At 36.1% G+C, this 450,863-nt stretch carries 346 protein-coding genes, 7 tRNA genes, 1 rRNA gene and 1 riboswitch (1 of these 355 running past the window's edge); of the genes, 184 read left to right on the forward strand and 170 right to left on the reverse strand.

Features of this window, described 5'->3' with window-relative positions:
* On the forward strand, positions 1-263 hold the 3' portion of the coding sequence (locus JAZ75_RS08890) for an alkaline phosphatase (RefSeq protein WP_208701321.1). Its footprint begins 631 nt before the window's first position; 263 of the gene's 894 nt are visible here — the last part of the coding sequence; its start codon lies off the left edge, out of view; the stop codon is at positions 261-263.
* Between the two features lie 142 nt (positions 264-405).
* Positions 406-1,956, forward strand: coding sequence for a sulfatase (locus JAZ75_RS08895; protein ID WP_208701323.1), 1,551 nt, complete (start codon positions 406-408; stop codon positions 1,954-1,956).
* A gap of 491 nt (positions 1,957-2,447) precedes the next feature.
* Here the strand turns inward: JAZ75_RS08895 and JAZ75_RS08900 are convergent, their stop codons facing one another.
* Positions 2,448-3,299, reverse strand: coding sequence for a hypothetical protein (locus JAZ75_RS08900; RefSeq protein ID WP_208701325.1), 852 nt, complete (start codon positions 3,297-3,299; stop codon positions 2,448-2,450).
* Between the two features lie 101 nt (positions 3,300-3,400).
* On the opposite strand from JAZ75_RS08900, the gene JAZ75_RS08905 reads away from it, so the two are divergent.
* The 3 genes from JAZ75_RS08905 to JAZ75_RS08915 all read left to right on the forward strand — a co-directional run bounded on the left by JAZ75_RS08905 (position 3,401) and on the right by JAZ75_RS08915 (position 5,785).
* Positions 3,401-3,817, forward strand: coding sequence for a hypothetical protein (locus tag JAZ75_RS08905; RefSeq protein ID WP_208701327.1), 417 nt, complete (start codon positions 3,401-3,403; stop codon positions 3,815-3,817).
* 139 nt (positions 3,818-3,956) lie between these two features.
* A complete protein-coding gene (locus JAZ75_RS08910) occupies positions 3,957-4,349 on the forward strand; it encodes a hypothetical protein (protein WP_208701329.1) in 393 nt (130 codons plus the stop codon).
* Positions 4,350-4,564: 215 nt separating this feature from the next.
* Positions 4,565-5,785, forward strand: coding sequence for a hypothetical protein (locus tag JAZ75_RS08915; RefSeq protein WP_208701331.1), 1,221 nt, complete (start codon positions 4,565-4,567; stop codon positions 5,783-5,785).
* 60 nt (positions 5,786-5,845) lie between these two features.
* Here the strand turns inward: JAZ75_RS08915 and lipB are convergent, their stop codons facing one another.
* The 10 genes from lipB to JAZ75_RS26135 form a co-directional block, all read right to left on the reverse strand.
* The gene (gene lipB, locus JAZ75_RS08920; protein WP_021191966.1) at positions 5,846-6,544 is read right to left on the reverse strand and encodes a lipoyl(octanoyl) transferase LipB; all 699 of its coding nucleotides are present in this window, start codon (positions 6,542-6,544) and stop codon (positions 5,846-5,848) included.
* A gap of 112 nt (positions 6,545-6,656) precedes the next feature.
* The gene (hflX, locus tag JAZ75_RS08925; RefSeq protein ID WP_208701333.1) at positions 6,657-7,844 is read right to left on the reverse strand and encodes a GTPase HflX; all 1,188 of its coding nucleotides are present in this window, start codon (positions 7,842-7,844) and stop codon (positions 6,657-6,659) included.
* A 226-nt stretch (positions 7,845-8,070) separates the two neighbouring features.
* Positions 8,071-10,176: an ATP-dependent DNA helicase RecG gene (gene recG / locus JAZ75_RS08930; RefSeq protein WP_208701335.1), complete on the reverse strand. Its 2,106-nt coding sequence runs from the start codon at positions 10,174-10,176 to the stop codon at positions 8,071-8,073.
* Between the two features lie 197 nt (positions 10,177-10,373).
* The gene (locus tag JAZ75_RS08935; protein WP_208701337.1) at positions 10,374-12,041 is read right to left on the reverse strand and encodes a RagB/SusD family nutrient uptake outer membrane protein; all 1,668 of its coding nucleotides are present in this window, start codon (positions 12,039-12,041) and stop codon (positions 10,374-10,376) included.
* A 10-nt stretch (positions 12,042-12,051) separates the two neighbouring features.
* Positions 12,052-15,111, reverse strand: a complete 3,060-nt coding sequence (locus tag JAZ75_RS08940; RefSeq protein ID WP_208701339.1) for a SusC/RagA family TonB-linked outer membrane protein — start codon at positions 15,109-15,111, stop codon at positions 12,052-12,054.
* Between the two features lie 445 nt (positions 15,112-15,556).
* Positions 15,557-16,276, reverse strand: coding sequence for a hypothetical protein (locus JAZ75_RS08945; protein WP_208701341.1), 720 nt, complete (start codon positions 16,274-16,276; stop codon positions 15,557-15,559).
* A gap of 18 nt (positions 16,277-16,294) precedes the next feature.
* Positions 16,295-16,999 carry a hypothetical protein gene (locus JAZ75_RS08950; RefSeq protein ID WP_208701343.1) on the reverse strand — a complete coding sequence of 235 codons (705 nt, stop codon included), beginning with the start codon at positions 16,997-16,999 and terminating at the stop codon, positions 16,295-16,297.
* 65 nt (positions 17,000-17,064) lie between these two features.
* On the reverse strand, positions 17,065-17,991 hold the full coding sequence (locus tag JAZ75_RS08955) for an EamA family transporter (RefSeq protein ID WP_208701345.1): 927 nt from the start codon (positions 17,989-17,991) through the stop codon (positions 17,065-17,067).
* A complete protein-coding gene (locus tag JAZ75_RS08960; RefSeq protein WP_208701347.1) occupies positions 17,991-18,377 on the reverse strand; it encodes a RidA family protein in 387 nt (128 codons plus the stop codon). The genes JAZ75_RS08955 and JAZ75_RS08960 overlap by 1 nt, the downstream gene beginning before the upstream one ends.
* Before the next feature lie 10 nt (positions 18,378-18,387).
* Entirely contained in the window at positions 18,388-18,519 is a 132-nt protein-coding gene (locus JAZ75_RS26135) for a DUF6728 family protein (RefSeq protein WP_310437834.1), read from the reverse strand.
* A gap of 68 nt (positions 18,520-18,587) precedes the next feature.
* Here JAZ75_RS26135 and nagA point away from each other — a divergent pair, with 68 nt between their 5' ends.
* The 22 genes from nagA to JAZ75_RS09065 all read left to right on the forward strand — a co-directional run bounded on the left by nagA (position 18,588) and on the right by JAZ75_RS09065 (position 49,099).
* Positions 18,588-19,700 carry an N-acetylglucosamine-6-phosphate deacetylase gene (nagA, locus tag JAZ75_RS08965; protein ID WP_208701349.1) on the forward strand — a complete coding sequence of 371 codons (1,113 nt, stop codon included), beginning with the start codon at positions 18,588-18,590 and terminating at the stop codon, positions 19,698-19,700.
* A 69-nt stretch (positions 19,701-19,769) separates the two neighbouring features.
* Positions 19,770-21,377, forward strand: a complete 1,608-nt coding sequence (locus JAZ75_RS08970) for a glycoside hydrolase family 10 protein (protein WP_208701351.1) — start codon at positions 19,770-19,772, stop codon at positions 21,375-21,377.
* Between the two features lie 165 nt (positions 21,378-21,542).
* Positions 21,543-22,091, forward strand: a complete 549-nt coding sequence (locus JAZ75_RS08975; protein ID WP_132840933.1) for an acyl-CoA thioesterase — start codon at positions 21,543-21,545, stop codon at positions 22,089-22,091.
* A 243-nt stretch (positions 22,092-22,334) separates the two neighbouring features.
* On the forward strand, positions 22,335-25,418 hold the full coding sequence (locus JAZ75_RS08980; protein ID WP_208701353.1) for a SusC/RagA family TonB-linked outer membrane protein: 3,084 nt from the start codon (positions 22,335-22,337) through the stop codon (positions 25,416-25,418).
* A gap of 4 nt (positions 25,419-25,422) precedes the next feature.
* Entirely contained in the window at positions 25,423-27,000 is a 1,578-nt protein-coding gene (locus JAZ75_RS08985; RefSeq protein WP_208701355.1) for a SusD/RagB family nutrient-binding outer membrane lipoprotein, read from the forward strand.
* A gap of 86 nt (positions 27,001-27,086) precedes the next feature.
* Positions 27,087-27,728, forward strand: a complete 642-nt coding sequence (locus JAZ75_RS08990; protein ID WP_208701357.1) for an N-acetylmuramoyl-L-alanine amidase — start codon at positions 27,087-27,089, stop codon at positions 27,726-27,728.
* A gap of 484 nt (positions 27,729-28,212) precedes the next feature.
* Positions 28,213-29,436, forward strand: a complete 1,224-nt coding sequence (locus JAZ75_RS08995; RefSeq protein WP_208701359.1) for an exo-beta-N-acetylmuramidase NamZ domain-containing protein — start codon at positions 28,213-28,215, stop codon at positions 29,434-29,436.
* Positions 29,437-29,493: 57 nt separating this feature from the next.
* Complete coding sequence (locus tag JAZ75_RS09000; protein ID WP_208701361.1) at positions 29,494-32,985, forward strand: SusC/RagA family TonB-linked outer membrane protein; 3,492 nt, start codon at positions 29,494-29,496, stop codon at positions 32,983-32,985.
* 10 nt (positions 32,986-32,995) lie between these two features.
* Positions 32,996-34,858: a RagB/SusD family nutrient uptake outer membrane protein gene (locus JAZ75_RS09005; RefSeq protein ID WP_208701363.1), complete on the forward strand. Its 1,863-nt coding sequence runs from the start codon at positions 32,996-32,998 to the stop codon at positions 34,856-34,858.
* A gap of 170 nt (positions 34,859-35,028) precedes the next feature.
* The gene (locus JAZ75_RS09010; protein WP_208701365.1) at positions 35,029-36,882 is read left to right on the forward strand and encodes a PQQ-binding-like beta-propeller repeat protein; all 1,854 of its coding nucleotides are present in this window, start codon (positions 35,029-35,031) and stop codon (positions 36,880-36,882) included.
* 20 nt (positions 36,883-36,902) lie between these two features.
* Positions 36,903-38,729 (forward strand): glycoside hydrolase family 9 protein, encoded by a 1,827-nt coding sequence (locus JAZ75_RS09015; RefSeq protein WP_232789392.1) that lies wholly within the window; start codon positions 36,903-36,905, stop codon positions 38,727-38,729.
* A gap of 38 nt (positions 38,730-38,767) precedes the next feature.
* Positions 38,768-39,424, forward strand: a complete 657-nt coding sequence (locus JAZ75_RS25980) for a polysaccharide deacetylase family protein (protein WP_232789393.1) — start codon at positions 38,768-38,770, stop codon at positions 39,422-39,424.
* 25 nt (positions 39,425-39,449) lie between these two features.
* Positions 39,450-40,262 carry an N-acetylmuramic acid 6-phosphate etherase gene (murQ, locus tag JAZ75_RS09020; RefSeq protein ID WP_208701367.1) on the forward strand — a complete coding sequence of 271 codons (813 nt, stop codon included), beginning with the start codon at positions 39,450-39,452 and terminating at the stop codon, positions 40,260-40,262.
* A 30-nt stretch (positions 40,263-40,292) separates the two neighbouring features.
* Positions 40,293-41,783 carry a sodium:solute symporter gene (locus JAZ75_RS09025; RefSeq protein ID WP_208701369.1) on the forward strand — a complete coding sequence of 497 codons (1,491 nt, stop codon included), beginning with the start codon at positions 40,293-40,295 and terminating at the stop codon, positions 41,781-41,783.
* Between the two features lie 69 nt (positions 41,784-41,852).
* Positions 41,853-42,668: a purine-nucleoside phosphorylase gene (locus JAZ75_RS09030; protein ID WP_208701371.1), complete on the forward strand. Its 816-nt coding sequence runs from the start codon at positions 41,853-41,855 to the stop codon at positions 42,666-42,668.
* 28 nt (positions 42,669-42,696) lie between these two features.
* Complete coding sequence (locus JAZ75_RS09035; RefSeq protein ID WP_208701373.1) at positions 42,697-44,685, forward strand: putative porin; 1,989 nt, start codon at positions 42,697-42,699, stop codon at positions 44,683-44,685.
* Positions 44,686-44,871: 186 nt separating this feature from the next.
* Positions 44,872-44,946: transfer RNA gene (locus tag JAZ75_RS09040), tRNA-Val, on the forward strand.
* Positions 44,947-45,060: 114 nt separating this feature from the next.
* Positions 45,061-45,135 (forward strand) — tRNA-Val (locus JAZ75_RS09045).
* Positions 45,136-45,165: 30 nt separating this feature from the next.
* Positions 45,166-45,240 (forward strand) — tRNA-Val (locus JAZ75_RS09050).
* 48 nt (positions 45,241-45,288) lie between these two features.
* Positions 45,289-45,534: a GIY-YIG nuclease family protein gene (locus JAZ75_RS09055; RefSeq protein WP_232789394.1), complete on the forward strand. Its 246-nt coding sequence runs from the start codon at positions 45,289-45,291 to the stop codon at positions 45,532-45,534.
* Positions 45,535-45,646: 112 nt separating this feature from the next.
* Positions 45,647-45,892: a GIY-YIG nuclease family protein gene (locus tag JAZ75_RS09060; RefSeq protein WP_232789395.1), complete on the forward strand. Its 246-nt coding sequence runs from the start codon at positions 45,647-45,649 to the stop codon at positions 45,890-45,892.
* Positions 45,893-46,165: 273 nt separating this feature from the next.
* On the forward strand, positions 46,166-49,099 hold the full coding sequence (locus tag JAZ75_RS09065) for a M16 family metallopeptidase (protein ID WP_208701375.1): 2,934 nt from the start codon (positions 46,166-46,168) through the stop codon (positions 49,097-49,099).
* Positions 49,100-49,140: 41 nt separating this feature from the next.
* On the opposite strand, the gene JAZ75_RS09070 is transcribed toward JAZ75_RS09065, so the two are convergent.
* Together JAZ75_RS09070 and JAZ75_RS09075 are read right to left on the reverse strand one after the other, a co-directional pair.
* Positions 49,141-49,863, reverse strand: a complete 723-nt coding sequence (locus JAZ75_RS09070) for a DUF1080 domain-containing protein (protein WP_208701378.1) — start codon at positions 49,861-49,863, stop codon at positions 49,141-49,143.
* 100 nt (positions 49,864-49,963) lie between these two features.
* Positions 49,964-50,485 carry an NADPH-dependent FMN reductase gene (locus JAZ75_RS09075; RefSeq protein WP_208701380.1) on the reverse strand — a complete coding sequence of 174 codons (522 nt, stop codon included), beginning with the start codon at positions 50,483-50,485 and terminating at the stop codon, positions 49,964-49,966.
* 228 nt (positions 50,486-50,713) lie between these two features.
* Here JAZ75_RS09075 and JAZ75_RS09080 point away from each other — a divergent pair, with 228 nt between their 5' ends.
* From JAZ75_RS09080 to lepB, 5 genes are all read left to right on the forward strand, one after another.
* Positions 50,714-51,511, forward strand: coding sequence for a ParA family protein (locus tag JAZ75_RS09080; RefSeq protein ID WP_132769363.1), 798 nt, complete (start codon positions 50,714-50,716; stop codon positions 51,509-51,511).
* A gap of 1 nt (position 51,512) precedes the next feature.
* Positions 51,513-52,439, forward strand: a complete 927-nt coding sequence (locus JAZ75_RS09085) for a ParB/RepB/Spo0J family partition protein (RefSeq protein WP_021188018.1) — start codon at positions 51,513-51,515, stop codon at positions 52,437-52,439.
* Between the two features lies 1 nt (position 52,440).
* The gene (locus tag JAZ75_RS09090) at positions 52,441-53,163 is read left to right on the forward strand and encodes a DUF5683 domain-containing protein (protein ID WP_208701382.1); all 723 of its coding nucleotides are present in this window, start codon (positions 52,441-52,443) and stop codon (positions 53,161-53,163) included.
* An 84-nt stretch (positions 53,164-53,247) separates the two neighbouring features.
* Entirely contained in the window at positions 53,248-53,994 is a 747-nt protein-coding gene (dapB, locus tag JAZ75_RS09095) for a 4-hydroxy-tetrahydrodipicolinate reductase (protein WP_208701384.1), read from the forward strand.
* A 107-nt stretch (positions 53,995-54,101) separates the two neighbouring features.
* The gene (gene lepB, locus JAZ75_RS09100; protein ID WP_132769357.1) at positions 54,102-55,526 is read left to right on the forward strand and encodes a signal peptidase I; all 1,425 of its coding nucleotides are present in this window, start codon (positions 54,102-54,104) and stop codon (positions 55,524-55,526) included.
* 45 nt (positions 55,527-55,571) lie between these two features.
* Here lepB and JAZ75_RS09105 read toward each other — a convergent pair whose 3' ends face one another.
* Complete coding sequence (locus tag JAZ75_RS09105) at positions 55,572-56,288, reverse strand: pyridoxine 5'-phosphate synthase (protein WP_208701386.1); 717 nt, start codon at positions 56,286-56,288, stop codon at positions 55,572-55,574.
* A 117-nt stretch (positions 56,289-56,405) separates the two neighbouring features.
* Here JAZ75_RS09105 and cdaA point away from each other — a divergent pair, with 117 nt between their 5' ends.
* A complete protein-coding gene (gene cdaA / locus JAZ75_RS09110; RefSeq protein WP_021188015.1) occupies positions 56,406-57,200 on the forward strand; it encodes a diadenylate cyclase CdaA in 795 nt (264 codons plus the stop codon).
* Positions 57,201-57,247: 47 nt separating this feature from the next.
* On the opposite strand, the gene JAZ75_RS09115 is transcribed toward cdaA, so the two are convergent.
* From JAZ75_RS09115 to JAZ75_RS09140, 6 genes are all read right to left on the reverse strand, one after another.
* Positions 57,248-58,096, reverse strand: a complete 849-nt coding sequence (locus JAZ75_RS09115) for a DUF2911 domain-containing protein (RefSeq protein ID WP_208701388.1) — start codon at positions 58,094-58,096, stop codon at positions 57,248-57,250.
* A gap of 114 nt (positions 58,097-58,210) precedes the next feature.
* Positions 58,211-59,938 (reverse strand): DUF4091 domain-containing protein, encoded by a 1,728-nt coding sequence (locus JAZ75_RS09120; RefSeq protein WP_208701390.1) that lies wholly within the window; start codon positions 59,936-59,938, stop codon positions 58,211-58,213.
* Positions 59,939-60,007: 69 nt separating this feature from the next.
* On the reverse strand, positions 60,008-61,303 hold the full coding sequence (locus tag JAZ75_RS09125) for a sugar MFS transporter (RefSeq protein ID WP_021188012.1): 1,296 nt from the start codon (positions 61,301-61,303) through the stop codon (positions 60,008-60,010).
* A 331-nt stretch (positions 61,304-61,634) separates the two neighbouring features.
* Positions 61,635-62,054: a hotdog fold thioesterase gene (locus tag JAZ75_RS09130; RefSeq protein WP_317192317.1), complete on the reverse strand. Its 420-nt coding sequence runs from the start codon at positions 62,052-62,054 to the stop codon at positions 61,635-61,637.
* Entirely contained in the window at positions 62,026-62,574 is a 549-nt protein-coding gene (locus JAZ75_RS09135; RefSeq protein WP_132769349.1) for a DinB family protein, read from the reverse strand. The genes JAZ75_RS09130 and JAZ75_RS09135 overlap by 29 nt, the downstream gene beginning before the upstream one ends.
* The gene (locus JAZ75_RS09140) at positions 62,555-63,784 is read right to left on the reverse strand and encodes a sensor histidine kinase (protein WP_132769347.1); all 1,230 of its coding nucleotides are present in this window, start codon (positions 63,782-63,784) and stop codon (positions 62,555-62,557) included. The genes JAZ75_RS09135 and JAZ75_RS09140 overlap by 20 nt, the downstream gene beginning before the upstream one ends.
* A gap of 161 nt (positions 63,785-63,945) precedes the next feature.
* Between JAZ75_RS09140 and gltX the strand changes: the two genes are divergently transcribed.
* Positions 63,946-65,472, forward strand: coding sequence for a glutamate--tRNA ligase (gene gltX / locus JAZ75_RS09145; protein ID WP_208701395.1), 1,527 nt, complete (start codon positions 63,946-63,948; stop codon positions 65,470-65,472).
* A gap of 59 nt (positions 65,473-65,531) precedes the next feature.
* Here the strand turns inward: gltX and JAZ75_RS09150 are convergent, their stop codons facing one another.
* Positions 65,532-68,417, reverse strand: a complete 2,886-nt coding sequence (locus JAZ75_RS09150; RefSeq protein WP_208701397.1) for a DEAD/DEAH box helicase — start codon at positions 68,415-68,417, stop codon at positions 65,532-65,534.
* A 171-nt stretch (positions 68,418-68,588) separates the two neighbouring features.
* Entirely contained in the window at positions 68,589-69,371 is a 783-nt protein-coding gene (gene dapF, locus JAZ75_RS09155; RefSeq protein ID WP_132769343.1) for a diaminopimelate epimerase, read from the reverse strand.
* Positions 69,372-69,614: 243 nt separating this feature from the next.
* Between dapF and JAZ75_RS09160 the strand changes: the two genes are divergently transcribed.
* From JAZ75_RS09160 to JAZ75_RS09180, 5 genes are all read left to right on the forward strand, one after another.
* Positions 69,615-71,162: a Do family serine endopeptidase gene (locus tag JAZ75_RS09160; protein ID WP_208701399.1), complete on the forward strand. Its 1,548-nt coding sequence runs from the start codon at positions 69,615-69,617 to the stop codon at positions 71,160-71,162.
* A 105-nt stretch (positions 71,163-71,267) separates the two neighbouring features.
* Positions 71,268-71,702: a low molecular weight protein-tyrosine-phosphatase gene (locus JAZ75_RS09165; protein ID WP_208701401.1), complete on the forward strand. Its 435-nt coding sequence runs from the start codon at positions 71,268-71,270 to the stop codon at positions 71,700-71,702.
* Between the two features lie 183 nt (positions 71,703-71,885).
* Positions 71,886-72,233, forward strand: a complete 348-nt coding sequence (locus JAZ75_RS09170) for a hypothetical protein (protein ID WP_021188004.1) — start codon at positions 71,886-71,888, stop codon at positions 72,231-72,233.
* Between the two features lie 9 nt (positions 72,234-72,242).
* The gene (locus JAZ75_RS09175; protein WP_132769337.1) at positions 72,243-72,995 is read left to right on the forward strand and encodes a peptidylprolyl isomerase; all 753 of its coding nucleotides are present in this window, start codon (positions 72,243-72,245) and stop codon (positions 72,993-72,995) included.
* A gap of 18 nt (positions 72,996-73,013) precedes the next feature.
* On the forward strand, positions 73,014-73,778 hold the full coding sequence (locus JAZ75_RS09180; RefSeq protein ID WP_132769335.1) for an exodeoxyribonuclease III: 765 nt from the start codon (positions 73,014-73,016) through the stop codon (positions 73,776-73,778).
* A 121-nt stretch (positions 73,779-73,899) separates the two neighbouring features.
* On the opposite strand, the gene JAZ75_RS09185 is transcribed toward JAZ75_RS09180, so the two are convergent.
* Complete coding sequence (locus JAZ75_RS09185) at positions 73,900-74,961, reverse strand: Mrp/NBP35 family ATP-binding protein (protein ID WP_208701402.1); 1,062 nt, start codon at positions 74,959-74,961, stop codon at positions 73,900-73,902.
* A gap of 180 nt (positions 74,962-75,141) precedes the next feature.
* On the opposite strand from JAZ75_RS09185, the gene JAZ75_RS09190 reads away from it, so the two are divergent.
* On the forward strand, positions 75,142-77,175 hold the full coding sequence (locus JAZ75_RS09190; RefSeq protein WP_232789396.1) for a transglycosylase domain-containing protein: 2,034 nt from the start codon (positions 75,142-75,144) through the stop codon (positions 77,173-77,175).
* The gene (gene hpt, locus JAZ75_RS09195; RefSeq protein ID WP_208701406.1) at positions 77,176-77,715 is read left to right on the forward strand and encodes a hypoxanthine phosphoribosyltransferase; all 540 of its coding nucleotides are present in this window, start codon (positions 77,176-77,178) and stop codon (positions 77,713-77,715) included.
* Here the strand turns inward: hpt and JAZ75_RS09200 are convergent.
* The gene (locus JAZ75_RS09200) at positions 77,712-78,272 is read right to left on the reverse strand and encodes a DNA-3-methyladenine glycosylase I (RefSeq protein WP_208701408.1); all 561 of its coding nucleotides are present in this window, start codon (positions 78,270-78,272) and stop codon (positions 77,712-77,714) included. The genes hpt and JAZ75_RS09200 overlap by 4 nt on opposite strands.
* Positions 78,273-78,376: 104 nt before the next feature.
* Between JAZ75_RS09200 and JAZ75_RS09205 the strand changes: the two genes are divergently transcribed.
* From JAZ75_RS09205 to JAZ75_RS09215, 3 genes are all read left to right on the forward strand, one after another.
* Positions 78,377-79,336 carry a DUF4271 domain-containing protein gene (locus JAZ75_RS09205; RefSeq protein ID WP_021189410.1) on the forward strand — a complete coding sequence of 320 codons (960 nt, stop codon included), beginning with the start codon at positions 78,377-78,379 and terminating at the stop codon, positions 79,334-79,336.
* A 12-nt stretch (positions 79,337-79,348) separates the two neighbouring features.
* Positions 79,349-80,119 carry a uroporphyrinogen-III synthase gene (locus JAZ75_RS09210; RefSeq protein WP_021189409.1) on the forward strand — a complete coding sequence of 257 codons (771 nt, stop codon included), beginning with the start codon at positions 79,349-79,351 and terminating at the stop codon, positions 80,117-80,119.
* Positions 80,120-80,402: 283 nt separating this feature from the next.
* The gene (locus JAZ75_RS09215) at positions 80,403-81,269 is read left to right on the forward strand and encodes a cupin-like domain-containing protein (protein ID WP_132769327.1); all 867 of its coding nucleotides are present in this window, start codon (positions 80,403-80,405) and stop codon (positions 81,267-81,269) included.
* Between the two features lie 68 nt (positions 81,270-81,337).
* Here JAZ75_RS09215 and JAZ75_RS09220 read toward each other — a convergent pair whose 3' ends face one another.
* Positions 81,338-84,214: a PD-(D/E)XK nuclease family protein gene (locus tag JAZ75_RS09220; RefSeq protein WP_208701410.1), complete on the reverse strand. Its 2,877-nt coding sequence runs from the start codon at positions 84,212-84,214 to the stop codon at positions 81,338-81,340.
* 3 nt (positions 84,215-84,217) lie between these two features.
* Positions 84,218-87,589 carry a UvrD-helicase domain-containing protein gene (locus JAZ75_RS09225; protein ID WP_132840973.1) on the reverse strand — a complete coding sequence of 1,124 codons (3,372 nt, stop codon included), beginning with the start codon at positions 87,587-87,589 and terminating at the stop codon, positions 84,218-84,220.
* A gap of 348 nt (positions 87,590-87,937) precedes the next feature.
* Between JAZ75_RS09225 and JAZ75_RS09230 the strand changes: the two genes are divergently transcribed.
* From JAZ75_RS09230 to JAZ75_RS09245, 4 genes are all read left to right on the forward strand, one after another.
* A complete protein-coding gene (locus tag JAZ75_RS09230) occupies positions 87,938-88,459 on the forward strand; it encodes a 30S ribosomal protein S16 (RefSeq protein ID WP_021189406.1) in 522 nt (173 codons plus the stop codon).
* Positions 88,460-88,592: 133 nt separating this feature from the next.
* Complete coding sequence (rimM, locus tag JAZ75_RS09235; protein WP_132769321.1) at positions 88,593-89,120, forward strand: ribosome maturation factor RimM; 528 nt, start codon at positions 88,593-88,595, stop codon at positions 89,118-89,120.
* Positions 89,121-89,286: 166 nt separating this feature from the next.
* Positions 89,287-89,392, forward strand: a riboswitch (SAM riboswitch).
* Positions 89,393-89,452: 60 nt separating this feature from the next.
* Entirely contained in the window at positions 89,453-90,409 is a 957-nt protein-coding gene (gene metF / locus JAZ75_RS09240) for a methylenetetrahydrofolate reductase [NAD(P)H] (RefSeq protein WP_132769319.1), read from the forward strand.
* 166 nt (positions 90,410-90,575) lie between these two features.
* On the forward strand, positions 90,576-93,590 hold the full coding sequence (locus tag JAZ75_RS09245; protein WP_208701412.1) for a protein O-mannosyl-transferase family: 3,015 nt from the start codon (positions 90,576-90,578) through the stop codon (positions 93,588-93,590).
* Between the two features lie 50 nt (positions 93,591-93,640).
* On the opposite strand, the gene JAZ75_RS09250 is transcribed toward JAZ75_RS09245, so the two are convergent.
* The 4 genes from JAZ75_RS09250 to JAZ75_RS09265 form a co-directional block, all read right to left on the reverse strand.
* Entirely contained in the window at positions 93,641-95,308 is a 1,668-nt protein-coding gene (locus JAZ75_RS09250) for a glutamine--tRNA ligase/YqeY domain fusion protein (RefSeq protein WP_208701414.1), read from the reverse strand.
* Positions 95,309-95,468: 160 nt separating this feature from the next.
* The gene (locus JAZ75_RS09255) at positions 95,469-96,113 is read right to left on the reverse strand and encodes a carbonic anhydrase (protein ID WP_021190157.1); all 645 of its coding nucleotides are present in this window, start codon (positions 96,111-96,113) and stop codon (positions 95,469-95,471) included.
* A 94-nt stretch (positions 96,114-96,207) separates the two neighbouring features.
* Entirely contained in the window at positions 96,208-97,746 is a 1,539-nt protein-coding gene (locus JAZ75_RS09260) for a SulP family inorganic anion transporter (protein WP_183917472.1), read from the reverse strand.
* A gap of 99 nt (positions 97,747-97,845) precedes the next feature.
* Positions 97,846-98,115, reverse strand: coding sequence for a hypothetical protein (locus JAZ75_RS09265; RefSeq protein WP_031288376.1), 270 nt, complete (start codon positions 98,113-98,115; stop codon positions 97,846-97,848).
* Between the two features lie 283 nt (positions 98,116-98,398).
* Here JAZ75_RS09265 and JAZ75_RS09270 point away from each other — a divergent pair, with 283 nt between their 5' ends.
* The 5 genes from JAZ75_RS09270 to JAZ75_RS09290 all read left to right on the forward strand — a co-directional run bounded on the left by JAZ75_RS09270 (position 98,399) and on the right by JAZ75_RS09290 (position 102,521).
* Positions 98,399-99,940: a helicase HerA-like domain-containing protein gene (locus JAZ75_RS09270; protein WP_208701416.1), complete on the forward strand. Its 1,542-nt coding sequence runs from the start codon at positions 98,399-98,401 to the stop codon at positions 99,938-99,940.
* Positions 99,941-99,995: 55 nt separating this feature from the next.
* Complete coding sequence (locus JAZ75_RS09275) at positions 99,996-100,907, forward strand: sugar phosphate nucleotidyltransferase (RefSeq protein WP_208701418.1); 912 nt, start codon at positions 99,996-99,998, stop codon at positions 100,905-100,907.
* 104 nt (positions 100,908-101,011) lie between these two features.
* Positions 101,012-101,692, forward strand: coding sequence for a TIGR02117 family protein (locus JAZ75_RS09280; RefSeq protein WP_221197918.1), 681 nt, complete (start codon positions 101,012-101,014; stop codon positions 101,690-101,692).
* A gap of 132 nt (positions 101,693-101,824) precedes the next feature.
* Positions 101,825-102,325: a hypothetical protein gene (locus tag JAZ75_RS09285; RefSeq protein ID WP_208701420.1), complete on the forward strand. Its 501-nt coding sequence runs from the start codon at positions 101,825-101,827 to the stop codon at positions 102,323-102,325.
* Positions 102,315-102,521, forward strand: coding sequence for a helix-turn-helix transcriptional regulator (locus tag JAZ75_RS09290; RefSeq protein WP_132840984.1), 207 nt, complete (start codon positions 102,315-102,317; stop codon positions 102,519-102,521). Before JAZ75_RS09285 ends, JAZ75_RS09290 begins: the two co-directional genes overlap by 11 nt.
* Before the next feature lie 57 nt (positions 102,522-102,578).
* Here the strand turns inward: JAZ75_RS09290 and dnaK are convergent, their stop codons facing one another.
* Positions 102,579-104,483 carry a molecular chaperone DnaK gene (dnaK, locus tag JAZ75_RS09295; protein ID WP_132769309.1) on the reverse strand — a complete coding sequence of 635 codons (1,905 nt, stop codon included), beginning with the start codon at positions 104,481-104,483 and terminating at the stop codon, positions 102,579-102,581.
* Positions 104,484-104,696: 213 nt separating this feature from the next.
* Here dnaK and JAZ75_RS09300 point away from each other — a divergent pair, with 213 nt between their 5' ends.
* Positions 104,697-105,251: a thioredoxin family protein gene (locus JAZ75_RS09300; protein ID WP_021190152.1), complete on the forward strand. Its 555-nt coding sequence runs from the start codon at positions 104,697-104,699 to the stop codon at positions 105,249-105,251.
* Between the two features lie 18 nt (positions 105,252-105,269).
* Here the strand turns inward: JAZ75_RS09300 and JAZ75_RS09305 are convergent, their stop codons facing one another.
* Both JAZ75_RS09305 and JAZ75_RS09310 read right to left on the reverse strand, forming a co-directional pair.
* The gene (locus JAZ75_RS09305) at positions 105,270-106,157 is read right to left on the reverse strand and encodes a GLPGLI family protein (protein WP_208701423.1); all 888 of its coding nucleotides are present in this window, start codon (positions 106,155-106,157) and stop codon (positions 105,270-105,272) included.
* Positions 106,150-108,822: a TonB-dependent receptor domain-containing protein gene (locus JAZ75_RS09310; protein WP_208701425.1), complete on the reverse strand. Its 2,673-nt coding sequence runs from the start codon at positions 108,820-108,822 to the stop codon at positions 106,150-106,152. Before JAZ75_RS09310 ends, JAZ75_RS09305 begins: the two co-directional genes overlap by 8 nt.
* Positions 108,823-109,017: 195 nt before the next feature.
* On the opposite strand from JAZ75_RS09310, the gene JAZ75_RS09315 reads away from it, so the two are divergent.
* From JAZ75_RS09315 to JAZ75_RS09325, 3 genes are all read left to right on the forward strand, one after another.
* Positions 109,018-109,371 carry an MmcQ/YjbR family DNA-binding protein gene (locus JAZ75_RS09315; protein WP_208701427.1) on the forward strand — a complete coding sequence of 118 codons (354 nt, stop codon included), beginning with the start codon at positions 109,018-109,020 and terminating at the stop codon, positions 109,369-109,371.
* Between the two features lie 161 nt (positions 109,372-109,532).
* Complete coding sequence (locus JAZ75_RS09320) at positions 109,533-110,732, forward strand: PCMD domain-containing protein (RefSeq protein WP_132840991.1); 1,200 nt, start codon at positions 109,533-109,535, stop codon at positions 110,730-110,732.
* A 5-nt stretch (positions 110,733-110,737) separates the two neighbouring features.
* Positions 110,738-111,496, forward strand: coding sequence for a porin family protein (locus JAZ75_RS09325; protein WP_232789397.1), 759 nt, complete (start codon positions 110,738-110,740; stop codon positions 111,494-111,496).
* Positions 111,497-111,602: 106 nt separating this feature from the next.
* On the opposite strand, the gene JAZ75_RS09330 is transcribed toward JAZ75_RS09325, so the two are convergent.
* Complete coding sequence (locus JAZ75_RS09330; RefSeq protein WP_045752411.1) at positions 111,603-112,565, reverse strand: isopenicillin N synthase family dioxygenase; 963 nt, start codon at positions 112,563-112,565, stop codon at positions 111,603-111,605.
* A 288-nt stretch (positions 112,566-112,853) separates the two neighbouring features.
* On the opposite strand from JAZ75_RS09330, the gene JAZ75_RS09335 reads away from it, so the two are divergent.
* The 6 genes from JAZ75_RS09335 to JAZ75_RS09360 all read left to right on the forward strand — a co-directional run bounded on the left by JAZ75_RS09335 (position 112,854) and on the right by JAZ75_RS09360 (position 120,832).
* Positions 112,854-113,303, forward strand: a complete 450-nt coding sequence (locus JAZ75_RS09335; RefSeq protein ID WP_021187929.1) for a MarR family winged helix-turn-helix transcriptional regulator — start codon at positions 112,854-112,856, stop codon at positions 113,301-113,303.
* Between the two features lie 37 nt (positions 113,304-113,340).
* Positions 113,341-115,767: a 3-hydroxyacyl-CoA dehydrogenase/enoyl-CoA hydratase family protein gene (locus tag JAZ75_RS09340; protein ID WP_208701431.1), complete on the forward strand. Its 2,427-nt coding sequence runs from the start codon at positions 113,341-113,343 to the stop codon at positions 115,765-115,767.
* A 42-nt stretch (positions 115,768-115,809) separates the two neighbouring features.
* A complete protein-coding gene (locus JAZ75_RS09345; RefSeq protein WP_208701433.1) occupies positions 115,810-116,172 on the forward strand; it encodes a four helix bundle protein in 363 nt (120 codons plus the stop codon).
* A 55-nt stretch (positions 116,173-116,227) separates the two neighbouring features.
* On the forward strand, positions 116,228-117,403 hold the full coding sequence (locus JAZ75_RS09350; RefSeq protein WP_132769295.1) for an acetyl-CoA C-acyltransferase: 1,176 nt from the start codon (positions 116,228-116,230) through the stop codon (positions 117,401-117,403).
* 256 nt (positions 117,404-117,659) lie between these two features.
* Positions 117,660-119,438, forward strand: coding sequence for an acyl-CoA dehydrogenase family protein (locus JAZ75_RS09355; RefSeq protein WP_132840998.1), 1,779 nt, complete (start codon positions 117,660-117,662; stop codon positions 119,436-119,438).
* A 137-nt stretch (positions 119,439-119,575) separates the two neighbouring features.
* Positions 119,576-120,832 carry a YeiH family protein gene (locus JAZ75_RS09360; protein ID WP_031286926.1) on the forward strand — a complete coding sequence of 419 codons (1,257 nt, stop codon included), beginning with the start codon at positions 119,576-119,578 and terminating at the stop codon, positions 120,830-120,832.
* Between the two features lie 103 nt (positions 120,833-120,935).
* Here the strand turns inward: JAZ75_RS09360 and putP are convergent, their stop codons facing one another.
* Positions 120,936-122,429 carry a sodium/proline symporter PutP gene (gene putP, locus JAZ75_RS09365; RefSeq protein WP_208701435.1) on the reverse strand — a complete coding sequence of 498 codons (1,494 nt, stop codon included), beginning with the start codon at positions 122,427-122,429 and terminating at the stop codon, positions 120,936-120,938.
* Positions 122,430-122,632: 203 nt separating this feature from the next.
* Here putP and JAZ75_RS09370 point away from each other — a divergent pair, with 203 nt between their 5' ends.
* Positions 122,633-123,169, forward strand: coding sequence for an RNA polymerase sigma factor (locus tag JAZ75_RS09370; RefSeq protein ID WP_132841283.1), 537 nt, complete (start codon positions 122,633-122,635; stop codon positions 123,167-123,169).
* A complete protein-coding gene (locus tag JAZ75_RS09375) occupies positions 123,129-123,869 on the forward strand; it encodes a hypothetical protein (RefSeq protein WP_208701437.1) in 741 nt (246 codons plus the stop codon). Before JAZ75_RS09370 ends, JAZ75_RS09375 begins: the two co-directional genes overlap by 41 nt.
* A gap of 6 nt (positions 123,870-123,875) precedes the next feature.
* Here the strand turns inward: JAZ75_RS09375 and JAZ75_RS09380 are convergent, their stop codons facing one another.
* The 8 genes from JAZ75_RS09380 to JAZ75_RS09415 form a co-directional block, all read right to left on the reverse strand.
* Positions 123,876-125,099, reverse strand: a complete 1,224-nt coding sequence (locus JAZ75_RS09380) for a carboxypeptidase-like regulatory domain-containing protein (RefSeq protein ID WP_208701439.1) — start codon at positions 125,097-125,099, stop codon at positions 123,876-123,878.
* A gap of 144 nt (positions 125,100-125,243) precedes the next feature.
* A complete protein-coding gene (locus JAZ75_RS09385) occupies positions 125,244-125,810 on the reverse strand; it encodes a nitroreductase (protein WP_132769287.1) in 567 nt (188 codons plus the stop codon).
* 45 nt (positions 125,811-125,855) lie between these two features.
* Positions 125,856-127,115 carry a peptidase T gene (pepT, locus tag JAZ75_RS09390; protein ID WP_021187922.1) on the reverse strand — a complete coding sequence of 420 codons (1,260 nt, stop codon included), beginning with the start codon at positions 127,113-127,115 and terminating at the stop codon, positions 125,856-125,858.
* A 552-nt stretch (positions 127,116-127,667) separates the two neighbouring features.
* On the reverse strand, positions 127,668-128,477 hold the full coding sequence (locus JAZ75_RS09395) for a DUF4197 domain-containing protein (RefSeq protein ID WP_021187920.1): 810 nt from the start codon (positions 128,475-128,477) through the stop codon (positions 127,668-127,670).
* A gap of 184 nt (positions 128,478-128,661) precedes the next feature.
* The gene (locus JAZ75_RS09400) at positions 128,662-129,498 is read right to left on the reverse strand and encodes an endonuclease/exonuclease/phosphatase family protein (RefSeq protein WP_208701441.1); all 837 of its coding nucleotides are present in this window, start codon (positions 129,496-129,498) and stop codon (positions 128,662-128,664) included.
* Between the two features lie 57 nt (positions 129,499-129,555).
* The gene (locus JAZ75_RS09405) at positions 129,556-130,323 is read right to left on the reverse strand and encodes a glycerophosphodiester phosphodiesterase (protein WP_183917447.1); all 768 of its coding nucleotides are present in this window, start codon (positions 130,321-130,323) and stop codon (positions 129,556-129,558) included.
* A 252-nt stretch (positions 130,324-130,575) separates the two neighbouring features.
* Complete coding sequence (locus JAZ75_RS09410) at positions 130,576-131,223, reverse strand: HD domain-containing protein (RefSeq protein ID WP_132841010.1); 648 nt, start codon at positions 131,221-131,223, stop codon at positions 130,576-130,578.
* Complete coding sequence (locus tag JAZ75_RS09415; protein ID WP_021187917.1) at positions 131,216-132,397, reverse strand: class I SAM-dependent RNA methyltransferase; 1,182 nt, start codon at positions 132,395-132,397, stop codon at positions 131,216-131,218. Before JAZ75_RS09415 ends, JAZ75_RS09410 begins: the two co-directional genes overlap by 8 nt.
* 70 nt (positions 132,398-132,467) lie before the next feature.
* Here JAZ75_RS09415 and JAZ75_RS09420 point away from each other — a divergent pair, with 70 nt between their 5' ends.
* Positions 132,468-132,842 (forward strand): DUF3127 domain-containing protein, encoded by a 375-nt coding sequence (locus JAZ75_RS09420; RefSeq protein ID WP_021187916.1) that lies wholly within the window; start codon positions 132,468-132,470, stop codon positions 132,840-132,842.
* 63 nt (positions 132,843-132,905) lie between these two features.
* Here JAZ75_RS09420 and JAZ75_RS09425 read toward each other — a convergent pair whose 3' ends face one another.
* The 5 genes from JAZ75_RS09425 to JAZ75_RS09445 form a co-directional block, all read right to left on the reverse strand.
* Entirely contained in the window at positions 132,906-133,898 is a 993-nt protein-coding gene (locus tag JAZ75_RS09425; RefSeq protein ID WP_208701443.1) for an acyltransferase, read from the reverse strand.
* An 8-nt stretch (positions 133,899-133,906) separates the two neighbouring features.
* Positions 133,907-135,076 carry an MFS transporter gene (locus JAZ75_RS09430; protein ID WP_132769279.1) on the reverse strand — a complete coding sequence of 390 codons (1,170 nt, stop codon included), beginning with the start codon at positions 135,074-135,076 and terminating at the stop codon, positions 133,907-133,909.
* Positions 135,077-135,162: 86 nt separating this feature from the next.
* On the reverse strand, positions 135,163-135,693 hold the full coding sequence (locus JAZ75_RS09435) for a fumarate hydratase (RefSeq protein ID WP_168127608.1): 531 nt from the start codon (positions 135,691-135,693) through the stop codon (positions 135,163-135,165).
* Positions 135,694-135,697: 4 nt separating this feature from the next.
* Positions 135,698-137,095: a class II fumarate hydratase gene (gene fumC, locus JAZ75_RS09440; protein WP_208701445.1), complete on the reverse strand. Its 1,398-nt coding sequence runs from the start codon at positions 137,093-137,095 to the stop codon at positions 135,698-135,700.
* Positions 137,096-137,203: 108 nt separating this feature from the next.
* Positions 137,204-137,773, reverse strand: a complete 570-nt coding sequence (locus JAZ75_RS09445) for a hypothetical protein (protein WP_208701447.1) — start codon at positions 137,771-137,773, stop codon at positions 137,204-137,206.
* 180 nt (positions 137,774-137,953) lie between these two features.
* Between JAZ75_RS09445 and JAZ75_RS09450 the strand changes: the two genes are divergently transcribed.
* Complete coding sequence (locus JAZ75_RS09450; RefSeq protein ID WP_232789398.1) at positions 137,954-139,525, forward strand: S41 family peptidase; 1,572 nt, start codon at positions 137,954-137,956, stop codon at positions 139,523-139,525.
* Here JAZ75_RS09450 and JAZ75_RS09455 read toward each other — a convergent pair.
* The 5 genes from JAZ75_RS09455 to uvrA all read right to left on the reverse strand — a co-directional run bounded on the left by JAZ75_RS09455 (position 139,522) and on the right by uvrA (position 147,070).
* Complete coding sequence (locus tag JAZ75_RS09455) at positions 139,522-140,640, reverse strand: endonuclease/exonuclease/phosphatase family protein (RefSeq protein WP_132841019.1); 1,119 nt, start codon at positions 140,638-140,640, stop codon at positions 139,522-139,524. The genes JAZ75_RS09450 and JAZ75_RS09455 overlap by 4 nt on opposite strands.
* A complete protein-coding gene (locus JAZ75_RS09460) occupies positions 140,633-141,514 on the reverse strand; it encodes a rhomboid family intramembrane serine protease (protein ID WP_208701451.1) in 882 nt (293 codons plus the stop codon). Before JAZ75_RS09460 ends, JAZ75_RS09455 begins: the two co-directional genes overlap by 8 nt.
* A 13-nt stretch (positions 141,515-141,527) precedes the next feature.
* A complete protein-coding gene (locus JAZ75_RS09465) occupies positions 141,528-142,205 on the reverse strand; it encodes a rhomboid family intramembrane serine protease (RefSeq protein ID WP_132841022.1) in 678 nt (225 codons plus the stop codon).
* A gap of 12 nt (positions 142,206-142,217) precedes the next feature.
* On the reverse strand, positions 142,218-144,095 hold the full coding sequence (gene mutL / locus JAZ75_RS09470; RefSeq protein WP_208701453.1) for a DNA mismatch repair endonuclease MutL: 1,878 nt from the start codon (positions 144,093-144,095) through the stop codon (positions 142,218-142,220).
* A 134-nt stretch (positions 144,096-144,229) separates the two neighbouring features.
* Positions 144,230-147,070: an excinuclease ABC subunit UvrA gene (gene uvrA, locus JAZ75_RS09475; RefSeq protein WP_208702411.1), complete on the reverse strand. Its 2,841-nt coding sequence runs from the start codon at positions 147,068-147,070 to the stop codon at positions 144,230-144,232.
* A 165-nt stretch (positions 147,071-147,235) separates the two neighbouring features.
* Here uvrA and JAZ75_RS09480 point away from each other — a divergent pair, with 165 nt between their 5' ends.
* Entirely contained in the window at positions 147,236-148,291 is a 1,056-nt protein-coding gene (locus JAZ75_RS09480; protein WP_208701455.1) for a DUF2157 domain-containing protein, read from the forward strand.
* Positions 148,292-148,320: 29 nt separating this feature from the next.
* On the opposite strand, the gene JAZ75_RS09485 is transcribed toward JAZ75_RS09480, so the two are convergent.
* The gene (locus tag JAZ75_RS09485; RefSeq protein WP_021188034.1) at positions 148,321-148,992 is read right to left on the reverse strand and encodes a response regulator transcription factor; all 672 of its coding nucleotides are present in this window, start codon (positions 148,990-148,992) and stop codon (positions 148,321-148,323) included.
* Positions 148,985-150,223: a sensor histidine kinase gene (locus tag JAZ75_RS09490; RefSeq protein ID WP_208701457.1), complete on the reverse strand. Its 1,239-nt coding sequence runs from the start codon at positions 150,221-150,223 to the stop codon at positions 148,985-148,987. Before JAZ75_RS09490 ends, JAZ75_RS09485 begins: the two co-directional genes overlap by 8 nt.
* Positions 150,224-150,433: 210 nt before the next feature.
* On the opposite strand from JAZ75_RS09490, the gene JAZ75_RS09495 reads away from it, so the two are divergent.
* Positions 150,434-152,809, forward strand: a complete 2,376-nt coding sequence (locus tag JAZ75_RS09495; RefSeq protein ID WP_208701459.1) for an outer membrane beta-barrel family protein — start codon at positions 150,434-150,436, stop codon at positions 152,807-152,809.
* 143 nt (positions 152,810-152,952) lie between these two features.
* Here JAZ75_RS09495 and JAZ75_RS09500 read toward each other — a convergent pair whose 3' ends face one another.
* The 3 genes from JAZ75_RS09500 to JAZ75_RS09510 form a co-directional block, all read right to left on the reverse strand.
* On the reverse strand, positions 152,953-153,369 hold the full coding sequence (locus JAZ75_RS09500; protein ID WP_208701461.1) for an OsmC family protein: 417 nt from the start codon (positions 153,367-153,369) through the stop codon (positions 152,953-152,955).
* A gap of 225 nt (positions 153,370-153,594) precedes the next feature.
* Positions 153,595-154,911: a G-D-S-L family lipolytic protein gene (locus JAZ75_RS09505; RefSeq protein WP_208701463.1), complete on the reverse strand. Its 1,317-nt coding sequence runs from the start codon at positions 154,909-154,911 to the stop codon at positions 153,595-153,597.
* Positions 154,912-154,937: 26 nt separating this feature from the next.
* The gene (locus JAZ75_RS09510; protein ID WP_132841032.1) at positions 154,938-156,155 is read right to left on the reverse strand and encodes an OmpP1/FadL family transporter; all 1,218 of its coding nucleotides are present in this window, start codon (positions 156,153-156,155) and stop codon (positions 154,938-154,940) included.
* Between the two features lie 184 nt (positions 156,156-156,339).
* Between JAZ75_RS09510 and tpx the strand changes: the two genes are divergently transcribed.
* Positions 156,340-156,840 carry a thiol peroxidase gene (gene tpx, locus JAZ75_RS09515; protein WP_208701465.1) on the forward strand — a complete coding sequence of 167 codons (501 nt, stop codon included), beginning with the start codon at positions 156,340-156,342 and terminating at the stop codon, positions 156,838-156,840.
* A 53-nt stretch (positions 156,841-156,893) separates the two neighbouring features.
* Here the strand turns inward: tpx and JAZ75_RS09520 are convergent, their stop codons facing one another.
* Positions 156,894-158,066, reverse strand: coding sequence for a trans-sulfuration enzyme family protein (locus tag JAZ75_RS09520; RefSeq protein WP_021188037.1), 1,173 nt, complete (start codon positions 158,064-158,066; stop codon positions 156,894-156,896).
* A gap of 348 nt (positions 158,067-158,414) precedes the next feature.
* The gene (locus JAZ75_RS09525; protein ID WP_132841036.1) at positions 158,415-159,914 is read right to left on the reverse strand and encodes a catalase; all 1,500 of its coding nucleotides are present in this window, start codon (positions 159,912-159,914) and stop codon (positions 158,415-158,417) included.
* 225 nt (positions 159,915-160,139) lie between these two features.
* On the opposite strand from JAZ75_RS09525, the gene JAZ75_RS09530 reads away from it, so the two are divergent.
* The 6 genes from JAZ75_RS09530 (at position 160,140) to JAZ75_RS09555 (ending at position 169,916) form a co-directional block, all read left to right on the forward strand.
* On the forward strand, positions 160,140-162,035 hold the full coding sequence (locus JAZ75_RS09530; protein WP_208701467.1) for an alpha-L-fucosidase: 1,896 nt from the start codon (positions 160,140-160,142) through the stop codon (positions 162,033-162,035).
* Positions 162,036-162,038: 3 nt separating this feature from the next.
* Positions 162,039-164,387 carry a glycosyl hydrolase family 95 catalytic domain-containing protein gene (locus JAZ75_RS09535; RefSeq protein WP_208701469.1) on the forward strand — a complete coding sequence of 783 codons (2,349 nt, stop codon included), beginning with the start codon at positions 162,039-162,041 and terminating at the stop codon, positions 164,385-164,387.
* A 62-nt stretch (positions 164,388-164,449) separates the two neighbouring features.
* Positions 164,450-165,688: a DUF4369 domain-containing protein gene (locus JAZ75_RS09540; protein WP_208701471.1), complete on the forward strand. Its 1,239-nt coding sequence runs from the start codon at positions 164,450-164,452 to the stop codon at positions 165,686-165,688.
* 82 nt (positions 165,689-165,770) lie between these two features.
* A complete protein-coding gene (locus tag JAZ75_RS09545; protein ID WP_132769247.1) occupies positions 165,771-166,652 on the forward strand; it encodes an AraC family transcriptional regulator in 882 nt (293 codons plus the stop codon).
* Between the two features lie 22 nt (positions 166,653-166,674).
* Complete coding sequence (locus JAZ75_RS09550; protein WP_208701473.1) at positions 166,675-168,408, forward strand: M64 family metallopeptidase; 1,734 nt, start codon at positions 166,675-166,677, stop codon at positions 168,406-168,408.
* Positions 168,409-168,467: 59 nt separating this feature from the next.
* The gene (locus JAZ75_RS09555) at positions 168,468-169,916 is read left to right on the forward strand and encodes a hypothetical protein (protein WP_208701475.1); all 1,449 of its coding nucleotides are present in this window, start codon (positions 168,468-168,470) and stop codon (positions 169,914-169,916) included.
* 98 nt (positions 169,917-170,014) lie between these two features.
* Here JAZ75_RS09555 and JAZ75_RS09560 read toward each other — a convergent pair whose 3' ends face one another.
* The 4 genes from JAZ75_RS09560 to JAZ75_RS09575 all read right to left on the reverse strand — a co-directional run bounded on the left by JAZ75_RS09560 (position 170,015) and on the right by JAZ75_RS09575 (position 174,451).
* A complete protein-coding gene (locus JAZ75_RS09560; RefSeq protein WP_208701477.1) occupies positions 170,015-171,484 on the reverse strand; it encodes a glycine--tRNA ligase in 1,470 nt (489 codons plus the stop codon).
* Between the two features lie 130 nt (positions 171,485-171,614).
* Positions 171,615-172,076 carry a thioredoxin-dependent thiol peroxidase gene (bcp, locus tag JAZ75_RS09565; protein ID WP_021191329.1) on the reverse strand — a complete coding sequence of 154 codons (462 nt, stop codon included), beginning with the start codon at positions 172,074-172,076 and terminating at the stop codon, positions 171,615-171,617.
* Between the two features lie 36 nt (positions 172,077-172,112).
* Positions 172,113-173,834: a M23 family metallopeptidase gene (locus tag JAZ75_RS09570; RefSeq protein ID WP_208701479.1), complete on the reverse strand. Its 1,722-nt coding sequence runs from the start codon at positions 173,832-173,834 to the stop codon at positions 172,113-172,115.
* 5 nt (positions 173,835-173,839) lie between these two features.
* Positions 173,840-174,451, reverse strand: coding sequence for a fumarylacetoacetate hydrolase family protein (locus JAZ75_RS09575; RefSeq protein ID WP_208701481.1), 612 nt, complete (start codon positions 174,449-174,451; stop codon positions 173,840-173,842).
* Positions 174,452-174,759: 308 nt separating this feature from the next.
* On the opposite strand from JAZ75_RS09575, the gene JAZ75_RS09580 reads away from it, so the two are divergent.
* The 7 genes from JAZ75_RS09580 (at position 174,760) to JAZ75_RS09610 (ending at position 184,832) form a co-directional block, all read left to right on the forward strand.
* Complete coding sequence (locus JAZ75_RS09580) at positions 174,760-175,398, forward strand: DUF6266 family protein (RefSeq protein ID WP_208701483.1); 639 nt, start codon at positions 174,760-174,762, stop codon at positions 175,396-175,398.
* Between the two features lie 32 nt (positions 175,399-175,430).
* Entirely contained in the window at positions 175,431-176,081 is a 651-nt protein-coding gene (locus JAZ75_RS09585) for an HAD family hydrolase (protein WP_183917407.1), read from the forward strand.
* Between the two features lie 91 nt (positions 176,082-176,172).
* On the forward strand, positions 176,173-176,673 hold the full coding sequence (locus tag JAZ75_RS09590; RefSeq protein ID WP_232789399.1) for a gluconate 2-dehydrogenase subunit 3 family protein: 501 nt from the start codon (positions 176,173-176,175) through the stop codon (positions 176,671-176,673).
* A complete protein-coding gene (locus JAZ75_RS09595) occupies positions 176,674-178,389 on the forward strand; it encodes a GMC oxidoreductase (RefSeq protein WP_183917405.1) in 1,716 nt (571 codons plus the stop codon).
* A 485-nt stretch (positions 178,390-178,874) separates the two neighbouring features.
* Complete coding sequence (locus JAZ75_RS09600) at positions 178,875-182,024, forward strand: SusC/RagA family TonB-linked outer membrane protein (protein ID WP_208701485.1); 3,150 nt, start codon at positions 178,875-178,877, stop codon at positions 182,022-182,024.
* A gap of 18 nt (positions 182,025-182,042) precedes the next feature.
* A complete protein-coding gene (locus tag JAZ75_RS09605) occupies positions 182,043-183,605 on the forward strand; it encodes a RagB/SusD family nutrient uptake outer membrane protein (protein ID WP_208701488.1) in 1,563 nt (520 codons plus the stop codon).
* A 51-nt stretch (positions 183,606-183,656) separates the two neighbouring features.
* A complete protein-coding gene (locus JAZ75_RS09610) occupies positions 183,657-184,832 on the forward strand; it encodes a glycoside hydrolase family 76 protein (protein ID WP_208701490.1) in 1,176 nt (391 codons plus the stop codon).
* 42 nt (positions 184,833-184,874) lie between these two features.
* Here JAZ75_RS09610 and JAZ75_RS09615 read toward each other — a convergent pair whose 3' ends face one another.
* The 6 genes from JAZ75_RS09615 to JAZ75_RS09640 form a co-directional block, all read right to left on the reverse strand.
* Positions 184,875-186,683: a M60 family metallopeptidase gene (locus JAZ75_RS09615; RefSeq protein ID WP_208701493.1), complete on the reverse strand. Its 1,809-nt coding sequence runs from the start codon at positions 186,681-186,683 to the stop codon at positions 184,875-184,877.
* Positions 186,684-186,787: 104 nt separating this feature from the next.
* Positions 186,788-187,504 carry a carboxypeptidase-like regulatory domain-containing protein gene (locus JAZ75_RS09620; protein ID WP_208701494.1) on the reverse strand — a complete coding sequence of 239 codons (717 nt, stop codon included), beginning with the start codon at positions 187,502-187,504 and terminating at the stop codon, positions 186,788-186,790.
* 114 nt (positions 187,505-187,618) lie between these two features.
* A complete protein-coding gene (gene nrdF, locus JAZ75_RS09625; RefSeq protein WP_021191849.1) occupies positions 187,619-188,605 on the reverse strand; it encodes a class 1b ribonucleoside-diphosphate reductase subunit beta in 987 nt (328 codons plus the stop codon).
* A 98-nt stretch (positions 188,606-188,703) separates the two neighbouring features.
* A complete protein-coding gene (gene nrdE / locus JAZ75_RS09630) occupies positions 188,704-190,809 on the reverse strand; it encodes a class 1b ribonucleoside-diphosphate reductase subunit alpha (RefSeq protein WP_208701496.1) in 2,106 nt (701 codons plus the stop codon).
* Entirely contained in the window at positions 190,769-191,176 is a 408-nt protein-coding gene (nrdI, locus tag JAZ75_RS09635; protein WP_132769222.1) for a class Ib ribonucleoside-diphosphate reductase assembly flavoprotein NrdI, read from the reverse strand. Before nrdI ends, nrdE begins: the two co-directional genes overlap by 41 nt.
* 30 nt (positions 191,177-191,206) lie before the next feature.
* Entirely contained in the window at positions 191,207-191,440 is a 234-nt protein-coding gene (locus JAZ75_RS09640) for a thioredoxin family protein (RefSeq protein WP_021191847.1), read from the reverse strand.
* Positions 191,441-191,806: 366 nt separating this feature from the next.
* Between JAZ75_RS09640 and JAZ75_RS09645 the strand changes: the two genes are divergently transcribed.
* Positions 191,807-194,212, forward strand: a complete 2,406-nt coding sequence (locus tag JAZ75_RS09645; RefSeq protein WP_208701498.1) for a prolyl oligopeptidase family serine peptidase — start codon at positions 191,807-191,809, stop codon at positions 194,210-194,212.
* Positions 194,213-194,319: 107 nt separating this feature from the next.
* Here the strand turns inward: JAZ75_RS09645 and JAZ75_RS09650 are convergent, their stop codons facing one another.
* From JAZ75_RS09650 to JAZ75_RS09745, 20 genes are all read right to left on the reverse strand, one after another.
* On the reverse strand, positions 194,320-194,838 hold the full coding sequence (locus JAZ75_RS09650; RefSeq protein ID WP_132841064.1) for a DUF2911 domain-containing protein: 519 nt from the start codon (positions 194,836-194,838) through the stop codon (positions 194,320-194,322).
* A gap of 251 nt (positions 194,839-195,089) precedes the next feature.
* Complete coding sequence (ilvA, locus tag JAZ75_RS09655; RefSeq protein WP_183917389.1) at positions 195,090-196,343, reverse strand: threonine ammonia-lyase IlvA; 1,254 nt, start codon at positions 196,341-196,343, stop codon at positions 195,090-195,092.
* Positions 196,344-196,490: 147 nt separating this feature from the next.
* Positions 196,491-197,654: a 2-isopropylmalate synthase gene (locus JAZ75_RS09660; protein ID WP_021191844.1), complete on the reverse strand. Its 1,164-nt coding sequence runs from the start codon at positions 197,652-197,654 to the stop codon at positions 196,491-196,493.
* Between the two features lie 35 nt (positions 197,655-197,689).
* Complete coding sequence (leuB, locus tag JAZ75_RS09665) at positions 197,690-198,763, reverse strand: 3-isopropylmalate dehydrogenase (RefSeq protein WP_132769216.1); 1,074 nt, start codon at positions 198,761-198,763, stop codon at positions 197,690-197,692.
* Positions 198,764-198,898: 135 nt separating this feature from the next.
* Positions 198,899-200,362: an ATP-binding cassette domain-containing protein gene (locus JAZ75_RS09670; protein ID WP_183917387.1), complete on the reverse strand. Its 1,464-nt coding sequence runs from the start codon at positions 200,360-200,362 to the stop codon at positions 198,899-198,901.
* On the reverse strand, positions 200,362-200,946 hold the full coding sequence (leuD, locus tag JAZ75_RS09675; protein ID WP_208701500.1) for a 3-isopropylmalate dehydratase small subunit: 585 nt from the start codon (positions 200,944-200,946) through the stop codon (positions 200,362-200,364). The genes JAZ75_RS09670 and leuD overlap by 1 nt, the downstream gene beginning before the upstream one ends.
* 213 nt (positions 200,947-201,159) lie before the next feature.
* A complete protein-coding gene (locus tag JAZ75_RS09680; protein WP_021191842.1) occupies positions 201,160-201,981 on the reverse strand; it encodes a methyltransferase domain-containing protein in 822 nt (273 codons plus the stop codon).
* A gap of 41 nt (positions 201,982-202,022) precedes the next feature.
* The gene (leuC, locus tag JAZ75_RS09685) at positions 202,023-203,420 is read right to left on the reverse strand and encodes a 3-isopropylmalate dehydratase large subunit (RefSeq protein WP_021191841.1); all 1,398 of its coding nucleotides are present in this window, start codon (positions 203,418-203,420) and stop codon (positions 202,023-202,025) included.
* Positions 203,421-203,514: 94 nt separating this feature from the next.
* Entirely contained in the window at positions 203,515-204,996 is a 1,482-nt protein-coding gene (gene ilvC, locus JAZ75_RS09690) for a ketol-acid reductoisomerase (RefSeq protein ID WP_021191840.1), read from the reverse strand.
* A 40-nt stretch (positions 204,997-205,036) separates the two neighbouring features.
* Entirely contained in the window at positions 205,037-205,513 is a 477-nt protein-coding gene (locus JAZ75_RS09695) for a DinB family protein (RefSeq protein WP_183917378.1), read from the reverse strand.
* Between the two features lie 85 nt (positions 205,514-205,598).
* Positions 205,599-206,189 (reverse strand): acetolactate synthase small subunit, encoded by a 591-nt coding sequence (ilvN, locus tag JAZ75_RS09700; protein WP_021191838.1) that lies wholly within the window; start codon positions 206,187-206,189, stop codon positions 205,599-205,601.
* Position 206,190: 1 nt separating this feature from the next.
* The gene (ilvB, locus tag JAZ75_RS09705) at positions 206,191-207,936 is read right to left on the reverse strand and encodes a biosynthetic-type acetolactate synthase large subunit (RefSeq protein ID WP_208701502.1); all 1,746 of its coding nucleotides are present in this window, start codon (positions 207,934-207,936) and stop codon (positions 206,191-206,193) included.
* Between the two features lie 59 nt (positions 207,937-207,995).
* Positions 207,996-209,696, reverse strand: a complete 1,701-nt coding sequence (ilvD, locus tag JAZ75_RS09710; RefSeq protein ID WP_132841073.1) for a dihydroxy-acid dehydratase — start codon at positions 209,694-209,696, stop codon at positions 207,996-207,998.
* The gene (gene ilvE / locus JAZ75_RS09715; RefSeq protein WP_132841074.1) at positions 209,680-210,570 is read right to left on the reverse strand and encodes a branched-chain-amino-acid transaminase; all 891 of its coding nucleotides are present in this window, start codon (positions 210,568-210,570) and stop codon (positions 209,680-209,682) included. Before ilvE ends, ilvD begins: the two co-directional genes overlap by 17 nt.
* A gap of 891 nt (positions 210,571-211,461) precedes the next feature.
* Positions 211,462-211,710 (reverse strand): ATP synthase F1 subunit epsilon, encoded by a 249-nt coding sequence (gene atpC, locus JAZ75_RS09720; RefSeq protein WP_132769200.1) that lies wholly within the window; start codon positions 211,708-211,710, stop codon positions 211,462-211,464.
* Between the two features lie 108 nt (positions 211,711-211,818).
* Positions 211,819-213,321, reverse strand: a complete 1,503-nt coding sequence (gene atpD, locus JAZ75_RS09725) for a F0F1 ATP synthase subunit beta (RefSeq protein WP_132841076.1) — start codon at positions 213,319-213,321, stop codon at positions 211,819-211,821.
* 471 nt (positions 213,322-213,792) lie between these two features.
* Positions 213,793-214,425 carry a hypothetical protein gene (locus tag JAZ75_RS09730; protein WP_021191834.1) on the reverse strand — a complete coding sequence of 211 codons (633 nt, stop codon included), beginning with the start codon at positions 214,423-214,425 and terminating at the stop codon, positions 213,793-213,795.
* Between the two features lie 164 nt (positions 214,426-214,589).
* On the reverse strand, positions 214,590-216,503 hold the full coding sequence (locus JAZ75_RS09735) for a DUF294 nucleotidyltransferase-like domain-containing protein (protein WP_183917374.1): 1,914 nt from the start codon (positions 216,501-216,503) through the stop codon (positions 214,590-214,592).
* 10 nt (positions 216,504-216,513) lie between these two features.
* Positions 216,514-217,140, reverse strand: a complete 627-nt coding sequence (locus JAZ75_RS09740; protein WP_208701504.1) for a 3'-5' exonuclease — start codon at positions 217,138-217,140, stop codon at positions 216,514-216,516.
* Positions 217,141-217,220: 80 nt separating this feature from the next.
* Positions 217,221-221,273, reverse strand: coding sequence for a two-component regulator propeller domain-containing protein (locus JAZ75_RS09745; protein ID WP_208701506.1), 4,053 nt, complete (start codon positions 221,271-221,273; stop codon positions 217,221-217,223).
* Between the two features lie 519 nt (positions 221,274-221,792).
* Between JAZ75_RS09745 and JAZ75_RS09750 the strand changes: the two genes are divergently transcribed.
* The 11 genes from JAZ75_RS09750 (at position 221,793) to JAZ75_RS09800 (ending at position 240,421) form a co-directional block, all read left to right on the forward strand.
* Positions 221,793-222,905, forward strand: a complete 1,113-nt coding sequence (locus JAZ75_RS09750) for a glycoside hydrolase family 88 protein (protein WP_208701508.1) — start codon at positions 221,793-221,795, stop codon at positions 222,903-222,905.
* The gene (locus tag JAZ75_RS09755) at positions 222,905-224,140 is read left to right on the forward strand and encodes a DUF2264 domain-containing protein (RefSeq protein WP_208701510.1); all 1,236 of its coding nucleotides are present in this window, start codon (positions 222,905-222,907) and stop codon (positions 224,138-224,140) included. The genes JAZ75_RS09750 and JAZ75_RS09755 overlap by 1 nt, the downstream gene beginning before the upstream one ends.
* Positions 224,141-224,152: 12 nt before the next feature.
* Positions 224,153-225,508: a BNR repeat-containing protein gene (locus JAZ75_RS09760; protein WP_208701512.1), complete on the forward strand. Its 1,356-nt coding sequence runs from the start codon at positions 224,153-224,155 to the stop codon at positions 225,506-225,508.
* A gap of 2 nt (positions 225,509-225,510) precedes the next feature.
* Positions 225,511-227,535, forward strand: coding sequence for a DUF2264 domain-containing protein (locus JAZ75_RS09765; protein WP_208701515.1), 2,025 nt, complete (start codon positions 225,511-225,513; stop codon positions 227,533-227,535).
* 540 nt (positions 227,536-228,075) lie between these two features.
* On the forward strand, positions 228,076-231,087 hold the full coding sequence (locus JAZ75_RS09770; RefSeq protein WP_208701517.1) for a SusC/RagA family TonB-linked outer membrane protein: 3,012 nt from the start codon (positions 228,076-228,078) through the stop codon (positions 231,085-231,087).
* A gap of 93 nt (positions 231,088-231,180) precedes the next feature.
* Positions 231,181-232,923, forward strand: a complete 1,743-nt coding sequence (locus JAZ75_RS09775; RefSeq protein ID WP_208701519.1) for a RagB/SusD family nutrient uptake outer membrane protein — start codon at positions 231,181-231,183, stop codon at positions 232,921-232,923.
* A 188-nt stretch (positions 232,924-233,111) separates the two neighbouring features.
* Positions 233,112-234,188: an L-rhamnose/proton symporter RhaT gene (rhaT, locus tag JAZ75_RS09780; protein ID WP_208701521.1), complete on the forward strand. Its 1,077-nt coding sequence runs from the start codon at positions 233,112-233,114 to the stop codon at positions 234,186-234,188.
* Between the two features lie 16 nt (positions 234,189-234,204).
* Positions 234,205-236,313, forward strand: coding sequence for a bifunctional aldolase/short-chain dehydrogenase (locus JAZ75_RS09785; RefSeq protein ID WP_208701523.1), 2,109 nt, complete (start codon positions 234,205-234,207; stop codon positions 236,311-236,313).
* Positions 236,314-236,394: 81 nt separating this feature from the next.
* On the forward strand, positions 236,395-237,669 hold the full coding sequence (locus tag JAZ75_RS09790; protein ID WP_021191827.1) for a TIM barrel protein: 1,275 nt from the start codon (positions 236,395-236,397) through the stop codon (positions 237,667-237,669).
* Positions 237,670-237,679: 10 nt separating this feature from the next.
* Positions 237,680-239,035 carry an FGGY-family carbohydrate kinase gene (locus tag JAZ75_RS09795; RefSeq protein ID WP_208701525.1) on the forward strand — a complete coding sequence of 452 codons (1,356 nt, stop codon included), beginning with the start codon at positions 237,680-237,682 and terminating at the stop codon, positions 239,033-239,035.
* Positions 239,036-239,383: 348 nt separating this feature from the next.
* Complete coding sequence (locus tag JAZ75_RS09800; protein WP_232789400.1) at positions 239,384-240,421, forward strand: GntR family transcriptional regulator; 1,038 nt, start codon at positions 239,384-239,386, stop codon at positions 240,419-240,421.
* A gap of 93 nt (positions 240,422-240,514) precedes the next feature.
* On the opposite strand, the gene JAZ75_RS09805 is transcribed toward JAZ75_RS09800, so the two are convergent.
* From JAZ75_RS09805 to panC, 9 genes are all read right to left on the reverse strand, one after another.
* Entirely contained in the window at positions 240,515-241,078 is a 564-nt protein-coding gene (locus tag JAZ75_RS09805) for a DUF4136 domain-containing protein (protein ID WP_021190250.1), read from the reverse strand.
* Positions 241,079-241,156: 78 nt separating this feature from the next.
* Positions 241,157-242,797, reverse strand: a complete 1,641-nt coding sequence (locus JAZ75_RS09810; RefSeq protein WP_208701527.1) for an NAD+ synthase — start codon at positions 242,795-242,797, stop codon at positions 241,157-241,159.
* 161 nt (positions 242,798-242,958) lie between these two features.
* On the reverse strand, positions 242,959-243,534 hold the full coding sequence (locus JAZ75_RS09815) for an FKBP-type peptidyl-prolyl cis-trans isomerase (protein ID WP_208701529.1): 576 nt from the start codon (positions 243,532-243,534) through the stop codon (positions 242,959-242,961).
* A 24-nt stretch (positions 243,535-243,558) separates the two neighbouring features.
* Complete coding sequence (locus JAZ75_RS09820) at positions 243,559-244,200, reverse strand: FKBP-type peptidyl-prolyl cis-trans isomerase (protein WP_208701531.1); 642 nt, start codon at positions 244,198-244,200, stop codon at positions 243,559-243,561.
* Between the two features lie 195 nt (positions 244,201-244,395).
* Positions 244,396-244,854, reverse strand: a complete 459-nt coding sequence (locus JAZ75_RS09825; RefSeq protein ID WP_208701533.1) for a thioredoxin family protein — start codon at positions 244,852-244,854, stop codon at positions 244,396-244,398.
* Positions 244,855-244,882: 28 nt separating this feature from the next.
* Positions 244,883-247,210: a TonB-dependent receptor domain-containing protein gene (locus JAZ75_RS09830; protein ID WP_208701535.1), complete on the reverse strand. Its 2,328-nt coding sequence runs from the start codon at positions 247,208-247,210 to the stop codon at positions 244,883-244,885.
* A 236-nt stretch (positions 247,211-247,446) separates the two neighbouring features.
* The gene (locus JAZ75_RS09835; protein ID WP_232789401.1) at positions 247,447-247,806 is read right to left on the reverse strand and encodes a hypothetical protein; all 360 of its coding nucleotides are present in this window, start codon (positions 247,804-247,806) and stop codon (positions 247,447-247,449) included.
* 88 nt (positions 247,807-247,894) lie between these two features.
* Positions 247,895-248,245: an aspartate 1-decarboxylase gene (gene panD, locus JAZ75_RS09840; protein ID WP_031288422.1), complete on the reverse strand. Its 351-nt coding sequence runs from the start codon at positions 248,243-248,245 to the stop codon at positions 247,895-247,897.
* Positions 248,246-248,302: 57 nt separating this feature from the next.
* Complete coding sequence (gene panC / locus JAZ75_RS09845) at positions 248,303-249,148, reverse strand: pantoate--beta-alanine ligase (protein WP_208701537.1); 846 nt, start codon at positions 249,146-249,148, stop codon at positions 248,303-248,305.
* Positions 249,149-249,299: 151 nt separating this feature from the next.
* Between panC and JAZ75_RS09850 the strand changes: the two genes are divergently transcribed.
* Positions 249,300-250,124: a glycogen/starch synthase gene (locus JAZ75_RS09850; protein WP_031288421.1), complete on the forward strand. Its 825-nt coding sequence runs from the start codon at positions 249,300-249,302 to the stop codon at positions 250,122-250,124.
* Positions 250,125-250,294: 170 nt separating this feature from the next.
* Positions 250,295-250,774 carry a 2-C-methyl-D-erythritol 2,4-cyclodiphosphate synthase gene (ispF, locus tag JAZ75_RS09855; RefSeq protein ID WP_208701539.1) on the forward strand — a complete coding sequence of 160 codons (480 nt, stop codon included), beginning with the start codon at positions 250,295-250,297 and terminating at the stop codon, positions 250,772-250,774.
* Here the strand turns inward: ispF and JAZ75_RS09860 are convergent.
* Entirely contained in the window at positions 250,771-251,988 is a 1,218-nt protein-coding gene (locus JAZ75_RS09860) for a TCR/Tet family MFS transporter (protein WP_208701541.1), read from the reverse strand. The two genes, ispF and JAZ75_RS09860, sit on opposite strands and share 4 nt — an antisense overlap.
* Before the next feature lie 462 nt (positions 251,989-252,450).
* On the opposite strand from JAZ75_RS09860, the gene JAZ75_RS09865 reads away from it, so the two are divergent.
* Positions 252,451-254,706 (forward strand): transglycosylase domain-containing protein, encoded by a 2,256-nt coding sequence (locus JAZ75_RS09865; protein WP_132841104.1) that lies wholly within the window; start codon positions 252,451-252,453, stop codon positions 254,704-254,706.
* A 73-nt stretch (positions 254,707-254,779) separates the two neighbouring features.
* A complete protein-coding gene (gene uvrC / locus JAZ75_RS09870) occupies positions 254,780-256,582 on the forward strand; it encodes an excinuclease ABC subunit UvrC (RefSeq protein ID WP_208701543.1) in 1,803 nt (600 codons plus the stop codon).
* A gap of 107 nt (positions 256,583-256,689) precedes the next feature.
* Here the strand turns inward: uvrC and era are convergent, their stop codons facing one another.
* Entirely contained in the window at positions 256,690-257,568 is an 879-nt protein-coding gene (gene era / locus JAZ75_RS09875; RefSeq protein WP_132769161.1) for a GTPase Era, read from the reverse strand.
* 114 nt (positions 257,569-257,682) lie between these two features.
* On the opposite strand from era, the gene JAZ75_RS09880 reads away from it, so the two are divergent.
* The 11 genes from JAZ75_RS09880 to JAZ75_RS09930 all read left to right on the forward strand — a co-directional run bounded on the left by JAZ75_RS09880 (position 257,683) and on the right by JAZ75_RS09930 (position 274,599).
* Positions 257,683-257,755, forward strand: a tRNA-Met gene (locus JAZ75_RS09880).
* 49 nt (positions 257,756-257,804) lie between these two features.
* Positions 257,805-257,877 (forward strand) — tRNA-Met (locus JAZ75_RS09885).
* Between the two features lie 49 nt (positions 257,878-257,926).
* Positions 257,927-257,999 (forward strand) — tRNA-Met (locus JAZ75_RS09890).
* Between the two features lie 376 nt (positions 258,000-258,375).
* Positions 258,376-261,474 (forward strand): SusC/RagA family TonB-linked outer membrane protein, encoded by a 3,099-nt coding sequence (locus tag JAZ75_RS09895; protein ID WP_208701545.1) that lies wholly within the window; start codon positions 258,376-258,378, stop codon positions 261,472-261,474.
* Positions 261,475-261,493: 19 nt separating this feature from the next.
* Positions 261,494-263,131, forward strand: a complete 1,638-nt coding sequence (locus tag JAZ75_RS09900; RefSeq protein WP_208701547.1) for a RagB/SusD family nutrient uptake outer membrane protein — start codon at positions 261,494-261,496, stop codon at positions 263,129-263,131.
* A gap of 290 nt (positions 263,132-263,421) precedes the next feature.
* Entirely contained in the window at positions 263,422-266,496 is a 3,075-nt protein-coding gene (locus JAZ75_RS09905; protein ID WP_208701549.1) for a SusC/RagA family TonB-linked outer membrane protein, read from the forward strand.
* Between the two features lie 20 nt (positions 266,497-266,516).
* Positions 266,517-268,250, forward strand: a complete 1,734-nt coding sequence (locus JAZ75_RS09910) for a RagB/SusD family nutrient uptake outer membrane protein (RefSeq protein WP_208701551.1) — start codon at positions 266,517-266,519, stop codon at positions 268,248-268,250.
* Positions 268,251-268,493: 243 nt separating this feature from the next.
* On the forward strand, positions 268,494-270,581 hold the full coding sequence (locus JAZ75_RS09915) for a beta-N-acetylglucosaminidase domain-containing protein (RefSeq protein ID WP_208701553.1): 2,088 nt from the start codon (positions 268,494-268,496) through the stop codon (positions 270,579-270,581).
* A 313-nt stretch (positions 270,582-270,894) separates the two neighbouring features.
* The gene (gene der / locus JAZ75_RS09920) at positions 270,895-272,196 is read left to right on the forward strand and encodes a ribosome biogenesis GTPase Der (protein ID WP_208701555.1); all 1,302 of its coding nucleotides are present in this window, start codon (positions 270,895-270,897) and stop codon (positions 272,194-272,196) included.
* A gap of 19 nt (positions 272,197-272,215) precedes the next feature.
* Positions 272,216-273,682: a cysteine--tRNA ligase gene (cysS, locus tag JAZ75_RS09925; RefSeq protein WP_132841117.1), complete on the forward strand. Its 1,467-nt coding sequence runs from the start codon at positions 272,216-272,218 to the stop codon at positions 273,680-273,682.
* Between the two features lie 32 nt (positions 273,683-273,714).
* Positions 273,715-274,599 carry a DUF4440 domain-containing protein gene (locus JAZ75_RS09930; protein WP_132841119.1) on the forward strand — a complete coding sequence of 295 codons (885 nt, stop codon included), beginning with the start codon at positions 273,715-273,717 and terminating at the stop codon, positions 274,597-274,599.
* Between the two features lie 81 nt (positions 274,600-274,680).
* On the opposite strand, the gene JAZ75_RS09935 is transcribed toward JAZ75_RS09930, so the two are convergent.
* Positions 274,681-276,030: a peptidylprolyl isomerase gene (locus tag JAZ75_RS09935; RefSeq protein ID WP_132841121.1), complete on the reverse strand. Its 1,350-nt coding sequence runs from the start codon at positions 276,028-276,030 to the stop codon at positions 274,681-274,683.
* Positions 276,031-276,390: 360 nt separating this feature from the next.
* Here JAZ75_RS09935 and JAZ75_RS09940 point away from each other — a divergent pair, with 360 nt between their 5' ends.
* On the forward strand, positions 276,391-277,485 hold the full coding sequence (locus tag JAZ75_RS09940; RefSeq protein WP_021191303.1) for a lactonase family protein: 1,095 nt from the start codon (positions 276,391-276,393) through the stop codon (positions 277,483-277,485).
* Here the strand turns inward: JAZ75_RS09940 and mnhG are convergent.
* Genes mnhG through mbhE form a run of 7 tightly spaced genes read right to left on the reverse strand, consistent with a single transcriptional unit; the run spans position 277,475 to position 283,204 of the window.
* Positions 277,475-277,867, reverse strand: coding sequence for a monovalent cation/H(+) antiporter subunit G (gene mnhG, locus JAZ75_RS09945; protein ID WP_021191304.1), 393 nt, complete (start codon positions 277,865-277,867; stop codon positions 277,475-277,477). The genes JAZ75_RS09940 and mnhG overlap by 11 nt on opposite strands.
* Positions 277,860-278,087: a monovalent cation/H+ antiporter complex subunit F gene (locus JAZ75_RS09950; protein WP_232789402.1), complete on the reverse strand. Its 228-nt coding sequence runs from the start codon at positions 278,085-278,087 to the stop codon at positions 277,860-277,862. The genes mnhG and JAZ75_RS09950 overlap by 8 nt, the downstream gene beginning before the upstream one ends.
* Before the next feature lie 44 nt (positions 278,088-278,131).
* The gene (locus JAZ75_RS09955; protein ID WP_021191306.1) at positions 278,132-278,608 is read right to left on the reverse strand and encodes a Na+/H+ antiporter subunit E; all 477 of its coding nucleotides are present in this window, start codon (positions 278,606-278,608) and stop codon (positions 278,132-278,134) included.
* Positions 278,609-278,616: 8 nt separating this feature from the next.
* The gene (locus tag JAZ75_RS09960; RefSeq protein WP_132769146.1) at positions 278,617-280,119 is read right to left on the reverse strand and encodes a proton-conducting transporter membrane subunit; all 1,503 of its coding nucleotides are present in this window, start codon (positions 280,117-280,119) and stop codon (positions 278,617-278,619) included.
* Positions 280,116-280,472 carry a Na+/H+ antiporter subunit C gene (locus tag JAZ75_RS09965; RefSeq protein WP_208701557.1) on the reverse strand — a complete coding sequence of 119 codons (357 nt, stop codon included), beginning with the start codon at positions 280,470-280,472 and terminating at the stop codon, positions 280,116-280,118. Before JAZ75_RS09965 ends, JAZ75_RS09960 begins: the two co-directional genes overlap by 4 nt.
* A gap of 7 nt (positions 280,473-280,479) precedes the next feature.
* Positions 280,480-280,893, reverse strand: a complete 414-nt coding sequence (locus tag JAZ75_RS09970; protein ID WP_021190427.1) for a Na+/H+ antiporter subunit B — start codon at positions 280,891-280,893, stop codon at positions 280,480-280,482.
* A 1-nt stretch (position 280,894) separates the two neighbouring features.
* Positions 280,895-283,204: a hydrogen gas-evolving membrane-bound hydrogenase subunit E gene (gene mbhE, locus JAZ75_RS09975; RefSeq protein WP_208701559.1), complete on the reverse strand. Its 2,310-nt coding sequence runs from the start codon at positions 283,202-283,204 to the stop codon at positions 280,895-280,897.
* A gap of 214 nt (positions 283,205-283,418) precedes the next feature.
* On the opposite strand from mbhE, the gene JAZ75_RS09980 reads away from it, so the two are divergent.
* From JAZ75_RS09980 to JAZ75_RS10035, 12 genes are all read left to right on the forward strand, one after another.
* A complete protein-coding gene (locus tag JAZ75_RS09980) occupies positions 283,419-283,952 on the forward strand; it encodes an RNA polymerase sigma factor (RefSeq protein WP_208701561.1) in 534 nt (177 codons plus the stop codon).
* Positions 283,953-284,184: 232 nt separating this feature from the next.
* Positions 284,185-285,351 (forward strand): FecR family protein, encoded by a 1,167-nt coding sequence (locus JAZ75_RS09985; protein WP_132841132.1) that lies wholly within the window; start codon positions 284,185-284,187, stop codon positions 285,349-285,351.
* A gap of 205 nt (positions 285,352-285,556) precedes the next feature.
* Positions 285,557-289,165 (forward strand): SusC/RagA family TonB-linked outer membrane protein, encoded by a 3,609-nt coding sequence (locus tag JAZ75_RS09990; protein WP_132841134.1) that lies wholly within the window; start codon positions 285,557-285,559, stop codon positions 289,163-289,165.
* Between the two features lie 24 nt (positions 289,166-289,189).
* Positions 289,190-290,785, forward strand: coding sequence for a RagB/SusD family nutrient uptake outer membrane protein (locus tag JAZ75_RS09995; protein ID WP_232789403.1), 1,596 nt, complete (start codon positions 289,190-289,192; stop codon positions 290,783-290,785).
* A gap of 2 nt (positions 290,786-290,787) precedes the next feature.
* A complete protein-coding gene (locus JAZ75_RS10000) occupies positions 290,788-291,675 on the forward strand; it encodes a putative zinc-binding metallopeptidase (RefSeq protein WP_208701564.1) in 888 nt (295 codons plus the stop codon).
* A gap of 6 nt (positions 291,676-291,681) precedes the next feature.
* The gene (locus tag JAZ75_RS10005) at positions 291,682-292,989 is read left to right on the forward strand and encodes a DUF4302 domain-containing protein (RefSeq protein WP_208701566.1); all 1,308 of its coding nucleotides are present in this window, start codon (positions 291,682-291,684) and stop codon (positions 292,987-292,989) included.
* 261 nt (positions 292,990-293,250) lie between these two features.
* Complete coding sequence (locus tag JAZ75_RS10010) at positions 293,251-294,096, forward strand: hypothetical protein (protein WP_208701568.1); 846 nt, start codon at positions 293,251-293,253, stop codon at positions 294,094-294,096.
* 37 nt (positions 294,097-294,133) lie between these two features.
* Complete coding sequence (locus JAZ75_RS10015; RefSeq protein WP_208701570.1) at positions 294,134-294,619, forward strand: SdpA family antimicrobial peptide system protein; 486 nt, start codon at positions 294,134-294,136, stop codon at positions 294,617-294,619.
* Positions 294,609-295,505 carry a sporulation-delaying protein SdpB family protein gene (locus JAZ75_RS10020; protein ID WP_132841142.1) on the forward strand — a complete coding sequence of 299 codons (897 nt, stop codon included), beginning with the start codon at positions 294,609-294,611 and terminating at the stop codon, positions 295,503-295,505. The genes JAZ75_RS10015 and JAZ75_RS10020 overlap by 11 nt, the downstream gene beginning before the upstream one ends.
* Entirely contained in the window at positions 295,502-295,957 is a 456-nt protein-coding gene (locus tag JAZ75_RS10025) for a hypothetical protein (protein ID WP_208701572.1), read from the forward strand. Before JAZ75_RS10020 ends, JAZ75_RS10025 begins: the two co-directional genes overlap by 4 nt.
* Positions 295,958-296,239: 282 nt before the next feature.
* On the forward strand, positions 296,240-296,545 hold the full coding sequence (locus JAZ75_RS10030; RefSeq protein WP_208701574.1) for a hypothetical protein: 306 nt from the start codon (positions 296,240-296,242) through the stop codon (positions 296,543-296,545).
* A 51-nt stretch (positions 296,546-296,596) separates the two neighbouring features.
* Positions 296,597-297,466: a nucleotidyltransferase domain-containing protein gene (locus tag JAZ75_RS10035; RefSeq protein WP_132841147.1), complete on the forward strand. Its 870-nt coding sequence runs from the start codon at positions 296,597-296,599 to the stop codon at positions 297,464-297,466.
* On the opposite strand, the gene JAZ75_RS10040 is transcribed toward JAZ75_RS10035, so the two are convergent.
* Entirely contained in the window at positions 297,467-297,712 is a 246-nt protein-coding gene (locus JAZ75_RS10040; protein WP_132841148.1) for a helix-turn-helix domain-containing protein, read from the reverse strand.
* 766 nt (positions 297,713-298,478) lie between these two features.
* Between JAZ75_RS10040 and JAZ75_RS26140 the strand changes: the two genes are divergently transcribed.
* From JAZ75_RS26140 to JAZ75_RS10055, 3 genes are all read left to right on the forward strand, one after another.
* Positions 298,479-300,890, forward strand: a complete 2,412-nt coding sequence (locus JAZ75_RS26140) for a TlpA disulfide reductase family protein (protein ID WP_317192321.1) — start codon at positions 298,479-298,481, stop codon at positions 300,888-300,890.
* On the forward strand, positions 300,887-303,973 hold the full coding sequence (locus tag JAZ75_RS10050; RefSeq protein WP_208701576.1) for a SusC/RagA family TonB-linked outer membrane protein: 3,087 nt from the start codon (positions 300,887-300,889) through the stop codon (positions 303,971-303,973). Before JAZ75_RS26140 ends, JAZ75_RS10050 begins: the two co-directional genes overlap by 4 nt.
* A gap of 69 nt (positions 303,974-304,042) precedes the next feature.
* Complete coding sequence (locus JAZ75_RS10055) at positions 304,043-305,371, forward strand: RagB/SusD family nutrient uptake outer membrane protein (RefSeq protein ID WP_208701578.1); 1,329 nt, start codon at positions 304,043-304,045, stop codon at positions 305,369-305,371.
* A gap of 87 nt (positions 305,372-305,458) precedes the next feature.
* Here JAZ75_RS10055 and JAZ75_RS10060 read toward each other — a convergent pair whose 3' ends face one another.
* Positions 305,459-305,827, reverse strand: coding sequence for a hypothetical protein (locus JAZ75_RS10060; protein WP_208701580.1), 369 nt, complete (start codon positions 305,825-305,827; stop codon positions 305,459-305,461).
* Between the two features lie 843 nt (positions 305,828-306,670).
* Here JAZ75_RS10060 and JAZ75_RS10065 point away from each other — a divergent pair.
* Positions 306,671-307,603: a hypothetical protein gene (locus tag JAZ75_RS10065; RefSeq protein ID WP_208701582.1), complete on the forward strand. Its 933-nt coding sequence runs from the start codon at positions 306,671-306,673 to the stop codon at positions 307,601-307,603.
* A gap of 54 nt (positions 307,604-307,657) precedes the next feature.
* On the opposite strand, the gene acs is transcribed toward JAZ75_RS10065, so the two are convergent.
* Positions 307,658-309,574, reverse strand: coding sequence for an acetate--CoA ligase (acs, locus tag JAZ75_RS10070; protein WP_132769128.1), 1,917 nt, complete (start codon positions 309,572-309,574; stop codon positions 307,658-307,660).
* 180 nt (positions 309,575-309,754) lie between these two features.
* Here acs and JAZ75_RS10075 point away from each other — a divergent pair, with 180 nt between their 5' ends.
* Positions 309,755-310,624 carry a UbiA family prenyltransferase gene (locus JAZ75_RS10075; RefSeq protein ID WP_208701584.1) on the forward strand — a complete coding sequence of 290 codons (870 nt, stop codon included), beginning with the start codon at positions 309,755-309,757 and terminating at the stop codon, positions 310,622-310,624.
* A gap of 16 nt (positions 310,625-310,640) precedes the next feature.
* Here JAZ75_RS10075 and JAZ75_RS10080 read toward each other — a convergent pair whose 3' ends face one another.
* The 3 genes from JAZ75_RS10080 to rsmA form a co-directional block, all read right to left on the reverse strand.
* On the reverse strand, positions 310,641-311,573 hold the full coding sequence (locus JAZ75_RS10080; protein WP_208701587.1) for an NAD(P)-dependent oxidoreductase: 933 nt from the start codon (positions 311,571-311,573) through the stop codon (positions 310,641-310,643).
* Between the two features lie 96 nt (positions 311,574-311,669).
* Positions 311,670-312,818, reverse strand: a complete 1,149-nt coding sequence (locus tag JAZ75_RS10085) for an FAD-dependent monooxygenase (protein WP_208701589.1) — start codon at positions 312,816-312,818, stop codon at positions 311,670-311,672.
* Between the two features lie 11 nt (positions 312,819-312,829).
* On the reverse strand, positions 312,830-313,606 hold the full coding sequence (rsmA, locus tag JAZ75_RS10090) for a 16S rRNA (adenine(1518)-N(6)/adenine(1519)-N(6))-dimethyltransferase RsmA (protein ID WP_208701591.1): 777 nt from the start codon (positions 313,604-313,606) through the stop codon (positions 312,830-312,832).
* Between the two features lie 183 nt (positions 313,607-313,789).
* Between rsmA and pdxA the strand changes: the two genes are divergently transcribed.
* The 4 genes from pdxA to miaA all read left to right on the forward strand — a co-directional run bounded on the left by pdxA (position 313,790) and on the right by miaA (position 317,974).
* A complete protein-coding gene (gene pdxA / locus JAZ75_RS10095) occupies positions 313,790-314,845 on the forward strand; it encodes a 4-hydroxythreonine-4-phosphate dehydrogenase PdxA (protein ID WP_208701594.1) in 1,056 nt (351 codons plus the stop codon).
* A gap of 117 nt (positions 314,846-314,962) precedes the next feature.
* Positions 314,963-316,396: a CCA tRNA nucleotidyltransferase gene (locus tag JAZ75_RS10100; protein WP_208701596.1), complete on the forward strand. Its 1,434-nt coding sequence runs from the start codon at positions 314,963-314,965 to the stop codon at positions 316,394-316,396.
* A gap of 70 nt (positions 316,397-316,466) precedes the next feature.
* Positions 316,467-317,060, forward strand: a complete 594-nt coding sequence (locus JAZ75_RS10105) for an IS1096 element passenger TnpR family protein (RefSeq protein ID WP_208701598.1) — start codon at positions 316,467-316,469, stop codon at positions 317,058-317,060.
* Complete coding sequence (miaA, locus tag JAZ75_RS10110; RefSeq protein ID WP_208701600.1) at positions 317,060-317,974, forward strand: tRNA (adenosine(37)-N6)-dimethylallyltransferase MiaA; 915 nt, start codon at positions 317,060-317,062, stop codon at positions 317,972-317,974. The genes JAZ75_RS10105 and miaA overlap by 1 nt, the downstream gene beginning before the upstream one ends.
* 114 nt (positions 317,975-318,088) lie before the next feature.
* Here the strand turns inward: miaA and JAZ75_RS10115 are convergent, their stop codons facing one another.
* Positions 318,089-319,159, reverse strand: a complete 1,071-nt coding sequence (locus JAZ75_RS10115; RefSeq protein WP_021190447.1) for a branched-chain amino acid aminotransferase — start codon at positions 319,157-319,159, stop codon at positions 318,089-318,091.
* Positions 319,160-319,546: 387 nt separating this feature from the next.
* Here JAZ75_RS10115 and JAZ75_RS10120 point away from each other — a divergent pair, with 387 nt between their 5' ends.
* Entirely contained in the window at positions 319,547-319,693 is a 147-nt protein-coding gene (locus JAZ75_RS10120) for a hypothetical protein (protein ID WP_165902374.1), read from the forward strand.
* A 115-nt stretch (positions 319,694-319,808) separates the two neighbouring features.
* Here the strand turns inward: JAZ75_RS10120 and JAZ75_RS10125 are convergent, their stop codons facing one another.
* The 3 genes from JAZ75_RS10125 to recJ are packed head-to-tail and all read right to left on the reverse strand — an operon-like array spanning position 319,809 to position 323,832.
* On the reverse strand, positions 319,809-321,323 hold the full coding sequence (locus JAZ75_RS10125; RefSeq protein ID WP_132769114.1) for a GH3 auxin-responsive promoter family protein: 1,515 nt from the start codon (positions 321,321-321,323) through the stop codon (positions 319,809-319,811).
* An 18-nt stretch (positions 321,324-321,341) separates the two neighbouring features.
* Positions 321,342-322,082 (reverse strand): LPS export ABC transporter ATP-binding protein, encoded by a 741-nt coding sequence (gene lptB, locus JAZ75_RS10130; RefSeq protein ID WP_021190449.1) that lies wholly within the window; start codon positions 322,080-322,082, stop codon positions 321,342-321,344.
* Between the two features lie 49 nt (positions 322,083-322,131).
* The gene (gene recJ / locus JAZ75_RS10135) at positions 322,132-323,832 is read right to left on the reverse strand and encodes a single-stranded-DNA-specific exonuclease RecJ (RefSeq protein ID WP_208701602.1); all 1,701 of its coding nucleotides are present in this window, start codon (positions 323,830-323,832) and stop codon (positions 322,132-322,134) included.
* A gap of 113 nt (positions 323,833-323,945) precedes the next feature.
* Between recJ and JAZ75_RS10140 the strand changes: the two genes are divergently transcribed.
* The 3 genes from JAZ75_RS10140 (at position 323,946) to JAZ75_RS10150 (ending at position 326,685) form a co-directional block, all read left to right on the forward strand.
* Positions 323,946-324,725 (forward strand): MBL fold metallo-hydrolase, encoded by a 780-nt coding sequence (locus tag JAZ75_RS10140; protein WP_208701604.1) that lies wholly within the window; start codon positions 323,946-323,948, stop codon positions 324,723-324,725.
* Between the two features lie 214 nt (positions 324,726-324,939).
* Positions 324,940-325,419, forward strand: a complete 480-nt coding sequence (locus JAZ75_RS10145; RefSeq protein ID WP_208701606.1) for a cation:proton antiporter regulatory subunit — start codon at positions 324,940-324,942, stop codon at positions 325,417-325,419.
* A 24-nt stretch (positions 325,420-325,443) separates the two neighbouring features.
* Complete coding sequence (locus JAZ75_RS10150) at positions 325,444-326,685, forward strand: cation:proton antiporter (RefSeq protein WP_208701608.1); 1,242 nt, start codon at positions 325,444-325,446, stop codon at positions 326,683-326,685.
* A gap of 35 nt (positions 326,686-326,720) precedes the next feature.
* On the opposite strand, the gene JAZ75_RS10155 is transcribed toward JAZ75_RS10150, so the two are convergent.
* Together JAZ75_RS10155 and JAZ75_RS10160 are read right to left on the reverse strand one after the other, a co-directional pair.
* On the reverse strand, positions 326,721-327,050 hold the full coding sequence (locus tag JAZ75_RS10155; protein ID WP_208701610.1) for a metal-sulfur cluster assembly factor: 330 nt from the start codon (positions 327,048-327,050) through the stop codon (positions 326,721-326,723).
* A gap of 2 nt (positions 327,051-327,052) precedes the next feature.
* Positions 327,053-328,222, reverse strand: coding sequence for a glycosyltransferase family 4 protein (locus JAZ75_RS10160; RefSeq protein ID WP_208701612.1), 1,170 nt, complete (start codon positions 328,220-328,222; stop codon positions 327,053-327,055).
* Between the two features lie 272 nt (positions 328,223-328,494).
* On the opposite strand from JAZ75_RS10160, the gene JAZ75_RS10165 reads away from it, so the two are divergent.
* Both JAZ75_RS10165 and JAZ75_RS10170 read left to right on the forward strand, forming a co-directional pair.
* Entirely contained in the window at positions 328,495-329,463 is a 969-nt protein-coding gene (locus JAZ75_RS10165) for a polyprenyl synthetase family protein (RefSeq protein WP_208701614.1), read from the forward strand.
* A gap of 91 nt (positions 329,464-329,554) precedes the next feature.
* On the forward strand, positions 329,555-330,331 hold the full coding sequence (locus JAZ75_RS10170; RefSeq protein ID WP_208701616.1) for an amidohydrolase: 777 nt from the start codon (positions 329,555-329,557) through the stop codon (positions 330,329-330,331).
* Between the two features lie 5 nt (positions 330,332-330,336).
* Here JAZ75_RS10170 and JAZ75_RS10175 read toward each other — a convergent pair whose 3' ends face one another.
* The gene (locus tag JAZ75_RS10175; protein ID WP_208701618.1) at positions 330,337-330,720 is read right to left on the reverse strand and encodes a hypothetical protein; all 384 of its coding nucleotides are present in this window, start codon (positions 330,718-330,720) and stop codon (positions 330,337-330,339) included.
* Positions 330,721-330,897: 177 nt separating this feature from the next.
* Between JAZ75_RS10175 and JAZ75_RS10180 the strand changes: the two genes are divergently transcribed.
* Positions 330,898-331,344 (forward strand): MarR family winged helix-turn-helix transcriptional regulator, encoded by a 447-nt coding sequence (locus JAZ75_RS10180; protein WP_021190462.1) that lies wholly within the window; start codon positions 330,898-330,900, stop codon positions 331,342-331,344.
* A gap of 41 nt (positions 331,345-331,385) precedes the next feature.
* On the opposite strand, the gene JAZ75_RS10185 is transcribed toward JAZ75_RS10180, so the two are convergent.
* The 4 genes from JAZ75_RS10185 to JAZ75_RS10200 all read right to left on the reverse strand — a co-directional run bounded on the left by JAZ75_RS10185 (position 331,386) and on the right by JAZ75_RS10200 (position 336,814).
* On the reverse strand, positions 331,386-332,936 hold the full coding sequence (locus JAZ75_RS10185; RefSeq protein WP_208701619.1) for an FMN-binding glutamate synthase family protein: 1,551 nt from the start codon (positions 332,934-332,936) through the stop codon (positions 331,386-331,388).
* A 217-nt stretch (positions 332,937-333,153) separates the two neighbouring features.
* A complete protein-coding gene (locus tag JAZ75_RS10190; protein ID WP_021190464.1) occupies positions 333,154-333,918 on the reverse strand; it encodes a Rossmann-like and DUF2520 domain-containing protein in 765 nt (254 codons plus the stop codon).
* Positions 333,918-336,383: a heme lyase CcmF/NrfE family subunit gene (locus tag JAZ75_RS10195; RefSeq protein WP_208701621.1), complete on the reverse strand. Its 2,466-nt coding sequence runs from the start codon at positions 336,381-336,383 to the stop codon at positions 333,918-333,920. Before JAZ75_RS10195 ends, JAZ75_RS10190 begins: the two co-directional genes overlap by 1 nt.
* 20 nt (positions 336,384-336,403) lie before the next feature.
* Positions 336,404-336,814, reverse strand: coding sequence for a cytochrome c maturation protein CcmE (locus JAZ75_RS10200; protein ID WP_168127571.1), 411 nt, complete (start codon positions 336,812-336,814; stop codon positions 336,404-336,406).
* A gap of 357 nt (positions 336,815-337,171) precedes the next feature.
* Here JAZ75_RS10200 and JAZ75_RS10205 point away from each other — a divergent pair, with 357 nt between their 5' ends.
* Entirely contained in the window at positions 337,172-338,119 is a 948-nt protein-coding gene (locus tag JAZ75_RS10205) for a lipid A deacylase LpxR family protein (RefSeq protein WP_021190466.1), read from the forward strand.
* On the opposite strand, the gene JAZ75_RS10210 is transcribed toward JAZ75_RS10205, so the two are convergent.
* The gene (locus JAZ75_RS10210) at positions 338,108-339,358 is read right to left on the reverse strand and encodes a dicarboxylate/amino acid:cation symporter (RefSeq protein ID WP_208701623.1); all 1,251 of its coding nucleotides are present in this window, start codon (positions 339,356-339,358) and stop codon (positions 338,108-338,110) included. The genes JAZ75_RS10205 and JAZ75_RS10210 overlap by 12 nt on opposite strands.
* Positions 339,359-339,737: 379 nt before the next feature.
* Here JAZ75_RS10210 and JAZ75_RS10215 point away from each other — a divergent pair, with 379 nt between their 5' ends.
* From JAZ75_RS10215 to JAZ75_RS10235, 5 genes are all read left to right on the forward strand, one after another.
* Positions 339,738-340,319: an RNA polymerase sigma factor gene (locus JAZ75_RS10215; RefSeq protein WP_021190467.1), complete on the forward strand. Its 582-nt coding sequence runs from the start codon at positions 339,738-339,740 to the stop codon at positions 340,317-340,319.
* A gap of 100 nt (positions 340,320-340,419) precedes the next feature.
* The gene (locus tag JAZ75_RS10220) at positions 340,420-341,607 is read left to right on the forward strand and encodes a FecR family protein (protein WP_208701625.1); all 1,188 of its coding nucleotides are present in this window, start codon (positions 340,420-340,422) and stop codon (positions 341,605-341,607) included.
* A gap of 131 nt (positions 341,608-341,738) precedes the next feature.
* Positions 341,739-345,086 carry a TonB-dependent receptor gene (locus tag JAZ75_RS10225; RefSeq protein WP_208701627.1) on the forward strand — a complete coding sequence of 1,116 codons (3,348 nt, stop codon included), beginning with the start codon at positions 341,739-341,741 and terminating at the stop codon, positions 345,084-345,086.
* 9 nt (positions 345,087-345,095) lie between these two features.
* Positions 345,096-346,547 (forward strand): RagB/SusD family nutrient uptake outer membrane protein, encoded by a 1,452-nt coding sequence (locus JAZ75_RS10230; RefSeq protein WP_208701629.1) that lies wholly within the window; start codon positions 345,096-345,098, stop codon positions 346,545-346,547.
* 8 nt (positions 346,548-346,555) lie between these two features.
* A complete protein-coding gene (locus JAZ75_RS10235; protein WP_208701632.1) occupies positions 346,556-347,707 on the forward strand; it encodes a metallophosphoesterase in 1,152 nt (383 codons plus the stop codon).
* A gap of 61 nt (positions 347,708-347,768) precedes the next feature.
* Here JAZ75_RS10235 and JAZ75_RS10240 read toward each other — a convergent pair whose 3' ends face one another.
* Positions 347,769-348,980 carry an FG-GAP repeat domain-containing protein gene (locus JAZ75_RS10240; protein WP_208701634.1) on the reverse strand — a complete coding sequence of 404 codons (1,212 nt, stop codon included), beginning with the start codon at positions 348,978-348,980 and terminating at the stop codon, positions 347,769-347,771.
* A gap of 204 nt (positions 348,981-349,184) precedes the next feature.
* Here JAZ75_RS10240 and mnmD point away from each other — a divergent pair, with 204 nt between their 5' ends.
* Genes mnmD through JAZ75_RS10255 form a run of 3 tightly spaced genes read left to right on the forward strand, consistent with a single transcriptional unit; the run spans position 349,185 to position 351,739 of the window.
* Complete coding sequence (gene mnmD, locus JAZ75_RS10245) at positions 349,185-349,850, forward strand: tRNA (5-methylaminomethyl-2-thiouridine)(34)-methyltransferase MnmD (protein ID WP_208701635.1); 666 nt, start codon at positions 349,185-349,187, stop codon at positions 349,848-349,850.
* Positions 349,851-349,897: 47 nt separating this feature from the next.
* The gene (locus tag JAZ75_RS10250; RefSeq protein WP_208701637.1) at positions 349,898-351,562 is read left to right on the forward strand and encodes an SWIM zinc finger family protein; all 1,665 of its coding nucleotides are present in this window, start codon (positions 349,898-349,900) and stop codon (positions 351,560-351,562) included.
* Positions 351,563-351,595: 33 nt separating this feature from the next.
* Positions 351,596-351,739, forward strand: coding sequence for a hypothetical protein (locus JAZ75_RS10255; protein ID WP_208701639.1), 144 nt, complete (start codon positions 351,596-351,598; stop codon positions 351,737-351,739).
* A 792-nt stretch (positions 351,740-352,531) separates the two neighbouring features.
* On the opposite strand, the gene JAZ75_RS10260 is transcribed toward JAZ75_RS10255, so the two are convergent.
* Complete coding sequence (locus JAZ75_RS10260) at positions 352,532-352,873, reverse strand: hypothetical protein (protein WP_208701641.1); 342 nt, start codon at positions 352,871-352,873, stop codon at positions 352,532-352,534.
* A 693-nt stretch (positions 352,874-353,566) separates the two neighbouring features.
* On the opposite strand from JAZ75_RS10260, the gene JAZ75_RS10265 reads away from it, so the two are divergent.
* The 3 genes from JAZ75_RS10265 to JAZ75_RS10275 are packed head-to-tail and all read left to right on the forward strand — an operon-like array spanning position 353,567 to position 359,952.
* A complete protein-coding gene (locus tag JAZ75_RS10265) occupies positions 353,567-355,339 on the forward strand; it encodes a TlpA family protein disulfide reductase (protein WP_208701643.1) in 1,773 nt (590 codons plus the stop codon).
* Positions 355,340-355,374: 35 nt separating this feature from the next.
* Complete coding sequence (locus tag JAZ75_RS10270; RefSeq protein ID WP_208701645.1) at positions 355,375-358,527, forward strand: SusC/RagA family TonB-linked outer membrane protein; 3,153 nt, start codon at positions 355,375-355,377, stop codon at positions 358,525-358,527.
* A 12-nt stretch (positions 358,528-358,539) separates the two neighbouring features.
* On the forward strand, positions 358,540-359,952 hold the full coding sequence (locus JAZ75_RS10275; protein ID WP_208701647.1) for a RagB/SusD family nutrient uptake outer membrane protein: 1,413 nt from the start codon (positions 358,540-358,542) through the stop codon (positions 359,950-359,952).
* Between the two features lie 69 nt (positions 359,953-360,021).
* Here the strand turns inward: JAZ75_RS10275 and JAZ75_RS10280 are convergent, their stop codons facing one another.
* On the reverse strand, positions 360,022-360,492 hold the full coding sequence (locus JAZ75_RS10280) for a hypothetical protein (protein WP_208701649.1): 471 nt from the start codon (positions 360,490-360,492) through the stop codon (positions 360,022-360,024).
* 777 nt (positions 360,493-361,269) lie between these two features.
* Here JAZ75_RS10280 and JAZ75_RS10285 point away from each other — a divergent pair.
* Positions 361,270-362,193, forward strand: a complete 924-nt coding sequence (locus tag JAZ75_RS10285; RefSeq protein WP_208701651.1) for a hypothetical protein — start codon at positions 361,270-361,272, stop codon at positions 362,191-362,193.
* A 594-nt stretch (positions 362,194-362,787) separates the two neighbouring features.
* Here JAZ75_RS10285 and JAZ75_RS10290 read toward each other — a convergent pair.
* The 4 genes from JAZ75_RS10290 to JAZ75_RS10305 form a co-directional block, all read right to left on the reverse strand.
* On the reverse strand, positions 362,788-364,056 hold the full coding sequence (locus JAZ75_RS10290; RefSeq protein ID WP_208701653.1) for a S41 family peptidase: 1,269 nt from the start codon (positions 364,054-364,056) through the stop codon (positions 362,788-362,790).
* 334 nt (positions 364,057-364,390) lie between these two features.
* Complete coding sequence (locus JAZ75_RS10295; RefSeq protein ID WP_021190473.1) at positions 364,391-364,888, reverse strand: peptidylprolyl isomerase; 498 nt, start codon at positions 364,886-364,888, stop codon at positions 364,391-364,393.
* 30 nt (positions 364,889-364,918) lie between these two features.
* Positions 364,919-366,922, reverse strand: coding sequence for a thioredoxin domain-containing protein (locus JAZ75_RS10300; RefSeq protein ID WP_208701656.1), 2,004 nt, complete (start codon positions 366,920-366,922; stop codon positions 364,919-364,921).
* Between the two features lie 22 nt (positions 366,923-366,944).
* Positions 366,945-367,430 carry a SixA phosphatase family protein gene (locus JAZ75_RS10305; protein ID WP_021192343.1) on the reverse strand — a complete coding sequence of 162 codons (486 nt, stop codon included), beginning with the start codon at positions 367,428-367,430 and terminating at the stop codon, positions 366,945-366,947.
* Between the two features lie 314 nt (positions 367,431-367,744).
* Here JAZ75_RS10305 and JAZ75_RS10310 point away from each other — a divergent pair, with 314 nt between their 5' ends.
* The 5 genes from JAZ75_RS10310 to JAZ75_RS10330 all read left to right on the forward strand — a co-directional run bounded on the left by JAZ75_RS10310 (position 367,745) and on the right by JAZ75_RS10330 (position 374,098).
* Positions 367,745-368,977, forward strand: a complete 1,233-nt coding sequence (locus JAZ75_RS10310; RefSeq protein WP_208701658.1) for a hypothetical protein — start codon at positions 367,745-367,747, stop codon at positions 368,975-368,977.
* Positions 368,978-369,047: 70 nt separating this feature from the next.
* Positions 369,048-370,082: a glycosyltransferase gene (locus JAZ75_RS10315; protein ID WP_208701661.1), complete on the forward strand. Its 1,035-nt coding sequence runs from the start codon at positions 369,048-369,050 to the stop codon at positions 370,080-370,082.
* On the forward strand, positions 370,079-371,329 hold the full coding sequence (locus tag JAZ75_RS10320; protein ID WP_208701663.1) for a glycosyltransferase: 1,251 nt from the start codon (positions 370,079-370,081) through the stop codon (positions 371,327-371,329). The genes JAZ75_RS10315 and JAZ75_RS10320 overlap by 4 nt, the downstream gene beginning before the upstream one ends.
* Before the next feature lie 10 nt (positions 371,330-371,339).
* The gene (locus JAZ75_RS10325; RefSeq protein ID WP_208701665.1) at positions 371,340-372,497 is read left to right on the forward strand and encodes a glycosyltransferase; all 1,158 of its coding nucleotides are present in this window, start codon (positions 371,340-371,342) and stop codon (positions 372,495-372,497) included.
* Between the two features lie 524 nt (positions 372,498-373,021).
* Positions 373,022-374,098: a glycosyltransferase family 4 protein gene (locus tag JAZ75_RS10330; RefSeq protein WP_208701667.1), complete on the forward strand. Its 1,077-nt coding sequence runs from the start codon at positions 373,022-373,024 to the stop codon at positions 374,096-374,098.
* 62 nt (positions 374,099-374,160) lie between these two features.
* Here the strand turns inward: JAZ75_RS10330 and JAZ75_RS10335 are convergent, their stop codons facing one another.
* From JAZ75_RS10335 to JAZ75_RS10415, 17 genes are all read right to left on the reverse strand, one after another.
* Positions 374,161-375,249 carry a glycosyltransferase gene (locus JAZ75_RS10335; protein ID WP_208701669.1) on the reverse strand — a complete coding sequence of 363 codons (1,089 nt, stop codon included), beginning with the start codon at positions 375,247-375,249 and terminating at the stop codon, positions 374,161-374,163.
* The gene (locus JAZ75_RS10340) at positions 375,246-376,364 is read right to left on the reverse strand and encodes a glycosyltransferase family 4 protein (RefSeq protein WP_208701671.1); all 1,119 of its coding nucleotides are present in this window, start codon (positions 376,362-376,364) and stop codon (positions 375,246-375,248) included. The genes JAZ75_RS10335 and JAZ75_RS10340 overlap by 4 nt, the downstream gene beginning before the upstream one ends.
* Positions 376,364-377,611 (reverse strand): glycosyltransferase family 4 protein, encoded by a 1,248-nt coding sequence (locus JAZ75_RS10345; RefSeq protein ID WP_208701673.1) that lies wholly within the window; start codon positions 377,609-377,611, stop codon positions 376,364-376,366. The genes JAZ75_RS10340 and JAZ75_RS10345 overlap by 1 nt, the downstream gene beginning before the upstream one ends.
* Positions 377,612-378,637: a glycosyltransferase family 9 protein gene (locus JAZ75_RS10350; RefSeq protein ID WP_208701675.1), complete on the reverse strand. Its 1,026-nt coding sequence runs from the start codon at positions 378,635-378,637 to the stop codon at positions 377,612-377,614. It abuts the gene before it with no gap.
* Positions 378,637-379,242: a DUF4254 domain-containing protein gene (locus JAZ75_RS10355; RefSeq protein ID WP_208701677.1), complete on the reverse strand. Its 606-nt coding sequence runs from the start codon at positions 379,240-379,242 to the stop codon at positions 378,637-378,639. Before JAZ75_RS10355 ends, JAZ75_RS10350 begins: the two co-directional genes overlap by 1 nt.
* A gap of 156 nt (positions 379,243-379,398) precedes the next feature.
* Positions 379,399-380,889: an NADH-quinone oxidoreductase subunit N gene (locus JAZ75_RS10360; RefSeq protein WP_208701679.1), complete on the reverse strand. Its 1,491-nt coding sequence runs from the start codon at positions 380,887-380,889 to the stop codon at positions 379,399-379,401.
* Positions 380,890-380,893: 4 nt separating this feature from the next.
* The gene (locus tag JAZ75_RS10365) at positions 380,894-382,495 is read right to left on the reverse strand and encodes a NuoM family protein (RefSeq protein WP_208701681.1); all 1,602 of its coding nucleotides are present in this window, start codon (positions 382,493-382,495) and stop codon (positions 380,894-380,896) included.
* 3 nt (positions 382,496-382,498) lie between these two features.
* Positions 382,499-384,541: an NADH-quinone oxidoreductase subunit L gene (locus JAZ75_RS10370; RefSeq protein ID WP_132841222.1), complete on the reverse strand. Its 2,043-nt coding sequence runs from the start codon at positions 384,539-384,541 to the stop codon at positions 382,499-382,501.
* A 2-nt stretch (positions 384,542-384,543) separates the two neighbouring features.
* Positions 384,544-384,849 carry an NADH-quinone oxidoreductase subunit NuoK gene (nuoK, locus tag JAZ75_RS10375; RefSeq protein ID WP_132769058.1) on the reverse strand — a complete coding sequence of 102 codons (306 nt, stop codon included), beginning with the start codon at positions 384,847-384,849 and terminating at the stop codon, positions 384,544-384,546.
* Positions 384,846-385,394 (reverse strand): NADH-quinone oxidoreductase subunit J, encoded by a 549-nt coding sequence (locus tag JAZ75_RS10380; protein ID WP_208701683.1) that lies wholly within the window; start codon positions 385,392-385,394, stop codon positions 384,846-384,848. The genes nuoK and JAZ75_RS10380 overlap by 4 nt, the downstream gene beginning before the upstream one ends.
* The gene (locus tag JAZ75_RS10385; protein ID WP_132769054.1) at positions 385,394-385,957 is read right to left on the reverse strand and encodes a 4Fe-4S binding protein; all 564 of its coding nucleotides are present in this window, start codon (positions 385,955-385,957) and stop codon (positions 385,394-385,396) included. Before JAZ75_RS10385 ends, JAZ75_RS10380 begins: the two co-directional genes overlap by 1 nt.
* Before the next feature lie 15 nt (positions 385,958-385,972).
* Entirely contained in the window at positions 385,973-387,046 is a 1,074-nt protein-coding gene (locus tag JAZ75_RS10390) for a complex I subunit 1/NuoH family protein (protein WP_232789404.1), read from the reverse strand.
* 169 nt (positions 387,047-387,215) lie between these two features.
* Positions 387,216-388,502, reverse strand: coding sequence for a citrate synthase (locus JAZ75_RS10395; RefSeq protein WP_132769051.1), 1,287 nt, complete (start codon positions 388,500-388,502; stop codon positions 387,216-387,218).
* A 329-nt stretch (positions 388,503-388,831) separates the two neighbouring features.
* On the reverse strand, positions 388,832-389,743 hold the full coding sequence (locus JAZ75_RS10400) for a molybdate ABC transporter substrate-binding protein (RefSeq protein WP_208701685.1): 912 nt from the start codon (positions 389,741-389,743) through the stop codon (positions 388,832-388,834).
* Between the two features lie 14 nt (positions 389,744-389,757).
* The gene (locus JAZ75_RS10405) at positions 389,758-390,228 is read right to left on the reverse strand and encodes a DsrE family protein (protein ID WP_021188704.1); all 471 of its coding nucleotides are present in this window, start codon (positions 390,226-390,228) and stop codon (positions 389,758-389,760) included.
* Between the two features lie 3 nt (positions 390,229-390,231).
* Entirely contained in the window at positions 390,232-391,212 is a 981-nt protein-coding gene (locus JAZ75_RS10410) for a c-type cytochrome (RefSeq protein WP_208701687.1), read from the reverse strand.
* A 79-nt stretch (positions 391,213-391,291) separates the two neighbouring features.
* Entirely contained in the window at positions 391,292-392,197 is a 906-nt protein-coding gene (locus JAZ75_RS10415; RefSeq protein WP_132841228.1) for a LysR family transcriptional regulator, read from the reverse strand.
* A 452-nt stretch (positions 392,198-392,649) separates the two neighbouring features.
* Between JAZ75_RS10415 and JAZ75_RS10420 the strand changes: the two genes are divergently transcribed.
* Complete coding sequence (locus JAZ75_RS10420; RefSeq protein ID WP_021188707.1) at positions 392,650-393,012, forward strand: BlaI/MecI/CopY family transcriptional regulator; 363 nt, start codon at positions 392,650-392,652, stop codon at positions 393,010-393,012.
* Between the two features lie 5 nt (positions 393,013-393,017).
* Positions 393,018-395,099 (forward strand): M56 family metallopeptidase, encoded by a 2,082-nt coding sequence (locus JAZ75_RS10425; protein ID WP_208701689.1) that lies wholly within the window; start codon positions 393,018-393,020, stop codon positions 395,097-395,099.
* Between the two features lie 69 nt (positions 395,100-395,168).
* Here the strand turns inward: JAZ75_RS10425 and JAZ75_RS10430 are convergent, their stop codons facing one another.
* From JAZ75_RS10430 to JAZ75_RS10475, 10 genes are all read right to left on the reverse strand, one after another.
* A complete protein-coding gene (locus tag JAZ75_RS10430) occupies positions 395,169-396,401 on the reverse strand; it encodes an IS256 family transposase (protein ID WP_208701691.1) in 1,233 nt (410 codons plus the stop codon).
* A 128-nt stretch (positions 396,402-396,529) separates the two neighbouring features.
* Complete coding sequence (locus tag JAZ75_RS10435; RefSeq protein WP_208701693.1) at positions 396,530-398,566, reverse strand: beta-N-acetylhexosaminidase; 2,037 nt, start codon at positions 398,564-398,566, stop codon at positions 396,530-396,532.
* A gap of 150 nt (positions 398,567-398,716) precedes the next feature.
* Positions 398,717-399,280, reverse strand: a complete 564-nt coding sequence (gene pth, locus JAZ75_RS10440; RefSeq protein ID WP_168127545.1) for an aminoacyl-tRNA hydrolase — start codon at positions 399,278-399,280, stop codon at positions 398,717-398,719.
* A 90-nt stretch (positions 399,281-399,370) separates the two neighbouring features.
* On the reverse strand, positions 399,371-400,117 hold the full coding sequence (gene pstB / locus JAZ75_RS10445) for a phosphate ABC transporter ATP-binding protein PstB (protein WP_132769040.1): 747 nt from the start codon (positions 400,115-400,117) through the stop codon (positions 399,371-399,373).
* A complete protein-coding gene (gene pstA / locus JAZ75_RS10450; protein ID WP_132769038.1) occupies positions 400,107-400,964 on the reverse strand; it encodes a phosphate ABC transporter permease PstA in 858 nt (285 codons plus the stop codon). Before pstA ends, pstB begins: the two co-directional genes overlap by 11 nt.
* Positions 400,954-401,844: a phosphate ABC transporter permease subunit PstC gene (gene pstC, locus JAZ75_RS10455; protein WP_208701695.1), complete on the reverse strand. Its 891-nt coding sequence runs from the start codon at positions 401,842-401,844 to the stop codon at positions 400,954-400,956. Before pstC ends, pstA begins: the two co-directional genes overlap by 11 nt.
* Positions 401,845-401,852: 8 nt before the next feature.
* Entirely contained in the window at positions 401,853-402,707 is an 855-nt protein-coding gene (locus JAZ75_RS10460) for a substrate-binding domain-containing protein (protein WP_208701697.1), read from the reverse strand.
* A 179-nt stretch (positions 402,708-402,886) separates the two neighbouring features.
* Positions 402,887-403,483: a 50S ribosomal protein L25/general stress protein Ctc gene (locus JAZ75_RS10465; protein WP_208701699.1), complete on the reverse strand. Its 597-nt coding sequence runs from the start codon at positions 403,481-403,483 to the stop codon at positions 402,887-402,889.
* Positions 403,484-403,623: 140 nt separating this feature from the next.
* Positions 403,624-404,580, reverse strand: a complete 957-nt coding sequence (locus JAZ75_RS10470; protein ID WP_021188717.1) for a ribose-phosphate pyrophosphokinase — start codon at positions 404,578-404,580, stop codon at positions 403,624-403,626.
* A 652-nt stretch (positions 404,581-405,232) separates the two neighbouring features.
* Positions 405,233-405,303 (reverse strand) — tRNA-Gln (locus JAZ75_RS10475).
* Positions 405,304-405,594: 291 nt separating this feature from the next.
* Here JAZ75_RS10475 and JAZ75_RS10480 point away from each other — a divergent pair.
* The 13 genes from JAZ75_RS10480 to JAZ75_RS10540 all read left to right on the forward strand — a co-directional run bounded on the left by JAZ75_RS10480 (position 405,595) and on the right by JAZ75_RS10540 (position 424,195).
* On the forward strand, positions 405,595-408,603 hold the full coding sequence (locus JAZ75_RS10480; protein ID WP_132841240.1) for a DUF2723 domain-containing protein: 3,009 nt from the start codon (positions 405,595-405,597) through the stop codon (positions 408,601-408,603).
* 435 nt (positions 408,604-409,038) lie between these two features.
* Entirely contained in the window at positions 409,039-410,775 is a 1,737-nt protein-coding gene (locus JAZ75_RS10485) for a GMC oxidoreductase (protein WP_132769032.1), read from the forward strand.
* Between the two features lie 5 nt (positions 410,776-410,780).
* Complete coding sequence (locus JAZ75_RS10490; protein ID WP_132769030.1) at positions 410,781-411,413, forward strand: gluconate 2-dehydrogenase subunit 3 family protein; 633 nt, start codon at positions 410,781-410,783, stop codon at positions 411,411-411,413.
* Positions 411,414-411,571: 158 nt separating this feature from the next.
* Complete coding sequence (locus JAZ75_RS10495) at positions 411,572-412,966, forward strand: APC family permease (protein WP_132769028.1); 1,395 nt, start codon at positions 411,572-411,574, stop codon at positions 412,964-412,966.
* A gap of 85 nt (positions 412,967-413,051) precedes the next feature.
* Complete coding sequence (pyrR, locus tag JAZ75_RS10500; protein ID WP_132769026.1) at positions 413,052-413,600, forward strand: bifunctional pyr operon transcriptional regulator/uracil phosphoribosyltransferase PyrR; 549 nt, start codon at positions 413,052-413,054, stop codon at positions 413,598-413,600.
* A 27-nt stretch (positions 413,601-413,627) separates the two neighbouring features.
* Positions 413,628-414,566 carry an aspartate carbamoyltransferase catalytic subunit gene (locus tag JAZ75_RS10505; protein WP_021188731.1) on the forward strand — a complete coding sequence of 313 codons (939 nt, stop codon included), beginning with the start codon at positions 413,628-413,630 and terminating at the stop codon, positions 414,564-414,566.
* Between the two features lie 237 nt (positions 414,567-414,803).
* Positions 414,804-417,839, forward strand: coding sequence for a tetratricopeptide repeat protein (locus tag JAZ75_RS10510; protein ID WP_183917225.1), 3,036 nt, complete (start codon positions 414,804-414,806; stop codon positions 417,837-417,839).
* A 6-nt stretch (positions 417,840-417,845) separates the two neighbouring features.
* Positions 417,846-419,582: a TonB-dependent receptor gene (locus JAZ75_RS10515; protein ID WP_208701702.1), complete on the forward strand. Its 1,737-nt coding sequence runs from the start codon at positions 417,846-417,848 to the stop codon at positions 419,580-419,582.
* A 43-nt stretch (positions 419,583-419,625) separates the two neighbouring features.
* The gene (locus JAZ75_RS10520) at positions 419,626-420,810 is read left to right on the forward strand and encodes an SPOR domain-containing protein (protein ID WP_208701704.1); all 1,185 of its coding nucleotides are present in this window, start codon (positions 419,626-419,628) and stop codon (positions 420,808-420,810) included.
* A 34-nt stretch (positions 420,811-420,844) separates the two neighbouring features.
* On the forward strand, positions 420,845-421,546 hold the full coding sequence (locus tag JAZ75_RS10525) for a MotA/TolQ/ExbB proton channel family protein (protein WP_132769018.1): 702 nt from the start codon (positions 420,845-420,847) through the stop codon (positions 421,544-421,546).
* 43 nt (positions 421,547-421,589) lie between these two features.
* Complete coding sequence (locus JAZ75_RS10530; RefSeq protein ID WP_132769016.1) at positions 421,590-421,997, forward strand: ExbD/TolR family protein; 408 nt, start codon at positions 421,590-421,592, stop codon at positions 421,995-421,997.
* Between the two features lie 59 nt (positions 421,998-422,056).
* Positions 422,057-422,884 carry an energy transducer TonB gene (locus tag JAZ75_RS10535; RefSeq protein WP_132769014.1) on the forward strand — a complete coding sequence of 276 codons (828 nt, stop codon included), beginning with the start codon at positions 422,057-422,059 and terminating at the stop codon, positions 422,882-422,884.
* Between the two features lie 12 nt (positions 422,885-422,896).
* Complete coding sequence (locus JAZ75_RS10540) at positions 422,897-424,195, forward strand: bifunctional folylpolyglutamate synthase/dihydrofolate synthase (protein ID WP_208701706.1); 1,299 nt, start codon at positions 422,897-422,899, stop codon at positions 424,193-424,195.
* A gap of 192 nt (positions 424,196-424,387) precedes the next feature.
* Here JAZ75_RS10540 and JAZ75_RS10545 read toward each other — a convergent pair whose 3' ends face one another.
* The 6 genes from JAZ75_RS10545 to JAZ75_RS10570 all read right to left on the reverse strand — a co-directional run bounded on the left by JAZ75_RS10545 (position 424,388) and on the right by JAZ75_RS10570 (position 433,004).
* Positions 424,388-425,407: an asparaginase gene (locus JAZ75_RS10545; RefSeq protein WP_021188735.1), complete on the reverse strand. Its 1,020-nt coding sequence runs from the start codon at positions 425,405-425,407 to the stop codon at positions 424,388-424,390.
* An 8-nt stretch (positions 425,408-425,415) separates the two neighbouring features.
* A complete protein-coding gene (locus JAZ75_RS10550; RefSeq protein WP_021188736.1) occupies positions 425,416-426,183 on the reverse strand; it encodes a TatD family hydrolase in 768 nt (255 codons plus the stop codon).
* A 635-nt stretch (positions 426,184-426,818) separates the two neighbouring features.
* On the reverse strand, positions 426,819-427,805 hold the full coding sequence (locus JAZ75_RS10555; protein ID WP_132769010.1) for an FKBP-type peptidyl-prolyl cis-trans isomerase: 987 nt from the start codon (positions 427,803-427,805) through the stop codon (positions 426,819-426,821).
* Positions 427,806-428,234: 429 nt separating this feature from the next.
* Entirely contained in the window at positions 428,235-429,218 is a 984-nt protein-coding gene (locus tag JAZ75_RS10560) for an FKBP-type peptidyl-prolyl cis-trans isomerase (protein ID WP_132769008.1), read from the reverse strand.
* Positions 429,219-429,236: 18 nt separating this feature from the next.
* Entirely contained in the window at positions 429,237-430,247 is a 1,011-nt protein-coding gene (locus JAZ75_RS10565) for a DHH family phosphoesterase (RefSeq protein ID WP_183917214.1), read from the reverse strand.
* A gap of 117 nt (positions 430,248-430,364) precedes the next feature.
* Positions 430,365-433,004: a PQQ-binding-like beta-propeller repeat protein gene (locus JAZ75_RS10570; protein WP_208701709.1), complete on the reverse strand. Its 2,640-nt coding sequence runs from the start codon at positions 433,002-433,004 to the stop codon at positions 430,365-430,367.
* 157 nt (positions 433,005-433,161) lie between these two features.
* Here JAZ75_RS10570 and JAZ75_RS10575 point away from each other — a divergent pair, with 157 nt between their 5' ends.
* The 5 genes from JAZ75_RS10575 to JAZ75_RS10595 all read left to right on the forward strand — a co-directional run bounded on the left by JAZ75_RS10575 (position 433,162) and on the right by JAZ75_RS10595 (position 439,524).
* On the forward strand, positions 433,162-433,551 hold the full coding sequence (locus tag JAZ75_RS10575) for a DUF423 domain-containing protein (protein WP_021190553.1): 390 nt from the start codon (positions 433,162-433,164) through the stop codon (positions 433,549-433,551).
* 79 nt (positions 433,552-433,630) lie between these two features.
* The gene (gene priA / locus JAZ75_RS10580; protein ID WP_232789405.1) at positions 433,631-436,132 is read left to right on the forward strand and encodes a primosomal protein N'; all 2,502 of its coding nucleotides are present in this window, start codon (positions 433,631-433,633) and stop codon (positions 436,130-436,132) included.
* Positions 436,133-436,261: 129 nt separating this feature from the next.
* Positions 436,262-436,918 carry a protein-L-isoaspartate(D-aspartate) O-methyltransferase gene (locus tag JAZ75_RS10585; RefSeq protein ID WP_021190551.1) on the forward strand — a complete coding sequence of 219 codons (657 nt, stop codon included), beginning with the start codon at positions 436,262-436,264 and terminating at the stop codon, positions 436,916-436,918.
* 371 nt (positions 436,919-437,289) lie between these two features.
* Positions 437,290-439,113, forward strand: a complete 1,824-nt coding sequence (locus JAZ75_RS10590) for a MutS-related protein (RefSeq protein ID WP_021190550.1) — start codon at positions 437,290-437,292, stop codon at positions 439,111-439,113.
* Between the two features lie 6 nt (positions 439,114-439,119).
* Positions 439,120-439,524: an acyl-CoA thioesterase gene (locus JAZ75_RS10595; protein ID WP_132769000.1), complete on the forward strand. Its 405-nt coding sequence runs from the start codon at positions 439,120-439,122 to the stop codon at positions 439,522-439,524.
* A gap of 42 nt (positions 439,525-439,566) precedes the next feature.
* Here JAZ75_RS10595 and JAZ75_RS10600 read toward each other — a convergent pair whose 3' ends face one another.
* Positions 439,567-439,944, reverse strand: coding sequence for a DUF779 domain-containing protein (locus JAZ75_RS10600; protein ID WP_021190548.1), 378 nt, complete (start codon positions 439,942-439,944; stop codon positions 439,567-439,569).
* 84 nt (positions 439,945-440,028) lie between these two features.
* A complete protein-coding gene (locus JAZ75_RS10605) occupies positions 440,029-441,531 on the reverse strand; it encodes an aldehyde dehydrogenase family protein (RefSeq protein WP_132768998.1) in 1,503 nt (500 codons plus the stop codon).
* Positions 441,532-441,739: 208 nt separating this feature from the next.
* On the opposite strand from JAZ75_RS10605, the gene JAZ75_RS10610 reads away from it, so the two are divergent.
* Positions 441,740-442,648, forward strand: coding sequence for a helix-turn-helix domain-containing protein (locus tag JAZ75_RS10610; RefSeq protein WP_021190547.1), 909 nt, complete (start codon positions 441,740-441,742; stop codon positions 442,646-442,648).
* A 4-nt stretch (positions 442,649-442,652) separates the two neighbouring features.
* Here the strand turns inward: JAZ75_RS10610 and smpB are convergent, their stop codons facing one another.
* Positions 442,653-443,108, reverse strand: coding sequence for an SsrA-binding protein SmpB (gene smpB, locus JAZ75_RS10615; protein WP_132768994.1), 456 nt, complete (start codon positions 443,106-443,108; stop codon positions 442,653-442,655).
* A gap of 389 nt (positions 443,109-443,497) precedes the next feature.
* Here smpB and spt point away from each other — a divergent pair, with 389 nt between their 5' ends.
* The 6 genes from spt (at position 443,498) to JAZ75_RS10645 (ending at position 450,820) form a co-directional block, all read left to right on the forward strand.
* Complete coding sequence (gene spt, locus JAZ75_RS10620; RefSeq protein ID WP_021190543.1) at positions 443,498-444,697, forward strand: serine palmitoyltransferase; 1,200 nt, start codon at positions 443,498-443,500, stop codon at positions 444,695-444,697.
* A gap of 9 nt (positions 444,698-444,706) precedes the next feature.
* Complete coding sequence (locus JAZ75_RS10625; RefSeq protein ID WP_168127528.1) at positions 444,707-445,831, forward strand: hypothetical protein; 1,125 nt, start codon at positions 444,707-444,709, stop codon at positions 445,829-445,831.
* Complete coding sequence (locus JAZ75_RS10630) at positions 445,828-446,820, forward strand: NAD-dependent epimerase/dehydratase family protein (RefSeq protein ID WP_208701711.1); 993 nt, start codon at positions 445,828-445,830, stop codon at positions 446,818-446,820. The genes JAZ75_RS10625 and JAZ75_RS10630 overlap by 4 nt, the downstream gene beginning before the upstream one ends.
* An 11-nt stretch (positions 446,821-446,831) precedes the next feature.
* Positions 446,832-447,521: a CDP-alcohol phosphatidyltransferase family protein gene (locus tag JAZ75_RS10635; RefSeq protein WP_132768988.1), complete on the forward strand. Its 690-nt coding sequence runs from the start codon at positions 446,832-446,834 to the stop codon at positions 447,519-447,521.
* 3 nt (positions 447,522-447,524) lie between these two features.
* Positions 447,525-447,911 (forward strand): GtrA family protein, encoded by a 387-nt coding sequence (locus tag JAZ75_RS10640; protein WP_208701713.1) that lies wholly within the window; start codon positions 447,525-447,527, stop codon positions 447,909-447,911.
* A 1,379-nt stretch (positions 447,912-449,290) separates the two neighbouring features.
* Positions 449,291-450,820, forward strand: a 16S ribosomal RNA gene (locus JAZ75_RS10645).
* Positions 450,821-450,863 lie beyond the last annotated feature (43 nt).

A 450,863-nucleotide genomic window follows, 5' to 3' on the forward strand; every position in this document is an offset into this window, starting at 1 on the left:
CGGTTAAAAAAGCAGGTATTGCCGATGAAACCATTATCATGGTAACAGCAGATCATGGCGGCAAAGATAAAGGTCATGGCGGAAAATCTTTGGATGAAGTACAGGTACCTTGGATTATGAGCGGACCAGGTATTAAAAAGAATACCGAACTGAAAAGCACGATTATAACTTATGATACTGCTGCAACTTTGGCTACGATCCTTGGACTTGAGCAACCTCAGTCCTGGAGAGGAAAGGCAGTAAATGAAGCTTTTGCTAAATAATGATCTTTTAGAAGATATCTCCATTACTAGGCTAAATTAATAGTAACAGGAAGCCCTCTGATCTGCTCAGGGGGCTTTTGTATTTAAGAATCAATTTGATTAAAGAATAATACTTTGTAAATTAGAGCATATAAATCTAAACATGCTATTTAAAAAATCAACCTTCCTCCTGTTATTATTTTCTTGTGCAATCGGAAGTGGCGAAGTTCATGCCCAAACGAAAGAACGACCGAATATTATCGTATTTATTGTAGATGATATGGGATGGGAAGATACTTCGGTTCCTTTTTGGAAAGAAAAAACGCCGTTGAACAATTTTTATCAGACACCGAATATGGAACGTCTGGCCAGTCAAGGGATGAAATTTACACAGGCTTATGCCAGTAGTGTCTGTTCTCCAAGCCGTGTAAGTTTAATGAGTGGCATGAATGCCGCACGGCATCGGGTGACCAATTGGACATTAAACAGAAATGCTTCGGTAGATGCGAAAGATGATGAGTTGGATTTTCCTTTGTGGAACGTAAATGGTATGCAGCCTGTGGATACCATAGAGCGATCTATATTTGTCAATTCCTTGCCCCAACTATTAAAGGAAAACGGATATTTAACCGTTCATGTAGGAAAGGCTCACTTTGGAGCTGTAGGAACACCTGGAGCTGATCCTATAAATCTGGGGTTTGATGTGAATATTGCCGGTCATGCAGCGGGTGGTCCTGGTAGCTTTCTGGGAACAGAAAATTTTGGAAATAATAAAGATGGTACGCCCAAAAGTCCTTGGGGAGTACCGGGATTGGAAGAATATTACGGTCAGGATATCTTCTTGACAGAAGCATTGACGCAAAAAGCACTAAAAGTGTTGAATGACTCATTGTCAAATCAAAAACCCTTCTTTTTGTATATGTCACATTATGCAGTGCACGTACCTTTTAATTCGGATAAGCGGTTTTATCAGAAATATATTGACAAAGGAGCCACGCATGTAGAAGCACAATATGCTTCAATGGTAGAAGGTATGGATAAGAGCCTCGGCGATATGATGGATTTTTTGGAAAGTAAACATTTAACTGAAAATACGATCATCCTCTTTATTTCCGACAATGGTGGTTATGCGATACAGGATCGTGGCAGAACAGGTAAAAAACACAGATGGAATGAACCCTTAAAAAGTGGTAAAGGATCGGCATATGAAGGTGGGATAAGAGTACCTATGCTGGTTAAGTGGCCCGCTGTTGTTAAAGAAAACTCGGTAACGGAATATCCCGTTATAATAGAGGATATATTTCCGACAGTATTGAACATGGCAGGAGTTAAAAAAACAAAAACTGTGCAACACATAGATGGAGAAAATTTTGTTTCCGTATTGAAAGCGAATAAGCAGGTAAACCGTAAATCGGCCATGTATTGGCACTATCCAAATAGCTGGGGCGAGACTGGACCTGGAATAGGTGCAACAAGTACAGTGAGAGACGGTGACTGGAAACTGATCTATTGGCATAAAACGCAGAAAAAAGAACTGTTTAATATCAAGAACGATATCGGAGAAGAGCAAGATCTTGCGATGAATAATCCTAAAATCGTAAAAAGGTTATCAGATAAATTGGGTGCTTATCTTCGAAATGTAGATGCACAGATGCCAATTTTTAAAAATACTAAAGCTATTGTTCCTTATCCAGACGCAGTTTCAGATCGATAGTGGGTCGTAATAAATCTTAGTAAATGATATCTGAAAATAACAAAGCCCTCTAGCATATTTTAGAGGGCTTTTACTTTTTTAGCTATCTAATTTATTCCTGAGTTTAATTTATGGTCCATACATTTTTCTATTCCTCCCACAGCATATATCGTCTGCAGAGCAATGGGGAAGATTAGTAAGTAATGGAGAAATCTCGAATAATCCTTCATTGCATACTTCGGTAAATAGCTAAACTCTCTCTCTGTTAGTTTTTTCCTTTTCATGATTATAATATTGGATTATTATGCTATTGGGTAGCATTAAATAGGCTGTCTGAAAGGCTATATCAAGGGTTGTGTGTTTGTGTTCATTTGCTACATTTTAGTTTGTGTTATTTCTTGTCATATCTTTTTGGTGAGATATGGAGATGAAATGTAACATTGTATTCAGACGCCTTATTATTTATCGATTTTATAACATAATTTTTTCGTTAACTGCTCTGTTTTTTAAGATTATGGCGACTGTAAGGTTTGCTCAATACATGTAGTGTTATCTTCTAAATTGGTTACCGGATCAAGATGATCTACCACTTCCATATTGAGTATTGTTATTTTTTGTGTAGCGTCTTCTTTTAAATTTGCGCCTTTATTTTTTGTTTCCAGTTCTGCTGAATTCATTTCCGACATTTTTTCTTCATCTCGTATATCATGAGGACCGCCTAATGATTCATTTGTTTCATTATTGGATTCCGCTTCTTCATGTTGTTTTCTAGATTGAATATGAACATAGGTAGGAAGAGGAATAGTGATGCCTCCATTCTCATAGATGTAATAAAGTGCGTACGCCAGACGAATGAGAAACTCGCGAATAACGACAATTTTATCACCGAAATGTTCATCGCCGATAGATCTCTTTAAAGTTAGCTGTTCCATCAGGTCATCCATGGTTTTATACCATTTTGGTAAGGGCTGATAAGAGAAAAACTTACGAATCAAATCGTAGGGACTTTTTTTATTATTACAAGTGAATTCAGGTCCATACGAATAGTTGAAGTAATCTTTTCTTGTGTCAAATAATGTTAAGGGATTCTTATGTTTGTGTAGTCCACATTGTTTAAAAATAACATAAGCTATTTCCATCTGCTTAATCATTTGATGGCAATTGTAGCCATTTTCGGAATAACCACCGGTCGACATCGCTGGATAAGCTCCAGTTGTTACAAAGAGATTGATATCGTTTTGCCAGTTAATAATATCAGTTTGCTGTTGGAAAAAATCACGAATGTAGACCATGGGATTTTTGATATTCTTTTTACTTAAATAGCGAAAATGTTTCGCTTTTAGTTTCTTTTGCGTATTTTTCATAATAGAAATTTTGGTTTAAAATGGTTTTAATTATCTTCATAAAACTAATATAGGAACTATTTTAAATCAAAACAAATTATTTTAAGATTAAATTTGCATATATGAGTGATTATTTGAAGAGAATTAAGCTTATTGCTGATCGGGAAGGTATGAGTGTTTCTGCTTTAGAAGCTGCTATTGGGGCCAGTAAAGGCGTTTTCACAAGAGCCCTGAACAATGGTACAGATATTCAATCCAAGTGGCTAATCAGCTTGTTAGAAAATTATCCTGATTATTCAGCAGAATGGTTACTAAGAGGTGAAGGATCGATGTTATGTGCTAAATCAATCGTTAAAGAATTTAATGAGACCTACTTAACTGCCGAGCAAGAAGGCATTAATAATGCTGTGATTAATGCCTTACAGCAAGTAATCGCATCTCAAAATGCAACAATTAAATCCCAGGAAAAGATAATTTCCTTCATGGAGCGACAATTATCAGTTTACGAACAGGAAAATACATCGTCAAAAAAGGAGTAATCCATACGGTGTGATATTTAAGTAGGAATAAAGTAATATTGAAATGGCGTAAAATAACACGCAGAAATAGCGAGTTAAGAGGTTATAATGATGAGAGCGCTGTATTGCATCATAAAGTATAGGTTAAAAAAGAGAAATCATGTCGGGAGTTAAGGAACGTGTACTATTAATTGCGGAAAGTAAGGGGATCAGCAAAGCTATTTTTTTTGAAGGCTTGGGATTTTCTTATGCTAACTTTAAAGGCGTTCAAAAATTTTCAGCACTTAGTTCGGATGCAATGATAGCTATCTTAACTAAATATAATGATATATGTCCAACCTGGTTACTGATGGGTACAGGTGAAATGTATAGGAACAGTAACGGTGATGAAAGGGGGCCCCTTGAGCATTCCAAGCAGCGCCCAGATGATAATGCAATTAAGATGGACGAGGCAATGAATAAAGTCATCAATGCTTTGGAACAGACGATAAGAACACAAGAGAAGACAATTCTTGCCCTTGAAAAGCAAATTGGTTTCTTGGAAAAGGTATAGTATCGGGTATCATTGCACCTGCTTCTATAGATTAGGCCGATCTTGCCTCAAGAAAATTTGTATAGAACAATATTTCGTTATTATAATTTAAAAAATAACGGATTCTAGTGATTTTATTGCCGTGGTTTTCGTTTATTTTTGTCTCATGGAGGTAAACTGTCGAATAGAAGAATTATCATTCCTAAGATCTTTTAGTAATTAATAATACCATATTTATGTTAGGAAGACTATATCGTTTGTTTGCTGTGTTACTTTGTTTTACAACACTTGATGCTGTTGCTCAATCAGCCGGTGATCGTCCTGTTTACACTTCAGAATGGGGGCATCTCTATCGAACCGAAAATAACAAAACGGATTTGCTGGGGATATTTCCGACAGAAGCTCCTGTATATGTTCTGGACTCTACAAAAACACAATATAAAGTGCAGGTAAGTAACGGCGATATTGGGTTTATAATGAAGCAACCTCTCCAACGGGCAATGTTTGGCAAGCGATCAGCAGGTGAACCTGCGCAATATTTTTATCGGGGTACACAAGGAAGTCAATGTCCTCATTTTTTTGTTCAGGTATCGGAATTACGGGTACGTAAAGCTCCAGATGTATCAAGTACTGCAGTAAGAAGAGCAAGACTCAATGAGCTGATCTGTATCGATTACTTTCCGCTTTACACGGACGGTTGGGTATATGTGGGTGATCACTTTCATGAAAGACCGGAATTTATTCAGGCAAAATTTTTAGGTGCGGAATTGACCTATGATAAAGTGCTAAAAGACTACCTCAAAGTAAAAGGTAAGGATCAAAAACAGGAAATTTTATGGGTAGGAAGACTCCGGGAAATTGCCTGGACCGATGATAAAAAATTAAAACAGGCATTGACATTTTGGAAAGAGTCATTTGAAAATGCTGGATTACAGGACCCGAAAGTTGATATTGATTTTGAATTGTATTTGGCAGATCGGTTTCAAGTTCGTCCGGCATTCGATGTGGTGGAGCAGCAGGTGACATCTTTACGGATGCATTTCGATTGGAAGGGATTGCTTCTTTATGATGGGAAGATAACAGAAAGTCAGATGAAGCAACTTCAAATGCAAAAAGTATCGGTTATTCCGGATATGCCCGAATGCGGTTGGGAACCTGTATATTATTATCGATCTGATAATAATATCGTGGCATTTGAAGAAAATGTAAAGGGGAAAGTTTTTGGCTCTGTATATCAGGCTACCCTTAGCAATGAGCTTGCCTTGTGGATGGGAGAGGAGCGCATCGATATGAATTATGATGAAAAGGAATTTGTGAAACATTTTGGACATCTGGTTTCGACCGACTGGATCGGTGCCCCGCATGTTTATCGAATTCCCGATGGTGACGCAGGCCTATTTATGATCACTTTTGAAAATGGAAAAGCTGTCCGTTATGAATGTATGTTTTATTGTTAGAAAAGTCAATTAAGGATAAAATAAAAAAGGACCTGCAGCTTTTGTAAGTCCTTTTTTATTTTAAACCAGTTCCATAGCGAAGAGATTGGCGATATGCCCTTTTAGCTTATCTTTTACCTCGTTAATATTGGGTTTATAGCCCAGTTCTCGCTCCATAGAGGTAACATCTTTGTCGTCAATACCACAGGGTACAATATTTCCAAAATAGCTTAGATCGGCATTTACATTGAATGCAAATCCATGCATGGTTACCCATCGGCTTGCTCGGACACCCATCGCGCAGATTTTCCGTGCCTTTTCGTTGTCCCCATCGATCCAGACACCCGTAAAACTTGGGTATCTTCCTGCCTGAATTCCATAATCATTTAGCGTTAGGATAATCGCCTCTTCTAACGTGCGTAGATAAAGATGAATATCGGTAAAGAAATTATCTAAATCCAAAATTGGGTATCCAACGATCTGACCAGGACCATGGTAGGTAATATCACCGCCACGGTTGATCTTATAGTAGGTTGCTTCTTTCTCTTCGAGCGCCTTTTCATCCAATAAAAGATGTTCAGGTTTCCCAGATTTCCCTAAGGTATACACATGAGGGTGCTCGTTGAAAATTAAAAAGTTTTCCGTTGGAAGTTCTGTACTGTTAACACGGTTTTCATGTTTTACAGCTAAGGTTTTATTAAAAATCTCTTCTTGTCTATCCCAGGCTTCTTGATAGTCAACCAAGCCCCAATCGATAAAGGTTACTTTTTTATTTTGCATAGTGATGTGGCTATATGCGTTTTAGCCCAGTTTGAAATGATTAAAGCACGCTTGATTTTACATCGGGTATACTCTGTCTTTCAAGCGTACTTTAAGTACTTATAAATTCGGATTAGTAAAGCAAATTATTATAAGGATATCTTTCACGGTGAATTTCCACAATGATATCGTATAATTTTTGTTTAAATTCCTCTAAGTTTGTTTTATTTGTAGCTGAAATGAAGATTGCTGGATCAGCATTCTTGGCCATCCAGCTGTTTTCAAAATCTTCCAATGTTACTGTTTTTTCACCTTCTTCACCCTCTTCAACTGTCGGTACATAAGCATCAATTTTATTGAATACCGTAATGATCGGTTTATCTAAAGCTCCAATATCTTTCAATGTCTCATTAACAGCGATGATATGATCTTCAAAATTTGGGTGTGAAATATCGACCGCATGAATCAACACATCCGCTTCTCTGACCTCGTCTAATGTTGATTTAAAACATTCAACTAAATGATGGGGAAGTTTACGGATAAAACCTACAGTATCGGATAATAAGAAGGGTAAATTATCAATCACCACTTTACGAACGGTTGTATCTAATGTTGCAAATAATTTGTTTTCAATCAAAACATCCGATTTTGAAATCATGTTCATGATGGTTGATTTCCCGACATTGGTATAGCCGACTAAAGCAACACGTATCATTTCACCCCGATTTTTACGTTGTGTTTCATTCTGTTTGTCAATCAGTTCAAGACGTTCTTTTAAAACAGTTATTTTATTTAAAATAATACGTCTATCAGTTTCAATCTGACTTTCACCAGGACCACGCATACCGATACCACCACGTTGGCGTTCCAAGTGGGTCCATAATCTTGTCAACCTGGGTAATAAATACTGTAATTGTGCTAATTCAACTTGTGTTTTTGCTTGCGCACTTTTAGCGTGGCTTGCAAAAATATCTAAAATTAAATTTGATCTGTCTAATATCTTAACTTGAAGCTCACGTTCGATATTACGTAATTGAGAAGGAGATAATTCATCATCAAAAACGACCATATCTATTTCTTCTGCGATTACAAAAGCTTTAATATCTTCCAATTTTCCTGCCCCTACATAGGTGGAGCGATCTGGATAAGTTAATTTTTGTGTAATAATACCTTTTGTTATCCCGCCTGCAGTTTGAACTAAAAATTCTAATTCTTCAAGATACTCGTGTGCTTTTTCCTCGCTTAATCCCTGAGGAATTACACTCACGAGTAAAGCTGTTTCGGGTCTTACTGCGGTGTCGTATATTTTGATTTTTGCCATTGTTTTCTATTCTAATTTTGTATTGCTTATTAAGATTTTGCATGAGTAAGCCAAGGGGCACTGCAAAAAGACGTGAAAATGATGTGACGTCATAGTACGATGACTCAATAATAATACAAAGATAATCGTTTTTAGTTTAATTGTTTTATGCCAAAAGCGGATCCTATAATTTTATTAAAGAAGCTTACAGACTAATGCATAATGGAATAGGAGTGAGATAAGTACTTTATGAGATCTTATCCCATGCAATACCGTCCGTTTTTCTAGCGAGGTATTGTCTGAGTGATGCATGACGTTCTTCTGTCATTTCTGGATCTTGCTTGAAGATATCAATAACAGAATTTCGGGCTTCTGACAGAAGCTGTTGGTCTGTTGCAAGGTTGGCCAGTTTTAATTCCAGTACACCAGATTGCTGCGTACCTGAAATATCGCCCGGACCACGAAGTTCTAAATCAACTTCTGCGATTTCGAATCCATCATTTGTTCGTACCATAGTATTCAATCGCAACTTCCCTTCCTTGCTTAACTTATTACTTGACATTAAGATACAGAATGATTGCTCTGCACCACGACCAACCCGTCCTCTCAATTGATGGAGCTGTGATAAACCAAATCGTTCCGAGTTTTCAATAATCATGACAGAAGCATTGGGAACATTAACACCGACTTCAATTACGGTTGTTGCAACCATAATCTGGGTTTCATGTTTCACAAAACGTTGCATCTCAAAATCCTTATCTTTGACAGGCATCTTGCCATGGACAATACTGATTTTAAATTCAGGAAGCGGAAATTCACGTTGGATATTTTCTAGACCTGCTTCTAAGTATAATAAGTCTAGTTTCTCACTTTCCTTGATCAGTGGAAATACAACATACACCTGTCTCCCCTTTGCTATTTCTTCACGGATAAGACCAAACATGCGCAATCTGGAGCTCTCGAAAAAATGAACTGTCTTAATCGGTTTTCTTCCCGCAGGGAGTTCGTCGATAACCGAAATGTCCAAATCGCCATACATAGTCATTGCCAAAGTACGCGGAATAGGGGTAGCGGTCATCACGAGCATATGTGGAGGAATGCTATTTTTACGCCAAAGCTTAGCGCGCTGTTCAACTCCAAATCGGTGTTGTTCGTCAATAACAACAAAACCTAAATTCTTAAATTTGACTTTATCTTCAATTAAGGCATGGGTTCCTATCAGGATATCCAAAGTGCCATTTTCCAATTCTTCATGAATGATACGGCGTTGCTTAGTACTCGTAGAGCCTGTTAACAATTTAATATTGCAGATACCCTCTCCCAGTAACTCTTTTAGCCCCGTATAGTGTTGGGTTGCTAATATTTCTGTTGGAGCCATCATGCAAGCTTGAAAACCGTTGTCTATGGCCAAAAGCATAGTTAAAAGTGCAACCACTGTTTTCCCAGATCCTACATCGCCCTGCACCAAACGATTCATTTGTGCGCCGGTAACAGTATCCTGTCGGATCTCTTTGACGACACGTTTCTGTGCGTTGGTCAACGGAAAAGGAATTCGTTCTTTGAAAAAGGTATTGAATTTGTCGCCGACTTTAGAGAAAATCTGTCCCCTGAATTTTTTAGTATTGAGCTGTTTATTTTTTAGTAATTTGAGCTGAATATAGAATAATTCTTCAAATTTGATACGTTTTATGGCCTGCGTCAGTTCCTCTTGACTCTGTGGAAAATGAATTGCAACAGTGGCTCTGGCTTGGTCCATCAATTGATGCTTGGCCAATAAATAAGCAGGTAGCTGTTCAGTGAGTTGACGAAATACGGTTTCTAAAGCAGTCTGCTGTAATTTTTGAATCCCTTTACTGTCTAAGTTGAACTTCTTCAGTTTCTCAGTGGAAGAATATACAGGTTGCAAGGTCATGTTACCCAAGTTTTTTACCTGAGCTTGATAAGGTTCCATTTCGGGATGTGTGATCGATATCTGTCCATTAAATACAGATGGTTTGCCATAGAGCACATAGGCGGAACCTACTTTTAATGATTTCTGTAACCAGGTGATCGATTGGAACCATACCAGTTCGATGCTCCCTGTCTCATCTTTGAATTGTCCAACCAAACGTTTTGCTCTTTTTTCACCAACTTCTTTAAGCCCAATAAGTCTCCCTAATACTTGCGCCGAATACATATCGGCATCCAGTTGTCTTATTTTATGAAATACGGTACGGTCAATATAGCGAAAAGGGTAATAACTGAGCAGGTCACCAATGGTGAAAATCTGCAATTCTTTTTTAATTACATCAGCTTTCTGAGGGCCTACGCCTTTCAGATATTCTATTGGGGTTATTAAAGATAAATCAGCCATTCTTCTACTTTGCTAATTTAAGGATTTTACTTAAAAATTTAGCAAAATACTATAGATGATTGCTAAAGTTGTTGTATCGGTTAATTAAAAAGGAGTATTTAGTCCGGTGATGTGGTATCAGATATTTTTTCCGCATATTAATAAAAAAGGCTGCCCCTTTATTGAAGAGGCAGCCTTTAAATAGGATAAGATGTTGATTAAAAATTTCCTTTATTCACATCCCACCATAGACGTGTACCACCGTTATCAGCACCGCCAAGTAATGAAATGGCATTTTGTACCTCAGCTGCATTCGTGTTGTACTCATTTTGTGGAAATGGTAAACGACGGATCTGAATCTTAGTGTCAATAAGACCAGCGCTATTATTCACCGCAACAGGGAATAATTTTGGATATCCGGTTCTACGGAACTCACTCCAGGCTTCTTGTCCTTCTGGGAAGATCGCTAACCATTTTTGTGTAATAATACGTTCCAACTTTTCTTCATTAGAGGCTGCATCATTCCATTGAATAGTTAAGTTAGTTGGTGCAGCTGCATTATTGCTTGCATTGAATGGATCAACGTAAGCAGCAGCTTTACTCGTATTGTCTTGTAAATAGGCCGATAAACCACTTACGCCCCATTGTGCAAAAGAGGTCTCAACACCTTTTTCATAAAGTGATTTTGCTGTTCCACCAACATTTGCCCAACCTCTCAATGCGCCTTCAGCACGTAAAAAATAGACTTCAGCAGCAGTCATTAAAATTGGGGCAGTAGTTGCTGTGAATGACGGCGTACTTCCTCCCGTATTAAGCGCTGATAACATCTGGTATTTGTCTTTTTCAATACCTGCTGCACCTGTACGGATACCAATGTATTTGCCCGCGAAGCCGGTTGTCTGTTTGTCAACTGGTACTGGCTCCATATATTTGGAAATACGTGGATCACCGTAACCTGTCATGTATGACTGTAAAGAAGCATTCATACGGGTATCTGCCCAATTCTTTGAAATAAACCAAAGGGGATTGCTGAATGTACCGTCTGTAGGAACTTTTACTTTGAAGTTTTCACTATTCGCTTCAATAATGCCACCATTTGCTGGATCTAACGCTTTCTCTGCTTGTGCTTTTGCTAGTTGAGGGTCAACTTTTACAATACGCACAGCAAGACGCAAGCGAAGTGAGTTCGCTAATTTTAACCAATTCTTAAAACGTGTCTGATTATCCAAATTCGGATAAACTAAATCGATCTCTTCAATTTTGTCGGTCATTGGACTTTGAGCATTAAACGACTTTAAAGCCTCCGTCGCTTCATCCAATTCCTTGAAAAAAGCAGTGTAAAGATCAGCTTGCTTATCATAAGGAATATCTCCAGATGTGCCTACTTTGCTATATGGAATAGGTCCGTAAATATCAGTTACACGATTAGCAGCAGCTACCTTAATTACTTTTGCGGCTCCGCCAAGTGCTGGATAGTTTTTATCCAATCCATTTTTTTGTAGTTTATCAATAGATTTGATCACATCAAGGTAAAGTACTTTAAAGGGTTCACCATTCCAGCCATTTACCATAGCGTAATTCAGGTTATTTTGACCGCTATTGAAAGGTGTAGGGGACATGAAATAACCAGAGAATACGTCTGCATTCAGATTTTGTTGAAGTTGATATGAATTTGGATCACCACCTCCAGAAAAATTGTAGATGGCCATCTGTGCTGTTTTGAAGAATAGTACTAAATCTTTTCCATCGGCAGCCAGGTCTTCATCTGTCAGGCCGTTGTTGTTTTTGTTATATTCTTCGAAGTTTTTTGTACAGCTGCTCATGGCACTTCCAAGTACCACAAAAGCTAACATCAACTTACTTATGTTTTTGAAATTGTATTTCATCGTTGTTTTATTAAAAAGTTGCATTCAAAGTAAGACCATAGTTACGTGTTGGAGGCATCATGAAGATATCGACTCCACTTAATGTATTGCCGGTAGACATGGTCACTTCAGGATCAAAAGGTGCTTTCTTAGTAAAGTAGAATAGATTTCTGCCGACTGCAGAAACGCGGAGCTTTTTAAAGAAACTATCATTGAGATTAAAGTCATAGCCTAACACTAATTCGCGTAGTCGAACAACTGTTCCGTCATAGATATATTGACTGCTTACAGGTCCCATACCACCAACGGTTGTATACCATTTCTCTGCTGCAACATTTGTAACTTCAGCACCAGCAGCTGTAACGCCATTGATTGTTACACCCCCATTAGCACGGGCATCTCCACTTGCTTTTGAAACACCATAACCGTCAAGAAGCGCCTGTGTTATGGACATCACTTCGTAATCAAACTTACCGTCGATCAAGAAACTTAAGTTGAAGTTTTTATAACTAAAGCTATTGTTCAATCCCATTTGCCAAATAGGATTTGAATTTCCTAATTTGGTATAATTGGAATTCTTTTGAGGAGTACCGTCTGCCGAGACTAGAATACGGCCTTGATCATCACGAGCAAAATCTTGACCATAAATGTCACCAAAAGAACCGCCTACTTCAAATTTGGAAGCGTAATTGTTACGTCCATCTCCGGTTAATGCAAATTCTTTAATGCGATCATCTAATTTGATAATCTTATTTTTGTTATAAGTGAAGTTTAAACTTGTTGTCCAGGTAAAATTGTCATTCTTAATGGCATCTAATGACACTAATGCTTCAACCCCTTGATTTTGGATATCTCCAGCATTGATGGCATATTGATCATACAATGATGCTTGACTGGCAGCAATTTTGAAGAACTGATTCTTCGTATTTGTCTTATAGTAGGTTACATCTACGTTTAAACGGTTGTTCCACATACGCCATTCAGTACCAATCTCTAATGAATGTGTTTTCTCTGGTTTAAGACCTTTAAGAAAAGCAATATCATTGAGGTTGATAACACCATAAGCATTCAGATTATTGGTTAATAAGGTGGTGTAAGGAGGTAAATCATTACCAACGATAGCATATGAACCCCTAATTTTGGCCATGTTGACAAAATCAGGCATGTTCAATTTGTCGTTTAAGACAACACCTAAACCTACTGATGGATAAAAGAATGAATTTGATTCTGTGAAAGCAAGTGTACTTGACCAATCATTACGAGCAGTTAAATCAATATATAACCATTGATCGTATGATAGATTAGCACTGGCAAAAACAGATTGCAGTTGTCTTCTGTTATTTGATAAACCTGTCGGAGTAGGTGTAGTCGAATTCTGAATGATAAACTGATTTGGATATTGCAGACCTGCTGTTCCACTGGTGTAATCTACTCCTTCAGTCTTCCAGTCTGTAATACTTGTTCCCACGACACCGGTAATCTGAAGTTTATCGTTCACATTGAAGTTCATATTGGCGATTAGATCACCATATTGTTGTGTGATGGTTGTATTCGTGTAATTATAGCCGCCATTTGGTCTAGCTAAAATATTTTGAGTACCTGCATATATTTTTCGATCCCAAACTTCACTTGTACGATCTACACTTCCACGTGCTTGAACATTAATCCATGGTGCAATTTGATATTTGGCACTTCCATTTAATAATAAACGGTTTCTTTTAGAACTGTTCTGGTTTCTGTTTACGATCCACCATGGGTTTTGTTGGGTTGTAGGATCATCGGATAAAGTAAACCAGTTCTGATCATAAAGATTACGGCTTGGATTAAATTTCTCAAAATCTTTGTAAGGTGAAATATCAATACTACGAGGCAATAAATAAAGTCCTACTAGAGGATTATAATAAAAACCAGATGTTGGTGCATTATCCAATTTTTGGGTAATATAATTGGCACTTCCTTCAACCGTTAATTTGTCATCAAAGAATTTAGCGCTTTCTTTCAGATTGAAATTGTGACGGGTCATGTCATTATTTGGCGTGATTCCTTTTGCTAAGGTATTCGCGTAAGAAAAATAAGTCTGATTTTTCTCGTTTCCGCCCGATAATGTCAATGAATTTGTAAAATTACTACCTGTTCTTAAGAACTTGTCAACATTATTAAAATTAGCTTGATCGCTTTTCTCTCCCCAACTGGATACACTTGTTGCACTATTTTTTCCACCCGATCCCTGTCCATATTGATTTTGAAATTCGGGTAAAGATGTTGCTTGTTCGATTTGTGCACTGGAAGAGAAATTGACGGTTGTACGTCCTCCTTTTCCAGACTTTGTTGTGATCAAGATAACGCCGTTGGCCGCTTGACTACCATATAAAGCCGCAGCAGATGCTCCTTTTAGTACAGAGATATTTTCCACATCTTCTGGATTGATCATAGCAATTGGATCTCCGGGATCGCGTTGCCCACCAAATACGTTATCAGGTTGTGTTCCTAATGTCTGATTATTGATAGGTACACCATCAACAACATACAATACCTGATTGTTGCCTGATGCAGATTTATTACCTCTAAGCACAACTTTAGCAGAACCGCCGGGGCCCGATGAACTGGAAGCAATATTGACACCTGCAACTTTACCATTTAGATTATTGGCTAAGTTGGTGCTTTTTACGCGATTCAGTTCATCACCTTTGAGTTGTTGGGTCGAATAAGTTAAGGATTTTTGAGAACGGCTAATTCCTAGTGCTGTAACGACTACACTTTCTAATTGCTGTGTCTGCGGTACAAGACTCACGTTGATAGTAGTTTCATTTGGTCCTAATGTAACAGTTTTGGTTTCGTAACCAATCACACTAATGCTCAAAATACGATTCTTATCGTCAACGTTAATTTGAAAAACACCATTAGCATCTGTAGAACTAGCTTTAGATGTCCCTAGAACTTTAATGGTTGCTCCAGCTATTGCGGCTTTAGACTGGCTGTCCACAATAGTACCCTTTACTTGATTGTTTTGGGCATGGAGTAAAGAAGCTGAAAAAAGCATTGTCGGAACAATACCCAGTATCTTTAATGTAGTTTGTAATTTACTATTCATTCAGTAATATGTGTTATGATCTAATTATGTCTTTACACATTTCATAAGAATAGATTTATTGTAAATGGCTAATTCAATTTAGCACATTGGTCAGTAGATGTCTCATATTGAAGATAGGTAGGATACGCAATTTCGCAAATGTGAATAAATATCAATACAAGGTAAAAATAAGAAGGATTCTTATTCTAGGAATCTAATGTACTACTGTTCTATAAAATTTAAAAGAGTTTTATAACATATGTGATACATTTTAACATTTGTCTCCTGTAAATAGCTATTTATCAGGTTGTTTTATTTCAATGTTTTTTACAGGGAAATTAAGTTTTGTATCATAATTTGTTTTAATCTCAAAAAATATATGTTCAGACGTAGAGGGGGAGATCAAAAAAAATCGGCCAATACTTTAAGAGCTTAGCCGATTTTAAAAATACTGCTGTTTGTTTTATTATTCTGAGAGCTCAACAACGGGTTTGTTATTGACGCATTTTACTCCTTTGGGATATGTATATTTTCCTGTTGAACAATTCGGCTTTTCACGTTCTATGATATTCTTTTTTAAGGAATTGTAAAGTGCAATATCTTTCATGATTTCCGGACGTTCTGCTGTTCTAATATAAGCTATATGTTCAACTCCACAGTCTTTTAATAGTATTGTCGTACCCCAGTTTTCGGTTCCGCTACAAGTAAGATTATTCAGGTATTTGTCGATCTTTATTTTTAAAGGGGCAATACGTATTTTACTTTCTGATAAGCTTAAATCTTTTATGTACAGTAATTTGGCTTTTCCATTTACGCAGGAAAGTTGAGTGGGTTCACTATTAAACAAAATATACTCCTCACAGGGTTCGTAAATAATTCCTTCTTTGATACCGGCATTGACTTCGTTGGATCTAAGTGCTAAATATTCCTCCCATAGTTTGTTGAATTGTGATTTGAAACGTTTATGCACAGGGAAATAAACATGCCCACACCAAAAGTTGCTGACTTTTTCAATGTTCCATTCGTTCAAATTTTCACATTTTTCTGAAGCAATGAGTTTATCAATTTCGGCTTTCTTTTCTTCAGCTTTAGCAGACCATTGTTCAGAAGTAAAATCGTCTTTTTTGCAAGCACTAAAAAGTAACATAAATAGAAACAAATAGCTGATTAGTTTTATAAATTTCATATCGAGTAAGTATAAAGTCTAAAAGACTAAAATCGGTTTATTATTTTCACATCGTACGGATTTGGGGGCGGGGGCACTATTCGGAGTACAATTTTGTAGTTCTTTATCTAATTGTGTTAGATGGAAATATAATGTATTATATTCTGTAAGAATTGCATAAAATCCATTACGATATGTTTGATTAGCAATGGTTGGAATCCATATTTGGGAACAATCTTTTTTTATGCCAGTAACTATCCAATCACTCGCCGCGGTACATGGTTTATCTTTAAAGTAATGCTGCAGTGTTTCACTTCTTTCGTTTAGAGCTGTTCGTGTCTGTTCGGTATTGAAATCTTCGACAGTTTTTACCTTTGCAAATCCATTCTGACATATGATTCCGAAATGTACAGGCATATGTAGATATAAAAGGTTTAGGTATGGCCGATCATCAGCGTCCATGGCTTTTGTTAATAAATTAGTATGTTCTTTTTTTAGCAGATCATATTTGTTTTTTATTGTGAGAGAAACGGGTAAGTAACCTCGAGTATTTGGATCTAACAATAAGGTATCGACGTACCACTTGCTGATGTCTCCGCATGAAATACTTTGTGTAAGCAAGTGCATTTCTTGATATTTTTCTGATGCTTTTTTATAAAGCTCATCATAAGAAAGGTGATCTTTTTTGCACGATAATAGCGTGAGCACTAAAAAAGAAAGTGTAAAAAATCGATAGATTTTCATCGTATTAAGGTTACATGGTTAATATTAGTTTATTAACCATGTAAACGTAACTAAAACAGGTTGTGCTACATGTGTTTTTTCCTTTTAAAGAGAAATTTTATTTTATCAGAATTGAAGATCAGAATAGCAAGGAAAATAAGGCCATATGCCCAAAATTTGTAAGGATCTACCTGCTCCCGAAAGTAAGTAATAGCGAGTGCGAATGCAATGATGGGATTAATGTACAACATGATCCCCAATGTGGAAGAAGATATTTTCTTTAATGCATACATGCTCGAGAAGAGCGGTATGATTGTGAACAATAGTGCTATGGTTAAAGTAACGGTCCAAAATGTGCTGTCTTGAGGTATTGGACTTTGATCAACGAGCATTTGGGGTATAATGAATAATGTACAGATGGCAAGTTGGATTGCCAGCATATTGAGCTTGTCAAACCCCTGTATAATACGCTGTAATACCAAATAAAAGGCATATAGTGAGCCAATAGTTAAAGACCATAATACTTCTGTAAGTGATCCGGTTGCCAACATGCAAACACCAGTAATAGCAATAAGTAAAGATACCTTTTGGGCTATATTTAAGTTTTCTTTTAAAATTAAATAGCCTGCTGCAGTCGTGATTAATGGACATAAGATGTAAGCAAAGGCACCGGCCTGTACACTGATGCTATTAATGCAGTAGATATACGTATACCAGTTTGCAAATAAAAGTATAGCCGAAATAAGGGTAAGATAGGTAATCTTAGTTCTGTTATTCTTGGGCAGTTGCTTAAAATAATTATAATCAGCTCTAATGTCGGCCTTTCTGAAAACGATATTGAAGAGCCAAAGAAGTGAAACGGCTAATATGATGCGGTAATGGAGGATATCTTCTGCTGACCAATTTTTTAATAAGCGTATAGGGACAGCCATAAACCCCCAGATTAAAGGACCTAAAAAAGCCGCTAAGAAATACTTTCCGCGGCCTTCAGTATCTTGTTCTATGTTTGCCATTAATCTTTCCAAGCAATCACGGAGATTTCTACATTTACATTTTTAGGAAGAGTCTTTACAGCAACACATTCACGCGCAGGCTTTACTGTAGTGAAGTATTGTGCGTAGACTTCATTTACTGTAGCAAAGTCATCCATACTACTTAAGAAAATAGATGCTTTAACAACATCTTCAAATCCATAGCCTGCGTTTTTTAAGATGGCATCAACATTCTTTAACACTTGATGTGCTTCATCTGCAACTCCTGTTGTGATTAATTCCATAGTTTCAGGAATTAAAGGAATTTGTCCGGAAACGTATAATGTTTTGTCAGCTTTTATAGCTTGGTTGTAAGGACCAATTGCGGCTGGTGCTTTTTCGGTATTTAAAATAATTTTTTGAGACATATGCTGGTATTTAGGATGCAAAGAAAAACTTGTAAATCAGCGCCAGAATGAAAACGATGATGGCTATAGCATTAATAATATGCATAGCTTTTAGATTGCCGTTCGTTGGGCGATTGGGGTCTTTTTTTCTAAAAAAGTACATGGAACTAAGTTACGCTAGTAAATTGATAATCGCAATGATTATCTTTAAACAATCAAAAATAAAAGATAATGAATAAACTCGCTTTAGTTGGTGGAAGAATGTTTTCAGATTATAATCTTATTGAAGATAAAACATTGCTTATTGAAAATGGAGAGATTACTGGAATAGTAGAGCCTAATCAAGTCCCAGCTGATTTTGAACAGATTGTTGTTAATGGAGCTAATATTTGTGCGGGTCTCATTGATTTACAGTTATATGGCGACGGTGATGATTTATTTTCGGCGCATTTGACTTCAGCATCTTTACAGCGCATTTCTGATCGTTTGGTTCGAAAAGGAACGACTTCATATATGATGACTTTAGCGACAAATACGTTTGAAGTTTTTCAAGAAGCGATTCAGGTTGCTGACAATTTTAAACATGATGCATTATTGGGCTTGCACCTTGAAGGGCCATTCTTGAATGCAAAGAAGAGAGGGGCTCACCCGGCTGATCTCATTGTAAAAGCAACAAAAGAAAATATTAAGGATTTGCTTGGCGAGCACAATACTGTTGTGAAAATGATGACCATTGCTCCGGAATGTATGGACGATGATGTTCTTGAGTACCTAAAATCGTATGAACTTTTATTAAGTGCAGGGCATAGTGATGCAACATTTAAGGAAGGCACTAAAGGTTTTGATCTGGGGATTCTCACAAGTACCCACCTATTTAATGCGATGTCTTCTTTACATCATCGGGAGGTTGGTATGGTAGGAGCTATTTTCAATCATCCAACAGCATGTTCGAGTATAATTACAGATGGACATCACGTCAGTTTCGAGGCAGTTAAAGTGGCTAAAAAACAAATGGGCGAACGATTGTTTTTGATATCAGATGCAGTTGCCGCTTGTGCACAAGGAATCTATCAACATGTGTTGAATGACGGTTATTATTCACTGCCCGACGGGACGATTTCGGGAGGAGCCATTTCTTTATTTGAATCGGTTAGAAATATAGTGCAACAGGTTGGTATTCCATTGGACGAGGCGATACGGATGGGAACTACTTATCCAGCAAGACTGCTAAAGCGTACAGATATTGGAAACCTGAATATAGGAAGTATAGCTAATGTGATCATATTTACTTCTAATTTTGAACTTCAGGATGTTCTGGTTAAAGGAAAGTTAATATCGCGCTAGTGCTCTTGATACAAATTCATAATCCGTACATTTGTAACTTATTTTGAAATAATTCCTTAACATTTTTTAATGAAACATCACTTATTAATACTTTCAGTTGCTTTATTCTTATTTTCATGCTCTTCCAAAAAGAATAGAAAAACAGAAGAGGTAAAAGCCACACCTGCTGTAATTGTACAGCATCCGGATAAAAAGGATAAACCGCAACGTGAAAAGGTTAACATTAATATACAAGAGAAAAAGGTTGAAGCACCAAAAGAAATCGCTGTGGAGCTTCCTGAAGTGCAACGTGAATTTCGTGCTGCATGGATCGCATCTGTCGCAAATATAAATTGGCCAAGTAAAAACTTTTTATCTACGGATGAACAAAAACAGGAAGCGATCCAGATTTTAGAATTTTTGAAAGCAAATAATTTCAATGCAGCTATTTTTCAGGTTCGCCCCTCGTCGGATGCGATGTATAAGAGTGATCTCGAGCCTTGGTCATATTTTTTAACAGGAGAACAAGGGAAAGCTCCTTTTCCATATTATGATCCTTTGGAATTTTGGGTTGAAGAGGCACATAAGCGAGGGATTGAATTACATGTTTGGTTAAATCCTTATCGTGCTCACCATACTTCTGGCGGTAAGTTGACAGAGGCATCTATGGCTAAAAAGATGCCCAATTCCGTTGTCCGTTTGAAGCAGGGATGGTATTGGTTTGATCCATCAAAACAATCTACTCAAGACCATGCTGCCCGTGTAGTAATGGATATTGTAAAACGTTATAACATTGACGGGGTACATTTTGATGATTATTTTTATCCTTATGCGGAATATAATGGAGGGCAGGATTTTCCGGATAATGACAGTTGGAATGATTACAAAAAGAATGGTGGTACATTGGCTCGTGCAGATTGGCGTAGAAATAGTGTAAACACATTCATTGAACGGATCTATAAAGAAATAAAAGCTGAAAAGAATTTTGTGAAATTTGGTATTAGTCCTTTTGGGATCTGGAAACCAGGTTATCCGGCAGGTATTCAAGGATCTAGTCAATATGATCAATTGTATGCAGATGCAAAGCTATGGCTTAATAAAGGCTGGGTCGATTATTATACGCCACAATTGTATTGGCCAATACAGCCTGCTAAACAAAGTTTCACAACTTTATTGAAATGGTGGGAGAGCGAAAATACAATGCACAGACATCTTTGGCCAGGTATCAATACTGTCGGGAAACGTACAGCAGAATATTCAACTGAAATTGTAAATCAAATTGCTGCGATGCGTAATATCGTGCCAGATAGCAAAGGTATTGTTCATTGGAGCTTAGCCGGTTTAATTAAAAACCCTACGATGACAAGAGCAATTTTTGAAGGTCCTTACCAAAATAAAGTATTGATACCTAGAACGCCTTGGTTGAATGCAAATCCGATGCTGAAGCCAACTTTGTTGTTGACAGCAGAAAAAGATTTTGTTTTTGCAAAGTGGCAACATAAACAAGTAGATCAAGTTTATCACTGGATACTTTACTGCAACTACGGTGGTGAGTGGTCATATGAAATTTTTGATCCTTCGGTTACTGCCAAGCAACTTGCAAAAAGTAAGAATGGTAAAAAGTTACTGTATGTGGCAGTAAAAGCAGTGGACCGTCTGAGTAATGAGAGTCCATATATGGCGGAAAAGATTAAGTAATTTAAAATAAATCTATAAAAAGGGATATCTAAAATGGTATCCCTTTTTTTTGTTCTGGGAATTTGTGTTTTGATGTGGTAGCGTACATTATAGTCTCGGTGTATTAATTACATTGCTTGATAACAAGCGATTTGGAGTTCGTATTTATCTGAAGTATATTTAGATATGGAAGATACTTATAAAAAAGCTGGTGAATCTGTTATACGGATATCTCAGTTGATGTTACCCTCTAACGCTAACTTTGGCGGAAAGATTCATGGGGGCTATATTTTGTCATTGATGGATCAAATTGCTTTTGCAGTTGCCTCCAAGTTTTCCGGAAATTATTGTGTGACAGCGTCCGTTGGAAAAGTGGACTTTCTAAAGCCTATTGAAGTAGGGGAGTTGGTAACACTTATCGCTTCGGTCAATTATGTAGGAAATAGTTCGATGGAAGTTGGAATTCGTGTTGAATCGATGAATATTCAATCTGGTGAGACAAAACACTGCAACTCATCATATTTTACAATGATTGCAAAAAATGCTGAAGGCAAATCTGTTCGTGTTCCGCGACTTATATTGGAAAGTGAAAAGGAGATCTTTCGGTTTTATAAAAGTGTGATTAAAATAGAAATTGAAAAGGAGAGAGAGCGGGCTACCCTCGATCTGGAATTTGACTCTCAAGAACAACAGGAATATATCAAACAACATTACGATGTGAAAATAAATTTGTGATGATGGTGATAATAATTTAGTGGTGCGGTCTTTTGCATATTGTTTTTTTTGTTTTTAAGGTTTATCAATCGATTGTATGGTAACTTAATGATTTTCAAGTGTGTTTTATGGCATTTTTTGAAAATAATTACGCATAATCTTGCAAAGCTTAGAACCTTTTTATACTATTGTAAAGTAATTAGTATAAACCTGTCGGGATCGAAACATCCGATATAAACAATTGCTACTAACTAAATTATTATCATGAATAAAAAATTACTCTTATTCTGTTCGGGAGTGATGTTATCTACCAGTTTGTGGGCACAAACGAAAACTATTTCGGGGAAAGTGACCAATGCATCTGATGGGACATCCATGTCGAATGTGACTGTAAGCATCAAAGGCAAAGCAGTAAGTACGCAGACCAATCCAGATGGAAGTTTTACCATTAAAGCAGATCCTGGAGATGTGCTTATTTTTAGCACTATTGGTTCCAAACCATTGCAACAGACTGTTGGCTCAAGCTCTACCGTCAATATTGCCCTTTCCAACAGTGAAGAAGCATTGACCGAGGTAGTTGTAACTGCTATGGGGATAAAGAAGGAGAAAAAAGCTTTAGGTTATGCTGTTCAGGATATTAAAGCCGATGAGCTGATGAAGAATAAAAATCCAAATTTAATTAACTCTTTAAATGGTAAAATTGCGGGTTTGAACATTACAAATTCTGGAGGTTCACCGGGTTCTTCAGCTTCTATAATAATTCGTGGAGGAACATCACTAGAGAGAGATAATCAACCTTTATTTGTTATCGATGGTATGCCAATTGATAATAGTACTGGAGTAGGAGACATGTCAGCTTTTGATGGATCAACAAATATTTCTACTACTTCAGGCAATAGAGCAATGGATATAAATCCAGAGGATATTGAGTCTATCTCTGTGCTAAAAGGCCCCACAGCCGCGGCTCTTTACGGTATTCGGGCAGCAGCAGGAGCTATTGTGATAACGACAAAAAAAGGTAAGGATGGTGTAACTTCAATAGGAGTAAGTTCTAGGTTTGGAACCAATTGGGTAAATAAGCTTCCTGAGCAGCAGTCAAGATACAAGCAGGGTACTAGTTTAGCTGGAACAGTTGATGAGCAAAGTTATTTTTCGTGGGGTAGTGAATTTTCTAATAATGAAGTTGTGTATGATAATTTGCGAGATTTTTTTCAAACAGGCTATACTTACGACAATAATTTCAATGTAACAGGTGGAAATGCGAGAGGTAACTTTTATCTTTCAGGAGGTAATATAAAACAAACCGGCATAATTCCAACTACGGATTATGATCGAACTAATTTTCGTTTAAATGGAGAGCAGAAATTAGGTATTATGACTTTTGGTGGAAATGCCGCATATTCTCAAAGTTCTACAACAAAAACTTTGACAGGAACAGGTCTCTGGGGTTCTGGTGGTAATGGCTACATGGAATCAATTATAGCCTGGCCTCGTAATGTTAATATGAAAAATTGGCAAAACGCTGATGGTACTCAAAAATTATTGTTCCCAGATATTTCTTTAGATGCTAATATTGATAATCCATATTGGACAATTAATATGAATCCTCAAAAAGATAAAACGAATCGATTTCTAGGAACTTTTTATACGAATGCTAAATTTACCGACTGGCTAGATTTTACATATCGCTTAGGTGTGGACAATTATACCTCAACCTTTACGTCTAAAATCTCTGCAGGTTCTTCTGTTATTGAAAATTACCAGAAGGGTATGCTTTCTCAAAATGTTCGACAATATAATTTTTTAAGTCAAAATTTTTTATTAAATGCCCACAAGGTAGTTGCTGAAGATTGGGATTTTAATTTGTTATTAGGTGCATCTACCGAAGATCTATCTTCAAAAATAACTGCTACTAAAGCGCAAAAATTTATTATACCTAATTTTTATTCTTTTTCAAATGCAGCTGATAAAGATAAATTTGTTTATGATAATTTAACTCAAATAAGAAGATTTGGAATCTTCGGGGATGCTAAAGTTGGGTATAAAAATTTAGCTTTTATTGGAGCTACTTTGAGAAATGACTGGTCATCAACTCTTCCTGTTCAGAATAGATCATTTATGTATCCTTCTTTTTCTGCCAGTTTAATTTTTACAGAATTAATACCTAAAAACGATGTTTTAACTTATGGTAAGTTTAGGGGGTCTTGGGCAGAAGTCGGTAAAGATGCACCTGCCTATCAAACAAATTCCTATTTAGATCCTGTTCAGAATACAATTGGTGGAGGTTTTAGGAATTCTTGGACATTAGGAAATGCAAATTTGAAACCAGAGAAGACCCAGTCTTTTGAAATTGGAGCTGATTTTAGATTTCTAAAGAATAATATAGGATTAGAGATTACTTATTATAACAATAAATCCGTAGATCAAATATTGTCACCTCGTGTTGATAATGCTACTGGAGGTATTTTTCAATATGTTAATTCGGGAGTTTTGGAAAATAAAGGGATAGAAGTGACTTTGAATGCAACGCCTATAAAACGAGATAATTTCAAATGGGATATTTCCTTAAATATGTCTCATAATAAAGGGAAAGTAGCAGAACTTCCTGGTGGTTTAGCAATTTTGTATGTTACAGATGTTCAAGTAGCTGATGGTAAATCAGCATCATTTAACAATGGTGATTTTATGGGGATCAGTGGGAAGAAATGGAGAACAGATGAAAGCGGTAAATATATTTTGGATTGGACAACTGGACTCCCGTCATCAGATGGAACAGCTGGTTATCAAGTGGGAAATCGAGAACCTAAATTGATTGGAGGTTTAAATAATAGTTTCACATATAAAAATTGGAATCTTTCCTTTCTTTTAGATTTTAGAAAAGGTGGTGATATTTTGAATGGAACGGAATATTTAATGACTTATTATGGATTAAGTAAAAAGACTGAGAATAGAAATCAGAAGGTTGTATTAGAAGGTGTTTCTTTAAATCCTGTTACAAAAGTATATGAAGATGTTTCGAAAGAGGTTGTTTTAGATCAAAAGTATTATCAACAGTATTATGCACAGCAGACTGCAAATTTTGTAGAAAAAGTTAATTGGTTGAGATTACGATCTGTGAATTTGAGTTATGATTTACCTAAATCATTTTTAGAAAAATCTAAGGTTATTAAAGGGGTTAATTTGAATTTAAATGCTACTAATTTGTTCTTAATAACAAATTATAGCGGAATGGATCCTGAAACAAGTGCCGCTGGGGCTGGAGTTATTGGTTCAGGATCGGTAGGTATTGACTATGCCGGCGTTCCAAATACCAAGAGCCTAACCTTTGGTGTTAATCTAAAATTTTAAGTGTATGAAAAAGTTTTTTATTGCAATAGTAATATTACAGATGTTTTTTTTAGCATCATGTACAAAGGGGTGGTTAGATATAAATGACAACCCCAACAATCCTAATACTTCTGTTCCTACTGTAGATTTGAGATTGCCATCGATATTAGCTCAATTTGTAGATGGTTATGAAAGTGCTGGAACAAGAGGCGCTTTAGTTTCGCAACAATTAGTATCCGCAAATAACAGTGCGAATAACTGGAATTTGACACAGTGGAATATAACTAGTGCAGCAGGCAACTGGCCTTATCAGTCATGGTATGTATATTGTGGGGTTAATATTCCGGATTTATTGAAAGCGGCAGAGAAAGTTGGGGCAAACCACTATTATGGTGCAGGTAAAATTATTTGGGCATGGGGTTTTACTAATTTGGCTGACATGTATGGTATGGTTCCATTTGATGAAGCATTTGTTGGAGGAAATATGACGCCTAAATATAACCAAGGTGATTATATTTATGAAAAAGCTTTGCAGGAATTAGAAGTAGGAATTCAATATCTTCAAAAACAACAAGGTGAAAGTGCTCCAAGTCTGTCAAAAGGAGATTATTTGTACCAAGGAGATGTTCAAAAGTGGATTAAATTGGCTTATGGGTTGAAAGCAAGATTGTTAAATCATTTATCAAAGACTGATAAATATAATCCAAGTGCTATTTTAGAAAGTATTGAAAAGGCACCATTGCTAGCTTCTGAAAGTGCTATTTATCAGTATCAAGATGAGTTGGTGTCAACTAATGCTTCAACGAATTCTTTACAGTACGCAAATAATAATACAAATCGTTTGAGTCAATTATATATCAATTATATATTGAATAAATATACCGGAGCGCCATCGGGCGGTGGTAATGTGGAAGATCCGCGAGCTTTGTTATTAATCCCTAATATTATATCTAAAGGTGTTCAGAATAGAACCGTTGGTGTAGATCTTTCTACATTATCGGCAAATGGTTTTCCATCCTCCGAACCAAAGTATGCCGCGTTACGTGCTGTTGCAGAAACTGCAACAGTTTCTGGTTCAACTGGAACATGGTATACAACAAAAGGTGCAAAAGGATTGTTGTTAACAAATTCTGAAATGTATTTTATAAGAGCAGAAGTCTATTTTAAACAAAATAATAAAGTACAAGCATTACAAGCATATAAAGATGGTATTAAGGCACATTGTGAATTGTTAGGTGTTAATTCTAGTAATTTCTTAGGGAGTACTTCTGTTGTCCAAGATGCAAATTTACTTACTTTAAGCCAAATTATGATTCAAAAATATATTGCGCTTTCTTATTCTCCAGAAATGTTTAATGATGTTAGAAGAATGAATTTTTGTACGGATAAGGCCGGAAATTATGACGAATCTCAAGGTATTTATAAAGGTTTCATTCGTCCAAGTTTTGCTTATAATGTTTCATTTCCAAATCAAACAATGTGGCCAAGAAGATTTAATGTGCCTACATATGGCATACAGTACAATTTGGATCAGGTATTAAAGTCGGATCCTGATGCCCAATCGGTAACATACATGGCTAAACCTGTGTTTTGGGATAAGTAATCGTTGTAAATTTGGTGGTTATAAAAAAAAGTTAATATTTTTAATAAAAGAGAAGTCTTGTCTGTCTTCTTCTTTACCTTAGCAATATGAATAAAGTCTTCTTTTTAATATTTTTTTTACCCTTTTTAAGCAACTCTCAAACGCCAGTTGTCGTTCAAAAACCAATTATATGGAATGCAGAACGTGAGCAATTGTCTTTAGATTATTTGAAAAACAGGCATGGTATTGTACAGCAGACGGCTATTATTAAGCCAACAATGGTAGTGGTGCACTGGACTGCTAATAATAGTGTTCAGGCAACATTTAATACATTCAATCCAGTGCTGTTGCCAGGTAGGCCTGAACTTAGAAAAGCAAGTGCTTTAAACGTCTCTTCCCAGTATGTTATTGATAGAGATGGATCCATTTATCAGTTTTTACCCGATACAGTGTTTGCGAGACACACTATTGGTTTAAACTATTGTGCTATCGGTATTGAAAATATTGGAGGAGATAAGTATCCACTTACCGAAAAGCAGTTAAAAGCAAATGAGAAGCTGATCAGATACTTGAAAAGTAAGTACCCGATTGATTTTGTAATTGGCCATCATGAATATAGAACTTTTCGAAAGACTAAATATTGGAAAGAGACTGATTCTGATTATTTTACGTCTAAATCAGATCCAGGGGATGCCTTTATGTTAAAGCTGAGGGAAAATCTGAGTGATTTGAAGCTTTTATCTTTATAATAGATCGAATCGATCAATGAAATAAAAGGAGTTCGTAAGGACTCCTTTTTTTTGTTATTTATATTTTTTTGAGGATTTCATTGCATTTGAGGAGTTTTTTCGTCGCTTTTGATGCCCGAAAGATATTTCTCTTATCTTTTCCTTAAGAAAGTTTTATTTGCTGTTTTATGCTACATTTTGCATATGTATCAGTAATGTTACATTTTAGTGTATCTGTTACACTATTTGAACCAGCTTGATACCTTTAAATTTTATTTAATAAGCTGTTATTTAGCTAATTATGTTGTTGAAATGTTTTTTTATGTTAAAAAATGTTAAATAAATAGCAATTGAATTTGAATAAAATAAAAGTGATCACTTACTTTGTTTTGCATGTTTATGAGTTATTTAATTTAGAAAACGAAAACATCTACTTACATTTATTGACGAATTATCAACTATTTGGCAGTATGGTAGGTACGCTATCATCAATTTTAATTTAACTATGAAAAGACTATTTGCATTCCTTGCATTGACAAGTTTTCTTGCTTTCAATTCCTGTGCTAGTAAATCAGCAATTGTAAGCAAGACTCCTTCTTCTACTGTCGCTAATAATACAGATATTTTACCTGGAGCAGATCAACTTGCAATTTACTTACCCATGTTAAAAGGTAAGAAGGTTGGGATAATGGGGAATCAAACTTCTGTTGTTGGACGATCAAAGGAACATCTGGTTGATCTATTATTTCGGGAGAAAGTGGATTTAAAATTTGCTTTTGCGCCTGAGCATGGATTTAGAGGTGATGTCGAAAGGGGAGAGAAATTTGGAAATGATGTTGACTCTAAAACAGGATTGCCTTTATATACTTTATATGGCGGTAATCAGAAACAGGATTCAATCATAAATACAATCGATGTTATGATTTTCGATCTTCAGGATGTTGGAGCTCGATTTTATACTTATATCACTTCGTTACATCGTGTTATGGAATTATGTGCAAAACATAATAAGAAATTAATTGTCTTGGATCGACCTAATCCAAATGGAGATCAAGTAGATGGTCCCGTAAGGCACGATGATAAGTTTAAATCCGATGTTTCTTGGCACAAAATAGCGATGATTCACGGTTTGACAATTGGTGAATTGGCTAAGATGGTTAATGGTGAAAAATGGTTAGAAAATGGAAAGCAGTGTGATGTTACGGTTGTCCCTGTAAAAGGATATGATCATAAGATGATGTACGAACTGCAGGTTATTCCCTCACCAAGTCTTCCAAATGCGTTATCGGTTCGGCTGTATTTATCATTATGTCTTTTTGAGGGGACTGATATTTCCGTAGGACGTGGAACGGACTGGCCTTTTCAAATTATTGGTTATACCAATCCAGTTTATGGTTCATTTACTTTTACTCCAGGTGATCGCCATGGTATGACAAAACATGTGGAAGGTAAAGGTGCTGTTAATTATGGTCTTGATCTTCGAAATATAATTCCTTCGGAGCACAAGTTTACCCTGAAATATCTCTTGGATTTTTACAATAAAACTCCTGATAAATCAACTTTCTTTGCCCGACCTGCCTTTTTTGACAAGCTAGCGGGAACAGATCAATTAAGACTGCAGATTCTTGCAGGTAAATCGGAAGATGAAATTAGAGCATCATGGGCTAAGGATTTAGACGCATATAAATTGATGCGTAAAAAATATTTGATCTACCCAGATTTTGAATAAAACAAACAAACTAAATATCAATATAAGCAATCATTTATTTTAAAACGCTACAATACAATGAGAAAATTTATACTATTTTCTGTTGCGGTGGGATTAAGTGTGCCTTCTAAGTCTTTCAGTAATGTGAGCAAAGAGAGTATTCTAAATAATCCTAAAGTAACACAGTCACTTTTAGCTTCATCCAAATCTGTACTTCAAAATGCAGTTCAGGGGGTAGTGACTGGACCGGATGGGCCCATGTCCGAGGTAAGCGTAGTAGTTGTTGGAGGAACGGCATCTACAAAAACTGATAGCCAAGGTCATTTCAAAATTGCTGCTCCAATTGGAAGTAAATTAAGATTTACTTCTGTGGGTTATGCAACAAAAGAGGTGACAGTAACTTCTAATACAGTCAATGTAACCATAGAATCAAGCAATGAAGCTTTGGAAGAAGTCGTTGTGGTTGGTTATGGTACGCAGAAAAAAGGAAATGTAACAGGTGCTGTATCGACTATTAATGTCAAAGAAAATTTGCAGAGTAGACCAATTGCAGATGTTGGCCGTGCAATTCAGGGAACAACACCAGGATTAAGTGTTACAATACCTAGTGGAGAGGTGGGAGCTGATCCGAAAATTAGAATTCGTGGTGCAATTTCTTCAATCCAAGGGACATCTAATCCACTTATTTTATTAGATAATGTTGAAATACCAAGTATTCAATATGTCAATCCTGAAGATGTAGAGTCGATTACCGTTTTAAAAGATGCCGCAGCTTCTTCTATTTATGGAGCTAAAGCCGCTTTTGGGGTTATATTGATTACAAGTAAGACGGGAAACACAACCGAAAAAATCAATGTGAATTATTCTAATAATTTCTCTTTTCAAAATCCCTTTAAAAGATATGAGATGGGACGTTTGAACGCATTGAAATATACGGTAGACGCTATGGATCGAGTAGGGGAAACGGAGACTGGAGCTTTTTATAAAATCAATAGAGAAAGCTACGAGAAAGCTGTCGATTGGGATAAAAAATATGGCTCTACTATCGGAGCAGATGATCCGACAGTATACGGAAGGGATTGGTATGTGAATCCTACAGCTCCAACTAAGAAGTTTGGTATACGTACTTATGATCCATATGATTATATGATTAAAGAGTGGGCACCTACACAAACTCACAATCTATCCTTAAATGGTAGTGTTAATAAAACAAAATATACTGCTTCATTCGGTTCGTTAAACCAAAGCGGAATGTTAAAACCTGGAAATTCAGATAAATTCACAAGGTATAATGCTGCTTTACGCCTTAGTACTGAACTTAATAAATATATAACTGTTCGGGGTGGTGCTATGTTTGCTCAACGAAATAAGACATATCCATATGCCACAAACTCCACTACAGCAGATCCGTGGTTATACATGTATCGATGGAGTTCCTTGTATCCGATGGGCAATGATGAAAATGGAAACCCAATTAGAAGTCCTTGGAGTGAAAATAATGCAGCTAATGATGCATCGATGTTGCGCAACTACATTAACTTAAATGCAGGTGCGACAGTTAATATTAAGAAAAATTGGCGAGTAGATATTGATTATAGTTTTACGAATGAAGATTTTTCGTGGAGAAGAAATGGTACACGATATACAGCAGCAAATTCATGGGTAGCCGCGAAGAAAAGAGTTGATGCTAGTGGTAATCCGGTGTATGTTAATAGTGATGGTGCTGTTGTGTCTGCTACTGATGAAGGAGCTATACAGGCATATGATTTATCAAATGATATGTATACCGCGAATGGTTCTGCGCAAGATCATATTTATATGCGGTCTGAAAATGAGCAAAAACATACCTTTAATGCCTATAGTACATATGATTTAAATCTAAATGACGATCATGTATTTAAATTTATGTTAGGTATGAATCGTGTTGCTTCAGCCGGTCAATATCATTGGACACAAAGAGCCGATTTAATTGATATTACAAATCCGCAGTTTGATCTTGCTGTGGGCACAATTACGGGTAGCGGAGGAGAGTACTGGGAGTCGCAATTAGGGTATTTTGGACGTGTTAACTATGCTTATAAGAACAAATATTTATTAGAAGCAAATCTTCGTTATGATGGCTCTTCTAAATTTCCAAAAGATTTGAAATGGAGATGGTTCCCGTCGTTCTCTGCAGGATGGGTGGCTTCGGAAGAAAGATTTATGGAATGGGCAAAACCCACGTTGAATCAATTGAAGTTTAGAGGTTCTTGGGGTATTATTGGTAACCAGACTGTACCTTCTGATTTATATATTTCCAATATGCCTGCTGGTCAAACGAATTGGGTGATTGATGGTACTCTAACTAATTCGGTGGGTACGCCAAAATTAATTGTACCTGATGTTACTTGGGAAGATTTGGAAACGTTGGATATTGGTTTAGATGCACGTTTTTTTAAAAATAAATTAGGACTGACTGTTGATTGGTATCAAAAGAAAACGAATAATATGTTTGCTCCGTTAGAGGGTACTACGTTGACTTTGGGCGCACCTGCTCCTATAGGTAATTATGGTACATTGACAACTAAAGGAGTGGAAATTGCTTTAGATTTTAATCATCGGTTTGAAAATGGTCTTGGTATTAATTTAAGGGCTAATATTGACGATTCTAAATCGGTTTTCAATGGTTATACAGAATCAAGAACTACAGGTGTAAATTATAATGGACGTGTTTATGGTGATATTTGGGGCTTCGAAACAGATCGACTGTACCAATATGATGATTTTGTATTGGATGGAAATGGAAATGCACAATTAGTTAAACTAACACCAGAAATGTCTAAATATTATGAGAATGGTGGTGGTCAAGCTTATTTATTGAAAGAAGGACCTAATGGGGAGAAAGCTGTCTATCAGCCTAGGTATCAAAATTCATCTAAGTTTTACTACGGACCTGGGGATGTCAAATATAAGGATTTGAATGGTGATGGAGAAATAGACAATGGAGAAGGTACAATTGATAATCCTGGAGATACGAAGATTATTGGTAATTCAACACCAAGATATCAGTATGGATTCAGAATCGGTGCAGATTTTAAAGGCTTTGATGTCTCAGCTTTCTTTCAGGGTGTCGGCCAGCGTAAAGTCTGGGGAACAGGATTTTTAGCTATTCCGGGCTTTAATGTTTCTGATGGGGCGATGCCAGCAAGTTTTGTTAATGATTATTGGACACCAGATAATCAGGATGCATTTTATCCTGCAGCGTTTAATAATGCTGGAGGTACTAATGTAAACAATATGCAGATTCAATCGCGATACTTATTGGATATGTCTTATCTGAGAGTTAAAAATCTAACAATGGGATATACAATATCTAAACATGTTTTGGATCGTGTGAAAATTAATAATTTACGGGTATACGTTTCATTGGAAAATTTCTTTACGTGGGACAAGTTAAATGGATTGCCAGTTGACCCCGAAGAGGTGGAAGGAGAGTCTATTTTTAATGCTACCAACTATAATGGCGGTCGCACAGGTGTAGGTACTCCAACATTCAAAAGCGCTTCATTTGGTGTTCAGTTAAATTTTTAATATTAGGAAAATGAAATTAAATAAACATATTATAGCAATTTTGCTGTCTACGGCAAGTTTAGTTTCTTGTAATAAGGACTTGCTCGATCGCTCAGAAACAACTAAAGTGAACGATGCTGAGTTTTGGAGAAATCAGACTGATGTTAGGTTGTATGCAAATGATTTTTACACAAACTTTTTTGTAGGATATAATTCTGGATTCGGTGTTGCATTTGCTCCGCTGAGAGGGTATAACTGGGCGGATGATTTTACATCTGAGGGAGCACAGGCGAGCTTTGAATCGACAGTTCCTACTACACGTGGTCCTTCTGCAACAGCCATAGCTTTGCCTATTACCGATATGCTAACACAATATTCAGGACCTTCCTGGAATTTCTATTGGGTGCGGAAAGCTAATGTAATGTTAAACAGGTTGGAAAATAAAGCAAAGCCTAATTTATCACAAGAGGAGTATAATCATTGGACAGCTGTTGCGAAATTTTTCAGAGCTTTTGAATACTCACGTTTAGTAGGTGTGTTTGGAGATGTTCCTTATTTTGATACCGAGGTTGATCCAAAAGATTTTGATACGATGTACAAAGCCCGAACACCAAGAACAGAGGTGATGGATAAAGTATACGATGACTGTAAGTTTGTTCTTGAAAATATGCGCATTGACGATGGTAAAGGCTATGTGGGGCGCTACACAGCCGCGGCTCTGATTTCAAATTGGATGCTATTTGAAGGTACCTGGGAGCATTATCATAATGTCGATAAAACAAGAGCAAAAAAGTTTTTGGAATTAGCGGTTGAAGCTTCTCAATATGTAATGAATTCAGGTAAATATACCTTTGGAAGTGATTTTAAAAGTTTATTTGCATCCGAAGATCTAACCGGAAATCCTGAGGTTATTTTCTTTAGAGCTTATAATGATGCTGTAAAAGTTACACATGCAATAGGTTCGTACAGTAATGGATATGAGGGGCAGGATAAAGCATCAAATCTGAGCTTACTGAAATCTTTTATCTGTAATGATGGTAAGGTGTGGCAAAACTCAACAGTGGCTAAAGCTAGTGATTTTTCATTAAAGGCATTGGCAGCATCTAGAGATCCAAGATTTGAAGCGACTTTCATGGATACTGTCAATACTGCTGCTGTAACTCTTGCTTATGTTCATAAATTTTCGAGTAGGGATGCGTTGACTTATATCGGTAAAACTTATCCTGCGAAATGGACTAGTAATACCAATACGAATGATGCTCCTGTAGCGCGCTTGGCAGAAGTGGTGCTGAATTGGATTGAAGCTAAGCAAGTGTTGGCTGAGAATTATGGTGGTGCTGCTGTGAGTCAGAATGACTTGGATAAATCAATCAATGCAATACGAAATCGACCATTAGATTCAGATGCGGTGAGAAAAGGTGTTAAGAAAACAGCGCCATTATTATTGTCTGCGATTCCAAATGATCCTTCTAAAGATGGTGATGTGTCTCCTTTGATGTGGGAGATTCGCCGTGAACGCCGTATGGAGTTTGTGTACGAGGGAGCACGTCTAAATGATATTAGACGTTGGAAAAAATTGGATTATATGAATTTTAACAAACCAGATTATGCTGCTGGTCCTTGGATCAATGCTTTGAAAGATTTACCTAAAAATACCTCGGGCACTAATTTGGCCGATTCATATAAGAATAAGTTAAAAGTAATGAAGGCAGATGGTACTATTGTAATGTTTACAGGTGCAAATGCTGCTGATATGGTCGGTTATTATGTAGTTGCAAACTTTGAAAATCGCGTAGCTTTCAAAGAGAGATCATATATGTCACCTGTTGGACTTAATCAAGTGCAACAATACGTAGACAGAGGATATACATTAACACAAACAGCAGGCTGGTAGTCTTTGACTACTGGGTTATTAGAGCCACTTAATTTAGGTGGCTCTTTTTATTTGGTCCCATTGATCATTTTGCAAAAGTGTTTGTTTGCGTTATTATTTTATATTATTGCACAAACATGCATGTTTGTGCATTTTTTTAAGTATATTTACGTTAATAACTGATTCCTATCATGATAAAAAGAACCTATACGATTATTTGCATAATGACTTTTGCCTTCAATTTCTTGCATGGGCAAACTTTCAAATTTGCCCATGTAACAGATACGCATGTTGGCGGTGCAACTGGAGAAGAAGATTTACGACGAACCGTAAAAGATCTCAATACATTAAAAGATATTGATTTTGTTATTTTATCGGGTGATATTACAGAATTTGGTGCAGATCATGAATTGAAATTGGCCAAGCAAATACTGGATAGTTTGTCATTGCCATGGTATGTAATACCTGGAAATCATGATGGTAACTGGTCTGAAAATGGGGCCAATACTTTTCGTAGTGTGTTTGGAGGTGAAACCTTCTTCTTTAAACATAAAGGATTTATGTTTTTGGGGACAAACTCTGGTCCTAACATGCGGATGAGTCCTGGTCAGATTCCGAGGGAAAACCTAGTGTGGATGGATTCTGTGTTTAGTGCTCATCCTGATCGTAATACCCCTCTCATATATATCAATCACTATCCGCAGGATTCTTCTTTAAATAATTGGTTTGAAGCGTTGGATCGTGTGAAATCTAGAAATGTACAATTGGCTTTTTGCGGACATGGTCATATAAATAAAGTGTACGACTGGGAGGGTATACCTGGGATCATGGGGAGGTCAAATTTGCGCGCGAAGAATGAATATGGCGGTTATAATATTGTGACGATTGACCAGGGTAAGGCTACTTATCAAGAACGTACAGTTGATGGAACTTCCTTGGATCCTTGGGCAGTGATCGCGCTAGAAAATCATCATTTTGAACTAGATGAAAAGAAATATCCGAGACCAAATTACGCTGTTAATGAAAAATTCGCCTCTAAAGTTGCAGTGGATTGGGTTTTTCAAGATGAGAGTGATATCGGTTCTGGAATGGCACTTTATAAGGATTTGATCATTACAGCAAATACTTCAGGTGATGTTTTTGCTTTGGATAATAATACGGGACAGAAAAAATGGTCATTTAAAACTGGTGGTAAAGTTTATTCAACACCAGCTGCATGGAAGGGTGTTGTCGTTGTCGGTTCTTCAGATCATTATATCTATGGGTTGGATGCAGAAAGTGGACTGTTAAAATGGAAAATTAAAACAGGAAAAGCTGTTTTGGGATCACCTTTGATTCAGAGTGGCACGGCATACATCGGCGGTTCGGATGGAGTTTTTAGAGCATTGGATGTACTGACTGGAAAGGAAAAGTGGAATTTTAAGGACGTAAAGGGGTATGTTTCTACGCTCCCAACTTATTATCAAAATCTAATTATTTTTGGTTCTTGGGGTAATGGTTTTTATGCCTTAAATGCGCAGTCAGGTAAATTAGAGTGGGAATGGAATAATGGACATGCTAATCGGATGTTTTCAGCTGCTGCTTGTTATCCCGTTGCGGTGAACAATGCAATTTATGTGGTAGCTCCAGATCGATTTATGACAGCTTTAAATGCAAAAAATGGAAAGGTTATCTGGAGAGAGAAGAAGGATACGATACGAGTTAGAGAGTCAATGGGTTTATCAAATGATCATAAATATGTGTATGTGAAAACAATGGATGGTGATTTACTTGGTATTTCCACCAAAGCTGATAAAATGGAAGTCTCATGGAAATCAGATTTGAAACTTCCTTATGAACTAACCCCGTCAGCGATCACCGCTAACAATAAAATTGTTTTTGTACCAAGTCATTCAGGTTTGCTGTCAGCTGTTAATGCCTCCTCACGAGCTGTATTGTGGCAATATAAAATATCAAATGGTATGGTCAATCCCCCGCTGATTATGGGTAATAAAGGGTTAGTTTGCAGTACAATGGACGGTAAAATTGTTAAACTAAAATTTTAACTTTATAAAAGTTCTAAATTATGAAATTAACTACGCAAAACTTATTACATTTACAGCGAGTTTTTATGCTTGTTTTTGCATGTTTTGTTTTTAACTTTGCGAAAGCGCAAGAACAGGCATGGATAAGAGTGAACCAATTAGGGTATACACCTGCGGGAATTAAAGTTGCGGTATTTGGAGCAAAGGAAAAGGCTGATTATACTCGGTTTGAACTGATTGATGCGAAAACGCAGAAAAGTGTATTTTCGAATATAATCGGTAAAGATTTTGGAACTTATGGACCATTTGTGCAAAGCTTTAGGTTTGATTTTTCAGCATATCGTGATACGGGTTCTTATTATTTAAGAGTTGGAAAAGTGAAATCACCAGTTTTTAAAATTGGAAAGGATGTCTATAAAGGAGCTGCCGATTTCGCACTTCGTTATATGCGGCAACAAAGAACGCTTTTTAACCCGTATCTAAAAGATAGCTGTCATACACACGACGGTTTTGTATTACATGCTAATAAGGTAGGTATTGCAGATAGCTCACGTATTGATGCAGGAGGAGGCTGGCATGATGCTTCCGATTATTTGCAATATTCAACGACTTCGGCAAATGCTACTTATCATTTGTTAGCTGCTTATAGAGATTTTCCAAAAGTATTTGGTGATCAAAAGCAGGCAAATGGATTGGATGGTCAGAATGGTCGCGCTGATGTGCTGGACGAAGCAAAATGGGGATTGGATTGGTTGCTAAAGATGCATCCTGCTCCAAACTTAATGTTTAACCAGATTGCAGATGACCGTGATCATACAAATATGAGAATGCCTGGTGAAGATCCTTTTTATGGAAGAGGTTTTGAAAGACCTGTGTATTTTATAAATGGCGAACCGCAGCAACGTGGTAAGTTTATGAATAATACAACAGGTACAAGTTCAACGGCAGCCAAGTTTTCGAGCGCTTTCCATCTAGGTAGTTCTTTGTTTCGAAATAATGATATTAAATATGCTAAAACTTTGGCTAAAAAAGCCAAAACAGCATATAACTTTGCATTAATAAAACCTGGGGTAACACAAACAGTATCAGTGAAGTCTCCTTATATTTATGCCGAGGATAATTGGGTTGATGATATGGAGCTGGCCGGAGCAATGTTTTATGGGGCAACAAATAAGAAGCGGTTTTTAAATGAATCGATAGCTTATGCGCGACAGGAAAAAATTACGCCATGGATGGAAACAGATACCGCAGCACATTACCAATGGTATCCATTTATTAATTTAGGGCATTATGAACTGGGAAAACAGTTAAAAGGCAATGATCGCGAGGAGATTGTCTCATATTATAAGTCTGGAATAGCGTCGGTCTTTGAACGAGCAAAAACAAATGCCTTTTATAGGGGTGTTCCTTTTATTTGGTGCAGTAATAATTTAACTGTATCGTTCGCTATTCAATGTTTATGGTATAAAGAATTGACACAGGATACACAATACGATGAATTGGCACAAGCAAATATAGATTGGATCTTTGGTACAAATCCTTGGGGCACAAGCATGGTTTATGGTCTGCCTTCGTGGGGAGATACACCTGTTAATCCGCATTCTGCTTTTACTCATTTAAAGAATTTTCCAATTGATGGTGGGTTGGTTGATGGTCCCATAATGACTTCGACATATCGTAATCTGATCGGAATTAAATTGCTGAATGAGGATCCGTATGCCGCATTTCAAAGTGATCTTGTTGTTTATCATGACGATTATGGTGACTACAGTACAAATGAACCTACAATGGATGGTACTGCTTCATTGATCTATTTGTTAGCTTCTCAAGAACAAAAGGCCTTAGAGGAGCCTCAAATAAAAAAGTAGTTAAAGATTCTTTTGGAGCTATCGTGAGAGGAGATAGCTTGCAAAAGCAACTAGCGCTGGTTTTTACAGGGCATGATTTAGCTGATGGTGGATTGACGGTGCTAAAAATATTGAAAGAAAAGGATGTAAAGGGTTCTTTCTTTCTAACAGGAGACTTTTTGAGAACATCGAAATTTCGTTCTGTTGTAAAGGAGATTAAAAGGAATAAACATTATCTTTCTGCTCACTCTGATAAACATTTATTGTTTAGTGATTGGGACAATAGACAAGGTTTATTAGTAACAAAGGATTCATTTATCCAAGATTTGGAGATGAATTTCAGGGAATTAGAAAAATTAGGTTTTCGAACCGATAACAAATATTTTATTCCTTCGTATGAATGGTACAATCAGGAGATTGTCATGTGGAGTGAGGAAATGGGATATGTGCCCATTAATTATACTCCTGGATTACGAACTGCCGCCGATTATAGTTATCCTGAAATGGGTAAACGATATTTATCTTCTGATGATATTGAAAAGGGGCTATGGGAACAAAATAAAAAGCTAAACGGATTAAATGGATTTATCATACTCATACATATGGGCACAGACTCACGTCGAAAAGATAAGTTTTATCACCGCTTAGGTAAAATGATAGATAAGTTAAAGAAAGAGGAATATCAATTTGTCGATATTCGTGTGTTATTACAATAGAATAAAGGATAATATAGAAGATAGGATGATAAATACAACCGAAAAAGAATCGCATTACCAGGATTTAGAAAAAATGACTGTTTTGGAGTTGTTGACGAATATTAATAACGAAGATAAGACCGTTCCGATGGCTGTTGAAAAAGCTATTCCGCAGATAGAGGCGTTGGTTAATGAGTGTGTATCTAAGATGAAAAATGGAGGACGTGTTTTTTATATCGGTGCTGGTACAAGTGGACGATTAGGTGTTTTGGATGCATCAGAATGTCCTCCAACTTATGGTGTTCCATTTGATTGGATTATCGGAATGATTGCAGGAGGAGATACGGCTATCCGAAAAGCAGTTGAATTTGCTGAAGATGATACAGAACAGGCCTGGAAGGACTTGACTGAATATAGTATTAATAAAACGGATGTTGTTATCGGTATTGCCGCATCAGGAACGACTCCTTATGTAGTTGGAGGTTTACAGGCCGCCAATGCCGCGGGATTAGTAACAGGCTGTATCGTTTGCAATAGTGGTTCACCTATAGCAAAAGAGGCGCAATTGCCTGTGGAAGTAGTGGTTGGGCCTGAGTTCGTGACAGGTTCTACACGTATGAAAGCAGGGACTGCTCAAAAATTAGTACTGAATATGCTAAGTACCTCCATTATGATCCAATTGGGACGTGTGCAGGGAAATAAAATGGTTGATATGCAATTATCTAATCATAAATTAATGGCTCGCGGGGTTCGTATTATTATGGATGAAACGAATGCAACGGAAGCTGAAGCAACAGAATTATTGGAAAAATTTGGTCATGTGCGCCAGGCAATAGAGGCATATCAAGAAACACACTAAACACTAAATCACCTATTATAAAACAAACTTATGTCACCAATAATTTTATTATCATTTTTGGTGGTCTACTTTGCTGTTTTACTTGCCGTAGCGCATTTTACTTCAAAGGGATCATCAGACAACTCCACTTTTTTTGTGGCTAATCGCAATTCGAAATGGTATATGGTTGCCTTTGGAATGATTGGTACTGCATTGTCAGGAGTGACTTTCATTTCAGTACCGGGAGCAGTTGGTGCTTCAGAATTTAGCTACTTTCAGTTTGTGCTCGGAAATGCCGTTGGTTTTATTATCATCGCGTATGTCTTGTTACCGCTATATTATAGGATGAACCTAACTTCTATTTACACCTATTTAGAAGAACGTTTTGGTCATACAACTTATAAAACAGGAGCAGCTATTTTTTTAATTTCAAGAACGATAGGTTCTGCCTTTCGTCTTTATTTGGTTGCTATTGTATTGCAACATTTTATTTTTGATGCTTGGAATATTCCTTTTGTAGTTACAGTTGTAATCTGTCTGTTGTTAATTTGGCTTTATACAAATAAAGGCGGGTTGAAGACAATAATTGTAACGGATACGCTGCAAACAACATTTTTGATAACAGCGGTCATTCTTTCCATCTACTTTATGGCTAAAGGACTAAATTTTGGAATTGTTGATACTTTCGAAGCAGTTAAAGAAAGTAGCTATTCTAAAATATTCTTTTGGGATGATTTTGTTGGTAGCAAAGCTAATTTTTGGAAACAATTTCTAGGGGGGATTTTTGTAACCATTGCCATGACAGGATTAGACCAGGATCTGATGCAGAAGAACCTCTCCATGGGAACAATCAAAGAGGCTCAAAAGAATATGCTTACCTTTACCAGTGTATTTGTGGTGATCAATATTTTCTTTTTAGCAGTTGGAGCACTGCTCTATATCTATGCAGAGAAAAATGGAATTGATATCAGTCAGCTCGCTACTCGTGATTATTTATATCCTGAAATTGCTTTAAATCATTTGGCTATTCTTCCGGCAATAATTTTTATGATGGGATTGACGGCAGCTACATTTGCAACTACTGACTCAGCATTAACTGCTTTGACGACTTCGTATTGTATTGATTTCCTAAATTTTAATAAAAAAGAGAATCCGAATGATCCAGTATTGGTTAAGCAACGTAATTATGTACATTTTGGCTTTTCTATTGTTATGTTATTGGTGATTTTAGTATTCAAATTAATTAATGATGATTCGGTCGTAAACGCAATCTTTACAGCTGCAAGTTACACATATGGTCCATTGTTGGGACTGTTTGTTGTAGGTATTGCTACAAAATACGCAGTTAAAGACAAACTAGTGCCTTTCATTTGTGTGCTATCACCAGCTATTTTGTATATTTTGAAAACTTATGTAATAGAAGTTTATACGCCGTATGTAATCGGTTTAGACTTGATCATTATCAATGGTTTTATAACATTCGTACTGTTGATTTTAACTTCTCCGGGTAAAGCCTCCGATAGAGCGCTTTCACATAATTAAAAAAAGTTAAGTGATTTGTACGTGCAAAAAAATTAAGTTAAGTTTGATTAAATTAGTTTTTTTGCACGTATGTATCAATTGATAGAAGAAACCGCTGGATTTATCCGCAAGAAAATAGGCGATTTTCAGCCTGAATTTGGAATAATACTAGGTACTGGATTGGGTAAGTTGGTCGATGAGATCGACGTCCAGTATTCATTGATGTATTCCAATATCCCCAACTTTCCCATTTCTACAGTTGAATTTCATTCCGGTAAATTGATTTTCGGTATGCTGAATGGTCGTAGGGTTGTAGCGATGCAAGGTAGACTTCATTATTATGAAGGCTACAATATGAAAGAAATTACATTTCCAATCCGTATCATGAAAGTCTTGGGCATTCAGAAGCTCTTTGTTTCAAATGCCTCAGGATCTTTAAACCCTAATATTCTTAAAGGTGATTTGGGTATTATTTCCGATCACATTAATTTGTTGCCAGATAATCCGCTCCGTGGTTCAAACTTAGCCGCATTCGGCCCACGTTTTCCTGATATGAGTCAACCCTATAACCGTGAAATGGTAAAGCAAGGTTTAGACATTGCTGTCCACAGAGAAATTAGGGCACATGAGGTTGTATATGTAGCTGCCCCAGGACCAAATTTGGAAACTAAAGCCGAGTATCGTTACATGAGATTGATTGGCGGTGATATTGTGGGGATGAGTACTGTGCCTGAAGTTATTGTCGCTAATCATATGGATATACCTGTTTTTGCGATCTCTGTGATTACTGATGAGGGTTTTCATGATAATCTGCAACCTGTTTCTTTGCAGGACATCGTAGATATAGCTGCAAAAGCTGAACCAAAGATGACGTTAATTTTGAAAGAATTAATAGCTTTGCAATAGTTTTTAAACAATACTAGTTCAAATATTAATGAAGGTGACCCTGCGCTTATTAGCGATTTTTTGTTGTATTCTTGGTTTTGTAAATCAAGTTCAAGCACAAAGTAATGATGAATGGAGTAGTGCTTTAGATTCTGCTCGGGCAAAAGAAGATGCGAAACAGGATTCTGTTATTTTGTCTGCTAAATATATTCGATATACAACATTGGATATGATGAAAAAAGGAACCTACACCGTTCAAATAGATACATCACATCGTAATTTTCAGTATTATAATAAACAGAATTTACCATGGAATCCCAGTATCAATTTAGGTTCCTATGGTTTAGCAACGCGTGACCTATTATTTCAACCTAGTAAAACGATAGGTTTTCAAAGTGGATTTCACAGTTTGGAGCGTACCTTGTACAGACCAGATTCTATTCAATATTTTAGGGCACGTGCCAGATTTTCGGAACTTTATGCTGTAGGATTTTTCTTTGATGATCAAGTATTTCGTGCTAGACTTGCACAAAATATAAATCCAAGACTTAATATAGGTGGAGAATTTCATGCAACAAGAGCAGATGGATATTATACCAATCAGAAGTATTCCGATATCAAATCGGCTTTATTTGCTTGGTACGAGTCCGAGAATCACCGCTATAATTTGTTGACAAATTTAGTGTTTAATAAACTTGATGCTTCAGAGAATGGTTCGATTTTGTCAGATAATATATTCAAAGATAAGGAAAAACAATCATCCGATCGTTACCCCGTAAGATTACAGGGGCAAGGAGACAATAGACCTCGAAATGAATGGCGTGATAATTCATTTTTCATTCGTCAATCGATGTTTCTTGGTCATCTCGATACCGTTGATGCAGGTAAGCCTACAATGCAGATTTACCCTACAAATAGCGTTGCACATAACAGTTCTGTACGGATTCAGAAATATAATTTTTTTAAAAATGAAACCGATGCTAATGGTGCTTTCCCATATGGCTCTTCCAGATTAACGCAGGATACAACGGAAATTACTTCTATTTCAAATGAATTTGAATATAGCTTTTACTTGAGGGGAAAATCCATTTTTAAAAATGAAGCGAAATTAAATGTTGCTTTTCAACATGATATGTATTGGTATTCAGATAGTGGTATCAATAACAGATTTTATCAAAATGGTATGCTAAAAGGGGAGCTGGGGTATAAGTTCTCAGATCGAGTAAATCTAACAGGTAAAGTCAATCAGATAGTGATGGGTCATAATTTTGGTGATTATCTTTATGAAGCAAAAGCCGACTTTTTATTAAGTTCGAATGTCGGTAAAATTACGCTTTCGGCTTATTCGCAGAATAAATCACCTGAAATGGTCTTTAATCGAATGAATTATACCTACCATCAATGGGAGCGAGATCTTAATAAAACAAAAACACAAAATCTAGCTTTTCAGTATAGCAATCCAAAAATTGGGTTCAATGGAAAGGTTGAATACTTTTTAATGGATAATTATCTTTACTTTAAAGAGATTGATAATCCGAAAAATGATTCACGCCTGGCTAAATTAATTGAACCGGCGCAATTGGGATCTGTTAATCTATTAAAGGTTTCAGTAGGACAAAAGTTCAAGTTTAGTAAATTTACCTTGGATAACTTAATTGTATATCAAAAAACAGATCAGCAGGAAACACTTGCAACTCCTGAAATATATACCTGGCATAGTTTGTATTACAGCAATGTGCTTTATAAGGTGGTTGATTTCAACATTGGAGTTGATGCACGTTTCAACACTCCGTTTACAACACCATCTTATTCAATTAATGCAAGTCAGTTTTATAATGATAATGCAGGGATTAAATTTTCGACTTATCCTATATTTGATGCGTGGGCTACAGCAAACATACAACGCGTGACACTTTTTATAAGTTGTAATTTTGTAAACCAATATTTGGGCATGCCAAAAGGCTATTATACTGTTCGTCGTTATCCGATGAATGATGCGAATATAAGATTTGGTGTTTCTTGGAAATTCTATGACTAAAAATATTGAAAATTATATGCGTGGCTTCTAGTGGATTGCGTTTTTAAGCGTAAAAAACTTTTGAAATAATTTTGAGAGTCGAAATTTTGCAGTACATTTGCATACGCAATTAGGGAAAGGCATTATATAGCGAGAACTAAAGCGGGAAATTAGCTCAGCTAATTTATTGAAAGTCTGAAAAAAAATGGAGAATTAGCTCAGCTGGTTCAGAGCATCTGCCTTACAAGCAGAGGGTCACTGGTTCGAACCCAGTATTCTCCACGCAAACAGAAGTGTTTCAAAAAACTTAACGGAGAATTAGCTCAGCTGGTTCAGAGCATCCCGATACATCGGGAGTGGTCACTGGCAAATGAGATGGTTCATTGAAAGAAAAAAGGAGAATTAGCTCAGCTGGTTCAGAGCATCTGCCTTACAAGCAGAGGGTCACTGGTTCGAACCCAGTATTCTCCACGCAAACAGAAGTGTTTCAAAATACTTAACGGAGAATTAGCTCAGCTGGTTCAGAGCATCTGCCTTACAAGCAGAGGGTCACTGGTTCGAACCCAGTATTCTCCACATCAAAGCATCGATTTATCGATGCTTTTTTTATTTACTCCTATTTTTATGTATTTCCTATATATTTTATATTCGTTAAGCTGTGATCGATATTATATCGGTGTTTCTTCAGATGTTGAGGGTCGACTTCGCAGGCATAACGCTGTTCATAAAAAAGGTTTTACCGGTAGAGCTCAGGATTGGGAGGTTGTATACCAGGAAGAATATGGCTCTAAGCATGATGCTTTGATTAGGGAGACGCTTATTAAATCTTGGAAAAGCCGTTTAAAAATCGAAGAATTGATTCGTGTGTAGTACGCTGGTTCAGATCATCCCGATACATCGGGAGTGGTCACTGGTTCGAACCCAGTATTCTGCACATCAAAGCATCGATTTATCGATGCTTTTTTTATTTACTCCTATTTTTATGTATTTCCTGTATATTTTATATTCGTTAAGCTGTGATCGGTATTATTTCGGTGTTTCTTTAGATATTGAGGGTCGACTTCGCAGGCATAACGCTGTTCATAAAAAAGGTTTTACCGGTAGAGCTCAGGATTGGGAGGTTGTATACCAGGAAGAATATGGCTCTAAGCATGATGCTTTAATTTGGGAAACGCTTATTAAATCTTGGAAAAGCCATTTAAAAATCGAAGAATTGATTCGTGTCTAGTACGCTGGTTCAGATCATCCCGATACATCGGGAGTAGTCATTGGTTCGAACCCAGTATTCTCCACATCAAAGCATCGATTTATCGATGCTTTTTTTATTTACTCCTATTTTATGTTTCCTTTATAATTTTATCGAAGCTAAATTGATCTAGCTGATTGCTTTCGGAATTGAAATTTACCTCATAGTACTGTTGTCATTTTAAAGATGTTCAAACACGATGAATTTTCATATAAACATTTATATATTTGATTGTATTATATAAACTTATTAGAAATGAATTTAAAATCTATTTCGATAATAGCTTTTGTGTTCTTATCACACGTAACAATTTTTGCACAGGTGAAAAAGTATGATTGGAAAGAAGCAAACGAGGGTGGGTATACGTATCGTTACGTAACCAATGATCCTACAAATTCGCGTTTTTATACATTAAAAAACGGTCTTACAGTTATTTTGAGCCCTTCTAAAAAGGTACCTCGTATTCAGGCCTATATTGCAACGAAAGCAGGGAGTAAAACTGATCCTTCAGATCACACAGGCTTAGCGCATTATTTAGAGCACATGCTTTTTAAAGGGACTGATAAGTTTGGATCAAAAGATTGGGCAAAGGAAAAACCATTACTGGATCAGATCGATGGTTTATATGAACAGTATAACTCCACTAAGGATGAAGCCAAGCGTAAAGAAATTTATAAGCAGATCGATCAGGTTTCTGGCGAGGCAGCAAAATATGCTATTGCCAATGAATACGATAAATTGATGAGTGAGATGGGGGCTGAGGGAACAAATGCCTTCACTTCTTTTGAACAGACTGTCTATACTGAGGATATTCCCAATAACGTAATCGATAAGTTCCTGGCTGTACAAGCAGAACGTTTTCGTAATCCTATATTAAGATTGTTTCATACAGAATTAGAGGCTGTTTATGAAGAGAAGAATAGAGGGTTGGATAATGATGGACGTAAATCAGTAGAGGCCATGTTTGAAGCTATGTTTCCAAATAATAATTATGGAAAACAGACAACTATCGGTACCGTTGAACATTTGAAGAACCCTTCTTTGAAAGCGATTCGTGAATATTTTAATACGTATTATGTCCCTAATAATATGGGGGTAATTATGTCTGGTGACTTTGACCCAAATGAAGTAGTAAAGAAAATCGATCAGGCATTCAGTTATATGAAACCGAAAGAAATTCCAGCATATACTTTTGATGCTGAAAAAGACATCAAACAACCAATTGTAAGAGAGGTTAAAGGGCCAGAATCGGAATTTCTATTTTTAGGTTTCCGTTTCCCCGGTGCATCTACAAAAGATGCTCAAATGTTGAATTTGCTTGGAAACATGCTTACAAATGGTTCAGCAGGATTAATTGATTTAGATTTAGTGAAATCTCAAAAGTTATTGGGAGCAGGGGCTTTTCCATATGTATTGAAAGATTATTCGATGTTGATCATGCAGGCTAATCCAAGTCAAGGTCAATCTTTAGATGATGTGAAATCTTTGATTTTAGGAGAATTGGATAAGTTGCGTAAAGGTGATTTTTCTGATGACCTAATTACTTCCATTGTTAATAATGAAAAGAAATCAGAAATTTCACGAAATGAAAGCTATAGTAATCGTGCTGAGGAGTTAATGGATGCCTTTACTTCTGGGGTTGATTGGTCGACAGAATTGAGTTATTCAGATAACTTAACTAAAATCACGAAGAAAGATATAATGGATTTTGCTACAAAATATCTGAATGATAATAATTATGTAGTGGTCTATAAACGTAAGGGCATTGACGATAGCATTGTAAAAGTAGAGAAACCTCCTATTACGCCTGTAGTTGTAAATCGTGACGATCAATCATTATTTCTAAAGACTATTGCTGCAATGCCTGAAAGCAAAATTGCACCTGTCTGGTTAGATTACACTAAAGATGTACAAAAGGCTACCTTAAAAGGTCTTGATGTGATCGCGGTGCAAAATAAAGATAACGCATTATTTAGTTTAACTTATCGTTACGAGATGGGAAAATGGAATAATAAGTTATTAAGTATTGCCTCAGATTATTTAGAATTCTTAGGTACTAAAGAAAAAACCAGTGAAGATTTCAGCAAAGCATTTTATAAGTTGGCCTCAGATTTTTCAGTGTCTTCAGGTAATGAAGAAACACGTATTAATATTTCAGGTTTAAATGAAAATTTTGAACAAACAGTTGCGCTGATTCAAGATTTATTAAAAAATAGTGTTGGTGATCAAGAAGCATTGGAAGCTTATATCGGTCGTTTGAAAAAATCAAGAACAAATGCTAAAGAAAATAAGAACTTGATCATGGAAGGATTGAGATCATATGCAAAATATGGAGCTAAAAATCCTTTTAATAATGTTTTGACAGATCAAGAGCTGGATGCTATCAAAGCATCGGACTTAGTTACTATTTTACACGAGCTGGCAAATACAAAACATCAAATTTTATATTACGGGCCTAAGACTACTAGTCAATTGGTTGCTACTCTTAAACCTTTAAATTCGAATACCAATTTTGCTACAGTTCAGAAAGCAAATACTTTTGAAGAATTGCCTACCCCTAAAAATCAAGTGTTGTTTACTAATTTTGATATGAAGCAGGCGGAAGTATTCTGGTTTAGAAATTCTGAAGTGTATAATTCAAAATATAGTCCTACTGTCGCATTATTTAATATGTATTTTGGTGGAGGTATGGGAAGCATCGTATTTCAAACGATTCGAGAATCTAAAGCTTTAGCTTATTCTACTTATGCTAATTTTGCTTCTCCTGTTAAAAAGGAAAATCATTATTCGGTAGGCGCATATGTTGGTACACAGGCCGATAAATTTAATGAAGCTGTTGTCGGTATGAATGAACTATTAAATGATTTACCTGATGCTCCAAAAGCTTTGGATATCGCTAAAGTTAGTTTAGTAAAATCATTGGCTAGTGACCGCATTACGAACGCAAATATTTTATCAAATTATCTAAGTGCACAGCGCTTGGGACTTACGGCAGATATTCGTAAAGATATCTATGAGCAAGCGCCAAAATTAAGTTTTACAGATCTGAAAACTTTTCATAATAAAGAAATGAGTCGTAAACCTTATGTTTATTGTATTGTTGCAAAAGATGAAAATATAAAAATGGAGGATCTGCAAAAACTTGGAGAAGTTAAGAAATTAACATTGCAAGAGTTATTCGGGTATTAAACTATTGTAAAAAAGAAGAGCAGGATTTCCTGCTCTTCTTTTTACAATAGTTTAATTTTGATGTTACGAAAAGAAACTTCATCAGTATGGTTTTGTAAGGCAATTTTTCCTTTTTGGAATTTAACGAAATCTGGATAGTTCTTCATATTGGTACCAGCGACAAGATCTTTCCATTCCTGGGTGTTGGTTTCGTTTTCGAATGTTAACTTCCCATTTAACCAAAAGCTTACTTTTCCCTTGTTCTGTACAATTCTAGATTGATTCCATTCGTTGTAGGGATTAGGTTTTGAATTGGATCCTATGCCCTTTATTGCGTATAACGATCCAGCCCAATGTGTTGAATCTGTTTGATGCCGCGGTTCCGCATTGGCATTATCTAAAAGTTGCATTTCAAGTCCTGTAACAAATGTAGCGTCATATTTAGGATCCTCTTGAACATCTATAAATACGCCGCTATTGCCACCTTTAGCAACTTTCCAATCAAATTTTAAGTCAAAGTCTTGAAAAGTTTCATTCGAGACTAAATCTCCAAATACACCAGTTTTAACAGTTGGGTCGCAAAGAATAGCATCATCTTTTACCACCCATTTAGAGGGTTGATTCCCTTTGTTGTAAATATGCCAATTGTTAATATCTTTTCCGTTAAAGAGAAGTTGCCAACCCTCTTCTTTTTCGATTGCACTTAGCGTATTATGTTCTGTAGTTTGTTTGCAAGACCATAGAAAGCCAATGGATAATAGGAGGTATGTAATTTTTAATTTCATATGATTTAGTTTTGGGCAAAATACAAATATTTGCGCTTTTATTGAATTAAAACACAAGAGCCAATGCGTGTAAGCATTGGCTCTTGTGTTTTGTAAATTTTTAAAAATGAATAAGTTCATCTATTTGTTCATGAATGGCATTCCTTGTTTCAATATGCACAAATGTATTTTCTTCGCTTATTTCATTTTGAATATGAGGTAAAAAAATTTTTAATGGTAAAACATGCATACGTAAGTAATTACATATTCCGGTTAGATGATCTATCCCTCTTAAATTACCATAGCGTCCCGATGAAATACCAACAAGAGCCGCTTTTTTATGGCAGAAGCTAATTGGGAAAGTACAGGCGTCAATGAAGACCTTGAGTACGCCAGGTATACTGCCATTATACTCTGGTGTGATAAAAATAAATTTATCGGCTTCAGATACCAGCTGTTGTATTTTTTTAAACTGGTCACTTCGTTGACCATATAAATCTGAGACGATAATATCTGCAGGAAGTTCTGTTAAAGGTAGTATTTGACAGCTTTCACCGCTTTTTTGTATGTAATCTTGATAGTATTTTGCAACTTTTAGCGTCTTACTTTTGGGGCGATTCGTTCCCGAAATTATTAAAATCATTGTCTAGTTGTAACTTATAAAAACCCAAGGAACAAAGTGGATGTATATCCTGATTTTTTGTATCTTAGCATCTTGAGGATCTATTCCTTTAGATACTTTCAAAAGTAAGAAATATGCATGATTTAAGTGTTTTTTTGCGTGGAAGAATTTATGAATGAACAGAATAATCCTTTTTTGTGACTTTAGGGGAACAAAATGACATTTTATAAAGAAAGAATTTCATTCGAAATGGGTAAAATTATATCAATTGCAAATCAAAAGGGTGGTGTTGGTAAGACGACAACATCAATCAATCTGGCAGCTAGTTTAGCTGTTTTAGAATATAAAACCTTATTGGTTGACGCTGATCCACAAGCAAACTCTACTTCTGGAATTGGATTTGATCCAAGAACCATTAAAGAAAGTATATATGAGTGTCTGGTAAATGATCTAGATCCACGTGATGCTATTCAAGCTACTGAAACTCCTAACTTGGACTTATTACCAGCTCATATTGATCTGGTAGGTGCTGAGATCGAAATGATTAATATGCACGAGCGCGAATATAAGATGAAAAAAATCTTAGATCAAGTAAAGGATGATTACGACTTTATCATTATTGACTGCTCTCCATCATTAGGTTTGATTACGATCAATGCTTTATCAGCTTCAAACTCTGTCGTAATTCCCGTTCAATGTGAATATTTTGCATTAGAAGGGTTAGGCAAGTTGCTGAATACAATTAAAATTGTTCAGACACGTTTAAATACTAGTTTGGAAATAGAAGGTATTTTATTGACCATGTACGATGTGCGATTACGTTTGTCTAATCAAGTCGTAGAGGAAGTTAAGACACATTTTACTGATTTGGTATTTGAAACGATTATCCAGCGAAATACACGATTAAGTGAAGCGCCAAGTTTTGGTATTTCTGTGATTATGCACGATGCATCCTGTAAAGGTGCAATCAACTATTTAAATTTGGCCAGAGAAATTTTACATAAGAACGGACATCTAAAAGAATTAGATTCAACAGTTACAATATAATATGGCAGCACAACAGCGAAAAACAGGTCTAGGAAGAGGATTAGGTGCCTTATTAAACGATAGTGCCGATATCCCTGAAAGAAATTCGGAGGTAGAAACATCCCGGGTAGAATCTGCTACAAAATCAAAAGAATCTGGCAATATTAGTACGGTTAATGTGGATACGATAGAAATGAATCCATTTCAACCCCGTACTGATTTTGATCCACAAGCGCTACAGGAACTGTCTGAATCGATCTTATTGCAAGGTTTAATTCAACCTATTACTGTTAGAAAAATTGGTGAGAATGCCTACCAGTTGATTTCTGGAGAACGCAGATACCGTGCATCAAAATTAGCTGGTATTACCGAAATTCCGGCATATATTCGGACAGCGAATGACCAACAGATGTTGGAAATGGCACTGATTGAAAACATTCAACGTGAAAATCTAAATGCGATTGAAGTAGCATTAAGTTTTCAACGGATGATTGAAGAGTGTAATTTGAAGCAAGAAGAATTGGGAGAACGTGTAAGTAAAAACCGTTCTACCGTAACCAATTATTTACGCTTATTGAAATTGCCACCTGTTATTCAAGCAGCGATCCGTGATGGAGAGTTAACGATGGGACATGCACGTGCGCTAATTAATGTAGGAGAGGTAGATAAACAATTATATATCTTTAAATTGATCGTTGACTTAGGATTGTCTGTTCGCAAGGCAGAAGAATTGGTGCGGGAGATTCAAAATGGCAATAAAAAGAAAGCACAAAAAGATAAGAATGTACCTAAATCATTTCAGTTTCAAAAGATTGAAGATGATCTGGCATCTAAATTTTCATCTCAGGTTAAGTTAAATTTAAAAAGTGCAAAAGGAAAAGGTGCGATCGAAATTCCTTTTGAGTCTGAAGATGATCTGAGCCGTATTCTGGAATTATTAGACTGGTAAGATGTATAAAATAATCAGTTTATTCTGTTCTATATTTATCTTTTTTGCTGCGCAGGCACAGAAAGTTGATACAAAAGATAAAGTTGCTTTAAAAACAGTTACTGCAACAGATTCAACGAAAAAAGTATCGGCAGTGCAGGATACAACAAAAAAAGAGAGCCGTAGAGAACGAAAAAAAAGAGAGAAGGCTGAAGAAGAAGCAAAAACACCCAAAATCTTTAAAGATTCAACACGTCTTGCTATTGAAGCCAAAACCGTTACCGCATGGAAGCGATCTTTAGTTTTGCCAGGATGGGGACAATATACCAATAAGGGGTTGTGGTGGATCAAGGTTCCCATAATTTATGGGGGATTTACATCTACCGTTCTTGTTTTTGACTTTAACAACCGTTATTATAAAGAACTTCTTGATGAGCTTGATTCTCGATTTAGAGACAATCAGAATAAATATCCGCAATATGCTAACGCTTCAGATCAAGGTCTTATTAGTGCAAAGGACTATGCACGCCGTAATCGTGATCTTATGGTACTTTTAACTGTGGGGTTATACGGGTTGAATGTGGTCGAAGCTTATGTGGACTCAATGCTAAAGAATCGATGGAGTGTAAGTTCTGAAAAGGTCGCATTTACTATTAGGCCAACTGTACTTCAGGGCCCATCAAATAATTTTGCATTTAATGCCGTTCCAACTATGGGACTTAAATTATCCATGAAAATAAAATAAAAATTATATAACTTAAAGCTGTATTTGTGCGCTGTCGCATAGATTTATTTGGTTTTCTTTATTTAAATATGATCTGAAATAGATATGAAAATAGTATTATTCGGCTACGGAAAAATGGGCCAAATCATAGAAAAATTTGCTCAAAAGAGGGGGCATGAAATTCATTTGATCGTCAATAGCGAAAATCGTAATCTCATTACAGTGGATGAATTGGTTGGTGCAGATGTTGCAATTGACTTTGGTGTTCCACAGGCAGCGATAGCTAATATGGAACTTTGCTTAGAAGCAAATCTTCCGATTGTAATGGGTACAACAGGCTGGTATGAACATCTTGATACGATCAAGGAGAAATGTCTCTCTGTGGATGGGTCTATTTTATATGGTTCTAATTTTTCGATCGGTGTAAATATCTTTTTTCATATCAATAAGATGTTGGCGAAAGCAATACAGCCTTATAAAGCTTACGATGTACAGGTTGAGGAAATTCATCATATCCACAAATTGGACGCACCAAGTGGAACTGCTATTACAATAGCGGAGGGTATCCTGAACAATAGCGACACTAAAACTTCCTGGGTTAATTCTGTCGTTGGCGATGGAGAAGAGGAGGTTATTCCGAAAGCAGATCAATTGCTAATAGAGAGTCATCGTATTGAAGAAGTTCCAGGAACTCATACTGTTGTATATAGTTCTGAAGTGGATCAAATTGAATTTAAGCATACAGCACACAGTCGTGATGGTTTTGCTTTAGGTTCAGTAATTGCTGCTGAATGGTTATTTGGAAAGCAAGGATTCTATCAGGTGACAGAAATGTTTGATTTTAATCGGTAACTAAGTTGCCGATTTTGCGTTAAAAAATAAGGATTCTGTAACGAATCCATAGTCTATTATACTAATTGAAATATTAGATTATTAAACAATAAAATTTTAAGAAGCTTATGTGGTATATTATTTTTGCGGTCTTAACAGTAGTTGCTCATTATGGGCTTTGGAAATTATTTGTTAAGGCAGGAAGACCGGGATGGGAAGCATTAGTTCCTTTTTATCGGGAATATGTGATGGCTCAATTGACTGGTCGTGCAAAATGGATTGTTGTTCTTTTGCTAGTCCCAATCGTAAATATTTTTATTTTCTATGGATTGTATTTGGACCTTATAAAGGCATTTGGGAAAAGAAGGTTCTGGGAAAATACGGCAGCAGTTTTAGCTCCTTTTATTGTATTGCCTCTTTGGGGAAACGATCCTCTAGTAAAGTATTTAGGAAACCCAAATTCAGAGGAATTTAAAAAGAAATATTTTTATAAAAAATCAATGGCCCGCGAATGGGCAGATGCGATTGTTTTTGCAACAGTTGCAGCATCTTTAATTCGTGGTTTTTTGATTGAAGCGTATATGATTCCAACTGGATCCATGGAGCGAACATTGTTAGTCGGTGATTTCTTGTTCGTTAGTAAGTTGAATTATGGGCCTCGTATTCCAATGACACCTTTGGCATTTCCTTTTGCGCATCATACGATGCCACTAACAGGCGGAAAAGCTTATTCCGAACTGATCGAACTTCCTTATAAACGTTTACCTGGTTTTCAGGATATCAAAAGAAATGATGTCGTAGTATTTAATTATCCTATGGAAGCCGATGCTCCTTACAACAGACCGGTTGATAAACGTGAGAACTACATCAAGCGTTGTGTAGGGATGCCTGGAGATGAAGTTTCAATGGCAAATGCAGTATTTTTTGTAAATGGTAAGCCTGGTTTTAATCCGCCAGAAGGACAATTAGATTATATTGTAGTAACGGATCAATCTGGTTTGGATCTGCGTGTGATGAAAGAAAAACGATTAGAAATGTCTGATACCGGACAACCTAACATTTATCAAGTTTTTATGACAGCAGATGAGGCTGCAATGGTCAAAGGTTGGATAAATGTAAAGGAAGTTGTTCCCAATATTCGTAAAGCAGGAGAAAATGAAGATGGAACTTTTCCTCATGTTGCATCTCTGAACTGGAATTTTGACAATTTTGGTCCTATTAAAGTTCCGAGTAAAGGATGGACAGTTCAATTAGATAGTGCAACAATGCCACTTTATGAACGTGCAATCACTGTTTATGAAGGTAATAAATTAGAAAATAAGTCTGATGGTATTTATATTAATGGTGTAAAAGCTAATTCTTATACTTTCAAAATGAATTATTACTGGATGATGGGTGATAATAGACACAATTCATTAGATTCTAGAGGATGGGGTTTCGTGCCGGAAGATCATATAGTGGGTAAAGCATTATTTACCTGGTTAAGTCTTGATGAATTGGGATCGGGACTATCGAAAATAAGATGGAATAGAATATTCAAAGGAATAGAATAAACATAACAACAAAAGAGGCTTTACATTTGTAAAGCCTCTTTTGTTTTATTTAAGTGCGTTTAAGTATCTTTTTATCGTTTCTTCTAAGCCTAAGTACAGGGCATCAGCAATTAGAGCATGTCCTATGCTTACTTCTAACAATCCCGGAATATGTTCGTTAAAGTAAGTTAGGTTATTTAAATCTAAATCATGACCAGCATTAATGCCTAATCCTACCTCTCCCGCTTTTAATGCGGCATGAAAATAAGGTTTGATCGCTTCATCTCTTTCATCTAAGAATGCTTGTGCATATGACTCTGTATAAAGCTCAATTCGGTCAGTACCCGTTTCTGCTGCTGCCTCAACCATATCTTCATCTGGATCCACAAAAATAGAAACTCGAATACCTTGATCTTTAAATAGTTTGCACATATCAGTCAGATATGCCTTATTTTTAATAGTATCCCAACCATGATTCGAAGTAATCTGTCCCTCTGCATCAGGAACTAATGTTACCTGAGCAGGTTTGTTCGCCAATACAAGATCTATAAATTTTTGTTCTTGACAATTACCTTCAATATTTAATTCTGTTTGAATATTGGCTTTTAAGTCAAAAACATCTGCATAACGGATGTGGCGTTCGTCAGGTCTTGGATGTACAGTAATTCCATTTGCACCAAAACGTTCACAGGCTAGAGCAGCTGCTAATACATTTGGATTATTTCCGCCACGAGAATTACGTAGGGTAGCAATTTTATTGATGTTTACAGATAATGCAGTCATGTTGATTTCAATCTTTTAAGTAAAAATACAAAACAATTTGCATGCTTACTCATATTAGCAACAATTTGCTTGATAAAGAACAGATTCTTAAATTGATTTTTTTTAACTTGCATCTATATGGAAGGATTTGATTACAGCCTTTTTAGAGGTTTCCGGTTGCTCGATGTTATCGATATTATTTTAGTAGCGATTATTATTTACTATGTGTATAGTTTGATACGCGGGACCATTGCTGTTAATATATTAATTGGTGTCGCATTATTTTACGGAATATATATAATTGTTAAGCAGATGCATATGCGCTTGCTGACGGAAATATTTGGGGGCTTTATCTCTGTTGGTTCTATTGCCTTGATTGTTGTATTTCAACAGGAGATCCGGCGTTTCCTGTTACATATAGGGAAAAACATTTCGATGAAGCGAAAGAAGATCTTGTGGTCTTTCCTAGTTAGTAAACGGACCGTTGCAAAAGATAATTCTGAACACATGAGACCCATTATAGAAGCATGTCGCAGTATGTCAAAATCCCGTACGGGTGCGCTATTGGTTTTTTCTAAATATTTTGATGAAGAATATTATCAAAGCAGCGGCGAATACATTGATGCACATATTTCAAAGCGCCTAATTGAAAGTATTTTTAATAAAAATAGCCCCCTACATGATGGAGCTGTAGTTGTTGTTGATTTTAAAATTATGTCAGCTTCTTGTATTTTACCTTTATCAGATAGCGAAGATCTGCCTTTGCAATTTGGCTTACGACATCGTGCCGCGATTGGGGTGACAGAGGTATCTGATGCTGTCGCTGTTATTGTATCAGAGGAAACGGGTGAAATATCTTTTGCAAAAGATGGCAATGTCAATATGAATATTACACATGAGGAACTCGCAGAATTGCTAAAAGAAGAATTATAAAAAAACGCCACTTTTTTCGAAGTGGCGTTTTTTATAGCATAATATTATTATTTACCAGCTTCTTGGATCACCTGGTTATTTAATTTAACGTACTCAGCATTATTCCCTTTTTGTGCAATTTCTACTCCTTTTTGAGCTGTTGCAATTGCACCTTTTTTATCGCCAGATTTTAATTGAATTTTAGCTTTCCAATAACGAACATATGGTGCATCAGGATTTTCTTTTTCAGCCTCATTTGCCCATGTTAATGCTTTATTAAGATCTAAATTATTACTTAGATAAAATTGTGCAGCTTGTAGATAAGGTTTTTTATCACCTTTCATTGCTTGATCAATATTAGCTAAAATCTCCTTCGTTTGATCGGTTTTAATTGTAAATTTCGTGTATGTGTTTTCCCAAGCTAATGATAGTGTAGCCGAATTAGTTGCTACATTTTCAAATTGCATGGTAAAAGTTTCTACCTTATTAGAAAGTTTTGTGGATTTTACATTAAAACGAACTAAATCATCTTTCTTATCGTAGGTATAGGCTCCCCACTGATTACTGTTTTTTGTTAATATGATTGTCCAGTCACCTTTAGTTGGGATAGTTAAAATACCATATGTTCCTGCAGGAACCTTATTTCCTTCTATTGTAACTTCTTCTTCAAATTTAATAATAGGAAGGTTATTAGCACCTGTTCTCCAAACTTCATTGTAAGGAACTAAATTACCAAAGATAACACGACCGTTTATGTTCGGTCTTTGGTATGTAAGCGCTATGTTTTTAATCCCTAAACCTTGAGTAATCGAAGTCGTACTACTTGCTTGCGGCAATTTTACTTGAGCAAAAGAAGTTGTAGAGATACTAAATGTGAGTACCGTCGCGGCGCACAGTGTTAAAATAGATTTTTTCATTTTGGAAACGTTTAATTTTTCCTAATTTACTCGTAAAAAATCAGAATAAAGAATTTTGATTATTAATAATAAGAGCCGGTAAATCATCTTTATCGGCTCTTATATTCTATATTTTTATAAACTGTTTAATAATTTTTGTGCTTCTTTCACTTGGTTTGGTATTGCTTTTTGATTGATGTTTTTATTTGTGAATCCAGCAATGGCATCATTTAATTTCTGTAATTGAGATGCTTTTAACTCTTTTTTCAAGATTCTTATTTTTTCAGCATCCTGAATCCCTTCAACTAATTTTTCGAAACGAATAGAAGTCATATTATCAGGATAAACAAAATAGGTATCGCCACCTAACCACGTTCCATAACGTGTATCTTGATTAGGATTTGAATTCCAGCAGTCAAATGCCCATCTTAAATAACCATCAAAACCTCTTTGAACACTGTGCCACGCTAACCACGTTGCTTCTTGATATCCAGAATTAGTAAAAGTGTTCGGGAATATTTCTGAACAGCAAGTGTAAACAGTGGTTTTGTAACCTTTGTCCTGACGGGCTTTTAATACATCTGGAGCCATATCTTCTCCTAGAGTAATACTATAATCTGCAAATTCATTCGAAATTTGTGGATGATATCCACCGGCAAGAGATGATTTGAACTGGGGATCAGCTTCTTTGATAATAGCAATAGCACGTTTCATATCTTCCTGGGGTCTTTCATCCATGGCAATGGTTGTCCATTCGAAGTATCCTTTTTGTTTAAGGTGCTTTGCGAAATCTTTTAAAAGAGGTAACCAATGCGCTCTATATTTTGGATCATCAGTTTTTATTTTTAAAATTTCATATTTTCCGGTGTTTTCATCAAAATATTGGAAATTCATATTCCATGGAATCATGCTATAACAATTGATATATTCTGAAATTCCAATTTCACGCATGAAACTTACCCATTTATCAAAAATACTGTAATCATATGACCAAGAACCGTCCTTCTTTTTAGTCCATTTGATCATAGCTTGGTATTTATCATACGTTTGACCATTCCAAGGATCGTTGATGATACTTGCAGTGATATTTTTCTGACCAGCATCGCGTAACCTTTCATAATATGGTTTCATGGCACTGAAGTGTGCAGGAGACCATAGCTCGACGTTATGATGCCGAGCAATAGAGTAGGGGTTTTGCCATAGATCTAAATGATAAGCCCAATCTTTTGCTTCAGGAAGTATATGTGATAATACCTCTACTGTATAAGGAATAGTGGTGTTGTAATTTGTACCTTTTAGTGTAAGTGATCCTTTATAGATTCCAGGAGCTGCATCACGAGGAACTTGAATACTTAACCAGAGGGGTCTGGTGGTATTTTTATCATATTCAAAACTTGATTGATTGGTGATACGGTCTGCAACTAAAGCCGAATCTAGTATTTTACTGATACCGCAACCATTTTTTAAATCTCCAGGAAGGTCTGTCATCACATAAGAAATATACCCAGTAGTAATATCTTTTGTTCCGATTTCCTGCCCTTTGCTATTTTTTAACGGTGAAGAATTCACTTCAATTTTATCGTGATTTTGGTTACTCCAAAAGACTAATTGTGTATGTACTTTCTCACCTCTCCAAGCTTTTGTAATCCATGATTTACTTAGTGTTTCTAGGGTGGGCGGGTTTGTTTTGGAATAACTATAATCAGCTGTGCTAAAAGAAAAATTATTATTCTCTTTTAGACTGTCCCATTTTTCAGTTGTTTGAGGGGCTTTTGGATCTTTCAGTTCATTTATTCTCTGGGAATAGCCCTGTTGTGCATAAACGAATAGACCAAATAGTAAACAATAAAACGATTTTTTCATATTTAGGTGGATAAGAAAATAGCGATTATTTCTTAAAAATAATCGCTATTTGATTGTAATTAGTATTTTTTATTTCTGTCCGACTCTGTGGCCCTTTGTTGCGAAGTATAAGATATACAGATAAGCAGGAACCATAGCATAAAGAAATGCATGTTGAAAGTCAACATGTAAATTATCTTTTAAGTAACCATAAATTAGAGGCCAAATAGCTCCTCCGGCAATACCCATAATCATGATAGCTGATCCTGTTTTAGTAAAACGGCCTAGACCTTTAATACCTAGTGGGAAAATAGCAGGCCACATTAAAGAATTGGCAATACCTAAAAGGGCAACGAAAATGAATGAAGTAATTCCAGTTGTAAATACAGAAATAACAGTGAATAAAATACCAACAATAGTACAAACTCGTAATGCTAATTGTTGGGAAACAAATTTTGGTATTGCAATAATACCAACAATGTAACCTAAAAGCATACATCCTAATGTGAATGTTGTCGCATAGGTAACTAATGCACCATGGATATTTAATTCTCTTGCATAAACACCAATAATATCTCCAGCCATTACTTCTACAGCAACACAGAAAAAGATAGCTAAAGAGCCTAAGAATAGGTGTGGGAATTGGAATACACTTGTTTTTTTCTCTTTAAGAATAACTGCCCCATTCTCATCAGTATGTTCTTCTTCTGCATTTACATCCACCTCAGGTAAATGTGTTATTTTAATAACGATCGCAAATAAAACGAAGATAACAGCTAACGTAATGTATGGTGTATGTACGCGTTGTAATAAAGAATCTAGAATGGCATTTTTAGCTTCCATATCTACCGCGGCATCCAATTTAGCTGTTATAGCAGAAGAATCTTTTAAGAATAATGTACCAAATATTAATGGAACAATAATACCTGCAGATTTATTGAAAAAGCCAGCAATAGATATTCTTTGTGCAGCACTGTCAATAGGGCCAATGATACTTAAATATGGGTTAACAGCAGTTTGTAGCAATGCCATTGCAGAACCTTGAACAAAAATTCCTGTTAAGAAAAGAATATAGCTTCTACCATCTGCAGCAGGAATGAAAATTAAAGAACCAACTCCAAGTAAAATTAAGCTGAGAACTAATCCATTTTTAAAACCAATTTTTTTCAAAATCCAAGAACTTGGGATTGCTAAAAAGAAGTAAGCGATGTAAGAAGCAAATGTTACAAAAAAGGCTTGTAAATCTGTTTCTAAATTACAGGCAATCTTTAAGAATGGGATAAGTGTTCCATTTGCCCAAGTGACAAATCCTAAAATGAAGAATAAGGCACAACACATAGCCATGGGGCGAAATGCTGTTTTTCCTGAATTTGGTTGAGAATTCATTTTTTTAGTATCAATTAATTGTTTTTTAGATTATAAAATTAGAAAATAATGATTTTTATAGTGTCTCTATTCAAGATGTGCTTACACAATCGATTGATATTGGTTTATAATAAAAAATCATGCTTTCCATTACAAGACTAATTAAATAAATTCAATATAGGAAATAAAAAGAAGTGGTTTTTGAGATTATTTCGTAATATTTTCATTAGAAAAAAGGAGCATTATACCTAGTATAATACTCCTTTCTTGTAAAAACCGTATTTGTAAACCAATCCAGTTGGCTTCATTTATATTTAAGACAAGTAATAAGAACAAATGTTTTAAAATAATTTTATTTTGGTATAATAGCGACTGTCAATCTGGAAATACAGTTTAAGTTACCCGATTCATCTGCAATTCGTACATCCCAAATATGAGTTTGTTTGCCAATGTGTACAGCTGTACAAACTGCGGTTACTAATCCTGTAGCAACCGGTCTCAAATGATTAGCATTAATCTCCAATCCCACGCCTTTATAAATATCTGGATCAATAATCAGATTGGATGCGATACTTCCTATTGATTCGGCTAGTACAACAGATGCTCCGCCATGCAGGATTCCAAACGGCTGTCTGGTTTTGTCATTCACGGGCATTGTCGCAGTAATAGAATGACTATCGATTGCCGTCGCTTTAATTTCGAGCAGACCGGTCATATATTGAGAGAGGATACTGTTTATCTGCTCAATGCTGTAATTCTGAAACCAAATCATGGACATTGTTTGAGTTGAAATAACGCTCTTGAATAATTATGCGGTGATGATTTAGGTGTCCGGCAATCACATATAATAAAGCTTTTACACTTGTGAGTCTTTCTGACGCCATTCCTTTTCTCTCCAATTCTGCCTCATTGAAGTTTTCGAAAAGAAACATATTTGCTTTTCTAAGATGTACAAATTCTTTACTTAGAGAGGCTAATGTGCGTTCGCTATATCTTGAGTTTTGGATAAAGTATTCTTGATCATACCCCAAAAGTTCTTTCATATCATTTCGAGAGAAGCGCAGGGCACGGTAAGCCATAATACGTTCATTATCCAAAATATGCCCTATAACCTCTTTAATAGACCATTTATCTTCAGCATAACGGTAATCGCCTTTTTCTTCAGGTATAGTATCTAGGAACGCTGGAAAGGATAAAATTTGTTCTTCCAGTACTTCCATGACATCGCCGACAACGGTCTCAATGTACGTGGAATACACCGCTGGGTATTCATCAGATTTCAGTGGGTTCATATGTTAGATTACTTTTTAATATTATTCTAAATGTTGTTCCTTTTCCTATTTCCGAGTCTTTGACAAAAATGTGGCCTTGATGATAATGTACCATTCTTTTGGTTAAACTCAGTCCCAATCCCCACCCTCGTTTGCGCGTGGTGAAACCTGGTTGAAATACCGTTTCAAAATTTGATCTGGGAATTCCTTTACCTGTATCACTAATGTCTATAAAAATTTCCTCTTTCGCAATATTTTCAGATATTTTAACAGTTATCTTTCCTTCTGATGCAATTGCGTTAACGGCGTTTTTCAGAAGATTCTCAATAATCCAATCAAATAAGGGAATGTTTAGTTTCGCTTCAACATGTTTGTCACCCGTGAGCTCGAAGAGAATCTTGTCACTTGTTCTTACTTTGAAGTAACGAATGTAAGCGGCTATCACCTCATAAACATTCGCATTGTGAAGAACAGGTGTTGAACCAATTTTGGAAAAGCGATCGGCGACGATTTCTAAACGTTTAATGTCATTTTCCATCTCATTTAAAGTTTCGTCATCTTCTGCATCGAACTTTAATTTAATAAGCTCAACCCATCCCATTAATGAAGAAATCGGTGTGCCGAGCTGATGAGCAGCTTCCTTAGTCAAACCTACCCAGACTAAATTCTGTTCTGATTTTCGAATAGAATTAAAGACGGTATATCCAATAATTAGAAAGATAGCGATTAATGATAACTGAATATAAGGAAACACACGAAGTTGTTGTAGAAACCAGGAGTCTTTGTAATATACCATCCATTTTGCTCCATTGTCTAAATTTAAAATAATAGGAGCATGGCTTTTCTTCATGAAATTGAGTTGCTTCTCAAAGTAATGTGGATCGTAATCCAAATGATGGTTCGAGCTATCTTTTGCTGTTGTTTTAATGTTGGTTTTGGTCGAATCTAAATCCCTCCAGAATACAATATTATCCTTTTCATCGGTAATGATTGCAGGAACTGCTAGACTATCTCTTACCGAGTAGACGAACGTTATAAATTCATCGTCAACATCTGGCATGGTCATAATACTTTTTGTACTCATTGCCCATACTTCTGCTTTTGTTCGCTCTACCTTTGATAAATTTCGAACAAGGTAATTTGTGTACAAAAGCGAAGCTGCCGCGATGATGGCCGCGAAAATAAGCAAGAAAAATTTCCAACGTTGTTGGTTGTATTGATACGGATTCATATAAGTGATCAGGAATCTTGTTGCCGCAAATTAAGTAATTAAATGAAATTTACCTTTATCGGCAACATTTATCTATTCATAAACTCCCTGTTTTATTATTTTATTGTGGTTATCAGTGCTATAGTTTCATTGAAATGAAAATTTTGTGGTAATTTTGTGTCATGAGTTCTGAAAGAAAAGTAAGAGTGCGTTTTGCACCAAGTCCTACAGGTGGATTGCACCTTGGAGGAGTTCGTACAGCTTTATTTAATTATTTGTACGCGCGTAAACATCAAGGAGATTTTATTTTGCGTGTTGAAGATACCGATCAGACACGATTTGTTGCTGGTGCAGAAGAATATATTAATGAATGTTTAGCTTGGTGTGGCTTAACACCAGATGAAAGCCCTCTTAAAGGTGGCGATTTTGGACCCTATCGTCAAAGTGAACGAAAACCTTCTTATCGCCAATTTGCGGAACAATTGATAGAAAAGGGATATGCTTATTATGCATTTGATACTTCGGCTGAATTGGATGAACAACGAAAAGAACAACCGAATTTCCGTTACAGCCATGAAAATAGATTGAAACTTAGAAATTCATTAAGTTTATCACAAGAAGAAACAGCAGAACTATTAGCCGCAGGTACACCCCATACGGTTCGTATCAAAGTACCAACAGATGAAACCGTTTCTTTTAATGATATGATTCGTGGACAAGTAAGTTTTGATACTAATCTTATTGATGATAAGGTTTTGTTAAAAGCTGATGGAATGCCTACTTATCACTTAGCTGTTGTCGTCGATGACAAAGCAATGGAGATTTCTCACGTTTTCCGAGGGGAAGAATGGTTACCTTCTGCTCCTGTACATGTTTTATTATGGGAATATTTAGGATGGAATGATGAAATGCCAAAATGGGCACATTTACCATTAATATTGAAGCCCGATGGTAATGGTAAATTGAGTAAGCGTGATGGTGACCGATTAGGTTTTCCTGTGTATGCTATGAATTGGAAAGATGCACAATCAGAGACTGTAACGCAGGGATTCCGTGAAATGGGATTTTTGCCGGAAGCATTTGTCAATATGTTAGGTGTACTGGGATGGAATGATGGCACAGAACAAGAATTGTTTTCTTTAGATGAATTGATCGCAAAATTCTCGGTAGAGCGTATTAGTAAAGCTGGAGCAAAATTTGATTTTGAAAAGGCGAAATGGTTCAACCATGAGTGGATCAAAAAATCGTCTAACGAGGATTTATTGCCACAGATTAAAGCCCTGTTAACATTGCATAACGTGCAAAAGGTAGACGATCATTTTGTTACTGAAGTTTTAAGTGCAGTGAAAGAGCGTTTGACTTTTGTTTCGGATTTTTGGGAACAAGCATCATTCTTCTTTGTACAACCAGAAAATTATGACCTAGCTGCTGTTAAACCTAAATGGTCTGCTGAGAAAACGGATTTCTTTCAGAAAGTTAATAGCGAATTTGGTGAATTTGAGTCTTGGGATGCTTCAGCATTGGAAGCGTACTTTAAAGGTGCTATTCAGGAGTCAGGCATGAAAATGGGTGAATTGATGATGCCTTTCCGTATTATGTTAGTGGGAGGTAAATTTGGTCCAGATGTGTTCCAAATCGTTTCATTATTAGGACAAGAAGAAGTAATAGCTCGTGTTAATAAAGCTTTAGTAGCTTTTACAGCTGAATAAGAGCACTGATATATATGATAAGCCCCCCATGCGTTGTATGGGGGGCTTTTTTTGAGCAACTAACCCAGTAGCTCTTGAATATCTTCTGAAGAGAGTGATTTGATAAAACTTTCTTCAGTGGTAATTAAACTTTGAGCAATGGAACGCTTCCTGTTTTGCATTGCAAGTATTTTCTCTTCGACAGTATCTTTTGAGATGAATTTGTATATAAAGACATTTTTTGTTTGTCCAATACGGTGAGATCTATCAACAGCTTGTTGCTCCACAGCAGGATTCCACCATGGATCTAAAATAAATACATAGTCCGCTTCAATAAGGTTTAGGCCTACACCGCCGGCTTTGATGGATATTAAAAACAGCTTGGTGTCTTTATCTTCTCTAAATTGACTAACAGCTTCGTCCCTATTTTTTGTGCTTCCATCCAAGTAGGCATAATTAATACTTTTTTTGTCAAAATAGCTTCTGAAAATATTCAACTGCTTGACGAATTGAGAGAAAATCAATACTTTATTACCATTTTGAAGTACTTTTTCAAGTGTTTCAATGACAGTATCGAATTTACCCGAATTGCCTGTGTATTCCTGATCAACCATTTTCGGGTGGTTGGCAAGTTGTCTCAATTTAATCAATCCTTGTAATAATGCGATCTGATTTGATTTTGCTTTTCCTGCGAGCTGATTGTCTAAAATGGCATTACGATATTCCGATTTAACCTTTTCATACAGTTCATGCTGTTTCTCTGACATTTCGCAGTAAAGGACCTGTTCCGTTTTTGGAGGTAATTCCGTTGCTACTTGATCTTTAGTTCTGCGTAAAATGAACGGTTTAACTATAGTTTGAAGTCTTTTTGCTTTTTCTTCATCCTTTTTCTTTTCGATTGGTTGAACAAATTCTTTTTGAAAATAAGTATAACTACCCAAGAGGCCTGGATTTGTAAAATGCATCTGTGTCCATAAATCAGAAACTGAATTTTCTACGGGTGTTCCGCTTAATGCTAATTTATGTTGACTTTTTAGACTTTTGATCGCTTTAAATGATTTTGATGTTGGATTTTTAATGTTTTGACTTTCATCAAGAATGATATAGTTGAAGTAAAACTGATTTAAAAATTCCTCATCAATACGAGTGATACCATATGTAGTAATGACCAGATCATACGGAGAAAGCAACTGTGGGTCTTTTAATCTATTATTTCCCGTATGCAGATAAATCTTAAGATCAGGAGCAAATTTAGTAGCCTCATTTTGCCAATTGTAAATTAATGAGGTTGGCAATATTAGTAAAGATGTTTTGACAGCATGGTCTGCTATTAATATTTCTTTTTGATGTTGCAGTAGGGCTAATGTTTGAATAGTTTTACCAAGACCCATATCATCTGCCAAGCATCCTCCAAATTTATATTGCTGTAAGAAATTGAACCAATTGTAGCCAGCCCTTTGATAAGGTCGGAGTTGACCATGAAAATTTTTAGGTAATGGTGCATCAGCGATTTCTTCGAAATCAGCTAATTTTTTTAATTTTCGACTAAAGGTAAGTTCTGTATGTTCACTGATTTCATACAGCAAGCCTAGATGAATTTTATTTAATTTTAATTCATTCTTATCCCTAGAGAATTGAAATAAGTGATTGTATTGTGCAAACCACTCTTCAGGTATCATCGCGATCTCTCCATTGGGTAAAGTAAATTCTTTAATGTTATGAAGAATATGATGACGCAATTGAATAAAAGGAATTTCAAAAGGACCAAATTTTGCGATCGCTTTGATATCAAACCAGTCGTTATCCTCATTGATGGATATATCAATGGAAGTTTGGCCGATGAAGAATTTCTTTTCGGCTACATCCTGAATGATTTCAAACCCTTTTTCCCGCAATACCAAATCATTTTGACTTATCCAATCAAAAATAGAAGGCCGTTTTCCAAGTATTTCTTTTGGCAGTAAATCATTAGAGTGGGGATATAGTTTTTCTAAACCAAGCTCAGTAATGATCTTTGCCTGATTTTCTTCCCAAATAATCGATCTTTTTATACGATGGAAAGTATACAGATCATTTTCCTCATCATATTCCATACGAACATTGACCTTATTGTCTTTTCCAGACGAAAAGATATAAGGCCCATATTGAAACTGCAATTCAACATGCGAATCACCTTCCTCATGATAGATTAATTTTAATATTGGGTTGGCATTATGTTGATGGGTTTTGATCTCAAAGCCTTCAGCATATACATTATATTTCTCTATTAAGCTACAAACAAAAGTTTCAAAATATTTTTTCTCGGTACTTCTGGATACAGATATGAATCTTTTATTTAAAAAAGGGCTGAGTTTTTTCCCCTCTAATTGTTGGTCGAAGTGGAATAGGGTATTGTTTAAAAGTAGCCAAGCTTGTTCATTGACAATGACTTGTGCGTTCTTAAACATGAATTCCATACGATGGTCTTCATATTTAATCGTTGGAAAATAGCGGGTTTCCTCTTCATTTCTTCTAAAATGGAAAAGTACGGAAGCGGGTTGAGGAGCAATCAATAGTTTTTGATCTGCAGGATAACCATCTTTGCTCATGAGGAATATAGGCTTCTCTCCAACAAGGGCAAAGAATTGTAACAATACCTGATCAATTTTTGTTCTTAATAATTCATACAGATTTTTATCAAATACTTTTGAAAAAAAGTCTACGGGTCTTATTGCTTTTTTATGGAACTTTTTAATAAGGCTTGTTTGCTCAATTTCATCTAATAATCGGATTAATTTATAATCCAATTCATCGACCGCTTGCGCATATTCATTGACTGTATTGCTAAATACGCGTTGATATCGAAGTGAATATGTCCCATTTGGATTTAACTTAACCACATGTGGTTCTATTAAATAGCCCAAGTAAGGATGTTCGCAGATTGAATAAACAATTCGGTGTGATGAAGATAACTTTGTTTGTTGCATTAATATATTCGTACCTCTAAAAAGGTTTCTAATATACAGATTAATCTATATGATGTGGCTAAAATTTGTTAATAAATTTATGCTCAATGAACATAAACGTGGATTTTGTTTATGTTCATCAAGTAATATTTGACTTTTTAATAAATTTTTTGGTCAGTCAAAGATGGGGAATTAAATCATTCCTTCGAAAACAAATGTGGCAGGGCCCTTCAGGTAAACTTCTGTAAAGGAAGTTCCGTCTTTAAGAAAGGAAATATACAATTGACCTCCTAATACACGGATAGGTATTGTTATTTGTCCATTTAGATTTTCGTGGAGAGCTATAGTCATCGCTGCTGCAGTTGCTCCGGTGCCACAAGCAAATGTTTCATCTTCAACACCTCGTTCAAATGTACGTAAGAAATATCCGGAGTCGCCTTCTTTTTCGATAAAATTGACGTTGATACCCTCTGTTTTGTAGATTTCATTGTTTCGAATCTCATAACCTGCCTTGAAAACATCTAAATCAACCAGATTATGCATAAACTTAATATAGTGAGGGGAGCCTGTATTGATGACGTATGCCTCTCCATCACGGCTTATTTCTTGTACATCAATCATCTGCAGGTCAATCAAATTATTTTCTAAATTGGCATGATGACTTCCGTCTACTGCCAAAAAGTCAGTTTTATCAGATATTAATTTGAGATCTCTTGCAAATGCAACAATACACCGGCCCCCATTGCCACACATAGTTCCTTCTCGTCCATCCGAATTGTAATAAATCATCTCAAAATCAAAGTTTTCTTTTTCTTGCAATAACATCAGGCCATCTGCACCGATACCAAATCTTCGGTCACAAAGCTTTTGTATCAAACCCTCATTCTTACTGTCGAAATGAAGCTTTCTATTATCTATTAGAATAAAATCATTGCCGGCGCCTTGGTATTTTGAAAATTTAATTTTTGATTCCATTTGAGTGATTGTATCTAGCAAAATTAACTTTTCTGTTACAGATAACATAGGGAAAGTTAAGTTTTGTTAAAATAGTCTTTTATAGTCTTTAATTAACATTTTTTAACGTGTCTAATTTGCAGAGAATATTGAAATGGTACTAGATTTGAAAAGTATCTGTTATATTTATGTAGAATAAATTTTCGGGATAAATATCAATTTGAAGTATATCATATTTAATAAAAAATTTAGAAGCTATAGTTTATGAACAAAGTAAGTTTAACTTTATTAACAGCAGTCTTCGGTGGAGCCGTAGCCCTTGGGGGTTATAAGCTTTTTGAAAATAAAAAGTTTGAAGGAATGTCTATCGAAGACAAACAGAAAGTATATTTTGCGAACAATCCAACTGGAGTGATGTCCTCAACAGGAAATCCTGATTTTACACAAGCTGCTGCTGTTGTGTCTCCGGGGGTAGTTCATATTAAAACAACATATACGAGACAAGCGCCTCAAGGTGGTGGATCGGGTTCTCCTTTCGACATGTTTGAAGAGTTTTTTGGAACACCGCAGGGCCGTGGTCGTCAACAGAGACAGGCACAACCTGTCCAAGCGTCAGGTTCTGGAGTAATAATAACAGAGGATGGTTATATTGTAACAAATAATCACGTTGTGGAGGACGCCGATAAGATTGAGGTTGTCTTGACAGATAAACGTTCCTTTGAAGCAAAAGTAATAGGTCGCGATCCAAATACGGATTTGGCCCTTCTTAAAGTGACGGGTAAAGGTTTGCCTGTCGTGAAGCTAGGGAACTCGGATAATGTCAATATCGGAGAATGGGTTTTAGCGGTAGGATATCCACTGGGATTACAGTCTACAGTAACTGCAGGTATAGTGAGTGCTAAAGGTCGTCAGATTGGGATCTTAGGTGAAAGTCAACAACAACCAAGAGGATATGGCAATCAGGACCAACCTCCTGTGAATTCTTCAATTGAGTCTTTTATCCAGACAGATGCCGTTATTAATAGAGGTAATAGCGGGGGAGCATTGGTTAATGCACAGGGTGAGTTAATCGGTATTAATTCAGCAATAGCATCACCAACAGGGGTTTATGCTGGATATGGTTTTGCAATACCAGTTAATTTAGTTAAAAAAATTGTTGACGATTTTATTGAGTTTGGAAATGTTAAGCGTGGATACATTGGTATTACCTTTACTGAAATTACACCAGAGTTAGCGAAAGAAAAAGGATTTACAGATGTGAATGGTCTGTATGTTCAAGATATCGTTAAAGGTGGAGCTGCTGAAGCTGCAGGAATTCAGAAAGCAGATTTGATTACGAAAATTAATGGTAAAGTGATTACTTCTTCGCCAGTTCTACAAGAAACAATCGGTAGATTACGTCCTGGAGATAAAGTTAAATTAACGTTTAAGCGCGATGGAAAAGAGAAAGAGGTGACGGTAACTTTAAAAGGCGAAGAAATTAATAAAGCTGCAGCTGGTGATAAATCAAGTAAAAGTGCTACCGAAATTTATAATAAGTTAGGTGCTAGCTTCATGCCTGCTTCTAGTGAGAAGAAAAAAGAATTAGGAATTAACTCAGGTGTTGTAGTGACGCAAATAAATAAAGGTGGTGTATTTGAATACTTTGGAGTAGAAAGAGGATTAGTGATAACAGAGGTGAATGGGGTTCCAGTTAATAATGTTGACGAAATTGAAGCGGCATTAGGTAAAACAAAACGTAATATTGTAAGCTTAAAAGGAGTTCCTGAGCGTGGAAGTACTGTTATTATTAATGTTCCTATTGAATATTAATTAGATTTTAGGTTGGTTATGGAAAGGTGGTTTCGGAATCGAAATCACCTTTTTTTAGTTTATATATACCACTTATAATAGCAATATTATCATTATTTTTAAGGCATGAAAATTTTAATGGTTTGTTTAGGAAATATTTGTCGCTCACCATTGGCACATGGTATTCTGAGCCATATGGCAAAGGAAGAAGGTTTAGATTGGACAATTGAATCTGCTGGAACAGGAGACTGGCATATTGGTGAAAGCCCAGACCGTAGATCTATCGCTGTGGCTAAAAAATATGCAGTAGATATTTCACAACAAAAGGCAATGCATTTTAATCCTCGTTTATTTGAAATCTATGATCATATTTTGGTAATGGATCACCAAAATTATAAGGATGTCGTTGCACAGGCATCAACAAAAGAAGAAAAAGATAAAGTTGCTTTATTTTTAGTTAATGATATTGTTCCCGATCCCTATTTTGATGAAAGCTTATTTGAACCTGTTTATAAGATGATCGAAGCTCGTTGTAAAGAATTAATCAAAGCGTGGAAGTAATAACATGAAATGTCTAGAACCCCATATTTTCAGGAGATAGGTACATCTTGCTAATCTCGCGCTGAGATCTACTTGAGGTAAAATTGATAATCTGAATGTATTATGTTTCATATTCACATTTATATATTAGTATATAAATTACAATTTATCTAAGTTTGTCTTTATATCTAAGATTGTCTTTATATGAATGCATCAGAAGTAAATAAGAAATGGGTGATTTTGCAACATGAGATTGCACAGTCATTTGATATGGATCTACCAGATTTAAAAGTGTTTTTATTTCTGATAGGTGTCCAGGAATTAGGGAAAGGACCGCAGACTTTTTCAAAAAGAGAAAAAGAAGAGTTGATGCATATAGCTAATTGCCGACTTTTTAGTGCAATGGGCTTTTATGAACTTAAGGGGTTGGACGAACAAGGATGGCCACATTGGGAATTGATTAAGCCTATTCCTAATTATACATTGCTTGAACAAGAGTTGATCATAAAATCATTGATCATTGATTATTTTCAAGAGCTAAATGTAATTTAATAAAACGTAATGAAAAGAATTGTTTTAAGTTTATTTTTTTGTGCTTTATCGATCGTAGTATTTGCCGCAAAGCCTGCGTTTAAATATGTACGTATTCAAACAGATAAAGGAGTAGTTGTTTTAAAATTGTATAATGAAACACCTAAGCATCGGGATAATTTTATAAAATTGGTGAAAGAAAACTATTTCGACAGTTTATTGTTTCATCGTGTTATACAGAATTTTATGATTCAAGGTGGAGATCCTGATTCAAAAAATGCCAAATCAGGACAACTGTTAGGTGATGGTGGCCCAAGTTATACAATTCCTTCAGAAATACAATCGGGATTATTTCATAAAAAAGGTGCTCTTGGTGCCGCACGTGACGATAATCCGGCAAAAGCTTCCTCTGCGTCACAGTTTTACATCGTACAGGGCAAGAAATTTACGAATGCAGGTCTGGATAGTTTAGAAACTTTACGAATGAAAGGCGTAAAATTTACTGAAGCACAACGCACAACTTATACAACCGTGGGTGGTACTCCGCATTTGGATGGAAATTATACGGTATTCGGAGAGCTGGTCAATGGAACGGAAGTTATCGACGCGATTGCCGCTGTAAAAACGGATAAAAATGATCGTCCTTTAACAGATGAGCGTATGTATGTTAAATTATTAACGAAAAGAGAAGCAATTAATTTGGAACGTGAATTAAAGGGTTTAAAACCTCAGAACGGTTTCTTTACAAAGATTGCAGATTTATTTTCTTCTCAAAATTATTAAGCTTCAAAAAAGATTACTGTGAAAATAGTTACTTATAACGTCAATGGTTTACGAGCGGCCATAAAAAAAGATTGGTTAGGTTGGGTAAAGGAAGTAAATGCAGATGTTATATGTTTGCAGGAGATAAAAGCGACTCCAGATCAAATTCCTGAAATAGCATTGCTGGAACAGCTCGGTTATGAACATTATTGGTACCCTGCTCAGAAAAAAGGATATAGCGGTACCGCTATATTTACTAGAATAACACCAAAACATGTTGAGTATGGATGTGGACATGAGGATTATGACTTTGAGGGACGAATTATTCGTGCAGATTTTGATGATTTGTCCATCATGAGTACTTATTTTCCTTCAGGCACCACGGGAGATATCCGACAAGATTTTAAGTATCGGTTTCTTGCAGATTTTCAGGATTATTCGAATCAGTTACTACAGGAAAAGCCTAATTTAATTGTATGTGGTGATTATAATATCTGTCACCGTCCTATTGATATTCATAATCCGAAATCAAATGCTAACTCTTCAGGTTTTTTACCAGAGGAAAGGGAATGGATGGAAAATTTTATAAACTCAGGATATATTGACTCTTTCCGTCACTTAAATCCAGATCCGCATCACTACAGCTGGTGGAGTTATCGCGCAGGAGCACGTGCTAGAAATTTAGGTTGGCGTATTGACTATAATATGGTATCAAATGCTTTAGCAGATCGAATCGAATCGGCTACAATATTAAATCAGGCGGTACATTCTGATCACTGTCCAGTTGTCCTTAACTTAAAATAATACTATGTCGAAGCAGTAGCTTCCATATTTAATGATGGAATAAGTTTATCGTCATTTACAACACAAAAGAAAAGGCCCTAATTCTTTATTAGGGCCTTTTCTTTTTATACGATATACGTTGCTATCTAACAGCTTGTATAATAGACAACTGTTGTGCTACTTTTTCAGCGATTGCTATAAATGCTTTGGTTGTTGGATCTTCTTCATCAATAGCGATTGGAAAACCGTTATCTCCGGCATCAGAAATCCCCTTTAATAAAGGAATCTCCCCTAAGAAAGGTATTTTGTATTCTTCTGCTAGCCTTGTTCCTCCACCTTTACCAAATATGTAATATTTGTTTTCAGGTAATTCTGCTGGTGTGAAGTACGCCATGTTCTCCACGATACCCAGCAATGGGATATTGATAGAGTCCATTAGAAACATTCCCATACCTTTAATAGCATCAGCTAGTGCTACATGCTGTGGTGTCGTTACAATGACTGCACCTGCAATAGGATAGTTTTGGGCAACAGTGATATGGATATCTCCGGTTCCTGGTGGCATATCGATCACTAAATAATCTAAATCACCCCAATCAGTGTCATTCAATAATTGTTTGATAGCCGATGTTGCCATTGGACCTCTCCATGGAATAGGCTGATTTGGATCGGTGAAAAATCCGATCGATAACAATTTGATACCAAACTTTTCTATAGGCTGTATTTTAACAGTACCATCTTCATGTTGTACAGATTGAGGTTTTTCACCTTCTAAGCCAAACATAATTGGAAGGGAAGGGCCATAGATATCGGCATCTAAAAGTCCTGTTTTTGCACCTTTAGCATGTAATGATAAGGCTAGGTTTGCAGCAACAGTCGATTTACCCACACCACCTTTTCCCGAAGAAACAAGGATGATGTTTTTAATTCCTAAAAGTTGATTTCCTTCTTTACCTAAGACACGTGAGGTCATGTGAACATCTACTACAATATTCTTGTCAATAAAATGCGCAATAGCATTGCGACAAGCATGTTCTATATGATCCTTAAGTGGGCATGCTGGAGTTGTTAAAACAACTTCGAAAGATACTTTTTGATCTTCAATCACAATATTCTGAATCATATTGAGCGTAACCAAATCTTTTTTCAAATCTGGCTCTTCGACATATGATAATGCTTCTAGTACTTGTTCTTTGGTTATCATCTGATATATGGATGCATGTATATTAAACTACAAATTTACTGAATGATAAATTAAAACTTGTCATAAAGATGTTTTTAATGATATTAAGATTTAATTTTTACATTTGAGTATTCAAAATCGAGTGTGATACGTTGTTATAATATGTCCAATAATCTTAAGACCCTTCTTCGCTCCAAGAAAATGCGAATCTTGTACATTGTATTAGGAGTTATTTCTATATTTATAGTAGCAGGAGGTGTATTCGCATATCAAAAAAGAGACGGTATCTTGTTGTCTGCAATCAACAAGGCAAAAGAAAAACTTGCGACCAAGTATGACTTGGACCTTAAAATCCAATATTATTCTTTTAAAGGCCTATCAGCTGTTCAGTTTCAGAATATTATTTTGCAACCTAAAGGTAAAGAGCAATTGGCCCATATTCAGGATCTGACTGTATCTATTCGAATATTTCCATTACTATTCGGTGATGTCAAATTAGGTCAGATCTTAATGAACAATAGTGCGGTCACTTTGATTAAGAAAGATTCGACAAGTAATTACGATTTCCTATTCAAGAAAAAAAATAGAGATAGCACAGCTAATGATAAAGCTGAAACTAATTTTGCAGAACTGGCCGATCGTATGCTAAAGAGCGTATTCTTTAAAATTCCAAAGGATATGGATTTACAGAATTTCGAAATATCCTATCAGGATGATAGCACTTCACAGCGTATCTCAATTCCTGAGGCAGAAATCTCAGGTGGAGATCTTAAAACAAAATTCCTGTTGAATGATCATGAAGCTGTTTGGAATCTAGAGGGCACAGTCAATCCTGATGGGAAGGAAATGTATCTCCGGTTGTTTTCTGATGCAAAAGATGTAGAGCTACCATTGTTACGACGAAAATTTGGTTTAAGAGCAAGTTTTGATGCGTTGACATTTCGTTTAAATAAGGTCGATCGTAAAAATAAAGAGTTATTGTCGCTATCTGGTGAATGGGGGTTTGAGAATTTGAAATTGAATCATTGGCGTATTTCAGATAAAGATGTTCTTTTTCCTGAAGGTTTAATGAGTGGTATTCTTAATATTGGAAAAACATCTGTTGAAATTGATAAGGAAAGTAAGGTTAAGGTTAAAGAGTTTGAATTTAGTCCTTATGTAAAATATGTACATAAGCCTGATAAACAATTAGAACTAGCCATTCATACCGATCGAATTGAGGCTCAAAAGTTTTTTGATGCTATGCCTCAAGGGTTATTTCATTCTTTAGAAGGTATACGTGTTTCCGGACATATGCAATATGATTTAAATTTTTCATTGAACTTTAAGAAACCGAATGAAGTGATCTTTACATCTAAAATGGATGATAAAGATTTAAAAATAGAAAAATGGGGTAATGCTAATATTCAAGAATTAAATACAGCATTTACCTACATTGCCTATGAGAAAGGAGAACCCATGAGAACGATAGTACTTGGCCCTCAGAATAAAGATTTTACACCTTTAGATCAGATTTCAAGGTATATGCAGATATCCTTAATCAATACGGAAGATCCATTCTTTTTTTCTCATAACGGTTTTCAAGAAGAGGCTTTTCGTTTATCAATTGCTACAAATTTAAAGGAGAAAAAATTTAAACGTGGAGCAAGTACAATTTCGATGCAACTTGTAAAAAACGTGTTTTTGAACCGTAATAAAACGGTAGTAAGAAAGGTAGAAGAGATTATTTTAGTCTGGTTGATGGAGTCTTCTAAACAAGTCAGTAAGAAACGACTTTATGAAGTGTATTTGAATGTCATAGAGTGGGGGAATAATGTTTATGGTATTACAGAAGCATCTCGTTATTACTTTGGTAAAAAACCTGCAGATTTAAATTTGGGTGAAAGTATCTTTTTGTCTAGTATTGTACCTCGACCTAAGACGGGTTTATATTCTTTTGACTGGACAGGCCATCTGAAGTCAAATATGATCCGCTATTTTAATACCTATGGCAACATCATGGTTAAGACAAAGCAGATTGGAGTAGACTCTACGGTGTCTAATTATGGTTTTTATCAAGTCGAGTTGGTGCCACATCTTCGATCGGCAAGACCTGCATTTGTTGATTCAGTACAAACAGATACATTGGATCTAGAAGAGGGAGAAGATAATTTTCTAAACTTAGATGAGACAACGGAAGCCCACAAGCGATCTCTTTTTGATAAATTATTAGGGCGAAATAAAGAAGAAAAATAAATGAAACAGATACAGATAGATGAATTGCACTTTGAATTGATGATTGATGAAAATCAGATTCAAAAACGGATACGTTTGATTGGCGTTGATATTAATCATCGTTATGAAGATAAAAATCCAGTATTTATTGGTGTCTTAAATGGCTGTTTCATGTTTATGAGCGACCTTTTGAAGCAGGTTGTAATTCCTTGTGAAATGTCTTTTGTAAAACTATCTTCTTATCAGGGTACCAGCCAGGGGGAAATGAGTGAGCTTATAGGTTTGGGTATAGATCTTAAAGGAAGGGATGTTATTATTGTAGAGGATATAGTAGAGTCAGGTAATTCATTAATGCATACCATAGCCTCCATCGAAAAGCAGTCACCATCCAGCGTAGTGGTATGTACGCTATTGTTAAAGCCTGAATGTTTACAAAATGATTTTGAAAACATTCAGTATGTAGGCTTTGAGATTGAAAAAGAGTTTGTTGTTGGCTACGGTATGGATTACAATGGTTTGGGACGAAATATCCCACATATTTATAAAAATATTGTTATTTAGTTTCTGAAAGTACAAGAATTAAGGTGATCGTTGACCATCCCTACAGCCTGCATATAGGCATAGCAAATGGTAGATCCAAAAAACTTAACACCTCTTTTTTTTAGGTCTTTAGAAATTAAATCAGATTCTAAGGACGTAACTGCGGTGTCCTTTTGTGTTAGGATGTTGTTTTCAATCCGCTCCCGATTGGGCATAAATTGATAGAGATATTCATAGAAGCTACCAAACTCCTCTTGAATTTTGATAAAAATTTGGGCGTTTGTTATTGATGTTTCAATTTTCCGACGATGGCGGACAACTCCCGTATTTGTTAAAATTTGCTCTACATCTTCAGGAGTGAACTTTGCCACAGCTTGTACATCAAAATCTGCGAATGCCTCCTTGTATTGGGGCCTTCTTTTCAATATGGTAATCCAGCTTAATCCAGCTTGCGCAGATTCCAAAATCATAAATTCAAAAAGGGTTTTGTCATCCTTAACCTGTTTACCCCATTCCAAATCATGATACTCCATATACAGCGGGTCGTTCCCGCACCATAAACATCTTGTTGTTGACATCTGTTCGTTTTTAATTTTGGTTGAAGTTAAGAAAAGCGTTTGTAATGTTTTTTTTCTAAGCCAATTTTTATCATAACTTTACAACTCTAAAGAGTTTCAAAGCGATGCAGGTGAAGTTAAGCTACATTATTCAGTTTATTTTTTTCATTTTTTTATCTTTTGCCCATAATGCAAAAGGACAGGAGACTGTTGATTCGATAAGCAAGATTTCCATTGATTCTGTAGCGATCTCAGATACTTTGGCTGTGAAACAAGTTCCAAAAGGACAGGAATTGCTCCATCCATCTTTAATACGGCCCTATCATATCGTAGAAATTGTTGGCGATGAAATTATTCTTCATAATTTGAACTCATATGCTGTTACACAATATTTTAAAACAAGTGATCTAAAAGGTAAAGATAAAGTACATGTTGGCATATTAAAATATGAACGGAAAAGGTGGGTATTATTTACAAGTCTATTTCTTTTTTTAGCATTTGCAATAGTTCGGTTTTTCTTCTCTTCAGATGTAAAATTAATTGTATCTGCATATTTTAATGAACGAATTATTGTACAAGTAAGTAAAGAAGATACCATATTAACCTCTTGGCCGTTTATCTTTTTGTACCTACTGTTTTCTTTAGCACTAAGCTTATTTGTCTGTATATTTTATGCATACATCCTACAACGATTTGACTTCTTATCTTTTACCAATTATTTAAAAATATCAGCGATCATAGCAATAATATTTGCTTTAAAAATAGGATTTATAAGGTTTATAGCGTTTGTTTTTGAAATACAGCGATTAGTGAAAGAATATGTTACAATCTTATATTTAATTTACTTTAATTCATTGTTATTTTTACTGCCAGTAGTGCTTGTAGTAAGTCTTGTACCTTTAGAATATCTGTCTTATATCTTCAGTTTCACGGTAATCATCGGTATACTGCTGTTTTCTTATCGTTTTTTACGGACAGCGCTAAATGTTGTCTCTCAACAGCAGTTTTCAGTTTTTTATTTAATTTTGTATCTTTGTTGCCTAGAAATAGCACCTATTTTAATATTGGTGCGACTACTAAGCTAATTAAATGATAATATGCAAACTTCCGACGTAGAAAGAGCGAAAAAGGTAAAAAGTATATTGGTAACCTTGCCAAAGCCTGAAAATGATAAGTCACCATATGCTGCATTAGCACTGAAGTATAATTTAAAACTTGATTTTAGAGGTTTCATCCACGTAGAGGGTGTTCCAGCACGTGATGTAAGAAAAGATAAAGTTAATCTTGCTGATTTTACGGCTGTTATTTTTACAAGCAGAAATGCTGTAGATCATTTCTTTAGAGTCTGTGAAGAAATGCGTTTTGAAGTGTCTTCTGAGTTGAAATATTTCTGTATTTCTGAAACGATAGCTTTGTACCTTCAAAAGTATATTCAGTATCGTAAGCGTAAAATTTTCTTTGGAAAGCAAACAGCTAAAGATTTAGAAGACGTTCTTAAGAAGCATAAAGACGAAAATTTCTTATTTCCTTGTTCAGATGTCGCAAATGAAGAGACAAGTAAGTGGTTGAAAGAAAATGGCTATAAATTTACACCTGCTGTTCTTTTTAAAACAGTGGTAAGTGATTTATCTGATCTGAAGGATGTTTTTTATGATGTAATCGTATTCTTTAGTCCTTCTAGTGTGCAATCTCTGTATGAGAATTTTCCAGATTTTAAACAAAATCAAACCAGAATTGCTGCATTTGGTGGAAGCACACAACAAGCATTACTTGAGCATGGCTTAGTTTTAGATATTCCTGCACCAACACCAAAGGCACCTAGTATGACAATGGCGGTTGAGGAATATATAAAAATGGTAAATAAATAAAAATATTATTATCTCAATTTGAGATGATGATCGAAATAAGGCTTAAGACGAAGTTTGATTGAATACTGAAAAGTTATTTGTACTTCTCTATATGTTTTTATTCAGTAATATTAAGATGATAATATAAAATTAAATGACAAGTGTCATTTAGTTATTTAGAATATTTCTACTAACTTGTGAGCTAAATTAGTACTTTAGCAGGAGTGATTGTTTTTAATCATGGCATAAGTTTAAGTAGAAATATTTTTTTTAAGTTTGTAGTAGTTGTAAAAACAGATAGCTTGTGAAATTAAAACCAGTTGATAGTATCTCAGGAATAACTCCAAAAGAATTTGTAAAAGATTACTTAAAAAAAGGTCAGCCTGTAATTATTAAAGACTTTATAAGTAAGGATAGTGCATGTTGGGATAAATGGAGTTACGATTATTTCAAGGAAATTGCAGGTCAAGAGCAAGTAGATGTGTATGGGCGTGAAGAAAATTCTCAAAATCATGCTGCAAGTCCTCCTGTTGGGAAAATGACTTTGGCAGAATACTTAGATAAAATAAGTGCAGAACCTACCGAGCTACGGTTGTTCCTTTTTAATCTGCTGAAGATTAGACCAGAACTAAAAAAGGATGTTATTTATAACGATGTGACCGGGGGTAAAGTGATTCAATGGTTACCTTACTTATTTTTTGGTGGAGAAGGGTCGTCAACAAGAAATCACTTTGATATTGATATGTCACATGTGTTTATTTCCCAGTTTCAAGGATCTAAGCGGATCTGGTTATTTCCAAATGATCAATCTGATTTATTGTACAAATTACCCTATAATTTTCATAGTATAGCCAATCCTAAATACAGTACTGAAGCTGAATATCCTGGATTACAATTTATAAAAGGCTATGAAGCGGTTATAAATCCTGGAGATACGTTATATATGCCGGCAGGGTGGTGGCATTATATCCAATATGATACGGAAGGTTATTCCATCTCAGTTCGGGCTTTAGCAAATACATTCTCTGAAAAGTTAATTGGTGCCCGCAATTTGTTCATCACCCGTTATTTTGATGATGCTATGCGTAGGATTTTTAAAAAGAAATGGTTGGATTATAAGATAGAAATGGCAATAAAACGAGCGCAAAAAGCGATTAAAAAATTAAAATAGTATATTTTAATTGATAAAAAGAGCTCCATCCGACACAAAAGGGTGGAGCTCTTTTTATGATATTGCATTTATTCTTCGTCTTCTTCGTCGATAGCGTTTTTGTAAAATAAAGTATAAGGATCCGAATCGTATATTTTTGCTTTTGGATCATGTCTAAAAGGAATTTCTGGATTGAAGATCTCTTCCAAAGTAGCTTTTAGAAAGGAAATAAATTCTTTTTTCACTTCTGCAAGATATACTGTTTCTAACACTTCTGATTTGGCGTAAAATAAAGTTCCTTCTTCCCTCATTTTTCGAGCAACATACAGATTAGGTTCTATTCCGATACGTCCTGTTACCTGCTCATAGACATACGTATAAAATAAAGTTTGCACCAATGCTTTATTCTCCGTGTTTTTGATAAACACTTTATCCAATGACTTAAAATTGACTTCGTCCGCGCCTGTTTTATAATCAACAATACGTATTTTGACTGTTTTATCTTTTAATAGCACTTCGTCCACGCGGTCAATAATACCGTATATACGTACATTTTCCTCTTTCCCTTCAACCTCGATAGGAAAATCCATGATATAGTCTTCATCATTTTCCAATTCAATGATTTTGATGCCAATAAAGTGATCGATGTCATGTTGAACCAGTAATCTGACATATTCAGAAGAAATCTTATGCATGATCCGCTGAAGACTATTTAGCGAATTTAGTCCCGTGCCTTCCAATTGATATAATTCAATTATTTCGGCAATAATTAAAGCATCTACTGTCTGTAATGATTGCTCTAATTTTCCTATAGGTACAAATTGTGCTGCACCTTTGAATGGTAGATAGACTTTTTCCATCACGTTGTGAATAACAGTACCCAAATTGTTCATTTCAAATTCTTGCGAGATACTGGGAGGTTCTTTAATCTCAGCTACATATTTCAAGAAAAATTGCAGGGGAGATTGTAAATAAGTCGTGAGCGCTGTTGCAGAAATTTTTTTCTTATTAGTAATGAAATCTGAGCGCAATTTATCCCAAACTTTTCCTTTTTTGTCAATGATAACTTCATCTTGATCAGGTAAAAAGGTAATATTTTGCTGTTGATTATGTTTTAAAAAATTGAACTTGCTTTCAAACTCCAGCTGTTTGATAAAGCGGCTTTCCTCTCCAGATGAACTGTCGCTAACAATACCATTATAGAGCAGGTGGATTTCGGTACTGTATTGAAAATGACGATAGAACAAATATGCGGAAAGCGCGTCCTGGTTCTCTAGAATCGGTAATCCATAAGCCTGTCTTAGTGAATTGGGGATGAATGTTGGAGAGCTAGATGTTTTAGGCAATATACCCTCATTTGCACCTAAAACATAAACGTGGTCAAAATTGAGACAACGACTTTCTAAAAGCCCCATGATCTGCAGTCCTTCAAGTGGATTACCCTCGATTGCCGAATTGATATTTGCAATTGCTTTACTGATCAGTCCAAATTGAAATGGTAGGCTTAGCGGTTGAAGCGATTCTAGACCTAAATTAAGCTGGTTTAACGTCTTTCTTACTTCAATCAATAAGTTGCTGTCAATCTGTTTTATTCGATCTTCCTGCGCTAGATTTTGCAGTAGATTATCAATGATATGAATCAATATAGCAATTGCTTCCTCTATCCTTACAATGGGGTGGAAGAAGTGTGTTAAACTTGAGCTTTTGAAGGAAAGCTCTTTGATTTCAACTTCGAAAAGCTGTTTATCTGATATAAGCTTTTGAATGTCCAACTTTTCCTCTTTAGACACATTGGTCAATGGGTGATTGATAAATGTCTCAATCAGTGTGTATGGAATTTTATTTTTTTTCTGATGTGTGATGAGGTGTTGTACCTCCATCCACAATTCTATAATGCCGTAGATGGGAGATTGAGTCAAAGGAAAACCGGTGGTAATATTAGGTTTCACATCTGGAAGACTTTGTAATAGCGATACTAGTAAAGATTCATCTGCCAATAAGATAGCAGAAGATTTGCCTTCCTTTTCATTATTTACTAAAATATCATGCAATAATTTGGTTTGCGATACATTTCCGGTTGCGGAATAAAGGTTTACATCTGAATACCGATTGCCAATAACATTTGAACTTTCACCTAATGCATTTTTCAATCCGCTTTCAAATATGTTACGACGAATAAATAATCCTGCCTCTTGTTGTTTGTCATCTAAATAGTAAGCATCTGCATCAAAATAGAATAATGCCAAACCTGCATCTTGCCACTTTTTGAATAAAGTAGCTTCTGCTTTGCTCAAAGCATTGAAGCCGACAAAAATGATTTGTTTATATTGTTGGTGGAATGTTTGGTTTTTTGCTTTTCCATCCACAATATCACGGTAGATGGTCGGCATATTTGTCATTTTTTTAACTTTTAATTCTTCTTTAAATGACCGATATAGCACCGGAAGACGTCGCCATAACTTTAAAAATCGTTCTTGTACAGCAGTATAACCTGCTATGGAAAATGATTGCCAAAATTGACGGATAAAATCCTGCTGTTCTGCAGTGAAATGTTGAAACTGTAAATCAATTTGGGTATTGTCAAACAATTCCATAAAGATTTCGTCTATGTCAACAAGATCATAATCCAGCTGTGAAAAATCACTCAATATGGTTTCTGCTATTGGGTAAAACTCTTCTAAGGTCTCCGCTTCATGACCTTCCTTGGCGAGGAGTTCATTGTGTAAATGATAGAGAATAAAAAATTGTGCAATAGGTGTAGCCTCAGACAAGTTAGTGGACAGACGAAAAAATTCTTGAATGGTAAAAAATTGTGGTGACCAAATTGCTTGACCATATACCTCAGCTAGATGTTGTTTGAGGTACGTAATCGGTCTCTTATTATTGAATATTATAGCAGTTTCGTGTAGATCTTCTCCAAAACGATTTTTCAAATCGATAGCGACGTCTTTTAAAAATGGATTCATTTCTTAGTTTTTTGCTTGTATGATAACCTCTACTAAATCATTTGACTTGGCGTAAAATAAAAATCCTTTCACATTTTTATACCCCAATTCTTCCAAAGTTTTGACATATTGTTTGACTTGCTTCTGATGTGACAGCGCTTCGCTCTGTGTAAATTTAAAGTCTAATACGATTGTCTCTTCTTCACTTGTGAAAACTTTATCAGGACGTAATGTTTCTCCTTTAGCAGTAATAATAGCCGATTCATTCCAAATTTTGAAATTCCCAGTTAACCATTTATTAATCTGTTGGTGTTGCCAAATTTGGTTGACTTCATGTAAAATCGCTGACTTTTCTGAAGGTGTAAATATTCCTTCAGAAATATATTGATTTATAATACCATCAATTTCGTCTTCAGAAGTTATGATCGACATAATTTCGTGAGCCATTACACCATATTGGGACGCTTTATCCAATAGCAGGATACTGGTGATAGTGCGTTGTGATGATTTATCAAAGGCTTTATCCAATTCTTTTGAAATCGGGTATTGCTGTAAGGCAATTTTGCCAACTTCAATCTTAGTGCTTTTTTCTCTACGAATAACATGGTCGATATGCAATTCGTTGTCGGTAAGTGTAAAGGCTCCATTATTGCTGTCAAGCACTTGATAAACAATATCACTGATTAAATCATTTTTTACATCCATTCCCATTATCTCTCCCGTTTTTTTGTCAACGATTTGCTTAAAAGCAGGAGCCGATATATAAAGATGTTCTATTGCTCGGGTTGTCGCCACATAAAATGTATTAAGGGCATCCATATAATTGAAAACCATCTCTTCATAATATTTTTGATAGAGTGTTGATTGCCCTAAAGAAGAGGTATATTTTATGGGCGCCTTTCCAATAATTTCAAGAGCTGTACCTTCCGTATCGATCCAGAAGTTTCCGTTGGTCATACCATCTAGTGTCCAACTGCAGAAAGGAATCATAACGACATCGTAAGCTAAACCTTTAGATTTATGTACAGTGGTTACCTCAATGGCATCCACTTTGCCCGAAGAAGGAAGTACCGCCTTCACCCCATCTTCATCCCAAAAGGTTAAGAACTGGTTAATTCCGCGTTCCCCATTTGCAGAAAAATTAGCGATCATATCTTTGAATGCAAGAATATAAGGCAAATGTGGGTTGTGTAATGAGGTTAAACCATAAACTTCTATAAGTTTTTCAACGAGGTGAACTAAGGGTAATTTTTGCCAATTTTCCCAATTTTCAATCAGATCCTTAGGGAGGTCCTCATTTAAATTAAGAACATCATTTTCCTTAAATTTCAACCAGACTTCGGCATTGAAATTTTGCTCTTTTTGAATAATATGATAAAGATGTGTGATTTTAGCTTTATATAAAATGTGCTTATCCGTATTAAAAACAAATGCTTTTAATGTTTCGATCAACAGCTGAATACCTTCGTTAGCCTCTAATGCCAGTGCGTCTCCAGAGATAACTTCAAAATGTAACTGTTTTTCATTTCTATAATTCATTAATTCGTGGATAATCAATCGCGCCTGTTTATTCGATCGTACAAGGATTCCGATTTGATTAGCTTGGTATCTGCCCGAAGTAATCCATTCTTCAATCTGTTCACATAAGGAAGATACAGTAAGACTTTCAACTTGTGAGTTTCTTCTCACGTTATTTTCTACATCAAAATATTTGATGGTAATAGAACCCTTTTGTGATTCATCTAAGACCTTTGCTTCTGGAACCTTTTGTGACGCACCATCGTAGGCTTTATTAATCATGTGGTCATATCCCATTTCCTGCCACCATGTTTGTCCTTCCGTAGTAAGATTAGTAGCAATATGTTCATTAAGTAACTGTTGGATATGATCAGGTACTGTCTCAAATAGGTAATTATTGAAATGAATAATATTTGGAAGACTTCTATAGTTTACATCCAGCGAGCCATTCTCAACAAGTTCCTGTAATTCCTGCTCGTTTGAAATATGAAAGGCATCTGCTACTTGTTTTTCAGCCTGTTCCAATAGTATTCGCCAATCTCCATTTCTCCAACGGTAGATACTTTGTTTAACATCACCAACGATTAAATGCTCGGATAATTCTCCCGATGCATTCCCAAGGGCATTAATCAATAAAGGACTGTAATTTTTCCACTGAATGCGGGAAGTGTCCTGAAACTCATCGAACAAGAAATACTGATAGCGATTTCCAATCTTTTCCCAAATAAAAGTAGGATCTCCATGTTGATCTAGCCCAAGCTTATTCAATTGGATCTGCGCATCGGAAATTAATTGTGCATTATTTTCCTTTCGCCATTGCGCTAACAAATCACTCATTTCTTTTAAAAGACGGAGGTAGTAGAAATTCTTTTGGAATGCCTCATATGTGATATAAGTACTTAATTTATCCTGTAATATTTTGAAATTTTTTAAGATAGGTAAAAGTGCCTGCTGTAGTCCGTAATTAACTTCTTTTTTGCCATCTAAAAATGCATCTTCCTTATCTAGGAGCTCTACATATTTACCAATGATCTCCTGTAGTTTAGAAGTACTTTGTTTGAATACGTTGTTCTTTGAATTAGAAAGCGAGTAAATCGGATTTCTACTTTTTCCTTTTAAGTCAGCAGAATCCATATTTAATGCCTTAAAAGTATTTGCAAAACTTTTTATTTCCTCATGAACTGCTTCTAGGAATATTTTTGTAAAGTTTTCAATTTCTTTATTTAAGGTATTGAACACTTTATCCGAATCTTGCGATAGGAGGTGTTTGTCAAACTCTTTAAAGTTTTCAGAAAATATCTCATTCGCCAGATTGGTTAATTCACGACGATAGTTCCAGTTTTCATTATTTAAAATTTTCTTTTCCGCATATTCAATAATCCATTCCAATAAATCAGGGCGTTGATCCAGAAGTTGATTTAACATGACAGTAAGGTCCTGCCGCACCTTACTTGTATTCATTTCAATCTTGTAAGCAGCATCTAAATTGAGTTCGTAAGTAAAGCTTCGAATCACTTTTTGCGAAAAACCATCAATGGTACTGATGGTAAAATGGCTATAATCATGTAAGATTTTACGATAAACACGATGTGCTTTTTCTTGAATTGAAGTCGTACTCCAATATGGAAATTGGGTCAACAATAAACGTCTATAATCATCGATTTTTCGGCTTTGGTCACCTTGTGCTAATCCTTTTAGAACAGATAAGATCCTTTCCTTCATCTCAGCGGTCGCCTTATTAGTAAAAGTGACGGCCAATATTTCACGATAACTGTTTTCTTTTGAAAGTAATAAAGTCAGGTAATGGACAGTTAAGCTGAATGTTTTGCCTGAACCAGCTGAGGCTTTTAATATTTTTAATGGCGCTATCGATGACATGAATTCAATTTGATTTGGAAGGATGAAAATACGCTTATTAATTTGAATAGACAAAATTGCTAATGCGTACGGAGCCTTTAGAAATAAGGCAAAATTACAAATTAATTCCCTATATAAATTTGTATCATCCAGATGGCATCTATGATTTGTTTCGTTGTAAGACTAAGACGGTGTGCATGAAATAATTTGGCCATAATGGTATATAATGACGCTTATTTGTCATCTTTCTTATTCTGTGGAAGTTGACTTCTATTTTTAGTTTTTAACTTCCAATAATCCTTTGTATCTTTGCGTCCCCTCTTGCATGTAGCACGGGGGATATGTTGAATACATAAATAACACAAAAACATGGCAACTAAAATCAGATTGCAAAGACATGGTAAAAAAGGACGTCCTTTTTACCACCTAGTAGTAGCAGATGCACGTGCTCCACGTGATGGTAAATTCATCGAACGTATTGGTTCTTACAACCCAAACACAAATCCAGCGACTATCGTTTTGGATTTTGACAAAGCTTTGGATTGGATGAATAATGGTGCACAACCTACTGACACAGCTCGTACTATCCTTTCGGATAAAGGTGTTTTATACAAAAAACACTTATTAGGCGGTGTTAAAAAAGGTGCATTTGATGAAGCAGCTGCTGAAGCTAAATTTGTAGCTTGGACTGAAGCTAATGATGCAAGAACTGCTGGTAAAAAAGACGGTTTAGCAACTACTAAAGCTGAAGCTAAGAAAATTGCATTAGCTGCTGAAGCTAAGAAAAAAGAAGAAAAAGCTGCTGCTATTGCCGCTAAAAATGCGCCAGTTGTAGAAGAAACTCCTGCTGAAGAAACTGAAGCTCCTGCTGCAGAAGAAACTGAAGGTTAATTTTTCTTTCATACAGTATCAAGAAAGCCGGTTCAATTTTGATCCGGCTTTTTTTTAAGAATGTAGTTGCTATACCTACGAAGTACTGTATTTATATATTTATATTTTTAAATTTGCACTTTCAAATTAGAACATGACCATAGAAGAAAGTTTTTACATCGGTTATATTAGCAAAACACGTGGATTAAAAGGTGAGCTTCAGCTTTTTTTTGAATTTGAAGATTATCAAGATTTAGACTTTGATGTTTTATTTGCTGAAGTGAATAAAAAATTAGTGCCTTACTTTGTCGACAATATCAAATACCAATCAAATAGTACAGCCTATTTAAATTTAGAAGACGTCGATCATATTGATAAAGCACAACCTTTAGTGCGTAAGAAAATATACCTTCCAAATGATAAAATGCCAGAGCGTGATCCTGATGATTTTAGATATACGGATTTAATTGGATACTTGGTGATTGATGAAGTTCATGGAGAATTAGGAGAGATTAAACATGTACAGGAAATGCCTCAGCAATTTATAGCAACAGTAGACTTTAATGGAAAAGAATTGATGTTCCCATTAAATGACGATCTTATGCTAGGAATTGATTCAGAGGATAAAGTTTTAGAGGTTGATTTACCAGATGGATTGGTTGAGCTATATAAGGAGATTTAAAGTCTTCACGATATACAGATTAATAAAAAGGAGTTACTGTAGTTATATGCAGTAACTCTTTTTTATTTAAAGAAATCCATTTTAATAAACGTTTTATTGGGGCATTTTTTTAGGCATGACCTTAATATTATTTTGATTATAAATTTCTATTGCCGATATTAGCCGATGCTTATAGAGAAAGGCCGAGGGAATAGACCCAATGAAGCCTTAGCAACCTGTTATTTTATAAGGTGCTACATTCTACCCCAACTCAGAGCTGGGAAAGATAAGTTGAAACAAGTCCACTTGTGCATTTCGATGTAAGCCAACCAAAATCACTTTAAAAAATATTAATGAAAATCGTTGATCATATCAGTAATGCCAAAGGAAAAACTTTGTTTTCTTTTGAACTGTTGCCACCAGCTAAGGGGCAAGGTATCCAAAGTATTTTTAAAACAATGGATGCACTTATGGAATTCAAGCCTCCCTTTATCGATGTGACTTATCATAGAGAAGACTACATGTATAAGAAGCACGAGAGCGGTTTATTAGAACGTGTGGCTTATCGTAAACGTCCAGGGACTGTTGCAATTTGTGCCGCTATTATGAATAAGTATAAAGTGGATGCTGTACCACATCTTATCTGTGGTGGTTTCACAAAAGAGGAAACTGAAAATGCTTTGATAGATTTGAACTTCTTGGGTATTGACAATGTGCTCGTATTGAGAGGTGATGCAAGAAAAGGCGATCCTGATTTCATACCAACAGAAGGTGGTCATGCATTTGCAACAGATCTTTTACAGCAGGTTGCCGATATGAACCAAGGACAGTACTTACATGAGGATATTGCGATTTCAGAAAAGACCAACTTTTGTATTGGCGTTGCAGGATATCCTGAAAAACACTTCGAAGCGCCAAATTTTAATACCGATTTTAAATGGTTAAAAAAGAAGGTTGAGATGGGGGCTGAGTTTATTGTTACACAAATGTTCTTTAATGTTGAAAAATATAAAGAGTTTGTCAATAAGTGCAGGGAAAATGATATTCATATTCCAATTATACCAGGTTTAAAACCATTGACAACAAAAAAACAACTGATTACGCTTCCGAAAATTTTTCATTTGGATATTCCAGAGGAATTGAGTGAAGCAGTATCCGGATGTAAAAATAATGCAGACGTGAGACAAGTCGGAGAAGAGTGGTTGGTACAACAATGTAAAGAATTAATTGACTTTGGTGCGCCAGTTTTACATTTTTATACCATGAGTAATCCTGGACCGACTAAAAGTATTGTAGAAAAGTTATTCTAAGACTTATATCGTATAAAAAAGCCTGCTATCACATTATAGCAGGCTTTTTTATGCGTTTCGATTTTTGTTAAAAAAAGTTAATCACCCTCAAATGAAATCTCTTTTTATTATATTTAATTGAAAATTAATTTGATTTATCAAATAATCAATTAAACCTGAATCATTCATGGATTATAAGAAAGTAAACAACGTGTTAGGTTGGCTATGTGCCATCATAGCAACATCCGTTTTCATTATCACAGCAGAGCGAACAACAAGCTGGTGGGATACTGGTGAATTTATTGCATCAGCATATAAACTTCAGATTGTTCATCAGCCTGGAGCACCTTTGTTTCTAATGTTGCAGAATATATTTTCAAATTTTGCTTTAGGAAATTTAGCTCAGATTGCATTTTGGATGAATGTGGGTTCTGCTATATGCAGTGGTTTGACAGTTATGTTTTTGTTTTGGACCATAACAGCATTAGCAAGAAAAATTATCCAATCTGATCATCAATCCAATGATAAAAATCACCTGATTAAAATAATGGGAGCAGGCATGGTGGGAGCTTTAGCTTACAGTTTCTCCGATACATTCTGGTATTCAGCAGTAGAATCTGAAGTTTATGCGATGTCATCCTTATGTACAGCAGTCGTATTCTGGGCAATTCTAAAATGGGAAGCCCGTGCAAATAAACCGCATGCAGATCGTTGGCTTATTGTCATCGCTTATATTATTGGACTTTCAATTGGAGTTCATTTATTGAATCTATTAGTTATTCCAGCGATAGCACTTATTATTTATTTTAAGAAAACTGATCGTACAACGTTTTGGGGAATTAGTAAAGCATTGTTTATTGGACTAGGAATATTGGCCATTATTCTGTGGGGAATAATCCAGTACCTTATTAAATTTGCTGCCAAGTTTGATTTGTTTTTTGTCAATACACTTGGATTAGGATTTGGCTCGGGCATATTCGTTTTTGTCATAATGATCTTATCGGCATTAATTTATGGCATATATTACTCCTTAAGAAAAGGGAAAGTTATTTTGAATACAGCGATTTTGGCAACTTGTTTTATTTTATTAGGATATAGCTCTTTTACTATGGTATTGCTAAGGGCTAATGCTAACCCTTCCTTAAATAATAATGATCCTGAAAACGTATTTTCTTTCTTGGGTTATTTAAGTAGAGAACAGTATGAATCAGAGCCACTCATAAAAGGGCAATATTTTGATGCAAATCCGATTGGTATCAATGAACGTATTGATTATAGAAAAGACAACCACCAGTATACTTCAATAAAAAGAGCAGCAAGTTATCAATTTGATAGAGAAACCATTTTCCCAAGGATTTACAGTCAAAAACCCTATCATCAATATTTTTATAAAGGTTATTTAGGTATTGAAGAAGGAAGAAAAGCAAATTTTGCTGACAACTTGAAATTCTTCTTTAACTATCAAGTGGGGCATATGTATGCACGTTATTTCCTATGGAACTTTGTTGGAAGGCAAAATGATCAGCAGGGACACGGTTCTTTAACAGAAGGAAATTGGTTATCGGGGATTAAGGCTATTGACAATTTACATGTAGGTGGACAATCTAAATTATCGGATGAAATGATCCATAATCCATCTCGGAATACCTATTTTTTCCTTCCGCTAATAATTGGATTCGCAGGTGCACTATGGCATTTTAAACGTAACAAGAAAGATGCAACTGTTGTTAGTCTCTTATTTATGTTTACAGGATTGGCCATCGTTATCTATTTAAATCAATCTCCTTTGCAACCACGTGAACGTGATTATGCTTATGCTGGATCATTTTATGCTTTCGCAATCTGGATTGGATTAGGTGTATTTGCTATTTCTGAATTTTTTAAAAAATATATTAATGAAAGAAATGCAAATCTGCTTGCTACATCATTATGTCTCATAGCTGGCCCATTGATTCTTATTAGTCAAAATTGGGATGATCATAATCGATCGGAGAAATCGTTAGCTCGGGATATGGCGAAAAATTATTTAGAAACCTGTGCTCCCAATGCGATCCTGTTTACTTACGGTGATCATGATACTTTTCCGCTATGGTATTTACAAGAAGTAGAAGGTGTTCGGCGGGATGTTAGAATAGTGGTGATCAGTTATTTGACTTCTGACTGGTATTTCCGCCAGGTGAAAAATGGTACCTATCAGGCCGCAGGATTGCCGATCACGATACCGAATGAAAAGGTGGCAAAAGGCCTTCGAGAATCTTTGCCTTACCATGATCTGAATTTAGCAGGATCTACAGATATAAACTTGTTGTTGGATTTTTTATTATCAGATAGTAATGATAACAAACTTCAAATGAGAGACGGACAATATGAAAACTTTCTGCCAACAAAAAGCTTGAAGCTTGCCGTGAATAAGGAAGATGTCATTAGAAATAAAGTCGTACCTCAAGAATGGGAAAGTGAGATCCCAAAACAAATGGAGTGGACTTTTGGTAATGATTACGTCACCCGCGCAGATCTAGGCTTGATGTCTGTTCTTGTGAATAATAATTGGAAAAGACCAATTTATTTTTCAGGAATGGTACCCGCTGAAAGTTTGATGGGATTGGATAAATACATGGTTAATGAAGGGTTTGCCAAACGGTTGATGCCTATAGAAGCAAAGCTTGAAAAAGGGGAGTCTCTAATTAATGTCGATAAATTATATAAAAATATTGTTGATAAATACGCTTGGGGAAACATACATCAAGCAACTTACCTTGATACGGATTCCTTCCGTTTTGCAGGTATGTATGCAGAGGAGATTTTCGGGAAAGCAGCGCGAACCCTGTTGGCAAAAGGGGAGACCGAAAAAGCAAGACAAGTGGCAGTAAAAGCATTTAATGAATTACCCCAAAGACTATATAGCATGTCTGATGTGACGAGTTATGGGGATGTTATTGATACGCTTTATAAAACTGGAGAAATAAAATTTGCAAACCAGCTGGTTGATCGTAATATGAAATTTTTAACAGAGCATATGGATTATTATCAACAACTAGCTATTGACAAACCTGAAAACGGGTTGGAAGTTCAAAATATAAGGATGGCTCTTGACTCGGTCGATCTATATGAACGTATACTTTCTAATACAAAAGAAAAGGACCGATATGCATATATTGCTGAGCTGAGCAATAAATATAAAAAGATGTATCTATCAGAATGATATATTAAAAAAAGGGAAGCAGCTGCTTCCCTTTTTTGTTAATATTAATATTATCCTTTTTTAACTTCCTTGGCCCAAGAGTCTTTTAGTCCGACCGTACGGTTGAAAACCAAGTGATCTGGTTTAGAAGATGTATCTAAAGTGAAATACCCTAAACGGATAAACTGATAACCTTTTCCAGGGATTGCATTTAACAAATCAGGTTCAATAAATGCTTTGCTGATTTTTAAACTATCTGGATTAATCGATTCTTTGAAGTTTTCTGAAGCAGCAGGATTCTCGTCGTTAAATAAACGATCGTACAATCTGATTTCTGTTTCTTTAGCATGTGGCACAGAAACCCAGTGAATAGTTCCTTTAACTTTCATTCCTGAAGTATCTTCGCCAGATTTTGAATTGGGCACATAAGTACAGTGTACTTCTGTTACTTGACCATTTGCATCTTTAACGAAATCATGACAGGTTACTATATATGCATTTTTTAGACGCACAGAAAGGCCAGGACCTAAACGGAAAAATTTCTTTGGAGCATCTTCCATAAAGTCATCACGTTCAATCCATAATTCATTTGAAAAAGGAATCATACGAGAACCTTCACCACCCTCAACTTCTGGGTTGTTTTCACCATGTAGTTCTTCCATGTGGTCAGAAGGAAGGTTTGTGATCACTAATTTAATAGGGTCTAGCACAGCCATTCTTCTCCATGCTGTTTTATTCAGATCCTCACGAATACAGAATTCCAACAGACTTACATCAATCATATTTTCGCGTTTAGCGACGCCGATCTTATCACAGAAAGTACGGATACTTGCTGGAGTATAACCTCTTCTACGTAAACCTGAAATAGTAGGCATACGTGGATCATCCCAACTTTCTACGAATTTATCATTTACCAATTGTAAAAGCTTACGCTTACTCATAACGGTGTAGGTCATGTTTAAACGCGCAAATTCATATTGCTTTGAAGGATAGATTTCTAGTTTTTCAATACACCAGTCGTACAATGCACGATGTGGAATAAATTCTAACGTACAGATAGAATGTGTGATTTTTTCGATAGAATCGGATTGTCCATGTGCAAAATCGTACATGGGATAAATACACCATTTATTTCCAGTTCGGTGGTGATGAGCGTGTTTGATGCGGTATAACAACGGATCACGTAAGTGCATATTTGGATTTGCAAGATCTATCTTAGCACGTAACACTTTTTCACCATCTTGATATTTACCATCTTTCATTTCTTGAAAAAGAACCAAATTCTCTTCAATGCTACGACTGCGATTAGGAGTTGGAACTCCAGGTTCAGTTGGCGTACCTTTGGCTGCTGCAATTTCTTCGGCAGTACTATCATCTACATAAGCCAAATCTTTTTTGATGAGGTCTACAGCATATTGATAAAGGGTGTCAAAATAATCAGAAGTATATAATTCCTGTGCCCAGTTGAAGCCAAGCCATTGAATGTCGTTTTTAATACTTTCAACGTACTCCGTATCTTCTGTCACGGGGTTAGTATCGTCAAAACGTAAGTTGGTCTGGCCATTGTATTTTTGCCCTAAACCGAAGTTTAGGCAAATAGATTTTGCATGACCGATGTGAAGATAGCCGTTAGGCTCGGGAGGGAAACGTGTCAATACACGCCCATCATGGGTCCCATTACGAAGATCTGCTTCGATAATTTCTTCAATAAAATTTAATGATTTCTCCTCGTTTATCATAATACAAAGTTAAGTATTACTTCGAATTATCCGTAGTAGTTCTTACATTTTAAAGTAAGTTGTTTCGAAAGAAAAATGAGTGAGTTGTAACGGAGAGAAGAGAGGGGGTAAAGAACTGTTTTTAATAGTAAAAGGATCGGTTGCCCGATCCTTTTATATGCTATCTATAAGAGAATACATCTCCAAGATCTTCGTTACTCGTGAACGTACAATCAAGATCTGTTAATTCACCTGTTCCAATGTTGATGACCATTCCGTGAACAGCTAGATCGTTTCTATCTTTCCAAGCATTTTGGATAATAGAAGTTGTACATAAGTTAAATACCTGTTCTTGCACATTTAACTCAATTAAACGATCAACTTTTTTATCATGTTCATCAATTGCATCTATTTCTGCTGCATGTAAACGATAAACATCTTTGATGTGACATAACCAGTTATCAATAATTCCAAATTGATTACGGCTTAATGATGCTGCTACACCACCACAGCCATAGTGACCAGCAATAATAATCTGCTTTACTTTTAATACATTTACAGCATAATCGAGTACTGATAACATGCTCATGTCCGAATGCACACACATGTTTGCGATATTACGGTGTACAAATACTTCCCCAGGTTTAGTACCTGTAATTTCATTTGCAGGAACACGACTATCAGCGCAACCAATCCATAAAATTTCTGGATTTTGACCTTTTGCTAATTGTTGAAAACGACCAGTCGTATCATTCTTAACAAAGTCCATCCACTCACGATTTCCTTGTAAAATTTTTTTAAATCCTATTTCTAAATCTTTTTCCATTTTATATATATATTAATACAGTTCATTCAGTCATGTGCTGTATGTTTTATCCCTTATAGGATACAAATCTCGTTAATTAATTGTTTTTATTTTATTATTTTTTCTTGTATTCAATATCTGTCAATTCAATGCGCTTTCCTTTGGTCAGGGCATTCTGTTCAAAATCTTTAATGACCTCGATAACATCTTTATCAATGAATTTACTACCTGTACCGTTAATAACAATAAGGCCAACAGATTTTGGAAGACTATAAAGCTTTTGTTGAATAGGAGCTTTGTTTAAAAAAGATACTTCTTCCGCTAAAGTGATTACAGCTTTGTCGTAATCATTTTGTTTGACGATATCAAATTTGAAAGCATTCTGCATATTAGCTTTTAAAATATAAAAAGTGGCTACCACAAGACCAATACCTACACCCATTAATAAGTCTGTCAATACAATTGCCACAATTGTTGCAAAGAAAGGAATAAACTGGTCAAGTCCTTTTTTATACATAGATGTAAATAAAGCTGGTTTCGCTAGCTTATAGCCAGTTTGCAATAAAATAGCAGCTAAACAAGATAGTGGAATAAAATTTAATACGTTAGGTATGATCAGAATCGCTAGTAATAACCACATACCATGAAGTAAGGCAGATTGTCTTGTTCTTCCTCCAGCATTTACATTCGCTGATGAACGTACAATAACTGACGTCATTGGTAAACCACCCAATAGACCACTTGTTATGTTACCAACTCCTTGTGCAATCAGCTCCCGATTGGTTGGCGTATTTCTTTTAAATGGATCAATTTTATCGACCGCTTCAATACTCAATAGTGTTTCTAAACTGGCTATGATCGCAATGGTGAAAGCGACAATCCAAACTTCTTTATTGATGATCTGTGTGAAATCGGGAAGCGTAAACAGCCCTGTAAATTCCGCAAAGGAATTAACAATAGGTACAAGTACAAACTGTGACTCTGCTAATTGAAATGCTGTTCCATTAAAGGCAAATGATAATCCGATACCTAAAGCCACTACGATTAGTGGAGCAGGAATGCTTTTCAATTTCGGTATGCTTGGCCAATAAATTAAAACAATCAGTGATAAGATACAGATAATCAAAGCCCCAGGGCCAATTGAAGATACCAACGTGTCTGTAAATGCGCCAATTCCATGGCCGTTATCAAGCTCAAAAGCATGTGTTTCCAACATACCAAGTGCCAAAGGAATTTGCTTTAATATAATGGTAATCCCAATGGCAGCAAGCATTCCAACAATAACCGAGGATGGGAAATAATTACCAATCATTCCCGCCTTTACAATACCTAGAATCAACTGAAGTATTCCAGCAATAACTACGGCTAATAAAAACGTTTCATAAGCTCCAAGACTCTGAATGGCTCCCAAAACGATAACTGTAAGACCAGCTGCAGGACCACTGACGCTTAAAGGTGATTTACTGATAGAAGAAACGACTACACCGCCAATTACTCCAGTTAACAATCCTGCAAACAATGGCGCACCAGAAGCCATTGCAATACCCAAACATAGTGGAAGTGCTACTAAAAACACCACAACACTAGCGGGTACATCATATTTTAAGTCTCTTTTCGATAGTTTCAGAAAAGCAGACATACGAGTTCCAAACATTAGTTTTTGTCTAAAATTTTACCTGTTTTTTTTATATAAGATTTTCCTTTAGTCAGATCTGACCAAAGTTGAGGTCATGCCAAAGCATGTACAGGAAGCCTAGCAGTTAGGAGGCGGCGTAGGAACAGATGGGTGGAATGCACGAATACTTTTTTCATTTTTCAAGTAGTGCTTTTGTTTTCCGTGGTTATCAGTTATGATCGCTAAAAAGTAAGATTCTTCAGTTTTGGCATTAAAAAACTTTGATCCGGACTCATTATGATCACTATGTGCTCCATTGTTGTTCTCAATTTCTAATTGAAGCACAATTTGAAGAATAGTATTTTGATCTAATAAAGATGAAAATATAGGTGTTATTGATATGCTCATCTTTGTGAAAAAGATTAAAGCACATAATAAAGCGGCTATATTTCTAATTTTTTTATTAAACATTTTTCTTCAAAACTGTATCTGTCCCCTATTTAGAGTATGTAAAAATACATTTTTCATGTTAAAAAATTGTGAACTTTTTTAAAAAAAATCCATGCTGACAAAAAAATTACAAAGACTCAATATTTCGTTCTATCTTTAATAGAGGAAATATAACATGTAAAAAGTGAAGAGATTTCTCAAGCGTTAACTGTTTGGGTTTTAAAAATTAGCAAATTAAGTAATGGAAGATCAAACACTATTTATTGAAAAAGTAAAAGCATCATACAATCCAAAGGGAGCCTATATATATTTAGGTGCAGGTATTTTGGACGGTAATATTTTATCAGAGGCTAAAGTTAACCTGGCTTTAAAAATGATGAATCGACATGGCTTAATTGCAGGAGCAACCGGAACTGGGAAAACACGTACTTTGCAATTAATTGCAGAACAGTTGTCTGATGCAGGAGTTCCCGTGTTTATGCTAGATGTTAAGGGAGATTTATCGGGCTTAGCTGTTGAAGGACAAACCAATCAAGCGCTTATAGATCGTGGAGATGCTGTGGGCGTTCCGTTTGTACCAGCGAGTTTTCCCATCGAATTATTTTCTTTGACAGGTAATAAAGGAACAACAATGCGGATAAAAGTATCTGATGTTGGTCCTATTCTTTTGTCCCGTATTTTAGAACTGAATGATACACAAACTGGAGTGTTAGCTGCAATCTTTAAATATGCACAAGATCATAATATGCCTTTGGTTGATTTTAATGATGTTAAAAAGTTACTGAGTTATCTCGCCGATGGTCCAGGAAGTGAGGAGATTAAAGATGATTATGGTAAAATAAGTACATCGAGTTCTGGAACTATTTTACGTAAGATAGTTGCTATAGAACAACAGGGTGTTGCTCATATATTTGGAGAGAAGGAATTTGATATCCAAGATTTATTTCAAAAAGTAGATGGCAGAGGTGTCATTAGTTTATTGAATATTTCGGATGTTCAGGATCAACCGGTGTTATTTTCAACATTTCTATTAAGTATATTAGCCCAGTTGTTTAAAAATTTACCAGAAGTAGGCGATTTGGATAAACCAAAGTTGGTATTTTTCTTTGATGAAGCTCATCTACTATTTAAAGATGCTTCTAAAGCATTTCTGACGCAGGTAGAGCAGATCGTTAGATTGATTCGATCAAAAGGTATAGGCGTATTCTTTTGTACTCAGTCACCAACAGATATTCCCGAGTCTGTGTTGGCACAGTTGGGGAATCGCGTACAGCATGCTTTACGTGCTTTTACTCCGAATGATGCTGAGAATTTAAGAAAAACTGTCAAAACATATCCTAAATCAGATTTTTATGCAATCGATCAAATATTAACATCCTTAGGAACAGGGCAGGCACTCATTACAGTGCTGAATGATAAAGGAATTCCTACAGAAGTTGTTGCCACACATCTGGTACCAGCAAGAGCTGTCATGGGACCTGCAGATGCAACAACTTACGATCAGCTTGTCAAGCAATCTGATTTGTATTTGAAATATCAACAACGTGAGGAAAATCGCTCTGCAGCTGAGATTGTTGATGAAAGAATGAAAGTGGCAAATGATCAGCTGATACAGCAAGATCGAGAAAAAGAAGAGGCTAAGCTTGCTAAGAGCAGTTCGAGAAGACAAACACCACTAGAAGCCGCTCAGAAAACAGCGACGACTACACTTGCAAGAGAAGGGGTAAAGTTGTTGGGGAAACTGGCAAGTGGTTTGTTAACAGCATTCTTTAAGAAAAAGTAATCTAATATTTATATATTTGCACAAATTTAAACTAGAAACGACCTAGAAATTGGATATGAGTAAACCAACTTTATTAATTTTGGCAGCAGGTATGGCTAGCCGTTACGGATCATTGAAACAGATTGATGCTTTTGGGCCTCACGGCGAAACTATTATTGATTATTCTATCTATGATGCTATTAATGCTGGATTTGGCAAAGTAGTATTTATAATTCGTGAAGAATTTTTAGATAAAATGAAAGAAGTCTTTGACGAAAAGTTAAAAGGAAAAATCGAAGTAGATTACGCTTTCCAAGATTTTGATTTAAAGAAGTATGGTATTGACCGTGAAATAGAGCGTGCTAAACCTTGGGGTACTGCACACGCTGTAATGAGTGCAAAAAATCACGTTGATGGACCTTTCTGTGTGATTAATGCAGATGATTTTTACGGTACGGATTCTTACGAAAAAATGTCTAAGTTCTTAACAACTGAAGTATCAGATAACCAAATGGCTTTGATGGGATTTCAAGTTGGTAATACGTTATCTGATTATGGTTATGTATCTAGAGGGGTATGTGTAGTAAGTCCTTCAGGACATATGGAAAGTGTTACGGAACGTACTAAAATCTACTATAAAGAAATTGAAGGCGAGAAAAAAATAGTTTTCGAAGAAGGTGATGTAATAACAGAGTTGGATCCGGAAAGTCGTGTATCTATGAATTTCTGGGGCTTTACTCCAAAAGTATTTGAAGTGGCTGAAGGCATGTTTAGAGATTTTGTTGAGAAAAATTCGGAAGATCCTAAATCTGAATTCTTCATTCCTTCTGTTGCAGATTATTTCGTGCAAACAAAGCAAGCAGATTTTAAAGTTATCCCAACCTCATCAAAATGGTTCGGTGTTACTTATAAAGAAGATAAGGAAATTGTGCAGGCATCAATCCTAAAATTGATTGCAGATGGTGCATATCCAGAGAAATTATTTTAAAATATTATCGTAGTATTTTCTAAACCCGCAATATTTGTTGCGGGTTTTTTTTATGTTTGAATATTAGAAGGTATTATCATTTTAAGATCAAGTCCATTATAAACATGAAAAAAATATTAAAAGTGCTCTTATATATTCTTATCACACTCATTCTAATTGTATTTATTTATTGGTTGTCAGAACGTGTCTTATCGCGAATAAGTGCACATAGAGAAAATTCTGTACTACCAAAAGATATAACGGTATATATTATGTCAAATGGTGTGCATACAGATTTAGTATTCCCTGTTAAAAATAATCTGATGGATTGGACGCATCTATTTCCATTAAGTAATAATAAGGGAAAAGATACCACATACAGTTACATGGGAATAGGATGGGGAGATAAGGGCTTTTATTTAAATACCCCAGAATGGAAAGATCTAAAAGCTTCGACAGCATTTGTAGCAGCAACTGGCATTGGTGAAACGGCACTACATATTACCTATCATAAATCTGTAGAGGAGAATGAGCTCTGTTACAAGTATATGATTGATACAGTACAATATCAGACCCTTATTGATTTTGTGAAATCATCGTTGGAATATGATACTGAAAATAAACCAATTGTAATTAATACCAGTGCACAGTATGGTGATTCGGATGCTTTTTATGAAGCCAAAGGATCTTACAGCATGTTTTACTCATGCAATACTTGGACGAACGAAGCTCTTAAAAAAGCGAATATGCCAGCGGGTATATGGGCAACATTAGATAAAGGAATATTAAGCCATTACAAAAAATAGCACTCCAGTATTCATCACAATAAAATACACAATAGATTGACAAGTATTTTTTACATTTTGTAAAAAATACTTGTCAATATGTATGATTAGTTTTACATTTGTCGTACCAACAATATAAAACTTAAAATCATTATGAAAAAAATTCCTTTATTACCCCGGTACTTCCGGTGGATTGGATTAGGATTAGTCCTCATGTTTTTAATTTCTAGCATCCTATATCCGCTGAAAGAAAATAATATTTTAATTACTAATTATCCATGGTTGAAAGGTATACCATTTGATTTTTCATTTTCTACTTTTGCAATTTTAGGTGGTGAAAATGGTCCTTTTGAAATTATTAATACAGAAATGTCACTAACATTACAGCTTTTATCGATCTTTTTAGGGTTGAGTTTTATTGCATTTACGAAGTATAAGTATGAGGATGAAATGATTAATTCTATTCGTCTTTATTCTTGGTCCTGGTCTATTATTTCTTTTGCTATTTTCAATGTATTATTAATTGCATTTGTTTATGGTAGTTGGTATATAAGCCTGGCATTTTTAAGTCCAAATATTATATTATTGCTTTATATTATTATTTTTCGGTTCCAGGTTTTTAAAATGAATAGGAGGTTAGCGCATGAAGAATAATATTAAAATCAATCGACTGATGAAAGATTATTCACAAGAACAGTTAGCAAATAAAGTCGGAGTAAGTAGACAGACAATCAATGCCTTGGAAGCTGCGAAATATGTTCCTTCAACTGTATTGGCACTTAAGTTATCAAGAGTATTGGATAAAAGTATAGAAGAATTATTCCAATTGGAAGATTCAGACTTGGCCTAATAATAAAAAAGCTCGAAGATTCATCTTCGAGCTTTTTATTATTTAAAAGGAGTGTAATTATTTAACTTCTTCGTATTCTACGTCAGTTACGTCATCACCACCTTGGTTACCACCATTGTTTGCTTGACCAGCATCACCTTGAGGTTGTGAACCACCTTGTGAAGCAGCATACATCTCTTCAGAAGCAGCATTCCAAGCATTGTTTACTTCTGCAGAAGCTGAATCGATATCAGCAAAACTTCTTGCTTCAAAAGCAGCTTTCAATTTTACTAAACCAGCTTCAATAGCCGCTTTTTTATCTGCTGAAATTTTATCTCCGTATTCTTTTAATTGTTTTTCAGTTGAGAAAATCAAAGCATCTGCACCATTGATTTTATCAGCTTCTTCTTTCATTTTTTGATCCGCTTCAGCATTTGCTTCAGCTTCTTCTTTCATTTTTTTGATTTCTTCGTCAGATAAACCAGATGAAGCTTCAATACGGATATTTTGCTCTTTTCCAGTTGCTTTATCTTTAGCAGAAACTTTAATGATACCATTTGCATCGATGTCGAATGTCACTTCAATTTGAGGAACACCACGAGGAGCAGAAGGAATATCATTTAAGTGGAAACGGCCAATCGTACGGTTTTGAGCAGCCATTGGACGCTCTCCTTGTAAGATGTGGATTTCAACAGATGGTTGATTATCAGAAGCAGTTGAGAACGTTTCAGACTTTTTAGTAGGAATAGTTGTATTTGCTTCAATTAATTTAGTCATCACACCACCCATTGTTTCGATACCTAATGATAAAGGAGTAACGTCTAATAATAATACGTCTTTCACTTCACCAGTTAATACACCACCTTGGATAGCAGCACCTAATGCTACAACTTCATCAGGGTTAACACCTTTAGAAGGCTCTTTTCCGAAGAATGCTTTTACTGCATCAACGATTGCAGGGATACGTGTAGAACCACCAACTAAGATGATCTCATCGATATCACCTGTACTGAATCCAGCATTTTTCAATGCAGAACGACAAGGATCAATTGTACGTTTGATCAAATCAGCAGCTAAGCTTTCAAATTTAGCACGTGATAAAGGACGAACTAAGTGTTTCGGGCCTGTTGCATCAGCAGTGATGTATGGCAAGTTGATTTCAGTAGAAGTTGTGCTTGATAATTCAATTTTAGCTTTCTCAGCAGCTTCTTTCAAACGTTGCAATGCCATTGGATCTTTTTTCAAGTCAAAGCCATTGTTTTCGTTTTTAAACTCGTCATTTAACCAGTTGATGATTACATTATCAAAGTCATCACCACCTAAGTGTGTATCACCGTCAGTAGATTTAACTTCAAATACACCATCACCTAATTCCAATACTGAAACGTCATGTGTACCACCACCACAGTCAAAAACAACAATTTTCATGTCTTTGTGTGCTTTATCTAAACCATAAGCTAAAGCAGCAGCTGTTGGCTCGTTGATGATACGTTTAACGGTTAAACCAGCGATCTCACCAGCTTCTTTAGTTGCTTGACGTTGTGCATCATTGAAGTATGCAGGAACTGTAATTACAGCTTCAGTTACTTCTTGACCTAAGAAATCTTCTGCAGTTTTCTTCATTTTTTGAAGAATCATAGCTGAAATTTCTTGAGGTGTATATTTACGGTCGTCAATTTCTACACGTGGTGTATTGTTGTCGCCTTTTACTACATTATAAGGTACATGTTGCGCTTCATTTACAGACTCATCATAAGATAAACCCATAAAGCGTTTAATAGAGTAAATAGTTTTAGTCGGGTTTGTGATCGCTTGACGTTTTGCTGGATCACCTACCTTACGCTCTCCACCTTCAACAAAAGCAACGATAGAAGGGGTTGTACGTTTACCCTCATTGTTAGCAATAACTACCGGTTCGTTACCTTCCATTACAGCAACACATGAATTGGTCGTACCTAAGTCGATTCCTATTATTTTAGACATATTATATATATTTATTTTTTACTAATCTGTTTGTTGTATACCTACCTAATCAACCCTTGTGCCAATCATTTTGTTTTGATGAAAATGAATAAAATTGACAAGTAAACGTCAGAATTGGTGACAAACTGTCATTTCTATGTTTCTTTATTTCGTCTGAATTGTGCAAATGGCAAAATTTTGTCATATTGTATCCCAAAATATAAAAGCTAATATATGCAGTTCGAAGAATACGTATCCTATTTTAAAGCTATCGTAGAAAATCCCGAGAATTATGAAGGTTATCAAGACGAAGAAATTTTTAATTACACCAAATTAAATTGGTCGAGGATGAATCGCTGGTTGAAAAAATTTGAACCCAATGCTGAAACAGCTTCATTTATGAACGGGATTGCAACCAAGCAACATTGGATCTTAATAACAGAACCATGGTGCGGTGATGCCGCTCATTCTGTCCCCATGATTTACCAGATGGTGAAGAGTAATCCATTGCTTGTTCTGGATATACAGTTACGTGATTCGGAACCTTATACAATTAACCAATATTTGACCAATGGCGGAAAGTCTATTCCTAAATTAGTGATTCGTAATGAGCAAGGTGATGACTTGGCTGTATGGGGACCGCGCCCTCAGGGCTGTACAGATCTATTTGTTATGATGAAAGGTAAAGGAGCTGAATTTAATGACATTAAAGAAGAGATTCAAAAATGGTATAATCAAGATAAAGGAGTTGCCATACAGGAGGAATTAGTTGACATACTTAGTCGATAACCGATTAGAGCAGATTCTTTAATAAAGAATCTGCTCTAATATTTGTCTTCTTTGTTGTGCATCACTGTTACCTCTTCCCCTAAACATACTGCCTGAAAGCAATTTAAAAAATTCGTTGGATGACATCTCTTTTGCCTTTTTATCTTTCCACGAACTTGATACCTGATCAGTGGTGAATTTTACCTCAGTCGCCCAATAATTGATATGCATTTCAGGAATAACAAGTCCCAAGATCATTCCGGGCAATCCTCCTGTTAATACCGGCCCTCCTGAGACAGGAATCTCTTCTGAATAAAAAGCGATTAGATAAAGTGAATCTTTCGTCGCCCCATTTACACGTCTACATTCATACCCTGCAATTGTTCTAAACTCATCTGTGAATCGCCATGTGACATCCTGAAGACTATCTGTTATAATAATTTTTTCGTCAATTTGAAGCTGTACTTCAGAAAGCTTAGCTTTAAGGTTCTGAAAATAAGTTTTATCGCCCATTCTGTTGTTTCCTCTGCCCATGCCACGCATACCGCCACCTCCATTTGTGCCTGTTCGTTGATTTGCTCCTGCATTCCCTCGCCCTCCTCCTGAACCTCTTCCAACTCTTGTATTTGCAGGTGAGGTATTGGGCTTTGTTGGCGTATCTTCTGCATTGGACTCCATCAATGTCTGGTTCTCATCAAACTTCAGAACAAAATTGGATGTAGAACTTTCTGGCATTTCATCAATATTTCCCATATACATCATACCGCCTCGATTGCCGCTATGCTTTGCCATCAATTCCCGCATTCTCGCTTTCGTATACACTACTTTCTCAAAATTGATGGTTCCTTTTGTTGCAAAGTAAGCATGTTGCGCAAATGCATCTGTGCCAAATAGCAAAAGAATGAAACCTATTAATAATTTAGTCATTTTTCTTTCCTAAGTTTTTGTTAAAATCCCATTTCAATCCAAGCATGAAATATTGAGTAAGCATCTGTTGTTGTGATTCCGAAAATTTACTGCTGTCAAATGAGCGATTGGTAGTATTGAATGTTTTAAAAATATCAAATGCTTTTAAGCTTAATTGTAAGTTATTGCTCATCAATTTCTTATTTAATTCCATATTCATATAAAATTGATTGATAGCTTTAGTGTATACTTTGTTCTTACCCGTATATCCATAATTAATAACCTGCACCAGATCAAATTTAAAGGGTAGGAAGTATTTGATATCCGTATTGATATTTGCTCTCAGACTATTACTGTTTAAATCAGGTTGTAAAAGAGTCTCCACACGATCAACACCTATATTCGTAAAGAAGTTGAAGTCAATAACCTTAGAATTTTGTTTATTTAATCCAAAACCTGCACTTGCATTGTAGTTCTTGGAATTGTTCAATACACCATTCAGAAAGTCGTAACTATTTCCATAGCTTACATTCGCATTTGGATTGAACTGAAGTAAATTATTAAATAAAGGTTTACTATAACCAGAGTATACTCTAGCGGACCAGTTTATTTTATCTCGTATGTTTTCATAATTACTGGTTGTCACCCCTTCAGAATCAAGGATTCTCTTATTTGCAATCGGATTATGTGTTGTTGTAATACCCGCATTGATATTGAAGCTCGAACTTCTTAAAATGCTAAAGGTATTAAAATTGAAATTATAAGAGTTTTCAGTTGATTTCTTTAAATCGGGGTTTCCTAATTGTACAAATAATGGATTTGTCTGTGGTTGTAAGGCTATCAATTGTCCGAACGTCGGAATTCTGTTTGATGTACCGTAGCTAAGCATCAAATTTTTGTTTAAAGACAATTTGTAATTAACATTCATATTCAGGTTATTATCCCAAAAGTTGCGATTGAGATTAATATCACGATAGCTGTCAATTAATTTTTGATTCCTATAGCTCATCGTATTTGATAGGTTAATATTGAGTTTGTCTTTAATGTTGTAGTTTAACTGAATATTTGCACCCTGATTGAAATTTTTGTTTTCTTCATTTTTAGAATATAATGAATCTAACAACGTATATTCACCCAGTCCATCGGCATTTAATGATCTATTTAGACTTTTTGAAACGCTACTGTTCATCGTATATCCTACAGTTAGGTACAAGTCTTGAAGTAATTTCTCATTTAAATTTAGAGAAGCACCGATTCGATTGTTTGTCGCTTCGTTTACACGTTTTTGATCTATAGTATCAGCTCTGTTAAGCGCGTTGTTTTTATAATAGTTTGTAATCGATTTTGTTTGACCAATAGATTCACTTTGTGATAATTGCGTATTAAACTGAACATTAATAGACCGTCCATTATTGTTTAGTCTTCTTCTATAATTAATACGGAAATCGGCATTATCATTATTTCCCTTTGAGCTGTTATTTTCATCAAAAGTGTTCGTTAGTGTAGTGTCATTAATGGTGATCCTACGGTTCGACGTACTTTTAGTATAGGTGTCTGATTTGCCTGCATTCAATTGAACGTCGAGATTTTGGATAGAATCGATTTTGAATCGTACCTGTGTTCTGACATTGTTATTTTTTGTATCGTTATCGGAGCTGTTACTTCCTATTGTTTCTTGTGTTTTGTCTTCAAATAATTCCTTAACGTTAGAAGTTCGTTCATTAGTAGCGCTGTTGTTGTTGAAATTATAACTGAAATTTAACGATAACCTTTTCTTTAGAAATACATTGTCATAATTTACGCCAATATTTTTATATTCAGGTTTACCTTGAATGCTGGCATTGGACCGGATCCTTGAATCATTTCCCCCTCCCATATTGTTCCAGTTTCCGGTTAGTCCTATGCGTTCAGAACGATTGAATTTAGCGGCAAATAAACCCGCATCAAATAAATGTTTAGTACCAATTGTAGCATTCGCATTTCCGAAAATACCTTTCCTAGCTTCTTCTTTAAGCACCACATTAACCGTTTTGATACGTACACCATCATCCACTCCCGTTAATTCAGCTTCATCAGATTTTTTCTCGTATACCTGTACTTTGTCAATAGCATCTGCTCTAACATTGCGAATCGCAATTTTAGGATCATAACCAAAAAATTCTTCACCATCTATCAATACCTTTGAAACTGTTTTCCCCTGAGCAGTAATAGTTCCGTCCGAAGATACAGTCATACCGGGTAACCTTCGGAGAAGGTCTTCCAATTTTGCATTTTTTTCAGTTTCAAAACTACCGGCATTATATTCTATTGTGTCACCTTTAATTTTTATTGGTAGTTTTTGCGTAATAACAACCTCTTCAAGAACATTGGCTCGTGAACTTATCTTAATATCATGTAAATCAATCTTGCTATCTTCTACATTTATGATGTCACTGTATAGTTCAAATTTTGGATAAGTCACAAGTACGCGATAAGCACCTTTTTCTGGGGGTTGGATATTGAAATTACCTTCCTCGTTTGTGCGTGTAAATACTTTCAAAATAGAATCTTGTGCCGTAAGTAAGATTACTGAAGCATTGAAAAGGGGCTTGTTTTCGCCTCGATCTATAACCTTACCCTTAATAGAAGTTTGTGCGTAACTTAATGATGTGCAAAAAAATAATAGGAGGAAAAATATCCTGTTCATAATGCTATTTAGGTGAAGTTATGTGTCAAATATAGAATATTAACCGGTTCTTAATATTTGTGTAATCAGAATGTTATAAAAACAGAGCATTATTTACAATAATTAACATTTTTTGTTTTTTTTATAATCTTTATCAGCAAGCTGTACATTGGGTAAAATAATAATTATTTCTTAACTTTCAGAAAAAATCCAAACATGAATATCGAAGAATTACGCGATTATTGCATAGCAAAAAATGCAGTAACTGAAGAACTTCCATTTGGTCCTGATACACTGGTTTTTAAAGTTGCTTCTAAAGTTTTTCTATTAGTTGGGTTAGATCAATTGGAGGGACTATCTTTTAATGTGAAGTGTGATCCAGAGTACGCTATTAGTTTGAGACAGGAATTTCTGCAGACAGTTTTTCCAGGTTATCATATGAATAAGAAACATTGGAATACAGTTTATGCAAATCGTGAATTAACAGACCAAAAGTTATTGGAATTAATTGATCATAGTTATGATCTTGTGTTTGCATCATTGCCTAAAAAGATAAAAGAAAATCTTTAATAACAGTTGAATTTCCTTTAATTGTCAAGTTTTAGAGACAAAGGTCTTTTTTCTCCACGAAATTTAAGTTGTTACCCCAACAATCTTAACTTTGCGGATTCTAGTTGGAATGGATTAGCAAGACATTCCTATTTATATATTCTCTCCAAATTAAATATTTGATGAAAAAAATAACTTTTTTATTCACCATGCTGTCTACTCTTTTGTTTGCCAGCTGTGTGAAAGATGAGGCTTTAAATATGGAAGCCGACATTACTGGGATTCATCTAAGTGATAATAAATTATTAAATGACGAAATCCTGCTGTTAGAACCATTAATTTCTAATAATGCTATAGTTTTATATGTGAGACCAGGTATTGACCTTACGGATTTAAAGATTGATTTTGATGTAACACCTGGAGCAACAGTTTCACTAATTACGGATTCATTACAAAAAGATCCGGAAGAAAGTGATGCAAAAAAGGCTATACTGAAGCAATATTTTGATAAAGGTGTATATTATAAAACGACTTCACAAGACGGTCAATTTTCAAAAAATTACCTCGTGAAGATGCGCCGTACTGAAGGAGGTTTGGTTCCTTTGAATTTTGGATTTGAACAGAGTGAAATAGATAAAGATAATAAGTATGTTACTTTTTATGATGTAATTGATGGTGTACCTTTTTATAATTGGGCATCTGGAAATGCAAGTTTTTCACTAACGTTAATGATTTCGCAAATTCCACCGACTCCCGAGGCCTATCCAACTAAAACTACCAAAGTCAGCCACTCAGGAGAACAAGCAGTTTTATTAGAAACAAAAACGACGGGTTCGTTTGGAGCAATGTTTGGCAAACCCATAGCTGCAGGCAATTTATTTATAGGTTCATTTGATACAGGTCCTGTTTTAACGGATCCATTGTCTGCAACCCGTTTTGGTATGCCTTTTAATAAGATTCCTTTGTCATTAGAGGGGTATTTTAAATATACCGCTGGAGCAGTTGTAACAGATGAAAAAATGAATGTTTTGAACATGACGGATTCATGTGATATTTACGCTGTTTTATACAATAGAAAGGAACTGATAGAATCGCAAAAAGCGATAAAAAAACCATTAGATTATTTGACTGGTCACAATATTCTTAAAGATCCAAGTGTTGTCGCAATTGCTAAACTTCAAAATGGTGCACCAACCGCGGGAAATGATTTTGCCAAATTCAGTATTCCTTTCATTTATTCTGCAACAGTAGATGACGTAGCTATCGCTAGCTTGGATTATAATATTGCTATTGTGATGTCTTCAAGTAAATATGGCGATCGTTTTATAGGCGCAGTTGGAAGTAAGTTAATCATTGATGATCTAAAAGTAATTACAAAATAATGAATATGAAATATTATATAATCGCTTTAGTGGTTTTTACATTTACAATGATAGCACAAGCGGATGAAAAAGTGAAGCAGGATACTGTCGGAAATAATTTTAGTATTGATATCATTGCGGGTGGTAAAATCGGAGGAGCTGCTCCTTTATCATTACCAAAGGAAATTCGAAAAATAAATAAATATACCCCAGCAGTGCCATTTCTTTTGGGAGTTAGAGCAAATTATCAAATTGATCAAAAATGGGGAGTAATCTTAGGTTTAACATTTGAAGGTAAGGGCATGAATGCTGATGCTACCGTTAAAGGATATAAAACAACTTTTAATGCGAACGATGATCCTAATGAAAATATGCGAGGTTATTATACAGGTGATATTACCACAAAAGTGCACAACCTTTATCTTTCAATTCCAGTTTTAGCTACTTATAAATTATCTGAAAAGTGGAATGTTCAAGCAGGTCCTTATATTGCTTTTGCTGTCAAAAGAAAATTCTTTGGTGAAGCTACAAATGGCTATATGCGAAATGAGGTTCCAACAGGAGAGAAGCTAATTGTCGATGAGGCAGCATATGATTTTTCAAAAAGTGTTCGGAACATTGATGTAGGAGCGAGTTTAGGGACTTCTTATAATATCAATAAGAAATGGTTCGCTTTAGCACAGTTTGATTATGGCTTTAATAACATTATGAAAACCGGTTTTGAAAGTATTAGTTTTGGGATGCACAACATTTTTATGAATGTCGGTATTGGCTATAAATTGTAAGTAATCTGAGTATTGACAAAAGATTATAGTTTTGCTATAACAAAAATAAGGCGCTACAGATTGATCTGTAGCGCCTTATTTTTGTTATAATACACTGTCTTTATTATTACATCTTCAAACCGATCTCTCTCAAACGTTCATCTAAATATTCACCTGCAGTATAATCAGGATAAGCTTTTGGATAAGTTTCGCTAATGCAAGAATCTAAACAAGCTAAGCTCATTGATGCTTTAGGGTGTAAGAAGAAAGGAATAGAAAAACGAGAATTACCCATTAATTCACGCGGTGGATTAACGACACGGTGTGTAGTTGATTTTAATTTATTATTTGTTAAGCGCTGCAACATGTCACCAACATTGATTACGATATCTTCGCCTTTAGCTTTAATGGGAAACCATTCACCGTCTTTTGTCATAACCTCAAGACCGTCAGCACTCGCTCCAATTAATAAAGTAATCAAATTGATATCTTCGTGGGCTCCGGCACGAACAGCATCAGGTGCTAATTCATCAGGATTTTGGATCGGAAAGTAATGGATTGCACGTAAAATAGAGTTACCGTTGATAACGAATTTTTCGAAATAATCTTCTTCTAGCTCCAAATAAGTTGCAATTGCTTTTAATAATTCACGACCAGTATCTTCTAGTTTTTTATATACTTCGGCGGTGATTTCACTGAATCGGGGTAATTCGGCAACTTCCGGATTATCAGGAAAATCAGTTTTACTATATTCTTCACCAACGATTGTTTGTCCTCTTTGCCAAAATTCTTTCAAATCTGGAGTTGTGGAATCTTTTGCTTTTTCGCGACCTTTTGTTGTATACCCTCTTTGTCCGGCAAGTTCAGGAAACTCATATTTCAATTTTGTTTCTGTCGGTAATGAGAAGAATGCGGGTACGATTTGATACAATTCGTCTATTAGTTCTTTTGATAGACCATGATTAGCAATAGTAACGAAACCAGTTTCGTTAAAAGCTTTTCCAATGTCTTGGATAAATTGACCGCGCTGTTCTGAATTCCCCTCAGTAAAGTTTAACAAGTCAAGTCTCGGTATATTAACTAAAGCCATACGTTTATGTTTGTTTATACAAAGGTAACCGATTTAATTTTGAATATAAAAACACAAATGTGAATAACTGTGGGGGTGTTTTACTTAAGTTGTTGGTTTGTAGTTGTTAAAAGTTTTCCACATTTTGATAATATGGCATATTGTTGATTATAATCGGTATTTTAATACCTTGGTAAGGTACTATTCATTTCCGTCAAATATTTATTAAAAATTTAATATTAACTATTTGAAATCCAAAAAAAATAAATTAGATTTGTTATGCTTGCATAGTAAATAATAAAGCAAATTATGAGTCAAAATAAAACAATCGATTATTTTTTAAAAACAGGTTGGCAGACTATTGCTAATAAGTATAACCAGATTGCGACGCAGTATGGTTTTACTCAGGCTGCTGGTTATATTTTAATTAATATCCATAAAGAGGGAACCCCCGTGTCACAGATCGCCAATTTAACAGGTGTGAAAACAACTAGTTTGTCTCGGGTGTTAAATAATTTAGAGAAGTTGGGATTTATTTATAGAGAAGCGAGTGCATCTGATAAGCGATCCGTTAAAGTGTATTTAACAGAGCTGGGTAAAGAAAAAAGAGAAATGGCAAAAAACGTCGTTCGTAATTTTAATCATTATCTCGAGGAAAATTTATCAGAGAAAGAGCGGAATCAATTGATGAAATCTTTAGCCAAATTAAATGAATTGGCGACTTCATATCAAGAAGAAAATAGTACCATCGATCAATAATAAGCTTAGCAATTATTGATAATAAACAATTAGATAAATGAGTAGAAACATTAGAAAAGTAGCAGTATTAGGTTCTGGAGTAATGGGCTCTAGGATCGCTTGCCATTTTGCTAACATCGGTATGGAAGTATTACTTTTGGACATCGTTCCAAAAGAGCTATTGCCAGCTGAAACAGCAAAAGGACTTACTTTGGATAGTAAGTTCGTTCGCAATCGCATTGTCAACCAGTCTTTAGAAACGGCTGTAAAATCTAATCCATCTCCTATTTATAGTAAATCTTTTGTGAAAAGGATTTCAACAGGAAATTTTGATGATAATATGTCTGATATCGCATCATGTGATTGGATCATTGAAGTTGTCGTTGAACGATTGGATATCAAAAAATCTGTGTTTGAACGCGTTGAACAATACCGAAAACCAGGCACTTTGATTACTTCAAATACTTCGGGTATTCCGATACATCTTATGACGGAAGGTAGATCCGAAGATTTTAAAGATCATTTTTGTGGTACACACTTCTTTAATCCGCCACGTTATTTACAATTGTTGGAAATTATTCCTACCTCCCATACAAAAAAAGAAGTTGTTGATTTTCTGTTAGAATTTGGTGACAAGTTTTTAGGTAAAACAGTTGTTTTATGCAAGGATACACCAGCATTTATTGGCAATAGAATCGGTGTTTATTCAATGCTTGCTTTAACCCATCTCGTTGAACCGCTAGGTTTGACTGTGGAAGAAGTTGATAAGTATACCGGTCCAGCGATGGGTCATCCGAAATCGGCAACTTTCCGGACTGCTGATGTTGTTGGTTTAGATACTTTGGTAAACGTTGCTAATGGCCTCGCCCAGAATGCACCCAATGATGAAGCTAAGGGGGTATTTCAATTGCCTTCCTTTATAACTAAAATGGTTGAAAATAAGTGGCTAGGTGAAAAAACCAAAAAAGGATTTTACGAAAAAGTAAAAGATGCTTCTGGAAGTTCAGAAATTCAATCTTTAAATCTGAAAACTTTAACATTTGGACCTCAAGGAAAGGTGAAATCTGCTACCCTGGAAGCTACAAAATTGGTGGAAGATATTCGCAAACGAATGAAAGTATATGAACAAGGGAAAGATAAAGCAGGAGAATTGTTCCGTGCCATGCATTATCCTTTGTTTGAATACGTATCTAATCGTGTACCTGAAATTACTGACGATTTTTTCCGTATCGATGATGCGATGCGTGCTGGCTTCGGTTGGGAGATAGGTCCTTTCGAGGTTTGGGATGCTTTAGGTGTTCGAGAGACAATAGAAAAAATTAAGAACGAAGAGAAACGTCTCCCAGGTCAACGTGGTGAAGTTTCACAATGGGTTCATGATATGTTAGACGCAGGTTGTGAGTCTTTCTATAAAATCGAAAATGGCGTTCGTCAATATTATGATATTGCATCAAAATCATACAAACCTATTCCAGGAACAGAAGATCTGATTGTTTTAGATCACATCCGTGAAAGCAAAACAATTTGGAAAAATTCCGGAGTTTCCATTATTGATCTTGGAGATGGAATTATCAATTGTGAATTCCATACCAAAATGAATACGATCGGTGGAGATGTAATTCAAGGCGTGAATAAAGCAATTGATTTAGCTGAAAAAGAATATCGTGGATTAGTAATTTCTAACGAAGGAAAAAATTTCTCCGCAGGAGCTAATATAGGTATGATATTCATGATGGCCGCTGAGCAAGACTACGATGAATTAAATATGGCGGTTCGTGCTTTCCAGAATACTTCTATGCGGATTCGCTATTCGTCCATTCCAGTAGTAGTAGCACCATTTCAAATGACATTAGGAGGAGGCTGTGAATTTTCAATGCATGCCGATTTTGTGCAGGCACATGCTGAGACATATATGGGCTTAGTTGAATTTGGAGTTGGTGTAATACCTGGTGGCGGAGGTACTAAAGAATTTGCTTTACGTGCTTCAGATGAATATAAAGACGATCAAATTGTTCAAAATACTTTAAAAGATCGTTTTTTGACCATAGGAACTGCAAAAGTGTCAACCTCAGCTATAGAGGCCTATGAACTTGGATACCTGCAGCAAGGTAAGTATGCTATTACCATGAATAAAGCTCGACTTATTGCTGATGCAAAGGAAAAAGCTTTAGAATTAGCTAATGCAGGTTATATACAGCCCGTTCAAAGGACTGATATTAAGGTATTGGGAAAACAAGGATTAGGAATTGTCTATGTAGGAGCAAGTTCAATGCGTGCTGGAAATTATATCTCTGATCATGATAAAAAGATTTCTGAAAAATTGGGAAATGTTTTATGTGGCGGTGAATTATCGGCACCAACAGAAGTCTCAGAACAGTATTTATTGGATCTAGAACGTAAAGCTTTTCTTGAGTTATGTGCAGAACGAAAAACTTTGGAACGTATCCAATTTATGTTAACAAAAGGAAAACCGTTAAGAAATTAGAATATAAATTAGATTAGAGATTTGAGACATTAGATTTGAGATATGCATAATCTGAAAGAATTAAAGATTTGGAGTAAATCAATTGAATTAGCTACAAAAGTATATGAAGTAGTATCTCTTTTTCCTTCAGAAGAAAAATTTGGATTATCATCTCAGATCAAACGATCAGTTATATCGATTGCGTCAAATATAGCAGAAGGAGCAGGTAGAAATTCGGGAAATGAATTTATTTATTTTCTCGGGATTGCAAATGGATCATCTTTCGAATTGCAAACACAAATTATTATAGCACAAAATCTAAAGTTGTTAAAGGTTGAGCAAGCCGAACAGCTGTGTTCTCAAATTATAGAAATTCAAAAAATGATTTTTGGATTTTTGAATAAATTAAAAAATGATAACAAATAATATGTGAATTTTAATGATCTGATATCTTAAATCTCACATCTCACATCTAAAAATTATGGAAGCATACATTGTAGCAGGATATCGTACAGCAGTAGGGAAAGCACCTCGTGGAGGATTTCGTTTTATGCGTGCGGATGATTTGGCCGCTGATGTGATCAAGCATTTGGTGGCATCAGTACCCAACTTAAATAAAGAAGAAATTGACGATGTAATCGTCGGTAATGCAATGCCAGAAGCAGAGCAAGGATTGAATGTAGGACGTTTAATCTCGCTGATGGGTTTGCAAACGGATAAAGTACCAGGAGTCACTGTAAATCGTTACTGTGCTTCTGGGTTGGAGACAATAGCTACAGCCGTAGCAAAAATAAAAGCCGGAATGGCAGATTGTATTATTGCTGGCGGAGTAGAGGTTATGTCAGGAATGCCTTTTGGAGGATGGAAAATTGTTCCAAACCCTGAAGTAGCAAAAGAAAATCCAGATTGGTATTGGGGAATGGGACTTACAGCCGAAGCTGTTGCAAAAGAATACGGCGTATCTCGAGAAGACCAAGATGCATTCTCCTTAAAATCACATCAAAAAGCTGTTGAGGCTATTAAAAATGGCCATTTAAAAGATGGCATTGTTCCGATTACAGTAAAGGAAAACTACTTAAAGGATGGCAAAAAATTAGAAACAAGAGAATATGTCGTTGACACAGACGAAGGACCAAGAGCAGATTCATCACTTGAAGCACTAGCGAAGTTGCGTCCAGTTTTTGCAGCTGATGGTGTTGTCACAGCAGGTAACTCATCACAAACTTCAGATGGAGCAGCTTTTGTTTTGATTGTTTCAGAAGAAAAAATGAAAGAATTGAACCTAAAACCGATAGCACGTCTTGTCAGTTATGCCGTGGCAGGAGTTCCGCCACGTATTATGGGTATTGGACCTATTGTAGCTATACCAAAAGCTCTAAAAATGGCAGGATTAAAAAAAGAAGATATCGATTTATTCGAATTGAATGAAGCTTTTGCATCACAATCTTTAGCCGTTATTCGCGAATTGGGTCTTGATGAAGAAAAAGTTAATGTCAATGGCGGTGCCATTGCTTTAGGCCATCCATTGGGTTGTACTGGAGCCAAATTGACTGTTCAAATATTAAATGAACTGAAGCGTAGAAATAAAAAATACGGCATGGTAACCATGTGTGTCGGAACAGGACAGGGAGCGGCAGGTATTTTTGAATTACTATAGACAGCGCAAATTTTAAGACTTCGACAGGGCATATGAGATGTTCTTTATCGAAATCAAATCGCACATTTTGAGGATGACTTCAGCTTTTCATTCACATGTTTTGCAAATCGGACCATCTAAACTGATTTTTAATCGTAAAGATCAGTTAGGTGACTTATCGAGAGGTATTTGTTTTAAAAAATAGAATAATATTTAACAATAGAAGCAAAGAAATAAGGTTTTAGTCTTTATCCTTTGCACTTTAATCAGAAAAATTATGAGCAACACAATTAAAGGCGGAGAATTTGTAATTAAAGAGACATCTTATACAGATATTTTTATTCCTGAAGAATTTGATGAAGAAGCAAAGATGATTCGTCAGACCTGTATTGACTTTCTAGATACGGAAGTTCTAAACAAATTGGATCGTATTGACTCCCAGGAAGAAGGTTTGATGCCAAGTCTTATGGATAAAGCAGGAGAACTAGGAATGTTGAGTGTGTCCATACCAGAAGAATACGGGGGATTTGGTAAAAACTTCAATACATCCATGTTAGTTGCAGATGCGGTTGGGGGAGGATTCTCCTTTGCTGTGGCATTATCGGCACATACAGGCATAGGTACTTTGCCTATTTTATACTATGGAAACGCAGCTCAAAAAACAAAATACATTCCAAAATTAGCTACTGGCGAATGGAAAGCTTCTTATTGTTTAACAGAACCTAATTCAGGATCAGATGCAAACTCTGGTCGTACTGCAGCAAAATTAAATGCCGCAGGTACACACTATGTCATTAATGGACAGAAGATGTGGATTACAAATGGTGGTTTTGCTGATATCTTTATTGTTTTTGCAAAAATTGATGATGATAAGAATCTTACCGCTTTTATTGTTGAGAAAGATTTTGGAGGAATCAGCATGAACCCAGAAGAGCATAAACTGGGAATCAAAGGATCTTCAACCCGTCAGGTATTTTTCAACGATTGTGAAGTTCCTGTTGAAAATATGCTTTCTGAACGTGAAAATGGATTTAAAATAGCGGTTAATATCCTAAACATTGGTCGTATAAAATTAGGCGCTGCTACTATCGGTTCATCACGCATGGTGATTACACAAGCGATTAAATATGCCAATGAGCGCGTGCAGTTCAATTTACCTATTTCCAAATTTGGAGCCATCCGTTACAAATTAGCTGAAATGGCAACGCGATTATTTGCGACCGAATCAGCAGCATATCGTGCCGGTCAGAATATTGATGACACGTACGAATCATTAGTTGCAGGGGGGATGGATGAAGCTAAAGCAAAACTGAAATCTGTAGAACAATACGCTATCGAGTGTGCGATCATTAAAGTGTGGTGTTCGGAAATGTTAGATTATGTTGTGGATGAAGGCGTACAGATTTATGGAGGCATGGGATATTCAGCAGAAGCACCAATGGAACGCGCTTATCGAGACTCACGTATCAATCGTATTTTTGAAGGTACTAATGAAGTAAATAGACTGTTGGTCGTAGATATGCTTTTGAAACGTGCCATGAAGGGAGAGATTGATTTGATGGGACCTGCTACTGCAGTTGCATCAGAACTATTAGCTATTCCTGATTTTGGAGAAGAAGATGAAACACCATTTGCAGCAGAAAAGAAAATTATCGCTAATTTGAAAAAGGCAGGCTTATTAATTGCTGGCGCCGCAGTTCAAAAATTGATGATGTCTTTATCTAAGGAGCAGGAGATTTTGATGAATATTGCCGATATCATTGGTTATGTATACATCGCTGAGTCAGCGTTACTTCGTGCGGAGAAATTATATCATACAAAAGGAGTAGAAGCAAGTGCTGATGCAACAGATATGGCTAAAATTTATCTTTACTCAACCATTGATAAAGTGAATATTGCAGGAAAAGAAGCCCTAAATTCTTTTGCTGAAGGTGATGAGTTGAAAATGATGTTAGTGGGTTTACGTCGCTTTACAAAATCAGAACCATTTAATGTGAAAGATGCGCGTCAACGAATTGCTAAGAAGTTGATTGATGCCAATAAATATTGTTTTTAGGTTTTAAAAAGTGATTATAGGTTTAGAAGCCGAGATGTTTTCATCTCGGCTTTATTATTTGGTAACTTTTTCGTTTACTAGTTGCCGGCATGGATAATATTTCTAAATTTGGGGTTTCTAAATTAAAACCTGTTTACATGTCATCTTCGAAATCATTCTCCTTAGCTGAGGATTGGGTAGTTGTTATCTTAGGATTAGGAATTGTCTTTTTAGCAATTTTTGGGGTCATTGTTCCTCAACCAAGTTTCAGCTGGAGCAATTTTTCAGAATTAGGAAACCAAGTATTTTCCATTCATAACCTGCAGGCAATAGCGACCCAATTTGGTCTAGTCTTTATTGTCGCCATTATCGGAGCCTCCTTATTAGGTAAGTCGGTTAAAAGCTTATTAATAGTTTTTCCGTCTGTCTATGTGTTAACCATGCTCGCACTCATCTTTGCTGGAAATTCACTCGTAAAAGACTATAATCTAGAAGCTGTTATTTTCAGTTTGGCGATCGGCTTGGTCATCAGTAATTTTTTCAATCTTCCTGATTGGTTTAAAAGTGCATTAAGTACAGAGTTGTATGTCAAAATTGGATTGATTCTTTTAGGAACAACAGTTATTTTTGGAGATATACTCAAAGCTGGTTCACTGGGACTTATCCAAGCATTAGTAGTGGTCATTTCAGTATGGTATTTTGCTTTTTGGGTTTGTAAAAAATTAAAGATTGATAAAGAAATGGCTTTGATGCTATCAAGCGCAGTATCTATCTGTGGGGTATCAGCAGCAATTGCAACATCTGGAGCAATTAAAGGAGATAGTAAAAAGTTATCTTACATTATTTCACTTGTATTGATCACGGCAATTCCGATGATGATTTTTATGCCTTATTTGGCGGATAAAATGGGACTGTCTCAAGAAGTAACAGGAGCATGGCTAGGAGGTTCAATAGATACATCGGGTGCTGTAGCCGCTTCAGGTAGTTTAGTTGGAGAAGAAGCCTTAAAAATCAGTACAATTGTAAAATTTTCACAAAATGTATTATTAGGAATTGCAGCATTTGCAATTAGTATTTATTGGAGCTATTCAAAGTCAGTTGATGATGAAACAAAGAAAGAGAAACCAACTTTGAAAATTATTTGGGAAAGATTTCCAAAGTTTGTCCTGGGTTTTATATTTGCATCTTTACTTTTCTCATTTTTTATTTCACCAGAAACAAATGTTGCGGTTAAAGGAAGTTTGAAATTTATTCAGGGACTTTGGTTTACCCTGGCCTTTACCTCAATCGGATTGGAAACTAATTTTAAAGACCTGTTTCAACAGGATAATAAAAAGCCATTGTATGCCTTTTTAATTGCACAAACATTTAATATTATTGTGACCTTAATTATTGCACTCTTGTTATTTCAGTAGACTTAGGAATACAATGATGGATAAGAAAGACCGATAATATATCGTCAATATCAACATTTCAAATAATAAAAAAGGATAACCAGATTTAGGTTATCCTTTTTTATTATTTCAGAATTTTCGTAACCTGATCAAATTCCTCCGCAATGACAGGGGCAACAGGTTTGCTGAAAAACGAAACAATAACAATCGTTAAGAAACTCAAAATGAAACCAGGTATGATTTCATACACAGATTTGTAATCGTGAGGAATATACACCCATAAAAGTACAGTAGCACCACCCACCAACATTCCCAATAATCCTGCAGTGGCGGTTGTTTTTTTCCAAAGCAACGACAAGATGATAAGGGGACCAAAGGCAGCGCCAAAACCGGCCCAGGCATTTCCCACAAGATTTAATATGCTGTCTTTAGGGTTTAGGGAGAGCAGTAAGGCAATTATCGCTACAATAAGCACAGAAAGTCGACTTACAAGTAACATACGTTTAGGAGAAGCTGTTTTATTAAAAAAAGCTTTATAAATATCTTCTGTCATTGAGCTAGAGGTCACTAATAATTGAGAAGATATGGTACTCATGACAGCTGCTAAAATTGCGGATAAAAGAAAACCGCCAATTAAGGGATGAAATAATGCTCTCGAAAGATGGATAAAAATAGTTTCTGACAATTCCTTTGATTGATCAAATTGCAACATAGTAGCTTGATCAAACTTATATAAATAAGCTATTCCAAATAATCCCAAAAGTAATGCTCCACCAACAGTAAGAATCATCCAGCTAATGCCGATTCTTTTAGCTTTAGGGATATCTTTAACATCGCCAATAGCCATAAATCGCACTAAAATATGAGGTTGCCCAAAGTAACCTAATCCCCAAGCGAGTAAGGATACGATCGATACCGTGGTGGTACCCTTTAGTAAATCTAAATAATTAGCACCTTTATTATGTATGATATCCAATGTATTACCCAGTCCATCAAGTTGGAAAATCAGTACAATTGGAATGATGACAAGCGCGGTGACCATAATTGTTCCCTGCACAAAATCTGTTAAGCTAACAGCTAAAAATCCACCTAGGAAAGTATAAAGTACAACAACAAAAGTTGTAGCATACAATCCAGTATAGTAATCAATACCAAAAGCCGATTCAAACAATCTTCCACCCGAAACCATACCTGCAGAAGTATATAAAGTGAAAAACACTAAAATGAAAATTGAAGAGACAATTTTTAAGAGCTGGGTTTTATCTTTAAAACGATTCTCAAAAAATACAGGGAGTGTAATTGCATTTTGGGCAACTTCTGTATATACCCGAAGTCGAGGGGCTACAATAACATAATTGAAGTATGCGCCAATAGTCAGACCAATTGCAATCCATGCACTGGATAATCCTGAAAGATACATCGCACCGGGAAGTCCCATGAGTAACCAGCCGCTCATGTCTGCTGCACCTGCCGATAAAGCAGTCACAGCCGCGCCCATCTTGCGCCCACCGATCAAAAAATCATCGGAATTACTGTTTGACTTCCTCCAAGAGTAAATTCCAATTCCAATCATTAAGGCCATATATAAGCCAATAGCTATTAATTCATATTCATTCATAAGCATCTATTATTCTTTAAAATGTCATCAAATAATTGATAAAGACTATCAAGTTTTGATTGTACGAAGATACTACAATCAATTTGAAGCGATAGAATTTCAATAACTCGATATAAAAGTGAAACATAATATTAATCTTTTCTTGATTGTTTTATGGAATTATGTATCTTAAAGCATCAATTAAGCAAAGTAATATCCCGAGCATGACAGAAAAGGAATTATTAATACAATATCGAAGTACAGGAGATCTGGATCTTTTGGGTAAATTGTATGCTCCCTATATGTCATTGCTTTATGGTGTATGTTTTAAATATTTGCACGATGCCGAAAAGAGTCAGGATGCCGTCATGCAAATTTTTGAAGAATTGATTCGGAAATTGCGCATCCACGAGGTCGATAATTTTAAAAGCTGGCTTTACACATTTTCTAAAAATTTTTGCCTCATGCAGCTGAGGAAAGAAAAGGGAACGCAGTATGTTGATATTGATGAACAAGTTGCGGTTGGTCATGATTATTTAGATGAATCTGATCCCAAAGAATGGAGCGAAAGTCAATTTGAAAAATTAGAAATGTGCATGTTGACGCTAAAACCTGAACAGGAGCGTTGTATCAGGTTATTTTATTTAGAGCAAAAGTGTTATAAAGATATCGTAGCCCTTACCGGAATAGAAATGAATAAAGTGAAAAGCTATATTCAAAATGGCAAGCGAAATCTTAAAATTTGTATGGAGAGTAAGTAAAATGGAAAATAATTATCAATTATCCAGAATTCATAACTACATCAGTGGTCTGATGAATAAAGAGGAAATGTTTCAACTAGAGAAAGAAGCATTGGAAGATCCTTTTTTGCAGGATGCAATTGAAGGTTATCGTTTGCAAAAAGGAGTGGATGTACGACAATTGAGTTTGTTGCAACAGCGTTTAAACCGCCGTGTGGAGCAAACGATATCTACTCGTAATGCCCAGTTTTATACTTGGCAACGATTGGCAGTTGGATCAGCAGCAGCAGTCATTTTTGTCGTGCTTATCGCCTTTATTTATTTTAAGAATTTTAATATAAATAAAAGTAGAACGACAGAAGTCGAGCTGAGTTCCCCTGAAAATAAGATTGCGATTGAACCCCTCTTAACTGGTGGAGATGCCTCACCGATAGAAGGATGGAATGCATTTGAGCAATATCTGCAAAGAAATGTACAGGTGCGGGATTTAGGAGGTAAAATTATCCTGAATTTTGAAGTTGATAAAAATGGAAAATTAATAAATGTTAATTTTGAAGACGTACCCAATGAAGTTCTAAAAAAGGAGATATTAAGATTAATAGACAAGGGGCCCAAGTGGCATGGAAAAAAAGGTAAATTAATTATTAGCTTTCCTATAGAAAATCCTACCCAAGCTTTCAAGCCGACACATTGTTTTGGAATTGAAGAAAAAAGTAATTAAGAAAGACTATTTATTATTTTCCTGTACAGTATAATCCAAGGGGAGCATATTGCCAACTTTAGAATACCAGGCAAAAAAACCTTCCATTGACCATTGTATAGCAGGCGTATAGTTTCCTTGATAATTTATGACAATGGATGAATCGTCATCTATTTTTAAACGAGATGATTCATCATAAGCATTGTTAGAATTGAAATAATCGAGGTCTATTTTTTGGTTCCTATTTAAGATATGAATGTAATTTTGATGGTGAATTTCCTTTAATTGATTTCCCAAGCTTCCTTTTTCAAGATCAGATTCAGTTAACTGTTTTCCTAAGACGTCATAGAACTCAGGTTGCCGCATGATATTTTGATATTTAGTCACACTATCTTTGATGATTTCTGATTGCAGTATATAAAATGAGTTCCATTTACCTTCATATTTCGTATTGACCAGTGACGTTATTGTTTTCAGTTTTTCCTGGGCATCTTTTCTTTCTAGATTTTCTTTTTTAGTAAGCTCGCGGACTACATAACCATCCTCCTGCCATTTATGTTCATATAAACTTCGTATAAAGCGCATCATGGAAAGCTGGTAGGCCACTCTTCTTTGCTTCAATATACTCTTTGTAATCCGCTTATAATCTTTAAAATAGCTAAAACCTTCAAATTGAATTGTATTTTCAGAAAAGTTCGATCGAAAACTAATGAGATCGTATGAGATCATATAACCCAGTTCTTTATTGTCTATTTGTATTGGTTCGTTCGCTATTACAGTTAATATTTTTGATGATTTATTATATCGGAATCGCAGTATATCTGGATTTAATATTTTCGTTTTTTGAGCAAACTTACTTGTTCCGATAAAGCTTTCCGTAAAATATTTACCCCACTTTGCCCAACCATCTTTTTCAAACGGGATAACACTAACTTCTTCTAGAGTAGTAATCTTACGTGTTAAATAAATCTTTACCTTTTCATAATTATTAGTAGTAATTGTTTCAAATGCGGCCTCATATCCAATATTTGAAATGACCAGTTCTTGATTCTGGATAATTTTTTGGTGCAGTTGGAAACTACCATCCTTTGCAGTACTGGTTGCAGATGATGAATTATTGATATAAACAGTAGCTCCGTGAATAGGTTGCTTAGTTTCCCGATCCAATACAACACCTTTAATCACGCTTTGGGCGAAACTTGGAGAGAATGTAAAGATTATGTATAATAAGAAGGATATGATTATTTTCATAGGCCAATTTTGGTTTAATTTACGAATATATCGTAGACTGTGAAAATAAATTTTTAAAAATTTGAGATTAAGAAGTTTAATAATAAGCTGCAATAAAAAAGGTCGACTGTTGGGTCGACCTTTTTTATTAATTAAAGAATATTTTTATTCCTCCCAACGGATTTTGTCCGCAATAGGAGATCGAACAGGTTCTCTAGCTTCTGTTTCATGGTGTCCTAAATAAAACAACCCAATGCACTTTTGATTCTCTTCTAAATTTAAGAAATTGCTTAAGTGATTGATTAATCCTGGAGTAGCCCAATAACCTCCCAATCCTAAAGAATGTGCCGCTAACCACATATTTTCAATCGCACAAGATGTTGCCGCCAGTTCTTCCCACTCAGGAACGTCACCAGTATAATTGACAATTAAAGCTATTGCAACTTTGGATTGCGTAGCCTTTTCACCCATAGTGATTTCTGTTTTTTCAAAGTATTTTTCTGGAGGGGTGACCGCTTTATAAATACGCGAAAGTTCAGTGCCTAGACGTAAAAGACCTTCGCCTTTGAAAATAGTAAAACGCCAAGGTTGCGTTCTTTTATGAGTAGGAGCAGCATTCGCCGCTTCTAAAATCGTTAAGATATCTTCTTTATTAACATCTTGATCCGTAAAATTAGCTTGAAAAACTGATCTTCGGCTCTGTATTGCTTTTAAAACTTCGTTAGATTGCATATATGTTATTTCCTTAAACGCGTTGAATATGTATGAAGTTAATGATTATTTTTCTTCCCAAAGAGATGCTACATGCAAAATTGTTAAAACAGCTTTTTGCATATCTTGTTCAGATACCCATTCCTGTTTTCCATGGAAAGCGTGTCCACCAGCAAAAATATTAGGACAAGGTAATCCCATAAAAGATAAACGCGAACCATCAGTACCACCGCGAATACTTCTGCGTTCAGCCTTCATGCCAGCCCTTGTAATTGCTTCAATTCCAATTTCCATGATTTGAGGATATTGATCCAGAATTTCCTTCATGTTGCGGTACTGTTCCTTTACTTCGAACGTATAACTGCAGTTAGGGTATTGAGCGACTATAGATTTTGCAATAGCTTCAAGCTCAGATTCATGCTTTACTAAATTAGCTGTAAGGTGATCACGGATAATAAAATGGATTTCTGCTTTTTCCACTGTGCCCGAGATATTTGTCGGATGAACAAAACCATCTTTTTTATTTGTACTTTCTGGCGACAGGCGGTCCTGGGGTAAAGCCTCTATAATTGCACTAGCAATTTTGATAGCACTTTGCATTTTTCCTTTAGCAAATCCAGGATGAACGGAAACACCATGTATGGTTAATGTTGCACCATCTGCAGAAAAAGTTTCATCTTCTATCGTGCCCGCTTTTTCACCATCCATCGTATATGCATAATCAGCAGCTAGGCGTTTAAGATCAGCTTTGTCAACCCCTCTTCCAATTTCTTCATCTGGCGTAAATAAGATTTTTATATCCCCATGCTTGATCTCAGGATGTTTCATTAATAATCGAGCTGCATCCATTATTTCTGCAATTCCCGCCTTATCATCGGCGCCCAATAGTGTTGTACCGCTCGCTGTAATAATATTATGACCGATTTGATTTGCCAGATCAGGATGTTCCGAATATTTGATGATAATACTGTTATCATCCGGTAATACCAGATCCTGACCTTGATAATCATGATGAACCAAAGGTTTAACATCTTTACCTGAGGAGTCAGGTGACGTGTCCATATGCGAACAGAAACAAATAGTAGGTACTTTTTTAGTACTATTGGAAGGGATAGTTGCATATACATAGCCATTTTCATCCATGGCTGCATCAGAAATTCCCAATGCCAGTAATTCCTCCACAAGAAGATTACCTAAATTTTTTTGCTTTTCTGTCGAAGGACAAGTAGGCGAACTTGCATCCGACTGTGTATCTATCTGTACATAACGTTGGAATCTTTCAGAAACTGAAAAATCACTGATGTTATTGATCTCGAACTTACTCATACTTTTTATATCATTAATGTGATTATGCCCTGCAAAATTACAAAAAATGTGAGCATTAGCGAATTTTGACTTTTATAGTTTATTATTTGTAAAACAATATTTTTTTTGTAAATTTAAAAAACTTAAAATTTGATTTCCAGTATGTTGCGTTTATTAAAAGCAATGTTTCTCCTTCTTTTTATCGCTCAGTTATTTTTACTTTTTAGTATGGATAATTCTATTAGACAATTGATCTATATTAGTCAATTTATATACCTTCTAATTCCGTTTTGGATTTTAATCAAGACAAAGAATCAACGAATCTTAAGAAAAGCATTTCAAATTTATCTGATTATTTGTGGGTTATATTATATGTTTTTCGCTTTAATACTAATGGCGAAACATGTGCAAATCACACCTTATTTTGGAGTAAATTTATTTGTGAAGTCTATCTTATTATTGATCGGACTTGCTACTATATACCAGTATAAAAATTGGTCCAGGCTATATTTTAGCCATATTAACAAAAGAAACGTAAAGGTGTAGACAGAATTAAAAATTCTGTCCAATACCTTATTTTTGATTATCAGCCCAGCCGAATACTTTTGATAGTAAATCCGTGTTTCGCGATCCACCAATATTTTCTCTGATCTTTAACTCTTGATCTGCTACTTTTACAAATAATCCATCGATAGCTTTTTGCGTAACGTAACCTGTTAAATTGGTTTCTACCTTTTTTGAAAATGGTAAATTGTTATAAGCAGTCGTTAATTGATTCCAGTAACCCGATACATTATTAGCCCCCATTGCCTTGTCTATAACAGGAGAGAATTTTGAAGTCAGTTCGGTCGAAGTATTTGTTTTAAAGAAAGTCGTTGCGGCATTTTGATTACCACTTAATAAAATATTGTAAGCATCTGTAATCGTCATTTTCGATAAAGAGTTGACAAAAACAGTCCCTGCTTCACTAACAGCTGTTTCCGCAGCTCTATTCATACTGCTGATAAACTGATCACACAAAGAACCCATACCTACTGCGCGAAGTGCTTTTTCTACTTTTTGAGCTTCAGCAGGCATTAAAATTTTGACTGCGGCATCTCCTAAAAATCCATCTTTTACAGAAAGAATATTAACACTGTTAGTCAATCCTTTAGCTAAAGCTTCTTTTATACCCGAAGTAGCTTCTTTCTTTGTAATATTTTTTACGACAGCCTGATTAGAGGGAACAACTTTACTCGTAGTAGTATCGCTATTTGTTTTATTTTGAGCAGATGTAGAATTTAAGATATCCTTTAACTTAGAAAGCCCTTTGGACTGAGCTTGAGATTGAGTTGCAAAGAATAATCCTGATGCAATAAGAGCGTATGATAAGATACTTTTCATGTCTTTTTTTTTGTAAAACTACAAATTAGAACGCAAAAGGAATCTAAAGTTTAACGAAGAGTACGAATATTTACCGTATTTAGAAGGGTGAGTGGATCCCCAAATGATCGTCTAACTCTTGATAAATCAAGGGAAAAGGTAGTTTAATTGCGCCGGTTTTAGACCGGCACAATATAATTCTGTTTTATAGCGATAAATCTACAATAACAGGAAAATGATCTGACGGAAATTTTCCCTGATACGTATCAGTCAATATTGCATAGTTACTTACTTTTGTTTTAGGAACAACAAAAATATGATCTATCCTTTCTTTCTGTTTAATACTTTTACCCCAGCCATTAAAAGAAGAGCTTGGTTCATAGATTCGAGGACTAACGGTATAACTATCGACCACAGTTTTGCTATTTGCTAAAGTAAAATATGCTTCATTATGTTCATCAACATTGAAATCACCTGTTAAGATTAAAGGAAGATTACCGGCTAATTCCTTTGCCTTAGTTAAGATCAATTTAGCACTTTCTTTTCTCGCTTCAACACCAACATGGTCAAAGTGCGTATTCATAAAAATAAATGATTTTCCACTTTTTTTATCCTTTAAAACTGCCCATGTGCAGATTCGTGGCAGTGCAGCATCCCAGCCTTTATTGGGTTGTTTTGTATCTGTCGCAGACAACCAGAAAGTTCCGCTTTTAATAGCGTCAAAACGGTTCTTGTTATAAAAAATTGAAGAATGTTCTCCTTTTTCTGCACCATCGTCTCGACCAACACCTATCGATTTAAAATCAGGAAGACGTTCTTGAAGATCTTTCACTTGGTCAATAAATGCTTCCTGTATACCGAAAATTTCGAAATTATGGAATTTAATCAAATTGGCTACAGCATCTCTGCGTTCATTCCACATATTACCAATATCATGATCATTTTTCTGTCTTATATTGTAGGTGGCCACTCGCATTTGCTGTGCAAGAGCACTTCCTAAACCCACAAGTAAAATAGAGAAAGCAAGAATAATTTTTTTCATTAACTTATTTTTTTATAAATGTGTTGTTCATATCTATGAACTGCTATACAAGGTTAATTATTTTTTGAGTAAAGTCTTTAAAAGCTCAGGTTCATTCGTTGTAATGTAATCAATCTTTTGACTGATCAGAGATTTCATATCATCTTCTTTATTAACTGTCCAAGCATTTGTCGTCAGCTTTAATGCTTTTGATTCTTGTAACCAGGTTGGGTTTTTCGTGAAAACACTAAGATGATAATCAATACCCGTTAAACCATCTTTTTTAATTTGATCAGGAGCAATATCGCCATTTAAATAGGCGACCTTAGCTTTAGGATCAAGTTCATGGATCTTTTTACAAGCATCATAACTGAAAGCAATATATTCAGTTACTTTTTCAGCTTTTAATTCTTTTACTAAAGCGACAGCTTTTTCAGTAGCCTCCAAGGTACGTTCAAGTCCTAGTTTATTAGTCTTCAATTCAAGAATTAATTTTAAACCTTTAAGCTTTAACCCTGCTTTGATATATTCCTCTAAAGTAGGAATTTTCTCACCATTTGGATGGCTTTTGGCCAATAACTCCTGGTAAGTAGCGGTCGCAATATCTATTCCGTAAAAATCATTATCATGATTGACAACAAGTACATTATCCTTTGTAAGATGTACATCATATTCCGAACCCCAAAGATTTAAATCCTTAGCGGCTTTTAACGAAGCAATTGAATTTTCCGGAACTTTCGTGTTTTTAAAAGCTCCACGGTGAGCAATGATTTTGGTTTGAGCATTTAATTCAGTGATTCCCATAACGGCCATAGTGGCAAGGATTACAAAAACTGTTTTTTTCATCGGATATAAATATAAAGTAGTATTCATGTTTTCTGGTATAGACGAATACTTTGTTTTACTTAGGAGTCTACGAGCTCTTTTTGTTTTAAATATAAAAAATAAGCGATCATAACCTGTTCGCATAGATTGCAATTTATTACGGGCTTAGTTTTACAGACTAAATTTAAACAAAAAAAATGGTACCTCGATAATTATCGAAAGTACCATTTTTGTGTAATTTCCGAGTTAAGGAAATATTAAGTTTTATTATTGTTATCGTTTACCTTCCCACTCAGCATAAAATTCATCTAAAAAAGAAAGCATAAATTCATGTCTTTTTTCAGCGATAGCTTGAGCTGCTTTGGTATTCATTTTATCTTTAAGCAATAAAAGTTTTTCGTGAAAATGATTAATTGTCGGTGCTTCAGAATGTTTGTAGCTTTCCTTGTCCTGATATTCTTGAACAGGGACATTCGGATTATACATTTCTCTGTTTTTATGACCGCCATAGTTGAATGCTCGAGCAACACCAATTGCACCTATTGCATCCAAACGATCAGCATCCTGAACAATCTCAAGTTCCTTAGAATGAAAAACGATTTCGCCAAGACTTGCCTTAAAAGACATGTTTAAAATAATTTTTTCAACATGTTCAATTACGTCTTTATCAACGCCTATAGAGGTTAAAAATTCACCAGCAACACGAGGGCCTATCGTTTCATCTCCATCGTGAAATTTGCTATCAGCAATATCATGTAATAAAGCGGCTAGTTCGCAAGTTTGGTAATCCGCCTCTTCCGTTTGAAGAATTAATTTTGTGTTGTTCCATACACGTTGGATATGAGACCAATCATGACCAGATTCAGCAAATTTTAATCTGTCCTGTACAAATGCAACCGTACTTTCAATAATCTTATTCATAAATTACTTTTGGTTTTTCGCGAGTTCCCTCGTATAATTCGTATTCTAATAAACGACAATCTAATTTACCGTTATAAAATTCAACTTTTCTAGAAGCCCGTAAGCCTATCTTTTTGGCAAGATCCGGATTTCCAGTAAAAATGTAACCTTTATAACCCTTGCAGTTTTGTTTTAGAAAGTCACCTACACGTTTATATGTTAATTCCAATTGACTATGATTACCAAGGCGTTCACCATATTCCGGGTTAAATATAGCAATTCCTTTTTCTTCTTGTGGTACAGTTGTGTCAGCAAAATCACAAACTTGAAAATCAATAAGCTGATCTACACCAGCAGTCTTGGCATTCATGATCGCAATATCTACCGCCTGTTGCGAAAGATCTGAAGCAATTATCTTCGGATTTGCTTTCTTATTGACCTGTTCTTTAAGATTTCTTCTTTCTTGAAAAAAGACTTCTTCATCGTAACCAATGAAATGCATAAACGAATAGTTCATGCGGTAAAGGCCAGGACGACGGTTGGTTGCGATCAATGCTGCTTCAATAGCTAAAGTACCAGAACCGCACATTGGGTTGACAAAAGATGATAGACCATCCCATTTCGTTGCAAGAATAGTACCAGCAGCAAGCGCTTCTAACATTGGTGCCTTTCCAGGGTGTTTACGATAACCGTGTTTTGCTAGCGTCTCACCGGAAGAATCGATAAAAACTTCTGCGCGATCATCTTTCCAATACAGATGTATAACAGCTTTGTTTGCATCAGAACCCGAATTTGGGCGAATGTCCTTTTTTTCTTTGATACGATCAACTATGGCATCCTTAACTTTCAAATTCGCAAATAAAGGTGTCGTGATTGTTTCGTTATCGACATTTGAAGTCACAGAAAAATAGCCGTCAAAAGCAATAAGCTCTTCCCATGCGATGTCTTTCAGTTCATCGTATAGTTCCTGAGGGTTGGACGCTTTAAATTCTTTTATCGAATAAAGAATCTGAGAAGCAGTGCGCAAATTCAAATTTAACTTAATCGTTTCATTCAAGGTGTTAAATAATTCTACACCAGTAGAGAAAGAACGTTTGATCTCGAAGCCAAGTTCTTCGACTTCTTGTTGCAAATAAGGAGAAAGTCGCTTATTGCAAGTGATGATGATTTTATTGGGGGTGTTGAAAACTTCCATAATATTTGTACAAAGTTAGTTAATCTCTTACTCAAAAAATGCTTATTTTTACGGTTTAATATTTTTGATTATGGAAATTAGAGGAAAAGTACACGAAATAGGTGCTACGCAACAAGTAACAGAGTCATTTAAGAAGCGTGATATAATCGTGGCTTACGCTGAAAATCCGCAGTTTGTTGAATATATTCGCTTTGAAGCTACTCAAGACAGAACATCAATTTTTGATGGTTTGACTGTAGGTGAAGAAATTGAAGTTTCTTTCAATTTACGTGGTCGTCCTTGGACAAATAAAGAAGGTGTAACAACATACTTCAATTCATTAGTTGCTTGGAGAGTTACTAAATTAGCAAATACTGCTGCTTCAGCTCCTGCTCCAGGTTATGCTGAAATGCCAGCTCCAGTTGATTTATCAGGATCAAATGACGACGACGATTTACCTTTCTAGTCTTACGCGAATCTCAAATATAAAAAAGCTTCAATTAGCCCTGCGCTTATTGAAGCTTTTTTATTAACCAGAAATGTATTTGCCAAAAGGAATTTTACGAATACCGTATATAAGCATAGTACTGATGGCAAGTGTAACAAAAGTTGCTAAAGGAATCTTTAAAAATGTGCCCACGGGTAATATCGGATGTACATAATTTAAAATCAGAATATGGCAGAGATATATTCCAAAACTATATTGATCGATCCATAATGCCCACTGGGGAAGTTTTAGATCACGCGATATTTTTTTGATGAATATAAATATACCGGTAGCAATCAGGAATGTATTCGGTGACAAATAACCGTATAAAAGAGGACGAAATTCATGTGCGCTTAAACTCATTTCATAAGTAAAATAAGCTGTTCCCAATGCAGCCATGATAAATAAAAACAAACACCACCATTTTATCCCCCTAAAATCTTTCACCTTCAAATAATAGCCTAAGATCAAGTACCCTGTATAACTCGAAAAAAATGTAAGATCGAATTTTGGTAGATAGGTTGAAAAGTTTTTGTTGAATATAAACAGCGTTATAAACCATAAAACTAAAAAAATCTCCAGTTCTCTCATAGATGAATGCTTTACGATCTTTTGAAGAAAAGGAATAGCAAGGTATAGACCCATGATCATATAGAGATACCAAAGATGTGCGTTCGCACCGTTTTTGAGTCTATAGACCAATGTAGAGATCAATTGGTCTATATTTAATTCCAGCACATTCGTGTTATAAAAAAAGTAAATAATAGTCCAAAAAAGAAAGGGATAAAAAATCTTAAGGAGTCTTTTTTTATAAAACTGTCCTGTATGTTCTTCTTTCGTCAGCAGGAGAGCCCCAGAAAGCATCACAAATATGGGGACAGAGAATCGAGTGAAACTATTTATCAGATTTGCATATTTCCAGTCAAACCCAGCTATATCAGTACTATTTAAGTAACCCGAAGATGCGTGTATCGCGATGACCGCAATGGTAGCAATAATTCGAAGGATACTGATATAGCTAAGTTTTTCGGTCATATTATCTGTTAGTCTGCACTTGGGATTCTGTTCTTTTGTACAAATTGAACCAAGAATACACAAGCAAGTAAAGCGCCTATAGTGGCCATTCCAACACCTACTAGAGAAGGAGTATTATACATTAAGCCATATGTAATGGGTATACCTCCTAAATAAGCTCCTAAAGTATTACCCAAGTTGAATGCTGCCTGACCACCCGCTGCAGCCAAAGTTTCAGCACCTTTAGCAGTCCGGATCAACATCATCTGTGTAGGTGGACCTATTGTAAAAGAAACCAAACCCGTAATAAAGGCCATAATGTATGCTGACCATTGAAATGGTGAAACAAAATAAACAAAGACTAAACATATCGCCATAGCACTAAAACTAGCAATAGCCGCTTTTGTCGGAGAGATGGTATCAGCCATTTTTCCACCCAATAAATTTCCAAAAAACATACCTATACCGATTAAAATCATAATAATAGGCACACGATTAGGGTCAAGTCCAGATACATTTGTAACCAATGGAGCAATATAGCTGATCCAGGCAAAAAGACCTCCAGTTCCGATTGCAATAATTGCCATCAGTAGCCATGCTTCTTGCTTTTTGAAAAAACTTACCTGTGCTATAATATTGTTTTGTTTAGAAGATTCAATTTTTGGTAACCAAAGATAAATCATTAAAAATGTCAGAAGGCCTAGTACACTGATGACACCATAGGTAATGCGCCAAGAGTAATGATGTCCGATATATGTTCCTAAAGGCACACCTGCTAAATTAGCAATCGTCATACCTGTAAACATAATCGATATTGCCTGCGCCTCTTTACCTTTAGGAGCTAATCTAGCTGCAACAACAGAACCTACACCAAAGAAAGCTCCATGTGGCAAACCGGACATAAATCTGGAAAGTTGCATGGTAAAATGGGTAGGAGATATAGCAAATAACCCATTAAAAATGAAAAATAGAACCATTAAAAAAAGTAAAACGTTTTTAGGAGGGTATTTTCCAGATAATAGTACTAATGTAGGGGCACCAACAACAACACCGATAGCATAAAGTGCTATTAAATGGGCAGCTGTTGGAATATCGATATTTAAGTCTTTTGCGATGTCTGGTAAGATTCCCATCATAGAAAATTCTGTCATTCCTATAGCGAGACCTCCAAATGCCAATGCAATAATTCCTTTATTCATATTTTTTTGCTCAGATAGTGACGAGCGTGTCGTTAATGATAGAAAAAGCCATTTAAAAAATTAAATGGCTACACGTTTATTCTTTTTTATTGCCAGCGTTTCTGCGGGACACAAATTACATCCTTTGTTTTACGTAATATGATAGGACGCTGATCATATTTATTTTCTAATACTAGAGAATCTTTAGAGTGGAAAGCAACTTTAAACCTTGGTAAATATTGACCTTGGCGATAGCACCCAGATACTTTTTGTTTGCCATTTTCTTTGACGTATATACCATCGACAATGACACTGTCACCACGTACAACATAAATACCTTTAGCATATTCGATCCAAGACCCATTATTGTAACAGCTATCTGATATCTGCTTTGTTTTAGCATGGACATACATGCGTGCATAAATGGAGTCACAGGTAAAACGGAAATCTGTGAGCGTATATTGCAACATTTGATCTTGGTCGGCAATACTGTCTTGTTTCCATTCCCCTTGCAAATAACCAGCACCCTCAGATTGCATTTCCGAATTGAATTTGCAACTTCCAAATAGCAAAAGCATACCCATTGCTAAAAATAGGTATGCTTTGATATTTTTTAATTTATTTAAAAATGGAATCATAGCCTTATTTTAAGCTACCTACCATTTCTTCAGGTTTTACCCACTCGTCAAATTCTGCAGCAGTTACATATCCTAATGCAATAGCCGTTTCTTTTAATGTCGAGTTATTTTTATGTGCTGTTTGTGCAATTTCTGCCGATTTGTAGTAGCCTATTTTAGTATTCAAAGCCGTTACCAACATCAAAGAGTTATCAACTAATTCTTTAATACGAGCATAATTTGGTTCAATACCACTTGCACAGTGCTCTTCAAATGATACACAAGCATCTCCGATTAATCGAGCTGATTGTAAAAAGTTAGACGCCATTAAAGGTTTGAATACATTCAATTCATAGTGACCTTGAGTACCACCGATAGTAATAGCTACATCATTACCCATTACCTGAGCAGCAACCATTGTTAAAGCCTCACATTGAGTAGGGTTAACTTTTCCAGGCATGATCGAAGAACCAGGTTCATTTTCAGGAATAATAATTTCACCAATACCAGAGCGAGGACCAGAAGCCAACATGCGGATATCGTTAGCAATTTTATTTAACGAAACTGCTAATTGTTTTAATGATCCGTGTGATTCAACAATGGCATCATGCGCAGCTAAAGCTTCGAATTTATTCTCAGCAGTAATGAAAGGATGACCAGTAAATTCAGCGATATATTTTGCTACCAGAACATCATATCCAGCAGGTGTATTTAATCCCGTACCAACTGCAGTACCACCTAATGCTACTTCTGCCAAATGCGCTAAAGTATTTTTAACAGCTTTGATACCATAATTCAACTGTGCTACATAGCCTGATAATTCTTGACCCAATGTTAAAGGAGTTGCATCCATTAAGTGAGTACGGCCAATTTTAACAACATTCATGAATTCAGCAGATTTTTTTGCTAATGTATCACGTAGTTTTTCAACACCAGGAATTGTTACTTCAACAACTGCTTTATAGGCCGCTATGTGCATTCCAGTAGGGTAGGTGTCATTAGAAGATTGTGATTTGTTCACATCATCATTCGCTTTTAACACAGGCTCACCTTCTCCAATTTTGAAACCAGCTAATACCTGAGCACGGTTTGCAATTACTTCATTTAAATTCATGTTAGATTGAGTTCCCGAACCTGTTTGCCAGATTACCAATGGAAATTGATCGTCCAATTTACAAGCTAAGATCTCATCACAAACTGCAGCAATAGCATCACGTTTCTCAATAGGTAATACACCTAATTCAGCATTAGCATAAGCAGCAGCTTTTTTCAAGTAAGCAAAACCTTCGATAATTTCATGTGGCATAGATGCAGCAGGACCAATTTTGAAATTATTGCGTGAACGTTCTGTTTGAGCACCCCAGTATTTATCTGCAGGTACTTGAACTTCACCCATGGTATCTTTTTCTATTCTAAATGACATAGCGTTTGATTTTTTTTAATATAACAAAGTTAAGTAAAAATATAGAGAACAGGCATTCAAACACTTCATCTTAGTAAAATTTGAATGTCATAGTATCTTCAAATGTTGTTAACCATTCAATCGTTTGGTTAATTGTTCATTGATATGATGGAAAACTTGAATTGGTTTTAAGGTACGCCAAGAAAGATCATTGAGGTTTCCTCCAAAATTGATATAATAATCAATATTATTTTGCATAAATTCTGTGATGACATGTGTCCTAAAATTAACAGCAGCTATCCAACCATCATCAATATCCTGAAACCATTCTTCATAATAAGTATCATCTGAAGCATGAAAATTAAGAATATTTTCACCAATTAATATAAAATGATTAATACCCGAAGCGATCATCAGATCAATCACTTCACGCTTCAGGATCATAATGTCATTATCAATGGTATCATTCCATTCGCCAATCAGTTCGATGATGCAAAATTGCTTGTCATAGTCTACAAATAGGACTTTCAAATATAAAGTATGTGAACCAAAGTCGTCCCACTGGGGGTGTAAAAGGAAATTATAAATCTGTTTGTCGTATTCAAATTCATTATATATCGTTCCGTAAAAAGGAGACTGTTCATCTTCCGATGCGATATAATCATGTCTCCAATTGTAAAAAGGTTCAATTTCGTGCATTTTGGCAGATTATTTGATTGTTACAAACACAAAGTTGAGAAAACTTTCACATATTAACCACTTTTAACGACTTTTGTTTTAATCCAAAAATCAACTCATATATTGTGGTTTTAATGGATAAAACTTAGTATTTTTGAAGCATCTTTTCATATGCAAGGAAGTATAAAACGGAATATTTTTGTGGCAGCAACATACGCAGGAGTTTTACTCGTGGGGCTATTGCTTGGGCAAAAATATGCCGATGAACAAGGTAATAAACAATCAACTTCTATTCTAGCAGGGGGACTGACCGGTAATTCTGAAAAAGTTCAATATCTGGTTAATTTAATATCGGACAATTACGTTGATAAAGTAAGTTTAGATACGATTCAGGATGAAGCCATTCAGCATATCATTACCCGATTAGATCCTTTTTCAACCTATTTAAAACCCAATGAACGTTTAGCACAAGCAGAGGCTCTGGAAGGAACTTTTGATGGTATTGGTGTTGAGTACTTTAATCTTAACGATACCTTGCTTGTTGTCGGAATGATCTCAGCTGGTCCTGCAGAAAAGTCTGGAATGAAGATTGGAGATCGATTGGTCAAAATTGCGAATCGAAATATAGCTGGCGTACGTGTGACAGAAAATGAAGTAGACAAGTTGATTCGAGGTAAAAAAGGATCTACAGTAGACATCATTGTGAAACGAAATAACGAAATTTTGACAACTCCGCTCAAAGTTGTTCGCGATCAAGTATCTGTGAGTACATTGGATGCATTCTATATGATAGCTCCTAAAGTAGCTTACGTAAAAATAAGACGCTTTGGGCATCAGACTTCTGAAGATTTTAAAATCAAATTGCGCGATCTTCGAAAAAGTGGAGCGCAAGATTTAATTTTAGATTTGAGAGGCAATGGCGGCGGTTATGTACATACAGCTATTGAAATAGCCAGTATGTTTTTTAAAGATAAGCGTTTACTGATGTATACTGAAGGAGCCAATGAATTGCGAAGGGATTATTTCTCAAAAGAAGCCGGTGATTTTAGTGAAGGTCGCATCGTAATACTTATTAATGAAGATTCAGCTTCCGCAAGCGAGATCGTGACAGGTGCGCTACAGGATTTAGATAGAGGTACAGTAGTCGGTCGTCGTTCCTATGGCAAAGGATTAGTTCAAGAACAATTTGACTTTGCCGATGGCTCTGCCGTTAACCTGACAGTAGCACGTTATTACACCCCTTTGGGCAGATGTATTCAGCGCAAATATACGCGCGCAAATTACGATCAGTCTAAGTATATGACCACATTTGACCTATGGACGTTGGATACCGAATTTAATCCGCATGATTTATATACAACCAGTAAGGGGAAAATGCTATTTGGGGGAGGTGGAATTCAGCCCGACGTTCTCATTCCAATAGATTCCAATGAAATCAGTGCTAAATATAGAGAGATATATCATTCCAATAGTATACAAGAATTTGTTTATGATAGGTTTACAAAAAAATTGCCAGCTTATTCCATAGAAAATTTCTTGAGTGGTTACAATTTGCCTGACTCCGAGTTTAATGATTTCATTTCCTTTTTATTAAAAAAAGGAATAGCTGTGAACAAACTTGAAGCAGATCGTCTGCATCAAATTATTCAGTCAGATATTGAGGCACTAGTAGGACGTTATTATTTTGGTAGAGAAGCTTACTTTAAGATAAAAAATAGAAAAGATCATTTTGTTGCAGGAGCATTTCGTGCATTGGGAATTCAGATGCACTAAAGGTGCTTCAATTTCAAATCGCTCCAGATAGGGTAGTGGTCTGATAATTTTCTTTTAACCACATGATAATTTAAGATATCAAAATTGGAACTGGCAAAAATATAATCAATTTGAAAGATCGGCAATAATTCATAATGCGTCACTCCCCAACCCGATCCTTTTTCTTTAAATGCATTGTGGAGCCCCTTACTCACCCGATTTACTGAATAGCTCATAGGCGTATCATTAAAGTCACCCATTACGATAAAAGGGAAAGGACAAGCGTCCATATGTTTTTTTAAAGAACTCGCCTGTTCACTTCTAAATTCAAAAGCATTTTTAAGTTTTCGTCCAATGCGACGTGTAGCTGCATTATCAGTCTCCTTTTTGGATGATGGATTTTGAAAAAATTCCTTTTCATCATTTTGAAGAGCAAAAGATCTGAGATGAACATTGTAGACGCGGATAGTACTATCATTTTTTTCAATATCTGCGTACGAAATGCGGTTGATACCATAGTCATTATCTAAGATATTACCAGAATTTATAATCGGATATTTGGAGAATATGGTCATTCCATAAGCCTCATAATCATTTTTGGCACTTTCTGCAAAATAATGATAGTCATAGCCTAGTTTGCTCTTAAACTCATTAGAGATGACATATTTCCCTTTTATTTTACTGTAATATTCTTGGAAACAGACAATGTCTGGTTTAATACTGTCCAATATCTTTATCGCATCATTTTTGAAGTTTTTCTTTGAGTCGTTGATATCTTTAAAAAGATGGGCATTGAAGCTAAGTACGCGGATCTGATCAGATGCTTTTTGAGTTATTGGAGAGCTCGAACGTAAATTCCAATGTTTTGTTAGCAGTGGCCAGCCAAGTAAGATCGTTGCTAAAGAAAATACAATCATTTTAGGTTTTCTTAACAACCAATAAGCGATAAAACCAATATTGACAAGTAATATCGGTAAATAACCTAAACCAAAAAATGCAATAGGCCAAACTGTCTTAGGATTGATGAAAGAAGCAGAATAGCTAATCAATAAAGCAACAATAGCAAGAATGTTAAAAATGAAAACGGTCCTGCTTAAATAGCCCAATTTTTTTTTTAACAATACACGCTTAACCATCGATCTTATTATTATTGCTTGCTTTGAAAAGAATTTCTTTTTCGTGTGAACTTAGACTATCATAGCCTGTTAAGGATATCTTATCCAAAATTTGATCGATCTGATCCTGATTCGGTAAATCATAACGATGATGCTTTGATTGTTGTGCACCATTACCTACGACAACTTTCATTTTTGTGGATCTTTTCTGTTTTCTTTTAAATACTTTAGACCAGTCCATGCCCGATTGCAGTGCATAAATAAATCCCATTCCAAAGAGAATGGAACAAAAATAACTGATGGCCGCAGGTCTATTCGTAAGAATAAAGAACAAAAACTGGATTGCAAAATAAATGATAGCGATAGTCTTTAATTTAACATTCCCAAACAGCAATAGTCTAAGTTCATATTTTGGAACTAAGGTAGCTGTAGCAGCTAAAATTGCAGCTAATCCAAATGCTCCAGTGCTCAATGGAGGATTAATCGTATTGGAGAAAAGAGCAAGGTGTGAGAAGACTAAAAAGATCAGTCCCGACATGATAGCGGAGACAATGTAAATGAAAAGAAACTGTTTCCTATTTAAAAAATTAAAGAAAATAGTACCTAACCAATATAGCCATAAACAATCAAAAGCAACGTTGAAAAGGCCTGTATATAGAAAGTTATACGTAATTAGAGACCACGGTTGCTGGATGAATGCCTGAAAATTTGTTGGTAAACTTAGTTTATCTACGCTCCATTGAAAAAGAGGGAAAGAAATAATCTTCAGCTCAAAAAGGAGATCAAAAAAATAAATCAGAATAAATAGGAAAACCTGTCCACCAATAATAAATGGAATGGGAGAGCCTGAACCGAAGGTTGTCCTGATAAAGTTTTTGAACGAGTTTTCCCTCATCTTATAAAGTTAATTAATATAATCCTTTTTTTATACCCCAGACCTTTAATAGTATATAACCAAATAAAGCTCCACCGACATGAGCTAAGTGTGCAACAGAATCGCCCGGTCTAGATATACTCATATAAATTTCGAGAAGAATAAATCCCCCTATCATGTATTTGGCTTTAACGGGTACTGGTATAAATAAGAATTGCAATGGTAAGTTCGGAAATAGATAAGCAAATGATAAAAGTATTCCGTAAACAGCACCTGAAGCACCTAACATTCTAGTCGTGTATATTTCTTTAACAAGGTTTGGATTGCTAGAAGCTAAATTAGAAAGATCTAAACTATGATGCAGAGGAAAAAATGAACCCGTAGCATTGTACAGTTCAATGCCCTGCACACCCGATTGTAATAACCAAGCACCCAAACCCGAAAGTAAATATAAATTTAGAAAACGTTTAGGTCCTAAAACCTGTTCAATAAGGGAGCCAAACATCACAAGTGAAAACATATTAAAAAAGATATGTGATAGATCCGCATGCATAAACATATGGGTGATGACCTGCCAAATTTTGAAAAATGGTGAATCTGGATAAAATACTGGAAGATAATTGTACGCCATTGGACTTAGATTAGAACCAATAAAAAATACAATATTGACTATTAATAAGTTCTTGACAACAGGTGTTAATTGTGGAAACATAATTTTTATTTTCTAATTTTTACTAAACTTTTCTAATAGTTCCTGTAAGGTAATGGTAATAACGATTGGTTTCCCAAAAATAGAGATATTTGGAGACTCACAAGCGAAAAGCTGATCAATAAGTTCTGATATCGCATTATTATCCAGAAAAGTACCTGGTTTTATTGCCGCATTGCGCGCTAAGCTTTTTGCTAAATTCTCACGTTTCTCAATTTTGAAATCATTAAGATTGTTCTTATAATCTTCTAAGATCTGTTCAATAATTTTACGTTCGTCAATTCCGGTACCTAAATCTGCAGGTATTCCGTCAATGATATAGCTGTTTTTTCCAAATGAACGAATTTGAAACCCTAAACTTTGAATATCTTCCAATAAATCTTGCATCAATTCATTATCTGAAGGATTTAAATCAATACTTTGAGGAAACAGATTCTGTTGACTCAAACCTTTATGTTGATCAAGCTGTGATTTGAACTGTTCAAATAAGATGCGTTCATGAGCAGCTTGTTGATCGATCAGCATCACACCAGAATGAATTTGTGAAACAATGAATCGATTATGGATCTGAAAAAATTGTTTCGTTGTCGCTTGACTTTTTATACCTTGTATCTGATGAATTGGACCGTCTTGTTGTTCGTGCTCTAAAGGCAGTTGCATCGATTCATCCTGTTCAGTAATTTGATATAAAGTATCCCAATTTTGAGGAATGGCCGTTTTCTTTTCAAAACCTGCGAGATAATTATCTGATCGCGAAAATGTCGTCTTTGTAATCTGATCAGGTTCAAACGGATTAAAATCAGGATTAAAATTCACCGTAGGTACAATGATCTCGTCCAAAGGTTTTGGCGTGATCATGTTTGAGAAACCTGTTTCTTGTTCAAAATCCAAAGAAGGCGCGATATTATATCGTCCCAAAGACCTTTTAACAGCAGATCGGATGATCGCGTAAATTGCCTTTTCATCTTCGTATTTAATTTCCGTTTTCGTTGGGTGTACATTGATATCAATCTTTGAAGGATCGATGTCAATGAAAAGCACATATAAAGGAAATGTTTCTGCTGGCAGAATTTCTTCAAAAGCATTCATCACAGCATGATTCAAGTAATGGTCTCTGATAAATCGCTTATTAACAAAGAAGAATTGTTCCCCTCTTGTTTTTTTAGCAAACTGAGGCTTTCCTACAAAACCATTTACTTTTATGATCGTGGTATCCTCTTCTACAGGTACTAATCGCTGATTATACGTGTTGCCAAATAGATGAACAATACGTTGTTTCAATGTTTCCGCAGGTAAATGAAACATTTCATTACCATCACTATGTAACGTCAAAAAGATTTCAGGATTAGCTAATGCTATCCGTTGGAACTCTTCAATAATATGACGCATCTCGACCGAATTGCTTTTTAAAAAGTTTCGGCGTGCAGGTATATTGTAAAATAGATTTTTAATGGAAATATTGGTGCCAGCAGCGACAGCTTCTGGTGCTTGATTGATGATTTTAGAGCCCTCTATCTCTACGACAGTACCCAATTCATCCTCAAAACGACGTGTTTTTAAAGTCACATGTGCAATGGCAGCGATTGAAGCCATTGCTTCACCTCGAAATCCCATTGTACGAATGGCAAACAAATCTTCTGCTTTACGAATTTTGGAAGTAGCATGTCGTTCAAAACAAAGACGTGCATCCGTCACGCTCATTCCACAACCATTATCAATCACTTGAATTAATGATTTTCCAGCATCTTTGATGATCAATTGTATCTTGTCAGCCCCAGCATCAATAGCATTTTCAATCAATTCTTTGATCGCCGCGGCAGGTCTTTGTACGACTTCACCCGCTGCAATTTGATTGGCAACATTATCTGGTAATAATTGAATAATATCCGACATATGACGCGAAGTTACGAAATTAATGAGGAATGCTTTTAATTCCGTTAGAAAGTTGTCGTATAAATTACATTACTTATTAACTTTCATGAGTTAGATTTGATACGTAATACTTACGTATCAAATCTAACTGTTCGTTATTGCATTTCCAGTTTAAGGAATCGAGCCGTTTCGCTCTTTTTATTTTTGATTAACTCTTCAGGTATACCTGCAAATAAGACATTACCGCCTTCTTTACCACCTTCAGGACCAATGTCAATCACCCAATCAGCACATTTAATAACATCGAGATTATGTTCGATGATTAAGATCGTGTTACCACGGTCAACTAATCGGTTGATTACGCCCATCAATACATTAACATCCTCAAAATGCAAACCCGTTGTCGGTTCATCTAAGATATAAAATGTATTTCCGGTGTCTTTCTTGGAAAGCTCTGTCGCCAATTTAATCCGTTGTGCTTCCCCGCCCGATAATGTTGTTGAAGACTGTCCCAATGTAATATAACCCAAGCCAACATCCTGTAATGTTTTAATCTTACGATAGATGGAAGGAATATTTTCAAAGAAAACGACTGCCTCATCAACACTCATATCCAGGATATCTGAGATGGATTTACTTCTGAAGCGAACCTCCAAAGTTTCTCTGTTATAACGTTTTCCATGACATGTTTCACAAGGAACCTGGACATCAGGAAGGAAATTCATTTCCACAACCTTCATTCCACCACCTTGACAAGTTTCACAACGACCGCCTTTCACATTAAATGAAAAACGTCCCGGTTTATAACCCCTTATTTTCGCTTCAGGAAGTTGGACAAATAAAGTTCTGATATCTGAAAATACACCCGTATAAGTAGAAGGGTTTGATCTTGGCGTACGACCGATCGGACTTTGGTCTATTTCAATGACCTTATCGACATGCTCCAGACCTTCGATACTTTTGTAAGGAAGTGGAATACCTTTTGCACGGAAAAAATGTTTATTTAGAATCGGATATAGCGTACCGGTAATCAAACTTGATTTACCAGAACCCGAAACACCCGAGACAAGAATTAATTTTCCAAGTGGAAAATCAACAGAAACATTTTTTAAGTTATTTCCTGTTGCACCTTTTAAAGATAATGTTTTTCCGTTTCCAGCTCTTCGTTCTGAAGGAATAGCAACCTCTTTTTTCCCATTTAAATAAGCTGCAGTTAGTGATTTTGATTTCAGGATATCTTTCGGTTTTCCTTCAGCAACCACTTGACCACCATTGACACCCGCGGCAGGTCCCATATCAATAACATAGTCTGCATTTAAGATCATGTCTTTATCATGTTCAACAACCAGCACTGAATTGCCGATATCACGTAAATTTTTTAAAGAATTGATCAGACGCTCATTATCTCTCTGATGGAGACCGATGCTCGGCTCATCCAAGATGTATAGAACATTGACAAGTTGGGAACCTATTTGTGTCGCAAGTCGTATACGTTGCGCTTCACCACCAGATAGCGATTTAGAAGAACGATCTATAGTCAGGTAATTTAAGCCTACATCCAGTAGGAAACCTAAACGCGATTGTATTTCTTTTAATATTTCGGTAGCAATGATCTGTTGACGTTCATCTAAAGAAGCGTTTACATTTGAGAACCATTCATATAGCGATTTAATATCCATATGTGCCAGTTCATAAATGTTTTTACCGGCAAATTTAAAATGTAGTGATTCCTTTTTAAGCCTGGCGCCTTCACAAGTTGGACATACAATCTTTGATCTGAAATCATCTAAAGAAGACATATCATCACTAGATTTACCAGACTGCTCCTCTAGCATTTTGAAAATGCCAGAAAACTCAATGCGGTAATCACGTACATCGTAACTGCCGTAGGAAACAGCAACTGAAATAGGCTCCTCAGCACCAAATAGTAACGTGTCGATTTGCTCTTCTGTCAACTTCTCTAGCGGTGTTGTCAAAGAAAAATCAAGTTTTTTAGCCACAGCTTTCAACACTTGGAAGTTCCAGGTCTCCTTTGCAGGTCCTAAGGGAGCTAAGCCTCCTTTTTGAATGCTTAATTTTCCATCAGGGATAACTGTGTTTTTGTCAATTTCAAAAATATATCCTAGGCCATCACATTTTGGACAGGCACCGTATGGGGAGTTAAATGAAAACGTATTAGGCTGCGGTTCATCGTAAGAAATACCTGATTCGGCATCCATGAGATAGCGGCTGAAAAATTGCTCCACATTTTCTTGATTGGCTACCTTAATAATTCCTTTTGCTGTCTTCATCGCTTGCATAACAGATGTTTGCAACCTTTTTTTATCGTCGGCAGTAACCTTTAGGCGGTCGATCACAATTTCAATATCGTGTATTTTATAGCGGTCTACCTGCATTTTAGGCGTTAAATCTACGATTTCTCCATCTACACGGACTTTAACATAACCCTGTTTACGGATTTGCTCAAACAACTCACGGTAATGACCTTTACGCCCTTTGATCACGGGAGCTAAAATATTCAAAGCCTGTCCATCAAAATCGGTTAAAATACGATCAACAATCTGGTCGTCAGACATGCGTTGCATGCGATTGCCTGTAACATAAGAAAATGCTTCACTTGCGCGAGCAAATAGCAAACGCATAAAATCATACACCTCAGTGATAGTGCCGACAGTAGAACGCGGATTTTTGCTTGTTGTTTTTTGTTCAATAGAAATCACAGGACTCAAACCAGAAATTTTATCTACATCCGGTCGTTCCATACCACCTAAAAACTGACGGCTATAAGCGCTAAATGTTTCCATGTAACGTCTTTGGCCTTCCGCGTATATGGTGTCAAAAGCTAATGACGATTTACCACTGCCACTTAATCCTGTAATAACAACCAATTCGTTTCGAGGAAATGAAATGTCAATATTTTTGAGGTTATGTACACGTGCTCCAAATACTTGAACTTCACTTTGTTCACCTAAATCAGGTGTGATTTTCTTTGTCATGTAACCGCTGTTTTCTTCCAAACGCAGATGAATTTCTGCAAACATGCAAAATTACTTATTTTTAATGAACTTTAAGAGTGCTCATCTCTTTATTATTGTCACGCTATTGCAAATCTATACCCTAAGTAAAAGGTATAATTTGTATTTTGCCACCACAAAAGTTATATGAAGAAATTAGACGTTACCAAACAAGAAAAAGAATCCTTAGAAGAAGCAATACAATTTTGGGAGAAGGAAAATGTAATTGATACATCGACAGCAAAAGCTATGGTCGATAGCATTGATGTCAAAAGCTTTGATTGGAAGCGCCTAGCACGGTATGCATTTTGGGTTGCCTTAGCATCTTTGGTATTTGCAGTTTTTTCTTTAATGACTGATACTGCATTTCTCAAATTTGTAGATACACTGTACGAAGCGCCCAATATTTTATTCTGTCTTTTTTTTGGTGCTTTAGCCGTATTGTTTTATACCCTCGGCTTTCGTTACAAAACAAAATTTCCTAATAAAAATCTTTCTATTGAAACCATGATGTTGATAGGTGTTTTTTCGACAGCAGCATGCATCGGATTTTTAGGAAAGGTATTGGATAAGAATAGTATGCACTATTCTTTACTGTTTCTATTATCAGTCCTCATATACGGATATCTCGCGAACCGCTTAAAATCTAAGCTCATATGGGTATTTATGCTTGTTGCATTAGGAATCTGGTTTGCGACCGAAACAGCATATCATAGTGATTGGGGATTTAAGTTCTGGGGAATGAATTACCCACTACGTTTTACTATTTTTGGATTAATGCTGACATTAATTGCTATTTATGTGCAGCCACGGTTCAAAAAACTAGTAGAATTTCAACCGCTAAGCTACCTCATTGGCTTACTATACTTAATGATTTCATTGTGGTCTCTTTCTATTTTTGGTAATTATTCAGATTTCTATGAATGGACTTTAGTAAGACAGTACCACATCTTTTATTGGGGTCTGTTGTCGACAGCAGTAGCCGCAGGTCTCGTTATCTATGGACTAAAGATGAAAGACAATACTACAAGAGAAATTGGTTTTGTATTTTTTGTATTGAATGTCTACACAAGATATGTAGAATACCTTTGGGATAATATCAATCGTGCAATCTTTTTTCTTATTTTGGCAGTATCATTCTGGTTTGTTGGTCGTTGGGCAGAAAAATTATGGCAAAAAAGAGAAGATAGTTTAGATACCTAATATCACGATATAAGTACCAAGCGCGCATATTAAAAGGAAATGTTAAAGCCTACACCTCTTGAAGAAGTAATGTGTAGATTTAAATCATGTTTGAGGTACTTGCGTAATCTCGTAATGAAAACATCCATGCTGCGGCCATTAAAAAAGTCACTGTTACCCCAGACTTGCTGTAAGATTTCTTCCCTTGTCACAAGAGAACCATTGCGTTGACATAGAAACTGTAAGAGCTTCGCTTCTCTTTCTGTTAGTTTAAATTGTTCCAGTGGATGAGTGAGGAGTAATCGCTGAGGGAAAAATTGATAACTACCAAGTGTAATTGATGTGATCTGATCAGTTTTTTTATTACGCTTTAGGATATTTTGGATTCGTAATACTAATTCCTCTGGATCACAGGGTTTTGTAAGGTAATCGTCAGCGCCAATTTTTAAACCTGTTATTTTATCTATTTTTTGTTCTTTGGCGGTTAGGAAAATAAAAGGGACTTCAGGATAGTATTCTTTGATCTCCTGCGCTAATGTGAAACCGCTTTTAACAGGTAACATTACATCCAAAATTAACAGATCGTAAGGAAGTATATTTTCAGCAAGCAGTAATTCCTCTGGGCTTTGCATCCAGTGCACATCATATCCAGAAAGCTGTAAATAATGTTGCAACATAAATCCGAAATCAGCATCGTCTTCAATTAACAAAAGTTTATTCATGGGGAATTATAATATTAAAAGTAGTTCCTATATTGATTTTGCTAGTAACGTCTATTTTGCCTTGATGACGCCCTACAATCGTATTGACAAGATATAATCCTAGTCCTAAACCCTTGCTATCATGGATATTATTTTTTTGTATGCGGTAGAATTTCTCAAAGATATGAGGAATTTCTTTTAAAGCCATTCCTATCCCATTATCACGTACTTGAATTTCAAATAAATTCTTGTTCGTGGAAATTGATACACTCAGATGAGTAGCACCATACTTGATGCTGTTATTCATAAGATTGACAATAATGGTCGTAAAATCGGATTCGTTAATTGGTATTTCGATTGTTGAAAACTCATTTATATCAAATTTTATATGAGGATGAGCAAGTTTAAAATCAGCAAGTATCATCTTCACTTGATCAAAGGTAATGGGGATGTCTGCATCTGTTTTGTCACTTTCATGCAAGGGTTGTAAAGTGTTTTCCAGACGTTCCACTTGACGTTCCATAACGGCTAGAATGGTAGGATCAGGTTGTTTTTGAATTGTTTTTAAAGCTACTTTAAGCGTTGCAATGGGCGTTTTTAGTTCATGCGAAATATTGTCAACGGCATCATGCAACTGACTAATCTTTTTCTGTTGCTGTTTTAAATTCTGATATGTTCGATAAAATAAGAATAATAAAGCCACTAGAATCAATGTTGAATTGAAGAGTAGGAGTGCTAACTCCTTAAAAACAATCCAGTTGATATTGACCACCTCAAACGTTGATCTTCGAAGAACAAGAAAACTGTACTGTTTATCTTCCTGCTCAGCAGTGATTGTTGACTGTTCTTTCGTTAACTGTTTAACAGTTTTTTCAGTAGACCAGGTTCCAGAAGATAACTCCAATGGATGCGTCATTTCACCACTTGTTTTATAGACAATTATTGGCTTTTTGATCAGTTTTTCTTGAGCGTTTTGAAAGGTGATTTGTAGAATCTCTTTTTGTAATCTTACCTGAAAACCTAATGGGGAAAAAAGACTATCTACATAATGTGTCAACGCTTTCTCAGTTTTATTTACTTTATCAGCATAACTGCTTTCCAGCGTTGCAAGCGTAATTTTTTTCTGAGCTAGTTGTATGTAGTAAGAAGTTGCGTCTTGATTATTAAGGAGATCATTGTCGAATAGAGCGTCAGTCTCATCTATTTTTCCTAGTTTCTCTTTTGTTAGCGAATATATCTCCCTTTTCTTCAATTGAAAAGAATTCAAGAGCAAATAGGATTGAATGCCAATAAGGATAACAAAGAGGATTGTGAAAAAATAAATATAGTTTTTAGACTTAAGTTCCATATACAAATATAGGTTGCGATTTTGAATAAATAGAACCTTAACCTACCATTAACTCTTTATTAACCATCGCTCTCCACTACTTGAGGCAACTTTGTAGCAGCAATTTAATCAAGTATGAAGTATCTAATTATTCTATTATTATTACCTTTTCTTGGACAGGCTCAAGGGAAGCGTTTATCCGGTGGTGTCTGCGATCAAAACGAAATTCCTTTGAAAGGAGCAACTGTCATTTTATTGGACAGTATAAGTAAACCCATCCACACATTAAGACTCGACACTGCCGGTAGGTTTGATTTTGTAATAGAAGACAACTGGCTATACCGTATGGCAATATCCCATTTAAATTATCAGAGCCGAGAATTGAATTTTCGATCAGATACCTTACAAGTTCCATTATTAATAAAGTTAAGTCCTAATGAGTCGAAACTGGAAGAAGCACAAGTAACCGGTAAAAGACCAAGGGTTACTCGAAAAATTGATCGTTTAGAGTTTAATGTGCAAGGAAGTAACCTATCCGGATTGAACAGTTGGGATATTTTGAAACGGACACCTATGGTTATGGTAAGTGGAAGTAGTATAGCTGTACGTGGAGACAAAAAAGTAGTTGTCATGATTAATGAAAGAAAACTGATGATGAGCGGGGAAGAACTAAAAACGTTACTCGAAAATACAGCAGGATCGGATGTTCAATCTATTGAGGTCATTACAAGTCCACCTGCAAAATATGAAGCGGAGGGAAGTACTATTATTAATATAAAACTCAATAAATCGCAACTATTTGGGTACAGAGGTACGCTACTGGCATTGACAGAGCAAAGTAATTATGGTAAGCAACTATTTGGACTGACCCAATATTATAAAAATGAAAAAGTTAATGTTCGCGCCACTTATAATTTTGGAAGAGGGACATATGCGCGCTATGGAACCGATTTTGTCTACTATCCGAATGATCAAACTTCCTGGGAAAGTGTTATGACCCGTATCGATAAAAATAATAGCCAAAACAGTTACGTGTTTTCCTTTGACTATACGCCCGATACAACCTGGAATATCGCCATAGGCTTGAATGGGTATTATGGACCAAAATCAACTGGATTATATGAAGTGCCGACCTCCATTTACAATAAGGAAGGGCTAATGGAGTCCTATTATTTGACGAAGAACGATCATATAGAATCGCGTAAAACCAATAATTTTTATCTGCAGGTCAATAAAAAAATAAATTCCAACTGGAATGCAAATTGGTCTTCCTATTTTACAACAAATCGTAAATCTAATCTACAGGATGTATGGACAGATCTACAATTTAAGAAAAAAGATCCTAAAAGTACGCGCTTTCTGAGTGACAATGCTACACAGAACCAATTATTCACAACACAGCTCGATCTTTCTGTAAATATGAATAATATTGCCATTGAGTTTGGAGGTAAGTTTAGTGCTGTGAAAACGAAAAGTACCTTAATGTTTTCAGATGATGCTTCAGGAAGTTTTGAGCCTCGATCAGATAAGAGTAATATTTTTGATTACGATGAACAACAGGCAGCTGTATATGGATCAATAGCTTATAAATGGCGAAAATGGAGTTGGAAAGGAGGTTTGCGTCTTGAAAATACGGCATTGGAAGGAGTCGTCTCAGAACCGGAAGACCGGAATAATCAAAATTATTGGGTACTCTTTCCAACCTTCTATGCTCAGTACCAAACAGATCAGGAATACCAATGGGGGTTTTCTTACGGTAAGCGTATCAGCAGACCTGCTTATTCGTGGTTAAACCCGGCGAAGTCCTATTATAATCTTTTTTCTTATTTTCAGGGAGATCCGCGGTTGAAGGCTACAATTATTCATAATCTCAATATTACGTTAACGAAAAAAGATTGGAATGTAGATTTATTTTATCGATATGAGCAATGGCCGTCCATGGAGATTGCTATTCAAGATAATATAAATCATCAACTGATCTATCATTACACGAATATTCGAAACGGGCAGGGAGCAGGTGTAGATTTGGGTAAAAGTTTTCAATTATTGAAAAATTGGAGTTTAAACGCACAACTGGAAGGGATGTACAATGTCAATAATTATCAAGGTAGCGATATGCAATTGTATCGTAATCGAGTGTGGATGGCCAATGGAAATTTTAGTTCAATTTTCGTGCTGAATAAAGAAAGCGATTGGAACCTTGAGCTTGGAAACACCTTCGAGTCACCTACCATACAGGGACCTTTTAAGATCACAGGTTATTCTAGTACCTATCTGATCACGAGCCGTAAGTTTTTTCGTAAACGGTTTGAAGTCAATCTTTCTTTTATGGATATTTTTAAATCGGAAAGACAAAGGGTATCTTCAAAATATGCGGACCAAAATAATTACTATAACGATTATCGAGATACACGCAAAGTCAATATAACATTACGCTATCATTTTGGCAATCAGAAGATAAAGAATAATTCCAGTATGCCTAAAAAGACGGAAGAGCAGGGAAGATTATAAGATTTAAGTATAAAGCGCCCTTTATTAAAAAAAGGGGAATCTCCCCAAGTACAAAAAACCAGATATCAATAGTTATCTGGTTTTTGTATGTTTTTATTTTACAATGCGTAAGTTCAGATTATGAGCTAAGCATTCCACTATTATTAATTGATTTTGAGTGAATAGGTGATATTGATACCACCTGCGGCAAGCATATCATGTACCGAACAGTATTTTTTGACCGCCAATTCTGCTGCCTTTTGAGCTTTAATTTCATCAATAGCACCTTTTAGATAAAAGCTAATGTGGATATCTGTAAAGATATTTGGAATTTCCTCGCGGCGTTTTCCCTCAACCTCAACTTGTACATCTTCAATTTCCTGACGCTGTTTCGTCAAAATAGAAGAAAGATCAAATACACTACATGAGCCTAGTGCCATTAAGACTAATTCCATCGGGCGAACTCCTTTGCCTTCACCACCAATAGCTTCTGAACCATCAATATTTACTTTTACATTGGATAGTTCACTTGCTGCTTCAAAGTGAACTGCTTTATTTTGACGATTTAGTGTTACTTTCATGATTGAATCTCCTTGTATATACAAATTTAATGAAATTTGCTTTCATTAACAATATAATTGCGCTGACACGTAAATAACATGACTTGTTATTACTTTTTTCTTACAAAGCGGTTATATACATAATAAGATATACTTATTACCCTAAACACATCTAATTGAGGATAAATATAAAAAGGGTGATCATAATTATGATACACCCTTTTACCAAACCATTTATTAATATTTTTATGGAAGTTTTACGCCTCTATAATCCGATATATTTAATCTAGGAACTTGAGCACCGTACGTTTTATTGATGGCTTCAATAAATACATTTGCCATTAAAGCATTTCCAATAGGCGTCAAATGAATACCGTCTAGCGAAAATCCATTTCCGGTGATATATTTTGCACTCACAGATAAACCATCGATACGGATACCATTTTTAACAGCTGTTAAAAATGCATTCACATCAGCCACCGCCAAACCTTTAGACGCGGCGACCGATTTAATTGCGTTATTGAAATCATTGACACGCGCCACAACTTCTGCCGCTTCTTTTGTATCCAAAACATATTGATCTGCAACAGGATTCAGCGGGTGTAATCCGTAAGGTATTTTGTTTTCATTAGGTACACCTAATAATCCTGCCGATGAAAAAGGGAGGACAAAGAAATCTTGATCCGTAGCAGCACGCGGGCCCGTCTTAGTTGCGATGTAAATATCAGTCACTTTGGTTGTGCTTGCCGCATTTACTGCAGCTAAGAGGGCTTGACGTGTTACTGTTGTAAAATATGGAACTGCTGTTACATCAGGAATCGTTGCTAACACACCTTTTTGTTTTTCTTTTGTAAGTTCGGTCACATATTTGTTTAAGAGACCTGTAAATGTTGAAACCTCTGTTAACACAGTTGTAGGGTCTACTTTTCCTGTTATCGGATTAATTTTTACAACACCACCATTTGTTGCCCAACCTAAGGCGTCATTATTTCCCAGAGAAAAAGTAAAGAACGTGTGGTTTTGCGTTGTAGAATACGTGTAATAATCCATTGTTGGTGGAGTGCCTTCTGGCAATAGACGTTCGAAGTACATATTTCCAGCTGCTGTTCCTATGCCAGGTGCAAAAGCCATATCCATACGCATACCCGGTACCCCTAAATTATTGATCGGATCAGTAAATTTCGTTAATAATTTTGGACTAGCTGAGCGGTAAGCTAATTTGTCTGTAACCTGTTCTGTTACTGGTTGACCATTGACCAATGCTTTAAGACGAATATAGCCCGATCCATTGGACTGCTCCTCGCTAAAAAATGGAGATTTGAACTCGCCTCCGCCTACTTTTTGAAGTTGTTCTGAGATGAGCAATGGAAAAGCTACTTTTTGACCATCAAGATATAGTCCCCCATCAGCGAATCCTGCAGAAAGAGAATTTCCAATGGCAATATATTTACTAAAGTCAGCTTTTGTTCCTGCTGAAGGTGTGAATTCGTCGAGAGATGGTTTACATGCTGTGATACTCAGTATCGCCAATGCAACTCCTATATATAAATTTCTTCTGTTCATGATAATAACATTTTTAATATAAATGCTTAAAATTTGTACGTCAATCCAATACCTGGTGCGTAAATATTCGTCGTATACGTTCCTGATAAATGGCTGTCTACATTATTTGCTTCGCGAGGTAATATTCTCTGGTATGCAAAAGAGCCTGTTAGATCAAACTTCTGATTCATTTTGTATGTGAAACCGCCAGCAATCAGTACACGGTTGTTATCTGGAGTTTCTGGATAGACATAATCTTTACTCACAGGTGTTGCGATATAACCACCACCGATACGGAGTTGCAATTTCTCTGATGGCAAGTATTCGATACCCGCTTTAATAGAACCTGCTTTTGTATAATTCTTAGGGGAATGCGTGTCAGGAGTATTTGCACCACTATAATCAAAGTTTAGTTCTTTATAAATATCGTAATTGATCACCGTTCCATCCACAGCCATTTTTACTTTGTCACTGATCGGGAATGTTACACCAACAGCAAAAGTAGATGGGAGAGGAAGTTCGGCGCTAAATTTACTATCTGGTGGAAATGTTCCTTGCGCCGCTTCAGGTACTGTGAATTTAGCATCTCCATCTTTTAATTTCGTAACAACTTTAGATCGGTAGCTCATGGAAATGGCAAATTCTTCATTTAAGTTGTAGTGAACACCGACATTATATCCTGTTCCAGTACCGGTTCCTTTTAATTCAGCCAACCCTGATGACCCATCTTGGAAATAAACGGGAACTGCACTTTGTAAATCCACAGAACCAATGTTATAGACAAAACCCCCACCGATACTGAAGTTGTCCGTTAATTTGACACTGACGGTAGGTTGGATGTATATAGCGCGTAACGACAAACTAACTAAACTGTATTTACCTGTCCATTCAGTGCCCCAGTCTACTGCACCTCCATAAGGTGTATATATTCCTATACCCGCTTTCCACCACGTATTTTTAGGTCCTACTGTGGCAAAAACAGAAAAAGGTGGCGTTATCTGATTTTTAGTATGATCCACCACAGAACTTCCTGTTGCTTGAAAAGCAGATTTAAACATAACACCATTTCCGTTTACAGAAACCGCATTGTGGCTCATTTTTGAAAGTGCTCCTGGGCTATAAAAGATGGAAGATTCATCTATAAAGTAGGCAGAACCTGCACCACCCATACCGACAGATTTTGGACTCTGAAGATTGACTTGAGATCCCTGTGCTAAAAGTAAAGACGGCGATACACAAAGCAAGGTAATTAGTAACTTCTTCATATACATCAAATTTGGTTTATCGTTTGTGTTTGAATTACAATGCTAACATAGTAAATTTTTGTGGCTTTTCGATATTATTTTGGCGAAAATTGATAAATATTTATTTTGAAAGAATGTGTATTAATAAATGTGATTTTTGTAGTAAGATTAACAGGAAATCATTAAATTGCTAAAAAAAATAATTATGGCAACAGTAGCATTCAAAGGTGGAGCAGTTAATACGGTTGGAAATTTACCAGCAGTAGGAAATCAAGCTCCAGATTTTAAATTGACAGCAGGTGATTTATCTGATAAATCATTAGCACATTATAAAGGAAAGAAAGTAGTTTTAAATATTTTCCCAAGTGTAGATACAGGTACCTGTGCAGCATCTGTTCGTGCTTTCAATAAAGCAGCGTCAGGATTAGAAAATACAGTGGTGTTATGTATTTCCAAAGATTTACCATTTGCTCAAGGACGTTTTTGTGCAGCGGAAGGTTTGAATAATGTGGTTACATTGTCGGAATATAAAGACAGTAATTTTTCAGATGCATATCAATTGCGTTTTTCCGATGGCCCTTTAGCGGGTTTATTGAGCCGTGTAGTCATTACATTGGATGAAAACGGTAAAGTTTTATATGAAGAGCAAGTTGCGGAAGTGACAGAAGAGCCAAATTACGAAGCTGCATTGGCATCTTTGAAATAAGCAGATCATAAATAAAGAATAGAGCCATCTTCTTGGAGATGGCTCTATTTTTTTTATTTAGTTTTTTCCAATGCCTGTAAGATATCCTGGATAATATCTTCCTGATCTTCTAAACCAACCGATAGACGCACACTACCCGGTTGAATACCAAGGTTTAGACGTTCATCTTCTGTTAATTTCGAATGCGTTGTAGAAGCAGGATGGGTAGCGATTGATCTTGCATCCCCTAAATTAGAAGTATATAAAATCATATTTAATTCGTCTAAGAAACGGAAAGCTCGCTCTTTTCCACCTTTAACAACAAAAGTGACAATACCACCACCGGCCTTCATCTGTTTTTTTGCTAGCTCATATTGCGGATGGGAAGGAAGAAATGGATATTTAACATCTTCAATTTCTTCGTTTGTTTCCAAAACTGTTGCTAATGCTAATGCGTTGCTGCAATGTCTATCCATACGTAAGCCCAGTGTATCTAAGCTTTTAGAGATGACCCAAGCATTAAAAGGAGATAAGGAAGGACCAGTATGGCGAATGAAAAACATTAATTTGTCAATCAATTCCTGTTTCCCTACAACTAATCCACCAAGGACACGACCCTGACCGTCCATATATTTTGTAGCAGAATGAATTGACAAATCAAAACCATACTTTAATGGTTTTTGAAGATAAGGTGTTGCAAAGCAGTTGTCAATGGCTAAAATAATATTTGGATATTTTTTCTTTAAAGAACCTAACCATTCTAGATCTACTAATTCCAGACCAGGGTTAGAAGGTGATTCCAGGAAAATAATTTTTGTATTCGGCTGAATGGCTTTTTCCCATTCTTCGGGATCGACCGCATCAACATACGTTGTTGTTACTCCCCAACGAGGGAATAGTTGCGTAAATAGTTGGTGAGTTGAACCAAAAATAGCGCGTGACGAAACAATATGGTCACCACTTTCAACAATACCTGCAAAAGAGGCAAAGACTGCTGCCATACCCGAAGAGAAGGACAGCCCAGCTTCTGCTTCCTCTAGGATACAAACTTTGTTAATAAGCTCTGAAGTATTTGGATTGGCATAGCGGGAGTATATCATTCCTTGCTCTTCATCAGCAAAAATAGCTCTTCCCTGTTCTGCGCTATCAAAGATAAAACTAGAAGTAAGATATAGGGGCACCGAATGCTCACGTGTTGCAGAACGATCGGCTTGTTCGCGGATGATTTTAGATTGATCTTTGTTCATGATGAGGTAAAGGTACAAGTTGTAAATTTTATTTTTTATATTTTATCAAATAATTTTGCGTAAAAAATAATCAGTAGAACAACTTAGGTTTTGTAAATTTATAGGATTTCAATCTCAAATAACAGCCTATCATACAGTTAAATCGGTTGCAACGCTATTCATTCACTTTTGTCAATATTTATTGAATCTTAAATAAGTACTATTAAAAAGCTAGGATAAGTGTGGTATAGGTAGATGTGAAGCTTTAAATTTTGATAATTATCATAGTTTATGATGTATTATGAAGGTCTAAAAGAGCGGAAGTGTATGGGTACATTTCCGCTCTTTTTATTATTGCCGAATGATTTTTTATTTTTGAGGCATATGTTTCGCCATTTCATCCATAGAGAATCCTAACCCTTTAGCAACTCCTAGTCCTAAATTCATGTCGGCTCTAAACCAATGGCACAATTGACGCATAACAATTTCATCTCGTTTTGGTCCTTCAATTCCAGACATAGCACCTACTATATTTTGAATGAGATGTTCTTTCTGTTCAGCATCCAATAAACGGTATAAATCACCAGGTTGTGTATAATGATCATCCTCACCAGGAGCGTTGCGGTCATAATTATCAGCCACTAGACTATCTACTTGCAATGCAGGTTCCTTGTAGGATTGATCTTCGTAATGACCATCAAAACTATTTGGATAATAATTTGGTGCTGCCCCTTGATTCCCATTGACAGTCATCTGACCATCACGTTGATAATTATTAGTCATAAAAGGACATCTGTTCACAGGAATCTGTTCATAATTTCCCCCTAGTCGATAACGTTGAGCATCAGGGTAAGATAATATACGTCCCTGTAGCATTTTATCTGGTGAGAATCCAATTCCATCTACAATATGTGCCGGAGCAAAGGCCACTTGTTCTACATGAGCGAAGTAATTATCTGGGTTTTGATTTAATTCCATTTCACCAACCTCGATGAGAGGATATTCTTTCTGTGACCATACTTTTGTTAAGTCAAATGGATTCCAACGGAATGTTTTAGTCTCCGATTCTGTCATGACTTGGATATAAAGCTTCCATTTCGGAAAATCACCATTCGCAATTGCTGTATGTAAATCACGTTGTGCATAATCCATATCTTTAGCGCGCATTTCATCAGCTTCTGCACCTGTCAAATTTTTTATTCCTTGTTGTGTTCTGAAGTGGTATTTGATATAGACACGTTCATTTTGCGCGTTGATCATAGAGTACGTATGACTTCCATAACCGTGCATATGTCTGAATCCAAATGGCGTTCCACGATCGGACATCAAAGTCGTTACCTGGTGCAACGATTCGGGATTGAGTGACCAGAAGTCCCAGACCATGGTTGGCGATTTACAGTTTGTATGAGGATCTCTCTTTTGAGTGTGAATAAAATCAGGAAATTTTTTAGCATCCTTGATAAAAAAGACTGGCGTGTTATTACCGACCAAGTCGTAGTTTCCATCTTCGGTATAAAATTTAACAGCAAACCCACGTGGATCACGTTCGGAATCTGCCGAACCTCTTTCTCCTCCGACGGTTGAAAAGCGAATGAATAATTTTGTTTGCTTTCCAATGCCGTTAAAGAGTTTTGCTCTTGTGTATTTCGAAATATCATTGGTTACGGTGAAAGTACCATAGGCGCCAGAACCCTTAGCATGTACAATACGTTCCGGAATACGTTCTCGGTTGAAATGAGCCAGTTTTTCATGGAGGAAATAATCTTGTAATAGCACCGGACCTCTTGGGCCAATTGTCATCGTATCTTCGTAGTTTACAACAGGAGCACCCGATGCTGTTGTAATTTTTTTGTTTCTATTGTCTTCCATTTTTAAAAATTTATGAGTTTTCCCCTATTGTTCTACAACAAATTTAAATGAAATGAATGAGCTTATCTTATTGATAATCTTGATGCCTTATCAAGATTAGTGATGACTATTTTGCATATGTAATATAAATATAATCAATCGATTGCTTGAGGAAAATGATTTTGTTAGATTTTTAATACCCTAAAATTAAACTATATTTAAAACTTAAAACCTTTATCTAATTATATGTTTACTTTTCTATTCTCTAGTCTTCTCTGGGTAAATGGTAGTTTTTTGCTATCTGAACCGGTAAATCCACCAAAGCCTTATGGAGCACTTCCTTCCGAACGGCAGTTGAAATGGCATGAAATGGATATGTATTGTTTAATACATTATACACCAACTACCTTCCAAAATAAGGAGTGGGGATATGGTGATGCAGATCCTGCCATCTTTAATCCTTCGAATTTTGATGCCAATCAAATTGCTAAGGCAGCGGCTTCTGGGGGCTTTAAAGGGCTCATCTCTGTTGCAAAACATCATGATGGCTTTTGTTTATGGCCTACGGCAACGACAACATATAGTGTAGCGTCATCTCCTTGGAAACAAGGAAAAGGGGATATGGTCAAAGATTTCATGACTGCGACGCATGCAAACAACATGAAATTTGGTGTTTATCTTTCTGCCTGGGATCGAAACGATACTAGATACGGGACAGCTGCCTATGCAGATGCATACCGGGCACAATTGACCGAGTTAATGTCCAATTATGGTGAACTGTTTACTTCTTGGCATGATGGCGCCAATGGTGGAGATGGTTATTATGGTGGTTTAAAAGAGAAAAGGACGATCGACCGCAATACCTATTATGCGTGGGAGGAGAAAACTTGGCCAATCGTTCGTAAACTGCAACCGATGGCCATGATTTTTAGTGATGTCGGTCCAGATATGCGTTGGGTAGGAAATGAAAGTGGATTTGCGGGAGAAACCTCATGGGCTACTTTTACGCCGCAAGGCCTAGATGGAAAAAAAGCAGTTCCTGGATTGGTAAATGAAAAAACACTGACTTCAGGAGTCAGAAATGGGAAATACTGGATTCCTGCGGAATGTGATGTACCACAACGACCAGGGTGGTTTTATCATGCCGAGCAGAATGCGAAAGTAAAAACACCAACTGAACTGTTTGAGATCTATCTGAAATCTGTAGGTCGTGGTGCAAATATGAATCTTGGATTGGCACCGATGCCATCAGGACAACTGCATGAAAATGATGTGAAATCACTTGAAGCTTTTGGAAGAAAGGTGAAAAAAACGTTTGAAAATAATTTAGCAAAAGATGCGCAGATTACGGCAACAACTACTCGCGATCATGAAACTGGAGAATACGGGACGAAATATATTATCGATAATGACCGCTATAGCTATTGGGCAACCAATGATGATGAGCATCAAGCTGCTCTGGAAATTAAATTGAAATCAGCGCAAACATTTGATATTATCCAGATCAGAGAAAATATTAAATTAGGACAACGTCTGGATAGTGTTTTAGTTGAGCAGAAAGTGAATGGGCAATGGACCTTGCTCACTAAAGCTACCAGTATCGGAGCAAATCGATTAATGAAACTGGCGAAGCCCATTACAACGGATGAACTACGAATTCAATTATTCGCACCCGTAGCGATTACAGTAAGTGATTTTGGTTTATTTAAAGAATTTGATGAACCTTTTGAATTTGAGGATACTGGATTCAAAAAATTAAGTGCAAGGCAGTTTACGGCAGCAGCTTTTACGGAATCGGCAAAAGCAATAGATAATAATGCGGAAACTTTTGCAACAGTCACTGCTTATGAAAAAGGATTTGTTTTTGAATTGAAAGAAGCGATTAACGGGTTTGGATACTTACCTCGTCAAGATGGTAAAACAATCGGTACAGCTACGAAGTACAAAATTTACAGCAGTCAAAATAAACAGCAATGGGAACTTTTGAAGGAAGGTGAATTTTCAAATATCAAAGCAAATCCGATTTTACAGCAAATCATTTTTGACGATGTTGTAAAAGTAAAATACATCAAATTTGTTCCAACGGAAACGTTAACCAAAAATGTATTCACAGTAGCATCCTTTGAATTATATTCTAAGTAAGAAATGAAAGGTATAACAAAATCAACATTATTTGCGCTTGCAGCCATCACTTGCTTGCAGGCGCAAGCGCAAAAAAGAGACGCTTTAACCATGTGGTATGACAAACCTGCCAACCGCTGGGAAGAAACGCTTCCTTTAGGCAATGGGTTAATCGGAATGATGCCTGATGGGGGTATTCAGTCTGAATCATTGGTATTAAATGAAATTTCCATGTGGTCGGGTTCTGCCGAAGACCCTAATAATTATAACGCATATAAGAGTGTCAGTGAAATTCAGAAGTTATTGATCGCTGGAAAGAACAAAGAAGCAGAAGAACTGGTCAATAAGAATTTTGTCTGTAATGGCCAAGGATCTGCTTTCGGAACCGGAGCCAATGCACCTTTTGGTTGTTATCAGAATTTTGGATTTCTAAAATTCAATTTTAAACTAAGTGCTGAAGGTGTTTCAAATTATGAAAGATCCTTAAATATTGGCAATGCAACCGCGCAGACTTCCTTTACTGTAGGAGGAGTGGATTATAAGAGGACTTATTATACTTCTTTTGATCAAAATGTAGGTGTTGTGCACTTAACTGCTTCAAAGAAAAAAAATATCAGTTTTGCTATTGCCTTAGAAAGAGCTGAAAATATTGATTCTTATCAAGTTAAAAATGGGGAGATTATTTTGCAGGGTTCTTTGCCAGACGGTAAAGGTGGCAAAAACTTACAGTTTGCGAGTAAAGTGAAGATTAGATTTAAGGGCGGAAAACTAACGGATGATGGTAAGCAATTGATCTTGACAGGTGCCGACGAAGCTACTGTTCTTTTTGCAGCGAGTACGAATTACTATGGAACTGATCCACAACAGGTGATCAGCCAGAATATCGCTACTGCTGAAAAAATAGCACAAGAAAAGCTCTATAGCAATCATAAAAAAGCATTTGCAAACAAATTTGATCGTGTTGCTTTAACCATCGCAGATGATCAGACTAAGGTGAATATTCCGACTGGAAAACGTTTACAGCAATTTTTTGAAAATCCAGCCTTAGATAATGGATTGGCCGCATTATATTTTCAATTTGGCCGCTACTTGAGTATTTCAAGCACAGCTCCCGAACACAAGAATGCATTACCTCCAAATTTGCAGGGATTATGGGCACATCAGATTCAAACACCTTGGAATGGGGATTATCACTTAAACATCAATGCACAAATGAATCACTGGGGAGTGGAAGTAAGTAATCTATCTGAATACCATACCCCTTTTATTGCCCTGATCAAGCGTATTGCAAAGACAGGTGAAAAAACGGCTAAAGCTTATTACAATGCGCCAGGATGGGTCGTTTATATGATGACAAATGTTTGGGGTTTCTCAGCACCCGGAGAAAATGCATCTTGGGGGTCGAGTACAGCTTCAGGATGGTTATGTAATCACCTGTGGGAGCATTATCAATTTACTCAGGATAAAGCCTATTTAAAAGAAGTTTATCCTGTATTAAAAGGAGCAGCAGAGTTTTACGATTATATTTTAGTTAAGGATCCTAAGACAGGCTGGTTGGTTACTTCACCTTCAGTTTCTCCAGAAAATGGATTTCGTCTTCCAAATGGTGAAGTCGCTTCAGTAGTGATGGGACCTACAATTGATAATCAAATTGTTAGAGAACTTTATGAGAACTTGATTCAGGCGGATAGTCTTCTGCAATTAAACGATCCTTTTATTCAAAAGTTAAAAGATAAGTTGACACAGATTCCACCAGCAGTAGTGGTAAGTAAAAGCGGCCGTGTGCAAGAATGGTTGGAAGATTATACTGAAATAGAACCAAAACATAGACACGTTTCACATTTATATGGATTATATCCGGCTCATTTCATTTCACCACAACAAAATAAAGAGTGGGCAGAGGCCGCGCGTAAAACATTAGAAGTAAGAGGAGATGAGGGTACAGGCTGGTCTCGGGCATGGAAGATTCTTTTCTGGGCAAGGTTGCAAGATGGTGACCATTCTTTAGAAATTTTAAGACAATTGCTCAAACCAGCTTTTGTGAATGAAACGACCTACCAAGGAGTCGGAGCAGGTACTTACCCTAATCTATTCTGTGCACATCCGCCATTTCAGATAGATGGTAATTTTGGCGGTTCTGCCGGAATTGCGGAAATGCTTCTTCAAAGCCATTCCGGATTTATTCACCTACTGCCGGCATTGCCAAAAGCATGGAAAGATGGCGCCGTAAAAGGATTGAAAGCTAGAGGAAATTATACGGTTGATATGACTTGGAAGAATGGACAGATCACCGATTATAAAATAACGGGACCAAATAAAACTGTTGTTAAAGTATTAAATGGATCGACATACGAAAATTATAAAATAAAATAATTTATAAATAAAATTCTGTAAATTGGTTGTAAATTCATGATGAGTTTACAACCAATTTTTTTATGAACCAACCACTTTACTATTGTCTGATATGTTTCGTCTTTTTTATAAGTTCATGTCAGTCCAATCCAGAAAAAAAGCAGGAGAAAAAAGGAACACCAATTGTCTATAAAATTACGGGGTCTTTAAATCCCGAAGTAAATGGTACCGTTTATTTGCAAGATCACGATAATTCCATGCAGCAGTTTCGTCGAGCTAAAGTAGAACAAGGCAAGTTCGTTTTAGAAGGCGAGTTGGTCATTGATGCATTTTATGATCTGATCATCAGGTCCGATTCGGGAGCTGTGAAATCCTTTAATTATAGCACGCCCCTTTATGTGGAAGCTGATGCTAATTATGATGTTGCTATCAAGGAAAAAGGCGATCATTTTAGTATTGAGGTAAAAACAAATTCATTGACGACAAATGAACTGATAGCATTCAATAAAAACAAAGAAAAAGTACAGCACGAATTAGATGAACAGCTTGCCAAATACAGCGACGAAACTGCTGCTTTGAATGCTAAACTCATGACCTTTAGCAGAGGACAAGAGTCTATCTATAATCAAACCATAGATAGACTTGAAGAAATAACAAAACAGTCGAATGAAATTCGGGCCAGCAAAGATGATAAAAGATTTTACGAAGAATATGTTTTGAATAGCAAACAAAAAGCATCATTTCTGATTCCCTATTCCTTTAAGTACATCAGCCTGAATAAGGAGAATTATAAAGATTATGATCAAATTTTAGCACATTTAGATCCTGTTATTCAGAAACACCCACTTGTTAAAGCAGCTGTTGCAAAAGTAGATGAAGTCAAGAATTATTATGATAATATGCCTGTTTTTCCGGCTATTACTCCTCGTAATCTAAAAGGTGATTCTTTGAAGTTTGACCAGCTAGTAGATAAGAAAATGATAATTGTTGCGGTTTGGTCAAGTAAAGGCAAAAATTCAAAAATGGATTTACCGGTTTTAGTACGCAAAGAAGCCGAATTGAAAAAAATGGGTGTTGAAGTTGTGTATTTGACCGATGATGAAGATTATGAACGTTGGAGGGCAAGCAATCGACAAATCGGATTAGGAATGAACAGCTATTTGTTAAACGTAACCGATCGTGATTTTATCGAAAATAGCTATAATGTTATTGGAACCCCAAGGTACTTATGGCTGGATCCAAAATCAAGAACTGTTATTGAACTGGCAGGTGCGGATCCAACGTTACCAGATTTTATTAAAAATGTCAAGAATAAATTATAATACAATTTACGTTTATTGTCCGCTATAATGTTTAAATTTGAATAATTAAACAATATCTGTTTTTTTGTAGCTATTTGTAAGAATGAAAATTGTTCAGTTTACCGTTCCTGTTCCCAATCAAGGTTCCGTTTGTGTACAAGAAGATCTGTTGGTTGAATTTTACAGCAACTATCATCGACATAAAGAAATCCAACTGACATACATTCTAAAGGGGGAAGGTACTTTTTTGATTGGCAATTTTACACATCAATTCAAACAAGATGAAATTTATATTGTAGATGCCGATGAACCGCATATGTTTCAACGATCTGAGCTAGTTCCTGATCCTGATTTAAAAGAGCAGATCCATGCGATTCATATATTCTTTGATTACGCCCGGTTTAAAGATTTCTTACAATTGCCGGAATTGACAGAAGTCCGTTCATTTCTAGAAAATATCAATGTAAGTAAAAAACTGGACGCTGCTTCAAATCCAGGGATCAAACGTAAGTTTTTACAGATTAATGAGACGGATGGGTTAGATCGTTTAACGGCATTTATGGGGCTTGTCGATTATTTAGCTGAAAAAGTAGATCTATGGACTTCACTTTATACAGGGATTCCTCAAAAAAAGTATTCTGACGCAGAAGGGATTCGCATTAATGATATTTTTCAGTATACATTTAAGCATTTTGAGAAAAAGATAGCCTTGGAAGATATCGCGGCAATTGCCCACATGACACCGCATGCTTTCTGTAAATACTTTAAAAAACACACCCGAAAAACTTATATTACTTTCCTCAATGAAATTCGCATTGAGCAAGCTTGTAAAATGCTGATACATGGTCTTTCTGAGAATGTATCGGATATCGCTTTTAAAACCGGCTTTAATAATGTGGTGAATTTTAATCGTGTATTTAAAAAAATCACGAAGGTATCTCCCAGTGAATACCTGATGCAGCACAAAATTAAAGACATGAACTAATACCTAATCAATACCTATCGTAATGAATATCAGATTACAGCATTTCCTTTTTAGTTTTATATTTTTATTTCTCCTGTTTCCCAATTGTTTTGCACAGCATTATGCGATCGATACGTTGCAATATCAAGGTACTGATCAAAAAATTGTTAATCTTGTGATCCTGGGCGACGGTTACACACAGGCGCAGTTGCTGGATTTTGAAGAAGATGCTAAACGTTTCACTGATTACTTTTTTCAAACAGAGCCCTTTCGTCAGTACAGTAATTACTTTAATGTATTTGCGATTAAAACACCGTCTTTAGAATCTGGAGCTGTACATGCTTGTACTGTCAGTGACTGTGTACACGGCAATACGGATTTGAGTCAATATCCAGCCCGCTTTAATAAGTTTACAAAAAAATATCCAGTTCCTATTGCATCACCTAATACCATCTTTGGAAGCAGTTTCGATAACGGAGGACTGCACCGGCTGGTGGTACCACAAAAGTACCAGGTTATAGAGCAGGTATTAAAGGAGCATATTCCCAATTATACACAAGTTGTGATTTTGGTAAATTCTCCCTTTTACGGTGGTTCAGGTGGTAAGTATGCGACAGCAACCGTTAACTTTATGAGTAATGATATTGCTGTTCATGAGATCGGTCATTCTTTCTCTATTTTAGCCGACGAATATTGGGCAGGTAATCAATATGCAATTGAAGGTCCTAATCGTAGTCAGGAGTCTGATCCGACAAAGGTTCCATGGAAGCATTGGGTCGGGACACAAGGTGTTGGTGTATATTCTTACGGAGGATCAGGATCAAAGTCGACTTGGTTTAGACCACATGAATTTTGTAAAATGCAATACTTGGTGGCTCCTTTTTGTGCTGTTTGTCAAGAAGTTTTTGTAGAGACCATACATCATAAGACAAATCCAATTCTAGCTACCCTGCCAGTCGCGAGTAAACCCCTAGATGCAGATAGCATGTCTGTTTTCTCTTTAAAATTGTTAAAACCATCCCCCAATACACTTGAAGTGAAATGGTATCTTAATAATCGGTTAATTGATCAAAATATTGACTCTATTTATTTGAATATGGGTATGCTTGAAGTGGGGGTAAATGTATTAAAAGCGATTGTGAAAGATACAACTTCATTAGTTCGTATCCATTCTCATCAACAGCATGTTTATGAAACGGTATGGTCTATTAACAATAAAATGGACCGCACACTTGCAATGCCACTTTCAAACTGGGGCGATACGCTCGAGACCTGTTATAATGGCGGACAGGTACTATCCATAAAACATGCAAGTCGTGGATTGACTTACAATTGGTATAGCGAACATCAATTAACAGTTCCTTTCGCTACTGGATCGAATGTGAGTGTCAATAATATCCATGAATCTACTGTTTATTTCGTGGAAAGTATGTGGCAGGGCAAAAAATCTGAAAAAAAGAGAATATTAGTTAAAGTTTTTGATAAAGTTGAAAAGCCAAAAGGTGCGAAAGTACGATTCGATAAGAAGTTGAATAAAATTCGTGTTACTTTGAACGAAAAGATTGATGATCGTTACAATTACTTGTGGTGTAACGAAAATGGTACATTATTATATGAATGGGATGAGTTTAATGGCGAATATGTTTCTCCAAAAGGAAATAAGAATGAATTACTGTTAAATAAATCGAATTCAAATTCAAAAATATATGTGCTAAAAGTTAATAAAACAACAACGTGCCGTAGTGAAAAGTTAGAGATTTTAATTTCAAAGTTTTAATACTTTACTTAAGTAGGTATCTTTAAGGTTATTTATATATTATAAACCATAGATATTTTATGAAAAAGAATGTTAAATTTAATTTTAACATATTTTCTCTCGTATTCATCTTTTTATTAGCCGTTGCTTCATCATGTCAAAAGAACAAGAAAATTTCAGATGAATTAGACGAAAATGTGTTCTCAGTAAAGTTCAAAATTAAAGATTTTGAAAGTATTGTATCGCCGCTTCAAAAGGCAAATGGCACTAGGAAATTAGTTTCTTCAAAAGCTTCTGTTAATTCTAAGGAAGAAACTTTATTTAAATGGGACTTCGATCTTGGAAATGCAGATCCTATTATTGCATTTAATCCGTTACCTGTTATTGATTATAATAATGGGAAAGTTGATTACGGTTTTACCGCAGGATGGCCTACTATAGGCAAATCAATTAGTTTTAGAGGGGTGGAGTCAATCCTTTTTAAACTTCCCGTACAGCAGATCGAATTGCTCAGTAATCTGAGTCTAGATGTGAATAGTTCTGGGACAGGTCCACGTGCCTTATTGATCGATTATTCGACCGATAAGGGTTCAAACTTTTCGAAATTGTCGGATACGATTCACTATCCACTGGATTTAACAAGCACCGGTATATCAAAGCTCCCAATCTCTCAATCTCTGAATGCGATACCGGTTATGGGTAAAGAGGCCGTTTGGATACGTATACGTTTGTATTCCGGTAAACGCCCGCCTGGAAGCATTTATAATCCGACCAGCAGTACATTTAAACTTGATAATGTTTTGATTACTGGAGTTGTGAACGATACAGCATTACAAAACAAATTATATTATCATATTTATAATGCTTCAGGTAATGAACTGGTCAAACAGGGCGGTATCTCAGCAGCGGAAACTTTTGCGGTTGATCTGCCATTGGGGACATATTATTTGAGTGTACTGACAAAAAATTCCAATAGTCCTATCGTGTTTGCTAATAGTACCAATCGCAATGGATTTTATATCAGTAATTCATTTATGGAGAAGGAAGCCGAGATTTATGCCGTTCGAGATACCTTTGAGGTTAAACAGTCTATAGAAAGGACATTGCTATTAAAACGTTTATACAGTGAGGTGAAAGTAGAGTTTACCGATATAGTTGATTTAAGTCATATTGATAGTATCCAAATACAGCAAAAGCATCCCGGCTTTTATTATTATCCCTTTAGTAACAGCAGCAACAGTCAGTTGGATGCGACTTTCTTGAAGATCGAACCCAATTTTACAGAGAATAATAAAAGTTTCTTTTTTAATCAATTTATGGGATTTCATGATACAAATAAAACGATCAAGTATGAACTCACCGTTTACGAAAAGGGATCTGTTATTCGATCATTTGAATTAAAAAGTGAAGTTAAGAATAATATGCAGGTTCTTTTTAAGGGCTTATTATTAGAAGAAATCAATCCTGGACAAGGATTTATAATACGGAAGAATGAAAAATGGGATGGAAACGTCGATGTTGATTTTTAAAGTTAAACATCGACAACCTACGTTATTTAATTAAATTTCGAAACAAAAAAAAGAGCTTGCCGTTCAACAGCAAGCTCTTTTTTTGTTTATTTAAGAGATTACAATACTTTTTTCAAAAGTGTGTTCCAACCAACTAGATCGGCAACAAATTTCTCTAAGTCTGCAATTGCTACACGTTCTTGTTGCATGGAGTCACGGTGACGGATCGTAACCATATTGTCTTCTAATGACTGATGGTCTACTGTGATACAGATTGGCGTACCGATTGCATCTTGACGACGGTATCGTTTACCAATTGAATCTTTTTCATCATACTGTACATTGTAATCCAATTTTAATACAGCCATAATCTCACGTGCTTTTTCTGGAAGACCATCTTTTTTTGTTAAAGGTAAGATGGCCGCTTTAACAGGTGCAATTGCAGGAGGGAATTTCAATACGACACGTGAATCTTGCTTTTCAGATGTTGAAAGATCTTCTTGAACCAATGAATTACATAGAACTGTTAAGAACAGACGATCTAAACCGATAGAAGTTTCGACTACGTAAGGGATATAGTTCTGATTGATCTCTGTATCAAAATATTGCATTTTTTTACCAGAGAATTCTTGGTGTTGTTTTAAATCAAAATCAGTTCTGGAGTGGATACCTTCAACCTCTTTAAATCCAAATGGGAAATTGAATTCAATATCTACTGCCGCATTCGCATAATGAGCTAATTTATCGTGATTGTGGTAACGGTAGTTATCAGGGTTGAAACCTAAAGCTAAATGCCATTTAAGACGGGTTTCTTTCCATTTATTGTACCATTCCATTTCTGTACCTGGGCGAACAAAAAATTGTAATTCCATTTGTTCAAATTCACGCATACGCATAATGAATTGACGAGCAATAACTTCGTTACGGAATGCTTTACCAATTTGAGCAATTCCGAAAGGAATTTTCATGCGGCCAGTTTTTTGAACATTTAAGAAGTTAACAAAAATACCTTGAGCAGTTTCGGGACGTAAGTATACTTGTTCAGCACCATCTGCCATAGCACCCATTTGGGTAGCAAACATCAAGTTGAACTGACGTACATCAGTCCAGTTTTTAGTTCCAGAAACAGGACAAACGATATTGTGATCTTCAATAATAGTTTTTAAACCAGCAAGATCATCAGCATTCAAGGCAACGTTCAATGCTTCTAATAGCGCAGTCGCTTTATCAGTTTTACCATCTGCTTCGTAACGCGCTATTTTATCTTCGATCAATTGATCGGCACGGTAACGTTTCTTAGAATCTTTGTTGTCGATCATGGGATCATTAAACCCGTCCACGTGGCCTGAAGCTTTCCAGGTCGTTGGGTGCATAAAGATCGCAGCATCGATACCGACAATGTTTTCATGCAATTGCACCATGGATTTCCACCAATAGGTCTTTAAATTATTTTTTAATTCAGAACCTAATTGACCGTAATCATAGACAGCACTTAAGCCATCATATATTTCACTTGATTGGAATACAAAACCATATTCCTTTGAGTGGGATACTATACTTTTAAAGAAGTCGTCTGTTTGTTTGCTCATAAGTAGCAAATATAAATATTAGTATTTAGATTTTAGATAGTCGTACTTAGATAATGATAATGGTGTGCAGGCCATGTATATAAATGCAAGTCCGCTAACTCTTTTATCATGATTCTAGTACTGTTAAGTATTATTTTATAAGATCGCGAATTTGTTGAGACGCATTCTTATTGTCCACCTTTTTAATGATGTGAGCAATATTTCCTTGTTCATCAATAACAAATGTTGTGCGTGCAGTTCCCATATACTTTTTACCGTACATGTTTTTTTCTACCCAAACACCATAATCATTGACAATTTTCTGATCTTCATCAACCAGTAATTGAAAGGGAAGTTCATGTTTGTTGATGAACTTTTGATGAGAAGCTTCTCCATCGATACTTACCCCGATAATTTCAAATCCATCTTTCTTTAAAGACTGATAATTATCTCTAAAATTGCAAGCCTCTGTTGTGCAACCTGGTGTATTATCTTTTGGGTAGAAATATAAAATCACCTTCGTTCCAATAAAATCTGACAAAGAAATACTTTCTCCATTTTGGTTCTTAGCCGTTATTGCAGGCGCTTTCTGTCCTATTTCTAATGTAGCCATATGTGTTATTAATTAATCTAATGAACAAGATACTGATTATCTGGTGAAACTTGCTTCATAAACTCTGACATTATCTTTCCAGTCTTTTACCTCGAGCTTAAAGCTATGTTTTCCGGATCCTAAAGTGGATTCGAAGTTATGCCAGATATGACGATTTTTTGGGTCATATTTCATCAGCACCCACTCGCCATCAATGTAAGCATTGAATGACTGTATACCGGATAGATTATCAGAAATGGTAAAGTCAATTTGCTTTTGTGCACTGACATTTTTATTGTTAACGAGATTACGGGCTGTTATGTTTGGAGCTATCGTATCAACGGCTACATAAAAGTCGCCAAAACTGCGTACCGACGCTGTTACTAAACCATTTTCATATTTTCCACCCTGTGCACCACCATCTGTTGAAACGAGAAGAGCCTTACTGTACAGTTCTTTCGTCAGGTCGGCAGTTGGCCTAATACTTAATGTGTAAGAACCAAATACAGGCGTAAATTTATTATGGACGCGATGTAATTGAGAATAACCGTTGGCTAGTTTTTGACCTTCACTATAAGTAAAGTTTAAATTGTCATAAAGCGTATTTTTGGGTATGCTTACTTTAACATTGTCTGCTTGGTAAACGTTGTCCAGTAGGAAGTTGAAGTATTTACCAGCGTTTGACGGATTGTTTTTGACTACATAGTTTGCATTTCGTTGCACTTCGAAATTTATTTCTGTGGCATTGCCCTGAACATCTTTGACAACATACCGAACCTGATGTACTTTATCATCTTTAAGTTCCATAACACCGCTGTTGTCCAATTGTGCATAGATATCGATTGGATTTCCGGGTTGCTTAAAACTCTTTTGTATACGTACATTTGATTTTTTCCAATAAGGATAATCGATATAGGAATGGATAGCACGGGTCTTATCAAAAGGAATGGCTTCGAAGAGTACTGTACTGATATTTTTATTATCTAAAAATAATTCTATTGAATATACACCGTAAGTAAAGGAGATTCCTTTACGCCTATCTACGGTATTGATCCCTAAACCAAATTTACCATTAACAGGAATCGGTGAGCTACCGGCAAGACTATAATTTCCATTGGCCAATGCTTTTACAGTCTGATGTCTTCGGGGTGTATTTTCATCAAAAATAGGATTGTCCAGATCATATAGTGTTACACCTCGTATTATAGGCTTAATACCATCTGGAAATGTAAGTCCAAAAAGTTGTGTGTTGAAAGGGAGCTGCTGTTTTGTATCGCGAATTTCAAAATGAAGATGTGGACCTGCAGATCCTCCTGTATTTCCTGAGTTTGCCAGAAGTTGTCCTTTCTTCAAATTGAACTGACCAGGTTTTAGAAATAGGTCGACGTCAAAACGTTTTTGTTTATACTGCTCTGCTTTTATAAAAGCATTGAGCTCATTGTTGAAGCTTTCTAAATGTAGGTATACAGAAGTATAGCCATTTGGATGATCGAGGTATACGGAATTTCCTCCACCACCGATCTGTACACGAATACGCGAAACAAAACCGTCTGCAACGGCATATACAGGTATGTTTATTTTTTGTTGTGTCCGATAGTCATCACCACCATGGAAATGTGTTGCTCTCAATTCTCCGAATGAACCCGAGGCTTGCGGAGCAATATCCATAGGTGGTCTAAAATAATTTTGAGGGTATTGACGATGTTTGATGATATCCTGTGCATGGAGTGTGTTGGAAACAAGCGCAAACATCCCGATTATTGCTGTTAATTTTTTCATAGACCTTACTTTATGGTGCAACTAAACATTTGTTTCTCACCAATAAAACCAACTAAAGTATCACCGATTACAACGGGACCAACTCCTGCTGGAGTACCTGTGTAAATAAGATCTCCCTTTCGTAAAGTAATGAACTTGGAGATATAAACGATCAAATCGTCATAAGAAAAAATCATATCTTTTGTATTTCCCTGCTGTACGGTCTCTTTGTTCTTTAGCAAGGAGAAATCAAGATTTTTAAGATCATCAATCTCTTCCTTTGGAATCAACGGGCTGATGACAGCTGAGCCATCAAAAGATTTTGCTAACTCCCAGGGAAGACCCTTCTCTTTGTGTTTTTGTTGTATGTCTCGCGCTGTGAAGTCAATACCGAGCCCGATGGCATCAAAATATGTGTTTGCGAATTTTTGGCTTACATGTTTTCCTTCTTTACAGATGCGTAATATGATTTCCGCTTCGTAGTGAATATCGTTCGAAAACTCTGGATAATAAAAGTCTTTGTTATCCTTCAATAAAGCGGTGTCGGGTTTCATGAATACAACGGGCTCTTGTGGGATAGGGTTGTTCAGTTCTTTAGCGTGGTCTACATAGTTACGGCCTATAGCAATGACTTTCATCTTGATCTTTCTTAAAGTAAAGCACCTGAATATATGCGTTGATGGTGCGGAATATACAAACTTAGCAAATGTAGAAAGTAATTCAAATTGATTCGGACCAGATACATACTTTATTCAAACTTAATGTAGGTATAACAGAGGGTTAAGAGGGGGTTAAGAGAGGGTTAATAGAGGTATAGCTCTATTAACCCCCTATAAATACTCACTAAAAGTTAAACAATACCTAAATTAATACTGAATATTGTATATATTTGGTATTGAGTTGGATAGGTGTGATTGGAAAACCAAGTTATCTAAAAATAAAACCAATGGCAATTCAAGAGAACGGTCCTAATGGACTTTTTAAAGGCAAAGTGGGTTCTATCTATGCTTATGAACTCAATGGAAAAAATATTATTAGAGGTTCGCGAAGAAAAAGTAATAAACCTCCTAGCGAAGCAATGTTAATGAACTGGCAGAAGATGAAAGTGGCTAGCACATTTGCTAAAGAAATGGTTGAATTGCTGAAATATGGATACCGCAATCTTTCTCCCAAAGGAAGTCGAATAGGTGCCTTTCAAATGGCACAGCGCCATATCTTAAAAGACGCCATGGAATTAGATGCCGATTGTAAATATTATGTCAATGTAGAAAAAGTATTTATTTTTAGAGGACCTCTGTCTTCTCCAGCAGGTTGCTCCGTTTCTAGGAAAGGTAATACACTATATTTGAAGTGGACAGTTATGCCTGAGTATAACACTAATTTTTATAAAATGAATTTTGGCCTTTTTAACTTGGATGGTTTATTGCAACTTGAAATTGGAGCAACGGAAGTCCATCGGGGAGCCTGCACAGTAACATTGAACAGCCACGCTGAAAATGGGGCGCCGATTCATATATATTTTGGAATTTGGAATTCTTTTAATGATTTACTTTCCGATTCGGTGTATTGCGGTATAGTTGAGTAGGAATTGCTCTTTGGTTTGACTATTTTTAAAGCATGAAAGATTTAAAAGCCGTATTTTTTGATTTTGATGGGACCTTGGTGGATTCTGAACGTTTTTATTTTGAAGCATGGAAGCCAATTCTTAAGTATCATTTTTCAATTGATTTAGATTTTGAGACTTGGATTCAACATTTTGCAGGACATACTTTAGCGCGTAATTTATTGACGATGAAAGAGCTCTGGGACGTAGAGGTAAAGGAAGAATTTATGTGGAAAACCACCAGGGAAAATTATGCGCAACAAGATATGCTGAGTATACCCTTAATGCCCCATGCAAGAGAACTGATTCATTTTTTGGTTGAACAGGATATTCAGATTGGATTAGTGACTTCTAATTTTAGGCCAACTGTAGATCGCATGTTGACACATTATGATTTACATGAGCATTTTTCCTGGTTTGTAACTCGGGAGGATGTTGTTATTCCAAAACCTAATCCATCTTGTTATGAAAAAGCATTACAGTTATCGGGCTTTAGTAAGGAAGAGGTCGTTGCTATAGAAGATACTGCAACAGGCGCGAGAGCGGCAATCGATGCCGGATTGAAGTGCATTGCTGTCACCAAACAAAAAGCTGAGCGTGATCGTCTGGATTTTGCAACCTATCTTTTTTCAGACTTAAAAGAGGTTAATGCTATCCTGAGGTAGCTTTTTGCATTTTTGTTACAAAAAATTAATCGTTTTAGCTTTGTTATTTTTAATATTATCTTTAATATTACAGCAGTAAGAACACCTTATTATGATGAATCGAAGAACCCTTGTTAAGCAATTGTTTATTATTGCGGGAGGAATTGCTCTATTGCCATCTTGCCTTCGTGAACAAGGAGGGGCATCTATTGTGCTCAAAAATATTAAGTTATCTGCAACAGATGAAGATTTCCTAGCAAAATTAGCTGAAATACTGATCCCTAAGACAGACTCTCCTAGTGGATTAGAGCTGAACTTACATCTGTTTGTAATGAAAATGGTTGATGATTGTGAAAGTCCAGAAAACCAACAGGTATTTGTAAAGGGCATGCAGGCATTAAAGGACAATTCCGAATCGCAGACTCCAGAGGAGCTTTTAACCTCGATAACAACTTTGGAGGGTCAAAAGGAGGGAGATGAAGTTGCTTTTTTTAAGATATTCAAAAATCGGGCTATTCAAGGATATTTAAATTCTGAATACGTGATGAAAAACAAGTTGATATACAAATTGATTCCTGGGCCTTATCAAGCTGCGGTAAAATTGAAAGCGTAAATGGCAAATATTAATATAGACAGTCAAAAAGATAGAACCTACGATGCAATTGTGATTGGATCGGGGATTAGCGGTGGTTGGTCTGCGAAAGAATTGTGTGAAAAGGGATTAAAAACTTTGGTATTGGAGCGTGGCCGTGATGTCAAGCATATCAAAGATTATCCAACAACCAATATGAATCCCTGGGAATTTGAACATCGTAATGAGATGCCTTATGCGATCAAACAGGAGAATCCGATCGTTAGTAAATGTTATGCTTTTCATGAAGATGCTGCTCATTTTTTTGTAAAAGACAAAGAGCATCCTTATGTGCAGGACAAACCTTTTGATTGGATTCGTGGTTACCAGGTAGGTGGCAAATCGTTGTTATGGGCAAGACAGACACAGCGTTGGTCAGACTTTGATTTTGAAGGCCCAGCCCGCGATGGTTTTGCTGTTGATTGGCCGATTCGATATGCCGATTTAAAGCCATGGTACGATTATGTTGAAAAATTTGCTGGGATTGCAGGAGATAAGGATGGTTTGCCGGAATTGCCTGATGGCGAATTTTTACCCGGTTATCCGCTTAATATGGTTGAAAAATATTTCAAACAATCCGTTGCATCCAAATATCCTGAACGGAAGGTAATTTCGGCACGTTGTGCACATCTTTCGAAGCCTAATCAGATTCATTTTGATCAGGGACGTGTGCAGTGCCAAAACCGTACATTATGTCAGCGTGGCTGTCCTTTTGGAGGCTACTTTAGTTCCAATGCGGTGACATTGCCATGGGCAGCAAAAACGGGTAATATGACCTTGCGTCCTTTTTCAGTTGTACATTCTATTTTATATGATGAGCAAAAAGGAAAAGCTGTTGGCGTTCGTGTTATAGACACCAATACGAAGGAAGAAATCGATTTCTATGCACGTGTTATTTTTGTTAATGCGGCAGCAATTAATACAAATTTGATTTTATTGAATTCTAAATCAAATCGTTTCCCGAATGGATTGGGTAATGACTCTGGTGTATTGGGCAAATATGTTGCTTTCCATAATTATAGTGCCCGGATTTATGCGGAGTATGAAGGATTGCAGGACTATACAACGGAAGGACGAAATCCTGCGGGCGGTGGTTATATTCCACGGTTTAGAAACTTGCATAAGCAGGAAACAGATTATCTCCGCGGATATGCCGCAGGTTTTGGAGCATATCGGGGTAAAGACAGTGACCGAAGCGGAGCAGGTGAATCGTTAAAAAATAACTTACTGAATCCAAAGCTTGGAAATTGGCAGGTTGGCTCTCACATGATGGGCGAAACTATACCAAAAGAGTCGGGACAGGTAACCTTGGATACAAAGAAAATGGATGATTGGGGAATTCCTCTACTCCATATTGCTGTCGATTACGATGATAACGATGCAAAGATGAAGAAGGATTATCTCGATACAATGGAGGATATGTTCCAGACTGCTGGGTTTACAAATATCCGACGTGATGACGGTAGCCAGGCTCCAGGTCTTGATATTCATGAGATGGGTGGAGCACGAATGGGATTGGATCCTAAAACATCGATGCTGAATAAATGGAATCAAGTTCATTCTGTACCCAATGTATTTGTTACAGACGGTGCAGCGATGACTTCAACTTCTACACAAAATCCTTCTCTAACATATATGGCTTTTTCGGCCCGTGCGGTGGATTATGCTGTAAATGAGATGAAAAAAGGAAATATATAAAAAATTTTAAAGATTAAGTTTTTTGAAAAAAAAACTTAATCTTTAAAATTAAAGCACTAATTTAAACCAATCTTAATTATCACAAATTAAGATAAACCAAACCAAATATCTTCACATCCGGTTTATGATACGGCTTAAGGAATGATATTTACAATTTATTTGCTAAAACGATTAAACAAATTATGATATGATGACCAATTTATGTTCGATACTAAAATGAAAAACTGAATACCCTTTTATCCATTATAATTAACAAACTGAAGTAATAATTTTGTCTGAGTGTCTTTGAAAGGGAATTCTAGTACAATAATTTTTTACTCTAAATAGCTAAAACGATTAAACTATTATTAAGCTAAGGATACCTATGCTTGAAATTTTAGATGTACTGGCTATATACGTTGTATAATTAAAAACCAATAAACAAACATGTTTCTTCTTTTAAACGGTTGAAACAAATAAATAAATCTAAAATCACTTTAAAAATTATGAACAAATTTGACGCAAGAACATTTTTGCAGTTGAAGAAAAATTCTAAATTGTTTTTTTCTTTAGCTGTTATTGCTGGATCTATGCAACAGGTAAATGCCTCGTCCGCTACTTTGTCGGGGTATGCGCATGTATCAAAAGCAAAAGAACTTGTTGCTAAGCAAGGACAGGTTAGTGGTAAAATTGTGGACAGTAGCGGAAACCCAGTTTCGGGTGTAACGGTTTCTGTTAAAGGAACTTCTGTAGGTACCCAGACTTCTGAGACCGGTAGCTTTAGTATTAATGCGAAAGTAGGGGATATGCTGGTCATATCTTCAGTTGGATTTAAGACCGCGGAGACAAGAGTAAGTAGTACCTCAGGTTTAACCATTCGATTGGAATCTGCCGCAGATGTGCTGGATGAAGTCGTGGTAGTCGGTTATGGTACTATGCGTAAATCGGATGTGACAGGATCTATTGCAATGGTGAAAGGTGCTGATATGATTAAAGATCAAAACTTTAGTCCATTGGACAATTTAAGAGGGAAAGCATCTGGGGTGAATATTTTCTCCAATTCCAGTCAACCTGGTGCCTATGGCAATAAAGTGATCATCCGTGGTATGGCTACGATTAACTCTTCATCAAATCCATTATACGTAGTGGACGGCGTGGTGATGGAAGATTTTCAATTATTGAATCCCAATGATATTGAAAGTATTGAAGTATTAAAGGATGCGTCTTCTGCCGCAATTTACGGTGCACGTGGTGCAAATGGGGTTATTTTAGTAACTACCAAACGTGGCAATAAAGATGGAAGACGTACCATCAGTTACCAAGGTTCGGTAGGGATAAGTACTCCACAGCGTTACATGGACCTTTTGAATGCGCAGGAATGGACAGATGCATTTATGATAGGTTTAGAAAATGAAAATAAATATCAGGGAAAAACTTGGGATTTGGATCGTTCAAAATGGTTTAATGATCCGGATTACTTTGACGCTGCAGGTAAACCACTATATGATACCGATTGGCAAAAAGAAGCAACGCGTACTGCTATATCGCAAAATCATCAGCTGAATTTGCAGCAAGGAGATGAAAAATCTTCAGTAGGAGCTTTTCTAAATTATACTGATCAACAAGGTATCGTCAATAGTACCTATAGTAAGCGTTTGAACGGAAAGTTAGCGTATGATTCTAAACCGACTTCTTGGTTGTCCACTGCCGTTAATTTAAGTGTGAATCATACTTGGGGACAATATACGCCTGAAGATGGTGGTGGTCAAGATGCTCGCCGTACTATGATTGAAATGTTACCGTGGTATCCTGTACGAGATAAATTGGGTGTGTATACGAATTCGGCTTCTTCTAAAATTTCTGATGTTTTGGGTTTTGAAGGTATGGCCAACCCTGTTTCTATTTTAGAATTGCAAAAGCGGGAGCGCTATAATACACAGATTTTCGGTAATGCTGCTTTAACATTTCACCTAGCCGATGGACTAGATTTGAAAACACAATTTGGTATTGATAATCATCAAAAGAGATATAAAGGTTACTCATCTATAACATTAAATAATATTTCCAGACCAAATGGTTGGGCTGAGAGAGATCATACCAATACCTTATATTGGCAAGAGGAAACGTATTTGACTTATAATAAGCAGTTTGATAAGCATCGTATTAATGCGATGGCTGGATTGTCATGGCAAGAACGTACCTATGATTTTGATAACTCAAGAACGGAAGGTTTCTTTGATGATTTTTATGAGTCAAATAATATGGGGATCGGAATTTTACCGGCTCCTCCGGGATCAAATTCAAATAAATGGGCGATGAACTCTTATTTTTTAAGAGCCTCCTATTCTTACGATAATCGTTATTCTGCGACTATTACAAGCCGTTATGATGGATCATCTAAATTTGGAAAAAATAATAAATATGCTTTTTTCCCATCAGCTGGTTTAGCCTGGAACGTATCCAATGAAGATTTCTTGAAAGGCAACGAGTCTATTAGTAACTTGAAATTTCATACAAGTTATGGTTTAACAGGTAATTCTGAGATAGATCCTTACGGATCTTTAGCTATTGTTGAGGCAGGAACAGTTTTATTGAACGGAAATAGAGCTCCTTCTTCTTATGTTAAGGCAATTGCCAATCCTGATTTAAAATGGGAAAGAACAGCGCAGTATGACGTTGGAGTAGAGTTGGGATTATTTCAAAATCGTTTAAATTTTGATGTGTCTTTTTACCATAAGAAAACAACTGATTTATTATTGGCTGCTCCCGTGCCAACAGCTACAGGTTTTAGTACAGTAATGAAAAATATTGGATCTGTACAAAATCAAGGTTTAGATATGATGATCACCGGAACTCTAGTTGATAATGATAATTTTAGCTGGAAATCATCTGTAAATATGAATTATAATAAAAATAAGGTGTTAAAATTAGGTGAAAATAATGCCGATATTTTAATGAATAATTGGGTCGGTGGTGCTAATAGTGTAATTCGTGTTGGAGAAAATTTAAATAGTTTTTACGGTTACCGTAGATTGGGTGTTTATACACAAGAAGATGTGGATGCTGGTAATGCTACACTAAGCCAAGTTGGTAGAGCTAAACGTACAACTGAGAAAGAAATTATTGGAAAGGGAATACCAGATTGGACAGGTAGCTTTATCAATAATTTAAAGTATAAAAACTTTGATTTTACGTTAGATCTTCAGTTTGTGAAAGGTGTAGAAGTAATGCAACAATTTTACCACTCTACTTATGATCGTTTTGGAATCACGAATGGCTTAAAAGAAATTTTGACGGATGCTTACAATGGTACAAATCCTAATACCATGCAGCAAGCGATTTACTTAACCAATGGGGGACATGCTGGTCAGGATACGAATGTCGACGATTCGTGGGTAGCGGATGGATCGTATATCAGAGTTAATCTAATTCAACTGGGATATACCTTTAATCCGGATGTATTGAAACGTGTAGGGATGTCTAATTTAAGGATATATGCAAATGCTAATAATCCATTCTTATTCACATCCAGTGATTTCAAAGGATATGACCCAGAAAGTACTTCTCAAGGGACCGGGAATTTTGGTCAAAACATGACATTTTTTGCTTATCCAAGAGCGAAGACTTTCTCTTTAGGTGTGAATGTAACTTTTTAAATCGTAGAACTTATCAAAATGAAAAATAAATTAGTAATGTTGTTATTGGCCGGAGTGACACTGACAACTTCCTGTAATAAATTTTTGGAAGAAGATCCAAAATCAAATTTATCGTTAGAATATTATTATCAAAATGCTGGACAAGCTGAAGGTACAGTAAATTCTCTTTATCGTCGTGGCGCTCAACTGCGGACATCTTATGCAAGTAGTGCTTACATTGGTCCTACGGCCTCAGTGAGTACTATGCTAACGGGATATTTTACCAATAGCTATGAAGGACAAGAACGAATTTGTTTATTTTCGAGGGAATTGACTCGTCAAAATAATACAAACTTGATTTCAGGTACTATGAATACCATTTGGGATGAAAGTTATACAGCTATTAATATTGCTAATGCGGGTTTAAAATATATTCCTAATATCAATATGGCCGAAGCCGCTAAAAATCGTCTAATTGGAGAAACTAAGTTTTTTAGAGCTTATAATTATTTCTATTTAGTGAAAACATTTGGAGCAATACCTTTATCTACGACCCCTATTGAAACTTTGAATGATAATCTCTATTTAGATCGAACACCTGCTGCAAAGGTATACGAACTAATTGAAGCGGATCTTAAAGAAGCAGTTGAGGCATTACCTGCAGCTAAATTTGCTCAAAATGGCCATAGAATCACTAAGTATGTTGCAGCAATGACTTTGGCGAATGTATATTTACAGCAAGGAAAATTTGCAGATGCTGCTACAGCAGCTAAAATTGTTGTTAATTCAGGCCATAGCATGACTGTAAATACTGATCTAGGCATGAGTAGTGCTTATAATCGCTTACGTACTACAGATGATTTGGATGAAGTGATCTACGCTCAGGAATATGATGCTAATATCAGTAGTGGTAGCTGGTGGCCAACTTATGCTTTTAATTCTTCTGCTGTATCGGTATTTGATAAATATTCGATCTTTGAACGTGTTTTTGGTCCAACAAAACAATTTTTGAATGTGTATGATACAAAAGATCTTCGTATTCAACCCAATCAATTTTTTCACTGGAAATATACAAATCCAATTAATGGTAAAGTTTGGGAATCTACTGATGCAGGTATTTGGTATTATTTTGATGAACAAGCGTTATTAACTACTGGTAAAGCAACAAAAGATTGGAACTTTTATCGTTACCCTGAAGCTTTGTTGATTGCCGCTGAAGCAATTGCTAAAAGTGGTAGTGTGACTGCTGAAGCAGCGGGCTACTTAGCGCAGGTTAAAGCTCGTGCAAATACAGAAGGTAAAACTGTTGCTCAATTTACTTCTGATTTACAAGGTTTATCTGTTGATCTTTTTGTGAAAGAATGTTGGATTGAACGCTTGAGAGAATTTCCATTAGAGTTCAAGATGTGGGATGATATTGTAAGGACGAAGATGTTTCCTGTTATCTCAACTACTGATGCTGGTAAAATAGATTTTGTACCCCTTATTGGTGCTAAAAATGCATCAGGTGCAGTATTTAAAGAGTCTGATCTTTTGTGGCCTATATCGCCGGATGAAATTCAAAGAAATAATAAACTAACGCAAAACGAAGGTTATAAATAGTATAATGAGGCTGTCCAATCAAATTGGACAGCCTTTTTTAAGGATCTAATTATGAAAATATTTAGTTTTTACCTACTTTTTAGTATTACACTTTTGGCGAATGGTTTACAGGCACAGGAAAAAGTACACTTTGATGTTGCAGCCGCGCAGACTATGAAACAGATTTATCATTTATTTGGAAATGTTGAAAACCAGCTTCTATTGGAAAGGTTTCCTTTTGATGAGGGTTTTAAAGCCGATTATTTGAATAACACCGAACAAGCATCGCAGCAAAAGAAATATGCTTATCTATGGCCTTTTTCGGGTAGTTTTTCAGCTGTTAATGCTTTGATGGAGTTGCCCAAGAAAAAAAGAGAATTTCAGAATATACTCGATCAAAAAGTATTGGTCGGCCTTGCGGGGTATCGTGATCAAAAACGCCTTCCTGTGGGATATGCATCATACTTAAATAACGCTCCTGTTTCCGATCGCTTTTATGATGATAATATCTGGCTCGGTATTGATTTTACGGATAGTTATTTGTCGACGAAAAAACAAGATTATCTTACTAAAGCGAAGGAAGTGTGGGCGTTTGTGATGAGTGGTGAAGACGACCTACTTGGTGGTGGTATCTACTGGTGTGAACAAAAAAAAGAATCTAAAAATGCATGTTCTAATGCTCCTGCGAGTGTATTTGCGCTTAAGATGTATGAAGCAACGAAGGATAACCACTATTTGGAAGAGGGCAGGAGACTTTACCATTGGACCAAAGAAAAATTAGAAGATCCTAATGATGGCCTTTTTTGGGATAATATGAGCTTAAATGGACATATAGATAAAGCAAAATACTCTTATAATTCGGGTCAGATGTTGCAAGCAGCGGCTTTATTGTACCGGTTGACTCAGGAGAAGCAATATTTGATGGATGCTCAAAAGCTCGGAGAAGCCTGTTATTCTTATTTTTTTCAAGATGTCACAGGACAAGAATTTAAATTGTTAAAAAACAGCAATCTATGGTTTCATGCTGTGATGATGCGGGGATTTATCAGTCTATTTGAACAAGATCATAATCCTAAGTATTTGGCAGTTTTTGCTAATAATCTGCAATATGCCTGGAACCATATGCGAGATGAAAAAGGTTTGTTCTATACGGACTGGACACTTAAAGATAGGAAGGAAACGAAAGGGTTGCTAGATCAGTGTGCATTTGTAGAGATGTATGCGCGACTGGCAAAACTTGGATACTAATAAAAAAATAGGCTGATATAATCAGCCTATTTTTTTATTAAATTATAATACATTGATTCTTTTTCCATCCCATCCCACAGCCTTGACCTGTGTTGTACCTTTTGGAGTATGAACGGTTGTGCTGGAGACGTCATTAGACCCAGCTCCTACAAATGCAATTTTTACAAGTTTATCACCTGCATAGGTTTCAAATGCTACAGCATTTTTCCAAGCGCTGTTTTGAACAATGATTTTATCTTCTTTTTTCTCGAAACCAGAACCTTCGATCCCGTTTAAGGGCAGTCTATTTTTATAAATTGAAGTGCTGTTTGCAGTAATATAATGTAATACCGGTGTGGAAGGTTTCTTATACTTAGATGCATACTGTTTTACGGCTGCAATATCAGCTGCTGTGATGGTCATCTGTGCGCAGGTATAATCATCTACCCAAAGGTCAATAGGGATAAGCATTCCAGACTGTTCAAAGAAATCTGTGAGATCTAATTTTGACGCATCACATGCGTTTTTGATAAACTCGAGCTGGTAGTATGCGTCTTGTTTAGTTGCTGTTGCTGGAGCATTAATTGCTTTCGTAAAGATATCACCATAAAAGTTTTTGTTCTCCCATGAATTTCCTTTTCCTGCGACATTGAAGTACAGCTGTAATTGCCAAAGTGGAACTAGTTTTACGAAGTGATCTCCGCCCCAATCACGTGGACGTTGGCGATCCCACCTATCTGGACCGGCTTGTGTTAACCAGGGTTGACGGTGTACAAATGCAGATTCCATATAAGCAGTGATACGGCCTCCGATTTTAGGTTCATCATAGTCTTTTAAGCGTTCTCTTTCTAATTTGGGACTATGGCTGTTATACGTATATTGTGTCCATACGGAATAGATGTTATTGGTTACCTCTGTTGTACCTACCCATTTCATATTAGGCCTTACTTGGTTGACATGACCAAACTCATGCGCTACTCCCCAAGAATTTTTCCTAAGATTAGCCACATTTGCGACATCTTTCATGGTATTATCGTGAAATGCAGCGCCGATACCATCAGCATGCATAAATCCTTGCCAGATAACACGGCCAAACATTCTGTTCTTCGGAACTCTTTTTGTTTGTGACAACCCCATGATTTGGTGCTGGATACCAATTATAGAATCATAAAGTTGGATCAGTTCTACGCCTTGATGGGGTGCATTTTCTTGTAATGATTTTACCGAATATGCAAGTTGTACTTGTTTTCCTACAATATCTAAGATGGGTCCAGAAGCATTTGCTAGCATACGATCCCAATCTTTATTGGTATGCTTACCTCGTTCAAATACATCATTCACTTTTCCACCAAGTATGTGAATGTTGATCTTTTTTGAAGATACTTTGTCTTCTGTGAAATATTGAATGTAAGCATTTCCTTTATTTTCAATTTTCAAAGCATTATAGCCTTCTTTTAGATTGTAGTCTTTTTGTTTGAAGTTTTTATCATCCCAGTTTGTTACGCGTAGCGCAATAGGGCTTCCATTGGTTTTTCCAACCCATACAATAGCTTCATCTCCTGCTGTGAAGTAAATACCAGTAGGATTTTCATATTGGGAGTAAGGGCTTGTTTTAAGTCGCTTGCTTAGGCTATTGGGAGATTGATAATTTGTATAAGCGCGTAAACGTTTTTGAATGGGGTAAGATCCCTCTTTTAATTGTCTAGCAGCCTGCTTTAATATCAAATTATTGATATTTTCAATGTCCTGATCTCTGGCATTCTTTTTTAATTGACTGTAATCGTCTTTTGCAAATACTTGGCTATACTGTTTCTGAGCGTAAGACTGTACAGTTATTACAGTTATCAATAAAAAAGTAAATAGTTTATTCATCGTTATTGAATTGGTTTGAAGGTAATTTCAAATATAATCCAAAAGATAGCTTTATTTATGACCTTCATTTAAGACAAACGATTGTGTAATATAGGTTTTACTATTTATAATTTTTTCCATATTTCTTCGGTTACCCACACGGAGTTTGGAAGTTGATATTTCACTCTTATCTGGTGGTCTTTTTCTGTTTTGGAATAAAATAAGATATTGGTTATCCCTTGCAGTGATTTATCATATGAATAATCGATGTCTTCATATATCTGATTATTTAATGCTGTAAATCTACCTGATAATTGTTTGGATCCATTTGAACTGGTAATTATGAAGGATCGATCTGCGTTATATTCTTTTATATTGCCAAAAGAAGTTTTTCTCTTGATACTGTGCTCTGTCCCATCGGATAGAATCCGAATGTTAGCGATTTCAAGAAGTTTCCATTTACCGACTAAAAGTTTATCAAATCCTGCTGAAACAATGACTTCTTCCAGTTGGTTGGCGGGCCGTGGGATTAATTTTAAAGTTGTTATCTCGTGAGTAAGATCGCTGGTTTTTATAGTGAGCATGTTATAATTGAGATGCGATATTCGTATATTTTTACTTTGTGTATTTCCTAGACGTGCAATTCCATTTTCATCCGAAACGGTTCCATTATTTTCCTCTTCTAAAAATATACTTGCTTTGGGTATGGGGTTTGATGTTGTGGCATCAAGCAGAATAATTTTTTTTAATTGGGCTTGGCACAGATGGGTGCAACATAAGTATATAATTAAAAAGCTTAGAAATACAAGTGTGCCTGAAGGCTGTTTTTGCAATGTGGTCATAATCGTCAGGTTTAGGTTATCTACCTGTATGACTACGACGGATTCAATTAGTTTAAAATAAAAATTCCCTTTACATAATCTGTAAAGGGAATCGCTATAATGGAATTTAGATAGTTATACGTTGACCGTAGCATCCATTTTAAAATCGTCATCTTTCAGGTGTACGATTTCCATTGATTTTTCGTAGTTTGTTGATTTCTTCGAGAAGAAGTCATGTTGCGTTGTTTCTGTATTTAGGCCATTTAAAACAATTGGGTTCACCTGCTTCACTTCAAAGATCGGATCAAATCCAAGATTCATTAATGCCTTATTACCGTTGTAACGAACATATTCTTTTACCTCTGCTGTTAAACCAACTTCGGTATAGATTTCTTCTGTATATTTCATCTCGTTATCGAACAATTCGTTCAATAAATTGATGAATTTCTGTTTCACTTCTTCTTGATTTTTTAGTTTTTTGAAGACTTCTTGTGCCATTAATCCAACGAAAACACCGTGGATAGACTCATCGGCAATAATTTTTTTGATGATATCTGCTGAAGCAACCATTTGTCCTTGACCACATAACCACAATGGTAAGAAGAAACCTGAATAAAATAGAAATGACTCAAGAAGCACCGAAGCTGCCAGTGTCATAAATAATTCTTCATTTGTTGGATTCTTTTTGTCTAATACATGGTAATAAGAGTCAATGGTGGATGCTTTGAATTGCAAAAATTTATTTTGTTCAACCCAACCAAAAATATCATTGATTTCGTTTGTAGTAGATACCGTTGTAAAAATAGTCGAATATGATTTTGCATGGATCGCCTCCATCATACACATATACGATAATACAGCCTTATTTTGTAACGATTCTGTATGTTCGATGATTTTTGGCATTCCTGTATGGCTCTGTAAAGTATCTAACAAAGTCAATCCGCCCAATGCTTTTTTGTAGCATTCTTTCATTTCCCAGCTTAATCCTTTCCAACTATCAATATCTTTTGAAGGGATATATTCGGTATCAATCCAGAATTGTCTAATATTTTGCTCCCAAAACATCAAGGCATAATCATTATCTGGCGTATTCCAGTTTACAGCAGTATATTGTTTACTCATTATTTTACAGCGAGAATTATTGAATGTATATGTTAATAGCGCTATTCAAAAGTTTTAATAACTTTTGAATAGCTTATGGGTTTTATTTTAAATGAAGTTTATGCTGAACAAGAAACACAATCTTCAATAGATGACTTACGTGTACGCGTATAATACAATGATTTTAACCCTAATTTATGTGCATAAATGTAGTATCTAGATAGATCACGTGTATTATCTTTAGAATTTGTATGTAAAATAGTACTTACTCCTTGATCAATGTGACGTTGGATTACAGATACTAATTTAAGTACCTTGAATTGATCCATGTCGTATGCCGATTTGAAGTAGAAGTAATTATCATTTGTCAAATAAGGCATTGGGTAATAGGTTGTACTATCTCCATATTCGCGAACTTCGATGATATCCACAATCGGCATAACAGAAGCGGTTGCGTTCATGATATAAGATGTAGATTGGTTCGGTGCAATAGCCAAACGATAAGCATGATAAATACCGTGCTCTTGAACGTCTGCTTTCAATTTTTCCCAATCTTCAATTGTTGGAATATGGACTCCTTCAAATAATTCTTTAACCTTATCTGTTTTTGGCAAATAATCGCGTTCTGTATATGTGTTGAAATATGATCCATCTGCATAAGCTGACTTTTCAAATCCTACAAATGTTCTTTGACGTTCACGTGCGATTTCCATCGATGCTTCCAAAGAGTAGAAGTTCATCATCATAAAGAATGCATTGGCAAAGTCTAATGCTTCCTCCGATTCGTACATAATAAAGCTTTTCGCTAAATAACCATGTAGATTCATAGCTCCAAGTCCTACTGAATGTAATTCTTTATTTGCTTTGGCGATAGAAGGAACCATTTTGATATCTGTTACATCAGATACCATTGTTAAAGCACGCATTGCTAATTTAACAGATTCTTTAACACGCTTATTATCCATTACGGTAGCAATATTCAAGGAACCTAAGTTACATGAGATACCATATTTGATTTGATCTTCTTCTCCGTAGATATTTATTTCTGAAACTTCAGACACCTGCATGATCTCAGTACATAAGTTTGAGAATTTTACTTTACCAATGCCATTCAATGCATGAGCACGGTTGGTGTTTTCTTTGTAGAAGATATAAGGATAGCCGGACTCTTTTTGTGTCTGTGCAACCTTTACTAACATGTGACGGGCGTTGATTTTCTTTTTCTTGATATTCGGATTGGTAATCAACTCTTCGTACATCTTGTCCATATCCATTTCATCCAATGGAATGCCGTATTCCAGCATCACAGTATGTGGATATATTAAGTAACAGGCTTCATCTTTTTCAGCTAATTCCATGAATTTATCAGGAATAATGATACCTATAGAAAGGGATTTGATACGTACTTTCTCATCCACATTGATTTTTTTACAGTCTAAGAACTCTTCAATGTCAGCATGAAAAATGTTTAAGTATACAGCTCCAGCACCAGGACGCTGACCCAGTTGGTTGGCATATGAGAAAGTATCTTCCATGATTTTCATGATTGGAAGAACACCTCCTGCGCGACCTTCAACTCCTTTGATGGCTTCGCCACGAGCACGAATTTTCGAGATATTGAATGAAACTCCGCCTCCGATGGAAGATAATTTCATTGCTGAATCAACCGCATAGCCGATACCATTTAAATTGTCACCAATTTCATCTAAGAAACAAGAAACCAATTCTCCAGAACGTTTTTTACCTGCATTTAAGAATGTTGGTGTTGCTGGTTGATATTCTTGATTGATGAATAATTCGGCATAAGCAATTGCTTTTTCTACACCTTCGTGACGCGCTAAAAATAAAGCTACTGCTACGACACGGTCTTCATAACGTTCTAAGAACTTTTCTCCAGAATCGTCTCTTAACGCATAGCTCTGGAAAAATTTAAACGCAGCCATGAAAGAGGCAAAGCGGAATTTTTTTGCAAAAACAAAATTATAGACCGTTTCCATTTCTTCGTATGTAAACCATTCGTAGAAATTGATATAGTAATTTTGCTCAATTAAGTAATCGATTTTTTCTTTTAAAGTATAAAAGAACACCGTGTTCTTATTTACATACTCTAAAAAATAGGCACGTACGGCCTCTTTATCTTTATGTAAGCTAAACTCGTCATCATGTTTAATCATGATTTCGTTGTTAAGCAATATCCAGTTTTTTGCTACCTCGTTTGCTACCATCGCAGTTGTTCTTTATGATGTCAATAAATTGGTTAATATCCTCCATTGTACCAGACAATTCAAATTTGAAAGCCAATGGGATGTCAAAGTCAGCTGAAATTTTATCAGCGGCAAGTCCAAAGTTCTGTCCCCAGTTGCGGTTCCCGCTCGAAGTGACCGAATATATTTTAGACGCGTTTGCTGTCATAAATATGCGGGTCGTTTCGGGCATTTGTCCGAAATTAGTTGTGAACGTTACGAGATGCCCCGATTCTTCAGCAATAAGATCTGCGGTTATTTTATGAGCATGCCAGCCTGTGATTTGGGTAAGCTTGTCCATAAAACGTTGCACATTTCCAGTTTTGCTATCGTAATAAATATGTATCATGGATTATAAAAATTTGATACCAGATTATTATTATAATGCGATCGCTCCTAATTCTTCAGGCTTAAATCCAATGATACGGTGTTGAATTTCGTCATTTTCCAAAACGATTACGGTCGGAACTGTGCGAACTTTAAATTTTGCAGCTAAATCTGGTTGGTCAAATGGGTTGATAGACTCATATTTGATACCTTTTTGATCTAGATATGCAGATACTTGCGCACAAGGTGCACAATCGTTTTTCTCGAATTTGATGATTCTTGCCATGATTATACTTAAATTTAAAAATCGCGCTTCCTAAAAGAAGGCGAGTTGAGTTGAATGATTTTAACAAGTTTGAGAAGCCTAATTTCCCAACTCTAACAAATATCATAAATTTAATTTGAAGCTGTAATTTGACTTTTCCACATTGGTGGAAAAAAATGATCGATATAGGGCTTTGCGCATGCGGAATATTTGTATTCGCTTGGTTATCAATATTAATTTAATGTTGATAACTTTAGAAGATAGAAAATATCAGTATTTTAAGAATGTTTTTTTAGTCTAATATTTATGTCATAAAGTGACTACACTTTCTTGGTTTAATCTAATTATTTACTATATTTTGACAGCTTATTATATTAAAATATATATATGAAAAAATTACTTTGCGGTTTACTATTTTTATTATCTCTGGAAGCCTCTGCTCAAGAGAATGTCACTTTCCAAAAACCTTCTTCCGAAATTTTAGCCTTAGCTGATTTTATACGCCCTCCACAGATACGAATATCAAATGATCATAATTGGATCTTATTTTTATATCGACCTACTTATAAGTCTTTGGCAGAATTGGGGCAGGAAGAGATGAAGCTGGCCGGTCTTCGTATCAATCCCTCAACAAATGTTGAAAGTGCAGAAACCTTCTTTAATAAATTTTCTTTAAAGAAAATTGCTGATGATAAGGAGATTACAGATTTTAGAGGCATGCCTGCTAATCCTTCATTAGCAAATTTAACGTTTTCACCAGATAATACGAAATTAGCTTTTACCAATACAAATACTACCGGTACGGCTTTATTTATATTAGATTTAAAATCATTGCAGGTTAAACAATTGACATCATATGTGTTGAATACGTTATTAGATGCACCTTATAAATGGTTCCGTAATTCTGAACGTTTGTTGATTTCAACACTACCAGTAAATAGAATAAAATTAATTGACCAAACAAAAGATTTGCCGACGGGACCAGTTGTTTCGACAAGTGATGGACAGGTGTCGCAATTAAGAACATATCAGGATTTGCTGAAAAATCCACAGGATGAGACTAATTTTGAAACGTTGGTTCAGTCTGAATTACAAATTGTAGATCTAGAAGGTGCAGTTCAAAAGTTTAGTGATAAAGCAATTTTTGCCGGGACCTCTTTTTCTCCAAATGGCGAATATATTTTAGTGAATACGATTAAAAAGCCTTATTCTTATATTGTACCTTATTCTAGATTTCCCCAGGAAACAGCTATTTACGACCTGACAGGGAAATTAATTACGAAGGTGAATGATGTTCCTTTGATAGAAGTTATGCCTAAGGGTTTTTCTGCTACACGTACAGGCCGTCGGAATTTGCATTGGAGAGATGATAAACCGGCAACTTTAGCCTATGTTGAGGCTTTAGACGGTGGTGATCCTGGGAAGAATGTTGAATTCCGTGATGCTTTATATACATTGGACTTTCCTTTTACCTCATCCCCTAAATTGATCACCAAAACCAAAGATCGATTTGCTGGTGTCATCTGGGGAAATGATGAATATGCAATGGTCAGTTCGCAATGGTATGATACCCGTAATGTGAAAACATTTTTGATTAATCCAAGTTCTGGAGCGTCAAAATTGATTAATGACCGCAATAGCCAAGATATCTACAATGATCCTGGGGATGTGTTTAAGGCACGTAATAACTTTGGAACGTATCCGATGTCAATTCAAAATGATAAAGTGTTTTTAATAGGGAAGGGATTTACAAAGGAAGGGGAATTTCCTTTTGTGGATGAGCTGGATCTAAAGAGTTTAAAGAAAAAAAGACTTTACACCGCTAAAAAATCAGATCTTCAAGAACGTATTATTCAGCTTATTGATCCGAAAAAGGGAGACATGATGGTTTCTTTGCAATCTGCTTCGATGTTCCCAAATTATTTCAAAAAGAATATTAAAACAGGAAAACAAAAGGCATTGACACAGTTGGAAAATCCATTTACGAATTTAGAAAAAGTACACAAAGAGATCTTGAATTATAAACGTAAAGATGGTGTTGATCTTTCAGGTACGTTATACCTGCCTGCAGGTTACGATTTTAAGAATAAGGAAAAACTTCCTTTGTTGATCTGGGCTTATCCAAGAGAATATAAAGATAAAAATACAGCTGGCCAAAGTACTGCAAACCCGAAAGAATTTACCTATCCGAGTTATGGATCATTTATTTATTGGGTGTCTAAAGGGTATGCCGTATTGGATAATGCCGCATTCCCAATTGTTGGCGAGGGTACTCAGGAACCAAATGATACTTTTATTGAACAGCTTGTTGCGAATGGTGCAGCGGCAATCGATGCGGTCGATAGTTTAGGCTATATTGATAGAAAGAAAGTGGCTGTTGGAGGACATTCTTACGGTGCTTTTATGACCGCACATCTTTTATCTAATTCAAATTTATTTGCTGCCGGAATAGCAAGATCTGGTGCTTATAATCGTACGTTAACTCCTTTTGGATTTCAAAGCGAACAACGTAACTTTTGGGATGACCCACAACTGTATATGACCATGTCTCCATTTGTAAGTGCTGATAAGATGAAAACTCCTTTATTACTTGTACATGGGGGGGCAGATAATAATCCGGGTACCTTTACATTACAGACGGAGCGTTATTTCCAAGCATTGAAAAATGTTGGAGCTCCTGTTCGTATGGTTATTTTACCGCGTGAGGCACATGGTTATGTTGCAAAGGAGAATATTTTCCACCTATTGTGGGAACAGGATAAGTTTTTAGAAAAATATTTAAAAAACAAATAACCCTTAGTAAAAAGCCAGATAGAAATTATCTGGCTTTTTTAATACTTATGCGTTTTTAACGCATGTCAAATGTTATTTTACAGTTTGATCTCTTTTGAAATTCTTAATTAGCGTGCAGCTTTGACTTGTACTGGTAGTAAATGATCGCCCCATATTAATGCAATTTTACCAGATTTATCCACATCAATTTTAAATTGTTCCTGTGGTGTAGTGCTTGTTGAATTTCTAACATTTACGCGTAATGCATCTTGTGCTTGATCATATTTTGTTCCCCATTGATTCCATGTTTTATTGAAAATAACAATTGTTTCTTGTTCACCGGGAATAGTATATAAGCTATATTTTCCTTTTGTTAATTTTTTACCTTCAATAAGGACGTCTTTATCAAATGCTACTGTTGTTGCTTCATTTGCACCCGTACGCCATATTTCTCCAACTTTGACAATATCAACACCAATTTGTCTACCTTTTAAAGATGGACGGCTGTAGTTTACATCAATGTTTACACCATCACTAGTAGTGACTTTAACACTATCAGGTGGGCTAGGTCTCTTGGTTTTATCAGTTTGTCCAAATACAGTGGTACAAATGATCGTTAACATAAATAAGATAGCTGTTGTTTTCATAATATTTTTTAATTAAATATACATAAAAATTTAAAGTAAAAAATTGATAGTAAGCTTTTTAAAGTAATTTCTTGTATTTAGAGATATCGATGCCACAATTTTAGTTTTGTTGATCCATAGGTAGATCGTATGGTAAAGTTTTGGTGTAAATGAGGAATAGTTGTACTTGGAGAAGGCTATTAATAAATTTTAATACAAAAAGGGGAATATGTGTTTTGCATATTCCCCTTTTATTTTTTCTCATTAAGCACTTAAACGAGGTATTCAAATAGGGTTTGATCTTTATTTAATTCGATATATTCAAATTTGTTTTCCGTCATTCTTTGTAACAACGATTGGTAATCTGCCGGGTTGTTTAGTTCGATACCAATCAAGGCTGGACCACGCTCGCGTTCGGTTTTTTTGATAAATTCGAAACGGGTAATATCATCTTTGGGGCTTAATACCTCGGATACGAATAGTTTTAAAGCTCCTGGGCGATTTGGGAAACGTACAATAAAGTAATGTTTATATCCTTCATATAAGAGTGATAATTCTTGGATTTCACTCATACGGTTGATATCATTATTGCCTCCTGAAATAATACAGACAACTTTTTTTCCTTTTATTTCATCTTTATGAAACTCTAATGCCGCTACCGAAAGCGCTCCGGCAGGTTCTACGACGATTGCATCTTTATTATATAGCTCTAATATGCAGGTACAGATTTTTCCTTCTGGGATCGATCGGATATCATCTAAATATTCGCGGCTGATCTCGAATGTAAGGTCTCCAACTTTTTGAACAGCAGCACCATCGACAAATTTATTGATCTTCTCGAGTTCGACAGGTTTTCCCGCTGTAAATGCTGCCTGCATAGAAGCTGCTCCTTGTGGCTCTACACCATAGCATTTGATATTGGGATTTTTGTTTTTTAAATAGTAGCTCGTTCCTGCAGAAAGTCCACCGCCACCGATTGGAATAAAAACAGCATTAACATCTGGTAAATCTTGTAATATTTCTACGGCTACTGTTCCCTGTCCTTCAATAACCTTTGGATCATCAAAAGGAGGAATGAAGGTCATGTTATTTTCTTCAGTATAAATGCGAGCCGCTTTCTGACAGTCATCAAAAGTATCTCCGGTCAATATAATTTCGATATTGCCATTGCCCCACATTTCTGTTTGTGTTATTTTTTGTTTTGGTGTTGGGCCGGGCATAAAAATGACACCTTTAATATCGAGCTTTTTACAAGAGAAGGCAACTCCCTGTGCATGATTGCCAGCACTTGCACAAACGACACCACGCTGCTGCTCTTCTTGGCTCAGTGAAATTATTTTATTATATGCTCCTCTTAATTTGTATGATCTAACGATTTGCAGGTCTTCTCGTTTCAGATAGACATCTGCGCCATATTTCTCAGAAAGATAAGTGTTGTATTGCAAAGCTGTGCGATTGACGACGTCCTTGATACGATGGTAAGTGCTTTCTGAGTCGATTTGTAAATTAGAAAAATCTAAACTCATTTTGTTCTATTATGATTAGGTGATTGTTTTTTTTATTCAAATAAAAAAACGTCATTTCGACTTAGAATAAAAGTAAATAAGTTTTTTGACTTTTTACTTGCAAATTTATTCTTTGTCAAAATGACGTTTTAATAAGTTTTTGTGTTATTAAACGCTTTCTGCGAATAAACTTCTGAGATCATCGTCGCAAATATCTTTTTTGGCATCTGCTAGAATTAGGAAGCGCTCATATGTTTCTGCAAGGGCTTCTTTTTCTAAGGTGTAACCGAGACGTTCTAAGTGATGCTTTAAAGCATGACGACCGGAACGAGCGGTTAAGATAATACCTGCTTCTTCTAATCCCACATCTTCGGGACGAATAATTTCATAAGTTTCACGGTGTTTTAAGAAACCATCTTGATGAATACCGGAGCTGTGCGCGAAGGCATTACGCCCAACAATTGCTTTATTAGGTTGTACTGGCATATTCATCATTTCACTTACTTTACGTGAAAGGTAAGTGAACATCTTGCTGTCAATATTTGAAGTTAGGTTACCGAAAGACTGATTATGAACTTTTAGAATCATAGCCACTTCTTCCAAAGAGGTATTTCCAGCACGTTCGCCGATACCATTGATGGTACATTCTACCTGACGCGCACCATTTTGGATTGCAGCAATGGAATTGGCTGTTGCTAATCCTAAATCATTATGGCAATGTGCAGAAATAATCGCTTGATCAATGTTTTTAACATTTTCTTTCAAAAACTTTATTTTAGCGCCATATTGATCAGGTAAACAGTAACCGTTCGTATCTGGAATGTTGACAACAGTAGCACCTGCGGCAATAACTGCTTCGACCATTTGCGCTAAGTAAACTAAATCAGCGCGGCCGGCATCTTCTGCGTAAAACTCTACATCTTCAACATGTGATTTTGCATATTTTACTGCCGCAACAGCGCGATCTAATATTTCTTCGCGTGTGGAGTTGAATTTATACTTGATATGCATATCAGAAGCTCCGATACCCGTATGTATACGTGGTCTTTTTGCATATTTTAAGGCTTCTGCAGCAACTTTAATATCATTTTCATTGGCACGTGTCAAAGCACAGATAATAACATCATTTACGGCCTTGGATAATTCAACAACCGATTGAAAATCTCCGGGACTAGAAACTGGGAAACCAGCCTCAATAACATCGACACCCAGTTTCTCCAAATCTTTTGCAATGTCGATTTTTTCAGGAGTAGTTAATTGACATCCTGGTACCTGTTCGCCATCGCGAAGAGTGGTATCGAAGATGTATAGATGATTTGGATCGTGTAACATAGCTTTATGTTTATAATTTAGAAACTCTGTTCAGTCTATTTAATAAATTCTAATACTTTAGCACCCATTTCTTGTGTGCCTAATATTTTGTCTGCAGGTGTATTTACATTTGCAATATCACCTGTTCTCCAGCCAGCTTTTAATGTTGCTGCAACTGCTTCCGTTACTTCTTTAGCTTCTGCTTGTAAACCAAAACTAATATCTAACATTAATGCAACAGATAAAATCGATGCCAATGGATTGGCTTTATTCTGTCCTGCAATATCGTGCGCTGAACCATGGATAGGTTCAAAAAAACCTGTACCGTCACCAATAGATGCAGAAGCTAGCATGCCCATAGAACCAGCAATCTGTGAAGCTTCGTCTGTTAAAATGTCACCAAATAAGTTGGCGGTTAGTACCACATCAAATTTCTTTGGATTTTTCACCAATTGCATCGCAGCATTGTCAATAAACATATGTTCAGTTTCGACATCTGGATATTCTGTTGCAATCTCTTGCACGACTTCTCTCCAAAGACGGGATGTTTCTAATACGTTTGCTTTATCTACCGAACATAATTTCTTAGAACGTGTACGGGCAGCTTCATAAGCTTTACGTGCTATACGTTCTACTTCATAGCGGTTATAATTCATTAGATCTGAAGCGAAATTATTATCTTCAGAACGATTTTTCTCACCGAAGTATACGTCTCCTGTTAACTCGCGGAAGAAAAGGATATCTGTTCCTTTTAATACTTCTGGTTTCAGGCTAGATGCGTCTAATAGTTCATCAAATAACAAGATGGGACGTAAGTTTGCATAAAGACCTAATTCTTTACGGATTTTTAATAATCCTTGTTCCGGACGTACTTTAGCAGATGGATCATTATCGTATTTAGCATGTCCAATGGCACCGAATAGGATTGCATCACTTGATTTTGCTTTTTCTAAGGTTTCATCTGGCAATGGGTTTCCGGTAGCTTCAATAGCAACGTGACCCATGATCGCTTCATCAAAACTGAATTCATGACCATATTTTTGTCCGATTTTTTCTAGAACTTTTTTACCCCAAATAGTTACTTCTTGTCCTATTCCGTCACCAGGAATAACGAGTATATTTTTTTTCATCAGATTAATTATTTTGAGTGTATGTTTTCAATTGGATAATCGACTCCATTTCACTCGTTTTTATGTTTTATGATGAAACTATCATGCGCATATCTACTTGTATGTTGGGAGTAGCGTGGGCATGATAGTTTCCTGTTATGCGTACTGTAAAATATCTTCAATGGTTTTAACCATTCCTTTTTCTAATATGATTTTCTTTTCAAGGCATGTCGGTAGCTGTGTCTCAAAATGGCCAACATAAATTAATGTTTTTCCATAGGTGCATAGTTCATCTACAACTGCATTGAAATGTTGTGTTTGTTCGTAATCAAGACCCTGGCAGGGTTCGTCCAAAATTAATAATTCAGGATTCTTAATCACTGTTCTTGCTAGCAAAGCTAAACGTTGTTTGCCTAAGGGTAGTGTATTTAATAATTTATTTTTATCTTCTTTCAAATCAAAGAAATCCAATACTTGATCGAGGAATTGTTGGTTTTCAAAGCTGAGATTACGGAATAGTCCAACGGAATCAAAAAAACCTGAAGCAACACTTTGCCAAACTTTCGCTGACTGATCAAAATACCAATGCATTTCAGGTGAAATAATTCCTAAATGAGCTTTGATGTCCCATATACTTTCCCCAGATCCTCTTTGTTTACCGAAAAGAACAATATCATTGGCATAGGCCTGAGGGTGATCTCCATTGATTAAACTTAATAACGTAGACTTTCCAGATCCATTATGCCCCTGCAATAACCATTTCTCACCTGCTTTTACTTCCCAACTAATTTTTTTTAGTACCTCTTTTTCACCATACCTTACATCCACATTGGACATTTTTACCATGGTTTGGGAAGTAATACGTGGAGATTTCTGTAAAAAATGTGGAAGTGGTTTTCTTGCGCGCTCTTTTTCTCGTGAGAATGCTGCTTGTGAAGAAACCTCAAGTAACTGACCTTCCTGTATTTCTGCAAAATGATTGATACAGGTTGGCACTGTTTGATCATTACTGATTAATATCAAAGTCACTCCAGCGTGTGCTAAATCATCGAACGCTTGATTAAGTTCTTGGCGAGATTGACGATCCAGACCTGTATAGGGTTGGTCAATAATCAATACTTGTGGCTTTAGCCATAACGCTTTAATTAACTGCAGTTTTTTATGTTCACCACTGGATAATTCTATAAGCTGTGTGTTTTGAACATCTTCAAACCCAAAAGTTTGAAAGTATGGTTTTACCTCTTCAAATTGCAAATGTTTTTCTTTTGCAAAATGTAGAAATTCGGCCTGTACTGTTAACGTATCGTTGGTTTGATGTTTGTTGTAACGTTGCTGGTAATAGAAGTTTTTATCGCCTTCTAAATTGGTGAATTGATACCAATTTGAAACATATAAAACTTCTGCAGGAAGAGGAGAGCTGCTGTTAAAGTTAATTTTTAAAAGTCCACTGTATGGGATATGGCCTGCAATTGCTTGTGCCAAAGTAGTCTTTCCCGTACCGCTTCTACCACCGATTAACCAGTGCTGACCTGGTTCAATTTGCCAATTCAAGTCCTGCAGTACCACATGATATTGGTGCTGGACAGTTAAATTGGCAATATGGACGACAGGTTCTATCATTATCTTGTTTTTTCGAAAGTTTCGATTGCACTTTTGTTGTTTAGGATGAAATCAATATCATCATATCCGTTAATAAGACATGATTTTTTGTAAGGATTAATTTCAAAAGATTGTTGTGCACCTGTTTCAGATAATGTAACGGTTTGATTTTCTAGATCCACGATAATATCTGTGTTCGGGTTTTTAAATACGGTATCAAAAATAGTTTCTAAAAACTCGTCTGTTACCTGAATCGGCAATACGCCATTATTCAAGGCATTGCCTTTGAAGATATCTGCGAAGAAACTACTGATCACAACATCAAAACCATAATCCTGTATAGCCCAAGCGGCATGCTCACGACTGGAACCACAGCCAAAGTTTTTACCTGCTACAAGAACTTTTCCTACATAAGTAGGGTTGTTCATTACAAAATCAGACTTGGGTTGATTGTCGCTATCATAACGCCAGTCGCGGAATAAATTGTCACCAAATCCATCCCGTGTAGTCGCTTTTAAAAAGCGTGCTGGGATAATCTGGTCGGTATCTATATTTTCAATCGGTAAAGGAACTACCGTTGTTGTTATTGTTTCAAATTTTTTCATCTAAATAATTTGTTATTTAATGGTGATGAAGCTATCATGAGAAGAGTATCTATCTCTTTTTTGAGCCACTTTTGCCTCATGATGGTTTCCTCCACTTCATTATTTACGAGTATCTGTCTTTAACTGTATCAATGAACAACTCGTTTCACTTTATATGTGAGCTGTTTCAAGCTCTTGATATTTTTCGTGTTATGTTGCTGTCAGTGCAATGTTTTATTTTAAAACGGCTCTAACTTCTCTAAGCTTCATAGTCATGCTGACGGCTAAATTATCAGCCCAATTGTTGTAATCTTTAATAGCATCTAAACGTTCTTGATCGCTCACATATCCTTCTTCTACCATTTGTTTTGAGTTGGCTACCTGCGACCATATTTTTAATTTGTCTAGGTGTAATGGGTTGTTGCGCTCATAATGTTCATCGGCGTTAAAGACTTCGATTTGACCAAAACCATGTTCTTCAAAAATGTCATCCAGATCGTATCCGATCCTATTGTTCATACCAGCGTCATTTCGCCACATCAAAAACATGTGATAATAATGTTCCATACTTCTGGGTATTTTTGGAGTCCAATCGATGGCTTCATGATTATAATCTAATATCGATACTTGCCCATTGGGTTTTAATAACGTTTTCAATTTATCAATCGCTTTATCTAGTGTTGAAATCCATTGAAAAGTACGTGCTGAAACGATCAGGTCAAATTTTTCGATGCTGTCAAAATCTAGTAAATCACAATGAATCAATTCTAGATTCTGGATACTACCAAATAGATTTTTTCCTTCCGTAATAAAAGACTCTGTATTATCAATTCCAACAACAGCACCTGATGGGCCGACTATGGCTGCGATATCTTTTGTGATCGCACCTGTTCCACAACCGATATCCAAAACTCTTAATCCTGGTTTTAGAGCAGATTTCAATGTATGATAATCTTTTTCCAACGTTCTTTGATTAAAGATTGCGTTTGCACTTTGCTCTTCACGTTGAATCACTTTATTTTCGGTGACTGCGACTGTCTGACAAATTTGGCACATTTGTAAAAGTTATTTAAGAACAGCTACTATTAGCAATTAGATTATATCAACTCCCTAACATCGGTAATTTTACCTGTTACAGCTGCCGCTGCAGCAGTTAAAGGTGATACCAGCATCGTGCGGGCATCAGGTCCTTGACGTCCTTCAAAATTTCTATTTGATGTCGAAACACAGTATTTTCCTGCAGGAATTTTATCTTCATTCATGCCTAGACATGCTGAACAGCCTGGTTCACGTAATTGAAATCCTGCCGCTTCGAAAATTTTATCTAATCCTTCTTCGATTGCCTGTTTTTCAACTTGTTTTGAGCCGGGAACGATCCAAACTTCTACTTGTTCTGCTTTTTGTTTTCCTTGAACAAATGCAGCAACTTCACGTAAATCTTCGATACGGGAGTTTGTACAGCTTCCAATAAAGACATAATCTACTGGTTTTCCTAAAATTGGAGCATCATCAGCAAAGCCCATATAGTTGAGTGCTTTTTGATAAGATGGCTGTTCTGATTCAGGTTGTGACTGTGTAGCTGGAATACTTTCTGTAATGCCCATGCCCATTCCTGGATTAGTACCATAGGTGATCATCGGTGCGATATCTGCTGCATCAAATTCTAATACAGCATCAAATTGTGCGTCATCATCAGAATATAATGTTTTCCAATATGCTAATGCTTTATCCCATTCTTCTCCTTTAGGAGCGAATTCACGTCCTTTTACGTAATCGAAAGTAGTTTGATCGGGAGCAATTAAGCCTCCACGAGCTCCCATTTCAATACTCATATTACAAATGGTCATTCTAGCTTCCATACTTAATGAACGGATTGCCGAACCAGCGTATTCAATAAAATAGCCTGTACCACCTGCTGCAGAGATTTTTGCAATGATGTATAAGATAATATCTTTTGCGCCTACTCCTTTTTGCAAATCACCATTTACTTCGATTTTCATCGTTTTTGGTTTTTGTTGCAGTAAGCATTGTGTTGCAAAAACTTGTTCCACTTGAGAAGTGCCTATTCCAAAAGCAATAGCACCAAATGCACCGTGTGTTGAGGTATGACTATCTCCACATACCATAGTTTTACCTGGTAATGTAATCCCTAATTCTGGCCCAATCACGTGTACAATACCTTGGTAGGGGTGACCTAAACCATATAGGTTAATACCGAATTCAGCACAGTTTTTAGTCAACATATCAACTTGGTAGCGTGATAATTCTTCTTTGATGGGAAGGTGCTGATTTAAAGTGGGGACATTATGATCTGCCGTGGCAACAGTTTGATTGGGACGAAATACCGGTAAACCTCTTTTGCGCAGACCATCGAATGCTTGTGGGGAAGTTACCTCATGGATAAGGTGGGTGTCTATATAAATAATATCTGGAAATCCTTCTTCACGTTTGACGACATGCGCATCCCAAATTTTTTCTACTAATGTTTTTGACATTTTCTTCTCTAATGTTAATTTTTCAATTTAATTCGGTTGTTTTTTTGGAACTTCCTAAAAACAACCGAATTTTTGCAGTCTAAATTACGAAAATTTAAACAGTTTTTATAGCTTTCATTGCAGTCATTGCTTGACGTAATTTACGACCTACAATTTCGACTTCATGATTACGTAAAATATCATTAATTTCCACTAACTGAGCGTTATCTACTGAAGCGTCTTTACCAGCATTATAGTTTTTACCTACTAAATCAGTTTGTACTGTTTTCATGAAATCAGCTAATAATGGTTTACAAGCTTGATCAAATAAATAACAGCCATATTCTGCTGTATCTGAAATAACACGGTTCATTTCAAATAATTTTTTACGAGCGATTGTATTCGCGATTAAAGGAGTTTCGTGCAATGATTCGTAGTAAGCTGATTCTGGTTTAATTCCTGCTTCAACCATAGTTTCGAAAGCTAATTCAACACCAGCTCTGATGAAAGCAACCATCAAAGTATAGTTGTCAAAGTACTCTTGCTCTGCAATTTTCACATCACCTGCAGGAGTTTTTTCAAATGCTGTCTCACCAGTTTCAGCTCTCCATTTTAATAGATTTGCATCACCGTTAGCCCAGTCTTCCATCATCGTTTTACTGAATTCGCCAGAGATAATGTCATCTTGGTGTTTTTGGAATAGCGGACGCATGATATCTTTCAATTCTTCTGATAATTCAAAAGCTTTGATTTTAGCAGGATTGCTTAAACGATCCATCATACCACTTACACCACCGTGCTTTAGTGCTTCAGTAATAACTTCCACACCATATTGAACTAGTTTAGATGCATATCCAGCGTCAATTCCTTGTTCAACCATTTTATCGAACGATAAAATAGAACCTGTTTGCAATAAACCACATAGGATGGTTTGCTCGCCCATTAAATCAGATTTTACTTCAGCAACAAATGATGATTTCAATACACCAGCTCTGTGACCACCTGTACCTACACAATATGCTTTTGCTTCAGCCCATCCTTTTCCTTGTGGATCGTTTTCTGGGTGAACAGCAATTAAAGTAGGAACACCAAAACCACGTACATATTCAGCACGTACTTCAGATCCTGGACATTTAGGTGCTACCATGATAACAGTAATGTCTTTACGGATTTGCATGCCTTCTTCTACGATGTTGAAACCGTGTGAATAGGACAATGTAGCACCTTCTTTCATTAAAGGCATTACAGCATTGATCACAGCAGTATGTTGTTTATCTGGTGTTAAGTTAATTACTAGATCTGCAGTAGGAATTAATTCTTCATAAGTTCCTACTGTAAAATTGTTATCTGTAGCATTTTTCCAAGAATCTCTTTTTTGCTCAATAGCTTCTTTACGTAAAGTATATGATACGTCTAAACCACTATCTCTCAAATTTAGACCTTGGTTTAAACCTTGTGCACCACAGCCTACGATTACGATTTTTTTACCCTTTAAAGCATCTACACCGTCAGCGAATTGACTGTTGTCCATAAAATCTGCTTGACCTAATTGATGTAATTGATCTCTAAGTGGTAGTGTGTTGAAATAATTTGCCATTGTTGTTGTTAATTTCTTTATTGATGGTTTGTTGATTATTTTATTTACTGTTTCTAATTGCTTTGCGTTGTGCTAAGGCATATCCCCAATGCAAATTATCGTGCGATAGGGTTGCGATCAGTACTTCTTCGATTGTTTTCATCTCAGCACCATAGGTTGCTGTAGCGTAAGGAGTGATAGTCGTAAAAATACCTTTCTCATAGTCGCTTTGAATCTGATCGATGGTTGTTAGCGCTAATGCTTTCAATTCATCTACTTCTTCCTGTGTCACGTTACGTGTCGGTTTAGTATCTTTTTTATAGTCTTCATTGTACTTTACTGATGACGTATCTGCTAAGATACCGGTGCGAACATAACTCAACGTTTGTGTTGAAACGACGATATGCGCAAAATTCCAGAAGATATTATTATTGAATCCTTCCGGTATAAGATTTAATTCGTCTAATGTCAAATCATCTAGTAATCTTATAAATCCTTTACGGCTACTGATAATAAATTCAAATATGTGTTGTGTCATTTTTTACTTTTTTAATCGAAATTTTTAATGAGGCAATGATTTTATAGGACATTGCCTCATTTTTGAAAGTTAAGAAATGTTGCCATTACATGGTGAAAACATCATCTCCTTTTTCGAGATATTCGTTTTCAACGACATCTTCAGAAGGTTCTCTGCGTTCAAATTCTTTTAATTTAGCATGAAATCCAGCACTTTCTTTAATGATAGCGATACGTGCACCACGTACAAATTCGATTAAATTATACTTGGTCAACTCTTCTGTTAACTTATCAATTTCCTCACGATGACCAGCGGTTTCGAAGACGGTGTAGTCTTTGCGGATAACAACTGCAGATGCGCCATATTGACGTAACAGTCTTTCTACGTACACCTTTTCTGTAATGACTTCTGTTGGAACTTTGTATAAAGCCTGTTCTTGCCAGATTACTTCATCGTTAGTATTGTAGTATGCTTTGAGTACCTCTACCTGTTTTTCGATTTGACGGCATAATTTGCGTACTACTTCTTCTATTTCAGTAATTAAAATCGTAAAGCGATGAATCCCTTCTACTTCGGAAGGAGAAGTGTTTAAACTTTCGATATTAATTTTTCTTCTTGAGAATATGGTTGATATTCTACCGATCATGCCGATAGAATTTTCTGTATAAATCGTGATTGTATATTCTTGTTTTTCCATTTTACTTCAATCTAATTTCTGAAACACTAGTTCCCTGTGCAACCATTGGGAACACATTGTTTTCTTTTCCAACCATTACTTCTAAAAGGTAGGCGCTATCGTGCTCCAACATGGTTTTCAAAGCTGTTTTCAACTGATCTCTTTCTGAAACTTTTTGTCCCTCTATATAGTATGATTTTGCTAAAGCAACAAAATCTGGACTAGTAATATTCACGAAAGAATAGCGTTTTTCATTGAAAAGCTGTTGCCATTGGCGAACCATTCCTAAGAATTGATTGTTTAGAATCAGGATTTTTACTTTAGCACCAAATTGCATGATAGTACCCAATTCTTGGAGTGTCATCTGGAATCCCCCATCACCAATAATAGCAATAACATCGCGATGTGGTGCGCCATACCAGGCACCTATTGCTGCAGGTAGACCAAATCCCATGGTTCCTAATCCTCCTGAAGTAACATTAGATTTTGATTGATTGAATTTTGCATAACGACAGGCTACCATTTGATGTTGTCCAACATCGGTCGTGATAATCGCATTTCCCTCAGTCAGTTCATTTAAAAGATTGATCACTTCGCCCATTGTTAGTACATCACCTGTTGGATGAAGCTCATTTTGGATAACCTCTTTAATTTCTTCTTTTTCTAAGGTTCTGAACTGTTCTAACCAATCGGTATGTTCTTTTTTGTCGATCAATTCAGTGAGTTGCGGTAAGGTTTCTTTACAATCTCCCCAAACAGGAACTGTTGTTTGAACATTTTTGTCAATTTCGGCAGGGTCAATATCTAAATGTACTACTTTTGCCTGTTTTGCATATTTGTCAAGACGTCCTGTTACACGGTCATCAAAACGCATACCTATAGCGATTAAAACATCACATTCGTTAGTCATCACATTAGGTGCATAGTTACCATGCATTCCAAGCATACCAACATGTTGTGGATGATCTGTTTCGAGTGCACTAAGACCCATTACTGTGGCTGCAGCAGGTATGCCTGATTTTTCTAAGAAATCTTTAAACTCCTGCTCAGCTTTACCTAAAATAATACCTTGACCAAATAAGATAAATGGTTTTTGTGCACTATTGATTAGAGCAGAAGCTTCCTGTACATACTCTTTTCTTACAATAGGAGATGGACGGTACGAGCGGATGTGCGTACATTTTTCATAACCTTGATAATCGAATAATTCCATTTGTGCATTTTTCGTAATATCGATCAATACGGGGCCAGGTCGACCTGTACTAGCGATATGAAATGCTTTTGCTAATGCCATCGGAATTTCGGATGCTTCTGTTACTTGGTAACTCCATTTTGTGACAGGAGCGGTAATATTAATAACGTCTGTTTCTTGAAAGGCGTCTGTACCCAATAAACTTGCGAATACCTGTCCAGTGACGCAGACGATAGGGTTGCTATCGATCATAGCATCGGCTAAACCAGTAACTAAATTTGTTGCTCCAGGACCAGAAGTTGCAAATACAACACCAGGGCGGCCAGAGGTTCTTGCATACCCTTGTGCAGCATGGATACCACCTTGCTCGTGACGGACCAAAATATGAGTTAATTTTTCATTATAATCATATAATGCATCATAGATCGGCATGATCGCTCCTCCAGGATATCCAAATACGGTATCAACACCTTCACATAGTAAGGCTTCTAATACCGCCTGCGAACCTGTTAATTGACTAACGGGTTGAGGTTGCTTTGTACATTCCTTGCTTTCAGTTTTTTCCAGCGTACTCATTATTTTCAATTTATTCGATTTGTAATTCTTTTGTTTGTGTTGATTATTCGGTCTTGCTTTTATAAGTCTGTTACACAGCCTTCTGAAGCGTCAGCAACAGTTTTGGCATATTTGTAAAGGACTCCTTTTGTTACTTTCAATGCTGGTTGTTTCCATCTTGCACGTCTAGCAGCAATTGTTGCTTCGTCGACTTTTAAGTTTAGTGTATTGTTGACCGAGTCGATTTCAATGATATCTTCATCTTCTACTAATCCGATCAAACCTCCTTTATACGCTTCAGGGGTAATGTGTCCCACGACAAAACCATGCGTACCTCCAGAGAATCTTCCGTCTGTGATTAATGCGACAGATTTTCCTAATCCTGCACCAATAATAGCTGAAGTAGGTTTTAGCATCTCTGGCATTCCAGGTGCTCCAACTGGTCCTTCGTTTTTGATCACCACTACATCTCCTTTTTTGACACGACCTGAAGAAATCCCTGCGATTAAATCTTGCTCTCCATCAAATACACGTGCGGGCCCGACAAATTTCTCTCCTTCTTTTCCTGAAATTTTTGCGACAGAACCTTTCTCGGCTAAGTTTCCATATAGAATCTGTAAATGGCCATTTGCTTTAATAGGATCGGCTAGTTTATGAATGATCTTTTGATCATAATCTATTACGGATTTCACATCTGCTAAATTCTCAGCTAATGTTTTTCCTGTTACAGTCAAACAGTCACCATGTAGTAATCCCTCGTTTAATAAATATTTTAAAACTGCAGGGATTCCACCGTATTGATGTAAATCTTGCATTAAGTATTTACCTGATGGTTTAAAATCAGCTAAAACCGGTGTTTCATCCGACATACGTTGGAAATCATCCTGTGTGATATCTACACCTACTGATTTACCAATTGCAATAAAGTGTAATACGGCATTTGTACTTCCTCCTAGTATGATGATCGCACGGATGGCATTTTCAAATGCTTTGCGTGTCATGATATCTGAAGGTTTAATATCTTTTTCTAATAAGATGCGGATATATTTACCAGCTTCTAAACATTCATCTTTTTTATCTTGTGATACGGCAGGATTGGATGATGAATAAGGTAAGCTCATTCCTAATGCTTCGATGGCAGCGGCCATTGTATTGGCTGTGTACATTCCTCCGCAGGCACCTGCTCCGGGACATGTATTACGGATTACACCATCGTAATCTTCGTCGGAAATATTACCACATATTTTTTGCCCTAAAGCCTCAAATGCGGAAACAATATTTAGATCTTCTCCTTTATAATGACCGGGTGCAATTGTTCCACCGTAAACCATTATTGCTGGGCGATCTAAACGGCCCATTGCGATTACAGCACCAGGCATATTTTTATCACATCCAGGTATTGCAATCAATCCATCATAATATTGCCCACCACAGATTGTCTCAATGCTATCTGCTATGACATCTCTACTGACTAATGAATAACGCATACCTTCTGTACCATTACTCATACCATCACTGACCCCAATTGTTCCGAAGGTTAAACCAACTAAATCACTTGCCCATACGCCCTTTTTAACAACTTGCGCAAGATCATTTAAATGCATGTTACAGGTATTTCCATCATAACCCATACTCGCAATACCTACTTGAGCTTTTTCCATGTCCGCATCTGTAAGACCAATACCATATAGCATTGCTTTTGCTGCGGGTTGTGTTTCGTCTTGTGTGAATGTACGGCTGTATTTATTCAAGATTTGTTCTTTATCAGATGATGACTTCATAGTTCTCGTTCTCTAATACTAAATTTTTATATCGTCTTTGTATAGAAGCACCTATTGTATGCTCCCAATCTTCTTTATAAATAATGTGATCGACTTGTTTTATTCCTATTATTTCTGCTGCCGTTCCTGATAGAAAAGCTGAATCTGCTTCGTGGATATCTTGGACTGTCAACCTTTTCTCAATTAATTCAATTCCTAATTTTTTACAGATCAGAATGACGTTTTTTCGGGTTATGCCAGGAAAAATATTCTGGATAGGCGGTGTATACAGTTTGAAATCTTTTTCAATAAATAAGTTTTCACTTGATGCTTGTGCTACATAACCATCCTGATCTAACAACAGTGCTTCGTCATATCCATTTTTTATTGCTTTACTGCTTGCTAAAATGGAGTTGATGTATTGGCCTGATATTTTTGAGGAAATCGGAAATGCTTTTGAACTTGGTCGCTGAATATCCGATATTTCAACCTTTAATAGATTTTGTCCTAAATAAGGTCCCCATTCCCATGCAGCCATCATGATCCGAGCTTCAGTTGATGAAGTGAGGTGCATGTTGGATCCAGAGAATACCAATGGACGAATGTAGGCTGAACGTAGATTGTTGATGGATAATAATTCATAAGCACGGTCAATCAACTCCCTATTATCCCATGTATATGGTATATTGATTGCATCACATGACTTCTCTAGACGCTCAAAGTGTTCCAGAGCTTTAAAAATACGAGGTCCATTGTGGGTGTTATATGCCCTAAGACCCTCAAACGCACCATATCCATAATGCAAAGCTTGAGTATACAGGTCAAGACCTGTAGCAAAAGCTTTGACGTACGATCCGTCTAAGTAAATTAATGTGTTCTCGTCGTAATATTTCATAACCTTGTTATCTACCCTCCCTATTAGTAATAATTAGAAAATGACCTGTTTTTGTTTCCCTTGGGTAAATGTAATTTAAGCGTAAACTTTACTGCTGAAATTATTTCTTTAAGTTACTCCGAATAAAAATAATTGGCAATAGCCTTATCTAACTTTTTTGATTAAGTATATAATTTTGATTATTTGTTTTTTGCAAAATTAAATTTTTATATTTTCAATATTAGTGATATTTTAGAATGCAGTAAGTAGACCGTATTTAAAATCGGTCTACTTGGCTCAAAAACTTTTTTTTTCATTTTGACCTCAAATTCTTCTTAAAAATTGATAATTCCTTATTCTTTTTATTTTTTTGAGTATTATTTCTTTGAAGTTATCCTCCGTTTTTTTTGATTCATGAGACTATTGTTAATGAACAATATGTGGGAAAAATTTTAAATGGGATGATGGGGGAGAGGTTGTAAAAACTGGAGAAATGGGAACCGATAAGTTACCTAGTTTTTAAACAAATTGTTGCTAGCTTTCAGATTGCTTGGTGCTAGATTGATGTGTCTTGTGGATCTGTGTAGGGAAATGTCAAGAATGGGTCAGCACGTTCTTATTATGATGGAATTTAAGAGTCTTCTAAAGTGTTTGTATGAGATGATTTTCTTGTCTTAGTATAAGGAGAAAAACTAATCTTGATGCATATGCACTATTTTGTCAACTTATCCACATTGTGGACAAATGATGTTTATTTTAGGTTGAAGGATATGCGACTATTCTATTGACATGTTAAGAGGGAAATCATTTTCAGGTTTTATATTATTTTTTCAACAATTTGTTTAGAATGTGTTGAAAAAATAAAAGCCTCTTATTTTTTAATAAGAGGCTTTTGAGATCATCGTATGATGATTATGCTTCAATAATTCCTTCGGCCAAAATGGTAACGACATTATTCTTAGCTTCTACAACACCACCTTTGATGTTTAAGATCTGCTCGTCTTTACCTTGCTGAACAATTACTTTTCCGTCTTCCAAAGTCGAAATGATAGCCGCGTGATCTTTCAATATTTGAAAAGATCCTGAAGTTCCTGGAACAGTTACCGCAGTTGCATCACCTTCAAATACTATTTTGTCTGGAGTGATTATAGATAATTTCATTATTTTTAGATATAAGATTTGAGATTTGAAATTTGAGAACTTGAGGTCTTCAAATAGATATGAGATAATAGCGTTTCCATTACCTCATATCTAATGTCTAATATCTAATTAAACTGCTTCAGCTAATAATTTTTTACCTTTTTCGATTGCTTCTTCGATGCTACCTACTAAGTTGAAAGCTGCTTCAGGATATTCATCAACTGCACCATCAAGAATCATGTTGAATCCTTTGATTGTATCTTTGATGTCTACTAATACACCTTTTAAACCTGTAAATTGCTCCGCAACGTGGAAAGGTTGAGATAAGAAACGTTGAACACGACGTGCGCGCTGTACTGTTAATTTATCTTCTTCAGATAACTCATCCATACCTAAGATAGCGATGATATCTTGTAATTCTTTATAACGTTGTAAGATTTCTTTAACACGCTGTGCTGTATCGTAATGCTCGTTACCTAAAACTGCAGGGCTTAAGATACGAGATGTCGAATCTAATGGATCTACCGCAGGGTAAATACCTAACTCAGCAATTTTACGAGACAATACTGTTGTTGCATCTAAGTGAGCGAATGTTGTCGCTGGTGCAGGGTCAGTTAAATCATCGGCAGGTACATATACCGCTTGAACTGATGTAATTGATCCATTTTTAGTAGATGTGATACGCTCTTGCATTAAACCCATCTCTGTTGCCAAAGTTGGTTGGTAACCTACTGCAGAAGGCATACGGCCTAATAAAGCAGATACTTCAGAACCAGCTTGTGTAAAACGGAAGATATTATCAATAAAGAATAATACGTCTTTACCTTTACCATCTTCTTCACCATCACGGAAATATTCAGCGATTGTTAAACCTGATAAAGCAACACGTGCACGCGCACCTGGAGGCTCATTCATTTGACCGAATACGAAAGTACATTTTGATTCTTTCATTAATTCAGTATCGATAGCATCTAAAGGCCATTGACCTTTTTCCATCTCTTCCATGAAATGCTCACCGTATTTGATAATGCCTGATTCCAACATCTCACGTAGTAAGTCATTACCTTCACGTGTACGTTCTCCAACACCAGCAAATACAGATAAACCACCGTGTCCTTTTGCGATATTATTGATTAATTCTTGGATTAATACAGTTTTACCTACACCGGCACCACCAAATAATCCAATTTTACCACCTTTAGAATAAGGCTCTAATAAATCGATTACTTTAATACCTGTAAAAAGTACTTCAGTTTCAGTCGATAAATCTTCAAATTTAGGTGGAACATTATGGATCGAACGACCATTTGTTTTATCTAAATTTTTGATCCCGTCAATGGCATCACCCACAACGTTGAATACACGACCTTTAATTTCTTCACCAATAGGCATTTTGATTGGAGCACCTGTGTCGACAACTTTCATTCCACGAACCAAACCTTCGGTTGCATCCATAGAAATTGTACGAACACGTTCCTCACCTAAGTGTTGTTGAACCTCTAAAACGACACGCTGACCATTTTCTCTTTCGATAATCAAGGCATCGTAAATTCTAGGTAGATTTTCATTGTCGGCGAAGTTGACGTCAACCACTGGGCCGATAATCTGCGCTATTTTACCAATATTGGGCATATTATAGGGACTAAATATTTATTAATCAATTTTATAAAGGCAATAAAAACCGCCTCTTTTTGGTCAGCAAAAATAAGCTTATTGTCGCTGAAAAACAAATAGAAATTTCAATTAAATTCTTTTTTATTTAAATATGTCAATTTGTTATTCATTCTAATTGACTGGGTTCGCTGAAAAAATCATCTTTGGCTCCATAATACGTGCCTATGCTTCTTAATGGCATTTTTTCTGGATCTTTTATTTTTAGCTATACAGCTTGAGGAGATCAAGAAATCTTTATTTTTAACAAATCATGATAGCTGATATGATCATAATTATTGTTAATCAGGTGATTTTAATTTTCGAAAGTAGATGATTGGGAGAAAAAACCTCCTTGTATTTTTTATTTCTATAATCGTTTTGATCTATCATCCAATAAAATAGGGGCAATTCACATCATGCGAATTGCCCCTATTTATCTATCTTAGAATCTTATGATTTCTTATTTAACTCGTCTTGAAGTTGACGTTTTAGAGCTTGTTCTTTTTCAAGTGCTTTTTTACGGAATAACGCAAGCTCTTCTTGTGCTTGATCTGCTGTTTTTTGATATTCATCAGTATTCACCTTAGCCTTGCGGTAAGAGAATAAAAATGTAACGGTACTGATTAAAAGTACAGCAATAATTATCCACACGATACTGCTATAAGCTGACTTTGTCGTATTGATACCTAAAAATGAAAAACTATCTACTTTTTCTTGCTCTTGTGCTAATTGATCTTTTAAAATTTGAACACTATCTTGTAAACCTTTTGTTGTTGATCCATAATTAGAACTAGCAGACTTTAAGGTGTTAATTTCTTTCTGAAGTTTACTTACAGTATCTACTACATTTTTTTTGATAATTTCAAGATTTGTTTTGCGCACCATCTTGAAATCATAATTATTTTTTGATATGTAGTTCAAATGGTCAAACTGATTTGCAAGACTACCTTTACTCAAACCTTCTGGGCCAAACTTATTAGCACTCGCTGTTGTTGGTTGAGCTACTGGAGCTTGAGCCGATGCGAATTGCTGTTGCGCACATAGAAGAGATACAGTGATAATTAATGATTTTAAAATATGCATATATAAATTGATGTTACAGATTTTTACAAAAGTAATGATTGCTTCTAATATATACTAAAAAGTTAAGATTTGAGGCTTTAAATTTTAAATTTATTATAAATTGCATATTCATGTGGTCTGTTTATAATAAATTAAAGAGATCTTTTAGTCTAATGCGATCGGAATTATCCTAAAAGGTTGTTTGTGAATTTAAATTTTATACCTAATTGAAAATTACTAATAGTTTTAAAAATTTCTTTTAATGTTGCTTTTTCTATTTTCGTTAGACTGTCAATTCGGATGTAATTATCGGGATTTGATTTTATTGTTATAATTTGATTTGCTTGATTTTTTAATCTAAGAGCCATTAAATAATAATAGGATTGACTAAGTTCTTCATATTGGGATTGTGTGAAAACTCCTATTTCTACTAACTTCTTAAGTCTAACTCCGGTATTTTCTTCATAGATTCGGTTTTTTAATGCATATACCCGTACGAGATCTACAATCGGATTCATTGCTTTTTTGATATTTAGAAATTCTGAAGTGCCAATAGTCTGTGTTTTGATGGCATTGAAGAAGGTTAGCGGTGGTTCATATTGCAAAGCATTTTTCGCTATAAAAGAAAAAAAACGTTCGTTGGGTTTTTGTAATTCGTGGTTGAGAAAAGATTTAAGTTCATCAATGATTCCCTGGTCACCATACAGTCTTCTACAATCAAAGAAGGTGGAAAATTTAATAGCATTTTCTGGTATGGTATCTTCGATCCAACTTTTGTAATTATTTTTCCAGTGTGATAATGAATGTGTCCATGCGGGATTACTGGCCATATATCCTCCTGTACAGTAGACAAATCCAATTTTATTTAAGTCATCTGAAACTTGGTTGGCGAATTTGAGGAAGTAGTCTCTCACATACTCACGTTGCTCATTGGCTTTATCTTCATAAATAATGGCGTTGTCCTGATCGGTTTTTAAGGTCTGCTCTTTTCTGCCCTCACTTCCTGTTACCATAAATACGAACTTAGCTGGGGGAGGTCCCATATTGTGAATCGTTTTCTCAATCACTTTTATGGCAATGGTATCAGCAATCATTGTAATAACCTGGTTTGCAACAGCGGCATTGACACCTCGGCCGAGTAATTGGTTGATGATTTTCGGTACATTATCCCACTTATCCTTAAGCTCGGTTAAAGACTCCGCGAGCTTTACGGATTGTATAAAAACTAAAGGTGATTGTCCCTGTTCGCTTAATAAGCGGTTACGGCTCAAGAAGCCAACGTACTCTCCATCTTTTTCAACTAATAAATACTTCGTTTTTGTTCTAAACATCATCAATACCGCTTCGTATAGAATTGCCTGGTTAGAAATACTAACGATAGGATTATCCATAACGGTTCCAATAGCTTTATCAGCCTGGATTTGTTTTGCAATAACGTTATCTCGGAGTGTTATATCTGTTGCATACCCAACAATTTTATCTTTCTCCATAATAAAAATGCAACTCACTTTATTGGATGACATTATTTTTGCAGCTTCATAAATGGGTGTATTGTAATCTGTTGAGACGATATCTTTATAAATGATATTATCAATCTTACGGGAGTAGAGTTGATCTGCTGCGTAATAACTTTCTTCAAATGATGCAGGGGATTTTACAAAATGTGAAAATTCTTCTTCCAGCATTTTACGGCCAAAAGCATTTGTGAAGAAATGAAAGAACTCCTCATTGGCGTTGCAAAGTTCAAAAAAATCTTTACGAGGCAATCGATATATGATTGTCCCCTTTTTTACCATTACTGATTTTAATGCTTTTTTGCGATTTAAAAGCACTGAAATTCCGCCAAAACAATAAGGATTTTCGTGGATTTCGATTGATCGTTTATTCTCCATGTTATCGAGAAAGAATGTTTCGTACTGTCCCTTGTAAATGAGATCTACTCCATCTATATCTGTTATTCCTTGTCGGTAAATAAGTTCTTCCTTTGAAAATGTGCATTTTGTCATCAGATCCACTAAACTTTTTTGTACAGATTCTTGCAGTACATGGAAAGGGGCTGTAGTTTTTAATAGGGATAAAATAATTTCAGAATTATGCATAGGTTCAAAATTAGATTTGAAATAAATTAAAGAAACGGGCCTGTTGATTTTCAATATCTTCGGACGTCAGTTCATTTCTGTTAGCCATCTCAAAATAACATTTTGCAGTTATTTCGGCGTCCGTTACTGCATTATGTAAAGACTGAGGTATGGTCGAGAATAATATCTCATGGAGCAGTGAAAGATTCAGGTGAACTCTATGGGGATTTCTGACATACTTTTTACTATGCCATAGTGTGCAGAAATAAATTAAATGGTTAAATGGCATGTTGAGTTTAGTTCTGACAAATTCAGCAGCAAGGACTTGTAAATCGAATGATAAAAAGTGTCCAACAATTAAGGGATTGTATTTTTTTAAATCATAAGCTAATTTACGTAATACATCTTTTTTGTTGACACCATTTTCTCTTAAAAACTGTGGTGTTATACCATGAATTTTCTCAGATTCTCGGCTGATAAAAATAAAGGGTTCATAAATATATTTGTTTGTGCGTGTAATTTCATTAAAATCTGAATCATATATTATCCATGCAACTTGAAGTACACGGGGCCAATTTTGTGTATTGTTATATTTTTTATCCCATTTTTCGGGTAACCCTGAGGTTTCTGTATCAAGAAATAATATGTATTTTTTCAAAAAGTATTTTGCTATTTATTATTAAAAATAAGTAAATTATCGATGATATGGATAGTTAAAAGATGAAAAAGACAGTTTGATCAAATATGTTGTGCAGTTGTATTTTTTTGAAACTCAGTAGGAGTTATCCCAAATGATGCCTTGAAGCAAGTTGCAAAGTATCTTGGGTCAGAGAAACCTGTCGCGAATGCCACTTCACTAACTGTAATTGATTTATCTTTTTCCATCATTTGATATGCATGCTTAAGGCGAATATTCTTTATAAATTCACTTGGAGATAAATCTAGCAAAACTTTGGTTTTACGATACAAAGTTGATTTGGATAGTGCCAGAATCTCACCGAGCTTGATAATATCAAATTGATCATCACTTAAATTTTCTTCAACAACTTTGATCATCCGTTGTAAAAACTGTTCATCAACAGGCGTATAATCCAAAGTAGCGATATTAATTTGTGTGTTGTTGTTGAAGTTGATTTGCTTCGTCCGTTTATTGATGATAAAACTCTGTATTTTGGCTTCTAAAACTTGAATGTCAAAAGGTTTACTGATGTAACCTTCAGCTCCAGCTTGATAGCATTCTATACGATCTTCCATACTATTTTTGGCAGTTAGCAACAATATTGGAATATGATTGATTTCCATATTTTGTTTGACAGCTCTGCACAGAGAAAGCCCATCCATTTCAGGCATCATGATATCACTAACAATGATATCAATTTCATTTTTATTTAAAAGATCGAGTCCTTGCTTACCGTCAGAGGCAACGTGAACATGATATTTTTTTGATAAAATGCTAAACATGGTTTGTTGAAGATCTTCATTGTCTTCTACTAATAGAATATGTAGTTGTTTTGAATTTTCATTCGTATCTTCAATGATAGCTGTTGTGAATTTGTCTGCTTCGTAAGTAATTTCGTCTTTTTTAGCAAAAGATTCGTTCCATATCTGAATACCATTTTTGACATAAAATTCCTGATCAACTGGTAATATGATTTGGAAGCAGGTTCCTTGATCAGGAACACTTTCAACAGTAATTTTACCAAAATGAATATCAACTAACTCCTTTGTTACCGAGAGACCAATCCCATTGCTTTCTTGATTTACAAATGACTTATTGTTATAAAATGGTTTAAATATTTTATCTAACTCATCTTTATCGATTCCAATGCCATTATCACGTACAAAAAGATAGAGCAGTTTTTGTTTTTTATCTTCTTTAATATAGTATGACAAGGTGATTTTACCACCTCTAGGTGTGTATTTAAAGGCATTCGAGAGTAAATTGAAAAGAATCTTATCCATTTTATCCGCGTCATAGTAGATATCTGTTGTACACTCTCCATGATTGATTTCAAATTCAATATTTTTTCGAATGGCTAACGGGTTAAAAAACACATGGCTCAATTGATTTATAAATGTGGGCAGATATTCTTGACTAACTTTCAATTCCATCAAATTATTTTCTATTCTTCGGAAATCCAAAATTTGTTGCAATAAGCGTTTTAGGCGATCTAGATTCAATCTCATTTTTTCAAACTGACTTAAATGATGCTTTGTGGTCATTTGAACATCGTCTACTAAACAAGAAATAATGGTTAGTGGTGTTAACAAGTCGTGAGAAATACTTGTAAAATAGCTGAGTTTGGACTGTGCCAGTGCATGTGCATTTTCTTTTTCTATTTGGGCTATTTTTAGATCATTTCTTAATTTTAAACGGTGTAAAGTAAAATTTATGAAATAGTAAAATATACCAATCAGTAGACACGCATATAAGAAATAGGCTAAGTTACTCTCATAAAATGCAGCCTTTTTGTAAATATTAATTTTAGTAATCGTCGTATTCCATTTATTATTTAAATCAGTAGATTTTATTAAAAAACGATAAGATCCTTTTCCTAAATTATTATATGCTGCAAAAATCCGATCTCGGGATGCATTGATCCAATCCTGATCAATACCTTCTAACTTGTAGGCATATCGAAGTTTATTATCCTGGGTATAGCCAAGGGATGAAAAGGAAAATTCTATATTTTGGTCTTCGGGTTCTAATGTTAGTATCTGTTGATTAAAATTAAATTTTTTCTGATTGGATTCAAGGACAATGGATTTATTATTAATCTTGATATCTGTTACTTGCACTTTAGCTTTATAATTTGGGATATTGCTATTATCGTCCAATCTAACCATTCCGTTATATCCTCCAAAGTAGACCGAGTTTGATTTTTTATCAATCGTAAATGCTCTTTTGGAAAACATATTGACTTGCAGGCTGTCAGTCGATGTAAATTCCAAAATATCTTTATTGAGTGCATTTATTTTAAATATATTTCGGGTGCTGGAAAGCCATACCGTATTATTTAGGCAAACGATATCCAATAGTTGGTTCTTTCCAAATAAAGCCGAATTTGCCAATTCCTCCATTTTCTTTAAATCTCTTTGATAATAGAGTAAGCGATTATCTTTGGTTCCAATCCATAGATTATCATTTTTATCAACATCTAAGGATTCAATTTGATTTGTTTTGAGAACTGCTGTTGATTGACCAATATGTTGGATGATCTGTTCAGGATTATTTTTATTGATGTAATAAATGCCGCTTCCTTTAGTAGCAATCCAGATATTTGATTTTTTATCTTCAGCAATGCTAACCGCTTGATCTTTTATTTTTGTGATGAGTTTTATTTTTTTGCTTTTTGGATCACTATATAATACACCTTGGTTGGTCGCTATCCAAGTTCTCGATTGACTATCTTGAAAAAAGAAGATGGGAACCCCGGAGTGATTGGCTTCACGTTTTAGATCAATCTTATAGTCTAACTTGATATTGTTATGCTGTTTTTTGAAAACGTTTATAGTTGCTTCATAAGCAGAACCGACCCACAGTTCATGCTGTACATCAATGGCGCAGCTGGCAGCTCTAATGGATATTAATTCGCGTAAATTGGCGTTACTATAGGTATTTAATAAACCATCTTTAGGATTTAAACTTCCAAAGCCAAAACGCTCTAGATTAAACCAAAAGATACCCTTTTTATCTCGATATAACATATTTACATTGGGCGCAATGCTATATCGACTTTTAATTTCTTTAAAGGTGTAATTTTGAATGAGAGGTTTATCAAAACTAATCGTAGATATTCCTTTCCCACCGATAGACAACCATAATGTTCCTGATCTATCTTGATAAATATCATTGAAGATATTGGTTGTATGATCAAAATGGGGAGCCATATTTACTTCTTGAAGTGCACCATCTATATATTGAAAAGTAGAGATACCAGAAAATGAAAGTATCCAAATATAATTGCGATGCCGATCTTGAACGATGTTATAGAATAAATCTTCCTTTCCAATATTTCGACGCTTGTTTTTGATTTCTATTTCTTGATATAAATTCTTTCTATTGTCTGGATTAAATAAATAAATCCCATCCCCCCAGGTACATACCCAGAGTTGTTTATTATGATCTTCAAATAATTTAAAAGGATTGTTACGTGTTCCAAGTTTTGGGTACGCAACGAATTGATTTGTTTGTATATCTAATTTAAATAACCCTTGTTCCCAAATTGCTATCCAAATATTGCCTTTTTTATCTTCAAATATGGTATTAACAGTCCTCGGTGGTATTTTGTAAATGGAATTATGATCATCTTGATAGTTTTGGATAATGGATAAGTCTTTGTTATATACCACAATACCATTGTCTGATCCTACCCATAATCTGTTTTTTTTATCAATCAGTAATGTTGTAATACGTGTTGCAGATTGGAGGTTATTTTTGAAGGGTTTGATCACATAGCTTTCTTTTTCTAATGTATATAATCCTTTTTCTGTACCTAGAATGAGGTAATTATGATATTCTACTAGTGTTTTAATGTTCTGGTTGGTAGCCGTTTTACCATCATTGGTCTTCAATTTGAAATTTAAAATATTATAGGCGTCATATCTGCTTAATCCCTGTGTAGAAGCAAACCAGATATACCCATCCTTATCCTGACAAGTTTGATTGATTGTCAATGAGGGTAATTCATTATTTTTGGTAATGGGATTCAATCCCATTTGTTGACCACTAACTTGGATATGGAAAAGTAAATATATAATGAAGAAGAAGGTTTGATATGTATTTTTCATAATCAATTGGTTTAATCTAATCAGATCGACAATTTGTTCTTCACTTATATCTCTTTTGCATCAACTTTGTCTAAAGAGCCAATGAATTAAATAACACAAGAAAAAAGGGAAACTTAATTTAATTCCTTAATCAATAATGGTTAGCTTTAAATAGCTCATTTTTTCCGTCTTACTTGAGCATCTAAATGGTTCAAAAAGTCAGATTCAAATTGGTATCTTCTTTAAAGATATAGAATGTTATTTAAAATAAATGTAATATAAACATTTATTTTAGAAATTGATTACTTTCTTGTTTGTGTCTCTTTTTTATCAAAAGCTCCTTAAAAATGCGTTTTTAGTCAAAAGAAACATGTAATCAATGGCTATAATCATAAAATGATCCCATTTTGTATGTTGAATAAACTAAAATTAAACATCGACTGTATTGATTTTATCTAGATTTGGATAACCAATCTTCAATCATATTTACATCTGCTAAACCCTGTTGATTGGATTTTTTAAACCTTAAAATTTTAAGATATGCACAAATACGTTCTTGTTTATTTTCTTCTGATTACTTATTCTGTCTTTGGACAAGACTTTAAAAAGAGTGATGTTTTGGCCCAATTGAATGTTGCGAATCAATATTGGCAGACCCATCATAAGCCTCAAGTTTGGGCATTTTGGGATCAAGCCGCTTATCACAGTGGTAATATGGAGTTTTATAAAGAGTTTAAAAATAAAAACTTCTTAAAATATACCGAAGATTGGGCAGATTTTAATGAATGGAAGGGTGCAAAATCAACTGATAAAGCGGATTGGAAATATAGCTATGGGGAGACCGATGACTATGTGTTATTTGGCGATTGGCAGATCTGTTTTCAAACGTATATTGATCTTTATCATATCGCTCCTAAAGCTTACAAGATAGCTCGAGCGCAAGAAGTGATGAATTATCAAATTCATTCCAAACATCATGATTACTGGTGGTGGGCAGATGGACTGTATATGGTTATGCCCGTGATGACTAAGATGTACAATTTAACTAAAAACCCGCTCTATTTAGAAAAACTTCATGAATATTTGGAGTATGCAGATGGTATCATGTATGATAAGGATGAAAAATTGTATTATAGGGATGCGAAATACGTTTATCCAAAACATAAGACTGCTCATGGAAAAAAAGACTTTTGGGCAAGAGGTGATGGTTGGGTATTTGCAGGATTAGCAAAAGTGCTACAAGATCTACCCAAAGACAATGCTCATTATAAACATTATGTAAAACGTTTTCAAGATATGGCCGATGCTATTGTAGCGTGTCAACAGAAGGAGGGTTTCTGGACGAGAAGTATGTTGGATCCAGAACATGCACCCGGTAAAGAATCCAGTGGAACGGCATTCTTTACTTATGGACTTCTTTGGGGCATTAATAATGGTATTCTGAACAAAAAGGAATTTGAGGGTGCTGCAAAAAAAGGATGGTATTATTTAAGTACTATTGCTTTACAGCGTGATGGAAAAGTAGGTTATATTCAGCCTATAGGAGAAAAGGCCATACCGGGTCAAGTGGTTGATGCCCATTCAACATCGCCATTCGGTGTCGGAGCATTTTTATTGGCAGGTGTTGAAATGTATAGATATTTAAGCGAGTAATGATGAAAAATGTATGGACATTATGGATATTCATATGCTTCGTCGCTGTTACATATGGACAGAAGAGAAATCCTATGGCATGGAAAGAAACTTCAAGAGGCTTTTGGCTAAAGGAGATGGATCGTATGGCAAGACCGGTTATGCGTAGTCTGGCTCATGACAGTTTAAAGATCAATATGCCTCAAATTACTTCTGTTGCAGTTGACAATAAAGAACATCGCATTCAAGTACAATATGTAGAGGTATTAGGTCGAGTTTTAAGCGGAATATCGCCTTGGTTGGCTTTGAATGATGGTTCGGAAGAAGAGCAAGCATTGAGAAAACAATATCGCAATTGGACTATTCAAGCCTTAAAAAATGCCTTGGATAGTAATGCAAATGATTTTATGCGTTTTGATCTAGGTGGGCAGCAATTAGTGGATGCCTCATTTATTTCAGTTGCTTTTTTGCGTTGTCCTTGGTTATGGGATCATCTGGATCCTGTAACCCAAGGTCATTTGATTGAGGCTATCAAAACGACACGTCAATTCAGACCGGTGTTTTCCAATTGGTTACTTTTTTCTGCTATGAATGAAGCTTTTTTAGCCCAGTACAGTACAAGTTGGGATGTTATGCGAGTGGATTATGCTTTACAACAACTGGAACAATGGTATGTTGGAGATGGGATGTATATGGATGGTCCTCATTACGCATATGATTATTATAATAGTTATGTCATTCATCCTTTTTTATCCGGAATTATGGATGTCATCGAGCAAAAGACTAAAAATTATGATAGCATGTTTGCAAAAATTAAATTACGAAACCAACGATATGCCATTATATTGGAAAGGTTGATTAATACAGATGGGACTTTTCCACCATCGGGTCGGTCAGTAATTTATCGTGGAGCAGCATTTCATCACCTGGCAGATATGGCATTGAAAAAGAGATTACCCAAAGAGTTAACGGAAGGACAAGTTCGCGCCGCTTTATCTGCCGTTATGAAGAAAACATTTGAAAGCCCATCAACTTATCATCAAAACTGGTTAACTATTGGTTTATATGGAGATCAGCCCGGATTAGGGGATTTTTATAACAATCAAGGAAGTCCATATTTATGCAGTACTATTTTTTTACCTCTTGGACTTTCTGAAACGGATAGTTTTTGGACTTCCAAAGAAGAAGAATGGAGTTCGAAGCGTATTTGGTCTGGACAAGACTGGAAAAAAGATCAAAGTAAGGTTATTCAATAATAGATAAGAGTCATGAGATTAATAACATTTTGTACAGTTGGAGTAATTCATTTTTATCTTATCCTTTCCTTAAATTTCTGTTTTTCGCAAAGCAAGCAGCTTCAGGTCATGGAAGTCGGAGACGGTTGGGCTAAGAATACGGTCAATACAGCTGTTTTTCGAAAAAATTCTCTCGTTAGTGACGCCCAGTTTCAATACATAGCCTACTATAACGACAAAGGACAGGTGGTATTGGGAAAGAGGAAACTAAATGAGAAGAGCTGGCGGCTACAGGTTACCGAATATTCGGGCAGAGCTCAGGATGCACATAATATTATCAGTATCATGATTGATGGAGATGGATATTTACATGTTTGTTGGGATCATCATAATGGTCAGTTGCGATATGCTCGGACAAAACAGCCGCATACACTGGACTTAGGACCTGAGCAGTCTATGATCGGGAAGGATGAACAGTATGTGACTTATCCTGAATTTTTTAAAATGCCAGATGGTTCATTATTATTTCTTTATCGTGATGGCGGTTCTGGATCAGGAAATCTTGTTATGAATAATTATGATCCCCAGAATAAAAAATGGACTAGACTGCATCGTAATTTAATCGATGGAGAAGGGAAACGAAATGCTTATTGGCAGGCATATGTCGACAACCAAGGAACGATACATTTATCTTGGGTATGGCGAGAAAGTCCCGATGTAGCCAGTAATCATGATATGGCATATGCTTGTTCTAAGGATGGAGGGCTCACTTGGGAGTCTACTACTGGAGCTCAATATACATTACCTATACAGGAATCAACAGCGGAATATGCGGTGCGTATTCCTCAAAACAGTGAACTGATTAATCAAACATCGATGGCTGCAGATGATGATGGGAATCCATTTATTGCGACTTATTGGCGGGCTGCAGGTTCTACAATTCCTCAATATAAACTTATTTATTATAGGAAAGGTGCTTGGGAAGTCCGTTCTTTTGATTTTAGAAAAATGTCTTTCAGTTTGAGTGGACATGGAACAAAAGAAATACCTATAGCGAGACCACAATTAATGGTTAAAGGGAAAGGAGACAGGGTTGCTGTCATGCTCTTGTTCCGGGATAAGGAAAGATTAGGTCGAGCTTCTGTCTTGAACTTAAATAAGGTGACGGATAACAATTATCAACTATTTGATTTGAATAATGAACCATTAGGAGCATGGGAACCCAGTTATGATACTGAGATGTGGCGAAACAAGGGGCGATTATCACTATTTGTTCAAGCTACTGATCAAAAGGATGGAGAAGGACTTTTAGAATCTGGTCCAAGTAAGGTCAGGGTTATTGAATGGACGCCTAGTCTCGAGGCAATAAAAAATATAATCAAACATTAATTATGAAAAAATACATGTTTGGGTTTATGTCCTGCTTCATATTCATTGTATCCTATCCCATGGATATGTTCGGACAAGGGACAAGAGATGCTGTTTTTAAAGTCAAAAATCCAGATCTGAATCTCAGTCCCTATACCGGTATGAACCGTCAACATTGGTTAGATGCAGCCGAATATCTTTTAAAGGGGGCCTTTAGTTACGTCAGTAATCTGGATAGCCCGATGGAGTTTCCTAAACAACCAGGACGTAGTTATCCTAGAGACGGCGGTCATACGGAAACAGAACGGTTGGAAGGACTTTGTAGGACTCTGTTTATTGCTTTGCCTTTGATGAAGGAAAATCCCGACTATAAAATTGGTGGTCTAAAGATTGCCGATTATTACCGGCATCAGATCACGCAATTAGTGAATCCAAATTCGACAAGTTTCATTCCACCTTTACCCAAAAAAGGAGGACCAAGTCAAAAGCTTGTTGAATTTGGTGGTTTGGCCGTATCTCTTATGGCCGCTCCCGAAATTTTATGGGATCCGCTATCACAGGAGAAAAAAGATACTTTAGCGCATACACTCTTAAGTTATGGTAACGGACCTACTATTGATATGAATTGGCGTTTTTTTAATGTCATGATTTTAAGCTTTTTTAAGAGTAAAGGTTACTCGATACGTGAAGATTATTTAAAGGAATTGTTGGAGAAATGTTTATCTGATTATAAGGGGAATGGTTGGTATAATGACCAGCCTTATTATGATTATTATAGTATGTGGGGATATCAGATGTACGGAACTTTATGGGCTACCTATTATGGCGATGAGCTGTATCCAGATTATGCGAAGAAGTTCAGAACTCATTTAAGAGAAATGGTCGGTCATTATCCTTATATGTTCAGTAAGGATGGCGAAATGATTATGTGGGGGAGAAGTATTGCCTATCGCATGGGAGCTGCTGTTCCTTTTCCACTGATGGGATTTCTTGAGGATCAAAGTATCAATTATGGATGGATGCGAAGAATTGCATCAGGAACACTGCTACAATTTCTGAAACAGCCTGATTTTTTATCTGAAGGTATTCCCACACTTGGTTTTTATGGTGCATTTGAACCTGCCGTGCAGGAATACAGCTGTAGGGGAAGTGCTTTTTGGTTGGGTAAAATATTTTTAGGATTGCTCATTCCTGACGATAATATATTTTGGACATCAAATGAAAATTTAGGTTCTTGGGAGAGCGAGATACCAAAAGCGAAGGTGTTGAATAAGCTTGCTCCTGGTGCTGAAATTTTGATTACTGATTATGCTGGAATTGGGGCATCAGAGATCAGGGCTTGGTGTGATAGTAAAACTATCGGCTATTATCAGGGAACGGAGAATTATAATAAACTGGCTTATAATAGTGCATTTCCTTGGCAAGCGGATGGAAAGAACGGTGAAGTATCAATGAACTATATGTTTCAAATTGGTGGGAATAAATGGGAGTCACTTCGCCGTTATAAATTCATAGGCTATCAGGATGATATTTATTACAGGGACGCTGTATTAGCTTCGGATTCTACCATCAGATTACAACTTGCAGATATTATACTTCCTAACGGAATCTTGCGTGTGGATCAGGTATATAGTCAAAAATCTATTGCGCTACGGTTGGGACACTACGCATTGCCACAATATGAAGATAGAGTAATTGTTGAGCATCAAATTAAATATAAAAAATGGACAGCAAGTATTATTGACAATGGGCAGTATCAGTTAGCTGTTGTTCCTGTTGAGGGCTGGGAAGAGGTGGAGATAGTAAGTGCAGCAGGTTTAAACCCAGTTTCTGAAACGAGTAAAGTCCTGAATTTAAAAGCAAACACAATTGCAAATCAAAAGCAATTGTTTGCGACACTTATGTTATGGAAAAAATCGGGCGAAAAATGGACTAATGATGAATTATTCCCAATAAAAAAATTGAACCAAAAGCTGAATCAAGTAGGAATTAGTAGGAAAAATGGTCGTTATCAAGCCTTGAATTTGATATCCACAGATCAACAATAATAACCTTATCAATATTTTGCAAGTGAAAAGTGTAATGGTGAATATAATGATCTATATTGAAGGTAGTTATGGTTAATAATCTATTTTAAGTATTTAGAGAAAAGAGATAATGCTACTGCGCAAGAGCTAGTATATATCGCAACAAAATTTTTAAAACCATTTTATTTAAAATGTCCCCAAGGCATCTCTTAAATAAAATGGTTTTTGCTTTTTATTGAGTTTTAGTGAATTATTATGACTCCTGAATAGATTTTCAACCTTATTGAATCGATTTCAAACCGTTTATAAGCGAATCCGCTATAATTTTGACCTAGAGGGAATTGGAAAATAGCGCAACAAGAGTGCTTCTCTTCCTAACCAATGGAATTTTAGCGAACGATCTTCTTGAGTTTGCTAAGTACCAATTATAAACAAAAATATAAACTATACGATGATGGGATCAAGTTGAAATCAACCTTTAGGGGGATTATAGGATAAAGGTATGGTCCTATAATAAATGGAATAAAATAGTAATTCTAATCTAAAAACCAATTGTAAATTATGTTAACCCACTATTGCAATAAATACGCAAAAAGCACCTTGCTATTAAACAGTTTATTTTTAATAGCGATGACTACTTATGGTCAAGCAACTTCCATAAAGGGAACTATTCGAGACTCTTCTACAGGAAAAACCATAAGCAACATTACCGTTAAAGTAAAAGGAAGTTCGGTCAGTACACAAACAAATACCGTCGGTAGCTTTACCATTCAAGCTAATCCCGGAAATACTTTGATCATTTCCTCGGTCGGATATCAGGAAAAGGAGGTTATTGTACCTCAGGGGGGAGTTGTTGAGGTTACGCTTGTTCCATTTGAAAATGTACTTGACGAATTAGTTGTTGTCGGATACGGAACACAAAAGAGATCGGATGTTACGGGTTCTGTGGCATCAGTGCCAAAAGATCGATTATCAAAAATTCCGGTAACAAATGTTATGCAGGCCATACAAGGAGCAGTATCAAATGTGACTGTTTCACAGGCATCTTCTATTCCTGGAGACGCACCATCTGTTCAAGTTCGTGGTAAAAATTCGATCACTGCAACATCAGAGCCTTATCTTGTTGTTGATGGCATTCCTTTATCAAGGACTGATGGCTCTATTAATGATATCAATCCCAATGATATTGAGTCGGTCGAAATATTGAAAGATCCATCAGCTGTTGCGATTTATGGTGTGAACGGTTCTAATGGTGTTATTTTGATCACTACAAAACGCGGTACATCTGGAACTCCCCGTATTCGTTATAGTGGATATGGCGGAGTCGAAAATGTCGCGCATATCCTTAAACCGGTGTCTGGCGAAGAGCTTTTAAAACGTTATGCTGAATATGCCCGCATTAATAATGGTACGCTATATAATGGTGGCCCAGTGCGCAATCAGTTTGAGTTTGATAACTATACCAATGGCGTGACTACTGATTGGTTGGATGCAGTGATGCAAACAGGTGTGATCCAGAATCACAATGTCAGCTTATCAGGTGGAAGTGAGAATGCAAAATACTTTGTTTCTGGAGATTATCTCGATCAAAAGGGTGTACTTTTAGGTTATAATTATAAGCGTTATTCGTTTCGGACCAATACTGATTTTAAACCGACAAAATATTTATCGGTAGGTACATCTTCTTTTATCGTTGCACATAATAAAGACGGTGGTCGTGCGAGTTTATTACAAGCAGCAGCAATGAGCCCTTATGCTAAGATGTATAATGAAGATGGTTCACTAACTCAGTTTCCGATGTATTCGGAACAGCTTTGGACCAATCCACTTTTGCCAACGACTTTAAATCCAGAACGTCGTCAATTTAATATCTCCTTAAATGGTTATGCAGATCTTAATTTTGGGGAGCTTTACAAACCGCTGGCAGGTTTAAAATATAAACTCAACGCCGGATATTCTTACGTTCCTATTCGTAATAATGAATATGAAGGTGAGAGTGTTTATAATTTTGCAGGCATGGGCCGTATCACCAACAGTGAATCGCAGTCCTATACATTGGAGAATATATTAACATACACGAAGGATTTTGGTAAGCATCATATTGATTTCACAGGATTGTATGCCTCAAAAAGTAAGTATTGGCAACAAGCTATTGCTACTGGAGAAGTATTTCCTAATGATGCTTTGGAATGGGGAAATCTTGGTGCAGCGACTACTCAAAAAGTATCTTCTCAGGCAGATCTGTATCGTTCCATCTCTCAGATGGGTAGAATAAACTACTCTTATGATAGCCGTTATTTATTTACAGCGACTGTACGTCGCGATGGCGCATCTGTTTTTAGTAAAAATAGTAAGTATGGCGTATTTCCATCTTTCGCCGCGGCTTGGAACATACACAATGAGTTGTTCATGAGTGGTGTCAAAGATGTGGTGGATAATTTGAAATGGAGAATATCTTATGGTATATCAGGAAATGAAGCTATTGGTATATATCAAACGCTTTCCTTGATGGATGCAAGTACCATCGCACTGAATGGCTTATCGAACACCGCTTTAAATATTCGTACGAGAATGGGGAATGATAATTTGGAGTGGGAAAAAACGAAGGGATTGAATACAGGTATTGACTTTGGATTATTCAAAAATAGGCTAAGTGGAAGTATCGATGTGTATAAAACCAATTCTTATGATATGCTATTATTACAACGCCTTCCAAGGCTTACTGGTTTTGCAGAGGTCTTCTCCAATCTTGGGAAAGTGTCTAATACAGGTATAGATCTTACATTGAACACTAAAAATATCGTTAAAAATGATTTTAATTGGTCTACTACATTGGTCTACTCCCGTAACAAAAATAAGATTGTAGAAGTTTATGGCGATGGTAAGGAGGATTTAGGCAATAGATGGTTCATTGGGCATCCGCTTGGTGTGATCTATGATTTTACTAAAGTGGGTATCTGGCAGGAAGATGAAATAAAGGCTGGAGCGAATAAGGGATGGGATGAACGGGCTGAAGCTGGAAGTGTAAAATTAGCGGATCTGAATGGCGATGGTTTAATCAACGAAGACGACCGCTCGGTATTGGGACAAACTGCTCCGAAATGGACCGCTGGACTTACCAATACGTTCGGATATAAAGCGTTTACTTTAAATGTTTTTATAAACACGGTTCAAGGTGCACTACGCAATAATCCACAGATCGGTTCGGCAGCAGATGAAATGGGACGAAAAAGTACACCAGCAGAATTGGGCTATTGGACTCCTGAAAATAAAAGTAACGAGTGGCGTTCCTTGAGTAACCGTTCCAATGTATATGGTTATGGATTTCCATCAAATGCAAGTTTTACGCGGTTGAAAGATGTGACGATAAGTTATAACATGCCGCAACATACATTCAATAAATTAGGCATTAATGGTGCTACGATTTATGTAAGCGGTCGAAACCTATATACGTGGACCAATTGGATCGGTTGGGATCCTGAAGCTCGAGATATCACCCGTGGATCTGCAAATGATAACCTGAATTATCCGATGGTTCGCACTTATGTACTTGGATTTAATTTAACCTTTTAATGAAATCATGAAACCATCATGAGTAAATGTGCACAAAGAAAGATGAATACTGCTCATGATAGCTTCATCATCGCTAATAAATAATATATACTGATGAAAAAAACAATGAATATTCAAAATAAGTTATTACCTGTAGTTGCAGTCTTTTTATTAGGATCGGCATCTTGTAGTAAGAATTTTCTCGATGAAAAGCCTTATTCTAGTTATGAAGCTGGAAATAGTGATCCCTCGACGATCGAAAATAGAGTTTTAGGTTTACATGCAACTTTTGGACAATTATGGGGATATAGTGGCCGTCAAGGTTTTTTATCGTGTTGGCAGATCGGTACTGATATTGCAAGTGCTGGTTCTACTGAAGGAGTAGAGAATCCTTTTTATCAATATGCTGATCTAAATCCAGAAAATGGCGGTGTGGGCTATTTATGGCAACGCTGCTATGAATTTATAAACAATGCAAATAGTATCATCGAGGCGGTTGGGGACACTAATCCAAAGGCTGCCGCAGAGGCAAGATTTTTCAGAGCTTATGCTTATAACATGTTGGTAACACTATGGGGTGATGTTCCATTATTGACAACATCTGTTAAAATTCCAACGTTCAATTATGTCCGAAATTCTACAGTAGAGGTGGATCAGGTTATTTCAGATGATCTTGAATATGCGGTGAAAGAATTGGCAGCTGTCGGACAAGCCGCTGCTCCGAGCAGGATCAATAAAGATATGGCTAGGCAGTTGGCTGCTGAAGCCTTCCTACGTATTGGAATGAGAGATCCTGCTTATTTTGCTAAAGCAGAAGCCATGGCAACGGCGATCATAGAGAGCGGTAGTTATAAATTGATTGATACGCGATATGGTAAATATTTAAATCAAGGTGGTGATGCTTTTCGTGATCTGTTTAGACAGGGTAATATGCGCCGTGCTCAAGGAAATACAGAAGCAATATGGACTTTCGAAGTTGAATTGAATCGTGAAGTTAACGGTGGAACCATCGATAATCCTCAGCATCGTAGAATATGGCAACCTTCATACCATAAATGGGATGGCATGGTGAATGCTGATTCTCTTGGAGGAAGAGGTAACGGACGATTGAGATTAAGCAATTTTATGAAATATACGGTCTGGAAAGGACTTCAGGGTGATATTCGGAATAGCAATTATAATATCCGTCGTACCACAAATTATAATCGGCCTAATATGACCGTCAATAATGCTGTAGTAACACCATGGAGTACAGAAATCGGTGTAGATGCAGATGGTTATCGTGTTGCTAAGGGAGCGGGGGTCAAAGATATTACTATAAAAACAGGAGATCGGGTTATTCCATTTCGTGCCGATAGTTTGGAAGTCTGGTATCCTTTTCCAACAAAATGGGGGGGATATGATCCGCTGGATGATTTTGGCTATGCATTGATCAAAGATTGGCCAGTAATGAGGTTTGGAGAAACTTATCTATTAAGGGCAGAGGCACGTCTTCGACAAAATAATCTCGGCGGAGCAGCTGAAGATATCAATAAGTTGAGAGATCGTTCTTTTAAAGATACGCGTATTCAATCTGGAAACACCACTTTAGGAAAGGTTCTCGCATCAAATATGACCATCGATTTTATTCTTGATGAACGTGCCCGTGAGTTGATTTCAGAAGAAAATCGTAGAATGACTTTGGTGAGAACAAATAAACTCAAAGAACGTATTGCTTTAAATGGTGATCAGGGACCGGCAAATAAAATAACCAGTGGTTTCCAAGATTATAATATTTTGCTTCCAATCCCATTGAGTGAAATTCAATTAAATAACAAAGAAGGGGAAGGACTTAAACAAAATTTAGGATATAAATAATCTAGTTTTATTATTTTAATAATAATATGCAAAAGGTCAATTTTCCACACATTGAAAATTGACCTTTTGCTTCTAAATCATGAAATATCTGTTGGCTATAATCTCTGTATTTATGCATAACAGTCCATAACAGTTTACCTATTTTAATCTTGTAATTTAGTTTATGTACAATACCTAAAAAGATAAATATGAATGCTGTTTTCGGAGTTTTATTTCATTTCATAGGCGGTTTTGCGTCAGGAAGTTTTTATGTGCCTTATAAGAAAGTTGAAGGATGGTCATGGGAATCCATGTGGATCCTAGGTGGTCTATTTTCTTGGATTATTGTACCACCATTTGCAGCATGGTTAACTATTCCTAATTTTTGGGAGATTATCAGCAATGCCCAGGCAGCTACTTTATATTATACTTTTTTATTTGGATTGTTATGGGGTATAGGTGGACTTACCTATGGTCTAGGGATACGTTATCTTGGTGTTTCCTTAGGCAGCAGTATTATTTTGGGCTTAAGTATGGTCTTTGGTTCGCTGATGCCAAGTCTTTATTATTTTTTTTACCCCACAGTGGATAAGCATGGAGTCAACTATTTTTTTACGACTCAATCAGGAACTTGCATATTGATAGGTTTATTAATTTGTCTTATGGGTGTTGTGCTGTGCGGTCGGGCAGGTGTTTCAAAAGAGAAAAGTCTTGCGACTCTTTCTAAGGACGCAAGGACTGATTACAATTTTACTCTGGGTATTATCGTTGCGATCATTTCTGGTGTACTTAGTGCTTGTTTCAATTTTGGTATCGAAGCAGGTAAACCGCTTGCTAATGTTGCAAATTCCATATGGAAAAATAGTAATTCGAACAGTGGAGAATTTCTTTATCAAAATAATGTGACTTATATCATTATCCTTTGGGGAGGTTTTACTACAAATTTTATATGGTGCGTCTATCTCCTAATTAAAAATAGAACTTTTTCAGACTATACTAAATCCAATGTACCAAAAGTAAAGAATTTACTTTTTTGTGCTTTGGCAGGTACAATGTGGTATTTACAGTTCTTTTTTTATGGTATGGGTGAGAGTCGATTGGGTAATGGTGCCAGTTCTTGGATTCTTCACATGGCGTTCATTATTTTAATTTCAAATGCTTGGGGAATTATATTAAATGAGTGGAAGGGCGTGAATAGAATGGCATATCGATCTATAATTGCAGGCATAGCGACAATCATAATTTCTATTTGTGTCGTAGGGTTTGCAAGAACTTTAGAAAATTAATTTAATATATATAGCAGTGAAAACATACAAACATGTAAATTATTTGTGGGACGATAAAATAGCGCAATCATTGCAAGGTGATGAAGTTGCTTTATTATTATATCGTTCAAATATTCTAGGCGCCGATCTAAGAATTACTAATTATGGAGGTGGGAATACTTCTTGTAAAGTTTTGGAGAAAGATCCACTTACTGATGAAAGTGTTGAAGTCATGTGGATAAAGGGGTCTGGCGGAGATATCGGCACGCTGAAGAAGTCAGGGCTTGCAGCATTATATCTTCAGCGCTTACGTAATCTTGAAAATGTGTATAGAGGAATCGAATATGAGGATGAAATGGTCGCACTATTTAATCATTGTATTTTTGATTTAAGCTCTAAGGCGCCTTCTATTGATACGCCCTTGCACGGATTTTTACCATTTAAGCATATTGACCATTTACATCCAGATGCCGCAATTGCAATTGCAGCTTCTAAAGATGGGAAAAGTATCACTGCTGAATTGTTCAAAGGATCGATCGGTTGGGTTGATTGGCAACGTCCTGGTTTTGATTTAGGTTTACAATTAAAAGCCTGTTTAGAAGCAAATCCTGGTATCAAGGGTATTATGTTGGGATCTCATGGCTTGTTTACTTGGGGAGACACTGCTTACGATTGTTATATTAATTCTTTGGATGTTATTGAGACTTGTGCCACCTACCTTGAACAAAGTTATGGTAAGAAGAATAACGTGTTTGGCAGCCAGAAAATGGTAAGTCTTAGAAAAGCAGAAAGAAATGCGCAAGTCGTAAAATTAGCTCCTATTTTGCGGGGATTTTGCTCAAGTGAACGCCATATGATCGGACATTTTACAGACGATGAACGTGTTTTAGAATTTATCAATTCAAACGATCTGGACCGATTGGCACCATTAGGGACAAGCTGTCCGGATCATTTTTTAAGAACTAAAATCCAGCCCTTAGTACTAAATTTAGATAAATCTGAATGTTTAGACAATGTAGCGGAGGTTAAAAGAAAATTGGAGCCTTTGTTTGCAGGATATCGAGAGATGTATGAACAGTATTATGACAGTTGTAAACATGAAAATAGCCCTGCTATTCGGGATAAAAACCCCGTTATTGTTTTATATCCCGGTGTTGGATTGTTCTCGTTTGCAAAGGATAAACAAACTGCTCGTGTGGCTGCTGAATTTTATATTAATGCAATTAATGTAATGAAAGGTGCTGAAGCGGTAAGTGAATATACTGCTTTGCCAAGTCAGGAAGCTTTTGATATTGAATACTGGCTATTGGAAGAGGCAAAATTACAACGTATGCCAAAATCAAAAGCATTATCAGGTAAGATTGTACTCGTAACGGGTAGTGGTGGTGGGATTGGAAAGGCGATTGCAAGGAAGATGGCGCAAGAAGGTGCTGTTGTTGTGTTAAATGATATCAATGCTGATCGGCTTGCATCATGCGAGGAAGAATTTGTAGAAGCGTTTGGTAGAGATGCGGTTATGACGACATTGCTCGATGTCACTAATGAGGAACAGATAAAACATGCGCTCAATGATGCTGTACTAGCTTTTGGTGGGATTGACATTGTCGTTAATAATGCGGGGTTATCCATTTCTAAAACGATCGAGGACCATACGCAAGAAGATTGGGATCTTTTATATGATGTTTTAGTTAAAGGTCAGTTTCTGGTAACTCAGGCATCAACAGCTATCTTAAAAGCACAAAATATCGGTGGTGATATCGTCAATATTGTAAGTAAAAATGCTTTAGTAAGTGGTCCAAATAATATTGGTTACGGTAGTGCAAAGGGGGCCCAATTGCACATGAGCCGTTTAAGTGCCGCTGAATTAGGGGCAGCAAAAATTCGAGTAAATGTAGTGAATCCGGATGCTGTAATTTCTGATAGTAATATTTGGGCAGGTGGATGGGCCGCAGGTCGTGCTAAGGCATACGGTATAAAGATCGAGGAGTTACCGGCGTACTATGCAAAGCGTACTTTGTTAAATGAGATTATTCTACCAGAAGACATTGCAAATGCTTGTTTTGCACATGTTGGTGGCTTACTAAACAAATCTACAGGTAATATTTTAAACGTTGATGGGGGAGTGGCAATGGCTTTTTTAAGGTAGGTTTTATATCTTAGTTTTTAGGTGATGAAAAGAAAGTACATGCTGTATCTAAGTAAATTTTAACCAATAACCATTTTTAATATGATTTTAGATCAACAATTGATAGAAAAGCACAATAATAAATTAGAAAAAAAACATAATCGAGCATTTGAATTTATTTCCCAAGATATTGATGATGTTGAGGAGCTTATTGCTAAACTTCAGAAATTTCAGATCGGGATACCAAGTTGGGCACTAGGGACAGGTGGTACACGCTTCGGACGTTTTTCTGGCCCTGGCGAGCCAGGGAGTTTGGAGCAAAAGTTTGAAGATGTTGGTCTGCTACATGCTCTTAATAAATCTAGCGGAGCTATTTCCTTACATATACCTTGGGATATTCCAGAAGACACCGCAAGAATGAAAGAATTGGCACGTTCTTTAAATATCACGTTCGATGCTGTTAATTCCAATACTTTTCAAGATCAACCACAGCAGGAACATAGTTATAAGTATGGATCTTTGCATCATGTCGATCCTAAGGTTCGCAAGCAGGCTATTGATCATAATATAGAGGTTATCAATTATGGAAAAGCTCTCGGTTCAAAGGCTTTGACTGTTTGGTTAGCTGATGGTTCATCTTTTCCCGGTCAATTGAATTTCCGTGAGGCTTTTCAGAATACGTTATCCAGCTTGCAGGAAATCTATAAACACTTACCCGAGGATTGGAAATTGTTTATCGAGTATAAAGCTTTCGAACCTTATTTTTATTCGATGACCATTGGAGATTGGGGGCAGTCTCTACTATTGGCAAATAAGCTGGGTCCTAAAGCATATACATTAGTGGATTTGGGACACCATTTACCAAATGCTAATATTGAACAGATTGTATCATTGTTGTTAATGGAGGGAAAGCTGGGCGGTTTTCATTTTAATGATAGTAAATATGCCGATGATGATTTAACAGCGGGGAGTATTAAGCCATATCAGCTTTTTCTGATTTTTAATGAATTAATTGATGGTATGGATCTGAATGGAATGGAACATGCTACTGGCTTAGGCTGGATGATTGATGCGTCACATAATCTTAAAGATCCTTTAGTGGACTTATTGCAATCTGTTGAAGCCATTAAAATTGCTTATGCACAAGCATTACTTATCGATCGTGTTGCACTCAAGGCAGCTCAACAAGCGAATGATGTTGTAAAATCACAAGAAATTCTTCAAGATGCATTTCGTACCGATGTAAGGCCATTGGTTGCTGAATCTAGGTTGAGGAGTGGTGCCGCTTTAAATCCAGTATTATTATTTGAGGAGGAAAAATTACGTGATAAGTTGATCGCAGAGAGAGGTTTACGAACTATTGCAACAGGGTTATAAAGTTTTAAGAATGAATAACGATAAAATTCCTGTAGTTGCTATTTTCGATGTTGGTAAAACCAACAAAAAGCTTTTTCTATTTGATTCTAATTACCAAATTGTATTTGAACGTTCAGCAAGATTTTTAGAAACAAAGGATGAGGACGGGGATCCGTGTGAAAATCTTGAAAGTCTTAGATTATCGGTTTTTGATTCACTTCATGAGGTCTTTAGAAAAAATGAATTTGAAATTAAAGCGATTAATTTTACATCATACGGGGCTAGCGTTGTATATCTTGACGAAAATGGTAGACCCTTGACTCCTTTATATAATTATCTAAAAGAATTTCCTGTTACTATTCAACAGGAGTTGCATAATAAGTATGGAGGAGAGGAACATTTTTCTTTAACGACTTCATCGCCAACTTTAGGTAGTTTAAATTCGGGTTTCCAAATTCTTCGATTAAAAAAGGAACATCCAGAAATTTATAAACATGTCAATTTTGCTTTACATTTGCCTCAATATTTAAGTTTTCTGGTTTCTGGAAAATTCTACTCAGATATGACCAGCATCGGTTGTCATACTGCTTTATGGGATTTTGAAAAAAATGAGTATCATAAATGGGTTCAAGATGAGGGTATTACAAAGGTTTTAGCTCCAATTGTTGAAGGAGATGAAGTTTTTGATGGTGCTTTTCCGGGTAGTTCTTTTAGAGTAGGGGCAGGACTTCATGATAGTTCTTCGGCATTAATTCCTTATTTATTCAATTTTGATGAACCATTTGTATTGATATCTACGGGAACTTGGTGTATTTCGTTTAATCCATTTAACAATAGTGCTCTAACTTCTTGTGAATTAAAAAAGGATTGTTTGTTTTATCAATCTTATTTGGGAAAGCCAGTGAAGGCTTCGAGGTTATTTGCAGGTTATGAACATGAACTGCAATCTAGGCGAATTGCTGATTTCTTTCATGTTACTACAGCAAAGTTTCGTAATCTTCAGCTTAATCAACGGATCATAGAAAAATTAATGAAAGAGCCTGTGGTTGTGGATTTAGTAGCATTTTCGACGATTGAGCTTGATCGTTTCCATAATTATGAAGAAGCTTACCATAGTTTAATTTTACACCTCATCAAAGCCCAAGTGGAATCAACAAAACTAGTTTTAGATGCTAATAAGATCTCTAGAATATTTGTAGATGGTGGGTTTAGTAAGAACCATATTTATATGAGTCTTCTGGCAAAAGAATTTCCTGAAGTCGAAGTTTTTGGTGCCTCAATGGCTCAGGCAACAGCATTGGGCGCAGCGCTAGCTATCCATGACCATTGGAATGAACTGGCGATACCGAATGACCTTATTGCATTGCGGTATTTTAGAAATAAATGAAATTTTAATTGTTTAAGATCTGAGCTGTGAATAAAAATGGACTAGTGTAATCACTTGCCCATTTTCTTAAACATAAAGGGTTTTTAAAAGGAGAACGTGAAAAGCCTTTTTAAAATGATTAGGTAAACGAGCTTGCAGGTTTTTAACTCATCATTAATAGGGTAACAGATTTTTTACTAGAATACGTTAAAGACTATTGACCATAATTTTGATCTTATACTGTTATGGTACAGAGTAACAAACATTTAAAAAAGTGAAATATTAAAAATATGAATGGTCTTTGAGTTTAACTTTTTTAAAATTTTATGCTAATTAATTGTTATTTTAGTGATTAATCTAAATTTTAAAATGACCAATTCAACTGCTCAGTTTCTAATGACACTGGAGATTAATGATTTTTCAGCAACTCCCAAATATCTCCAATTGGCGAATACTATCATTGATGCAGTAAAAAATGAGAGGCTTAAGAAGAGTGAAATGCTTCCTTCAATTAATGAATCCAGTGCTTATCTTGAAATATCTAGAGACACGGTTGAAAAGGCTTATCGCTATTTAAAAAAGCATGAAATTATTGCATCTAATCCAGGCAAGGGATACTATGTCAATAAAACAGATATTCAATCCAAATGTAAAATTGCATTGTTTCTGAATAAATTGAGTGTTCACAAAAAAATAGTGTATGATTCATTTGCGAAAGAGTTAGGCGATTTTGCTGATCTGGATTTATTTGTTTATAATTCAGATCTTTCCTATCTCAAAAACCTATTATCGAATCTGACCAAAACATATGACTATTATGTGTTATTTCCACATTTTAGGGAGGGACGAGACAAAGCGCCGGATATTATTCGTAGAATACCAAGCGATAAATTAATGTTATTAGGAAGATTTGTGGATGATGTACCGGGCGATTTTCCAGCAGTCTATGAGAATTATGAACAGGATATTTACTTAGCGTTGGAAAAAGCGAGCGAAGTTTTAAGTAAATATAAAATGATAAAATTGGTTTTTCCCGATCATAGTGATTTTCCAAAAGCAATTATAAAGGGTTTTTATAAATTTTGTCAGCAGTATGCTTTTGATCATGAGCTGGTATCGGAATTGAATAAAGAAAAAGTCGTAATAGGGACTTGTTATATCAATATTATCGAAGATGATCTAGTAAAACTACTGAATAAGATCCAACAAAAAAATCTGGTGATAGGTAAAGATATTGGTGTTATTTCATATAATGAAACGCCGTTAAAGAAATTTATTTTGAATGGAATTACAACCATATCAACTGATTTTGAAACAATGGGTAGGATGGCGGCAAATCTCATTAAAAATAACTCCAAAGATCGGCTTGAAGTCCCATTTAATATCAAGATTCGAGCTTCTATATAAAAGCGTATATTATATTATATTATATTATATTATATTATGAAAAAAGCCATGAGAAAACTCATGGCTTTAATACTTTTGATCACGATTACAGTGTTATTTTTTTAGGGTTAGAGGATATTGTTTAAATACTCCTTTAACAACCTTAGCAACATTAGTTGCCGCTTTTTCTGGACTATTAACTTCGCCAGAACCACGTGCTTGCCAAACAACTTTATTTGTTTTACGATCTACAGCTTCTATGATTAAGTGCGCATAGCGGTAACGTTCTTTGGCTACAGGATATGTTGAATAATAACCATAATAAGGAGAAAACCACGGTCTGTACCAACCCCATGGACCTCCATAAGCATATGAGGATCCATATACTAAACGACTTTTGTTATTGACAATTGTTATATAACGGAATAACAAATCTGGATTATCCTTACTGTAAGATAAGCCCCTTGCTTGTAATTCACTGTTGCTCGCGTCTAATATATTTGTTCTTGCAATATCATTATCAAAATATGATTTTGATAACGAATCGACAGGTGGCAACCAGCCATAAGTACGATACTGCGAAAAATCTACTTTTTCGTCACGCATCGTATTATATTGATATGAGGCACAAGATGCAAGAATTAGACTTGCAAATAAGAAATAAATTATTTTTTTCATGACCAATAGGATTTATATTATTTTCTTAATGTTAGACAAATGTAAATGTTAAAAGTTTAATTATATCAGTAAAAAAAATTATTGATAAAAGGCAACTAATGGCATCGAACGGCCTGGACCAAAAGCTTTTGGACTAATGCGCAGTATTGGAGGAGCCTGAAATCTTTTAAATTCGGCATTATTAACTAGTTTTATAATTTTTTCAACAATATTAAGATCATAACCTTGAGCTAAAATTTCCTCTTTTGATTTTTGTTTTTCGATATGTAGGAATAATATTTCATCCAGTAAATCATATGGTGGTAAGGAATCTGAATCCTTTTGATCGGGTCTTAATTCTGCAGAAGGTGCTTTTTCAATTGTATTAGATGGGATAATTTCCTTATTTCGGTTAATGTATCGGGCGAGATCATAGGCCTTTGATTTATATACGTCTCCTATTACTGAAATCGATCCTGCCATATCTCCATATAAGGTGCCATAACCTACTGCTGCTTCACTTTTATTTGAAGTGTTTAAAACGATATGACCAAATTTGTTGGAAATTGCCATTAATAATGTACCTCTGGTACGTGCCTGGATATTTTCTTCGGTCACACCCGCTTGTTGCCCTTCAAAAAAGGGAGCTAATGTTGTTTCGTAGGCCTGTGTAATATCTTTTATTGGAATGATATGATGTGCACAATTGGTGTTTTTTACGAGATCTAATGCATCTTGAATGGAATGGTCAGATGAATAAATAGAAGGAAGTAATATTGCAAGTACATTTTCTGAACCTAATGCTTCACAGGCTAATGCGGCAACTAGTGCTGAATCTAATCCACCGGAAAGGCCTAAGACTGCTTTTTTGAAACCAGATTTGTGAAAATAATCACGTAAACCTAATAGCAGGGCGTCGTGAATCAGTGCTATTTCTTGATCTTGGGGTACCGTAAATGCTGTTGTCGCTTTTATGGTTTGATCTCTATATTCTATAATCTGTAAATCTTCTTCGAATTTTTTTAATTCACAGCAAATTGTTCCATTTTCATCAATAGCCAATGATCTTCCGTCAAAAATTATATCCATATGTGCGCCAACTTGGTTGACATAGATGAGCGGACGCTTTGCTTTTGCCACTTGTGCTTTCAAAACAGCAACACGATCTTGATAATGGACATAAGAAAAAGGCGAAGCTGCAATATTGATCAGCAAATCTGGGTTTTCTTGAAGTAATTCGTTCATGGGGTCACCAACATAGGAATTATTTCCTTGATCGTCATCCCATAAATCTTCACAAATGGTCAATGCTATTTTTGTTTTTTTATAGGTGAAACATGAGAATTTTCTGCTAGGTTCAAAGTAACGATATTCGTCAAAAACATCATAGTTAGGAAGTAGTCCTTTTTTACTAATGTGTGTAATCTTTCCATTTTCTAAACAAACTGCAGCATTGTACAGTGCTTTACCTTCTGGATCTGTATTGGGGATAGGCGCTCCGATAATACATAAAATATCTTGACAATGTGATGCAATGGTGGTGATAGATTCGTTACACTGTTTTAAGAATGTTGCATTTTGCAAAAGATCCTTTGCTGGGTAGCCGCCAATTGCTAATTCAGAAAAAACAATAATTTCAGCTTGTTGTGCTCTTGCATTTTCAATAGCAGTAATAATTTTTGCAGTGTTGGAAGTGAAGTTGCCGATATGATAATTTAACTGGGCTAAAGCTATTTTCATTTTTGCGTCTTTGTTTTTGAATGGTATACTGATATGAAGAGCAAGATAAGAAGTTTTTTAGACTACTTTTTGATATGAATGTTTTTTTCCTGTTACGAGTTTGAAAAAAAAAGGATCCTTATTGTTATAAAGATCCCCTTTCTAGATATTATAGTTTGTATTTATTTAATATCAACAACTTCAATTGTGAAATCTAGCGGCGAGTTTGCTGGTATTTTAGTATTAGAAAGATTTCCATAAGCCCAATATGATGGTGTAACGATACGGATTTTAGTTCCTTTTGATAATCCTTTCACCGTTAATCCTCCTAGATTAAGATCCCCAATTTTTTTAGGGAAAAAAGCAATTTGCCAGGCTGGAATATATTGAGTAAGAAATCCGGTCATACCTTCTTGAGATTGATTTTGATCAAATACTGTCCCATCAAGTAACTGACCTGTGTAACGGACAGAAATTTTTGGCGCAACTGGAACTTTCTTTGTTACTCCATAAACAATAGAATCTTTTGCTTTGTATTCATAAGCTCCATCACCTTCAGCGATAATTTGGTACCAAATACCAGAATTGCTATCTAAAACCGCTAGAGGGAGCTTAGCATCCACAAAAGTTTTGATGTTTTGTGCGTCAAGTTCAAATTGTTTGTTTGCATCAAAATAATTATCATCATTTTTATTGCATGATGCGAAAGAGATTAAAGCTATCGCCAAAACAAAGAATTGTATCAGTCTATTTTTCATTTTTTAATTTGTCGAAATTTATATTTACTTTATGCTTACAACTTCAATAGTATATGCTATTGGCGTATTAGCTGGAACTGTTACATTTTCACTTCCTGTTTTATATTCATTAGCATCAAATCCCCATACAGATGGGGTTACAAATTTAATAACGGAACCTTTTTTCAAGCCCGTTGCCGTAAAGCCTAAGAATTTGATGTCATTTCCATTATAATTAATGGTTTTAGGGACAAATGCGTAGTACCATGAACCTCCAAATTTATTTATTGCGATTTGTAATGAACTGAAATTTGTTGTTTGATCAACAGCTGATTGGTCAAATACAGTTCCATCTAGTAATTTCCCAATAAATTTTACGGATATTTCAGGAGCTGCTAAACCATTTCCTGAGATTTTATATGTGTAAGATGCCTCATCTCCTGGTGTAACAATCTGATAATAGATACCACTTGAATCATGTAAAGTTGGAGAGGTGAAATTCGCTAAAGCATAGGCTTTTACTGCTGGTGCTTGCTCTTTCAGTATGCTTTGAATTCTTGCATTTTCGATGGAATCTTTGATTCTTTGTTCTTCAACTAATTTTGAAAAGTCGTCAGATTTACTACAAGATGCTAAAGCAATAAACATTGCCAACATTCCAAAAAAGATTTTTGTAAGGTTTTTCATAAAATTCTTTAATTATTTATTTGATTATGTAGATTAAAACGAGTTCTTTTCAATATACGCTACAAAGAAAGAAAAAAATATTAATTTCTGAGGATTTGAAGAGGAATAGATAAATACATTTTATTAAAAAAACAAAATATTGTGCACAGTATAACAAAAGGCGTATTATATTTTTAGTTCTCAAATTATATTAAATTATCTTAAAATATTCGTTAACTCTTTTGGGCTTAGATATTTTTGCTTAATACTTTTTAATTTAAATGTTTGATCATAACGCAGGAGACTCGGGAAAACCATCTTTTGGTTGGTTAATAAGAGTAATGCTAAGGGATGATATTGTCCGGTATTTTTTTTTGGAGTTTTTGATTTCCATACTTGCTGATCGAAAGTGATGTCCTCAACCGTCTCCGCATCTAATTCAACTAGATAAAAATCTTTGTTTAAGCGGTCATAGATTTCTTTTTTTGAAAAGACTTCTTTTTCCATTTTTCTGCAGTAGCTGCACCAGTCGGTATGAATGAAGATGATTGTTTCTTTTGGTGCTATGCTTAATAAAGAGTCTAATTGTTGAAAAGAGGTCCAAATTATCCGCTCTTGACCATAATTGCTGAGCGGATAAAGGATAATGGTCATTAATAAAACAAATTTGTGCATATGCTTCATCTTTCTTTAATAAATGGGATTAATGAAAATGGCCAATTTTTACTCCAAAGGTTATTGTGCGTGGTTTTGTCGGACCGTAAATATAATTTGAATCACGATTAGCGCCTTTATCGAAATCTTTTTGGAATGCGTTGAACATATTTTGTACACCTGCAAATAATTCAAGGTTAAAATCTTTGTGAACAGCAAAAGTGTATCCTAACCGTGCATTCAGCTCCATAAAATCCCTCGTTTTTTTGAGGCTCATGATTTCTTCTTGTATATGCGAGATCTTCATTTTTCCGGTGTAAACTCCTGTTAGGTCAACTGCGAATTTCTTAGTTGCTTTCCAATTGGCATTTAAGTAGCCATAGACATTTGGCGTACGTAAGAAATCTTTGGACAAAATGGCTTCTTGACCTGTTTTAGCTTCAGCTATCAGTTGTGCCGATTGGTATCGCGAGCGTTGTATCGTACCACCAGCTTGTAGACTAAATATACTTGAAGGGGCTACATTAAGTTCTAGGTTTGTTCCGTATACATAGGCATCTGTACCGTTTCGCATTTCTTCAATCATAATGTCGTTGGATTCGGATTTCAGGACTGTTGTAAATGGATTATTCAACTGTGTATAGAAGCCCTCCACTAAAAGGCTTGTTTGCGTATTGCCAAAATTTCTGCTGAAATTGAACGATCCGGTATAAGCATTTGAATATTCTGTTTTTAGGTCTTCTCCAATTAATACAAAAACCTGTTTTCCTCCGATGGAAGTCACATGCATATCTTCATTGAAAGCTTGTGGGGCACGGAAGCCGCGTGCATAGCCGCCACGAAATTGAATATTACTATTGATATCGTATAAGATGGTTAATCGTGGGTTCCAAGATCCAAAATTCTTCTGACTGCTACGTTCCACTTGTTGGAGCTGATAATTTCCGTCGACGAAGATGTAGTCGTATCGCATTCCTATTAATGCTTTGAAAGAGGATACTGGCTTCCATTCGTATTGGGCATAAGTTCCTATTCCTTTTGTTTTTTGATCGATGATACGTTGATATCCGGGAATCTGATCATTTGTTTTGTTGTAGTTGAACTCAATACCGCTGGTAAAGACATCATCCTCAAAATTGTTTGTGTACTGTGTTCCTGTAACAAAAGACAAATCATCTGTGTCTCCATAAGAATTTGCGGCTCTTAAACTATCTGTTGCAGTGGGCGCTTCGCCCAGTCCCCCGTAAAAACTTTTACGTTTTGTTTTTTGGCCGGAAGCATACACGGAGATTTTTTGTTTATAGTCTGCTAAATAATGATCGTAAGTGATACCACCAATCAATGAATTGGTTTCCAGTTGTTCTGTGATGGCTGTAAAATGGGGTGATTTGTTAAATTGGTCTCCTCCTCTTCTAAATTCCTGTATGGTACTGAAATCTACTGTTATTTTATTGACATCGGAAGGTTTGAAAAATGCTTTTGTTCCGAATGTGGTATTGTTAAGTTCTGTTATCTCCGAAAATCCGTCCTTATTTTTATCAAATGGTTGACGATTCCGGTGCATACCATAAAAGGTAACACCTGTTTTAAGGTCTTCATCTACGTAAGAGGTGTTGAAGTCTACCGTATTATCCCAACTGCTACCGCCGATTAACGAGTTGGTAGATTTAATCTGCCAATCATTTTCGACAGGATCTTTAGTAATGATATTAATGGTACCGGCAATTGCATTTGCTCCAAATAGGGCAGAACCTCCACTTCGAACGACTTCGATGCGGTCGATCATACTGGTTGGAAGTTGGTCTAAACCATATACACTGTTTAGTGCGCTAAATACGGATCTGCTGTTGATCAAGATCTGTGAATAGGCACCTTCTAAACCGTTAAGGCGGACTTGTGAAAAACCGCAGTTTTGACAGTTGTTCTCTACCCTTACTCCTGGTTGATAGTTTAGTGTTTCGGACATAGCTACAGATTGTGTAGCCTGAAAAAGTTTAGGGCCTAATACCTGCACAATAACTGGTGCTTCCTTTTTACTGACACCATATCGGGTTGCGCTTACAACGACTTCATTCAAATGCAGGTTGTCTGTATTTAATTTAAAGTGTACGGTGGAATCTGTCAGCAATATCAGCTGTTTGAGGGTTTGATAGCCAACAGCGGTAATCTGTATATTTTGTTTTTGTTTAGTTAGTTTTTGAAATTCAAAATAACCTGCGGTATCAGAAACGGTCGAGTGAAGACCATTTTCGATGTTGATAGTTGCTCCAACTATACCTTTACCGTCATTGTTACTGATTTTACCTTTTAATGTATGTTGCGCATATGTATGCATACTGATCATCATCATGATGATCAGTAGATTGATATTTCTCATTGGAGTGTATTTGTCCTTTTAATTGTAATGAACCTATCATGGGAGGTGTAAAATATCAGTACGAAGCAAGGCGAATGCCTGCTCCATGAATATTTTCATACTAGCTATGCCCACTATGGTTACATTATTTGCTTGAAATAATTAATAAATTACAGCACGACGCAATGCGATTTGCTATCGCACGGCGAATAGCATTCGTCTTGATAATAAGGATGAATGCAATAACTAATTTTATTTTAAGCAAAATCTGGGGGACCCCTTAAGAAAGCGTGATCGACGACACGATTGGTGACAACTGGTGTGTAGACTTGATAACTGTAGATATGAACGACAGTTCGAATGGGCTGTTCAAAAACGATAAATTCACTTTGAACAAAGTTTTGATTGTAGACGACATTGAGGAAATCAATTTGATCGTCGGATTCTTGCGGTCTGGGCTGATCGTTTGTAAAATCGTAAGGGTGATTGTGCATGACAATCTCTCCGTTTGATTTTACCTCTTTGTGCATGAAAATAACACCAGAAATAATGATCAAGCTGATCAATGCCAATTGCATTGATGCTAAGATTTTTCTGATATGTATATTCTTTGACATGTAGGTAATAAAAAAGCACCCGCTTAATACGAGTGCTAAATTATTGAAAATAAACGTAGCTTTCTATTGAAAGTGTATTATTTAAATATTATTTTATCAGTTGATTGTTGTCATCTGGAAAAACCAAGCTAGGAATATGTTTTTTAGCTTGCTCCATTTCCATTTGTGCATACGATATGATGATCACAATATCACCCACTTGAACTAATCTTGCTGCAGCGCCATTTAAGCAGATGGTACCGGAAGCTCTTTTTCCTGGAATAACATATGTTTCTAAACGAGCGCCATTGTTATTGTTAACGATTTGAACTTTTTCGTTTGCAATAATATTTGCTGCATCCATTAAATCCTCATCAATTGTGATACTACCAACGTAATTAAGCTCGGCCTGTGTAACCCGAACACGGTGGATTTTAGATTTCATTACCTCTATAAACATGTGGCAAAGTTAGATTTTTCTTGTAAAAATGTAAAGTTAATAAGTATAATGTGACATTTAATTCAAAATCATGTTATCAATAAGCCGTACATCTTCGACCCGCGCAGTGACAAGTGCTACATATTGTTTATCTTGTTCAATTGTTTTGATTTCTTTCAATGTCGTTGTTTCGCAAATAGCGAGATATTCTAAGGTAATACCTTCGCTGGAGTTCAATAGTTCTGTTGCCTGTTTATTTAATTGAAGTAAAGGTATCTTTCCAAAGTTATTTTTGATATACAGAAGTGTTTTGGACAAAGCTAACGCTTGTATTTTACCATTTGATGAGAGGCGCATGTTTCTTGAACTTAAAGCAAGACCATTTTCATCTCGGATGATTGGGCATAATGCAATGGTGATCGGTAATTGCTTTACCTTGATCATATGTTCAATAACCATGACCTGTTGGAAGTCTTTCTGACCAAAGCATGCAATATCTGGTTGCACCAAGGCGAATAATTTGTAAACGACTTGCGTTACACCTTGAAAGTGCCCCGGTCTCATTTTCCCTTCCCATATTGCATCTAATCCGTTTAGATCGATGTGCCATTTTTCATTTGGATCAGGGTACATCTCTTCTACGGTAGGTAAGAATAAGACATCACAATGAGCAGCTTCTAATAATGCGATATCATGCTCGATGGGTCTTGGATACTTTTCTAAATCTTTTGGATCGTTAAATTGTGTCGGGTTGACAAAAATACTGCAAACGGTGACATCTGACAAAGGTTTTGCATAATTCAGTAAAGAGATATGTCCTTCATGCAGTGCACCCATTGTTGGGATAAGAGCTATTTTTTGTTTATTGATTCGTGCTGTTTCCAGGTAATCTTGGAGCTCTTTTTTAGTCTCGAAAATTCTCACTTTTAGAAATTTTAATACAGGGCAAAAGTGGGGAATATATTTGTGAATATAAAACGATGATTTGTAAGGAATTGTATTGTCGGGATATTTTTTGTATCTTTGTAGACCGATTTTACTGTTCTAATAAAAATAAAATAAATAAAAACTGGAGATGGCAAAAACGAAGATATTGTTTATAACCCACGAGATGTCGCCTTTCCTCGAATTAACTAAAATTTCTGAAATCACGCGTCAATTGCCGCAGGCTATGCAAGAGAAAGGATTTGAAATCCGTATTCTTATGCCTCGTTTTGGTAATATTAATGAGCGTAGAAATAGATTGCATGAGGTAATTCGTCTGTCAGGCTTAAACATTGTGGTGGATAACAATGACAATCCGCTAATCATTAAGGTAGCTTCATTGCCTGCGGCACGCATGCAGGTTTACTTCTTGGATAATGAAGACTATTTTCAGCGGAAAAAAGTTTTTCGTGACGAGAATGGAGAATTTTTTAATGATAACAATGAGCGCTCTGTGTTCTTCTGTAAAGGAGCACTGGAAACGGTTAAGAAGTTAGGTTGGTCACCAGATGTGGTACATTGCCACGGTTGGTTTTCAGCATTAGTGCCGGCTTATTTAAAGACGACATATAAAGATGATCCTACTTTTAAAGGTGCCAAAGTGATGTATTCGTTGTATAACGAAGAGTTCTCCGGAACTTTAGGCGATAAATACAGAGAAATTGCCCCTGAAGGTGCATTGACAAAAGATGATGTTGCTAGTTATGGTGACGGTAGTTATGTCAACATCTATAAAGGTGCTTTGGACTTCACCGATGTAGCGGTTGTAGCTGAGGAGGGTGTTAATCCAGAAATTTTAGCATATGCAAAAGAAAAAGGGATTCAGGTCTTTGAACCTAATGGTGATGAAGATTATGAAGCTTTCAATGATCTTTTTGATCAATTTGCTCCTGTAGAAGAAGAAACAACGGTTTAATGTAGAAATTAAACGTATTTAAAAAGCGTCTAAGAAATTAGACGCTTTTTTTGTGATATATCATCAGTGAGGGCTTCTTCTATATTAGATTAAAATCTGATAGTTAACAAATAGGTCTTGCGGTGATTTAATGGCAGGATGATAATTTAAAATGTTACCTTAGCTTTATTATGAAAATTAAAGTTGGTTTTGGCTTTGATGTCCATCAATTAGAAGAGGGGCATCCATTTATAGTAGGTGGAGTGGAATTGGATCATCATGCTGGTGCATTCGGCCATTCGGATGCGGATGTTTTGGCTCATGCCATTTGTGATGCGCTCCTGGGGGCCGCAAATTTAGAGGATATTGGTTATCATTTCCCAAATACAGATGAGCAATGGAGAGGTATTAGCAGTCTTGTTTTACTGCAACATTGTGTTAAGCTAATTGGAGATAAGGGGTATACCATAGGCAACATTGATGCTGTGTTATGCCTGGAGGCTCCTAAAATTAAACCGTATATCGGACAGATGAAGGCTAAAATATCGGAGGCCTCAGGTTTGGACGTTGATGATATTTCGATCAAAGCAACGACCAATGAATCCATGGGATTTGTCGGAAGACAAGAGGGGGTAGTAGCATATGCTGTTTGTTTGATCGAAAAAGCTTAAACTTTCTGTTTCTTTTTAAAAAAGAAGCAGGCAACAATAAAACTGATTGCTGTAAGTACGAATCCTAGATAGAAAGGAGCTCCTGGTAAATAGAGAGCTTCTTTTTTATCTGTAAAGTGAGCAAACAGCCAGCTCATAACGGGAGGGCCTATAATGGCTGTTAAGCTAATAATACTTGTTAATCCACCTTGTATCTGTCCCTGCTCATTCGATGGTGTTTCGTTGGATACAAGGCTCTGGATAGCTGGACCTGCGATTCCCGCAAATACATAGGGTATTACGGCTAGGAAAATTAACCATGGAGCGTATGCCATCCCCATTAAGGGCATCGATATCACGTAGAGTCCAGATCCGATTAAAATACTTTTTTCTAATCCCAATTTTGGAATAATAATTCGAATCAATCCGGCTTGAACTATAGCCAACAACATACCTATAAAACCCAAAGAGATACCAACCATTCTTTCATCCCATTGATATCTTTCCATGGTGTAATATGACCAAGTACTTTGTACGGCATGAGAAGAGATGTTTATCAGAAAGATGCAAAAAAATAATTGTTTTAGATGCGGGTATTTCGCAAGTTGCTTGAAGGCACCTACCGGATTTGCATTTTTCCATCTGAAAGGTCTTCTGTTTTCTTTTTTTAATGATTCTGGAATGAAAAAATAACCATACAAGAAATTTAAAAAACTTAATAATGCTGCGGCGAAAAAAGGTATTCTAGCACCATAATGCCCTAATAACCCACCTAGCAATGGACCTACTATAAAACCTAAGCCAAATGCAGCTCCCAATAATCCGAAATTCTGAGCTTTTTTCTCGTGCGAACTGATATCTGCTATAAATGCAGCAGCTACTGTGTAGCTAGCTCCTGTAATACCTGCTATAAACCGGCCAATGAATAACCACAGGATGGTTGGAGCTAACCCCATGAGTAAATAGTTGATAGAAAAACCTAAGAGTGATATTAACAGGATGAGTCTTCTACCAAATCGGTCACTGAGATTACCTAACACAGATGCAAAGAAGAATTGGGTTAATGCATAACAAAACATGAGCAAACCACCATATCGCGATGCATCACTTAATGTGCCGCCAATCAATTCTTCAATTAATTTAGGCATTACAGGTATAATAATACCTAAACCAATGACGTCAATTAGTACGGTTAAAAAAATGAAAAATAGACTTTTTGAAGTGTTGACTTGCATATTTTACTGTTTTTTATTTTTTAGATAGGCTTTTAAACGATTTACTGGCCTATAGCTTTATCATTTATTTTAATAATCTATATGTTTTTGCCTGTCACGAATGACAGACAATTGATTTGTTTTTAAATCTAAACTAAATTTCTGAAATACCAAGCTTTAGCGATATTGAAAAATTAGGATCATACCCTAAGGATTGTTTTTGAACCAATCAAAGGCGATCTGTTTTATTTAGAAAATGGTTTTAAAGACTGAAATGTGCGATTGGTTTAAAGTTTCTTTTTTGTAGTAATTGATTCTTTTTCAGTGTTTTTTTAACGGATGTTGTATCGAATGAAGATTCCTCAAAATATTTGTAATATCTTTGTTGTCATGCACATAATCTTTGGCACATTATCTGATATTGTAGCGGAGGCATATGTCATCATATTTTATAATGATCAAATCGAGAAAGAATAAGGTTCAATGAAGAGAGAATCAAAAAAAAACCAACTGCAACCAGAAGATATTAAGCGGTACACACGTAATTTCTGGAAATTTATTATTGGAATAATAGCTTTTGGGTTTCTATTTATATTTAGTGTTCGCCTGGGGTTATTTGGAAAGTTACCATCTTTTAGTGATTTAGAAAATCCTAAGAGTAATTTAGCTTCGGAAGTTATAACGGAAGATAATAAGGTTTTAGGTACTTATTATATTCAAAATAGGTCAAATGTGAAGTATAGTGAGTTGTCACCTTACTTGATACATGCCTTGATCTCAACAGAGGATAAGCGTTTTTACGATCACTCCGGTATTGATTATACACGTACTTTTACGGTCATTTTCCACACTTTAACTGGAAATAAACAAGGAGGGAGTACGATTACACAGCAATTAGCTCTTAATTTATTTTCAGACGGTCGTGCTAAAAGTGCTCCTAAGCGTATCATTCAAAAGTTTCAGGAATGGATAACTGCTGTTCGTTTAGAGCGTAATTATACCAAAGAAGAGATTATCACTATGTATTTCAATACAGTGGACTTTGGAGCATATAATACCTATGGTATTAAATCAGCCGCACGTACTTATTTCAATACAACTCCTGATAAACTTACTGCAGACCAAGCTGCTTTATTAGTGGGTATGCTGAAAGGTCCGGGCGTTTATTCTCCTGTCAGGTATCCGCAAAACGCATTAGCGCGCAGAAATACAGTCTTGGACAATATGAATAAGGCAAATTTCATTTCTACAGAGGAAGAGGCTAGTGCACAAGCTAAACCATTGGGATTACAATTGAAAATCGCCAATTATGGGGAAGGTTTAGCACCTTATTTTCGTGCGGTATTAAAAGAAGAAATCAAGAAAGAATTTTCCAAATTATCGATTACCAAATCGGATGGTACACCTTATGATCTGGATCGTGATGGGTTGAAAATTTATACAACAATTAATATGTCCATGCAGCAATATGCTGAAGATGCGCAGAAAGAATGGATGAAATCTTTACAGGGGAAGTTTGCTGTACAATGGAAGAATAAGGATCCTTTTAAAGGAGATAAAGCCAAGTTACTGACGACAGGTATGCGACGTTCTGAACGCTACCGTGTTTTGAAGGAAAATGGACTTTCTGAAGATGAGATCAAGAAAGCATTTCAGGTAAAAGTTCCGATGTCTATTTTCACTTGGAAGGGTTCTGTGGATACTGTTATGGCTCCGATTGATTCTATCAAATACAATAAATTGATGTTACGTAATGCAATGATGTCGATGGAACCAAAAACTGGACATATCAAGGCTTGGGTCGGTGGAATAAATTTTGAGCATTTCAAGTATGATCAAGTAAAAATGGGGACGAGACAGGTCGGTTCAACTGCCAAACCATTTACTTATGCTGTCGCAGTTGATAATGGCTACTCTCCATGTTACAGTATTCCAAATTATCAACAGACTTATGGAAATTGGACACCAAGGGGTACAGCTGAAGGTGGGAATCCGATTACTTTAGCTAATGCATTGGCGTTATCTCAGAATTATGCGACTGCCTATTTGGTGAATCAAGTTACACCGGAGGCGGTTGCTGCATTGACGAAACGTATGGGTATTACCAGTGATGTCCCGAACTATCCATCCATTTCACTTGGAGCATATGAAGCTTCTGTATTTGATATGGTTGGTGCTTATTCGGCATTTGTAAATCATGGTACTTGGATTGAACCTAATGCGATCTTGAGGATCGAAGATAAGAATGGAACTCCTATTTATGAAAAGGCACCTAAAGTTGTTAAGGCTTTGAACAGTGAGTCTGCTTATATTATTGTAGATATGTTAAAATCTGTTGTCTCGAAAGGTACAGGAAGACGAATTCAATGGAAATATCATTTGACGAATCCAATCGGAGGAAAGACGGGTACAACCAATGATAATGCTGATGCTTGGTTTATCGGGATCACTCCTGAACTGGTGTCGGGTGTCTGGACAGGAGCTGAAGATCGTAGTATTAGTTTTGCGAATATGCAAGACGGGCAGGGAGCTGCAGCAGCAATGCCTGTATTTGCACTTTATATGCAGAAGGTGTATGCAGATAAAAACCTCAAGTATACGAAGGGAGATTTTGAACTTCCTGAAGGTGGGCTAACGCGAGTAGTTGACTGTTCTAAGTACTGGGGAGGAGGCGGAAGCTCCGGAGCAGATAGCACGGGTTCGGAATCAAACTTAAATGATGATCGATTAGGTTTTTAAATTTTATTAAATAAAGATATAAAGCCAGATAATTGAGTTTTTCGAAATTTGTTATCTGGCTTATTTGTTATATATGAGGGTGTTTGATTATAAAGAGGAGCTTAAAAGAATTCCACATAAGCCTGGGGTTTATCAGTATTTTGATAAACAGGATGTCCTGATTTATATCGGTAAAGCTAAAGATCTCAGGAATCGGGTTGGTTCTTATTTTGTGAATGAAACGCAACATAACGGTAAGACGCGTGTATTAGTTCGTCAGATCAACCGTATTTCTTTTACAATTGTAGATACGGAAATTGATGCATGGTTGCTGGAAAATTCATTGATTAAGAAACATAAGCCCAAGTATAATGTATTATTAAAAGATGATAAAACTTATCCTTGGATTGTCATTAAAAATGAACGCTTTCCCCGAGTTTTTTGGACACGTAAATATATTAAAGATGGCTCTCGTTATTATGGTCCTTATGCCTCTGTAGGGATGATGCACATTGTATTGGACGTAATCCGGGATCTGTTTCCGCTAAGGACCTGTAATTTGGCACTGACTCAGGAGAATATTGCTAGGGGTAAATTCAAAATTTGCCTTGAATATCAGATTGGCAATTGTAAAGGTCCATGTGAAGGTTATCAATCTGAAGAAGATTATGATCAGAATCTGAGTGATATTAAAGATATTTTAAATGGTAAAATTTCTGTTGTCACGAATAGGATTAAAGAGCAGATGTCTGCTGCAGTATCGGAAATGAATTTCGAAAAGGCACATTCCTTTAAGATGAAATTAGATAAACTGGATTTGTATCAGAGTAAGTCTACAGTTGTTAATTCATCTATCACGAATGTTGATGTTTTCAGTATTGCATCGGATGAAAGTTATGCTTTTGTTAATTATTTAAAAGTGATGAACGGAGTGATCATTCAAACGCAGACTGTTGAAATGAAGCGGCGACTGGATGAGACTGAACAAGAACTTCTTGCTTTAGCGATTCCTGAGATCCGGGATCGGTTTAAAAGCTTATCACGAGAAATTATCGTTCCATTTGAACTGGATATTCAGGAAAATGATCAGATCAAATTTACGGTTCCAAAACTAGGTGAAAAGAGAAAATTATTGGATCTATCGTTGAAGAATGTAGCGTTCTTTAAAAAAGAACGATTGCTACATTATGAGAAATTGAATCCAGATGTACGTGTAGATCGTATTTTAACACAGATGAAGAAAGATTTGCGGTTAAATGTCTTGCCTCAGCATATTGAATGTTTTGATAACTCTAATATTCAAGGTAGCTATCCTGTATCTGCTATTGTAGTCTTTAAAGATGGTAAGCCATCAAAAAAGGATTACCGACACTTCAATGTTAAAACAGTAGTAGGTCCAAATGATTTTGCCACGATGGAGGAGGCTGTATATAGGCGATATAAGCGGGTTTTGGAAGAAGATGGTGATTTGCCTCAGTTGATTATTATTGATGGGGGTAAGGGACAGTTAGGGGCCGCTTTGAAAAGCTTGCGATTATTAGGGATAGAGAAACAGGTTACAGTGATTGGTATTGCCAAGCGGCTGGAGGAGCTGTATTATCCGGGTGATCAATATCCTCTTTATTTGGATAAAAAATCGGAAACTCTTAAAATCATTCAACACTTGCGGGATGAAGCCCATCGGTTCGGAATTACTTTTCACCGAAATCAACGTAGCCGAAAAACTTTTGTATCTGAACTCGAAGATATTCCTGGCATAGGTAAGACTACGGTAGAGAAATTACTGACTACCTTTAAATCTGTTAAGAAGATTAAAGAGGCTCCTGAAGAAGAGTTGAGAAAAGTGTTGAACTTAAAACAGCTACAGGCACTTTTAACATATTTTAAGCGAAATTAAGCGCATTTGTCTTGCATTTTTTATTAAGAGAAAAGCCCCAATAAGTTGATCACTAATGGGGCTTTTGTATGCTGGTTAACATTTGTACTTAAAACTATTTTCTAGCATTAGTCGTCATAACCAAATCTTTTTAAGTAATTTTTCTTACTTCTCCAATCTGGAATTACTTTTACGAAAACCTCAAGAAAGACTTTTTTGTCAATAAATGCCTCAATATCCTGGCGAGCGTACGTGCCGACTTTTTTAATCATTGATCCACCGGTACCGATGATGATATTCTTTTGTGAATCACGCTCCACAATGATTTCTGCAGCGATACGAGTGATCTTAGGTTCTTCTTTATAAGATGTAACAACTACTTCAGTACTGTAAGGAATTTCCTTGTCATACAGTTTGAATATTTTTTCGCGAATCATTTCCGAAACAAAGAAACGCATTGATTTGTCTGTTAATTCATCTTTTTCATAGTAAGGAGCATGTACAGGAAGTTTTTCCTTGATATAGTCCATTACTCCAGTGATATTATGATTAAGAAGTGCTGATACCGCAAAAATAACTTCTGGATTGATCGTTTCTTTCCAGAACTCTACTTTAGCCATCACTTCTGCTTCGTTAGACTTGTCAATTTTATTGATAAGAACAGCTACTGGAGAACTTGTTTTTTTTAATTTCTCAATAACATCATTTTCATCATATTTTTCATTGATATCTGTAACAAGTAAAATAATGTCCGCATCGATCAGCGATCCTTGGACAAAATTCATCATTGATTCTTGTAACGAATAGTTTGGTTTGATGATACCAGGTGTGTCTGAAAAGACAATTTGGTGCTCCTCATCATTGACTATTCCAATAATGCGGTGTCTTGTTGTTTGAGCTTTAGGAGTGATGATAGACATCTTTTCACCCACTAAAGCGTTCATTAGCGTAGACTTACCTGCATTAGGTTTACCGATGATGCTTACGAATCCTGCTTTATGCGACATTTTTTTTAATTTAATTAGGATTACAAAGAAACAAAATATATCTTTGTGCTCCAATTCGGAGGTAAAGATATCTTGCTTTTTAACACAAAAAGGACGATTGAACTAAAAATATATTGCGGGATGGAGCAGTTGGTAGCTCGTCGGGCTCATAACCCGAAGGTCATCAGTTCGAGTCTGATTCCCGCTACTAAAAGAGTCTGTTGAAAGACACAGACTCCAAGACATTGAAAATACATTGCGGGATGGAGCAGTTGGTAGCTCGTCGGGCTCATAACCCGAAGGTCATCAGTTCGAGTCTGATTCCCGCTACTAAAAGAGTCTGTTGAAAGACACAGACTCCAAGACATTAAAAATACATTGCGGGATGGAGCAGTTGGTAGCTCGTCGGGCTCATAACCCGAAGGTCATCAGTTCGAGTCTGATTCCCGCTACTTGGTAACCCTTTAGTCAAAAGCTAAAGGGTTTATTTTTGTCTTTTATTTTTTCCACCTCCTTCCCAATACCATTCATTTAATCCTCTAATTGTTACAAAGATTCTTTTTTTAATAAATAAGGCTCGTTTTTCCTTATTGGAATATTAATTTCATCCTAAAGCATTTGATAGCTAGTTATTTACTGATTATCAATCAATTTATATGTAGTACTTATTGCTTTTTTTGTAAAGTTGTCTAAGCAATATATGCAATCGATTGTTCGATTTTTGCTCTTTTTTATTCGATAATATAGATTTAATATTGTGTTTACAAATAGTAAACAATTGACTTAAATACACTATAGAATCATTATTTACAATTATTATATTAACCTATGAAAAGAAGAGCTACCATACTTTCTTGTGCTTTATCTTTAGTTATGAGTGCAACTTTTGCGCAAAAGACTAAAGTGAAGGGTAATGTTACAGATGACAAGGGAAATCAGTTGTCGGGTGTAACTATTACAGAGAAAGGTACCGGCAATGCAACGGCAACAAATGTTACTGGAGGATTTGAATTAAGTGCAGAAACAGGAAAGATACTTGTTTTTAATATTGTAGGATACGAACCCAAGGAGGTGGTTTACACTGGCGGTAATCTCAATATTTCATTAACATCATCAAATACGGCCTTAGATGAAGTTGTTATTGTAGCTTTTGGTACCCAGAAGAAAGCAAATTTAACAGGATCTGTAGCAACGATTACTCCTAAGCAATTGGCAGATAGACCTGTAACTTCATTGCAGAATGCTTTACAGGGGATATCACCTGGCGTAACAGTTTTGAGCAGACCAGGCGAGGTCGGAAAATCTTCCAGTACAGGTGCTTCAAGTAATTCCGGCGGTATTACTGTTCGTGGTAGAACTAATTTAGGTTCACCTTCACCTATGTTTATTATTGATGGAATTCCAGCAACCAGTGCGGAGTTTTCAGCCTTAAGCCCGAGTGATATTAATAGCATGTCCGTTCTAAAAGATGCAGCTTCTGCTTCATTGTATGGTTCTCGAGCTGCTAATGGTGTTATTTTGGTGACAACAAAACGAGGTGGTGGTGATCGTGCAGTAGTTGGATTTAATGCTAATTATGGTTTCCAGAGTGCGACTTACCTACCTAAACTTGCGGATGCAGTTGGTTATGCAGAATTGCATAATAGGGCGATGCTCAATGCAGGTAAAGATGCAACGTTTACTCCTGATCTTATAGAAAAATTTAAGAATCAAACGGATCCAGATCTTTATCCAAATAACGATTGGTACAAAGAGGTTTTGAGAGGTTCAGCTCCACAACGTGATTTTGGTTTGAATGTGAATGCTCCTGGAAAAATTACGAATTACTATTTGGGATTAAACTATTTTGATCAAGAATCTTTAGTACCAGGTCGTAAGCAAGATCGTATTAATATGAAATTGAATACCAATACGACTGTTATTAAGGATTTGTTAACATTTAATACCAATGTTTCATTCTTAAAGCAAGATTACGATCGAAATGGCAGTCCTATAAGTTGGGTGGAAATGAATAGAGCACTTCCTTTCACCTCTATACGTCAGTCTAATGGAGCTTGGGGATCTGTATCAAATGGGGTCGAGGATGCAAACATTGCAAAAAATAACCAATTGAGAGCGATTACTGAGGGTGGAAGAGGGAATAATAGAGATAACTACTTACAAATGGCTGCAAATGCATCGTTGACTCCACTCAAAGGGTTGTCAATTGATGGAGCTATTTCATTGAAATATACCATTACGAACTCTTTTGATTTTATTAACCGAACAGATCCTATCATTGGTTTTATTTCAGAAAAACCTATGGATGGCTCATTTACTGCGGTCAATGAGCTTAAAGAGTTCTGGGGTAAGCGCCAGGAATTGTTACTACAAGGAACAATTAATTATGAGCGTCGATTTGGTGATCATTATGGAAAAGCAACAGTTGGAGCCTCTGAAGAGTCAAACGTTTACCGGGAGGCATTTTTAGGAAGACAGAATTTTGTTACCAATGATGCTTCTACCATTATTAACGGTAGTTCGGGTGATATTAGTAAAGATGATAAGGGTCTTGCCAATCGTACGACACAAGATGAGTGGGCATTACGTTCTTTTTTTGGTCGATTTAATTATTCTTACCAAGATAAGTATCTGTTCGAAGCAAACATGAGAATGGACTATTCCTCCCGCTTTGCTCCGGAAGTCCGAAGAGCAATCTTCCCTTCTTTCTCTGCCGGTTGGAACATCAACAAGGAATCTTTTATGGAAGATGTTGAATGGATTGATTTGTTAAAATTAAGAGGATCTTACGGAACATTAGGAAATCAAGATGCGGTTGCAATAGGTAATTATTATACGCTTTTGGATCGCTACTCGGCCTACAGTTTTAATGGGGTGGCTGTTGATGGATTGGAGCAGCAATATGGTGCAAACAGACTTGCGCTTTGGGAAAAGGTGACCATGTCCAATGTAGGGATAGATGCGACATTTTTAGGAGGAAAGCTTAATTTAGTTGCCGATTATTTTGTTAAGAAGTCTGAAGATGTTTTATTACAACCAGCAACTCTGTCTACCTATGGCTATGAAAAAAAATTCACGCCATATTATAATCAAGGAACTACACAAAATAAAGGGGTCGAAATTGCTTTGACTTATAACGGTAAGATCGGTGAAGAGTTTACGTATTCAGTGTCTGGTAATATTTCGAAGATCAACAACAAGATTATTTCTCTAGGTGATGTTAACGAGATTACGGACAGCTACTATATCAATCGGGTAGGTGGTTCAGTGGGTGATTTCTATGGTTATAAAACAGATGGTTTGTTTACCAATGAAGCAGAGTTGAAAACTCTTGATTACGGAGCTATAGGGGAACCTCAATTAGGTGATATCAAATATGTGGATATAAATGGTGATAAGAAAATTGATGCTTTAGACCGTACAATTCTAGGTAATGACGTTCCTTGGTTTAATTATGGTTTTAATTTCAGAGCAGCTTATAAAAATTTCGATATTGATGTGCTAACGTATGGTGTGGGAGGTGTTAAAACCTATATGGACAGCGAAGCTGTTCAGCCTTTCTTTAATGGTGCTAATATCAAGAAAAACTGGATCAATGGCTGGTCGAAAGAAAACAATGTTGCCGATGCGCCATTCCCAAGAATTACAACGACAGATGAGGCTCCACAAAACTACAAAGTTTCAGACTTTTGGTTGTTTAGCGGAAATTATTTTAGAATTCGCGCCATTACGGTAGGTTATACTTTTCCTAAGGAGGTACTGAACAATATCAAGATGTCTCAATTACGCTTGTTTGCTTCTTCTAACAACCCGTTTACTTTTATGGCAGATAAACGTCTGGGTGATTTTGACCCGGAAACAGGATCAGGAAGAGCTAGTTATCCAGGGGTGAAGACGATTTCATTTGGTTTAACCGCGAAGTTTTAATTTATTATAAGTAAAAGAAATGAAAAGACATATATTATATCCATTGCTAGCAACGACGCTTCTATTTGGAGCATGTTCAAAGGATTTTTTAGACCGTACGCCGGCGAATAAAGTACCCAATGAGGAATTTTGGCATACTTCAAATGATGTTAATTTGGCTCTTAATGCCATTTATAACAGACTATCAGATGCAACATATGATGATGGTGGAAGTGAGCTCGTGCATGTGAAAAATCCTTGGGAAAGCTGGACGACAGAAGTTTCATCTGGTAAAATAGGTACAGATATTGAAACTGGTTGGGATTACAAGCCTATTCGTGTTTGTAATTTCTTTCTGGATAATGTAGATAAGGCTGTCATGGACGCTGAGCTTAAAAAACGTTATATAGCTGAAGCTCGTTTTGTCCGCGCTTTTCTCTACATTCCTATGGTTCAGAAGTTTGGGGACATCCCTTTGGTGACTAAAGTGTTAACCAAAGAAGAGTCTAATGTGCCTCGTACAGCTAAAAAGGAAGTATTGGAATTCTTGTTTAAAGAGTTAGAAGATGTTGCGGCGGTATTGCCTGCATCTTATCCTGCTGCTGAAAAGGGCAGGATAACAAAAGGAGCTGCTTTGGCATTACAAGCGCGATTATACCTGATGGAAAATAACTGGGAGCAAGCTGCACTCACTGCACAAGAGGTAATGGGGTTAGGATATTCGTTGTTTAAAGTGAATACAGAATCTGAGTCAGACAGGAAGGATAATTACGCTCAGTTTGTAGATTTTCAGGGAGCTGAAGATGAGAAGAATTTCAGATTGGGACTTAGAAGTTACGAAGGAATTTTTCAATATGAGAATGAAGGTAATAGTGAAGTGATCTTGGATAGACAACATATTACAGTTACGCAATCTCACCTTACCAATACCTTGTTATTAGATGCTTCTGTAGGCGGTTGGAGTTCCATAACACCAACACAAAATTTAGTGAACTTATATGTTAATTACAAAACAGGAAAGCCCGTTGATACTGTAAGTGCCACAGTGCGTGCTGCAAATTATGCGAAGGCGGATAAAGCTGATTTTGTGAAGGAGTTTAAAAACCGTGATCCACGTTTCTATGCTTCTATATTGTTTGAAACTGCGCCTTGGAATTCCTTAACTAAAAATGGTGGCTATGTATTTAAATGGCCGAAGGGTAAGTCTAATACTTCCCTAACGGGTTATAATTTTAGAAAATTGGTGGATCCAAAGTCAAACCGTGAGCAAGTTGAATCATATGCCAATCTTATTTTGATCCGTTATGCAGAGGTTTTGTTAACTTATGCTGAAGCACAAAATGAAAAGTCAGGCCCAGATGCATCAATCTTTGATGCTTTAGATCAACTTCGCGTTCGTGTGGGAATGCCAAAAATAGATCGTTCGGAATATGCGAGTCAAGACAAATTGCGTCAATTGATTCGCAATGAGAGAGCTGTTGAGCTTGTATTGGAAGGTTTGCGTTTCTATGATATCCGTCGTTGGAAAACTGCTCCAAATGTCATGAAAAATATTTATGATGTAACGAATGGTTTAGCACAAAGCCGTGTTTGGGACGATAAGTTGTACTTAATGCCTGTTCCGCAAAGCCAAATTGATTTATCTTATGGAGTTTTGAAACAGAACACAGGTTATTAATTTATTTTAACCCGATTAATAAAAGCAGGTATCTCATCAGGTATCTGCTTTTATTGTTTATTGTGATACAATAGCCGAGCAGTTATTTCATTATGAAGAAGTTTGTATAAGCACTATTATCGGGTAGTTTCTGAGGTAACTATATTTTAGTTTTCATAACAATCGTTTGCGTGAATTTGTGCAATCGATTTCGTTACATATTAAATTTATATTAAGTAATCTTTACGCTATTTTGCACTGTATAAATTATGATAATTAACTAATATACTGATTATCTTGAAATTAAGTTTATGAATAAAAGATTTACAAAACCTTTTTTTACGACTAAATTTTACCCGATTACATCTGCCTTAATGTTTGCTCTTGTAGCTCCAAATATGGTGATGGCAAATGATTATGGTAATTTGATTAGCGTAACAAGTAATAGTATGCAGCAGAAAGTTTCTGGTACTGTTACATCAAGTACGGGCCCATTAAGTGGAGTGACTATTTTTGTGAAAGAAAAACCTACTCTTGCGACTTCAACTGATGCCAATGGACGCTATTCTCTTCAAGTTGAAGTTGGTCAAACTTTGATTTTTTCAGCAATTGGATTTAACAAAACTGAAAAACTAGTTGAAGGTGCATTTTTAAATGTGCAGTTACAAGAATCTAATCAAGCACTTGAAGAAGTTGTAGTTGTAGGTTATGGCACCCAAAAGAAAGAGAGTTTAACAGGAGCGCTACAAGTTGTAAAGGGCGATCAATTGAGAGGTACTACTTCTCCGAATGTGGAGAATATGTTAAATGGAAAAGCTGCTGGTGTATATGTTGCTCCAGGATCGGGGCAGCCAGGTGCAAAAGGAGGAGTCGTGATTCGTGGTCAAGCTACTTTAGGAGGAACGACTAGTCCGCTATGGGTAGTAGATGGTGTGATTCTTGGATCTAGTGCTGGAGATTTAAATCCAGATGATATCGCAACATTAACAATTTTGAAAGATGCTGCTTCTACTGCTATTTATGGTTCTCAAGGCGCAAATGGTGTTGTTGTCGTAACGACTAAGAATCCATCTGCAAGCGGCACTTCAATCAATTTTTCTACTAAAATCGGATTTAATCAGCTTACCAATGGTAATATGAAAATGATGAACGGTGCAGAATTGTATGATTATTATGCTTCTTTTGCTAACCAAAGTGCAATTAAATTTCCGCGGTGGAATGCAGATTTAAGAGATAGTAATTTTGACTGGTGGAAAGTTGCTACTCAGCATGGATTTACGCAAAATCATAATATTTCGATTCAAAGTGGTACAGAGAAGTTGCAGTCTTACTTGTCATTAGGTTATTATAATGAATTAGGTGCTGTGAAAGGTTATGAATACGATCGTTATAACTTCCGTATGAATACAGTTTATAAGCCTACCACATGGTTGACTGTTAAGCCAACTTTGGTAGGGGCACGTCGTGGAGTGGAAGATAGACAGTATTCTACAACTGCTATGTATTCAAACTTTCCATGGGATAATCCATATGATGCTGATGGTAATTTGGTTGGTCACCGTTCAAGTAGCTGGGTTAATAATGCGACTACCAATTATTTATATGACCTACAATGGAATCATAGTGCCAACACAAATTATGAGTTCAGTGGTAATATGGACTTCGATATTAAATTCACGAATTGGCTAACATTTTCATCCGTTAATAACTATCGCTATAATACGTATAGTGCTGCTGGCTATACTGATCCACGCTCTAATGGTGGAGAAAGTGTAAAAGGTCGTTTAACCGATTATCGTTCGGAATATGCACGTCGTTACACCAGTCAAATATTAAAATTCAATAAATCATGGGGTAAGCATGCTGTAAATGCTTTAGCGGCCTATGAATTTAATGACTATTGGGATAAAACATTAGATGTTTATGGAACAGGTTTCATTCCTGGTTTCGAAGTTTTGAATGTAGTTTCTAAACCAGAGAGAACTAAAGGAGCTATTACTGAATGGGCGATGCAATCCATGCTATCGAATGTAAATTATGCTTACGATGGAAAGTATTTAGGACAGCTTTCGTTCCGTCGTGACGGCGCTTCTAATTTTGGTGACAATGCGAAATACGGAAATTTCTTCTCTGTTAGTGGGGGCTGGAACATGAATCGCGAGAGTTGGTTCAATGCATCATGGGTTGATAATTTAAAACTCCGTGCATCTTATGGTTCTGTAGGTAACCGTCCAAGTGAATTATATCCGCAATACAGCTTATATTCTGTATCCTCATCATCGGGCTATAATGAAAACTCTGGAGCTTTAATTTATCGTATTGGAAATAAGAATTTGACTTGGGAGCGGACGTTTACAACAGGTGTTGGATTTGATGCGGCGATGTTCAATAATCGAGCTCGTGTAAGTTTTGATTACTACGATAAAAAGACCGATAATATCTTATACAATGTGCCAATTAGTGGATTAACTGGTGTTACTTCTGTGTATAAGAATATTGGAAAGATGCAGAATAGAGGGGTGGAGCTTACTTTAGGAGGTGATATCGTTCGTAAAAACGACTTGACATGGAGTTTAGATATTAATATTGGTCACAATAAAAATAAATTGACGGAATTGATCAAGAGTAAAGATGCTAGCGGAAACTATGTCGTTAGACCGCTTATCATTGGTGATGGTTTAGGAATTGCTGGTTCTGCAAGTCGAGTTTTAGAGCCTGGATTACCAGTTGACACTTATTATATGCCGATATGGGCAGGAGTCAATGTAGAAACCGGCGCACCTGAATGGTACAAAGTTGAAACCGATCAAAATGGTAATCAGACACAGGTAAAAACGTCTAAATATGCGGAAGCTACTCTGCAAAAGGCAGGAAAAGCATCTCCAGATCTATTTGGAGGATTCAATACTTCAATAACTTACAAACAATTTGATTTGAATGCTTCGTTTGGCTATTCAATTGGTGGTAAAATCTATAATTATTCTCGTCAAGAATACGATTCTGATGGAACATATACGGATAGAAATCAAATGAAGTTGCAAGATGGTTGGTCTCGTTGGGAAAAACCTGGCGATATAGCAACACATCCGATAGCAAAATATAATAATAACGATAAAGGAAATTCTACTTCTACTCGTTATTTAGAAGATAGTGATTTTTTAAGGTTACGTTCTTTAACCTTAGGATATAATTTGAAATTGCAACAATATCACTTGAAAAATGTACGTGTATTCTTTACGGGTGAAAACTTGTTCACCATTACAAATTATTCAGGTGTAGACCCTGAAATGTCTGTGAATGATTCAGGTGCTGTTTTGGGTTCTGCAGGTCCTGCAATTTATCCCGCAACGCGTAAATTTATGTTTGGTCTTAATGTGACATTTTAGTTAAAAAGTAAGAAAATTTTATGAAAAAGATACTATTTGTTCTCTTGACGGCAGTTACTGTAACTTCATGTAATATCGACCGCTTCCCTTATAGTTCGATGGATTCGGATGTTATTGCAAATAATCCAGATGCGATGATCAATGGTGCTTATGCACAACTGAAAGCATGGTCAGACCCTATGCATCGTGCAGGGGAATATGCAGGAGATAATATGATGATTAGGGGTGCATCAACGGATGCATTTTATGAGTTTATTTCTTATGCACGTACTCCGAATAATGGACGTTTGTCTAGTTTTTGGGATGCAGGTTATAAAGCGATTGCGCAGACTTCTAATGTGATGAAAATTATAAAAGAGGGGGAAAGTGCTGAAAAAGACAATCAATTGGGAGAGTGTTACTACATCCGCGGGATGATGTATTTCTATTTGGTTCGTGCATATGGACGTCCTTATTATCAAAATCCGGAAACAAATTTAGGCTTGCCCATTGTAAATGGGACACCGGATGATGTATTTGATAATTTACATTTACCAGACCGTTCAACAGTTAAAGAAACTTATGCGCAAGCGATAAGCGATCTGAAGAAAGCGGAGTCTTTGTTGACAATTAATAAAGGTAATATTTATGCATCTAAGGGATCGGCACAAGCGATGTTATCACGTGTGTATTTATATATGAGTGGTACATATCAATCACCTAATGCAGAATATGCAAGATTGTCTGTCGAGTATGCGGATAAGGTAATCAATTCTGGATCTTATTCATTGTTGGAAAGAGAGCGCTTTATGAAATATAATACGTTTACTCCAGAGAATAATAATGAAACTATTTTTGCAATTAAAAGAGTTGCTTCTGAATTCTCAGGTGATGATCATTACTATGGTATAGGTGGAATGTATTCCAATATTGGTGGAATGGGCTGGGGTGAAATGTATGCAAGTGCTAAGTACATCGATTTATTGAATGAAACCGGTCGTAACGATTGGCGTCCAGATAATTACCGGATTATTGATGCTCGTGCTTCTTTTATAGAGCCTACTTATGCAAAAGATGAAAAGACAGGTAAGTATTCTGAAGTATTTCGTTTTGTAAAAGAAGATGGAGTGAGTACTTTAAACTATGCTCAATTTGTTATTGAACGAGCTGGTAGCACAATTACTGCTGTAGAGGTTATACCTAAAACAGAAACTACTGCAGAACAGAGAATACCTTATGCATTAACAGTAATAAACTCAAATGAGGGAACTTATAGTATAAAATATAAGGATGGTAAAACTTACAAAGGTGTGCTGGACTACTATATTTCATTAAACCGTGTATATCCACAATTTTATATCACGAAATGTTCTAAAGAGGGCGAAAATTCTCAATTGCATTCTCCTGTAATCAGCCGTTTGGGTGAGATCTATTTAAATAGAGCAGAAGCTCAAGCAAAACTTGGTAATTACAGCGCAGCTTTAGCGGATTTAAATAAAATAAGAACACGTTCAATTACGAATGGAGCTTATTCTTCTTTGAATGCATCGAATGCAAATAAATTAATTGATAAAGAGCGTGAATTGGAATTAGCCTTTCAAGCAGAACGCAGTTATGATGTATTCCGTAATGGTGAGGCCTTGACACGTCAATATCCAGGACCGCACAATCAGTCTGAGGTTATTGCACCTACAGATTTTCGCGTAGTATATTATATTCCACAAAGTGCGATCAATTCTTACCCTGGTGTATTAACACAAAATCCAACTCAATAGTTTAAGTTTAGGTTTTGATGAATAAAGTAATGGCTTTGCAGTTTTGCAAAGCCATTTTTGTATGCATCTTAGATTATTCCATAATGTTTTCACGCAAACGATTTCATATCGATGCTATTTGCGACATTCGTTTGATAGCGTTATACTTGTTATTACTTTAACCTGATCTCAATTTCTAGAATAACTATGATCTCAAGATTTTTAATTTTATTCGGTGTAATGCTTACATTTTGTACAAATGGTATGGCACAGCAAATTTATCCCTTACCACAAAAAATAGTCTTGAAAGAAGGGAAATTGCCTTATAGCGGTATCCGTTTGCAAGGAAAATTGATTAAACATATTTCATCTCAACTCATTCCATATGTTGATAAGTCTGGTATTCCTGTACGATTTAATAGGTCAAAAAAAGTTGGTTTGGAAGGATATGAACTGTCTATCGATTCAAAAGGAATTCAAGTAAACTATTTGAGCGATCGAGGTGCTTTTTATGCAACACAAACTTTGAGACAGCTTTTGGACCAAGCTAAAAAAAACTCTTTACTGCAGAAGCAGATAATTTATGATTTTCCTGATGTGGCATTTCGTGGTACAGTGGAAGGATTTTATGGTGAGCCATGGAGTTTTCAAGATCGGGTTTCACAGTTGGAATTTTATGGGAAATGGAAAATGAATACCTATCTATATGGCCCCAAAGATGATCCTTATCATTCCTCTCCTAATTGGCGTGAACCTTATCCGCAGGATGAAGCGAAGCGTTTAAGAGATTTAGTGCGCATTGCAAATGAAAATGAAGTTGATTTTTACTGGGCCATTCATCCAGGGAAGGATATTAAATGGAATAAAGAGGATAGCTTGGCTGTCTTGCGTAAGTTCGATTTAATGTATGAGATGGGAGTGCGTCATTTTGCTGTATTTTTTGATGATATCTCCGGTGAAGGAACAAAGGCTGAAAAGCAAGCCGGATTATTGAATTATCTTCAAAAAGAGTTTGTAGAAAAAAAACACGATGTAGGTGCATTGATCATGTGTCCGACAGAGTATAATAAATTATGGTCAAATCTTGAACCGAATTCCTATTTGGATATTCTGGGTGATCAACTGAACAAAAAAGTGGAGATCATGTGGACTGGTAATTCAGTTATTCATGATATTACAAAAGAAGGTCAGGTCTGGGTCAATAATCGTATTAAACGGTCATCATTCGTTTGGTGGAATTTTCCAGTAAGCGATTATGTTCGTAATCATTTATTATTAGGGCCGGTTTATGGATTAGATAAAGATATTAAAAGTGATATGTCGGGTTTTGTTACTAATCCGATGGATAAAGCTGAGACTTCTAAAGTCGCTATTTTTTCAGTTGCTGATTATTCTTGGAATATCCGTTCCTTTGACTCAAATACTTCTTGGATACGTGCTATACATGAAATATTACCTGAAATAGAAATGTCATACGCATTGTTTTCAAAGCATAATACAGATCCAGGACCGAGTTATCATCAATATCGACGTATTGAATCTGACGGTATAAGTGGGGCGATTGATAGTTTATTAGTTGTAACGCCACAATTAACTGCTTTCCCAATAGTTTCATCGGGGGTGGATATCGCATTATTAAAAGCTGAGTTTTCTAAATTTGCGCCTGCTGTAAAGGAGATTTTGGATAATTCCAGCAATCAAAAATTAGTGACAGAAATAAAACCTTGGTTATTACATTTTTCAAGCTTAGGCAAAGCAAGTTTATCATTATTAGATATACTAAATTCGAAGGATGATCAGGAGGCTTACACGCATTTTCTGAAATTGCAAATAGAGCGTAATAATATGGTCGATATTGACAGAAATAATAATCGGAATCCGTATCAACCAGGTATTGTTACAGGAAGTCGACATATTTTACCTTGGGTGGAGAAATCATATTTTCATTTTGCACAATTATTCCGAAATAAAGGTTTTTCAGTACCGCAAGCTGTTGATCAAGCTAGTGGTAAAGTAATTGCAAGTTTAGCTCCCTTAAAAGCTTTACCTGTATTGAATGATGTGATCACAGGTAATAAGCCACAACAGTTACTGAAATTAAGTCCAATCTTGGAGGTTATTAAATTGAATCCTAAGGATGTTATAGGAATGGAGATTGTTTCTTCACAATTTATAAAAGAGGTACATTATGAAGTCATCCCGAAACAAGAATTTCTGAAATTAGAATTTAGTGAAGACGGTGAGAGTTGGTCAATATCTAAATCGGCTAAATCTAAATTAGCACGACTTATTAACTTGACAGATCATGTTATTGACATTAAGATTCAAAAATTTGAATTGGTATTGCAGTAATTTCATTTAAAAGAAGTTTTGATACAGACCTCTGTTATTTAGCTGGGGCTTTTCTGTTGAAACCCTATGCCAGATATAGTATAATAACGCTAGAGGATAAACGGAATTTCTACTCTAAAATTTTGTAATGGATCACAAGTCTGTTTAACCATAATACCGGATCGTTGTTGTTAGTTTGAAAAAATAGTAGAGATTACGATAAGATTAGATTGATTTTCAAAAATACCAGGTATATTGTGTAACTTTGCCCACTGAGTTAAATTGTATTTAAATAAGTTGCCGTGAGGTAACGAGAATAATATATAGTAAAAATATGGCAAATATTGTTGCAATTGTAGGTCGTCCAAATGTTGGGAAATCCACGCTTTTTAATCGTCTGACGGAGAGTAGAAAAGCTATTGTTGATGACTTTAGTGGAGTGACGCGCGACCGTCACTATGAAACGGCAGAATGGATTGGGAAAAAGTTTACAGTAATTGATACTGGTGGGTTTGTACATGGATCGGATGATGTTTTTGAAGAAGCAATTCGTGACCAGGTTCATATCGCAATAGAAGAAGCATCCGCGATCATTTTTATGGTTGATGTAACAACAGGTATTACGGATTTAGATGATGAGATCGCAGATCTTTTGAGAAGAAGCTCTAAACCGGTATATGTTGCTGCAAACAAAGTTGACCACGCTAAATTACACCATGACTCTGTCGAGTTTTATGCTTTTGGTTTAGGTGAAATTTATAATATTTCTTCTGCTACGGGGTCTGGAACAGGAGAATTATTGGATGCTGTAGTTTCAACTTTTGAAGACGAAGAGGAAGATGATACCACATTACCGAAATATACAATCGTAGGTCGTCCGAACGTAGGTAAATCTTCTTTAACAAATGCTTTGTTAGGTGTTGATCGTAATATTGTAACACCTGTTGCAGGTACGACACGCGATTCGATTCGTATTCATTATAAGCAATTTGGACATGAATTCTTATTGATTGATACAGCAGGTTTGAGACGTAAATCTAAGGTAAACGAAGATATTGAGTTTTACTCTGTGATGCGTACAATTAAAGCATTAGAGGATTCGGATGTTATCCTTTTAATGTTAGATGCAAATGATGGAATTGAAGCACAAGATATCAATATCTTTCATTTGGCAGAAAAAAATAGAAAAGGTATTGTGATCATTGTCAATAAATGGGATACCATTGATAAAGACAATAAAACGATGAAAGAGTTTGAAGCTCGAATCAAAGAAAAAATTGCTCCTTTTACAGATATACCTATTGTCTTTACTTCGGTTACTGAAAAACAACGTATTTTCAAGGCGCTAGAAGTAGCAGCAAAAGTTTATGAGAATAAAACGAAAAAAATACCTACTTCAAAATTAAACGAAGTGATGCTGCAGGTGATTGAAAATTATCCGCCACCAGCTTTAAAGGGTAAATATATCAAGATAAAATACGTAACGCAATTACCAGGACGTACACCTATGTTTGCATTCTTCTGTAACTTACCACAGTATGTAAAAGATCCGTACAAACGTTATATCGAAAATAAATTACGTGAGCACTTCGATTTTGAAGGTGTTCCAATTCAAATATATTTTAGACAAAAATAGAAACAGCTATTTTCTAGACATGGAAAACAATCTTCATTTATACAATACGTTAACACGTAAGAAAGAAAAATTCCAACCATTACATCCCTCTTTAGTAGGGATGTATGTTTGTGGGCCTACCGTATACAGTGATGTTCACTTAGGAAATTGTCGGACTTTTGTGTCATTTGATTTGATATTTCGTTATTTAAAACATCTCGGATTTAAAGTCCGTTATGTTCGTAATATTACCGATGCAGGCCATTTGGAAGGGGATAATGATGAAGGTGATGATAAGTTTGCTAAAAAGGCAAAATTGGAGCAATTGGAACCGATGGAGATTGTTCAAAAATATACTCTTGGTTTCCACGATGTGCTTCGTCTTTTTAATACTTTACCTCCAAGTATAGAACCGACCGCTACAGGACATATTTCTGAACAGATTGAAATGGTCCAAAAGATCATTGCTAATGGTTATGCTTATGAGGTAGATGGGACTGTATATTTTGATGTAGAGAAATATGTGAAAGATTACGATTATACTATTCTGACTAATCGTAAGCTGGAAGATATGTTGAATAATACACGTGAGCTTGGTGGCCAAGATGAAAAACATGGCCGTCTGGATTTTGCATTATGGATCAAAGCTAAGCCGGAACATATTATGCGCTGGCCTTCACCTTGGAGTGTGGGATTTCCAGGTTGGCATATTGAATGTTCGGCGATGAGCCGTAAATATTTAGGCGATCAGTTTGATATTCATGGTGGAGGTATGGATTTAGCCGCAACACATCATACCAACGAAATAGCCCAGTCTGAAGCATGTAATCATACTGCACCTGCCAAATACTGGATGCATACAAATATGTTGACGGTAAATGGAGCACGTATGTCTAAATCTTCAGGAAATGGCTTTTTACCTCATCAGCTGTTTACCGGTGATCACCCTCTGTTAGAACGTGGATATTCACCTATGGCTGTTCGTTTCTTTATGTTACAAGCACATTATAGAAGCACATTGGATTTCTCGAATGAGGCACTTGATGCTGCAGATAAAGGGTTCAAACGTCTTATGACAGCCGTTAATCTATTGGATAAGCTGAAACCTTCAAAAGGTAAGTCTGCTGTTGATGTAGCTGATTTACGGGCGAAATGTTATGCTGCTATGGATGATGATTTCAATAGCCCTATCTTAATTGCAGAATTGTTTGAAGTCGTTCGTTCGATAAATTCTATTTACGATGGAAAAGCCACTATCAGCACTGCTGATCTAGAAGAGTTAAGAGCATTTGTACAACATTTTGTTTTTGATATTCTAGGCTTACAAGATGATCAATTATCGAGCAATGATAATGTGGATGAAATTATGGCTATTGTGATCAAATTACGTGACGGAGCTAAGCAAAATAAAGATTTTGCTACATCTGATCGTATTCGTGAGGAACTTAATGCTATCGGTATTCAACTAAAAGATAGCAAAGATGGAACGCTTTGGAATAAGATTTGATAGTTAGTGTCCAATTAAAATAAAGACATTACATGAATATATGGAATAAAATGTCGGCAATAGTTTTCATGAGTGCCTTTTCAGCACAAGTGTATGCACAGATTCCCGATAAAGTAGGTAGTTTAATCAATGCCGACAAAGAGGCTGCATTGATTTCTAAGACAACTACTCCGCATCAGGCTTTTCTGTCGATTGTCGATAAAGAGTCTAAATTTTTTGTTCCTTCCGAGGTCAATGCTTTAGATTATCTTAATAACAGGCCGAATATACCCGATGTACTAACTTGGGAACCAGCGCTAGCTATGGTTTCGAAAAGTCAAGAATTTGGCGTTACTACTGGTCCTATGGAATTTCAGAAAGTAGGAGCGAGAAAGCGTTTTGGACAGTACTTAACGGTTTGGAAAAGAAATAAAAAAGGTAAGTGGCTGGTGGATATTCGTGCTGAAGTCGAAAATTTTGGCAATAAGGAAAATTCTGAACTGGAGTTTTATGAACCTAGTGAAGCTTGGTATTTGAAGCACCGTTCTCAGGTACGTTTAGATCAACGTAAAGAGATTGTTTTTGAAACCGACAAGCTTTTATCAACGGTTCTTAAGGCTGATAATCAGGCGGGTTATAAAGAGTTTTTGAATGAAGATGCAAGATTTCTTTTTCCTTGGATACAACCGATAGAGGGTAAAAAAGAAATATTAGCATATTTAAAGAAATCCCGTATTAATATTCTAACTACTCCTGAAAAAGTAGGTAGAGCATATAGCGGTGAATATGCATATTCATTTGGTACTGCAACTGTCAATATTAAGGATAAGGTCGTTAAATACAATTATATCCGTATTTGGAAGTTGAGTGAACTCGCAAAGGATGATGTATCGAAAGCAAATTGGAATATACTTGTAGAAATGATGTTTGAAAGATAATATTTTTTCACATTATTTATCAAATAGAAAGGGCTTCAAAATTAATTTTGAAGCCCTTTCTATTTTATCTTATCCGATCAACTATTTTTTAGAGATCCAAACTTTAAGTTCATTACAGTCTTTAAAGTCATCGGCAATATTGATATATGTGTTCTCTCTCTTAGATTCAAACCAGGTATTCAATTTGCGGTTTACTTTATCTTGACGTGCAGCTTCTTTGATTTTTACAAAATCCTCATCTAAGTTTGCTTTATGAGGAGCAATACGTGATTTTAAATAATTGAATCGTAGACCAATTTCACCTGTACGATCTGTAAATTGTGCCGGTTTAGAATATTCTCCAGGTTTTAATGGATCTATAGCTTGAAATACAGAAGCTTCTAATTTATCTACAGGTATTAATGTTGAACGGCTTTCCCCTTCTTGGTTAAGGACCATTCCCCCATTGAATTTAGATTCTTCACTGTCAGAGTTAGTTGTTGCTGCATGATAAAAATCCAATTTCCCTGTTGTCACTAAGTTGTAAATGCTATCCATCTTTGCTTGGGTACGCTCAATACTAGCAGCTGTTGGTTTAAATTTAATCAAAATATGCCTAACATGCACTTCTTCTCCACGTCTTTCTAATACTTGTAAAAAGTGGAAGCCATACTTTGTTTCAAAAACAGGAGAAACATCACCCGCTTTTAATTTAAAAGCCATTGCAGCAAATTCCTTAACCCAGTTATCTCGTGTATTAAAACCTAAATCACCACCGTAAGGAGCAGATCCATCTTCAGAATATAAACGTGCAACTGTACCAAAATCAGAACCATCTGTAACCTGTTTGCGAAGTCCCTCTGCTTTTGCTTTAAACTCAGCTTTCTCGTCAACAGTTAGTTTGGGGAACATAACAATTTCACCAATTTCTACTTCTGTATTAAAATAAGGTAGACTATCGGTATTTAATCCTTCAAAATAGCGTTTTACCTCTATAGGTGTAACGTCCACTTTTTGAACAATATTCTGACGCATTTTATTTGCTTTCAATTGCTCATATATACTAGGACGCATATCTTCTTTGTATTGCAACAGAGATCTGTTTAAGAATTTTTCTAATCTTTCTTGACCACCTGCTTGTTGAGACATATAGCGTAGTCGGCTGTTTAGGTTATCATCAACTTCAGTTTCGCCCACTTCGATAGAGTCAATTACCGCTTGTTGAGAAAGTAATTTCTGTGTTAACAACTGTTGCAGCATTTCACATTTGAAATCTGCATTTGGCTTATTACCCCCTGAAAGATATTGTGCATACTGCATATCAACATCTGATTGTAAAATAATACCAGATCCTACTGTCGCAACTACTCGATCGATTACTTGTTTTTGAGCAAATACTGTTTGTGCTGTCACAAATACCAATAATAGCAACGTATATAAGTTTTTTTTCATTAGAATAATATGTCTTTTAATGGTGATGAAGCTATCATGAGCTGGTTACTACTCGCGGTTTGTAAGCTATTGTAAGCCCATGATGGTTTCATTCGTGGAATGTAATTTAAATGCTTTTTAAAAATATAACTGTTCAAACTTAAAGTTCTGAAAGCTTGCACAAAATTATTAGAATATATTAATTATTCTTAATTTTATTTGAATATTATTTCCGAGGTCTTATCCCATTTATATGCTTATTATGAATAATAACATATTGAACGGCTCTGGAACAGCTAAAATAAGTATTTACAAGGTAGTAAAAGTAGTTTTAACCAAATTTAACACTACATTTTCCCACAAAATTTTAATTTTGAAATCATGAAAAAAATTATACTTTTTATTTTGACCTGTTTTCCTTTTTTTGGTTGGTCGCAAAACATTTCCATGTTTGTAGGTACTTATACCTCTAACACCGAAAGTAAAGGAATCTATGCATTTGATTTTAATGTAAAAACGGGTGAAATAGCGCTAGTATCGACCACTCCATTAGTGGATCCCTCTTTTCTAGCTCGAAAGGATAATATTTTATATGCCGTTAGTGAGCAGGGAAATAATAAAGGAAGTTTAACTGCGTATTCTTATAACAAAGGTAAATTTACAATCTTAAATACAGTTCCTACAAAAGGAGATGCGCCCTGTCATGTTTCGGTGAGTCCTTATAAAAACCTGATCACAGCTTCTAATTATAGTGGTGGCTCTTTTGTACTATACGGATTAGAACCCAATGGTGTTATCGGTAATCTAAAAGATTTTGTTCAACATGAAGGTAAAGGCGTTGACAAAGCTAGACAAGAAGGCCCTCATGTACATTCTGCGTTTTTCTCAAAAAAAGGAAATGAACTTTTTGTACAAGATTTAGGTCTAGATCAAATTTCGATTTATAAATTAATTGATCCAAAATCAAAGGATGTTAAATTGGGTACAGATCCTGCGGAAGTATTCTCTTCAGCAGGTGGTGGTCCTCGACATATTGCCTTTGATAAGAAAGAAAAGCATATGTATGTCGTACTCGAAATGACAGCAGACATTGCTGTATACAAACGGGATGGACAAGATTGGTTATTTGATCAATCTGTTAATATTAATCCTGATGGGTTTACAGGGAAAAATGGTGCCGCTGATATCAAAGTATCTCCGGACGGAAAATTTCTGTATGCATCAAACAGAGGTGATGCTAATACCATTGGAATTTTCGCTATTGCTAAAGACGGAAAATTGACCAAAGTAGCAAATCAGAGTACATCTGGAAAAGGACCGCGCAATTTTAATTTTAGCCCTGACGGTAAATTCCTATTGGTAGCCAATCAAACGAGTAACGAAATTATCACTTTTAGCAGGGATGAAAAAACAGGACTTCTAAAAGAGACTGGAAAACCACTTCGTGTTCCTGCTCCAGTTTGTATTATTTTTTAGTGATATCATCTGTTGATGAAGAGTCGTCAGAATTACTTTTTAATTCATGTGTCTCTTCATCATACATACCCTCTAATTCATCTGTGATTGTCCCTTTCCACAATTTAATGCCCGTTATATAGGCAACCCTTCCAATCATATGCGCCGCAACCGGAGCTGTTAGTACTAGAAAGAACGCGATTGCGATTGTTTTTGTTGTGACGGAGACGTCAGGAAAGACAATTGCGGCACAAAGCAAAAGCAAACCAACACCTAGAGTTGCAGCTTTAACCGTAACAGAAAGGCGTAAATAAAAGTCAGGCATTCTAAGGATGCCAATGGAAGCGAAGAGAATCGCTAAGGCGCCGATGGTACTCAGCACTGCAATAATAATATCAGTCATTATAGTCTTGTTTTTCTAAATAATAGGCAAAGGCAATTGTTCCTAAAAAGGCAATTAGGGCAAGTATCATGGCCACGTCAAGAAAAATTTCTTGAGATGTCGTGATACTATAGACAGTAATAATCCCAATACCTGTGGTAATGATTAGATCTAGAGCAATAACCCTATCGGCCACATCGGGTCCTTTGAAAAGACGTATAAATGTAATTACTGTAGACAAAATTAATATGGGAAGAATCACATAATCTAAATATTCAGTTAAGCTCATCTCAAAATTTCTAAAAGTTTGCGTTCAACATTGTTTTTCAACTCTGTCATGAATTTTTGTTTATCATGTAGGTACATGACATGGATATATAAAATCTTTTTGTCCTCGCTGATATCCAGGATTAATGTTCCCGGTGTTAGTGAAATAAAGGTAGAAAGTAAGTTGATCTCAAAATCAGACTTAGCATCCATCTTGTATTTCACAATTCCAGGTTTAAAAAAATACTTAGGTGTGATCACGTCGTAAGCAACCTGTAGGTTAGCTATAATCATTTGATATAAGAAGAAAAAGAGAAAGCTAATCGTTTTAGGGACACGGTAAAAATAACGCTGATCAACTTCATTTCGGTTCATGACCCATAGAATGAAGAAACCAAGTAAGAAGCCAAAAAGAAAATTCGTATAATACATTGAACCTGTTAATGCTACCCAAATAAAAGAAAGCAGCAGGTTCATTAAAAACTGTTTGATCATATTTTACTTTATTTGCCTAATACTGCTTGAATATAAGGTTTGGTGTTTAACATTTCTGATGATATGCGGTCCGCTACCTGAATGATACTTTCTGCATTGAGTCCGATATATAAAGAACTAGCTGCAAGTATACAGATCGGTAAAATCAATGCGACCTTTCGAATACCTATCAGGTCTTTAAATTTGTCCTCAATTGCATCGGGGTCTTGTGGTTTTTTCCAAAACACTTCCGACCAAAATTTTGCGAGTACAAATAAAGTCATGAAGCTACCTAGTATAAGGGCTCCTGCATAAAAGTAATGTCCTGTTTGAAAAGCACCCTGCAATAAATATATTTTTGGCCAAAATCCGGATAATGGTGGTATACCAGCCAGTGAAAACAGTACTATGGCAATCAGCAATGAAATTTTTGGATATTCAGCATACAATCCACCCAATTTTTTCATATCCATAGATCCTCTCATTTGACGGATCAATCCGGCGATTAAGAAGATGTTCGTTTTAACCATGATATCATGAATTAAATAAAATACAGCACCGAGAATTGCCAACTTGCTATAAATACCTAATCCCCCTATCATAAATCCGATATGGCATACGATTAGGTAAGAAAATAGCCGTCTTATATTGGTCTTGATCAATACACCGAATGCTCCTGTTAAAATGGTCAAAATTGCCAATATGACCAACAGATTCCGAATAAATTCATTAGGAATGAAAATTAAGGTAAAGACCCGGAATAAGGCATATATACCTACCTTAGTGAGTAGCCCACCAAATATAGCTGCTACAGCAGAAGGAGGTGTGTGATAGGATGATGGCAACCAGAAGTAAAGCGGGAAAATCGCAGACTTGATGCCAAATCCAATTAAAAAGAAAGTAGCAGTAATATCAACTATTGCACGGTTTTCAATCTTGGGAACGATGAGTGCTAGATCGGCCATATTTAAAGACCCCGATATACCATAAAGAATACCGATTCCAGTTAAGAAGAAAGTAGAAGCGAGTATATTCATCGCCATATACTTTACAGCGCCCTCTAATTGTGCTTTCCGACCTCCCAGGGTCATTAATACAAAGGATGAAATAATAATAACTTCAAAAAACACGTAAAGATTGAAAATATCTCCGGTTAAAAATGCACCATTTAATCCCATCACTAAAAAGTGGAAGATAGGGAAGTAACCGTAGAGTATACGTTGCCGGCCGATACCTGTTGCAGAGAAAATAGATACTGCTAAAGTCGCTATCGCTGTGAGCAGAACTAAGGTGGAGCTTAGTAAATCTGCTACAAATACAATTCCGAAAGGAGCCTCCCAATTGGCCGCATGCATAATGAGTATGTCTCCATTAAATACTTTAGCAAATAATTTGATGGCAAAAATTAAACTTATGAAACTGCCGCCAATGCTGAGGATACGTTGTGGACCTGTTTTTCTCCAAAAACCTAACTGTATGATTGCAGTAAATAAATGTACAAGTACTGTTGCTATAATTTGATTATCAATCATATATCTTCGTCTTCGGGTGTGTTTAAGTTGTCTAGATCGTCCGTGTTAATTAGTGCATAAACACGTTTTAATAGTACAATAGCAAAGGAAGTTAAGCCGAAGCTAATGACAATTGCGGTTAAAATTAATGCTTGAGGTATTGGATCTGCATATATATCTTGAAAGACTTTCAATCCATCTTTAATGATCGGCGGTTTTCCTTTGGTGATATTACCCAAGAGAAATATCAAAATATTGGTGCCGTTTCCAAGTAGCATAATTCCTAGAAGTAGTTTAACCATACTTCTTCTTAAAATAAGATATATGCCTGTCGCATATAATACGCCTATGAGTAAAATAAGTAGTATTTCCATTGCAATGTTAATCTGAACTGAGTGAAATGGTGAATAAAATGGTTAAAACAACTCCGATGACCACGAGGTAAATACCAAGATCGAAGAGTAGTGCTGTACCAATCATACCAATAACTGGGATTGGATGTTCCAGCCATAATCCAGTCATTACAGGCAGTCCGAAAAGTGCTGGCATAAACATACTGAATGCAGATATTCCTAATCCGATAGGAAGTAAGGATAGGGGTTTATAACGCAATATCTTCATTGTTTCTTCAGTACCATGAGCGAAACTGTGTAATACAAAAGCGATGGATGCAACCAAACCTCCGACAAAACCACCTCCAGGGTAATAATGTCCTCTTAATAAAAGAAAGAAGGAAAATAAAAGAAGTATGGGCAACAAATATTTTGAAGCTGTTTGTAAAATAGTACTTTTCATATTATTCTTTCTCCGATGATTTTAAACGTAATTTTAATAAGCTGTACACACCTAATGCAGCGATCGATAATACAACAACTTCAAACATGGTATCAAACCCCCTGAAGTCAACAAGTAGTACATTTACGACATTTCTACCTTTCGCTAATAAATATGCGTTTTTACCATAGAAGTCACTGATGGCAATATTCGTAGGAACATGTAGCACGCGAATGGCGACCATAGCTAAGATTATCCCAAATATGATGGCAACCACCGCATCCCTAATCAGTAATCTTTTATTGGCAAGATTTAGAAATGGAGGTAATTTAAAGAGAACAAGAACAAATAGAACTACTGTTAGCGTGTCTATTGTAAATTGTGTCATAGCCAAATCCGGAGCACTGTAGAATACGAAAAGTAAACAGATACCGTATCCAATGACACTAGTTGAAACTACAGCGGTTAGCCTTGAAGAAGTGCTCAAGGTGAGAGCGACAGCTCCAAATACGATCAGAATAGTAACCACTTCGTATACGCTTACTGCTGATAGTAGTTCCCAGTTGATATGTAGTGGGCCACCAAGGTAAAGTTGATAAGCTAAAAGAACCTCTGCAAATATGATGATCTTCAATAGGTAAGAGCGAAGATATCCGTTATGGAAATAATGCGAATAACTTGTCGAGAAATTGTAAATGGTCCGATAACATTTTTGAAAAATGGTAATCGGCGCTATGAAATTTAATTGTTCAATCCATTTTAATTTATGTTCACTTGGCTTATTGATAAAATAGATAACTGTGCCCAGTACTATAGTTATGGCACTTAATAGCAAAATAGTATTAAATCCATGCCATATCTTGAGTTGAAAATCACTTTTAACGGACATGATACTATTTACGGTGGGTTGTGCGATCAGATCGCCAATAAAAGTTGGGAAACAACCAAAAACGACTCCTAAGAGTGCAAGTATAAACGGAGGTATCCAAAGCGATTTTGCAGGAAGTTTTATTTTCTCAAAATTTTCAGGAAGTTTCCCAAAAAATGGTTTGATACCAGCCATGAAACCCGCAGATACCAATAGAATATTTGTTATTACTGCTGCAACAGTCAGGTAAATAGCTAAATGTTTTTCACTATGTAATGTCGCTTCATATATTAAATCTTTTCCAATAAATCCAAATGTTAAAGGTACTCCGGCACTGGATATAGCGGCTAAAAAACCAGCAATTGCAACAGGTAATAAAACCTTTCTCAATCCTTGCAGTACAGATAGGTCCCGAGTGTGGGTGGCGTGATCAATAATACCTGTAATTAAAAATAATGTTGCTTTATATAGTGCATGCACAACAATAAAAACAGAGGCAGCGATGATGGCATCTTGGGTGCCAAGACCTAACAAAAAAACTAAAATACCTAATGCCGATATGGTTGAATAAGCGAGTACGCCCTTCATATCGGTTCTAAAAAGAGAATGAAAAGCTCCATATAGCATTGTGATTCCACCAATAATCATGAGGCTATACGTCCACGCTGTATTATTGCCTAAAATGGGATAAAAACGTGCAAGTAGGTAGATACCCGCTTTTACCATAGTTGCTGAGTGCAGGTAAGCAGATACTGGGGTAGGCGCTTTCATAGCACCAGGTAACCAAAAATGAAATGGAAATTGTGCAGATTTGGTCATAGCACCTAAGATGATAAGACCTAATATATAAGGAAATAGCTGATGTTCCTGAATTAGTTGAGCCTTACTTACGAGCTCGGAGATGGAATAGGTATTGGCAATATTACCGATTAGAACAAGACCTGCCAATAAAAAGAAGCCTCCTAGTCCAGTTACGCTTAATGCTGTCAGGGCACTTTTTCTAGATTCTATTTTTTCATTATTAAAACCAATCAAGAAAAACGAGCTGATGCTGGTCAGTTCCCAGAAGGTAAATAATAGAAAGATGTTGTCAGACAGTACAAGGCCGAGCATGGCCGACATGAACATACATAAGTATCCGAAAAAGCGATCAACATACGGATCATCTTTTAAATATGATTTAGCATAAAAAAATATACAGGTTCCGATTCCGGTGATTAATAAAGAAAATAGGAGTGATAATCCATCTAGTCTAAAATCAAAATTTATACCTAGTGAGGGTATCCAATCAATATGCTGCACATATGATTTATCCCAATTTATTAATGGTAGATATTGGAGATAATAAAGAAATAAAAGTAGCGGTATGAATGCGAGAATAATTCCCCATTTAGTTTTTACGAATTTGCCAAATGGAACAATAAGGCTCGATGTTATTAGTCCTATTAGAACGGTAAATAGCATTTAGTCTTTGTTTTTAATATTTGTGAAAGGCTACAATATAAGAAAAATTGACGATTTTTTAGTCTTGAAATCTAAACTTTGACAAAAAAATAATTTAAAAAGACTATAGTATTTAACAAAATTTAACATTAACTTCGTTTTACAGTAACATGCTAATCCGTTTGCCGACAACTTAAATATTACTTTCTTACTTCACTAGATTTTGTGTTTTTAAATGAACAGTATCGTCCATAAACAATTATTTGAAGAACATTATAGAAGTCTATGCCATTTTGCATGGAAGCTATGTGGGGACGCTACAGAAGCTGAAGATCTGGCACAGGATGCATTCATTTCTTATTATAATCATGAAGATCATATTTCTACACATCAGGGTGCTATAAAGAATTACCTTTATACTTCTGTGCGGTATGCATTTTTAAATAGCAAGCGGAAAGAAAGGGTTGTTGAGAAGTATTGGTTAAATTCTCCATTTAACGAGTGCAGTCATGATTCGTTAGAATTAAGTATTATTCATTCGGAAGTTATTGCAGAAGTGTATAAAATAGTGGAAAGCATGCCGGCTGGTTGTCAGGTTGTATTTAAGATGGGGTATTTCGAAGGACTAAGCAATCAGGAGATATCTAAAGAATTAAATATAAGTATCAACACGGTAAAAACGCAGAAACAACGTGGGTTAAAAACAATTATGAAGAAAATGAATCCTGAATTGTTACCGTTAGCATTGATTTTCTATAGCATGCTCTGATAAATGGTTCTCGGTCTTTTATACAGATCCTCCTCAAATTGATTTTTTCATCCCGGTATTTTATTAGTAAAAAGCAAGTTATTTTGCTGATATCATATCTTTTATGAATCACCAATATACATTTATATTAATGGTGCTATAATCCTATTTTATTTTATTATTTCAAGAAATTTATTTTTTTTTCAAATTGTTGTCACCCATTAGGGCGGGCAAAGTTTCTTTATTATATATTATGAAGAGTAAACCTTTTATTATTGCTGAAATCATCAAAAAGTCTTTAGTCGGGGAACTGTCTAATGAAGAAAAAACTGTGCTTGAAAATTGGATAAACTTAACGGATGAAAACAAAAAATTGTACAATAGTTTTAAGCAATCCCATAAAGTTAAAGATGATTTAGAGTTTTTAAGATCAATTGATGTTAATCAAGCTTGGAATAATTTAGAAAAAAAGCAAAATAGCACGCAAAAAGTTGGAAATAATTTTAATCTTAAAATTTGGATCCCACTTATTGCCTCATGTTTTATTTTATGTTTTTATATTTTTTATTTTAAAGAGAGTTCAATACAGCCTGATACCAAGATTATAGCCATTCAATCAAACATTCATAAGAATGATGTAAATCCTGCATCCAACGAAGCGGTTTTAGTTCTAGACGATGGAAATACACTAGATTTAACGACCGTTCATACGGATTCCATTGGAACAAATATCAAACTTAAAAATGATCAGTTGGAATATGTAAAAGGAATGACTTCGGAAGTGGCCTTGAAGTATAATACCCTCATTGTACCCAAAGGAGGATACTATAAAATTGAACTTTCAGATGGTAGTAAAGTTTGGCTAAATGCAATGTCAAAATTAAAATTTCCAGAATTGTTTTCTAGTGGAGAGCGACGTGTTGACTTAGAAGGAGAAGCTTATTTTGAAATTTCAAAAGATGCCAATCGTCCTTTTATAGTGCATACTGAAGGAACTGATGTAAAAGTTTTAGGAACTCATTTTAATGTCGATGCATATGGAAGTGTCGTGAGAACAACCTTGAAAGAAGGAAGAGTAGAAGTTGCAAGTGCAAGTAGAACGATGATATTAAAGCCTGGAGAATTTTGCGAATCTTCGGATGGTTATCTGAAAAAAGGTTTTGCTGATCTTGATCGGGACTTAGCCTGGTATAATAACGAATTTTATTTCAAGAAGGATAATCTTCAGTCTATCCTCAACCAATTATCCAATTGGTATAATGTAGAAGTACAATTTAATAAGGCCGTTAACAAGAATAAAATGATCACAGGCTCTATAAGCCGTGATGTAAAACTCTCTCAAGTATTGGAGATGATAGAATATGTAAGTGATATTAAGTTTAAAATAGACGGGAATAAATTAATCGTAAACAATAAATAATGAATATGGAGAACTGATACTAGAATCAAAAAGTCAATAAAAGAGTACAGAGATGTTGCAGCATCCCTGTACCTATTCTTAATTAAGAAGCTAACCAGATAAAATTAACTCTTTAACCAAATGTAAATGTATGAATAACTTACCATTTGGCAAAAAACGACCTTGGGATTCTCAAGACTCGTTATTTTGCAAACCTATACGTATTATGAAAATTAGTACCTTTTTAATGTTTGCTTTTGTTACCGGTGTTCAGGCTAATGGTATCGCACAAAAGGTCAATCTTAACCTTAAAAATGTTAAGATTGAGGATGCGTTGTCTGCTATCGGCAAACAAACAAAGCATCGCTTCCTTTACAGCAATGATGTCACAAAAGGGGCAAAACTTATTAATTTAAACTTGAAAAATGTGAGTCTAGAAGACGCACTTGAGCAAGTTTTAAATGAAAACAATTACTCGTATAAGATTATTGCCAATACGATTTCTGTAAATACTGCGAGTATAAAGAATAGTGGTAATAATGAACTTCAACAATCTGTATCGGGTACCGTTCGTGATCAAGATGGAAAAGCTTTGGCAGGTGCTACTGTATCAGTAAAAGGAAGTAATATCAATACGCAAACAGCAAATGATGGTAGTTTTAGAATAAATGCATCGGCCGATGCTACTTTACTCATTCGCTATGTTGGATATGAAACTATTGAAATAGGTATTAAAGGTCGAAGTGTTGTTCCTGTTGTTTTGGCTTCAAATGAGAAACAAATCGAAGAGGTTGTTGTGACGGGTATGGGACAACGTGTTGACAAACGCTTATTTACCGGTGCTACTTCTCAGATATCTGGAGAAGCCGCGCAAATTGGTGGACAGATTGATCCAAGCCGTGGACTCGAAGGTCGGGTTGCTGGGGTATCAGTGCAAAATGTGACAGGAACATTTGGTACCGCACCAAAAATTCGCGTTCGTGGGGCAACATCAATCTATGGTAGTTCAAAACCGCTTTGGGTTGTCGATGGTGTAATTATTGAAGATGTTGCCGATGTAAATTCAGATGAGCTATCATCTGGTGATGCGTTGACGCTGATTAGCTCCGCTGTTGCTGGTTTGAATGCACATGATATTGAATCGTTTCAAATTTTGAAAGATGGTTCGGCTACATCTATTTATGGTGCTCGTGCCATGGCTGGTGTGATTGTTATTACAACGAAAAAAGGTACGGCAGGTCGTAGTTCACTCAACTATACAGGAGAATACACCATGCGTGCTACGCCGCTATATTCAGAATTTAATATCATGAATTCTCAGGAACAGATGTCTGTTTATGATGACATGTATAATAAAGGATATCTCGGTTTTGGAGCCGTTCCTGTAGCTAGTAATAGTGGTGTGTATGGAGATTTATATAAACGTATACAGACAGGAGAAATTCCGAACGATCTATTTACCAATAGGCATAATGTAAATGAATTTCTGCGTACTGCAGAGTATCGCAATACGGATTGGTTTGGCGAGTTATTTCAACCTAGCTTACAACAGAATCACTCTGTGAGTATGTCATCTGGAACAGAAAAATCACAGTATTATTCCTCTATCAGTGCTTTAGTTGATCCAGGATGGACAAAACGTAGTAAGGTAAATAGATATACTGGAAATCTGAATGCGAACTATAATATTTCTGATCGACTTAAACTCAATATTATAACCAATGGATCTTATCGTAAGCAGCAGGCACCTGGTACATTGGGACAATCTAAAGATGAAGTATTTGGTCAAGTAAAGCGCGATTTTGATATCAACCCTTATGCTTATGCAATGAATTCATCGCGTACTTTGGATCCAAATGCATTTTATACGCGTAACTATGCCCCATTCAATATTCTACATGAATTGGAGAATAATTACATGGATATCGATGTAGCAGATTTACGTTTTCAAGGTGACTTGAAATGGAAAGTAATTCCAGGTCTGGAATTAGGGGCCTTTGGTTCTGTGCGATATCAATCTACGTCACAGCATCATTACATTAAGGATCGTTCAAACCAGGCAATGGCATATCGAGCTGGAATTTCGGAACCTGAAAATACTACAATTAGGGACAAGAATCCATTTCTATACAAAGATCCAGATAATCCATATGCTCGACCAATTTCTGTATTGCCAGAAGGTGGAATTTATAATCGAACAGATTATACGATGTTCGAACAGTTATTCCGTTTTACTGCTCAATATAATAAAACCTTTAATCAAAATAATATCCTGAATGTCTTTGCTGGTTCAGAACTTACATCATCGACACGTAATAATACGTGGTTTAGAGGATGGGGGCTTCAATATGACTTAGGAGAGAGTCCTTTTACGGATTATAGGGTTTTTAAACGTGGACAGGAAGAAAACTCTCCATATTTCTCAGTTAATCGGAATAGTAAAAATGATCCTACAAATACACGGTATAGACAAGCTGCCTTTTTTAGTAATGTAACATACTCTTATGCTGGTAAATATACAGTGAATGGTACAGTTAGATATGAAGGCGCAAATAAATTAGGAGAAGCGACCTCTGCAAGATGGATGCCTAGCTGGAATCTTTCTGGAGCTTGGAATGCGCATGAAGAAGATTTCTTTGAAAATTTAAGACCTGCTTTTTCACATTTTACCTTAAAGGGATCCTATAGTTTAACAGGAGATCGCGGTCCTTCAAATGTAACAAATTCATATGCAGTTTATCGTTCTTATACACCCTGGAGACCTACGGCTGGAGATGGTGAGTCTGGACTTGAAATAGCTGACTTAGCTAACAATGGATTGACTTATGAGAAAAAACATGAGCTAAATATTGGGACGTCCATGGGATTTCTAGATAATAGAATCAACTTAGAATTTGACTGGTTTAAAAGGAATAATTTTGATTTGATCGGAGTCGTCAACACACAAGGTTTAGGTGGACAAATTTCGAAATTCGGAAATGTGGCAGATATGAAATCGCATGGAGCCGAATTAAGTTTGACCGGTCATATCTTACGAGATGGAAATTTTAAATGGACATCGAATTTTATCTATTCCAATGTGAAAACTAAAGTGACACGCTTGGATACGCGAAGTAAAGTGATGGATTTGATTACAGGAACTGGTTTTGCTCTTGAGGGAGGTCCTGTACGAGGATTGTATTCTATTCCTTTTATTCGTTTGAATGACGAGGGTTTACCAGTATTTTTAAATGAAAAAAATCAGGAAACGGTTACAGCTATTAATTTTCAAGAGCGCGATAAAGTTTCTTACTTAAAATATGAAGGACCAACTGACCCAATTCATACCGGTAGTTTTGGTAATATGTTTAATTATAAAAATTTTGGGTTGAACGTATTTATGACTTATTCTTTCGGAAATGTTGTACGCCTGAATCCAGTATTCTCTAATGAATACTCTGATCTTACCGCGTCGACAAAAGAATTTGCTGACCGTTGGATGGTGAGCGGTGATGAGGATTTTACAGATGTTCCGATTATTGCCACTACTGGACAAAACCGAGCTTATGGGAATGATTTAAAATATGGGTATAGTGCTTATAACTATTCATCTATACGTACAGCGAAAGGTGATTTTATCCGTATGAAAGATGTTTCTTTAACCTATGATTTACCTAAAAGTTGGGTTCAAGCATGGAAAATAAACTCTTTAGGATTGCGATTTAATGCAACCAATCTGTTCTTGATTTATGCTGATAAAAAATTGAATGGACAAGATCCTGAGTTTGTCAATGCTGGAGGTGTGGCTGCACCGATCGCTAGACAATATACGTTGACTTTACGCTTGGGGCTCTAATCGAAAATTTAATATTATAGCAAAATGAAAAAAATTAACAAAAAATATATAACGATTGCGCTGATATGTGGAGTAAGTCTATCTTCTTGTAATAAGTTTTTGGATGAAATGCCCGATAATCGTGCAAAACTCGATAATGAAGCAAAAATTGATAAGCTTTTGGTTTCTGCTTACCCTGAAGTTGCTTATTTAGTCACTGCAGAGCTTTCTTCTGATAATGTCGATAATTATGGGCCGACTAATCCTAACAGTGAACGTTTTATGGAGGAATTATTTAACTGGAAGGATGTGACGGATAATCAGGATGAGGGTCCTAAAGATGTTTGGGAAGCTTCTTATAAAGCGATTGCAAGTGCGAATGCCTCTTTAGAAGCCATTGAGGAAATGGGAAATCCAGCAAGTTTGAATCCGCAGAGAGGAGAAGCTTTAGCGGTAAGAGCATATAATCATTTTATTTTGGTTAACCTATTTGGTCAGCACTACAATAAAAGTCAGGCAAACACTGATCTTGGTGTTACCTATATGATGAAACCTGAGATTGAGCTAAATGTCAAATATCAGCGTAATACTGTACAGGAAGTCTATGACTATATTGTTCGTGATTTAGAAGAGGCAATTCCTTTGATTGATGATTCATCTTATGGCTCTACTCCAAAATATCATATGAATTCTCGAGCCGCTAACGCATTCAGAGCAAGGGTTGCCTTATATATGCAAGACTGGGAGAAAGCTGTTAGTTTTGCCAATGCGTCAATCGGTGCAAATCCGACAAGTCTTTTAAGGAATTACGTGAGAATTGCTAATGATGCAGTTGGCTCTAGTGGTTTTGGTAATGGCGCAATCTCATACAATAAGAGTGAGGAAAAAGCCAATTTGATGGTTGCGACAGCGGCGACACAGCACGGCGTTATCTTTGGTCCCTATAGTTTTGGGTCGAGATATTCTCATGGCGCTATGTTAAGTAATAATGAAACCTCCTTAGCGGCCGGTCCGTATGGAAAATTAGCTTCCAATGGTTATAAGCTCCGTGCCTTTGTCTATGCAGGTACAAATTTAGATAAGGTGTTGTTTCCTCGTGTTTCTTACATGTTTGAATATACGGATCCTGTTGCAGGTATTGGATATGCTCGGGGAGCATATGCACCATTTACGACTGAGGAGACTATGTTGGTACGTGCTGAAGCTCTTATTCACTTAAAACGCTATGATGAGGCCTTAGTTGATATGAAGCGATGGATTGGTAATACCTTGGTACGACAACCAGCAACTTTTACAGTTGAAAGTATTAATAATTGGGCTAATGGAATAGCATATTCTACTGCTTTACAATCAACGACTAAGAAAAAGCTTGACCCAAAGATGATCCCTTTTGAGATAGGTACACAAGAGAATATGCTCCAAGCTTTACTTTATATCCGTCGTGTCGAGACTTTACAAATGGGCTTACGTTGGTTCGATGTCAAGCGATATGGCATTGAGATCGAAAGACGAGTGCTGAGTTCAGGAACTACAGTAGCTTCCGTAGAAACAGCAACAAAATTAATTGCACGTGATAAGAGAGCAGCCCTACAACTGCCTGCTGAAGTTATTAGTGCTGGTTTAACTCCTAATCCAAGATAATTATGAAAATATTTAATAATATTAGTCTACTACTATTTTTTCCGGTTTTATTGTTTTCTTGTTCTGAAGATAAACTGGACCAAGAAAGTATCTTTGTTGATAAAAAAGTAGAACAAAATGAATTAGATAAGTATATCGAGAAAACTTATACCAACGATTACAATATTGCGATCCTATATAAATTTGTAGAAAAAGAGTCTGATTTGGATTATAATTTGAGTCCTGCAAGTTATGAGAGTTCAGTTCGAATGACCAAATTATTGTTTCATCTTGGTATTGATCCCTACAATAAAATTACAGGAAGCAAAAAATTTATAAAGTCCTATTTTCCAAAGTTATTAAATTATATTGGATCACCTGCTTATCGTAATAATGGAACATTTGTGTTAGGTACCGCAGAGGGTGGAGTGAAGATTACATTATACTTGTTGAATAAACTTGATGAAAGTACAGGTAAAGATGTCGAATTTTTAAACTTTTACTATTTCCATACTATGCATCATGAGTTTGCACATATTTTGCACCAAACCAAGGGATATCCCGCTTCTTTTGAGCAGATTACTGGGGCAGGTTATGTTGGGGATTCATGGAATGATATTTATGAAGAAGAAAGCGCAGCTGAAGCTGGATTTATTTCTCCATACGCATCCAAAGAACCCAATGAAGATTTTGTAGAAACATATTCATATTATATTACGTTGTCTCCAACACAATGGAATCAACGTATAAGTAGTGGTGGGGTAGAGGGGAAAGCATTGATAGAAGCTAAGCTCGATATTGTACGTACTTACTTCCAAAATATTTGGAATATTGATTTAGATGAGTTGCGTGATGAAATATTAGCGAGACAAGCAGATTTAGCCAACTTTGATCAAACATCTTTAAATTAGGAAATCATGAAATTGAAATATTTATTGATCTTATTTTTACTTCCCATTTTGTTGATTAGTTCATGCAAACGGGAAGAGGATAGGATATTTGATACAAATGCAACAGTACGGATCACTGAAGCTGTACAAAATGCATATACCGTTTTACAAGGTAATAAAGCGGGCTGGATGATGAAATTTTATCCAAGTAAAAATCAGGAATTCGGTGGCTATACAATTTTTACTAAGTTTATATCGAATGAAAAGGTATCAATAGCTTCCGATCCAATAGCAGGAGTCGAGACCAGTTCCTATGCTGTTGTTGCAGAATCAGGACCCGTGCTCACATTTAATGGCTATAATAAGAGTATACATTGGTTTTCGGAACCAGGAATGGATAACGGAGGTGTAGTAGGTGATGGAGGAATTGGTCCAGATGACAGTGGCATGCAGGGTGATTTTGAGTTTATTTTGCTCAAGGCAACAGCCGATTCAGTTGTATTGAAGGGAAAGAAAACTGGTAGTCATTTGGTCATGCTTCCGTTAAAAAATGAGGAGTTTGAAAGCCTATCTAAAACTTATCAAGAAGCAACTAATAAATTTAATCAATTCTTAGTTTATAAATTAGAAACACCTGGTAGTGAAGTTGTTAATTTAGATTTTGATCCTAGATACCGTGTATTTAGTAACCCTAATGATCAAGCTACAGGAACGATGTCTTTCCGCGTAATTCCTGGAGCATTGGAATTTTATAAAGAATATATAATAGAAGGTAAGTCTTTTGATCGTTTGAATTATGTACAACCTACAAGTGCTTATCCAAATGGTTACTATACTGATAAGAGCAATGCTATTAAGATTGTACCAGCTACTGCTCCGCTTAATATTTGGTTTAGAAATAATCTATGGTCCATGTCTTATAGCAATACAGGACCTACAGGTAAAATATATTGGGATAGAGCAAAAACAGCACTAAAGACAAACGGGATTGTTGTTAATAATGCTTTTATAGGCAAATTAACAAGTAATATTGGATTGATTTATGTTCTACAAAATGGAGCTGTTGTAGGTGGTGTTAGTCATTTTATTGATCCTGTAAAAGGGACTGAGGATCAAATTTATATTGAATTAGAAGGATATGTAATAGGAAACTTTCCTATTGCTTACTGGACAGGGGGTATAAATAACATAACGACACCTTTTAACGGACGGACGTTTAAAATTACTTCTGATGGTACTCCAAATCCTACTGCTTTAACTTTAACAGATATTGGAATCCCAACAAATACTTACAAGGTATTTTTAAAAGATATAAATGATCCTTTTAATAATTAAGGGTGAATTTAAATATTTAAAAAGGAGTTTCCTACAAATAAAGGAAACACCTTTTTAAATATTTTCCAGATTAAGATAGCTTAAATATACTTTCGGTAAAACAATTGTTTTCTAGAAGTAAATTTATACAATCTAGATAACACAATATACTTTACATTTCTCTCATTTTTTTGATTGGTTTATCTTGTGGTGTTATAATGTCTTGAAAAGTATGTCTAATGTTTAAATATTTAATTTAATAAAAACTAAACTAATTATATTATGATCTGTTATTTCAAAAAAATAGCTTCAAATTCAATCTTTTCTTTTTCGTTAATTATTTGCTTTTTATTTTTTAGTTGTGCTAAGGAAGGAGTGATTTCTGAATCTAAAAATAAAAAGGAATCGAAGTATTCGGGCGTAGATATTTTCAAAGGATTGTTTTTCTTTCAGAATGGGATTTCGACGAGTATTTCCTTTTTAAAAGAATACAACGAAAAGATTGATGGTTTGAGATCTAGTTCGGAGGTCCGAGCAGAACTTAAAAATATTTCTGATATTACTGCAAAATACATAGAAAAAAAATATCCTACATTTTTTTCTGATTTACAAGAGAAAATTTATTCAGGCGATTTGTTCGCAATTAATAAACAGCTTAATTTATCCGCTCAGCTTATTGAACAGGCATTATTGAGTAATGATAACTATGCTAATTCCGTTCGTGTAGGTTTAGCTATTGGTCAGGACAAAGTTCTTCTTAAAAAAGCACAATCTCTTGATCTATCAACTTTAGATGGTCAGAAGGAATTTAAACTTATAGCAGGATCTAATCCTAATAAAACTATGAATACAAAAAAGGCAGTGTTTTTTGCGGCTGCACTTGCAGTAGCTTATTTAGGAGCTGCAGTTGTATCCATTGCTGTTGCGGCATACAGTGTCGTAACAAAGGTAGCTTACTGGGATCCTACTGCAGAGATCGGTCCTCCTCCTGTTACTGTTGAGCCACTCCCAGATGAACCTGAACCTGTAATAGAGAATCCTGATCCACTTGGCAACGGTGCTGAGGTTTCAATAACTAAGGGACAGGCTATAGTGGAAATAAATTCTTATTTTCAAAATGTTGATTAGCTTTTGTAAAAAAATAATTTTGTTATTTTGGTTTGTTATGGTTTTTCTAATTTTCTTCTCTTCGCTGAAGGAACAACTTGTTTTATCCAAAAAAACACAAAAAATTATTTCTACATTTTTTCCTGAGGGTTGGAGTTTTTTTACTAAAAACCCTCAGACTCAATCATTAGCTGTATATCAGATTATTGATGGAAATTTAGTCTTAAAAACTGTGAATAATCATAATTCCCAAAATATGTATGGGTTATCTAGATATTCTCGAATCATTGGCTTTGAAGCATCAATGCTCGCAAATGAAGCGATGAAGCTAGTTTGGAAACAAGATGTCATGGGGCATTTGAGAAAATTAGACCTTAATAAACTATATAAAATAGAAGTTATGAATAATAGACATTTGACCAATGGTACTTTTCTTCTTGTATTATATAAACCAGTACCTTATGCTTGGGCTAAAGCAGAACAATTTAATAATATACCAATAAAATATATTACTGTACACATAAATTCGCCAAATGATAGATAAAATTGTTCAACAAAATACTTTAACTTTAGTACGCTCATTGCTTGCCCTCAATTTTTTTATTACATTATTGTTTACGGATGTAAATGATCTGATTCCTAAATATCATTTGGATAAGATTTCAGAAAGTGATTTTTGGTTGATGAAGTTGAATTATTTTACTTGGTTTGACAATGCTCTTTTACCTTATATCTTTTCAATCATAGTTTTAATAATTGTTATAGCGGGTTTTTATCCTAGAGTTCTCTGTTTTTTCCAAGTTTGGATAGCATATTCTATTTTTTATTCAACACTTATTGTTGAGGGGGGCGATCAAATAAATGTAATCCTGTCTTTGCTACTTGTTCCAATTACAATACTAGATAATAGACAAAATGGTTGGATATCCACCATTGGTCGAGAAAGTAGCGTTAAAGAACGAAAAAAAAGATTAATACATGATCTATTAAAATATAATGCTCAAATTGCACTTTATTTTATTAAAATTCAAATTGCCGTTCTTTATCTTAATGCAGGTGTTTCAAAAATATTTGCTTCAGACTGGATGAACGGTACTGCTGTATACTATTGGTTTTTTGACCCCATGTTTGGTGCATCAGAAAGTACACAACAGGTGTTCGGCTTTTTGTTTAAAAATGATTTAACTGTGTCTTTATTGAATTGGAGTGTTATTTTATTGGAAATTTTGCTTGCATTCAGCTTATTTTTTAAACAAAGGGAAAAATATGTTTTTTTTTGTTTAGGTGTAATCTTCCATTTCACTATCATAGTATTTCATGGGTTAGTCACTTTTTTTGTCGCAATGTTAGGATGTTTAATTATATATCTTTGTCGTATGGATTTGAGTATTAAGCAAAATTTAATAAAAATAAAGAATTCTTTTTTATGATCATTTTTAAGGAAAAACATAAACTTCCTAAATTTATTCTGATTATATATATGATTCAATATGTGGTATTAACACTATATTATTTAAAAATGGATGTGATGCCAGTGTACTATCATTTTCCAGCGATAATCATAGGTGTTTTGTTGTTTATTTGCAGATGTAAGTTAATCTTGAACGATAATGGTATTCTAACAAATTCATTTTTTTATTTTTTTAAGAGAAAGTATGATTTAAAAAATACTGACAGTTGCAAATTTGATAGCATATCTGCTTTAGGAGATTTTGGTGGCTGGGGAATAAGATATAGCAAGAAGTATGGTTGGTCTTACATTTTTAGTTCAGATGATATTGTTACTTTCTGTTTTGAGAATAAGAAGAAAGTCACTTTTTCAATACAGAATATAGCTAAACTAAAAACAGCGTTAACTAATTTGGATATTTATTTTGAATAATAATGAAAGATTTGTTTAGGACTAAATTCCCTCCTAAACAAACCTTCCATTACCATCCTTGGTACTTATCAATTTTGGATTTCCTTTTGTTCTGTTATATGCTTTTAATGCATTTGCAACAAATAGTGGGCGTACAGGATTTTACTAGTTCTTTCTCACAATCTTTTAGAATTTGTAAAGCATCTTTAAAATATTCATTGGCAAATTTATCAATTACCCAATCTTTAGCAGATTTTACAGAGATCGTACTTAAAGATTCAAGTAATAAATCTTTAGTTTATTATGAAAGAAAAGCAACAAGCCAAAATAGTCTATTACGCTTCCATAATTACATTCGTTTATTTTACGTGGGTAATTATTTCTTTTACATCTTATTCAGGATTTCCACAATGGCTTTCAGTTACATCCGGAGTATTGGGTAATTTAATGATGATTCCGGCAGTTTTAGCAGTCGTCGTATTATTAGGGATAGCTCTTTTTCAAATTTTTATTAGAAGATCATATCATTATCGATGGATAATGAGTGGTTTGTTTAATTTAATGAGTGTTGGAATTATGATTTTTGGAGATTACGTAATCACCCTTTAAATTGTAATTAGATTTATTGTCTTTCGACTTACTTATCCGTATCTTTAAAGTATGAATACTCAATTGCCCACAACATTACCCGAGCATAAGCTTAAGGAGATTGAAGCCATTAAACAAGTGATAAGTGACTTTGTGTCGCCAGATCTGATTATCCTGTATGGTAGTTATGCAAGAGGGAATTATAAAGATCAGGTTTATGTAAAGGATGGCATTCGCTATTTTTACATTAGCGATTATGATCTAATAGTTATTACCAATAAAACCAATATAAAGGAATATCAACTGGCAGAAGAGTTGGAGCGGAGGATTAAATCACGGCCTGATATTAACTTCTTCATGTATGATATTGATTATTTCAACCGTGAGTTATCAACTGGTAATTTCTTTTTTGTACCGGTGTATTATGAAGGAATTCTACTACATGATAATGCTAATAGTAAATTAGTCGAACCAACCCCCTTAAGTATTGAACAAATCAGAATCAATATTGAAAGTAACTATAAATTTTGGATAGGTAACGCCAACACTTTCTATGCTCATTTTCATTTTGATTATGATTTAATGCTACAAGGAAAATCTAGATCTGGTATGAATGCTTGGTTTTTGTTTCAAACTGTTGAATCAATTTATAGTGCATTATTATTGGTGTTTATGGGAATCAAACCAAAACTTCATAATCTATATAAATATCGAAACGCTGTAAATTCGATTTCTTCAGATTTGAATTTAATATTTCCCGAAGTAAAGGATAGTAATGAGCGTCGATTATTTGATCTATTGAATAGAGCTTATATTAGTGGTAAGTATAAACTTGATTTTGAAGTCGATTTGCAAGATATTCAGGAAATTAGTCATAGGTTGGAAAAGATGCTAGCTATTACGGATAGATTATGCAAAGAGCGAATTGAGAGCTTAAAATAATTAGTCTTCAAAACGTACTAAATCGGCCATGCTAATTTCTAAAGCAAGGGCTAAGGTCTTCAAGGTTAATAGGGAAGGAGAGCTCGTTCCCTTTTCTATTTTATGAATGTGGCTGTGATCTATGCCTGATAATTGATCTAATTTTCTTAAACTGATCTTTTTTCCAATTCTTATTTTTTTACCCTCACGGATATCCTGTAAGTGTCGTCCAAAATCAATTGAAAATTTTTCTTCATCAAACTCCATCTATCAAATGACAATAAAAATTAAAAATATTTTGTAGTGGTATTTGAATACGATTGTTTTATTTCTTATATTTGAATATACAATTATAAAACACATACTCATTCCTCGTTCTGAAGCCTGAAAAACATAACGAATAGAGGAAACAATGAAAAGGATATTTCTAAATAACATAAGCTCCTGTAATTTTAACTTCAAATCTGATGTCGGTTTTTCAGTGCTCAGAATTGAGTTAAAGGATGCCCTATATTTGAAGGGCGACTTTTTGTCGATCCAGTCCTTTATGGATTGGGTTGGCATTTTTTGTCTTCTTAAATCCCCTCCAGAATAATTTCTTTTTAAACCGCAATCTTTTATTCGATTTTACATAAACAGTGTAATTTAAGTATTTGGTCCTGGAAAATTATTATAATTTTCTACTACTGGGCTATTCACTTCTTTTTGAATTAATTAAAATATGGATTTAAACAAACTATTTATACCGTCAAATAAAATACCGCCTTAATCTTAAGGTTTATAAGTCATTCCGATGACTTAATCGATGAAAGCGTCACGAAGACTAATATATTACCTTTTTATGATGACCATTTAACGCTTTTCGATCCCTTTTTTTTTATAGTCTGAGCGCGAGCTAACGGATAGCTGATTAGTTTCATTTTGAAGCTAAGATGGACGTCTATTGCCCTCAGAAAACGCCAAAATTATAACCTTAAATACTTAGCGAAGCGATCTCTTTCGTGCCATTAAGTATAAATTAACTAACGATAAAATGATGAATTTTATTAGGGATGGGAGAGTACATGCCTATTTGGAGGGTATTTTCCAATCCGTTTATACGATAAAAAACAAGTGCAATAAGCAGCGTATATTACCTGCATATTCTATTATTAAAAATGCTTTAAAAAATAATATTGCACAAGCAACTAATGTTGATTTAAAGCTTCGATTATACTACGGTGAAAGTTCCGTTATCCTTTGGGGAAGCACTGTAGCTGACTCGGGACTGGATTGCCATTTCCTTGGCTTTTTATTGCTAAATAACCAAATAATAAGCAAAAAAATAGTAATAAAACAGCAGAGAATAAACAAGCAAAGTGCAACGCAGACCTTATGCAGAAGCCTAGAAATACAAACCAAAGGGCCTAGAAATGGCAATGAATCGGTAACAAATAACCAAAGAGATAGTAGAGAAACAGCAATCAATAGGCTGACAAAGACCATAGCAAACAGATCAAGAATAAATTCTGGTTTTTTCTTAACCAAGTTAACACCAACTTCTAATTTTCTTCAAGTCCGCTTCGACCTGGCTTCGGGATTTCATCGATCACAGTGCATGAAAAGTCGAAGCCAGGTCGAAGAAAAGTCGAGTAAAGGCAGAAGTTGGTTAGGAAAGGGTATTAATTTGATGTTTCATTTATTCACTATTGCTACACTGTTAATATACCGAAGAGGTACTGTTAAGCTACCGAGAGTGTACCAAAAAGGTACCGGGAATGTACTGGAGAGCTACCAAAGAGCTACTAAAGACAGTAGTTTGATGGCGGATATTCAAACAGCAAATAGTAAAGATTCGGAATTTAGTTGCTACAGGAAGAAGGTCGTATCTCAAAAGAGAGCATTTAAGCTGTCTAAAATCTTAAGCTTGGCTAAGATGGGTTTTCATTACGGTAGTTCGATAAATCGCTTAAAAAGCTTCTTTAATCAAACTCGGCGAGGCATTATAGATGTTGTTAATATAGGTATTGTGTATAAGGAATTGAAAACTGCAAGGGCAATACTTTTATTGACACTTACTGTTTTTCAAAATTTTAATTTTTCTTTAACGGTATTGAAGAACATAAGGACTTATTCTTTACTAGTTCTTATGTTTCATATGTTTAGTTTATCAGCTCAGACGCCCCGCAAGGACAGCGGGGCTGATGGGTTTATTAAGATCCAACCACTAAAGATTGGAGATTCTATACCCGAAGCGCTCTGGAATATGCCCTTGCAAGTAGTCAATCATCCTACAGGAAAGGATACCATGACGTTGAATGACTACAGGGATAAGAAGTTGATCATCTTAGATTTTTGGGCGACATGGTGCGGCCCCTGTTTAAAGAGCTTCCCAAAATTAGACTCACTGCAGCTTGGTATTAACGAAAAGCTAACTATTCTGCTTGTCAACAGTAAAGGATCACGGGATACACCGGAGAGGATAAAAAATGTGCTGACAAAAAGAATCTCTCCAGTACGGATGCCCTCTATTATTAATGATATTGTATTAACAAAATTGTTTCCTCCTCAGGCATTGACACACTCGGTCTGGATCAGAGATGGTAAGGTATTTGGCTTAACGCTGAGCAATAGTATAACCAAAAATACTCTTAATGATGCGATAGCTGGTATTTCTGATAGTATTTCCAACAACATCAATTCCATAGCTTTTACTGAGAAGAACCTATTTACTTCGGATCAATCGGAAGACGATTCGGCCGATATATACCGCTCGCTACTTCGGGGCTATGCTGAAAAACTAACGCGTAAATCTATCGTTATCCAGGATATTCGTGGGAATGTGGATCGGATTGTGTTTACTAACAGCCCCATTTTGGACTTCTATAAACTGGCCTACTATCCAACCTTTGCATCATATGGTCCTGCCAGAACGATAATAAATATAGCAGATCCGGAAAGTCTTCGTATTCCTGCAGATCTTTCCGTTGATAAAAAATGGATGGAGCAAAATACGTTCAATTATCTGGCGACTTTCCCGGCCCGTTCAAATGAAGAGGCAATGCGTTTATTTCGAGACGATATTGATCGCTATTTTGGCTATCAGGTCGAATTTACCGAAAAAGAGATGGGTTGCTGGATCATTTCGGCCCGCGATCCCACAAAAATCACGACGTTTTCTCTTGATCTTCCCAAGGAAACCAATATGTCGGATAATACCGGCCTACCGATTTTTGTGCAGAACTATCCATTTGGTTCTTTGGTTGGTCAGCTTGAACGGATGTACGAAATACCATTTATCGACGAAACGAATATAAGTAAGCCTGTATGTATGGAGCTCCCGGCTTATCTGAAAGATATGGTACAGCTGAAACTGTCCTTTGAAAAACAGGGACTGCGGTTGGTAAAGGAAAATAGAAAAATAAAAGTAGTTATCATCTCGAACCACAAGACAACTAAAAAATGAAATATATCTTACACCTATTGATTTTATTCCTTGCCCCTGATACTGTGCTAGGTCAGGTGATAACCGGTCTTGTGACAGACTCGCAAAAAAAGCCTTTACGGGCTGTGTCAGTATCATTGACAGGGGCAAATATGATAACCTCCACCGATAGTCGCGGACAGTTTTCCATTGTGATCAATGGAATTATAGATGACCCAAAATTGCGTTTTTCGGCCATTGGTTTTCAGCCCCGTGTGTTGCGTGTCGATGGACGGAGTAACTTATCTGTCGTGCTGACCACGAGTACCAGTGTGCTGGATGAGGTACAGGTAATCGCTTATGGAACAACCTCGCAACGCTTTAATGTAGGGTCGGTGACCAAAGTAAAGGCTGAGGATATTGCACGACAGCCGATTTCTAACCCACTCGAAGCCCTGCAAGGAAGGGTCGCAGGGCTGGTGGTAAATGCCACGAGCGGACTGCCGGGATCCTCGTTTAAAATTCAGGTCAGGGGACAGAATACACTGCCCAAAGCGACTGCTGCATTCGGGACTCCAGCGCCAATGGATAATCCATTGATCGTAATCGACGGGATTCCTTTTGCCCCACAGAATGAAAATATTAATCAGTTTGGTTCCTTGGCATCACCGGGTAATATTGCGCTGCTTAATAACCAGCTTGGTGGATTCAGTCCGCTCAATAGCCTTAACCCATCCGATATCGAAAGTATTGAGGTGCTCAAAGATGCAGATGCTACTGCCATCTATGGCTCTAGAGGAGGAAACGGTGTGATCCTGATCACGACAAAAAAAGGAGCAGGTGGCAGGACTCAATTTGATATGGATGTCCGGCAGGGTATCTCGTACATGGGGGAAACTATGCGGATGATGAATACAACGGAATATCTGACCATGCGTAGGGAAGCAATCATCAATGATGGGCTCTCTCCCAACCTTACTCTGTGGGATAGGGCCTTCGCACCTGATCTATTAGCCTTTGATCCTGCCAGGTATACAGATTGGAAGGATTATTTCCTGGGAAAATCGGCCAGTAATACGGCTTTCACCGGTGCTCTAAGCGGCGGATCCCAGAACACAAACTTTAGGCTGGGCATTGGGCTCAACAAGACATCCTACATTTTTCCAGGCGACTATGCTGATAAAAGAGCTTCATTGTCTTCAAACCTGCACCATAATTCGGAAAATAAGAAATTCAGTATAGACCTCGCGACAACTTATTCTTATGGCAAGAATAATTCTGCCGGCAATTCTAATGTGCTTACGGCCTATCGGCTCGATCCGAATTTCCCAGACTTGACTGATGCAGACGGAAATCTGGAATGGGATTATAACGGCATACAATTCGGAATGGGCATCCTCGACAATCCGATTTCATATCTGCGGAATACTTACCAGATGAAAAACACTTTACTGAACAGCAACCTCCTACTTGCCTATAAGCTCACGGATGAGCTGACGATGAGGTCAAGTTTTGGCTATAATGCATTTAACGGTGATGAATACTCGGGCAATCCCTTTTTGGCACAGAATCCTTACCTGAGCCCAGAGGCAACATCCTCATTTGGGAAGAACAGCTACGTGACGCTGATTGCCGAACCACAGTTGCAATTTAAAAAAACTGCAGGAAGAAATGCATTTGAAGTTCTTTTGGGAGGTTCTTATCAATATAATACAAACGAAAGAGAACAAATTACAGGGCGGGGTTATACCCATGATGGGCTGATCACATCCATCAATGGCGCTAGGAACCGCTATGCGACAGATGCCTATAGCGAATATAAATATGTCGGCGCTTTTGGTAGGTTCAATTATAAGTATCGTAACAGGTATATCGCCAATCTAAGTGTACGCAGGGATGGTTCCAGTAGGTTTGGCCCTGGGAAAAGGTTTGGGAATTTCGGATCTATCGGCTTTGGCTGGATTTTTTCGGAAGAGGATTTTGTGAAAAATAGGCTTGGTTTTTTGAGTTATGGTAAGATAAGGGCAAGTTACGGTATAGCAGGAAGCGATGCCACGGGAGATTATCAGTATATTTCTAGATGGGGCACTTCAAGTTATCCTTACGAAGGGGTGGTCGGCCTTCAACCTATAAACCTTTTTAATCCCGAACTGAGCTGGGCCTCAACAAAAAAGTTTGAAGTTGGATTGGAGCTGGGATTTATAGACGATATGCTATTTTTCAGTTCATCCTACTATCGGAACCGCTCAAATAATCAGTTGCTAAGCTATTATCTGCCATCACAGACCGGCTTTTCAAGCGTGGCAGAAAACTGGGATGCGACAGTCCAAAATTCAGGAATTGAGATCACGGTGCAGAGCAAAAATATAGCACGGGGAAGCTTTTCCTGGAATACCTCCTTTAACATAAGCCTGCCAAAGAACAAACTGCTTTCCTTCGAGGGACTGGAGACATCAAGCTATGCAACGCGGTATATGGTCGGTAAACCCCTGAATGCCATTTATGCATTCCAGTATAACGGTGTCAATCCAGAGACCGGGTTATTTGAGTTCAGGAATATTAAGGGTGAACTGACCAGTAACCCACAGCGACCCTCAGGAACAAGTTTTAACGATTTTGCCTATATCGGTTCCTCAGATCCTGTTTGTTTTGGAGGAATTCAGAATACGGTTACCTATAAAAATTTTCAGTTGGACCTGTTTGTGGAATTCAGGAAGCAGACTGGCTCCAATTACCTCAAGCAGGTTTACAACGGAGCTGTCGGCCAAGAGTACAATCTCCCGGCAAGTATGCTGGACAGGTGGCAGCAACCTGGTGACCGGGTGGAATTTCAGCGATATACGACTACGTTCGGGGGTGATGTATTCAGGGCAGGACAGAATTATGCGATTTCGGATGCTGTGTATTCGGATGCTTCCTATATCCGCTTTAAAACGCTCAATGTTTCCTACGCACTGGATAAGAAAATAGCGGACGCACTCCGGGTCAAAGCTATGAGACTCTATGGTTCCGCACAGAATTTATTTACAATAACTAATTATTTGGGAAATGACCCAGAGACCCAGGGTCTCTATACGGTACCCGTATTGAAGACTTTTGTGATCGGGTTACAGCTGTCCCTTTAAAGTAAATTATATACAATAAAATAGCCTATAATGATGAAAAAATCTTTAAAAATAGTATATGTGCATATTATGATGATGTCCCTGTGCTCCTGTGAGAAGATGATTGATATTCAGCTTCCTAGGAATGAACTGACCGAGGAAAAAGTATTTGGCGACAGTAGCTCGGCAAATGCTGCAATAATGGGAGTCTATGCCAGAATCCAGGGTGGGCTTGGTTTTCTGTCAGGATCGATGACGATTTATCCCGGTATGTCTGCCGATGAACTCGTGCAGCAGGCAAATAATGAAAATACGCAGTTCCAGCAAAATATATTGGTAGCGGACAATGGTACGATAGATGTACTCTGGACATCAGCCTATACACATATTTATAGTCTAAATGCGTGTATTGAAGGGCTAAACAAGAGCACCAGCATGAATGCATCAGTACGGTCTCAGCTTGTTGCGGAAGCGTTATGTCTGCGATCTTTGGTCTATTTTTATCTTATTAATCTCTATGGGCCTGTGCCATTGGTGCTGACGACAGATTACGGAACAAATAGAATCCTTCCGAGGAGTTCGAAAGCTGTTGTTTATGAGAATATTATCAATGATCTCCAGAAGGCCAAGGTGGCATTGCACAGCACTGCAGTTTCAAATCTGAGGGTTAATCGATTTTTTGCTTCGGCATTGCTTGCCCGAGTATTCCTTTTTACCAAAAGATATCAAGAAGCTGCCGATGAAGCTACAGCAATTATCGAAAATAAACAATTTCATTTAGCCGATACGCCGGAGAAAGTTTTTGCGGGTGGTAGCAGGGAACTTATTTCCGTGCTCTCAGTCGTATACCCAGGCAGGGCAACATGGGAAGGCTATACCTTTGTTCCTTCTTCCGTATCGAGTGTACCAGCCTACATGATTAGTGGGACACTTCTAGCTGCTTTTGAGGGAAAAGACCTGCGCGGACAGCAATGGATCCGCATGAATGAAATTAATGGTGTGAAAAATGCTTATCCCTATAAATATCAGTCCAGGGATCTGAACAGCGGTGCCCGTACAGAACAATATGCTGTACTGCGGATTGCTGAGCAATATCTGATCAGGGCAGAGGCTAATCTAAAACAGGGTAATATGGAGAAGGTTTTTGATGATCTGGATGTGATCAGAAAACGTGCTGGACTTGAAGAATTAGCACGTAATATGGATATGGAAAAACTACTTATGGAAGTCGAACGACAGAAGCGACTTGAGTTTTTTTGCGAATGGGGACACAGGTGGTTTGATCTCAAACGGACCGGAAGAGTTGATACTGTTATGTCCTCGCTAAAACCTGGTTGGAGTTCTGATGCTAATTTATATCCCATCCCCCGAACGCAGATAGAAAGAAATTCTTCTTTGACCCAAAACAAAGGCTATTAGTTTAGTGGTGGAGAGGTGCGCTCTAAATTCTTAACGGCAATTTTCGATCTGAAAATTGCCGTTAATTTGCTACATTAAAACCTGCGATTAGTTTTTGGTAATATGGGGCGCAGATGGATTAGGAGTCTGAGAAGAACCAGAAAGCACATAGCTGCTACCGCTTGTAGTTGTCTGACTCGTTAAGAATCCTGAAACACACTGATTATTGTTCCCTGTCGGACAATCATCCGATGGAGGAGTTGCAGAAGTACCCAAATAAACAGCATCACTTGATGAAACTGGATTTCCAGGGGAGTAATTGCTTGTAATCCTAAACCATCGGTATTCAGTTTGTCTCGGAGCTTTATCTACTCCATCTTTCTTGTCGATCGCCTTTACAACGAAAAATGTACAGATTATTAATAAGAAAGATAATATGATACCGGTACGTAACCGGTTTATTTTTAAAGTGCTCATGAGCAGTTCTTTTAAGTTTAAATATAATATTTGTTATTGGTTGCACATCGGTTTTGCCTCACAGCTATGCGATCGAGGGTTCCGTATCGGTCATGCATTTCTCCCCGTAATGCAGTTGACCATTGACTTAAATCTTCGGCTGTTCAGGCCGGAATAGTGCGAATTTACGGGGATACCACATTCTGTCCGTGACTCTCTTTAGGGCCAAGGATAGACAGATAGGGGTAGTGTATTGTTCTTTGAACGAAAGAACTTGACGGTACCTGAACTGAAGCATAAACCGCCTAGATAGCTTAGTCCATAGGGACAAGAATACTGACCATATTGATTGGCCAAGTGATTTGATTGTTTTGTTTGCTGTTCTTAGACTTTTCATCTTGATTCATTTTACCTATCCATAACCTGTTGCGCAGCGGCACATCCTTGGTGCGGCCTGCCCTGTGTTTCTTTTTGCACTTTATCACTGTACCCGCGTCCCTTTTTTATTTGCCCTAGATATCCCAACCGATCCTCTTCGAACATACCGAAGATATCTAGAGCGCTCCGTCGGGAAAACGGAGTGCATTTAACATCGGTACGTTCGCCATTTCTTTAAAAGCATATCATCATTTTTTATTCAACCTATTGCTGATCCTAGTTTCTATTATTTTACATTGCTTGAAAACAAAAGAACAGCAAGCTTCATCTTTTTCCATATCTTTTGGTATTTATTCATTTTGGTGATAGAAAAACATGAAAAAACTTGAAGAATATTGAAAATATTTGCTTTTTTAACTTATTTTTAATAAAATAGAGGTTAATATCAGTGTTAATTAACTAGCCAGTTAAACAAACAGACCTATTATGGAAGTAATAAAGAATAATGAAAATACGGACGAACTTTGTGATCTCTCGGATGATCACTGGAAATCGAGAACAATATGGGTTTTGATTTTTTCTTTTTTTAATGCTTATATAGGGCATCAAATAGGTGAAGGATGGAATGTTTTAAAATATTCTCTGGCCAGCCCTCATTTCTATATCGATTTTTTTTGGACTTTTATTTTTCTGTCGTTGATGGTTTATTGGACAGTACAGGTAACAGCATATTTTGATAAAAAGCAATCTTGGAAAAATGAATTTCTGTTACGATTACTCGTCCAGATTTTATTTGCATTCTTACCCTCAATCCTTTTCTTGCAAGTGATGGATCATCTTTATTTACAAATGACGGAGAGAAGTTTATTTCGGATTACACAGAATATAATGCAATTTCCCTTCTTTTTATGGCTATCGTTAATTTATACGTTGTTCTATAGCCTAATATCATTATATACTGAATATATGCTAACGATTAAAAGTTCTTTAAAATTTCAAGTTGAAAAGGATTTAAGTGATAGGGTTGTTTTCCAAGAGAATGAATCTAAAGACCTTACGCATGATATTTATGATGAAAATCCAGTTATTACCATTCGTGAGGGAAAAGATATTCGGCTATTGGATCTGGATATCGTGCTGATATGTAATAATAATGGTATGAATACGATCTATGAGCGCAATCCTAATACCACTCCAATTCTTGATAGTCATACTTTAAAATATCTGATTGAAAGGCTTGATGCTAACGAATATTATCAAATATCGAGATGGGAGCTAGTGGCTCGAAGCATAGTAAAAGGGTATGAATTGCGAGTAGATAAAAACTTTAAACTAGACCTAGATTATCCGCTGGAGCAACAATTAATTATCAATAAGGACAAGATTGATGATTTTGCCAAATGGTTTCTTAGCAAATAGAAAGCAAAGAAGCCTGCGCAGGCGCAGGCTTCTTCAGTTAGAAATATAATATAATTACTTATTCATCTTTTCTGCACCTTCAATGATCGCTTCAACGACAGCTGGATCTTGAAGGGTGGAAGTGTCTCCCAAATTGGATCTTTCACCCTCTGCAATTTTTCTAAGAATGCGACGCATGATTTTTCCAGAACGTGTCTTAGGAAGATCAGATACAAATTGGATGATATCTGGTTTAGCGATAGCACCAATTAATCTTGTAATCGTCTGCATGATATCTTTACGTGTACTTTCTTCATCAATATGATGATTGGCAATAACGTAAGCATAGATACCTTGTCCTTTTACGGGGTGCGGATAACCAACAATAGCTGATTCTACAACATCAGAGTGCATATTGATTGCATTTTCTACTTCAGCAGTTCCGATGCGGTGTCCAGATACGTTTAATACATCATCCACACGACCTGTGATTTTGTAATAACCCTCAGGGTTTCTATAACAGCCATCACCTGTGAAATACATATTTTCATAAGTTGCAAAATAGGTCTGACGGCAACGCTCATGATCTCCCCAAGTGGTGCGTAACATACCTGGCCATGGGAATTTGATACATAAATTTCCGGAAACATCATTTCCTTCAATTTCTTTTCCATTCTCGTCCATAAGTGCAGGCTGAACCCCTGGTAATGGTAACATCGCATATCCTGGTATAGTTGGTGAAATACCAGCCATAGGAGCGATTAAGATACCACCATTTTCAGTTTGCCACCAAGTATCAACAATTGGAGCTTTTCCTTTACCGACTTTGTTATTATACCAGTGCCAAGCTTCCTCATTGATAGGCTCACCAACAGATCCCAGTTTGCGGATACTGCTCAAGTCTTTTCCATCAATAAATGAGTCTCCAAAAGCCATCAATGAACGGATAGCGGTTGGTGCTGTATATAAAATATTGACTTTATATTTATCAACGATATCCCATAAACGGCCAGCGTCAGGATAGGTTGGTGTACCTTCAAACATCAATGAAGTAGCTCCCTGCGAAAGAGGTCCATAAACAATGTAGGAGTGACCTGTAATCCAACCAATATCTGCAGTACAGAAGTATACTTCACCTTGCTGATATTGAAATACGTTTGCAAAAGTATAACCAGTATAGACCATATAGCCACCAGTGGTATGGACAACACCCTTTGGTTTGCCTGTAGAACCAGAAGTATACAAGATAAATAATGTGTCTTCTGAATCCATTTCTTCTGCGGGACAAGCTGGATTTCCTTGTGTTTCTACTTTCTTAATTTCATCTTCCCACCATACATCACGACCTTTAATCATGGAGACTGGTGTACGTGTTCTTGTTAATACAATAACTTTTTCAACAGAATCACATTGCATTAATGCATCATCAACAATGCTCTTTAATTCTAATACTTTTGGACCACGGTAGCTACCATCAGAAGTCACTACTACTTTACAGGCCGCATCATTGATACGGTCAGCGATAGATTGTGCGGAAAAACCTCCGAAGACTACGTTGTGAATAGCACCGATACGTGCACAGGCTAAAGTCGCAATAACCAATTCGGGAACCATTGGTAAATAAATACATACACGATCTCCTTTGCGGATATTGTTATTTTTTAGAACGTTGGCAAATTGCTCAACTTTCTGTAAAAGTTGTTTGTAAGATAAAATACGATGCGATTCATTTGGATCATTTGGTTCCCAAATAATCGCAGGTTTATCCCCTAAATTATAGATATGGCGGTCAAGGCAATTTTCTGTAATATTTAATTTTCCACCTTCGAACCATTTTACATTAGGCTCTGTAAAATTCCAATTCAGAACATTTGTCCATTTTCTTTTCCAAAAAAAGTTTTCCGCTATCTCTCCCCAGAAAGTTTCCGGACTTTCTACACTTTTTTTATAAACGTCTTGATATTCTTCAAATGATTTGATTTGTAGACTCATATTTTGGTTTTATTAAATTCAATCCCTTAAAACTTATTTGGTTGATTAAACAAGTTCATTTGGAATCAGCTAATTTAGTTTTTTTTGAGACAATTGCCAATTTATAAAATTTATAATTTGAAATTTAACTTTTTTATAACACTATTGTTATATTGCTCATGATATAATAGATTGATCTATATGGATGTATTAAAAAAAATGTACTATTTTTTGATTTTTAGCAATATATTAATTGCGTTTGCGGCAGCTTCGCAGTGTGTGTTGACGTACATTATACTTGATCAGGAGATTAATGGTTATATCGCATTAATTGAGGGAGCGGCTACACTTGCGCTTTACAATTTCAGCTTGATTTTATCTAAACCAAAACATCCGGAGAAATCAATTTATGTCCGTACAAGGTGGGTTTTTAAATATGAACGTATCTTATGGATCAACACATTTATAGCAACAGGTATTTGCCTATGGTGTCTCTTTCATATTCACGTTTACTCTATCTTTTTCTTAGGTGTTATTGGATTGGTCAGCGTATTGTATAGTCTTCCTATTATTCCTTTAAAAGATCGATGGGGGGGATTAAGACAGATACCTGCCATGAAAATCTTTCACATTGCGTTGGTATGGGTATTAAGCAGTGTTTTTCTTCCCTATATAGAGCTTTACAGTAATGCTATTCCGGTAAACTTGCATTTATTGTATTACCTCGCTGGTTTGAAGTTCGTTTTCTTGATTATCTGTACGTTGCCATTTGACATTCGTGATATCAAGCAGGATTCTTATTATCATCTCAGAACATTGCCCAATATGCTTGGAGAGGGTAGAGCAAAGAGCCTATGCTACATATTACTGTGCATACATAGTCTCTTGATTTTATGTGCTCCTTATTTATTGATTATAAAAATTGGTCTTCTTTTTACGAATGCAATTATTTACCTCATTTTAAGATTTATTGTTTTCAGAACAAATGAACACTATCATTATGCTTATTTACTAGATGTAAGTCTCGTGCTCCAATTTTTAATCGTTGTGTTTATTAAAAATTTTGCTTGATTTTATCTTAAAATGATTACTTGTTCAAAAAAGAGATTATCTTATCCGCAACTACATCAGATAATTTATAGTAACTTTCAAATGTCCATCCTGCAACATGAGGACTTAAAATTACATTGTCTCTATTTGTTAGATCTGAAAACCAAGATTGCTCTTTAAGAGCAGGGAAATTTTCTACAGGAAGAACATCAAAAGCAGCTCCTATGATTTTTCCTTCATCCATTGCCTTTAATACAGCGGGAATTTGAACAATACCACCACGAGCTCCTAAAAGGAAAAATATGGGTTTACGAAAATGATATAAATATTCTTCGTTGATCAGTCCTTTTGTCTCTTTGGTTAGCGGAATGTGAAAGCTGAGTACATCTGCATGTTTTACAACTTCTTCCATGGAGACTTCCTTTGCGAATTGATCTGAAAAACCAGTTTTGTATTTGTCATATGCAATAACTTTTACACCAAATCCGGAGAGTTTCTTTGCCATAGCCTGTCCATTGTGACCATAACCAATAATTGCAACAGTTCGACCTTGTAATTCATAGCCACGGTTGGCTTCACGGCGCCATAAGCCTGTCTTAATTTCCTGATTGGCTCTGTTAAGGTGATTCATAAGAGAAAGCAGCATACCGATCATATGCTCACCAACGGCATCACAGTTTCCTTCATTTGCACTTATGAGTTCAATTCCTTTTGATTGTGCATAAGCCTCATCTATATTATCCATACCAGCTCCGCAACGTGCTATAAATTGGAGATTGTTTGCTAAATCTATAAAGTGCTGATCGACTTGAAATTTAGATCTGATGATTAATCCCGTATAATCAGAAATGTATTTTTCAGCATCTGCGCGGGTGAACTCAGGTTTGTAATCGTAGGTAATTCCAGTTTGATCCAATTTTTGAGTAAGCACTGCATGCGCGTCATCAACAATTAATACTTTTGTTTTCATAATGATTATTTATTTACATTAAAATAAATTATAGTTTAATGGCAATGAAGTGGTCATAAGCCACAGACGCATACTGATTTGTTTGATTCAATATAATTACAATTTCATAAAATCAACACTTAACAGTTTTTTCAGCTTATACTGTTTAACTTCTTCAGGTAGTATGCGCATCAATGTATCTCGGACAATAATACTTAATGGATTCTCCCATTGTGCCACCTTTCCGATAGACCATGATGTTTCTGTAATATAACGTGTTCTTTTTAACCTCCTCTTTTCAAATATTTGAAAAGCAAGAACAACATTAGGTGTTTTTTTTAATTCATCTATAAGTACGGCTACATCTTCGATTGCTTGGCATGCACCCTGACCCATATTGGGGGTTGTTGCATGTCCTGCGTCGCCAATAAATAAGATATTACCAAATGCTAGATTTTTTAGAGGTTTGATATCAATGATGTCATTCCAGATCAGTTGCTGGTCTTTTGTTTCAGCAAGAACGCTTGTAATCGGATCATGATAAGACGCAAAGTTTTGCTGCAGATCCTTGATTGTGTAACGACTGAATACTTTGTTATTAGCGGGAGAGTTTATACAAGCATACCAATAGATCTTATTTCCAACAAGAGGAGTCATGCCAAAGCGTCCTTTGTTCCCCCATGTTTCGGAACCGGTGCTGAGGTTTATATTAGCATTATCAATAGTTGCACGCCAACAGGTATAACCTGCATAACGTGGTGCTGAACCAGGAATCAATTGTTGTCTTAATCGAGAATTAACACCATCGGCAATAATCAGATAGTCCGTTTGATGTATAGTCCCATCTTCAAAAAAGATGTCAATTCCTCCTTTTTGGTATTCTATTTTAAGAGCTCTTTTTCCAAGATGTAAGTTTTTATGTTCAATTTGTGCGAGTAGAAATTGATGTAAATCTGCACGGTGTATAGCAAAATTATCCTGTTCATACTTGTCACTAATCGTTTTGGTTTCGGGAGCTGCAAGAATCCTTCCCCGCTTATCCAGAATATTATAGTTTTCTAAATAATGTCCTAAGGGAATGACACCTGCTTTAAGTTCCAAGTATTCTAATGCCTGAATGGCATTGGCGGCTAAACCAAAACCAGCCCCAATACCTTTTAATGCCTTAGCACTTTCAAAGATAGTGGCTTGTATACCAATTTTGTTAAGGCCAATGGCTGCAGTCAAACCCGCAACACCACCACCGATAATGGTAAAGCGTTTCATGTAGCTAGATCTTAGGCATTCGCAATTTCGTTTGTTAGAACGATAAAATCATTAACCGTTAATCGCTCAGCGCGCAATTCATATAATGGATTGTCCGACATTTTATCCTTTGTAACCACTGCAGACAGCGAGTTTCTTAACGTCTTACGTCTTTGGTTGAAACCAGATTTTACAACTCTCCAGAATAATTTCTCATCACACGCAAGTGCTGCGCGGTCATTTCTTGTCATCCGAATGACGCCCGAAAGTACCTTTGGTGGTGGATTAAATGCACCAGCCTTTACAGTGAACAAATATTCTACATGGTAATAAGCCTGTAAGAAAACGCTTAAAATACCATATTCCTTACTACCTGCCTTTGCTGTACAGCGCTCTGCAACTTCCTTTTGAAACATACCGGTCATCTGCACAACACGGTTGCGTTCATCCAATATTTTAAATAAAATCTGAGAAGAAATATTATAAGGGAAATTACCGATAACGGCCATCTTTTCGCCAAAATGTTGTGAAAAATCCAAGTTTAAAAAGTCACCATGAATCAAACGGTGCTCCAGCTGTGGATATTTATCTGCTAAAAATTCAATAGATTCATCATCCACATCGATCATCCATGTTTCGTAGGCATCATTTTGTAGAAGAAAATCGGAAAGAACACCCATTCCAGGACCGACCTCAAGCACCTGCGTGAATCCTAATTTTGGATCCAAAGCATCAACTATTTTTTTTGCCGCATTTTTATCATTCAAAAAATGTTGTCCTAAATGTTTCTTGGCTCTTACTGTACTCATATATGCTCGAATTTGCTACAAATATAGTTAACTTGTGTAGGATAATAAACAGGTATGGTAAATGAGTGGCAATTTATCATCTGTTTCTATTGTAGGTGTTTTATATGAATTGGAAATTAAACTGATGCTTGACTATTTCATATAATTTTAATTACTTTTGAGTCAATAATTTCATTTTTTACTATGGCTGACAAATTAAAAATAGGTATTACAGTAGGCGATATCAATGGTATCGGATTGGAAGTAATTATAAAATCATTATTGGACAATCGTGTTTTAGAATTTTTCACTCCGATTGTTTACGGTAATACAAAAGTTGCGTCATTTCATAGAAAAGCATTAGGTGTCAGCGATTTTAGTTTTAATGTCATCAATGATCCTGAACAGGCAAATCCTAAACGCGCTAACATGATTAATTGCTGGCAGGAGGACGTTAAGATAACTTTGGGAGAAGAAAATGAGATTGGGGGTAAATATGCTTTTATTTCATTAGAAAAAGCAGTTGAAGATCTAAATGCAGGAAAGATAGATGCTTTAGTCACTGCCCCTATAAATAAACATAATATCCAGCAGGAAGGATTTCATTTTCCAGGACATACGGAGTATTTGCAGGAAAAAACAAATGCGGATGATGTGTTGATGTTTATGATCTGTGATGAGTTGCGGGTGGGGGTTGTTACAGGTCATATACCTGTAAAAGATGTTTCCGATCATATTACAGAAGCAGCAATTTTAAATAAATTGGAGCTAATGAATGAGAGCCTTAAAAAAGACTTCTGGATTCAGAAACCTAAAATTGCTGTACTCGGATTAAATCCACATGCAGGAGATAATGGTGTTATTGGTATTGAAGATGATATGATTATCCGGCCAACGATAGAAAAAGCAAAAGAAAAAGGAATATTGTGTTTTGGACCCTATCCTGCAGATGGTTTTTTTGCTAATCATGCTTACGAAAAATTTGATGCGGTATTAGCCATGTACCATGATCAAGGATTGATTCCTTTTAAACATATTGCAAATCGTAATGGTGTGAATTTTACTGCTGGTTTGCCGATTGTTCGTACTTCTCCAGATCATGGAACGGGTTATGATATTGCTGGGCAAAATATTGCCGCTCATGAGTCTTTCATGGAAGCTATATTTCAGGCAGTTCACATTGTAAAACGTCGTCGTGAACAAGCAGAGCTATCTCAAAATCCACTAGCTTTCCGCAAGCTTTCTCGCGATCGCGATTAAATATAAAGAAGTAATATTATTAGTCTTGTGTGCTTATATCGCAAGACTAATATCTATTTTATAATAAATTCCTTACTTTTGCATCCTAGTGTTTTTTTAAGGACCTAGATTCATGCTATGAGTGATAATTTACAACATCCTATTTTCCCAATCATTAAAGAGTTAGCCGAAACAACAAATACGGAGTGTTACGTCATTGGCGGTTATGTACGCGATCATATTATGGGCCGGCCTTTTAAAAATGATGTGGATATTGTTGTTGTTGGAAGTGGAATTGAGTTTGCTACAGCTTTAGGAAATAAATTGAAAACTAAAGTTGCTGTTTACAAAAGTTTTGGAACAGCAATGTTAGTTTTTGAAGGATTAAATGTGGAATTTGTAGGAGCTCGTAAAGAATCTTACCGTGCTAATTCCCGAAAACCAATCGTTGAAGATGGCACTTTAGCTGATGATCAAAATCGACGTGATTTTACGATCAATGCTATGGCATACTCATTGAATAAGGATAATTATGGTGAGCTGCTGGATCCTTTTGATGGAGTAGGGGATATTGAATTACGTACTATACGTACACCATTAGATCCAATTGTGACATTTTCAGATGATCCTTTGCGTATGATGCGTGCTATTCGTTTCGCTACACAATTGAACTTTAAGATTGATACAAAGGCGATTCAAGCGATCACAGATACTAAAGATCGTATTCGTATTATATCAAAAGAACGCATCACTGACGAAATTAATAAGATTATCTTGTCAGAAAAACCCTCTATTGGATTTAAATACTTATTTGATACAGGGTTATTGGCTTTGGTTTTTCCTGCAATGCAAAACTTACACGGTGTAGAAATCATCGATGGAAAAGGACATAAAGATAATTTTTACCATACGCTGGAAGTTTTGGATAATGTCTGTGAAACAACAGATGATCTGTGGTTAAGATGGGCTGCTATTATGCACGATATTGCAAAACCTCCCACAAAAAGATTTGATAAAAAACTAGGATGGACCTTTCATGGTCATGAAGATAAAGGGGCACGAATGGTTCCTAAATTATTTGCTGAGTTAAAACTTCCATTGAATGAGAAGATGAAGTTTGTTCAGAAACTAGTTTTATTACATCTAAGACCAATTGTACTGGCTCAAGATATTGTTACTGATTCTGCTGTACGTCGTTTGTTATTTGAGGCCGGTGATGATATTGATGCATTGATGCAATTGTGCCATGCCGATGTAACAACAAAAAATGAATATAAAAAGAAGAAATATCGTCAAAATTTCGAATTGGTCAAGCAAAAACTAAAAGATGTTGAAGAACGTGATCAGATCCGAAATTGGCAACCTCCAATTTCTGGAGAAGATATTATGGAAGTTTTTGGTATTGGGCCAGGTCGTGAAGTTGGGAAAATAAAAAATGCAATCCGAGAAGCGATCTTAGAAGGTGAGATTCCTAATGCTAAGATGGACGCATATCATTTTATGGTCAACAAAGCCCAAGATTTAGGCTTGACTATTAGAAAGGCATGGGATTTGAATACAACAGTTAAATAAAAAAAGTAACTTTAATCGCTTCAATTCTTATTGAAGCTCATCTTGTTAACAAACAAAACGAATATTAGAAATGGCTATTTATAGATTCAGAATCACTTTTGAAGATTATGAGGATGTGTATAGAGAAATCGATATGCTTTCGAAACAAACTTTCTTAGAATTACATGAGGCTATTCATAAGACAACTGCTTATGAAGCTGACCGTTCATCTTCCTTTTATGTTAGTAACGATCAATGGAAAAAAGGAACTGAAATTGCTCTTTTACCAACTGCTCGTAAAATTTCAGATGGTGTTTTACTAATGGAAAATATTCGTTTAAGCAAGTTTATTGACGATCCTCACCAAAAGTTTTATTACATCTATAATTTTGATAGACCTTATGAATTTCATGTTGAATTGATTAAAATTTTAAAAGAAGAGGAAGGGAAAACTTATCCTACTGTTTTTAAAACGGTGGGTCAAGCTCCAAAATCTTTAGCAGCAGCGAATTTTCCTGTTGCAGATCCTTTGGATGATGATGACGAAGATGAAGTTTTGGTAGATGAAACGCAATATGGCGTTGATGATGACGAAGAATTTGATTTGTTTGACGGTGATGATGAAGAAGAAGAAGGGGGAGAAAAGTCTGAAGAGGAAAGTAATGGTTCGTTTGACGAATATTAATGTTAGGTACCACAGATCAACATAATAAAACTTTAATTGCTATAGTAGGACCTACCGCAGTAGGGAAAACTGCTATGGCAATTGAACTTGCACAATATTTTGATACGGAGATTATTTCAGCCGATTCAAGACAGTTTTACCGTGAAATGAATATTGGTACGGCTAAACCTACTGCATCTGAATTAAGTCAGGCACGTCATCATTTTATCGATTCACATTCTATAGAAGAGGATTATTCTGCCGGTGATTTTGAAAGAGAGGCATTAGAAACGATAAGCACTCTCTTCCAAAAAAAGGATATAGTCATTATGGTAGGCGGATCTGGTTTATTTGTGAGAGCAGTATGTGAAGGTTTGGATAATTTACCAAAGGCCCTTCCAGAAACAAGAGAACGGTTAAATAACAGGTTTGATAACGAGGGAATTGTGCCACTTCAAGCTTATTTAAAAGAAGTCGATCCTGTTTATTATGATCAGGTAGATATTTCAAATGTTCAACGGGTAATTCGAGCCCTGGAAGTATTTGAAACTACTGGATTACCATTTTCTAATTTTCTTCAAAAGACAAAAGCAGTGAGACCCTTTAAGATCATTACAGTTGGACTTACAATGGACCGAACAAGTTTATACGAACGCATTAATATGCGTGTCGATTTGATGGTGAAAGATGGTTTATTGGATGAAGTAAAGTCATTAATATCTTTTAAACATAAGCCTGCTTTAATGACCGTCGGTTATTCTGAGCTGTTCGATTTCTTAGATGAGAAAATATCTTGGGAAGAAGCAATAGATAAAATTAAGCAAAACTCGCGACGGTATGCTAAAAGGCAACTCACTTGGTTTAAGAAAGATATCAGTACAGTTTGGTTTGATCCTAAGGACAAAAACCAGATTATAGATTATATTCAATCATAATTTTATACGATATCAACAGAGTTATCCACATTATGTTAATAACTCTGTTGATAACATAAAAAGGGCTTGATTACAATGGTAATCAAGCCCTTTTTTCTACGAAATGAAATATAATTATTCCACGATCAAATTCCATCCAAATTCGTCAGCAATTCTGCCATATCGAAGATCATCTAAATAGGTTAATACTTTTTTAGAGAAATCGCGACCTTCTACAGGAGGTAATTGAAACAATTCACCTTCATAACCAATAGTGGCAATTGGTGTTAATGTTGCAGCTGTACCAGCAGCAAATGCATCTGTTACAATTCCTGCTTTGATTCCATCAATAAGTTCTTTGACAGATACTCTGCGTTGCTCCGTTTTATATCCCCAGCTTGCCGCCAGTTCCATAATTGTACGTCTTGTTACACCATGTAGGATCGTATCACCGTGAGGAGTAATAATACTGTCACCGATACGGAATATTAGGTTGGCTGTTCCAGCTTCTTCAATATATTTATGTTCCGAAGCATCAGTCCACATCAATTGATCAAAACCTTCATCATTTGCCAAACGAGTAGGGTATAGTGACAATGCATAGTTACCTGCATTTTTTGAGAAACCTACTCCGCCTTCTGCTGCGCGGGTATAATGTGTTTCTACCTTTAATTTTAAAGGATTGCTATAGTAAGCACCTACAGGGCTAGTGATAATTATAAATTTGTAGGAATTAGAAGGGTGTACTCCTAAAGCCGCTTCAGTACCGAACATAAATGGACGGATATATAAAGATGTGCCTGGAGCATTTGGAATCCATTTATTATCGGTGGCTAATAGTTTTTTTAATCCACCTAAAAAGATTTCTTCAGGAACTTCTGGCATCTCCAGACGAGCTGCAGAAGTATTGAATCTTTCCCAGTTCTTGTCAGGACGGAAAATACTAATAGTTCCATCTTGAAATTTGTATGCTTTAATACCTTCAAAGATTGCTTGGCCATAATGTAAAGCCGACATAGAAGGGCTTACATTAATATCACCATAAGGCACAATACTGACATCAGTCCATGCTCCATCTTCATAGGTAGCGACCAACATATGGTCGGATAATATTTTTCCAAATTTTAGATTGTTAAAATCTACTTGCGAGAGTCTCGATTGTTGTGTGGGCTCTACGCGAATTGAATAATTTTCTGTCGCGCTCATTGTATTTTAATTACAAATGCTAAAGTATGAAAAAAACCACGAATTTGAATGATAAACCTCTTGTTTATCAAATATTATTCTGAGTGAGAAAATTTTATTATTACACAGTAAATTTGTCTATTTTTTAGGATTTTACGTTTTATTTTATGGACAGATTATCATTTGAATTACTAGAGATTATCATTTTTTAGGCTTTTTTAGCTGTTTTGTTACCTTTTCCTTTATTCTGTGTTAATTTTAAATGAATTAACACAGTAATTGTAAAGTGGCATGTTATTTGGATTAACGGAAACACTAATCTATCATCAAAAATGGTAGGTTTTAAAAAGGGCTAACACTTCTAAACAGATATTCACTAATAAAAAAAAAACTAAACGATTAAAAACCATGCACCGATTAAACAGTAAAAACAATGCATTGGAAAATGATGAATTAGAGTTTGATCAAAAAACAGCTGTGGAGAAAAAAGGATTTTCACTAAATTTTATTTTAGGCTTTTTTGTTTTTCTTTATAAAACGGCTATCAAACCCTAGGGTATTTTATTATTTTTCAAATTTAGCAGGTACTAAAAAATTGAAATGAGATTGCTCATAAACTGATCAATCTCATTTTTTATTAAAATCTTTCCCTATCAACTTTTAAGATACATTATTTCTTTATTATGTCCAATATAGGCTCAAGGTAATCACGATTATTCGACAGTCGCGGTACTTTATTTTGTCCACCAAGCTTACCCTTTGATTTCATCCATTGAAAGAATGTGTATGCAGGGGCATTGTGAATAACCGGAAATTGTAATGCCATATTTTTATAACGTTTAGCATCATAATCCGAATTGATCTCTCTCAATGTTTGATCCAGTATCTTACAAAACGTTTCAAAATTATCAGGTTGTTGTTCAAATTCAATAATCCATTCATGAGCTCCAGCTTCACCCTCTTTAAAGTAAATCGGTCCAGCAGTATAATCTTTTACAATTGCACGTGTACTTTCACTAGCCTTCTTTATAGCATCCTCTGCATTATCGACGATAAGTTCTTCGCCAAAGGTATTGATGAATTGTTTTGTCCGTCCTGTTATTTGAATACGGTATGGAGATAGCGTTACAAATTTAATCGTATCACCGATCATGTACCGCCATAAACCAGCATTGGTCGAAATGATCAAAGCATAATTTTTATTTAATTCTACTTGATGTAATCCTAATGTTTGCGGATTCTCATCATATAAATTTTCGATCGGTAAGAATTCGTAATAAATGCCATAGTCAAGCATTAATAATAATTCTTCTGAGTCGGGCAGATCTTGAAGAGCAAAGTATCCTTCGGATGCATTATAATTTTCTAAATAATACATATTATCAGAAGGAATCAGTTTTTTAAACTGTTCGCGATAAGGTTTGAAACTTACGCCACCATGGGTATAAAATTCCAGATTAGGCCAGACTTCAAGCAAATTATTCTTACCTGTGATTTCCAATATCTTTTTTGCTAGAACAATATTCCATGTTGGAACACCAGCCAGATTGGTGACATTCTCATGGATGGTGATATTGGCCACCTTTTCTATTTTTTCCTCAAAATCAGGAAGTAAAGTTACTTCTAAATTTGGAGTACGCTTAAATTCGGCCCAAAAAGGGAGATTCCGCAATAGAATAGAAGATAAATCACCATAATAAGAGTCTGAACTAAAGCTGTTAATCTGAGAACTCCCTCCTAATACGACCGATTTTCCACAGAAAATCTGGCTTTCGGGTTTATTGTTGAAGTAAATTGTCAACATATCTTTCCCACCCTGAAAGTGACATTCTGTTAAAGACTCTTCACTGACTGGGATAAATTTGCTACGGTCTGAGGTAGTTCCCGAAGATTTGGCGAACCACTTGATGTCAGATGGCCATAGTATATTTTGCTCGCCTTTGATCATCCGATCGATATAAGGCTTCAATGAATTGTAATCTTGAATTGGAACTCTGTTTTTAAATTCCTCAGGCGTTAAAATACTGTTGTAATCGTATTTTTTCCCCCATTCTGTTGCTTCGGCTGATGATATTAAACTTTGAAACCATTCTTCTTGTACATCATGTGGATATTTCATGAATAATTCAATCTGATGAATCCGTTTTTTCATGAACCAAGTAAGTAGGGAGTCTAATATTGCCATATAAAGGTAGAATTAACGTTAAATAATTATCTTTTTGCGACGGAGTTCAAAATGTTGGCCTAAATAGAATGTACGGGCCATTTCATTACTGGCAATTTCTTCTGGAGTTCCAGCAAGCATAATTTTACCTTCTGTCAATAAGTAAGCCCTATCTGTAATGGATAACGTTTCTTGTACGTTATGATCGGTAATTAAAATTCCGATATTACGTGTTTTTAGCTTTGCGACAATTGTTTGAATTTCCTCTACAGCGATTGGATCGACACCCGCAAAAGGTTCATCTAACAAGATAAAAGATGGGTTTGCCGCTAATGCCCGTGCGATCTCTGTACGACGTCTTTCTCCTCCGGAGAGAAGATCACCTCTATTTTTACGAACACGGTGCAAGCTAAATTCGGTTAAAAGTTCTTCCAGTTTTTCTAAGCGTTCCTTTTTATTTGGATAATGGATCTCCAGTACAGATAATATGTTGTGCTCAACCGATAGTTTTCTAAAGATGGAAGCTTCTTGGGCAAGATAACCGATTCCTTTTTGAGCGCGTTGGTACATGGCATCCTGTGTGATTTCTTGATCGTCCAAATAAACATGACCCTCATTAGGTTTTATTAATCCAACAATCATATAAAAAGAAGTCGTCTTTCCTGCTCCGTTAGGTCCTAGAAGACCAACAATTTCTCCTTGCTCTACCTGGAAAGAAACATCGTTTACAACAGTGCGTTGCTTATATTTTTTGATTAGATGTTCTGCTCTTAGTATCATTTGATTCGTGTTTTAACTCAAAAAAACAATCTGATAATTACAAATATATTTAATATCGGATTCCTTTTATATTTAATTGCAAATTCTTTTTGCCTCGCCATACATTTTCTTCTATGCTATAACAGATGTCAAATGGCTTACCACTATTAATAGCCTGTATATGTTCAGATAATCCAAAACCAATGCAATCAAAAGAAGGAGAGTTTTCTTGTTTGATGGTCATTTTTAAGTGATTCGATCCTACTAAATAGGCCGGTCCAATTAAACTAACTTTTTGACTAAGGAAAATAGGGCTTTCGTTTTGAGGCCCGAATGGTTCAAATTGACTTAGAATGCGGTGAAATTTGGCATCAATATCTTGCAGGTTCAGTTTAGTATCAATTAAGATCTCTTGTATTAACATCTGAGGAGTAATGAGTTTAGAAACAACCTCTTCGAAACGATCCTGAAATAATTTGATATTTCCGATCTGCATCGTCAACCCTGCTGCATATTTATGCCCTCCAAATTGATCTAATAGATCACTACATTCACTTAAGGCTTCATATAAATCAAACCCAATTACAGATCTACAGGAACCTGCGATATGACCATTGGTTTCGGTCAGAATAATCGTTGGTCTATAATATTTTTCAGTCAACCTTGATGCCACAATGCCGATAACACCTTTATGCCAATCTGATTTATAGAGCACAGTTGATTTTCGTGTTTTTAGCGAGTCATTTTGATCTATAATCGCTAGAGCTTCTTCGGTTATTCTAAGGTCAAAATCTTTACGAACATTATTTTGATCGTCAATATTGATACTAAAATCTTTTGCTTCTTGCAGTGATTTTGATATCAATAATTTTACCGCATCTTTTGCATGATCAATACGACCAGAAGCATTGATCCGCGGACCTATTTGAAAAACAATATCATTTACTGTGAATGTCTTTGTTTTATTGGTGGATAGGTCAACCAGGGCTTGAAGACCGCAGCAAGGATTAGTATTTAATTTAATCAGTCCGAAATGAGTCAGAATTCTATTTTCCCCAGTTATAGGTACAATATCCGATGCAATACTTACCGCGACAAGATCTAAAAATTGATAGCAAATATCCAAAGACATATCATTTTTCATGACAAAGGCTTGTATAAGTTTAAATCCTATACCGCAGCCCGATAATTCTTTGTATGGATAAGCACAGTCTTTTCTTTTTGGATCGAGTACTGCAAATGCTTTTGGAAGTTCATCGCCAGGTAAATGGTGATCTCCAATGATGAAATCGATATTCTTTGAATTGGCATAGTCAACTTTATCGTTCGCTTTTATACCACAATCAAGTGCAATGATTAAAGAGAAACCGTTTTCTGCAGCATAATCTATACCCTGTGTAGAGATACCATATCCTTCAGCGTAACGGTCGGGAATATAAAATTCTATGCGCGTATGAAACTCTCGAAAAAAACTATACACAACAGCTACAGCTGTAGTGCCGTCTACGTCATAGTCTCCATAAATTAAGATCTTTTCATTCTGGCCAATTGCGGTAGTAATTCGAGCAATGGCTTTTTCCATATCTTGCATTAAGAATGGATTGTGCAATTGGTCTAGAGAAGGCCTAAAAAACTGTTTTGAAGTATCAAAAGTCTCAATATTTCTACTGACTAACAATTCTGCTAATACTGGATTAATACCAAGTTCATTGCCTAATTGATTAACTTTTTTGATCTCACTTTTAGATTTTAGCACCCACTTTTTTTGCATATCTTTGCATCGTAATTATGTGTAAATATACGTTTTGTCTATTGACTAACCTAATTATACACTAGGGTAATTATAGCGTTGTATCTAACACGCAAGTTTCCAATAAATTAAAGATGTTACAAGCGTATTCCTTATTCGAAGGCTCATTTTCGGTCGATATTTCCAAAAAATTTATTCCCTTTGATCCTGCTATTGATAGTAAAAAAGATCGTCCAGCTTCTATGTTTATTCAAGTGCATCCGTTTCTAATTGAGACCACAAATGGACTGGTTTTATGTGATACCGGACTTGGATTAACAAATACGGATGGGAAACTACTGCTTTATGAAAATATTGAAAAATTAGGTTATTCCCCCAAAGATGTGAAATATGTATTGATGTCACACTTGCATAAAGATCATGCTGGGGGTATGGTGAGTTTTGCTGATCGGGTCGGAAGGATTGCGTTTCCTGAAGCGGAGTATATAGTGCAGCGAGGTGAATGGGAAGATGCTTATTCCGGGATCAATAATTCGTACCGTACCGAAATTTTTGATGTTGTGCAAAGGAGTGGTAATTTAAACTTGGTTGAAGGAGATGGTAAAGTTAATGATGAAGTTGAATATTGTTTGACTGGCGGGCATACCCAACATCATCAGATCTTCCACATTGATAATGGAAAATATCATTATTTTTTTGGCGGAGACGTTCTACCGGAGCCAGAGATGATCTTTCAGAATCATAGCGCAAAATATGACTATGATGGACATTTGTCAAGAAAGTTACGTCAGAAGTACTGGGAAAATGGAGCTCCAAACGATTGGATTTATCTTTTTTATCATGCCACAAGTATAGCAATAGGAAAGCCCGCTATGCAAGTTGATGGAAGTTTTACAGTGATCGAAGCTAAATAAGAATCAAGAAAAGATGAAAAATACTACATCTTTTCTTAACTTACGGAATACCTATGTACGTTGATTTCATCGTATGTGATTCGAATTAATCCGATGGTCACGTCATATAAATTCTATTATGACTGGATTTTTGGTTAAGTTTGTATAAAGCTGTATAGTATGCCTTTTTACTTCAGCTATTGAAAAATTAAGTTTTATAATAAAGCAAAAAAATATGTCTATTGTAAGAGAGTCGGATCTTATTGGTATTGGAAAAAAGTATCAAATTGAAACTGAAGCTGGAGACAATATGGTCGTGGTTATTCATGACGATGGTCGAAGAGAATTGTATCGTTATGATGAGCAAGAGAGCGAGTCCCGCTGTGTCATGACCTTAAGCGATGAGGAATCCAGACAGGTTGCCGGTATTATCGGAGGATTGTCCTATAAGCCTAAAGCTTTAGAAACAATTGAAGTAGCTTTAGATGATTTAAGAATTGAATGGTATAAAGTGGAAGGCAAATGCGAGGGTGCGAATAAAACTATTGGAGAATTAGAAGTCCGTCAGCGTACAGGAGCATCTATCATCGCAGGTATATTGGGAGATAATACTGTGATCAATCCAGGGCCAGATTATACGATTAGTCCTGGCACCACCTTAGTTATTGCTGGGAAAAAAAATAATATTAAATTATTGAAAGAAATATTATTGTAAATATTGTAAACTAAATAAATATATATGCCATCACACACACTTATTTTAGAAATTGGAATCGCAGTTGGCCTTGTCGCATTTGTTGGTTTAATTGCCAATAAATTAAAGTTTTCAGTTATTCCATTTTTTATATTGATAGGTATGGTGTTGGGCCAGCATGCTCCGCAAATTGGTCATATAGATCTGACATTTACTGAAAGTAAACCGTTTATAGATTTTATGGGGCGCTTGGGCGTACTTTTCCTTTTGTTTTATCTGGGACTAGAATTTTCCGTTGGCCGATTAATTAAGTCCGGTAAATCAATCGTGACAGGTGGAACAGTATATGTTTTACTCAATTTTATATCCGGGTTACTTATCGGATGGATGATGGATTTGCCATTTAAGGAAATGATGGTACTTTGTGGGATTATGACAAGTTCTTCGACAGCCATTGTAGCAAAGGTATTGACAGATTTGAAACGAACTGCTAATCCTGAAACAGAGGTGATTATGGGAATGATTATGTTTGATGATTTATTTATTGCGATGCATATTTCTTTTCTTTCTGGATTGATTCTGACAGGGAGTAGCTCTTTCTGGACTGTTGCCGGAACTTCATTGCTAGCCTTAGGATTTATTTTAACATTTCTAATTTTAGGAAGGAAGCTGGTTCCTGCAATCGATAAGCTGTTGCAGGTTAAATCTTCAGAGCTATTTGTGCTTGTTATTTTTTCATTGCTATTTATAACGGCAGGATTTTCTGAAACTATTCACGTTGCGGAAGCCATTGGAGCGCTAATGGCTGGTTTAGTTTTAGCAGATTCACAATATATCAAGAAGATTGAAGCAATGGTATTGCCATACAAAGATTTTTTTGGGGCAATGTTCTTTTTTAGCTTTGGTTTATCCATAGATATCTTATCCTTAGGAGGCGCAGTATTATGGGCCTCAATTGCTGCTCTGGTTACTATCCTCGGTAATTTGGCTTCAGGATACTTTGCAGCCAGGTTTTCCGGAATGAAGAATAAAACAGCTTTTGATATCGGATTTACATTATCTGCTCGAGGAGAGTTTTCCATTATTATGGCCAATATTGGTAAAGCAGGAGGGTTATTGCCTGTTATCCAGTCGTTTGTTGTGGTGTATGTATTGATTTTGTCAATTGTATCACCTTTGTTAACAAAAGAATCCCGTAATCTATGGACAAAATTATTCGGTAAGGATGAAATTAAACCAAAAACAGTCAAAAGACTAAGTGATCTGGAGTCTGGTCAAACATTATAAAAAAGGGAATCTAGTATAGATTCCCTTTTTTACGATTACAAGAAGCCTAATTCTAATTTTGCTTCTTCGCTCATCATGTCTCTTGTCCAAGGTGGATCGAATGTTAGCTCAACAAGGGCTTCTGTAACACCAGGTACAGCAGCAACCTTGCTTTGTACCTCATCCATGATCTGGCCAGCAACTGGACATCCTGGAGCTGTTAATGTCATCACTATCTTAGCAGTTCCATTTTCTTTGGTTATGATTTCATATACCAATCCTAAATCGACAATATTTGCCGGTTTTAATTCTGGATCATAAACACTTTCTAATGCTTCCTGGATAGCGGGGGCAATATTTAACTTATCTAAAATTATAATACTCATTTTTAAGATCGTTTTATGTTATCTCGAATTGCTTCATTATATATCTCAAGCAGTTTCTTTTTATTCTCTTCTGGAGTAAAATTACTAAAATAGAACTCTTTTGTTGTTTGTCTAATGTTATATTTTTCTTCAATACTGTAATTTTTCCATTGCTGTACAGTTGTTAACATATTATCCACACTTTGTGGGTTAAATAGTAATCCTGTCTTATTTTGGATAATTAATTCACTTAAAGCCCCAATATCACTGCCGATCACTGGAGTTCCGACAGAGAAAGCCTCCAAGATCGTCATTGGCATCCCTTCAAACCATACTGAAGGCACGAGTAATGCTTCCGCTTTTTCAACTAATGGCAATATTTCTTCGCGCGATCTAAAACCTAGAAATTTTATATTGGTATGCTGATTTGCCGCATCGACTACTGTTTGTTTTAGAGGACCGTCACCTATGATGATGATCTTGCTATCTGTTTTTGAAAATACTTTCAATAAATTTACGATACCTTTTTCTTCAGTAAGTCTTCCGATGTATATAAAATAGTCTTCCTGAGTATCGCTTATACCTTTAATAGGGAAGGTAAAGTTTGGTTTGATCGTGAATTTTTGTTCAGGAACATGTAAAGTTGAATCTATAAATAGTTTTTTTGCGAAACTGGATAAAGCTATATATCGATCTACCATATTCCACGTTCCGATTCGTCGATGAAACCAATAGTTCAATGCTAGTACAAAAGTCTTGACAGTAGATCCGTCCAATACTTTCCTTTTAATGGCTGTCCACGGAAAATTTTCTTTTAAACTCGAAAGGAATAACTGCTGATCATGGTATAAAATAGCGGAAGGGCAAAGAATACGAAAATTATGCAAAGTCATGACCAATGGAATACCCAATTTATGAATTGTCCTTAAGATAATAGGACCACTAGCATAATGTGTATTATGAATATGGACAATCTGAGGTTTAAAACTGTTAATGCGCTTTCTTATGCGATAAGCCGCTACAATATTCCAAAAAGAAAAAAGTGTTTGCAAAGCGCCTTTCCATCCTTTTTTATTTTGGAAGGTAAGTATCTCAACATCGTGATCTATAGCGAGTAATTCTCTTTCCTGTTTAAAAACGGTGTCTTCACCTCCTGGTTCTTGATAAAAAGTATGGATGATTAGAATGCGCATATATGCTTGCTTTTATACAAACTTAGATAAATTTGTTATATGTGCAATTTTATTCCGGCGCGATAACAACAAATGTTATCGTTTCTCTGCAGGCTATCCACTTGTTGATGATTGATTAACTTTAAATATTATATCTTTTTGTCGATAAGAAAGTAAGTGTAGAAGATAAATACTATTTTAAATGAATTAAACTGTTTTCAACGGTACTTAGCAAAAGTTTGTTTTTATAATTCTTATCTTCGCGTATCATTAGGAGAAGATGACTAGATACTATGCAGCATTTACAAAAACTAATCTCTGACTCGATTCAAAACAGTCAATTTCCGCATCAACCGACTAATCTTTACGATCCAATTCGCTATTTTTTAAGTTTAGGAGGTAAACGTATTAGACCAGCATTGACACTGGTTGCAGCTGAAATGTTTGATATTCGGGAAATTACAGATGCCTTACCTGCTGCAAAATCAATCGAGTATTTTCACAACTTCTCTTTAGTTCATGATGATGTAATGGATAAAGCACCTCTAAGAAGAGGAAAAGCCACCGTTCATGAGAAATGGGATTTGAATGTCGCTATCCTTTCGGGAGATGGACTATTGGTAAAAGCTTATGATGAATTGGCTAATAGCAATCCGCTTTATATTGCAGATCTCCTTAAAACTTTTAATAGAGTTGCTATGCAAGTCTGTGAAGGCCAACAACTGGATATGGATTATGAGCATACCGATAAAATTAGTATGGATCAATATATTGAGATGATTAGGCTTAAAACTTCAGTACTGTTGGGAGGCGCACTGCAGATGGGAGCAATATTGGCCGAAGCAAATCTTAGTGATCAAAAATTAATTTATGAATTTGGAGAATATATAGGAATAGCTTTCCAGCTTCAGGATGATGTCTTAGATGCTTATGGCAACTCCGAAACTTTTGGTAAACAGATTGGAGGAGATATTCTCATTAATAAAAAGACCTATCTGTTGGTCAAATTGATGGAAATCATAAAAGAAGAGGATCTTGCAAGACTTCAGAATTTATTAAACGCAACAATTCAGGATAATCCAAATAAATTGCACGATATGTTATCACTATACCAAAATTATAACATTAAAGAATATGCAGACAAACTAAAAGATGCCTATACACAACGTGCATTTGAAAGATTATCGGCGATTAATATACCAAATGACAAGAAAGAGACGTTAATAACATTATCGACTCAACTCCTCATCAGGGAACAATAGTAATTGCTATTATTTGTCTATTTAATCTTTATTTATTTAAAAAATTCTTAATTTGTAGACTTAGGTCATCATTATTTACGAAACAACTACAATGGAACCGTTAAAAGTAACAACCTTTCAAGCATATATCTTTTGGGAAAATGTCGATAAGAACTTGAGTAACCTCGCGCTTAAACTCTCGAATTTAAGAGAAAAGACGGATCTTATTATTTTGCCTGAAATGTTCAATACCGGATTTACAAATAATGTAGAGAAGTGTGCAGAGCCAACAGATGGAAAAACCATGCAGTGGTTATTCCACATGTCACAAACCTTAAATTGTGTGATAGCTGGTTCATTGATTATAGCAGAAGACGGGAAATACTTTAATCGTTTTGTATGGATGTCTCCAGATGGAACCTACGTAAAATACGATAAAAGACATTTGTTTGCAATGGCAAAAGAAGACCTGTATTTTACTGCAGGGCGAGAACGTATTATTGTAAACATCAGAGGTTGGAATATATGTCCTATGATTTGTTATGATATACGCTTCCCCGTATGGTCAAGAAATATAGGTGGTGCTTATGATTTATTGATTTATACCGCAAACTGGCCAGACAAACGTTCTGCTCATTGGAGAACCTTAATTCCAGCTCGTGCTATAGAAAATCAAGCTTTTGTTATCGGTGTGAATCGTGTAGGTCACGATGGTAATGATATTTATTATTCAGGTGGTTCCATGTGTATCTCTCCTTTAGGAGATGTGGTTTATTATAAACCTGAAGACGAAGATCTATATACGTTTACTATTCACCCCAAAGATCTTCATGAAGCGAGAAAGTCTTTTCCTTTTTTACAGGATGCAGATAGCTTTACAATAGATTAATGTCTTTATTTGTACGGTCTATCAAGGATGATAGAAATAATCACTGCCTTTCTTAAATCAAAATCTTCCGTTACCATTGGTTCTCTTTGTAAAGATTGTGGTAACTTATTTTTTTTATTTAAAGCTAAGCGGTGCTCCTCTCTTGCTTTTTTAAATCGCTGAATTTCGTTAGTGTCTTGTATTTTTTCTGAATAAAAAGGTGGTGGGGTAGCCACATTTTTGTCTTTCTGAAAGGTCTGATATGCAGGTGGTTCTGATTTATTTTTACTAGGAATAGGGGTGTTTGCTTTTCTTCTTTTTAGCGCAGCCTCTTGCTCTTTCATATAGTTCTGATATGACTTAAAACCAAAGATTGCTAATGCAATTAAAAGGGGTACCAACTTTTCCATAGCATGAAGATAACAAAAAAAAACAATTTAATTTTTGTTATACCATGTAAAGCATTATATTTATAATATAAACCTATTTGGCCAACGAGTTATAGTTAATTTTATCTTTTTTGAAAATAAATATCCGTTGGCTAAAAAGTACGATATATAGTATAACCTAAAAAGACTTTGATTATTATGCTTAATGAAGATTTAATTGGAAAGATAGAGTTCTATGATTTTCTAACTGGAAAAGCGACTACAGCCATATCGCGTAGAATGCAGCGTAATTTAAAAGATGTGGGAATCAATATTACGGCTGAGCAATGGAGTATTTTGTACAATTTATGGCAAGAGGAGGGACTTACGCAACAGGAGTTAGCCATTAGAACCTTTAGAGATAAACCAAGTATTACACGTTTAATTAATAATTTGGAGAAATTAAATTTAGTAATCCGAGTAAATGATAAAGATGATCGTAGATCAAATTTGATTTATCTGACTAAGTCTGCCCGTAAATTAAAAGAAATGGGTATGCAACAAGCGAATAAGACTATTGCGGAAGCTTTAGATGGCGTATCTCCAGATACAATTGATATGGCGCAAGTAACGCTTCAACAAGTTATCTGTAATTTGAGAAAATAATAAGGAAGGGCTTTTGTTTTATGAAAAGCCCTTCCTTATTATTAAAATATTTTTGCTTCAAAATCAGTATGACTTTCGATTAACCGTCCTTCTCTTCCAAAATAGATGTCTTGAAAACTTAATGTGTTTACAGCATCAACTTTTCTGAAAAATTTATCGGCACTGACATCGGATAAAGTTTTGAAGCCACAAGCTTCCATGATCTCTACTGTTGCACGTAAAGTGTTACGATGGAATTGTGCGACACGTACATATTTATCGTTAACATCTAATCCTTTATACAAGTGGGGTTGTTGTGTTGCAACTCCTACAGGACAAGTATCTTCGTTACATTTCAATGCTTGAATGCAACCTAATGCAAACATCATTCCTCTGGCACTATAGCACGCGTCTGCTCCAAGAGCAATTACCTTTAACAAATCAAAACCAGTGACGATTCTACTCGAAACTAAGAGCTTGATATGTCTTTTAAGGCCAAATGCAATTAAAGTCTTTGTAACAAAAGCTAAAGCATCGTATAATGGCATCCCTAGATTATCTGTAAATTCGAGTGGTGCTGCACCTGTTCCACCTTCGGAACCATCAATAGCAATAAAGTCCGGGAATATCTGCGTTGTTTGCATTGCGCGACAGATTTCAATAAACTCTTGTTTATCACCAATACACATTTTAAATCCCACAGGTTTGAAGTCACTTAATTCTTTCAATCTATGAATGAACTCCATCATTTCAATTGGATTTGAGAATGCACTGTGAGCAGGAGGTGACATGACATCTGTACCTGGGATGACATGGCGAATTGCAGCAACTTCGGGTGTATTTTTGGCCGCGGGAAGTATACCTCCGTGGCCAGGTTTAGCACCTTGTGATATTTTCAGTTCGATCATCTTGATGTTGGGACGCGAAGTTTTTTCTCTAAAAAGCTCACCATCAAATTTACCGTCATGCGTACGGCATCCAAAATAACCCGTACCTACCTGCCAGATCAAATCACCACCACTGTTATGGTAGTCACTGATACCACCCTCTCCCGTGTTGTGAGCAAAATTCTGCAATTGAGCACCTTTATTTAATGCTGTAATAGCTGTTTTACTCAATGCACCGTAACTCATAGCCGAGATGTTAAATACACTTAAGCTATAAGGATGTTTACAAGCTCCATTCCCTACAGTAGTGCGTAAGTCATGATTATCAATGTGACAAGGAAAGACAGAGTGAGCCGCCCATTCATTACCCACTGTTTGCGGATCTGTCTGCATACCGAAAGCAACAGTTTCCCGCTGGTTTTTAGCGCGTTGATAAACGATAGAACGTTGTCTTCTATTAAAAGGACGTCCATCAGTATCAGATTCCCAAAAGTATTGACGTAATTCTGGACGAATGGACTCAAAGAAATAACGGAAATATCCTACTAAAGGATAGTTTCGTAAAATAGCATGTTTATGTTGAAAACTGTGATATATAGCCACAAATAAAAGAGGCATTGGTATGACTAATAACCAAAACCACTGTGGTGTAAAAATAAGCCCAAAAGAGATTATAATCAAATTGATTACAGTCATGGTGCCAAGAATTAATTTTCTAACGGTCATAATTTAAATAGTATTTAGACTCTTATTTTAATAAAAATTTGATCAAATATCAATCAAACGTAATCGATTGATCTGTTACAATTTTAATGTTTACTATGCTTTCAAATATTGAACCAATGTTCATTTTATACAAAGCAAAAGTACTAAGTTACTTGTTGTAAAAGAAAATTAATGGCCGTTATGAAGAAGTTTTAAAATCTTGGTAAAGAAATGATATTTAGCTTTTTCTTTTTACAATCTCTTGTGATAATAGTTGATAGATTTGTTTCCAATCATCATGTTCGCTGATAAAATTTAAATGCTTTTTTATCGTGATTTCGTCATTTCTAACAGCTGGTCCGGTCTGAACTTGACTAGGTAGCTTAGATTGTACCTTTTGTGCAGTTTCAAGAATAATTGGCCTAATTATATCAAACGGTAAATCGTGCTGCTGTAAGAGGTCATAACTGATTTGAAAGAGTGCGTTTGTGAAGTTATTCGCAAATACTGAGGCTATATGAATAGCTAATCTTTGACTTGAGCTACAAGCGATAGATTTTGGTGCTATAGTAGCCATAAGCTTCATCAGAATATTAAATGTTATGGAGTCATTTCCTTCAATACAAAACGGAATAAGACTGAAGTCGGATTGATCATTTTTAGAAATGGACTGCGGAGGATATATCACACCATAATGCTGAAATTTACTTAAAACTTGTATATCTGTAGCTCCAGAACAGTGCACAACAATGCCGGAGATAGCTGTAGATATGGTTTCAATAAGTGATGGAATAGCATGATCCGGAATTGCGATCATATAGAGATCAGCTTCTTTATTTATTTCTGATACCTTAGAAATAGCCTCTGCATTTACAGCAAAGGCCAATGCTTGAGCATTGACCTTCTGTTGACTGAATATTTGCAAGATTTTGTGACCTTTGTTATGGAAGTTATGTGCAAAGTGTGTTGCAACATTTCCACTTCCTAAGATGACAATATTCATTAGCTTTGTTTTTTATCTAATCTTTTTGCCTCACTATTTCTTCTAAAAATAGACATGAAAAATCCGATTGTCATGACAATAGTTCCACACCAGAAGAAATTAATATATGGAAATTTAATCGCTTTAAATACAATCCATTTTTTCTCTGGAAGTGGTTTTTGGTAAACCATAACTTCTAATTTATCTTTTTTAGGCAAGATATTTGAAAAACGGAAACGTAGTCCTTCTTCATTTACATCTTTATTAAAATCATATGAAGTACCATCTTTGATTAAAAACACCGGTTCAATGTTGTATTCTTTTTTATCAGAAGCGATAACTTTGATTTTTAATCCTACAATGACATCTTTCTCTCCCTTAGGGATGTTTTCTAAATGAGCATTTCTGTTAATACCTTCAATGACAAAGAAACCATTTCTATAACGAAGGGTGTCACCAACATTGACCTCATAAGTTGCCGGTTCTTCATAATCCTCAAAGCCTGTTTTCTGATCGGCAGGGATATTTGCATTTTTCGCCTGTAAGTCCGAAGCTGCCGCAGTTATTAGGGTGTAAATATCATGTGTGAAGTAGTGCTTTGTCGCAGGAGTACCGATCAAGCCTCCCATTTTCTCATTATTCTGAGCAAACGGCATAAGTACAAACGAATTTTTTACTTTTCCACTTTCCTCATCGATTGCTTCATATTTTATCTTATAAAACACATTGGGTTGTGCTACACTATCACCAATATAAGTGATGCGGTATTCACCCATCTGCACCGGTTCACCCTCTGTTAAGAACAGGTTGTCACCAGGTTTTTCAACCTTGTCAAATCCAGATACAGCAATATAACCCGTATTATTGATTGAAATCACTTCATTGGTAGATGCTGCTATCATGGCTCCAATTAATAATAATCCAAATCCAATGTGCGCAATAGCTGACCCCGCTAATTTCCACTTACCTTTTACGGCATCTGCTAATACGCGAATATTCGCGAGAATACAGAATAGGGAAGAGAAGGTTATTAAGATGAAAATTAAATTTGTGTATGTTTTCGTGATGTAAGAAACTGCAGCAGTTAATACAATAGCTACGATTAAAGAAGCGATGGTTGACGCGAAAAATTTTCTAGGATCTGTTTTTTTATACTTCAAGAATTGGGTGATTGAAGTTAAAATCATAATAATGACCGCAAATCCCGACTGCCATTTGTTATAATGTTGGATCGGATCTAAAGGTGGAGCAACCTTGGTTCCAAAAATAGCATTGAAGACTGGAATTGAAGTTGAAGTGATCATTTGAACGCAGGCAACAGTTAGAACCAAAGCGCCTATGAACAACCAAAATTCTCTTGAATAGATATCCTCCTCTTTTTGAGTCGTCGGCATTTGTTTTTTACGGACAACCAAAGCTACAACCATAATCACAAAGAAGGTCGCATTAAAGGCAATAAGTTGAACATTTAACCCCAAATCAGTAAATGAGTGCACAGATGTTTCTCCTAGAATCCCACTTCTTGTTAAGTAGGAAGCATAGATGACAAGAACGAAACTGATTAAAGCCAAGAATGTAGCTGTAAAGTAAGAATGCCCAGAGTTTTTATAAGCAATCATTACGTGAACAGCAGCAATTAAAGTAAACCAAGGAATAATAGATGCATTTTCTACAGGATCCCAAGCCCAGAAACCACCAAAGTTAAGTGCTTCATACGCCCAAAATGATCCCATAATTATGCCTACACCCAATATCATGACAGCAAAAAGTGCCCATGGTAATCCAGGTGTAATCCACTCTTTATAACGTTTGGTCCATAAAGCCGCGGCCGCATAAGCAAAGGGAACAACCATAGAAGCAAAACCTAAGAATAGCGTTGGCGGGTGAATAACCATCCAATAGTTTTGTAACAGTGGGTTTAAACCTTTGCCATCAGGAATTAAAGATAAATAGTTTGGATCGTTAAAAATTGGTCCCTCTATAGCCTCTCTTAGTAAGATGAAAGGCGAGCTACCTAGATGAAATCCAAAAATTTGTACACCTACGATCATAGAAGCTAGAAATACTTGACACAACATGATGAAGGTCATTACTGGACCCTCCCAATCTTTAGCCTTAAAAAGTAAAACTGATCCTAATACACTTTGCCAGAACATCCAGAGTAAAAAACTACCTTCCTGACCTTCCCAAAAACTGGAGATGATGTAATGTGTAGGCAATGATTTGGAGCTATGTGCCCATGCGTAATGGTATTCAAATAAATGAGTATGGATAATGAAAAAAAGCGTTGCAGCAATCGCAATGATTGAGGCTGCATTTGTCCAGAAAGCAATCCGGGCAATTTTTAACCAAGATTTTTCTTCTTTATTTGTTGTAGCAAAATAATAACTAATGAAAGATAGTAATGCTGTTCCGAATGAGAGAACAATAAAAAACTGACCTATTTTTCCAGGCAATAGATTCTCGCCTACGTAGTTTACGTCCATTTATTTGGTGATTATGAATATTAGTTATTAAATGCTGTAGCGTTAGTTTCTGTAACCTCGACTTTATCTTGGTTATATTTCGAAGGACATTTCATCAATATTTTTGACGCATGAAATACATTACCATCCATTTTACCTGTTAATACAATTTGTTCAGATCGTTCGATATCCTGAGGTTTTGAACCATTGAATACAATTTGACATTCTGTACTATCATTGTCATACATGTAAAATGAAAAGTGATTTGCATTAGTTTTTGGATCATAATGCAATGCTTTTTCCTTATTAAGTACGCCTACAACATAGAGTTCTGTTTTTTTCTCTTTCGCTTCTGTAAAAGTTGAATAGGTGCTAGAATCTGTGTAAATTACAAGAATCATCGCAATTGCAACAGCAATAAGGGCGATTAGAATAATGGAACTTTTTTTCATTAGAATAATTTGTTTAATAAATGAGCGTCAGCTTTCTATTTGTATTATTGAGCTCGCTAACACTCGGTTTTAAAGGCCATGAAGCTATCATGAGCAGTTATTCATTTTATTAATGAGCTGATTTAAGCTCATGATGGTTTCATTTTTAAAAAAAATTAACACTTTATCGAATACAAAATTACGAATAGATTGGCGAAGTAACTAAATTTGCAACCGGGATCGTTTATTTATAACCTTTCTAAATAAATTTATAATGCGTTGAAAATAGGTTTAAATCATTCTATACAACATACATTTAATCTTATTAAATATCTTTAATTTAGTTTATATCTTAATTTTTACAATCATTTGGATCGAATGAAAATAATCGTATTGCGTATTGTGTGTTTGCTCGTAGGTATATTGCCTTTACAACTTGCTTTATCGCAAAGCAAAATTTTAAAAAGTGAAATTGCTCTCCAAAATGATAATGATGTTTATTTATTAACATCTCAGGACCGTTATTATACAAATGGAATCAATATAAACTATAGATTAGGTTTAAAATCAGATACTTCGAAAGTTAAAAATCGTGTGTTGGATATTGAGCTTGGACAAAAGATGTACAACGGGGTTAATTTGTATAATAATAGATCATCACAATGGGATAGACCGTTTGCAGCCTATCTATACCTATCGGGTGAATTGAATCAGTATTATAGACAGGAACAGGTATTAAGTTTAAAAGTTGAATTCGGGCAGGTTGGACCACTTGCAAAAGGAAAGGAGGTGCAAAAAATTATCCATCAGGTATTCAATATTTATGAAGTATCTGGCTGGGAAGGGCAGATCCCAAATGCATTTGGTGTTGATCTAGGATTAAAGTATCAAAGGCTGTTCTATAGATCATCTGGCAGAAGTTTCGAAATTTCGGGTGTAGGTTCAGGAACATTAGGAATGAACCATGTAAATGCAAATATTGGTTTGCCTATCAGATGGGGGCGCTTACGGTCATTTTATCATTCTGCATTTACAAAGGGACATGTTCAAAGTACGGAGACAGATCGAGAATTATTTTTCTATTATATACCATCCTTATATTATCACGGCTATAACTCCACTATTCAAGGCGGGATTGGACATGATAAAACATTCAGAGATCAATATACGATTGAGAAATTCATGCCTAGCCATAAAGTTGGATTTATGCTGGCAAGTGGTCGATCAACCCTAGGATTATCCTATGTCTTTCAATCACGAGAAGCGAAAGAAATGCTTTATGGTACGCATCAATATGGATCCTTGTTTTATGGATTACGATTTTAAAACCTCCGCTGTAACAACCTGATATTTATTTCCGGTAAATTTTGTCACGAGCATACTTGCTACAGTGTCTCCGGTGGAATTTAAGATGGTCGCTAATGGATCAACGAGCGTTCCGATAATCATTACAGCAGGAACGGCTTCGATTGGAAGGTCCAGCACAGAGATCATTAACATTTCTCCAATATATCCACCATTAGGAATTCCTCCTGCTACCACACTAACTAGAACAGTAATTCCGAGTGACATAACGAGCGTCATAGGATCAAAAAAATCTTTTCCTATTAACAAAAATGCAACGTATATTTTAAAAATAGAAGATATACTGGATCCTTGTTTATGTAGCGTTGTTCCCAAAGGAATGACCACATTAGCGATAGTATCTGGAACTCCAATTTTTTTTGCAGCCAGTAAGTTAGCAGGCATTGTTGCCAAACTACTGCAAGAACCTAATGCAGTCAGCGTGGGAACAATATTATTTTTCCAATAAGAGGTAATTCCATATTTGCCATTCGCAATAAATGCAAAGACAGTGAAACCCACAAAAAAATAACAGGTTCCAAATAAATAATAAAGCCCTAAAGGTTTGGCATAGAAACCAAAAAGTTGTGGTCCTAAACTACTGACTTGATAAGCAAAATAAGCACCTAAACCGATCGGTGAAATTTTCATGATCAAAATCAACAGATTTTTCATGACTTCATTTCCAGCATTTAAGAAAGATAGGAATGGCTGTGCAACAGCACTTGATTTTCGCGTAGCGATACCCACTAAAAATGAGAAAATTACAAGAGCAAGCATATTCTCTCGTGATAGTAGTTTACCAAACTCTGAAACGGTTAAAAAGCGAACCATCTTATCACTCCAGGTGTCATCAGGATTATTGTCCAGAAGTTCTGAACCATTTGGTACTATGGGAGCGTCAAGAGGAAAGAAATAAAGGACGGCAATCGTAGCACATGCAGAGATGAGTACACCCATTAAAAAGACGCCGGTCATTGCCCCGATGATCTTGCCGAGTTGGTTTGTTCCTTCAATATTAGCTACAGATGATGAGATAGCAAAGAAAACTAGAGGAATGACAGCAACAAATAACAGGTTCAAGAAAATATCACCTATAGGCTTGATATATGGAACTATGTTAGGTAAATATATTCCTAAGATACTCCCTGCGAGGATACCTACAATAAGCAGTACGATGCTTCCATAATTTTGGAGAAATATATTGGTTGAGTATGTCATTATGGATACTAATTTAGTTTTTTTTATTTATATATCATTTAATATATGGTAAACGGAATTTATAATTCAAACTTTCAGTTTGCAATGCATTGATTTTGAATATCTAGTAATTAGATTTAGCTTTTGGTAAGTAGTAAATCAACAGTTTTCAATTTTAATATTGACTAAATGGTAAAGAGGTTTATACAACTTATCGGTGTTTTAATGCATTTGAACAGTTAACGGTATGATATGAGTGTTTTAAATAATTGTTAACAACTTGATATTCTAAAAAGTCTTTTCTATTTTAGTCCAAAATAGTGATTCTAACCTATGTATCACTTTAAAAAGATGCCTTTTCGTTTTTGTTGATAAAAATAATCTAATTTCACACTGCCTTATGACAGATTCACAATTGATAGACAGTTTGAAAGGAGACGATCAAACGGGATTTGTTATCATCTATCATCGATTTTATAAGCAATTATTCTTTTTTATACTGAAGTATATCAAGGAAGCAGATGTTGCGGAGGAGATCGTAGCTGACGTATTTGTTAAGGTATGGAATCGTAGGATGGATTTCCCTACTATGGAAAATTTACGTGCATTTGTTTATATCTCAGCAAAAAATGCAAGTCTTAACACGATCCGGGCAAAACGTTCGAAAGGTATTCATGAATCTTTATCAGACTATGAAGATCTTTTAGTTGATGACAAGGATGCTTTTTCAAATTTGATTCATGCCGAACTTGTTCATGCTATTTTTACAGAAGTAGAAAAATTACCTGAAAAACAAAAAGAAGTTTTTAATTTAACTTTCCTAGAAGATAAGACCGTTGAGGAAATTGCAGAAGAACTGGCAATGAGTCCTTCCGCCGTATACACTAACCGTTCTCGGGCAATTAACACAATTAGACACCTGTTAAAGACAAAAAATACATTAGCACTTTTTGCTTTTTTATCTTTTGTTGGCCAAAAGTAAATATATATTTTATTTAACTCATTCTTAGATATTTAGGTGTTTTTCTCAAATATGCTGTAAGATTGTTAAGTAACTCGTGTTTCTATTATCAAAATGAATAATGGCAAACACGAAGCATCATATAGACAACACCTTAATCCTATTGCAAGAATATTTGAAAGGGAATATTCATCCAACTACAGATAGAGAGCTTCGGATGCTTTTTCAGCAATATCCAGATTTACGAATCATGGTGGAAAAGTTGGAAAATGCTGATCATTTGCGTCAAGAACTAGAATATTATAGTGTGCACGTCAAAGATATCGAAAAAAGAGAATCTCGAGTACTCTCCAATATCATGACAAAAATTGAGAAACCATCTTTAAAGAAAACGACAAGTTATAAAAAATTACCACTATGGTATACAGCTGCTGCTTGTTTCATTGGATTAGCAATATTTGGTATTTGGACCATCAAAAGTAAAGATCACAATAACAATATTGATGTTACAAAATTAGCAGAAAACCTGCACCCTGGTGGAAACAAAGCAACACTTCATTTTTCTGACGGGAGCAGTTTAGGATTAGATCAAAGCCATAATGGAATCGTTATAGGCAGTAGTATCACCTATAATGATGGTTCCGTAGCCTTAGGTAGCTCGACGGATAAAAGACAGATGATGACCTTATCAACTCCGCGGGGAGGGCAATATGAGATTCAGTTGTCGGATGGTACAAAAGTATGGCTAAATGCATCTACAAGTCTAAAATACCCCGATAAATTTACAGAACAGCAACGTTTAGTGGAATTAGATGGTGAAGCCTTCTTTGAAGTAGCGAAATCGCAAGGTAGACCATTTATTGTTATTACTGCAAAGGAAAAAATAGAAGTGTTAGGAACTCATTTCAATGTCTATTCTTATCCAAATGAGAAAGAATCCAAAGTTTCTTTAAAAGAAGGTAAAGTTAAAGTTTCTGTTCCCACTGGCGAAGAGAAAGTACTTGCACCAGGCGAACAGGCAGTGGTCAATGGAGAAAACCTTCGTGTGCAACAAGTCTCTATAGATGAAAGTATCTCTTGGACAAATGATGAGTTTATGTTTAATAATGAACCTCTAGGTACAGTGCTGACCCAGGTAGCAAGATGGTATGATATAGATATCGATATAGACCCTAGTCTTTCAAAAATTACGCTATGGGGATCCGTTTCCCGACTTGATACTTTTGATAAAGTGTTAAAAATTATAAAAATGACTGACGATAAAATTAAAATTCAAATCGAAGGGAGGAGGGTAAAGCTTATGAAATAATGATTACACTCAGAATCTAATATTTCGTAATCTTAAGTAGCTGAGGAAGGTGGTACTTCCCCAGCAATTGGTTCGAAAATTAAAAAATACTTGCTAACTATTTATTAAACTAACAAAACCAACCAAATGTAATGAAAAAGTATAAATACCTCATTATTATGAAAATGATTATTATGCTTCTTTTGTTTACCGTGGGACAGCTTCATGCAGGAAGTTTTGCTCAAACGGTACGTATTAAGAAGAAGAATAGTGCTATTGTTGACGTATTCCGTGAAATCAAAAAGCAGACTGGATATACAGTTCTTTGTAAATCGGAAATTATCAACAATACGCCTTCTGTAAGTGTAGATTTTGATAATGTAACGTTAGACCGTGCCCTTTCCGAGTTGCTAACTCCACGTGGACTGACTTATATTAAAGATGGAAAGTCTATCGTCGTTAAATCGGGTAAACCTGATTTTGATAACAAACAAACTATTAAGAATTCCAAAATCACAATCTTAAGCGAACAAAAATCGGTACATGGACAAGTAACAGACCAAAGTGGACAGGTGCTTTCTGGTGTCAGTGTTTCGATTAAAGGAACAAAAAATACTGTAGGAACCGACCAAAATGGCAATTTTTCGATTGTGGCATCACGAGGATCTATCTTACAGTTTAACTTTTTAGGTTATGAAAGAAAAGAAGTAGAAGTTGTTTCTGAGACCGTAAATGTGAGCCTGCAGTTTAGTCAAGCAAATTTAGAAGAGGTTGTTGTAACGGGGTATGGTACGTTTAAGAAATCAGATTATACTGGATCTGCTTCAACAATCCGTACTGAGCGCATGTCCGACGTGCCTGCTGTCGATTTTTCGACAATGCTTCAGGGAAATGCGCCTGGGGTGCAAGTTAATTCACTTTCCGGTCAGCCAGGTGGTGCTACTGATATCCGTATTAGAGGAATGGGATCTATTAATGCTTCTAGCAAACCTTTATTTGTCATCGACGGTGTTCCGGTAATGTCTAATGATATTTCATCAAGTAGTTCAAATAATGCTGGATTGGATGTCATGTCTACTTTGAGTAATGCCGATATTGAGCAGATTACAGTAATTAAAGATGCCGCAGCAGCTTCACTTTATGGATCACGTGCTGCTGGTGGAGTAATTTTGATTACCACAAAGTCTGGAAAAGCTGGAAAGCCAGTATTCTCATTTAAGGGTGCTTATGGTCTTTCAAGTCAAGCAACAGATTTCCGTGAGGTCATGGATGGTCCCCAACGACGCGAGATGCTTTTGGAAGGACTTCGAAACCGTGCTCGTTACATCGATAAGGTGGTCGATGATAACTTAATAGAAGAATATGCACAAGCGAACATCGATAAGTATGCACCTAAACCTTGGAGTGGTTGGACAGATTGGAAGAAAGAATTGTTTCGCCAAAATTCTCCTTTTAGAAATGCAGATCTTTCTGCTTCAGGAGGTGATGGTAAGCTCTCTTACTACACATCGATGGGGTATGTCAATCAAACAGGTTTGTCTTATCAATCTGGTTTTGAGCGTATAACTGGCCGTTTGAATGTTAAATATAAAATGAGCGATAAAATAGAACTTGGAGCTAATATTCTATACTCAAACATTGCTCAAGATGTGAATTCAGAAGGAGGAGCTTATACTTCACCGATCTATTCAACTCGTCATAAGATTACAGCTTCGGAGCCGGTGTACAATGAAGATGGTTCATTTTTCACAGATTTCTTTTCTAATGGACCGCGTAATCCTAAAGCAACTTCCTTGTATAATTACCGAAGAGAACAGGGTGATCGTTCTTTTAATACCGTATTTGCCAATTATAAGTTCTTTGATGGTTTAGTCTTTAATACAACTTTTAGTTTAGACCATACCAATACCAAATATAATTCTTGGTCAGATCCACGTACATCAGACGGTGAGAAAACAAATGGTTCTTTAACTACAAGTTTTACAGATTATAATCAGATCGTATGGCGGAATAGTTTAACTTATAATAAGACTTTTGCTAACAAGCATCATTTGGATATATTGGGCGGATATGAGGTTAATAAATTTCGCAAAGATGGAATTGATGGTGCAAAAGATAATTTTCCTTCAGTAGATAAAGTTGTTCTTTCAAATGGTTCTGTCATTACAGATCTTTCTGGTTCCAATTCAGAATGGCGTTTGTTGTCTTACCTTTCCAGAGCAAACTATAATTATGATGATAAATATTTCTTTGGTGGTAGCGTTCGTATGGATGGTAGCTCTCGTATTCATCGTGATAGCCGTTGGGGGAAATTTTGGTCCTTATCAGGAGCATGGAAGTTTTCAAAAGAAAACTTTATGGAATCAATAGGTGACGTTGTAACTGACGGTAAGATTCGGGTGTCATATGGTACTAATGGTACTCTACCCAATACGTATTATACTTATATGGATTTGACCGGTTTTGGTTTTCCTTATCTTAATAATCCTGGTATAAGAGAAACTCAGATTGGAAACCCGGCTTTACAATGGGAGAAACAAAATAATCTAAATATTGGATTAGATCTTCGTCTTTTTGATCGTTTGGGAGCTACCTTCGAATGGTACAGACGCCAGTCGTCAGATCTATTGAACGATATGCCTACGTCCTATACAACAGGTTTTTCTGCTTATCTAACCAATATTGGAGCACTTCGTAACTCAGGAATAGAAGTTGATTTGAATGCAGATATTTTAAGAGATTCTGAATTTAAATGGACTTCAAATCTAAATTTTGGAATGAACAGAAATAAGACTATATCATTAGCTGATGGAAGTTCTGAGTTAAGGGACGGTACATTGATTCACCGTGTCGGCCAACCATGGTATAGCTATTATCTGATCGAATTTGCGGGGATAAGTAAGGAAACTGGTGTGCCACAATATTACATCAATGATCCAGCTAATCTAGATTCAAGAGATATCACAGAAGATTATACCAAAGCAAACAGAATTCTTTATAAAAGTGTCGATCCTAAGTTGATCGGTGGTTTTACTAATACCCTTCGTTATAAGATTTTTGATCTAAACTTTACATGGACATATTCTCTGGGTGGTTATTCATACGATAGCGGTGCGAGTAAAACAGAGCTTGCTGGAAAAACGGGTTATGATAATATTCCGCAATATTATGAACGCAGATGGCAAAAGCCAGGTGATGATACCGATATCGAAATGTTTATGGTTGGAAATACTTACGATATGAGCAGTGTAGCCAATACACGTCGTGTTCATTCAACAGATCATATCCGATTGAAAAACTTGACTTTCGGAGTATCTCTTCCGCAACACATTGCACGTCGTCTTAAAGTGAGTAATATCAGAGCATATTGTTCAGGAGTCAATCTTTTGACTTTTGCAGCTTATAATAATTATGATCCTGAGGTACCTGTAAATGGTACAGTATATTTTGAATCCCCAAAACTGAAGACGGTTACTTTTGGTTTGGATATTAAATTCTAAAAAAAGACTATGAAACTTATATTATCAACGGTTCTGATATCTTGTACTTTGTTAGTTGGATGTGGGGACCAATGGTTGGAAAAATCCCAGCCAAGTACTTCTACAGAAAGTTCTGAAGCAATTAAATCTGCCCGAGAAGCTCAATATGCTTTAAATGGCATTTACGATATTCTACGTGGTTCTGAATATTATGGAGCTCGTATGACTTATTATGGCGATGTAACTGGAGAAGATATGTTGTCGAACGGTGACACAAAACGTGCGGCAAAATATTATCTTTTTGATTTTAACAAGGACAATACTCCTTCATCACTGTGGTATCAGCCTTATCGTGTTTTAAGAAATGCGAATGGTGTTTTGGCCTTCGTTAATGGAGTTGAGAAAGAACAATTGACTGATGAACTCAATGACATAAAAGGACAGGCGTTAACACTTCGCGCGTTGGCACATTTTGATTTAGTTAAAGTGTTTGGAGATCCTTATACCAAAAACAACGGGGCCTCACTAGGGGTGCCGATTGAAATAGAAAAACATAATTCAACTAATAAACCTGCACGTAATTCAGTAAAAGAAGTCTATACACAGATTCTAGATGATTTGGAAAATGCTGTGACCTTATTGAGTACTGCGAAAAAAAATGGCAAACTTAATAAATTTGGTGCACAGCAACTATTAGCAAGAGCTTATCTTTATATGGGCGAAAATTCCAAAGCTTTAACTGTCGCGATGCAATTGATCAAAGAAGCGGAAACAACCCAGAGCTCGACTAAAGGTCAATATCTGTTATGGACAAATAGTGAATACGCTTCTGTTTGGTCAAAGGATTTTACAAATGAAGTTTTGTTTCAGTTATCTATTGTAAAGACTGAAAACGGTCCTGGAAAAGAAGGAATAGGGTACCTATTGTGGAGAAATGGATATAATGACATTATTTTATCGGACGATTATATGAAGTTAATCAAAGATGACTCCAATGATGTCCGCCATAAGGTCATTACAAAATATACCAGTAAACAGGTTGACTATTATTATTTGAACAAATATCCTGGAAATACTGCTGATGGTGAAAATCCTGAATTTGCAGATGTTCCTGTTCTTCGTCTTTCGGAGGGATATTTAATTGCAGCTGAAGCAGCAGTTAAACTAAACGACAATGCAAATGCTTTGAAGTATCTTAACGCTATAGTTTCTCGTGCAAATCCTGCAAAATCTGTTTCTGGTGTCGTGACTCTAGAACGAGTTATGGAAGAGCGCCGTCGTGAACTTGTAGGTGAGGGGCATAGACTATTTGATGCATTACGCAACAATATGCGCATAGAACGTAAAGGTAGTGCTCATAATTCGCCATCTTTAAGACCTGAAACTAAATCTTTTGATCGTACTTTTTTCAAAACATTGATGGCTATTCCACGAATTGAGATTGATGCGAATAAAAACATCGTTCAAAACGACGGATATTAAACTATATTATGATGTATAACTGCATTAAACAATATCTTAAAGTCAATTATACTGGTCCTTCTAGGATCAGTATAACTTGTGCTTTGACAGCTGTATTTGTTCTTTTTCAGATTGCCGATACACATAGTCAAACAACATTGGGAAATAACGATGGTCCCTATTTCTTTTATGAAAATGGAGGAACGAAGCTTGTGCGTGTCGAGAATGGTGAGATTCGAAGTGAAGTACCGGTTAAATCATCATTTAAAGTCGTGACAGAAGATGGTGAACATCAGTTTGAAGTAAAGCGACACCCGCTTAAGACCCCTAGCTGGAATTCTCCAAAAAGTAATAAGATCCTTGTTCTGTCAGATCCTCATGGCGATTTTCAATCTTTTTATGCTATTCTAAAAGCGCAGAAAGTAATTGGAAATCATTATGAATGGACTTTTGGAAAAAATAACTTGGTCATTATCGGAGATGTATTTGATCGCGGTAAAGACGTATTACCTATCTTTTGGTTAATCTATAAATTGGAAAACGAGGCTGAAAAAGCTGGCGGTAAGGTGCACTTTCTTTTGGGCAATCATGAAGAAATGATCTTACGAGGTAATTATAAATACACCCAAGATAAGTATAAAATGCTTGCTGACGCTATTGGAAAAGATTATCGTGATTTCTGGTCATTAGATACTGAATTAGGAAAATGGCTACAAAGTAAAAATACGATGGAGAAGATAGGGGATCATCTTTTTGTACATGCAGGACTTAGTCATACCATGCTAGATCCACAATGGACAATACCTGCAGTAAATGATTCTGTTCGTTTTTATTTGTTTCAAACCAAAGAAGAGAGACATAAGTCGCGTGCAGGTACTTTTCTATTTGGTAGTGAAGGACCTTTGTGGTATCGCGGCATGGTTCGTCAAGAAGAAAAGTATCACCCTTTAAGCGAAGCAGATTTAGAAAAAATACTGCAGATTTACAGTGCTAAAAGAATATATCTTGGACATACAATTTTTCCAGAAGTTACCTCTTTTTATAAAGGTCGCGTTGTTGCTGTAAATGTGAATAATGAAGCAAATAGATTAGGAGGCAAAAGTCGTGGATTACTTATTGAAGGAAATAAGACGAGCGTCATTTATGATGATGTAAAGAAGAATAAGATATTAGCACAATAAAGTACTATTGTTTTATAAATGAATGTTTAGGCTGGGACTTTCCCAGCCTATTTGTTAAAATTTATTTTTGACCCAATAACAGACGGACGTGAGAGCCCCATCCGCCGATCACCATATCAGCTATCCCATCAGCATTGACATCGTCAACTGCAATACCCCAGCTTCTACCACGTGTAATTTCAGGGATTGTTTTGTCAGTAACAAAAGAAAAGTGACCCTTTCCATCGTTTCTTAAAGCTTGCACTTGCATCTCTTCAAAAGGAGGAATCTTGATTGCACTCAGTATAATGTCTAAGTGTCCGTCATGATCAAAATCAATTGCAGTAGCCGCATACGTAGAAAATGTTTGTTCTGGCATTCTAGATTCTGTTTCATCTACAAAACGACGGTCGCCCTGATTTATAAGCAATCGGGCTCTGGGATCTTTATCTTTTGCGCCCCCATTACTTGTTAGATTGGCGAAAAGTATATCGGGTTTCCCTTCGCCATTTGCATCAAATACAATCACCTCGCGCGCGTGTAAGGGGACCATGAGCGGTAATCCTGCAGTATGTTCTATGAAATTTCCTTTTCCATCATTAAATAATAAACGATTTGGTGGAGTTTCGTTACCAATAATCATATCCATGTGACCATCTGCGTCCAAATCTGCAAATTTGACGGATTGAGTTTGATCTTCAACCTGTGGAAGTGAAATTGAAGTATGGTCTAAAAAATACCCAGGTCGCTTAGCATCATTTATCCATAAGAAATTTTGTGGTGATTTGCCCGAATTACCGATAACAATATCCATAAGGCCATCTCCGTTGATATCTGCTACATCCAGACCGTTAGCTTCGCTTTTGCCTAATAGCCGATCGGATACATCGATAAATGTGCCATCACCTTTACCTAGATAATACTCATGGTTCTGATCATCCTCAGCAACAAAAATTAAATCTATAAAACCGTCATTATTAAAGTCTGCTGCCCTTACATGTTCTGTATCATGTGGTTTTTCAGCAAAAACACCTTTCTTCCAAGAAAACTTACCACTTCCATCGTTAAGGTATAATCTGTTGGGTTCAGATTCTAGAGCCAGTACAAGATCAAGATCTCCATCTGCATCAACATCGATAAGGATTACATCCAAAGCATGTGCTTTTGCATCTTGAGGAATATTTGTTAACGTCACATCATTAAAATATTTCTGTTGTGCCACACTGCATTGCGTATTGCCAAACAATAAGCATATGCTAACGTAGGTTAGTGACTGTTGGATGTAATTTTTCATAATCGTTTTGTTTGCAATGTGTTAATATATAAATAATTATCCTTTTTTAAACGAAAAATTTTTAAATTTTACTGTTACGCACAAACAATTTTATGAGGTATTGTTTTTTACTTTTAATAACCGCAATGAAATATAAAGACTGATTATATGGATATCCATAGCAATTAAGTTCTTTTTATTCTATTTTTGTTATCTATGCGTGAAATGGAATTTGTAACAACAGGAGATGGTTCAAAAACATTGTTTAATGAACAAATAGGAGAGTGCTACCACTCCAAACATGGAGCTGTTCAAGAAAGTAAACATGTTTTTATTCAGACAGGACTTGATTATTACATTCAGAAACACTCCTTAAAGGATATCACTATTTTGGAAGTAGGTTTTGGAACAGGCTTAAACTTTACGCAAACGCTCGCTTATACATCTGGTAAAGAAATTTCGGTAGATTATGTAGGTATCGAAGGCTATCCATTGTCACTGGAGGTTATTCAGCAAATTGGTTATGATGCATTCGTTTCTGAAGAAAACTGGAATAATTATATATCAGGATATAAACAAGCTCTAAATGAAACTACGCAAATTGATTCAAATACAAATTTATATATCGATCATACCTTATTGAAGGATTTTAGTTCAGATAAAACTTTTGATTTGGTATACTTTGATGCCTTTGCTGCTATTCATCAACCCGAAATGTGGTCAGATGAGGCTTTGGCCCATGTTGCAAAATTTGTAAAACCAGGAGGTGTATTTGTTACCTATGCTATTACCGGCAATCTCAAAAGAAGCATGAAAGCACTAGGATTTACGATCGAAAAAGCTGCGGGAGCACCAGGAAAGAGAGAGATGTTGCGGGCTACAAAAGCTTAATGACATGATTCATAATAGTAGGTTGTAAACATGAAAGATGCAACAATATGATTGTAAAGACAATTCTTAAAAAACAGGATCCAATTAAAATTGCCCAAGCTCAAAAATTGATGGTACGTGAGTTGGAGGAGCATGATGGAGTGGGTAATTACATCGCATTTGTAGATGAGGGAGAAGAATCTTATGATGTCAATATTCTTTTGAAAGGTGATGATGTATCAGCGCATTCATGTGACTGTAAAAGAAAGGATAGCTATTGCGTGCACCAATTAGCCGTTATTTTGGCTTTATCTTCAAGTGCTAGTAGTAAGAATCCTCCTTCGGGAGCTAAGAAATTCGTTGCCAAAAGTAAAATGAAGGAAAGTGAGCAATTGCTATTGAGTATTGATCCGTTAGATATCAAAGATTGGCTGATTGAACTTTTTAAAACCAATAAGGATATCGAATTGCAATTTGTCCTTAAATTTTCGAAGCATGACCATGTCTATCAGTCAAAGGATATCTCCAAAATGTTAAATGATGTCGTTATTTCGGTCATCGGAAAGCGTAAAAAAATTGACGCAGCAGAAGTCAAAAAAATTGTACAATTGTGGGATAAGTCTATGATTCCGGTGTGGGAATTTATTCAATTAAATATCACAAAAAAGGATATACTTATTCTATGGACCGCTTTGGTTAATAGCCTGTACGATTTTCAATATAAATACAATTATGGAGGTACGAGGGTACGTACCTTTCTAGTCGGGTGCTATGAGAAATTGGGAATTGCATTCTCTTCCGTTCATTCTGATATTCAATGGCAATCGCATTTTTATTGGTTATGGGATGAAATGTGGCGTGAAGGAGGTAATCTTATTGGTATTCTTGATCCAATTAAGATTATGTATACCCATTTAAGTGAGCAACGAAAGGTTATATTTGCTAGCCGTGCAAAAAAACAGTTGGAGGATTTTCTCGATGAGGGTGTTATATTTCCAGTTGAGATAGATGATTTCTTTTTAGATGTCATGATCGATGCAAACCTGCTAGGTGATATTTTATCTTATTTTCAACCTAAACCATGGGAAAATAAGTTTAACCTTAAATTTATTTATGCTCTAAAAGAAATAGAACCACAAATTGCGATAGATTTCTGTATTAAAATAATAGGACAGAACGTCAAATTAGATTATAACTTACCCTATCTTGATGTTCTGGAAGAACTTTTTGTGAAGTTTAATAATCTTGATGGATTAGCGGGGATCAAAATGGATAAGTTTGGATTCTATCCCAATATTGCAGATTTTATTTTTATTATGGAGCATGTAGATGATGCAGAGATCAAGAACCGTTTTCGGAGTAATGTATTAGCACGCTATCGCAATAGTCTGAATGATCCACTTTATGTAGATGTTTATTTTGGTATTTTGGCATATGAAAAGAATTATAAAAAAATGCTGGAGGTTATCGATTATAATATTTGTGCTTATGCTTTGTTAAAATATTGGGATCTGATTTATGCTTACGATAAAATGAAATTTATTAAGGCTATTTCTAATAATTTTCATATTCAGTATGATACAGATATGGATGAAGTGGATTTGCTTATTGATAAAATAATTGAAAGCTACGATCATGAACTTTTGCGGTTATTATTTAAGCCAGACAGTCGTTCGATCTATTTAAGAACGCTGAAGGGGCACCTTTTTAATCGTTTAGAGCAGAAAAATTAAATTGTTTTCCGTTGATCATCTTTCGTTTAAAGAATGGGAAATCGTCTTGTATTAGGATTATATAAGAAACTCCTGAATCGTAGAGCGAAAGGAGTTTGTGCTTGGGACCTCGATCATTCAAGTCAAAATATGGACGAAGTGACTGTCATGACCATTTCATGGTTTGGCGACAATTAAGAGTCAGACTTCTTTGAAATGAATAAAAAGGATGTGTAGTATTCGCGGTAGCCATGCTGGAGAATACGCGATGGAGGCTATGGGCCACGCTTCATTTTAGTGTTATTGCAAAACAGGAGCGTGGTTCCGCGCTATGGCGGAAGGCTTTCAACAAAGGACAAAACGATTCCGCCACTTGGGAAATTGACAGAGACAGGCGACGGCATGAGTTCGCGACGTGGGGAAATGAGAGAAACAGACGGCAATACAATTTTGTCACGTGGGGAAATGATGCATACAAGCTACGACACAATTCTATAACATGTGAAATGTTGCAGCCATAGGACGAAACGATTCTGCCGCTTGGGGAAATGAAACGGACAGTTGTCAATACGATTCCGCCACGTGCGGAAATGTCATATACTGGCGACGAAATGAAGCCGCCATAGCGCGAAATCGATGAATAATTGCAATTTCTCTTCTAGCTGGAATAAATAAGCAACAATCAGAAAGTTAATTTCTTTCGTAATTTCAAGTGCATCTTTGCCTAGGATAGTAGTAGAGAGCTCACTAGTGGAATTTAAATCCTCCTTAAGTGATAGAACAAAAGAATCGTGATCAAGTGATGCGAACACTTCGGTAGAACAATATTTTATTGGTCTTTGCGATAAAGGTATGCTTGTAAACGGCTTGTTTTTACGTATTGTGTCTTGAAATTACTTTTGTAGAGTTTCCAAAATATTTAGAGCAATTTATTATTTTATAGACAGAAAAACTCCTGAACATACCTAGTTTATATGTTGAACATGATAATTATTTGGACTGCTCTAATAAACTATTGTACTTTTCTAAAAGGTCATAGTATTTTTCCTTCCATTTATTTCTATCTGCTTCTATGTCTTTAATAGATCTGATATTGTTTTCAGATTCGGGACTATAATTATATTGTCGCATTTCAGGAAATTCTATTGCGAAATCGTATGGAATTTCCTTTGCATATTTAGATAAAATAGAATAATCAAGTTCTGGTTGATTGATGTGGGTATAATAAGTAGTTCTATGATAGCCCATCCGCGTCATTAATTTTCCAATGTTTATTCCTTTTTGGGTGATTATTTTGTTTAAAAATTCCCCTCTATTTTTATCTCCTGCCATCCTATTTTTCTTTACATCTTGAAGATATTCAATATATTTTCTACAGGGAATAGTGGAATTCTACAAAATTCACTTGTTTATTATACATTTTTGTATATATTTGTATATTATTTAGGTTTTAAAATTCCTATTTTGTATAAAATAGTAGAATTTTTGTAGAAAAACCGTTAAAGTTTTACTAAATTTCTTGTTCCTCCCAGGCAAAATGAGTGACGCAAGAATCTGAGTGAAGCCCGCTTTTGGATTTGTATTTAAAAAAATATAGATTTGGGCGGGCGCTCACTCACTATGTCCGAACGTGCCTGGGAGGAGTAGTGAGTAGAGGCCCGCTTTTTTCTGATGCTCACTGCATATTAATTTAATTTTTATTTATGCAGTATATGAAAAAAACAACAATCAAAAACATTATCACTGCCCCCGAGTAGCTCGGCTGGCTTCGCCAAATATGATTTGGTCCTTACAACTACGGATTGCGTGATGCCGATATATAACCTTGTGATTTCTTCTTTCAAACGCGATCTGAATCTTTTATTAACTATTTACTAGTCTTTGTGACCATTGAGTCATATTAGACCCTGAAACATCTGATTTTTATTGGAAAGGGGATGCTATGCTTATAGGTTGCGGTTTTAAAACGCTTAAAAATCTTCGATGTTTTTAAGCTGTTTTCAAAAAACCATTAACAAATAAATTATGAAAGCACTAAAATTACTGACGCAAGTCAAAACATATGTACCCTCCATCTACCGGGCACTGGCCAAGTACGCTTGCAACTTATACCGCAAGTGTACTAGCCGAGTGCTAAAACAGAATTCTTTACTTTCTGGAAACTTTATTCTAATCAATACATGCCTTTCTTCTGCCTTTTATGCTACTGGCTTCGACTGGGCCTCGGGATTTCATCGGGCCCAGTCAATGAAATCCCGAAGCCCAGTCGATGAAAACTCAAGTGGAAGGAGGAAATGGTTAGAAGAAAAGGTGAAGAAAGATAGCCCTGATACAGGAATACCTTTAGAAACATATACTAATGCTCTCAAGATTGGTGCTAAGGCTAACCCATTTGACTATGTGTTCAATACCCGCTATATACCCTCTTTTAACCAGCTTCGGAGTTTGTTTTACCTCCGGCCGTCGTTGCACCGTATGTGCACCGTACTTCTCCCGTCCCTGCACCAGGAAAAGGACGGTACAACTACGGTGCAAGTACTGCGCAGTTACAGGGAAACTTACTACAAGGGTAAAAGAAGGTTAAAAGAAAGTCCGAACAAGATCGGAGCAGATGGCTTTGCTTTTTTTATGATTTTTTTTAAAAATGTACTTGCTAAAATCGGTCTTGCTGTACTGTCAGTGTATAGTTTATTCACTAACGCCCTACTGAAATGGCAGCAAAAAGGTACTGGGAATGTACTAGAGAGCTACCAAATAGGTACTAACGGCAGTAGCTTGGCAGCGGCCTTGAAGGCGACAGCTGGTGAAGCACAGTACTTCAATGGGCGAAGCGTAGATCAAGCGTCCGTAATGCGTTGCATATGCATAGATAAAGCATGGATAGTGCGTAAAACGGTACCCGTTTACACACTACTAACGCACTATCAACGCTTTATACCTGCTTCATCCATACTTGATCTATACTCTAAAGGTGATTCATTTCAAACAAGCGTTTTTAAGCATATAAAATTATTAAGCTGGGTTAAGATGTGCTTTTGTTTTAATAAACTGGCAAATCGCTTAAAAACCTCTTTAAATCGCATGCTAAGTAGTGCTCATGATACTGTCAGTGAGTGGGTTGTTTATGAGTTTCGAAAATTGATGGGTATTTCTTTCAACGAATTGAAGAGCATAAGGACTTATTTTCTATTAGTCCTTATGTTTTATATGTTTAGTTTATCAGCTCAGACGCCCCGCAAGGACAGCGGGGCGGAAGGGCTAATTCAGCTCATGCAAAACAATGAGTTACCTAAATTGATCATAGGAGACAGTTTACCATCGGGGTTTTGGGATCAGAAATTAATCTTTCACTATCGTGACGGGTCCAGTCAATCTATCGTATTGGAATCGTTAAAAGATAAGCTGATTGTTATCGACTTCTGGGCAACTTATTGCTCTCCCTGCGTTAAATCTTTGGATAAATGGAATGCTTGGCAGGCCGATCTTGCCGATGATGTGGCAATCATTCCTATACATCTCTATGATTTTAGTTCCAAAGCGTTACCTTTTGCTAAAAAAAGAGACTGGAGCTTACCTATGGTCTTCGGCAATGTGATAGATACGGCCATCAATCAGCTTTTCTATTATAATCGCAGTTATGGTCAGGTCTGGATCCGTAATGGAAAACTGTTTGCAATACCTGTCTCCTGGGAGGTAACATTGGAGGATATCCATCATGCCATACAGGGTATTCCGCCAAAGATGAATCTTTCACTAACACATAGCGAAAGATCCAAAGAAAGGGGGATGCAACAATGATAAGACTGCTTATTATTCTGTGCTGTCTTTTATCAATGGTTGATAGCGTATTCGGCCAAGGGACAATTGCTTTAAAAGGAATAGTCTTGAACCAGCATAATCGTCCACTTCCTGCTGTGGTCATTTCCAGGATCTCTGACCGCCGTACAGTGGGCAGATCGGATGATAATGGTCTATTTCAGGTCAATGTTACTGGGTCTGATTCGTTGCGATTTAGCCATGTTGGCTATAGGCCGGTTACGATAGCTGTCTCTGAAGATGCAAAGGAACAAATGACAGTACATATGCATCAGCTCGAAAATGTGATGGAAGAGGTATTGATCAATACAGGGTACTATTCGATTCCCAAAGAACGCGCCACGGGTGCTTTTTCCCATATTGATAATGAACTGCTCAATAGAACCAATGGGGCCAGCATTCTCGATAGGCTCGAAGGAGTAACCAGCAGTGTTTTATTCGATCGGCGTAATCTTGTTGGAGAGAATGTCAACGGCCGTCCCGAAATCCGGGTGAGGGGACTGAATACCATTGATTCAGATAGCTCACCGCTGATTGTTCTTGATAATTTTCCGTACGATGGAGATATCAGTACCATCAATCCCAATGATATAGAGACTGTGACCGTATTAAAGGATGCGGCTGCTGCGTCAATATGGGGTGCGAAGGCTGGTAATGGTGTAATTGTGATCAATACCAAACAGGGGAATTATAACAAACCGACAGCGATCAGTTTTACAACAAATCATAGTTTTGGGAAAAAGCCCGATCTATTTTATAACCAAAAATACCTGCCTTCTACTGCAGTTATGTCCATCCAAAAGGAACTGTTTGAAAGGGGTACTTATCTGGAGCAAAATCAGACACGCATCCCTGCTTATGTGGAACTGTTGATTGCACAAAGGGATGGAAAAATAAGCGAACAACATTTTGCGGATCAGGAAGCTTTATTTGTGCGCACCGACTTGCGTGAGCAATGGTCAAAATACCTATATCGGACACTGTATATGGGACAGTATAGTCTTGGGATCAATGGCGGAACGGGTAAGCACCGCTATTCATTCAATACCGGATATGACAGAAATGATGCAACTATCGTTGGTAATGAAAACCGTAGGATCAACCTTGGCTTTCAGAATGCTTTTAAAATTGGCAATAATCTTGAACTGAATGGTGGCATCTGGTATACGTCGCAATATAGCACGACCAACGGGCTGGGCTACAGTAGCGCTCTGAATACGGATATATATCTGCCACTGGTTGATGAAAACGGAGATCCAAGCTATCAGACCAGAACTTATCGGCTCAGGTATCTGAGGGATATTGCGACGAATGGAGGGTTCGATTGGCTGTACCGGCCTATTGATGAAGTAAGATTAACGGATAATGAAAACCGTGAAATGGAATGGCGAATCAATACAGGACTCAATTATCAGCTTCCGCTGGGTATACAGATACAGGCATTTTATCAGTATACACAGGGGACAGGAAAGGAGCAGACTTATCATGATAAGGATTCGTACTTCACACGCAATCTAGTAAATAGGTTTACACAAAGTAATGGCAGCAGGATAATACCTTATGGGGGAATTATGGAATATGAGCAGCCACGGGAGCATCAGACGCATTCGGGAAGATTACAGGTTAATTATAACAGATCGCTCGGCAGCCTGCATGAACTGTCCGCTCTTGCAGGAACGGAAATTAGGCAGACGGTTTTTCAGACAATTCCGGGGATGACCTTGTATAACTTTAATCCGGAGACCTGGAGTGCAGACTTTATGGTGGACTACAAAACGTTATATCCTACTCGGCCAACGGGAAGTAGTCGTATTCCCTCCAGAGCTTTGTCACCAAGTAAAAATAACGGACGAAATCTTTCCTACTATGGAAATGCGAGTTATGGTTTTGATAACCGATATGTATGGAGCGGCAGTATACGTTGGGATGGCAGTAATCTCCTCGGAGTCAAGTCCAATCAACGGGGCACTGTGCTGTGGTCTACAGGGATAAGCTGGAACATGGGAAACGAATTATTTTTTAAAAACGAAACCGTAAACCAGCTTCGGTTGCGAGCGACCTATGGCTCTGCGGGTAACATTGACAAGTCGCAAAGCCATTATCCTACTATCTCCTATACTGTGGATGAGATCACGGGACTTCCGGCTGCCAATCTTAATCACCCCGGAAATCCCGCGCTCAAATGGGAGCAGGTCAACACACTCAACGTTGGTATTGATGCCGGATTTTTTGAAAACAGGATCACATTAGCGCTGGATTTGTATCATAAAAAAGCAAAAGATCTTCTGGGTAACAGGATCCTCGATCCATCCACAGGTGTGACAGCTATTTTTAAGATGAACTATGCAGGAATGGAAACACAGGGGCTCGATGTACAGCTCTCCAGCAAAAATATCAAAGGTACATTTGCCTGGAACACAGATTTACTGCTGAACTATACCCTGAATAAGATTACCAATTTTAAAAATATCCCGATTACCAACATTACAGAGTACATCAACAATCCACCACCAATGGAAGGTAAGTCTTTCGATAATATCTATGCTTACCCCTGGAACGGGCTGAGCAGCACGACAGGATATCCTATTGTTTACATCAACGGGAAAGAGACAACGGATTATATTACTTACGTAAATCAATTGACTTTTGATGACCTTGTAGAAGTGGGAACAACGGTTCCAAAACTATTTGGTTCGCTAAGAAATACATGGTCATGGAAGGGCTGGCAGTTGAGTACGTTACTGTCTTTCAAATCGGGATTTGTATTCAGGAGAGCATCCATGGGCTCAGGGCAGGAGTATGCCTCTACACCGTATTATCATATGGATTATTATAAACGGTGGTCTCAGCCGGGGGATGAGCATTTTACAAATGTACCTGCCTGGGCGAAGACCACCTCTCCCAGCACGGGCTGGACGCTCTATCGTGATTCGGAAGCACTGATTACCAATGGTGCATCACTACGAATGCAGGATATACAGGCAAGTTACCTGCTCCCGTTGAGATGGGCGAAAAGCACAGTTCGAAAAGCTGACTTAAAGCTATTTGTGGGTGTTAGAAATGTGGGCATACTCTGGCGTGCAAATAAGGAGCAGATCGATCCAGACTATGCACAGGCTTCTTATCCGCCACCTAGAGTGGTTAATATAGGGGTAAACGTGAACTTTTAACTTGAAATAAAAATGAAACTTGAACATCTAAAAAGTTTGATTCTCTTTGCTGTGGTACTGATGCAGGGCTGCGGCAAGGAGTTCTTGGAGCTAAAACCTAATCAGCGGCAAAAAGTTCCGACTACGATAGCGGATTACATGGCTATTTTGGATAATGCATCAAGCTTTATCAATCCTGTGAATAACCGTAGTTCGCATACACTGGGGATTATCGGTGCCGATGAATATGACATACCACCTGCGGTGTATGGAACTTTTCCGGCTGGACTGGAATATGATTACCAGAAGAACTCCTATAGATGGAATGCTCGGATATACCAGGGCGGAGAAGGGGGTATTGGCAACCCGACAGATTTTGATATGGGATACCAACGTATTTTGCTGGCAAATCTGGTGCTGGAAGGATTGGAAAAAATAGATCCTGCTCCAAATGACGCTCCGCTCTGGAATCAGACAAAAGGGACTGCTTTTTTCCATCGGGCCTGGAATTACTACTGTCTTTTACAGTTGTATGCGCCAGTTTACAATTCGCATAGCGCCAAAACAGATCTTGGTATGCCACTTCGCTTGGAAGTCGATCCGACGAAAAAGGTGGAGCGTGCGTCTGTCCATGATTGTTATCAACTGATTATTGATGATCTGACAAGTGCGCTGGTCTTATTACCGGACAATCCTCTAGTTAAATTTCGACCCGGCAGGCAAGCTGTTTTGGCCCTGTTGGCACGTGTGTATTTGCAGATGGAAGATTATGAAAAAGCGACTGTTTTTGCTAGCGATTGTATTGGTCTTGGTGGTAGCCTTTTGGATTATAATGGTATTAAAATCCATAATTATCCATTTCCAATCTATGGAGCAACCAATCCTGAGGTAGTATTTGTGATGACTGCACATAGAGCATTAGCTTATTCTGACGAATATTTAGCTATTCGGTCAGATCTCTTTAATAGTTACCAGCAGACAGATCTCCGAAGAACCTTATTTTTTGAATGGGACATAAATGGCTTTATACGTTATCGGGGTAGTTATTTTGGCGACCAACTGTTATTTACAGGCTTGGCTTTGGACGAAGTATATCTGATCAATGCGGAAAGCAAACTGAGAATTGGAAAACATGATGAAGCTCTTGCTGATCTGAATCAACTTCTAAAAAACAGATATAAAAAGGATGCTTTTGTAAGTCTGACAATTCAAGATGGGGATGAGCTTCTAGATCGAATCCTGCAGGAACGTAAAAAAGAGCTGCTGCTACGTGGAGTTCGTTGGGAAGATTTGCGGCGCTTGAATAAGAATCCAAAAACAGCTACGGTACTTAAACGTGATATAGCAGGCGAGATTGTGCGGCTATTGCCCAATAGTCCACGCTATATATGGCCTTTTCCAGAAGAAGCAATCAGTGTGGGAGGCTATTCTCAAAATCCACGTTAAAATAAAGGGGACTATCGCATTGCGTACAGTCCCCTTTATTAAAATATGATACCTGATATTTTACAACTTTTATGGTTTGTGTGATTTGGCACCTGTGGTAGCTCCTGCTGCGATAAATTCCTGAATTGTAGGAATATCGGTACCAGCATCGACACGGGCAAGCAAATCTTGAATTTCAGTATCATTCTCGTCATAATTTAACTGCCTTGCACATAATTCACCCGACGTTTGTGTACAAGGTGCAGACGGACTTGACGATAATTGTGCAGTGACATTTTGTTCACTATCACTAGGGTTGCTCGGATTAGATGCCCCAGAGGCATCAACCGAAAACCACATAGTGGCGTTGAATTTTTTTACTACAACAGTTTTAACTCCTTCCTTCTTATCCATTGCATTAACAAAGAAAAATGTACCGATTAACATAAGGAAAGATAATACAATACCGGTACGTAACCGGTTTATTTTTAAAGTGCTCATGAGCAGTTCTTTTAAGTTTATATAATGTTCGTTATTTGTTGCATGTCGGTTTTGCCTCACAGCTTTGCGATCGAGGGTTCCCTATTGGTCATGCATTTCTCCCCGTAATGCGATTGACCATTGACTGAAATCTTCGGCTGTTCAAGCCGGAATAGTGCGAATTTACGGGGATACCAGATTCTGTCAGTGACTCTCTTTAGGGCCAAGGATAGACAGATAGGGGCGTAGCTTAGTTCTTTAAATAAAAGAATATGACGAGACCTGAACCGAAAGACAAACCCTCCAAATAGCCTGGTCCATAAGGATAGGAATACTGACCATATGAAGTGGTCAAGTATTTTGATTGTTTCTTTTACTATTCGCAGACTTTTCATCTTAGTTCATTTTACCTATCCATAACCTGTTGTGCAGCGGCACACCCCTGGTGCGGCCTGCCCTCTGTTTTCTTTTGCACTTTATCGCTGTACCCGCGTCCCTTTTAATTGCTCTAGATATCTCTCCAGCTCCTCTTCGAACGTACCGAAGATATCTAGAGCGCTCCGACGGGAAAGACGGAGTGCATGCAGCCTCGGTACGCCCGACATTTCTTTAATTCCATTATCTTTTCCATTGAAACCATGACTGATCATGGTTTTGATTATTTCGTTGTTTGAAAGCAAAAGAACTATAAGATTCATCTTTTTCCATATTTATTGGTATTTATTCATTTTGACGATAGAAAAAAATGAGAAATTTTGAAAAATATCGAAAATATTTGCTTTATTAACTTATTTTCAATAAAATAGAGGTTAATATAAGTGTTGATTAATTAGCCAGTAAGCCAAAACAGACTCTATTATGGAAGTAATAAAGGATAATGAAAACACGGATCAAGAATGGGATCTATCAAGGAATCATTGGAAATCGAGAATAATATGGGTTCTGATTTTTTCTTTTTTTAATGCTTTTTTGGGATATCGAATAGGTAAGGGATGGAATGTTTTAAAATATTGCCTTGCTAGTTCTAATTTCTATATCGATTATTTTTGGAGTTTCATATTTCTGTCCTTGATGGTTTATTGGACTGTACAGGTAACAGCATATCTTGATACTAAGCATCCTTGGAAAGATGAATTTCTGCTGCGGTTGCTGGTTCAATTATTATTTGGATTCTTACCTTCAATTCTTTTTTTGGAAGTAGTGGATCATCTTTATTTACAGGTAACGGAAAGGAGTTTGTTTCGGATTACACAAAATATAATCCAATTTCCTTTCTTTCTGGGGCTATCTTTAATTTATACGTTGTTCTATAGTCTAATTTCGCTATACAACGAATTTACGAACAGCATCAATGGGGTGGCCGAAGATCTTAACTTATCACTGGATGAGAAAAGATTAGCACACACAGGAAATGATATTAAAAATACTTTTGAAAATAATCCTGTTGTAACTATTAGAGAGGGAAAGGACATAAGAATGAATGATCTGGACATTGTTTGGGTAAGCAATAGTAGCGGAATGAATCTCATCTACGAACGAAATTATGATAATCCACCAATTCAGGATGGTCATCCTTTAAAGTACTGGGTTGAAAGACTTGAGCCGAGAGATTATTATCAGGTGTCTCGATGGGATCTGGTGCATCGCGATATTATAAAAGGATATGTTGTCAAACCCGATAAGAATTTTAAAATTGATCTGGATTACCCTGGAGAGCATCAACTTGTGCTGAACAAGGATAAAATAGATGATTTCTCGAAATGGTTTTTAAAAGAGTTTTAAGTAAATAAGTGTAGCAGAAACTGCGTCATCTTATTCTCTGTGCTTGGTCATATAACATAAAAGTGAAAATTTTGCTTTACTATACAATGATGGATGATAAAAAACGGATGCTGATTCAAACCAGCATCCGTATGTGAAGAGTTTACATCAAGATTTTATTTTTTTATTAATCTAAAATAAATTACCCTCATTTGTTTTAATAATTTTAGACTTAAATTAAATATTATAAACCGTAAAACTCAATACGTTCAAAGACATAGTTATTAAAATTCCCTAATTTATCAGTATAATAGTGATCAATATTTTTTTGACTATAGTAACGATATATTGGTTTTAATCCAACTCCTTCTTTTGGGTAAACGTAATAAACGATTCCTTCTGCTTTATAATTACGTTCATTAAGTTGGAGTCCTTGAACTGTAAAAAAAATATTGTCAGACTTATCGTTGCTAAATCTATAAAGTGGTACGGTTCCTGGTTTTTGAGTCGGTAAAGCATAGAATAGAATTCCTTCGTTTACAAAAATTCCTGTCTCATTTTGTGGGTATGCTGATATTAAATGATTTAAAGACTTATGAGAGCCTGTGAAGGTTATCAGTTTTTTAATCTTAATCTGTTTTCCAATAATAATCCTTTATCTTTCAATATTAGGGAACTATTTTTTTCGCTAATAAATGGTTCTTTAAGTAATTTATTGCCTGCTTTCATTATTTTTGCACTTGTAGCTAGATCTGAAATAATACTTTTCAAACAAGGTTCTTGTGGATCACCTAAGTTTGGTTTTGAAGGTAATGTAACTGTAATATGTGGTTCCATTCCATTAAAATAATCAAACCATCCGGTTGCATTTTTGATTAAGAAACTACTCATATATATGGAATATTTATCAATATTGATAGCAAAGAATCCAACAGGTTTTCCATAGGTTTTTTGACCAACTAATTTCACGTTGAAGTATGGTTTGAATGCACTTATTAGTAGTTCGCTAGCCGATGCCGTTGTCCCAGAAGTTATAAAATAAATATTTTTGACACTTTCTAAAGTTCCTTGCTTTTTAAAAAAATAAGTATTCCCTTTCTCACTATAATCAACATCAGCCATTGTTGCCTGCCGACCATCTATATTGACATAGTTTCCATTATTGTCAAGATAAGGTTGATTCTTCAAAATTTTAGCATTTCCAGATTGTAATGTCTGATTAAAGTTTTCGGAATAAATCACCTTACCATTTAAGTAACTAGGAGCCATTAAATTTGCTAAATATTCTGCCGTTTCTATATATCCACCAGAGTTGTATCGTAAATCAATTACTAATGTGCTTGGATTTTGAGCACTTATTTCAGAAAATGTTTCATCAAGATCCGCCTTAATACTATTCAGTTGAGGAAATGAGTGGATAGCTAAATAAGATAGCTTGTGGATGTGACTTACATGAATTTTATTGATCTTTTTAGTATTAGAAGTAGCTTTTAAACTTTCTTTACTAGTTTCTTCAAGATAACTGTACTTAGGAGAACCATAATTGGTGAATTCATAAGGTAGTTTTGTACTTTCATTAATTTTGAATTGTGCAATATCAAATAATTCCTTTTTTAAAGCATTGTTTTCTGGTGTAATATTATTGTATTTATTTCTAGGATCAAATGAACTATAGTTTGGTAATGCGTCATTCCATAAATAAACTTCTTTGGCATAGAGGTATAATGAATCGATTGTTAATTCTGTACGTGTACCAGTTTTGGGTGAAACAGGTTCATCTTCCAATTTATTCTTTTTGCACGAAAATAATATAGACAATAGTACTGTGGCATATAAGAGCTTAAATTTTGGAACACTAAAATTTAACATTATTAAATTATTCATGGTGTAAAAGTATTTGTTTCAAACGATATTATTAACTTATGATATTAAAATATTTAATAATTTTAAATACATGCAATTTGATATAATGAAAATATTGTAAGAAAGTGAATCAATAAATTTTAAGTGGTTAGTAGAATAGAAATAATGTATCTATTTTGGGAGATACTATCTTTGACCAAATAATAAAGCTCTTCTGATAAGATTTTTAGAGTGTAATTTATATTATATGTCAGCTTTATGAATATAATGAGTATTACAAATTGAATTGATATAATGTAAAAAACGGATGCTGGTTTGAACCAACATCCGTTTCTTATAAATATTTTGGTCAGAATTAGTGACCTTGAGTACCATCTACACCGTGAGAGTGACCATGAGATAACTCTTCTTCAGTTGCAGGACGTACATTTAAAATTTCGATTTCGAAATGTAATGATTTTCCAGCCATTGGGTGGTTTAAGTCAGCAACTACAACTTCTGGAGTTACTTCTACAACTACTGCACGGAATTGGTTACCTTGGTTATCTTGTAAAGGGATAACCTCACCTACTGGAGGTAGACCAGTTTCTTTGAACATATCTGCTGGTAATTGGGCAACAGCACGCTCGTCTTTTTCGCCATAAGCATCTTCTGCAGATAATTCAAATGCAGTAGTGTCACCAACATTTAAGCCAGCGATGTTTTCTTCAAATTTAGGAAGCATCATGCCTACACCATATAAGAAGTCTAAAGGATTTTCTGTTGTTGTTTCTTCTACGAATACTTTTTCGCCGTTTTCGATTGTGTGAAGTTTGTAAGTTAACGCTACTACGTCATTAGTTACTATTGCCATTTGTTTTGATTTTTGGGATATCCCCCGTTATTATTCTATTATTTTTATAAGTTCTGCAATTGTATTCTGTGGCAGACTGCATGTTTTATTTCGACAAAGGTATGCTTTTGAATTTAAACCCTGTCTATTTAATAACAATGGCAGACTGCTTTTTGTTCCACCCAATACAATTTTATTCGGAATGTAATAATGATCTAGCTCCTTACGAAATGCATGTGCATCTTCTCCAGTTAGCGCAATCTCATTGCAACCATACAATTCTTCTAACAATAATATTGCCCAATTTGAATATGCAGAACCATATGTCTTGATTTGTGGGAATACATTGGCAAATAACTGATCTGAAATTGCTGTATACTCCTCATTGTCAGTTAGTAGTCCTATTTTTTTTAATTGATGACAAATTGCTGATGTAGATGACGGAATGACATTATCCATGACTTCACTTTTTCTGGCAATTAATTTTTCTGCGCTCGATGCACTGTAGTAAAACGTTTTTTCGTTGCTATCATAAAATAATTCGATTGTTTTATCGAGTAAAGAGGTTGCTATTTGTAACCATTTTTCTTCAAAAGTAGCTTCGTAAAGTGCTGTAAATGCAGTGATCGTAAAAGCGTAATCATCTAAAAAACCGGGGATACTGCGATTTGAATCTTGTGGCTGATGTAACATACTGAAATCGTCGGCAATCAATTCACTCTTCAGAAATTCAGCATTCAGTAAAGCCAGCTCTAAGTATTCCTTTTTATCAAAGATGCGGTATGCATCAATCAGCCCCTTTAATAGTAACGCGTTCCATGTTGCTAATTGTTTGTGGTCAAGTCCAGGATGAATACGATTTTTTCTGTAGTCAAATAGTTTCTTCTTTATTGACTGTAGATAAATTTCCCATTCTTCTGTGTTGTAGCCAGCTTCCTTAGCCATTTCATCAGCATCAATGTCACAAATCAATATATTAGTTTTTTCTTCTTCCCAGTTACCTTCAACAGTAATGTTGTAATAAGCTATAAATAAATCAGCATCTTCACCTAACACCGTTTTAATTTCGGCGATGTCAAATGTGTAGAATTTTCCTTCGACGCCTTCACTATCGGCATCTAAAGCTGCATAAAAGCCATTGTTCGGAGCTAATATTTCGCGTTGCGCCCAAGCAATTGTCTCTTCAACGACACGTTTATATAAAGGATGGGGTTGCTGTTGATAAGCTTCTGCATACAGGGAAATGAGTTGGCCATTGTCGTACAGCATTTTTTCAAAATGTGGGACATGCCATTCACTATCGACTGAATAGCGCGCAAAGCCACCTCCGATGTGGTCGTAGATACCTCCAGAAGCAATTTTTTGGAGCGTAAAATGAACATGGTTTAGTGTTTCAGTATCCTGCGCTAAAACAGCGTAACGCAATAAGAATAACCAGTTGTTAGGAAGCGGAAATTTTGGACTGCGATGATAACCACCGTCTCTTGGATCAAATAATTCTTTCCAAGGTTTTATAATATCGTTTAAATCGTCAAACTTATATTGCTCCGGTATTGCATTAATAGGTAATCGCTCACTCTGTTGAATGCCTTTTGTCAATTTGTCAGCATATTCCATTGCTACAGCAGGTTGTTCTTCCCACATGCGGGCAATCTGAATTAAAACGTTCTGCCAATCATGAGCTTTGAAGTAAGTACCACCGTAGATGGGTCTACCGTTAGGTAAACAGATGCAGTTTAATGGCCATCCACCAGCATTTGTCATCAGCTGTACTGCAGTCATATAGACCTGATCAATATCTGGACGCTCTTCTCTATCTATTTTGATCGGAACATAAAACTTGTTCATGGTCTGTGCGATCACATCATTTTCAAAGCTTTCGCGTTCCATCACATGACACCAGTGACAGGCAGAGTAGCCGATACTGATGATGATCAATTTATTTTCTTCCTGTGCTTTCTTTAATGCTTCTTCCCCCCATGGCATCCAGTGAACCGGATTGTGCGCATGTTGTTTCAGATAAGGAGAATTTTCAAATTGCAATTGATTTGCCATAACCCGAAGGTACAAAAATGAATTATACTATGGTATTTAAAAGCGTAGCAGTATTGGATGTTAGGGTATTAAAATCAAAACCTTCATCAAGAATGAGATGTACAACTTGCGATGTTGATAAAGGGACAGATTCATTACTCACATATTCAATAAAATCTGATAAACCAGGGTTATGGCCAAATATAAATAGTGTATGAATATGTGGTGGAACTTGGTTGATTAGTTTTAGAATATCCAAATAAGTAGCCTCATACAGCTGATCTTCTTTAATTAAAGCAATCTGAGGATATTTAATTGCTTTAATGAATATCTCTGCTGTTTCAGATGCTCTAATTGCAGAAGAGGAAATACAGAGCGTAGTAGAATCCGCTTGCATCTGTAGAGCAAGCTGATGGGAAACACGTTGTGCTCTTTCTATGCCTTTGTCTAATAATATACGGTCAAAATCTTTCTTAGAAAATGACTGTTCAGCCTTGGCATGACGGACGATATAGAGATTTTTAGACATATTCTGAAGTTATCCATATAAATATAAATAAAATCGATTTATTTATTTCAAAGATTAGGAAAGTTTAACATTAAATTAATGAAAACCCATGATTATCAGAAATAGCTTTAGGCTTTTAAAATATGATGATGTGTAAATTTTTTAGTTCTGTCCATATGAATAAATAATGTACAATTTTACCGGTAAATCGTTCGAGATGTTGTAAAATTTAATTTTAATAATATACTTTTGGACATTGAAAAAAATTGCGATAAGTAGGCTGTACTAAGTTGCTTATTATTGAATTTTTAATTAATCTTTTTGGTTTCAATTTTATGTTTAAAAGTATATTAACAGCTTTATGTCTGTTAAATTTATTGTTATCATGTAGCCGTTCTGATGAAAGTATATATGCAGAAGATGTTGATAGTATTGATTTAAAGGCTAAACCTTTAGATTCAGTCACATTTGATGATAAGAAAGGACTTATTAATATCCATACTACGGCAAATGCTAATTTTTTAGGTTTTAATGATACAAGATTTTTGCTAAATATTGCAAATGATAATCATAGTTATTGTCATCCCGATGTGCTGTATTTTCCTACCGGTTTGAATGGTTTTAAATATTGGATGGTATTTACTCCTTACTTTGGTGCGGTAGGAACAAATCAAAATTCTAAGCGTTTTGAAAACCCAAGTATTGTTGTATCTAACGACGGGATCAATTGGACAAATCCTCCCAATTTAATAAACCCTATTACTGCTGCTCCAAATCCGAATGAAAGCATCAAGGAAAATAATCAAGATCCAAAACAAGGATTTTGGTCAGATGTTGATTGGCTCTATGTAAATAATAAATTTTATTTATACTACCGAGCAAGTTTTATTTCTGCATCAGCACTAAGAAAGAAAGTCGAGAAAAATAATGAAAATTTTAAGAAGTTAGAAGCTAATGCCCAAAGAACAATAGTCCGACAAACTTCCGGAGATGGGGTGAACTGGTCTCCAATGAGCATAGCTTTTACAAGTAACCCTCCGTTTTCTCCCCGCAATAACCATGTTTTATCTCCATCTTTTATTTATGATGGAAGTAAATTTATGAGTTATGAAATTGAGTTAAATATGGGTAAAAGAAGTTTTAGAGGAAATAATCCTTCTTATGTAATCCGTAGAACCTCTAGTGACGGACTAAATTTTGATCAGTTTAAACAAAGTAAAATAGTAAATTTTCTAAATAAGCCTTGGTTAAAACTAAATGCTGCATATTCACCATGGCATATTCAGGCAACTTATGTTGATGGATATTATTTTCTATGTATAGCTATTGGAGATGTTAAAAAATACACATCCGAAGCACTCTATGTAGCCTATTCTAAAGATGGTATTAACTACCAGGTTTTTCCAAAAGCTATCCTTGAACAGAATGCCTACCGATCGGCAATTTTTCCAATGAAGACAGATGAGAAAATTATTCAGATGGGGGCCATGATCGCTACAAAATCAGGAGAATTTAGATATAGGGAATTTACACTTAGTAAAGAAAAGATTGATAACTGTTGGAAATAATTTTATCATTTGCCTATTTCTATTCGTTACCTTTACAAGCTATTTGCTAGTAAAGTAATAAAATGTTTTTATGCAGTCAGATAAATTATTGATATCCGTAATAATACCAATTTATAATCAAGAATTATTTCTTGAAGAATCAATTCAAAGTGTTTTAAAACAAAGTTATCCCTTTGTAGAATTAATATTGGTCAATGATGGTAGTACAGATAGGTCGTTAGATATCTGCATAAAGTATAGTAGTCAATATGGTAATGTACGCTATATAGAGCAGGTAAACTCAGGTGTATCTGTAGCACGGAATAGAGGACTACAAGAATCTACCGGAGCTTATGTGTTTTTTTTAGACGGAGATGATACCATTGCTACAGAATTTTTAGAAGAAGCACTTGCAATAGCACTAAATAATGAAAGTGATTTTGTAGCGATAGGAGAAGATTACTGTTTTCGCTCGCGCCATATGATGGCTCTACCTACCTGTGCTATGTTTTTAAAAACAGATTTTCTAAAAAAACATCCTGATATTAACTTTCCTATTGGCATTCAACCCTGTGAAGATGGATTGCTTTCGCATCAATTATTAGCATTAACAGACAAAGTTAGTCTGTATCCAGAAGGAAAATATCATTACAGACAGCATGATTTTCAAAATCACATTATCATCAATCAAAATACATCAAAGGTATTAGCTCAGATTCCCCAATGGTTGAGTCTATTAAAAGAATTTTATACAAGGAACAATTTCTATAAGTCACACGCGCTACATTTAGCATTATTTATTGAACATGAACCTTTTGAACTGCGTTATATAAGAATGCCGTTTGATGATGAGCAAAGAATGCAATTATTCGATTTAATAAAAGTTTTTATGCATGAACAGGTTCTCCCAAACCTAAATAGTGACGAGAAGGCAGAACTAAGTGTACCGTTTCTTTACTTCTTAGAATCTAAAGACTTAAAAAGCTTTGATACTTTTTATATTGACTATAAACGGAAGAAAACAAAAAAGTTTAAAACGCAGCTTTTTTTATTAAAATTTATACCATTATCTAAATTTAGAAGAAGTTTACGAAAGAAATTCAGTAGAAAGTTTCATCAGTTATGAAGATATTATTCGTTCAGCATTTATATTTTATTAACGGAACAGGTGGTACAGAAAAAATCTGTTCATTTCTTGCAAATAGTTTTGTTAAGAACGGTCATCAGGTTGAAATTGCTACGAATGAGCATGTTTCCGGAAAGGCCGTTTTTAAATTAGAAGACCAAGTTACTGTAACAAATATTTATGATGCATCTGTTCATCAAAAAGAGCTGATTCCGATTGTCAACTATATAGGAAGGAATCCATTTCTTTGGTTCGTCCATAAAATAAGGAAGAAGTTTGCCAAAGCATATAATACGCTTTTAAAAAAGAGCATGAATGGTGAAGAGAATTTATTTATCTATAATCTAGCAAATCGGGCAAAAGCATGGAAGAATTATATTGATCAGGTACAACCTGATCTTATTATTACAATGTCAATAGGTTCATTGCTTGAGATCACTTATCGAAATAATTTAAATGTTCCAATTATTGATTCTGTAAATGGAAGACCAGATTATGATTTCACAAATATTTTTGGCGGAAGGAAACCATTTGAAGTAAAATTATTAGAAGAATCTTTTCAAAATTTATCAGGAATTCAAATACTTTTTGATAGCTATCGTAACTATTTACCGTCAAGCTTTAAGGGAGATGTGGTCGTAATTCCTAATCCAGTTTCAAAAAATCTATATCAAGTAGACCATTTTAAAAGTAAAGAACGTTATAAAATCATTCATATAGCAAGATTGGATACAGGTTGCAAGCAACAACATCTGGCAATAGATTGCTTCTCAAAACTATCAAATAAATATATGAATTGGGATTTTGAGTTATGGGGTGTTGGTCCAGATTGGAATAGACTGGAGAAGCAGATTTCAGACCTTAAGATGAAGAATAGAATTTTTTTGAAAGGTTTTACTGAAAGTCCTATTGTAAAAATGAGTGAAGCTGATGTATTTATATTTCCAAGTAAATATGAAGGTTTTCCTTTATCATTGACCGAAGCTATGTCAGTAGGTCTTCCATGTCTAGGTTTTAAAAGTTGCTCTGGAGCAAATGAGTTGATAAAACATCAAGAAACAGGATTTCTTGCAGAAGACATGGACGAAATGACATCTCTATTAGGTAAACTTATGGGAGATGCCCACCTACGTGATCATTTAGGTACAAATGCAAAAAAAGCTGTAGAAGTTTTTAGTGAAAGTAAAGTATTACATGATTGGAATGAATTTGTAACGAAAATAGAAAGCTTATTCAAGCAGAATTGAGGGTTGTTTTATGTCAAAAAAGAAAGTTTTATATTATATGCCGGATAATCCCTTAAAAGGAAGAGGCGGGAATTTAACCAGGTGCAATCAAATGTTATCCTATTTCCAAAAGAATAGTGATTTATTAGATGTGCACTTTATATCTTCTATTGATTGGGATAACGAAAGTAAAGAAGAATTTCATTTAAGATATCCTGACATACAATTGAAAATATTTCTTTTTAATCTGCCCAAATCAAATATTTTAAAATATTTAATAAAGGACAAAATTCCGAAGCAAATTTCCAGAGCTATAAGAAGAAACCCCCTGGATTCTAGCACTCCTTATTTTAGAAATAAATTTAAGAAAGACATTCAGGAGAATAACTATGATATTGTAGTGATAAGCTATTCTACTTGGGGAAATGTGATTGAAAATATTCATGGTCCTTATTTTATTATAGATACACATGATTTTATGGCACTGCAATATAAAATTAGATACGAAGGTCATAAAAAAATAAATATTGGGAAACTTTTTGGAAATGAAATGAGTATACTCAAAAAGTTCAATGAAATATGGACATATTCCATTGAAGAGCAGTATATTTTTGAACAATTTACAAATAGAAAAATTACACTGATGCCAGTTTCTTTTCCAACAGTTCATCTGAATGAAAAGAGAACGATCAAGTATGATGTTCTGTATGTTGCAAGTGCTAATCCTCATAATGTAAATAGTTTCAAGTGGTTTTTAGATAAAGTTTTCCCCCTATTAGAAAATGTAAATATTTATATCGTTGGAAAGATTTGCAATTTTATTGAAGACAGTCCTAATATCATTAAATTGGGCATTGTGGATGATCTGGATGCGATATATCAAAATACACGAATTTGTATCTGTCCTATGATTACGGGTACAGGAGTTAAAATAAAAGTACTAGAATCCTTGTCTTATGGGTTGCCTATAGTAACAACGCGGCGTGGAGTAGATGGCTTGATTAATAAATCTCAAAATGGCTGTATGGTTAGTGATGATCCACTAAGCTTTGCAAATAATATCAAACAATTATTAAACGACCAACAGCTTTATTCAAAAACGTGTGCAGAAGCATTGTCTTATTTTTCTCAAAATTATCATGAAGATAAAGAGGATAAGATACTTAATGATCTGTTTATTCCGAGTTAGTAATTTTTATTTCTTTATGTTAAGGAAAAAATAGTAGAAAAGTTTTGTGATAGCACGATTGAAGTAGAAGGGTAAGCCTTTGATTATTAGTTGTTAAAAATTCTATGTAAAATAAAAGTTACTTTTATTTTACATAGAATTGACAGAATTGCTATCTTAGCTGAGAATTCTTTTGCCATAGAAGTAATGATGCGTTTTTAATAATTGATTAATATCATGAGTTTAATCTTAAGGGTGAGGCTCTATTCTAAATATAAAATAAGTATTATAAAGAGTGTTGTTAAATATGGTTTTATCACTTCATGAAAAAGATATGTAAATCTTTTAAGATATGTGTTACGTTTCGGTAGCAATTACCGTTATTATGTAGTATAGTGTAATCATTTTGAGATAGAAAAAAATAAATATTCTTTTGCTCAGGGCTAGTTTTAAGTATCATAGGCTAAATGTGATAATATTTATGATTACTTATTCGTTTGTTTGCTAGAGAAAATACTATTAATTGAAAATCTGACATTTAGTCAATGAGTCATAGAATTATATTTGATACTGAAAGAATGAAACACAAGCATACAGGCTTGTATTTCTTTTGTAAACATTTGGGATCCGCATTATTGGAAAATCGTTCAACCGATGCTGATTTGTTATTTTACTCTCCAGACCCGCTTTCTCAAGAATTTGGTAGTGAGGTTACATATGTTCAGCAAAAATCCCTTCATAAATTTTGGATGCCAAATTTTGAGGATATTTCTTTGTGGCATTCTACCTATCAATTAAGCTCTTATTTTCCAAGGAAAGGTAAAAAGACTAAGATCATCTCGACCATTCATGACCTTAATTTTCTTAAAGAAGGTAAAACTCCTGATAAAGAGAAGTTCTATTTAAAAAAACTGCAGGCTAATTTGGATAAAGCAGATTGCATTGTTGCTATTTCTAATTATGTTAAAAATGATTTAGAAGAATATTGTGATTTAAAAGGCAAGTCTGTACAGGTGGTATATAATGGAAATAATATTGATCATAAAATTGTTAGTAATTTTCAAGTAGAAAATCCTTTGAACAAAGGTGAAAGACAGTTTTTATTTACTATTGGTACTGTTAATAAAAAGAAAAATTTTCATGTTTTGCCATATTTGTTAGTTGGAAATGATCTACAGTTGGTGATCAGTGGTGTATTAGATGAAGTTGGATATGATCAGTATATATTAAGTATAGCCAAAGAATTAGGCGTATTGGACCGCGTTGTGATCACAGGACCTATTACAGAAGAAGTAAAATATCAATATCTAAGTAACTGTGCCATGTTTGTCTTCCCTTCAATTGCTGAAGGATTTGGTCTGCCTGTTATAGAAGCCATGTCATTTGGTAAAAAAGTCCTGTTGTCTAAATATACCTGCTTGCCTGAAATAGGAGGTTCAGAAGCTTTTTTCTTAGATTCAACGGAGAAGGATTATATGATGAATTTTGGAAAATCTCATATCATGAATTTGATTAACTCTCAAGATAGAAGTACTGAAATAAAAAATTGGTCCAGGAAATTTTCATGGGATATGGCAGCAAAAAGATATTGGAACCTTTATGAACAAGTTTTAAATAAGTAAACCAAGTTTCTTCCTGTGTTTTTTTGAAATATTTAGATCTTTAAGTAAAAGTAGACAAGGAACTAGCCTTTCAAAATATAATCTTCGAGGTTTTTGTAGATTATATTTTTATCAAAAGACTCTAGGATAAATTTCCGGCCTGATATACCCATTTCTTTTCGAAGCTTAATGTCTTGAAGTTTTTTGATTTTCTCCACCATTTGTGGAATACTATTTACTTCCGTTAAAAAGCCAGAAATGTTATCCTTTACTAATTCAGGATTGCTACTACTGTTAAAAGCTATAATAGGCTTTTCTGCTAGAGAAGCCTCTGCTAGTACATATCCAAAACCTTCCCATAGTGAACTTAATATAAAAATATCAATATCAACTAAAAAGCTCCTCGGGGAATCTGTGAATCCTAGAAAATGAACATTCTTATCTGTCCCCTTTTCTATATTATAAGTTTTTAATTCGCTTTCCAGTTCACCTTTTCCTGTAATGTAAATCTGATGTTTAATCTGTAGTCGGGTTAATTCTAAAGAGAGATCGATTAAAAACTTCTGATTCTTTTGTGGAGCAAGTCTTGCTAGATTTCCTATAATTAATGCATCATCTTTGCGATCGGGAACTATTTTTTTATAAACTAATTGATCAAATTTTTGAAAATCGATAGGGTTATAAATTACTCTAATTTTTTCTTTTGGAAACAGTTGAGGATTATTTGCTAATATCGTTTCTCGAGTTGCATAGGAATTTGCTAGCACATCAGTGATATAGTTTCCAAAAATACGCTGATTTAGAAATGTATTTTTGATAGGAATAGCAGATCCCCTTCGGTATATAATACGCGGAACTCCTGCACTATGAGCAGCGTAAGCGGCAATTTTTAAATCTCTAGGATTATTGATTAATACGATTTCAATCTGTAACTTTTCAAATGTCGAAGTCAAATAGCACCTCTTTACCGGATTTAGAAAACTAAGATTAGTTAAATGGACTTCAATATATGTGATTGCAGGGAATGCAAGTAGCTTTGTTTTTAATTTACTGTTCTTTGATCCAAAAAAATAAACATCATGACCAAGCTTTGCAAAATGTACTGCAGACTCAAAATGCCATTTTTCACCTCCGCCCCACGTCTCTATCGAATTAAAAAAACCTATTCTCATTTACTAATTTTTTTGTAAAGCTTCATCCATTGAGCAGCCAAGGTTTCATCATTAAACTGCTGTGCATATGCTAATCCTTCTTGACGCATTTCTTCCTGTTTTTCCTGAGAATTCAGGATGGCATCAATACTAATCGCTAATTGATCTATATCATTCGGATCAATATAGTGGGAAAATGGTCCTCCAGCTTCAGGAAAAACGCCAGAATTTGTTGTAATAACAGGGGTTCCACTATATAATGCCTCAATGATAGGTATTCCAAAACCTTCGAAAATTGAAGGGTAAACAAATATCTTAGCAATGCTATAGAGAACCGATAATTCATTCATTGTCAATCCTTGTAAAAAGATTACGCGATTTTCCATATTATGAGCCGCCACGAACGATTTTATTTCCTTTGTATAAGCTGTCTGTTTACCAACTATTACCAAAGGAATATCTTTATCTTTAATTGCTTGGACAATTGAAAATGCATTTTTTCGAGGCTCGATCGTGCCTACATTCAATATGAATTCCTGAGGAAGACCCAACTTCTTAATTAAGGTTTGCTTTTCCTGTTCCGATTTGACCGATTTAAATGAATCGTTGCATCCTTGATAAATGACTTTAACTTTCTCTTCAGGAATGTTAAAAAAATGAATAATATCTAATTTGGTCTGCTCACTAATCGCTACAATTTGATCTGCGTGTTCGCACGCATATTTAAATTTTTTATGATACAGAGTGCGATCTATTTTTTTGTAAAGTTCAGGATAACGAATAAAAATCAGGTCATGTATTGTTACGACCGATGTAATTGATGTTTTGTCCAAACCGATTGGAATTTCTCCAGAAAGGCCATGATAAATATCAATTTTGTCTCTTTTCAAATCATTAACAATACGATTCGTGCGCCAATTACTCGTTAAGATTTTGTTAAGAATACCAGAAGGACGTCTAATGACACTATTGGGTACAAGATTACTATATTGGGGTATTCCGGTTTGCGGTGTATACAATAAGAATTCCTGTTCAGGATAATTCGAACGTAATATGCGGATCAAATCACGGCTATAGTTTCCTAAACCCGTATAGTTATTAAAAAAACGTTTTGCATCAAACCCTATTTTTGACATTACAATCTTTTTAATTTAAATTTTTCAATCACAGCAAGTAGTTTATCAATAATCACATCCCATTGATAATTTTCAGATACATATTTTATGCCAGCACGACCTTTTTCCTCCATTAAAGAAGGGTTTTCAATAAGCTCTAATAAAATTTTGTGTAGGTTATTTTCTGATTTATAGCAAATTAAAGCGCCATTACTTTTAGCTTCATGTTCGATCATTACATTACATTTCTTGTTGGCAATGACCATTTTCCCTAAAGATAACGCCTCAAGTGCAATTAAAGAAAGACTTTCATATATGGACGGATTGACAACAGCAAAAGAGTTCATGATTAAAGCTGTCTTTTCAGATTCAGTAACAAAACCCGTATAAATAATATCTGGATGTTCTATCTTAGGCATAAATAGATCACCCGTTAGAACTAACTTTAGATCTGTATTGTACTTATTTTTGAATGCTAGAAAATAATCAAGAAAATTATTCAATTTTCCTTCGACAATACGTCCACAGAAAAGTAGATATTGCTTAGGAAAATGATCTTTTACTTTTTCAATTTCTTCTTTGCTTGCTGAAGTAATGTCTACACCAACAGAGACAACATCGTTCGGCGCTAGTTTATGCTGAAAGATTTTCTGACACATTTTTCGTTCAGTATCGGTATTAAATGCGATATAACCCACTTTTGTGAATAAATGAGAGTTAATAGAACGAAAAAGCATGCTTTCTAAATGTGCTGTTGGTATCAGAATAGTTTTTTCTGGCGCAATAAAATCTCCCAATTGTGTAAGAGCATTTTCATAGGTGATGAATATTAGCGCATCATATTCATCTTTATGTTCTTTAAGATAGTTGAGTAAATTATCTGAATAAAAGCCATAATTTTTCATGAGCTTATATTCAACATCTTTTTGATAGTTCCAGATGGGAAAAATAGGAAATATAATATTGGATAAATTTAAACGATAAATCAATCGTCTAATTTTACTTGCCTTTTTCGATTTTTTTTGTAATTGTTCGTAGTACGTTCTGTTAAAAGGATTATTATCGAAACGTCTGATTTTGACACCGTTCAATTCATAATTCCCTTCTTTTACTTCAGGAATAAATGTTGTATAATCTTTTACCGTAGTTGTTAATACTTCCACATCGTATTGACCTGCAATTCTTTCAGCTAACATTCTACAATGAAATTCAGCACCACCAGTTACATCCAAGCCATAACGTACGGTAATGAAACCGATTTTTCCCATTTATATTAGCTGTTTTATTTTGTTAATAATCATTTCCGAAGAGACTAAATCAATTGCTTCCTTACCATCACAATCACAGGGCTTATTCCCATATATTGAATTTGGTCTATTCGGATGTTCTACCTGAACACAATCTTCTATGGATTGTCCATAACCAAGAAATCCCGCAAAAGGGTGGGTAGCACCCCACACGGACAAGCAACGAACACCCATTAAAGAAGCCATATGCATACCTGAAGAATCCATACTGATCATTAAGTCTAAATTAGAAATAATAGCAAGTTCTTCTTTAAGATTGAAACGACCAATTGTACTGTGGACACTGGGATATAGTGCTTGCCATTTTTCAGCTTGTGCTTGTTCCAATTTCCCTCCGCCAAATATGAATGTGTCAAAGTTGTTCTGAGATAAGAAAGCAATTACTTCCTGCATTTTTGGAAGAGGAAAGACTTTATAGGAGTGTTGTGCAAATGGGGCGATCCCAATTTTTCTGCTTTCATCATCCGAAAATAAAGCATGTGCTAAGTTGGGTAATGCCAACTTAGTAGGCTCTAATTTATTCTGCAATATAAATTTAAAACCAAGATCACGAAATACATCGGCATAACGTTCAACAGTCGGTTTTAACGGTTTCAAAACCTTATTTTGAAATCGGGTAAGTGCTTTTTTTTCTTTTCGGCCTTTGTCCAATTGCTTGACCACAAGTCCCGATACCTTAAAAAGAACTGCTAAAATTCGAGATCTTAAATTAAAATGTAGATCAGCAACTGCATCGGCACCATAAGAAGTTAATTCTCTTTTTAGGTTCACAATACCTTTTAAACCTTTATGTTGTTCTTTGGGATTAAAAGGATGGAATTGTACATTCGGAATAACTTCAAAAAAAGCCTTAAAAGCTGGACGGGTTACCATAATAATCATTACAGCAGGATACTGTTGCACAAATTCCTTCAAGACTGAAGCAACCATGGCAACATCTCCCATGGCAGAGAAGCGCGTAACAATTATTTTGGATGGTAAAGACATTATTTTGATGCTTGATACAATACAGGATTTAAACTCGGATCGTTATACATTTTCATCTGTTTATAGACTTTCATGTATTTTTTTCCAGCTTGGATATCAGAAAGCAATTCATCAATACTCTGAGAGAGATCAACACGTTGTTCTAAAAGAATATTCAATTTAACTTGACAAGCATCGATATGGCTCGGTGCTACATCATAACGTAAAGTCTCTTGCTCCATATGATAGATTTTTAAAGCTAGTATCGACAATCTGTCAATTGCCCAAGCAGGACTTTCTGTATTGATTTTAGCATCTTCGTTTGGAGTAACATCTTGAAATTTCAATAGATAGTAGCTGTCTATATATTCCACAGTATCTGTACGATGCTGATTGGATTCGTCGATTCTTCTTTTCCAGTATAAACCTACCTTAGGATCGATTTCAGGATTTCTGACCACATCTTCCATATGCCATTGTACGGTATCAATCCAACATTTCATATACAGTAAATGTTCTAATGATGACGACTCAAAAGGGTTTTGAATAACTTGATCAATTTCGTTTTCAACGTGATAATCTGCGATTGCACGTTGAAAAATAGTGTTAGCTAATGCACTTATCATAGTACAAACTTAGATAAATTTGTTTTATTTACAATCTTAATTGCGTCATATCTAAAACAAATTTATTTGCCAGAATCTGTTTTATGAAATGCGTTTAGGGTATTAGCCGCTAGACCCGAAAAGAACTTCTTAATTGATGAAAGAAAATTGGGATGCCTATTTTAATAAATCTAAAAGCAGACTTGGATATATTCCGAGGAGTACAACCAAAATACTGATCGAAACAGCTATAAGAACTAAAAATCTGTTGAACTTTGGTAATGCTATAGCCGTGTCATTATCTCTTAAAAATGCAAATAGTGGAATTTTAAAATAATAGAATAACGAGATCACAGAAGTTAAGGCTCCTACAATAAGTAGGAATAATAAAGGTATTTCATTTAACGTCTGGTACTGTTCAAATACCTTAGAAAATACCAGAAGTTTTCCGATAAATCCCGCAGTAGGAGGGAGTCCGATTAGTGAGATCAACAGAATAGAGAAGCTCACAAATATCACCGGGTATTTTTTACCCAAACCTTTATAAGATTCAATAGTGGTACTTTCAAGACCTTGTTCCAGTTGATCAATAAATAAAAAGACTGCGATATTCATCAAAGAATAGATTGCCAGATAAAATAATAGAACATCAGGATCGTTGTCAATGTAAACAAGAGCCACCATTAAGAGTATACCCGTATGACCAATAGAAGAATAGGCCATCATTCTTTTAATATCTTTTTGCTTTAATGCGGCTAGATTTCCAATAAGCATTGTAGCGATTGCAATGATGATGATAACGGAGATTAAGAACTCTGAGTAGAAGAAAGGGCTAGCAGTCCAGCTCGCCAGTAAACGCGATAAAAGAACCAGTGCTCCAATTTTTGGTACTGTTGATAGATAGGCAGTTATTGGGGTCGGAGCACCTTGATAAACATCAGGACTCCACACATGAAAAGGTGCAAAGCTTAATTTAAAACCAATTCCGGTTAGTAAAAACAGAAATGCAATACAGGTCATGACTTTTGGAGCTTCAATAAGCCCCTGGATATGTTGCTGGCTATCAAAATTTAAGTTTCCCGTGAAACCGTAAATAAGTGATAGACCATACAGCATCACCGCTGCACAGATGGAGCCAAATAAAACATATTTCATAGCCGCTTCAGCCTCAAATTTCGTTTTAGAGAAATATCCGACCATGACGTACGAGCTGATCGATAAAGTTTCAATCGCGATAAAAATCAGCAACCAGTTGCTGCTTATTGTTAATAAGTGCAGCCCTAGTGTAGCTGTGAGCAATACTGCATAAAGATCACCAATAGGACGGATCTGATTTGAAAAACGTTGCTGGATGAATACAGCTATAAGTATAGTCGATAGCGATAAGATGATGCGGGATAAAATAGATAATTTATCAATTTTGATCATCTCAAAAAATCCAGATTCACCAGTAAATAGGCTATTCTGATCAAAAAGGAAATATAAACTAAGTAATAAACCGATTATGGTAATAGTAAATGAACTCTGTTTCCAAATTCGGTCTATAAATAAACTGCAAAATATACTGCATACAAAAGCAATCATGAGTGCAAGTTCCGGCTTGAATAAAGGAATACTTACTATGATATGGTCTAAAATTGACGAAATTGATGAAGCAAATGCGGCCATGTTTTTAGTTATACTGTTGAATAAAGGAAACCAAATTGATGACAGAAGCATTCATTTGGTCGAATATAATAAAAGGACATATTCCTAAAAGTAAAGCAAGTGCTAAAGTGGGGAACAAGATTAGCTGTTCCCTAACGGAAAGATCGACTAGGGCCTGTTGCCAAGAAACTCCACCTTTTAATCTTGTTTCTCCAAAAAACATTCTTTGTAATGTCCATAATAGATAGGCCGCACTCATTAGAATTCCAACAGATCCAGCTATAGCCATCCATCTTGGGAGACCAGTACCTAAACTTGCCGAATTAAATGTTCCGATAATCACAAACGCCTCTGCAATAAATGCAGAGAAACCAGGTAAACCTAAAGAAGCAAAAAATGCAATAGCTATATATGCAGTATATTTAGGCATAATACTGGCCAATCCTCTAAAATGTGGAATATAACGGTCATGTACACGGTCGTAGATAACACCGACCAAGAAAAATAAAGCTGCAGATAGAAAACCATGACTAATCATCTGAAACATTGCTCCAGAAATACCCTCTGCAGTAAAAGAAGCTAAGCCCAAGAGTACAAATCCCATATGGGATACAGAAGAATAAGCAATCATTCGTTTCAAATCTTTTTGTGCTAATGCATTAAAGGCACCATATAAGATCGAAATCACCCCGATAAGACCCAGCCACCAGTTACTAGTTGCTGCAGCATCAGGGAAGATGCTGAAACAAACGCGGATGATACCGTATCCCCCAATCTTTAATAAGATACCCGCTAGGATAATAGAAACTGGTGTCGGAGCTTCTACGTGCGCATCAGGCAGCCAGGTATGTAGTGGGACAATAGGAACTTTAATAGCAAAAGCAAAGAAAAGTACAATAAATCCAATCAGACGTGCTGATATACCAAAAATCTCCTGATAACCATCCAGTGCAAAAATAGAACCTTGTACATAATTGTCCGGATTCATCATATGGATCATGCTAAAGGTATGAGCACCTGTAACAGGATTGATCACCGAGAAGTAAAGACCTACTATGACCAAGAGCATGAAAACAGAACCGAATAATGTATAAATAAAAAACTTCATGGCAGCATATTCTCTTCGCTCGCCACCCCAGATTCCGATGAGGAAGTACAAAGGGAGTAACATCACCTCATAAAATAAATAGAATAAGAAGAAGTCTAAAGCACAGAATATGCCAATGACAGCCATATTCAGAAGCATAAGTAAGGCAAAATAACCTTTCATACTTTTCTGGATATTCCAGGAAGCACCAATTGCCATCAACATCACAAATGCGCTTAAAACCAATAAAGGCATAGAAATCCCGTCTACCCCGAGCAGATAGTCAATCTCCAGTTTACCAATAGTTCCAAGATCTAGGCGGATCCACGGCAGTTGCTCTACCAATTGATATCCTTCAAGTGTATTGATACCTGTTGCGGTTGGATTAAACGAGAAGTAGGCCATTCCTGCCAGTAGAAACTGAATAGCAGTTATAGCAAGGGCAATATATTTATAAGCATCCTTGAATCGACTAGGAAGTGCTAATATAATCGCTGTCGCTAGTAGAGGTAAAAAGATTAATAAGGATAGTGTAGGCATTTTCTAACGTAATAAAAGATAAATTAAACCAACTATAACAAGTAAGAATACAGAATATAAATAAGTCTGTAGTCTCCCATTTTGGGGTGAACGCACAAAAGTTCCTAACAGAAGAGCGAATTTTCCAATAGCATTAACTATACCGTCAACAATATGTTTATCAAGCCAATGACTCAAATGCGCGAGCTGCTGGATCAATTTTGTTAAGCTGTGTATAAAACCATCAACAATATTTCTATCTAACCAATAGGAAAGAGCACTTAATTTCAAAATACTGTTGACAATAATTGTTTCATTAAATGAATTCATATATCCCTGATGCAAGGATAACCGGTTTGCAAGACTATTTTCATTTAGTGGATATTGACCTTTTGCATACCATTTCCATCCTAATATCCACACTGATAATGCACCGACTGTTAGTAATACAGGAATGACAAGATGGGCAAGATGATTTGCTTCGTAAGGGTAATCAACCAGTAATCCATCCATTATCCACGAGTCATGATAGGAAATTGGATTGATCGAAAATAGAGGAAAGAAACAGCATATGCCCAGGAAATACATTGGCCAAAGCATAAGCTTAGGCGATTCACTCAAATGTATAGATGATCCCAATAGATTTTTGATACGCAGTTCCGAAAAGAAGGCCTTAAAAATTAGACGTCCAATATAAAATGAAGTCATAATACTGACGATAATCAATGTCACTGGCACGATCTGAAACAAAGCTCCTTTTGTTGATGCCCATTCGAATGCAGAAATAATGATACTATCTTTTGATAAATAGCCCGAAGTCAACGGAAAACCCGCAAGTGCCAAGGAAGCTACTGTCATCAGTACAAATGTTTGTGGCATATAGTGACGAAGTCCACCCATATTGCGCAGATCCTGTGGGTCGAAATCATGCTTGCTATGCGCTTTCAGATGTGCCATCTCATGGATAACAGCCCCAGCACATAAGAATAATAAACACTTGAAAAAAGCATGTGTCAATAGATGAAACATGGCCGCATCCCAGGTGCCTATACCTATTCCCACCATCATATAACCCAATTGGGAAATTGTCGAAAAAGCAAGTATTTTTTTGATGTCATATTGTCCCAAAGCAAAATATGCAGCAGTAGTAGCAGTGATGGTACCGATGATAGCAATAGTCAAAAGGACTGTTTCGTTAAATAAAGGAAATAAAGTACTCATTAAAAATACACCGGCAGCCACCATGGTCGCAGCATGTATTAGAGATGAAACAGATGTAGGTCCCTCCATAGCATCAGGCAACCAGACATGTAATGGAAATTGGGCTGATTTTGCCATCGCCCCTAAGAAAAATGCAAGGCCAGTAATCGTCAACCAGATCGCATCCATACTATTGTGTGGAGATATCCATAGGCCGTTTTCAATACTAGTATTAGCGATAAGTCCATCATTTCCAAATAGATTGACAAGATTGAGGGATCCAAATTGAGCGTAGACAATCGCTATGCCGATCAAGAAGCCCAGATCACCGATTCGGTTGACTAAAAAAGCCTTCTTATTTGCTTGCACGGCAGCATCCTTCGTATACCAGAATCCAATTAATAGATAAGATGCAAACCCGACAAGTTCCCAGAACACATACATAAGCAGTAAATTGTTCATGATGACAAGCCCGAGCATTGCGAAGCAAAATAGACTGAGATACATCCAATAACGATGTATGCCGGTATCATCGTGCATATATGATTTAGAATAAATATGCACCGGAACTGCTATTGTCGAAACTAACAGTAGCATCAAAGAGCTGAGGTTATTCAGCAATAGACCAACTGTAAAAGTGGTATTTCCTATTGTAAACCATCTGATCTCAGATGATAAAGGCATCGCGTTCCAGACATCCAGAAAGGTAATTAAACTAAAGATGAAGCTTAAAATAATCGCCGCTGTACCAACAAGGCCAGATTGATCTTTTTTACCAACAACAGCCTGATATAGAAAAGCCAGCAAAGGCATTGCCAAAGCAAACAATGCTGTATTAATGGGTGATATGTCAAATAAATAGTTCAATGCTAGTCTTTTAATTCACGAATTTGATCCGGATTAATGCTTCTGTATTGTCGGTATACATTTAAAATGATGGCTAATCCAACTGCAACTGCAGCCGCAGCAAGTACGATTGCAAACAGTGCAAATATTTGACCTCCATAATTAATTTTATCATATTTTCCGAAAGCTACAAAATTGAGAATAGCCGCATTGATCATCAATTCAATGCCAACTAAAATCATAATGGCGTTCTTCTTTGCGAGAACGGCATATAGACCAATACAAAAAATACAGGCCGAGACAACTAGAAAGTGTGTTAAGGTGATCATTTTTGTAAATCCTTTCGTGAAAGATGTGATGCTCCGATCAAAGCCATCATCAAAAAGATGGAAATAACTTCAAATGGAAGCACATACTGAGTCATAAACTTAATACCTAATTGATGAATATTATTGTCTGTACTTTTGATAACCGTATTATTTTGGATAGCTGTTGCCATCCAAGCTGGGAAAGATTTTTGCCATTCTACAATGCCAAAAATCATGACTCCAAAAAAGGCGAGAGCAACAGGTAGCACCTTCCATGTCGGTAGGGAGAATAAAGAACCTGTTGTTTGCTGTAAATCTTGCAACAGCTCTTTGTTAGAAAGCATAAATGCAAAAAGCAATAAGATTAATACACCGCCGACATATACCATGATTTGCGTAATAGCAACAAAGTCTGCTAAAGCAAATAAGTAAAGTCCGGCCATAGCAAATAAAACAACAAAAAATAAAAATAGCGCGCGTGCTATATTTTTTAAGCTTACTACTAATAGGGCAGAACCTACAGCTAAAAGTGCAAAAGCATAAAATAAAAAAAGCTCTAAAGTCATTATTTTGATTTTGCTGCCTCCTTTTCAGCTTGAAATTTGGTCCATTCAGATTTTCTTTGTGCAACTTGATCGTCGGTCATATCCGAAAATCCATAAATCAGATCCGTTAATTTCGTTGAACTGCGGTCATATTGATTTGTCATAGTGATACATTCTGTTGGACATACAACCGTACATAATCCACAGTACATACACTTTGCCATGTCAATATCAAACTGAGCCGGGTAAAGACGTTTGACACTACCATCTGAAGTTTTTCCGATTGCTTCCGGAGATTTGATCGCTTCAATTGCGATACAATCGACAGGACAAGCCTTAGCACATAGATCACAGACAATGCAGTCGTCGATCTCAACTTCAAGCTGATATCGCGCTACCTCAGGAATAGGCATTTTGACTTTCGGATACTGCACTGTTGCAATACCATCCTGTTTATCAAAATAATTATCTTTTGTAATATCCAGTTCTTGGCGTGCCTTTCGAGCACCAAACAGATGCTTTACTGTCAAAGATAGTCCCTTGAAAGCAGTTGTTAATGCATGAAAAGCCGTTTTGAATATCATATCGAATTAACCAAATTAAACAATTACTAAAATTCTCCAGATCGCTGATATAGCCATACATAAAAACGCGAGAGGTGTTAAAACCTTCCAGCATAAATTCATCAGTTGATCTGCACGTAAACGTGGTAAAGTCCATCTGATCCACATCTGAACCCCAACTAAAAAGAGGGATTTGGAAAAAGTCCAAAATATTCCCCAGCCAAAGCCTGTTGTCCAGTCAGCCAGTTTTAATGGGCCAATATTCGGAAGAGGTGTATTCCAAGCGCCTAAGAATAAAACTACACCCAACATGGATACCAGAAACATCATAGCATATTCAGCTAGAAATAAAAATGCAAACTGTATCCCTCCATATTCGGTATGAAAGCCTCCAACAAGTTCTGATTCTGCTTCCGGAATATCAAAAGGAGCACGGTTACACTCTGCTAAAGTCGCTATAAAAAATATAATATAGGTGACGATCATATGGGGTGCTTGAAAAATATTCCAGGCAAATATACCACCGACATTTTTAACAGACCAAATACCTAAAAACTTAATTTCTTCTGTTGATAATACACCTTGATTCGTCGCAATATCATTCAGATTTAGCGTCTGCGTAAGCATCACGGCTGCGATTAAGGATAATCCTACAGGAATTTCATAAGAAACCATTTGTGCAATTGCACGCATAGAACCAAGCAATGAAAATTTATTGTTAGAACCCCAACCGGCCATTAAGATACCAATAGCATCTATGGAGACTATAGCCATAATTAGGAATAAGCCAGTGTGTGTATTAACTGGAATAAAATCCTTAGACCAAGGCATAACAGAAAAACCCGTGAAAACAGCTACGAAAATAACAATAGGAGCCAGGCGGAATAAAATTTTATCCGCTAGTAGCGGAGTAATCAATTCCTTTTGCAGGAGCTTTAAAATATCTGCGATGGTCTGGAGAGATCCATATTTTCCCGTTTCCATAGGACCAAGTCTATCTTGAACAAAGCCAGCAATTTTACGTTCCGCATATACCGCAAACAACGTAAAAATTGCTATAAACATGAATATAGCAACAGGAACAAGGATATGGATGAATAAATCTAACAATTCTTATTTGTAATGATTATTAATAAGTGAAATTCTAGTAGGCAAATTTAATGAAAAGGTATGAATTAAGAGAAGGAAAAACAAATTATATACTGGTTTAATAGACATTTGTTTATGGAAATAAAAAAAGCATCTCGAAAGATGCTTTTTTATTAAAATATTTTAAGAATTAACGTTGTGTTATTTCAACATAATCACGTTCCGTCGGACCAGTATATACTTGTCTTGGACGACCGATAGGTTCTTTGTTTTCACGCATTTCTTTCCATTGTGCAATCCATCCCGGAAGACGACCTAAAGCAAATAATACGGTAAACATTTCCGAGTTGAATCCTAATGCACGGTAAATAATACCTGAGTAGAAATCAACATTTGGATATAATTTTCTATCGATGAAGTATTGATCATTTAATGCCGCTTCTTCTAATTTTTTAGCGATATCTAAAACAGGATCATTAACACCTAATTTTTCTAAGATATCATCACATGCTTTTTTAATGATTTTAGCACGAGGATCGAAGTTTTTATAGACACGGTGACCGAATCCCATCAAACGGAAAGGATCATTTTTATCTTTTGCTTTCGCTAAATATTTTTCAGCATCTCCGCCATCATTTTTGATCGCTTCAAGCATTTCAATTACAGCTTGGTTTGCTCCACCATGTAACGGTCCCCAAAGGGCATTGATACCAGCAGAAATAGAAGCATATAAATTTGCGTTTGATGAACCTACAATACGTACTGTAGAAGTCGAACAGTTCTGTTCGTGGTCAGCATGCAAAATCAATAATTTATGCATTGCATCAATCACAACTGGATCAAAAGTTTTATCCTGATTGACTTCACCAAAGATCATATTTAAGAAGTTGTCGATATAACCTAAATTAGTTTTAGGATATACAACAGGATGACCTAAAGATTTCTTTTGAATCCAAGAAACAATCGTAGGCATTTTAGCCAATAAATTGATAATTGTTTTGTCTTCTTCTTCAGGTGTTGGATTTGGATCTAAAGATTCAGGGTAAAATGCTGATAAAGCTCCAACTAGACACGATAATTGTCCCATTGGATGGGATTTTGAAGGAAAACCCGCAAAGAAGTTTTTCATGTCTTCATGAATCATCATCTGTGATTTGATGTCCGTTCTGAATTGTTCTAAAACTGCTTTTGTTGGAAGGTCTCCGTATATCAATAAATAAGCAACTTCCAAGAAAGTTGATTTTTCAGCTAATTGTTCGATAGGGTAGCCACGGTATCTTAGAATACCTGTCTCACCATCAAGGAAAGTGACAGCACTTTTTGCTGCACCAGTGTTTTTAAAACCTGGATCTAATGTAATATATCCAGATTGATCTCTCAATTTAGAGATGTCAACTGCTTTTTCGTTTTCTGTACCAGTAATAACTGGAAATTCGTATGACGAACCATTTAAAATAATAGATGCTGTTTCAGACATAAGCTTCTTATGTTATCATGTGTTTATGCAAATGTAATAAAATTGAGGGCTAATATACTAGGTTTTCGTAATAATAATGCCATAATCTAAGCATTTTTGACATTATTTTTAATTAAAAATCGGAGTTATTACTGATACGCGCCATTTGTTTATCCAAAAGTTTTCAATTGGCTGATAAGGTAAAAATCTAATTTTTTAAGCATAATGTTGCTTATGCACATAATACAAAAAAAGCCCTTCCAATTTGACTCTTCCATGAGTATAAAAGGAAAGACTTTTTTGATTTTTCCATGCAGAAACCTGAAACAAAATTTAGGCAATGCTAAAGCTTAATCTACCTGAAAACCATATTTTTTATAAATGTTTTTTGCAGAATCTGATTGGAGGTAAGCCATAAAATCACTAGCAGCTTGTTTATTCTTAGATTTTTTCAATTTACCAGCCATATATTTCGCCGTAATGTTTTCATTATCCGGAATGGTAATACTTTCTACCGGATGATTGATCATTTTTTGAAAAAATGCCTCTGAGTGCCATACTGGAGCAACATCGGCTTGACCTTCTAATATTCGAAGTGGACTCTCACGATGATGTATTTTAGTGAGATAAGTAGATTTATCAGCAACCTTGTCTTCCATAATGGTATGTACGAGTTCTTCTCCGCCAACTTTGCGATAAGCGGTTTTTATCTGCTCGCCAACACCTTCCCAAGCTGGATTAGGCATGCTGACACGAACATCCTTACGTTTTAAATCCTTCAATGATTTGATGTTTTTCGGATTACCCTTTGGAACCATTAAGGTAAGTTTGTTGGTTGCATAAGCAATAGTCTGATCAAAATAGTCAGCCATCTCTGTGATCCGTCTTTGACCCGCAGTGTAAATATCTGGCGTGTGCGTAATCTTCAAATTGCCGATTGTTAATGATCCGCCTTGAATTTGCTTTGCCAGTATTCCCGGAGGTAATGTTTCGACAAATATACGCTCGTATTGCGGATGTTCTTTTTTGAAAGTTTTGATAAGATCATCGATAACCATAAACTGGTTTCCGGCAAAGAAAATAACCAATTGTGGATTTTCAATTTCACCATAAAGATCAGGGATGTTGTCAATCCCAGGGATCGTAAAATTAACAGCAGATTCAGGAGGAGTATTCCATGGAGGATGAAATTGATGATCTTGTGCATAAGAACATGAGGTTCCAAGTAACAGAGCAAGTATAGTTTTAGCGAGTTTTTGCATGTTTTGTTTTCAAATTATGGTTTAACAATTGTCCAGCCTTGATGAGCTCTGATCACCAATTCACCATTACCGCTTGGAACATAACCGATGAAATCAAACAGTTGTTCCTTTGTCAGATTGCGTTCTTTTAACGAGTTGGTACATTGTGCTACTTGGACTCCTCTTGCGATTAGTTTTTTGAACTGTTCTTCATATTTAGAAGTACTTTTTAAAAATGCCTCAGTACCACCAGAAAAAGCAATCAGTTCAAGCGTTAATTTTCCTTTTAATCGTGGATCGTCCAACACATTGTTGATGTTGCGAATTGCTTTCTCAATTGTTTTTGGATCATTGCTATCCAATTGGTAGATAGCATGATATGATTTTTTTTCAGCAACAGCTCCTTGAAATGACGCATTTTTTACCAATGCTTCCTCTTGCGTTTGTGCCGCTAATTTACCCATGCTACAGATAGCAAGGATCATGATCATAATTGTTTTATTCATTTTTTAAAAATTAAAAGGACCGAATTTATGTTGTATTGCACTTATCTCGTCGTTATAAGGTGGATAAGGTGAGTCTTTTGGTTTCTTTGCTAAGTTAGGATAGTCATTTTCCTTATTTGCTTTGATTGGTCTAGAAAAAGAATTGATATAAGCAGCCACATCAAATGCCTGTTCATCTGTTAAAATTGGACTGTCGTGAGTAGCACCTAAAGGCATATTTGCTTTGATAAATTTCATTGCAGTTAACATACGTGCCATTCCTGCACCATCATTGTAGGAATCATTTCCCCATAGAGGTGGATATTGATATCCTTTAGTTCCAGCAAGTTTTTGGCCTTCTCCATTTGTACCATGGCAACTTTGGCAATGCTGTTGAAAGACAGTAGCTCCATTCTTTTGATCGGCAGCTCTTTCTGGAATAGTCACTTTGACAAATCCCTGGCCAGTAATTCGCTTTCCAATTGGCGTATCTTTACTGATATGTTTAATATAGGTAACAATTGCCCTCATTTCGGTACTGTTCACATCAATAGCTTTTCCGTTCATGCTACGTTCAAAACAACCGTTGATACGCTCTTCTAATGATTCCACTTTATCTTCTCTGCCAATGTAAATCGGGAAAACACCTGTAAGCCCTACATAGGGAGCCGCAAATGATTTTGTTCCGCCATTGAGGTGGCAATTGGTACAGGCCAGATGATTACCAATTTTACTTCCATCTTTTTCATAAAAATAGTTGTAAGTCTCCCTTATCAGTTTTTCACCATAGCTTGCCATTTTATCTTCGGCATTGTCAGCATAAGGTGTCAGTTTTAATTGATCAACATGGTTAATTATTTCGCTATGTTCAGATTCTTTATCAGGAGATTTATGCGCTAAAGCATTTGTCATATAAGCAGATAAAACAATGAAGCATAATAATATGCTCGTCACGATAATAATGGTATTGCTACTCCTCCTAATTTTTTTAATATCCTCTTCCATTCATACTAGGTTTTAAACAAATGTACCCTATTACAGAATGCTGTTATAATTCATAATTATTATCTGTTATAACGAAATGTTATGAGTAGATTTTACCCTTATGCTGTTGAATAAAGTTCATGAATTTTAGTGGAAGGCCAGCAAGTCCTCCAACCAAATGGGTGATGTAGAAATAACGCTCTATGCTAAAATCTTCTAACTCAATGATTTTTAAATCACCGTTTTTAAGCTCTTCTTGTATTGCATGGATTGAGAGAAATGCCGCTGTATTACTGTATTTAAGATACCTTTTAATACTTTCGGAGGATGATAAAATAATTTCTGTATGGAGATGTTGCAACGAAATTCCAGCTTCTTTCAATTTGCAATCGATGATATCACGAGTTCCAGATCCAGGTTCCCGGAATACGAATGCTAATTTATAGATGTCATTTAAGACAAATCTCTCTTCTTTACATAAAGGATTAGTATTGCGGGTGACCAAAACAATTTCATCTTTGATATAGGGTGTGAATTTTAATGATCTATTATCTGGCAATCCCTCTGTAATCCCCAGATGAATTTCGTTCTTGATGAGAAGTTGCTCAACCCGTTTTGAATTAGCCTGCGTGACTTTTATTTCATTTTGTGGAAAATGGAGATTAAACTCCACTAACATTTTAGGAATTACATATTGAGAAATCGTTGTGCTGATTCCCAGGAAGAGATTTCCATTTTGCTTTCCTGTTATTTCGTTGATTTCATAAGTCGCCTGATTGTATTGTTCCAAAATGACCTGCGCATGTTTATAAAGAATCTTTCCAGCAGGAGTAAGGGCAAGCCGGTTGCCTAATCGTTCAAATAACGGTGTACCAATGGAGTTTTCAATCTCCTGTATATTTTTACTTACAGCTGGCTGTGAGATAAAAAGCTCTGATGCCGCTTTTGTGAAGTTGAGCGTATTGGCCGCAACGTAAAAAACTTTTAACCTAAAATCGAAATCCATAAATGAAATACCCTTATCGTAATGAAATGTATAGAACCAAATCTAAAAAAAATTGAATGCGTTTTTAGCTATTAACAAAATTGTCACAATTATAAATGTAAGTTGTTTTCAAATTTATTGAAGATTTGAATAGCATGATAGAATATGGTTTGGATTTAGAATATTAATTCAGGCCCAGTCAAAGCATGTTTATCAGCCATAGATCTATTGAAAATTTACTTTTATCGGGAATTACTAGACAAGGCGGATATCTTGAACTTGATCACAATATTGACTTCTGATAATAATGCTCTTTATCTATAAGCAAGGACAGCTTTGGCATTTCGTGTTTCATTTTTTTCAATGGAGAAATAGTATTTGAAAATCCAGAGAATAAAAAAAAAGAATTATTAATTTGAATTATTACGATTATTTCGTAGACTTGTGTGTAATTAGTAGTTTAATAATCAGGTATGGAAAAGTTAACAGCACAAGAAGAACAGGCGATGCAGGCCATTTGGAATCTTAAGGCATGTTTTGTGAAAGAGATTTTGGACAATATCAAAGGCGAGAAGATGCCTTATACGACATTGGCCTCTACAGTTAAAAATCTAGAAAAAAAGGGATTCGTAAAGTCAGTTAAGTATGCAAATGCAAATCGATACGAACCGTTGATTTCTGAAGAAGATTATAAAGAGACATTTATGCACTCTTTCGTAGGAGACTATTTTAAGAATTCATATAAGGAGATGGTTACATTTTTTGTGAAAGAAGAAAAGCTATCTGCATCCGAATTGGAAGAAATCATGCAAATGATCAAGGAAAATAAAAGCTAGTAACCATGGAAAATATCCTAAATTATGCGATCCAGATTAATGTATTACTAAGTGTTGTATACTTAGGATATGTATTGTTATTAAAGAATCTGACATTTTACCTGCTTAACCGCATGTATTTTATTACAGGTATTTTATTTTCATTTACCTATCCGTTCTTAGATATTCAATCCTGGTTTAGAAAACCAATTCCATCCGTAGGGGAGATCGCGATGGATTGGTCAATGGATCTCGGACAAGAGGTGGACAAATCGGTCTTTACCTTAAATAATGTATTGATCCTTTTACTTTTCATAGGGGTAACGATTTTATCAATTCGCTTCTTAATTCAGATGATTAGCCTATTGCGAATTCATATTTATTCTGAACCTGCACAGTGGCAATCTTATCTTTTTAGAAATGTTTTTATACCCATTGTACCCTTTTCGTTTTTAAATAAAATATACGTTAACAGAGATCATCATCCAGAACCGGAGCTCATGGATATTTTTAAACATGAAGATATTCATGTAAAGGGTTTGCATTCTATTGATATCCTGATCAGTGAGTTTACTTTAATCAGCAGCTGGTTCAATCCTTTTGTATGGCTCATGCGAAAGGCAATCCGTGAAAATTTGGAATTTCTAACAGATCAGCAAGTACTCAATAATGGCGTAGATAGACAGACCTACCAGTATAGCTTGCTACGTGTCAATGCTAGCGGCGGGTCGGCGACATTAGGAAATCAGTTTAGTTTTAAGACACTAAAGCGAAGGATAATGATGATGAATAAAAAAAGATCTGCAAAAATACAGCTCGGAAAGTACGCATTTATGTTGCCTATTTTTGTATTGACAGCTGGTGCATTTACTCTAAATAAAGCAGAGGCTAAGATAACGCAAGCGACAGATTCGGCGAAAGAGATTGATTTAGAATCTGCAGTATCCGTTGGTCAGTCCGCGCAAAATACCATTGAAGAAGCGGGTTTAGTTCAGGATACGTTAAAAGGAAAAGTAATAGGTGTAAATGTAAAAGAGGAAGCCGTTTCAATTATTGGAATTAAGACAGATACCTCAAAGTTTACTGCTCATGGAGTAAAGGTTAAGCAGGGTGCGAAGATAAAGATTAAATCTTTATCTAAAAACGTATTATTTATATTGGATGGAAAGAAAGTTGATGATATTCATAGTGTAGATCCAAATGATATCGAGGCTATTACTGTGCTTAAAAATAAGGCTGCAATAGATCTGTATGGAGAGAAAGGGAAAGAGGGTGTTGTTTTGGTTACAACTAAATTCGGAGGGAAGACATCTTCAGAAATAAACACCGGAAAAAATATAGTGAGCGGAAAGGATACTTTTAATGATAAATCCAATAAAATTGAATTAACATATGCCCCAGACAAATCCGATAAGGTGACTTTAGGGAAGCTAAATCCTGATCAACCTCAACCATTATTTGTAGTTGATGGTAAAATATCGGAAAATATAAATAAGATTGACCCCAATTCTATAGAGTCCATGGAAATATTAAAAAGTCCTTATGCCCAAACGCTCTATGGTAATAAAGGTAAAGATGGTGTTATTTTAATTAAGACAAAATCATTTGCAGAGAAAAATCCAGATGCCTTAAAAGACAACGTTAAAAAAACAATTAATCGTGAAATTTCCAAGGAAAGAACCCGTCAGGATTCTGTTAAGATGCTAAAGGGTGGTCAAGTTAATCAAATAAAGGTTACGGGATACAAAAAGTCAGCGGATGATTTTTATGCGACAACGTTGCAACAGGAAAAACTAAAAAAGTTTTTAAATGATAATAAAGGAAATATCGATCCAAAAGACGGTTATGTTTTAGTAATAAATGGAAAAGTTGCCCGAGAATCGGATCTTAAGGAAGTCGACGCCAAAACAGTGACGAAAGTAATGGCTACAGATTTAACAGCAAAAAATAGTGAGTTGTCGAAAAATATAATAGGACTATTGGAATTAGAATCATCCACTAATAAAAAAGCAGTTCGGGGTGCAAGTGCCTCTGTAATTAAGAATGGTAAGGAAATTAAGTTGCTGGTCAATGAAGATGATCAAAATCCGCGTATTGTGATCAAATGACCCTGATGTTAATGGTTTATGAAAAAGGGAGTGTAACTCAAACTGTGTCAACGGATAATTAGCCTAATTCTAAAAGCCTCTATCCAGCTTGAGCCTATCTCCAAATTTAATATAAAGTTGAGAGATCGTCAAGCCCCAGTTGTGCATTGGCATTGTCCACTTTTTAGAGATGTCCTTTATTATCAAGAACATCAACTTCATAAGAGCCTGCTCAGAACTGAATGCACCTTTAGTTTTCGTGATTTTACGGACCTGACGGTGCATTCCTTCAATAGGATTAGTGGTGTAAATAGTCTTGCGGACCTGCTCATCATACTCGAAAAAAGTAGATAAGTTCGTCCAATTATCCAACCAGGATTTAGCAGCAATTGGATATTTCTTACCCCATTTCTCTTCGAAGATAATTAAATTTTCATAACCCATTTCTTCGTTAACAGCTTTATAAACGGGCTTTAGGTCTTCAATGACAGCTTTTTTATCCTTTTCTGTAACATAGCGCATACTTGATCTTATCTGGTGGACGATACATAATTGAACTTTAGTTTTAGGGAAAATAGCTTCAATAGCTTCAGGAAAGCCTTTTAAACCATCGATACAGGCAATTAAAATGTCTTCGACACCACGCTGTTTTAGGTCTGTAAGAACAGATAGCCAAAACTTCGCACCCTCATTCTCTGAACTATAAAGACCTATCAGATCTTTACGTCCATCCATTCCCACACCTAATATATTATAAATAGCTCTAGATTCAACCGTGCCGTTCTGACGGACTTTATAATGCATGCAGTCCAGGAAAACAAAGGGATAGACGGCCTCTAGCGGACGACTTCGCCACTCATTAACGGCAGGCATAACACTTTCTGTGATACGGGATATTTCGGTTGCAGAAATATCCATAGCATACATCTCACGGATAAAATCACTTATAGCACGTGTGCTCATCCCTTTGGCATACATACTCAGGACATGGCCTTCTAATTGTTCTGTAATAATGAGCTGACGCTTGGGAATTACCTTAGGCTCAAATGTACCGGATCTATCCCGTCCAGACTCCAGTTCAAAAGTACCTGTATTAAGGCCGCGGACAGTCTTTTTGGTCTTACCATTACGACGATTGGAATTACCTGAGGCCTTATCTTCCTGAAGGTGACTCTCTAGCTCGCCATCCATCATAGACTCTAGTAAATGCTTCATTAGGGGCGCCAGAACGCCGTCGTTGGGAGATAAACTCTTCCCGTTATAAAGACCTTGCATAGCTTCATCTTTGAAGCGTTCAAAGTCGAATGGGGTCTTTTCTTTCATGACCATGTCGTTTGAATAATTAAATATAAAAAATCTTATTAAATTATTCCGTTGACACAGTTTACGTTACAGTCTCATGAAAAAGCCTCAAAATCCATAAATTTTGAGGCTTTTTTGTGAAAGAACTTTTATCTCGGTTCAGCTACTGTGAAGGGTTGATAAGGACTTAGGTTAAAAGTAAAGTTTCCATTAGAATCTGTACCACCAACACTTCTTACTTTAGCTCTGACGGTGTATTTCGCTTTGGGATTGTACTGTTTCACTTCAAAATTGAAGAAGAATGGTTTGATCTTATTTGTCCCTCTAAATTTATCTGCTAATGCGTGATGTTTGTCTGCGCTGATCACCTGACCATTTTCCAAAAGTTCGACACCATCTATTTCTAAAAAGTTTTTACCTGCTGTAAAGAGGAAGCCCGCCTGCACACGACCTGTAGTATACACCTTTTTAGTCACGTCAATTGTCATTTCTTTAAACTCTTCAGTAACTGTTGCAGGACTCCATTTAGCTACCGTAAAACCGCCCTTTTTATAGTAGTCGACTTTCAGTTCATCCAATCGATCATAATGTTTTTCCAATCGGGCTGTAAAATCTGCAAAATCTTTTTTATTTTTCACTGTCCATCCCGTCTCGGCTAGTGCCAGTACGCGCGGGAAGTTATGGATATTCATATCCTTTAGTTCTTGTGTTAATGCAGTCCATTGATTAGCCTGTACACCTAACACCAGTTTTTCCTCATCTTTAGTTAATCCTTTACTCGGATCATACTCGTATACTTTTTCAAGCGTATTGATATTACCGTAGGCTAGATCACTCATAGTACCGTCATTTCGATCTGCCTGTGTAATATCAAAATACAAAGGATCAGTTGGCGTTGCTACACTTTCAAATCCATTTTCTACAGCCTTTTTGATCGCATCAGCTCCGAGCCAGCTCATAATAGCTGTTTCTTTAGGTAGATTTTTAACATCTGTCAAGATATCATTCCATCCCAATGGTTTTCTCCCTTTACTCGTGATAATTTTAGAGACGCGGGTCACAAAGTAACTCTGTAATTCCGTAACCGTTTTAATATTATTCTTTTTCATGAAGTCGATCACGTGTTGTTCCTTTTCCCATAGGTCGTGTCGTACCTCATCACCACCGAAATGTATGTATTGGCCTGGAAATAATGCGGTAACTTCAGTAAATACATCATCAAGAAATTGATAAACAGCTTCTTTTGTTGGGTCTAAAGTATTCGGTGTAAATTGATTTCCCCAGTATCCCCAAGAAGAGACAAAAGGAAATACATGATTGGGGTAGCTATTATTATTAACGCCGAGTTCCGGATATACCAAAATCGTTGGCCAGGAGTGTCCCGGAACATCAATCTCAGGAACAATCGTGATATGTCTTGCTTTGGCATAAGCCACAACATCCTTAATTTGCTCCTGCGTGTAGAAACCACTCCTTTCAGCAGGTTGGTGAGTTGTATGGTGGAAAATTGTTGCTTTTTCAGATGTTAGTTTAGGATATTTTTTGATCTCTATGCGCCAACCCTGATCGTCAGTTAGATGCCAGTGAAAAGTATTCAGTTTATAGAGTGCCATTACATCCAGATATTTTTTGATCACATCCACGCTATAAAATGTCCGGCTTACATCTTGCATATAGCCGCGCCAGTTGTACCTCGGAATATCACTTATTGACACGTTGGGAATAGTCCACTGACCATTATTAACTACCGATTGGCTTTCAATCGTACTTGGTAACAGCTGTCTGAGTGTTTGAGACGCATAATACAAACCCGTAGCAGTTTTTGCTTTCACAATGATATTATCCGATTTAATATCCAAGGTATATCCTTCTGCCGAGCTGTTTTTTAAGCCTTTGTCCAAAACAAAGTGTATCCCTTTTTTACCGGTATTTTCCGGTTCTATTTTAAGATCAAAACCTGTAGCGATTTTTATTAAACCTGCCAGTTCCTGTATTTCAGTTTGATTTTCTTTATTGATGAATATCTTGGTATTGGAGGTTAAAGAAAACGCTCCATTTTGAGCAGTTAGCTCACTTGGTTTCGGTATAATAGAATAACGCGAATCCTGGGCCTCTACCTGATGAGAAAGCAATAAAATGGCTAATACAGTAAGACATTTCTGCTTTGTTTTTTGGAAATAAAACATGCTTTAGTCGGTTTTATATTGATTTAAGTCTGCTTAAAGGTAGAAAATCATTTTAAATTAAAACCAGGCTTTCGAATATCAAACGTTTGCGCTTTTTTGAGCATCGCTTTATAAAAGAAACAAAACCGTTAACAGGTTAACGGCTTTGTTTTATTTTGTATTCAGATTGGTCATGGTCAGTTCAATACCGATATTGACAAAGCTATTGATCATCTTTACAGCATGATCGATAAGCTGTGGCAGTTCTTTTTGCTCTTCAGGATCAAATGGCCCAAGCACATAATCCACCTGTCTGCCTTTGGGATAATTATCACCAATTCCAAAACGCAGACGCGGGTATGCTTGCCCGCCACATAGTGCTTCAATAGACTTTAAACCATTATGTCCGGCAGCAGAGCCCTTTGGCTTGATACGTAAGGATCCAAAAGGAATAGCAAGATCATCCACAATAACCAGCGTATTTTCAATAGGAACTTTCAGCAGTTGCATGTAATAATTCATTGCCTTACCGCTTAAGTTCATATAAGTAGTCGGTTTGATTACATATACATTATGGCCCCTTTGCTTATACTCCGCATATGACGCAAGTTTTAACGTTGAAAAAGAAGCATTAGCTTCCTTAACAAGTTGATCTGCGACCATAAAACCGATATTATGACGTGTGTCGGCATATTCCCTTCCGATATTGCCCAATCCTACGATAAGATAATTCATTGTTTAATACTTAGCCTGCAAAAGTAAGGAAACCTTTTCATATACAATAGTTCTTCCATGCTTTAACACACAAAATAGCACACTCAGTTCTTATCCAAAGTGTCCGCTAATATAGTTTTTCGTAATTTCATGTTGCGGATTGTTAAAGATATCATAAGTAGCACCCTCTTCCTTCACTTCACCCAGATACATGAAGATCGTTTTATCAGCCACACGTTGTGCCTGTTGCATATTATGTGTCACAATAACAATCGTATACTGTTCTTTTAACTGATGGATCAGTTCCTCTATTTTTAGGGTACTCACCGGATCCAAAGCCGAACAAGGTTCGTCCATTAAAATAACATCAGGACGAAGTGCAACTGCACGGGCAATACACAGACGTTGTTGCTGTCCACCAGATAAACGGGTTGCCGGTTTTTTAAGATCATCTTTCACCTCATCCCACAGATACACCTCTTCAAGAGCTTTTTGAATAACAGCAGGACTTGCATCTAGGTTGTTCAGCTTCAGACCGTAAGCGATATTTTCCTGGATACTTTTTGGAAATGGGTTCGCTTTTTGGAAAACCATGCCTATTCTCTTGCGTATATCCGTAACCGAGATACCTTTTTCATAAATATTTTGACCGTCGATACTGACCGTTCCTTCAATTCTAGCATCAGGAACGAGGTCATGCATGCGGTTAAAGGAGCGAAGTAAAGTACTTTTGCCACATCCGGAAGGACCGATCAATGCCGTTACTTTTTTCTCAGGAAACTCAATATCAATTCCTTTTAAAACATGTTTAGAACCAAACCAGATATTCAGATCTTTTGTATATAAATTATTGGTCATTTTTTCTGTATTTATAACGAATGTAAAATGCGGTTAAATTCATTAAGAAAACCACGATAATAAGTACGAGTGCAGTTCCATAAGCCAATGGACGCACTTCTTCTATAGATTGATGCTGTGTCGACAGCATGTAAAGGTGATAAGGTAAAGCCATAAATTCCTGACTAGTGTTAACCGACACATCTGTAATGTAAAATGCAACACCGGTAAACAAAATTGGCGCTGTTTCACCTGCCGCTCGCGATAACGTCAAAACAACACCCGTGAGGATACCGGGCAATGAAGCCGGAAGCACAACATCTTTAATCGATTCAAATTTTGTAGCCCCAACAGCAAGTGCCGCTTCACGCATACTCGCAGGAATACGTAGTAATGCCTCTTCCGTTGTCGTTATGATATAGGGCAAGGATAAAAGCCCCAATGTCAAACCAGCAGATAAAAGTGAAGTTCCAAAATGTAGGCCCTGCACAAATAATGCTAATCCGAATAAACCATAGATGATTGATGGTACACCTGATAAGTTACGTATAGAAGCTCTGATGGTACGTGTTAGCCATGTGTTTTTGGCATATTCATTTAAGTAGATAGCACAGCAGACACCAAAAGGAATTGCAAATAGCGCCGTTATCAATGTCAAAATAACTGTTCCGATTATTGGCGAAAGCACGCCACCTTTAGTCATACCATCGGTTGGTAATTCAGTGATGAAAGACCACGAGATCGCAGACCAGCCTTTTGAAAAAATTTCGTAAAGGATGACAATAAGGAAAAAACAGACTAATCCAGTAGAAAGTAATAATGAACCCCATTCAATAATGGGAGTTATTTTTTTAAAATTAAGCCGCATGATATTTTCTAAAACGATTAATAAAATATTCACCAACCAGATTGGCTATTAGAGTCATGAAGAACAATACAATTGCGATGGCAAATAAAGCAAAGTAATGTGTTGTCTGAAAAGGCACTTCCCCCATTTCTATAGCAATTGTTGCTGTAATGGTTTTGACCGAATCAAAGAAATCCTCAGGAAAAAGGGCTGCATTCCCAGTCGCCATTAATACCGTCATGGTTTCACCGATGGCTCTTCCAAGTCCGAGCATAACGGCTGCAATGATTCCGGGAGCTGCTGCTGGAATAGTAATTTTGATCAACGTCTGCCATTTACTTGCGCCAAGTGCATAGCTACCTTCACGATATGTTTTTGGAATAGCATGGATGGCATCTTCAGAAATGGTGATGATGGTCGGTAATGCCATAATAGCAAGTAAAAGAGAACCGTTTAAAGCATTTAGTCCATTTGGAAGATCTGTAAGCGATGCTATTTTGGGTCCTACCAATACAATTCCTAAGAAACCGATGACAACAGAAGGAATAGCAGCAAGCATTTCGATTAAGGGTTTCAATATATTTTTAACTTTAGGACTTGCATATTCCGAAATGTAAGCTGCTGTACCAATACCCAAAGGGATCGCAATTACCATAGCGCCAAATGCAACAATTGTTGTACTCACGATCAATGGTAAAATACCATAGGTAGGAGTTGCAGCTGTAGGGTTCCATTCACGTCCTGTTAGGAAATCCAATGGTTTTACTTCTAAAAAGAAAGAAATAGCATTGTAGAGTAACATTCCGAAGATACCACCTAAAAGTGCCAACACAAGATATCCTGTCAATTTGAAAGTGTGCTGGGCGACACGATCAATTAAAATTCTATTTTTATACTTCATAACCTTTATTAATGAATAACGTAATACCCCGACGATTCGATTAAAGCTTTTCCTTTCGCATTTTTTTCAAATGAAATGAACGGTTCTACTTTTTCCCATGATGATTCCGGAATAAATTGGAATAACGGACGCTGGAAGTAGTATCGATTTTGACGGATGGCCTCTTGGTCTAATGGCGATACAGCTGTATTCGTTTTATCAATGATTTTTAAAACTTTGATTCCTTGCTGAACATTGGTGTTTTGAGAGATATAACCTGCGCCAACATACCCTATACCAGATTTATCCAGTTTTACACTTTCTAAAATCTGCGAATTACCAGTCATCTCCTTCGCTGCTTGACTGAATTTGATTTTTAATTTTTTCTTGACAAAAGAATAAGTTCCAGAACTACTCTGTCTACCGTAAATGGTGATCGGTAAATTGCTGTTTGACAATTTAGACCAGGAATCCTGTTTCCCATCTAAAATTTCTGCTAGATCTTTTAGGTTGATGGAGTCAATAGGATTGTCTTTATTCACCACAAATGCCGTAGCATCTTCCGCAAACACAACCGTTCTTAAAGGAATATTTTTTTCTTTGAAGAGATCAATCTCGTCCTCTGTAAGTGGACGTGAAGAATTTGCAATATCAGCCTGCCCATTGAGGAGAGCAGTGATACCTAGACCTGAACCTCCGCCGGAGATAGCTATACTGAAATCAGCGTTTTCCTTAGAGAACTCTTCTGCAAGATTTACAGCTAAGTTCACTTCGGTGTCTGAACCTTTCATTTTGATCGCATGATCGGAATCAGCACAACTTTGAATCAAAATAAGGATGGAGAACAGGAATATCTGAGGATATCCAAAAATGTGTTTTTTCATTACTTTTATAAAACAAGTCGAGACCTGAAGATGATCTCAAAAGTAATGATACACTGTTAATTCGTGATAAAGTCAATGTTAAGATGGTGTTAAGAATTAATTCCCTAAACTTTTCTTAACAAAAAAAGGCATCGATAATTCGATGCCTTTTAATAAGCTGTTTAATAAATCCCGAAAGATTATTTTTTACCACCTTTAGATGCTTTCGCAGCTTCTGTTTCTGCTTGACGTAAAGCACGTGACATGATAACAGATACGATCGTATCGTCAGAGTTGTTTAAAACTTTAGCGTTTTCTAAAACAACTTGAGCTACGCGGAATGATTTACCAACCTCTAAAGATTCCATAGGAACTGCAATTTCTTGAGGCAAGTTTTCAGGTAAAGCTTTAACACGTAATTTACGTAATTTTTGAACTAATTTACCTCCTAATTTAACACCTGGAGATGTTCCAGTTAACTTAACAGGGATATTTAACGTAACTTCTTTCTCATCATTCAACTCTAAAAAGTCAACGTGAGTAACTAAGTCAGTTAATGGGTGGAATTGAGCGTCTTGAACGATAGCCTTTACAGTTTTTCCATCAAGGTTTAATTCAATGAAGATAACCTCTGGAGTGTAAAGAACTTGTTTCAAATCAGCTGCGGATACAGAAAGGTGAGTTTGTGTAGAACCACCATAAAGAACTGCAGGAATATTACCTTCGTAACGCAATTCTTTTGCATCTCTTTTCCCTACGCTCTGTCTTACAGAACCGCTAATAGCAATTGATTTCATCTTTAATTTGATTAAATTTTAAGGTGCAAAGATATGTTTTTTTTGTTATAATGTTACTGTCCTTGCTAATATTATAACAAAAAAACCTTCCTCTCATAAAGAGAAAGGTTTTAATATGTTTTGAATTCTAAATATTTAGCTTATTCAACTTCGAATAAATCAGAGATAGAACCGTGTTGATTAACATTCTTAATTGCTTTTCCAAATAATTCTGCAGTAGACAGCACTCTAATTTTAGTAGACTGTTTCATTTTTTCTGGATCCAATTGAATGGTATCGGTAACAATCATTTCAGATAATACAGAGTTTTCAATTGTTTCGTAAGCTTTACCTGATAATACAGCATGTGTACATACTGCTCTCACAGATTTAGCGCCACTTTCCATGATCAAAGCTGCTGCTTTTGATAAAGTACCTGCAGTATCACAGATATCATCAATCAAAACAACGTCTTGACCAGTAACATCACCAATAATAGACATTGATTCAATTTCGTTGGCACGTTTACGACGTTTGTCACAGATGATTACTTCTGCATTGAAGAATTTTGCAAATGTACGTGCGCGGTAAGAACCACCCATGTCTGGAGATGCAATCGTTAAGTTAGGAAGGTTTAATGATTTGATGTAAGGAACAAAGATAATCGAACCGTCTAAGTGATCAACAGGAATATCGAAGAAACCTTGGATTTGCGCCGCATGTAGATCCATTGTCATGATGCGGTGTGCACCTGCTGCGGTAATTAAATTAGCAATCATTTTAGCACCAATGGCTACGCGTGGTTTGTCTTTACGATCCTGACGTGCAAAACCGAAATAAGGAACTACAGCAGTAATGTAATGGGCTGAAGCACGCTTTGCTGCATCAATCATCAACAATAATTCAAATAAATTGTCTGTTGGTTGATTTGTTGATTGAACAATAAATACATCGCTTCCACGAACTGATTCATTGTAAAAAGGTTGGATTTCTCCATCGCTAAAACGAGATAACGTTTTATCTCCAAGAGGTTTCCCGTAGGAGGTAGCGATTTTTTCTGCTAATTCTGTAGTGCCAGAACCGGCGAATAACTTAACCGTGTTGAATTGCAAAGGCATGGTTTTTTATTTTTGATATAGTGGATTAGAATAGAATTTTCTGTTTGTATGTTGCCAATTACTTTCTAATGACTTAAAAAAAAAGGATTGTTTTTATAACAATCCATTTTTTTCTTTTTAAAGTTGCTCGACCTGGATTCGAACCAAGACAAACAGTACCAAAAACTGTCGTACTACCCTTATACTATCGAGCAATCTATCTTATAGATTCGATTGACATGTCAACCTTTATCCTTTCGATGGTGCAAAGTTAGATAAATGTTTTTAATTTCAAAATTTCAATCGAAAAAAAAATGTAAAAATTTAAATAATGCCTCATTATGAGCAGGAAAAAGTAAAAGTCGAGCAGATTGCATAATTTTGTTATTATAATAGTTCGACTGTTACCCATGATATTTTTAGTGTTAAACAAGTGTAGAATTTCAAAATCTTATCCCAAGCTGTATATTGTATGATAAACTCTTTTGAATAGTATCTACTAACAGGTGTCATATTTACTACTGGTGGAAATATTTATTGAGAACTATCTTTTTGGTGTAGTATACATTATGGACATACTCCCTTTAGACAGGATTGGATTAATACATCATGAAAGTATTTTTGAAAATGTATTAAAACAAAAAAGGCTTACCGAAGTAAGCCTTTTTTAATGTTGCCCGACCTGGATTCGAACCAAGACAAACAGTACCAAAAACTGTCGTACTACCCTTATACTATCGGGCAAACATTCTCAAAAGTGTAACACTATGGAAGCGTGTTGGTCACTTTTGATGATGCAAATATACGGCGCTTTTTCATTTCTGCAAATAAAAAATGAACGGCAAATGCCTTTTAATTGATTCTCAGGCTAATAATTTTTTAATTTATTCTGAAAGACCAGTTCTTTGCCTAGTATAGAGCCTATCTGGCAGTAACAAATTTGAGTTTAAGCGTATAAAAAAATATAATTTATTCGTTTCTTATTAAATATCCTTATTTTCGGAACGTATTATAATCTTTATACAGTATAATTATATGAACTATACTAAAATTAACAATGTTTTAGGGTGGGCCTGCGCAATTATTGCTACCGTCACTTATATGTTAACCGCAGAAAGGTCAACGAGTTGGTGGGACTGCGGTGAGTTTATCGCCTCAGCATATAAAATGCAGGTGGTTCACCAACCAGGTGCTCCGTTATTTTTGATGATTCAAAATATATTCTCGAACCTTGCAGGGGGAGATGTTACAAGAATTGCTTTTTGGATGAATGTGGGATCTGGAGTATGCAGTGGTATTACCATTTTGTTTTTATTCTGGACCATTACAGCATTAGCTCGAAAAGTGGTCACAAAATCTGTAGATGGAACATATTCAAGTGCAGATTTGATCAAGATCTTCGGATCAGGATTGGTAGGAGCTTTAGCATATGCATTCTCAGATACATTCTGGTTCTCAGCAGTAGAATCCGAAGTATATGCCATGTCTTCTTTATGTACAGCTGTCGTATTTTGGGGTATTCTAAAATGGGAAAACCATGCAGATGAACCTGGTGCTGACCGTTGGTTGATTTTTATCGCTTACGTAATGGGACTTTCCATAGGCGTTCACTTATTAAACTTACTTGTTATCCCTGCTATTGCAGTTGTTATTTACTTTAAGAGAGCAAAGACAATTACAAGCAAAGGAGCTATTCAATCATTCTTATTAGGAGTAGTGGTTTTAGCGGTGATCTTATGGGGTATCATTCAGTACTCGGTTAAATTCGCGGCTTATTTTGATTTATTCTTCGTCAATACATTAGGATTGGGATTTGGATCAGGATTCACATTTTTTGTTGTGTTATTGGTTGCATTATTAGCTTATGGTATTTGGTATTCGATCAAAAAAGTAAAACCGATCTTAAATATCGTAATGATCAGTGCTTCTTTTATTATTTTCGGATACAGCTCATTTGCCATGATTATGATCCGTGCAAAAGCAAATCCAACGTTAAATAATAGTGATCCAGAAAATGCCTTTACTTTCTTAAGTTATCTAGGACGTGAGCAATATGCAAGTGAGCCTTTATTTAAAGGTCCTAACTTTGATTCTAAAGTTACAGGAGTAGAACCTACCTATTCTTACAGAAAAGATAAAGATAAGTATACAAAAATCCAGACAGGATCTACTTACCAATACGATAAAGAAGTTTTATTCCCTCGTGTGTATAGTAATAGAGATGGTCATCCTGGCTATTATCAGGACTATTTAAGATTAGGTGAAGGACAGTCTCCAACATTTGGTGATAACTTAAAATTCTTCTTTAATTACCAGATCGGTCATATGTACGGTCGTTATTTCCTTTGGAATTTTGCAGGTCGTCAAAATGATCAGCAAGGACACGGCACTTTTACAGAAGGAAACTGGATCTCTGGAATTAAACCGATCGATCAAATGTTGGTAGGTGGACAAGATGCGCTTCCTGATTCTTTAAATACCGATCCATCAAATAATAAGTATTTCTTCTTACCGCTAATTATAGGATTAATAGGTGCTTTCTGGCACTTCGGTAAAAGACAAAAAGATGCTGGTGTTGTTGGATTGTTATTTTTCTTTACAGGCTTAGCAATTGTTCTTTATTTAAATCAAAGTCCTTTACAACCACGTGAACGTGATTATGCCTATGCTGGATCGTTCTATGCATTTGCGATATGGATTGGACTAGGGGTCTTTGCGATAGCAGATTTCTTAGGTAAGAAAATGAATCCTAAAACAGCGGCAGGACTTACGACAGTGGTTTGTTTACTTGCAGCACCCGTTTTATTAGCAAAAGAAAACTGGGATGATCACGATCGTTCACATAAATTAACGGCACGTGATCTAGCTAAAGATTACTTAGAATCCTGTGCTCCTAATGCTATTTTATTCACTTACGGGGATAACGACACTTATCCATTGTGGTATGCACAGGAAGTGGAAGGTATACGAACAGATGTACGTGTCGTAAACTTAAGTTTGTTAAGTGCCGATTGGTATATGGCTCAAATGCAGAAAAAGGCAAATGATGCTGATGCGTTACCGATCAATATTGATAAAGAGAAATTTAAAAAAGGAGTGCGTGATGTGATGTACTTTCAAGATGTTCAAATTCCGGGACATGCTGATTTAAATTTAGTTTTACAGTTTATGCTTTCGGATGATGCTAAAAATAAGGCACAGCTGAACTCTGGTGAATTTGAGAACTTCTTACCAACTAAAAATCTTGCTTTAGCGGTAGATAGAAATGCGGTTATCCAAAATAAAACAGTACCAAAGGAATGGGAAAATACGATTCCAGATACTTTAGCATGGACTTATAATAAGAATTATGTAACCAGAGCCGAACTGTCGATTTTATCTATTTTAGCAGATAACAATTGGAAAAGACCTATTTACTTTGCAGCTACAGTTCCAAATGATAATTACTTAGGTCTAGACAAGTACCTAGTGCAGGAAGGTTTTGCATATCGTTTGATGCCTATTCAGGTTGCAAAAGAAAATGCAGGAGCGCTTGTAAATACTGAAGCCGCTTATACTGATATTACCAAGAAGTATGCTTGGGGAAATATGGCAACATCACCTTACTTGGATCCAGAATCGTACCGTATGATTGGTTTAATTGTCAACTCAATAACGGGAAGTACTGCAACACAGCTCTTGGAACAAGGAAAAGAGAAAGAAGCGAAAGAAATAGCTTTGTTAGTGTACGACAAAATGCCGAAACGTGTTTTCTTGATGCGCGATGTTTTAAACTATACACCGATCATTAATGTTTTATACAGTGTCGGTGAAACTCAAAAAGCAAACGACATTGTTAAGCGTAATTTGCAGTTCTTAACTCAAAATATGTCTTATTATAATGCTATTGCGCAGACAAAACCAGAATTGGAATATTCAAATATTGAAACTGCTTTAAGAACACTGGGTGTTTATAAGAGTATTTTATCTCAGACAAAAGAGACGAAATTACTACAAGAAATACAACAGCTTGAAGAAAATTATAAAAAGCAGTTTGGAATATAGTAGATTAATAGACAAAAAAGAGGGGCTTGCAGTTTTGTAAGCCCCTCTTTTTTGTCTATTATTTTTGTTAGCAGACAGCTACTAGAACAAGTGATCAACCATGGAGGTATTTTTTTATAACATTAAAAATATTTGAATGAACAAGCATTAATACTGACATTTAAAAAACTCATTTTCTTAACTGCACCTTTATACTAACTTTATTTTAGTCTTGATATGGTTTATGGTTATAAAAAGGGGATGATGGGAGGGTAATTGTAAAGGCTTGTTTACAAAGCGCTAAAACGATAAAACGGTTTTGTGATTTTGAGTAATTTTACCTAATTTGTCCTTTCATCTATACAATTAATTATAACCAAACAGATTTGAAGTGCATGTTGTTTTATTTTTTTCAATCGTAAGATAAACGGCTTCTAAGAAAATTAAAAATTGATTATGGTAAATTATCAAATAAAGGAAAGTACAGAAGTCTATGATGCTATTGTCGTCGGTTCGGGAGCCGGTGGTGGTATGGCGGGTTATATACTTGCCAATGCAGGCCTTAAAGTGCTGATGTTGGAAGCTGGTCCTTTTTATGACCCGGCAAAAGATTCTCAACAGCTACGCTGGCCTTGGGAATCTCCCCGACGCGGTGCCTCGACGACCCGTCCTTTTGGCGACTTTGATGCCGCATACGGAGGATGGCAACTTGAAGGAGAGCCCTATAGTAAAGTAGCAGGTACTGAATTTGAATGGTTTCGTGCACGCATGTTAGGCGGACGTACCAACCACTGGGGCAGAATATCATTGCGCATGGGGCCCGATGATTTCAAACCTAAAGATGGTGTTACTGATGCATGGCCAATTACCTATGACGAAGTTAAACCTTTTTATGATCGTGTAGATCGTATGATCGGTGTATATGGTACAGTAGAAGGCATACATAACGAACCTGATGGTATCTTTATGAAACCACCAAAACCACGATTGAATGAACTATATATAGCCAAGGGCGCAAAGAAAGCAGGGGTACCTGTTATTCCTGGGCGTGGAGCAGTATTAACGGAAGTATCCAAAGAAATCAAAGGTAGAGGTACATGTTTTTATTGCGGGCAGTGTGGACGTGCCTGTAAAGTATATGGCGATTTTTCTTCATCTTCCTGTTTAGTGATACCAGCAATAAAGACCGGAAATCTAAAAGTAATCGATAATGCAATGGTTCGTGAAGTATTGACCAATGATGAAGGGATTGCTATCGGGGTTTCATATGTTGACACAAAAGATTTGCAGGAATATGCGGTGAAAGGAAAGACAGTCATATTAGGAGCTAGTGCATGTGAGAGTGCGCGCATTATGCTTAACTCGAAATCTAAAGCACATCCAGGAGGTGTAGGGAACAGCAGTGGTGTTGTGGGGAAATATCTTCATGATTCAACGGGAGCAAGTCTCTCCGGTTTTTTACCACAATTGTTAGACCGTAAACGCTATAATGAAGATGGAGTTGGAAGCGTACATATCTACTCACCATGGTGGGAAGATAATAAGAAGCTTAATTTTCCTCGTGGCTATCACATCGAATATGGAGGCGGGCTTCACATGCCTTCTTATGGTTTTTTAAACTGGGTGCCCAATGTAAATAACAATGCAAAAGGCCCTGATGGTAAGCAAAAGCCATTAGGTGGATATGGAGAATCTTTAAAACAGGATTATAACAGTTTTTACGGTGCTAATGTAGGTATGGCAGGAAGAGGAACGGCATTAGCCAGAATAGATAATTATTGTGAAATAGATCCCAATAAAGTCGATAAATTTGGAATACCTGTATTGCGCTTCCATTATAAATGGGCAAACGAGGAGATTGCACAGGCAAAGCATATGCAAGAAACATTTCAGTCAGTTATGCACGAAATGGGAGCTGTGATAACCTCAAAGATTCCGGGAGCGGATACATTATATGGTTTAGAAGCACCAGGAAAAATTATCCACGAAGGTGGTACCACACGTATGGGAAATGATCCTAAAACTTCAGCTCTGAACAAATGGGGGCAAGCACATGATTGTAAAAATCTGTTTGTTGTAGATGCCGGGCCATTTGTACAACAGGGTGATAAAAATTTGACTTGGACTATCCTGGCCCTGTCAATGCGTACAGCAGAATATATTTTACAGGAAAAGAAAAATTTAAATAGCTAGAACTCATGAATAGAAGAGAATCACTAAAAGCATTAGGGCTGATCGCTGCTGGGACTGGTCTATTGGCAGGCTCCTGTAAAACCGATAATAGTAAAACTGCTGTTGCAGATGCAGCAGACAGAATTCCCGGAATTCAGGATTTTGAATATGAACGTACTAAAGCATTACAAGAAGAAAAATTCTTTAATGAACATGAGTTTGCAACAATAACTGTTTTAGCAGATATCATCATACCGAAGGATGCATCTTCAGGAAGTGCTACAGATGCTGGAGTACCGGATTTTATCGAGTTTATCGTAAAAGATTTACCAGATAATAAAATTCCAATGCGTGGCGGATTGAAATGGCTGGATGTACACAGTCAAAAGAGATATGGACAAGCGTTTGTAAACTGTAAACAACAGGAGCAATTGGCGATTGTAGATGATATTGCATATCCCGAATTAGCAAGACCTGAAATGCAACAAGGAGTTGCTTTTTTCTCGCTGATGCGTAACCTAACTTCTTCTGGATTTTATACCAGTGAAATCGGTGTAAAGGCTATCGGTTTTAAAGGAAACACACCAGGAGTGTGGACAGGTGTGCCCGACGATGTTTTGAAAGAACATGGTTTTGATCCATCTAAGTTCTTTGGATAGGACTAAAATTCACTTTAATAAAGCGTTTAAATATACGCAAAACTGTTATGCCTTCATTTCTATTTTAGTTAGAAATGAAGGCATTTTTTATTTTTCGACAACCTGTTGTTTTTCAGGAATATTTGTAAGTTTGTTGTCAGGTAACCAACCTAAAATATATGAATCGACAACTCAAACTTTGGGATGCCATTATGATTGTAATGGGATCAATGATTGGAAGCGGTATTTTTATTGTTTCATCGGACATGATGCGGCAATTGGGTTCCGGATGGTGGGTGATTATTGTTTGGATTATTACTGCAATAATGACTGTATCGGCGGCAATCTGTTATGGTGAGTTATCAGCTTTATTTCCAAAAGCAGGAGGTCAATATACCTATTTAACAGAAGTTTTTGGAAAAATGACGGGCTTCCTATATGGTTGGAGTCTCTTTACCGTTATTCAGACAGGAACTATTGCAGCGGTTGCTGTGGCATTCGGTAAATTTACAGCCTATCTCATTCCTGAACTTAATAATGCCCCTCCCTTATATGAAAATGGATCATTTAAGATCACCTGGATTCAGGTATTAGCCATGTTCATTATTTTAGTCCTCACCTTTATTAATACGAAGGGAGTGCGAAGTGGTAAAATGATTCAGTCTTTTTTTACATCATCAAAAATAATTGCATTAATTCTGTTGATCATAGGTGGTATATTTATGATTAAAGAGAATCATTTTTCAGAAAATTTAAGTTATGGATTAAGTTCCTATCAAAATTTAAAAGGCCTTGGTTGGACGGATATCAGTGGTGGTATCCTTTTAGGAGGTATAGCGGCGGCAATGGTTGGATCGGTTTTTAGCAGTGTAGCCTGGGAAAATGTAACATTTATAGCAGGAGAAATTGAAAATCCAAAACGCAACGTCGTACGTGCAATGGTGATTGGAACTTCTTTAGTTATGGTATTGTATCTGCTATGTAACTATGTTTATCTTGCCGCTTTAAGCAGAGATGAAATTGCATTTGCAGTCAATGATCGGGTTGCAGTAGCAACAGCACATAAAATTTTAGGGGAAACAGGTACGATCATTATGGCCATTTTAGTCATGATATCCACATTTGGTTGTGTCAACGGTATTGTGTTATCCGGCGCAAGAGTATTTCAGCGTATGGCTAAAGATGGACTGTTCTTGAAACAAGCAATCCCCAATAATAAGTATGAAGTTCCCGAGCGCTCTTTATGGTTGCAAGGTATATGGGCATCCTTGCTATGTTTAAGTGGTCAGTATGGCGATTTGCTCGATATGATATCCTTTGTTATTGTGCTTTTCTACATGATCACGGTGTTTGCCGTTATTTGGTTAAGATTTAAAGCACCAACATTGGATCGCCCTTATAAAACTGCGGGTTATCCCATTGTTCCGGTTATTTATCTTGTTATTGGCGCCACTTTCTGTATTTTGCTCATCCTGTATAAACCACAGTATACCTGGCCAGGATTTATTCTTATTATTTTAGGACTTCCTGTATATTGGTTGATCAATAAAAAGAAAGCATCTCCGATTGAATAAAGATTAGGGACGTTGGATATATTAAATTCATCTTTTATTCGGATTTTTTCAAAAAAAGTGGTACGTTTGCTTAAACATTCCCTTAATGAAACAGTCGATTTTATTAGATGGACCAAAATTTCAGATTACCATTCAAAGACTTTGTCGTCAATTGATTGAGAATCATGGAGATTTTTCAAATACAGTTATAATTGGTATACAGCCTCGCGGAACTTTCTTAGCCAAATGCATTGTCAAGGAATTAGAGAAGATGTTAGGTACTTCAATTTTAAGTGGTGATTTGGATATTACATTTTATCGTGATGATTTTCGTAGAAAAGGAAACGATGGTCCCATTTTAGCTAACAGCACAAACATTAATTTTATTGTAGAAGGTAAGAAAGTCATTTTAATGGATGACGTCCTTTGGACTGGTCGAACCATTCGTTCTGCAATGGATGCAATCCAAGCATTTGGTCGCGCTGAACGTATCGAACTATTGGTTCTGGTTGATCGCCGTTTTTCGAGACAGATTCCGATCCAGCCCGATTACATTGGAATCCAAGTGGATTCTATTGATTCTCAGAAAGTCATTGTGAATTGGAAAGAGTTGGATAATCAAGATAGTATCATCTTGGTAACAGAAAAGAAATAGAATAAAGAAAATCTGAATACATTAAAAATGTCATCAACAGCTGAACAATTAAGTACACGTCATTTGTTAGGAATAAAAGATTTAAATGAATCTGATATTCAATTAATTTTAAATACAGCGAGTAACTTTAAAGAAGTTTTAAACAGACCGATTAAAAAAGTTCCTTCACTTCGTGATATTACAATCGCAAATGTCTTCTTTGAAAATTCTACACGTACACGTTTATCATTTGAGCTAGCTGAAAAAAGACTCTCTGCAGATATCGTTAATTTTGCGGCCTCCTCTTCTTCTGTAAGTAAAGGTGAGACATTGATCGATACCGTCAATAATATCTTAGCGATGAAGGTTGATATGATTGTTATGCGTCATCCTTATGCCGGAGCAGGTGTGTTTTTAAGTAAGCATGTTAACGCACAAATTGTTAATGCCGGCGACGGAGCACATGAACACCCGACTCAAGCTTTGTTAGATTCTTTCTCGATTCGTGAGCGCTTTGGAGATGTCGCAGGACGTAAAGTTGCCATAATAGGTGATATCACCCATTCACGTGTAGCACTATCCAATATTCTATGTTTACAAAAACAGGGAGCTGAAGTGATGGTGTGCGGACCAACAACATTGATTCCTAAATACATTACTTCATTAGGAGTAAAAGTGGAGCATGACTTAATGAAAGCTTTGAACTGGTGTGACGTAGCCAATATGTTACGCATCCAGCTGGAAAGACAAGATATCGCTTACTTTCCATCCCTAAGAGAATATACCATGTTGTATGGATTGAATAAAACGCTGTTGGATTCATTGGATAAAGAAATAACAATTATGCATCCAGGACCTATTAATAGAGGGGTAGAGATTACTTCGGATGTTGCAGATAGCGCGCACTCTATTATTTTAGATCAAGTAGAAAATGGCGTAGCAGTACGTATGGCTGTACTTTACCTATTGGCAGGACAGCGCGGATAGCATTAATTGTCGATATAGATCAATATGCCTGATTTTTTATTTTTAAATCAGGCATATTTTTTTTGTATTAAATACGTTATACTTTGGATAATGTTAACAATTGTGAATAACTTTTGAGGAAAACTCCTTATTTTAGGCTTAATTTAGTACTTTGAATATTACTATGAATTTTACTTCGCTTTTTTGAGCTAAGTACTTGCAATACAAAATAAAAACATATAAAATATTTCACATATTATGTATAAAAAGATTTACCAGGTAGGGTTTGCGCTAAGTTTGATGGCGACACCAGCTTTAGCACAGCAAACAGAATGGCAACAAATCAACAAAGCATACAAGTCCGGGATGGAGTTGTTTGAAAGAGGCAAATTTACATCTGCTTCAGAACAATTTAATCGTGTAGAAGCGTTACGGACAAAATCCTCTCTGCAATTGGATGAAACAGAAGAACTCACGCTGTTGAAAGAAAATGTACGCTATTATCAAGCTGTATGCGCTTTAGAATTGGGGGAAACAGATGCCGAAGCACAGTTTTTGAAATATATCAAAGACTATCCAAGTAGTGCTAACGCAAAAGCAGCATATTTTCAAATTGGAAAATCTTACTATGCTAAGAAAGATTATGTAAAAGCTATTGAGTGGTTTACCAAAATTGATAGTAAAAATCTGGCAGGTAATGAAAGTTTAGAATATCGTTTTAAATTGGGATATTCTTACTTTACAACAAAGAATTATACTGCTGCCAAACCACTTTTTGAAACATTAAAAGATCAAAAGTCTGAATACCAGGAAGCATCAATATATTACTACGCTTATTTATGTTATTTAGATGCGGAGTATAAAACTGCATTAAATGAGTTTGAACGTTTGAATGGTTCAAAAACATTTGAAACAAGTTATCCTTATTACATTACAGCTTTGTATTTCTTGGACAAACGTTACGATGACGTTTTGGATTATGCTTTGCCTATCATGCAACGCACGAAACAGGAGAATGAAACCGAATTGTTCCGTATTGTGGCGGCGACCTACTTTATCAAAGGAGATTTAAAATCATCCAAAAGTTACTACGATAAGTTCCAGGCACAAGATCAAGGAAAAACACAGAATAATCAAGATAGCTACCAAATCGGTTATATCGCTTACAAATTGAAAGATTATGATAAGGCAATAACAGAATTGGAAAAAATGACAGAACCTGATGCATATTATCAAAGTGCGATGATTACATTGGGAGATTCATTCTTGAAAAAAGGAAATAAGCAAGCAGCACGTAACGCATTCTTCAAAGCCTCAAAATTAGATTTTGATAAAGATCTGCAAGAAGAAGGATTATTTAACTATGCTAAGCTTTCTTACGAATTGGAATTCCATCAAGTAGCATTAGCTTCCACTCAGGAATACCTGAAAACTTATCCAAAATCAAAACGTCAGGAAGAAGCGAAAACTTTATTAGCTGAAGTTTTATTGAGTACAAAGAACTACCGCGAAGCTGTTGATATCTTAGAGACCATTCAGAAAAGAGGTAGAGAAGCAAATGTCGCTTATCAAAAAGTAACTTACTATAGAGGTTTAGAATATTATAACGAACGTGCATTTGAAAATGCAATTTCATTATTCATGCGTTCTGAAGCAAATCGTTATGATGAAGAAATCTATGCGTTAGCTACCTACTGGAAAGCAGAGGCGATGTATGAAGTTCGTAAATATGGAGAAGCCGTAACCAATTTTAATAAATTTTTACGTCTACCGGCAGCAGCTAAAACTGATGTTTACAACTATGCCAATTATGCTTTAGCATATGCTGCATTTAGAAATGGAAACTACAATACATCTGCAAATTATTTTGAACGCTTTTTAGCGACAGGTGGTTCAAAAGGAATCGAGTTGAATACCCGTAACGATGCTATTGCTCGTTTAGGAGACTCCTATTTCTCAGCAAAGAACTACGGTAAAGCAATGGAACAGTATGATCGATTGATTAATGGGAAAGCAGCAAGTCAAGATTACGCATTATTCCAACGTGGTATCATTCAGGGACTACAGGGAAATAATGAAGGTAAAATTGCCACGCTGAAGTCTGTAATTGCTAAATATCCGACATCAAATTATGCCGATGACGTTTCTTTTGAGATCCCATACACTTATTTCTTAATGGGACAGTCCGACCAAGCTATTTCAGGTCTGCAAACGATGGTGGAGAAATATCCACGTAGCAGTTATGTACCTCGTGCTTTGGTAACAATCGGTTTAGTACAATATAATCAAGATAATAACGAAGCTGCTTTAAAGACTTTCCAACGCGTAGTGGATCAATATGCAACAACGGATGAAGCTAAGCAAGCAATGCGTTCTATTGAAAATATCTATTTAGACAATAGTGATGCTACTGGTTATATCAAATATGCTACTGGTACCAATATTGGAAATTTAACAACATCTGAGCAGGATAGCCGTACATTTTCGACAGCAACAACACTATTCTCAAGATCAAACTTCCAAGGTGCAGTTGAAGCCGTGAATGCTTATTTTGATAAATTCCCTAAGCCTATTCAAGAGAAATATGCACGTTTTATCCGCGCTGAAAGTAATGCTGCTTTAGGTCATACCGATGAGGCCTTACATGACTATAACATTATCTTGAATGACTGGACAAGCGCTTATACAGAACGTACTTTGGTGAGTGTATCACGCTTATATTTGAAACAAAAGAAATATAATGAAGCAACACAACTGTTGAAAAAATTAGAATTGACTTCTGAGTATAAATCTAATTACAGCTATGCGATCAACAATTTAATGGTCAGCTATTTCGAGATCGGTGACTATAAAGAAGCATTGAATTATTCCAATGCAGTAAGAAATTACGAAAAATCATCTGAGGAAGAGATCGCAAATGCATCACTTTATGCAGGTAAAGCATATTTGAAACAAAGTAAGCGTGCAGAAGCGCTGAAGGAATTTAATTTAGCGGCATTGAAGAGCCGTACAGTTATTGGTGCCGAAGCACGTTATAATGTTGCCTTGATGCAGTATGAAAATAAAGAATACGAAGCCGCTATTAAATCTGCTTTTGATGTTTCAGATTCGTTTTCATCTTATGATTACTGGGTTGCAAAAAGTTTTATCCTAATGGCAGATGCTTACGTAGGAAAAGGAGATAACTTCCAGGCGAAATCTACTTTAGAAAGTGTGATTGAGAATTATGACGGTAAGGATGATATTTTGCCAACAGCAAAAGCTCGTCTAGAAAAATTGAACAAAAAGAAATAGGAAATAATGAAGAAGTTGCACAATACAACAGTGAAGAAATATACATTAGCAACCTTGTTATTGGGAGCTGGAATGCACTCCTTTGCACAAGAAACACCAAAAAAAGTTGATCCTGCTACACCAGTGACAATTGATTCTTTTGATGTCGTACGTGATTATAAACCTATTCTTGCAGATGCGGTAAAAATCCGTCGTAGCCCTGATATGACCAATAAAAGGGAGTATCAGCCTAAGTTGAGCTATAATAATATTTCAGATAAGAAACTCGATATCAATACTGGATTGCGTGAGTTAAATGTGAAAGAATTGCCTTTCTCACAACTTGCTGATCAAACAAGTAACTATGTTAAATTTGGTGTAGGAAACTACAATACCATCTTAGGAGAAGCATATTTGGCCGTCGATAAATTTGAAAATACACGATTCGGATTATTTGCCAAGCACTTAAACCAAAAAGGCAGTATTGAAGGTCAGAAGTTCGCTACACAGGATGTCGGTATTTTTGGCCGTCGTGTTTACGAACCTTTTACAGTAAATGGAACTTTAGGATATAATCGTTATTCGACAAACTTCTACGGACAGGTGTTTGATAACAGTTCTAATTTAATCAATACCACGCCAGAGGCACAAGCTTTTAATGATATCTATTTCAACGGTGAGCTGACAAGTAATGCAGATGTGGATAAGGCCGGGGCGGTAAGCTATTCTGCGAAAGCAGATGCTTATCTTTTTAAAGATAAATATGATGCTAAAGAAAATTCATTCGCCATATCCGGTTATGTGAATAAAAAAGTCAACACATTTAATGTGGGGACTAATCTAAGTGCTAGCTTTAACTCAGTTGAAGATGTTAAGGTGGCAACAAAAAATCATGTAGCATCGATCAATCCATACATTAAATTTAAAGGTGATAATTATAATGTTACTTTGGGTGCCAATCTCGTTTCTGAGTTTGGAGATACCAGCCGTTTTAATGTTTTTCCAACAGTGGAAGCTGATTTTGCAGTTGTACCGCAGTATGTATACTTATTTGCAGGTGCAAATGGAGGTGTTAAACAAGGATCATTACGTGGTTTTGCAAAAGAAAATCCTTACTTAAATAGCAATATTGATGTACGCAATACTCTTGAAAAACTAAATGTATATGCAGGATTAAAGGGTAATGCAGGAGCAAATTTTGGCTATAAAGTAAAAGCATTTTACAAGCAGATCGAAGGACTTCCTTTGTATGTGAATAGTAGAGAAGAATTAGGAGGCGGTTTTGTTCCCTATAAATTTGATGTCATTTATGATGGATATTCAAGTAAAGCAACTCATTTTGGTATAGAGGGTGAGATGAATGTCCGTGTTTCACAATTGGTTAATTTAAGCGGTAAACTTAATATCGATGATTACAAAGTGAAAGATAATGAAGAGGCATGGTCATTGCCGAAATTCCGTTTCTTAGCCAATGCAAGATTCAATATTTCGGATAAATTCTTTGTAGATGCTGAATTATCTACACAAGGGCAGACTTCCGCTTTAGCTTATACATATACAAGTGCAACAGTAAGATCTGAAAATCCAAGTAAAGTAACTATCCCTTCTTTTGCAGATTTTAATGCAGGAGCAGAGTACCGTATTAAAAAGCAATTGGGTGTTTTTGTAAAGGCTAATAATATCTTTGGAAAAGAGTACGAGCGCTATCAATACTACCCACGTTTAGGTTTTAATATAATTGGTGGTATAAACTTTTCTTTTTAATACAAGAAGATTATAACTTTGCGTTAGCAAATAAGGAACAAGAATGAATTTAGGTAAAAACATCAATAATCTATTAAAGCGTTACGCTGAAGTTTACGTTAAGGGCTTGGGGGTGTTCAAAAGAAAGCATTCCGCAGCTCAGTTCGATAAGCAGCGCGACCTGTTTTTACCACCTATTTCTTATGTGGAATTTGATTCTACAGCTGAAAGTGGTTTTAATTTTATTCATTACATACAACAACAGCAAAACCTGAATCTTGATGCCGCAACTCAGGTGTTGCAGGATGCTGTTGCTGATTTAAAGGATCAATTGATCCAAAATGGACAGGCTAAACTTGAAGACTTAGGACACATTGTGAGCTATGGTTCAAGTTTAGTTTTTAAACCATTAGATCTCTCAGGTTTTAATTTTGAACCGATCAGACATGTTATTGCTCCAGAAATAGAGACTGTTATTCCCGATCGTGAATTGGAAGAAAATATTCCATTTTCTCCGACTGAACGAGAGGAACCCGTGGAAGATATTATCGAGGATGAACCGGCAGATATAGATCAAGTAGAAGAGGAAATCGTACCTGAAACGGTAGTGGTAGCTCCTTCACCAGTTGAAACACCTGTAGCGCCGATAATACATGAACCTGTATCCGAAACGATTGACGAAAGAGTAGAAACTGATCCAGCGATATTTTATCAGGAAAGAAGTACTAAATCAAATACAGTTTGGTATTATATTTCAGCAGCGATCATTATTGTGGTATCTGTTATTGTTGCTTTCTTGCTTAATCCTTCATTGAAGGATCAATTGTTTGGAAAGAAACAAGCAACAGCACCGGTCGTCGTTCCCGCACCAGTGGATACACTACCTAAAATCGATAGTACACAATTGAAGCAAGATTCAACTGCAATAGTTGATTCTTTAAAAGTGGATACAGCAGCACTTCAAACAACACTAAAGGAAACGGTAGTCGTAAAAGAATCAGTACCTGTAGCACAGCCAAATTATCAATTGGTTATTGCCACGCCAAAAACAATGGAGTTGGCAGAAGAGGAAGTGCAGAGGTTGCGTAAAAAAGGTTATCAAACTGTGCGGGCAGTTGATAGCAAATTTAAAAGAAATAAAAAACGTGTGATTTGGGATACCTACATGACAAAAGAAGAAGCAGATCGGGACCAGGCAACTGTCGCGAAGACTTTTTCAGGAGCATGGGTAGAGAAAATAGCGAAATAGTCTAATATAAACAATTTTAAAATTATAAATTATTATGTCATTGATTCAAAGCGACAGCAATCTTTTGGACACCGTTAATCAAGCTGCACAGCAAGCAGTACCTGTAGTAAGAGACGAAAATTTGAGCTTAATTCAAATGATGATGAAGGGGGGATGGATTATGGTTCCCATTTTATTATTGTTGTTTATTGGTTTGATCATCTTCTTTGAGCGTTTTCTGACTATTCGTAAAGCTGCAAAGTATGATGTTTCACTAATGTCACAAGTAAAAGCAAGTGTGCTTTCTGGTAAATTGGACGCTGCTTTAGCAGTTTGCCGTTCGAGTCACTCAGCATTAGGACGTATGTTGCAAAAGGGATTACTACGTGTAGGACGTCCAATCAAAGATATTGAAGGTGCTATTGAGAATGTAGGTAAACTTGAGGTTGCTAAATTGGAAAAGAACATTAATATTCTAGGTATTATTGCAGGTATTGCGCCGATGCTTGGTTTCGTAGGAACAATTTTTGGAGTAATTACAATTTTCCATGAAGTAGAGATGGCTGGTGGTATTGATATTGGTTCAGTATCCGGAGGTCTTTATGTGAAGATGGTAGCTTCGGCATCTGGCTTAACAGTTGGTATCTTAGCATATATTGGTTACCATATCCTAAATATGATGGTGGAGCGTTTGATCTTACGTATGGAGACAGATGCAGTTGAATTTATTGATTTATTAGATGAACCTGGCGCATAATCGCAGGGTCGTATAGCTAATTAATCAATTAAAATTTAGAATAATGAATCTAAGAAGTAGAAAAAATAAACCAGCAGCTGAAGTACATACTTCAGCATTGAACGACATCATGTTCTTTCTGATGTTATTCTTTTTGTTGGCATCTGCTGTTTCCAATCCGCAGGTTGTGAAGTTATTACTTCCAAAATCCAGTGCTGGAGAGCAGTCTGTATCCAAAAAAACATTGACGGTTTCGATTACCTCGGATTTAGCTTACCATGTTGAAAAGGCAGTTGTACCTTATGATGCATTAGAAGCAGCAATCCAATCGCAAATGAGGACAGGAGAAGAATTGACGATCATGATGTATGTTGATAATTCAGTCCCTATTCAGAATGTGATTTCAGTAATGGATATTGCCAACCGCTTGAAAATAAAAGTTGTTTTGGCGACAGAACCAAAGAAAGATTAAAGAGTTTTAAACCTTTTTTAAGGTTTAAGTTCTAATTTTAAAGAATAGGAGATAAATACATGGCTTACCATCTTCAACATGAGGAAAATAACTTCCCCAAAGCATTAGGGATTTCTACTGCTATAATGGGGATTTTGGTATTGATAAGTTTCTTTGTCATTTTTGGAACTAAAATGCCCGATGAATACGGTATGGGCGGTATGGTTGTGAATTATGGTACAGCAGAAGAAGGCATGGGCGATGATTACATGAGTGTTGAAGAACCTTCTGTAGATCCCAATGCTAATAATGTAAAACCAGATCGCGTCGTTCCAGAAGAAATACCGACACCTACACCTTCACAGCAGGTCGCTGACAAAGCAGTCGTGACACAAGATGTTGAAGATGCTCCCGTTGTTACGAAGGCTTCAAAGCCCGTAAAAACAGTTGCGCCTGAAACAACAAAAGAAGTGAAGGACAGTAAACCTGCAGTAAATTCGAATGCCCTTTATAAAGGCAAAAAGAATAACGGCACAGGTTCTGGTGATGGTACAGGAACGGTACCTGGCAATCAAGGTAGTAAATTAGGTGATCCTTTAGCCAGTAATTATGGTGAAGGTGGTTCTGGAAACGGTAATATGATGCTTTCAATTGAAAACAGAAGTTTTACGCAGAGACCTCAGATTGATGATAATGGACAGCAGGCTGGTAAAGTAGCTGTTGAGTTCCGCGTCAACCAATCGGGAGTGATCATTTATGCACGTGCCGGAGTGAAAGGTACAACCATCACGGATCCAAGCTTATTGGAAAAATGTGAAAGAGCTGTTCGTGGAGCTCGATTGAATCAATTGCCAAATGCGCCTGACTCTCAGACAGGCAGAATTGTATTCAATTTTAAACTAAGATAAAATTTATTGTCAATGCATAATTATAATGAGGTAATCGAGTATTTATATGCTCGATTACCTATGTTTACCCGTGACGGGGCATCCGCCTATAAAAAGGATTTAGATAATACCTTAGCATTACTTCATGCGTTAGGAAATCCACAAGATAAATTCAAATCTATTCATATTGCCGGTACGAATGGGAAAGGTTCATCCTCTCACATGTTGGCTTCTATCTTTGCAGAGGCAGGATATAAAACAGCCCTGTATACTTCACCACATTTATTAGATTTTAGGGAACGTATTCGTATCAATGGACAGATGGTCGATGAGCAATTTGTTATTGATTTTGTGAATAATCTGCATGCACTGATTGAAGAGATTCAACCCTCATTTTTTGAGGTTACGGTGGCTATGGCATTTGATTACTTTGCAAAACAGCACGTTGATATTGCCATCATTGAAGTTGGTTTAGGTGGTCGTCTTGATTCTACAAATGTCATCATGCCACTGGTATCCTTAATCACTAACATCGGTTTTGACCATATGAATATGTTGGGTGATACGCTTCCAGCTATAGCATCTGAAAAAGCAGGTATTATAAAAAAAGATACTCCTGTTGTCGTATCGGAATATCATAAAGATACTGCGCCTGTATTTCTAGAAAAAGCTAAGCTTGAAAATGCAGCGCTTGAGTTTGCATCCGACAAATTGCAATCAGAAATTAAAGCCATTAATGAAGATCATTTACTGATTGAAGCCAAGGATAAGGAAGGTCATATCGAGCAATACGAATTAGATCTAAAAGGAACGTATCAATCAAAAAATATATTAGGTGTCTTGCGGATTGTTGATCATATGCGGACACGAGGTTATGATCTGTCACAGGACGATGTAAAAAATGGTTTGCGAAAAGTACAGTCTTTTACCGGCCTTCAAGGTCGATGGCAGACACTTTCCAAAAAACCTTTTATCATTTGCGATACTGGACATAATGAGGATGGAATTAGGGAAGTTCTGAAAAATTTAGCCCATACAAACTATCGGCAATTGCATTTTGTAATAGGAGCAATGAAGGATAAAGATTTAGGACATATGCTCCCATTGTTACCTACAGATGCGATCTATTATTTTAGTAACCCTGATATGCCTAGAGCGATGCCTTCAGAAGAACTTGCAGCTGAAGCACATCTATTGGGACTAAAAGGAAATGCATATGGCCCTGTCGTAAAAGCTTTTGAAGCAGCAAAAAAACAGTATCAGGACGGAGATTTAATTTTTATAGGAGGAAGTAACTTTGTGGTATCAGAAGTGCTTGCCGCTATAAACTAATGTGCTGCCTGATAAGACAGCTATTGTAAAGTAAAGCAAAAAAAAAGAGCGAGCAGATCTTTAGATCTGCTCGCTCTTTTTTATGCCACAAGATTGTAGTTAAGTAATTACCCAATTTTCGAATTTTCTTCAAGTGCCGGGAATTTTATCCTATGTAAAATTTATCCAAATTCAATTCAGTTTATGAAAAAATTAATCGTTGATAGTCAATTCACCTCTGATATCCTTTTCGATCCAATAGGCAACATCTTTTTGATCTTCGCATTCACCCTGTAGGTACATGAGCTTTGTTACAGCAGCTTCAAAAGTCATATCATAACCATTGAGTACTCCAATCGCTTTTAGTCCAGTGCTCGTCTCATAACGCCCCAGTTCAACAGAACCAACCTTACATTGTGATATATTTAAAATATTCTTACCGTTATCAATGGCTTCTTTCAGCAAATCTAAAAACCATTGATCGGTAGTGGTATTTCCGGAGCCAAATGTTTCCATAACAATAGAACGGACATCCGAATTTAATACTGCTCTGATTGTGCTAGGACTTATACCTGGAAACAATTTCAGAACACCCACGCGATCGTCAAGTTTGGTATGCAAAATAAACTCTTTACCACTGTTGTTTAATAAAGCATCTTGATTGTATTGGAGATGAATACCTGCCTCTACAAGAACCGGATAATTGGGGGAACGGAAAGCTTCAAATTTTGCCGAATTATATTTGAAAGATCGGTTACCTCTAAATAATTTATTGTCAAATAGAATACATACTTCTTGAATCATGGAGACCCCAAAATGCTTTGTAGACGCAATTTCTAAGGCAGTCATCATATTTTCCCTTGCATCGGTGCGAATTTCTCCGATCGGTAATTGAGAACCTGATAAAATGACGGGTTTTTGTAACCCTTCCAGCATAAAGCTTAAAACCGAAGCCGAAAATGACATGGTATCTGATCCATGTAAGATGACAAAACCATCATATTCATCGTAATTGTCCTTAATGATCTGTGCCATTTCAATCCATATTTCAGGCTTCATATTGGAAGAATCAATAATGGGATTAAAGGAATGTACGGTTAATTTATAATTTAATCGACTTAGATCTGGAAGATTGCGCTTGATTAATTCAAAGTCAAAGGGAACGAAAGTTCCCGTTTCGTCTTTGACCATTCCTATGGTGCCACCTGTGTATATGATAAATATGTTATGCATGATGTGAGTTAGATTCCAAATATTCTTTTTGAGTTTTCAGTTGTTATTGCCGCTACTTGTTCTATTGGTAATTCTTTAATGTCAGCTATTTTTTGTGCTATATAGTACAGATAACTACTTTCATTTTGTTTGCCTCGAAACGGCATCGGAGCAAGATAAGGCGCATCAGTTTCCAGTACAATATGTTGTAGGTCTATCTGTTTAACCACTTCGTCAAGCCCCGCTTTTTTAAAAGTGACAACTCCGCCAATACCCAGTGCGAAACCCAGATCGATAGCATGTTGCGCTTGTTCAATGTTTCCTGTAAAGCAATGTAGTACCCCAAAAAGTTTTTCATCTTTTAGTTCTTCTAATAATTCAAATAATTCGTCAAAAGCCTCACGACAATGAATATCTATTGGTAAATTAAGATCTTTAGCCCATTGTACCTGCTGACGAAAAGCATCTTTTTGAATCTCCAAAGTAGATTTGTCCCAATACAGGTCTAGGCCAATTTCTCCGATAGCATACACTTTGTGTTGCTGCAGTGCCGCATAGATTTTTGTTAGTTCTTCTTGATAGTTTTCTTTTACATCACAGGGGTGTAAACCGAGCATCGGAAAACAGTTGTTTGGGTATGCATCAACAGTTTTCATGACTGCAGCTATCGATGCACTATTGACATTTGGAAGAAAAAGGCGATGAATATCTTTATCAAAGCAACGTTGCATTTGTTCTGCTAATGAATCGTTTTCGGTGTGGTAGTATATATGGGTATGGGTATCTGTTAGTAACATGGATTATAGTTATAGCGACGGTAAAAATAAATGTTTAGGATGAAACGACCTAATTTGATGAAACTTAGTCATTATCACGGTGATGGATATAGCGCCAATGCTTTGAAAATTAGAAACTCATATAGCTGTTTTATTACGAATATAAAACTGCACAGCTTTTTTTTTGATTTTTTGTTAAAAATGAGAAATATTTGATCAAAATTTTAACTGTTTTATTATTTAGAACAGGATAAAATTCCTGTATTTAAGAATATTGTAGCTAAATCACCTAAATAATGCATATTCCTTCCTTTTACTATGGGATTTATAGCACTCATCTATCCCGTCAATTAGAAAAGATGTAATCACTCATCCATCCATTTGATATAAAAATCAAACGCTTACTTATTCTTATTTCCTCTTTATTTGTTTAAGTACACTTTGTCAGGTCACCATTTCAAGCAAATTGCTAAAAGTTTTACAGATAATAAAATTCTGATAATTATGGACTTAACCAAGCCAATTTTGCGTAATGCCCAAGCTAATTATTGATCCTTATCGCATTGAAGGGTTTATCAACATTTGGAAATAGAAGACCAATGAAAAAGGGCTTATTGAATTACCAATAAGCCCTTTTTTCTTGAATATTTATGTCCTTATTTTTTTGCTGGTGTAGCAGGTGTCAATTTTGTTGCAGGAATTGTTGTTGGAGCAGCTGCAGGAGCTTTTCCAGGAATAATGTCAATAACTTCTACGTCAAAAATTAACGGCGAATATGGAGGAATCTCTCCAGCCTGACGTTCGCCATAAGCTAAATTAGAAGGGATAACCAATGTTGCTTTTGAGCCTTTGTTTAATAACTGGAAAGCTTCCGTCCAGCCTGTTATAACACCATCTACACCTAAATGTAGACGAAGAGGTTCATAAGGTCTTTGTGCATTGAATTTTTTATATTTTTTAGCAAGATCAGCTTGATTGGTATCAAATACTTTATCGTTTGCTAATTTCCCAACGTAATTAACAACTACTGTATCACCAACAGCGGCATTTTTACCTGATCCTGGTTTTGTAATTACATATTGTAAACCGGAAGCTGTTTTCTGAGTTGCTAATTTATTATTCTTTAAGAACGCTTCAACTTTCCCAGCTTCAGCCCCTTTTAACTTAGCGTTCTGTTCTTCAAAATATTTCGTAACCTGCTCGCTTAATTGCTGATCGGTAAGTTTACCTTTTTTGAAGTGTTTTTGAACTTTAATCGTATAGATGATGTATTTGTCAGCAAAATCAGGTTTTGGCTGCTTTGTTTTAGCCGTAATAGAATCTAAATTAATCTTAAATACCAAACTATCACCTTCACCTACAAATTTGAATAAACCAGTTGGATCTCCTGGGTTTTGTTTGATGATACTATCCGGATATAATTGTAGGATTTGTGGAACTCCTGCATCGTAAGTACTCGACATGACAGAATCTCTATCAGATTTTTGAATAATATCTACCGACAATAAATCACCTGCAACTGCCTTTTCTGCACCAGCATCCTTCACGATTTTGTATTCTAGGCCACCCTCAGCCTTTTTAAAGTTTTGGCAAGCAGTTAATAAAAGCCCTGATGCCGCGAATAGTAAAATTGATTTTTTCATTTAAGTTTAATTGCTTTCTTATTTTTTTTATTAATTCTTATAATCTGGTCATACGACTTTAGTCGTATTGAGATTCTGTTCCTTTTAAATAGTCTTCCTATTCTATGGAAGGAAACATCTCAGATCAAAGATAATTTAATTTGTTCAGTTCTGGCAGTAATTTTTACGTAAAAAAATGGAAAGATGGATATGAAAAATAGCTATGATAACTGCTTAAACATGGTTTTTAAATTATCATGGAAGGCAAAAGAAAACATTAAAAATTTTTAAAGAAAATCATGCGATTTGAATTTTTATTAAACCTAATTTGGATATAAAGGAAAGGTGATTCTTGTGAAAATATAGTATAAATTTTAAATTTAGGTCCGCCCAAAAAAAAGCACTTATCGGTGATCCGATAAGTGCTTTTCATTTTGATAATTTCTGTACTTATTTCTTTACAGGCGTAGCCGGTGTCGTTGTTGCAGGAATTGTCGTTGGAGCTGCAGCAGGTGCTTTTCCAGGGATAATGTCAAGAACTTCCACATCGAAAATTAAAGGTGAATATGGAGGGATTTCTCCAGCAGGACGTTCGCCATAAGCTAAAACCGAAGGAATAACCAAAGTAGCTTTTGAACCTTTGTTCAGTAATTGGAAAGCTTCAGTCCAACCTGTAATAACGCCATCAACACCTAAATGTAAACGTAAAGGCTCGTAAGGTCTTTGTGGATTAAATTTGTTATGTTTTTTAGCTAGATCAGCTTGGTTAGTATCAAATACTTTATCGTTTGTCAATCTACCGATGTAGTTAACAACTACAGTGTCGCCAACAGCCGCATTTTTACCTGATCCAGCCTTAGTAACAACATATTGCAAACCAGAAGCAGTTTTCTTAGGTGCTAATTTGTTGTTTTTCAAGAAAGCTTCAACTTTTCCAGCTTCAGCGCCTTTTAATTTTGCAGTCTCTGCTTCAAAATACTTCGTAACTTGCTCACCTAATTGTTGATCAGTTAACTTACCTTTTTTGAAGTGTTTTTGAACTTTAATCGTATAGATAATATATTTATCAGCAAATGCTGGTTTTGGTTGTTGTGTTTTGGCAGCTACAGAATCTAAATCGATTTTAAATACCAAACTATCACCTTCACCTACAAGTTTAAATAAACCTGTTGGATCTCCTGGGTTTTGTTTGATGATACTATCTGGATATAATTGTACGATTTGTGGAATTCCAGCATCAAAAGTACTATTTAATAATGAATCTCTATCTGTTTTAACAACCATGTCTACCGACAATAAATCACCAGATACAGCTTTTTCAGCACCAGCATCTTTAGCGATTTTGTATTCTAGGCCACCTTCAGCCTTTTTAAAATTTTGGCAAGCAGTTAATAATAGTCCTGATGCCGCGAATAATAGAATTGATTTCTTCATTTCAGTTTTATTGCTATCTTATTTTGTTAATATTTCTTTATAATTCGGTAAAGCGGATTTAAATGTATTGATAACCGTTTGTAGATCATCATGTGAATTTCCTCCAGATGCATTGAGATGACCACCGCCATTAAAATATGTTTTGCATATTTCATTGCATGGAACATCACCAATCGAGCGCAAAGATAATTTAATTTGTTCTTTTCTGTCAATAATTAATGCAGCTAATCGAATTCCTTTAATTGACAATGCATAATTCACAAGTCCTTCGGTATCTCCAGTAATCACTTCGAAGCTTTTTAAATCTTCTTGTGTAACGTAAATCATGGCCGTGTTGTACTCTGGGAATACTTCTAAACGATTGAGTAAGCAGTATCCTAAGAATTTTAACCTTCCTTCCGAAGAACTGTTATAGATCAGCTCGTGAATAGCCCAGTTCTCTGCGCCACAATCGATCAAGCTCGCGATTATACGGTGTATTTCTGAAGTGGTAGAACGGAAACGGAATGAACCTGTGTCGGTCATAATGCCTGTATACAGGCAGGTTGCCATATCTGCAGAGATACTGCCAGCATCTTGCATTTCTGTTGTTATAAATCTGAAAATTAGCTGTGCAGTTGCCGCAGCTTTAGGATCCCAATATTCATAATCATGAAAACCTTGAGGTTCAAGATGGTGGTCAATCATACATTTTATACCTGTCGCGTTTTCAACAGGAACTGCCATATCATGGATACGGGACAGTCCATTAAAATCAAGGCAGAAAATGATTTCAGCATCGGCAATTAATTTTTGATTTTCTTGTACTTCTTTGGTGTAAATGCGCACATGTTCTAAACCCGGTAACCAGTCTAAAAAGGATGGGAAATCGGATGGAACGATAAGGCTTACATCATGTTTATGGGCTTTTAGCCAATAAAATAGACCTAATGAAGAACCCAGCGCATCGCCATCCGGCTTGAAGTGCGTAGTGATTACAATTCTTTTAGGTTCTGATAAAAGTGTTTTTAGTTGTTCTGATGTCAGCATATTCGTATTAAGTCTGCAAACCTACTATAAAAAAAAATATTTATAGCATTTTTTTATAAACATTTGAGACGTTTTTGATTTTTGATTTTTGTTTTTAAATTTTTGAAATACAATTTGTTAAAATTTATAAACATAAATTTTGTGATCTCGTTTAGAGCTAATTAAATACGATGAATTATTCCCGAAATCGATAGGACCAAAATAGAATTTTGACATACCTTCTACAGGAAAGCCATTTCTTACAAGACCATCTTCATTGAAGATATAAATCATACGGTTATCTGTACCTACAGCAACAAGATCGTTATTGTTTGTCACTTTAAAGAATAAAGGTCTGTTGCTGACATCGTCCACAAATTTGTATGCAAAATATTTAGTGCTATCTTTCTGGTTATACACAGATAGATTATTGTCACTAAGAACAACGTAATCTTTATCCGCACTGCCACTCACATCTTCAAAGTTGAACGTAAAGTTTGTGCCCCAATCGCCAATTTTTAATTTGATCGGATCTCCCTCGAAAGGAACTTTAATCACTTCTCCTTTATCTTTCGGTACAATAACAAAGGAATTCTTCATATCCGAAGTTGTTATCAACCCAATTGGGTTCTTTAACTTTTGCCCATTGACATTAAGCTCTTCTTTACGGATAAGAGTACCTGCTTCATTAAAAAAGTAAACTGACCCTTGGCTGGTTCCTGCAATGATAAAATTTTGATTAGCAATTGTAGCTGCTTTCAAATCAAATAAAATTTTGCTGTCCAAGCTTGGATTTTTCCAATCTTCGATCTTTTTTCCCGTCAGATCGTATACAGCTATCTGGTTTGAGCACGGAATATAGATTCTTTTTTCATTGTTGAAATTTGTCAGTGTAAGACCTGCAGAGGCATTGCTCGGTAAACCCACAGAAAAACCAGGTATTAACTTTCCATCAGGAGAAAAACGATACAGACGACTTCTGGTATTCAACAGTATACTACGGTCCTGCAATTGAATCGGTTGCCCTAAAATTTCTCCCTGAAAGAGTGTTTTCCATAATTCTTTACCAGAAGGGCTGAGTGCATAGACCGTATGATCCTGCTCTTGTACTAAAATAAATTTGCTGTTTTCAGTCTGATTAAATACCCAAGGATTATTGATTAATTTTGAGTTCATTTGAAATGTCCATGCTGCAGTCCCTCCAAAACGATTTTTAGATTTGTATAAGGCATAAAAACCTGAAATAAATCCACCAGCATTTCCACTTACTTGCAAAGAAGTCGAGTAAAAATTTTGATAACCAAAAAGTTCCTTATCTCTGAAGTTTTTAGCATACTCCGACTTTAAGTTATTAATGATTGTATTCTTCGCTGTTTCAGGTTCGATATAAAACGTAACATTCGCTCTGTTGCTCTGAATGGCACTATGATTCTTGAAGATGGCTGTTCCAGACATCATCTGGTTATCGAAATAAGCCTGACGGTACTTTCGTAGAACACCGGTCTGATTTGCCACAACAAGTACTTTTCCGATTCTTGTAAAGTATGGACGCTGAAAACTTTTGAAGGGATCTCCGAAACTTGAATAAAGAATGTTGGAATAATCAAATTGGTAGATATCATCTCCTTGATTGCGGCTTATTTTTTTTGAAGTTTCTATAAATTTACTGCTATCAGCTAAACTAACAAGACCTAGAATATTCTCATTATCCAATTCCGCAATTGCAAATTCATCATTCCATAAAGGTAAAATATCAGTTTGAAAGATTACTTTTCCTTCATTCTCAATGAGCTTTTGATGGCTCTTAATTTTATCAGCTTCCTTTCGATAGGTAAATAAATCGCTAAGTGAGCGATGAAAGCTATTGATATCAGAAAGGCTATAGTTAATGTAGGAAGAGGTGTTTTTTGGTAAAAAATTAGCTAAAGTTTGCACTTGTGGTGATTGATGAGCAAAAAGTTGCAGATAGTTATGCTGATTCAGGTTAAGCTGCGTTTCTCCTTTAAAAATTAATGCATCATCTTTGAAGTTTAGATTCCAGGCTGTAGATCCTTGTAATGAATCAATTTGATTAAGATACATGCCAAACTTACTGCGCATGATTTTTTTTGCTAGAGCTGCAATTTGATTATTACTAAAATAAAGACTTAACGGAGTATTCTTACTGTTTTGACTGATGAAGAATTCAATTTGCTTATGATCTAATTTTTTAACCGATTTATCAATGACCTGATGGATTATTGAAGGATTATAACCAGCAAAAAGAATATTTTCATGAAGTGTACAGAACAGCACAGAATCTTTAATACCCTTATCAAAACTGTAAATGCGGTGACCTAGCGTGTCAGTTTGATTTTTCTTGTATTTTTTATCTACACCTTGAAATAAAGCTTCTAAGGTCTTATCGTTTATTTTTTCATTCAGACCGACCGTATATAATGATGCCATACCCGATTTTGTAGGGTGATAGGAAAGAATGACTTCCACATCTTGCACTTTGCCTTTAATCGATGCCGCACTTAAGAAATCCTGCTTAATTGTTTTGAGATTGTCAAAATCTTGTTTTCCCTGAATTGCTTCAAACAGTTCGAAATTCTGGAAAATTGTATCCGTTGTTTCGTTATTTCTGAAAGCTGCAATAAAGTAGGTATCAGCAGGTAAATACTGGAGTGTTTTTGTCGCAGTTTCTTGCTTGCTGCTGCTGTCGGAGAAGTAGTAGATGGAAGCCGCAACTACGGCTATAAAAAGTAGGACAGTAACAATAATCGTATTTCTCATATCTAATAACAAACGTACTAAAAAATATCTGGAACCTGAGTTGTCACAAATGTAAGTACTCCTTTGTAACAATAAATTTAACAAATATTCTCCTTTTCTGAGGAAGATTTGATACATTTATCCAGCATTAATAAAATATAGACGTAATTTTCGATTAATGAATAAGAGAATCATCCTAGTGGCTGCATTTTTTGGTGCACTAGCTGTTATTTTAGGCGCTTTTGGTGCGCATGGTTTAGAAGGTAAGATTAGTGAACAACATATCGAAACTTGGAAAACTGCCAATCAGTACCATTTTTACCATACTTTGGCTTTGTTGTTTCTGTCCACTTTTTCGCGGGCAAAAACTGCATCTATCCGTGTCTCATTTATAGCCTTTATAATTGGATTGCTTTTCTTTTCAGGTTCTTTATATCTGTTAAGTGTGCGCGAAATTACAGGTTTTGGAAATCCAGCTATTCTTGGCCCAATAACACCGCTGGGTGGGGTCGCCTTTATAGTAGGTTGGGCAGCACTTTTCGTTGCTGCATTAAAGAATAAGTCATAATTTAACGGTTTTATTACCGTAAGATGAGCCCTCGGAGAAATTAACGTTTTTTCGAGGGCTTATTTTTTAGTAATTTTACATGATACTTGAAATGAATATGCCAGAGCCTCAAAACTTATTTTTTACAGACCGAGCAACTGTTTTTGTTGATGTTATTTTGCCTTTAGCATTAGCGAATACCTATACTTACCGAATTCCAGTTGAATGGAATGATAAGATCCAGGTCGGTGTTCGTGTTATGGTCCAATTTGGAAAGAATAAAATCTATTCTGCTATTGTAAAACAAATAACGAAAGAGGCGCCAAAGCATTATGAAGCAAAGTATATTTTAGACATCATTGATGAAAAACCTATCGTAGATGGTGCACAACTACAGTTGTGGGACTGGATATCTGATTATTATATGTGTTCATTGGGAGAGGTTATGCAAGCTGCTTTACCCTCTGCTTTGAAATTGGCAAGTGAAACTAAGATCGCCTCGGCTATTCCAGAAGATTTCGACCGTTCGACTTTGACTGATAAAGAGTATCTGATCATTGAAGCACTTGAGGTGGCCGGTGAACTAAAAGTAAATGATATCGTTAAGCTATTGAGTCAAAAGTCTGTTTTCCCCATATTGAAAGCGATGTTTGATAAGGGAATAATATTGATTTCTGAAGAGATTACTGAACGATATAAACCAAAGACTAAAGTTTTTTTCTCTTTTGCTCCGGAATTTCGGGATGAAGATGGTAAACGGAACTTATTAGATGCCTTAAATCGAGCTCCAAAACAGCAGGATGCCGTATTGGGTTTCATGCAATTGTTGAAAAAAGGAGTGGATGTTACCCGACAGATGATAATGGAAGCATCGGGATGTGGTTCGGGCGCCATTACAGCATTAGTTGATAAAGGCGTATTTCAGGTTAAAGAGAAAGTCGTCAGCCGTTTTCAAGGAGAAGATCTCGAATTGGAGGCCAATTTTGAATTTAATGATAATCAAAAACGTGTTTTTGACGAAATTCATCAGTGCTTTGAAACTAAAGATGTCACCTTATTGCATGGTGTGACAGCATCGGGGAAAACACAACTCTATATCAGATTGATTGAGGAAGCATTGGCAAGAGGTCATTCAGCCCTATATTTACTGCCTGAAATAGCTTTAACATCACAGATTACCGCACGTCTCAAATTGCATTTTGGCGATAAACTTGGTGTATATCATTCGAAATTTAATGATAACGAACGTGCTGAGGTATGGCATAAGGTAATGAAAAACGAATTTAAGGTTATCGTAGGCGCCCGTTCTTCCGTGTTTTTACCTTTTCAAGATCTGGGAATTATTATTGTCGATGAAGAGCATGAGAGTTCTTACAAACAATATGATCCCGCACCGCGCTATCATGCCCGTGATACAGCGATATATTTGGGGTATATTCATCAGACTAAAGTATTACTAGGTTCTGCAACACCATCTATTGAAAGTTTCTATAATGCAAAATCCAAGAAATATGGTTTTGTACAGCTTTTAGAACGTTTTGGTCAAGCACAATTGCCAGAAATCCATATTGTCGATATACCGCAAGAAGGAAGAAAGGAAAATATGTTTTCATACTTCTCGGGTACTTTATTAAAAGCTATAGAAGGAGCATTGGAACGTAAGGAACAAGTGATTCTATTTCAGAATCGACGTGGACATACCACCATAATTCAATGTAACACCTGTGGTTTTGTAGCTAAATGTGTGAACTGTGATGTCAGTATGACTTACCATAAGAGTTCAAACATGATGCATTGCCATTACTGTGGCCACGTGGAACCTCCAATTAAAATCTGCCCCGCATGTGGTATGCCACATATCGAAAGTAAAGGTTTTGGAACCGAGCGTGTAGAGGAAGAACTGGAATTACTGATGCCTAATGTCCGAATAGGACGTTTGGATCTAGATTCTACAAAAGGGAAAAATGGTTTTGATAAAATTATAGGTGCTTTTGATGAACATGAATTTGATATTCTGATCGGTACACAAATGGTTGCAAAAGGACTGGATTTTGGAAAGGTCAGCTTAATCGGTATCATCAATGCAGATACCATGATTAATTTTCCTGATTTTAGAGCCTATGAAAGAGCTTTTTCACTTTTCTTGCAGGTCGCAGGACGTGCAGGAAGAAGAGAGGCAGGAGGACAGGTTATCATTCAGACTTACACACCAAAACACCGCGTGTTAGAACAGGTTGTTGCGCATGATTATCAAGCCATGTTTGATACAGAGATCATTGAACGTAAAAATTTCGCATATCCGCCGTTCTACCGTGTGATCAGAATCGATATTAAGCATATGGATATCCAGAAATGTTATGACGGAGCTAAAAAATTTGCGTCAGGTCTGCGCCAGCAATTAGGTTCACGGGTTCTTGGACCAGAGACCCCTTTAGTAGGAAGAGTACGTAATTATTTTATTCAGACGATCACATTGAAAATTGAACGCAATAACATCAGTATTGTTAAAGTAAAAGATCTGATTAAGATGTTGAAGAATGATTTTATTGCAGATAAAGCAAACACGGGTTCACGCATTGTGATCGATGTTGATCCTTATTAGAGGAATCGGTAGATGAAATTAGCCAAAAATTATTCTTTTCAAATGAAATAGCTTGCAGGCTAATTGATTAGTTATGAAAAAGTTCTTGTAGTGGTAATTGTTAAATAACAATAGTATTTTTGAGTCATAATGGCGTATAAATTTGTAGATAATTATAGAGAAAAAGGTGCTCGTAAGCAATTAGTGCAGCTGCTGAAGACAAGAGGTATTAGTGACCAGAATGTGCTGAATGCCATTGCTAAAGTACCACGTCATTTTTTCTTTGATGAAACCTTTTGGAATCAAGCATATAAAGATATCGCATTTCCAATCGGCGATGGACAAACGATATCTCAACCGTATACTGTTGCTTATCAATCGGAACTGCTGCATGTTAAAAAAGGAGATAAGGTTTTAGAAATAGGAACAGGTTCGGGATATCAAACTTGTATACTGCTGGAGCTGGGCGCTCAGGTTTATACCATAGAACGACAAGAAAATTTATATAATAGAACCATACAGGTATTGCCATATATGGGATATAAACCCCATTTTTTCTGTGGGGACGGTTCCAAAGGAATTGAACAGCATGCACCATATGATAAGATTATCGTAACTGCGGGTGCTCCATTTGTACCCGAGATTATGCTGAAGCAGTTAAAAATAGGGGGTATATTTGTAATACCGGTAGGTGATGAGAAAGAACAAAAAATGGTCACAATCATTCGGGTTGGTGAGAATGATTTTGATAGAATTGAATTAGATACATTTAGATTTGTCCCTTTGGTTGGGGATCAAGCTTGGTAATAACCAGGCTTTTTTTTAGCGATTTGGATTATGATCCCTTCTTACTATTAAATGTTCAGAGAAATGACGAATATAGGGCTGATGATAAAGAATAGCACTGTGATCTCAATGCATCAAATTAATGAGGCAGTTTTACTGCGTGCATCTAATAACTAATGATACATCAAACTGCTGGTAAAGAAGATGTGAATGCCTTAAATAATTAATAAAAAGTAAACAAAATGAGTGTAACGTGCCTATAATGCCGTTGAAAATGGATACTCATAAATAATTATATTCATAATGGAAGCGAGCATGAGCATATGTATTGCTTTTGGGGAGGAGTATGCTTATGCTCGCTTCATTACCGTTAAACAACAAATTATACTTCAATGAAAGATAAAATAATGGATTTATATCTTAGCAATAAGGAACAGATTGAACAGGAAGTAAAAAAGCTCGACAGAGTGATCAATAAGAATAGTTTTTATCGCCTCGGTGTTATTATTTTTGGTGGGGCAGCGCTATTCTATTCATTTCAGCTTGAAAATCTTGTTCTTGTATTGATTTTATTTTTTGCACTGATATTTCTTTTTGCTTTTTTGGTTAATAGACAAAGTAAATTAGAAAAAATAAGTGATTACCAGAAAGCGTTATTAGCGGTCAATGTCAATGAGCTAACGCTAGCAAATACAGGAGTCAATATCTACGATAACGGTATGCATCTGGAAGATGGTAAGCATCCTTACAGCTCCGATCTGGACATTGTAGGAAATCATTCGCTATTTGAGTTATTAAACCGCTCAACTACAAAACTGAGTATAGCGGTATTAGGTAGTTGGTTACTTAATGATGCAAAGCGTGGCGAGATTGTGAAACGTCAGGAAGCTGCAGCTGAAATAGCTAGTGATATGCGTTGGAGTCAGGATTTTCAAGCAAAGCTTTTATCAAATCTGAATCAGAAGCTAGATGTAAAGTCTTTTTTAGCAACCTATTTTGAGTCCGGAGATTTTACATTCGGAAGCGCAATTATGCGGATCTATGTTAAGCTTGCCCCTTTTATATTTATAGGATCGGTCGTTTTAGCCGTTTTTGTTCCATCTGTGGCATACCTCCCAGTCATCATAGGATTGATCCATATCCTTTGGTCAATGTTCAATGGTGGCAAAATTTCTTTTTTTTCCAGTCGGATCGATAAAGTAGGAAATCTGCTAGATTCATATGCCGCAAGTATGGAACTGGTCGAAAATAGGGCTTGGACAGCGAACCGTAACCAGGAATTACAGGAAAAATTAAAAATAGAGGGGTCATCAGATTCGGTTTCCCATGCGTTCAAGAAATTGGGTAAGCTGATCAGTAATCTGGATGCCCGAAACAACATGATGGTCGGGACAGTTTTAAATCTGATATTTTTATGGGATTTTAAGCAGGTATTGGCCATTGTAGACTGGAAAGCTAAGTATCAAGCTAATATTTTGGAAGCTTTTGATACTTTAGCTGAAGTAGAGGCTTTGGTGAGTTTAGGTACTTGGAAGCGTAATCATGCTGAATGGACTACCCCAATTATTCTTGACCATCTGGAGACACCCATAGAAGCTGTCGATTTGGCGCATCCCTTGATTGCATCTGATAAATCTATTGCCAATACCTATACCAATGCTGATCATGAAATCGCTTTGGTGACAGGATCTAATATGGCTGGAAAGAGTACATTTCTGCGTACTGTCGGTATAAATGCTGTTTTGGCTTATGCGGGAGCAGTAGTGCCAGCAAGATCTTTCAAAATTCCGATGTTTCATTTGATATCTTATATGCGCATTAAGGATAATCTGAATGAAAGTACGTCAACTTTTAAAGCAGAATTGGACCGGATGAAATTTATTTTAGAAACTGTAGCGGAACGCAACGATAGTTTCTTTTTAATCGATGAGATGTTAAGAGGAACTAATTCTGTTGATAAATACTTAGGATCTAGAGCTATTATCAAAAAATTGATTACAGAAAAAGGAAAGGGAATGGTTGCAACGCATGATCTGCAATTATCAACGTTAGCCGATGAATATCCGCAGGTTGTAAAGAATTACCACTTTGATATACAGGTGATCCAAGGAGAAATGCTATTCGATTATAAACTGAAAATAGGAGAGTGTAAAATATTTAATGCTTCAATGTTGTTAAAAGGTATTGGAGTCGACGTAGAACAAGGAAGAAATTAAACAAAAATGACATTACAAGAAAGAATTGAACAGTCGAGAACACATCATTTTATAACTGTTTTTCCGTTTACAACAAATCACCACGCAACATTATTTGGTGGTAAAGCCATGGCGATCATGGACGAGGTAACTTTTATGTGTGCAACACGGTTTTGTAGAAAAGCACTCGTAACTGTTTCCTCAGATAAGATTGATTTTGAAAAAGCAATCCCTGCAGGTAGTATGATTGAAGCTATTGCGGAAGTAATACATGTAGGAAGAACTAGCTTAAAGGTAAAAGTGGAGATCTTCTTAGAAGATATGTACAAAGATGGAAGAGAATTAGCGGTGAAGGGTGTTTTCTCATTTGTTGCCTTAGATGACAATAAAAAGCCGATACCAGTTTTACAGGGACTGGAAATCGAAGATTAGTATATCGGATATCCTAAATTGCGTATGGAATAACAGGTCGTGTTATTCCATACGTTTTATAGGAGATAGGTCGTTTAACTCTTCCTCAGTAAATAGTCTATAGTGTACTTTGAAAGTTTTCCCCAAAGAAGACTCTAAAGAAAATCCCCCCGGGCCAAACCCATCAAGTACATCAAGTGTGAAATGTGAAAATTTCCAATATTCAAATAAATCCCGATCGATCCAAAATTCATAACCTTCAGCAAGCCCGATCATAGCATCATTCATTCTGGGATAGTATCCACCTTTTTCAAAACATTGCGGCTGTGTGCCTTCGCAACACCCTCCAGCCTGATAGAACATCAGATCTCCGTGTTGAGCTACTAATTCACGAATCAGTTCTTTGGCTTTTTCAGTAACTGCTAAACGCTCTGTCATCATATATTGCTTTTATATCAGTATCATAAGAAATTAAAAAATGGGATTATATCGATAACCCCATTTTTGAATATTGTGTTTTGCTGATTAGAAAAATCCAAGTTTCTCTTTGCTATAAGAAATCAGCATATTTTTTGTTTGACGGTAATGGTCGAGCATCATTTTATGATTCTCACGTCCGATACCCGATTGCTTATAACCACCAAAAGGAGCGCCTGCAGGATAAGAGTGATATTGGTTGACCCATACACGTCCAGCCTGGATAGCGCGCGGGATTTGGTATAATTGATGAGCATCTCGTGTCCATACACCAGCTCCCAGTCCATAAATGGTATCATTAGCAATTTCTAAAGCCTCTTTTTCATCTTTAAATGTAGTTACTGCTAATACCGGGCCGAATATTTCCTCTTGGAAAATACGCATTTTGTTATGACCCTTAAATAAAGTTGGTTTGATATAATAACCATCTTCTAAGCCATCACCCAAATGGTTCTCATCGCCACCAGTTAATACTTCTGCCCCCTCTTCTTTACCCAATTTAATATAGGACATGATTTTATCCTTTTGGATTTTTGAAGCCTGTGCACCCATCATAGTCTCAGGATCCAAAGGATCACCAACTTTAATTTGATTCACACGGTCTATTACTTTAGCAATAAAGCGTTCGTAAATATCCTCCTGAATCAATAAACGCGATGGACAAGTGCAAATTTCACCTTGATTTAATGCAAACAGAACAGCTCCCTCAATTGCTTTGTCTAAAAATGCATCGTCGTGGTCCATGACAGAACTGAAGAAAACATTTGGAGATTTACCGCCCAATTCCAATGTTACAGGAATGATATTTTCAGTTGCATACTGCATTACCATACGACCTGTTGCGGTAGAACCTGTAAATGCAGCTTTAGAAACTTTAGGGTTTGTTACTAATGCGCGACCTAATTCACCACCAAAACCATTCACGATGTTAACAACACCAGCAGGAAGTAAATCACCGATTATTTCCATTAAAACAAGAATTGATGTTGGGGTACTTTCCGCAGGTTTTAGAACCACACAGTTACCTGCAGCTAATGCAGGAGCTAATTTCCATACAGCCATCAGAATAGGGAAGTTCCAAGGGATAATCTGCGCGATCACACCAATAGGTTCATGCACAATAAGAGACACCGTATTTTGATCCAATTCACTTAGTGAACCTTCTTCAGCACGGATAACACTTGCAAAATAACGGAAGTGATCAATGGCTAAAGGAATATCGGCATTTAATGTTTCGCGAACAGCTTTTCCGTTGTCAACAGTTTCCACTGTGGCAATATATTCTAAATTCTGTTCGATGCGGTCTGCTATTTTATTTAAAATGATGCTTCTTTCGGTTGCTGAAGTCTTTCCCCAAGTTTCAAATGCTTTCGCGGCAGTATCAACAGCTAGTTCTAAATCTTCTTTTGTAGAATGTGCGACTTGTGTAAATACTTTTCCATCTAAGGGAGAAATATTGTCAAAATATTTACCTAATGTAGGTGGAACAAATTCTCCACCAATGTAATTTCCATAACGTTCTTTAAACGATGGTCTTTGAATTGCTGCCATAATATTTATTTTTATAATGTTATACAAATTGTTGAATACCAAATTTAACGAAAACGATTGTTCTCGTATAGCATTATAGTTTCAAACGATAGCACTATAGGTGCAACACTGTCAGCAAATATTTCTATTAATCAAGTTAATACTATTGGATATTTAAGACAATTTGTCTAAGTTTGATTACCAGCCAATTATAATAAAAGATAGGGATATGATAAATAACAGGCTTGTAAATACATTACCATTTTCGTCGCGTCATGAACTTTCTACTTTGGTAGAAAATAGGAGAGCTTTTACGTTAGAAAATTTGGAGCTTAATGTCTTTGAAACATATAAAGCGTCAGAAAAAGTAGCGTTACAGTTTGATGATCTGGTAATGATTAATATGATTCAGGGTAAAAAAGTGATGCATTTGCAACAGGTGGATTCCTTTGATTATTTACCGGGTCAGACCATGGTTTTGCCAGCCTATAGTAAGATGCAGATCGATTTTCCAGAAGCGACTTTTACGGACCCTACGCAATGTACGGCGCTGACCATAAGTAAAAGTAAGATAGACGGTGTGATCAACCGTTTAAATGAGTGCTATCCCAAAGAACAACATTTAGCAGATTGGAAATTAGATATGAATTTATTCCATCTCTATAATACACCCGAATTGACAGATTTAATTAATAAATTATTTCAGACCATTACGGGTGATAATGTGTTGAAAGATGCATTAGCAGATTTAGCATTTAATGAATTAGTTATTCGTCTTCTACAGACGCAGTCACTATTATCACTTGATATTGCCAAGACAAAAACAAACACGGTATTACAGCATATTCGGAACTATATACATGCCAATCTTTCAGAATCCATTACTGTGGAAATTTTGGAAAAGCAGGCAAATATGAGTAAATCAAGTCTATTTCGCCTTTTTAAGAATGAGTTGGGAATAACGCCTATCGAATATATCATACGAACGCGTATGCAACAGGCAAAGAGCTTATTACGGAAAACAAGAAGTGTTAAAGAGACGTGCTTTAGTTTGGGATTTAATGATGTAAACTACTTCGTCCGTCTCTTTAAAAGCAGGGTGGGAGTGACACCCGGTGCTTATATAATAGGAGAATAAAATTTTATTTTTTCATCATCCTATCAAGCTCTCTTTTGCCTTCTCTTTCCTTGATTGTATCACGCTTGTCAAAGTCTTTTTTACCTTGTGCTAAGGCAATTTCGACTTTTGCAAATCCTCTGGCACTGATGAAAATACGTAAAGGAACGATTGTAAAGCCTTTCTCTTCACCTTTCACGCGTAATTTTTTTAATTCTTTTTTTGTTAAAAGCAACTGGCGATCTCGTTTTGCTTCATGATTGTAAAAAGATCCATGCGAATACTCGGCAATATGCATGTTCCGCAAATAAAGTCCATCATGGAAAAAGTTGCAGAAACTGTCGTTGATATTTGCTTTCCCTTCCCTAATTGATTTAATTTCAGTGCCTAGTAAACGTATTCCTGCAACATACCTGTCCAGAAGGTTGTATTCAAATGAAGCTCTTTTATTTTTTATATTGATATCTGATGATATTGCCATAATTTCTTAATATATTTATTCCTATTCCATTTCCAATACAAACCAGATTAAGTTTGTTAAATGTAATCACATAGGAAAGCAAATATAAATATTATAATGGTGTTTTTTTAGCATTGTTATTTTTGGATTTTAATTTAAGTGTTAAATTAAAATTATTTTTACGATATTTATATGTGAAAAATATGACTAACATTAAGTGAAAGTCAGCTTTTGTTTTCGTATGTTTGCATCGTTTTTGATTTAATACTGTTTTTCGTGCAGTATTATGAAGTCATTTTGTGTTAATCTATTTGGAAGTAGGAATTGAAAGTGTTGATGATGAAGCTATTATTTTGGTAATCATTACAATCAAAAACAATTATAAAATTTAAGAAATACCTTTTAATCGCATGAGTAAAGGAAAATTAGGCGAGAGAATATCGCAATTTAAAATCGTTAATGAATTAAAAGCTAAGGGCTTATACGCTTATTTTAGACCGATTCAGTCGAGACAGGATACCGAAGTGAAAATTGATGGCAAGCGTGTTTTGATGTTTGGTTCTAATTCTTATTTAGGGTTAACGACGGATGAACGTATTATCAAAGCTTCTCAAGACGCATTAGCAAAATATGGAACCGGTTGTGCTGGATCTCGTTTTTTAAATGGTACTTTAGATATTCATGTGGAGCTTGAAGAGAAATTGTCGGCTTATGTGGGGAAAGAGTCTACTATTTTATTCAGTACAGGTTTTCAATCAAACTTGGGCCCATTATCATGTCTTACTGGTCGCAATGATTATATCTTATTGGATGAACGTGATCATGCTTCTATCATTGATGGAAGTAGATTATCTTTTTCTAAAGTAATCAAGTATGCACACAATGATATGAATGATCTGCGTGCAAAAATTGCTAGATTACCAGAAGAAAGTGGTAAATTGATTGCAACGGATGGTATCTTCAGTATGGAGGGAGATATTGTTAATTTGCCTGAATTGATAAAGATTGCAGATGAATTTGATGCAACTGTTATGGTTGATGATGCACATAGTTTAGGTGTAATCGGAGAAAAAGGTGCAGGTACTGCCTCTCACTTTGGACTAACTGACAGTGCCGACTTAATTATGGGTACTTTCAGTAAATCATTTGCCTCTCTAGGTGGCTTTGTATCAGGCGATGCTGATGTTATCGATTACTTGAAACACTCTGCGCGTTCAGTTATGTTCAGTGCAAGTATGACACCAGCTTCTGTCGCTTCGACATTGAAAGCTTTGGAGATTATACAAACCGAACCTCAGCATATTGAGAAATTATGGTCAAATACAAATTATGCTAAAAAATTACTTTTAGAAAGTGGATTTGATTTAGGTGCTACAGAAAGCCCTATATTACCGATCTTTATTAGAAATAACGAGAAAACATTCTGGGTAACCAAAATGCTTCAAGACGATGGGGTTTTTGTTAATCCAGTAGTTTCACCTGCTGTTCCTGCAGAAGAATCATTGATTCGTTTCTCTTTAATGGCAACACATAGCTTTGATCAAATTGATGAAGCTATTGAGAAGATGGTAAAAGTCTTCAAATTAGCAGATGTTGAATCTTTAATCTAAGTGTCTATTATGATACAGGTTATTCCCGTTGAAACAAAGAAACAGAAACGGTTATATATAGATTTTCCGCATAGTTTATATGCGGAAAATCCTTATTATGTACCAGAGCTATATCTTGCTCAGTATGATTTGCTTACTCCTGGTAAGCATCCTTTCTACAAACATTCCTCCACACAATTATTTTTAGCATACAAAGATCAAAAACTGGTCGGTCGTATTGCCGCAATTTGGAATGTTAATCATAATGCATTCAATCAAGTGCAGGAAGGGCAATGGGGATTTTTTGATTGTATTAACGATCAAGAGGTTGCAAATGCTTTGTTTCAAGCAGCAAAGGATTGGGTGAAAGCTAAAGGTGGAACTAATATTGTTGGTCCAATTAATTTAACGACTAATGATACTTGTGGTTTATTGATCGAAGGATTTGATAGCCCACCTGTAGCGATGATGCCTTATAATTTTCCTTATTATCCAGAATTAGTTACTCAAGCAGGTTTTCAAAAAAAAGTTGATTTGCGTGCCTACCTAGTGATGGAAAATAAAGCAAGTAAACGATCTGTGCTGTTGTTGGAGAAACTGGAAGAACGATTAAACCGTTCGGGAATTAAGATTCGTCAAATGAACTTGAAGGATTTTAAAAATGAAACCGAGCGAATTAGGGAGATCTATAATAAGGCTTGGGATAAAAACTTAGGTTTTGTGCCTTTTACGGAAGATGAATTTAACTACGCGGCAAAGGAAATGAAAATGATCGTTGATCCTCGATATGCTTTATTGGCTGAAAAGGATGGGAAGGTCATTGGATTCGCTTTAGGAATTCCGGATATCAATCAGATTCTAATTAAAATCAAACGTGGTAGACTATTGCCAACTGGGATTTTTAAATTGCTCTTTGGATTGAAAAAGGTAAACCTAATTCGAGTTTTGATGCTTGGCGTATTGGATGAGTATCGTAAATTAGGAATAGAAGCCTGCCTTTATGGTAGGATAATTAAAAACTCTGGCGATGGGTTTACCGTCAAAGGAGCAGAATGCTCGTGGATGCTTGATACTAATTATATGATGAATCACGCCATCGAGCAAATCAATGGAGAATTATACAAACGCTATCGTTTGTATGAGCAAGCGCTATGAGAAAAAAAATCCTAATCACAGGCGCAAGTGGTTTTGTCGGTTATCATCTCGTTCAAGCTGCCCTTGAGGCAGGTTTGGAGGTGCATGCAGCTGTTCGGAAAACCAGTGATGTCAGTGAAATAAAGTCTTTTGTTGATCAATTTGTTTATCCTGATTTTAAAGATAAGGATTCATTATTGAAACTGCTGGAGCAAGAGCAATATGCCTATATTGTTCATGGAGCAGCTATGACTAGAGCGAAGAATGAGCAGGATCTTGTTGATGTTAATGTCGGTTATACTGAAGTTTTAGCAGATGCGGTATTTCAGGCTAATATTCCTCTTGAACGTTTTGTTTTTATCAGTAGTTTGGCAGCTATTGGCCCGGTGGCCTATGATGCACCAGCTATCAATGAACAAAATGAGTATCATCCTGTGACTGCTTATGGTCGAAGTAAGGTGTTAGCAGAACGCATGCTTGAAAAATATGCAGCTAATAAGCTTTCGATTATTCGCCCCACCGCCGTGTATGGTCCCAAAGAGAAAGATCTTTTTGTTTTATTTAAAACATTAAATGCTGGATTTGATGCCTATATCGGGAAATCGCCACAGAAATTAACGTTTGTCTTTGTGAAAGATCTGACAGATGCTATTTTAAATGCTTGTTTTCTCGATAATGGAGATAAAAAATCTTACAATATTACAGACGGTCAAGTTTATGGTCGTTATGAAATGGCGACAATTTTCAAGAAATACACTTCAAAATCATTATATAGATTTCATCTTCCATTTAGTCTTGTGAAAGGTGTTGCTCAGGTTATGGAGCGGGCTTATAAAAATTCCAGCACCATACCGGTATTGTATCCGGAAAGATTAAATGAATTGACAGCAGCCAGTTGGGCATGTGACATCAGTTCGTCAAAAGAAAATATTCAATATAGACCGCGTTATGATTTGGATGCTGGACTGAAGGTTACAATTCAGTGGTACCGTGATAATAATTGGTTATAATAAAAAGAGAGATGAGTGGTCAAAAAATAAATAAAAAACTTTTTCAAGATAGAAAAAGAACAAATATATTGAGTAATCCGGAACAGAAATTTATTTCATATTTAGTTCCACGTATTCCAAATTGGATTTCGTCCGATGGTTTGACAGCGATCGGTCTATTTGGATCCGTCATGATTATGGCAAGTTTTATCTTGGCCCAATATTGTGACATTAATTATCTACTGCTAGGTATTCTAGGCTTTTTTATTCAATGGTTCGGGGACTCTCTTGATGGCCGTATTGCTTTTTATAGAAATAAATCGCGTAAATGGTATGGATTTTCACTGGATATTGTAATGGATTGGATCAGTACGGTACTGATTGGTCTGGGGTATGTATTTTATGCAAAAGGTAATTTTGAATTAACAGGTTTTGTATTGGTAGCTTTGTATGGCTGGGCCATGATTCTTTCTTTGTTGCGTTATAAGGTAACAGATAAGTATACAATAGATGCTGGAATTGTTGGGCCTACAGAAATCAGGGTCATTATATGTCTTGTTTTACTTATAGAAGTATTTTTTGTAGGTGCAATTCATTACTTAGTGATGGGTATCTGTGCTATTCTTTTTGTTATCAATTCTATTGATACTAAAAAGTTATTAGATTTAGGCGATATCAGAGATGCTGAAGAGAAGAAAACTAAAGAGTCAGAAAATTTATAAGATATGAACCCAAAAATCAAAGAGTTCTTTAGGGCGCAGTTATCTGCTTTTGTAGGTGGTCTTTCCGATTTTGGTATTTATACTTTTTGTTATAAAGTGCTGAGTTTTTCTCCAGCATTCTCAAATGTAATCAGTGGCTCTTTAGGAGCCATTGTTAATTTCGTTATTAACCGTTATTGGTCTTTCAATAATACTGCCGCCCCATTGGGCCAGCAGCTCGGTAAATTTGTAGTTGTAGTTGCAGGAAGTATTTTATTAAAGTCGGGTGGTATTTATTTATTGGATGATATATGGCACTTACACCCATTAGTCTCCAAAGTGATAGTGGAGATTATTGTTTCCTTGGGATTTAATTATACACTTCAGCGATTTTGGGTTTTTAAAAAGTAGAAATCGGCTTTTGAAATATTTATGGAATAAGATTATTAAGGTCATCTCAACGGAGATGACTTTTTTATTTTTAGGCCTTTTCCTTAATAAAATGAATCAGAGCTTCTTTACGTATATTTTGATTTTTACTTCAATTTTATTTTTCCTTAATATTACGATGCTCATCGTAAGGACGCTATAGCTTTCATTTATTTAAAGGGATTTCAAGGTGTGATTGCTTCATGGAGCAGCATTGTTTTGATAAGATGATAGCACGACGTTAAAGTAATTAGTAACGTCATAAATCACACTGTACTTAAGTAAATAAAAAGAAACCTACTATTGTTAGCAGGGTGATACCATGTTATAAGCAAGTAGGGATCTTGTTCGAATATAATAGAGGTATAACAGGGGGATAAGAGGGGGTTTATAGGGGGTTAGTAGAGGTAATGCTCTATAAACACCCTATAAAATCTAAGTAATCTCTATATAAATCCTAGCCTAAGTAATAATCAGTTCCCTTTCAGTTCCCGAGCAGGTTATAATATGCCTTATTCCGGAGTATTTCAACGTAGGATAGCTTGGCTATATCAAAACACCACCACCTTTTTGGCTCCTTTTGTAGTATATACTTTATAGTATAAAGTAAAGATGTCGGCCCTGCGGAAAGCATGAGGAGACATGGATCACCTTATCAGTAATAGTAATAGTAATAGTAATAGTAATAGTAATAGTAATAGTGTCGATGATGCCGCTGTACTGAAAAAGATATAATTTCCATTTGGCTATTTCCTAAAAGCATACTGCATCCATAAAAGAAGGCCCAGGACGAACCATCCGCCCGTATACCCTTTTTATAGTTCAAAGCCAGGATTGTCCGTTTCTCAGCCCCGAGAACAGGTCATGGGTAAATTTATCGGTCAGGTTATAAGCTGTTTACCGGTTCACGGCAAACTATTTCCGGAAAAGATTAGGAAGTGATTATAAAAAGTCGCTATCTTTGCACCACTCCGCAAGGGAGGAACGGCTGATCCGAAAGGATGGGTACTGAAAAAAGAAGGGTTTAATTCAGGTTAAACGCAGAAACATCAGGAAAACAAAAAAAAATAAATTTTCACATTTATTTTGGAGAAACCAAAAAGATTTCTACCTTTGCAGTCCCAACGGAAACGAAGGGAAACAGAAACAAGATCGATAACGGCGCAATGCCGACATCATAAAAGCCGAAGCGAGATGCGGAAGCGACAGAAGTTCTTTAAAAATATAATCATGTAACGTAACGAGTAGTGTTGAGAAACGACGAAAGTTAAAAAAATCAACCTGTTCAATTTTAGAATTAGAAATTAAAATACAAGACAATTCTATTTATTATAAATAGTCTTGATCTTACACTTCATTTTACAATGGAGAGTTTGATCCTGGCTCAGGATGAACGCTAGCGGCAGGCCTAATACATGCAAGTCGGACGGGATTCAGGGAGTAGCTTGCTACAAACTGATGAGAGTGGCGCACGGGTGCGTAACGCGTGAGCAACCTACCCATATCAGGGGGATAGCCTCTCGAAAGAGAGATTAACACCGCATAACATCATTTACCGGCATCGGTTTTTGATCAAATATTTATAGGATATGGATGGGCTCGCGTGACATTAGCTAGTTGGAGAGGTAACGGCTCACCAAGGCTACGATGTCTAGGGGCTCTGAGAGGAGAATCCCCCACACTGGTACTGAGACACGGACCAGACTCCTACGGGAGGCAGCAGTAAGGAATATTGGTCAATGGAGGCAACTCTGAACCAGCCATGCCGCGTGCAGGATGACTGCCCTATGGGTTGTAAACTGCTTTTGTCAGGGAATAAACCTTTCTACGTGTAGGAAGCTGAATGTACCTGAAGAATAAGGATCGGCTAACTCCGTGCCAGCAGCCGCGGTAATACGGAGGATCCAAGCGTTATCCGGATTTATTGGGTTTAAAGGGTGCGTAGGCGGTCCTATAAGTCAGTGGTGAAAGACGGCAGCTTAACTGTCGCAGTGCCTTTGATACTGTAGGACTTGAATCTATTTGAAGTGGGCGGAATAAGACAAGTAGCGGTGAAATGCATAGATATGTCTTAGAACTCCGATTGCGAAGGCAGCTCACTAAGTTAGTATTGACGCTGATGCACGAAAGCGTGGGGATCAAACAGGATTAGATACCCTGGTAGTCCACGCCCTAAACGATGATAACTCGATGTTTGCGATACACAGTAAGCGTCCAAGCGAAAGCGTTAAGTTATCCACCTGGGGAGTACGGTCGCAAGATTGAAACTCAAAGGAATTGACGGGGGCCCGCACAAGCGGAGGAGCATGTGGTTTAATTCGATGATACGCGAGGAACCTTACCCGGGCTTGAAAGTTAGTGAATGATCCAGAGACGGATCAGTCCTTCGGGACACGAAACTAGGTGCTGCATGGCTGTCGTCAGCTCGTGCCGTGAGGTGTTGGGTTAAGTCCCGCAACGAGCGCAACCCCTATGTTTAGTTGCCAGCATGTAATGATGGGGACTCTAAACAGACTGCCAGCGTAAGCTGTGAGGAAGGTGGGGACGACGTCAAGTCATCATGGCCCTTACGTCCGGGGCTACACACGTGCTACAATGGACGGTACAGCGGGCAGCTACATAGCAATATGATGCTAATCTCTAAAAGCCGTTCACAGTTCGGATTGAGGTCTGCAACTCGACCTCATGAAGTTGGATTCGCTAGTAATCGCGTATCAGCAATGACGCGGTGAATACGTTCCCGGGCCTTGTACACACCGCCCGTCAAGCCATGAAAGTTGGGGGTACCTAAAGCATGTAACCGCAAGGAGCGTGTTAGGGTAAAACCGATAATTGGGGCTAAGTCGTAACAAGGTAGCCGTACCGGAAGGTGCGGCTGGAATACCTCCTTTCTAGAGCATTCGGAATTGAAGCTCGTTACGGATACACATGATT

Origin of the sequence: Sphingobacterium sp. UDSM-2020 (assembly GCF_016132525.1) — a bacterium.
GTDB lineage: Bacteria > Bacteroidota > Bacteroidia > Sphingobacteriales > Sphingobacteriaceae > Sphingobacterium > Sphingobacterium anhuiense.

Bases quoted from the DNA above. Each gene is read 5' to 3' on its own strand.
- JAZ75_RS10220 (WP_208701625.1), top strand. From the start codon at position 340,420: ATGGCAAACACGAAGCATCATATAGACAACACCTTAATCCTATTGCAA.
- atpD (WP_132841076.1), bottom strand. From the start codon at position 213,321: ATGCCCAATATTGGTAAAATAGCGCAGATTATCGGCCCAGTGGTTGAC.
- JAZ75_RS09420 (WP_021187916.1), top strand. From the start codon at position 132,468: ATGGAAATTAGAGGAAAAGTACACGAAATAGGTGCTACGCAACAAGTA.
- JAZ75_RS10555 (WP_132769010.1), bottom strand. From the start codon at position 427,805: ATGAAAAAATCAATTTTACTATTCGCGGCATCAGGGCTTTTATTAACT.
- JAZ75_RS09605 (WP_208701488.1), top strand. From the start codon at position 182,043: ATGAAAAATAAATTAGTAATGTTGTTATTGGCCGGAGTGACACTGACA.
- JAZ75_RS10075 (WP_208701584.1), top strand. From the start codon at position 309,755: ATGGATGTATTAAAAAAAATGTACTATTTTTTGATTTTTAGCAATATA.
- JAZ75_RS10125 (WP_132769114.1), bottom strand. From the start codon at position 321,323: ATGGCAATATTAGACTCCCTACTTACTTGGTTCATGAAAAAACGGATT.
- JAZ75_RS09650 (WP_132841064.1), bottom strand. From the start codon at position 194,838: ATGAAAACAACAGCTATCTTATTTATGTTAACGATCATTTGTACCACT.
- JAZ75_RS09380 (WP_208701439.1), bottom strand. From the start codon at position 125,099: ATGAAAATAATCATATCCTTCTTATTATACATAATCTTTACATTCTCT.
- JAZ75_RS09805 (WP_021190250.1), bottom strand. From the start codon at position 241,078: ATGAAAAAAATAATTTATTTCTTATTTGCAAGTCTAATTCTTGCATCT.
- JAZ75_RS10530 (WP_132769016.1), top strand. From the start codon at position 421,590: ATGAATCTAAGAAGTAGAAAAAATAAACCAGCAGCTGAAGTACATACT.
- JAZ75_RS08905 (WP_208701327.1), top strand. From the start codon at position 3,401: ATGAGTGATTATTTGAAGAGAATTAAGCTTATTGCTGATCGGGAAGGT.
- JAZ75_RS09210 (WP_021189409.1), top strand. From the start codon at position 79,349: ATGCAAACTTCCGACGTAGAAAGAGCGAAAAAGGTAAAAAGTATATTG.
- JAZ75_RS09800 (WP_232789400.1), top strand. From the start codon at position 239,384: ATGACCAATTCAACTGCTCAGTTTCTAATGACACTGGAGATTAATGAT.
- JAZ75_RS08970 (WP_208701351.1), top strand. From the start codon at position 19,770: ATGAAACATCACTTATTAATACTTTCAGTTGCTTTATTCTTATTTTCA.
- nrdF (WP_021191849.1), bottom strand. From the start codon at position 188,605: ATGAGTAAACAATATACTGCTGTAAACTGGAATACGCCAGATAATGAT.
- JAZ75_RS09375 (WP_208701437.1), top strand. From the start codon at position 123,129: ATGGCAAGCGAAATCTTAAAATTTGTATGGAGAGTAAGTAAAATGGAA.
- JAZ75_RS09545 (WP_132769247.1), top strand. From the start codon at position 165,771: ATGAAAATTGTTCAGTTTACCGTTCCTGTTCCCAATCAAGGTTCCGTT.
- JAZ75_RS10325 (WP_208701665.1), top strand. From the start codon at position 371,340: ATGTCAAAAAAGAAAGTTTTATATTATATGCCGGATAATCCCTTAAAA.
- JAZ75_RS10240 (WP_208701634.1), bottom strand. From the start codon at position 348,980: ATGAAAAATTACATCCAACAGTCACTAACCTACGTTAGCATATGCTTA.
- JAZ75_RS10170 (WP_208701616.1), top strand. From the start codon at position 329,555: ATGGAACCGTTAAAAGTAACAACCTTTCAAGCATATATCTTTTGGGAA.
- JAZ75_RS09070 (WP_208701378.1), bottom strand. From the start codon at position 49,863: ATGAAATTAAAAATTACATACCTCCTATTATCCATTGGCTTTCTATGG.
- JAZ75_RS09930 (WP_132841119.1), top strand. From the start codon at position 273,715: ATGAATATATGGAATAAAATGTCGGCAATAGTTTTCATGAGTGCCTTT.
- JAZ75_RS10000 (WP_208701564.1), top strand. From the start codon at position 290,788: ATGAAAATATTTAATAATATTAGTCTACTACTATTTTTTCCGGTTTTA.
- JAZ75_RS09830 (WP_208701535.1), bottom strand. From the start codon at position 247,210: ATGAGAAATATCAATCTACTGATCATCATGATGATGATCAGTATGCAT.
- JAZ75_RS10360 (WP_208701679.1), bottom strand. From the start codon at position 380,889: ATGGCCGCATTTGCTTCATCAATTTCGTCAATTTTAGACCATATCATA.
- JAZ75_RS10005 (WP_208701566.1), top strand. From the start codon at position 291,682: ATGAAATTGAAATATTTATTGATCTTATTTTTACTTCCCATTTTGTTG.
- JAZ75_RS09980 (WP_208701561.1), top strand. From the start codon at position 283,419: ATGAACAGTATCGTCCATAAACAATTATTTGAAGAACATTATAGAAGT.
- atpC (WP_132769200.1), bottom strand. From the start codon at position 211,710: ATGAAATTATCTATAATCACTCCAGACAAAATAGTATTTGAAGGTGAT.
- JAZ75_RS09775 (WP_208701519.1), top strand. From the start codon at position 231,181: ATGAAAAAAACAATGAATATTCAAAATAAGTTATTACCTGTAGTTGCA.
- JAZ75_RS09590 (WP_232789399.1), top strand. From the start codon at position 176,173: ATGATGAATCGAAGAACCCTTGTTAAGCAATTGTTTATTATTGCGGGA.
- pth (WP_168127545.1), bottom strand. From the start codon at position 399,280: ATGAATTATCTTATCGTAGGATTGGGCAATATCGGAAGGGAATATGCC.
- JAZ75_RS09030 (WP_208701371.1), top strand. From the start codon at position 41,853: ATGTATCAATTGATAGAAGAAACCGCTGGATTTATCCGCAAGAAAATA.
- JAZ75_RS10340 (WP_208701671.1), bottom strand. From the start codon at position 376,364: ATGTCAAAAATAGGGTTTGATGCAAAACGTTTTTTTAATAACTATACG.
- JAZ75_RS10350 (WP_208701675.1), bottom strand. From the start codon at position 378,637: ATGTCTTTACCATCCAAAATAATTGTTACGCGCTTCTCTGCCATGGGA.
- JAZ75_RS09910 (WP_208701551.1), top strand. From the start codon at position 266,517: ATGAAAAAGATACTATTTGTTCTCTTGACGGCAGTTACTGTAACTTCA.
- JAZ75_RS09190 (WP_232789396.1), top strand. From the start codon at position 75,142: ATGCGAATCTTGTACATTGTATTAGGAGTTATTTCTATATTTATAGTA.
- JAZ75_RS09250 (WP_208701414.1), bottom strand. From the start codon at position 95,308: ATGATAAACGAGGAGAAATCATTAAATTTTATTGAAGAAATTATCGAA.
- JAZ75_RS09345 (WP_208701433.1), top strand. From the start codon at position 115,810: ATGCATAATCTGAAAGAATTAAAGATTTGGAGTAAATCAATTGAATTA.
- JAZ75_RS10190 (WP_021190464.1), bottom strand. From the start codon at position 333,918: ATGAATATTGTCATCTTAGGAAGTGGAAATGTTGCAACACACTTTGCA.
- JAZ75_RS26135 (WP_310437834.1), bottom strand. From the start codon at position 18,519: ATGTACTTTTTTAGAAAAAAAGACCCCAATCGCCCAACGAACGGCAAT.
- leuB (WP_132769216.1), bottom strand. From the start codon at position 198,763: ATGAAAAAAAATATACTCGTTATTCCTGGTGACGGAATAGGACAAGAA.
- JAZ75_RS09965 (WP_208701557.1), bottom strand. From the start codon at position 280,472: ATGGAAATACTACTTATTTTACTCATAGGCGTATTATATGCGACAGGC.
- JAZ75_RS10160 (WP_208701612.1), bottom strand. From the start codon at position 328,222: ATGCGCATTCTAATCATCCATACTTTTTATCAAGAACCAGGAGGTGAA.
- JAZ75_RS10235 (WP_208701632.1), top strand. From the start codon at position 346,556: ATGATGTATAACTGCATTAAACAATATCTTAAAGTCAATTATACTGGT.
- JAZ75_RS10215 (WP_021190467.1), top strand. From the start codon at position 339,738: ATGACAGATTCACAATTGATAGACAGTTTGAAAGGAGACGATCAAACG.
- JAZ75_RS10060 (WP_208701580.1), bottom strand. From the start codon at position 305,827: ATGAGCACTTTAAAAATAAACCGGTTACGTACCGGTATCATATTATCT.
- JAZ75_RS10405 (WP_021188704.1), bottom strand. From the start codon at position 390,228: ATGAATAAAACAATTATGATCATGATCCTTGCTATCTGTAGCATGGGT.
- JAZ75_RS09335 (WP_021187929.1), top strand. From the start codon at position 112,854: ATGAGTCAAAATAAAACAATCGATTATTTTTTAAAAACAGGTTGGCAG.
- JAZ75_RS09485 (WP_021188034.1), bottom strand. From the start codon at position 148,992: ATGAATAAACTTTTGTTAATTGAAGACGATGCTGATTTCGGATTTATG.
- JAZ75_RS08985 (WP_208701355.1), top strand. From the start codon at position 25,423: ATGAAAAAGTTTTTTATTGCAATAGTAATATTACAGATGTTTTTTTTA.
- JAZ75_RS10485 (WP_132769032.1), top strand. From the start codon at position 409,039: ATGGTAAATTATCAAATAAAGGAAAGTACAGAAGTCTATGATGCTATT.
- JAZ75_RS09120 (WP_208701390.1), bottom strand. From the start codon at position 59,938: ATGAAAAAATCGTTTTATTGTTTACTATTTGGTCTATTCGTTTATGCA.
- JAZ75_RS09580 (WP_208701483.1), top strand. From the start codon at position 174,760: ATGGCAATTCAAGAGAACGGTCCTAATGGACTTTTTAAAGGCAAAGTG.
- JAZ75_RS10395 (WP_132769051.1), bottom strand. From the start codon at position 388,502: ATGTCTGAAACAGCATCTATTATTTTAAATGGTTCGTCATACGAATTT.
- JAZ75_RS10145 (WP_208701606.1), top strand. From the start codon at position 324,940: ATGTCTATTGTAAGAGAGTCGGATCTTATTGGTATTGGAAAAAAGTAT.
- JAZ75_RS09415 (WP_021187917.1), bottom strand. From the start codon at position 132,397: ATGGAAGTTTTCAACACCCCCAATAAAATCATCATCACTTGCAATAAG.
- JAZ75_RS10640 (WP_208701713.1), top strand. From the start codon at position 447,525: ATGAACCCAAAAATCAAAGAGTTCTTTAGGGCGCAGTTATCTGCTTTT.
- JAZ75_RS09750 (WP_208701508.1), top strand. From the start codon at position 221,793: ATGCACAAATACGTTCTTGTTTATTTTCTTCTGATTACTTATTCTGTC.
- JAZ75_RS10425 (WP_208701689.1), top strand. From the start codon at position 393,018: ATGGAAAATATCCTAAATTATGCGATCCAGATTAATGTATTACTAAGT.
- miaA (WP_208701600.1), top strand. From the start codon at position 317,060: ATGTTAGGTACCACAGATCAACATAATAAAACTTTAATTGCTATAGTA.
- JAZ75_RS09430 (WP_132769279.1), bottom strand. From the start codon at position 135,076: ATGAATAAAGGAATTATTGCATTGGCATTTGGAGGTCTCGCTATAGGA.
- JAZ75_RS09795 (WP_208701525.1), top strand. From the start codon at position 237,680: ATGAATAACGATAAAATTCCTGTAGTTGCTATTTTCGATGTTGGTAAA.
- JAZ75_RS10410 (WP_208701687.1), bottom strand. From the start codon at position 391,212: ATGGAAGAGGATATTAAAAAAATTAGGAGGAGTAGCAATACCATTATT.
- JAZ75_RS09995 (WP_232789403.1), top strand. From the start codon at position 289,190: ATGAAAAAAATTAACAAAAAATATATAACGATTGCGCTGATATGTGGA.
- JAZ75_RS09200 (WP_208701408.1), bottom strand. From the start codon at position 78,272: ATGTCAACAACAAGATGTTTATGGTGCGGGAACGACCCGCTGTATATG.
- JAZ75_RS09315 (WP_208701427.1), top strand. From the start codon at position 109,018: ATGAATATCGAAGAATTACGCGATTATTGCATAGCAAAAAATGCAGTA.
- JAZ75_RS10420 (WP_021188707.1), top strand. From the start codon at position 392,650: ATGGAAAAGTTAACAGCACAAGAAGAACAGGCGATGCAGGCCATTTGG.
- JAZ75_RS10210 (WP_208701623.1), bottom strand. From the start codon at position 339,358: ATGACATACTCAACCAATATATTTCTCCAAAATTATGGAAGCATCGTA.
- JAZ75_RS10480 (WP_132841240.1), top strand. From the start codon at position 405,595: ATGAACTATACTAAAATTAACAATGTTTTAGGGTGGGCCTGCGCAATT.
- JAZ75_RS10560 (WP_132769008.1), bottom strand. From the start codon at position 429,218: ATGAAGAAATCAATTCTATTATTCGCGGCATCAGGACTATTATTAACT.
- era (WP_132769161.1), bottom strand. From the start codon at position 257,568: ATGTCGCATAAAGCAGGATTCGTAAGCATCATCGGTAAACCTAATGCA.
- cdaA (WP_021188015.1), top strand. From the start codon at position 56,406: ATGGAAGGATTTGATTACAGCCTTTTTAGAGGTTTCCGGTTGCTCGAT.
- JAZ75_RS10080 (WP_208701587.1), bottom strand. From the start codon at position 311,573: ATGAAAACAAAAGTATTAATTGTTGATGACGCGCATGCAGTGCTTACT.
- JAZ75_RS08950 (WP_208701343.1), bottom strand. From the start codon at position 16,999: ATGAAAATCTATCGATTTTTTACACTTTCTTTTTTAGTGCTCACGCTA.
- JAZ75_RS09035 (WP_208701373.1), top strand. From the start codon at position 42,697: ATGAAGGTGACCCTGCGCTTATTAGCGATTTTTTGTTGTATTCTTGGT.
- JAZ75_RS09425 (WP_208701443.1), bottom strand. From the start codon at position 133,898: ATGACCGAAAAACTTAGCTATATCAGTATCCTTCGAATTATTGCTACC.
- JAZ75_RS10285 (WP_208701651.1), top strand. From the start codon at position 361,270: ATGGAAGTAATAAAGGATAATGAAAACACGGATCAAGAATGGGATCTA.
- JAZ75_RS09735 (WP_183917374.1), bottom strand. From the start codon at position 216,503: ATGCATAATTCTGAAATTATTTTATCCCTATTAAAAACTACAGCCCCT.
- JAZ75_RS09135 (WP_132769349.1), bottom strand. From the start codon at position 62,574: ATGAACCCACTGAAATCTGATGAATACCCAGCGGTGTATTCCACGTAC.
- JAZ75_RS09810 (WP_208701527.1), bottom strand. From the start codon at position 242,797: ATGAAAATAGCTTTAGCCCAGTTAAATTATCATATCGGCAACTTCACT.
- JAZ75_RS09865 (WP_132841104.1), top strand. From the start codon at position 252,451: ATGAAGAGAGAATCAAAAAAAAACCAACTGCAACCAGAAGATATTAAG.
- JAZ75_RS10305 (WP_021192343.1), bottom strand. From the start codon at position 367,430: ATGTCTAAAAATCTCTATATCGTCCGTCATGCCAAGGCTGAACAGTCA.
- JAZ75_RS08940 (WP_208701339.1), bottom strand. From the start codon at position 15,111: ATGAATAGTAAATTACAAACTACATTAAAGATACTGGGTATTGTTCCG.
- acs (WP_132769128.1), bottom strand. From the start codon at position 309,574: ATGAGTCTACAAATCAAATCATTTGAAGAATATCAAGACGTTTATAAA.
- JAZ75_RS10430 (WP_208701691.1), bottom strand. From the start codon at position 396,401: ATGAAAGAAAAGACCCCATTCGACTTTGAACGCTTCAAAGATGAAGCT.
- mbhE (WP_208701559.1), bottom strand. From the start codon at position 283,204: ATGCTATTTACCGTTCTAATAGGACTAATAACATCGAGCCTTATTGTT.
- JAZ75_RS10590 (WP_021190550.1), top strand. From the start codon at position 437,290: ATGAAAGATAAAATAATGGATTTATATCTTAGCAATAAGGAACAGATT.
- JAZ75_RS09280 (WP_221197918.1), top strand. From the start codon at position 101,012: ATGAAAAAAATATTAAAAGTGCTCTTATATATTCTTATCACACTCATT.
- JAZ75_RS09445 (WP_208701447.1), bottom strand. From the start codon at position 137,773: ATGCACGAAATTGAACCTTTTTACAATTGGAGACATGATTATATCGCA.
- JAZ75_RS10515 (WP_208701702.1), top strand. From the start codon at position 417,846: ATGAAGAAGTTGCACAATACAACAGTGAAGAAATATACATTAGCAACC.
- JAZ75_RS10200 (WP_168127571.1), bottom strand. From the start codon at position 336,814: ATGAAAAAAAGTTCCATTATTCTAATCGCCCTTATTGCTGTTGCAATT.
- JAZ75_RS10505 (WP_021188731.1), top strand. From the start codon at position 413,628: ATGTCATCAACAGCTGAACAATTAAGTACACGTCATTTGTTAGGAATA.
- JAZ75_RS09055 (WP_232789394.1), top strand. From the start codon at position 45,289: ATGTATTTCCTATATATTTTATATTCGTTAAGCTGTGATCGATATTAT.
- fumC (WP_208701445.1), bottom strand. From the start codon at position 137,095: ATGTCATTTAGAATAGAAAAAGATACCATGGGTGAAGTTCAAGTACCT.
- JAZ75_RS09905 (WP_208701549.1), top strand. From the start codon at position 263,422: ATGAATAAAAGATTTACAAAACCTTTTTTTACGACTAAATTTTACCCG.
- mnhG (WP_021191304.1), bottom strand. From the start codon at position 277,867: ATGACTGATATTATTATTGCAGTGCTGAGTACCATCGGCGCCTTAGCG.
- JAZ75_RS09305 (WP_208701423.1), bottom strand. From the start codon at position 106,157: ATGACTAAATTATTAATAGGTTTCATTCTTTTGCTATTTGGCACAGAT.
- JAZ75_RS09900 (WP_208701547.1), top strand. From the start codon at position 261,494: ATGAAAAGACATATATTATATCCATTGCTAGCAACGACGCTTCTATTT.
- priA (WP_232789405.1), top strand. From the start codon at position 433,631: ATGATACTTGAAATGAATATGCCAGAGCCTCAAAACTTATTTTTTACA.
- JAZ75_RS09360 (WP_031286926.1), top strand. From the start codon at position 119,576: ATGTCATCTTCGAAATCATTCTCCTTAGCTGAGGATTGGGTAGTTGTT.
- JAZ75_RS09085 (WP_021188018.1), top strand. From the start codon at position 51,513: ATGGCAGCACAACAGCGAAAAACAGGTCTAGGAAGAGGATTAGGTGCC.
- JAZ75_RS09090 (WP_208701382.1), top strand. From the start codon at position 52,441: ATGTATAAAATAATCAGTTTATTCTGTTCTATATTTATCTTTTTTGCT.
- JAZ75_RS08995 (WP_208701359.1), top strand. From the start codon at position 28,213: ATGAAAAGACTATTTGCATTCCTTGCATTGACAAGTTTTCTTGCTTTC.
- JAZ75_RS09350 (WP_132769295.1), top strand. From the start codon at position 116,228: ATGGAAGCATACATTGTAGCAGGATATCGTACAGCAGTAGGGAAAGCA.
- JAZ75_RS10380 (WP_208701683.1), bottom strand. From the start codon at position 385,394: ATGACTTTAGAGCTTTTTTTATTTTATGCTTTTGCACTTTTAGCTGTA.
- JAZ75_RS09265 (WP_031288376.1), bottom strand. From the start codon at position 98,115: ATGAGCATATCAATAACACCTATATTTTCATCTTTATTAGATCAAAAT.
- JAZ75_RS10085 (WP_208701589.1), bottom strand. From the start codon at position 312,818: ATGAAACGCTTTACCATTATCGGTGGTGGTGTTGCGGGTTTGACTGCA.
- JAZ75_RS09535 (WP_208701469.1), top strand. From the start codon at position 162,039: ATGAAAGGTATAACAAAATCAACATTATTTGCGCTTGCAGCCATCACT.
- JAZ75_RS09025 (WP_208701369.1), top strand. From the start codon at position 40,293: ATGTCACCAATAATTTTATTATCATTTTTGGTGGTCTACTTTGCTGTT.
- nagA (WP_208701349.1), top strand. From the start codon at position 18,588: ATGAATAAACTCGCTTTAGTTGGTGGAAGAATGTTTTCAGATTATAAT.
- JAZ75_RS10010 (WP_208701568.1), top strand. From the start codon at position 293,251: ATGATCTGTTATTTCAAAAAAATAGCTTCAAATTCAATCTTTTCTTTT.
- JAZ75_RS10490 (WP_132769030.1), top strand. From the start codon at position 410,781: ATGAATAGAAGAGAATCACTAAAAGCATTAGGGCTGATCGCTGCTGGG.
- JAZ75_RS10255 (WP_208701639.1), top strand. From the start codon at position 351,596: ATGGGAAATCGTCTTGTATTAGGATTATATAAGAAACTCCTGAATCGT.
- JAZ75_RS09670 (WP_183917387.1), bottom strand. From the start codon at position 200,362: ATGATAGAACCTGTCGTCCATATTGCCAATTTAACTGTCCAGCACCAA.
- lptB (WP_021190449.1), bottom strand. From the start codon at position 322,082: ATGATACTAAGAGCAGAACATCTAATCAAAAAATATAAGCAACGCACT.
- JAZ75_RS09640 (WP_021191847.1), bottom strand. From the start codon at position 191,440: ATGGCAAGAATCATCAAATTCGAGAAAAACGATTGTGCACCTTGTGCG.
- ilvE (WP_132841074.1), bottom strand. From the start codon at position 210,570: ATGAAATATTACGACGAGAACACATTAATTTACTTAGACGGATCGTAC.
- pstA (WP_132769038.1), bottom strand. From the start codon at position 400,964: ATGCGGCTTAATTTTAAAAAAATAACTCCCATTATTGAATGGGGTTCA.
- JAZ75_RS09510 (WP_132841032.1), bottom strand. From the start codon at position 156,155: ATGAAGAAGTTACTAATTACCTTGCTTTGTGTATCGCCGTCTTTACTT.
- pepT (WP_021187922.1), bottom strand. From the start codon at position 127,115: ATGAGTAAGTTCGAGATCAATAACATCAGTGATTTTTCAGTTTCTGAA.
- JAZ75_RS10025 (WP_208701572.1), top strand. From the start codon at position 295,502: ATGATCATTTTTAAGGAAAAACATAAACTTCCTAAATTTATTCTGATT.
- JAZ75_RS09290 (WP_132840984.1), top strand. From the start codon at position 102,315: ATGAAGAATAATATTAAAATCAATCGACTGATGAAAGATTATTCACAA.
- JAZ75_RS09695 (WP_183917378.1), bottom strand. From the start codon at position 205,513: ATGACACAACACATATTTGAATTTATTATCAGTAGCCGTAAAGGATTT.
- pdxA (WP_208701594.1), top strand. From the start codon at position 313,790: ATGGCTGACAAATTAAAAATAGGTATTACAGTAGGCGATATCAATGGT.
- JAZ75_RS10030 (WP_208701574.1), top strand. From the start codon at position 296,240: ATGAAAGAAAAGCAACAAGCCAAAATAGTCTATTACGCTTCCATAATT.
- JAZ75_RS10415 (WP_132841228.1), bottom strand. From the start codon at position 392,197: ATGGATTTCGATTTTAGGTTAAAAGTTTTTTACGTTGCGGCCAATACG.
- rimM (WP_132769321.1), top strand. From the start codon at position 88,593: ATGACCATAGAAGAAAGTTTTTACATCGGTTATATTAGCAAAACACGT.
- JAZ75_RS10570 (WP_208701709.1), bottom strand. From the start codon at position 433,004: ATGAGAAATACGATTATTGTTACTGTCCTACTTTTTATAGCCGTAGTT.
- JAZ75_RS09130 (WP_317192317.1), bottom strand. From the start codon at position 62,054: ATGATTTGGTTTCAGAATTACAGCATTGAGCAGATAAACAGTATCCTC.
- JAZ75_RS10205 (WP_021190466.1), top strand. From the start codon at position 337,172: ATGAAAATAATCGTATTGCGTATTGTGTGTTTGCTCGTAGGTATATTG.
- JAZ75_RS26140 (WP_317192321.1), top strand. From the start codon at position 298,479: ATGATGAATTTTATTAGGGATGGGAGAGTACATGCCTATTTGGAGGGT.
- smpB (WP_132768994.1), bottom strand. From the start codon at position 443,108: ATGGCAATATCATCAGATATCAATATAAAAAATAAAAGAGCTTCATTT.
- JAZ75_RS08960 (WP_208701347.1), bottom strand. From the start codon at position 18,377: ATGTCTCAAAAAATTATTTTAAATACCGAAAAAGCACCAGCCGCAATT.
- JAZ75_RS08980 (WP_208701353.1), top strand. From the start codon at position 22,335: ATGAATAAAAAATTACTCTTATTCTGTTCGGGAGTGATGTTATCTACC.
- ilvD (WP_132841073.1), bottom strand. From the start codon at position 209,696: ATGAAGTCATCATCTGATAAAGAACAAATCTTGAATAAATACAGCCGT.
- JAZ75_RS10015 (WP_208701570.1), top strand. From the start codon at position 294,134: ATGGTTTTTCTAATTTTCTTCTCTTCGCTGAAGGAACAACTTGTTTTA.
- JAZ75_RS09080 (WP_132769363.1), top strand. From the start codon at position 50,714: ATGGGTAAAATTATATCAATTGCAAATCAAAAGGGTGGTGTTGGTAAG.
- JAZ75_RS09465 (WP_132841022.1), bottom strand. From the start codon at position 142,205: ATGTTTCCACAATTAACACCTGTTGTCAAGAACTTATTAATAGTCAAT.
- JAZ75_RS10300 (WP_208701656.1), bottom strand. From the start codon at position 366,922: ATGGCAAATCAATTGCAATTTGAAAATTCTCCTTATCTGAAACAACAT.
- JAZ75_RS09850 (WP_031288421.1), top strand. From the start codon at position 249,300: ATGGCAAAAACGAAGATATTGTTTATAACCCACGAGATGTCGCCTTTC.
- JAZ75_RS09960 (WP_132769146.1), bottom strand. From the start codon at position 280,119: ATGATTGATAATCAAATTATAGCAACAGTACTTGTACATTTATTTACT.
- JAZ75_RS10270 (WP_208701645.1), top strand. From the start codon at position 355,375: ATGGTTGATAGCGTATTCGGCCAAGGGACAATTGCTTTAAAAGGAATA.
- JAZ75_RS09395 (WP_021187920.1), bottom strand. From the start codon at position 128,477: ATGAAAAGTATCTTATCATACGCTCTTATTGCATCAGGATTATTCTTT.
- JAZ75_RS09370 (WP_132841283.1), top strand. From the start codon at position 122,633: ATGACAGAAAAGGAATTATTAATACAATATCGAAGTACAGGAGATCTG.
- JAZ75_RS09745 (WP_208701506.1), bottom strand. From the start codon at position 221,273: ATGAAAAATACATATCAAACCTTCTTCTTCATTATATATTTACTTTTC.
- recG (WP_208701335.1), bottom strand. From the start codon at position 10,176: ATGGCTGATTTATCTTTAATAACCCCAATAGAATATCTGAAAGGCGTA.
- JAZ75_RS09990 (WP_132841134.1), top strand. From the start codon at position 285,557: ATGAAAATTAGTACCTTTTTAATGTTTGCTTTTGTTACCGGTGTTCAG.
- JAZ75_RS10540 (WP_208701706.1), top strand. From the start codon at position 422,897: ATGCATAATTATAATGAGGTAATCGAGTATTTATATGCTCGATTACCT.
- JAZ75_RS10610 (WP_021190547.1), top strand. From the start codon at position 441,740: ATGATAAATAACAGGCTTGTAAATACATTACCATTTTCGTCGCGTCAT.
- JAZ75_RS09585 (WP_183917407.1), top strand. From the start codon at position 175,431: ATGAAAGATTTAAAAGCCGTATTTTTTGATTTTGATGGGACCTTGGTG.
- JAZ75_RS09260 (WP_183917472.1), bottom strand. From the start codon at position 97,746: ATGTTTGGAACTCGTATGTCTGCTTTTCTGAAACTATCGAAAAGAGAC.
- JAZ75_RS09105 (WP_208701386.1), bottom strand. From the start codon at position 56,288: ATGACTGCATTATCTGTAAACATCAATAAAATTGCTACCCTACGTAAT.
- JAZ75_RS10525 (WP_132769018.1), top strand. From the start codon at position 420,845: ATGTCATTGATTCAAAGCGACAGCAATCTTTTGGACACCGTTAATCAA.
- JAZ75_RS10275 (WP_208701647.1), top strand. From the start codon at position 358,540: ATGAAACTTGAACATCTAAAAAGTTTGATTCTCTTTGCTGTGGTACTG.
- rhaT (WP_208701521.1), top strand. From the start codon at position 233,112: ATGAATGCTGTTTTCGGAGTTTTATTTCATTTCATAGGCGGTTTTGCG.
- JAZ75_RS09660 (WP_021191844.1), bottom strand. From the start codon at position 197,654: ATGTTACACGATCCAAATCATCTATACATCTTCGATACCACTCTTCGC.
- JAZ75_RS09835 (WP_232789401.1), bottom strand. From the start codon at position 247,806: ATGTCAAAGAATATACATATCAGAAAAATCTTAGCATCAATGCAATTG.
- JAZ75_RS10400 (WP_208701685.1), bottom strand. From the start codon at position 389,743: ATGCAAAAACTCGCTAAAACTATACTTGCTCTGTTACTTGGAACCTCA.
- JAZ75_RS10550 (WP_021188736.1), bottom strand. From the start codon at position 426,183: ATGTTACTAACAGATACCCATACCCATATATACTACCACACCGAAAAC.
- hpt (WP_208701406.1), top strand. From the start codon at position 77,176: ATGAAACAGATACAGATAGATGAATTGCACTTTGAATTGATGATTGAT.
- gltX (WP_208701395.1), top strand. From the start codon at position 63,946: ATGAGTTCTGAAAGAAAAGTAAGAGTGCGTTTTGCACCAAGTCCTACA.
- JAZ75_RS09000 (WP_208701361.1), top strand. From the start codon at position 29,494: ATGAGAAAATTTATACTATTTTCTGTTGCGGTGGGATTAAGTGTGCCT.
- JAZ75_RS09285 (WP_208701420.1), top strand. From the start codon at position 101,825: ATGAAAAAAATTCCTTTATTACCCCGGTACTTCCGGTGGATTGGATTA.
- JAZ75_RS09555 (WP_208701475.1), top strand. From the start codon at position 168,468: ATGAAAAAGAATGTTAAATTTAATTTTAACATATTTTCTCTCGTATTC.
- nuoK (WP_132769058.1), bottom strand. From the start codon at position 384,849: ATGATCACCTTAACACACTTTCTAGTTGTCTCGGCCTGTATTTTTTGT.
- JAZ75_RS09895 (WP_208701545.1), top strand. From the start codon at position 258,376: ATGAAAAGAAGAGCTACCATACTTTCTTGTGCTTTATCTTTAGTTATG.
- JAZ75_RS10335 (WP_208701669.1), bottom strand. From the start codon at position 375,249: ATGAGAATAGGTTTTTTTAATTCGATAGAGACGTGGGGCGGAGGTGAA.
- JAZ75_RS08955 (WP_208701345.1), bottom strand. From the start codon at position 17,991: ATGGCAAACATAGAACAAGATACTGAAGGCCGCGGAAAGTATTTCTTA.
- uvrC (WP_208701543.1), top strand. From the start codon at position 254,780: ATGAGGGTGTTTGATTATAAAGAGGAGCTTAAAAGAATTCCACATAAG.
- JAZ75_RS09245 (WP_208701412.1), top strand. From the start codon at position 90,576: ATGGATTATAAGAAAGTAAACAACGTGTTAGGTTGGCTATGTGCCATC.
- JAZ75_RS09825 (WP_208701533.1), bottom strand. From the start codon at position 244,854: ATGCACAAATTTGTTTTATTAATGACCATTATCCTTTATCCGCTCAGC.
- JAZ75_RS10535 (WP_132769014.1), top strand. From the start codon at position 422,057: ATGGCTTACCATCTTCAACATGAGGAAAATAACTTCCCCAAAGCATTA.
- JAZ75_RS09185 (WP_208701402.1), bottom strand. From the start codon at position 74,961: ATGATAACCAAAGAACAAGTACTAGAAGCATTATCATATGTCGAAGAG.
- JAZ75_RS09125 (WP_021188012.1), bottom strand. From the start codon at position 61,303: ATGAATTCTCAACCAAATTCAGGAAAAACAGCATTTCGCCCCATGGCT.
- JAZ75_RS09220 (WP_208701410.1), bottom strand. From the start codon at position 84,214: ATGAATCCATTTTTAAAAGACGTCGCTATCGATTTGAAAAATCGTTTT.
- JAZ75_RS09970 (WP_021190427.1), bottom strand. From the start codon at position 280,893: ATGAAAAGTACTATTTTACAAACAGCTTCAAAATATTTGTTGCCCATA.
- JAZ75_RS10545 (WP_021188735.1), bottom strand. From the start codon at position 425,407: ATGCATAACATATTTATCATATACACAGGTGGCACCATAGGAATGGTC.
- JAZ75_RS09560 (WP_208701477.1), bottom strand. From the start codon at position 171,484: ATGAGCAAACAAACAGACGACTTCTTTAAAAGTATAGTATCCCACTCA.
- JAZ75_RS08945 (WP_208701341.1), bottom strand. From the start codon at position 16,276: ATGAAATTTATAAAACTAATCAGCTATTTGTTTCTATTTATGTTACTT.
- JAZ75_RS10035 (WP_132841147.1), top strand. From the start codon at position 296,597: ATGAATACTCAATTGCCCACAACATTACCCGAGCATAAGCTTAAGGAG.
- JAZ75_RS09765 (WP_208701515.1), top strand. From the start codon at position 225,511: ATGAAAAAATACATGTTTGGGTTTATGTCCTGCTTCATATTCATTGTA.
- pstB (WP_132769040.1), bottom strand. From the start codon at position 400,117: ATGACCAATAATTTATATACAAAAGATCTGAATATCTGGTTTGGTTCT.
- JAZ75_RS08900 (WP_208701325.1), bottom strand. From the start codon at position 3,299: ATGAAAAATACGCAAAAGAAACTAAAAGCGAAACATTTTCGCTATTTA.
- JAZ75_RS09525 (WP_132841036.1), bottom strand. From the start codon at position 159,914: ATGGAAGACAATAGAAACAAAAAAATTACAACAGCATCGGGTGCTCCT.
- JAZ75_RS09820 (WP_208701531.1), bottom strand. From the start codon at position 244,200: ATGAAAAACCTTACAAAAATCTTTTTTGGAATGTTGGCAATGTTTATT.
- JAZ75_RS09065 (WP_208701375.1), top strand. From the start codon at position 46,166: ATGAATTTAAAATCTATTTCGATAATAGCTTTTGTGTTCTTATCACAC.
- murQ (WP_208701367.1), top strand. From the start codon at position 39,450: ATGATAAATACAACCGAAAAAGAATCGCATTACCAGGATTTAGAAAAA.
- JAZ75_RS09275 (WP_208701418.1), top strand. From the start codon at position 99,996: ATGAGTAAACCAACTTTATTAATTTTGGCAGCAGGTATGGCTAGCCGT.
- JAZ75_RS10460 (WP_208701697.1), bottom strand. From the start codon at position 402,707: ATGAAAAAACACATTTTTGGATATCCTCAGATATTCCTGTTCTCCATC.
- JAZ75_RS10155 (WP_208701610.1), bottom strand. From the start codon at position 327,050: ATGAGTATTATAATTTTAGATAAGTTAAATATTGCCCCCGCTATCCAG.
- JAZ75_RS09455 (WP_132841019.1), bottom strand. From the start codon at position 140,640: ATGGTTAAGCGTGTATTGTTAAAAAAAAAATTGGGCTATTTAAGCAGG.
- JAZ75_RS09570 (WP_208701479.1), bottom strand. From the start codon at position 173,834: ATGAAAAAATTAACAGCAATAATCGGGATGTTTGCGCTTGTTTCCAAC.
- spt (WP_021190543.1), top strand. From the start codon at position 443,498: ATGAGTAAAGGAAAATTAGGCGAGAGAATATCGCAATTTAAAATCGTT.
- JAZ75_RS09255 (WP_021190157.1), bottom strand. From the start codon at position 96,113: ATGGAAAAAGATTTAGAAATAGGATTTAAAAAAATTTTACAAGGAAAT.
- JAZ75_RS09815 (WP_208701529.1), bottom strand. From the start codon at position 243,534: ATGAAAAATAGACTGATACAATTCTTTGTTTTGGCGATAGCTTTAATC.
- JAZ75_RS10065 (WP_208701582.1), top strand. From the start codon at position 306,671: ATGGAAGTAATAAAGAATAATGAAAATACGGACGAACTTTGTGATCTC.
- JAZ75_RS10385 (WP_132769054.1), bottom strand. From the start codon at position 385,957: ATGATATTCAAAACGGCTTTTCATGCATTAACAACTGCTTTCAAGGGA.
- JAZ75_RS09595 (WP_183917405.1), top strand. From the start codon at position 176,674: ATGGCAAATATTAATATAGACAGTCAAAAAGATAGAACCTACGATGCA.
- JAZ75_RS09770 (WP_208701517.1), top strand. From the start codon at position 228,076: ATGTTAACCCACTATTGCAATAAATACGCAAAAAGCACCTTGCTATTA.
- JAZ75_RS09860 (WP_208701541.1), bottom strand. From the start codon at position 251,988: ATGCAAGTCAACACTTCAAAAAGTCTATTTTTCATTTTTTTAACCGTA.
- JAZ75_RS09610 (WP_208701490.1), top strand. From the start codon at position 183,657: ATGAAAATATTTAGTTTTTACCTACTTTTTAGTATTACACTTTTGGCG.
- hflX (WP_208701333.1), bottom strand. From the start codon at position 7,844: ATGGCAAAAATCAAAATATACGACACCGCAGTAAGACCCGAAACAGCT.
- ilvC (WP_021191840.1), bottom strand. From the start codon at position 204,996: ATGGCAAATTATTTCAACACACTACCACTTAGAGATCAATTACATCAA.
- JAZ75_RS10055 (WP_208701578.1), top strand. From the start codon at position 304,043: ATGATGATGTCCCTGTGCTCCTGTGAGAAGATGATTGATATTCAGCTT.
- JAZ75_RS10365 (WP_208701681.1), bottom strand. From the start codon at position 382,495: ATGCCTACACTATCCTTATTAATCTTTTTACCTCTACTAGCGACAGCG.
- pyrR (WP_132769026.1), top strand. From the start codon at position 413,052: ATGAAACAGTCGATTTTATTAGATGGACCAAAATTTCAGATTACCATT.
- JAZ75_RS10595 (WP_132769000.1), top strand. From the start codon at position 439,120: ATGACATTACAAGAAAGAATTGAACAGTCGAGAACACATCATTTTATA.
- JAZ75_RS09320 (WP_132840991.1), top strand. From the start codon at position 109,533: ATGAAAAAAATAACTTTTTTATTCACCATGCTGTCTACTCTTTTGTTT.
- JAZ75_RS09225 (WP_132840973.1), bottom strand. From the start codon at position 87,589: ATGTCATCGATAGCGCCATTAAAAATATTAAAAGCCTCAGCTGGTTCA.
- JAZ75_RS10140 (WP_208701604.1), top strand. From the start codon at position 323,946: ATGTTACAAGCGTATTCCTTATTCGAAGGCTCATTTTCGGTCGATATT.
- JAZ75_RS09530 (WP_208701467.1), top strand. From the start codon at position 160,140: ATGTTTACTTTTCTATTCTCTAGTCTTCTCTGGGTAAATGGTAGTTTT.
- JAZ75_RS09480 (WP_208701455.1), top strand. From the start codon at position 147,236: ATGAAGAAATTAGACGTTACCAAACAAGAAAAAGAATCCTTAGAAGAA.
- JAZ75_RS09140 (WP_132769347.1), bottom strand. From the start codon at position 63,784: ATGAATCCGTATCAATACAACCAACAACGTTGGAAATTTTTCTTGCTT.
- JAZ75_RS10435 (WP_208701693.1), bottom strand. From the start codon at position 398,566: ATGTTTTATTTCCAAAAAACAAAGCAGAAATGTCTTACTGTATTAGCC.
- JAZ75_RS09615 (WP_208701493.1), bottom strand. From the start codon at position 186,683: ATGAATAAACTATTTACTTTTTTATTGATAACTGTAATAACTGTACAG.
- JAZ75_RS09115 (WP_208701388.1), bottom strand. From the start codon at position 58,096: ATGAAAAAATCTATTTTAACACTGTGCGCCGCGACGGTACTCACATTT.
- JAZ75_RS10495 (WP_132769028.1), top strand. From the start codon at position 411,572: ATGAATCGACAACTCAAACTTTGGGATGCCATTATGATTGTAATGGGA.
- JAZ75_RS10310 (WP_208701658.1), top strand. From the start codon at position 367,745: ATGTTTAAAAGTATATTAACAGCTTTATGTCTGTTAAATTTATTGTTA.
- JAZ75_RS09935 (WP_132841121.1), bottom strand. From the start codon at position 276,030: ATGAAAAAAAACTTATATACGTTGCTATTATTGGTATTTGTGACAGCA.
- JAZ75_RS09385 (WP_132769287.1), bottom strand. From the start codon at position 125,810: ATGCAATCTAACGAAGTTTTAAAAGCAATACAGAGCCGAAGATCAGTT.
- JAZ75_RS10330 (WP_208701667.1), top strand. From the start codon at position 373,022: ATGAGTCATAGAATTATATTTGATACTGAAAGAATGAAACACAAGCAT.
- JAZ75_RS10470 (WP_021188717.1), bottom strand. From the start codon at position 404,580: ATGCCTTTGCAATTCAACACGGTTAAGTTATTCGCCGGTTCTGGCACT.
- JAZ75_RS10265 (WP_208701643.1), top strand. From the start codon at position 353,567: ATGAAAGCACTAAAATTACTGACGCAAGTCAAAACATATGTACCCTCC.
- dapF (WP_132769343.1), bottom strand. From the start codon at position 69,371: ATGGAATCAAAAATTAAATTTTCAAAATACCAAGGCGCCGGCAATGAT.
- ispF (WP_208701539.1), top strand. From the start codon at position 250,295: ATGAAAATTAAAGTTGGTTTTGGCTTTGATGTCCATCAATTAGAAGAG.
- JAZ75_RS10105 (WP_208701598.1), top strand. From the start codon at position 316,467: ATGGCTATTTATAGATTCAGAATCACTTTTGAAGATTATGAGGATGTG.
- JAZ75_RS10040 (WP_132841148.1), bottom strand. From the start codon at position 297,712: ATGGAGTTTGATGAAGAAAAATTTTCAATTGATTTTGGACGACACTTA.
- JAZ75_RS08935 (WP_208701337.1), bottom strand. From the start codon at position 12,041: ATGAAATACAATTTCAAAAACATAAGTAAGTTGATGTTAGCTTTTGTG.
- dnaK (WP_132769309.1), bottom strand. From the start codon at position 104,483: ATGTCTAAAATAATAGGAATCGACTTAGGTACGACCAATTCATGTGTT.
- JAZ75_RS10295 (WP_021190473.1), bottom strand. From the start codon at position 364,888: ATGGCAATAGTAACTAATGACGTAGTAGCGTTAACTTACAAACTTCAC.
- tpx (WP_208701465.1), top strand. From the start codon at position 156,340: ATGGCAACAGTAGCATTCAAAGGTGGAGCAGTTAATACGGTTGGAAAT.
- JAZ75_RS09505 (WP_208701463.1), bottom strand. From the start codon at position 154,911: ATGAACAGAAGAAATTTATATATAGGAGTTGCATTGGCGATACTGAGT.
- JAZ75_RS08910 (WP_208701329.1), top strand. From the start codon at position 3,957: ATGTCGGGAGTTAAGGAACGTGTACTATTAATTGCGGAAAGTAAGGGG.
- JAZ75_RS10465 (WP_208701699.1), bottom strand. From the start codon at position 403,483: ATGAAATCAATTGCTATTAGCGGTTCTGTAAGACAGAGCGTAGGGAAA.
- JAZ75_RS10150 (WP_208701608.1), top strand. From the start codon at position 325,444: ATGCCATCACACACACTTATTTTAGAAATTGGAATCGCAGTTGGCCTT.
- JAZ75_RS09600 (WP_208701485.1), top strand. From the start codon at position 178,875: ATGAACAAATTTGACGCAAGAACATTTTTGCAGTTGAAGAAAAATTCT.
- JAZ75_RS09205 (WP_021189410.1), top strand. From the start codon at position 78,377: ATGCAGGTGAAGTTAAGCTACATTATTCAGTTTATTTTTTTCATTTTT.
- JAZ75_RS09790 (WP_021191827.1), top strand. From the start codon at position 236,395: ATGATTTTAGATCAACAATTGATAGAAAAGCACAATAATAAATTAGAA.
- JAZ75_RS10225 (WP_208701627.1), top strand. From the start codon at position 341,739: ATGAAAAAGTATAAATACCTCATTATTATGAAAATGATTATTATGCTT.
- JAZ75_RS10635 (WP_132768988.1), top strand. From the start codon at position 446,832: ATGAGTGGTCAAAAAATAAATAAAAAACTTTTTCAAGATAGAAAAAGA.
- nrdE (WP_208701496.1), bottom strand. From the start codon at position 190,809: ATGGTAGCAAACGAGGTAGCAAAAAACTGGATATTGCTTAACAACGAA.
- JAZ75_RS08990 (WP_208701357.1), top strand. From the start codon at position 27,087: ATGAATAAAGTCTTCTTTTTAATATTTTTTTTACCCTTTTTAAGCAAC.
- rsmA (WP_208701591.1), bottom strand. From the start codon at position 313,606: ATGAGTACAGTAAGAGCCAAGAAACATTTAGGACAACATTTTTTGAAT.
- JAZ75_RS10115 (WP_021190447.1), bottom strand. From the start codon at position 319,159: ATGAGCGCGACAGAAAATTATTCAATTCGCGTAGAGCCCACACAACAA.
- JAZ75_RS09175 (WP_132769337.1), top strand. From the start codon at position 72,243: ATGAAAAGAATTGTTTTAAGTTTATTTTTTTGTGCTTTATCGATCGTA.
- mutL (WP_208701453.1), bottom strand. From the start codon at position 144,095: ATGTCGGATATTATTCAATTATTACCAGATAATGTTGCCAATCAAATT.
- dapB (WP_208701384.1), top strand. From the start codon at position 53,248: ATGAAAATAGTATTATTCGGCTACGGAAAAATGGGCCAAATCATAGAA.
- JAZ75_RS09620 (WP_208701494.1), bottom strand. From the start codon at position 187,504: ATGACCACATTGCAAAAACAGCCTTCAGGCACACTTGTATTTCTAAGC.
- JAZ75_RS09540 (WP_208701471.1), top strand. From the start codon at position 164,450: ATGAACCAACCACTTTACTATTGTCTGATATGTTTCGTCTTTTTTATA.
- JAZ75_RS10260 (WP_208701641.1), bottom strand. From the start codon at position 352,873: ATGGCAGGAGATAAAAATAGAGGGGAATTTTTAAACAAAATAATCACC.
- JAZ75_RS10050 (WP_208701576.1), top strand. From the start codon at position 300,887: ATGAAATATATCTTACACCTATTGATTTTATTCCTTGCCCCTGATACT.
- JAZ75_RS10565 (WP_183917214.1), bottom strand. From the start codon at position 430,247: ATGCTGACATCAGAACAACTAAAAACACTTTTATCAGAACCTAAAAGA.
- JAZ75_RS09325 (WP_232789397.1), top strand. From the start codon at position 110,738: ATGAAATATTATATAATCGCTTTAGTGGTTTTTACATTTACAATGATA.
- bcp (WP_021191329.1), bottom strand. From the start codon at position 172,076: ATGGCTACATTAGAAATAGGACAGAAAGCGCCTGCAATAACGGCTAAG.
- JAZ75_RS09075 (WP_208701380.1), bottom strand. From the start codon at position 50,485: ATGATTTTAATAATTTCGGGAACGAATCGCCCCAAAAGTAAGACGCTA.
- JAZ75_RS10575 (WP_021190553.1), top strand. From the start codon at position 433,162: ATGAATAAGAGAATCATCCTAGTGGCTGCATTTTTTGGTGCACTAGCT.
- panD (WP_031288422.1), bottom strand. From the start codon at position 248,245: ATGTTTATAGAGGTAATGAAATCTAAAATCCACCGTGTTCGGGTTACA.
- JAZ75_RS09310 (WP_208701425.1), bottom strand. From the start codon at position 108,822: ATGAACAGGATATTTTTCCTCCTATTATTTTTTTGCACATCATTAAGT.
- JAZ75_RS09755 (WP_208701510.1), top strand. From the start codon at position 222,905: ATGATGAAAAATGTATGGACATTATGGATATTCATATGCTTCGTCGCT.
- JAZ75_RS09165 (WP_208701401.1), top strand. From the start codon at position 71,268: ATGAAAATTTTAATGGTTTGTTTAGGAAATATTTGTCGCTCACCATTG.
- JAZ75_RS09680 (WP_021191842.1), bottom strand. From the start codon at position 201,981: ATGTGCCAAATTTGTCAGACAGTCGCAGTCACCGAAAATAAAGTGATT.
- mnmD (WP_208701635.1), top strand. From the start codon at position 349,185: ATGGAATTTGTAACAACAGGAGATGGTTCAAAAACATTGTTTAATGAA.
- JAZ75_RS09010 (WP_208701365.1), top strand. From the start codon at position 35,029: ATGATAAAAAGAACCTATACGATTATTTGCATAATGACTTTTGCCTTC.
- JAZ75_RS10120 (WP_165902374.1), top strand. From the start codon at position 319,547: ATGCACCGATTAAACAGTAAAAACAATGCATTGGAAAATGATGAATTA.
- cysS (WP_132841117.1), top strand. From the start codon at position 272,216: ATGGAAAACAATCTTCATTTATACAATACGTTAACACGTAAGAAAGAA.
- leuD (WP_208701500.1), bottom strand. From the start codon at position 200,946: ATGAAAAAATTTGAAACAATAACAACAACGGTAGTTCCTTTACCGATT.
- JAZ75_RS09940 (WP_021191303.1), top strand. From the start codon at position 276,391: ATGAAAAAAATTATACTTTTTATTTTGACCTGTTTTCCTTTTTTTGGT.
- JAZ75_RS10520 (WP_208701704.1), top strand. From the start codon at position 419,626: ATGAATTTAGGTAAAAACATCAATAATCTATTAAAGCGTTACGCTGAA.
- JAZ75_RS10315 (WP_208701661.1), top strand. From the start codon at position 369,048: ATGCAGTCAGATAAATTATTGATATCCGTAATAATACCAATTTATAAT.
- leuC (WP_021191841.1), bottom strand. From the start codon at position 203,420: ATGTCAAAAACATTAGTAGAAAAAATTTGGGATGCGCATGTCGTCAAA.
- JAZ75_RS09985 (WP_132841132.1), top strand. From the start codon at position 284,185: ATGAAGAGTAAACCTTTTATTATTGCTGAAATCATCAAAAAGTCTTTA.
- JAZ75_RS09160 (WP_208701399.1), top strand. From the start codon at position 69,615: ATGAACAAAGTAAGTTTAACTTTATTAACAGCAGTCTTCGGTGGAGCC.
- JAZ75_RS08895 (WP_208701323.1), top strand. From the start codon at position 406: ATGCTATTTAAAAAATCAACCTTCCTCCTGTTATTATTTTCTTGTGCA.
- JAZ75_RS09015 (WP_232789392.1), top strand. From the start codon at position 36,903: ATGAAATTAACTACGCAAAACTTATTACATTTACAGCGAGTTTTTATG.
- JAZ75_RS09330 (WP_045752411.1), bottom strand. From the start codon at position 112,565: ATGGCTTTAGTTAATATACCGAGACTTGACTTGTTAAACTTTACTGAG.
- JAZ75_RS09150 (WP_208701397.1), bottom strand. From the start codon at position 68,417: ATGCAACAAACAAAGTTATCTTCATCACACCGAATTGTTTATTCAATC.
- JAZ75_RS09645 (WP_208701498.1), top strand. From the start codon at position 191,807: ATGAAAAAATTACTTTGCGGTTTACTATTTTTATTATCTCTGGAAGCC.
- JAZ75_RS09550 (WP_208701473.1), top strand. From the start codon at position 166,675: ATGAATATCAGATTACAGCATTTCCTTTTTAGTTTTATATTTTTATTT.
- metF (WP_132769319.1), top strand. From the start codon at position 89,453: ATGAAAATCGTTGATCATATCAGTAATGCCAAAGGAAAAACTTTGTTT.
- ilvA (WP_183917389.1), bottom strand. From the start codon at position 196,343: ATGAGTTTAGATTTTTCTAATTTACAAATCGACTCAGAAAGCACTTAC.
- JAZ75_RS09270 (WP_208701416.1), top strand. From the start codon at position 98,399: ATGGAAGATCAAACACTATTTATTGAAAAAGTAAAAGCATCATACAAT.
- JAZ75_RS10195 (WP_208701621.1), bottom strand. From the start codon at position 336,383: ATGGACGTAAACTACGTAGGCGAGAATCTATTGCCTGGAAAAATAGGT.
- JAZ75_RS10605 (WP_132768998.1), bottom strand. From the start codon at position 441,531: ATGGCAGCAATTCAAAGACCATCGTTTAAAGAACGTTATGGAAATTAC.
- JAZ75_RS10100 (WP_208701596.1), top strand. From the start codon at position 314,963: ATGAGTGATAATTTACAACATCCTATTTTCCCAATCATTAAAGAGTTA.
- JAZ75_RS10230 (WP_208701629.1), top strand. From the start codon at position 345,096: ATGAAACTTATATTATCAACGGTTCTGATATCTTGTACTTTGTTAGTT.
- pstC (WP_208701695.1), bottom strand. From the start codon at position 401,844: ATGAAGTATAAAAATAGAATTTTAATTGATCGTGTCGCCCAGCACACT.
- putP (WP_208701435.1), bottom strand. From the start codon at position 122,429: ATGAATGAATATGAATTAATAGCTATTGGCTTATATATGGCCTTAATG.
- JAZ75_RS09575 (WP_208701481.1), bottom strand. From the start codon at position 174,451: ATGAAAGTCATTGCTATAGGCCGTAACTATGTAGACCACGCTAAAGAA.
- JAZ75_RS09410 (WP_132841010.1), bottom strand. From the start codon at position 131,223: ATGAATAAGATTATTGAAAGTACGGTTGCATTTGTACAGGACAGATTA.
- JAZ75_RS10250 (WP_208701637.1), top strand. From the start codon at position 349,898: ATGATTGTAAAGACAATTCTTAAAAAACAGGATCCAATTAAAATTGCC.
- JAZ75_RS10175 (WP_208701618.1), bottom strand. From the start codon at position 330,720: ATGGAAAAGTTGGTACCCCTTTTAATTGCATTAGCAATCTTTGGTTTT.
- JAZ75_RS10185 (WP_208701619.1), bottom strand. From the start codon at position 332,936: ATGACCGTTAGAAAATTAATTCTTGGCACCATGACTGTAATCAATTTG.
- JAZ75_RS09060 (WP_232789395.1), top strand. From the start codon at position 45,647: ATGTATTTCCTGTATATTTTATATTCGTTAAGCTGTGATCGGTATTAT.
- JAZ75_RS09355 (WP_132840998.1), top strand. From the start codon at position 117,660: ATGAGCAACACAATTAAAGGCGGAGAATTTGTAATTAAAGAGACATCT.
- JAZ75_RS10345 (WP_208701673.1), bottom strand. From the start codon at position 377,611: ATGGGAAAAATCGGTTTCATTACCGTACGTTATGGCTTGGATGTAACT.
- JAZ75_RS09170 (WP_021188004.1), top strand. From the start codon at position 71,886: ATGAATGCATCAGAAGTAAATAAGAAATGGGTGATTTTGCAACATGAG.
- JAZ75_RS10630 (WP_208701711.1), top strand. From the start codon at position 445,828: ATGAGAAAAAAAATCCTAATCACAGGCGCAAGTGGTTTTGTCGGTTAT.
- JAZ75_RS10625 (WP_168127528.1), top strand. From the start codon at position 444,707: ATGATACAGGTTATTCCCGTTGAAACAAAGAAACAGAAACGGTTATAT.
- JAZ75_RS09300 (WP_021190152.1), top strand. From the start codon at position 104,697: ATGCAGTTCGAAGAATACGTATCCTATTTTAAAGCTATCGTAGAAAAT.
- JAZ75_RS09435 (WP_168127608.1), bottom strand. From the start codon at position 135,693: ATGATTCCATTTTTAAATAAATTAAAAAATATCAAAGCATACCTATTT.
- JAZ75_RS09730 (WP_021191834.1), bottom strand. From the start codon at position 214,425: ATGCATATTTTAAAATCATTAATTATCACTGTATCTCTTCTATGTGCG.
- JAZ75_RS08915 (WP_208701331.1), top strand. From the start codon at position 4,565: ATGTTAGGAAGACTATATCGTTTGTTTGCTGTGTTACTTTGTTTTACA.
- JAZ75_RS09405 (WP_183917447.1), bottom strand. From the start codon at position 130,323: ATGAAAAAAACAGTTTTTGTAATCCTTGCCACTATGGCCGTTATGGGA.
- nrdI (WP_132769222.1), bottom strand. From the start codon at position 191,176: ATGATACATATTTATTACGATAGCAAAACTGGAAATGTGCAACGTTTT.
- JAZ75_RS09005 (WP_208701363.1), top strand. From the start codon at position 32,996: ATGAAATTAAATAAACATATTATAGCAATTTTGCTGTCTACGGCAAGT.
- JAZ75_RS09500 (WP_208701461.1), bottom strand. From the start codon at position 153,369: ATGAAAGTAACACTAAATCGTCAAAATAAAGCAGTTCACTTTGAAGCA.
- JAZ75_RS10320 (WP_208701663.1), top strand. From the start codon at position 370,079: ATGAAGATATTATTCGTTCAGCATTTATATTTTATTAACGGAACAGGT.
- JAZ75_RS09495 (WP_208701459.1), top strand. From the start codon at position 150,434: ATGAAGTATCTAATTATTCTATTATTATTACCTTTTCTTGGACAGGCT.
- JAZ75_RS10355 (WP_208701677.1), bottom strand. From the start codon at position 379,242: ATGATAAGTGCATTAGCTAACACTATTTTTCAACGTGCAATCGCAGAT.
- JAZ75_RS09400 (WP_208701441.1), bottom strand. From the start codon at position 129,498: ATGAAAAAAATTATTCTTGCTTTCTCTATTTTACTTGTGGGTTTAGGA.
- der (WP_208701555.1), top strand. From the start codon at position 270,895: ATGGCAAATATTGTTGCAATTGTAGGTCGTCCAAATGTTGGGAAATCC.
- JAZ75_RS09230 (WP_021189406.1), top strand. From the start codon at position 87,938: ATGGCAACTAAAATCAGATTGCAAAGACATGGTAAAAAAGGACGTCCT.
- JAZ75_RS10180 (WP_021190462.1), top strand. From the start codon at position 330,898: ATGCTTAATGAAGATTTAATTGGAAAGATAGAGTTCTATGATTTTCTA.
- ilvB (WP_208701502.1), bottom strand. From the start codon at position 207,936: ATGAGTACGCTGGAAAAAACTGAAAGCAAGGAATGTACAAAGCAACCT.
- JAZ75_RS10600 (WP_021190548.1), bottom strand. From the start codon at position 439,944: ATGATGACAGAGCGTTTAGCAGTTACTGAAAAAGCCAAAGAACTGATT.
- JAZ75_RS10165 (WP_208701614.1), top strand. From the start codon at position 328,495: ATGCAGCATTTACAAAAACTAATCTCTGACTCGATTCAAAACAGTCAA.
- uvrA (WP_208702411.1), bottom strand. From the start codon at position 147,070: ATGACAAAGAAAATCACACCTGATTTAGGTGAACAAAGTGAAGTTCAA.
- JAZ75_RS10585 (WP_021190551.1), top strand. From the start codon at position 436,262: ATGGCGTATAAATTTGTAGATAATTATAGAGAAAAAGGTGCTCGTAAG.
- JAZ75_RS09955 (WP_021191306.1), bottom strand. From the start codon at position 278,608: ATGATCAAACAGTTTTTAATGAACCTGCTGCTTTCTTTTATTTGGGTA.
- lepB (WP_132769357.1), top strand. From the start codon at position 54,102: ATGTGGTATATTATTTTTGCGGTCTTAACAGTAGTTGCTCATTATGGG.
- JAZ75_RS10020 (WP_132841142.1), top strand. From the start codon at position 294,609: ATGATAGATAAAATTGTTCAACAAAATACTTTAACTTTAGTACGCTCA.
- JAZ75_RS09760 (WP_208701512.1), top strand. From the start codon at position 224,153: ATGAGATTAATAACATTTTGTACAGTTGGAGTAATTCATTTTTATCTT.
- lipB (WP_021191966.1), bottom strand. From the start codon at position 6,544: ATGCAAAATAAAAAAGTAACCTTTATCGATTGGGGCTTGGTTGACTAT.
- JAZ75_RS08975 (WP_132840933.1), top strand. From the start codon at position 21,543: ATGGAAGATACTTATAAAAAAGCTGGTGAATCTGTTATACGGATATCT.
- JAZ75_RS10290 (WP_208701653.1), bottom strand. From the start codon at position 364,056: ATGAATAATTTAATAATGTTAAATTTTAGTGTTCCAAAATTTAAGCTC.
- JAZ75_RS09460 (WP_208701451.1), bottom strand. From the start codon at position 141,514: ATGAGGGAAAACTCGTTCAAAAACTTTATCAGGACAACCTTCGGTTCA.
- JAZ75_RS09915 (WP_208701553.1), top strand. From the start codon at position 268,494: ATGGCACAGCAAATTTATCCCTTACCACAAAAAATAGTCTTGAAAGAA.
- JAZ75_RS09520 (WP_021188037.1), bottom strand. From the start codon at position 158,066: ATGAACAAAGATCAATCTAAAATCATCCGCGAACAAGCCGATCGTTCT.
- ilvN (WP_021191838.1), bottom strand. From the start codon at position 206,189: ATGGAAAAACAAGAATATACAATCACGATTTATACAGAAAATTCTATC.
- JAZ75_RS10510 (WP_183917225.1), top strand. From the start codon at position 414,804: ATGTATAAAAAGATTTACCAGGTAGGGTTTGCGCTAAGTTTGATGGCG.
- recJ (WP_208701602.1), bottom strand. From the start codon at position 323,832: ATGCAAAAAAAGTGGGTGCTAAAATCTAAAAGTGAGATCAAAAAAGTT.
- JAZ75_RS09340 (WP_208701431.1), top strand. From the start codon at position 113,341: ATGAGTAGAAACATTAGAAAAGTAGCAGTATTAGGTTCTGGAGTAATG.